The 461373-nt window shown below is 64.6% G+C and carries 380 protein-coding genes, 5 tRNA genes, 3 pseudogenes and 1 riboswitch (2 of these 389 cut by a window edge); of the genes and pseudogenes, 175 read left to right on the plus strand and 213 right to left on the minus strand.

Going from position 1 to position 461373, the window contains the following annotated elements; translation table 11 throughout:
* Together Q9293_RS02535 and Q9293_RS02540 are read right to left on the minus strand one after the other, a co-directional pair.
* Window positions 1-1465, minus strand: the 5' portion of a protein-coding gene (locus tag Q9293_RS02535) for a helicase-associated domain-containing protein (protein WP_306249714.1). The gene continues 446 nt to the left of window position 1, outside the view; only the first 1465 of its 1911 coding nucleotides appear in the window; its start codon is at window positions 1463-1465; its stop codon lies beyond the left edge, outside the window.
* 149 nt (window positions 1466-1614) lie between these two features.
* Complete coding sequence (locus Q9293_RS02540) at window positions 1615-4422, minus strand: IPT/TIG domain-containing protein (RefSeq protein ID WP_306249717.1); 2808 nt, start codon at window positions 4420-4422, stop codon at window positions 1615-1617.
* 245 nt (window positions 4423-4667) lie between these two features.
* On the opposite strand from Q9293_RS02540, the gene Q9293_RS02545 reads away from it, so the two are divergent.
* Complete coding sequence (locus Q9293_RS02545; RefSeq protein ID WP_306249718.1) at window positions 4668-6413, plus strand: DNA repair helicase XPB; 1746 nt, start codon at window positions 4668-4670, stop codon at window positions 6411-6413.
* Here the strand turns inward: Q9293_RS02545 and purK are convergent.
* The 3 genes from purK to Q9293_RS02560 are packed head-to-tail and all read right to left on the minus strand — an operon-like array spanning window position 6410 to window position 9095.
* Window positions 6410-7561, minus strand: a complete 1152-nt coding sequence (gene purK, locus Q9293_RS02550) for a 5-(carboxyamino)imidazole ribonucleotide synthase (protein ID WP_306249719.1) — start codon at window positions 7559-7561, stop codon at window positions 6410-6412. The genes Q9293_RS02545 and purK overlap by 4 nt on opposite strands.
* Window positions 7558-8040, minus strand: a complete 483-nt coding sequence (purE, locus tag Q9293_RS02555) for a 5-(carboxyamino)imidazole ribonucleotide mutase (protein WP_306249721.1) — start codon at window positions 8038-8040, stop codon at window positions 7558-7560. Before purE ends, purK begins: the two co-directional genes overlap by 4 nt.
* On the minus strand, window positions 8040-9095 hold the full coding sequence (locus tag Q9293_RS02560) for a sodium-dependent bicarbonate transport family permease (protein WP_306249724.1): 1056 nt from the start codon (window positions 9093-9095) through the stop codon (window positions 8040-8042). The genes purE and Q9293_RS02560 overlap by 1 nt, the downstream gene beginning before the upstream one ends.
* A gap of 108 nt (window positions 9096-9203) precedes the next feature.
* Between Q9293_RS02560 and Q9293_RS02565 the strand changes: the two genes are divergently transcribed.
* On the plus strand, window positions 9204-9518 hold the full coding sequence (locus Q9293_RS02565) for a MarR family winged helix-turn-helix transcriptional regulator (protein WP_306249726.1): 315 nt from the start codon (window positions 9204-9206) through the stop codon (window positions 9516-9518).
* Window positions 9519-9522: 4 nt separating this feature from the next.
* Here the strand turns inward: Q9293_RS02565 and Q9293_RS02570 are convergent, their stop codons facing one another.
* The 8 genes from Q9293_RS02570 to rimO form a co-directional block, all read right to left on the minus strand.
* Window positions 9523-11523: an ATP-binding protein gene (locus tag Q9293_RS02570; protein ID WP_306249728.1), complete on the minus strand. Its 2001-nt coding sequence runs from the start codon at window positions 11521-11523 to the stop codon at window positions 9523-9525.
* A gap of 3 nt (window positions 11524-11526) precedes the next feature.
* The gene (locus Q9293_RS02575) at window positions 11527-12321 is read right to left on the minus strand and encodes a PstS family phosphate ABC transporter substrate-binding protein (protein ID WP_306249730.1); all 795 of its coding nucleotides are present in this window, start codon (window positions 12319-12321) and stop codon (window positions 11527-11529) included.
* Window positions 12322-12490: 169 nt separating this feature from the next.
* The gene (locus Q9293_RS02580) at window positions 12491-13057 is read right to left on the minus strand and encodes a phosphatidylglycerophosphatase A (protein ID WP_306249732.1); all 567 of its coding nucleotides are present in this window, start codon (window positions 13055-13057) and stop codon (window positions 12491-12493) included.
* Window positions 13054-13710 (minus strand): hypothetical protein, encoded by a 657-nt coding sequence (locus tag Q9293_RS02585; RefSeq protein WP_306249734.1) that lies wholly within the window; start codon window positions 13708-13710, stop codon window positions 13054-13056. The genes Q9293_RS02580 and Q9293_RS02585 overlap by 4 nt, the downstream gene beginning before the upstream one ends.
* Complete coding sequence (locus tag Q9293_RS02590; RefSeq protein WP_306249735.1) at window positions 13703-14947, minus strand: ABC transporter permease; 1245 nt, start codon at window positions 14945-14947, stop codon at window positions 13703-13705. Before Q9293_RS02590 ends, Q9293_RS02585 begins: the two co-directional genes overlap by 8 nt.
* 147 nt (window positions 14948-15094) lie before the next feature.
* Window positions 15095-15763: an ABC transporter ATP-binding protein gene (locus tag Q9293_RS02595; RefSeq protein WP_306249737.1), complete on the minus strand. Its 669-nt coding sequence runs from the start codon at window positions 15761-15763 to the stop codon at window positions 15095-15097.
* A gap of 21 nt (window positions 15764-15784) precedes the next feature.
* Window positions 15785-17962, minus strand: a complete 2178-nt coding sequence (locus Q9293_RS02600) for a DUF5916 domain-containing protein (RefSeq protein ID WP_306249739.1) — start codon at window positions 17960-17962, stop codon at window positions 15785-15787.
* A 61-nt stretch (window positions 17963-18023) separates the two neighbouring features.
* Window positions 18024-19400, minus strand: a complete 1377-nt coding sequence (rimO, locus tag Q9293_RS02605; protein ID WP_306249741.1) for a 30S ribosomal protein S12 methylthiotransferase RimO — start codon at window positions 19398-19400, stop codon at window positions 18024-18026.
* A gap of 100 nt (window positions 19401-19500) precedes the next feature.
* Here rimO and Q9293_RS02610 point away from each other — a divergent pair, with 100 nt between their 5' ends.
* The 3 genes from Q9293_RS02610 (at window position 19501) to Q9293_RS02620 (ending at window position 22171) form a co-directional block, all read left to right on the plus strand.
* Entirely contained in the window at window positions 19501-21117 is a 1617-nt protein-coding gene (locus Q9293_RS02610; RefSeq protein WP_306249744.1) for an adenylate/guanylate cyclase domain-containing protein, read from the plus strand.
* 137 nt (window positions 21118-21254) lie between these two features.
* Entirely contained in the window at window positions 21255-21722 is a 468-nt protein-coding gene (locus tag Q9293_RS02615) for a hypothetical protein (RefSeq protein WP_306249747.1), read from the plus strand.
* Window positions 21722-22171: a DUF2085 domain-containing protein gene (locus Q9293_RS02620; protein ID WP_306249749.1), complete on the plus strand. Its 450-nt coding sequence runs from the start codon at window positions 21722-21724 to the stop codon at window positions 22169-22171. Before Q9293_RS02615 ends, Q9293_RS02620 begins: the two co-directional genes overlap by 1 nt.
* 43 nt (window positions 22172-22214) lie before the next feature.
* Here the strand turns inward: Q9293_RS02620 and Q9293_RS02625 are convergent, their stop codons facing one another.
* The 3 genes from Q9293_RS02625 to Q9293_RS02635 are packed head-to-tail and all read right to left on the minus strand — an operon-like array spanning window position 22215 to window position 24124.
* Complete coding sequence (locus tag Q9293_RS02625) at window positions 22215-22487, minus strand: hypothetical protein (protein WP_306249752.1); 273 nt, start codon at window positions 22485-22487, stop codon at window positions 22215-22217.
* Window positions 22488-22540: 53 nt separating this feature from the next.
* Window positions 22541-23068, minus strand: a complete 528-nt coding sequence (gene dcd, locus Q9293_RS02630) for a dCTP deaminase (RefSeq protein WP_306249754.1) — start codon at window positions 23066-23068, stop codon at window positions 22541-22543.
* Window positions 23069-23128: 60 nt separating this feature from the next.
* Window positions 23129-24124 carry an FHA domain-containing protein gene (locus Q9293_RS02635; protein WP_306249756.1) on the minus strand — a complete coding sequence of 332 codons (996 nt, stop codon included), beginning with the start codon at window positions 24122-24124 and terminating at the stop codon, window positions 23129-23131.
* Between the two features lie 135 nt (window positions 24125-24259).
* Between Q9293_RS02635 and Q9293_RS02640 the strand changes: the two are divergent.
* The 18 genes and pseudogenes from Q9293_RS02640 to Q9293_RS02725 form a co-directional block, all read left to right on the plus strand.
* Window positions 24260-24832: pseudogene (locus Q9293_RS02640) on the plus strand (ATP/GTP-binding protein); the annotation flags it as partial.
* A 386-nt stretch (window positions 24833-25218) separates the two neighbouring features.
* Window positions 25219-26691: a glutamate--tRNA ligase gene (gene gltX / locus Q9293_RS02645; RefSeq protein WP_306249760.1), complete on the plus strand. Its 1473-nt coding sequence runs from the start codon at window positions 25219-25221 to the stop codon at window positions 26689-26691.
* An 11-nt stretch (window positions 26692-26702) separates the two neighbouring features.
* Window positions 26703-27047: a hypothetical protein gene (locus tag Q9293_RS02650; protein WP_306249762.1), complete on the plus strand. Its 345-nt coding sequence runs from the start codon at window positions 26703-26705 to the stop codon at window positions 27045-27047.
* Window positions 27048-27232: 185 nt separating this feature from the next.
* On the plus strand, window positions 27233-28048 hold the full coding sequence (proC, locus tag Q9293_RS02655) for a pyrroline-5-carboxylate reductase (RefSeq protein WP_306249764.1): 816 nt from the start codon (window positions 27233-27235) through the stop codon (window positions 28046-28048).
* Between the two features lie 134 nt (window positions 28049-28182).
* On the plus strand, window positions 28183-29892 hold the full coding sequence (locus Q9293_RS02660) for a glutamine--tRNA ligase/YqeY domain fusion protein (protein ID WP_306249766.1): 1710 nt from the start codon (window positions 28183-28185) through the stop codon (window positions 29890-29892).
* Between the two features lie 127 nt (window positions 29893-30019).
* Window positions 30020-32206 carry a hypothetical protein gene (locus tag Q9293_RS02665; RefSeq protein WP_306249768.1) on the plus strand — a complete coding sequence of 729 codons (2187 nt, stop codon included), beginning with the start codon at window positions 30020-30022 and terminating at the stop codon, window positions 32204-32206.
* Between the two features lie 221 nt (window positions 32207-32427).
* Entirely contained in the window at window positions 32428-33501 is a 1074-nt protein-coding gene (gene nuoH, locus Q9293_RS02670; RefSeq protein ID WP_306249770.1) for an NADH-quinone oxidoreductase subunit NuoH, read from the plus strand.
* A 280-nt stretch (window positions 33502-33781) separates the two neighbouring features.
* Window positions 33782-34345 carry an NADH-quinone oxidoreductase subunit I gene (locus Q9293_RS02675; protein ID WP_306249772.1) on the plus strand — a complete coding sequence of 188 codons (564 nt, stop codon included), beginning with the start codon at window positions 33782-33784 and terminating at the stop codon, window positions 34343-34345.
* Window positions 34346-34354: 9 nt separating this feature from the next.
* The gene (locus tag Q9293_RS02680) at window positions 34355-34849 is read left to right on the plus strand and encodes an NADH-quinone oxidoreductase subunit J (RefSeq protein ID WP_306249774.1); all 495 of its coding nucleotides are present in this window, start codon (window positions 34355-34357) and stop codon (window positions 34847-34849) included.
* Complete coding sequence (nuoK, locus tag Q9293_RS02685) at window positions 34849-35193, plus strand: NADH-quinone oxidoreductase subunit NuoK (protein WP_306249776.1); 345 nt, start codon at window positions 34849-34851, stop codon at window positions 35191-35193. The genes Q9293_RS02680 and nuoK overlap by 1 nt, the downstream gene beginning before the upstream one ends.
* Before the next feature lie 7 nt (window positions 35194-35200).
* Window positions 35201-37105: an NADH-quinone oxidoreductase subunit L gene (gene nuoL, locus Q9293_RS02690; RefSeq protein WP_306249778.1), complete on the plus strand. Its 1905-nt coding sequence runs from the start codon at window positions 35201-35203 to the stop codon at window positions 37103-37105.
* 8 nt (window positions 37106-37113) lie between these two features.
* On the plus strand, window positions 37114-38757 hold the full coding sequence (locus Q9293_RS02695; RefSeq protein WP_306249780.1) for a NuoM family protein: 1644 nt from the start codon (window positions 37114-37116) through the stop codon (window positions 38755-38757).
* On the plus strand, window positions 38754-40253 hold the full coding sequence (locus Q9293_RS02700) for an NADH-quinone oxidoreductase subunit N (protein WP_306249782.1): 1500 nt from the start codon (window positions 38754-38756) through the stop codon (window positions 40251-40253). Before Q9293_RS02695 ends, Q9293_RS02700 begins: the two co-directional genes overlap by 4 nt.
* Window positions 40254-40371: 118 nt before the next feature.
* The gene (locus Q9293_RS02705; RefSeq protein WP_306249784.1) at window positions 40372-41976 is read left to right on the plus strand and encodes an efflux RND transporter periplasmic adaptor subunit; all 1605 of its coding nucleotides are present in this window, start codon (window positions 40372-40374) and stop codon (window positions 41974-41976) included.
* Window positions 41977-41990: 14 nt separating this feature from the next.
* Complete coding sequence (locus Q9293_RS02710) at window positions 41991-43208, plus strand: ABC transporter permease (RefSeq protein WP_306249785.1); 1218 nt, start codon at window positions 41991-41993, stop codon at window positions 43206-43208.
* Window positions 43209-43210: 2 nt separating this feature from the next.
* On the plus strand, window positions 43211-44464 hold the full coding sequence (locus tag Q9293_RS02715) for an MFS transporter (protein ID WP_306249787.1): 1254 nt from the start codon (window positions 43211-43213) through the stop codon (window positions 44462-44464).
* Window positions 44465-44568: 104 nt separating this feature from the next.
* Window positions 44569-45300 (plus strand): DUF4388 domain-containing protein, encoded by a 732-nt coding sequence (locus Q9293_RS02720; RefSeq protein WP_306249789.1) that lies wholly within the window; start codon window positions 44569-44571, stop codon window positions 45298-45300.
* Window positions 45301-45316: 16 nt separating this feature from the next.
* Complete coding sequence (locus Q9293_RS02725) at window positions 45317-45820, plus strand: roadblock/LC7 domain-containing protein (RefSeq protein WP_306249791.1); 504 nt, start codon at window positions 45317-45319, stop codon at window positions 45818-45820.
* Between the two features lie 89 nt (window positions 45821-45909).
* Here Q9293_RS02725 and tpx read toward each other — a convergent pair whose 3' ends face one another.
* The 4 genes from tpx to Q9293_RS02745 all read right to left on the minus strand — a co-directional run bounded on the left by tpx (window position 45910) and on the right by Q9293_RS02745 (window position 49343).
* Window positions 45910-46407 carry a thiol peroxidase gene (gene tpx / locus Q9293_RS02730; RefSeq protein ID WP_306249793.1) on the minus strand — a complete coding sequence of 166 codons (498 nt, stop codon included), beginning with the start codon at window positions 46405-46407 and terminating at the stop codon, window positions 45910-45912.
* 100 nt (window positions 46408-46507) lie between these two features.
* Window positions 46508-47305, minus strand: coding sequence for a DoxX family protein (locus Q9293_RS02735; RefSeq protein ID WP_306249795.1), 798 nt, complete (start codon window positions 47303-47305; stop codon window positions 46508-46510).
* A 149-nt stretch (window positions 47306-47454) separates the two neighbouring features.
* A complete protein-coding gene (locus Q9293_RS02740) occupies window positions 47455-48687 on the minus strand; it encodes an SGNH/GDSL hydrolase family protein (protein ID WP_306249797.1) in 1233 nt (410 codons plus the stop codon).
* 116 nt (window positions 48688-48803) lie between these two features.
* The gene (locus tag Q9293_RS02745; RefSeq protein WP_306249799.1) at window positions 48804-49343 is read right to left on the minus strand and encodes a DUF4136 domain-containing protein; all 540 of its coding nucleotides are present in this window, start codon (window positions 49341-49343) and stop codon (window positions 48804-48806) included.
* A 180-nt stretch (window positions 49344-49523) separates the two neighbouring features.
* On the opposite strand from Q9293_RS02745, the gene Q9293_RS02750 reads away from it, so the two are divergent.
* The 4 genes from Q9293_RS02750 to Q9293_RS02765 all read left to right on the plus strand — a co-directional run bounded on the left by Q9293_RS02750 (window position 49524) and on the right by Q9293_RS02765 (window position 54564).
* Window positions 49524-50987, plus strand: coding sequence for a PLP-dependent aminotransferase family protein (locus Q9293_RS02750; RefSeq protein WP_306249801.1), 1464 nt, complete (start codon window positions 49524-49526; stop codon window positions 50985-50987).
* 40 nt (window positions 50988-51027) lie between these two features.
* On the plus strand, window positions 51028-52125 hold the full coding sequence (locus Q9293_RS02755; RefSeq protein WP_306249803.1) for a branched-chain amino acid aminotransferase: 1098 nt from the start codon (window positions 51028-51030) through the stop codon (window positions 52123-52125).
* Window positions 52126-52307: 182 nt separating this feature from the next.
* Window positions 52308-53285, plus strand: a complete 978-nt coding sequence (locus Q9293_RS02760; protein WP_306249805.1) for a hypothetical protein — start codon at window positions 52308-52310, stop codon at window positions 53283-53285.
* Window positions 53286-53331: 46 nt separating this feature from the next.
* The gene (locus Q9293_RS02765) at window positions 53332-54564 is read left to right on the plus strand and encodes an alpha/beta hydrolase fold domain-containing protein (RefSeq protein WP_306249807.1); all 1233 of its coding nucleotides are present in this window, start codon (window positions 53332-53334) and stop codon (window positions 54562-54564) included.
* Window positions 54565-54629: 65 nt separating this feature from the next.
* On the opposite strand, the gene Q9293_RS02770 is transcribed toward Q9293_RS02765, so the two are convergent.
* Window positions 54630-54722: transfer RNA gene (locus tag Q9293_RS02770), tRNA-Ser, on the minus strand.
* 83 nt (window positions 54723-54805) lie between these two features.
* On the opposite strand from Q9293_RS02770, the gene Q9293_RS02775 reads away from it, so the two are divergent.
* Window positions 54806-54895: transfer RNA gene (locus Q9293_RS02775), tRNA-Ser, on the plus strand.
* 280 nt (window positions 54896-55175) lie between these two features.
* Here Q9293_RS02775 and Q9293_RS02780 read toward each other — a convergent pair.
* A complete protein-coding gene (locus tag Q9293_RS02780; protein WP_306249809.1) occupies window positions 55176-55985 on the minus strand; it encodes a S24 family peptidase in 810 nt (269 codons plus the stop codon).
* Between the two features lie 169 nt (window positions 55986-56154).
* Between Q9293_RS02780 and Q9293_RS02785 the strand changes: the two genes are divergently transcribed.
* The 15 genes from Q9293_RS02785 (at window position 56155) to Q9293_RS02855 (ending at window position 73633) form a co-directional block, all read left to right on the plus strand.
* Window positions 56155-56496 carry a hypothetical protein gene (locus Q9293_RS02785; protein WP_306249811.1) on the plus strand — a complete coding sequence of 114 codons (342 nt, stop codon included), beginning with the start codon at window positions 56155-56157 and terminating at the stop codon, window positions 56494-56496.
* Between the two features lie 119 nt (window positions 56497-56615).
* Complete coding sequence (locus Q9293_RS02790; protein ID WP_306249813.1) at window positions 56616-58352, plus strand: Mu transposase C-terminal domain-containing protein; 1737 nt, start codon at window positions 56616-56618, stop codon at window positions 58350-58352.
* Window positions 58262-58888: an AAA family ATPase gene (locus Q9293_RS02795; RefSeq protein ID WP_306249815.1), complete on the plus strand. Its 627-nt coding sequence runs from the start codon at window positions 58262-58264 to the stop codon at window positions 58886-58888. Before Q9293_RS02790 ends, Q9293_RS02795 begins: the two co-directional genes overlap by 91 nt.
* Before the next feature lie 853 nt (window positions 58889-59741).
* Window positions 59742-60182, plus strand: a complete 441-nt coding sequence (locus Q9293_RS02800; protein ID WP_306249817.1) for a hypothetical protein — start codon at window positions 59742-59744, stop codon at window positions 60180-60182.
* Between the two features lie 457 nt (window positions 60183-60639).
* Window positions 60640-60786 (plus strand): hypothetical protein, encoded by a 147-nt coding sequence (locus tag Q9293_RS02805; protein WP_306247413.1) that lies wholly within the window; start codon window positions 60640-60642, stop codon window positions 60784-60786.
* A gap of 122 nt (window positions 60787-60908) precedes the next feature.
* Complete coding sequence (locus Q9293_RS02810) at window positions 60909-61526, plus strand: DUF3164 family protein (RefSeq protein WP_306249819.1); 618 nt, start codon at window positions 60909-60911, stop codon at window positions 61524-61526.
* Window positions 61527-61528: 2 nt separating this feature from the next.
* On the plus strand, window positions 61529-61921 hold the full coding sequence (locus tag Q9293_RS02815) for a DUF4406 domain-containing protein (RefSeq protein WP_306249821.1): 393 nt from the start codon (window positions 61529-61531) through the stop codon (window positions 61919-61921).
* A complete protein-coding gene (locus Q9293_RS02820; RefSeq protein ID WP_306249823.1) occupies window positions 61921-63873 on the plus strand; it encodes a hypothetical protein in 1953 nt (650 codons plus the stop codon). Before Q9293_RS02815 ends, Q9293_RS02820 begins: the two co-directional genes overlap by 1 nt.
* Window positions 63870-64799 carry a hypothetical protein gene (locus Q9293_RS02825; RefSeq protein ID WP_306249826.1) on the plus strand — a complete coding sequence of 310 codons (930 nt, stop codon included), beginning with the start codon at window positions 63870-63872 and terminating at the stop codon, window positions 64797-64799. The genes Q9293_RS02820 and Q9293_RS02825 overlap by 4 nt, the downstream gene beginning before the upstream one ends.
* An 8-nt stretch (window positions 64800-64807) precedes the next feature.
* Complete coding sequence (locus tag Q9293_RS02830) at window positions 64808-65764, plus strand: hypothetical protein (protein WP_306249828.1); 957 nt, start codon at window positions 64808-64810, stop codon at window positions 65762-65764.
* Window positions 65765-65994: 230 nt separating this feature from the next.
* A complete protein-coding gene (locus Q9293_RS02835) occupies window positions 65995-67461 on the plus strand; it encodes a hypothetical protein (protein WP_306249830.1) in 1467 nt (488 codons plus the stop codon).
* Window positions 67458-68282 (plus strand): phage BR0599 family protein, encoded by an 825-nt coding sequence (locus tag Q9293_RS02840; protein WP_306249832.1) that lies wholly within the window; start codon window positions 67458-67460, stop codon window positions 68280-68282. Before Q9293_RS02835 ends, Q9293_RS02840 begins: the two co-directional genes overlap by 4 nt.
* The gene (locus Q9293_RS02845; RefSeq protein WP_306249834.1) at window positions 68282-70840 is read left to right on the plus strand and encodes a phage tail protein; all 2559 of its coding nucleotides are present in this window, start codon (window positions 68282-68284) and stop codon (window positions 70838-70840) included. The genes Q9293_RS02840 and Q9293_RS02845 overlap by 1 nt, the downstream gene beginning before the upstream one ends.
* On the plus strand, window positions 70841-71938 hold the full coding sequence (locus Q9293_RS02850) for a hypothetical protein (RefSeq protein ID WP_306247429.1): 1098 nt from the start codon (window positions 70841-70843) through the stop codon (window positions 71936-71938).
* A gap of 252 nt (window positions 71939-72190) precedes the next feature.
* Window positions 72191-73633, plus strand: coding sequence for a hypothetical protein (locus tag Q9293_RS02855; protein ID WP_306247431.1), 1443 nt, complete (start codon window positions 72191-72193; stop codon window positions 73631-73633).
* 296 nt (window positions 73634-73929) lie between these two features.
* On the opposite strand, the gene Q9293_RS02860 is transcribed toward Q9293_RS02855, so the two are convergent.
* Genes Q9293_RS02860 through Q9293_RS02870 form a run of 3 tightly spaced genes read right to left on the minus strand, consistent with a single transcriptional unit; the run spans window position 73930 to window position 78557 of the window.
* Window positions 73930-74556, minus strand: coding sequence for a hypothetical protein (locus Q9293_RS02860; protein WP_306249837.1), 627 nt, complete (start codon window positions 74554-74556; stop codon window positions 73930-73932).
* A 16-nt stretch (window positions 74557-74572) separates the two neighbouring features.
* Window positions 74573-77821: a TonB-dependent receptor gene (locus Q9293_RS02865; protein WP_306249839.1), complete on the minus strand. Its 3249-nt coding sequence runs from the start codon at window positions 77819-77821 to the stop codon at window positions 74573-74575.
* Between the two features lie 25 nt (window positions 77822-77846).
* Entirely contained in the window at window positions 77847-78557 is a 711-nt protein-coding gene (locus Q9293_RS02870; protein ID WP_306249840.1) for a hypothetical protein, read from the minus strand.
* A 443-nt stretch (window positions 78558-79000) separates the two neighbouring features.
* On the opposite strand from Q9293_RS02870, the gene Q9293_RS02875 reads away from it, so the two are divergent.
* The 5 genes from Q9293_RS02875 (at window position 79001) to Q9293_RS02895 (ending at window position 85039) form a co-directional block, all read left to right on the plus strand.
* Complete coding sequence (locus Q9293_RS02875; protein ID WP_306249842.1) at window positions 79001-79909, plus strand: LysR family transcriptional regulator; 909 nt, start codon at window positions 79001-79003, stop codon at window positions 79907-79909.
* Between the two features lie 108 nt (window positions 79910-80017).
* Complete coding sequence (locus Q9293_RS02880; protein ID WP_306249845.1) at window positions 80018-82315, plus strand: GH92 family glycosyl hydrolase; 2298 nt, start codon at window positions 80018-80020, stop codon at window positions 82313-82315.
* Between the two features lie 49 nt (window positions 82316-82364).
* Window positions 82365-83501, plus strand: coding sequence for a sugar MFS transporter (locus Q9293_RS02885; RefSeq protein ID WP_306249847.1), 1137 nt, complete (start codon window positions 82365-82367; stop codon window positions 83499-83501).
* A gap of 33 nt (window positions 83502-83534) precedes the next feature.
* Window positions 83535-84650 carry an ROK family protein gene (locus Q9293_RS02890; protein WP_306249849.1) on the plus strand — a complete coding sequence of 372 codons (1116 nt, stop codon included), beginning with the start codon at window positions 83535-83537 and terminating at the stop codon, window positions 84648-84650.
* Window positions 84651-84679: 29 nt separating this feature from the next.
* Complete coding sequence (locus tag Q9293_RS02895) at window positions 84680-85039, plus strand: phosphomannose isomerase type II C-terminal cupin domain (RefSeq protein WP_306249851.1); 360 nt, start codon at window positions 84680-84682, stop codon at window positions 85037-85039.
* A 250-nt stretch (window positions 85040-85289) separates the two neighbouring features.
* Here Q9293_RS02895 and Q9293_RS02900 read toward each other — a convergent pair whose 3' ends face one another.
* Window positions 85290-87638, minus strand: a complete 2349-nt coding sequence (locus Q9293_RS02900) for a GH92 family glycosyl hydrolase (RefSeq protein ID WP_306249853.1) — start codon at window positions 87636-87638, stop codon at window positions 85290-85292.
* Window positions 87639-88054: 416 nt separating this feature from the next.
* Between Q9293_RS02900 and Q9293_RS02905 the strand changes: the two genes are divergently transcribed.
* A complete protein-coding gene (locus tag Q9293_RS02905) occupies window positions 88055-90337 on the plus strand; it encodes a glycosyltransferase family 4 protein (RefSeq protein ID WP_306249855.1) in 2283 nt (760 codons plus the stop codon).
* On the plus strand, window positions 90334-91791 hold the full coding sequence (locus Q9293_RS02910) for a glycoside hydrolase family 130 protein (protein ID WP_306249857.1): 1458 nt from the start codon (window positions 90334-90336) through the stop codon (window positions 91789-91791). The genes Q9293_RS02905 and Q9293_RS02910 overlap by 4 nt, the downstream gene beginning before the upstream one ends.
* 20 nt (window positions 91792-91811) lie before the next feature.
* On the opposite strand, the gene Q9293_RS02915 is transcribed toward Q9293_RS02910, so the two are convergent.
* The 5 genes from Q9293_RS02915 to Q9293_RS02935 are packed head-to-tail and all read right to left on the minus strand — an operon-like array spanning window position 91812 to window position 95408.
* On the minus strand, window positions 91812-92804 hold the full coding sequence (locus tag Q9293_RS02915) for a hypothetical protein (protein WP_306249859.1): 993 nt from the start codon (window positions 92802-92804) through the stop codon (window positions 91812-91814).
* Window positions 92801-93520, minus strand: a complete 720-nt coding sequence (locus Q9293_RS02920; protein ID WP_306249861.1) for an ABC transporter ATP-binding protein — start codon at window positions 93518-93520, stop codon at window positions 92801-92803. Before Q9293_RS02920 ends, Q9293_RS02915 begins: the two co-directional genes overlap by 4 nt.
* Window positions 93520-94644: an FtsX-like permease family protein gene (locus tag Q9293_RS02925; RefSeq protein WP_306249863.1), complete on the minus strand. Its 1125-nt coding sequence runs from the start codon at window positions 94642-94644 to the stop codon at window positions 93520-93522. Before Q9293_RS02925 ends, Q9293_RS02920 begins: the two co-directional genes overlap by 1 nt.
* On the minus strand, window positions 94619-94933 hold the full coding sequence (locus Q9293_RS02930; RefSeq protein ID WP_306249865.1) for a hypothetical protein: 315 nt from the start codon (window positions 94931-94933) through the stop codon (window positions 94619-94621). The genes Q9293_RS02925 and Q9293_RS02930 overlap by 26 nt, the downstream gene beginning before the upstream one ends.
* Window positions 94934-94943: 10 nt before the next feature.
* A complete protein-coding gene (locus tag Q9293_RS02935) occupies window positions 94944-95408 on the minus strand; it encodes a nitrous oxide reductase accessory protein NosL (protein WP_306249867.1) in 465 nt (154 codons plus the stop codon).
* A 248-nt stretch (window positions 95409-95656) separates the two neighbouring features.
* Here Q9293_RS02935 and Q9293_RS02940 point away from each other — a divergent pair, with 248 nt between their 5' ends.
* From Q9293_RS02940 to Q9293_RS02960, 5 genes are all read left to right on the plus strand, one after another.
* Window positions 95657-96235, plus strand: coding sequence for an SCO family protein (locus Q9293_RS02940; protein WP_306249868.1), 579 nt, complete (start codon window positions 95657-95659; stop codon window positions 96233-96235).
* Window positions 96236-96333: 98 nt separating this feature from the next.
* Entirely contained in the window at window positions 96334-97938 is a 1605-nt protein-coding gene (locus Q9293_RS02945; protein WP_306249870.1) for an ABC transporter substrate-binding protein, read from the plus strand.
* Between the two features lie 66 nt (window positions 97939-98004).
* Window positions 98005-99624 (plus strand): kelch repeat-containing protein, encoded by a 1620-nt coding sequence (locus Q9293_RS02950; protein WP_306249872.1) that lies wholly within the window; start codon window positions 98005-98007, stop codon window positions 99622-99624.
* Between the two features lie 262 nt (window positions 99625-99886).
* Window positions 99887-104374, plus strand: a complete 4488-nt coding sequence (locus Q9293_RS02955; protein WP_306249875.1) for a multicopper oxidase domain-containing protein — start codon at window positions 99887-99889, stop codon at window positions 104372-104374.
* A gap of 165 nt (window positions 104375-104539) precedes the next feature.
* Window positions 104540-105202, plus strand: a complete 663-nt coding sequence (locus Q9293_RS02960; protein ID WP_306249878.1) for a response regulator transcription factor — start codon at window positions 104540-104542, stop codon at window positions 105200-105202.
* Here the strand turns inward: Q9293_RS02960 and Q9293_RS02965 are convergent.
* The 7 genes from Q9293_RS02965 to Q9293_RS02995 form a co-directional block, all read right to left on the minus strand.
* Complete coding sequence (locus Q9293_RS02965; RefSeq protein WP_306249880.1) at window positions 105192-107009, minus strand: PAS domain S-box protein; 1818 nt, start codon at window positions 107007-107009, stop codon at window positions 105192-105194. The genes Q9293_RS02960 and Q9293_RS02965 overlap by 11 nt on opposite strands.
* 23 nt (window positions 107010-107032) lie before the next feature.
* On the minus strand, window positions 107033-107491 hold the full coding sequence (locus Q9293_RS02970) for an FKBP-type peptidyl-prolyl cis-trans isomerase (RefSeq protein ID WP_306249881.1): 459 nt from the start codon (window positions 107489-107491) through the stop codon (window positions 107033-107035).
* Between the two features lie 154 nt (window positions 107492-107645).
* Window positions 107646-108269, minus strand: a complete 624-nt coding sequence (locus Q9293_RS02975; RefSeq protein WP_306249883.1) for an outer membrane beta-barrel protein — start codon at window positions 108267-108269, stop codon at window positions 107646-107648.
* A 98-nt stretch (window positions 108270-108367) separates the two neighbouring features.
* Window positions 108368-109045, minus strand: a complete 678-nt coding sequence (radC, locus tag Q9293_RS02980) for a DNA repair protein RadC (RefSeq protein WP_306249885.1) — start codon at window positions 109043-109045, stop codon at window positions 108368-108370.
* 11 nt (window positions 109046-109056) lie between these two features.
* On the minus strand, window positions 109057-109500 hold the full coding sequence (locus Q9293_RS02985) for a hypothetical protein (protein ID WP_306249887.1): 444 nt from the start codon (window positions 109498-109500) through the stop codon (window positions 109057-109059).
* Entirely contained in the window at window positions 109500-110003 is a 504-nt protein-coding gene (locus Q9293_RS02990; protein WP_306249889.1) for a Tfp pilus assembly protein FimT/FimU, read from the minus strand. Before Q9293_RS02990 ends, Q9293_RS02985 begins: the two co-directional genes overlap by 1 nt.
* A 9-nt stretch (window positions 110004-110012) precedes the next feature.
* Window positions 110013-110327, minus strand: coding sequence for a helix-hairpin-helix domain-containing protein (locus Q9293_RS02995; RefSeq protein WP_306249891.1), 315 nt, complete (start codon window positions 110325-110327; stop codon window positions 110013-110015).
* Window positions 110328-110585: 258 nt separating this feature from the next.
* Window positions 110586-110672: riboswitch (S-adenosyl-L-homocysteine riboswitch) on the plus strand.
* Window positions 110673-110731: 59 nt separating this feature from the next.
* Between Q9293_RS02995 and ahcY the strand changes: the two genes are divergently transcribed.
* From ahcY to Q9293_RS03015, 4 genes are all read left to right on the plus strand, one after another.
* Window positions 110732-112129 (plus strand): adenosylhomocysteinase, encoded by a 1398-nt coding sequence (gene ahcY, locus Q9293_RS03000; RefSeq protein ID WP_306249893.1) that lies wholly within the window; start codon window positions 110732-110734, stop codon window positions 112127-112129.
* A 116-nt stretch (window positions 112130-112245) separates the two neighbouring features.
* Window positions 112246-113415, plus strand: a complete 1170-nt coding sequence (locus tag Q9293_RS03005) for a S1C family serine protease (protein ID WP_306249895.1) — start codon at window positions 112246-112248, stop codon at window positions 113413-113415.
* A 48-nt stretch (window positions 113416-113463) separates the two neighbouring features.
* Entirely contained in the window at window positions 113464-113994 is a 531-nt protein-coding gene (locus tag Q9293_RS03010) for a DUF4337 domain-containing protein (protein WP_306249897.1), read from the plus strand.
* On the plus strand, window positions 113994-114437 hold the full coding sequence (locus Q9293_RS03015; protein WP_306249899.1) for an NUDIX domain-containing protein: 444 nt from the start codon (window positions 113994-113996) through the stop codon (window positions 114435-114437). The genes Q9293_RS03010 and Q9293_RS03015 overlap by 1 nt, the downstream gene beginning before the upstream one ends.
* Before the next feature lies 1 nt (window position 114438).
* Here the strand turns inward: Q9293_RS03015 and Q9293_RS03020 are convergent, their stop codons facing one another.
* The 3 genes from Q9293_RS03020 to Q9293_RS03030 are packed head-to-tail and all read right to left on the minus strand — an operon-like array spanning window position 114439 to window position 116217.
* Window positions 114439-114915: a DUF4199 domain-containing protein gene (locus tag Q9293_RS03020; protein WP_306249901.1), complete on the minus strand. Its 477-nt coding sequence runs from the start codon at window positions 114913-114915 to the stop codon at window positions 114439-114441.
* Between the two features lie 7 nt (window positions 114916-114922).
* Entirely contained in the window at window positions 114923-115666 is a 744-nt protein-coding gene (locus Q9293_RS03025) for an SDR family NAD(P)-dependent oxidoreductase (protein WP_306249903.1), read from the minus strand.
* Window positions 115667-115716: 50 nt separating this feature from the next.
* The gene (locus tag Q9293_RS03030; protein WP_306249905.1) at window positions 115717-116217 is read right to left on the minus strand and encodes a DinB family protein; all 501 of its coding nucleotides are present in this window, start codon (window positions 116215-116217) and stop codon (window positions 115717-115719) included.
* Window positions 116218-116368: 151 nt separating this feature from the next.
* Between Q9293_RS03030 and Q9293_RS03035 the strand changes: the two genes are divergently transcribed.
* Window positions 116369-117280, plus strand: coding sequence for a glutaminase (locus Q9293_RS03035; protein WP_306249907.1), 912 nt, complete (start codon window positions 116369-116371; stop codon window positions 117278-117280).
* Between the two features lie 8 nt (window positions 117281-117288).
* Here Q9293_RS03035 and Q9293_RS03040 read toward each other — a convergent pair whose 3' ends face one another.
* The 11 genes from Q9293_RS03040 to Q9293_RS03090 all read right to left on the minus strand — a co-directional run bounded on the left by Q9293_RS03040 (window position 117289) and on the right by Q9293_RS03090 (window position 123468).
* Window positions 117289-117741, minus strand: coding sequence for a hypothetical protein (locus tag Q9293_RS03040; RefSeq protein WP_306249909.1), 453 nt, complete (start codon window positions 117739-117741; stop codon window positions 117289-117291).
* Window positions 117738-118715, minus strand: a complete 978-nt coding sequence (gene rlmF, locus Q9293_RS03045) for a 23S rRNA (adenine(1618)-N(6))-methyltransferase RlmF (RefSeq protein WP_306249911.1) — start codon at window positions 118713-118715, stop codon at window positions 117738-117740. The genes Q9293_RS03040 and rlmF overlap by 4 nt, the downstream gene beginning before the upstream one ends.
* A 26-nt stretch (window positions 118716-118741) precedes the next feature.
* On the minus strand, window positions 118742-119329 hold the full coding sequence (locus Q9293_RS03050; RefSeq protein WP_306249913.1) for a hypothetical protein: 588 nt from the start codon (window positions 119327-119329) through the stop codon (window positions 118742-118744).
* A gap of 6 nt (window positions 119330-119335) precedes the next feature.
* Window positions 119336-119785, minus strand: coding sequence for an SRPBCC domain-containing protein (locus tag Q9293_RS03055; protein ID WP_306249915.1), 450 nt, complete (start codon window positions 119783-119785; stop codon window positions 119336-119338).
* A gap of 45 nt (window positions 119786-119830) precedes the next feature.
* Window positions 119831-120337: a hypothetical protein gene (locus Q9293_RS03060; RefSeq protein WP_306249917.1), complete on the minus strand. Its 507-nt coding sequence runs from the start codon at window positions 120335-120337 to the stop codon at window positions 119831-119833.
* Between the two features lie 2 nt (window positions 120338-120339).
* Entirely contained in the window at window positions 120340-121029 is a 690-nt protein-coding gene (locus Q9293_RS03065) for a hypothetical protein (RefSeq protein WP_306249919.1), read from the minus strand.
* A 62-nt stretch (window positions 121030-121091) separates the two neighbouring features.
* The gene (locus Q9293_RS03070; protein ID WP_306249921.1) at window positions 121092-121319 is read right to left on the minus strand and encodes a DUF2835 domain-containing protein; all 228 of its coding nucleotides are present in this window, start codon (window positions 121317-121319) and stop codon (window positions 121092-121094) included.
* Window positions 121320-121355: 36 nt separating this feature from the next.
* On the minus strand, window positions 121356-122114 hold the full coding sequence (locus tag Q9293_RS03075) for a hypothetical protein (protein WP_306249923.1): 759 nt from the start codon (window positions 122112-122114) through the stop codon (window positions 121356-121358).
* A gap of 116 nt (window positions 122115-122230) precedes the next feature.
* Window positions 122231-122446 carry a hypothetical protein gene (locus Q9293_RS03080; protein ID WP_306249925.1) on the minus strand — a complete coding sequence of 72 codons (216 nt, stop codon included), beginning with the start codon at window positions 122444-122446 and terminating at the stop codon, window positions 122231-122233.
* A 91-nt stretch (window positions 122447-122537) separates the two neighbouring features.
* Complete coding sequence (locus Q9293_RS03085; protein WP_306249927.1) at window positions 122538-122930, minus strand: RidA family protein; 393 nt, start codon at window positions 122928-122930, stop codon at window positions 122538-122540.
* A 154-nt stretch (window positions 122931-123084) separates the two neighbouring features.
* Window positions 123085-123468: a hypothetical protein gene (locus Q9293_RS03090; protein ID WP_306249929.1), complete on the minus strand. Its 384-nt coding sequence runs from the start codon at window positions 123466-123468 to the stop codon at window positions 123085-123087.
* A 376-nt stretch (window positions 123469-123844) separates the two neighbouring features.
* Here Q9293_RS03090 and Q9293_RS03095 point away from each other — a divergent pair, with 376 nt between their 5' ends.
* On the plus strand, window positions 123845-124168 hold the full coding sequence (locus Q9293_RS03095; RefSeq protein ID WP_372342174.1) for a transposase: 324 nt from the start codon (window positions 123845-123847) through the stop codon (window positions 124166-124168).
* Window positions 124169-124265: 97 nt separating this feature from the next.
* Here the strand turns inward: Q9293_RS03095 and Q9293_RS18620 are convergent.
* The 11 genes and pseudogenes from Q9293_RS18620 to Q9293_RS03135 form a co-directional block, all read right to left on the minus strand.
* Window positions 124266-124538: pseudogene (locus Q9293_RS18620) on the minus strand (transposase); the annotation flags it as partial.
* On the minus strand, window positions 124487-124846 hold the full coding sequence (locus Q9293_RS18625; RefSeq protein ID WP_372342189.1) for an IS5 family transposase: 360 nt from the start codon (window positions 124844-124846) through the stop codon (window positions 124487-124489). The gene Q9293_RS18625 and the pseudogene Q9293_RS18620, both read right to left, overlap by 52 nt.
* A gap of 84 nt (window positions 124847-124930) precedes the next feature.
* The gene (locus Q9293_RS18630) at window positions 124931-125302 is read right to left on the minus strand and encodes a GNAT family N-acetyltransferase (protein WP_372342190.1); all 372 of its coding nucleotides are present in this window, start codon (window positions 125300-125302) and stop codon (window positions 124931-124933) included.
* A 475-nt stretch (window positions 125303-125777) separates the two neighbouring features.
* Window positions 125778-126380, minus strand: coding sequence for a hypothetical protein (locus Q9293_RS03100; RefSeq protein WP_306249931.1), 603 nt, complete (start codon window positions 126378-126380; stop codon window positions 125778-125780).
* Window positions 126381-126494: 114 nt separating this feature from the next.
* Window positions 126495-126953: a hypothetical protein gene (locus tag Q9293_RS03105; protein WP_306249933.1), complete on the minus strand. Its 459-nt coding sequence runs from the start codon at window positions 126951-126953 to the stop codon at window positions 126495-126497.
* A gap of 956 nt (window positions 126954-127909) precedes the next feature.
* The gene (locus Q9293_RS03110) at window positions 127910-128713 is read right to left on the minus strand and encodes a hypothetical protein (RefSeq protein WP_306249935.1); all 804 of its coding nucleotides are present in this window, start codon (window positions 128711-128713) and stop codon (window positions 127910-127912) included.
* Between the two features lie 681 nt (window positions 128714-129394).
* The gene (locus Q9293_RS03115) at window positions 129395-130444 is read right to left on the minus strand and encodes an IS3 family transposase (protein ID WP_306246055.1); all 1050 of its coding nucleotides are present in this window, start codon (window positions 130442-130444) and stop codon (window positions 129395-129397) included.
* Window positions 130441-130707: a transposase gene (locus Q9293_RS03120; protein WP_306246057.1), complete on the minus strand. Its 267-nt coding sequence runs from the start codon at window positions 130705-130707 to the stop codon at window positions 130441-130443. The genes Q9293_RS03115 and Q9293_RS03120 overlap by 4 nt, the downstream gene beginning before the upstream one ends.
* A gap of 146 nt (window positions 130708-130853) precedes the next feature.
* Window positions 130854-131246 (minus strand): VOC family protein, encoded by a 393-nt coding sequence (locus Q9293_RS03125; protein WP_306249936.1) that lies wholly within the window; start codon window positions 131244-131246, stop codon window positions 130854-130856.
* 638 nt (window positions 131247-131884) lie between these two features.
* Window positions 131885-132721, minus strand: a complete 837-nt coding sequence (locus Q9293_RS03130) for a hypothetical protein (RefSeq protein ID WP_306249938.1) — start codon at window positions 132719-132721, stop codon at window positions 131885-131887.
* Between the two features lie 134 nt (window positions 132722-132855).
* Window positions 132856-133443 carry a hypothetical protein gene (locus Q9293_RS03135; RefSeq protein WP_306249940.1) on the minus strand — a complete coding sequence of 196 codons (588 nt, stop codon included), beginning with the start codon at window positions 133441-133443 and terminating at the stop codon, window positions 132856-132858.
* A gap of 606 nt (window positions 133444-134049) precedes the next feature.
* On the opposite strand from Q9293_RS03135, the gene tnpA reads away from it, so the two are divergent.
* Window positions 134050-134481 carry an IS200/IS605 family transposase gene (tnpA, locus tag Q9293_RS03140; protein ID WP_306246724.1) on the plus strand — a complete coding sequence of 144 codons (432 nt, stop codon included), beginning with the start codon at window positions 134050-134052 and terminating at the stop codon, window positions 134479-134481.
* Between the two features lie 209 nt (window positions 134482-134690).
* Here the strand turns inward: tnpA and Q9293_RS03145 are convergent, their stop codons facing one another.
* Window positions 134691-135014 carry a hypothetical protein gene (locus Q9293_RS03145; RefSeq protein WP_306249941.1) on the minus strand — a complete coding sequence of 108 codons (324 nt, stop codon included), beginning with the start codon at window positions 135012-135014 and terminating at the stop codon, window positions 134691-134693.
* Between the two features lie 394 nt (window positions 135015-135408).
* On the opposite strand from Q9293_RS03145, the gene Q9293_RS03150 reads away from it, so the two are divergent.
* Entirely contained in the window at window positions 135409-135675 is a 267-nt protein-coding gene (locus Q9293_RS03150; RefSeq protein WP_306246057.1) for a transposase, read from the plus strand.
* Window positions 135672-136721 carry an IS3 family transposase gene (locus tag Q9293_RS03155; RefSeq protein WP_306249943.1) on the plus strand — a complete coding sequence of 350 codons (1050 nt, stop codon included), beginning with the start codon at window positions 135672-135674 and terminating at the stop codon, window positions 136719-136721. The genes Q9293_RS03150 and Q9293_RS03155 overlap by 4 nt, the downstream gene beginning before the upstream one ends.
* Window positions 136722-136750: 29 nt before the next feature.
* Here Q9293_RS03155 and Q9293_RS03160 read toward each other — a convergent pair whose 3' ends face one another.
* The 14 genes from Q9293_RS03160 to Q9293_RS03225 form a co-directional block, all read right to left on the minus strand.
* Window positions 136751-137542: a hypothetical protein gene (locus Q9293_RS03160; RefSeq protein ID WP_306249945.1), complete on the minus strand. Its 792-nt coding sequence runs from the start codon at window positions 137540-137542 to the stop codon at window positions 136751-136753.
* Window positions 137543-137665: 123 nt separating this feature from the next.
* A complete protein-coding gene (locus tag Q9293_RS03165) occupies window positions 137666-138292 on the minus strand; it encodes a hypothetical protein (RefSeq protein WP_306249948.1) in 627 nt (208 codons plus the stop codon).
* Between the two features lie 1041 nt (window positions 138293-139333).
* A complete protein-coding gene (locus Q9293_RS03170; protein WP_306249950.1) occupies window positions 139334-139801 on the minus strand; it encodes a GNAT family N-acetyltransferase in 468 nt (155 codons plus the stop codon).
* A gap of 125 nt (window positions 139802-139926) precedes the next feature.
* Window positions 139927-140313, minus strand: a complete 387-nt coding sequence (locus tag Q9293_RS03175) for a hypothetical protein (protein ID WP_306249952.1) — start codon at window positions 140311-140313, stop codon at window positions 139927-139929.
* A gap of 1501 nt (window positions 140314-141814) precedes the next feature.
* Complete coding sequence (locus tag Q9293_RS03180; RefSeq protein WP_306249954.1) at window positions 141815-142234, minus strand: hypothetical protein; 420 nt, start codon at window positions 142232-142234, stop codon at window positions 141815-141817.
* A 111-nt stretch (window positions 142235-142345) separates the two neighbouring features.
* Window positions 142346-142822 (minus strand): RDD family protein, encoded by a 477-nt coding sequence (locus Q9293_RS03185; protein ID WP_306249956.1) that lies wholly within the window; start codon window positions 142820-142822, stop codon window positions 142346-142348.
* A gap of 703 nt (window positions 142823-143525) precedes the next feature.
* A complete protein-coding gene (locus tag Q9293_RS03190; protein WP_306249959.1) occupies window positions 143526-143882 on the minus strand; it encodes an iron chaperone in 357 nt (118 codons plus the stop codon).
* A 490-nt stretch (window positions 143883-144372) separates the two neighbouring features.
* Window positions 144373-144729, minus strand: coding sequence for a hypothetical protein (locus Q9293_RS03195; protein WP_306249961.1), 357 nt, complete (start codon window positions 144727-144729; stop codon window positions 144373-144375).
* Between the two features lie 267 nt (window positions 144730-144996).
* Window positions 144997-145389 carry a hypothetical protein gene (locus Q9293_RS03200; protein ID WP_306249963.1) on the minus strand — a complete coding sequence of 131 codons (393 nt, stop codon included), beginning with the start codon at window positions 145387-145389 and terminating at the stop codon, window positions 144997-144999.
* 61 nt (window positions 145390-145450) lie between these two features.
* Window positions 145451-146122 (minus strand): hypothetical protein, encoded by a 672-nt coding sequence (locus Q9293_RS03205; RefSeq protein ID WP_306249965.1) that lies wholly within the window; start codon window positions 146120-146122, stop codon window positions 145451-145453.
* Window positions 146123-146239: 117 nt separating this feature from the next.
* Complete coding sequence (locus tag Q9293_RS03210) at window positions 146240-147346, minus strand: hypothetical protein (RefSeq protein WP_306249967.1); 1107 nt, start codon at window positions 147344-147346, stop codon at window positions 146240-146242.
* Window positions 147347-147423: 77 nt separating this feature from the next.
* Window positions 147424-147840 (minus strand): DUF1801 domain-containing protein, encoded by a 417-nt coding sequence (locus Q9293_RS03215; RefSeq protein WP_306249968.1) that lies wholly within the window; start codon window positions 147838-147840, stop codon window positions 147424-147426.
* Window positions 147841-147985: 145 nt separating this feature from the next.
* Window positions 147986-148393, minus strand: coding sequence for a DUF1398 family protein (locus Q9293_RS03220; RefSeq protein ID WP_306249970.1), 408 nt, complete (start codon window positions 148391-148393; stop codon window positions 147986-147988).
* Window positions 148394-150496: 2103 nt separating this feature from the next.
* The gene (locus tag Q9293_RS03225; protein WP_306249972.1) at window positions 150497-150913 is read right to left on the minus strand and encodes a DUF6869 domain-containing protein; all 417 of its coding nucleotides are present in this window, start codon (window positions 150911-150913) and stop codon (window positions 150497-150499) included.
* An 840-nt stretch (window positions 150914-151753) separates the two neighbouring features.
* Between Q9293_RS03225 and Q9293_RS03230 the strand changes: the two genes are divergently transcribed.
* The 3 genes from Q9293_RS03230 (at window position 151754) to Q9293_RS03240 (ending at window position 154741) form a co-directional block, all read left to right on the plus strand.
* Entirely contained in the window at window positions 151754-152764 is a 1011-nt protein-coding gene (locus Q9293_RS03230) for an integron integrase (RefSeq protein WP_306249974.1), read from the plus strand.
* Between the two features lie 395 nt (window positions 152765-153159).
* Window positions 153160-153531, plus strand: coding sequence for a metallopeptidase family protein (locus tag Q9293_RS03235; protein ID WP_306249976.1), 372 nt, complete (start codon window positions 153160-153162; stop codon window positions 153529-153531).
* A gap of 319 nt (window positions 153532-153850) precedes the next feature.
* Entirely contained in the window at window positions 153851-154741 is an 891-nt protein-coding gene (locus Q9293_RS03240; protein WP_306249978.1) for an acyltransferase, read from the plus strand.
* Window positions 154742-154856: 115 nt separating this feature from the next.
* On the opposite strand, the gene Q9293_RS03245 is transcribed toward Q9293_RS03240, so the two are convergent.
* The 8 genes from Q9293_RS03245 to Q9293_RS03280 form a co-directional block, all read right to left on the minus strand.
* A complete protein-coding gene (locus Q9293_RS03245) occupies window positions 154857-156554 on the minus strand; it encodes a hypothetical protein (protein ID WP_306249980.1) in 1698 nt (565 codons plus the stop codon).
* Between the two features lie 288 nt (window positions 156555-156842).
* Entirely contained in the window at window positions 156843-157940 is a 1098-nt protein-coding gene (gene serC, locus Q9293_RS03250) for a 3-phosphoserine/phosphohydroxythreonine transaminase (protein ID WP_306249982.1), read from the minus strand.
* Between the two features lie 167 nt (window positions 157941-158107).
* Entirely contained in the window at window positions 158108-158980 is an 873-nt protein-coding gene (locus Q9293_RS03255; protein ID WP_306249984.1) for a hydroxyacid dehydrogenase, read from the minus strand.
* Between the two features lie 141 nt (window positions 158981-159121).
* Window positions 159122-160372, minus strand: a complete 1251-nt coding sequence (locus tag Q9293_RS03260) for a DUF1015 domain-containing protein (protein WP_306249986.1) — start codon at window positions 160370-160372, stop codon at window positions 159122-159124.
* A 230-nt stretch (window positions 160373-160602) separates the two neighbouring features.
* On the minus strand, window positions 160603-161334 hold the full coding sequence (locus Q9293_RS03265) for a response regulator (RefSeq protein ID WP_306249988.1): 732 nt from the start codon (window positions 161332-161334) through the stop codon (window positions 160603-160605).
* 33 nt (window positions 161335-161367) lie between these two features.
* Window positions 161368-162642, minus strand: a complete 1275-nt coding sequence (locus Q9293_RS03270; protein ID WP_306249990.1) for a hypothetical protein — start codon at window positions 162640-162642, stop codon at window positions 161368-161370.
* Between the two features lie 29 nt (window positions 162643-162671).
* On the minus strand, window positions 162672-163919 hold the full coding sequence (locus Q9293_RS03275) for a hemolysin family protein (protein WP_306249992.1): 1248 nt from the start codon (window positions 163917-163919) through the stop codon (window positions 162672-162674).
* Between the two features lie 34 nt (window positions 163920-163953).
* The gene (locus tag Q9293_RS03280; protein ID WP_306249994.1) at window positions 163954-165450 is read right to left on the minus strand and encodes a heparan-alpha-glucosaminide N-acetyltransferase domain-containing protein; all 1497 of its coding nucleotides are present in this window, start codon (window positions 165448-165450) and stop codon (window positions 163954-163956) included.
* A gap of 154 nt (window positions 165451-165604) precedes the next feature.
* Between Q9293_RS03280 and Q9293_RS03285 the strand changes: the two genes are divergently transcribed.
* Together Q9293_RS03285 and Q9293_RS03290 are read left to right on the plus strand one after the other, a co-directional pair.
* Entirely contained in the window at window positions 165605-167260 is a 1656-nt protein-coding gene (locus Q9293_RS03285; RefSeq protein ID WP_306249996.1) for an amino acid permease, read from the plus strand.
* Between the two features lie 209 nt (window positions 167261-167469).
* The gene (locus Q9293_RS03290; RefSeq protein ID WP_306249998.1) at window positions 167470-167964 is read left to right on the plus strand and encodes a ComF family protein; all 495 of its coding nucleotides are present in this window, start codon (window positions 167470-167472) and stop codon (window positions 167962-167964) included.
* A gap of 78 nt (window positions 167965-168042) precedes the next feature.
* Here the strand turns inward: Q9293_RS03290 and Q9293_RS03295 are convergent, their stop codons facing one another.
* Genes Q9293_RS03295 through Q9293_RS03310 form a run of 4 tightly spaced genes read right to left on the minus strand, consistent with a single transcriptional unit; the run spans window position 168043 to window position 172924 of the window.
* Window positions 168043-168642, minus strand: coding sequence for an outer membrane beta-barrel protein (locus Q9293_RS03295; RefSeq protein WP_306250000.1), 600 nt, complete (start codon window positions 168640-168642; stop codon window positions 168043-168045).
* 24 nt (window positions 168643-168666) lie between these two features.
* Complete coding sequence (locus Q9293_RS03300) at window positions 168667-171735, minus strand: TonB-dependent receptor (RefSeq protein WP_306250002.1); 3069 nt, start codon at window positions 171733-171735, stop codon at window positions 168667-168669.
* Window positions 171710-172093, minus strand: coding sequence for a carboxypeptidase-like regulatory domain-containing protein (locus Q9293_RS03305; protein WP_306250004.1), 384 nt, complete (start codon window positions 172091-172093; stop codon window positions 171710-171712). Before Q9293_RS03305 ends, Q9293_RS03300 begins: the two co-directional genes overlap by 26 nt.
* Before the next feature lie 21 nt (window positions 172094-172114).
* Complete coding sequence (locus Q9293_RS03310; protein ID WP_306250006.1) at window positions 172115-172924, minus strand: hypothetical protein; 810 nt, start codon at window positions 172922-172924, stop codon at window positions 172115-172117.
* A gap of 744 nt (window positions 172925-173668) precedes the next feature.
* Between Q9293_RS03310 and Q9293_RS03315 the strand changes: the two genes are divergently transcribed.
* The 8 genes from Q9293_RS03315 to Q9293_RS03350 all read left to right on the plus strand — a co-directional run bounded on the left by Q9293_RS03315 (window position 173669) and on the right by Q9293_RS03350 (window position 185788).
* The gene (locus Q9293_RS03315) at window positions 173669-174847 is read left to right on the plus strand and encodes a XylR family transcriptional regulator (protein WP_306250008.1); all 1179 of its coding nucleotides are present in this window, start codon (window positions 173669-173671) and stop codon (window positions 174845-174847) included.
* Between the two features lie 140 nt (window positions 174848-174987).
* A complete protein-coding gene (gene bglX / locus Q9293_RS03320; RefSeq protein ID WP_306250009.1) occupies window positions 174988-177189 on the plus strand; it encodes a beta-glucosidase BglX in 2202 nt (733 codons plus the stop codon).
* Between the two features lie 8 nt (window positions 177190-177197).
* Complete coding sequence (locus Q9293_RS03325) at window positions 177198-178592, plus strand: glycoside hydrolase family 30 protein (protein WP_306250011.1); 1395 nt, start codon at window positions 177198-177200, stop codon at window positions 178590-178592.
* A 7-nt stretch (window positions 178593-178599) separates the two neighbouring features.
* Window positions 178600-180360, plus strand: coding sequence for a cellulase family glycosylhydrolase (locus Q9293_RS03330; protein ID WP_306250013.1), 1761 nt, complete (start codon window positions 178600-178602; stop codon window positions 180358-180360).
* Between the two features lie 70 nt (window positions 180361-180430).
* The gene (locus Q9293_RS03335; protein ID WP_306250015.1) at window positions 180431-182173 is read left to right on the plus strand and encodes a sodium:solute symporter family protein; all 1743 of its coding nucleotides are present in this window, start codon (window positions 180431-180433) and stop codon (window positions 182171-182173) included.
* 9 nt (window positions 182174-182182) lie between these two features.
* Entirely contained in the window at window positions 182183-182386 is a 204-nt protein-coding gene (locus Q9293_RS03340) for a hypothetical protein (protein ID WP_306250017.1), read from the plus strand.
* Window positions 182387-182457: 71 nt separating this feature from the next.
* Window positions 182458-184671: a glycoside hydrolase family 3 N-terminal domain-containing protein gene (locus Q9293_RS03345; RefSeq protein ID WP_306250019.1), complete on the plus strand. Its 2214-nt coding sequence runs from the start codon at window positions 182458-182460 to the stop codon at window positions 184669-184671.
* A gap of 13 nt (window positions 184672-184684) precedes the next feature.
* Window positions 184685-185788 carry an ROK family protein gene (locus Q9293_RS03350; protein WP_306250021.1) on the plus strand — a complete coding sequence of 368 codons (1104 nt, stop codon included), beginning with the start codon at window positions 184685-184687 and terminating at the stop codon, window positions 185786-185788.
* A gap of 60 nt (window positions 185789-185848) precedes the next feature.
* On the opposite strand, the gene Q9293_RS03355 is transcribed toward Q9293_RS03350, so the two are convergent.
* A complete protein-coding gene (locus Q9293_RS03355) occupies window positions 185849-186967 on the minus strand; it encodes an NADH:flavin oxidoreductase/NADH oxidase (RefSeq protein WP_306250023.1) in 1119 nt (372 codons plus the stop codon).
* Window positions 186968-187042: 75 nt separating this feature from the next.
* Window positions 187043-188362: a cyclic 2,3-diphosphoglycerate synthase gene (locus Q9293_RS03360; protein WP_306250025.1), complete on the minus strand. Its 1320-nt coding sequence runs from the start codon at window positions 188360-188362 to the stop codon at window positions 187043-187045.
* Between the two features lie 154 nt (window positions 188363-188516).
* On the opposite strand from Q9293_RS03360, the gene Q9293_RS03365 reads away from it, so the two are divergent.
* Entirely contained in the window at window positions 188517-191414 is a 2898-nt protein-coding gene (locus Q9293_RS03365) for a DUF748 domain-containing protein (RefSeq protein WP_306250027.1), read from the plus strand.
* Window positions 191415-191668: 254 nt separating this feature from the next.
* Here Q9293_RS03365 and Q9293_RS03370 read toward each other — a convergent pair whose 3' ends face one another.
* Window positions 191669-192961 (minus strand): NAD(P)/FAD-dependent oxidoreductase, encoded by a 1293-nt coding sequence (locus tag Q9293_RS03370; RefSeq protein ID WP_306250029.1) that lies wholly within the window; start codon window positions 192959-192961, stop codon window positions 191669-191671.
* A 241-nt stretch (window positions 192962-193202) separates the two neighbouring features.
* On the minus strand, window positions 193203-193802 hold the full coding sequence (locus tag Q9293_RS03375) for a lysophospholipid acyltransferase family protein (protein WP_306250032.1): 600 nt from the start codon (window positions 193800-193802) through the stop codon (window positions 193203-193205).
* Window positions 193803-193983: 181 nt separating this feature from the next.
* Between Q9293_RS03375 and Q9293_RS03380 the strand changes: the two genes are divergently transcribed.
* Together Q9293_RS03380 and Q9293_RS03385 are read left to right on the plus strand one after the other, a co-directional pair.
* Window positions 193984-198210, plus strand: a complete 4227-nt coding sequence (locus tag Q9293_RS03380; RefSeq protein WP_306250034.1) for a glycosyl hydrolase family 18 protein — start codon at window positions 193984-193986, stop codon at window positions 198208-198210.
* Window positions 198211-198558: 348 nt separating this feature from the next.
* Window positions 198559-199083: a hypothetical protein gene (locus Q9293_RS03385; protein WP_306250036.1), complete on the plus strand. Its 525-nt coding sequence runs from the start codon at window positions 198559-198561 to the stop codon at window positions 199081-199083.
* 66 nt (window positions 199084-199149) lie between these two features.
* On the opposite strand, the gene Q9293_RS03390 is transcribed toward Q9293_RS03385, so the two are convergent.
* A complete protein-coding gene (locus Q9293_RS03390; RefSeq protein ID WP_306250038.1) occupies window positions 199150-199731 on the minus strand; it encodes a peroxiredoxin in 582 nt (193 codons plus the stop codon).
* Between the two features lie 215 nt (window positions 199732-199946).
* On the opposite strand from Q9293_RS03390, the gene Q9293_RS03395 reads away from it, so the two are divergent.
* The 7 genes from Q9293_RS03395 to Q9293_RS03425 all read left to right on the plus strand — a co-directional run bounded on the left by Q9293_RS03395 (window position 199947) and on the right by Q9293_RS03425 (window position 208127).
* The gene (locus Q9293_RS03395) at window positions 199947-201257 is read left to right on the plus strand and encodes an arginine deiminase family protein (protein ID WP_306250040.1); all 1311 of its coding nucleotides are present in this window, start codon (window positions 199947-199949) and stop codon (window positions 201255-201257) included.
* A gap of 133 nt (window positions 201258-201390) precedes the next feature.
* Entirely contained in the window at window positions 201391-202371 is a 981-nt protein-coding gene (locus Q9293_RS03400) for a lysophospholipid acyltransferase family protein (protein ID WP_306250042.1), read from the plus strand.
* A gap of 51 nt (window positions 202372-202422) precedes the next feature.
* Complete coding sequence (locus Q9293_RS03405; protein ID WP_306250044.1) at window positions 202423-202893, plus strand: GreA/GreB family elongation factor; 471 nt, start codon at window positions 202423-202425, stop codon at window positions 202891-202893.
* A gap of 25 nt (window positions 202894-202918) precedes the next feature.
* Window positions 202919-204163: an ATP-dependent Clp protease ATP-binding subunit ClpX gene (gene clpX / locus Q9293_RS03410; RefSeq protein ID WP_306250046.1), complete on the plus strand. Its 1245-nt coding sequence runs from the start codon at window positions 202919-202921 to the stop codon at window positions 204161-204163.
* Window positions 204164-204317: 154 nt separating this feature from the next.
* Entirely contained in the window at window positions 204318-206762 is a 2445-nt protein-coding gene (lon, locus tag Q9293_RS03415) for an endopeptidase La (protein WP_306250047.1), read from the plus strand.
* Between the two features lie 61 nt (window positions 206763-206823).
* Entirely contained in the window at window positions 206824-207024 is a 201-nt protein-coding gene (locus tag Q9293_RS03420; RefSeq protein ID WP_306250049.1) for a hypothetical protein, read from the plus strand.
* 146 nt (window positions 207025-207170) lie between these two features.
* Complete coding sequence (locus Q9293_RS03425) at window positions 207171-208127, plus strand: YihY/virulence factor BrkB family protein (RefSeq protein ID WP_306250051.1); 957 nt, start codon at window positions 207171-207173, stop codon at window positions 208125-208127.
* On the opposite strand, the gene Q9293_RS03430 is transcribed toward Q9293_RS03425, so the two are convergent.
* Window positions 208124-209176: a sugar-transfer associated ATP-grasp domain-containing protein gene (locus tag Q9293_RS03430; protein WP_306250053.1), complete on the minus strand. Its 1053-nt coding sequence runs from the start codon at window positions 209174-209176 to the stop codon at window positions 208124-208126. The two genes, Q9293_RS03425 and Q9293_RS03430, sit on opposite strands and share 4 nt — an antisense overlap.
* Before the next feature lie 132 nt (window positions 209177-209308).
* On the opposite strand from Q9293_RS03430, the gene Q9293_RS03435 reads away from it, so the two are divergent.
* Entirely contained in the window at window positions 209309-210184 is an 876-nt protein-coding gene (locus Q9293_RS03435) for a substrate-binding domain-containing protein (protein WP_306250055.1), read from the plus strand.
* An 85-nt stretch (window positions 210185-210269) separates the two neighbouring features.
* Window positions 210270-212267 (plus strand): methyl-accepting chemotaxis protein, encoded by a 1998-nt coding sequence (locus Q9293_RS03440; RefSeq protein WP_306250057.1) that lies wholly within the window; start codon window positions 210270-210272, stop codon window positions 212265-212267.
* Between the two features lie 51 nt (window positions 212268-212318).
* Here the strand turns inward: Q9293_RS03440 and Q9293_RS03445 are convergent, their stop codons facing one another.
* Genes Q9293_RS03445 through Q9293_RS03455 form a run of 3 tightly spaced genes read right to left on the minus strand, consistent with a single transcriptional unit; the run spans window position 212319 to window position 215360 of the window.
* Complete coding sequence (locus tag Q9293_RS03445; RefSeq protein WP_306250059.1) at window positions 212319-213836, minus strand: sigma-54 dependent transcriptional regulator; 1518 nt, start codon at window positions 213834-213836, stop codon at window positions 212319-212321.
* Between the two features lie 39 nt (window positions 213837-213875).
* Window positions 213876-214595, minus strand: a complete 720-nt coding sequence (locus tag Q9293_RS03450) for a helix-turn-helix domain-containing protein (protein WP_306250061.1) — start codon at window positions 214593-214595, stop codon at window positions 213876-213878.
* A gap of 3 nt (window positions 214596-214598) precedes the next feature.
* Window positions 214599-215360 (minus strand): hemolysin III family protein, encoded by a 762-nt coding sequence (locus Q9293_RS03455; protein WP_306250063.1) that lies wholly within the window; start codon window positions 215358-215360, stop codon window positions 214599-214601.
* Between the two features lie 38 nt (window positions 215361-215398).
* On the opposite strand from Q9293_RS03455, the gene ggt reads away from it, so the two are divergent.
* Window positions 215399-217051 carry a gamma-glutamyltransferase gene (gene ggt / locus Q9293_RS03460; RefSeq protein ID WP_306250066.1) on the plus strand — a complete coding sequence of 551 codons (1653 nt, stop codon included), beginning with the start codon at window positions 215399-215401 and terminating at the stop codon, window positions 217049-217051.
* A gap of 8 nt (window positions 217052-217059) precedes the next feature.
* On the opposite strand, the gene Q9293_RS03465 is transcribed toward ggt, so the two are convergent.
* Window positions 217060-218088, minus strand: a complete 1029-nt coding sequence (locus Q9293_RS03465) for a helix-turn-helix transcriptional regulator (RefSeq protein ID WP_306250068.1) — start codon at window positions 218086-218088, stop codon at window positions 217060-217062.
* Window positions 218089-218360: 272 nt separating this feature from the next.
* Between Q9293_RS03465 and Q9293_RS03470 the strand changes: the two genes are divergently transcribed.
* The 3 genes from Q9293_RS03470 to Q9293_RS03480 all read left to right on the plus strand — a co-directional run bounded on the left by Q9293_RS03470 (window position 218361) and on the right by Q9293_RS03480 (window position 221274).
* On the plus strand, window positions 218361-218744 hold the full coding sequence (locus Q9293_RS03470; RefSeq protein ID WP_306250070.1) for a hypothetical protein: 384 nt from the start codon (window positions 218361-218363) through the stop codon (window positions 218742-218744).
* A gap of 602 nt (window positions 218745-219346) precedes the next feature.
* Window positions 219347-220321 (plus strand): IS481 family transposase, encoded by a 975-nt coding sequence (locus Q9293_RS03475; RefSeq protein ID WP_306250072.1) that lies wholly within the window; start codon window positions 219347-219349, stop codon window positions 220319-220321.
* Complete coding sequence (locus tag Q9293_RS03480; protein WP_306250074.1) at window positions 220318-221274, plus strand: IS481 family transposase; 957 nt, start codon at window positions 220318-220320, stop codon at window positions 221272-221274. Before Q9293_RS03475 ends, Q9293_RS03480 begins: the two co-directional genes overlap by 4 nt.
* 64 nt (window positions 221275-221338) lie before the next feature.
* On the opposite strand, the pseudogene Q9293_RS03485 reads toward Q9293_RS03480, so the two are convergent.
* A pseudogene (locus tag Q9293_RS03485) lies at window positions 221339-222139 on the minus strand (IS481 family transposase); the annotation flags it as partial.
* A 172-nt stretch (window positions 222140-222311) separates the two neighbouring features.
* Here Q9293_RS03485 and Q9293_RS03490 point away from each other — a divergent pair.
* Entirely contained in the window at window positions 222312-222791 is a 480-nt protein-coding gene (locus tag Q9293_RS03490; RefSeq protein ID WP_306250076.1) for a hypothetical protein, read from the plus strand.
* 78 nt (window positions 222792-222869) lie between these two features.
* On the opposite strand, the gene Q9293_RS03495 is transcribed toward Q9293_RS03490, so the two are convergent.
* From Q9293_RS03495 to Q9293_RS03505, 3 genes are all read right to left on the minus strand, one after another.
* Entirely contained in the window at window positions 222870-225254 is a 2385-nt protein-coding gene (locus Q9293_RS03495; protein WP_306250077.1) for a prolyl oligopeptidase family serine peptidase, read from the minus strand.
* Window positions 225255-225333: 79 nt separating this feature from the next.
* Entirely contained in the window at window positions 225334-228387 is a 3054-nt protein-coding gene (locus Q9293_RS03500; RefSeq protein ID WP_306250079.1) for an SMC family ATPase, read from the minus strand.
* Window positions 228384-229514 (minus strand): exonuclease SbcCD subunit D, encoded by a 1131-nt coding sequence (locus Q9293_RS03505; protein WP_306250081.1) that lies wholly within the window; start codon window positions 229512-229514, stop codon window positions 228384-228386. The genes Q9293_RS03500 and Q9293_RS03505 overlap by 4 nt, the downstream gene beginning before the upstream one ends.
* A gap of 218 nt (window positions 229515-229732) precedes the next feature.
* On the opposite strand from Q9293_RS03505, the gene Q9293_RS03510 reads away from it, so the two are divergent.
* The gene (locus tag Q9293_RS03510; RefSeq protein WP_306250083.1) at window positions 229733-230251 is read left to right on the plus strand and encodes a polymer-forming cytoskeletal protein; all 519 of its coding nucleotides are present in this window, start codon (window positions 229733-229735) and stop codon (window positions 230249-230251) included.
* A gap of 59 nt (window positions 230252-230310) precedes the next feature.
* Here Q9293_RS03510 and Q9293_RS03515 read toward each other — a convergent pair whose 3' ends face one another.
* Complete coding sequence (locus Q9293_RS03515) at window positions 230311-232653, minus strand: pentapeptide repeat-containing protein (protein ID WP_306250084.1); 2343 nt, start codon at window positions 232651-232653, stop codon at window positions 230311-230313.
* Window positions 232654-232861: 208 nt separating this feature from the next.
* Complete coding sequence (locus Q9293_RS03520) at window positions 232862-234619, minus strand: 30S ribosomal protein S1 (protein ID WP_306250086.1); 1758 nt, start codon at window positions 234617-234619, stop codon at window positions 232862-232864.
* Between the two features lie 116 nt (window positions 234620-234735).
* Between Q9293_RS03520 and Q9293_RS03525 the strand changes: the two genes are divergently transcribed.
* Complete coding sequence (locus Q9293_RS03525) at window positions 234736-235509, plus strand: NRDE family protein (protein WP_306250088.1); 774 nt, start codon at window positions 234736-234738, stop codon at window positions 235507-235509.
* Here the strand turns inward: Q9293_RS03525 and Q9293_RS03530 are convergent.
* The 8 genes from Q9293_RS03530 to Q9293_RS03565 form a co-directional block, all read right to left on the minus strand.
* Window positions 235506-236063, minus strand: coding sequence for a NifU family protein (locus Q9293_RS03530; protein ID WP_306250090.1), 558 nt, complete (start codon window positions 236061-236063; stop codon window positions 235506-235508). The genes Q9293_RS03525 and Q9293_RS03530 overlap by 4 nt on opposite strands.
* Window positions 236064-236065: 2 nt before the next feature.
* The gene (gene sufU / locus Q9293_RS03535) at window positions 236066-236515 is read right to left on the minus strand and encodes a Fe-S cluster assembly sulfur transfer protein SufU (RefSeq protein ID WP_306250092.1); all 450 of its coding nucleotides are present in this window, start codon (window positions 236513-236515) and stop codon (window positions 236066-236068) included.
* Between the two features lie 115 nt (window positions 236516-236630).
* Window positions 236631-237866: a cysteine desulfurase gene (locus Q9293_RS03540; RefSeq protein ID WP_306250094.1), complete on the minus strand. Its 1236-nt coding sequence runs from the start codon at window positions 237864-237866 to the stop codon at window positions 236631-236633.
* Entirely contained in the window at window positions 237863-239140 is a 1278-nt protein-coding gene (gene sufD, locus Q9293_RS03545; RefSeq protein WP_306250095.1) for a Fe-S cluster assembly protein SufD, read from the minus strand. Before sufD ends, Q9293_RS03540 begins: the two co-directional genes overlap by 4 nt.
* A complete protein-coding gene (gene sufC / locus Q9293_RS03550; RefSeq protein WP_306250097.1) occupies window positions 239137-239901 on the minus strand; it encodes a Fe-S cluster assembly ATPase SufC in 765 nt (254 codons plus the stop codon). The genes sufD and sufC overlap by 4 nt, the downstream gene beginning before the upstream one ends.
* 96 nt (window positions 239902-239997) lie before the next feature.
* Window positions 239998-241437 (minus strand): Fe-S cluster assembly protein SufB, encoded by a 1440-nt coding sequence (gene sufB, locus Q9293_RS03555; protein ID WP_306250099.1) that lies wholly within the window; start codon window positions 241435-241437, stop codon window positions 239998-240000.
* Window positions 241438-241518: 81 nt separating this feature from the next.
* Window positions 241519-243372, minus strand: coding sequence for a tetratricopeptide repeat protein (locus Q9293_RS03560; RefSeq protein ID WP_306250102.1), 1854 nt, complete (start codon window positions 243370-243372; stop codon window positions 241519-241521).
* 104 nt (window positions 243373-243476) lie between these two features.
* Window positions 243477-245315: a phosphoenolpyruvate carboxykinase (GTP) gene (locus Q9293_RS03565; RefSeq protein WP_306250104.1), complete on the minus strand. Its 1839-nt coding sequence runs from the start codon at window positions 245313-245315 to the stop codon at window positions 243477-243479.
* A 174-nt stretch (window positions 245316-245489) separates the two neighbouring features.
* Between Q9293_RS03565 and Q9293_RS03570 the strand changes: the two genes are divergently transcribed.
* Window positions 245490-246011, plus strand: a complete 522-nt coding sequence (locus Q9293_RS03570) for a tetratricopeptide repeat protein (RefSeq protein WP_306250106.1) — start codon at window positions 245490-245492, stop codon at window positions 246009-246011.
* A gap of 5 nt (window positions 246012-246016) precedes the next feature.
* Here the strand turns inward: Q9293_RS03570 and Q9293_RS03575 are convergent, their stop codons facing one another.
* The 3 genes from Q9293_RS03575 to Q9293_RS03585 all read right to left on the minus strand — a co-directional run bounded on the left by Q9293_RS03575 (window position 246017) and on the right by Q9293_RS03585 (window position 253145).
* Window positions 246017-249049 (minus strand): serine/threonine-protein kinase, encoded by a 3033-nt coding sequence (locus Q9293_RS03575; protein WP_306250108.1) that lies wholly within the window; start codon window positions 249047-249049, stop codon window positions 246017-246019.
* Window positions 249050-249057: 8 nt separating this feature from the next.
* Entirely contained in the window at window positions 249058-249756 is a 699-nt protein-coding gene (locus Q9293_RS03580) for a DUF1349 domain-containing protein (RefSeq protein ID WP_306252406.1), read from the minus strand.
* Between the two features lie 98 nt (window positions 249757-249854).
* A complete protein-coding gene (locus Q9293_RS03585) occupies window positions 249855-253145 on the minus strand; it encodes a two-component regulator propeller domain-containing protein (protein ID WP_306250110.1) in 3291 nt (1096 codons plus the stop codon).
* Between the two features lie 301 nt (window positions 253146-253446).
* Here Q9293_RS03585 and Q9293_RS03590 point away from each other — a divergent pair, with 301 nt between their 5' ends.
* From Q9293_RS03590 to Q9293_RS03610, 5 genes are all read left to right on the plus strand, one after another.
* Window positions 253447-254265: an MqnA/MqnD/SBP family protein gene (locus Q9293_RS03590; RefSeq protein WP_306250112.1), complete on the plus strand. Its 819-nt coding sequence runs from the start codon at window positions 253447-253449 to the stop codon at window positions 254263-254265.
* 225 nt (window positions 254266-254490) lie between these two features.
* On the plus strand, window positions 254491-254991 hold the full coding sequence (locus Q9293_RS03595) for an NAD(P)H-dependent oxidoreductase subunit E (protein ID WP_306250114.1): 501 nt from the start codon (window positions 254491-254493) through the stop codon (window positions 254989-254991).
* 10 nt (window positions 254992-255001) lie between these two features.
* Window positions 255002-258043, plus strand: coding sequence for an NADH-ubiquinone oxidoreductase-F iron-sulfur binding region domain-containing protein (locus Q9293_RS03600; protein ID WP_306250116.1), 3042 nt, complete (start codon window positions 255002-255004; stop codon window positions 258041-258043).
* Between the two features lie 68 nt (window positions 258044-258111).
* Window positions 258112-259887, plus strand: coding sequence for an NADH-dependent [FeFe] hydrogenase, group A6 (locus Q9293_RS03605; RefSeq protein WP_306250118.1), 1776 nt, complete (start codon window positions 258112-258114; stop codon window positions 259885-259887).
* 71 nt (window positions 259888-259958) lie between these two features.
* Window positions 259959-260393 (plus strand): AtaL-like protein, encoded by a 435-nt coding sequence (locus Q9293_RS03610; protein ID WP_306250120.1) that lies wholly within the window; start codon window positions 259959-259961, stop codon window positions 260391-260393.
* A gap of 4 nt (window positions 260394-260397) precedes the next feature.
* On the opposite strand, the gene Q9293_RS03615 is transcribed toward Q9293_RS03610, so the two are convergent.
* The gene (locus Q9293_RS03615) at window positions 260398-261492 is read right to left on the minus strand and encodes a S1C family serine protease (protein WP_306250121.1); all 1095 of its coding nucleotides are present in this window, start codon (window positions 261490-261492) and stop codon (window positions 260398-260400) included.
* Window positions 261493-261672: 180 nt separating this feature from the next.
* On the opposite strand from Q9293_RS03615, the gene Q9293_RS03620 reads away from it, so the two are divergent.
* Window positions 261673-262134, plus strand: coding sequence for an Hsp20/alpha crystallin family protein (locus Q9293_RS03620; protein ID WP_306250123.1), 462 nt, complete (start codon window positions 261673-261675; stop codon window positions 262132-262134).
* A gap of 56 nt (window positions 262135-262190) precedes the next feature.
* On the opposite strand, the gene Q9293_RS03625 is transcribed toward Q9293_RS03620, so the two are convergent.
* The 9 genes from Q9293_RS03625 to Q9293_RS03665 form a co-directional block, all read right to left on the minus strand.
* Complete coding sequence (locus Q9293_RS03625; RefSeq protein ID WP_306250125.1) at window positions 262191-263390, minus strand: VCBS repeat-containing protein; 1200 nt, start codon at window positions 263388-263390, stop codon at window positions 262191-262193.
* A gap of 108 nt (window positions 263391-263498) precedes the next feature.
* Entirely contained in the window at window positions 263499-264935 is a 1437-nt protein-coding gene (locus Q9293_RS03630; RefSeq protein ID WP_306250127.1) for a 1-acyl-sn-glycerol-3-phosphate acyltransferase, read from the minus strand.
* A gap of 148 nt (window positions 264936-265083) precedes the next feature.
* Entirely contained in the window at window positions 265084-266175 is a 1092-nt protein-coding gene (locus tag Q9293_RS03635) for a sialidase family protein (protein ID WP_306250130.1), read from the minus strand.
* Window positions 266176-266183: 8 nt separating this feature from the next.
* Window positions 266184-266306, minus strand: a complete 123-nt coding sequence (locus Q9293_RS03640) for a hypothetical protein (RefSeq protein WP_306250132.1) — start codon at window positions 266304-266306, stop codon at window positions 266184-266186.
* Between the two features lie 344 nt (window positions 266307-266650).
* The gene (locus Q9293_RS03645; protein ID WP_306250134.1) at window positions 266651-267952 is read right to left on the minus strand and encodes an ABC transporter permease; all 1302 of its coding nucleotides are present in this window, start codon (window positions 267950-267952) and stop codon (window positions 266651-266653) included.
* A complete protein-coding gene (locus Q9293_RS03650) occupies window positions 267949-269175 on the minus strand; it encodes an efflux RND transporter periplasmic adaptor subunit (protein ID WP_306250136.1) in 1227 nt (408 codons plus the stop codon). Before Q9293_RS03650 ends, Q9293_RS03645 begins: the two co-directional genes overlap by 4 nt.
* 247 nt (window positions 269176-269422) lie before the next feature.
* Complete coding sequence (locus tag Q9293_RS03655; RefSeq protein WP_306250138.1) at window positions 269423-270649, minus strand: ABC transporter permease; 1227 nt, start codon at window positions 270647-270649, stop codon at window positions 269423-269425.
* A complete protein-coding gene (locus Q9293_RS03660; protein WP_306250140.1) occupies window positions 270649-271896 on the minus strand; it encodes an efflux RND transporter periplasmic adaptor subunit in 1248 nt (415 codons plus the stop codon). The genes Q9293_RS03655 and Q9293_RS03660 overlap by 1 nt, the downstream gene beginning before the upstream one ends.
* Entirely contained in the window at window positions 271897-272637 is a 741-nt protein-coding gene (locus Q9293_RS03665) for a YIP1 family protein (RefSeq protein ID WP_306250142.1), read from the minus strand.
* Between the two features lie 222 nt (window positions 272638-272859).
* Between Q9293_RS03665 and rocD the strand changes: the two genes are divergently transcribed.
* The 3 genes from rocD to Q9293_RS03680 all read left to right on the plus strand — a co-directional run bounded on the left by rocD (window position 272860) and on the right by Q9293_RS03680 (window position 279944).
* Window positions 272860-274071: an ornithine--oxo-acid transaminase gene (gene rocD, locus Q9293_RS03670; RefSeq protein ID WP_306250144.1), complete on the plus strand. Its 1212-nt coding sequence runs from the start codon at window positions 272860-272862 to the stop codon at window positions 274069-274071.
* A 198-nt stretch (window positions 274072-274269) separates the two neighbouring features.
* Window positions 274270-276852 (plus strand): triple tyrosine motif-containing protein, encoded by a 2583-nt coding sequence (locus tag Q9293_RS03675; protein ID WP_306250146.1) that lies wholly within the window; start codon window positions 274270-274272, stop codon window positions 276850-276852.
* A 116-nt stretch (window positions 276853-276968) separates the two neighbouring features.
* Window positions 276969-279944: an ATP-binding protein gene (locus Q9293_RS03680; RefSeq protein WP_306250148.1), complete on the plus strand. Its 2976-nt coding sequence runs from the start codon at window positions 276969-276971 to the stop codon at window positions 279942-279944.
* A gap of 241 nt (window positions 279945-280185) precedes the next feature.
* Here the strand turns inward: Q9293_RS03680 and Q9293_RS03685 are convergent, their stop codons facing one another.
* From Q9293_RS03685 to Q9293_RS03695, 3 genes are read right to left on the minus strand one after another with little or no spacing between them, the layout of a single operon-like run.
* Window positions 280186-281370: an MFS transporter gene (locus tag Q9293_RS03685; RefSeq protein WP_306250150.1), complete on the minus strand. Its 1185-nt coding sequence runs from the start codon at window positions 281368-281370 to the stop codon at window positions 280186-280188.
* Window positions 281367-283454 carry a molybdopterin-dependent oxidoreductase gene (locus Q9293_RS03690; protein WP_306250152.1) on the minus strand — a complete coding sequence of 696 codons (2088 nt, stop codon included), beginning with the start codon at window positions 283452-283454 and terminating at the stop codon, window positions 281367-281369. Before Q9293_RS03690 ends, Q9293_RS03685 begins: the two co-directional genes overlap by 4 nt.
* Window positions 283412-284248 carry a sulfurtransferase gene (locus Q9293_RS03695; RefSeq protein ID WP_306250154.1) on the minus strand — a complete coding sequence of 279 codons (837 nt, stop codon included), beginning with the start codon at window positions 284246-284248 and terminating at the stop codon, window positions 283412-283414. Before Q9293_RS03695 ends, Q9293_RS03690 begins: the two co-directional genes overlap by 43 nt.
* Before the next feature lie 60 nt (window positions 284249-284308).
* On the opposite strand from Q9293_RS03695, the gene Q9293_RS03700 reads away from it, so the two are divergent.
* Genes Q9293_RS03700 through Q9293_RS03710 form a run of 3 tightly spaced genes read left to right on the plus strand, consistent with a single transcriptional unit; the run spans window position 284309 to window position 286643 of the window.
* Entirely contained in the window at window positions 284309-284863 is a 555-nt protein-coding gene (locus Q9293_RS03700) for a TlpA disulfide reductase family protein (protein ID WP_306250156.1), read from the plus strand.
* Window positions 284863-286104, plus strand: a complete 1242-nt coding sequence (locus tag Q9293_RS03705) for a tetratricopeptide repeat protein (protein ID WP_306252408.1) — start codon at window positions 284863-284865, stop codon at window positions 286102-286104. The genes Q9293_RS03700 and Q9293_RS03705 overlap by 1 nt, the downstream gene beginning before the upstream one ends.
* Window positions 286105-286136: 32 nt before the next feature.
* The gene (locus Q9293_RS03710; protein WP_306250158.1) at window positions 286137-286643 is read left to right on the plus strand and encodes a hypothetical protein; all 507 of its coding nucleotides are present in this window, start codon (window positions 286137-286139) and stop codon (window positions 286641-286643) included.
* Here the strand turns inward: Q9293_RS03710 and Q9293_RS03715 are convergent.
* Window positions 286630-288057, minus strand: a complete 1428-nt coding sequence (locus tag Q9293_RS03715) for a cache domain-containing protein (protein WP_306252410.1) — start codon at window positions 288055-288057, stop codon at window positions 286630-286632. The genes Q9293_RS03710 and Q9293_RS03715 overlap by 14 nt on opposite strands.
* 2 nt (window positions 288058-288059) lie before the next feature.
* The gene (locus tag Q9293_RS03720) at window positions 288060-288701 is read right to left on the minus strand and encodes an HAD family hydrolase (protein WP_306250160.1); all 642 of its coding nucleotides are present in this window, start codon (window positions 288699-288701) and stop codon (window positions 288060-288062) included.
* Between the two features lie 64 nt (window positions 288702-288765).
* On the opposite strand from Q9293_RS03720, the gene Q9293_RS03725 reads away from it, so the two are divergent.
* From Q9293_RS03725 to Q9293_RS03740, 4 genes are all read left to right on the plus strand, one after another.
* Window positions 288766-289359, plus strand: coding sequence for a hypothetical protein (locus Q9293_RS03725; protein WP_306250162.1), 594 nt, complete (start codon window positions 288766-288768; stop codon window positions 289357-289359).
* 73 nt (window positions 289360-289432) lie between these two features.
* Complete coding sequence (gene purF / locus Q9293_RS03730; RefSeq protein ID WP_306250164.1) at window positions 289433-290809, plus strand: amidophosphoribosyltransferase; 1377 nt, start codon at window positions 289433-289435, stop codon at window positions 290807-290809.
* A gap of 38 nt (window positions 290810-290847) precedes the next feature.
* Entirely contained in the window at window positions 290848-291180 is a 333-nt protein-coding gene (locus Q9293_RS03735; RefSeq protein ID WP_306250166.1) for a hypothetical protein, read from the plus strand.
* Between the two features lie 178 nt (window positions 291181-291358).
* A complete protein-coding gene (locus tag Q9293_RS03740; RefSeq protein WP_306250168.1) occupies window positions 291359-292453 on the plus strand; it encodes a serine hydrolase in 1095 nt (364 codons plus the stop codon).
* Between the two features lie 58 nt (window positions 292454-292511).
* On the opposite strand, the gene Q9293_RS03745 is transcribed toward Q9293_RS03740, so the two are convergent.
* On the minus strand, window positions 292512-292895 hold the full coding sequence (locus Q9293_RS03745; protein ID WP_306250170.1) for a hypothetical protein: 384 nt from the start codon (window positions 292893-292895) through the stop codon (window positions 292512-292514).
* Between the two features lie 74 nt (window positions 292896-292969).
* Here Q9293_RS03745 and miaA point away from each other — a divergent pair, with 74 nt between their 5' ends.
* Together miaA and Q9293_RS03755 are read left to right on the plus strand one after the other, a co-directional pair.
* A complete protein-coding gene (gene miaA, locus Q9293_RS03750) occupies window positions 292970-293851 on the plus strand; it encodes a tRNA (adenosine(37)-N6)-dimethylallyltransferase MiaA (RefSeq protein WP_306250172.1) in 882 nt (293 codons plus the stop codon).
* Complete coding sequence (locus tag Q9293_RS03755; protein WP_306250174.1) at window positions 293848-294528, plus strand: enoyl-CoA hydratase/isomerase family protein; 681 nt, start codon at window positions 293848-293850, stop codon at window positions 294526-294528. Before miaA ends, Q9293_RS03755 begins: the two co-directional genes overlap by 4 nt.
* Here the strand turns inward: Q9293_RS03755 and Q9293_RS03760 are convergent.
* On the minus strand, window positions 294509-295300 hold the full coding sequence (locus tag Q9293_RS03760) for a YIP1 family protein (RefSeq protein WP_306250176.1): 792 nt from the start codon (window positions 295298-295300) through the stop codon (window positions 294509-294511). The genes Q9293_RS03755 and Q9293_RS03760 overlap by 20 nt on opposite strands.
* 27 nt (window positions 295301-295327) lie before the next feature.
* Window positions 295328-296860, minus strand: coding sequence for a sigma 54-interacting transcriptional regulator (locus Q9293_RS03765; RefSeq protein WP_306250177.1), 1533 nt, complete (start codon window positions 296858-296860; stop codon window positions 295328-295330).
* 116 nt (window positions 296861-296976) lie between these two features.
* On the opposite strand from Q9293_RS03765, the gene Q9293_RS03770 reads away from it, so the two are divergent.
* A complete protein-coding gene (locus tag Q9293_RS03770) occupies window positions 296977-299508 on the plus strand; it encodes a serine/threonine-protein kinase (RefSeq protein WP_306250180.1) in 2532 nt (843 codons plus the stop codon).
* A 3-nt stretch (window positions 299509-299511) separates the two neighbouring features.
* On the opposite strand, the gene Q9293_RS03775 is transcribed toward Q9293_RS03770, so the two are convergent.
* Window positions 299512-300270 (minus strand): lysophospholipid acyltransferase family protein, encoded by a 759-nt coding sequence (locus tag Q9293_RS03775; protein ID WP_306250182.1) that lies wholly within the window; start codon window positions 300268-300270, stop codon window positions 299512-299514.
* A gap of 47 nt (window positions 300271-300317) precedes the next feature.
* Here Q9293_RS03775 and Q9293_RS03780 point away from each other — a divergent pair, with 47 nt between their 5' ends.
* Window positions 300318-300536, plus strand: a complete 219-nt coding sequence (locus Q9293_RS03780; RefSeq protein WP_306250184.1) for a hypothetical protein — start codon at window positions 300318-300320, stop codon at window positions 300534-300536.
* A 159-nt stretch (window positions 300537-300695) separates the two neighbouring features.
* Here Q9293_RS03780 and ric read toward each other — a convergent pair whose 3' ends face one another.
* From ric to flgB, 16 genes are all read right to left on the minus strand, one after another.
* Complete coding sequence (gene ric / locus Q9293_RS03785; RefSeq protein ID WP_306250185.1) at window positions 300696-301406, minus strand: iron-sulfur cluster repair di-iron protein; 711 nt, start codon at window positions 301404-301406, stop codon at window positions 300696-300698.
* A 135-nt stretch (window positions 301407-301541) separates the two neighbouring features.
* Window positions 301542-301766: a membrane protein insertion efficiency factor YidD gene (gene yidD, locus Q9293_RS03790; RefSeq protein WP_372342191.1), complete on the minus strand. Its 225-nt coding sequence runs from the start codon at window positions 301764-301766 to the stop codon at window positions 301542-301544.
* Window positions 301767-301839: 73 nt separating this feature from the next.
* Entirely contained in the window at window positions 301840-302946 is a 1107-nt protein-coding gene (gene ispG, locus Q9293_RS03795) for a flavodoxin-dependent (E)-4-hydroxy-3-methylbut-2-enyl-diphosphate synthase (protein WP_306250190.1), read from the minus strand.
* A gap of 33 nt (window positions 302947-302979) precedes the next feature.
* Window positions 302980-303693, minus strand: coding sequence for a response regulator transcription factor (locus tag Q9293_RS03800; RefSeq protein ID WP_306250193.1), 714 nt, complete (start codon window positions 303691-303693; stop codon window positions 302980-302982).
* Between the two features lie 59 nt (window positions 303694-303752).
* Window positions 303753-305039, minus strand: a complete 1287-nt coding sequence (locus Q9293_RS03805) for a flagellar hook protein FlgE (protein ID WP_306250195.1) — start codon at window positions 305037-305039, stop codon at window positions 303753-303755.
* A 21-nt stretch (window positions 305040-305060) separates the two neighbouring features.
* The gene (locus Q9293_RS03810) at window positions 305061-305726 is read right to left on the minus strand and encodes a flagellar hook assembly protein FlgD (protein WP_306250197.1); all 666 of its coding nucleotides are present in this window, start codon (window positions 305724-305726) and stop codon (window positions 305061-305063) included.
* Window positions 305727-305766: 40 nt separating this feature from the next.
* Window positions 305767-307308 (minus strand): flagellar hook-length control protein FliK, encoded by a 1542-nt coding sequence (locus tag Q9293_RS03815; RefSeq protein ID WP_306250200.1) that lies wholly within the window; start codon window positions 307306-307308, stop codon window positions 305767-305769.
* A gap of 177 nt (window positions 307309-307485) precedes the next feature.
* On the minus strand, window positions 307486-308031 hold the full coding sequence (locus tag Q9293_RS03820; RefSeq protein ID WP_306250202.1) for a hypothetical protein: 546 nt from the start codon (window positions 308029-308031) through the stop codon (window positions 307486-307488).
* A 15-nt stretch (window positions 308032-308046) separates the two neighbouring features.
* Complete coding sequence (fliJ, locus tag Q9293_RS03825) at window positions 308047-308496, minus strand: flagellar export protein FliJ (RefSeq protein ID WP_306250204.1); 450 nt, start codon at window positions 308494-308496, stop codon at window positions 308047-308049.
* A complete protein-coding gene (locus tag Q9293_RS03830) occupies window positions 308496-309848 on the minus strand; it encodes a FliI/YscN family ATPase (RefSeq protein ID WP_306250206.1) in 1353 nt (450 codons plus the stop codon). The genes fliJ and Q9293_RS03830 overlap by 1 nt, the downstream gene beginning before the upstream one ends.
* Before the next feature lie 5 nt (window positions 309849-309853).
* On the minus strand, window positions 309854-310576 hold the full coding sequence (locus tag Q9293_RS03835; RefSeq protein ID WP_306250208.1) for a FliH/SctL family protein: 723 nt from the start codon (window positions 310574-310576) through the stop codon (window positions 309854-309856).
* Window positions 310577-310590: 14 nt separating this feature from the next.
* Window positions 310591-311595: a flagellar motor switch protein FliG gene (fliG, locus tag Q9293_RS03840; RefSeq protein WP_306250211.1), complete on the minus strand. Its 1005-nt coding sequence runs from the start codon at window positions 311593-311595 to the stop codon at window positions 310591-310593.
* Window positions 311596-311598: 3 nt separating this feature from the next.
* Window positions 311599-313287, minus strand: coding sequence for a flagellar basal-body MS-ring/collar protein FliF (fliF, locus tag Q9293_RS03845; RefSeq protein ID WP_306250213.1), 1689 nt, complete (start codon window positions 313285-313287; stop codon window positions 311599-311601).
* Between the two features lie 49 nt (window positions 313288-313336).
* Window positions 313337-313657, minus strand: a complete 321-nt coding sequence (gene fliE, locus Q9293_RS03850) for a flagellar hook-basal body complex protein FliE (protein ID WP_306250215.1) — start codon at window positions 313655-313657, stop codon at window positions 313337-313339.
* 75 nt (window positions 313658-313732) lie between these two features.
* Window positions 313733-314152: a flagellar basal body rod protein FlgC gene (gene flgC, locus Q9293_RS03855; RefSeq protein WP_306250217.1), complete on the minus strand. Its 420-nt coding sequence runs from the start codon at window positions 314150-314152 to the stop codon at window positions 313733-313735.
* A complete protein-coding gene (flgB, locus tag Q9293_RS03860; RefSeq protein WP_306250219.1) occupies window positions 314152-314571 on the minus strand; it encodes a flagellar basal body rod protein FlgB in 420 nt (139 codons plus the stop codon). The genes flgC and flgB overlap by 1 nt, the downstream gene beginning before the upstream one ends.
* A 185-nt stretch (window positions 314572-314756) precedes the next feature.
* Between flgB and Q9293_RS03865 the strand changes: the two genes are divergently transcribed.
* Entirely contained in the window at window positions 314757-315092 is a 336-nt protein-coding gene (locus Q9293_RS03865) for an STAS domain-containing protein (RefSeq protein ID WP_306250221.1), read from the plus strand.
* Window positions 315093-315096: 4 nt separating this feature from the next.
* A complete protein-coding gene (locus Q9293_RS03870; RefSeq protein ID WP_306250223.1) occupies window positions 315097-318177 on the plus strand; it encodes an outer membrane protein assembly factor in 3081 nt (1026 codons plus the stop codon).
* Window positions 318178-318222: 45 nt separating this feature from the next.
* On the opposite strand, the gene Q9293_RS03875 is transcribed toward Q9293_RS03870, so the two are convergent.
* The 4 genes from Q9293_RS03875 to Q9293_RS03890 form a co-directional block, all read right to left on the minus strand.
* A tRNA-Val gene (locus Q9293_RS03875) sits at window positions 318223-318297 on the minus strand.
* 78 nt (window positions 318298-318375) lie between these two features.
* Window positions 318376-318498 carry a hypothetical protein gene (locus tag Q9293_RS03880; RefSeq protein ID WP_306250225.1) on the minus strand — a complete coding sequence of 41 codons (123 nt, stop codon included), beginning with the start codon at window positions 318496-318498 and terminating at the stop codon, window positions 318376-318378.
* Between the two features lie 286 nt (window positions 318499-318784).
* Window positions 318785-320617 (minus strand): glutamine--fructose-6-phosphate transaminase (isomerizing), encoded by a 1833-nt coding sequence (gene glmS / locus Q9293_RS03885; RefSeq protein ID WP_306250227.1) that lies wholly within the window; start codon window positions 320615-320617, stop codon window positions 318785-318787.
* A gap of 439 nt (window positions 320618-321056) precedes the next feature.
* A complete protein-coding gene (locus Q9293_RS03890; RefSeq protein ID WP_306250229.1) occupies window positions 321057-321425 on the minus strand; it encodes a hypothetical protein in 369 nt (122 codons plus the stop codon).
* An 81-nt stretch (window positions 321426-321506) separates the two neighbouring features.
* Between Q9293_RS03890 and Q9293_RS03895 the strand changes: the two genes are divergently transcribed.
* The gene (locus tag Q9293_RS03895; protein ID WP_306250231.1) at window positions 321507-322634 is read left to right on the plus strand and encodes a RimK family alpha-L-glutamate ligase; all 1128 of its coding nucleotides are present in this window, start codon (window positions 321507-321509) and stop codon (window positions 322632-322634) included.
* A gap of 155 nt (window positions 322635-322789) precedes the next feature.
* Here the strand turns inward: Q9293_RS03895 and fliN are convergent, their stop codons facing one another.
* The 12 genes from fliN to Q9293_RS03955 form a co-directional block, all read right to left on the minus strand.
* Complete coding sequence (fliN, locus tag Q9293_RS03900; protein ID WP_306250233.1) at window positions 322790-323719, minus strand: flagellar motor switch protein FliN; 930 nt, start codon at window positions 323717-323719, stop codon at window positions 322790-322792.
* Between the two features lie 3 nt (window positions 323720-323722).
* Window positions 323723-324739 carry a flagellar motor switch protein FliM gene (gene fliM / locus Q9293_RS03905; protein ID WP_306250235.1) on the minus strand — a complete coding sequence of 339 codons (1017 nt, stop codon included), beginning with the start codon at window positions 324737-324739 and terminating at the stop codon, window positions 323723-323725.
* 3 nt (window positions 324740-324742) lie between these two features.
* Window positions 324743-325702 carry a FliA/WhiG family RNA polymerase sigma factor gene (locus Q9293_RS03910; protein WP_306250238.1) on the minus strand — a complete coding sequence of 320 codons (960 nt, stop codon included), beginning with the start codon at window positions 325700-325702 and terminating at the stop codon, window positions 324743-324745.
* Between the two features lie 8 nt (window positions 325703-325710).
* Window positions 325711-326580: a MinD/ParA family protein gene (locus Q9293_RS03915; RefSeq protein WP_306250240.1), complete on the minus strand. Its 870-nt coding sequence runs from the start codon at window positions 326578-326580 to the stop codon at window positions 325711-325713.
* Window positions 326577-327893 carry a flagellar biosynthesis protein FlhF gene (gene flhF, locus Q9293_RS03920; RefSeq protein WP_306250242.1) on the minus strand — a complete coding sequence of 439 codons (1317 nt, stop codon included), beginning with the start codon at window positions 327891-327893 and terminating at the stop codon, window positions 326577-326579. Before flhF ends, Q9293_RS03915 begins: the two co-directional genes overlap by 4 nt.
* A 10-nt stretch (window positions 327894-327903) precedes the next feature.
* Window positions 327904-330003 carry a flagellar biosynthesis protein FlhA gene (flhA, locus tag Q9293_RS03925; protein ID WP_306250244.1) on the minus strand — a complete coding sequence of 700 codons (2100 nt, stop codon included), beginning with the start codon at window positions 330001-330003 and terminating at the stop codon, window positions 327904-327906.
* Window positions 330004-330097: 94 nt separating this feature from the next.
* Window positions 330098-330310 (minus strand): hypothetical protein, encoded by a 213-nt coding sequence (locus Q9293_RS03930; protein ID WP_306250246.1) that lies wholly within the window; start codon window positions 330308-330310, stop codon window positions 330098-330100.
* Window positions 330311-330820, minus strand: coding sequence for a hypothetical protein (locus Q9293_RS03935; RefSeq protein ID WP_306250248.1), 510 nt, complete (start codon window positions 330818-330820; stop codon window positions 330311-330313).
* Window positions 330817-331191 carry a YraN family protein gene (locus tag Q9293_RS03940; protein ID WP_306250249.1) on the minus strand — a complete coding sequence of 125 codons (375 nt, stop codon included), beginning with the start codon at window positions 331189-331191 and terminating at the stop codon, window positions 330817-330819. The genes Q9293_RS03935 and Q9293_RS03940 overlap by 4 nt, the downstream gene beginning before the upstream one ends.
* A complete protein-coding gene (locus Q9293_RS03945; RefSeq protein ID WP_306250252.1) occupies window positions 331175-331681 on the minus strand; it encodes a GNAT family N-acetyltransferase in 507 nt (168 codons plus the stop codon). Before Q9293_RS03945 ends, Q9293_RS03940 begins: the two co-directional genes overlap by 17 nt.
* 3 nt (window positions 331682-331684) lie before the next feature.
* Window positions 331685-332254, minus strand: coding sequence for a hypothetical protein (locus Q9293_RS03950; protein ID WP_306250254.1), 570 nt, complete (start codon window positions 332252-332254; stop codon window positions 331685-331687).
* Between the two features lie 45 nt (window positions 332255-332299).
* Window positions 332300-336139: a kelch repeat-containing protein gene (locus Q9293_RS03955; RefSeq protein ID WP_306250256.1), complete on the minus strand. Its 3840-nt coding sequence runs from the start codon at window positions 336137-336139 to the stop codon at window positions 332300-332302.
* 308 nt (window positions 336140-336447) lie between these two features.
* Between Q9293_RS03955 and Q9293_RS03960 the strand changes: the two genes are divergently transcribed.
* Window positions 336448-337857 (plus strand): hypothetical protein, encoded by a 1410-nt coding sequence (locus tag Q9293_RS03960; RefSeq protein WP_306250258.1) that lies wholly within the window; start codon window positions 336448-336450, stop codon window positions 337855-337857.
* Window positions 337858-337896: 39 nt separating this feature from the next.
* Here the strand turns inward: Q9293_RS03960 and Q9293_RS03965 are convergent, their stop codons facing one another.
* The 7 genes from Q9293_RS03965 to Q9293_RS03995 all read right to left on the minus strand — a co-directional run bounded on the left by Q9293_RS03965 (window position 337897) and on the right by Q9293_RS03995 (window position 346619).
* Window positions 337897-338535: a PolC-type DNA polymerase III gene (locus Q9293_RS03965; RefSeq protein WP_306250260.1), complete on the minus strand. Its 639-nt coding sequence runs from the start codon at window positions 338533-338535 to the stop codon at window positions 337897-337899.
* Window positions 338532-338954 (minus strand): hypothetical protein, encoded by a 423-nt coding sequence (locus Q9293_RS03970; RefSeq protein WP_306250262.1) that lies wholly within the window; start codon window positions 338952-338954, stop codon window positions 338532-338534. Before Q9293_RS03970 ends, Q9293_RS03965 begins: the two co-directional genes overlap by 4 nt.
* 20 nt (window positions 338955-338974) lie before the next feature.
* Window positions 338975-339382 (minus strand): bacteriohemerythrin, encoded by a 408-nt coding sequence (locus Q9293_RS03975; RefSeq protein ID WP_306250263.1) that lies wholly within the window; start codon window positions 339380-339382, stop codon window positions 338975-338977.
* 99 nt (window positions 339383-339481) lie between these two features.
* Window positions 339482-339889 carry a bacteriohemerythrin gene (locus Q9293_RS03980; RefSeq protein WP_306250266.1) on the minus strand — a complete coding sequence of 136 codons (408 nt, stop codon included), beginning with the start codon at window positions 339887-339889 and terminating at the stop codon, window positions 339482-339484.
* Between the two features lie 95 nt (window positions 339890-339984).
* Window positions 339985-341346 (minus strand): polysaccharide deacetylase family protein, encoded by a 1362-nt coding sequence (locus Q9293_RS03985; protein WP_306250268.1) that lies wholly within the window; start codon window positions 341344-341346, stop codon window positions 339985-339987.
* A gap of 30 nt (window positions 341347-341376) precedes the next feature.
* Complete coding sequence (locus tag Q9293_RS03990; protein WP_306250270.1) at window positions 341377-344007, minus strand: polysaccharide deacetylase family protein; 2631 nt, start codon at window positions 344005-344007, stop codon at window positions 341377-341379.
* Window positions 344007-346619: a valine--tRNA ligase gene (locus Q9293_RS03995; RefSeq protein WP_306250272.1), complete on the minus strand. Its 2613-nt coding sequence runs from the start codon at window positions 346617-346619 to the stop codon at window positions 344007-344009. The genes Q9293_RS03990 and Q9293_RS03995 overlap by 1 nt, the downstream gene beginning before the upstream one ends.
* Before the next feature lie 182 nt (window positions 346620-346801).
* Between Q9293_RS03995 and Q9293_RS04000 the strand changes: the two genes are divergently transcribed.
* Both Q9293_RS04000 and Q9293_RS04005 read left to right on the plus strand, forming a co-directional pair.
* The gene (locus Q9293_RS04000; RefSeq protein ID WP_306250274.1) at window positions 346802-347152 is read left to right on the plus strand and encodes a cytochrome c3 family protein; all 351 of its coding nucleotides are present in this window, start codon (window positions 346802-346804) and stop codon (window positions 347150-347152) included.
* Between the two features lie 44 nt (window positions 347153-347196).
* Window positions 347197-347919, plus strand: coding sequence for an efflux RND transporter periplasmic adaptor subunit (locus Q9293_RS04005; protein WP_306250275.1), 723 nt, complete (start codon window positions 347197-347199; stop codon window positions 347917-347919).
* A 15-nt stretch (window positions 347920-347934) separates the two neighbouring features.
* Here Q9293_RS04005 and Q9293_RS04010 read toward each other — a convergent pair whose 3' ends face one another.
* The 3 genes from Q9293_RS04010 to bioB all read right to left on the minus strand — a co-directional run bounded on the left by Q9293_RS04010 (window position 347935) and on the right by bioB (window position 351456).
* Window positions 347935-349713, minus strand: coding sequence for a methyl-accepting chemotaxis protein (locus Q9293_RS04010; RefSeq protein ID WP_306250278.1), 1779 nt, complete (start codon window positions 349711-349713; stop codon window positions 347935-347937).
* 127 nt (window positions 349714-349840) lie between these two features.
* A complete protein-coding gene (locus Q9293_RS04015; RefSeq protein ID WP_306250280.1) occupies window positions 349841-350503 on the minus strand; it encodes a hemerythrin domain-containing protein in 663 nt (220 codons plus the stop codon).
* A 5-nt stretch (window positions 350504-350508) separates the two neighbouring features.
* Window positions 350509-351456, minus strand: a complete 948-nt coding sequence (gene bioB, locus Q9293_RS04020) for a biotin synthase BioB (RefSeq protein WP_306250282.1) — start codon at window positions 351454-351456, stop codon at window positions 350509-350511.
* A 132-nt stretch (window positions 351457-351588) separates the two neighbouring features.
* Here bioB and Q9293_RS04025 point away from each other — a divergent pair, with 132 nt between their 5' ends.
* Window positions 351589-352551, plus strand: a complete 963-nt coding sequence (locus tag Q9293_RS04025; RefSeq protein ID WP_306250283.1) for a helix-turn-helix domain-containing GNAT family N-acetyltransferase — start codon at window positions 351589-351591, stop codon at window positions 352549-352551.
* Here Q9293_RS04025 and Q9293_RS04030 read toward each other — a convergent pair.
* Together Q9293_RS04030 and Q9293_RS04035 are read right to left on the minus strand one after the other, a co-directional pair.
* Entirely contained in the window at window positions 352548-353261 is a 714-nt protein-coding gene (locus Q9293_RS04030) for a response regulator (protein ID WP_306250286.1), read from the minus strand. The two genes, Q9293_RS04025 and Q9293_RS04030, sit on opposite strands and share 4 nt — an antisense overlap.
* Entirely contained in the window at window positions 353258-355174 is a 1917-nt protein-coding gene (locus Q9293_RS04035; RefSeq protein ID WP_306250288.1) for an ATP-binding protein, read from the minus strand. The genes Q9293_RS04030 and Q9293_RS04035 overlap by 4 nt, the downstream gene beginning before the upstream one ends.
* Window positions 355175-355312: 138 nt before the next feature.
* Between Q9293_RS04035 and Q9293_RS04040 the strand changes: the two genes are divergently transcribed.
* The 5 genes from Q9293_RS04040 to Q9293_RS04060 all read left to right on the plus strand — a co-directional run bounded on the left by Q9293_RS04040 (window position 355313) and on the right by Q9293_RS04060 (window position 361813).
* Window positions 355313-356542, plus strand: coding sequence for an ammonium transporter (locus Q9293_RS04040; RefSeq protein WP_372342192.1), 1230 nt, complete (start codon window positions 355313-355315; stop codon window positions 356540-356542).
* A gap of 122 nt (window positions 356543-356664) precedes the next feature.
* Window positions 356665-358239 carry a methyl-accepting chemotaxis protein gene (locus tag Q9293_RS04045; RefSeq protein WP_306250292.1) on the plus strand — a complete coding sequence of 525 codons (1575 nt, stop codon included), beginning with the start codon at window positions 356665-356667 and terminating at the stop codon, window positions 358237-358239.
* 198 nt (window positions 358240-358437) lie between these two features.
* On the plus strand, window positions 358438-360564 hold the full coding sequence (locus Q9293_RS04050) for a dehydrogenase E1 component subunit alpha/beta (RefSeq protein WP_306250294.1): 2127 nt from the start codon (window positions 358438-358440) through the stop codon (window positions 360562-360564).
* A gap of 55 nt (window positions 360565-360619) precedes the next feature.
* Window positions 360620-361420, plus strand: coding sequence for a hypothetical protein (locus Q9293_RS04055; protein WP_306250296.1), 801 nt, complete (start codon window positions 360620-360622; stop codon window positions 361418-361420).
* A gap of 189 nt (window positions 361421-361609) precedes the next feature.
* Window positions 361610-361813 (plus strand): cold-shock protein, encoded by a 204-nt coding sequence (locus tag Q9293_RS04060; RefSeq protein ID WP_243287678.1) that lies wholly within the window; start codon window positions 361610-361612, stop codon window positions 361811-361813.
* Between the two features lie 62 nt (window positions 361814-361875).
* On the opposite strand, the gene Q9293_RS04065 is transcribed toward Q9293_RS04060, so the two are convergent.
* Window positions 361876-362226, minus strand: coding sequence for a hypothetical protein (locus tag Q9293_RS04065; RefSeq protein WP_306250299.1), 351 nt, complete (start codon window positions 362224-362226; stop codon window positions 361876-361878).
* Window positions 362227-362377: 151 nt separating this feature from the next.
* Here Q9293_RS04065 and Q9293_RS04070 point away from each other — a divergent pair, with 151 nt between their 5' ends.
* Genes Q9293_RS04070 through Q9293_RS04090 form a run of 5 tightly spaced genes read left to right on the plus strand, consistent with a single transcriptional unit; the run spans window position 362378 to window position 369435 of the window.
* Window positions 362378-363061 (plus strand): CerR family C-terminal domain-containing protein, encoded by a 684-nt coding sequence (locus Q9293_RS04070; RefSeq protein ID WP_306250301.1) that lies wholly within the window; start codon window positions 362378-362380, stop codon window positions 363059-363061.
* Complete coding sequence (locus tag Q9293_RS04075) at window positions 363052-364368, plus strand: TolC family protein (RefSeq protein ID WP_306250303.1); 1317 nt, start codon at window positions 363052-363054, stop codon at window positions 364366-364368. Before Q9293_RS04070 ends, Q9293_RS04075 begins: the two co-directional genes overlap by 10 nt.
* 26 nt (window positions 364369-364394) lie before the next feature.
* On the plus strand, window positions 364395-365534 hold the full coding sequence (locus Q9293_RS04080) for an efflux RND transporter periplasmic adaptor subunit (protein WP_306250305.1): 1140 nt from the start codon (window positions 364395-364397) through the stop codon (window positions 365532-365534).
* A 3-nt stretch (window positions 365535-365537) separates the two neighbouring features.
* The gene (locus Q9293_RS04085) at window positions 365538-368738 is read left to right on the plus strand and encodes an efflux RND transporter permease subunit (RefSeq protein ID WP_306250307.1); all 3201 of its coding nucleotides are present in this window, start codon (window positions 365538-365540) and stop codon (window positions 368736-368738) included.
* The gene (locus tag Q9293_RS04090; RefSeq protein WP_306250309.1) at window positions 368731-369435 is read left to right on the plus strand and encodes a nitroreductase family protein; all 705 of its coding nucleotides are present in this window, start codon (window positions 368731-368733) and stop codon (window positions 369433-369435) included. The genes Q9293_RS04085 and Q9293_RS04090 overlap by 8 nt, the downstream gene beginning before the upstream one ends.
* On the opposite strand, the gene Q9293_RS04095 is transcribed toward Q9293_RS04090, so the two are convergent.
* On the minus strand, window positions 369401-371710 hold the full coding sequence (locus Q9293_RS04095; RefSeq protein ID WP_306250311.1) for a response regulator: 2310 nt from the start codon (window positions 371708-371710) through the stop codon (window positions 369401-369403). The two genes, Q9293_RS04090 and Q9293_RS04095, sit on opposite strands and share 35 nt — an antisense overlap.
* 57 nt (window positions 371711-371767) lie before the next feature.
* Between Q9293_RS04095 and mfd the strand changes: the two genes are divergently transcribed.
* From mfd to Q9293_RS04110, 3 genes are all read left to right on the plus strand, one after another.
* The gene (gene mfd, locus Q9293_RS04100; RefSeq protein ID WP_306250313.1) at window positions 371768-375175 is read left to right on the plus strand and encodes a transcription-repair coupling factor; all 3408 of its coding nucleotides are present in this window, start codon (window positions 371768-371770) and stop codon (window positions 375173-375175) included.
* A 105-nt stretch (window positions 375176-375280) separates the two neighbouring features.
* Window positions 375281-376756 carry a hypothetical protein gene (locus Q9293_RS04105; RefSeq protein ID WP_306250315.1) on the plus strand — a complete coding sequence of 492 codons (1476 nt, stop codon included), beginning with the start codon at window positions 375281-375283 and terminating at the stop codon, window positions 376754-376756.
* 126 nt (window positions 376757-376882) lie between these two features.
* Window positions 376883-378283, plus strand: a complete 1401-nt coding sequence (locus Q9293_RS04110; RefSeq protein WP_306250317.1) for a hypothetical protein — start codon at window positions 376883-376885, stop codon at window positions 378281-378283.
* Here the strand turns inward: Q9293_RS04110 and Q9293_RS04115 are convergent.
* Both Q9293_RS04115 and Q9293_RS04120 read right to left on the minus strand, forming a co-directional pair.
* Window positions 378272-378730, minus strand: coding sequence for a thioesterase family protein (locus Q9293_RS04115; RefSeq protein ID WP_306250318.1), 459 nt, complete (start codon window positions 378728-378730; stop codon window positions 378272-378274). The genes Q9293_RS04110 and Q9293_RS04115 overlap by 12 nt on opposite strands.
* A gap of 8 nt (window positions 378731-378738) precedes the next feature.
* Window positions 378739-380181, minus strand: coding sequence for an HAD-IG family 5'-nucleotidase (locus tag Q9293_RS04120; protein WP_306250320.1), 1443 nt, complete (start codon window positions 380179-380181; stop codon window positions 378739-378741).
* A 92-nt stretch (window positions 380182-380273) separates the two neighbouring features.
* Here Q9293_RS04120 and Q9293_RS04125 point away from each other — a divergent pair, with 92 nt between their 5' ends.
* Window positions 380274-382349 carry a S9 family peptidase gene (locus Q9293_RS04125; protein ID WP_306250322.1) on the plus strand — a complete coding sequence of 692 codons (2076 nt, stop codon included), beginning with the start codon at window positions 380274-380276 and terminating at the stop codon, window positions 382347-382349.
* A gap of 68 nt (window positions 382350-382417) precedes the next feature.
* Here the strand turns inward: Q9293_RS04125 and Q9293_RS04130 are convergent, their stop codons facing one another.
* Complete coding sequence (locus Q9293_RS04130; RefSeq protein WP_306250324.1) at window positions 382418-386368, minus strand: Ig-like domain-containing protein; 3951 nt, start codon at window positions 386366-386368, stop codon at window positions 382418-382420.
* Window positions 386369-386677: 309 nt separating this feature from the next.
* On the opposite strand from Q9293_RS04130, the gene Q9293_RS04135 reads away from it, so the two are divergent.
* The 4 genes from Q9293_RS04135 to Q9293_RS04150 all read left to right on the plus strand — a co-directional run bounded on the left by Q9293_RS04135 (window position 386678) and on the right by Q9293_RS04150 (window position 392825).
* Entirely contained in the window at window positions 386678-388462 is a 1785-nt protein-coding gene (locus Q9293_RS04135) for a DUF885 domain-containing protein (RefSeq protein ID WP_306250326.1), read from the plus strand.
* 40 nt (window positions 388463-388502) lie between these two features.
* The gene (locus tag Q9293_RS04140) at window positions 388503-389144 is read left to right on the plus strand and encodes a PAS domain-containing protein (protein ID WP_306250328.1); all 642 of its coding nucleotides are present in this window, start codon (window positions 388503-388505) and stop codon (window positions 389142-389144) included.
* 53 nt (window positions 389145-389197) lie between these two features.
* Window positions 389198-391312, plus strand: a complete 2115-nt coding sequence (locus Q9293_RS04145) for a M3 family metallopeptidase (RefSeq protein ID WP_306250331.1) — start codon at window positions 389198-389200, stop codon at window positions 391310-391312.
* 61 nt (window positions 391313-391373) lie between these two features.
* Window positions 391374-392825 (plus strand): aminopeptidase P family protein, encoded by a 1452-nt coding sequence (locus Q9293_RS04150; protein WP_306250333.1) that lies wholly within the window; start codon window positions 391374-391376, stop codon window positions 392823-392825.
* Between the two features lie 15 nt (window positions 392826-392840).
* Here the strand turns inward: Q9293_RS04150 and Q9293_RS04155 are convergent, their stop codons facing one another.
* Window positions 392841-393383: a hypothetical protein gene (locus Q9293_RS04155; RefSeq protein WP_306250335.1), complete on the minus strand. Its 543-nt coding sequence runs from the start codon at window positions 393381-393383 to the stop codon at window positions 392841-392843.
* Between the two features lies 1 nt (window position 393384).
* The gene (locus Q9293_RS04160; protein WP_306250337.1) at window positions 393385-393915 is read right to left on the minus strand and encodes an HAD family hydrolase; all 531 of its coding nucleotides are present in this window, start codon (window positions 393913-393915) and stop codon (window positions 393385-393387) included.
* A 189-nt stretch (window positions 393916-394104) separates the two neighbouring features.
* Between Q9293_RS04160 and Q9293_RS04165 the strand changes: the two genes are divergently transcribed.
* The 11 genes from Q9293_RS04165 to cydB all read left to right on the plus strand — a co-directional run bounded on the left by Q9293_RS04165 (window position 394105) and on the right by cydB (window position 407123).
* The gene (locus tag Q9293_RS04165; RefSeq protein ID WP_306250339.1) at window positions 394105-394434 is read left to right on the plus strand and encodes a helix-turn-helix transcriptional regulator; all 330 of its coding nucleotides are present in this window, start codon (window positions 394105-394107) and stop codon (window positions 394432-394434) included.
* Between the two features lie 67 nt (window positions 394435-394501).
* Window positions 394502-395776 (plus strand): TolC family protein, encoded by a 1275-nt coding sequence (locus Q9293_RS04170; protein ID WP_306250341.1) that lies wholly within the window; start codon window positions 394502-394504, stop codon window positions 395774-395776.
* Window positions 395773-396813, plus strand: coding sequence for an efflux RND transporter periplasmic adaptor subunit (locus tag Q9293_RS04175; protein ID WP_306250342.1), 1041 nt, complete (start codon window positions 395773-395775; stop codon window positions 396811-396813). The genes Q9293_RS04170 and Q9293_RS04175 overlap by 4 nt, the downstream gene beginning before the upstream one ends.
* Entirely contained in the window at window positions 396803-400123 is a 3321-nt protein-coding gene (locus Q9293_RS04180) for an efflux RND transporter permease subunit (RefSeq protein WP_306250344.1), read from the plus strand. Before Q9293_RS04175 ends, Q9293_RS04180 begins: the two co-directional genes overlap by 11 nt.
* 3 nt (window positions 400124-400126) lie before the next feature.
* Complete coding sequence (locus tag Q9293_RS04185; protein ID WP_306250346.1) at window positions 400127-400339, plus strand: DUF2892 domain-containing protein; 213 nt, start codon at window positions 400127-400129, stop codon at window positions 400337-400339.
* A gap of 5 nt (window positions 400340-400344) precedes the next feature.
* Window positions 400345-400509: a DUF6132 family protein gene (locus Q9293_RS04190; protein WP_306250348.1), complete on the plus strand. Its 165-nt coding sequence runs from the start codon at window positions 400345-400347 to the stop codon at window positions 400507-400509.
* Window positions 400491-400877, plus strand: a complete 387-nt coding sequence (locus Q9293_RS04195) for a rhodanese-like domain-containing protein (RefSeq protein WP_306250350.1) — start codon at window positions 400491-400493, stop codon at window positions 400875-400877. The genes Q9293_RS04190 and Q9293_RS04195 overlap by 19 nt, the downstream gene beginning before the upstream one ends.
* Window positions 400864-401280, plus strand: a complete 417-nt coding sequence (locus Q9293_RS04200; protein ID WP_306250352.1) for an OsmC family protein — start codon at window positions 400864-400866, stop codon at window positions 401278-401280. The genes Q9293_RS04195 and Q9293_RS04200 overlap by 14 nt, the downstream gene beginning before the upstream one ends.
* A gap of 369 nt (window positions 401281-401649) precedes the next feature.
* The gene (locus Q9293_RS04205) at window positions 401650-404496 is read left to right on the plus strand and encodes a TonB-dependent receptor (protein WP_306250353.1); all 2847 of its coding nucleotides are present in this window, start codon (window positions 401650-401652) and stop codon (window positions 404494-404496) included.
* Window positions 404497-404738: 242 nt separating this feature from the next.
* A complete protein-coding gene (locus Q9293_RS04210; protein WP_306250355.1) occupies window positions 404739-406067 on the plus strand; it encodes a cytochrome ubiquinol oxidase subunit I in 1329 nt (442 codons plus the stop codon).
* Window positions 406068-406076: 9 nt separating this feature from the next.
* Window positions 406077-407123: a cytochrome d ubiquinol oxidase subunit II gene (gene cydB, locus Q9293_RS04215; RefSeq protein WP_306250357.1), complete on the plus strand. Its 1047-nt coding sequence runs from the start codon at window positions 406077-406079 to the stop codon at window positions 407121-407123.
* A gap of 157 nt (window positions 407124-407280) precedes the next feature.
* On the opposite strand, the gene Q9293_RS04220 is transcribed toward cydB, so the two are convergent.
* The 12 genes from Q9293_RS04220 to Q9293_RS04275 all read right to left on the minus strand — a co-directional run bounded on the left by Q9293_RS04220 (window position 407281) and on the right by Q9293_RS04275 (window position 418243).
* On the minus strand, window positions 407281-407934 hold the full coding sequence (locus tag Q9293_RS04220) for a YdcF family protein (protein ID WP_306250359.1): 654 nt from the start codon (window positions 407932-407934) through the stop codon (window positions 407281-407283).
* Window positions 407927-408592, minus strand: a complete 666-nt coding sequence (gene cmk / locus Q9293_RS04225) for a (d)CMP kinase (protein ID WP_306250361.1) — start codon at window positions 408590-408592, stop codon at window positions 407927-407929. The genes Q9293_RS04220 and cmk overlap by 8 nt, the downstream gene beginning before the upstream one ends.
* 35 nt (window positions 408593-408627) lie before the next feature.
* Window positions 408628-410079 carry a NapC/NirT family cytochrome c gene (locus Q9293_RS04230; RefSeq protein ID WP_306250363.1) on the minus strand — a complete coding sequence of 484 codons (1452 nt, stop codon included), beginning with the start codon at window positions 410077-410079 and terminating at the stop codon, window positions 408628-408630.
* 181 nt (window positions 410080-410260) lie between these two features.
* Window positions 410261-411805: an ATP-dependent DNA helicase RecQ gene (locus Q9293_RS04235; RefSeq protein WP_306250366.1), complete on the minus strand. Its 1545-nt coding sequence runs from the start codon at window positions 411803-411805 to the stop codon at window positions 410261-410263.
* Between the two features lie 264 nt (window positions 411806-412069).
* A complete protein-coding gene (gene hisC, locus Q9293_RS04240; RefSeq protein ID WP_306250368.1) occupies window positions 412070-413197 on the minus strand; it encodes a histidinol-phosphate transaminase in 1128 nt (375 codons plus the stop codon).
* Entirely contained in the window at window positions 413197-413793 is a 597-nt protein-coding gene (gene clpP / locus Q9293_RS04245; protein WP_306250370.1) for an ATP-dependent Clp endopeptidase proteolytic subunit ClpP, read from the minus strand. Before clpP ends, hisC begins: the two co-directional genes overlap by 1 nt.
* Before the next feature lie 73 nt (window positions 413794-413866).
* Window positions 413867-415483 (minus strand): trigger factor, encoded by a 1617-nt coding sequence (gene tig / locus Q9293_RS04250; RefSeq protein WP_306250372.1) that lies wholly within the window; start codon window positions 415481-415483, stop codon window positions 413867-413869.
* Window positions 415484-415566: 83 nt separating this feature from the next.
* A tRNA-Leu gene (locus tag Q9293_RS04255) sits at window positions 415567-415651 on the minus strand.
* 21 nt (window positions 415652-415672) lie between these two features.
* Window positions 415673-415749, minus strand: a tRNA-Arg gene (locus tag Q9293_RS04260).
* Window positions 415750-415843: 94 nt separating this feature from the next.
* Window positions 415844-416779, minus strand: a complete 936-nt coding sequence (locus Q9293_RS04265) for a hypothetical protein (protein ID WP_306250374.1) — start codon at window positions 416777-416779, stop codon at window positions 415844-415846.
* Window positions 416780-416818: 39 nt separating this feature from the next.
* Window positions 416819-417118, minus strand: a complete 300-nt coding sequence (locus tag Q9293_RS04270; protein WP_306250376.1) for an FYDLN acid domain-containing protein — start codon at window positions 417116-417118, stop codon at window positions 416819-416821.
* Window positions 417119-417202: 84 nt separating this feature from the next.
* The gene (locus Q9293_RS04275; RefSeq protein ID WP_306250378.1) at window positions 417203-418243 is read right to left on the minus strand and encodes a hypothetical protein; all 1041 of its coding nucleotides are present in this window, start codon (window positions 418241-418243) and stop codon (window positions 417203-417205) included.
* Between the two features lie 158 nt (window positions 418244-418401).
* Between Q9293_RS04275 and Q9293_RS04280 the strand changes: the two genes are divergently transcribed.
* From Q9293_RS04280 to Q9293_RS04300, 5 genes are read left to right on the plus strand one after another with little or no spacing between them, the layout of a single operon-like run.
* Window positions 418402-418716: an STAS domain-containing protein gene (locus Q9293_RS04280; RefSeq protein ID WP_306250381.1), complete on the plus strand. Its 315-nt coding sequence runs from the start codon at window positions 418402-418404 to the stop codon at window positions 418714-418716.
* Between the two features lie 14 nt (window positions 418717-418730).
* Window positions 418731-419156, plus strand: a complete 426-nt coding sequence (locus Q9293_RS04285; RefSeq protein WP_306250383.1) for an ATP-binding protein — start codon at window positions 418731-418733, stop codon at window positions 419154-419156.
* Window positions 419157-419176: 20 nt separating this feature from the next.
* A complete protein-coding gene (locus Q9293_RS04290) occupies window positions 419177-420745 on the plus strand; it encodes a PP2C family protein-serine/threonine phosphatase (RefSeq protein WP_306250385.1) in 1569 nt (522 codons plus the stop codon).
* A 42-nt stretch (window positions 420746-420787) separates the two neighbouring features.
* Window positions 420788-421627 carry a zinc metalloprotease HtpX gene (gene htpX / locus Q9293_RS04295; protein WP_306250387.1) on the plus strand — a complete coding sequence of 280 codons (840 nt, stop codon included), beginning with the start codon at window positions 420788-420790 and terminating at the stop codon, window positions 421625-421627.
* A 44-nt stretch (window positions 421628-421671) separates the two neighbouring features.
* A complete protein-coding gene (locus Q9293_RS04300) occupies window positions 421672-423828 on the plus strand; it encodes a right-handed parallel beta-helix repeat-containing protein (RefSeq protein ID WP_306250389.1) in 2157 nt (718 codons plus the stop codon).
* Here the strand turns inward: Q9293_RS04300 and Q9293_RS04305 are convergent.
* Complete coding sequence (locus Q9293_RS04305) at window positions 423825-425084, minus strand: PilZ domain-containing protein (protein WP_306250391.1); 1260 nt, start codon at window positions 425082-425084, stop codon at window positions 423825-423827. The two genes, Q9293_RS04300 and Q9293_RS04305, sit on opposite strands and share 4 nt — an antisense overlap.
* Window positions 425085-425134: 50 nt before the next feature.
* Window positions 425135-426235 carry a redox-regulated ATPase YchF gene (gene ychF, locus Q9293_RS04310; protein ID WP_306250393.1) on the minus strand — a complete coding sequence of 367 codons (1101 nt, stop codon included), beginning with the start codon at window positions 426233-426235 and terminating at the stop codon, window positions 425135-425137.
* A gap of 130 nt (window positions 426236-426365) precedes the next feature.
* Between ychF and Q9293_RS04315 the strand changes: the two genes are divergently transcribed.
* The 4 genes from Q9293_RS04315 (at window position 426366) to Q9293_RS04330 (ending at window position 428665) form a co-directional block, all read left to right on the plus strand.
* Window positions 426366-426602, plus strand: coding sequence for an acetyl-CoA carboxylase biotin carboxyl carrier protein subunit (locus Q9293_RS04315; protein ID WP_306250395.1), 237 nt, complete (start codon window positions 426366-426368; stop codon window positions 426600-426602).
* A gap of 112 nt (window positions 426603-426714) precedes the next feature.
* On the plus strand, window positions 426715-426930 hold the full coding sequence (locus Q9293_RS04320) for an acetyl-CoA carboxylase biotin carboxyl carrier protein subunit (protein WP_372342193.1): 216 nt from the start codon (window positions 426715-426717) through the stop codon (window positions 426928-426930).
* The gene (locus tag Q9293_RS04325) at window positions 426930-427715 is read left to right on the plus strand and encodes an enoyl-CoA hydratase-related protein (RefSeq protein WP_306250400.1); all 786 of its coding nucleotides are present in this window, start codon (window positions 426930-426932) and stop codon (window positions 427713-427715) included. The genes Q9293_RS04320 and Q9293_RS04325 overlap by 1 nt, the downstream gene beginning before the upstream one ends.
* Entirely contained in the window at window positions 427712-428665 is a 954-nt protein-coding gene (locus Q9293_RS04330; protein WP_306250401.1) for a cation diffusion facilitator family transporter, read from the plus strand. Before Q9293_RS04325 ends, Q9293_RS04330 begins: the two co-directional genes overlap by 4 nt.
* 79 nt (window positions 428666-428744) lie before the next feature.
* Here the strand turns inward: Q9293_RS04330 and Q9293_RS04335 are convergent, their stop codons facing one another.
* The 4 genes from Q9293_RS04335 to Q9293_RS04350 form a co-directional block, all read right to left on the minus strand.
* The gene (locus tag Q9293_RS04335) at window positions 428745-429788 is read right to left on the minus strand and encodes an SPFH domain-containing protein (RefSeq protein ID WP_306250403.1); all 1044 of its coding nucleotides are present in this window, start codon (window positions 429786-429788) and stop codon (window positions 428745-428747) included.
* Window positions 429789-429904: 116 nt separating this feature from the next.
* Window positions 429905-430264, minus strand: coding sequence for a PepSY domain-containing protein (locus Q9293_RS04340; protein ID WP_306250405.1), 360 nt, complete (start codon window positions 430262-430264; stop codon window positions 429905-429907).
* 52 nt (window positions 430265-430316) lie between these two features.
* A complete protein-coding gene (locus Q9293_RS04345) occupies window positions 430317-431372 on the minus strand; it encodes a 3-oxoacyl-ACP synthase III family protein (RefSeq protein ID WP_306250408.1) in 1056 nt (351 codons plus the stop codon).
* Window positions 431373-431440: 68 nt separating this feature from the next.
* Window positions 431441-433876, minus strand: a complete 2436-nt coding sequence (locus tag Q9293_RS04350; protein WP_306250410.1) for an ATP-binding protein — start codon at window positions 433874-433876, stop codon at window positions 431441-431443.
* A 60-nt stretch (window positions 433877-433936) separates the two neighbouring features.
* Here Q9293_RS04350 and Q9293_RS04355 point away from each other — a divergent pair, with 60 nt between their 5' ends.
* Together Q9293_RS04355 and Q9293_RS04360 are read left to right on the plus strand one after the other, a co-directional pair.
* Entirely contained in the window at window positions 433937-435445 is a 1509-nt protein-coding gene (locus tag Q9293_RS04355; protein ID WP_306250412.1) for a protein kinase, read from the plus strand.
* Complete coding sequence (locus Q9293_RS04360; RefSeq protein ID WP_306250414.1) at window positions 435442-436125, plus strand: OmpA family protein; 684 nt, start codon at window positions 435442-435444, stop codon at window positions 436123-436125. Before Q9293_RS04355 ends, Q9293_RS04360 begins: the two co-directional genes overlap by 4 nt.
* Window positions 436126-436134: 9 nt before the next feature.
* On the opposite strand, the gene Q9293_RS04365 is transcribed toward Q9293_RS04360, so the two are convergent.
* Window positions 436135-436893 (minus strand): response regulator transcription factor, encoded by a 759-nt coding sequence (locus Q9293_RS04365; RefSeq protein WP_306250416.1) that lies wholly within the window; start codon window positions 436891-436893, stop codon window positions 436135-436137.
* Window positions 436894-437258: 365 nt separating this feature from the next.
* Between Q9293_RS04365 and Q9293_RS04370 the strand changes: the two genes are divergently transcribed.
* Both Q9293_RS04370 and Q9293_RS04375 read left to right on the plus strand, forming a co-directional pair.
* Complete coding sequence (locus tag Q9293_RS04370; protein ID WP_306250419.1) at window positions 437259-442388, plus strand: putative Ig domain-containing protein; 5130 nt, start codon at window positions 437259-437261, stop codon at window positions 442386-442388.
* A 33-nt stretch (window positions 442389-442421) separates the two neighbouring features.
* On the plus strand, window positions 442422-443594 hold the full coding sequence (locus Q9293_RS04375; protein ID WP_306250421.1) for an OmpA family protein: 1173 nt from the start codon (window positions 442422-442424) through the stop codon (window positions 443592-443594).
* Between the two features lie 177 nt (window positions 443595-443771).
* Here Q9293_RS04375 and Q9293_RS04380 read toward each other — a convergent pair whose 3' ends face one another.
* Complete coding sequence (locus Q9293_RS04380; RefSeq protein ID WP_306250423.1) at window positions 443772-444692, minus strand: formyltransferase family protein; 921 nt, start codon at window positions 444690-444692, stop codon at window positions 443772-443774.
* An 81-nt stretch (window positions 444693-444773) separates the two neighbouring features.
* Here Q9293_RS04380 and Q9293_RS04385 point away from each other — a divergent pair, with 81 nt between their 5' ends.
* A complete protein-coding gene (locus Q9293_RS04385; protein ID WP_306250424.1) occupies window positions 444774-445829 on the plus strand; it encodes a tetratricopeptide repeat protein in 1056 nt (351 codons plus the stop codon).
* On the opposite strand, the gene Q9293_RS04390 is transcribed toward Q9293_RS04385, so the two are convergent.
* The 5 genes from Q9293_RS04390 to Q9293_RS04410 form a co-directional block, all read right to left on the minus strand.
* Entirely contained in the window at window positions 445826-447529 is a 1704-nt protein-coding gene (locus Q9293_RS04390; RefSeq protein ID WP_306250426.1) for a tetratricopeptide repeat protein, read from the minus strand. The two genes, Q9293_RS04385 and Q9293_RS04390, sit on opposite strands and share 4 nt — an antisense overlap.
* A 66-nt stretch (window positions 447530-447595) precedes the next feature.
* Complete coding sequence (locus tag Q9293_RS04395; RefSeq protein ID WP_306250428.1) at window positions 447596-447799, minus strand: cold-shock protein; 204 nt, start codon at window positions 447797-447799, stop codon at window positions 447596-447598.
* 221 nt (window positions 447800-448020) lie between these two features.
* Window positions 448021-448701, minus strand: a complete 681-nt coding sequence (locus tag Q9293_RS04400; RefSeq protein ID WP_306250430.1) for a calcium:proton antiporter — start codon at window positions 448699-448701, stop codon at window positions 448021-448023.
* 8 nt (window positions 448702-448709) lie between these two features.
* Window positions 448710-449123 carry a hypothetical protein gene (locus tag Q9293_RS04405; protein WP_306250432.1) on the minus strand — a complete coding sequence of 138 codons (414 nt, stop codon included), beginning with the start codon at window positions 449121-449123 and terminating at the stop codon, window positions 448710-448712.
* A gap of 175 nt (window positions 449124-449298) precedes the next feature.
* Window positions 449299-450444, minus strand: a complete 1146-nt coding sequence (locus Q9293_RS04410; protein WP_306250433.1) for an acyl-CoA dehydrogenase family protein — start codon at window positions 450442-450444, stop codon at window positions 449299-449301.
* 154 nt (window positions 450445-450598) lie between these two features.
* Here Q9293_RS04410 and Q9293_RS04415 point away from each other — a divergent pair, with 154 nt between their 5' ends.
* From Q9293_RS04415 to hypD, 8 genes are all read left to right on the plus strand, one after another.
* Window positions 450599-451954 (plus strand): aminotransferase class I/II-fold pyridoxal phosphate-dependent enzyme, encoded by a 1356-nt coding sequence (locus tag Q9293_RS04415; RefSeq protein ID WP_306250434.1) that lies wholly within the window; start codon window positions 450599-450601, stop codon window positions 451952-451954.
* 191 nt (window positions 451955-452145) lie between these two features.
* Complete coding sequence (locus tag Q9293_RS04420; RefSeq protein ID WP_306250435.1) at window positions 452146-452913, plus strand: SDR family NAD(P)-dependent oxidoreductase; 768 nt, start codon at window positions 452146-452148, stop codon at window positions 452911-452913.
* A 150-nt stretch (window positions 452914-453063) separates the two neighbouring features.
* Window positions 453064-454212 (plus strand): hypothetical protein, encoded by a 1149-nt coding sequence (locus Q9293_RS04425; protein WP_306250437.1) that lies wholly within the window; start codon window positions 453064-453066, stop codon window positions 454210-454212.
* 181 nt (window positions 454213-454393) lie between these two features.
* Window positions 454394-455776 carry an aminopeptidase P family protein gene (locus tag Q9293_RS04430; RefSeq protein ID WP_306250439.1) on the plus strand — a complete coding sequence of 461 codons (1383 nt, stop codon included), beginning with the start codon at window positions 454394-454396 and terminating at the stop codon, window positions 455774-455776.
* 27 nt (window positions 455777-455803) lie between these two features.
* Window positions 455804-456496 carry a GntR family transcriptional regulator gene (locus Q9293_RS04435; RefSeq protein ID WP_306250440.1) on the plus strand — a complete coding sequence of 231 codons (693 nt, stop codon included), beginning with the start codon at window positions 455804-455806 and terminating at the stop codon, window positions 456494-456496.
* Window positions 456493-457776 carry a peptide MFS transporter gene (locus tag Q9293_RS04440; protein ID WP_306250442.1) on the plus strand — a complete coding sequence of 428 codons (1284 nt, stop codon included), beginning with the start codon at window positions 456493-456495 and terminating at the stop codon, window positions 457774-457776. The genes Q9293_RS04435 and Q9293_RS04440 overlap by 4 nt, the downstream gene beginning before the upstream one ends.
* Window positions 457773-458675 carry a glycyl-radical enzyme activating protein gene (locus tag Q9293_RS04445; protein WP_306250444.1) on the plus strand — a complete coding sequence of 301 codons (903 nt, stop codon included), beginning with the start codon at window positions 457773-457775 and terminating at the stop codon, window positions 458673-458675. The genes Q9293_RS04440 and Q9293_RS04445 overlap by 4 nt, the downstream gene beginning before the upstream one ends.
* Window positions 458672-461038 carry a trans-4-hydroxy-L-proline dehydratase gene (gene hypD / locus Q9293_RS04450; RefSeq protein ID WP_306250445.1) on the plus strand — a complete coding sequence of 789 codons (2367 nt, stop codon included), beginning with the start codon at window positions 458672-458674 and terminating at the stop codon, window positions 461036-461038. Before Q9293_RS04445 ends, hypD begins: the two co-directional genes overlap by 4 nt.
* 10 nt (window positions 461039-461048) lie before the next feature.
* Here the strand turns inward: hypD and Q9293_RS04455 are convergent, their stop codons facing one another.
* On the minus strand, window positions 461049-461373 hold the 3' end of the coding sequence (locus Q9293_RS04455; protein ID WP_306250447.1) for a nitrilase-related carbon-nitrogen hydrolase. Its footprint extends 1079 nt past the window's final position; only the last 325 of its 1404 coding nucleotides appear in the window; its start codon lies beyond the right edge, outside the window — the gene reads right to left on this strand; it ends in the stop codon at window positions 461049-461051.

The following is a 461373-nucleotide window of genomic DNA, read 5'->3' on the forward strand; positions in this document are numbered from 1 at the left end:
TGTCCACACTGAGGGCCAGGAACCGGCCGGGCTTGGGCATGAAGCCCGCCTGTTTGAGCAGCGCATGGGCATTGCCATCGCCACGCACCTCCAGGACCGTATCTGACAGCGAGCCCAGCTTGAGGGGCGCCAATTCAGGACGGAGCTTCAGTTCCTCGGCCAGGTGGGCCGTGCGGGCCCTGACGAGCCGTACCCCCTGCTGGACTTCCACCTCGCCCACACGGCGGGAAAGATCCTCCAGCAACTGAAGCAGGGGCTGGGGCAGGGTCTGCGTGGCGGCGCCCAGGCGCTGGGCCAGTTCTTCCAGAGGCACGCCCGCATCCAGCGCGCGCACCAGCGTGGCGTGGCTGACCCGGAAGGTGCCCATGGCATCCAGGGATTCCACATCCGCCAACTGGGCCAGTTGAAGAAGACGGTGGGGGCTCTGAAGCAGGGGGGTCAGCAGTTCCAGGGTGGGCTGCATGATCATGGGCTGATCCTGGTCCAGCGGGGCCCAATGGGCGGCGGTGCCCTTCAGGTCGCGGAGCAGGTATTCGTGGGCCAGCGCTTCACCGTGTTCCGTGAGCCGCAGGTGGGCATAGCCCTCGTCGCCCTGGATGATGCCCATGCGGCCCAGGAAAGGCAGGAACACCGTACGGGTGCGCTCCTCATCCAGGGGGTGGAGGGTGCGGAGGAAGGCCAGGAAGGGGAGCACGGCCAGGGTCTGGCTGCGCCGCTCCAACAGGTGTTGCATGAGGAAGTGGCGGTCTTCCGCCGGGGGCATGCCCCAGGCTTTGAGATCGTGTTCCAGCAGGCTGGCAAAGGCGCGCTCAGCCACCCAGCGGGGCGGATGGCTGGTAACGGCGGGCAGCAGTGTTTCCACTCGGCCATCGCGGTTCCAGAGCAGGCCCAGGCGGTGCAGCAGGGTGAACAGCAGCGTGGCGTCCTGCTCTTCCAGGAGCATGGCGTTGCGCTGCATGAGCTGGCCCAGTTCCTTCTTGGCCGGCAGGCCGCCCTTGAGCACGCGCAGGCCCGCCACGCAGCGCAGCAGCACGGACGTGAGGGCCAGAGAAAAGCGGAACGGTTCGGCGGATTTCAGCTTGATGTCTGCGGGGGCCGCGAAGTTCAGGGCTCCATCGTCGAAATCTTCCAGGGCATCGGCCACCCGCTCGGCCACGGCCCAGTCGGATCCGGCGGGCAGGATCAGGCCCAGGTCGCGCAGGCTTTCCAGCTGCTTCGCTTCGGGCATCGTGCCCTCGTGGGCGAGGTGCTTGAGCGCCACCAGGGCCTCGCTGTCCAGATCGGCCAAGGTATCCGACAGGCGCTTATGATCCTCCAAATGGAAGACCATGGTCTTCAGCAGCCGCATGCGGCCATCGGCGCCGTCCTCGGAACGGATGGGAATGGGTAGCCGCCGTCGTTCGCAGATGGTTCGAAGCTGCTCATCCGAGCAGTTCGATAGTAGCTGGAAGTGCGTGTGCGTCATGAGCACCCGAGTACAGAGGATCTTTCAGTATCCCACGGAAACCAGAAACGCTCACGCGCAAAAAGTGTACGTCAGGGGGCTCCGCCCATCCGGGCCGCCAGCGGGAGGCCTGGATGGGCGGAGGGCGCCTTTTGTGGGAGAGGCGGAGGTTACTGGCCCGCTTCGAGGCGGTGGGTGGGGCCCGCCACGCCATCGCTGAGCACGACATCGAAGCGATGCCCGCTGGCGGGGATGGTGTGGCTTCCCCCGGTGAGGATGGCGATGACTTCGCCGGTGTCGGCATCGCGGACCATGGCCGTGGGGTGGATCGATGCATCCCAGCGGATCTGCATGCGGTCGCTGGCGATCCGGCGGGCCTCGGGCGCGCTGGTGACGATGCGCGCCATGGCACTGGCGGGGGAGGTCGCGGACCGCAGGCTTCCCTTGACCAAACCGCCTTTGAGGATATCCAGCCCGGCAACGGCATCCAGCACTGCCGTTCCCAGGGGGAGGGCCATGACGAAGTGGCGTTCGCCTTCGCGGGCTCCGCAACCCAGTTCCATCAGTTCCAGAGCGCCGCTGAAGACTGGCTTCCCTTTCTGGTCGAGGCAGTTCAGCGTGTAGTCGCCCGATTCCGGAACAGAAGATGGCAGGGCCCGGGTGCGGAAGGCAGGAAGGAACTCCACTTGCCCATCGCCGTGGACGATGCCCCGGACGATGAGGCATTCCTGCGGCTGGGCCAGCGCGCTGGGGAGAGCCGCATCCTCGGCAGTCACGGTCAGGAAGCCGCCAGTGGCGCCGCGGAAATCCAGGATCTTCTTGTAGACGTAGTCGCTCACCCAGTTGGGGGTGCAGTAACCCATGATGTCCTTATCGGTCGAAGGAGAGTGGAGCGTGTTCAGCACGCTGTCGTAGCCCCAGACGCCGATGCCACCACCGGCATAGGGATAGTTAGGGTCGGTATCCTTCGGAACATTGGTGCCGCTTGAGCAGGGGCTGTGGTTGCGGCCCATGTTGTGACCTGTCTCATGAGCGAAAACCTCGGGGAACATTCCCCCGTCTGCATAACCCGAGGCCTTATCCCAGCCGATGGCGGTTCGGTACCTGTAGCTGTCTGCCGAGGTGTTGGGAACATAGCCCAGCCCAGCGGTGCCCGAGCTGTAGCTGACGTTCAGGGCCCCGAAGTAGTAGCGGTCCGAAGCGCCATCCGCCAGGTGCTTGGCGGCCAGATCGGCGAGGACGGTGCTCCGGTGCTTGTCGGCATCCTGCGCATCGAGGGTCGAAACCGAGGGCGTGAAGGCGGTCCCCACTTGCACATCCAGGGTGGCCACCGGGTACATCTTGGCCAATCGGGCCACCCAGGCATCCTTGTTAGTGGCGGTAATGTTGCCGGTGCCACTGGCCAGGACGACCGGGAAGATGGTGGTCTTAAAGGTGGGCACTGTGGTGCCCCCGAAGGTGAAGCTGGTCTGGTTGTTGGTCCGGTCCGCTTCGGCAATGGCATTTGCAGGGTCCACCACGGCCTGAATGCTGTAACCGGTGCCTGTGGGGGTGGTGAGGTCGGCGGCGGGAATGGCCAGGTTCCAACTGCTTGCCAGGGAAGCCTCGTTCACTTTCAGGGGAACGCTGGTTTGGGTTGAGGTCACGAGTTTGGGGTAGCCGGGCACGGCCACGCCATTATTGAACAAGGTCACCTGCACAGAAGGGGTCGCGGTGTTGGTCTGATTGGCTAGGACAAACAACCTGAGCAGCCCGGCCTTGCCCGCCACGATGGGTACCGCGTTATCCAGGGTTTGGGTGCTTTGAGTGAGTTGGAGCTTCTCGATGTGGAGGTCCAGAGTGGTGCTGGCGCTGTTCACCGTGAAGGTGCGGGGTGGCAGTGAACCACCAGGAATGGTGACCACCACATTTCCGCTGGTGGCCCCGGCGGGGACGGTGAAGGCGATTTGATCCTGGGTGGCGGTGATGGGGGTGATGGCCACGCCGTTCAGCGTGACACCGATGCCTGAGCCTCCCAGGTTGGCTCCGGTGAGGACGACTGGGGTTCCCACGGGCCCCTGGGTGGGGTACATGCCCGTCACCGTGGGGGTGCCCAATGTCACGGTGAAATTGGTGGCAGAGGAACCGGTGCCTTGGGCGTTGGTCAGGCTGATGGGTGCGGCTCCTGGCGTAGCAGCGGCGGGAAGGGTGGCGGTGAGGCTGGTGCCATCCTTCAGGGTGTAGGTCGCGCTGGCGCCACCGAGCGTCAGGTTTGTGAGCCCGAAAAAATTCATTCCGCTGATCTGCACCGTGGCCAGGCCAGCCAGGCCGGTGTTGGGGGTGAAGCTGGTGATGGTCGGCTTTAGGTCGGTGGAACTGGACACGCCGACAGTGACGGTCACATCATCCAAGAGAAAAGCGGTGAGGGTTGTGCCAGCCTGCACACCTTTAAAGGAGAGACGCACCACCTTCCCTTTGAAAGGGAGAAGATCCACCGAGAAGGGGACGTAGGCACTTGGGCTGTGGGCATCAGCATTGGATTTCGTGAGGAGTAACCCATTGCTCATGAGGTTGCCGGAAGTGTCCAAGGCTGAGACCGTAAACAGATCCACCGCGGCAGAGCCCGTCTGGTTGGTGACAATTTTGAGGTAGAAATCGACCTTCGCTGATTGCGCCGTGGAGGGAATGAACACGTCCTGATAGATCTGGTCTGTGTTGGCGGTGGTGTAACCGTCCAGCCAGGCAAACTGACTCCCGCCATGAGCGGCGGAGTAGGTGATCGCAGGATCCGCAGATTGGATTACCGCTGTATCGCCTTGCCAGACGAGCGGCGAGTTGTCCTCAAAACCTCCATTCATCAGGACCTGTGCCGAGTAGGCCGCGGGAGGAGGTGTGGGGGGCGTGGTGGAGGAGGCGGAACTGCCACTCCCTCCGCCGCCACAGGCGGCCAAAGCGAAGAGGCTCAAGGCGGCGAGGCAACGCATGGCGGGAAAGGACATGGCGGCTCCGAAGCGGGCTCCCGAATCCGGGGCGATGGTGGATGGATTCCGGAAACCCCTACCTTAACCTGGGGCATCCAGCGCGGGGCGGCATTCAAAGGGGCTTAACAACTCTTAACGGCAACCGGGAACCCCGCTTGAGGAGGAGACCCGGAAAGCAGCCGCGGAAGGGGACCCCTGGTGGTCCTTCCGTTGACCCGCCTAGGCAGATCGAACTACGCTCAAAGGTTTGGGTCTGCCATCCCGTGATCGCCCTCCGCCCCGACAACCCCCTGATCGTCCAGAGCGATCGCACGCTGCTGCTTGAGGTGGCCCATCCTGCGTTCGAGCAGGTGCGCGATGAACTGGCGCGCTTCGCAGAGCTGGTGAAGAGCCCCGAGCACATCCACACCTACCGCATCACGCCCCTCAGCCTTTGGAACGCCTCGGCCTCCGGCGTGAGCTGCACGGACATGATCGAAACCCTGAACACCTGGTCGAAGTACCCGGTGCCGCAGAACCTGCTGCAGGAGATCGAGGATCACGGCACCCGCTACGGCAAGCTGCGCCTGGTGGCCAAGGGGGATCGCCTCGCGCTCGAAATGGATGATCGCGGCCTCTTCTGGGAGCTGGAAAACCAGAAGTCGCTGCAGGGCCTGCTGGCGGAGCCCTACCCAGATGAGAAGGGCATCTTCCTCAACACGGGCATGCGCGGCGAAGTGAAGCTGCAGCTCATTCGCCTGGGCCATCCCGTGCAGGACATGGCGGGCTACAAGCCCGGCGACCCGCTGCCCTTCGAGCTGGCCTCCACCACCAAGCAGAATGGCAAACCCTTTGGCCTGCGCCCCTACCAGCAGGCGGCGGTGGATGTCTTCCACGCCGGGGGCGGGCCCGATGGCGGCGCAGGGGTGCTGGTTCTGCCCTGTGGCGCAGGCAAAACCGTCATCGGCATCGGCTGCATGGGCAGCCTGCAAACGCACACGCTGGTGCTCACCACCAACGGCACGGCTGTGAAGCAGTGGAAGCAGGAGCTGCTCGACAAGACTTCCCTGACCGAGGATCAGATCGGCCTCTACACGGGCGACACCAAGGAGATCAAGCCGGTCACCATCGCCACCTATCAGATCCTCACCTACCGCCGCAGCAAGACCGGCCCCTTCGAGCACTTCACGCTGTTTGAAGCGGCCAACTGGGGTCTGGTGATCTACGACGAGGTGCACATGCTGCCGGCGCCGGTGTTCCGGGCCGTGGCCGAGCTGCAGGCCAAGCGGCGCCTGGGCCTCACCGCCACCCTGGTGCGCGAGGATGGCAAGGAAGAGGATGTCTTCAGCCTCATCGGCCCCAAGCGGGTGGACGTGCCCTGGAAGATGCTGGAGAAGGACGGCTTCATCGCCACCGCCCACTGCCTGGAAATCCGTGTGCCCCTGCCCACGGACGAGCGCATGGAATACGCGGTGGCGGATCAGCGCCTGCGCTTCCGCATCGCCTCCGAAAACAGCATGAAGATGGTGGTCATGGACGAGCTGCTGGCGGGCCATCCCAATGACAACATCCTCGTCATCGGCCAGTACCTGGAGCAGCTCCGCATCATCGGCGAACGCCTGAACGCTCCGGTGCTCACGGGCCAGACGCCAGAGAAAGAGCGCGAGTCGCTCTTCAGGCAGTTCCGCGAGGGCCAGCTGCGGGTGCTCATCGTGAGCAAGGTGGCCAACTTCGCCATCGATCTGCCGGATGCCTCCGTGGCCATCCAGGTGAGCGGCACCTTTGGTTCAAGGCAGGAGGAGGCGCAGCGCCTGGGCCGCATCCTGCGTCCCAAGGGCGACCGCAACGTGAGCTACTTCTATTCGCTCATCAGCAGCGAAACCACGGAGCAGGAATTCGCCCGCAACCGCCAGCTCTTCCTCACCGAGCAGGGCTACCGCTACATGATCGAGAGCCGCCGCTTCGACGAGCACGGCCGCCTGAACGAACCTTCGGTCTGGAAGCAGCTTCTGGCCGATACCGCGGGCTAGGGGAGCGCGGGGTCCAGATGGGCCACCGCCGCTTCCGCGCGGGCCAGGGCCTGGGCTGCCGAGGCCCCGCACACGGTGAGGTGTCCGACCTTGCGCCGGGGCCTGGGCTCCTTGCCATAGAGGTGCAGGGACACGCCCGGCACAGCGAGCACCGCCTCCATGGGGGGAGGCGATGTCAGCCAGAGGTCGCCCAGCAGGTTTATCAACACGGAGGCGCCCTGGGCTTCGGTGGAGCCCAGCGGCAGGCCGCAGATGGCCCGCACGAATTGTTCGAACTGACTGGTGGGGCAGGCCGCTCCGGCCGCGTGGAAGGTGTTGTGGGGGCGAGGCGACAGCTCGTTCACCAGGAGCCGGTCCGATTCGGTCACGAACAGCTCGACGGCGAGCAGCCCTTCCAGGCCCAGCGCCACCGCCAAGCTGGTCGCGAGGTCGGTGGCCTCCTTCGCCAGCCTCCGGGGGACCGGGGCGGGAAAGAGGGAACAGCCCAGCACCCCGTCGTCATGCCAATTGGCGGCCGGGGGATGCGCCACCACCTGACCCAGCGGTGACCGGGCCACCAGCACACTCAGTTCCTGACGCAGCCGCAGCTCCTGCTCGGCCACCGAGGGCCCGTTCAGCTCCTTCATGGCCTGGGCGGCCCCGCCGGGCCCTTCCACCCGGACCTGGGATCGGCCGTCGTAGCCGCCCTGGGTGCGTTTCACCCGGCAGGGACCGAACGCGGAGAGAGCCTGCCGCAGTTCTTCCTCGTTCGCCACTTCCCGCCAGGGGCCGACGGGGTATTGGTGATCCTCCAGCCAGCGCTTCTGCCGCGCCCGGTCCTGGATGCAGGACAGCACCTCGGCCCCGGGCCGGAGCAGCCCGGTCTCCGCCACCGCCTGTAGAACCGCCGGGGCGATGCGTTCGATCTCATAGGTCACCACAGCGGAGCGCCGGGCCAGTTCCCTTGCTGCCTCGGCGTCATCGAAGGCGGCTACGAGGACGGCGTCCGCCACGGGGGTGGCCGCGCAGTCCGCATGGGGATCGAGCACCACGACCCGGTACCCCATGCTGCGGGCCGCCAGGGCCGTCATGCGCCCCAGTTGCCCCCCGCCGAGCAGGCCGAGGGTGGCGCCCGGGAGGATGGGACCGGGCCTCGATTCCAGAGTCATGGAAGCACCTCCGCGAGGACGCCAGCCTCTGCCGAAGCCCGCAACTCCTGCAGGCGCCGCTGCAGGTCCGGGTTGTCCAGCGCCAGGATCTGGGCCGCGAGCAGCGCCGCGTTGCGGGCTCCGGCCTTGCCGATGGCGAGGGTTCCGACGGGCACGCCCCCGGGCATTTGAACAATGGAGAGCAGCGCATCCAGGCCGTTCAGCCCCGTGGCCGACACGGGTACGCCGAGCACCGGGACCAGGGTGTGCGCGGCGACCATGCCAGGCAGGTGCGCGGCACCCCCGGCCCCGGCGATGATGACCTTGAGGCCACGCGCGGCCGCCGTGCTGGCGTACTCGGCCATCCAGCGGGGGGTCCGGTGGGCGGAGACCACCCGGGCCTCGAAGGGGATGTCCAGCTGCTGGAGGGCTTCGCAGGCGTGGGACATCACCTCGAAGTCGCTGCGGCTTCCCATGATGACGCCGACCTGGGGCTGCATCAGCGACCTCCCAGGAAGCTGGCGAGGCGCCAGAAGAGGGGGATGCCGACGACCACATTGAAGGGGAACGTGATGCCCAGGGCGAGGGCCAGCGAGAAGGCGGGATTGGCCTCGGGAAGGGTGGCGCGCACCGCGGGGGGCGCGGCGATGTAGGAGGCGCTGGCGGCCATGGCGCCGAGCACCGTCGCGCCCGAAGGAGACAGGCCCGCCAGGTGGCCCAGCAGCACGCCCAGCGCGCCGTGGAACAGCGGGGCCAGCGTGCCGAAGGCCAGGAGGAAGGGGCCCACCTTGCGCAGCTCCCCGAGGCGTTCCGCCGCCAGCATGCCCATCTCCAGCAGGAAGAGCATCAGGGCGCCCTTGAAGCCCGTGTCGAAGAAGGGCGAGACCTGCTTCCAGCCGCTGTCGCCCATGAGCCAGCCCACCAGGAGGCCACCCACGAGCAGAACCATGGTGCGCCCCGTCAGGACTTCATGCAGAGAGGCCAGCAGAGAGGGAGGCACAGGCACCGGTTCAGGGCCAGAGCCGAGAGCTGCGGCGCCGCCTGCCGACATGGAAACTTCCACCGCCTCCGGGGCGGGGGCGGTCCTGGCCTTGGCGAGCACGCCGATCCCCAGGGCGATGTGGATGCCGGGGCTTTCCAGGAGGGCCAGCAGGGTCGGCATGAAGCTTTCAGGAGCCCCGCCCATGGCGCCCACGAACTGCTGCGCCGCGATGAAGGTCACCGCGGAAACCGAGCCGTAGTGGGCGGCGATGCCGGCCGAGTCGGCGGTGGAGAAGCGGCCGAGCCGCCGCAGGGCGAGGTAGGCGGTCAGGGGCGTGATGCAGCCCAGGAGTACCGTCACCGCCGCAGGCTTGGCCAGGCTGGCCCATCCGGCGTGGCCCAGCTCGTGGCCGCCCTTCAGGCCCAGGGCCAGAAGCAGGTAGATGGCCAGGCTGTTGTAGAGGGCCGGCGGGATGCGCAGCTCGCTGCGCAGCAGGCGGGCGGCCAGCCCCAGCCCGAAGGCCAGGACGATGGGGGAAAGGAGGTTGGCGCCAAGGAGATCAAGGGTGGACACGGTCTGGGCTCCGGAGGGGGCGGGGTTAAGATGACAAATAATACATGAAACAAAATTCATGTATATTGAGACATCGAAGGCCGCGAAAATGGAAGAATGAATCGCGCCGTGTCCAGAAAACCGTCAGGCAAGCCTGCGGCGGCCCCCTGGACGTTCCTGTCCAACCATGCCCACGTGCTGATCTGCCTGGCCCAGGATCCCTCCCTGCGCATCCAGGATCTGGCCGACCGCGTGGAGATCACCTACCGAGCTGTGCAGCGCATCCTGGATGACCTGGAGGCGGCGGGCTACCTGAAGCGCAGCCGGCGCCAGGACGACGCCCGGAGCAACGAGTACAAGGTGAACACCAGCCTGCCCCTGCGCCATCCCATCGAACAGCACCAGCGGGTCTCGGCCCTTCTGGCCCTCGGGAAGGTGCGCTGAAGGGTTATCCGCCCGTGGGCAGCACGTCGTCCATGACCCTTGCGAGGTCCGCCAGGCTGTAGGGTTTGGGCAAGATGGCTTTGAAACCGAAATCCTGGGGCCGGGCCATGACCGGATCCACGGAATAGCCGCTGGAGACGATCAGCCGTGCCTCGGGATGGAGCGCGAGGATGTGCGCCGCGGTCTCCCGGCCCCCCATGCCACCGGCAATGGTCAGATCCATGATGACGGCGGCAAAGGGAGAACCTGTCTGAAGAGCCCTGCTGTAGGCCTCAAGGGCCATCTCGCCAGTTGGACACGTCTGAGCCGTGAAGCCGGAGCGCTCCAGCATTTCAGCTGCAATTTCAACCAGAACGGCATCGTCTTCCATCACCAGCACCCGGCCTCGCCCTGGTGATGGCTCCTCTGGAGTGGGCGCGGCTGGGCGCAGGTCCAGCGCTTTCTCGGTGGCCGGAAGGTGCAGCACGAAGGTGGCCCCTTGGCCGAGCTCGGATTCGGCTGAGATGCTTCCGCCATGGGCCCGCATGATGTTGAAGCAGCTGGCGAGGCCCAGGCCGTTGCCCGCGGACTTGGTGGTGAAATAGGGTTCGAAGATGCGCGGCAGAATGGCCGGCGAAATGCCTGGCCCGGAATCCTGAAGCGCTACCCGCAGGTAGCGGCCCGGGCGCAGGTGCGGCAGCTCGCTCCCTTCCACCTGCAGGTTCTCGACCCGGATGCGGAGCCGCCCCTGGTTCTGCATCGCCTGGACCGCGTTGATGACGAGGTTGTGAACCACCTGGGAAACCAGGCCGTCATCCACCTCCGCGTTCCAGAGCCCCGGCTGCACCTCACAGCTGAAACTCACCCCAGTGCCATGGGTGGCGAACTCCGCGGCTTCACGGACCAGGGGAGCGAGATCCACCACCCGCCGGGCAGGGTCCCCGCCCTTGGCGAAGGTCAGAAGCTTCAAGGAGAGGGACCGGGCACGGTCGGTGGCCTTGATCGCTTCGTTCAGCCGATCCGCAGCCCTGCCAGCGGGAAGATCCTGGCGGGCCAGGGAGATGTTGCCGAGGATGGCAGACAGGTAGTTGTTGAAGTCGTGGGCGATGCCCCCAGCCAGCACGCCCAGGGATTCAATCTGGCGCACCCGGAGCAGCTCGGCCTCGGTTCGCAGTTGCGAGGTGATCTCGCGGAACACGATCACCTGCCCCGGCTGATCGCCCCATTCCCCAGGCAGAGGCGAGTGGCGCTCCTCAAAGGTGCGCACGGGTTGGCCGGGTCGGTGGAGTTCGGCCTGACCTTCGTGGGTTCCCGGGCTGTCTGGCCGCTGCACCGGATAGACCTGGCTGAGCGGCTGCCCCACGGCGGCCTGGGCCTCGACGCCCAGCAGCCACTCCGCGGCGAGGTTCAGGAAGGCCACGTTCCCGTCCCCGTCAGCGGCGATGATCCCATCGGGAATGGCGCGCAGGGTGGCGGCGGTCCGGCGCCGTTCATCCGAGAGCTCTGCCAGGGCCCGGCCCAGCGCCTGAACCGGGAGCAGCTGGAATGTGAGGAAGAGCCCCCAGCCAAGAAGGGCGCTGCCCAGGGCCACCACCAAGGTTTGGATGAGGTCCCTGCGGATCGAACGGCGCGCCTCCAGAAACCCCACCACGCGACCCGAATCATGGAAGGGAAGGGTGCAGCGAAGGGTGGGCCAGGGGGCTCGGAACGTGCTGTGCGCCAGTTCCACACCCTGCGAGGTACGCACCGCCCGATCCTCAGGCATTCCGCCCACCACCGGCTTGTCGATGAGCTCTTGGAGCCGGAGGAATTCGTAAGTCCACAAATCGGGACGCTGGATGACGATCTGCTCGAGGCTCCGGGCCACCTGGGATGTCTCGATCTCCAGCGCGCGCTGAGCCCCGCGGATGGTGAAACCAGCGAAGACCGCCGGGATGGCCACGGTCAGGCTCAGCGCCGCCAGGAAACCCAGACGGTTCAGGAAGCGCACCACCGCATGGCTGACAGAGGTTCGTCGGTTGGGCATGGCCTATCGTGCCCCTCTGGATGTTTCGGCCATGGGGCGGTAGCCAGCCTGGCTGAGGATCTGTCGCCCTTCTTTGGATTGGGCAAAGGCCATGAAGCTCTGCGCCGCGGCCGACCATTCGCTCCGCCGGAACACCATGCGGAGGGTGAGGGTGAAGGGATAGTCGGGGCTTGTGGGTTGGATGCCATCCACAGGCAGCGCCTTCACCTGACGCCCCTCGGAAACGATGAGCCCCAGCACCGCAGTTCCGAAGGAGCCTGGCGTCTGTTCCAGCTGGGTCAGTGCTTCCTGATCGGTGATGCCCACGCAGACGCCCGGCAGGGCATGAGCCTGATCCAGGGTGGCCTTCATGCCGGGGGTGAAGCCCGAAAGGTAGGCGTGGGCCGTATCCGATTTGGGACGAAGCACAAGGCGAATGGGTCGGCCGTCCTTCCAGGTGGCTTTCCGGCCCGCGTAGATGTCTTCCACCTCCTTCAGGGTGAGGGGGCCAGCGGCTGTATGGGCTGAGGTGGCAAAGACGAAGGCGGTGGTGGCCAAGCTCTGCGCCTCGAGGCCCAGGGATTCTTCCTCTTTCGTCATGGCCCTCGAGATGCAGCCCAGGTCCAGCTTCCGGTCGGCCACGGCGCGGATGCCGCCCGTGCTGCCGATGCTGGGAAGCACCTGGATGCTGTGATCCGGGTGGTGTCGCTCATAGGCCTTCGCCAGGGCCAGCAGCGCGCCTGAGCCGCTGCCTGTACCGCCCACCCGCACCACATCGCCCGCCTCGGCCCACTCGCCCAAACCAAAGCACAGGCCCATGGCCAGGACGACATTCGATGCCCTTGGCCGTTGCCTTTGCACCCGCGTTAGAAAGGTCATTGCCGGACGATTAAACGCCGGTCCGGCCCGTTTGACCATGGGCATGAATTGCGTGAGAGACCGTTCCTCCTGAATCTCAGCGGACTTGTTTGGGGTCTATGTGCGAATTTCAGCCCCGCCACAGCCCTGGGTGAAGCAGAGATTGTGCGCCCAGCCAGCGATCCAGTGGCCAAACGATCAGGGCGGCGAGCAGTCCCGCCAGCACATCGTCCATGACCACGCCCCACCCTCCAGGAAGGGATTGGGCGCGGTCCACCACACCGGGCTTCCAGATGTCGAAGAGCCGGAACAGCATGAAGGGCGCCACCAGGCGGGCGACCCAGAGGATTGCGGGCTGGGGCTGCAGCGTGACGGTGAAGAGCAGGGGGGTGAGCGCGAACCAGATGCCCGCCCACTCGTCGGCCACGATGAAGGAGGGATCCTTCTGGCCGGTTTCCTTCACCACGCGGTCGGCGGCCCACACCGCCACCAGGGTCAGCGCCAGCGGCGCGCTTAGGAGGAGCCAGGGGGCGAGAGTCCAGTGGCACCTCCCCATCGCCTGAACCAGACCCAGCCACGCCAGCAGTCCCGCCAGGGTGCCCCAGGTGCCGGGTGCGGGTTGGAGGTACCCGCTGCCGAATCCGGTGGCGATCCACCAGGCCAACCGGGGAGTTGGGGCGTTGGATTCCGCCGTCACAAAGAGCCTCCAAAGCGCATGCCCAGCTGGACCGAGCCCTCCCAGCGGGGCGCCATTTGCCGGAGGGCGCCGCGGGGGCCCTCTCCGCCCTGCTGCCAGAGGGGCACGGCGACTTCAATCCGGGTGAAGGGATGGGTGTAGCGGCCCCCCTGGGTGAGCCAGTGCAGGGCCTCCATGGCCGGGCTGGGCAGGGGAATCAGCAAGCCGCGGAAGCCCGCCTGGGCGCGCAGCCAGGGGCGCACCATCCAGGCCTGCGCGGAGGCCAGAGGTGAGGTTCCACCGGCCAGGCTGCTGTGGCCGGTGTAGCGCTCCAATCGCAGCTCGGCCCCCAGGGCGGCCTGAGCGCCATGCCGCTCGGTCCACCAGCTGCGCTGAGCGCCGAGGCCCGTCATGACGAACTGCACAGTCTCGCTGGAGCCGGACTGAGCCATGACTTGCCATTGGTCCATGCGCAGCTGAGAGGGCGACTGGTCCCAGCCCACCCTCAGTTGCAGCGCCGTGGTGTGGTCGCCCGAATGGGGGATGGCATTGCGCTGGGTCGGGCCCACGGCCACTGCGGCGGCGGCCTCAATCCCATCCGCCAAAAGAGGCGTGGCCAGCAGCAGAATCGAAACGCCGCCGCGAGCCATGGAGCGGATATGGGAGCTAGACATGGCGCAACGCCTCTACAATGCGAAGCCGCGCCGCCTTCAGGCCCGGGAAGAGGGCGCTGACCTGCAGGGTGAGCTGAAGTCCCACGGCCACGGCCAGGTAGACCCAGGGCACGAAGTGGATGTTCAGCTCGTAGCCGTGGCTGGTGCCCGGCGGGGCGGGCATCTGCAGGTGCAGGGCGTTGAGCCCGGCTCGGAGGAGCAGGGTGATCGTCAGACCCAGCGCACTGCCGAGAAGGCCCAGGAAGGCGCCCTCCCACTGCAGCAGGACGAGGAGTTGGCGCGGTTGGAGGCCCATGGCCCTTAGCACGCCGAACTCCCGCACCCGCTCCATGACGGACATGAGCAGGGTGTTGGCCGTGGCCAGCAGCACCACCAGGAAGAGCACCAGGCCCATGAAGCCGAAGATGGCGAAGTAGAGCAGCTTCACCTGACGGTAGAAGGAGGCCAGCTCGAACCAGGGTTTCACGGTGGTTCCGGGCAGCAGGGTCTGGAGGCGCGCCTGTTCTTTGGCTGTGTCCTGGGGCCGCTTGAGCACCACACTCAGGCGCGAACGCGCCGTGCCTGCATCCAGCAGCTGGCTGGCGGTGGCGAGACTCACCGTGAGGAAGCGATCATTCAATTCCCGCAGGCCCAGATCCTGAAGGCCCACCACATCGACATCCACGGCGTTCAGAGCCCCGTCCTTGGTGGTGGACATCAGGGTGAGCGAACTGCCCACTGAGGCCCCTAGGGCGCGGGCCAGGCCGGTGCCGAGGATCACCTCGCGGGCACCGGGTTCGGCGGAGAGCCAGCGGGATCCGGAACCCCCGGCGGCGAGGGCACCGCCCTTCAGGGCCTCGGCGCTGGCCATGTGGCGGGGTTCGAGGACGGGTTCCACCGCGGTGCCAAGAAAGGCCACGCTCTTCGCGCCGCTGGAGAGCAGGCCCATGAACTGGATGCGCGGCAGCACCTCGGCCACCGCGGGATCCTTGCGGAGCTGCGTGGCCAGGGCTTCGCCATCGGCCAGGGATTTCTCCAGGCTCTGGGCCTCATCGCCTTCCATGGCCCCGGGCGGGAGCACCTGCAGGTGCCCCAGGCCGCCGCGGATGGCGGCGTCCGACAGCCCCTGGAAAGTCTGGGCCATGAAGCCCCCGGCCAGGCTCAGGGCCAGGAAGCCCGCCACCACCACCATGAGCGTGAGCGCCGTGCGCCGCCGCTGGCGCAGCAGGTTGCGGAGGGCCAGGCGGGCGAGGATCATTCCGCTGCTCCACGGGAAGGCATCTGGTCCACAGATTTCACCGATTCGCACAGATTGGAAAGCGATGTCTTGGGGGTGGAGACTCGGCTGGAGGAACGCGAACATTCCCAAATCTGTGAAGTCTGTGAAATCTGTGGATTCATCTTTTCAGTCCTGCTGCACCAGCCGCCCGTCTAGCAGCCGGAACACACGGTGGGCGCGGCTGATGACGGAGGGGTCGTGGCTGGCCACCACGAAGGTGACGCCGCGTTCCGCGGCCAGTTCGCCCATGAGGTCCATGAGGGGGCCGCCGTGCGCATGGTCGAGGCTGGCGGTGGGTTCGTCCGCCAGCACCAGCCATGGTTCAGGCGCCAGGGCCCGGGCGATGGCCACGCGCTGTTGCTGGCCGCCGCTGAGCTGGCCGGGATGGTGGTGGGCGCGGTCAGAGAGGCCCACGCGGGCGAGGGCGGCTTCGGCGCGGGCCTGCGCTTCAGCTTCGGCGACGCCCTGGAGCTGCAAGGGGAGCATCACGTTTTCCAGCGCCGACAGCACCGGCACCAGGTTGAAGGCCTGGAAGACGAAGCCCAGTCGGCGCAGGCGCAAGTCGCAGCGCGCCTTTTCCGGCAGCGAGGAAACCGTTTCACCTTCGAGGCGCACTTCGCCTTCGTCGGGGGTGTCCAGCAGCCCGGCCAGTTGCAGCAGCGTGGTTTTGCCACTGCCGCTGGGGCCTGCCAGCACCGCCAGACAGCCCTTGGGCACGGTCAGCGACACGTCGAACACACCGGCGCGTTCGCCGCCGAGTTCGTAGGCGCGGGTCAGGTTTTTCAGCTCCAGCATCCGATCAGTGTAGCCGTGCCTCTAGAACTGCACCGCATAGGCCAGCTTGGCGAAGAGGCCCCGCTCCACCATATGCTCCGAGCCGATGGGCGCCAGGGGATCGCGGCGCCGCTGGCCGGACCAGCCCAGGTAGGCATTGGTGAAGGCGTTGGGCTGCCAGCCCAGGAACACCTTCAGGAACTTGTCCACGGCCTCCAGCTCCGACCCGTCGTAGCGCACCACGAAGGCCTGGGTTTTCGCGTAGAAAGCATGGGGGAACTGCCAGCTTCCGGTCAGCGTGAGTTCCCGGGCGCGGATGAGGCGCAGGTCGTCGGCCTCGCGATCCAGGTTCGACTGGAGGGCCTGGAGGTTGTAGGAGATGGACCCCACGGTGCCGTAGAGGAAGAGCGAGCCCGAGCGCAGCCTGGCCGGGTCGCCCGAGGCCAGGTCGATGGTGCGGGCCTGGGAGGCGTTCCAGCCGAACTGCGCCGGGGAATGCTTCCGCCAGTTTCCGCCGATGGTGAGGGCCCGGGCCGCCACGGATTGCCCATGGTCCTCGCCCCAGGTGCGGCCGGCCACATCCCAGTTGATGAAGAAGCTCAGGCGGCCGGCGGTTTCCAGGTAGCCGTCCAGCCCCACCACCCGGTCCATGGGGTCGCCGTTCCACCAGGTGAGGCGTCGCCCGCGCAGGGTGGCGTTGGCCTGGGAGAGCAGGCCCTCGTTCCAGTTGCCCCGCCACTGCAGGCCCGCGTTCTGGCGGCGGTAGCCCTGCAGATCGGTGAACCCCGAGAGCAGCACCAGGTCGGGGCTGGTGGCCTGATCCACCACCCAGGCGGACCAGTGGCGGGTGTTCCAATCCAGTTCACCGGAGAGCGCCGTGCCCCGCTGGGAGGACAGGGAACCGTCGGCCTGGGGCAGGTGGGCGGTGGCCGTTACGGCGCTGCCGATGACGTGAAATTCGGAACCCAAATACTGATCCAGGTAGATGCCGCCGCTCTGGCCGCCGGCGCGGGCCGGGCCGTCGAGAAGACTCTTGTCTGTGCCCAGGAAGGACAGTCCCGAGCCCCGGTCATCCAGCTGCAGCCTCATGGCGGCCGCGGTGTCGCGGGTGGCGCGGCCATCCACGCCCTCTGCGCCGTTGGATCCGAGCACCAAACCGCCATCCTGATCCTTGGCATGGAGCACGCTCCAGGTCGCGAAGGACGCCTGCCCCGAGGCCTTCACGCCATAGAGGGGGTTCTGGATGGCGCGGCTGAAGAACTGGCGCTGGGCGCCCTGCAGGCCCAGCAGATCCATCCCCTCCAGAAAGAAGGGCCGCCGCTCGGGGTAGAACACCTTGAAGCGGCTGTTGATTTGCAATGGGTCCACGTCCGCATCCGCCAGGGCGAAATCGGGCCGGTACGTGCCTTCCAGGGTCAGGGCCGAGGTGGCGTAGCGCAGGTCCATGCCCAGGCAGGCCTGGTTTTTGGATGACGCGCTGGGATCGGCGGCCAGGGATTGGGTGCGGTTGAAGGTGGTGAAGGGGATGACCAGGAAGGGCGAGCCGGGTTTGTCCACGGGCGCGCCGGACACCCGCGCCATCTGGCAGATGTCGCACTGGATGTCCTTGCTCATCCGGGGCCAGGAGATGCCGTAGCGGCGCTCGCGCGGGATGATGCGGAGGATGCGGAGCGCCCAGTCACCGGGCATGCGGCGCAGGCTGCTGTAGGGAATGCGCATCTTCACCACATAGCCCGTGGGGGTGAGCACGCCCGTGGAATCCCAGAGGCAGTCATAGGATGAATTTTCGCCGGTGCTGTCTGTGGCGATCTCGTCGATCTGCCCGCCCAGGGGCGTGACGAAGAAGCGGATGATGCTCTGGCCCTTGCCCGAGGGATCGAGGTCGATGCCCACGAAATCGAAATCCCCGCTGTTGTTGTCCCGCATGTGCCGGGCGGCGCGGATCTTCGAGGGTTCCGGGTCCATGGCCTCGATGGCCACGTAGAGGGCGTCCGGGCCCCAGCCCAGGTGGGTGGTGGTGGGCCAGCGGTTCTCGCCCTTGTCGTCTGGCATGATCATGCCGTAGTCGCGGATGTCGAGGGTTCCGCTCCAGGTGGAAAGATCCGCGTCCGCGGCCATGGAGGGCGCCTGGGCCAGCCTGGGAATGGCCACCTTGGGCGGGTTGGGGGTCTGCGAGGCCAGGACGGGCATGCAGACGAAGGCCAGGACGGAAAGGCGCATAGAATCCCCGGGCGGGTGAGTAACCTTGCCTACGAGAGTCTTCGCAGATCGGTTTAGTGCCCTAGGCTTGCCGGGTCCTGAAGGCCGCCTCATAGGCCGCGGTGCTGGCCTCCAGGCCACCCTCTTCCACTTCGCCGATGAGGTCGTAGGCGTGGGCCTTCACAATGCGCACGCGCTGGATGGTGTTCGCCTGGGGGGCGCCATCCACCAGCAGCACGTTGCCGTCGATGTCCGGGGCCTGGCCAGCGTGGCGGCCTTTCACGATGAGATCGGTTTCCTCGTGGGCGCCTTCCACCAGCACGTCGATGACCTGGCCGACCTTGGCCTGGTTCAGCTCCCGGGCGATCTTCTGCTGCAACTCCAGCAGGCGGCGCTTGCGGGCCTCCTTGGTGCGCTTCTGGATGGGATCGCCCAGGGCATAGGCCGAGGTGCCTTCTTCGGGGCTGTAGGTGAAGACGCCCACATGCTCGAAGCGGGCCTCCTTCACGAAGGCCTTCAGTTCCTCGAAGGCGGCTTCGTCCTCGCCGGGGAAGCCTACGATGAAGTTGGAGCGGATGGCGATGCCCGGCACGATGCGCCGCACCTTTTCGATGAGCTTCAGGAACTGGGCGCGACTGCCACCCCGGGCCATGGCCTTGAGGATGCCCGCATCGGCATGCTGCAGGGGCATGTCCAGGTAGCGGGCGCAGTTGGGTGTTTCCGCCATGGCGTGGAGCAGGCCATCGGTGAGGCGGTTGGGGTAGGCGTAGTGGATGCGGAACCAGCGCAGGCCTTCGACAGTGCCCAGGGCCCGGACCAGCTTCTCCAGCGCGTCGGGATCGCCGAAGTCGCGGCCGTAGTCCGTGGTGTCTTGGCCCACGAGGCTGATCTCCAGCACGCCCTGGGCCACCAGGTTGCGGGCCTCCGCCACCACGCTCTCGATGCTGCGGCTGCGCTGGCCGCCGCGCAGCTGGGGGATGACGCAGAAGGCGCAGGCATGGTCGCAGCCCTCGCTGATCTTCAGATAGGCACTGGCCTTGGGGGTGGTCAGCATGCGCGGGCTGGCCTCGGTGTAGAGGTAGTCCGGATTGGGGTTCAGCTCAAAGCTGGCGCCCGCGCCGATGATTTCGGCGATCTGCTCGATGTCGCGGGTGCCCAGGCAGGCGTCGATCTCGGGCATCTCGGCCATGAGTTCATCCCGGTAGCGTTCCACCAGACACCCCGCCACGATGAGTTTCTCGCAGGCGCCTTCCTGCTTCATGGAGGCGGCCTGCAGAATGGCTTCGACGCTTTCGGCCTTGGCCGCGTCGATGAACCCGCAGGTGTTCACCACCAGCACCTGAGCCTCCTCCAGCACCGGGGTGATCTGGTAGCCCTTGAGGCGCAGGTGGCCCAGCATCACCTCGGAATCCACGAGGTTCTTGGGGCATCCCAGGGACATGAATCCGACTTTGGTCAACGGCACTCCAGAGCCCCGGCGGGGGGAACCTCATAGGATACAACGGGCCACCGATGACGTCTCTAGCGCGTGTTAAACTCAATCCCCTTCCGGACCGGCCATGAAACTCACCCTCCAGGTTGATGGTGCCCTGCATCCCGTGACGCTCACGGAAGAGGGCGTGACCATCGGCCGGGGGGACCAGGCCACCATCAAGATCCAGACGAACGCGGTCAGCCGCATCCATGCCCGGGTCTTCCTGAGGAACGGCCAGCCCCACGTCATGGACATGAAGTCCCTCAACGGGACCTCGCTCAACGGGTCGGTCCTGAACGAACCGGCCCTGCTGCATCCCGGTGACACCATTCTGCTGGGCGAAACCGCCGTGGTGTGGGTGCCGGAGGGCAGTCCGGCGCCCGCCGTGGGCCTGAACCAGGACCTGGCGCCCCGGGCGGTCATTTCCAAGATCGCTCTAGAGGATCGGGCCTTCGATGCCTCCGGCTCCATCCTGGTGCCCCACGCCAGCCTGGAGGCCATGCTGGCCCAGGCCAGCGGCCAGCACCCCTCGGGCGAAGCGGTGACGCTCTTCCAGCGCCTGGCCAGCATGGCGGGCACCCTGCTGCGGGCCGCGGGCCTCGCGGAGCTGCTGGAATCGGTGATGGGCCTGGTGACGGCCCAGATCCCCTGCCAGCGGGGCTTCATCCTGCTGGCAGATGCTGGGGGCGAGCTGGTGCCTGAGTTGGTTTGGGAGGAGGTGCCCGGCACCCACACGAACCCCATCAGCCGCACCATCGCCCGCACGGCCATGGACAACCGCGTGGCCATCCTCACCACCGATGCCCGCATGGACCCCCGCTTCAGCGCCGGGGAGAGCATCAAGATCCACAGCATCACCTCGGCCCTCTGCGCGCCGCTGATCGTGGAGGATCAGGCCCTGGGCGTGATCTACCTGGAGACCAGCCTCAACAAGGGCGGCTTCAAGCGCGAGGATGAACACCTGCTCAGCGCCATGGCCAACTTCGCCGCCGTGGGCATCCAGCGCGAGCGGGAGGCCAAGTTCCGCCAGCGCCTCGAGCGCTATCACAGCCCGCAGGTGGTGGATCAGATCCTCAAATCCAGCCAGAGCAAGGAGGCGCCTGCCCTCCAGGCCCAGCGCTGCCAGATCAGCGTGCTGTTCGCCGACATCTCGGGCTTCACGCGCATGAGCGAAGGGATGGAGCCGCTGGTGCTGGCGGGCATCCTCAACCGCACCTTTGAAGTGATGACCGATCAGATCTTCAGCCGCGGCGGCACCCTCGACAAGTACATCGGTGACGCCATCATGGCCTTCTTCGGCGCGCCCAATCCCGATCCCGACCACGCCAAGCACGCCATCGAGGCGGCCATCGCCATGCAGGACTGTCTCGCCACGCTCAACGCCGCCCGGCCCGCGGGCTATCCCGAATTGAAAATGCGAATCGGCATCAACAGTGGCGAGGCCTTCGCAGGCGACATCGGCTGCGAGAAGCGCATGGACTACACCGTGATGGGCAGTACGGTGAACCTGGCCTCGCGCCTGGAGAGCGGTGTGGCCAAGCCGGGCCAGATCGTGCTGGGGCCCCGTACCGCGGAGCTTTCGGGCCGGGCCGACCTCCGCCAGCTGGCGGGCTTTGCCCTCAAGGGCATTGAGCAGGAGGTGCGGCCCTTCGAGGTGCTGTGGACTCCGGATGCGCCGACGGGCGTGCACGGACTGAGGTGATGGGCCTCGTGCGGCCCGCGGCAGGTTCCTCTCTACCTTTGCGCGGCCTTCAGTCCTAGACTGACATCCACCCCCGATCCTTCCAGGCCAGGCTTCGCCAACCTGGACCCTTCCACGCCTTTCCAATGGGAGCCCTCATGGAACCTGTGACACCTCAGGACCAGACCTTCGGCCGCTTCGGCAAACACATCCTGATCGGGGCCCTGATCAGCGGTGTGGCCAGCGGCATCCCGCTGCTGAACATCCTCAACTGCTGTTTCTGTCTGCTCAACATGGGGGGCATCGTTCTGGCGCTGTCCATGTATCTGAAGAGCGCGCCCGGTGATTCGGTCTCCATGGGCGAGGCTGCGGGCTTCGGCGCGGCTGCTGGTGCTGGCGCCGGTGTGATCGCCGGGCTGCTCGGCCTGATCACCAGCCACATGATGGTCTCGCTGCTCTCCTCGGTGCTCAGCAGCGCCCCGCCCCAGCTGAAGTCACAGCTGGCGGCCTCCTCGGCCATGGGGGTGATGATGCTCCCCGTGAACGCCGTACTCTACGCGGCCTTCGGCGCCCTGGGCGGCATCCTCGGCATGGCCCTCTTCTTCAAGGATCGGAAGCGCGCCTGATGACCTGGACCCGGCCCCGCTGGGTCCTCGCGTTCAGAATCCTCCTCGGGGGCATCGGCCTGCTGCCATGGATCATGGCGGGTCACCGGTCGGTGCTCCTGGAGGCGGTCTTTGGCACCACCTGCCATCGCTTGGCGGAGCGCAGCCTTCTCTTGGGCGGCGTGCAAATGCTCGTATGCAGCCGCTGCGCGGGCATCTACCTGGGGCTCCTGACCGGGGCGCTGCTGCCCGCCGGTGCCTGGGCCGTGCGCCATGCCCGGACCCTCGCGTTGGGCGCGGCCCTGCCCATGGCGCTGGATGTCCTCACCCAGGATCTGGGCTGGCACCCCAGTTGGCACCCGGCCCGGCTGGCCACAGGGTGGTGGCTGGGCCTGGGCCTCATGGTGCTGGCGGTGGCCCACCTGCGCGATTGGGCGGAGGTCAACGCTCCCAATGAAAAACAGGCGTGAGGCCGGTTGGGCCAGGCACGCCTGTTTTCGGGAGGAGTATGGCTTAGCCCCTCTGGCCGCTGGGCCAGGTGCCGAAGGCCAGGATGCAGAGGACGATGATCATGCCGATGCCGGGGATGAGGCAGAGCAGGGCCATGGCGCCGCTGTAGCCCGCCTTGGAGAAGATCCGCCAGAAACAGAAGACGGGGAAGATGACCATGGCCAGCAGGATCACCAGCCAGACCATGCACCCGAGTGCGGCGATTCCCGCCAGGGCAGCGCCCTCGGGGTGGGACTGCAGGAGTCCGAATGTGGGAAGGGCGGCCAGCAGGGGCATGAATCACCTCAGGGTTGTGTTTGAGTGATTCTAGGTGATCACGCCCGGCACCACTACTCTTTGATGAAATCCTTCCAGAGCATGGACGGCTGGATGCCGGAGTTGCGCTGGTACTTGCCCGATTCGTAGCTGTCGTACTCGCCGCTGACGGTGTGGTAGAAGATCTGGCAGATGGCCACACCGGCGTAGATGCGCACGGGCTGGATGCAGCTGATCTCCAGCGTCCAGTAGCCGCAGAAGCCGATGTCGCCGAAGCCCGCGGTGACATGCACGAAGAGACCCAGGCGCCCCACGCTGCTGCGGCCTTCGAGCATGGGCACCATGCCGCGGGTTTCGGTGTATTCGAGGGTGCGGCCCAGGTAGAGCTTTCCGGGCTGCAGCAGCAGGCCTTCGGGCGGGATCTTGAGGAACTCGATGCCGTTGGGCCGGGCCATGTCGAGTTCATGGTCGGCGTAGACGGCCAGATCCTCGCCCAGGCGCAGGTTGTAGCTGTTGGGATTGAGCTGGCTGTCCTGCCAGGGCTCGATGCGGAGACGGCCCTCCGCCTTCGCCTCCAGGATCTGCCGTCCGGTGAGGATCATGGGGCCTCCAAACGGGAGGCGCCCGCCGAGGCGGGCGCCGGAACCGGGTTCAACTCTGAATCAACGGTCGACCTTGAGGACTTCGGACTTGGCGATCATGTCGCTCAGACTGATGCGCTCATCGCCCTTGATGGCCAAGACGATGAGGTTGAGCGCAAAGAAATTGCCGAATTGGCGAAGGATGGCCGGTCCGAAGCCGATTCGGCCGGTGGGATCGCCCTCGGGCACGACGCGCAGCTTCATCATCTTCTTGCCGATGCTCGCGCCGTATTTCGAGACGGTCCAGGGCACGAAGACCCAGAAATAGGCCAGCTGGGCGACAACGTTCAGGGGCAGGAGGATGCAGCCCAGGAATGGCACGACCGAGAGAACCATGAACGCGATGGAAATGACCACCGCGGGAACCACGTCGATCAGCACCGCGACCAACCGGCTGCCCAGGTCGCCACGTTCGCTCAGGATCACGGCCTCATCGGGGATGGAAGGCAGCAGAGATCCGAGGAAGGATTGCTGAGGGGTAACCGCAGGGGTCGGCCTGGGCGCGGGCGCCGGTGTCACGGGGGGGGCGACCGGGGGCAAGGGGGGCGCCTGGGGCGGAGTCGGAATGGCCACTGGGCCCGTGGCGATCTGATCGGGATTCTTGGGTTCCATGGGGGTCGGGGCGTTGCCCACATGGATCGCGGCCAGATCATCGGCGGACATGCGCACGGTGCCGATGGGCACGGCAGGGGCATCCTGGATGTTGAGGGCCACGGTGGCACCGGCTTCGGGGCGAGGGTCCTGGAACGTCAGCTGCACCTGGCCCAGGGTGATGCGGTCACCGTCCCGCAGTGGGGAGGACTGCACCCGATTGCCATTCACGAGCACGCCATTGCTGCTCTGGAGATCCTGGATCTCAAAACCGCCGCCGACCTTGCGGATCACGCAGTGGTGGCGGCTGATGCTGGGATCGGGCAGCCGGAGCGTGTTGTCCAGCTCACGGCCCATGTGGACCTCGTTATCAATGATCTCGAATTCGCGGGCTCCTGCGCTTTCGTGTACCAGCAGTTTGGCCATGGACATCCTCGGTTGGTGGGATGGGCCGAAGTGTAGCGCATCCTCGCGTCATGAGGATAGTCTGCGCATCTCGGTTCTTTCTTGACGGGTCGCAGCGGACCCGCCAATCTTCCCCCACGAGATGAAGGTGCATGCATGGTGCTTTTCAACGCGGCCACCAAGGAGTTGACGGCCAAGATCGTCTACTACGGCCCCGGCCTGTGCGGGAAGACGACCAATCTCCAGCATGTCTACGACACCCTGCCTGGCGATGGGCGCGGCAAGATGCTGTCCCTGGCCACCCAAACGGACCGCACCCTCTTCTTTGATTTCCTGCCCATCGAACTGGGCACCATCCGGGGCATGAAGACCCGCATCCAGCTCTACACAGTGCCTGGACAGGTCTTCTATGATGCCACCCGCAAGCTGGTGCTCCGGGGCGCTGATGCCGTGGTGTTCGTGGCCGATTCCCAGGCCCCTGCCTTGGAAAGCAACAAGGAGAGCTTCCAGAACCTCATCACCAACCTGAAGGACCAGGGCGCGGACCTGGAGAAGATCCCCCACGTCATCCAGTGGAACAAGCGGGATACTCCCAACGCCCTGCCCGTGGAGCAGTTGAACCGGGAGATCAACCTTTTCGGCGCCCCCACCTTCGAGGCCTGCGCCATGCGGGGCGAAGGCGTCAAGGAGACCCTCACGGGCGTGGCCAAGCTGGTGCTGAAGAGCCTTGCCGAAAAATACGGCGGCGGCGTGGTGGAAGAACCGGTTGTCATGCTGGGCGGTGCGCCCCCTCCGCCGCCTCCGCCCGCCAAGGAATCCACCAAGCCGCTGGAAGTGGAAGAATTGTCTGCAGGCGAACTCCTCGAGGAGATCGACGAGATCCCTTCCGAGACCAGCCATCCGGTCGCCGCCCCTGCCTCTTCCCACATGCCCCACAGCAGCGTGGTGGAAGTGCCCGTGGTGCTGGACCGCAGCCTCTTCAGCGGCGACTCCCCGGTGGAGATCCGGCTGAAGCTGTATATCAAGTAGGGCGAAAACGCGGTGCCTTTTCGTAATCGCGCGATCACCGATCGCGCGCTTGGGGCACACTGGAGGTTTGGATTCCGAGGGTTCCCATGTCCCGCCAGATCGTCACCCGCTTCGCCCCTTCGCCCACCGGCATGCTCCACATCGGGGGCGTGCGCACCGCCCTTTTCTGCTGGCTGTTTGCCCGCAAGCATGGCGGCCGCTTCATCCTCCGCATCGAAGACACCGATCTCTCCCGCAGCACCGATGACAACATCCGCATCATCGAAGAGGGCATGGCCTGGTGCGGCCTGGATTGGGACGAGGGCCCCGTGGTGGGCGAGGCCAGCCAGTGGAAGGGCCCGCACGGTCCCTACCGTCAGATGCAGCGCATGGACCTCTACAAGGCCAAGATCCAGGAGCTGTTGGACAAGGATTTGGCCTACCGCTGCCGCTGTTCGCGCGAGGCCATCGAAGAACGCCGCAAGGCCGTGGAGGCCGCGGGCAAGGTGTTCCAGTACAACCGCGGCATGGATCGGGGCAAGGGCTGCGCGGCCGCGAACCACGATGCCAGCCAACCGGCCGCCATCCGCTTCCGCATGCCCGAGGAAGGCGACATCGTGGTGCCCGATCTCATCAAGGGCCACACGCACTTCCCGGCGGACAGCCTGGATGATTGGATCATCGCCCGCACAGGCGATGGCCCCGGTGAGATTGGCGTGCCCACCTACAACTTCTGCGTGGTGGTGGACGACACCCACATGCAGGTGACCCACGTGATCCGCGGCGACGACCACCTCAACAACACGCCCAAGCAGATCCCGCTCTTCGCGGCCTTCGGCTACGAGCTGCCCGCCTTCGCGCACGTGCCCATGATCCTGGGCGCCGACGGCGCCAAGCTCAGCAAGCGCCACGGCGCCACCAGCATCACCGAATACCAGGCCATGGGCCTGCTGCCCTCCGCCGTGCGGCTGGCCCTGGCGCGGCTCTCCTGGACGCCCAAGATCGACGGCAAGGCCGTGGAGAGCGCCGAAGAGGAACTGCTCACCGACGCGCAGATGATCCAGCTCTTCGACCTGGCGGATTGCCAGAAGAGCGCTGCCCGCTTCGACATGGACAAACTCCAGTGGCTGAACCAGAAGCTCATCCAGCGGGCCTCCTGGCAGGAACTGGAGCCGCACCTGCGGCCCTTCATGCCCGAATCCTGGCCCGGCAAGCCGGATGCCTGGAAGGCCCAAGCCATTCAGTGCACACAGAAGGGCAAGTCCCTCACCGACATGGCCGAGGCTCTGCGCTTCGCCTTCGAGCGGCCCACCAGCTTCGACGAGAAGGCCGTGGAGAAGTTCATCACCCCGGCCGTCAAACCCGCCCTGGCCGAAGTGGCCGCGCTGACCGACTACACCCATGAGGGCCTGGAAGCCGCCTTCGCCGCCATCCTGGAACGCCATGGCCTGAAGACCAAGGATCTGGCCCAGGCCCTGCGCGTGGCCCTCTGCGGCAAGCCCGTGAGCCCCGGCATCTACGACACGCTCATGCTGACCGGGCGTGATGAAGTGGTGGCGCGGCTCAGCCGCTGGTTGTGATGGCGGGGGCCATGGATCTCGACGAATTCACCCACATCACCCTCACGGTGCTGGAGGACCAGGGCACCGCCGCCTACGCGCCGACCATCATCGCCGCGGAATCGGTGCAGGTGATCCAGAACATCCCCGAGGGTTTCGACCACCGGGAGGCCCTGCAGGAGACCGTCCTGCGCCTGGGCCTCGCCCAGTCGGATTTCTTCTTTGGCGTAAAATCGGGCCCGGGCGAAGTCACCACGGGCTTCCACACCGCCATCACCACCCAGTTCCAGCGCATCTCGGAAATGAAGCAGGGCTTCGTCGTCTCCGCCCTGAACGATTGCCCCTGGTGGACCCTGGGGCAGGGGCGGGACCAGTAGTCACGGTTTCATCTTTGCTTCTATGGGGTTCCGGCTATGCTGATGCCCATGAACTCCTTCTCGGCCGTGCACCCGCGCCCTAGCACCTTGAGTGCGGGGGGGAGCTGCGCGCCTCGCTGACCTGGAATCAGGTTTCGATATCCCCCCGCCACCCCCGGCGGGGTTTTTCGTTTTAGGGAGTCCCCGTGAGTCAGCATCCTCAACTCGCCATCATCGGTTTCGGCACCATGGGCCAGGCCATCAGCGCCGGTCTGGTGGAAGCCTCGGGTTACCCCGCCGGGCGCATCCATGCGGCCACGCGGCATCCCCACGCGGCCCGCGCCCGGGCCGAGGCCCTGGGCCTGGAGCTCACCCACGATGTGGATGCCGCGGTGCGGGCCTCGGAAGTGGTGCTGCTCTGCGTGAAGCCCCGCGAACTGAAGGGGTTGCTGGAACGCCTCAACGCCACCGGGGCCCTGGATCACCGGCCCCTGGTGGTGTCCATCGCCGCGGGCACCACGCTGGCCTTCCTCGAGGCCCACACGCCCGCAGGCACACCCCTGGTGCGCGCCATGCCCAACACGCCCTGCGCCATCCGCAAGGGCATGACGGTGCTGGCGGCGGGTCAGGCGGTCAGCGAGGCCCAGCTGGCTCAGGCCCGGATCCTGTTCGAGCCCCTGGGCCGCGTGATGGATCTGGACGAAAAACACATGGATGCCGTCACCGGCCTCAGCGCCAGCGGCCCCGCCTTCATGTTCATCATCCTGGAATCCCTGGCGGAGGGCGGCGTCCAGTGTGGATTGCCCCGCGCCGTGGCCCTGGAGCTGGCGGCCCAGATGACCCTGGGCGCCGCCTCCATGGTGCTGGAAACCGGCAAGCACCCCGCCGCCCTCAAGGACGAGGTGACCACTCCCGCCGGCTGCACCATCGCCGGCCTGTTGGCCCTGGAGGATGGCCGCATCCGCTCCGTCGTGGCCCGGGGCATCGAGCGCGCCACCCAGGTGGCGGCGGGGCTGGGGTAGGGATTTGCCATCGCTGGACAGAGGTGGAGGTTGATCCATCTCTGGGTTCATCCGTGTTGATCCGTGGCTTGATTGCCTTTTGGGGATTGATGCGAGGCCTTGGTATCTTGAAGGTTTACGGATTGTGAGCTCCGATGTCTTCCGATACCCCAGCCCCTGAACCCCGCAGCCTCCACTTCATCGAGGAGATCGTCGAGGCGGACCGCGCCTCTGGTAAGCACGGGGGGAGGGTGCTCACGCGCTTCCCGCCAGAGCCCAACGGCTACCTGCACATCGGTCACGCCAAGAGCATCTGCCTGAACTTCGGCTTGGCGAAGGCCTACGGCGGCGCCACCAACCTGCGCTTCGATGACACCAACCCCGTGAAGGAGGACGTCGAGTACGTGGATTCCATCCGGGAGGACGTGCAGTGGCTGGGGTTTGAGTGGAAGGGCGAGCACTACGCCTCGGACTACTTCCAGTTCATGTACGACTACGCCGAGTACCTGATCGAGCAGGGCAAGGCCTATGTCTGCGACCTCACCGAGGCGGAGATCCGCGAGTACCGCGGCAACTTCCATGTGCCGGGCAAGGCGAGCCCCTACCGGGAGCGCAGTGCCGATGAGAACCTCGACCTGTTCCGTCGCATGAAGGCGGGGGAATTCGAGGATGGCGCCAAGGTGCTGCGCGCCAAGATCGACATGCAGGCCGGCAACATGAACCTGCGCGATCCGCTCATGTACCGCATCCGCCGGGCCCACCACCACCGCACGGGCGACGCCTGGTGCATCTATCCCATGTACGACTACGCCCACGGCGTGTCGGACGCCATCGAGACCATCACGCACTCCATCTGCACCCTGGAGTTCTCGGACCACCGCCCACTCTACGACTGGTTCCTGGAGCAGGACGGGGAGGCCACCTTCTTCCAGCGACCGCTGCCGCGCCAGATCGAGTTCGCCCGCCTGAACCTCACCTACACGGTGATGAGCAAGCGGCGCCTGCTGCAACTGGTGCAGGACGGCATCGTGAGCGGCTGGGACGATCCCCGCATGCCCACCATCTGCGGCCTGCGGCGGCGGGGCTACACGCCGGAATCCGTCCGGGCCTTCGCGGAGCGCGTGGGTGTGGCCAAGCGCGACATGGTGGCCGATGTGGGCCTGCTGGAGTTCTGCATCCGCGAGGACCTGGAGAAGCGCGCCCCCCGCCGCATGGCCGTGCTGCGCCCCCTCAAGGTGGTCATCACCAACATGGGCGACGCTGACGCCTTCGAGGTCGAGGTGGCGAACCACCCCGAGGATCAGGCCATGGGCACCCGCAAACTGCCCTTCACCCGCGAGCTCTTCATCGACCAGGATGACTTTCGCGAAGAGGCCCCCAAGAAGTGGTTCCGCCTGGCGCCAGGTGCTGAGGTGCGGCTGCGCGGCGCTTGTCTCGTGACCTGCAAAGAGGTCATCAAGGATGCGGCTGGCCATGTGGTGGAGCTGCGCTGCGAATGGGATCCCGCCAGCAAGGGTGGCAACGCGCCGGATGGCCGCAAGGTGAAGGGCACCTTGCACTGGGTGAGCGCTCCGAACGCCGTGAAGGCGGAAGTCCGGCTCTACGACACGCTCTTCACCCAGGAAGATCCCATGGACGTGCCCGAGGGCCAGGACTGGAAGGCGTTGCTGAACCCCGGCAGCCTCGAGGTGCTGACCGAAGCCCGCCTGGAGCCCAGCCTGGCTGGCGCCACCGCCGGGGAGCGCTTCCAGTTCGAGCGCACGGGTTACTTCTCGTTGGATCCCGACAGCCGCCTTGGCGCCCTGGTGTTCAACCGGACGGTGGGGCTGAAGGATTCCTGGAGCAAGATCGAGGCGAAACAATAACCAGCTGGGACCGCGAATGGCGATCTGCGACATTCGCGGTTCGTGCTTTTTCCCTTGTCAGGAATCGCGGCTATTCCTCACGGCTGGTCCCGGCTACCCTTGGGGCATCGGTCCGCGGGAGGACAAAATGATCGACCACTCAATAAAAAGCCCCCGACTGCTGTCGGCGCTGGCGCTGGGCCTGGCTCTGGGCGTGGCCCGGACGGCGTTGGCCATGGATTTCCCGGGGCCCGATCCTGGCAAGGCGGTGGCTTCCGAAACCGCGGCCCAGTATCTGTCGCTGTCCAATAATGCTCTGTCGGCTTCCTGGGGGATCTTCGGCGGGCGGCTGGTGCCGGCCACCCTCAAGGACAGGCTGTCCGGCAAGGATCTGGAAGCGGCCAAGGAAGCCTTTGTGCTGGAATTCCACGATGGCACCCGCCTGAAGGCCAGCCGCATGAAGGCCTCCAGCTTCAAGGTGACGCCGGTCGAGGCCCAGCCGGGCGCTGTGGGCGAGGCGGGCCGCATCCCCGGCCAGCAGGTATCGGCAGTGCTCACGTCGCCGGATGGCGCCCTTCGCGTGGAGTGGAAGGCCACCCTGCGCGACGGCTCCAACTACATCCGCCAGGAGATCGCCATCAAGCCCCTCAAGGCTGATGCGGATGTGGCCCGCCTGGTGATGGTGGATCACTGGCTGCGCGGCGGCGACGCCGTGGGCCAGGTGAATGGCACGCCCGTGGTGGCGGGCACCCTGTTCACGGGCTTCGAGCACCCCATGTCCGTGACCCAGGTGGAGGCGGGCGGTGCGCCCAAAGTGGTGCCTGTTCCCGGCAGCGATGAAAGCTCCCTGGCCTCGGATCAGTACAAGGCCGTGCCCGAGGTCAAGGCCGCCGAGCAGCGTTGGGGCAAGGCCCACGCCACCTGCTGGCTGGATCTTTCGTTGCCCATCCAGAAGGGCAAGAGCTTCCTGGCCTCTTCGGTGATGGGCGTGGTGCCGCAGGGGCAGCTGCGCCGCGGCTTCCTCTACTACGTGGAGCGGGAGCGGGCCCACGCCTACCGCACCTTCCTGCACTACAACTCCTGGTACGACATCGGCTACTTCACGCCTTACGACGAGAAGGACTGCCTGAAGGTGGTGAAAGCCTTCGGTGAGGAACTGGGCCAGAAGCGCGGCGTCACCATGGATTCCTTCCTGTTCGACGATGGCTGGGACGACACTTCCAAGGGCGGCCAGTGGGTCTTCCACCAGGGCTTCCCCAATGGTTTCACCGCCGTGAAAGAGGCTGCCGCCAAGGTGGGCGCAGGACCGGGCGTGTGGCTTTCGCCCTGGGGCGGCTACGGCCCGCCCCGCATCGCCCGCCGCAAGAGCGGCCAGGCCGCAGGCTATGAGGTGGTGCCCGATCCCTGGGAGGCCGATCCCGAGTACGGCCAGTTGTTCGCCCTCTCGGGCCCCAAGTACTTTGAGAGCTTCCACAGGGCCTGCCTGGAGATGGTGACCAAGTACGGCATCAACCACTTCAAGCTCGACGGCACCGGCAGCATCAACGCCGTCATGCCCGGCAGCCGCTTCGGCAGCGACTTCGAGGCCGCCATTTCGGTCATCCAGGATCTGCGGCAGGCCAAGCCGGATCTCTTTATCAACCTCACCACGGGCACCTGGCCCTCGCCCTTCTGGCTGCCCATCTGCGATTCCATCTGGCGGGGCGGGGAAGATCACAGCTTCGAGGGAGCCGGGTCTGAGCGTGATCGCTGGATCACCTACCGCGACGCCGATACCTACGAGCGCGTGGTGACGGCCGGACCGCTGTACCCCCTGAACTCCCTCATGCTCCACGGCATCCTCTACGCCAAGGGGGCCCGGGGCCTCAACACCGACCCCGCCAAGGCCTTCAGCCGCGAGGTGAAGACCTACTTCGGCTCGGGCACCCAGTTGCAGGAGATGTACATCTCCCACGAACTGCTGACCAAGGAGGATTGGGACATCCTGGCCGAAGGGGCCAAGTGGTCCCGGGCCAACGCGGCCACCCTGGTGGACAGCCACTGGGTGGGCGGCAACCCCCGAAAACTGGAAACCTACGGCTGGGCGTCCTGGTCGAAGGAGAAGGGCATCGTGACCTTGCGCAACCCCAGTGGCGAGGCCCAGACGTTCACGCTGGACCTGGCCAAGGTTCTGGAATTGCCCGCCGGAGCGCCCGATGCCTACACGGTGAAGCCAGCTTTCAAGCAGCGGGAGATCAAGGAACTGGAAGGCCTCCGCAACCCCTACCGGCCCGCGACGTTCACCCTGAGGCCCTTCGAGGTGCTGGTGTTCGAGGCCCTGCCTGTGGGCAAATAGTTTCTGTTTCGGAGATCAATGAGATCTCCGCCTCAGCCCGAAGGGCCCCGGTCGTCATGGCCGGGGCCCTTCGGCTGTGGGCCGAAGTCCTTGCGCAGGAGCTGGGCCCCGGACCCCGGCATCGGGCCAGGGGGCGTTTCCCGCCGTGTCGGCGGGGCCGCGGCTCTGCTAGTCTCGATGGGTTGGGCCTCCCCGCGGGTGGCCCTGCCGGGAAGCCGCCCATGGACAAGCTTGCGAGCCTGCTGCACATGACCCCCGCCCTGTTCTGGGCGGTGGCCAAAGTTGTCATCGTTTTTTCCGCCGTGATGCTGTTGGCATCGGTGTGGACCTGGGTCGAGCGCCGGGGCTCGGCCATGATCCAGGACCGCATCGGCCCCAACCGCACGGCCCTCTTCGGGAAGATCCGCATCCTGGGCCTGGCCCAGCTGCTGGCCGACGGCATCAAGTTCTTCTTCAAGGAAGACCTGGTGCCCACGGATGCCAACAAGAAGCTGTTCTGGCTGGCGCCCTTCCTGGCCTTCGTGCCCGCCCTCATGGGCTTCGCCATCATTCCCTTCGGCAAGGATTTCATCAGCGGCGGCGTGACCTACCACCTGTCCGTGCTGGATCCCGGCAACGGCATGGGCATGCTGTATCCCCTGGCCATTGGCGGCATGGCGGTCTACGGCGTGCTGGTGGCGGCCTGGTCCAGCAACAACAAGTGGTCGATCCTCGGCGGCATGCGCGCCTCGGCGGCCATGGTGAGCTACGAGATCGGCATGAGCCTGGCCGTGGTCACCCTCTTCATGACCACGGGCGGCTACGATCCTTCGGAGATCATCAGGGCGCAGGCCGGCACGGTCTTCAAGGTGCTGCCCAACTGGAACATCTTCCACCAGCCCCTGGGCTTCATCGTCTTCTTCACCTGCATGTTCGCGGAAACGAACCGCCTGCCCTTCGACTTCGCCGAGGGCGAGAGCGAGATCGTGGCGGGCTTCAACACCGAATACGGCAGCATGAAGTTCAGCCTGCTGGCACTCGCCGAGTATTCGCACCTGATGACCGCTTCGGCGCTGATCGCGACGCTCTACTTCGGCGGCTGGCAGGTGCCCTTCGTGGCGGACCCGCCGGTGCTGCTGTCGATCCTCTGCTTCCTGGTCAAGTTGCTGTTCTTCGCCTGGGTGTTCGTGTGGATCCGCTGGACCCTCCCGCGCTTCCGCTACGACCAGCTCATGTTCCTGGGCTGGAAGGTCATGCTGCCGCTGTCCATGGCCAATCTGGTCTTCCACGCCTGGCGCATGAGCCAGGGCCACTAAGAGCTCATAACAAAACCCGACGAGGCCGCGATGAACCCAGGCAGGATGCACCGGAAGGAAGGGCCCGCAGGGCAACGTGGTTCGTTGTCCAAGGGACCTGACGCCGCGGGGCGCCTGCCTGGCTTCATCCCTCCGGGCGAGGGGTGGCGGGCGTCGCGATGCTTCGTCAGGCTCGTTTCGCGTAGTACCCGCTACGCTACACTCACCTTCCTCACCTCGCTCGCCCGGCACCCTTCGCGCGGCCACGTGGGGTTTTGTTATGAGCTCTAAGGAGGGGACGATGGGCGTCGTCGTCAAAAAAGTCGAGCTGAGCTGGCTGGACCGCACCTATGTCTGGCCGGTGCTGAAGGGCATGGCCATCACGGGCCAGCACTTCATCAAGCAGCTCTTCACGCCCACCTCGAAGCGGTACACGATTCAGTACCCCGAGATGAAGAAGGAGATGCCCGCAGGCTATCGCGGCCTCCACGAACTGAAGCGTTTCGAGGATGGCGCCATCAAGTGCGTGGCCTGCTTCATGTGCCAGGAGGCCTGCCCGGCCCGCTGCATCAGCATCGAGGCGGAGGAGTTCAGTGATCTGAACATCACTCAGGGCTTTGAGGAGAAGCGCCCGGCCAAGTTCTCCATCGACATGCTGCGCTGCATCTATTGCGGCATGTGCGAGGAGGCCTGCCCCAAGGATGCCATCTGGCTGCGCAACAACTATGAGGTGGCGGCCTACGACCGGCTCTCCATGCAGTACGGCAAGTGGGACCTCATGAACACCTACGCCGACGCTGATGGCAAGGACCGCATCAGCCAGGATCCCACTCCCTCCGTGCCGCGCCGCACGATCGCGATGTAAGGAGAGGCCATGTTCATCACCTTTGCCCTCATCACGCTCCTGGGCGCCCTGGGGATGCTGCTGCAGAAGAACATCATCGTGGCGGGCCTCTTCATGGTGGCCACCTTCTTTGGTGTGGCTGGCCTCTTCGTCCTGCTGGCCAATCCCGTGGCCGCGGCCTTCCAGCTCATCGTCTACAGTGGCGCCATCATGGTGCTGGTGCTCTTCGTGATCATGATGCTGAACAGCCATGAGGAGGAAAAGGCCCAGTCCTCCCGGCCCATTCAGCGCTGGGTGTCCCTGGCCCTGGTGGCGGCCCTGGCGTTCGGCTCGGTGAAGCTGGTGCTGGCTTCGGCCGGTGTGAAGGCCCTGAATGCCAGCGGCGCGGCCCTGCCGCAGGCCATGACCCTGCAGAAAGTTGGTCTGGAGCTCTTCGCGGGCCACCTGCTGGGCTTTGAAGTGGCGGGCCTCCTGCTGCTGGCGGCCATGATCGGCGCCGTGGCCCTGACGAAGAGGAACCTGTGATGAGCGGCCCGGGAATGAGTGGCATGGACGCGATCCTGCAAGGCGGCCTCCAGGGGTACCTGGTCGTGGCGCTTCTCCTGTTCGCCATCGGCTTGGCGGCGGTGCTGCTGCGCCGCACCCTGCTCATGCAGTTCATGGGCGTGGAGCTGATGCTCAACGCGGCCAACGTCGCCCTGCTGGCCTTCGCCCGCTTCCGCGGGGGCGATGCCCAGGCCATGGTCTTCTACCTCTTCATCATCGCCGTGGCCGCCTGCGAAGCGGCTGTCGGCTTGGCGCTGGTCATCGGCCTCTACCGGCACCGGGACACCACCGACTCGGACCGCGCCGCCAGCCTGAAGCAGTGAGGATGCGATGAACAAGTACTACTGGCTCATTCCGATCCTCCCCCTGCTGGGATCACTCTTCAACGGCCTCCTGGGCAAGCGCGCGGGCAAGGGTGTGGTCACTGTGGTCGGCCTCGGTGTCGTCTTCGGTGCCCTGCTGCTGGCCGTGTCGGCCTTCTTCGCCATGAAGGGCATGCCGGACCACCGGCTGGTGCTGAACTACGGCGAGTGGATGGCCACGGGTTCGCTGAGCGTGCCCTTCGGCCTGGCCATTGATCCCCTCAGCGGCACCATGATGCTGGTGATCACGGGCATCGGCTTCCTCATCCACCTCTACTCCGTGGGCTACATGCATGAGGACGAGGGCTACTACCGCTTCTTCTGCTACCTGAACCTCTTCGTCTTCTTCATGCTCACGCTGGTGCTGGGCTCGAGCCTGGTGCTGATGTTCGTGGGCTGGGAGGGCGTGGGCCTCTGCTCCTACCTGCTCATTGGCTACTTCTACGAAACGGATTTCGCGCCCGATGCCGGCCTCAAGGCCTTCCTCACCAACCGCGTGGGCGACCTGGGCGTGGCCATCGGCATGATGGTGCTCTTCGCCGCCTTCGGCACCTTGACGGTCGCCGACATGCTCACGCAGGCGGGGCATCTCGCGCCTGAGGTGGGTTTCGGCGTCCTCACCTTCGCCACCCTCATGCTCTTCGTGGGCGCCACGGGCAAGAGCGCGCAGCTGCCTCTCTACCTCTGGCTGCCGGACGCCATGGCGGGCCCGACCCCCGTCAGCGCCCTCATCCACGCAGCCACCATGGTGACCAGCGGCATCTACATGATCTGCCGCCTGGCACCCATCTTCACCCTGGCCCCCATCACCATGGACGTGGTGGCCTGGGTGGGCGGTGCCACGGCCCTCTTTGCGGCCACCATCGGTCTGGTGCAGCGCGACATCAAGAAGGTGCTGGCCTACTCTACCGTCTCGCAGCTGGGCTACATGTTCCTGGGCCTGGGGGCCTCGGGCTTCGCCGCGGGCTTCTTCCATGTGTTCACCCATGCCTGGTTCAAGGCTCTCCTCTTCCTCGGTGCCGGCAGCGTGATCCACGCCATGCACCATGAGCAGGACCTCTTCAAGATGGGCGGCCTGAAGAACAAGACGAAGATCACCTTCATCACCATGGTGGCGGGCACGGTGGCCATCATGGGCTTCCCCGGCACCTCGGGCTTTTTCAGCAAGGACGAGATCCTATACCTGGCCTTCCTGAAATCCCCGGCCCTGTGGGTGATCGGCGTCATCGGCGCCTGCTGCACCAGCTTCTACATGTGGCGCCTCATGGCTCTCACCTTCTGGGGCGAACCCCGCGATCACCACGCCTACGACCACGCCCATGAAAGTCCGCTGACCATGACGCTGCCGCTGATGGTGCTTGCGCTGGGTTCGCTGCTCTGGGGTTTCTGGGGCGTGCCTGAAGCTTTCGGCGGCCACTTTGCCGTGGGTGAATGGCTGAAGCCCGCCCTGACCTTCGGCCAGGCCCACGCGGCCCACGGCCACCACGAGGGCCCGGCGGTGCTGCTGGCCATCATCTCCACCAGCCTCGGCTTGGCCTTCGGCTTCCTGGGGTGGAAGACCTTCAAGAATGGCCCCGCCGCGGAGCTGGCCTTCGCCGAGAAATTCCCCGGCCTGCACAACCTGCTGCTGAACAAGTACTACGTGGATGAGGGCGTCGAGCTCTACCTGCTGCGGCCCATCCGCTGGTTCGGCAATGTGCTGTGGAAGCTCTTCGACGTGATCATCATCGATGGCGTGGGGGTGAACCTGCCGGGCGCACTGGCCCGGGTCTTCGGGGATTTCACCGCCCTCTTCCAGACCGGCCGGGTGCGCAACTACGCCCTGAGCATGGCGCTGGGGGCCGCGATCCTCCTCTATGTCTTCCTGAAGTAGGTGGGGCGATGACCTGGCTGAACTCCCATCCCCTCACCTTCCTGGTCTTCGCACCGGCGCTGCTGGGCTTCCTGCTCATGGCGCTGCCTCACACGCTGGGCCGTCTCTCGCGCATGGTCGGCTTCATGGGCGCGCTGGCCATCTTCATCCTCAGCCTTTCCTGGCTGCTGGGTCACGGTGGTGCCCCCCTGGTGGAGCGCGCTCCCTGGTTCACCCTGGTGGGTCTGCCGGTGGATTACGCCCTGGCCGTGGATGGCTTGAACTTCTGGCTGGTGCTCCTCACCACTTTCCTGGTGCCCCTCACCCTGCTGGGCACCTGGAACAGCATCAAGGATCGCATCGGCACCTTCGTGGCGCTGTTCCTGATGCTGGAAACGGGCATGCTGGGCGCCCTCATGGCCCGGGACCTCTTCTTCTTCTACCTGTTCTGGGAAGCCATGCTCATCCCGATGTATTTCATGATCGGGGTCTGGGGCGGCGACGAGAGGCGCTACGCCGCCAACAAGTTCTTCCTCTACACCCTGAGCGGTTCGCTGCTCTGGCTGGTGGCGCTGCTCTACCTGGCCAACAAGGCGGGCGGCTTCAATCCCACGCTCATGGGGCAGGCGGCCACGCTGCTGCCCTTCAGTGCCCAGTGCTGGCTCTTCATCGCCTTCGCGGTGGCCTTCGCCATCAAGGTGCCGCTCTTCCCGCTGCACACATGGTTGCCGGATGCCCACGTGCAGGCGCCCACGGCGGGCTCGGTCATTCTCGCCGGCGTGCTGCTGAAGCTGGGCGGATACGGCTTCCTGCGCTTCGCCATTCCCATGTTCCCCAATGCCGCCATGCACTACGCCAAGCCCATCGCGGTGCTCAGCGTCATCGCCATCGTCTACGGCGCGCTGGTGGCCATGGTGCAGCGCGACATCAAGAAGCTGGTGGCCTATTCCTCCGTGAGCCACATGGGCTTCGTGATGCTGGGCCTGGCTTCCTTCACGGTGATCGGCACCCAGGGCGCCATGCTGCAGATGCTCAACCACGGCATCAGCACCGGCGCACTCTTCCTGCTGGTGGGCATGCTCTACGACCGGGCCCACACGCGCATGATCGCCGACTTCGGCGGCGTGGCCGTGAAGATGCCGGTGTTCACCACCTTCTTCCTCATCGTCACCCTCAGCTCCATCGGCCTGCCTCTGACCAACGGCTTCGTGGGCGAGTTCTGGATCCTCAACGGCACCTTCCTCTCCGGCTTTGGCTGGGGCCGCCTCTACGCCTGCCTGGCCACGTCGGGTGTGCTGCTGGGCGCGGTCTACATGCTGTGGATGTTCAAGCGGGTCTTCTGGGGCCCCGAGAACAAGGACGAGGACAGCGGCACCCATCACCTGCACGGCGACCTGAACGCCCGCGAGATCGCGGTGCTGCTGCCCCTGGTGGCGCTGATCGTGTGGATGGGCGTCCATCCCAAGACCTTCGTGGCCATCAGCGAAACGCCGGTGACGGCCCTCCTGCAGGACGCCAAGGCGCCCGCGCCGCGCACCTTCGTCCTCAGGCCTGCCGTGCATGAAGCGCCGGCGGGCCACGAGGCCGCTGCACCTGAAGCCCATGCCTCCGAAGTCAAGGAAGGGCATGCCGAACCCGCCGGTCATGCCCCTGTGCAGGAGGTGCACCGATGAGCCTCACTCCCAGTCAATGGGCGGCCATGCTGCCGCTGATCATTCCGGCCCTGGGGGCCTGTCTGATCGCTATCATGTCCCTCGACAAGGATCAGGAAACCACCAAGTGGATCCGGGGCGCCATGTACGGCACGGCGCTGCTGGCCGTGGGCGCCAGCTTCTGGTACTTGACGGATCTCTGGCAGACCGGCGCCCAGCCCAGCTTCTACCAGCTGCGCCAGGATCGTTTGGCCCAGTTCACGGGCATCTTCGTGCTGGTGGCCGCGGCCATGACCATCCTCCAGAGCTGGGATCACTTCCACCAGGAAGGCTGGGTGAAGGGCGAGACCCTCTGCCTGCTGCTGTTCTCGGTCACGGGCCTGATGCTCTTCGCCACCACGTCCCATTTTGTGGTGCTCTTCCTGGCCCTGGAACTCTTCAGCATCCCGCTTTATGCCCTGGTGGGCACGGTTCGGGCCCGCTCGGAAAGCTCCGAAGGCGGCATGAAGTATTTCCTCACGGGCGCTGTGGCCTCCAGCTGCTTCCTCATGGGCGGCGTGCTGATCTACGGACTCAGCGGCAGCCTCGACCTCGCTGCTGCGGCCTACACCCTCAAGGCGCAGGGGCTGGCCGCCGACCCCCTGGTGCTGGCGGGCGCGGCCCTGATGCTGCTGGGCTTCCTCTTCAAGGTCTCCGCGGTGCCTTTCCACCAGTGGACGCCGGATGCCTATGAGGCGTCTCCCCATCCCATCGCGGGGTTCATGTCCGTGGCCACCAAGGGCGTGGCCTTCATCGCCCTCCTCCGCATCTTCCCCGCGAGTCTGGCGCCCCTGGGCGTCGTGGGCGTGAAGATGCAGGCCGTGGTGGCGGTGCTGGCCGTGGCGACCCTGGTGGTCGGCAACCTCACGGCCCTGGTGCAGACCAACGTGAAGCGCATGCTGGCCTATTCCAGCATCAGCCACGCGGGCTACCTCCTGCTGGGCTTCGTGGCGGGCACCCCGGCCGCCTTCGCAGGCGTGCTGTTCTACCTGGTGATCTACCTGGCCATGAACATGGGGGCCTTTGGCTTGCTCACGGCCTTCGGGCTGGTGGGGGAGAAGACGACCTTCGACGACCTGCGGGGTCTGGGTTGGAAGCGGCCTGCCATGGGCGTGGCCGCGGTCATCTTCATGCTGAGTCTGGCGGGCATCCCCCCCATGGGCGGGTTCTACGGCAAGTACATGATCTTCCGTGAGCTCGTAGCCACGGGCCATGTGGGCATGGCCATCCTGGGCGTGCTGGCCAGCCTCGTCTCGGCCTATTACTACCTGCGCTTCCTGGTGGCCCTGTTCCTTCAGGCCCCCAGTGCCGAGGCCGAGCGCCTGGCCTCGGACCGCCCGGCGGTCCACGCCCCCCTGGCGGGTGCCACGGTGCTGGTTTGCGCCGTGCTGGTGCTGGCTGGCGGTTTCCTCCAGACCTTTCTGGTCGACGGGTTTGCCCGGCGGGCGTTGGTGGAAGGGCTCGGTTTGGGCCGCTGACCCCAAAAAAGGCTTCAACCGGGAAGCTCTTCTGGCGGTCTATACATCGTTATGCGAAGGTTGAGCAAAGGTAGAGGTTGGGTACGACCTGGCCCCTTGACACGTGGAGCTTGTCACCATGAAGCGGAACACCTGGATTGGTCTTGGAATCGGCATCGCCGTGGTGGCTGGCGGAACCGCCTATTACCTCAGTCGGCCCAAGGATGAGGTGAAGTGGCGCCTGGGCAAGCTGGACCGCGGCAACATCACCCAGCGCATCAATGCGACGGGGGCGGTGAGCCCCGTGGTGCAGGTGGCCGTGGGCACCCAGGTCTCCGGCGTCATCCAGGCCCTCTACGTGGACTACAACAGCATCGTGAAGAAGGGGCAGCTCATTGCCCAGATCGATCCCACGGTGTGGGACACGCAGCTTCAGGATGCCCAGGCCAGCCTGCTGAAAGCCGAGGCCGCCTATTCCTTTGCCAAGGCGGACTACCAGCGGAGCAAGCGACTCTCCCAGGAGAAGCTGCTGGCGGACCAGGATCTGGAAACCAAGGAAACGGCCCTCAAGAATGCCGAGGGCAATCTGGAATCCGCCAAGGCCTCCCTCGAGCGGGCCAAGGCCAACCGAGGCTACTGCGACATCACGGCGCCCGTGGATGGTGTGGTCATCTCCCGTCTGGCCGACGTGGGCCAGACCGTGGCCGCCAGTTTCAGCACGCCCAACCTGTTCATGATCGCCCAGGACCTTTCCCAGATGAAGGTTCAGGTGAACATCGGCGAATCCGATATCGACGACGTCAAGGTGGGCCAGCGGGCCCTCTTCACGGTGGACAGCCTGCCGGACAAGCAGTTCCGGGCCACGGTGAGTCTGGTCCGCCAGGAGCCGGTCACCACCCAGAATGTGGTGAACTACGTGGTGGAGATGATCGTACCCAACGAACCCCTTGGGGGGGCGGATGACACGGCCAAGGGCGCGGACCATGAGGGCTGGAAGGGCGGAGGTAAGACCGCCGCTGGGCAGGGAGCCCGCCCGAACGCTGCGGCTGGCGAGCGCGAAGGCGCACCGGACCCCGAGAAGGTCTGGGAGCGCATGAAGGATCGCATGACGGCCCAGGGGGTCACGAAGGAGCAGTTCCTCAAGCGATTCAAAGAGCGCATGGCTGTGGGTGGCGGCCGATTCGGCGGTGGCCGGCCTGTCCAGGCGATGCCGGCCAGCACCTCGGCGCCGGTTGGGGACCGCAACGCCCTTGCCCGCATTCCAGGCGGCGCCAGCCAACTGGGCGGGCCCAAGTTCACGGGTGATCTGGCCCTGCGGTCGGGCATGACGGCCAATGTCACCATCAGCACCAATCAGGTGAAGGATGTCCTGCGAGTGCCCAACGCGGCCCTGCGCTTCAACCCTGCGGCCTTCATCAAGGATGAGAAGAAGACCGACGGCCCGCGGCTGGGACAACCCGCCATGATGGGCGGCGGCCCGCGTCCAGGCGGTGGTGCGCAGCAGGCCGGCACGGGCAGCAAGGGCGGCATGGTGGCCCGCCGGGAAGATCGCATCTGGGTGCTGGAGAATGGCAAGCCGAAGGCCATCGTGGTCAAGGCGGGCATCTCCGATGGCCAGTTCACGGAAGTGACTGGCGAAGGGCTCAATGAGGGAATACAGGTGCTCGTGGGTGTCGACAATTCCAAGCAGGCTGGCGGCGCTGCTGCGGCTCCGCTGGGTGGCACGCCAGGCGGACGGCGTTAAGCCGGAGGTGAAGCGTGTCTCCGACGGAATTCCTGAAGCTGGCCCTATTTGCCATCACCCGCAACAAGATGCGGGCCTTCCTCACCATGCTTGGCATCATCGTCGGCGTGGGGGCGGTCATCGCCATGATCGGCATCGGCGAGGGCTCTAAGCGCGCCTCCATCGCCCTGATCCAGAATATGGGTTCCAACATGCTGACCATTTTCCCGGGCAGCGGCGGCAACCGCTTCGGCCCCATGGCCATGGGCAGCGCCGACATCCTGCTGGAGAGCGATGTTCCCCTCATCAAGCAGGAGTTGGCCCAGAGCAGCGTGGTCACCGCCACGCAGCAGGTGCAGACGACGCGGCCCGTCATCTACCAGGGCCTCAACTACGTGACCCAGATCCAGGGGACGGGCCCTGAATTCCTGGAAATCCGGGGCTGGGAAGTGGAGAGCGGGCGTTTCTTCACAGACGCGGAAGTGCGCGGCATGGCCAAGGTATGCGTGCTGGGGCAGACCGTGAAGGACAACCTCTTTCCCAATGGGGATGATCCGGTGGGTCAGACCGTGCGTGTGGGCGCGCTGCCCTTCCTGGTGGTGGGTGTGCTGGAGAAGAAGGGCGCGGGCATGTTCGGTGATCAGGACGATCTCATCGTGGCGCCCTACACCTCGGTGATGCGGAAGATCATGGGCCGCGACAAGATCCAGCGCATCATGGCCAGTGCCCAGGAGGGCAAGGCGGAGTTGGCGGAAACTGAGATCACGGCCCTGCTGCGCCAACGCATGAAGGTGGCCCCCAAGGATGACAATCCGTTCATGATCCGCAAGCAGGATGACATCGTGCAGATGCAGACCCAGCAAGCGGGCATCCTCACGGCGCTGCTCGCCGTGGCTGCCAGCATCTCCCTGGTGGTGGGCGGCATCGGCATCTCCAACATCATGCTGGTGAGCGTGACCGAGCGCACCCGTGAGATCGGCGTGCGCCGGGCTCTGGGCGCCACCCAGCGGAACATCCTTTGGCAGTTCCTGGTGGAAGCGGTGGTGCTGGCCTTCTTCGGCGGCATCATCGGGGTGGCCTTCGCCATGTCCGCCATCGCCATCCTGCAGAAGTTCCAGGTGCCCGCCGTAACCGAGACCTGGGCCGTGGTGCTGGGCTTGGGCTTCAGTGGCATTGTGGGCGTGGTGGCCGGCTTCCTGCCGGCGTTGAAGGCTGCGAATTTGGATGTCATCGACGCTCTGAGGTACGAGTAGACGTGGCAACCGACGCTGGGGGACCTCCGCACGATCCCTATGCGGTGCTGCGGAACCCCGACTACCGCTGGTTCATTGCTTCCATGGGCCTGGTGACGCTGGGCCTGCAGATGCAGGGCCTGGTGGTGGGCTGGCAGGTGTATGTCCGCACGGGCGATCCCTTGGCCCTGGGCTTGGTGGGATTGTCGGAAGCTTTGCCCTTCATCGGCGTGGCCCTGTTCGGCGGCCATGTGGCTGATCGCGTGAACCGGCTGCGTCTCTGCATGGGGTCCACGCTGGCGCTGGCGTTTTGCTCCGCCCTTCTGCTGGGTTTCACCTGGCATTTCACCACCGGGGCGGCGGCCAAGGCCGTGGTGCCGATCTATGGGATCATCTTCCTCACGGGCATTGTCAGGGCTTTCTACCGCCCGGCGAACCTGGCCCTGGGGACGGATCTGCTGCCCAAGGAACTCTACGCCAACGGTTCGACCTGGCGCGTGTCGGTGTTCCACTCCGGCATGGTGCTGGGGCCCGCCCTCGGTGGCCTCGTCTACGCCTGGCGGGGCCCGGTGGCGGCCCACGCCCTGGTGTTGGCGCTGCTGGTGACGGGGTTTCTGGGGCTGCTGCCCATCCACTACCTGCCCCGGGCCATCCGCCCTCAAGAGGGCTCCATCTTCGCCAGCCTGGGAGAAGGATTGCGCTTTGTCTTCTCCCAGAAGCTGCTGTTGGGGGCCATCAGTCTGGATCTGTTCGCGGTGCTCTTCGGCGGGGCGGTGGCGGTGCTGCCCGTCTTCGCCAAGGAAGTGCTGATGACGGGCCCCCACGGCCTTGGTGCTCTGCGCGCCGCCCCGGCGGTGGGCTCGGTGCTCATGGGCCTCACCATGGCGCACCTGCCTCCCCTGCGCAAAGCGGGGCGCACCCTGCTGTTCTGTGTGGCAGGCTTTGGCCTGGCCATGATCGGCTTCGCCCTCAGCCGCAGCTTCGTGGCGAGCCTGCTCCTGCTGGCGGCCAGCGGGGCCATGGACAACGTGAGCGTGGTGCTGCGGGCCACTCTGCTGCAGACCCTCACGCCTGAGCACATGCTGGGCCGCGTGTCCTCCGTGAACCAGGTCTTCATCGGCTCCAGCAACGAGATCGGCGCCTTTGAAAGCGGCCTGGCCGCGCGTCTGCTGGGCCTGGTGCCTTCGGTGGTCTTCGGGGGCTGCATGACGCTGCTGGTGGTGCTCTTCACGTCCTGGCGCGTGCCCGAACTGCGGAAGATGGAACGCATCGGCTGAAGCCTCCTCACTGAGGCCGGCGGCCCGTGGGTTTCCCTTGGCGGGAAACGCGATCGCGGTGTATGTTTCTCCTTCCCCCCTCAAAACCTTCACGGAGGCATGTCATGGCGCCGTTGAGAGACCAGCCCGAGCGGCCGGGGGAGGCTTTTGGCAGTGCGGTGCGTGGCCATGAACTGGCCCATCTGATCCAAATCCACTCCGAGCATCAATTCACAGGGTGCCTCTCCTTTCATGATGGGGAATCCACAGGCTTGGTCTTCTTTCGAGCCGGGGCGGTGGTTCATGCGGAGCTCGGCGGTCGATCGGGCGAGGAGGCCCTGTGCGACCTTCTCGATTGGCCCCAGGGCTATGTCAAGCTCCTTCCTGGTTTGACCAGCACCGCCACGAGCCTGCAGAAGCCCTGCAAACGCCTCCTCCAGGACGTGAACTGCATCCTGGAATTCCGCAGGGCCAGCCACAACACCGAGCGCCTTCCAGAGGCTCCCGAGGGTCCTCCGGAGAAGGCGCTGAAGGCCAGTGAGATCATCGAGAAGGTCAAGGGGGTTCCGGGCGTTCTGTATGCCGTGCTTCAGACCATGGATGGCCAGAGGATCGGCGATGCGAGTTTTGAAGGGGAGGTCCTGGCCGGCCAGGGATCTTTTCTGGCCATGGTGAGTACCCAGTTGTCCCCGGCCTTTCAGGCGGGGGACACGTTGTCCGCGGTGGTGGAAGGCGCCTCGCGCCACCTGCTGCTGCTCGGATTGAAGCACCACCTCCTTTGCGTTCTGGCCAGCGGGGAACACCCTGCGGGCGCTGTGGAGGCTCAGATCCGGCAAGCCTTCGCCGTGGCCCGCTAAGCGGAGGGTGAGCCCCATGCAGACGATCCTGGATCAAATGAACACGCTGCCCGGCATGGTGGGGAGCCTGGTTTACGGCCCCGAAGGGCGGATTCTCGCCCAGGCTTTTCCCGCGGCATTCGATGCGAGTCAGCTTGCTGAGGCCGTCGACATGCTCCTGAACGGAGCCCACGGCTTGGAGGTCGCCACGGGCCCCATCGCCATGCTCGATTTCCGCTACCGCGGCGCACGCATCATCGTCCGCCCCATCAAAGGCGCAACCCTGCTCCTGCTTTGCACGCCCCAGGCCAACCTCCCGTTTCTCAACATCTCGCTTGGGATGGCGATTCCCAAGGTCGAGAAGCTGGCGGCCCAGCGGGCGCTGCTTCCGGAGCCGACCCCGCCGGGGAAGGCCGACGATTCCGGAAGCCCTTCCAGTTCTCCGCTCGAAGCGGACGTGGAAAAGCTGAAAGGATTTGAAAAGGTGTTCTTGAAAATGGATTCCTGGATTCGCAAAAAGAGCGGGATCCAGGACGGCTAGGCCGACAGGGGGCCTGGGAGGCGTATCGCACCGCAGTACACAACGAGCGACCCTGAAAGGCCGCTCGTTGTGGTTTGAAGGCGAGGTTTTTACAGAACAGCCAGGGCCGCATTGTAATCGGGCTCGTTTCCGATTTCGGGGACGAGCTCCGTGTGAACGACCGCACCCTTCTCGTCGACCACCACGACGGCGCGGGCCAACAGGCCCTTCAGGGGGCCATCCACCAGGGTCACACCGTAGGACTGGCCGAAGTCGGCGGCACGGAAGCTGGAGGCGGGCACCACGTTGTCCAGGCCTTCGGCGCCACAAAAGCGCTTCTGGGCGAAGGGCAGGTCGGCGCTGATGCAGAGCACGGTGGTGTTGGGCTTCTCGTTGGCGCGGGCGTTGAACTTGCGCACGCTCGCGGCGCAGGTGGGTGTGTCCACGCTGGGGAAGATGTTCAGCACCACGCGCTGGCCCGCGAGGTCTTTGGCAGAGACTTCAGACAGGTCCGTGCGTACCAGGGTGTAGGCCGGCGCAGCTGCGCCCACCTTTGGCAGATCGCCAGAGGTGTGGATGGGGTTGCCCTTGAGGGTGACTTGGGCCATGGGGTTCTCCTTGTGAATCTCCCAGATTACCGCCGAGTTGTGACTTTGCAGGGAACTTGGCCGCGATGTTCTGACCGGCGCTCAGGGACGCTCTGAACGGTCACCTTCCCTTGGCTTCCCTTGGCCAGTGGGCCAGCAGCACGCTGATGAAGCAGGCAATCAGCAGCAGGCTGAATTCCATCCCATTCTCTCCAGGCCCCACCACGAACCAGTGGGGGGCGTGCACGGTCTGAATGCCCATGGCCAGGATGAAGCTGTGCCCTAGGCAAGCTGGCACCACGAAACGGCGGGCCAGCAGGGCCAGGGAACAAGCGGTCTGAATCAGCAGGATCAACCACACCAGCTGGTGGCCGAAGGGGTAGCCCAGGCCCTGCAGGAACTGGCCGAAGGCGGGCAGGCCCTCGGGATAGGCGAATCCATGCAAGGGGTGCGCGGCGATCACGGCTGCCGCGGCGATCCGCACCAGATCAAGGCCCTGGTGGGAAGGGATCTCTCCATCTCCGATCTGGGGCCGCCGCACTTGGGCCCACAGCAAGGCCAGCAGGCAGGCCATCAGCAGCGCGCTGTACTCGGCGCCGGGGTGTCCCGGCTCTGAGGCTCCACCCACCACGTACCATCGGGGTGCGTGCACCAGCCCGATGCCCACGGCCAGCACCAGGAGGTGGCCCAGGCAGGCAGGGAGCATGAACCGCCCGGCCAGCAGAGCCAGAGAACAAAGGGTCTGCAGGATCACCACACTCCAGGCGAGGCCGTGTCCCATCGGCAGGTGGCGGGCCGAGAGGAGGTCGCCGAGGCCGCGGATTTCTTCGGGGTGCAGCAGGGCGTGGACGGCGTGGGACAGCAGCAGCAGGGCCACGGCGACCCGGATCACGGCCAGGCCGCGGGCCGGATGCTGCACTGGTAGGCGGAACCGGAGAGGCGCGGGAATCCTTCGCAGGGGGAACCTTTCGATGAGCTGTCCTCAGGATGGGCCAAGGCGCCGCGGCCTTCCACGCGAACTGCCCCCGCCAAGGCTCGGCCCACCCCAGATCCGCAGGGCTCGAACCTTCAATGGGGCCCGGAGGAGGCTTCCACAAAGAGGCGTCGGTACACCAGGGCCGCCATGGCCTGGTATCCGGCCTCATTCGGATGCAGGTGGTCGCCGCTGTCATAGGCGGGCAGGAGGTGGTCCGGGCGGGCGGGATCGCCCATCACCTGCTCGAAATCGACGATCGCGTCGAAGGCGCCGGAGCTGCGGATCCAGTCGTTGAGCACCCGGCGCTTGGCCGCGCCGGCTTCTGTATGCACAAAGGGTTTCCTGACTCCCGCCTTGGGCAGCAGGGTGGCGCCCATGATCCTGAGGCCCTTGGCATGGGCGCGCGCGATGAGCCGCTTCATGCCCTCGATGATCTGCTGGGCCGATACCTGATCCTTGGACAAAGGCAGCATGTCGGAGGCGCTGATGTCATTGCTCCCGCTCAGCAGCAGGACCCAGCGCGCCCCTGGCTTGTCGAGGGCATCGCGGTCGAAGCGTGCCAGCCCGCTGGGGCCCACGAAGGGATCGACGCCATCATTGAGGATCCGATTTCCCGCGATGCCCGCATTGACCACGGCGATGGCGGCCGTCGCCGGGCTGTCTTGAAGCCTGGCCGCGAGCGCATCGGGCCATCTTCCGTAGCCATCCAGCTTGGAGCCCACGCCATCGGTGATGGAATCGCCGAAGGCCACCAGGGTCTGGGCTCCCGGGACAGCGGCCACCTCGACATCCGAAAGGAAGTAGCGGCTGTCATCGGTCTCCCCCGGGGGGAAGGCCACCGCGGCGGTGGCATCGGCACCGCGTGAGAGGTAGGCGGTCCGGTTTCCAAAGCCATGGATGGTCGAGGCTGGAACTTCGGTGGGCAGGTACAGGCTGATGGCCAGCTCCTGCAAGGCGGCCACCTTCATGGGAACCGGGTCGCTGAGGGCGCTGCCGCCCACGGGGATGGTCACGGTCGGCTTGCCGCCGAAACGCAGGGCGAGATCACTGCCTGGCTGGATGGCTGATCCCGTAGCGGGCACCGCCACGTGTACGGGGCCGAGGGTGAGCGGCGCTTTCCCGAACAGGTTGGAGAGTCGAATCCTCAGGCTTGAACCGCCGATGCTGGGGCGGAGGATCTGACGAATGGTCTGGGGCTTGAGAGGCGGCCCTTCGGAGTCAGGCGGTGCCGTCCAGGCGGACACCCAGGCCCGCTCCATGGGGGCCTGGGCCAGTAGCAGGGATGCGGAGATACCGAGCAGAAAACCAAGGCAGGCACGTCGCAAGGGGCAGCAGGGCATGGGTGTCCTTTGGGGGTATCCCCAAAGTGATGGATCGGGGGCGGGGTGTCTATCCCGTGTGCCCCTGGATCAATTCCTTTCGCCCCACGCGCCGCAGGGCACTACCTCGGCGGGAACTTGGCCAGGATGTCCTTCACGGCCTTGGGCACCACCTCGTCGGCGTCCTCGGGGTTGGTCAGGCCGGTAAGCGCTCCGGCGGCGGCGCCCTGCCAGATCATCTGGTTGGACTTGAAATCCACGATCTCGATGACGATGGTGCCTTCCTTGTGGTTGTGCACTTGGCTGCTGCTCACCCCCACGCCACCGTAGAAGGGCCGGTAGCCCCAGCCCCAGCCACTGCGGACGGTGGTGCGGACCTTGTGGTTGGTCACAACAGGGTAGTAGGTGACGAGGAAATCAGGATCAGCCTTGGTGTCCATGGTGAAGCCCTTGGCCTGCAGCTCCTTCTCCACGGCGGCGCGGACGCGCTTGTCCATGAGGCTGGTGGTGCCGCCAGTGCCCTTCTTCGAGGTGTAGTAGTCGAAGGTCTTGTACTTGGCGTAGGAGGCGGTGACATCGTAGTCGTAGGTCACGTTGTAGCCGCGGCAGGCCCCCAGCATGGCGAGGGAGAGCAGGGCGACGGATAGGGGCAGGGCACGCATGGAACCTCCGGATCACCAGTATGGATGCGGGATAAACCGAAAAGGTTGAACTTCAGATTGGTCTAGGGTGGTCTGGGCTATGTCCAGGTTTTCCCTTCACTGCCCGGATGGTCTGCCCTGGGCTGTGATTTTCATTTCCTTTCTTGGAATGGAAGGGCATTTCGGCTGATCCTGATGGGGATGGTTCTCGATCCCACCCTCGACCCTGGCGCGTCCAGCCCCCTCTATCTGCAATTGCAGAGGCGGCTCCGCGGACTCATCCAGCAGGGTGAGTGGCGACCGGGTTCCCGGCTGCCCGCCGTGCCTGAGCTGGCGCAGCGCTGGGGCGTGCATCGCCTCACGGTGCTGAAGGCCCTGGCGGGGTTGAAACGAACCGGTTGGATCCAGACGGTGCAGGGCAGGGGGAGCTTCGTGGCGCCCCGGCTGCCGGAGGCCCCAGGCCTGCGGGCCAGCAGCGAATTCCCCTTCGAGGGTTCGCCGCTGCTGGTGCATGACGGCGAGTTGGGCTCCTGGCTGGGCGAGACGCTGGAGCGGGCTCAGGACCGCCACCTCGTCAGCTTTTCGGCTGGCTTCATTCCTTCTGACCTCCTGCCTGGTGAGCAGCTGCGGCGCCTCACGGCCCAGGTGTTGAAGGATCTGGGTTCCGAAGCCTGGGTGTACTCGGCGCCTGCGGGATACCTGCCGTACCTCGAGGCCGTGGGCCGCTGGCTGGCCTCCGAAGGGGAACCCATTGATGAAGGCTGGGGCATCCGCTCCATTCCCGGCGCCCAGTCCGGGCTGGCCCTGTCCCTGGAATCCTTCACGGTGCCTGGCGACCGCGTGCTGGTGGAGAGCCCCTGTTACGTGGGCATCCTGGCCCTCATCCGCGCCCTGGGCCGCGAGGCGGTGCCCGTGCCGGTGGATCGCCAGGGCCTCGACCCCGAGCGCCTGGCCTCGGCCCTGCAGCGCAGCGAAGCGAAGATGCTCTTCACGGTGCCCAGTTTCCACAACCCCACGGGCATGACGCAGTCCAAGGCCCGCCGTGAACGCGTGCTGGCCCTCACCCGCGCCCATGGCGTGATTCTGGTGACGGATTCGGCCTACGGTGATCTGCGTTTCTCGGGCAACTCCCTGCCGCCCTTCCGGCGGCTGGAAGGTGCAGACCACGTCATCCACCTGGGCAGCTTCTCCAAGTCTCTGGCGGCGGGTCTGCGCATGGGCTACCTCATCGCCAAGGACGATCTTTTGCGGCGCATGGCGCCCATCCAGGAGGTGCAGACCATCGCCCAGCCACCTCTCATGCAGGCGGTGGTGGCGCGCTTCCTCGACACCGGCGGCTTCCGGCGCCACCTGGCCCGGCTGCGCCGTTCGCTGAAGGAGCGCCGGGACGCCATGATCGAGGCCCTCGCGGAGCATTTTCCGCCAGGTACGCAGGTCTCCGAGCCCAAGGGCGGCATGCACCTCTGGGTAGTGATGCCCGAGGATTTCTCTGCATTGGACCTGCACCGCGATGCGCTGCAGCACGGCCTGGGCTTTGCCCCGGGGCCCCTCTTCTTCGCCGACGGCCGGGGCACCAACTGTCTCCGCCTCAACTTCTCCACCCACGACCCGGCGACCACCCGGGACGCCATCGCGCGGCTGGGCCATCTGGTCCACCGGGCCTGATCCGATCCTCTTCCCTAAAGGAGCACCTGTGAGTCTCACCATGAATGACGCCACGATCGAGATCCAGCCCTCGACCCATCCCGCCAGCGCCGAGGAGCGCGCCAAGCGCATGACCAACCCCGGCTTCGGCCGCATCTTCACCGACCACATGGTGGTAGTGCCCTACGTTGAGGGCAAGGGCTGGGGCCAGGGCGTGCTGAAGGCCTATGGCCCCATCGAAATGGATCCGGCTTCTTCGGTGCTGCACTACGGCCAGGCCATCTTCGAGGGCTTCAAGGCCTACCAGCAGCCCGATGGCAGCATCGCCTCCTTCCGTCCCGACGCGAATTCCCGTCGCTTCAATGCCTCGGCGGCCCGTCTGGCCATGCCCGAGCTGCCCGAGGAGATCTTCATCGGCGCCGCCAAGGCCCTCATCACCCAGGACCGCGCCTGGGTGCCCGGCGCGATCGGTGAAAGCCTCTACCTGCGCCCCCTCATGATCGCCACCGAAGCTGCCCTGGGCGTGCGTCCCAGCAATGAGTACCTCTTTGTGCTGCTGGCCAGCCCCAGCGGCGCCTACTTCCCCCAGGGCGTGAAGCCCGTGACCGTGTGGATCTCCGAGGACTATGTCCGCGCCGCGCCCGGAGGGACCGGTTTCGCCAAGTGCGCCGGCAACTACGCCGCCAGCCTCGTGGCCCAGCGTCAGGCCAAGGAAGAGGGCTGCGACCAGGTGGTGTGGCTGGATGCCATCGAGCGCAAGAACATCGAGGAGATGGGCGGCATGAACATCTTCTTCGTCTACCAGGAGAAGGGCGAGACCGTCATCGTGACCCCCGAACTCACCGGCACGTTGTTGCCCGGCATCACCCGGGACAGCCTGCTGCAGCTGGCCCGCGAGCAGGGCTTCAAGGCTGAAGAGCGCAAGATCACCGTCGATGAATGGCGCAAGGCCATTGCCGAGGGCCGCATGACCGAAGCCTTCGCCTGTGGCACTGCCGCTGTCATCACCCCCGTGGGCCATGTGAAGTCCCGCACGGGCAACTGGGACATCAACCAGGGCCAGACCGGCCCCGTGGCCGCCAAGCTGCGCGAGGCCCTGCTGAACCTGCAGCACGGCGTCACCCCCGACACCCACGGCTGGATGACGAAGATCGTCTGATCGCAGAGGTATTCACGAACGCCCGCTTCGGCGGGCGTTCGCATGTACGGAAGCGATGGGATTGGAAACTAAACCGACTTCCTGCATTCGGGTAATCATGGGGTTCCGACCACCCCAAACGTTCCGTAAACCTGCTCATCAAACCCGGGCTACTCCCGGTCTGCGCGTCTGGAGGTTTCTGCATGACGTCGATTTATGCCCGCCTCTTCCGTGTCCTTGGCGCCGTGACCCTGTGCCTGACCTGGGCCTGCGCCCGCAAGCCCACCTCGGAGATCCGCCCCCAATTCACCGCGAAGGAGGCTGTGGCAGACATTCCCATGCACTGGATCTCCCTCCCCCGGCCAAGTCCCCTGCCTCCGCTGGACCATGGCGCCTTGCTGGTGCCCGTGACTTTCGAAGGGCTTTCCGACAAGCCGCTCTACATGCAGTTCGACATGGGCCACCCCACCACGGTGCTCTATGCCAACAAGTGGGCCGACCTCGTTCCGCGCCTCAGGGCCGTTGGCCAGACCTTCACCACCGACGGGCCCACCGTACAGAACCTGTCGTTCCGGGTGGGAGCTCTGCCCGTGCGGGCCGGACGTTTGGTTGTCCTGGCCAACCAGGCGCCCGGCATCGATTGGAAGGGTGACGGCGTGGAGATCATCGGAACCATCGGCGCCGATCTGGTGGCTGGTCGCACCCTGGTGATGGATTTCAAGGGTGACCGCATCCAGGTGGCCGCGGATCGCTCCCTGGTGGCCCGTCCAGGGGATGTGTTCACACCCTTCAGCATCCGCTGGCGCCGCATGCTCATCCCGGCGCGAGTGGATGGAAAGGCGACCCGCATCATGTACGATTCCGGTTCCAGCGCCTTCGCCCTCATCACCAGCGAATCCGCCTGGACGCGCATGGGGCGGCCTGGTGCCATCCCAACCTCCTTCCCGGTCCGATCCTGGAAGCGCACCCTCACAGCCCATGTGGTGGATACGGATGCCACCATGCAAATCGGCCAAGTGACCCTCCCCATCCAGCAGGTGAGCCGCATGGAGGGCACCAGCTGGTGGCAGGGGATGGCCATGCGGTTCTTCGGAATGGGCGGCATGGCGGGCAACCGCCTCTTTCTGGGCCACCGTCTGATCCTGGATACTGCCAGGCAGGAATTCTGTCTCAGCGAATGACCCTGTTTGAATCGATTCGTTGGCGCCCCCTTTGTAGGAGCCCCGCATGATCACCCGCGCCCTCTTCCTGCTGGTCGGCCTCTCGTTCAGTGCCTCGCACGGCGCGCCCCTCCAGGCACCTGAGCCCCGCATCGTGAGCTACAAGGAGGTCAGCGGGGAGCGGCTCAAGGCCCATATCTTCGAGCCACCGGCCTCCGCCCCCAGCCCGCGGGCCGCCATTCTGCTCTTCCACGGCGGGGGTTGGAACAGTGGCGACGCCACATGGGTCTACACGGCAGCGCGACGTTTCGCCAACCTGGGCATGGTGGCCATCGCCATCGACTATCGGCTGTCGGATGAGAAGGCTGTGACACCCCTTGATGCCGTGGAGGATGCCCGGGATGCCATCCACTGGGCCCGGACACAGAGCCGCTCGCTGGGCATTGATTCAGGGCGGATCGCCGCCTATGGCGTTTCCGCAGGAGGGCACTTGGCTGCTGCGGCAGCCCTGATTGGTCGGAATCCAGGTGAAGGCCCCCAGGCACTGGATCGCCCCGATGCCCTGGTGCTCTATTCCCCTGCGGTGGCCATCACGCAGAGCGGGTGGGTGCGCAAGCTACTGCTGGGCCGAGCGAAGCCGGAGGACCTTTCCCCGGATGCCTTTGTGGCCCCAGGGGCGCCGCCCAGCTGCATCAACCAGGGTACAGAGGACACCCTCACCCCCTTCGTGCCGGCGCTGCTCTTTTCAAGGAGCTTGAGGGCCGCTGGGAATGTGTGTGAACTGAACCGGTTCAGCGGGCTGGGCCACCTGCTGAGCCGGAAGCTCGATGAGCAGGAATGGCAGTTTGACCCCGATCCCGTGGCCCGGGCCGATGCCTGGCGCGCCGAAGAGGCCTTCCTGGCCCGCCAGGGCTTCCTGCCTCCGCAGCCCAAGGCGGCCCCCTCTCCGGAAAGTGTGGTCCGCGCCCTGACCGAAGCCTTCAATGCCCGGCAGATGGATACCCTGCTCGACTTCGTGGCGAAGGATGTGCACTGGCAGATGTCCACCGGAGACCAGTTCCATCTCCAGGCGAAGGGGCGGGAGGCCCTGGGGAAGGCCTTGACTGTCACCCTCCGGCAGCGTCCCATGCTCCAGCGGGGCCTGCACATGCTGGCGACCAACGGAGACTTCGTGTCCGTGCGGCAACGGGATGTATGGACCGGATCAAACGGCGAAACGCGCAGCCAGAACGCCTTCATGGTCTATGAAGTGAAGAATGGAAAGCTGATCAGGGCCTGGCAGTACCCGGCCCAGGATTGAGCCGGGCCATCAGGATCGAATTCTCTTGAGGCCCAAAAAATGAAGCCGCCTTGCGGCGGCTTCACTGGCGGAGAGAGGGGGATTCGAACCCCCGGTACTGGTTTACCCAATACACTCGCTTAGCAGGCGAGCCCGATCGGCCACTCCGGCATCTCTCCAAGGCTTTCCAGATTACCGTTGGCGGGCCCCCGGCACAAGGCTTCTTGCCGGAAGGCGCCCCGAGCCTTCAAGATGGAGGCATGGAGGGATGGCCGAGCGGTTGATGGCTCTAGTCTTGAAAACTAGCGTGGGCGCAAGCTCACCGGGGGTTCGAATCCCTCTCCCTCCGCCAACAAGTCTGCTCTCGCAGCAGCAACGCCAGGCCCCTTGAGCACATGCCCACACGGCGCGGCTCACGGGGCCTGAGCGTTCACCCGGAGAAGTGTGGGGAGGCGACTGCTTTGTCACTGGCACCGGAATTGGCGTATAGGCTTGGATCCAGATTTGGCGCGGGTTTCCATGCCGTGGGAGCCTGGAGACAACTTGCACTTGGTTTGGCGCCGTTTTGCACTTACCTGCGAAATATGGCGTCAACTTGCACTTGGTTTGGCGCCATCACGGCGCAACCATGGCTACCAGTCTTCAGCTTTTGGCGCCTGGTCCAACAGGGAACGTCCATACCAGCACACTCGGCCGACGATTAGATCCTGGATCGGAACCCCATCCACAGGGACCGTCAGGGGCGGATAGGTTGGGTTGTCCGAATTCATCGTCAGGTGCGCCCCATCCGCCGAAAGGAACACCCGTTTGACACGGGCCTCCGAGCTTCCAGCCCTCCGCCTAACCAGGTGCAGGGCGCCCTTCTTGGGCTCAAGCCTCAATGGGAGAGCCGTATTCACCATGACCGTGTCCCCGGCAAGGATGGTGGGGTTCATGGAATCACCCTGCACCCTGGCCACAAACAGGTTGGCCTCAGACCCGGCTCCGCATTGCCGCAGCAGTTCGCCTATGAACTTCTGTCCAAAGGGCAGTCCTTCAGCGTCTTCACCAAGGTCTGCGATCTCACCTGATGGGCCACAGGAAGGGAGGCCATCTAGGAGCGGGAGCAGGAAAACCCCATGTTCGGTGCGATTGTAGAGGCGCGGTGTTCGAGAAGAGAACATGTCCCCTTCGTTGGCCATGAGCCACGGTGAGGAAATGCCCCAAACATGTTCGATTGCCAAACTATCCGACAAGGAGAAGTCCACTGACCCGGCCTCCCACTGGCTAATGGTCCCTTTGGCTTTGCCGATTGGAGCACCGAATGCCGCGCCGGATAGCTTGAGGTATTGGCGAGCATAGCGCAGTCGAGAGCTTTTTTTCTCAAGCTCCTTTGCGGTTGCAAGTAGCGCTTTGTCTCCCAATAAACGCATGTGTCCAGACCCAATTGAGGGATCAAGCACGACATCTCCTGCCTTCTTTGAAGAAGAGCTGGACGGGTCCACATGACGTGGAGGCGCTGGGGGTGGCTTCTTGTGTTCCATAACCAAACTTTTCCTATTGCAAGGTTCGAGTATCGAACTATGCTCTATCGGGTAGCGGCGTAGAGGTCTACGTCACCAGGAGAAAACGATGCTGTCCCAATACCCCCAGCGCAAGGGGGCGGCCAGTGGCCTGCCCACAAACGTCCAGGCAATCCTCGCTACTGCGGCGGATGTGCAACAGATGATCTCACATGGGATCAACCCTGACGGGAGTTTGAGGCCCGAAGCCTTCAGGGCGCTCCTCAAGCTCAAGGGTGTCAATGTGAAGGCCCTGACAGAGCTTCATGGCTTCCAGGACCCGATCTTTCATCAGGTCATAAACCGGGAGTTCCAGAATGAAACCGTCGAGAACATCATCGCAGAGGTCTTAGGTCTCAGCGCTGACGCCGACCGGATTTGGGGGCGCCAGGCCAAGAACCCGGCCGCGTGAGGGGGCAGACCGTGGCCTCCACCTCCAAACGCCCAGGTGCAGCGACAGGTGCAGCGCTCCGAGCCCAGTCGCTCCACCCCAAAAATGGGGCGCTACACCCCTCGGAACCCCCGGAAAACATGGGTTTCGATATTGCACCTGATTTGGCAGAGGGTGCATCGGGTGCAGCGCCAGGTGCAGCGCTCATAACCCTGGCCGAAGCGTCGACCTTGACTGGTGTTTCACGGCAACCGCTGGCCCGGCGCCTTGAGCGGCTGGGGCTCCTTCAAGAGAGAACCTCCGAGTCAGGGCCGAACAAAGGCCGCAAGGAGAAGGTTGTCGCATGCAGCGCTCTCTTCGGGCCCTATCCAGATGCTGCCCGAGTATTGGCCGCCCGCGAGAAGGCCGCCGCCGCACTGTCTTTGCCGCCTGCGCCCACCATCGCTCCAGCATCAGATCCCACCGCTATCTCCGCCATGAAGAGCTGGCAACGGCAGCGAATGGATGCTCGCTTGGCCATTCTTCGTTATGTGGACCACCTGGTTGAAGAGGGCCGGGTCAGCCGAGATAGGGCGCTGAATCGCCTCTTTGGAGAAGTCGAGTCCGGTGCTCTTCCAGAGAACCTGAAAGCCCTCCTTCCCTTGGCCAATGCACGTTCTGGCCAGTCGGGGGATCGAACGCTTTCACGCAGAACGATCCAGCGCTGGGCTGCTGATGCCAAACAGGGCATGGATCGGCTGGCACCGAAGGCCTGCGACCGCTCAATGCCAGCCTGGCTTCCACAGCTGCTGGTGATCTACCGCCAGCCCCAGAAACCGTCCCTTAGCTGGGCGGTCCAGACGCTGGTCGGACAGCTGCCAGCTGGAGCCTTGGTGCCCAGCTATGACAGCGCCCGCCGGTGGCTCCTCAAGGTCGGCGCGGTAGACCGTGAGCGCGGCAGGATGCTACCCCGCGAACTCAAGAGCATCAGGCCCTTCCGCCGCCGCGAGAAGCCGGAATTCCCGTTCGACGTGTTGACCGCCGATGGCCATACGTTTGATGCGGAAATCGCCCATCCCGAGCACGGACGGCCCTTCCGGCCCGAACTGACGATGGTTGCCGACGTTGCGAGCAATCGCATCGTCGGGTGGTCGGCCTGGGAGAAGGAAAGCACCTGGTCGGTCATGGATGCATTCCGCATGGCCGTGCTCACGGGCGGTGTCCCGCTGATCTTCTATACGGATAACGGCCCAGGCTATCGCAACGAACGCATGGAGGCCTTGAAGTCCCGCCTGGGCTATGAACACCACTTCAGCATTCCCTACAACTCGCAAGCGCGGGGTGTGATTGAACACCTGCAAAAGACCGTCTGGGTGGATCTGGCTGCCAAAGCCTTTGCAACCTACGTCGGCGCCTCCATGGACCGCCAGGCCCGGCAAATCGTCTTCAAGGCCAGCCGTCAGGGTCGACCTGTGCTGCCCTCATGGCAGGCCTTTGTGGCGTTTGTTGAGCAGGCCGTGGCAGCTCACAACCAGAGGGCGAGCAAGGCCTGCCCCAAGGCCCTTGATTCCGAAACCGGCCGCCTGCGAAGACTGAGCCCTGACCAGACATGGGCCAAGGCGCAGGAACTGGGCTGGAAGCCAGAGGGTCTTCCCATCAGCTTGGATGAGTTCCGGCCAGAGGAACTGCGCCAGGTCCGGCGCGGAGAAATCCAGCTCTTCGGCAACACCTACTTCAACACTGAGCTAGCCGAACTGCATGGAGAAGAGGTCCGCGTGGCCTTTGACATCCATGATGCCACGCGCATTTGGGTCAGACGAAAAGATGGCACCTTCATCTGCGAGGCTATGCGGTCTATGTTCGTGCCAAGAGCGGATGGACTCGCCACTGGTTTCTGAGCGATCTCCTAGCGGCCCTTGGCGTCACTCCCCAGCGTCTAACCGAGGATATGTTCCGTCAGGCTGTGAACGCACTGGATTCCAGGCCCTACACGGTTGTAGTCGATGAAGTGGAGCATGCCCTGGCAAATCACACTGTCATGGAGGGCATCCGCGATATCAGCGATGCCACAGGCATTCCGCTCGTCCTTGTGGGCATGGACCAGGTGAAAGATCGGATTCGTAGCCGCTATCCCCAGATCAGCAGTCGCATCGCAGTGATTGTCTATTTTCAGCCTGTGAGTAAAGAGGATGTGGCGAAGGCTGCAACCACACTCCTGGAAGAGGTGAAACTGGCAGATGACCTGGTGGAAGAGGTTTTTCGCCAGTGTGAAGGCCGCATGCGGCTCGTGATGAATGCACTCGGGAACTGTGAGCGCATCGCCCGTCAGCGCAAGGCAGGGACTCTAAGCCTCAAGGATGTGGAAGGGCAGGAACTGATCCACGACTGGCAGTCCAAGCGCCCGCGCCTGGTGAAGCTACAGAGGCAAGTATGACGACCACGAACCCGAGCACGGTCATTCTCCGGGCCATGGCGGGCCGTCTGGGGCGCATCGCTTTCGGATCGCTAGTGGAGGACACAGGGCTTACCCGACTCCAGGTTCGGGATGGCCTGAAGACCCTTCGTGGGCGTGGGTTGGCTGTCATGGCTTGGCGTGGCACCTGGAGGCTGACACCGAAAGGAGCGGAGGTTGCAGGGCAAGGTTCTGAGGTGAAGTCAGGCCCAGCAGGTCCAAGGCCCACCAGGGTGGTCCCCCATCACTTTCGCTCCAGGTTATGGCGAGCGCTTAGGATGCTTCGGAAATCCACCATCCATGGGCTCCTGGTGCCTGCATCTTCTCCCAATGATGGAAACCCCTATGAGAGTGCCAAGAAGTATTTGGATGCTCTGGTGAAGGCGGGGTTCGTGCGGCGGATGCCACAGAAGGATCGGAACCGGACCATCTACGCCTTGGTCAAAGACACCGGACCTTTGCCTCCCCAGTGGAACAAGCGTCAGTGCCGGATCTTTGACCCCAACACCAAGGAGACTGTTGATGTGGCTTGATCTCCTTCGTACCCAGGTTGCGTCTCGTGGGTTAAGCACTGTCGCTCGGGAGCTGGACTACAGCAAATCGGCCATCTCCCTGGTCCTGAACGGGAAATACAACTGCAGCACTGCGGCCATTGAGCGGGCGGTCCTGAAGGCCTTTGGTTCAACCCATTGCCCCTTTGAGGGCCGGGAATTGTCCCCCGCTGAATGCCGCTACTGGAGCACCTGTGGCCGCCCCACCACATCTGAATGGGCGCTTGATCACTGGAAAGCCTGTCAGTCCTGCCAACTCAACCCAACAGCTCAAGGAGCCAACCGTGTTTGACCTACCGAAAGCGATCTGGCGCCGCATCTCAGCCCAGAACACCACCACTCCCGCGCCGTCTCCCCTTCGCGTCGAGAAGGGCTATGCCACCGGAGGCCTGGTCTCCAAGAGACCGGCCGCTCTTGCCCCAGCCTCATCGCCAGTGGCGCCCGCCTTCGCCTATCCAGGCTACGGCTACGTCGCCATGGCCATCACCTGCATGGAGGCCATCGGGCTCATGACTGACATCACCAGCATGGAGACCGCCTCACTCGCCATCACTGAGCTGGTGCGCCGTGGCATCCAGCTCGAACCAATCGACTGGGCGCTGATCGAACACTGCAAGGGCTCCAAGGGAGAACCAATCCCAACTCTGGCGCAGATCCATGCCGCGTTTCGAGAGCGCCTGGTTGTCCTGCGCTTCACGGCCGTCCATCAAGCATCTGTCGCGTAGATCCCCCTCCGGAGGTCCAAGATGCCTTCCTCAATCTATCTAGTGACCGGAGCACACGATTACGAGGGCTCCAGTGCACTACGGGCATTCCGAAAGGAGGACCAAGCCGAAGGATTCGCCGAAAAGCTAAGGATCCACGCTGGGAAGCAACCAAGGCTAGACCCCAACGGTGATGTCGAAGTGGATTGGGATGCTTACGAGGCTGCCATGGAGCGCTGGCGTAAGAGGTGCCCAGGCGGAAGCTTCAGTGCTGGATTCGACTCCTACATCGTTCATTCCATCACCTTCGTTGAAGGCTGATGGCAATGCCTCACTTGTCGGGCGGCATGAAAAAAGCACTCCCCCCGAAAGGCGACTCCGCGACGTGCCCGAACACGCTGGGCAGGGTGTGGATCCGACAAGTTTCCATCAACGAAGTTTAGACGCGGGGATGCCCCGCATGGTTATGGAGCCTCACTTGAAAACGATCACTGTCTACATCGAAGTCCCGGAAGAACGTGCATTGGAAGGCTTCCACGAAGTGGTTGAGGCCTGTGCGGATGACCTCATTAACGCAGACGAAGCGACCCTGACGGTCCGCCTCAGGGAACGCGAACAGAAGTGAGTTTTTCATGAGCACTGTCCTGGCCTGGATCATCTCCCCCCTTTGGTTGCCCGTTCTGGGCGCCCTTCACCTGCGGGACGCCCAGAGGCGCCGCCGCTTCACCCGTCACTAGGAGCAAGAGCATGACCAAGAACCCCAAGATCCCTGAGGGCTACCGAGCGAACGCCAATGGCGACCTGGTCCTCATCGAGAACATTAAAGAGATCGACCTGCTGCGAGATGAACTCGTGGTGAGCATCGCCGCCAGGGCCCGCGAGCGGTCGGGTGAGTTGGCCGAATTCAAGAGCACCATCCAGGGTGAGATCGATGAATTTGTGCTTACAAGCGCCGCTCGCTTCAAGGCCAAGCTCGGAGGCGCAAAGGGCAACCTGACCCTGCTGTCGTTCGATGGCCGTTTCAAGGTGATCCAGGCGAACCAGGACAACATCGCCTTCGATGAGCGCCTCCAGGTTGCCAAGGCCATCATCGACAAGTGCATCAAGCGCTGGAGCGATGGGGCTGATGCAAAGCTCATGGCCTTGGTCAACGATGCCTTCCAGGTCGACAAGGCCGGGAATGTGAGCATCCGCCGCGTCCTGGGCCTGCGCAAGCTGGAGATTGATGACAAGGATTGGAAGAGAGCCATGGACGCCATCTCTGAATCAGTCCAAGTCGTCAGCAGCAAGAGCTACTTGCGCGTCTACGAACGTGACGAGGTGGGCGAATACAAGCCCATCTCTCTCGACATGGCTGGGGTGTAGTCATGGAGCAGCTGCACAAGGATCTCACTTCGCCCCGTCTCCCCATGGGCTATCTCAGTGGCCCTATGAGCGCGGAGGATGCCTTGACCCGCAACCGCCATCGGTTTGCCGCCCTTGAGGCTTCCACGTTGCTCTGGGAGGCCGAAGTCCTGCACTACTGCCCCCACGCCAACAGCCCCATCATCGGGAACTCGGATGTGGGCTATGAGAGCTGGATGGCCATGGACTTGGAGGTCATCCGCAGGTGCGACTACCTGCTGATGATTGATGGCTGGAACAACAGCCCGGGCTGCCTCCGAGAGATGAATGTGGCGCTGAACCTTCATTTGCCGGTCGTTTACAGCGTCGAGGCGGCTATCGAGTTGGACCGTCAGTTGAAGGCGAAGGTGGCCTGATGCGCGAATCCTCCGCCGCAGAGATTCTGCCGGTCGCGATCACCGTGAACGGCCAGGTCTTCTGGTGGACCCCTGCCAACGGCCTCGACGCTTCCGTTGTGGCCCAGGTGGAGGGTTGGATCCAGCGGCGGGCGGAGAGCTACCAGGATGCGCTAAACAAGGAGAAAGACGGCCTGGTCAAAGTCTCCGATGCCTTGGAGAAAGTGAACAAACAGACCGAAGAGAGCGAGCGTCGGAAGTACGAGGCGACGAAGTCTCAGCTGGAGAAGCTGAAAGCTGAAGTAGAACAGGACACAGCCACTCTCGCTCGGATGGCTGAATCCAAGGTAGACAATGCTGGCGCTGAGCTTGGCCTATCTCTAAACATCAAACGTCTTCAGTCGAACATCGCCCTTCTTGAAGCGGAGTTGGCACCGCTCAAGGCCCGCTTCAACCCTTCCGCCGCCCCGGTGGTGGCTGAACCGCCTAGCAACTTGGCGGAGGCCAAGCCGGGAGGCGCCTCGCAGCTCATCACCACGCAGCAGATTGAGGCAGCACGGAAGAAGGCAGAGGGTGAGGCCACTCGCATCAAGGACATTCTTGATCGGGAGAAGGCCCAGCTTGAGGCCGGATTCGCGGATAACCAGATCGGCATCGCGAACTACTACAGCCGCTTGAAGGCCATCGAATTGAAGGCGCTGGATGACCTCATCGCCTCGAAACAGCGGCTGCGAGACAAGGAGGCTCAGAGCAAGAGCAACCCTGGGGAGGTCTCGAAACTGGATGAGGAGATCGCGGTCCTGGAGCGCAAGAAGGCGGACGTGGCCAGGACCACCGGCAGATCTGAACGCCTAGCGCTCCGCGACCTAACCGATCAGGTGTGGGAGGCTCAGTCCCAGCTGTTGGACGCCCAGGGTGAGACCGCGAAAGCTCGGGCACTGCAGATCGACCAGCAATACCGGGACCTGCTGGCGAAGCTCGTGGCCAGCAGTGACCAGGCTGGCCAGCAGATCGTGGAAAAACTGATCCAGCTGGACAAGGCGAAGGCCCGTGCCGACAAGCTCCGGCAAGATCTGGACTTCTCCCAGGCGCAGCTTTCTGCGGATGAGGCGGGCATCCAGAATCTTCAGAATGCGGGCATTGTATCCAGCCTGCAGGCGCAGGAGATGAGGGCGCAGGCCATCGAAGCTCGGCTTCCTGCCATGAAGGCAGCGCTTGACGCGCTGAAAGCTGAGGCAACTGCTGCTCAGGCAAAGGCAGATGCCTCAGGGAAACCTGAAGACCAGAAGGTCGCAGCCAATCTGGCTCTGCAGGCCCAGCAAATGGGCAACACTGTGGCTGCCACGGGCATCCAGCTCGGCCAGCTGCGGAATGAGTGGTTCGACGTGCAGAAGGCGGGGGCTGGTGCGCTGGCCTCCGGTCTGGTCCCAGCCTTAATGGCGGTGGGAAAGGGCGCAGGTGAGATGAATGACAAGTTTCGCGAAGCGGGGCTTGGTATCGTCAATTCCTTGGGCCAGGTGCTCACCAAGCTCATGCTTATCAAAGCCGCGGAGGCGCTTTTAGGTGAGTCGGCTGCTGGTGGTAACACCTGGTCCCAGGCGATCATTGGCGCCTTTGGCGGCTCCTACGCGGATGGTGGATATACCGGCCTGGGTGGGAAATACGAACCAGCCGGAATCGTTCACCGTGGGGAATACGTCCATGACCAGGAGACCACGAACTTCTGGGGCACTGAATTTCTGGCGAACCTTCACCCAAGCCGGTGGCGCTCCAGTGGGTTCGCATCTGGAGGCCAGGTCGGACCGCCCACCCTTGGAGCCCTGGCTGCAGCTGCGAGCCCAAATCTGAACGTCATGCCGATCATCGTCTACGACATGGAGGCGGCCCTGGAGAAGGCCGCCCAGGCCCCGCGTGGCACGAAGGCCATCATCCGCGTGGTGAATGACAACCCCGAATCCATGGGAGGCCGATGATGGCCACGACCAACGGCACCGCCGCGAACTACAACGATCTGATGGCTCGGTTGGTGACCTTTCTGACTGGCGCCAGCCTTGGCGCTCAAGCATGGACAGCACTTCGGAACGTCACTGGTGAGGCCATCCTTCGCGGGCCAGGCCTGACAGGCACTGACCAGATATTCATCGGCATGAAGTCGTTCAGCGATGTGAGCGCCGACTACTACAACTGGGTCCTATCAGGGTTTACAGGCTTCGATGCCGGTTTGCCCTTTGAAGGGCAGCCCGGGGCACATCACACGGGCTGGGGGGCCAGCCAATCGGGCCCAATCCTCACCCTGCAGAACGCGGCCATTCCTTACTGGATGGGTGCAACCGGGCGATGGGTTTGGGTCGTCGCCAAGGTTGGGACTGTATATGTCAGCTGCGTGGCTGGGTTCGCTCTCACCCCCTTTGCGAGCCCTGGGCAATGGCCATATCCAATGGTGCTGGGCGCGAACATGGCATGGCCCGGTGAGCTAAGCCTTGCCGGGAATACCAATCTCCGTTGGAGCTACGCGGGCACCCAGAATCGGAACTGGTTCAACTCGGGTAGCGGCCTGGGACGCGAGGGGCAGCTGCGGGTCCGCTTGAACGATGGAACTTGGTGGTCGTTCGGCCCTAATTACTCAGCAAGGGAAGGCACCATCTACCCGATTGGAAACGGGAATTCGGACCTGCGCCCAAATCTCGATGGAACCTATCAGCGCCTGCCTCTGATCCTCAGCCGAGCCACCGAAACAGGTGAGAAGGATGTCTTGGGACAGTTCGACCAGGTCAACTGGGTTCCTGGGTTCGGCAACGCCGCTGAGAACACTCACCCCGATGGTTCTGACACATGGCTGGCCGTGCCCAACGTCTTCCGTGCAACCAAGACGGACTATGCGGCTTTCAAGCTCGCCTGAGGTGAATCATGGCCTACGATCTCGGAACCGCACTAAATCCCACGGATCTGCTGGATAAGCTCCGCGCGTTTCTGGTCGCGCAAGGATGGACAGTCGATCTGTTTGCCGTCGAAGCCCCGGGCAAGCGCTTGCACATGCATAAAGGTGGCTTCTATCTCAACGCGAAGAGCGCCGATAACACTGCATCATCGATCTGGGCAGGTGGCGGTGCCTCGCAGACTCAGCAGATCGGCTTCAATCTCAGCACAGGCTTTAACTCTGGAAACGCATGGCGTGATCAGGCTGGCGTTCCAATGCGAGGAGCGAACTCGATAGGTGGATCCATCAAGCTGCCAGCAGGAGCCATCGTCAGCTACTGGATGGACTATGACGACACAACCAAGTCGCTCATCCTCTACGTCCAGAAATCTGCCGGGGTTTGGCGCTGGATGGGTTTCGGTGAATCGTTAATCAAGGCTGGAAGCTGGACCGGTGGCGCCTGGATCGCGTCTTCCTCCAGCTATGAATGGGCTGGCTATTCAGAGGGGCCTGGCCATGACAACACCCTCCCCTGCTACCCATTCGGTGCGAACAAGGACTCAGGCCTGGGCCCTCTGGTCATGGTCCGTGCAGATGTGGATTCATTCACGGGTAAATGGGTGAGCTGTTCAAACGAAGAGTTCACCGGAAGAACAGGTGATACCAACGTGGCCGGTGGTCGAGTTGTAAGCGGGCAGGTGCCAACCCTGAGCGGATTGGTAGAGCGGTCCAGGAATTCGCTCAACAGCACATCAGTGCTACTCCCTGTTCAGGTTTTCACAACTCGCGATGACGGCGGGATGAGCTTGCTTGGAACCTTGCCAAACGTCTTCATGACGAACATCACAGGCCTTGTCCCAGGGCAGGCCTACCAGCAGGGGGTGGATTGGTTTGTGCCCTTCCCGGGTGACTCTGCTACCCATGGCACCGTGATTCGCCGCGCATAACCATGGCCGTCCTTCCGTCTGTCGCACCTGTGGCCTTTGGTGGCGCCCTGGATGGGCCTAGCGTCAGCACCACCTTGGGCCAAGGCGTTGCAAGCTGGGGTGGCCCTGGGAGGGCTGGTGATGGTGGATCACTGGCCCGGGTGGTATCAGGGCCGATCACCGTAGCTCATTGGTCCCTTCCGAGTCTCGGATCTCCTTCATTCAGGGACATCCTCTATGGTCACATCCATGTGCTCCCATCCTTCTTTGCCCTTGGCAATCTGCTGGATAGCCAGCTGCGCCAGGTCGAGGTATGGAACGCACGGGATGACGCACAGGCTCTAAGTGCTATCCAGGCTCTAAACCCAGATGGGACGGAGATCTCGGGCAATGCGATGCCACCGGCATCATTTGGGCCATTGGAAAGTCGCATCTACAATGTCTCGATCAGCTCGGCCGGGAGTGCTGCGCTGAATGCGGTGTTTACATGGGTATTCCCCGCAGAACAGCCCACGCTCACAGTGACGGCTGTTCGAGTTATTGCGATGACCTTCAGCCCAGACTGGTCGGATCCACCTGAAGAGCAGCTCACCTGGAAGACGGATGTCCTGCGGGCTTACGAGGGACTGGAGCAACGCATTCAGCTGCTAGGAAAGGCGCGACGGAATCTCGCCTTCAGCTATCTGTTTGAGGATGCCAGGCAGGGCTCCATATTTCAGAGCCTTGTATGGGGCTGGCAGCATCGGGAATTCGCGGTGCCTGTATGGATGGATCAAGCATGGCTGGGCCTCGATCTGGAACCTGGCGCCGTTGTCATCCCCATGGCAACGTCCTTCCTCGACCTGGCTGCGGACCAAGCGGTGATGCTCTGGGGTGATCACGATGAATGGGAGATTGTAGAAGTTGATACGGTCACTCTTGCTTCGCTGAATCTCAAGCAACCCACAAAGAGTGCATGGCCAACTGGAACCCGTGTGGTGCCCATGCGTCTTGGGCACATGCCGAAGTCTGTTGAGTGGAAACGGGATAACGCTCTCATGGCAGGTGCGCGAGTGGAGTGGTCCCTCGACCCTACGGTCGGTATTGGTATCAATCGGCTGGCGCCGAGCGGCCTGCCTCTTTACCGGGGCTATGAGGTTCTGACTGAAGAGCCTGACTGGAGCCTGGATGTCGGAGAATCAGCCGAGCGAGATATTGATGCGATTGATTTCGGAACTGGCCTTATCGACTATGACGCTCATACGGATGCACCAGAGTTTTCCCGCCCCTTCAACTGGCTGATCAAGGGGCGTGAAGCGATTGCCCGTTTCATGGGGTTCATTGATGCGCGGCGGGGCCGCTGCATCCCCTTCTGGCTTCCGACATATTCGCGAGACATGGAGCAGTCCCAGGACGCATCGGCCTCCGACCTGTCGGTCCGCATCCGGAATGTGCTTTACAGCACCCATATAGTTCAACACCACAACCGCTGTGATCTGGCCTTCTACCCCCTTGCAGGTGCGCCAATCTTTCGGCGGATCACGGGTAGTGCACCCGGCGGAATGGACCATGAATGGATCACGCTCGATCAGTCTTTTGGGCAGGCCCGCGCTACCTCTGACTGGCGCTGCATCAGCTATCTTTCCTTCGTTCGGTTGGACCAAGACAGCCTCCGCATGGTCTGGGAGACGGACGACCTCCTACGGGCTAGTTTCCGGGTGAAGGAGGTTTTACTTTGACGTTGGCCAGCCGCGAAAACTCTGTCCATGATGGCGCCCCCGTTGAGTTCTACCTCTTCGTCAGGGGGGGCAACCGGTGGCTTTATACGAGCGATGCAGAGCCTGTCACAACTGTTGATGGCACTTTCCAGCCCGCGACCATTCGCCGCAATGCTCCGAGCCTTGGGAAGGAGGAAAAGCATTCGACCCTCCAGCTTGAGGTGGCTCGTGATTTCCCGGTTGCCATGTTGTTCCGTGGGGGCGCCCCCGGAAGTTCCATCTGGGTGTCTGTGGGGCGCCTCCATCGCGGTGAGACCGAGACGGAATGGATATGGCAGGGAAAGGTCCGAGGGGTGTCGTGGACGGGCTCGCGGACTCAGATTCAATGCGATCCGACGGACAAGGCCCTCGGCCGGGCTACGCTGCGCCTTTCCTATGGATACAGCTGCGGGCGACGGCTCTACAGCTGTGGTGTCTCGGAGGCCGAGTGGACCCGTGATGCGGTCATAACCTCCATCAGTTCGGATGGGATGACTCTGGTCGCGGATCTCTTCGGGACACAGGCGGACGGCTGGTGGGTGCGGGGAGAGGCCTACCACCTGGACCTTGACGCCCGTCAGGAGATCATCAGCCATGTTGGCAATTCAGTCGGCTTGCGATTTCCGCTGGTTGGTGCGAAGGCTGGAGATGCTCTGAAGGTCGTTCGCGGGTGCGATCACCTCTGGAAACGAGCCGATGGCTCATGGGGAGATTGTCACAGCGTCTTCAATAACGCTGCGAATTACGGCGGTGAGCCGTTTGTTGGCGATAAGAACCCCTTCAAGACTGGGCTGGACGGCTGATGCCGTGGCCAGTGATGTTCTTCCTCTGGGTCGCCTCCATGGTGGTGGGCGAGATGCTGCGCCCCAAGCCAAAGGTGGAGAACGCGAAGGCCGCTGGCACCGCCGACTTCGACTTCCCGACGGCCACTGAGGATCGGCGGAAAGCGTTCGTATTCGGAACGGTCAAGCTGGACAGTCCCAATGTGACCTGGTGGGGGGACATCGCCAATCGCCCAATCAGGCAGAAGGCCGGTAAGGGCGGCTTCATGGGTACGGGAAGCACGTTATGGCAAACGGTAGGCTATCGCTACTACGTGGGGATGAAGCTTAGCCTTTGCCTTGGGCCTGTGGAGCTGCTTGAGCTGCAGGCGGACGGCAAGACCTTCTGGACTGGCGTGAGCACTGGTGGACTGATCCATGTCAGTTCGGAAGGGCTATTCGGTGGAGAGACTGGCGGCGGTGGCTTGGCTGGAACCTTCAACTTCCTGCCCGGGACCATGTCTCAGCCCGTTGATGACTACCTTGTTGACGTGCTTGGGGCGCCCCTTCCTGCGTGGCGTGGTGTCGCTACGCTGGTGTGGCAGGGACCCAGCGCTGGTGGAGATAACGGCTACCTCGGGACCTCTCCTCGAATTCCGCCCATCAGCGCGGTTGTGCGTCGGCTCCCATCGAATCTCGGGTTTGGCTCATCGACGACGAATTTGAATGGCGATGCCAACGCCGCCGAGGTCATCTACGAGGTGCTGACCTCGCAGGAATGTGGCATGGCGCAGCCAGTTGATCTCGTGGATATCCCTAGCTTCCAGGCAGCAGCGCAGCAGCTCGCGAGCGAAGGGTTTGGGATTAGTGGTATCTGGGAGAGCGGGGATGCACGCTCCTTCATTGAGGAAATCCTGCGGACCATTGACGGCTGCAACTTTTTAGACTTCTCAACAGGGAAATGGCGGATCACGTTAGCCCGTGGCGGCTATAACGTCGCCACGCTTCCAGTGTTGGATGGCCATTCGTCCATCCAGGCGCTTGAGGGTTACAGCGAGGTCGCGCTGGACGAATCAACCAACCAGGTTCAAGTGTCCTACACGAGCCGGGCATCTAATTTCTCAACCAAACAAGTCCAGGCGCAGGCCTTCGCGAATATCCGCTATCAAGATGCGGTGGTCAATGCGAGCCTGAGCTACCCGATGATTTCCAAGGCTAGCCTGGCTGCAAAGGTGGCGGATCGGGATCTCAGGGCCTACAGCACCCCATTGGCCAAAGGTGATCTGATCTGCACCCGGGTCGCCCGCACTCTTAGGCCTGGCGACCTTTTTGTTCTGCGATGGGCCCCCCTGGGAATCGACCAGGTGGTCTGCCGCGTGTTGAAGATTTCCAGGGGTGACTTGCAGTCCTCTGGCATTCGGATCTCTTTCCTGAAGGATGTATTCAGCCTCGGGTCTGCCTTGTATGGCGCTCCGGCGTCATCTGGTTGGGTCGATCCCGGCGTTACGCCTCAACCCTGCGAGGCCCAGGCGCTGATGGAAGCGCCTTACTGGGCAGTGGGGGCATCTCGCCAGGTCTTCGCCATTGGATCGCGAGCCGACCAGGTCACTCTGGATGCAGAGATCTGGACCAATGAGGGTGCTGGGTATCTTCAGACGGGGAACCTGCCATCACTGACTCCGACCGGCTTACTCACGAGTGCATACGGATGCAAGACGGCCGCGCTTGATCCAGTTGGCTTCACCGTATCTGGTGGCTCCGACCTGGCCCAGTTGCCGGGGTTCAGCACCAATTCGGATGGTCGCGCCCGTGGCGCAAACCTAGCTTATTTCCCTGCGACTGGGGAGCTGGTGTCTTGGACCACGGCTGTAGCGAATGTTGACGGCAGTTTCACTGTGTCTGCGGTGCTTCGCGGCGTTATCGACACAGTCCCCTCAGACAACGCAGCGGGTGATCGCGTTTGGTTTTTCAGCGTCGGCGCCGCCGAGGTGCGTTCATCCGATGGCAGCGGCGGCGGTGGTGCTGTCGCAGGCCCATCAACACCTGGCATCAACGGACGCACCATCCTCTACGGGACCATCGACCCGACCTCAGATATCGGTTCGGATGGTGATAGCTACATCAACCTGACTTCTCATTTCATTTTCGGGCCAAAGGCAGGTGGGGCTTGGCCGGTCGGGACCTCTCTCGTTGGCCCGGCCGGAATGAATGGAACCAATGGCCGCCCCTCCCGAGCCTCAGCGAACTGGACGACCGGCGTGTTGGCCGCTGGGGCTGTCGAAACGCAGGACATCGACTTCGTTAAGACAGGAAAGCTCTACAAGCTCACAACCACACAGGCGGCGCGAGTCCGCCTGTATTCGACGGCTGCACGTCGCTCCACAGACGCTGCCCGGCCTTCAACCCAAAAGCTCACGGACCCTTCGGATTGTGAGCTGGATGTGGTCACTGACGCCGCCCACCTGTCCTTCGCATTGAAAGAAGCGACCTTCTCGAACCAGGATGACCCTGTCACCGGCAAGGCCTATTTGAGCGTCACGAACCTGGGCGCAAGCGCGGCGGTCGGCGTAACTGTTGTATTCACCGATTTGGAGTCTTGAATGGCAAAGGCCTTCGCATCCAATGTCTCCTTCCTTGCCAGCACGAGTCTCTCTGCAACGAATGTCGCAGTCACTGCAGCCACCAAAACCTTCACTCGGAGTGGCGGATCCTTTCTCACAGACAATTTTGTCCTTGGTCAGAATGTCAACTGGACTGGATTCAGTGCGTCAGGAAACAACGTATCCGGGCCTATTACCTCCCTGTCCTCTTCCCAAATGGTCCTTGGCGGAGCCACAACTCTGGTTGATGAAGCATCTGCGTCCGGTCGAAACTGCTACACCTATGGGGGAATTCGCGATTGGGCAGGGCGGCTTGAGGCCTTGTTGACTGCCAGTGGTTGGATCCAGACAAGTGATGCTGGGCAAACAGCCGCATCGGCGCTCGTGAATGCCACAGCGAGCGGCCAGTTACTTGGGTATCAAATCTGGAGGATGAATGATGCGCTTCAAGCCTCCGCGCCATTATTTATAAAAATAGAGTTCCTCAGCACAGGCTCGATCACGAATCCAGGAATGGCTTTCACGATTGGGACTGGATCCAGTGGTGGAGGCGTCATCACTGGTGTAATGGTTGCTCGAACCGCGCCAGTTAATATGGGCGCAGGAACTGCAGCCTTTTTCATTGGATCCGGTGACACCAATCGGCTGTGCTTTTTCCTCGCGGGGAACACCCTTTCTGCGAGCTTGCTGTTTTCAATTGAGCGCACACCTGATAGCGCGGGTGCCGACACCTCTGATGGCTTTTTATTGCTCATTCATGAGAACTCCAGCTCCAGCGCCGTATATGTGGTGAATCAGCTGATCCGCCCCAGCCTTTTGCATCAGGCTACCTCAACAGCCTTGGGTGCCTTTGCGCCGTCGGGATCCAACTGGGCCCTTGGAGGGAATATCGGTGTTTGCCCGATTCGGTTTTTCGATGGCGCGCCTTCAAATCCTTGCCGAAACCTGCTGCTCTACCTGGACTCCGACCTTGTTCGTAGGGGGACTGCGGACGTAGCTCTCTATGGGACGACACGGAAATACATGGCCATTGGGTCTGACTCAATCAGCAGTGTGGTCGCAAATGGCAGTTCCTCTCTTCTCATCCGGTATGAGTGATGTCACATGGCGATTCAAGCAAATCACCCTTCTGGAACCACCCACAACACGCGGGTGGTCAAAGTCTTCAATGCCAACGTCCCAGCTCCGAATACAGGCGGAGGGGGCGATCCTCTTCCTTCTGTGGGCCAGCTCCATCCACGTCCCATTCGCTAGGTTGATCTGATGCCCTACGCGACTGATCTACTCATAAAAACCAAGCTCCTAACTCGGACGCCTCGGGGGATTCTGCCCCTGAGTGGTGCCGTTGAAATGCAGCTCAACACCGCCTCCCGCGCCTGGAAACCGCTGCCTCCGGGCAACGTCACGCTCAACGGCGTCCCCTACGAGTCGTGGCCGTCGAATATTTCAGGGGATGCGACCCTTTCCTGGTCTCATCGAAATCGCGTCACCCAAGGGCCGGGTACGCTGCTGGTCCCTCAGGATGTGGCCGGGGCCTATGCGCTGGAGGGATCGGTCACCGTCGAAGTGCTCGTTGGCGGGGTAATGAAGCGCTCATGGCCTGGCCTGACAAGCACTTCAAAGATCTATACCGAGGCTCAGCGAAGGATAGATGATGCCGACCCTACCAAGCCTGTGCAGTTCCGCATCAAGCCAGTGAACGGGACCTTCACAGGAACGGTCCGCACTACGCCGGAATTCACAATGGTGTTGAGCCAGGCGTTCGGTGCCCCTGACGTTGACTACCCGCCGATTCACTTGCCCGCTGGCGTTGCGAATCTGAATGGCTTGGCCATGATGGACACCAACACGTTTGTGGTGGTCACGAGCCAGCGCCACGACACCCTGAACCTTATGGGCACCACCCAGCAAAGGCCTCCCTCCAGGCTGATCACTGTTACGTCTGCTGGTATTTCAAACCTCTCCGGCAGTTCTTCTCTGACAGGGTTGGTCAATGGCGATGCGGGGGCATCTCGTTTCCTGAATTCCATGTCATGCGTGGTGGATTCGTCAGGCAACTTCTTCGTAATCGATAACGACTCTGCCCTGCGACGGATCGATTCATCTGGTAATGCCACCACCTGGCTCGATCTGAGCGCCTACGCGGGCGATTTCAGCAGAGGATATGGGCACCTACAGGGTGCGATAGGGAGCCTCACCATTGATGCTTCCGACAATCTCTATGTGTTTACCAACTACACGAGGCAGATCCTCAAGATCACCCCGGCCAAGGCTATATCGATCCTTGCCGGTGGCTGGGCTGTTGGCGAAGGCAACGGCACCCTGGTCGACGGGACCGGGACCAGCGCCAGGTTTTCATTTGGCTGCCAACTGGCTGCAGATGCTGTTGGGAACCTCTTTGTCCAGGAACTGGTTGGTGGTGGTGTCTTCGATGGGACCTTGCGCTACTGCACGGCCGCTGGGGTTGTAACCACCCTCAAGGACCGCTCCGGTGAAGGAATTGGCCAGATGGCCGTCATTGGCTCTGATGTCTATTATTCGGGCTACTTTGATCGGTATTTTGGCGATGGCCATCTAGGCGTGAATAAATGCACCCCCGCTGGTGTCGTCTCCACATTGGTTCGCTGGGTCCCAACCATGGGCGCTCCTGGTGCGGTCCTTGGAATCGCACACTTGTCAAAGGATCCCGGGGGGTTCCTGGCCTTCTGTGGTTATGGCCCTACCCAGGGCAACCCACTGGTCGGAAAGATCTCCTCAGGCGGGGTTATCTCCCAGGTCTGGGCAGGCTCTTGATCGCACTACGGCTTACGCTGTGTCGCGCCAAACCAAGCGCAAATGTCGCGCCAAACCGGCCGCCGCGTTACAAGAAGCGCCGTCGACGGCTTTAAGAAGCCTCTGAACATCGCTCTCTCAGCATTCGAAGGTCGAGTGGCGGATCCTTCCTGCGCTCACGCGATGCTCGACCCTTCAAATGACCCGTGAATAAGATTCAAGCCCCGGATGGCTCCGGGGCTTGAATATCAGGTCCAAACCTTGCTTGGTCTGCAGGCAAGGCGCCAGGCACCTCTCTCCTGACGCGATGGGCTCGGTCAAAAACTGTATCTGATGCCCACCTGGATCCAGGAGGGGTTGATCCCTTGGTAACCGTAGATATCGTCCCCGCCCTTCCTAAGCCGGGCATCGGAACCGAGCTCGGTTTGTTGGAAAAGCGCCGTCAAAGCCAGTCTGGACGCGACCTGGTATTCCAGGCCGGTTCGGAATCCGAATTTCCCGAAGACCTTTTTGACCGCACCGGATGTCCCTTCCATCGCGGGATCACTGGAATCTCTGAGCGTCGAGTTCACATGCCAGTTGTTGGCCGAGATTCCAGCCACCAGGGCCCACCTGGAAGTGCTGATGGGCACGATGACATCGGCGGTGACCTGCTCCGACATGAAACTGACCTTCCGGGTGAGTGTTCCGGAAGTCTTTTCCTGGCCCGGGAAGGCATTCAGCCCCAGGCCCAGGCGGATGAAGGTGGTGGAATCTGCGACCGGCACCTGATAGGCCCCGTCGAGACAGAGGCCCATCAAGGTCCGGTTGGTGAAAGAACTCAGGCTGTCCATGGAATACGGAATGGCGGCACCCGCCTTCCAGCCAGCGGTCTGCTGGGCCTTCGCCGCACTCCCCGTCAGGAGCAGGAGCCCGGCCATCGTCATTGCGCGAAATTGAGCCATGTCGTTTCTCCTGTTCCTAGAACTTGAGGCCGATGCTGAAGCTGCCGTTGCGGGGGGCCGTCACGTAGTTCCCGCCGCCCTGCTCGTACTTGGTTCCGTAGTTCGGAACCCTCAGGAAGTAGCCACCGGCATTCAGATTCTTATCGGAGCTTATGCCGCCCTGCTGGGGGCTTCCGTTGTAGTAGGTGAGCTGGGTGATGTGGTTGAAGAGGTTGGTGACCCGCAGGAATCCGAACAGCTTCACCTTGCCCAGGAGGGGCATCTCGTAAGCGACATTGAGAGAGGCGTCGAAGAGGTCGTTGTCGTGGTAGGCACCCCGCTCTGACCAGTACTTGGTCCAACTGGTCGGCGGCGCGACCGGGGTGGGGTATTTGACGGGGTCTGCGTGATTCTGGGCCACCTGGGCGGTGTAGGCGTCGTTGACAGCCTGAGGCATGTACTGGGCGTTGGTGGCGCTCCAGTTCTGGCCGCTGACATAGCTGAAATCGATCGCGTAGCTGATCCAGCCCTTGCCGATGGGCACCACCAGAGTGGGCATGATGTGACCCGCATGGGGGACATCCCCAGGCAAGGCGCCGGCGGAAGCGAACTGATCTGAGCCGATGCCAGCCGCGTTCAGGACGCGGGACATGGTGTAGAGCTCTGAAGAACGCGTGAACGATCCGGTCTGGTTGTAGCCGCCCCAGGTCGGTGATTCCCCGGCGGTGAAGTTGCCTCGGGAACGGCCGTAGGTGTAATTCAGATGCCAGCGGAAGTAGTCGTTGACCTTGAAGTCGCCCTCGATCTCGATGCCGTTGTAGTCGCGCCAGAGATCCTTGCTGTTGAAGGCGTAGCGAACCTGGGTGTACAGGGGAGGCAATCCCGTTCCCGTGAAATCAGAGATCAGTACCCGCTCATCGTAGGCGGTGCCCCACTGCCGAGAGAAGGCGATGCAGTTCTGGTAGGTTTTGTTGACGTAGGTCATCTTCACCCAGGAGCCGTTGTCCAGTGCCCGGCGGTATTCCACCGAGTATTCGATGTTGCTCTGGGGTTTCAGGCCCGGCTGGTTGACTGTTCCCGCAACGGTGTTGGTCATGCTGATGGGGTACCGGTAGTTATCCGGATTGGTGATGGCCGCATAGTCCACGAACCGAACGCCATGCAGGGGATCCGAGGGATCACCGGCCTGAGGCTGGTTCTGGCCCGTCCATCCTAGGGTCGCGAGATGGCTTTCCGCCTTCCGGAACATCGAATTGGTGAGGTCGGCGGGGAAGGCATCCTGGTAGCGGGCGGCCGAAAGCTTGAACACGTGCTTCGCGTCTCCCTTCGGGTCGAAAGTGAAGACCACACGGGGACTCAGGCCCGTCACGGGGTCAAGGATGTCCAGGCCCGTCTTACCGTCCTTCGAGGAGGTTCGATCCACCCTCAGGCCGACCATGACATTCAGTTTCGGATTTACGGTGATCTGGTCGTTGAGCCAGAGGGAGAGGTTCGTGTTCAGGGACAGGCCGTCATCGTCATAGGCCCGCTGCATCACAGGAGCCAGACCAACGTTTCCGTTCTGGCCATTCACGTCCTTTCCGCCCGCATCCTTGCTGTAGACGATGGTGGGGAACAACCAGTCGCCGTCGTACGAGCCGCCTTTGGCGTACCAGCCACCCACATTGAACTGTGTGTGGTTCGACCCGAAATAGGATGAGGAGTAGACGTGAGTCCGGTACCACTCGGCACCCACATCGATGTCGTGCTGGAGGCCCCAGAAATCGCGATACAGTTTCATGTTCGCGTTGACACTCCTGGAGCCGAAATTCTCCGATGGGTTTCCGCGGCCTGTGCCTCCCACCAGAAGATCGACGCCATAGACATGGCTGGGATCAGGTGCGTTGTCGAAGGCATCCACATAGGCCCTGACGGGGTTGTTGCGCGGATCGCGCCCGAGTTTGCCGGAGTTCTGCTTGGTCTTGTTGCTGGAGGTGTTGCCTGTGACCTCCAGGAAGCTGGTCGACCCGAAAGTCGCGGTGTAGTTGAATCCCGCCGACTCGTGGGTCTCCTTGGAGGGGCTGCGGCCCGCCAAGAAGTAGTCGTCGCCGTCCAACTGCCCACCGTAAGTCCACTCGCCCTTGCTGCCCATGACCTGAAGCCTCTGATCCGGCGTGATGGCCCAAGACAGCTTCCCTTCGTTATACGTGTACTTGGTCGTCTGGCTGTACTGCGCCCCCGCATCCGTCTTGGGAAGGCCGTATCCCTGGATTTGCGAGGCGGCCGTCGACCGCGCCATGAGCGTGTTCGGATCAATGGCCGTGAGCCCGTCAATCAGCGGATTGCCCGTTCTCTGAACATTCATCACGGACTTGTCGAGGGTTCCGACGGTCCCGTAGGCCTGAGTGTCGGGGCGGAGCTGTGTGGCGTAGTTGAACCAGAGCTTGTCTTTGATGATAGGGCCCATGAGCGTGATGTACCACTGCCGCGAGAGCCCCTCCGACGTTCCGCTCACCTGCTGACGGTAGTCCGTCGCCCGGTACGAGGGGCGCGAGTACGTGGCGCGGATGGACCCGGCGAAATCGTTGCCGCCCGACTTGGTGACAACGTTCACTCCGCCACCCAGCGCGCGACCGAACTTGGCATTGAGAGGCGACAGAACGACAGCGATGTCCTCGACATTGTCTTCGATGAAGAAGTCGCCCGTGGTCTGGTTGTAGATGGGGTCCTTAATGTCGACGCCGTTCAGGGTGTACTGGGTGGCTTCAACCGAAGCGCCCCGGAATGAGGGCAAGCCCATCTGGGTGGGGGCAGCACCAGGAACCATGCGGAGAGCGGCGTTGATGTCGCGTCCGCCTGAGGTCTGGAGCAGTTCTTCCGAGGTGAAGGTGGAGACCACCTGGGCCTCGGTCTTGTCCACGTCCGAGCCCGCGCCGAGGACAACCACGGTGGCCGCGGCGGTGGAGATATGCTTGATGACGAGGGACTGGAACATCTGAGATCCAGGGCCCACGTGGACATTCTGGGACGAAGAACCGACGAACCCGTCGCAGGTGGCCGTGATCTTGTAATCCCCGGGCGGGAGCAGGGCCGCGTTCCATCCCCCGGCGGCATCCGTGGTGATTCGGCGGATGCCCATGAGCTGAGGAGCGGAAAGGCTCACCAGCGCATTCGCGACCGGCGCACCGGCCTCATCCTTGACCACCCCGCGCAGGATGCCATTGTTGGAGGCCTGCGCCGAGAGCGTCTGCGCCGCCAACAACATGGTCAGGGATGTGATCCCCACTGTTAGGTTGCGAAACTTCATGTGTGACCTCGCGTGCGGAATAGGGTTAGAAGCGGATGGCGTAGGCCAGTTCGAGGTGGGGCACCATGCGGGTGGCTGTGCTCACGGAATCCTTCGAGTTGTGCGTCCCCTGTCCACCGGCCGTACCGGCCACATGGACATAGGTGGCGGAGGTGTAACTGAGGCCGACCAGTTGCACTTCCAGGAACTGGTCCTTCATGACGGGGATCGAGACACCCACGTAGGGACTGACAGCCAATGCGCTCTTCTCGATCACCCCGTTATAGGCGTCACGGTAGGAACCATCCGTGCCGGAGATGTCCGCAACGTATTCCTCGCGGAACTTGGCTTTGCCCAGCTGCAGGCCGGCCCGCAAACCCAGATCGTTCCAGGGCTTCTCATAGGAGAGGCGCAGGGCCAAGGTATCCACCTGGCTCTTCCGCATGTCTACGGAATGGGCTGGATCCACCTTGATCGCTGTGACCGATCCGATGGCGGTCACATCCGCGCTGTAGAAGCCTCCGGGCTTGTAGAGGAAGCCCAGCTCTGCGCCCCAGCGACCGAGGTCGTTCTGGTAGCCGGCCTCCACGCCGAAGCCTAGGAAGTACCCCTTCAGTGCATCCTTGTGCTCCGAGGCCTGAACTGCCGTGCGCAGTTTCAGCCCGTAGAAGGGCCCCGCTTCCTGCGCCGAGGCTTGCTGGGTGGCCAGTAGAAATCCGAGGCCCAACCCGATATTACGGATGATTTTTTCATTCATGCACATCCTCCTATTGCTTGCGTTTCCCGAAGCTTGGACAGAGCTACTCCAGTCCGGCTAAGGCCAGTCGGAGTTGCCTGAATTGCCTGGGGGGTTGAAGTGATTGATTAAAGAATTAACGACTTGTTTTTATGCATTCTGCATGGGGGTTTCTGCGACCGAACCAATTATTGATCCATACCAAATAACGCGAAAATCGATGGCTTGTATTCACTCTGGAATGCTTGACAGTCTCAGTTCTGGGATGTGACAGTTCGGGGCTGATTCAAGACGGATTGGGGAGGAGGGTGAAGGAACATGGCTGAGCATCGCCGCCCCAGCTTCGGAGCATTCTGCGCGGGGGTTCCCGGCCTTGATCCATCTAATAGTCCATACCCGATAACGCGAGAAACGATGATTTATCCCCGTGGCACCATCTCAGGCAGACTCAGCTTGAGGGTGCCGTGACCCGACTGCCGGATATCGACCTGAACCTGTTGGTGGTGCTGGACACGCTGCTCAAGGAACGCAACGTCACTCAAGCGGCCATCAGCCTTGGCACCACCCAATCCACGCTCAGCAGCGCCCTGGCGCGATTGCGGAAGGTCATTGGCGACCCCCTGTTCGTGCGGGCTCCCAGAGGCATCACCCCCACGCCTCGGGCGCTGGCCATCGAGAAGCCCCTTCACGAGACCCTCGCCAAGCTGCTGGACGTGCTTCAGCCGGTGGAATTCGATCCCTCCGCCTCCAACCGCATTTTCGTTTTCGCGGCCACGGACTACCTGCAGTTTGTGATGGCGGGGCCACTGATGCGGCGCATCCAGGAGCTCGCACCCCGGGTCCAGGTCATCATCCAGCCCATCGCCCACCACTTCCCATGGGAGGAACTGGCCAATGGGGAGCTGGATTTCGTGCTGGCCGGGTATTCGCAGCCCCCGGAAGGTCTTCAGAGCCGCCTCCTCTTCAAGGACGAAGTCGTCTGCATCCTCCGGAAGGATCATCCGAGCCTTCAGCGGCCCTTCGACCAGGAGGCCTATCTCGCGCTTTCACACATCGAAGTGCAGGCCCTGGTGGGCCCGACCCTCGTGAACCAGCAGATGGCCGCGCTGGGGCTGGACCGGCACATCAGCCTGACGGTGCCCCATTTTCTCGCTGCGCCCTTCGCCGTGCTGGAGACGGACCTCTGCTTTACTCTGGCTCGCCGGATCGCCGAGCCACTGGCGGCGGCTTTCCCCCTGGCAGTGGTGCCCTATCCCTTCGAGTCACCGTCCTTCCAGGTGCGGCAGTTCTGGCATCTCCGAATGCAGGATGATCCCTCCCACCGCTGGCTGCGCGGCGTCATGGCGGGACTAACGCTTGGAGAGGAAAGCTAGGGCTGTCATCGACGAGATTGATGACCCCTATGGGGCGCCCGCACTATCTCGCTTTGCAGTTCACGCTCAGGATCACTCCATCGGCCCGCCGATCCCCGGAGTCTTCCCATGCAGATGCTTCGCGCACTCATCCTCCTGCCGGTCACAGCCCTGTTCGCCGCGCCCCCGGTACCGGCTCCCTCCGGCCTCTCGAAATACGTTCGGCCCTTCGTGGGCACCAAGGGAGAGGGAAACACCTACCCCGGCGCCCAGATGCCCTTCGGCATGGTGGCTCTCAGCCCCGACACGGACAAGAAGGAATACAACACCGCGTCGGGATACGAGTACTCGGACAAGACCATCCTCGGATTCTCCATGCTGCACCTCTCCGGCACTGGCATCCCGGACATGGGGGACATCCTGTTCCAGCCCACCGTGGGCGAAACCCGGCTTGAACCTGGCACCAAGGACCTGAAAGAGAAGGGCTACCAGAGCCGGTTCAGCCATGACCGTGAGTCTGCCTCGCCCGGGTACTACTCCGTGGTGCTGGACGACTACGGGGTGAAGGCCGAGCTCACGGCCACCGCCCGTGCCGGGATGCTGCGGTTCACCTACCCGGCCTCCAAGAACGCCCACGTGGTGCTGGATCTCAGCCATGTCCTGCTGCACAAGGTGGTCTGGTCCAATGTCCGTCAGGTGGACGGGCAGACCCTCCAGGGCATGCACCTGGTGAAGGGCTGGGCCAAGGATCGCCCCGTCTATTTCGCGGCCCGCTTCTCCAAGCCCTTTGGCGGTCTCCGCCTCTTCAGCGACAAGAAGGAACTCAAGTACGATTCCTTCAAGTCCTACCGCTACCTCAGCTCCACGTCTGGTGCCGGCGCCAACCTTCAGGCGGTGGTGGACTATGAGACGGGCAAGGACGAGCAGATCTCTGTGAAGGTGGGGATCTCGCCCCTCAGCGAAGAGGGCGCGTTGCGCAATCTCGATGCAGAAATGCCCGATTGGGCCTTTGAATCCTACGTGCAGAAGGCGCGCGATGCCTGGGACGTGGAGTTGGGCAAGTTCGAGGTGGAAGGCACCGACACCCAAAAGGCCACCTTCTACAGCGGTGTCTACCACGCCTTCATGGCCCCCAACCTCTACACAGACAGCGATGGCAGATACCGGGGCCAGGATCAGCAGGCCAAGATGGCCAAGGGCTTCCAGAACTACACCACCTTCAGTCTCTGGGACACCTACCGCGCCACCCATCCCCTCTTCACGCTGGTGCAGGCGGACCGGGACCGGGACATGATCCAATCCCTGCTGGCCGCCTACGATCAGAGTTCGGACCACCTGCTGCCCATCTGGCATTTCTGGAGCAACGAGACCTGGTGCATGCCCGGCTATCATGCCGTGCCGGTGATCGTCGATGCCTGGGCCAAGGGCATGACCGGCATCGACTGGGAGAAGGCTTTGGAAGCCTGCGTGGCCAGTGCCTCCCACCCCACCTTCGACGGCCTGGTGGACTACGAGCGCCTGGGCTATGTGCCCTTCGATCTGGAAAACGAAAGCGTTTCGAAAACGTTGGAATACGCCTACGACGATGCCTGCATCGCCCGTCTGGCGCGGGGCCTGGGCAAGACCGCCATTGCCGAGCGGTTCGAGAAGCGCGCCCAGTCCTACCGGAACCTTTATGATCCCAGCCTGAAATTCATGCGGCCCAAGGACAGCAAGGGCCAGTGGATGACGCCCTTCAATCCCCTCGAATACAAGCACCTTGGGCCCTTCACCGAAGGCACCACCTGGCAGTACACCTGGTCCGTGGCCCAGGACGTGCCGGGGCTCATCGGCCTGATGGGCGGAAGGGAGGCCTTCACGCGCAAGCTGGATGAGGTCTTCCAGGAACACGAGAAGCGGACGGATGACGGCGTCGAGGACATCGAGGGCCGCATCGGCGAGTACTGGCACGGCAACGAGCCCAGCCACCACGTGGCCTACCTCTTTGCCGCCGCGGGCCAGCCCTGGAAGACCCAGGCCCTCGTGCGCAAGCTCATCGACACCCAGTACGGAGACCAGCCCGGCTCCCTCTGCGGCAACGATGACTGCGGCCAGATGAGCTCCTGGTACATCTTCAGCGCCATGGGCTTCTACCCTGTCTGTCCTGGCGACAACCGCTACGTGATCGGAAGCCCTGCGCTGCCGAAAATCTCCATGCACCTCAGCAACGGCAAGACCTTCACCGTGCGAGCGGAGAAGTTCTCCGCGAAAAACGTCTACGTTCAGAAGGTCACGTTGAATGGAAAGCCCTGGTCCAAGGCCTGGCTGTCCCATGCCACGCTTTGTGAAGGCGGCGAACTGGTCTTCACTCTGGGAGCCAAGCCCAACAAGGCCTGGGCCAGCAAGCCTGAGGCGGCCCCCGGGTCGATGCGTGACGTCCAGCCCTGAGCCCCTTCCCCGAGGCCTTCACGATCTGGCCCAGCCCTAGGAGCGTCCGATGAACCTGAGGACCCTGCCCATTTTCCTCGCCTTCCTGCTCATGGGGGTCGCGGATGCCATGGGCCCCCTGTCGAGCGCGGTCTCAACCAATCCAGTGATGGCCGCCCTGATGCCCTTCTTCGTGTTCATCGCCTTCGCGGTCTTCAGCGTTCCCGGCGGCCTGCTCTCGGCCCGCATCGGCAAGAAGAAGGTGCTCGTTTTGGGCCTGGCCCTCAACACCTTGGCTGTGGGCATCCCGGCCTTCCTGAATCCGCCCTTCGTCCTGCTCTTGCCCTGCATCTTTCTGTTGGGCGTGGGCACCACTCTGCTGCAGGTGGCGGGCAACCCGATCATGCGGGATGTCAGCAGCGCCGGTGACTACAGCCGCAACCTGGCCCTGGCCCAGGGCATCAAGGGGGCGGGCAGCAGCGCCTCCGCCTATTTGGTGACGGCGGTGACCTCTCTGGCTTTCTTCGCCGCCATGGGGTGGCGGGGGGCCTTTCCCATCTTCTTCGCCCTCATGGCCCTGGCCCTGCTCGCGGTCAGTTTTCTGAAGGTCGATGAAACCAAGGCCGAGGTGCCACCCAGCATCCGCAGTTCCCTCGCCCTGCTGAAGGAGCCCGTCTTCGCCCTGGCGGTGGTCGGCATTTTTCTCTACGTGGGGGCCGAGGTCTGCATGGGCGCCTTCCTCAAACCCGCCCTGCAGGCCCTGGGGCGGGGCGAGAAGGAGGCTGCCCTCTTCGGGCCCGCCCTGTTTTTCGGCGCCCTCACTGTGGGGCGGCTGGTGGCGGGCAGCCTGAAGGTGCAACCGCACACCTTCTTTCGGATCAGCGCCCTGCTGGGCCTGACTGGACTGGCCATGCTCATGACCGGATCCGGCCCCCTGGCCCTTCCCGGCGTCCTGCTCGGCGGCCTGGGTTTCGCCAACATCTGGCCCATGCTCTTCTCCATCACCGTGGAGGCGAAGCCTGAGCGGGCCAGCGAACTCAGCGGCCTGATGTGCATGGCCATCAGCGGTGGGGCCATCGTGCCATTGATCATGGGGCGGCTGGGGGGCGGGGCACGGCCCCTCGCCTTTGCCGTGCCCCTGGCCTGCTTCGCCTACCTGGCCTCGCTCTCGTGGCGCAGCCGCCCACGCCAGACATCTTCCAAATGACCTTCCCGACAGATCTGTTTTTCCGAGTCACGCATGAATCCAGCTTCTGATACCCGCCACGTCCTCACCCTCGATGCCGGGGGCACCACCTTCGCCTTCCATGCGATCCGCGGCAACGAAGACGTGGCCCAACCTGTGATCCGCCCCTCCCACCCCGACAACTTGAAGGCCTGCCTCGATACGCTGGTGGAGGGCTTCGAGCAGCAGCGTCAAGCGGTGGGTGGCACCATCCAAGCCATCAGCTTTGCATTCCCCGGCCCCGCCGACTATGCCGCAGGCATCATCGGGGACCTCCAGAACCTGCCGGCCTTCCGCGGCGGCGTGGCCCTCGGGCCCATGCTGGAGGATCGCTTCGGCGTTCCTGTCTACCTCAACAACGACGGGGATCTCTTTGCCTACGGCGAAGCGCTCTCCGGCCTGCTTCCCGAGATCAACGGGAAATTGGAAGCGGCAGGAAACCCCAAACGCTTCCAGAACCTCCTGGGCCTCACCTTGGGCACGGGCTTTGGTGGCGGCATTGTCCGCCAGGGCCAGCTCTTCCGGGGCGACAACGGCGCCGCCGGAGAGATCTGGTGCACCCGCCACAAAATCCACCGCGATAGCTACGCGGAGGAAGGGGTATCGGTGCGAGCCGTGAAGCGGGCTTACGCCACCGGCGCGGGGCTGCGCATCACCGATCAGGTGCCCGACCCCCGGGAGATCGCCGCCATCGCCGAAGGGCTGCAGCCCGGAAGCCAGGGGGCCGCCTGCGAATCCTTCCGCTTGTTGGGGGAAGTGGCGGGCGATGCCATCGCCAACGCCATCAGCCTGGTCGACGGTTTGGTGGTGCTGGGTGGCGGCCTGTCGGGAGCTTGGCCACACTTCATGCCGGCCCTGCTGGCGGAATTGAACGGACAGCTCACCAGCGTTACGGGACGCGATCCGATTCCCCGCACCGAGCTCGCCGCTTTCAACCTGGAGGATGAAACCCAGTTGGATCGCTTCCTCAAGGGCCGCTCCCGCCACATCGTGGTTCCCGGCTCGGGGCGCTTGATTCCCTACGACCCCATGAAGCGCATCGGCATCGGCATCTCCAAGCTGGGGGCCAGCCGCGCCGTGGCCCTGGGCGCCTATGCCTTTGCGCTGGATGCCCTGGACCGCCGCGCCTGAGGCGCCCTCTCCCCTGGAAAGAAATGACCATGCAGAAACCTGCCAGCCTCCACGTGGACAAACCCTGGGGCTCCTTCGATCAGTACGCTTTAAACACCCCCTGCACGGTGAAGATCCTCACCTGCCTCCCCGGCCAGCAGCTGAGCCTGCAGCGCCACAGCCATCGTGATGAACTCTGGGTGGCCCTGGATCCCGGCGTGGTGGTCGATCTCGACGGCGCGGTCCTTCGCCCCGTTGCCGGTGAGGAAGTCTGGCTGCCCCAGGGCAGCGTCCACCGGCTGCGCTGCGACCCGAGCACCCCCCACCCGGTGCGAGTGCTCGAAGTGAGCTTCGGAACCTTCAACGAAGCTGACATCGAACGCCTGCAGGACGACTACGGGCGCCAGTAGACCGGGAGCAAGAACCTTTCAGCAGGGATGTTTGGCTGGATCTCGCCCGCGGCCAGGACGCTCTTCTCGAAAGCACCAGGAGGAAAGGAATGCTGGAAGCGGAGGATCGCTGAGGGGCAGAGGAGAGCGGAGAACAGCCACCTGCCCTGGTCCGCTTTCCTCCGCCCTTCCGCTCTTCTCCGCTTCCAACTTTCTTTGGGCCTGGCTTCGGAGGCGTTGAGCCCGCGGGCCCTCCTTTTCGCCTGGCCCTTCAGCGCCCTTCGGAGGCCTCGGGATCCCGGCTGAGCGAGTAGGGCCGGTCCTCGGGACGGGTGCCCCGCTTCAGATTCGGCTGCTTCGACATCACCAGCCTCAGGACGCCCCCGGCCTGGATTTCGGCGTGGTCGATCCAGTTCCGGTTCAGGGGTTTCCCGTTCAGCGTGGCGCTCTGGATGTAGGGTTTGTCCGGCCCGTTGCCCGGCGCCTCCACCGTGAAGGTGCGGCCGTTCTCCAGCTTCATGGTGGCCTTGGTGAAGCGCGGCGAGCCGAGGGCGTACTGGGTCTGGCCCGGCGTGACGGGATAGAAGCCCAGGGCGGAAAAGACGTACCAGGCCGAAGTCTGGCCATTGTCCTCGTCGCCGCAATACATGCCGGGGCCCGGGCGGTACATGCGGGCCATGGTCTCCCGGGCCCAGCGTTGGGCCTTCCAGGGCTGCCCCACCCAGTCGTAGAGGTAGATCATGTGCTGGATGGGCTGGTTCCCGTGGGCGTACTGCCCCATGTCGGCCACCACCATCTCGGCGATCTCATGGATGACGCCCCCGTAGTAGGAGCTCTCGAAGGTGGGCCGGGTGGTGAAGACGCTGTCCAGTTTCGCGGCCATGGCCGTGTCACCGCCCAGCAGCGTGGATAGCCCCGCGGGGTCGTGGAACACACACCAGGTCCAATGCCAGGAGCAGCCTTCTGTGAAGACGCCGCCCCACGAATCAGGCCGGAAGGGGCTCTGCCAGGTGCCATCCTGCAGGCGGCCGCGCATGAAACCCGTACCGGGATCGAAGAGCTTGCGGTAGTTTCGGGAACTGCGCAGGTAGGGCTCCACTTCGGCAGCGGGCAGGCCCAGGGCCTTTCCGAATCGCCACATGCACCAATCGTCGTAGGCGTATTCCAGGGTGCGCGCGGCGCTTTCATCGATCTTCACATCGCTGGGCACGTAGCCCAGACGGTCGTAATGGGAGGCGCCCAGGCGGCCCAGGGAGGTCGACGAAGGTTCCGCGGTATGGGCGCCCTTCACCATGCCCTCCCAGGCCTTGCGGCCATCCCAATCCCGGATGCCTTTGGCCCAGGCATCCGCCAGGATCGCAGAGCTGTTGGTGCCGATCATGCAATCCCGGTAGCCCGGGCTTTGCCATTCGGGGATCCAGCCTCCTTCCCGGTAGGCGTTGACGATGCCCTGCATCATCTGGTTGTCGAGGCCAGGCTGCATCAGCGCCATGAGTGGAAAGGCGGCGCGGAAGGTATCCCAGAAGCCGTTATCGGTGAAGAGGGGGCCGGGTTCCACCTGGCCGCTGTAGGGGCTGTAGTGCAGGGTCTTTCCGGCGGCATCCACCTCGTGGAAGGTCCGGGGGAAGAGATGGGTCCGGTAGAGGCAGCTGTAGAAGACTTCCAGGCTGGCCGCATCGCCACCCTCCACCTTCACGCGGCCCAGGGCATCTTCCCAGGCCTTCTGCGCCCGGGCTTCCACCGCGGAGTAGCTCTGCTCGCCCACCTCCCGTCGCAGGTTCAGCTCGGCCTGGCCAAGGCTGATGAAAGAAGTGCCCACTTTGGCCTGCAGGGTCAGGCCGGCGGTGGCCTTGAACTCAACCCATACCCCCACGTGATCGCCCTGGAGGGAGGTTTCCTTCCGCGGGCCGGAGGGATCCCAGGTGCCGCAATCGGCGATCTCCTGATCGAATTCCACGATGAAGTGATGGCCGAAATTCGCGGGCACACCGCCATGGTTGTAGCGGCTGATGCCCACGATGCGGCGCCGTGAGGCATCCACCCGCACGCTCACATCCCCGATGGCCTGCTCTCCGACAGTCTTGCGGCCCTTGGGGAAAGCGTCGAGGACCACGTAGGCCTTGGGCGTGGCGGGATAGGTGAAGCGCAGCACGGCCGCCCGAGAGGTGGGTGTCACCTCTGCCCAGATGCCCGATTCCAGCAGCTTCACCTTGTAGGCATAGGGATGGGCTGCTTCCCGCTCGTGGCTGAAGTAGGCACCCCGATCCTTGTCCAGCACATGCAGTTCGCCGCTCATGGGCATGAGGGAGAGGCTGCCGTAGTCGTTGATCCAGGGGCTCGGTTGGTGGGTGAGCTTGAGGCCTCGGATTTGCTGGGCGTCGTAGCGGTAGGTCCAGCCATCTGGATCCAGGCCGGTTTGAGGTGTCCAGGCGTTCATGCCGAAGGGCACGGCCACGGCGGGATAGAGGTTGCCCCGGGAAAAGGCGTGGCTTGAATCCGTTCCCCCCAACGGATTCACCCACTTCACCGGGGCTAGGTTTGCCGGCTTGGGCGGAGCGGCCCAGGCCGGAATCAGCCATGCGGGAGCGATCAGGAGAATCGAAACCAGGCGGCGCATCATGGGCAAAGGTTCCTCGGGAAGCGCGGTGGGGACCGCTGGAGCATCCTGACCTCTTGCATGTGGGCTTGGAAGCTCTTGGTGATCGTTAGTGATTATCGGTTCCAGCAATCAATCCCGGCCAAGCGCCAGCCGCCAGATGCCAGGGATTCACCACGTGTGAATTCAGGAAATTCTGAAGCGGAGAGGCTTTCAGTTCGGACTGCATCCACCACCAACCAACGCCCCGTGACGCGGGGCGTTGCTGTAGGCGGGGAGAAGGATTCCAAATGGGCGATGGGAAGTCTGATCGTCTTCGCGCCTCGATCATTCGACATGCTTCCACGGTGGCTGTGCTGGCCCCTGGTGTGAGGTGCTAATATCGATTCTATACAACTGGGCACAAGGCCTCATGTTGCAGGGAATGCGAGGAACCCTTTATGGACCCCACTCTGCCAGGCCGCATCGCCTTTCTCGGCGGGTTCCTGCCCCGTCTCTGTGGCATCGCCACCTTCACCCATGACATCTGCGAAGCGGTGGCCGAAGCCGCTCCCCACTCCCTCTGCTTCACTGGGGCGGTGAATGACCGCCCGGAAGGCTACGAGTATCCGTCGCGCGTGCGCTTTGAACTGGATGAGAAGGATCTGGATTCCTACCGGCGCGGCGCGGATTTCCTGAACTTCAACAATGTGGACGTGCTGTGCGTCCAGCACGAGTTCGGCATCTACGGAGGGGCCGCGGGCAGCCACCTGCTGGCCCTGTTGCGGGAAGTGCGGATGCCCGTGGTGACGACGCTCCACACGATCCTGCGCGAGCCCAATCCCACGCAGCGAAAGGTCATGGATGAGCTGGTGCGCCGCAGCGACCGCCTGGTGGTGATGGCGCAGAAGGGCGCTGAGATTCTGAGGGATGTCTACGCGGTGCCCGACGCGAAAGTGGACCTCATTCCCCACGGCATTCCGGATCTGCCCTTCATTGATTCCAGCTTCTACAAGGCGGAGCTGGGCGTGGATGGCCGCATGGTGCTGCTCACCTTCGGCCTGCTGGGGCCCGGGAAGGGCATCGAGAATGTCATCGAGGCCCTTCCTGAGATCGTCAAGCGGCATCCCAATGTGGTCTACCTCGTGCTGGGCGCCACCCATCCGCACCTGGTGGCCCGCGACGGCGAAAACTACCGCCTGGGCCTGGAACGGCTGGCCGAGGATCGCGGGGTCAAAGATCACGTGATCTTTTACAACCGCTTCGTTTCGCTGGAGGATCTCAAGGAATTCATCGGCGCCACGGACATCTACCTCACGCCCTACCTCAATGAGGCCCAGATCACATCCGGCACACTGGCCTATGTGTTCGGCGCGGGCAAGGCCGTGGTGTCCACGCCCTACTGGCACGCACAGGAACTGCTGGCTGATGGGCGTGGCATCCTGGTGCCCTTCCGCGATCCAGGGGCCATTGCCGAAGGCGTGTGCGCCTACCTGGATGATCCGGCATCGCTGACGCGCACCCGGGAGCGAGCCTACGAGGTGGGGCGGAACATGATCTGGTCCTCCGTGGCCCAGAGCTACCTGGAATCCTTCCGGCGGGCGGGCGTTGATCGGAAGGCCAGGCCACGCAAGGCCTTCGCCGGTTGGACCCTGGCCAGCCGACCCTACGACCTTCCGCCGCTGCGGCTCAACCATGTGGTGCGCATGAGCGATGGCACGGGCATCTTCCAGCACGCCATCTTCAATGTGCCGAACTTTCATGAAGGCTACTGTACGGATGACAACGCCCGGGCCCTGATCCTCTGCAACCTGCTTGATGAGCTGGGTGGGAAGCCGCCTGAGGAAAACCTGGACCGCCTGGCCACGAGCTACCTCGCCTTCCTGGCTGCGGCGCTGAACCTGGACACCAACCGGTTCAGGAATTTCATGAGCCATGGTCGGCAGTGGCTGGAAGAGTCGGGCAGCGAAGACAGTCATGCGCGCGCGCTCTGGGCCCTGGGCACGGGGGCGGGGCGCTCGCGCAATGAAGGCCATCAGCGGCTATCCGCGCAGCTCTTCGAGCGCGGCCTGCCTGCGGTGGAATCCTTCCGTTCGCCCCGGGCCTGGGCCTTTACCCTGCTTGGCATCCATGAGTACCTGCGGCGTTTTCCGGGGCATCCGAAAGTGATGGCCACCCGTGAACAGCTCACCAACCAGCTCGTGCGACTTTGGCACGTGTGCGCTTCCGAGGACTGGCCCTGGTTCGAGCCCATCGCCTCCTATGACAACGCCCGGTTGTGCCAGGCCCTCCTGCTCAGCGGCCAATGGATGCCCCATCCCGAAGCCCTGGACATCGGTCTCAAGTCCCTCCAATGGCTGGTCTCGCTGCAAACCGCCCAGGCGGGTCATTTCCGGCCCATCGGCAGCAACGGCTTCTGTGAACGGGATGGCGCCCATGCGGATTTCGATCAACAGCCGGTGGAAGCCCAGGCCATGGTCGCGGCCTGCCTCGAAGCTTTCCGCGCCACTCAGGATGTGAGCTGGTCACGGGAAGCCAAGCGAGCCTTCGAGTGGTTCCTGGGCCGCAACGACCTCGGTGTGCCCCTGTACGACTCCAGCAGCGGGGGCTGCAGCGACGGCCTCCACCGGGATCGCGTCAGCGAAAACCAAGGCGCCGAATCGACCCTGGCCTTCCACCTCTCCCTTGCCGAAATGAACGTCGCGGAGCATCTCACGCCCCCTTCCTTGAGCAGGACCCCATGACCTTCACCACCCTCCGCCGCCACGAAGTGCCACTGCTGCCGGAAAGCGCGAGGGTCATCATCCGGCCCTTCATTCCTGCCAGCACCCACAACATCACCACCATCATCGGTCGGGCGCTTGCCATCAGCGAAGAGGACGCTTCCCGCGATCTGGACGCCATGCTCCGGGAATTTGATTGCAGGCACCTCGACATCGAGTCGCCCTTATTGGCGAATTTTGAAAAGGTGGTTCCCCACATCTTCAGCCAGAGGCCGCTCACGCGAACACGGAAACTCCTCATCGGAGCCCTTTTTTCGGGTGAGTACGCCCTGGAATCCGCGGCGTTGTTCAATCCATCCATCGTGGAGCACCCCGATCAGGAGGGCGTTCCCGTAGGTGCTTTGCGATTCATCCTGAGCCTTCGGGCCACTGGCGAGGGGCACATCTCCTCCGTTGAATTCCGCACGGGTCTCATTGCAGCGGATGGCGACATCCATTTGGACGCCGTCTCGCGCTATGTCAACATGCCGGAGGTCAATCCCAACCCCAGATACAAGAAGCGGCTCTTCATCGTGAAACTGCACGAAATGGGCTTCGACAACGGCGCCTCGGCGGCGGTGATGGAGCCCCTCGACGACAGCTTCACCCGGAGCGACCTCAACCGGAGTGTGACCCGGGTTCGGCGGGAAACCCAGCCCATCACGCAGGGCCTGACCAACACCCTCAGCTGCATCCAGTGGCTGGCCGATTCCAATTACGAGATGAACTTCTCTCCCTCCCTGGCCATGAGTGAGCGGATCATCTTCCCCGTTTCGCCCAACGAGACCAATGGCATCGAGGATGCCCGTTTTGTGCGGCACACCGATGACGATGGGACCGTGATGTACTACGCCACCTACACGGCCTACAACGGGCACGCCATCCTGCCACAGCTCATCGAGACCCAGGATTTCCTCCACTTCCGGGTGCTCACCCTCAACGGCAGCGCCGTTCAGAACAAGGGCATGGCGCTCTTTCCCCGGCGCATCGATGGCAGCTACGCCATGCTGTCGCGGCAGGATGACGAGAATCTGTTCATCATGTTTTCAGACAATCCCCACTACTGGAGCGATCCAAAAATCCTTCTGCGGCCGGGGGAAATGTGGGAATCCGTGAAAATCGGGAACTGCGGCTCGCCCATCGAAACCGAGGCGGGCTGGCTGGTGATCACGCACGGCGTGGGCCCCATGCGCAAATACTGCATCGGGGCCGCCCTGCTCGATCTGCATGATCCCACCAAGGTCATTGGCCGATTGAGTGAGCCTCTGCTCGAGCCGGAAGGCGTGGGGCGGGAAGGCTATGTTCCGAACGTTGTCTACAGCTGCGGGTCCATCCTCCACGGCAGGGAACTCATCCTCCCCTATGCCATGAGTGACAAGTCTTCGGCCATTGCCAGCGTGTCCCTGGATGAGCTGCTGGAAGCGCTGGGGGCCTGAGACGGTTCACGGCGGGCTGATCAGAGTCTGAGCGGAGACAGGGCCATCCACAGGCTCACGATGAGGGTGAACATCAGGGCCAAAGCCATCACCACAATGGCCAACCGGGCGCGTAGGCGGGGCAGGGCCTGGCTCAGGCTTGCCCGCTGCTGGAAGAAGGAGAGGGCGCCCAGGCCGAACGCTGAAATGGCGCTGCCCAGGAGGGCAGCGTAGAGGGGGTAACCCACGAACCCGTACTCTGCATGAAGCAGGCAGAACGGGCAGTGGTGGGTGGGCAGGGCGTAGATGTAGAGGCCGAAGAAGGCGATCAGTGCGGCGATGGCCACGGGAAAGAACCCCAGGCCCAGGCACGCGAGCAGGCGACCGCCTTGGCGGTATTTGAGGAAGGCCACGCTGCTGATCACCAGGGCACCGAAGCAGGTCCAGAACGCGGGCTGCACCACCTGGGGCGAAAGGCTTGCGAGGTCGGAGGCGAGGCCCGGGCGGCCCTGGCCGAAGAGGCTGCCACAGCAGGAGGTCATCACATCGGCATGCAGGCCGGTCAGGTAGCGGCCCTGCAGCCAGGCCTCCCCCAGCACCAGGGGGAGGAGCAGCATCAGCAGCGCGTATTTGGGGCGGATGAGGGGATAGTCATGGCCCTGGGTATCGGCCCGGTGGAGGATCAGCCAGAGCCCCGCCACCAGGCAGGTGGCCACCTTGGCGAGCAGGGCGGGGTAGCCGTAGGCGTTGACGGAGAGGGAGCCCGCGGCGCACATGGCGCCTACGAACTGGGTGTGCAGGCCATCCACGGTGTAGATGAAGAGGAAGAGCGAAAGCACCTGGATCGCCAGGGCGTTGGCCACCAGGGTGGACACCAGGTAGGTGCGCCGTTCCAACTCCAGCTGAGCCTCGCTGCCGCTGCGCAGATCCCAATGGCGGAGGATGCGCAGGCCCAGCCCGCTGGCAGCCAACAGGAACGCGCTGACAATGCCCGAGGCCAGCAGCAGGGCGAGGATGCCGGGGTGCTGGATCACGGCGCGGAGACCACCCGGCCATCCCGCATCTCCACCACGGCATCGGCCAGGGGGGAGTCATACACGATGGGGTCGTGGCTGGTGATGAGCAGGGTTCTTCCGGTGGCCCTGAACTGGCCCATGAGGGCCATGAAATCCTCGGAGAGTTTGGAATCCAGGTGGGCGGTGGGCTCGTCGGCGATGAGCACGGCTGGCTCGTTGATGAGGGCTCGGGCGATGGCGACGCGCTGAGCCTCGCCACCGGAGAGGCGGTCCACGGGCATCCGCAGGTGCCGTGTCAGGCCCAGGGCCTCCAGCTGCGCGACGGCACGGGCCTCGGCGGAGCGGCGGTCTTCGCCCGTGGGGTAGGTGGGAAGCAGGACGTTTTCCAGCACGCTGATGCCGCGCACCAGGTTGAACTGCTGGAAGATGAAGCCGAATGTGCGCCGCCGGATGGCCGTGAGGAAACGTTCGGGCAGGCTGGTGATCTCCAGGGCATCGCCTTCGCGCAGTTGCGGCAGGGTGTTTGGAGGCAGGCCATGCAGGTGAATGCGGCCCGAAGTAGGCCTGGCCATGCACCCGATGAGGGTGAGCAAGGTGGTTTTGCCGGAGCCGCTGGGGCCCTTCAGCACCGTGAGCTGGCCATCGGGAATGCGGAGGCTCACACCATCCACCGCTGTAAAGGGGGTGGCCAATCCGGCCTGGTAGGTTTTCACGACCTGGGCGAGTTCGATCATCAGGACCTCATCGCCGCATCGGGATCCACCGTGGCCGCACGCCAGCTGGGCACCAGGGTGGCCGCCGTGTAGGGAAGCACCGTCAGAAAGAACAGAACCGTGAGCTGGTAGGCGTCCACGGCGGGCGCCAGGCGGTAGGTGGGGAAGAGCACAGACCAGCCCTTGAGGGCATGCTCGAACAGGGTGGCTGAAAAGAAGAAGACGTGGACATAGGCCAGCACCACGCCGCCCAGAAAGGCCGTGAGCGACACCACCGCGCCTTCCATGAACTTGAGCAGCAGCACGTCGCCGCTTTCCCAGCCGATGGATTTCAGGATGCCGATCTCCTTGCGCTCTTCGGCAGAAAGGCCCGTGGCGCGATCCCAGGCGAATATCACAAAGGAGAGGATGGCCGAGGCCAGCACCACCACCATGAGGCCGCCCCGCCACTCGAAGATGGCCTCGTAGGTGCGGAGGATCTCGGATTTCAGGATGGGCCGCGCATCGGGGAACTGCTCCACGATCTTGGCGGCGATGGTGGGCAGCTCGCGGGGATTGCCTGCGCGGACGGCCAGGTCCGTGGCGAGGCCCTCCGGGAAGCGGAAGAGGGCGCGGACATCGGCCGGGGACATGAGGATGAGATCGGAGGACACCAATTCCGAGGAGGCCGGCAGCACCTTCTGGACGGTGAACAGGGTGGGCAGCCCACCGTAGCCCCGAAGGGTAATCATGTCCCCCTCGTTCACCCGCATGCTGCGTGCCACGCCCTGGCCGATCCACACCGAGTCGGGAGCCAGGTCTGGCTCCGAACTGCCCATGAGGGTGAGGTTTCCCCCAAAGACCGGATCGTAGTAGTAGCCCCAGACCCGGGCCTGGACATCTTCCACGCCACGGATGGCGCGGATGGCCTCGGCTTGCGAGAGGGGAAGCGGATCATGACGTCCCGCCACCATGCGCTGCACCACCATGTCCGGCGCCTGGACCAGGAGTTCGCGGGCCTCTCGCTTCAGGGCCTGCACGAAGAAGATGAGGGAGGCGATGACGAAGATGACCAGCGTATAGACGCCGAGCAGGGCCAGGTTGCGCCCCTTGCGCCTCAGCAGCGAGGAGAGGGCGAAATCAAGGATGTTGCGGGCGCGGCGCATGGGGGCTCGGGAAGGGGGGCGGGGTCACCAGGGATCCCGAGGGAAAGTGGTCCAGGCCCATGGGATGATCCTGGAAGGCCGCGTGGCGATCCGCCATGGCGGGATGCCGGGTGTAGCGGGCCTCGGTGAACAGGCACAGGTCCGTGAGGCCCAGCCGACGCACCAGCTCAAGGCTGGCCTGGCGCTGCCGGCGGGCGGCATTCTCCTGGCCGTTGGCATGCAGGAGCATGGCCACAAACAGCACCGACAGGGCGCCAGTCAAGGAGAGGAAGGCCGAGGATTTCCTCAAGGAGGAACCCTCACTCCAGGCTTTTCAATGCGGCCTGCGTGACATCCGGGAAGCTGAGGATCCTCTGGCCCTTGTGGTCCTTGAGGAAGGCCTTGGCTTCGGCTTCGGTGGCGAAGGGCACGAGCTCCTGGCCCATGGGGCCCAGGATGTCGCTTCGGAGCACGAAGAAGGCCTTCCGCGCGTCGATGTGCTTGAGGGCGTAGTAGTCCTTCACGAGGATGGCATCGATGTCGGCGCCACTGCGTTTCTTGGCGTAGCGCTTCAGGTCCAGCAGGTAGTGGAAGAGATCCTTGGGCCCGTCGAACCAGGCCTGGGCGCCATCCTTGAAGACCACGGCCGCGGCCCAATCGGGGAAATTGGCCACATACATGCCGCAGACCGCGCAGTTGCCCTTGGGTGGCAGCGGCTTGCTGTCGGCCCAGCCGGGGGCGGCCAGGGCGAAGGCGAGGCCGAGGGTGCAGAGCCTCCTCAGCACGGGAGCACCGGTGAGCAAAGGGGCAGGCCGGACAGCCGTGGATGCATGGATTCCTCACCGTTTCGGGAGCATTCAGTCTAGTCCACGGCCTTGTGGGGAGGGCAAGTGGGGAGAACTCCCCATTGATTTGCGGCGGCGGACGTGAAGAAATCAAGGACTCACTCGCCGGCGCGCAGTCCACGCCTCCATCCGGCCCTGGCGCTCAGGAGCCGGTGGCGTTGATGGGGTATGTCAGGAGGGCCTGAGGGATGCACCGAGCCACATTGAACCTTGCCGCCCTGGTCCTCAGTGTGTGGGCCGTCATGCCCAGCACCCTCTCCGCCCAGGCGCCCGCGCCCCTCGTGCGAACCCTGGAAGCCTACACGGTGCCGGATCTGCTCCTGGTGAACCAGGATGGGGCGAAGGTGAAGCTGAAGCCCCTCCTGGAATCCGGCGAACCCGTCATCCTCGATTTCATCTTCGGCACCTGCACCACCATCTGCCCGGTCCTTTCCGCGGGCTACGCCAACCTGCAGGCGAAACTCCCCCCGAACAGCCCCAAGATCCACTTGATCTCCATCTCCATTGATCCGGAGAACGACACGCCCAAGGTGATGCGCGACTACCTGAAGCGCTACCGGGCCAAGCCAGGCTGGGATTTCCTCACGGGGCGGCGCGAGGACATCGACAAGGCCATGATCGCCTTCAATGCGTACATCCCGAACAAGATGGCCCACTATCCCCTCACCCTGATCCGCGACCCCAAAACCGGGAAGTGGGTGCGCCTCTTCGGCATGATGAGCTCCTCCGAGTTCATGGCGGAGTGCCGGAAGGTGGGGATCCTGTGAGGGCCCCCGGAAGGCTCCTGTCGCGCGCCGTCGCTCTGGCGCTCCTCCTCGGCACTTGTATCGCACTGGGCGCAGCGCCCGCCGACAAGGTGCCACAGATGGTGGCCGGACTGCCCGCGGAGCAGGCACGGCTCCTGGGCGAGCGCATGTACCGCCAGGGGCTCCTGCCCTCGGGCGAGCCCATGCAGGCCGTGGTCAGCAATGACATCGCCATTGCGGGCACCGCCTTTACCTGCGTGAGCTGCCACATGCGCAGCGGGCTGGGCTCCTTCGAGGGCGGCATTGTCACCCTGCCCACCAACGGGGCGAAGCTGGCGCAGCCCCGCTACTGGAAATTCCCCAACCTCTCGCTCGCAGAGCGGAAGGATCTGCGATTGCAGACTCCCGAAGCCCGGCCCGCCTACACCGATGAGGCCCTGGCCCATGCCCTGCGCACGGGCATCGATCCCACGGGCCGCGAACTGCACGCCATCATGCCGCGTTACCAGCTTGAAGATCGGGACATGGCCATCCTGATCCACTACCTGCGTTCGCTGTCGGCCGAGTTCTCGCCAGGGATCGATGCCACCACGATCCGCTTCGCCACTGTGGTCACCGAGGAGGTGAGCCCAGAGGATCAGGAGGCCATGCTCCGGCCCATGACCAACTACGTGGCCCGCCACAATCAGTATCCCAAGGGCTTTGGCAACCGGATGTATTTGGGGGTAGGTGGCAACGAGATGAGCGGCGGCTACCGCAAACTGGCCCTGTCCGTTTGGCGGTTGACGGGAAAGTCCGGGACCTGGCGGCAGCAGCTGGAGCGCCATCTGGCGGAGGAACCAGTCTTCGCGCTGATCGGAGGCATCTCGTACGGAGACTGGAAGCCCATCCACGATTTCTGCGAGGCCCAGAAGCTCCCCTGCCTCCTGCCCATCACGGATTTCCCCGTCATTTCCGAAACGGACAGCTACACCCAGTACTTCTCCAAGGGCTACTACCAGGAGGGGCAGGCGGCGGCCCGCTACCTGCGGGGGATGGAGCCCGCCCCGACTTCGGCGAAGATCCTCCAGGTCATCCAGGAGGGCCCCGAGGGCCGGGATCTCTCTGCAGGCTTTCGCGAAACCTGGCGGGAGTTGGGCCAGGAGGAGGTGAAGGAGATCCGCCTGGGGAAGGGCGAGTCCCTCGGCTCCGAGGCGCTGCAGGCGATCCTCCAGCGGGAACGCCCCGCCATCCTGCTGGTGTGGACGGGGGCCGACAGCTTCTTGGCCCTGCGCGACCTGGCCAACCAGCCCACGCATCCGGAAGCCGTCTTCATGTCGAGCCGCTTTCTGCGCACCCGCCTGAAGGACCTTCCCGAAGCGGCGCGTTCCTTCACCTGGCTCACCTACCCCTACCGGGATCCCAAGGATGAGCCGGATGTCTCGAAGTACGCGGACTCTCTGCTGGCAGGCATGACCCAGCGCAACCCGGAGCCCCGGATCTACACGCGGGTCTACTCGATGATTCAGATCCTGCGTCAGGGCCTCATGGACATGGACCGGAACTTCTACCGGGACAATTTCATGGATCGGATTGGCATGCAGGCCGATCAGACTCTGCCGGATTTCCTCCGCCTGAGTTTCGGTCCAGGCCAGCGCTACGCTTCCAAAGGCTGTTACATCATGCAGCTGGGGCCGGGCCCCCAGCCCCAATTGCTGCGCAAAAGCGATTGGGTGCTGCACTGAGGGGATGGAGTGAACGCGTATGATCAAGGCTTCCCATCGTCGTCCCCTTTCGGATATGAGGTCGTCATGCGCGTGATCGGCAGCTGGATAACTTGGCTGTTCCTGGGCTTGGCGCTGCTCCATGTGGGGTGTAAGGACCCGGCGCAGGCGCCCACGGGACTGAGCTACAGCGCGTACCCGGCTGTCTATCTGGTGAACGTGGCCATTACCGAAAACAAACCCACGACGGGGGGCGGGGCACCCACGGGCTATTCGGTGAGCCCAGCCTTGCCCGCGGGATTGAACCTCGATGCCAGCACAGGGGTGATTTCCGGAACCCCGACCACCGCCGCAGCCCAGGCCACCTACACCGTGACGGCCACCAACGGCGGTGGCAGTGCCACGGTGGCCCTCAGCATCACCGTGGGCAGCGGCACCCTCAGCATCACCACGCAACCCGCCAGCCAGACCGTGCTGGAAGGGCAGACAGCCACTTTCAGCGTGGTGGCCGCTGGAACCGGCACCCTCACGTATCAGTGGGAAAGGGATGGTGTGGCCATCACCGGAGCCACCTCGGCCTCCTACACCACGCCTGCCACGGTTCTTGCCGACAGCGGCGCCGCGTTCCGTGTGAGCGTGACGGATGCAACGAACACCGTCGTGAAAAGCGACCCCGCCACCTTGACCGTGACGGGGGCCGCGGGCTCGGGCACCACCGTCAGCACGGGCAGCATGGCCACGCCGCGGGCCTATCACACTGCCACCCTTCTCAAGAATGGCCAGGTGCTGGTCGTGGGCGGCAGCGATGGCAGCCTCGCACTGGCCAGCGCAGAGCTCTACGACCCCGCCACGGGCGCCTTCACGGCCACGGGCAGCCTCGTCACCGCGCGGCAGCAGCACAGCGCCACCTTGCTGGCCGATGGAAAGGTGCTCATCGCCGGTGGGGTGAACCTGGGCGCCACCCTGGCCTCAGCGGAAGTGTACGATCCCGCCGCGGGCACCTTCACGGCCACCGGGAATCTGGCCGCTGCCCGTTCCGATCACAGCGCCACCTTGCTGGCGAGCGGCAAGGTGCTGATGGTCTCTGGGCGCGACCTTGGCACCTATGTGGCCACCGCGGAGGTGTACGATCCGGCGGCGGGCACCTTCAGTGCCACCACCTCTGCCCCTCTGGCCACGCGGGCCACCCACACGGCCACCCTCCTGGGCAACGGCAAGGTTCTTGTCGCGGGTGGATTCCGAGCGAGCGCCCTGTCGACGTCAGAGCTCTACGACCCCGCCACAGGAGCCTTCACTGCGGCGGCAAGCATGTCCGCGGCCCGCTCGTACCACTCGGCAACCCTGTTGCCCAACGGTCAGGTTCTGATGGCCGGTGGCTCGGCCAGTGTGCAGGCGGAACTCTACAATCCGGCCACCGGCACGTTCACGGCCTCGGGGAGCTTGGCCGCGGCCCGGAGCTTCTGGCACACGGCGACCCTGCTCGCCACGGGGAAGGTTTTGGTGTTCGGTGGCCGAGGTACCGGCACACCGGCCCCCATCCTGGCCTCCGGAGAGCTGTTCGACCCCGCCACTGGGCTCTTCTCGGCCACAGGCAGCCTGGGCACGGCGCGGGAGCTGCACACCTCCATCGCGCTTCCCAATGGCAAGGTGCTGGTGGTGGGCGGGGTCGGGTTCGGCTACTTGGCGAGCGCCGAGCTCTACTACTGAATTCTGAGCCTCGCGGATCATGACCGCGTGATCGCTTTCCAGAGACCGGGTCGAGGGTCGGGAAAGCTGGATTCGATTTAAGGGTTTCCCCCCCATCCGATGGGGGGAACTACCCATACCTCCGTTCGTCCCTTCGACGGACTCTGGAATCCACCTTCAGGACAGCCCGTTAGCTCCGGCAGGTGGGTTTGCCTCCACCACACCGGCGATTGCCAATTGCCCGTCTCCTTCTCCAATTCCCTTTCACTTCACGAGGTGCACCATGATGAAGCGTCTCAACCGCCTGCTGGCGCTGGGAGCCGCGTTGTTCGCGGGTCTCACGATGCAGGCTCAGATGCCGGACGGCGCCAATCGCACCGCGCCTCCCGAGGCCGGTGGCGACAAGAACGCCATCGTGGAACGGGCCACCCGCCGCCGCACGTTGGCGCAAGCCCGTGAGGCCGCTGCCGCCCGCACCAAGGTCGCGCTCCAGAACAAGGGCGGCCAGGTGGATGTCAAGACGCTCGGAGTCAATCCCATGGCCAAGGCCATGGTGAGTCAGGCCACGAAGGTGGCTGCCAAGGTCGCCGCCGCCAAGGGGGAATCCGCCTCTGCCCTGATTGTTCCGGGCCCTGGTTTCCAGCTGGCTCAGCCGGACTACATGTTCGGCACCGCCAGCAACTGGCACAACACAAAGCCGATCCGGAAATTCGTGGACACGCTGGCGGGCCTCGGGCCTGAGAACGCCAACAATCTGGGGAACTACATCCCCGTGGCCACCCCCAAGGCCAACCCCTTCGACACCACCTCCGACTACTACGAAATCGGCGTGGTGGAATACAAGCAGCAGCTCCACTCGGAACTGGCCCCCACCAAGCTGCGCGGCTACCAGGATCTGAACGCTGCCACACCCGTGAACGCCAAGAACGGGCAGAACACCAACTACCTCGGCCCCGTCATCATCGCGAAGCGCGATCGCGCCGTCCGCGTGAAGATGGTGAACATGCTGCCCACTGGCGCGGCAGGCGATCTCTTCCTGCCGGTGGATACCACCATGATGGGCGCCGGTGTGGGCCCCAATGGCGGGCTGTTCACCCAGAACCGCGCCGAGCTGCACCTCCACGGCGGCCTGAGCCCCTGGATCAGCGACGGCACGCCCCATCAGTGGGTGACGCCCGCCCACGACACCCTGGCCGATGGCGTCACGCCCATTCCCTATCCCAAGGGCGCGGTCTTCCAGAACGTGCCAGACATGGCCACCGGGGCCAACAGCCGCGATGGTGTGGGCACCTACTACTGGACCAACCAGCAGAGCGGCCGGTTCATGTTCTACCACGACCACTCCTTCGGGCTCACCCGCCTGAACGTGTATGCCGGTGAGGCTGCGGGCTACCTGATCGTGGACCCCGTCGAGGAGCGGCTCATCAATGCCGGCCTGCTGCCCAACAACCTCGGCTTCTCCAATGGCCCGAACTACTACAACTACGGCATCCCCCTCGTCATCCAGGACAAGACCTTCGTCGACACCACCACCCTTGGCACTGTCGGTGTCGCAGGTGGCACCGATCCCACGTGGGATGTGAACAAATACGGTGGCGACGGCAGCCTCTGGTACCCGCATGTCTACATGACGAACCAGAATCCCGCCGACATCTCCGGCGCCAATGCCATGGGACGCTGGGACTACGGCGCATGGTTCTGGCCTCCGCTGCCCCTGGCCGTCAACAACAACGGCGTGGGCCTGCAGCATGGCGCGGAGCCGGTTCCCAACGATCCCAACGGCACCGAGATTCCCGGAACGCCCAACCCCTCCCTGGTGCCCGAAGCTTTCATGGACACCCCCGTGGTCAACGGCGTGGCCTACCCTTCGGTCACCGTCGAGCCCAAGGCCTACCGCTTCCGCATCCTGAACGCCTCCAACGACCGCTTCTGGAACCTCTCCATCTTCCAGGCCGATGCGCCTGGTGGAACGGAGGTGCCCATGGTGCCTTCGGCTCCCAATACCGCCTGGCCCGCCACCTGGCCCACGGACGGCCGTGACGGAGGCGTGCCTGACCCCGCCGCAGCCGGTCCTTCCTTCATCCAGATCGGCAACGAGAGCGGCTTCCTGCCTTCGCCTGTGGTGATCGCGCCCCAGCCCATCGGCTACAACTACAACCGCCGCGATATCGTCGTGCTCAATGTGCAGGACAAGGCCCTCTTCCTCGGCCCCGCGGAACGCGCCGATGTGATCGTCGACTTCTCGGCCTACGCCGGCAAGACCCTCATCCTCTACAACGATGGCCCCGCTCCGGTGCCGGCCTTCGATTCCCGCCTCGACTACTACACGGGCGATCCCGACCAGACCGACAGTGGCGGCGCTGCCACCACCCAGCCTGGCTACGGCCCGAACATCCGCACCATCATGCAGATCAACGTGGCCGCCAGCGCTCCGGCGCCTGCCTTTGACCTCGCGGCTCTCAGCGCGGCCTTCGTGGGAACGGATGCGGCCCCCAGCGTCTTCGCCGAATCCCAGCACCCCCCGATCGTTCCTCAGCTGAGCTACAACAGCGCCATGAACAAGGTGCTGACGCCTGCCGAGCAGAAGCTCTTCACGAACAACGTCTATGTCCGCATCCAGGACACCAAGATCCGCATGCCTTTCCCCGCCACGGAGAACGGCGTGCTGACGCAGCCCTCTCTGGCCCCCAAGGCCATCCAGGAGCTGTTTGAGCTTGACTACGGCCGCATGAACGCCACCCTGGGCGTGGAACTGCCCCTCACCAACTTCACCAATCAGACCACCATTCCTCTGGGCTATTCCGATCCCGCCACCGAGAACCTGACGGACGGCACCACCCAGTACTGGAAGATCACCCACAACGGCGTGGACACGCACCCGGTCCACTTCCACCTGTTCGATGTCCAGGTGATCAACCGCGTGGGTTGGGACGGCGCCGTGCGCCTGCCCGATGCCAACGAGATCGGCTGGAAGGAAACCGTCAAGATGAACCCGCTGGAGGACATCATCGTCGCCTTCCGGCCGCTCTCTCCCCGCCTGCCCTTCCACCTGCCCAACAGCCGCCGCCTGGGCGATGTCACCAAGGCCCGCCACGAGCCCATCTCCTGGACCAGCTCGACAGATGGCAACACCGTCACCGGCACCAACGAGTTGCAGAACTTCGGCTGGGAATACGTCTGGCACTGCCACATCCTCGGTCATGAAGAGAACGACTTCATGCGCCCCATGGTGCTGACGGTCGCCACGACCATCCCCAGGGCCGCCAGTGCCCTCAAGGCCACCCTTTCACCCACGCTGGCCACCCGTGCGGACCTGGTGTGGCAGGACAATTCCACGGACGAAACGGGCTTCGCCATTCAGCGCCGCACGCCCGGCGGATCCTTCACGACCATCGCCACCGTTGTCCCCAACGTGCATACCTTCACCGATTTCAACGTCACTCCTGGCGTGCGCACCGATTACCGGATCGTGGCCTACAACCAGGCCGGTGAAGCGGCTCCCACCGCTGTCTCCAGCGTGAACATCACCTCGGTCCAGGTTTCGGGAACCATCAGCGGCGTCCCCGCGGGTGTCACCGTCACCCTGGCGGCCAGCACGGGGCAGACGGCCACCGCCGCCGCCGACGGCACCTATGCCATCGACCTGCCCTATCCTTTCACGGGCACCCTGACGCCCTCGGCGAATGGGCTGATCTTCACGCCCGCTTCCCGCACCTTCAACGCGCTTTCCACCGACCAGGCCGGCCAGAACTTCGCCGCCCAGGTTGCCATCACCGGCCTCGTGACCTTCAACGGCAACCCGCTGCCGGGCGTGACCCTGAACTACCCCGGTGGCCGCACCACCACGGGCACTGATGGCCGCTACACCCTGGCCTTCACCCCCGGCTGGTCGGGCACCATCACGCCCTCCCGCAATGGCTACACCTTCACGCCTCCCTCGACGGCCTATGCCGCCATCACGGCCAGCACGGTGACCAACTACACCGCGATCTCCAACGCGATCATTTCCGGCCGGGTCTACATCGCCTCCAACCCTGTCCAGCCCCTGAACGGCATTGTCATCAGCTTCAGCAATGGCGGCGGCACGGCTCTGACGGACAGCACCGGACAATACTCCCAGACCGTGCCTGCGGGCTGGTCGGGAACGGCCACTGCAACAGCCCCCGGGTATCTCTTCACCCCTGCTTCCCGTACGTTCTTCGGTGTCACCACTCCGCAGACGGCCCGCGATTTCGTGGCCACCATCGGCGTCATCGTCACGGGCAAGGTCTCCAATTTCGCGGCCTTGACCTCGGGCGGCCTGGTCCAGCCGGTATCCATCCGCTTCGGCAACCTCGGTTCGGTGCTCACCTCCACCTTGGATGGTTCCTACAGCTTTACGGTCAATTCGGGCTGGACGGGCACCATCACGCCCAGCCTCAATGGCCACACCTTCACGGCCCAGTTCGTCGCTGCACCTGGCATCACCGCGGCGAACAATCCGGCCCGGGATTTCACAGCCTTCCAGACCATTTCTGGACGGACGCGCCGGACCAACGGCACCAGCGTGAACGGCGTCCAGGTCAGCCTCCTGAACGCGGGCACTCCGGCCACCACCTATGCCACGGTGACCACGTCCGGTGCCGGTGACTTCTCCTTCCAGGTGCCTGCGGGCTGGTCGGGCAGCCTCACGGCTTCCGGCATCCTGAACACCTGGACCCTGGTCACGGGCAGCAGCACCTTTAACCTGATCAACGCGGATGCCACCGGCCTGAGGTTCAACGGCCAGTAACCTCCAGAACGTTGCCAAATTTAGACAGTCCATGTGGGGGAGGGCAGCGATGCCCTCCCCCTTTTCATTTGGGGTATGCTTCCCTTCCTGTGGATGAAACCAGTAGGCAATCCAGGCTCTGGACCTGTAATGTTGGTTTTCGCAAACTCGTAGCCCGGGGGGTGGATGGCATCGGAACGCAGGCACAGGCTCGTCATCGCCGATGACCACACCATTCTTCGGGAAGGACTCAAGGCGCTCATGGGCGCGAGGCCTGATCTGGAAGTGGTCGGCGAGGCCACCGATGGCCGCGAGGCTGTCCGCTGCGCCGAGGAGTTGAAGCCCGACCTGATGATGCTTGACCTCTCAATGCCCCGCTCCAATGGGCTGGAGGCTTTGAAGGAAATCAAGCGGGTGAGCCCGGGCACCAAGGTGCTGGTGCTCACGGTGCACAAGACCGAGGACTACGTCTTCACGGCCCTGCAAGCCGGCGCTGATGGCTACGTGCTGAAGGATTCTTCGGCTTCGGAACTGACCCTCGCCGTGCGAAGCGTGCTCAACGGTGAGCGCTACCTTGCCCCGGCCATCGCCAGCACCGTGGTCATGGGGTACCTGGGGGCAAAGGACCCAACGGCCATGCGGCCCAGTTTCGATGAATTGACCACCCGGGAGCGGGAGGTTTTGAAACTCATCGCCGAGGGCTACCGCACCAAGGACATCGCCGAGTACCTCTGCATCAGCCCGAAGACCGTGGAGAAGCACCGGGCAAACCTCATGGACCGGCTCAACCTGAGGACGGTCTCCTCCCTGACCACCTACGCCATCGAAAAGGGCCTGGTCACGAAGTAGCGTCTTCGTCCACGGGCCATCGGGCCATGATCATTGTTCCCTGGCCTGGAGTCGAGGTGACGATCATGGAGCCGCCAAAGAGTTCCGCCCGCTCCCGCATGGAGGCCAAGCCGTAGCCGCTACCCGAGTGGCTGCGCTTCACATTCTTGGGATCGAAGCCAATGCCGTCATCGGCGATGACCACCTGCAGCTCGCCCATGACCAGCCGAAGGCCCACGGTGATGCGTGTGCCCTGACTGTATTTGGCGGAATTGTTCATGGCCTCTTGGATGATGCGGAAGACGCTGGTGCGGAGCTCGTCAGGCACCTCGAATTCCTCGATGTCCACCACGCGCTCGACCTCGAAGTGGGGATAGGTGTTCTGGAATTCGCGGGTGAACCAGGCGATGGTGGCAAGCAAACCGAGGTCATCCAGGGTTGATGGCCGCAGGGCCATGGAAATGCGCCGAACCTCTTCCACGGAATTCTGGAGGATGGGCACCACGGCCCGGAGGGACTTGCCCTGCTGCTCGCTGCCCTCCTCGTCGAGGGCTCGCTCCACGATGAACTTGGCCGCGCTGAGGGATTGTCCCAGGCTGTCGTGGAGCTCGCGCGCGACACGCTGCCGCTCACCTTCCTGGGCGGACATCAGGCGTGCGGAAACGCGTTGCAAAGTCTCACGGGATTCCCGGAGCGCCGCCTCGGCGAGGTGCTTTTCCGTGATGTCCTGGATGTTCCCCAGAAGCGAGGGAGCGCCGCCGTACTGGATCAAGGTGGTGCGCCCGCTGATCCAGCGCACCTCCCCCTGGGGGGTCAGCATGCGGCATTCATAGTCCTGAGCCGTACCCTTTCCGGCCAGACGAAGCCGCCACAGTTCCTGAACCGCAGGCCAATCATCCGGGTGGATGAGCGAGGTGACTTCCAGGCGCGCCAGGTCGAAGGGGCTGCTGCCGATCATCTGGAAGAAGCGCTGGTTGCCAAAGACCAATCGGCCTTCACGGTAGATGAAGATGCCCGTGGGGGAGCTTTCGACCACGGTGCTGTACTTCTCCTCCGATTCGCGGATGGCGGCCTCGGTCTGCTTGCGGGCGGAAATATCGATGAAGGTGTAGACGAACCCTGCTATCGAATCATCGTTGCGGCGGATGGTGGAGGCGGTGAGGAAGGCGGGAAACCGCGTTCCATCGCGGCGGACGGCCCGCACTTCCCCCGACCACCCCTTGGCAGCCACGGGCCCGGACAGCCCGTAGGCGGCGGATTCCACCGAAAACCCTGTGGCCATGGCGAGCGTCTGGTTCTGCACCTCCTGTTCCGTCCATCCGAAGAGCAGTTCCGCGAACTGGTTCCAGTAGAGAATCACCCCTCCCTTCCCCGTGGCGATGACGGCCTGCTGCACCACGGCCAGCAGACCCGCCTGGAACTGGATGCGGGAGTCGGCCTTGGTTCGCTCGGCGAGTTCGGCCTCCGTCCGCACCTTGGCATCGTATTTCAGGAACTCGTTGGTGGCTTCCATCTCCTTCAAGTGCCGTTCCGTTTCGGCCTTGGTGACGAGGTGGCGCACCATGGGTTTGACGAGCAGATAGTACAGGCAGGGAAAACAGACCAGGATGAGGGTTCCCGAATCCACGAAGGCCATGACGAGTTGGTTCTCCCCGAACAGCGGCTCGAGGGTCACCATGATGGTCAGTTCCGTTCCCGTGATGATCGCCGCGACGATCAGAAGGGAGCGGATCAAGGCGCGGGAGTTGGGATCCAGGCTGCTTGGTGCCGCGGGGTGACCGCCGGTGGAGGGCGCGGGAAGCGGTGCGGAAGGAGGGGCGGCAGACACGGGCTTCCTCGGCAGAAGCAGAGCTATCGCAGGTCGACGAGCTGCACTTCAAACAGGAGGGTGGATCCTGGAGGAATGTCGTCACCGGCTTCCTTTTCGGAGTAGCCGAGGGACGGGGGAACCCGCAGCAGGCGGCGCCCGCCCTTCTTCATGGTGGCGATACCCTGCTCCCAGCCCGCGATCACCCGGCCTACACCGAGGGGAAAGGTGGCGGGATATCCGCGCTTCCGGGTATCGAGGAACTGGCGGCCCTTGGCTCCGGCCTCTTCAATCCAACCCGAGACTTCCACCACGCAGGTCTGCGCCACGCGAGGCGAGACCCCCTCACCCACTTGCAGATCCAGGATGCCGAGACCGCTGGGAGTGGTTGTGAAGGCCTGACCAGTTGTTGCTGCCGCTTTGGTGGGGGCAGGCTCGGGAGCCTTGCAAGCACCCAAGGCCAATAGCATCGACAGGGGCAGACAAACCGTTGAGTGGCGCACGCTGGAACTCCGAAGGGGCTTGGCTCTTCAGGCTACCAGAGGGGCCGGATCTTCTCGCTGAAAACCAGCCTCGCGAGACCGTTTCACGCGATCGATTCAGCCCGCTCGAAAGCGATTCCAGGGTCTTCCTGAGCCGGTCTTCAGCGCGGGTGTTCTACCAGCGGAAGGTGGCGGCCAGTTCCAGGCGGTTGCCGTCGCGGTTCACTTCGGTGCGGCTGGTGGAGGTGGGATCGTTCAAGTTGAAGGCCTTGTAGGGGGCATGGACGAAGCGGGCCTCGGCACCGATGACCCGGGTGAACTGCCAGCCCAGGCCTGCCGCGAGGCTGAGGCTGCTGGTGTTCTTGGAGCGGTCATAGCTGGAGGAGAAGCTGTTGCCGATGCGGTCACTGGTGGTGTAACTGAGGTCCCAGCGGGTGACGCCCAGACCTCCTGTGAGGTAGAGCCCCTTGGGTGCGCCTTCGATGTAGTAGAGGTAATCCACGGCTGCGCCCACGGCGCTGAGGTTGCGAGATTCCCGGTAGTTGCTGTGGTTGGGCTCGTAGGACGAGACGTTGAAGACGTTCACGTCCAGGCGCGGGCGCACCGCGTGGCCACCGGCCAGATTCCACTGCACCAGGAAGCTGGCGCCGGTGCCCAGGGACTTGTCCGTGTCCTCCTTCAGGTTCCCGAGGGGTGCGTTGAGCTGAGCAGAAAAACCAAAGGTGGGTCGGGCAGGGGATTGGGCGGCGAGGGGCAGGGCCAATGAGCAGACGAGGGGAAGCAGGGCGAGGGACTTCATGGGCTCTCCGAGGGCAATGGAACTGGGGCGGCATGATGCCGTCCGAAGGGGATACGGAGAACTCCCCGACGGGATGAGTCGGAATCGGCATTCGGTGTTCAGTGCTGATCCCAGCCTTCGGCAGCGCGGAAGCTGTGGTAGCGCTCCCGCCCCAGCACCAGGTGATCGGCCAGAGGGACGCCGAGGGATTCACCGGCGGCCTGAAGCCTGCGGGTGAGCTGAATGTCCTCGCGGCTGGGAGTGGGATCCCCGCTGGGATGGTTGTGGAAGGCCAAGGCCGTGGTGGCCCCGTAGCGAAGAGCCTCGCGGAAAAACTCACGAGGACTGATGAGCGTGGCCGTGGCCGTGCCCTGGCTGAGGATGCGCTCCGCCAGCAGATCGCCCTTGGCATTCAGGGCCAGCAACCCGAAGCGCTCTTCGGCCCAGCCCTGGCAGCGGGGAAGCAGGTAATTCCCGGCGACGCGAGGGCTGGTGATGCGCGGACGTTCTGCGCTGCGCTGGGCTCGCCGGGCCAATTCCAGGGCTGCCCAGAGCTGGCCCGCCTTGGCAGGGCCGAGGCCCGGTTGCTCCAGCCAATCGCTGAGGCCCAGGTGGAGCAGGCCCGCGATGCCGCCGGTGCGGCCCAGCACTGCCTGGGCCAACTCGACGGCGCTCTGGCCCTGGCGTCCGGTGCCCCAGAGCAGGGCGAGCAGTTCGGCATCGGCGAGGCTTTCCCCGGCGCCTGCCAGGAGCCGCTCGCGGGGCCGTTGATCGGGGGAAAGGTCGAGGATGCGCATGATGACTCCCCTCAGCAGGTGACCCAGGCGCCGAGGAGGGGGCGGTACCGCAGCAGTTCCATCGAACCCGTGAGGCCCAACCGGAGGCATAGGGCCTGTCTTCCGTGGTGCAGGAACCAGACATTCGCCAGCGCTTGGCGTTCGGGCGTGACCGTGATGGGGCGTGGCTTCCCGCCGCGCCAGCCACTGCCCGCAAGGCTGGGGGGTAGCGGGATGGCCTTGGGCCGTCCCCATTGGACACCTGCGGGCAATTGCACGGCGACGCAGGCCCCGGAGCTCCTCTGGAAGGGCGTCACCACGACAGCGCGGCGATGGGCGGCGGCGAGGCCGAAGGCCAGGTGCAGGCTGCGGCGCAATTCGGTTTGGGCAGCCTGAAGGGGCGGGCAGGGAAGGGTGGGCAAGTGGCGGGCCACGGCTTGCAGGGCCTGTTGGAGGAAAGCGGAGGCGGCGCGCATCAGACCCTCGTCCACTTGGAGAGCTCTCGCCGCCAGCGCAGCACCTTCAGGTGGCCCTTGCCGTTGAGGCGCATGCAGAGGGCTTCCTTGCCATTGTTGACGAACCAGGCGCTGGCCAGGGTGGTGTGGCGGGGCGTGACGGTGATGAGGGGATGGGATTCGCCGGTGCGTGCGGCCAGGGGGTCGGCGTCCATGTCCGGTGGCAAGGGGATGTGGGCGGGCTTGCCCCACTTCACGCCACGACTCAATTGCACGGGCAGGTGTTCGCCTGCGCCGCTGGCCTTGCCCAGGGCCACCGTGACATCGGTGCCGCGGGCGCGGGCCAGGGTAAAGGCTTGGTCCAGGCTGCCGACGATCTCCTGATGGGCGGCGGCGAGTTCCGTCGATCCGGTGTCCCAGGCGGCGGTGACCACGCCCGCGAGAAGCGCGATCAGGGCCATGACGACCGTGAGTTCGAGCAGGGAGGTGCCCCGCTGGGAAGTGCGTCGGCAGTCCAGACTCATGGCGCGCTCCTAGTTCTTGGCAGCCGCAGGGCGCGGCGCAGAGGTGGCAGCCAGGAAGGGCTTCAGCTTGGCGAAGGATTTTTCGCCGATGCCCTTCACGTTCATCAGTTCTTCAGGCCGCTGGAAGCCGCCGTGCTGTTTGCGGAAGGCGATGATCCGCTCGGCGGTTTTCTGCCCGACGCGAGGAAGCTGCATCAACTCTGTCACCGAGGCGGTGTTCAAATTGATGGGCCGTTGGGGTGCCCGCGGGGCGCGATCCGGGGCAGCGGATAGGGGAAGGGCCAGGGCGAGTGCCAAGGCCAGAGCAGAGAAGGGGTTGGACATGGTTGCCTCCTTTCAGGCAAGGCAAACCAAATCCAGAGTTGTGCCACTTTTTAAAGCCTTTTATTTCTTTATTTACACGTAGTTATAAAATATTCTAGTCATCAATAAATGACAAATATTTATAAAATTTAAATATCTCGTTTATTTTTAATTTTTATATTTTGTAACTATTTTATTACAAAATATAAAAACAAGACAGGTTGTATTGTTGCAAAAAACAGACTCCCTATATCCCTGTCGGGACCGATTATCCTGGGAGGGTCCGAGGAGCGCTGCAGGACCCGGCAGATGGCTGCGCGGGATCTCAGGCTCGGACACTTCTCCAAGGAACGGCGCTCACCTCAACCCAGCAGCGGGTCGATGAGGTGGCTCCCACCCTTCGCCCGACCCTTCGAGGAGGTCCCATGACCGTTGCCACCACCGACTTCATTGTCGCCGACTTGTCCCTGGCCGCCTGGGGCCGCAAGGAGCTGGCCATCGCCGAGGGGGAGATGCCCGCCCTCATGGCCATCCGCCAGCAGTACGCCGCGCAGCAGCCGCTCAAGGGCGCCCGCATCGCGGGCTCGCTGCACATGACCATCCAGACCGCCGTGCTCATCGAAACCCTGAAGGCCCTGGGCGCTGATGTCCGCTGGGCCAGCTGCAACATCTTCAGCACCCAGGATCACGCCGCCGCCGCCATCGCCGCGGGCGGAACTCCGGTCTTCGCCGTGAAAGGCGAGACCCTGCCCGAATACTGGGACTACACGCACCGCATCTTCGATTTCGAGGGCGGCGCCAACATGATCCTGGATGACGGCGGCGACGCCACCCTGCTGCTGCACCTGGGCGCCCGTGCCGAGCAGGACATCCATGTGCTGGATCACCCCGACAGCGAAGAGGCCACCGTGCTCTTCGCCGCCATCAAGAAGCGCCTGGCTGAGCAGCCCACCTGGTACTCCACCCAGCTGGCCAAGATCAAGGGCGTGACCGAGGAGACCACCACGGGCGTGCATCGCCTCTACGAAATGGCCAAGAAGGGCGAGCTGAAGTTCCCCGCGATCAACGTCAACGACAGCGTCACCAAGAGCAAGTTCGACAACCTCTACGGCTGCCGCGAATCCCTGGTAGATGCCATCAAGCGCGCCACCGATGTGATGGTGGCCGGCAAGATCGCCGTCGTCTGCGGCTACGGAGACGTCGGCAAGGGCAGCGCCCAAGCCTTGCGAGCTTTGTCCGCCCAGGTGTGGGTCACCGAGATCGATCCCATCTGCGCCCTGCAGGCGGCCATGGAGGGCTACCGGGTGGTCACCATGGATGAAGCCTGCGACAAGGCCGACATCTTCGTCACCGCCACCGGCAACTTCCATGTGATCACCCACGACCACATGATCCGCATGAAGCACAACGCCATCGTGTGCAACATCGGCCACTTCGATAGCGAGATCGACGTGGCGGGCCTCGAGAAGTACCAGTGGGAAGAGATCAAGCCCCAGGTTGATCACGTCATCTTCCCCAAGGGCAACCGCATCATCCTGCTGGCCAAGGGCCGTCTGGTGAACCTGGGCTGCGGCACGGGCCATCCCAGCTATGTCATGTCCTCCTCCTTCGCCAACCAGACCTTGGCTCAGATCGAGCTGTGGACCAAGAACAACGAGTACAAGGTGGGCGTCTACACCCTGCCCAAGCACCTCGATGAGCAGGTGGCGCGCCTGCAGCTGCAGACCCTCAATGCCAAACTGACGGCCCTGCGCCCCGACCAGGCCAAGTACATCGGCGTGCCGGTGGAGGGTCCCTACAAGACCGACCACTACCGCTACTAGGGATTCCTGATCCATCGAAACGCTCTGCGTTTCAGCTTGCACGGCGCCGCGAGGCGCCGTGCTTGTTTGTTGACGACCGCTTCGTCAGGATGAAGCCATCACCTTCGGGAGCATGCATGCGGTCCTGGTCGATGGGCATTCTTCTCGTCCTCGCGGTGGCGCTGGCCGGTGCTGGCGGCGCGGGCCTGGTGCTGTGGCTGCAGGGGCGCAAGACGCCTGCGCCCCAGGTGCCCTCGCCAGGGGTGGAGGCGCCGCTCGCGGAGGTTCCGATGCCGCAGAAGGAATCCGCGACGAGCCCGGTCGCTTCGCCCTCGATCGAAGAAGTCATCGCCAAGGCCATGCCCGCCGTGGTGCTGGTGGAAACCTCCTCGGGCCGGGGCAGTGCCTTCTTCGTGGACCGGGACCGGCTCATCACCAACCACCACGTGGTGGTGGGGCAGAGCTACGTGAAGCTGCGCCTTTCCGACAACCGCACCCTGGATGCCGCCATCGCCACCACCTCCCAGGACTATGATCTCGCCGTGCTGCGCATCATGGGTTCCGCGCCCGAGCATGCCGTCCTCAGCCTGGGTACCATCCAGGACGTGCGCCAGGGGCAGGAGGTGCTGGCCATCGGCACGCCCATGGGAGTGTTCCAGAACACCGTCACCCGGGGCATCGTCAGCAGCCTGCGCCAGCTGGACAAGGTGGTGGTGCTCCAGACGGACACGGCCCTGAACCCCGGCAACAGCGGGGGGCCGCTCATCGATCACGCAGGCCGGGTGGTGGGCATCAATACCATGGGCTTCCGGGGCAGCCAGGGCCTGAATTTCGCCGTGGCCATCGATCATGCCAAGGCCCTCATGGAGGGGCGGCCTCTGCCCATCGCCTTCGTCACGCCTCCCACCGATGGCAACCTCAAGGGGCTCTTGCCCGGCGCCGGGGCCAGCGAAAGCGACCAGGCCCGCGAGGAGGGCACCAAACGCTACGCTGCTCAACTGGTGGCCCTGGCCCGCTCCGCGGATCAGCTGGAATCCTCCTTCGCCTATTTTTTGGCTTACTACTGGGATGGGAAGGTGGTCGGTAGTTTCGATCGGAATTTTTACGCCCTATGGGAACGTGGCGCCCTCCAGGGGAATCCGGTGAAGGGGCACGAATCGGAAGTGGCCCGCATGCGCGCGGCGGCGGACCTGTTCCGGGAACGCTCCCGTGAGGTGGAGGACCTGGCCCGCAAGGCCGATGTCTTCCCCGGTACCCGCCGGGATCTGCGGCAACGGCTCCGCCTTGACCACCGGGAGTTGGAGTGAGGCTGGAGCGGCCACCTTTTGTATGATCAGGGGAGGACGGGAGCTCGCATGGCCGAAGAGAAAAAAGAACCCTGGCTGAACCTGCTGGCCCTCACGACGGTGATTCTGGCCGTCTGCGCGACGCTGGCCACCTTCAAGGGGGGCGGTTATTCCACGAAGACGGTGTTGAGCCAGGCGCAGGCTTCGGACGAGTGGGCGCATTACCAGGCCAAGGGCATCAAGGGGAACCTCTACGAAGTGGAGGCCATGCGCCTGAAGCGGGAGATCGAGCTGGCGCCGAAAGCCTCCAAGGAGGTGCTGGAGAAGAGCCTGGCTGATGTGGAAAAGAAGGTCGCCAAGTACGAAGGCGAAAAGGCCGAGATTGACAAGACGGCGCGCGGCTATGAGGCGGCCAAGGCCGAAGCGCAGAAGCACGGTGCACCCTTTGGCTTGGCCGTGATCTTCCTGCAAATCGCCATCCTGCTTTCCTCCATCGCGGCCCTGATGAAGAAGCAGCCTGTCTACTGGGCGGGTCTCGTGGTGGGTGTGGTGGGGCTCGTCTACTTCGCCAACGGCTTCTTCCTGTTCTTCCGCGTCTGATGTGGGCGCTCACCGTTGCCGCCATCATCGAGCGTGAAGGCCACTTCCTTTTTGTAGAAGAGCCCGACAAGGTCACGGGCTTGCCCGTCATCAATCAGCCCGCGGGCCACGTGGAGCCCGGCGAAGCCTTGCTGGACGCCGTGCGCCGCGAGGTGCACGAGGAGACCGGCCTGGCCTTCACGCCCGAAGCCATTGTGGGGATCTACCCCTTGCTGGCCGCCAACGGGAAGGACTACCTCCGCGTGTGTTTCTGGGGCACTGTGCCGGAAGGGGCAAACGCCGCACCCCAGGATGCCGACATCCTCCGCTGCCACTGGCTCACCCGCGAGGAACTGAGGAGGGCCGCTCTGCGCTCGGGCTGGGTGCTGGGCTGCCTCGATGATGCCCTGGCCGGACGTCGCTTCCCGCTGGAGCTGGTGGCCAATATCCGCGTCGAACGCTGAATCACTTCTTTCGCAGCCAGATGGCGCCGACCACGGAGGTGAGGAAGCCCGTCACCATGGTGCCGATGGCGCCGGCCATGGCGCTGGCGCGGGGCGTCTGCATGGCGGCGCCGGCCTTGACGGCGGCTTCGATCTGTTCGGCGCCGAGGCCCTGCTTGGCCATCATCGCGCGGCCCAGAGCCTCGATGTCCTGGAAGTAGTGGGGGAAGACCACGGTGGTGAAGAGGATGCTGCCCCAGTAGATGAGGATCGAAGCCAGCAGGGAGATGCTCACGCCGTTCCACACCTGGCGGCCGTAACCGCTGACGGGGGCCAGACCGCGGAGGGCCCAGACCAGGATGCCGATCTGCAGAGGCACCACCAGCCAGAACAGGAAGAGCAGGCTGGGATTCTTGTACCAGCCGGTGAAGCCCATGACGAAGGTCCAGGCAGCCACGGAAAGCCCGAGGATCAGACCGGCGCGGAGGGTGGGATGCATGGGAACCTCAGAAGACGTGGATGCCGCCGTTCACGGGCAGGGTGGCGCCGGTGACGAAGCCCGACTGGAGGAGGCCGACGACGGCCTGGGCCACGTCTTCAGCCTGGCCATTGCGGCGCAGAGGCGTGTGGTCGGCGGTGGCCTGCTTGTGCTTCTCCGGCAGGTGCGCGGTGGCATCCGTCTCGGTGAGGCCCGGGGCCACGGCATTCACGCGGATGCCCATGGGGCCCAGTTCGCAGGCCAAGGCGCGCACGAAGCCCTCCAGGCCCGCCTTCGCGGCGCTGTGGGCGCAGAAACCCCAGCCGGGGTGGCGGGCCAGGCCGCTGGTGATGGCCACGATGGCGCCATCCTTCCGGGCCAGCATCTGCGGCAGCACGGCCTGGCAGCCGTGAAAGGCGGCCCCCAGCTCGCCGGTGAGCTTGGCCTCGAAGGCCTGCCAGGGGTACTGGGCGAAGGCGGCCATGGGAAAACCGATGGAGGCGTTGAGCACCAGGATGCCGATGGGCCCCAGCTGGGCCTGCACGGTGGCGGCCATGGCCTCGAGCTGGGCGCGATCCCGGGCATCGGCTTTCACGGCCAAGGCGCGGCCACCGGTTGCAATGATGTCATCCACCACCGCGTGAGCCGCAGCCTCGGAGCCGAAGTAGTTCACGGCCACGGCCACGCCTTGCGCGGCCAGAGCCTTGGCCACGGCTGCGCCGATGCCGCGACTGGCTCCGGTGACGAGGGCGACTTGGCCAGCGAGGGACATGGGCGGCTCCTTGGGATCGGCTCCGATTCTGCGCCGGAGAAGCGCAGGCCTCAAGCCTCGCCCAGCTCCGCGATGGACATGCCTTGGGTGGCGCCAGCCTCGCCGGTGAGCGCTCGGCGCAGGTAGCCCGCCTGGCCCAGATGGAAGGCGAGGTGCGTGGCGAGATGCAAAAGGAAGCGGCTTGTGGGGGGACGCAGGCCGTAGAGTTCCTGGGGGAAGGGGGCTTCCAGCTGATCCGGGGCCAGGGCCGCCAGACCCGTTTCCAGCTCCCGCAGGGCCGTGGCGAGCAGGGCCGCCACCTCGGCGCGCGTGCCTTCCCGTTGGGCGAATTCCTGATCGCGCTGGCGCACGTAACCGGTGGCGCCAAAGACCGCCCCGAGGAAGTGGCGCAGGTTGCCCGTCACATGCAGGGCCAGGTTGCCCGCGCTGTTTCTGATGCCCGGTACGGCGCGCCAGAGCGAGGTGTCGTCAGGGAAGCTCTCCACCTCGCGGATGAAGCAGCGGAGGTCGCGGCGCAACAGGATGAGGAGATCGGCGGTGAAGGGGGTCATGGGCACTCCATCAGGACATGATCTTTGCCACAGATGAACATAGATGAACACGGATGGAAACCTGAGAGCCTTGATCCGTGTTCACCCCCCCGCCAACGCATGCGCTGGCGGGGACCTTACGTCGTGTTCATCCGTGGCTTATTCTCAAGCCATGGACCTTCAAGCGCTACTCGATGACATCGCCCGCGAGGCGGCCCCCTTTGCGGCGCAGGGCAAGGTGGCGGACTACATTCCGGCCCTGGCAGCGGTGGATTCGGCCCAGTTCGGCATCGCCCTGGCCACGGTGGAGGGCCCGGTTCTGGGCAGCGGGGACTGGCGCACACCCTTCTCCATCCAGAGCGTGTCCAAGGCCTTCTCGCTGGCTCTGGTGCTGGCCCAGGATGGCGAGGCCCTGTGGAAGCGCGTGGGCTTGGAACCTTCGGGCAACCCCTTCAACTCGCTGGTGCAGCTCGAATACGAGAAGGGCATCCCCCGCAATCCGTTCATCAATGCCGGGGCTCTCATCCTCGTCGACCGCCTGCTCTCGCAGAGCGGTGACTCCTTCGGAACCCTTCGCGCTTTCCTGCGGGAGGAGAGCGGCAATGCTTCGCTGGACCTGGATGCGGAAGTGGCCGCCTCCGAGGCGGGCCACGGCCACCGCAACGCGGCGCTGGCTCACTTCATGGCCAGCTGCGGCAACCTGGAAAACCCTGTGGGGCAGGTGCTCGATCACTACTTCCGTCAGTGCAGCCTGCGCATGAGCTGCGCAGACCTGGCCAAGGCGGGCCTCTTCCTGGCCAGCCACGGGCTGCGCGCGGATGGCTCGCGCCTGCTCAGCCGCAGCGAGGCCAAGCGCATCAACGCCATCATGCTCACCTGCGGCACCTACGATGCGGCGGGCGACTTCGCCTACCGCGTGGGCCTGCCGGGCAAGAGCGGCGTGGGTGGCGGCATTCTCGCCGTGCTGCCAGGGCGCGGCACCCTCTGCGTGTGGAGCCCCGCCCTGGATGCGCACGGCAACAGCGTGGCCGGTGTGGAGGCCCTGGACCGCTTCACCACCCGCACGGGCTGGTCGGTGTTCTGAAGGGCGAGCTACTTCCGGCTGAGCAGCGCCAGGCCTGCCAGCACCAGTAGGATGCCCGCGGCCTTGGTGAGGGAGAACGTCTCGCGGAAGACCGCGATGGCGATGGGGATGAGCACCAGGCTTGCCGCGCCGTTTACCGCCACGCCGGACCATTGCATGGAGCCACCCGCCCGGAAGGCCATCAGAAAGCCCACTTCGATGAGCAGCACGCCCACACCCAGGACCAGTGCCACCCAGGGCCCGCTGCCCTGGGCCAGGCCCGCGAAGGCCAAGCGCCACGGGTTGCCGGGGCCAGCGGCCTGCAGGAAAGGCAGGGCCACGAGGCTGAGGAGGAAAGCCACGGCGTAGGCGGCCATGAGCATGGCCATGGGGTTCACGGTGACGGGCACGCATTTCTGGGCGAGCTGGTAGATCACCACGCCGAGGGCGGCCACAGCCAGGAAAAGCAGTTCGGGTTTCAAGCCAGCTCCGGTGTTGATGTCGGATGGAAGGCCCGCCGCGCCGCCACATCCAGGAAGCTCCAGGCCACGAAGCGGCTCTGCTTCTGGCCCTGGGCCATGGCCACGGTGCGGATCTCGCGGGCTTCCGCATGACGGAGGGCGCGATGGATGGCGGGAAGGGACTTGGAGCTCGACACCAGGGATGTGAACCAGCCCACGCGATCACCCAGGTCGAGGCCTTCGGCGATCATGCGGCGGATGAAGCCTGCCTCGCCGCCCTCGCACCAGAGTTCGGGGCCCTGGCCGCCAAAGTTGCGCGCCGACCCACCGGCATTCTTGCCCAATTTGCGCCACTTCTGCTCGGCCGCCTCGCGAGCTTCCCGGGCCGAGCCGTGGAAGGGCGGATTGCAGAGGGTCAGGTCGAACCGCTCTCCGGGCCGCACCACGCCGCGAAAGATGGCGGTTGGATCAGCCTGATGGCGCAGTTCAATGGCGCCGCTCCATTCGGGGTTGGCAGCCAGAATGCGGGAGGCCGAAGCCAGAGCCGCCGCATCGATGTCAGAGCCCACGAAGGACCAGCCGTATTCGCGGTGGCCCACGAGCGGGTAGATGGCGTTGGCGCCCACGCCCACATCCAGCACGCGCAAGCCTGGGCCGCGAGGGGGCACGCCGTTGGCATCTTCCGCCAAGAGATCTGCCAGGTGGTGCAGGTAGTCCGACCGACCGGGAATCGGCGGGCAGAGGTAGCCACTGGGGATGTCCCAGCCGCGGATGCCGTAGGCCTCGGCCAGCAGGGCCCGGTTCAGGGCTTTCACCGCCGCGGGATTGGCGAAATCGATGGAGAGGCCGCCATGGGGCGCCTTGCGGAGGAAGGGCCCCAGTTCTGGGCTGGCCGCGACCAGCCGCTGGAAATCGTAGCCCGCCGCGTGCCGGTTGCGCGGATGCAGGCCCGGCTTGGCGGGCCGGGGACTGGCGGACTGGCGAGGAATACCCATCCCCTAGTGTGGGGTGGGCGCGCGTCTCAGGGAAGGTGTTCGCCGCCTTCGGTCTGCGCCAGGTGAACGGCCTGCCGGTGGGCCAGGAACCAGAAGAGGAAGGCGGTGATCAGGGTCAGCACCGCCAGCGTGTAGGCCAGGTTGCGGCCCTGCCAGAGGCCATCCCAGGTCTTCATGAACTCCGTGGCCAGGACATTCACCTTGCCGCCATAGAGCTCCAGATCGCGCAGGTATTTCTTGGTGTCCTCCGGCTCGTAGCCCAGGGGGTTGGCGCCTTTGGGTGCGGCGCGCAGATAGACGATGGTGGCGGTGCCCAGGCCCACGGCAAGGATGCCTGCGGTGATCTGGCGGATGCGGATCAGACGCCGTCCTGCGGAGGTGCCGAGGTGGCGCACGAAACCGCGATCAAGCTGGGCCTGGGCCGCATCATCCCGGCGCTGGAGGCCGTCGAGGATGGTGGCCCGTTCCTGGGGAGGCAGTTCAAGCCCCCGCCGGTCCAGCTCTGCCAGGGCCGCCTCCACGGCCTCGGTGCGGTAGTCGAGGTGGCGGTGCAGGTACTGCTGCAGCTCCGCATCGGAGAGGGAGGGGATGCGCGTCTGGAACGAATCGGTCATGACGTGCTAGCCCTCGGCCAGCAGGCCCGCGAGGCGCTCGAAGGCCTGCTCATGGTCTGCTTGGGTGGATCGTGCGGCTTCACGGGCGGCGGCGTTTGGAAAGTGCAGACGGAAGATGAGGCGCGTGTCCCCGTCGACAGGTTCAAATTCAACGATGGCCCGAAAAGGCGGCTGGGAGACGTGATCGAAGACGAGGCGCTCTGGCGCATCCACCTCGACGAAGCGGCATTCGCCGGGTTGAGCGACGCCTTCAGGCCCATGGAGGATGAAACGCCAAGGACCACCGACCTCGGGCTCGAATTCCTGGATGGTGGTGTGGAAGCCCCTGGGGCCCCACCACCGGGCCAACTGATCGGGATCCAGCCAGGCGGCCACGACCCGCTCCCGGGGCGCCAGAAAGGAACGCTTGATGACGAGCTCGCGCTCCAAGATGTCGGCGGCGGTTGGGTGTTCCATTTTCTCCATGCTGCCTCCCGGACTGGGATTCGCCCAGAGGCAAGCTTAGCCGCCCAGGATCGCCAACATGCCTGATTCGACGGGTTCCGTGAAGCGGCGCTTGGGGCCAGCGTAGGCGTCAAACAGGGCGCGATGAGCGCGATGGGACATGTCCCCATCACGTGTGTAGTAGGCCTCGACCCAGCCGAGCAGGTAGGTGAGTTTCTCATCTTGTTCGGCCTTGGAGGCGTACTTGTGGGGCTCCCAGGGGCGATTCAGGCAGTGGGCCCGGCAGACCTCCGGACCGGGATCGAGAAACACCAGCAGGGGGTGATGCGGCAGGGTCGCCTCGATGAGATTGGCGTAGCAGCCTTCGATGACCCACTGGCTTTGTCGTTGGCAGAAGGCAGCCACCTCTGCCAAAGCCACGGCCGGATCGCGGGGTACGGCGATCTTTCCCGGCTCCCAGGCGAAGGTGTCGAGATCCACTGCCTCGAGGTGGTGGCATTGGGCGAAGCCCCGCGCCAGGGTGGACTTGCCCGAACCTGAGTTGCCCAGAATGGCGATGCGCATGTTCAGTGGGCCTTGGTGGGCTGCGCCCCGGTCTCCCCCTTGAGCGAGGCCTCCAGCTGCACCTGAATCTCCTTCAGGTTCGTTTGGGTGGAGTTGAGGGAGCTGAGGAGCTGACTGAGCACCCGCAGGAGTTGCAAGGGCTCGACGCGCTTGAGCTCCAGGTCGGTCAGGGCGTCGATGAGTCGGGGCCCGCCGAAGTTGGCCAGGGCTCCCTGGGAGGCTACGGCCATGGAGTCGCGCTGGGTGGCATAGGCCGCGGAGTAGCGGCGGAGAGCCTCATCCGGGATGTAGGTGGCCGACTGATTGGCCACGGCCACATCCCATGCCTCATGCCGCAGCGTGGGCAGGGACGTGCCCACGCTGAAGCCGCTCCGGAGCTGGGCTTGGACATGTTCATTGATGGTCTGCTGGGAGGCTCCGGACTTGATTTCCCGCACCACATTCTCGGCCAATTCCTCCAGGGGCTTGCGGCGCTTGAGGTTGTTGGCCAGAGAGGTATTGACCTCCTCCAGGTTCACCCGCAGCTCGGCCGCGATCTGCTGCCGGGCCAGCTCCGCGGCCTTCATGTGGTTGTGGTGGCTGATGACGTGCTCAAGGCCCAGGGCCGTGAGGATGCCCACCACCAGCATCAGGTATTCCTTCAAAAACTCACGGAGGGACCGAAGGCCGTGCTTGGGGGGTTCAATGTGCATGGATACTCGCAGCGTCAGGTGGGCGTCGGCGGTGGGCGGCCGTTCCTGGATTCTAGACCAGATCAGCCGACGGAGAGCTGCTCCAGCCGGGGCGCGCGGTTCTGGTCATTGCAGGTCAGCACGAAGGCGCCGTGAATGCCGGAGGCTGTGACGAAGGGCTGGAGCAGGGAGGCGGGGAATTGCACCACCTGACCATCCATGCAGCGCGCCACGACCTCTCGCACCTCGCCCCGGTAGGTGGCCAGGTACCGCTCCGCAGAGATATCCAGACGGAAGTGAAACTGCTTCATCGCCCACCCGCTCAGATGCAGCGCGGCCCCAAGGCCTCAACCGCCATTGAGGCTGAGGCTCACCACGGTCTTCGACTGGCCCTTTTCGCCGCCGCCGGAGCCGCTGGTTTCATTCACATGTTGGACGACGATGAGCCGATTGCCTGAACGGGCAAAATGGTATTCCTCTTTCTGGTTCTGCTCGAAACTGATGACCAGCAGAGCCCGGCCCTTGATGTGCACCGAGGACTGGATGGCCAGGGGCAGGCCGTCGGAGCCGACCCAGAGCTTGGCGGTGGCCTCCAGTTCCTTGACGTACTTCTTTTCCTGCTCGCCCAGGCGCGGTGTCAACTTGAGGTTCAGCAGGCGGGCCGGCTTGCCCTGCCAGGTGTCGGCCTTCTCCTCGACCAGCTGAGCCTGCTCCAGGGTGCGGAGCAGCTCGTCGCTTCCGTTGAGGTATTCCGAAACCTCGACGGCCTTGAGGCCTTCGATGGCGCGGCGGGTGGGGGTCTTCTTCTCTGGGTCCTGCACCTTGGCCCGGGCCTCCTGGGCGGCGGTCTGGATGAGGTTGCGGCTCCAGGACAGCTTCAGGCCCTGAGGGCCATCCTCGGCTTGGCTGGTGGCCTTGCCTTCGGTGATGACGGGCTTCTTGTCGTCACCCTGCTTGCTCCAGAACTGGTAGGCGATGGTTGCTTTCACGGGATCCTGCCCATTGAGCTTGGCCAGGGTGCCTTTCAATTCGCCCAGGGTGTCAGCCTGGGCCAGGGCGCAGACCAGCAGCAGGGGCAGCCAACGCAGGTTCGAGGGTGGGTTCATGGAGGCTCCGGGGGATCGTCAGGGATGAGCCGGAGCCTGAAAAGGTTCAATGGGGGCGGCACCGAAGCCCATGCTACGGCCTACCGGCGCGGCTGGTTTACCGGCCAGGAGAGGGCCTATTCGCCCGTTTTGGGGCCGGCGGCCAGGCGCTGGCCCTCCAGTTCGAGCTCTTTCATGCGCTGGGCATGCTCCATCTCCTTGATCTTCAGTTCTCGTTCGTGGGCCATCTCCGCATCGCGGACCTTCTTCCAGACTCCGAACCCGCCGAGCACACCCGCCAAGACAAAAGCGCCGAGGGGGACGATGTAGGCACTGTTGAGAACCTCGAACATGGAACCTCCTGAAAAAGCCAGCATGAGAGAGCCGAGCCGTTCCCGTGAGGGCTGTTCGGCCAAGCATCGCCCCTCACCGGCCAGTGGTGGTTCAGTGGCCGGCTTCGACGACGGCCACGGCCTCGATCTCGATCAGCAGATCCGGCCTTACCAGACGCGATACCTGTACCAGGCTGCTGGCCGGGGGGTTCTGTGTGAAATAGCCATCCCGGACTTCCCGAAAGACGGCGAGTTCGGAGACGTCCGTCATGAACACGGTGATCTTCACCACGTCCTCCAAGCGGGCGCCGCTGGCCTGCAAGGCGGTTTTGAGGTTCTCGAACACCTGGCGGGTCTGGGCTCTCAGATCGCCTGCTCCGATGAGCAGGCCGTTCTGATCCAATGCGATTTGGCCTGAGATGTAGAGGGTGCGGCCACCCCTCACTTCCACCACATGGGAATAGCCGTTGGGTTTGGGCAGACCCGGTGGGTTCAGGTGGTTCATGCTGGGCTCCCTGTGACTGCATGCCATCACGCTGGCCAGGCAGGAGGAAATCAGATAGAAGGTCGATCGCTTCATGGCATCCGCCTGGAGAGCATCGAAAGAAACTAGCAGATTCGGCGGCCACCATCCCATGGCAGGGGTGAGTGGTTGCGGGTCATGCTTCTTCTGTGTCGGAAGCGAACCAGGCCTGGGCCTCCAGAAGGCTGCTCACGACCCGGATGGTGATTAGGGGGTGGTCATTGAGACTTTGAAACATCCGCGCAATGCCCAGGGCCACTTCGCGGTGGACGATGATCGCTGTCTTGATGGGGTTCTTGAGCGGCATGGTCCTGCGTTGGCCCGTGAAGGCGATGACATGGCTGAAGTCGATGTCGAATTTCTCGACATCGCTGGTGTCAATGACCCGGTTCAGGGATGTGCTCGCTTCCTGTTCGGCTTCTCTGACCATGACCATCAAGTGAACCAAATCCGCATTGGTCAAATGGCCATGCAACCGGATGTGGTAGGACCCATCGGACTCTGAGAATTCGAAGGGCATCGGAACCTCCGTGCGAATGGAGCCAACGAATGTGCCGTCTGGGCCGGATTCCGTGGGAACGCCCCGTGGCTGGACGGGAACTTCCAAAAGGGAGGGTGCCTTCGGAAAAACGTTGAACCACGGCATGGCTGGACAGCGGCTTGGCGAGTGGGCTGATGGTGACAACGATTCCGGCATTTCCCCCCGGGCCAACCGCGAACGGTGCAAAAGGAGCCGCTGAGCGGTCACAGGGGATCCGTGGGGCACCTGATGGGCCACGCTTTTGTGCCCAAGGGTTGTGCCCCATGTGACCCAAAAACCGAAAACCAGATCAGGGATGATGTGAAATTCAGGCCTTGGAGGGCATCCTTAGGGGAGCCCAGCCAAGGAGGCAGAGATGCCAAGGAAGGGACATAGCGAGGAGCAGATCGTCTTCGCGTTGAAGCAGGCGGAGAACGGGGCAAAGATCCCTGACATCTGCCGGAAGTTGGGAATTTCAGACCAGACCTTCTACCGGTGGAAGCACCAGTTCGAGGGGCTCGGGGTCTCTGAGCTTCGGGAACTCCGGCAGCTTCGGGACGAGAACGCCCGGCTGAAGCGCCTGGTGGCAGACCTGAGCCTGGACAAGCACATCTTGCAGGAAGTGCTTTCAAAAAAGTCTGAAGGCCGCGGTGCGACGTTCGCTGGTGGACTGGATCCAAAAGGGCTATGGGTTCAGTGAGCGTCGCGCCTGCGGCCTTGTGTGCATCTGTCGGGCGAGCGTATTGTTTGAGCTTCGCGAACAGGTTCTCGACGGCGTGGCGGGCCTTGTAGAAATGCTTATCGAAGGCGGCTGGATCCTTCCTGCATGGATGAGGTGGAACAACTGCCTCTGCTCCAATAGACGCGATCTGATCCCGGCAGGACTTTCCGTCGTAGGCACGATCACCGAGAACAGCCCCGGCCTCCCGGCCCATTAATAGGCTTCCGAGTTGCTTGCTCTCGTGCGACTGGCCTGGTGTCAGCACGAAATCGACGGGGTTGCCGTGGGCATCCCCGATCAGGTGGACTTTGGTCGAGAAACCGCCGCGCGAGCGGCCAAGCCCTTGGATGTAGGTCCCCCTTTTGCACCAGCCGCATGCTGATGGGCGCGGATAACGGTTCCGTCGACCATGACCCATTCGCAATCCGCTTCACCTCGAAGGGCTTCGAGGACCCGCTGCCAGACTCCGCTCCGATTCCACCGATTGAAGCGCGTGAAGACCGTGTTCCAAGGTCCGAAGGATTCAGGCAAATCTCTCCAGGGCGCTCCCGTTCTGTGCTTCCAGAGGATCGCTTCAACGATGGGGCGATTGTCCAGGCGAGGGCGCCCCATTCCACCCTGCTCGCTCGGCAGCAGAGGCTCTAGCCTGGCCCACATTCGTTCAGTCAGAAAAGTTCTCGCCACGCTCTACCTCAACGTCATACCCATGAGGTACCGCAGTTAGGCAATTTGTACAACCCCTTACGTCCATTTGCCTTTCTTGACTTTGAAAACAGGCCCTAATGCCATTGATGCGGCTTGACGCCCGAATCGCTTGCCCCAAAATTTAGACCCAAGCCAGTAACCAAGTTGAATGTGCATATCTAATCGCCTACTGATTTGAACATAACCAATCACTTCATTCGTCGAAGCGAGCCTGATTGCATGTCGAATGTAGTTTTCACCATTGTCGAGGACAGATCGTATCCAGGTTCCGGCATCAAATGGGGTCGGGATCTCGGGTATGAATTTGAATACAGCTGGATCGGACCCGATTGATTGAAGGCTTTCCTCGTCGGCCGACTCGATAGGCGTGAGCCGTAACTGAGATGAAAAGCTGCTCGCGGCAATCACGCTCAATGGGACGCCCTAACGAGAGAAGCTAACCGGCCCTATCGCTGCGGAACCTGGCTGCATAATTGTTTGAGGACACTAGCGCGCAGCGATTGGGTCCGAGTTGAGCGGAGGGTTAGGCGCCGTGCTTTGCAAATCGTAACCGAGGAAAAACAAATGGGATTCCCCATGGTCGAATTTTAAGTTGGAGATCCGGGCCACCACAGAAATTGAAGATGATGCTGTTGGTGCTAAAGATTGAAACTTTGTCTAACAAGAATGAGGCATATGGCGCAAGGAATCGTCTGTGTGCCAGCACTTTCAAACGAGAATCCACCAAGGTGAAGCATGTGGTTTCTTCGAAGGGACAATCGTAATCAGTGATGAACAGGTAACCGGCCCTATTGCTGCGGGACACGGCTGCTGAGTTGTTTGAGGACACTAGCGCGCAGTGATAGGGTCCGAGTTGAGCGGAGGGTTAGGGCGATAAACTTTGCTAAGAAGAAATTTCTTTGGGGAAGTTGAATCTTCTCTCGCCGCCAGTTGCAAAATGTGTCCGGTAGTTAGATACAGTACTAATTTTAGAGACACCACCAATATTTGTTCGAATTGTGAAAACATATTCGATATCTTTACTAAATTCCGGAATGGTCACGAGAATCTCACAGGTGTCTTTAAATCGTAGACACCGACAATCCTCGTTGAATGTGTGCTCATCGTCGTCAGAAAAATCACCTTTTGGGTTCCACAAAATTCCAGTTACTGGTTCATATGGAAACGACTCGTGTTCTATACAAATAGACTCCAGATCCATTTCTGAACTGGATCTTCTATTTGTTCGAGCTACGGAGAGTGATTCAATTTTAATTGGATCGGTTCGCATGTTGAATAAAAAGAGTCGGACTCTATATTTATCACCAACAACAACGTAGCCAGAGGTTTCGATGATAGGTTGTTTGACTGTGTAATCTTTGGTTATAAACCGCTGTGCATATTTGGCAACCTTCATCAACTTATATGCAATCACGGCTTGTATGACGGCAACTATTACCTCAGGGATAAAGGATAGCGAGGCGAGGGAGGCGGCGGGTGATTGCATGGTGAGCCCTAACGAAGGAAGCTAACCGGCCCTATTGCTGCGGGACACGGACGCTAAATTGTTTGAGGACACTAGCGCGCAGCGATAGGGTCCGAGTTGAGTGGAGGGTTAGGCTTACTGAGTGACCTTGTAGATATTCCCCACAGCGTCCGTAGCTACTCCAAGCAGCGGAGCATCTTTGCTTGTATCGCGGTAGAACTCTAATAGGAACTCCGAGCGTTGATTGCCCGCAATTTTGGACTTTCCGCGCCACTTGGCCCCAAGAACATGCTTGGTGAAATAGCCTTGCCCATAAACAAGGTCCCAAGAATCAGCTAGCCCTGAACCAGATTGGTTCTGTGGAATGGGCTCCCATTGCCCCTTGCAGGACTCACCACTAGGTAATTGAAATGAAATCGAACCAGAGGTAATCCCAGTTGAGACGGCAGTGATGGTGGTGCCGGGATATTGGCTGCCACTTGGGCCTTTGACCGGATGAAGATAAAGCTTTGGAGTCAGGTTGGGAACTGGAGGGATACAGGCAGTCAATGCGAACAAGCAGATAGGAATACCGAGTGAAAATTTAACTTTCATAAAAATCTCCTTTTGTAAGGTTTGTCGTTGAATTTCTGGAACGTTTGAAGGGTTGGGCGCGGACCCATGGTTAGCCGAGACGATGACAGATTCCAGACCCTTTTGGGTTGGACCACCGCGAACGGTGCTGAATGTCATTGCGAACGGTAATAGCGGACCAACAGGGGAGTAGATTCGGGTGAGCCTAACGAAGGAAGCTAGCCGGCCCTATTGCTGCGGGAACCTGGTAGCCGAATTGTTTGAGGACACTAGCGCGCAGCGATAGGGTCCGAGTTGAGCGGAGGGTTAGGCGCCTTCGGAACATGTAGTTCTAGTGTCTTTTTTAAATAGCCATCGAACAATGGAAAAGGGTAATAGAATATAAGCCAATAGCAACAATCCTAAGACTCCGGTTACAACAAAAAGAGTAAGGCCATTGATCGCTACCGCACGGATGGGTTTCGAGACGTATTCATTTTGATTAAATTGTGAATAGAAAATACTCAGCGCCATTGGGGCTGAAGTTAGGAGTGAATATAAAAGCAAGCGAAGGAGGAGGATTGGCCAATTGGCTGAGAACCATCTTGAAGCGAGTATTGGCGTTAGCATAATGCCAACGCTTATAATGATAAGGGCCAGCGCCAAAGTGATTCCGAAAATGAAATTCGTTGAAACGCTCTGACCTCGTTTGGTAAGTTCCTCAATTAATCCAAAAATGCCGAGTGCGAGGGTTGGGATCGAAAAGAACACCCCGACCAGAAAGCTCCACTTAGGCTTCGGATTGGAGATAGAAATGTCGTGGAGCACCGCTGTTGGCGGGGAATAGAGGGACTCTGGCGACGGTTGCATGGGGCGCCTAACGAAGGAAGCTAAGCGGCCACGCCTGCACCGAGACGACCAGCGGAGCCGAGATAGCAAGATGTTGAGTGAGAACGGAAGGCAATGCAGGCGGGGTCCGCCTTGAGCGGAGGGTTAGGCTACTGGGCCAGCGAATATCTAAGAACCGTGCTTGCCTTGGGCTCAGGTAACGCGAGAATTCCGTCATAGTAGGCGAGTAGCGTTTTTAGGGTTTCAGCATGATCGAGATCTTTGCTGTTCAGTTTAGTGAAGATACTAATATCACAATGGTCTTTGATCTGAGTAAGCACATCAAGCATGATTGGTTGCGCCTCGCCCTCGCTTGGGATCGGGCGTTGCTTCTGATAAGAACTGACGAGTACATCATTCAGTGTCTCTAACTGGTGATTAAGCCTCTCTTTGGGGAGGTCGCCCAGAAACGGAAGCTTGAATTGAACCCGATCAGGGAAAATGTACGCAAACGCCTGATCGTGATTTCTTGAATCGAGGTATCGTGTGATTTCAATGGTAGAGCGCATGTATTCAATTACGAATTTATCATCTGCATGTGGAATGCGCTTCAAAACCAGCTTAGAGGAGTAGCCAGCAGTGATGGGTGTGAGGCTTGCATTCCGATCTTTGCGAAGTGTTTCCACACAACGACTAAGCATTTCAGCGAAAACCTTTGGTTCTTGCACCTTTATCGTTCTGAAAACAGATGACTGTAAGAGTGCCGCTTCAGTATTGGCAGGCAAATAAAAATCATTCCAGAAATTAGTGACGACGGGCTCCAGTGCTCGCCCACCAATAATGATTAACGCAATCCCAACCCAGTTTGGGAGTTTTCCGAAATTCCTTTTCACTGCTGGGATATTGATTAATCCATAGTAGATCAAGCCGATAAAAGCACCGACTGTCGCTGAAATTAAAATTTTCGTGAGCATTCGAGCCTCTACAGATTTGGGAGCCTAACGACCGACATAACCGGACCGTTTGCGCCAGCAAACGGGTCCGAGGCCAGCGAAGCTGGCCGGTGTTGATGGAATGGTTAGGTCGCGTGACATGGTCGATCTATTTCTGTGATTTCAAAAACCATTTGTAAGACCTGTAATCATCATCTGCCGGATTCCAAAATAAGACCTGCTTGGTGCGTTTTGTGATGGCGACTCTGTTGATTAGGTTGGATGGCGAGTTTCCACCACATTTTGACTGATCAAATCTAAGCGCGAATTGGTAATGCTGTTTAGTTTCTTCCTCGAACTCGAGCAGAAAACAATCTGGATTAATTTCTGGATACACATGATGTTTTCTTAAAAATTGTAAAATGCGCTTGCTAGCCAGCTCCTGGGATTGAGTCAAATGTTCTTCGGCTTCCCGGCCAGACTCTGGAACCTGTGCAGCCAATGGCCGCGAAACAATTGAGCTTGTGGCTAGAAGAATGCATATGCATAACGCTTGGTATCGATTGGGCATAAGCGACCTAACGAAGGAAGCTAACCGGCCCTATTGCTGCGGGACACGGACGCTGAATTGTTTGAGGACACTAGCGCGCAGCGATAGGGTCCTGGCCGGTTCCCAGATTTAGGTCCGGGCTAAATGTGAAGGTCGGGTTGAAAAAGAGAGAGCTAATGGCCGGTTGGCCAGGAGCTTCCAGGAGATGGTAGCTTGGCTTCCATCTCCGGAGAGGGTAGAGCAACGCTGGGAAGCGACTTGAGCGCTTCGGAGATGCACCGGACGGTGTTGGCCAGGGGAAACGCCCTGGCCTTTTCTGTCAGGGCGTTGGCCTCCACCGGGGGTGCCCAAAGCGATAAATCCCGGGGGTCCGGGGGCAGAGCCCCCGTCGCAGGGAGACCGAGCTGAGCCAGTTCAATGGTGCAGCGGAACTCGGTTGGGGTGAGGTAGCCCAGGCTGCTGTGCGGGCGCTCCTCGTTGTAGCGACGGCGCCAGGCTTCGACGATGACCTTGGCCTCAGCCAGGCTGGAGAAGGCCTCCATGTTCAGGCATTCGTCCCGGAACTTGCTGTTGAAGCTCTCGGCCACGCCGTTGGCCCAGGGCGAGCCCGGGGGGATGTAGAAGGTCTGGGCACCGGTGGCCATCAGCCAGACCTGGAGGTCATGGGCGATGAACTCGGGGCCGTTGTCACTGCGCAGGAATGCGGGCCATCCCCGGGTCTGGAACAAGCGTTTGAGGACCTGCATGACCTCCTCGGCCTTGAAGGAGGAGGCCACTTCGATGACCAACGCCTCCTTCGTAAACTCGTCGGTGAGCGTCAGGCACTTCACGACCTCGCCGTTCAGGCAGCTGTCGTGGACGAAGTCGTAGGACCAGACCTGGTTGGGATACCCGGATTTCATCGGCACATGCTGGCCGGTCCGGAGGTGCTTTTTGGGACGCCGCCGGACCTGGAGGCCATGGGCTTTGAAAACCCGGTGGACCCGTTTCAGGTTCACCCGGAGCTGGAGCCGCCTCAGGAGGGCCCAGACGCGCCGGTGGCCATAGCGGGGGTTGGCATGGGCAAGCTGGACGATCCGCTCGTCCAGCCCATCCAGTTTCACCCGGCGTGAATACCGGACATAGGAACGGCTCAGGCCCATGGCCCGGGCAGCGCGCCGCTGGGAGAAGCCGGTGGCCGTCAGGTATGCCGCCCCCTCCTTTCGCTGCGACGCGCCACTCATTTTTTTCGGAGAACCGTTTTCAGGGCTGCGATATCCAGCTCCCGTTCTGCCAGAAGGCGCTTGAGCTGGGCGTTCTCCTTCTCAAGCTGCCGCATGTGCCGGACATCGGAAACCTCGACTCCGCCATACTTCTTTCGCCATCGATAGAAGGTCTGCGCCGTGATCCCACGGGCCCGGCAGAGGGCATCGACCGTCTGCTCCCCCTTCTCCGCCTCTCTGAGAAGCCCCACGATCTGCTCCTCGGTGAACTTGCTTGTCCTCATTGGATCCGACTCCTTTGGAGTGGACCTTAACATTTAGCTTGGCTCTATTTGGAGGGGACAGGCCAGTCCGAGTTGAGCGGAAGGTTAGGACGACCGTAAGCATGCTCAAGAACTACCGGGAACGATTTTGCGCCACATCGGCAGGGTTAGGCCGAATGCGCACGGAGCTGAAAGATGTTGCCTTCAGGGTCGTTGCCATCGCAAACAATTGAACCCTGGAATTGCCATTCGCGATTTGGGGGATTCAGAAGCCCGCCATTTGCAGAAGCCTGAACGCGAGCCTCCTTGATACTCGGTACGAAGAAAACCGGCTTGATTGCCGTTTCCGTGCGTGGAGTAGGTGGCTCAGAAATGCTAACTCTGTCAGCAATGTCTTGTCGCATGGCTACGATTACCAGCTGAAACCCCATCGCCTCAAGAACCACATGACCAGGCTCAGTTTCGGTCACTGAGAGGTCTGTGATGGCGGCATAGAAGCTGCCCACCTTGGTGATGTCTTTGGCGTAGATGACTGCCCCAGCAGTGATGGGATTCGACATTTGGACCTCAATGGATTTATTCGTCGAAGGTGATGCGGCCTAACGAAGGAAGCTAACCGGCCCTATTGCTGCGGGAACCAGGGAGCTGGATTGTTTGAGGACACTAGCGCGCAGCGATAGGGTCCGAGTTGAGCGGAAGGTTAGGCACCCGATGACGCTGGAACCCACCCGGTTTCCGAGATGTCCGGATTGAGTGCAGCGAATGGGATGCCGTCCGAGTGCGAAGAACGGCTGGGAAAGCCGAGCCCAAAGTCAAAGAGCTAAGGCGGATTGCGCCAGGGGTGAGGCAAGAGAAGGAACGGCGGAGCCAGGATGCCACGAGAAGCTGCTGGGTTCACCGAATGAATGGTGGAGAACGGCCGCGCAGCGCGGCAGCGCAAGCCCGCCATTCATGGCGAGCCTGAGCCACCGCGGCGCAGAGATTCGCGATTGGCAAAGCCAGAGCGCTGAACCCCGCACTCCGATTGAGAAGGATCGAACCCGGAAGCTGATGGGAAAGCGCCGGGTGTGCCTAACGAGTGAAGCTAACCGGCCCTATTGCTGCGGGACACGGACGCTGAATTGTTTGAGGACACTAGCGCGCAGCGATAGGGTCCGAGTTGAGCGAGAGGTTAGGCATTCACTGTAGGCAGATGGGTTCATTTCTTTTTGTCTTCAAGTGTGCCCAGGTAGTACATTGTGTTATCAGCAAAGCAGAAAAGGCCAATGCGCGTCGCCATGTAGTGAGGCCCTTTGGATGAATATAGCTTTAGAACTGCCACGTCGGTTTCTGGGGGGAAATCCTCTTGCAATGTGTGTGTGTGAAAGCCACCGACCGGCTTCGACTTGTCAGCATTTGGAGGAGGTTCGGTCGGCATTTTTAAGAATGATCGATGAAGAGTCGTTGTATTGAGTACCTTCTTTCCGTCTGGACTAATCGAAACCCGGAAATCCCCACCGATGGGAACAATTCCATTTTCTGAATTAGCAGGGAGAAGGTAGGCCGTGATAGTACGGTCCTCTTCCCTGAATACGCTATAGTTCCATCCCATATTCAGAGAAGATGGTTGTTTCCGCGCTAGAGCAGCCGCATCGGCCAGTTCCGGCAATTCCTGGAAAAGTTTGGGTGTATTGCGAATTTCTTTTTCCATATCCATTTCATGAACATCACTCGGATTACCTATTGGTGCCCAGAATCCGTACACGACTGCAAATCCGTCAGGTTTATCCTTGGGGTCTAGTTCATTTTTGAATCGGCCGAAAAAAATAAACCGGCGGCCGTCAGTTGGGACTTCAACCCACATACCGAGAGCACTCTGATCAGGCTTCTTTTCCATCAGCCTGTCTGTTGCTAGCCATGCCAGTCGCTCATATTCATAAATCTCTTGTGAACGCTTCATCCTGGCAGCAAGCAAGGCATCCTGTTGGGCAGTCAGCTTCGCTGATTGGGTTTGGGCTTGTAGAGCAAGGCAAGCAGCTAAAGCGATGATTCTCACAAGTGCTCCTATGAATGCCTAACGAATGGGGCTAACCGGCCGCGCCTGCACCGAGGCACTGAGCGAAGCCGAGATAGCTGAATGATGAGAGAGAGCGGAAGGTAATGCAGGCGGGGTCCGAGTTGAGCCAACGGTTAGGCGCCTGGATGTGAGTCAACGAAGCTGTAGATATGCTCGAATAGTGCCCATGTAGCATACGGGTCTAACAAATCAGAAGGCAACGGATGTTCATTCATTGAGGCAGTGATTGTTTTACCCTGCCATGAAACGGGCAGTAAAGGGAGGTCGCTGTTTCTAAATCTGAGATGCAAATCGTGGGACAAAGAATTACGTATCATGCGAGCAAACTGGAACCAAGGTTGCTGCTTTATTTGGCCTGTAAGTGAATTTACCTCGGCATATGCCTTCGTGATTTCAAATGCCTCTTTGATCAGATTTCGGCGAGCGGAATTCCAATATTGACGAAGGTTTTCCCTGAGAGCCTCACGATCATCGATGTAACTCTTCACGATTTGGCTGAAATCGATGTAAGTGGAGCCGGCAACACCGCATTCAGCCTTGGGAATGAAACTGAGCTCAGTGGGGGAACAATAGGCGGCTAATCCGTGAAGATCCAGAATGGCCTGACTATCGATTAGTCTCATGGCCGCAAGAGAGATGATTGCGCTGTTTCTGAAAAACTGAAGGCTGGCGAGCGCTTCTTGCTGGTTTGGGTAGGGCATGTTGGGCTCGATTCGCGGAGGCGCCTAACGAGAGAAGCTAACCGGCCCTATTGCTGCGGGAACCTGGTAGCTGAATTGTTTGAGGACACTAGCGCGCAGCGATAGGGTCCGAGTTGAGCGGAAGGTTAGGCTGATGATCACCCTTGCTCCCATGAGAAATCGAAATGGCCGGGGGATGGCGACCAACGCGCCCAACCCTGACAAAGCTTGCCATCGGAATTGGTAGCCGAAATTCGGTACACCGGTTGATGGTAGGCGCCAGCTGAATGAAATGGGCCTGCATTGAAGAGCGAACGTTTCGAGGTCACCAGTCGGAACCCGATGGCTGATAGGGATTCAGCGAGTTGGGAACCAGAATTCTTGACTGAATCGAGGTAACGGAACACGACAAAGGCAGACCCGACTACTAGGACAAGAAAGCAGATTGGAAGCAGGTAGGCCATTGGGTTCGGCACCAGGATATTCGAGAAGCCTAACGAGAGAAGCTAACCAAAACATAAGGTAGGCCCCCCGCTATGCGGGGGCGACAGTCGGAGTTTGACAGCTACGGGAGTCCATCGCTGAACTGATCAGGTGAGCCGCCAAGCACACTTGAGGAGAACTGAGATGGACTTGTTTGAAAGTTTAAGTCACACAAGGTGGGAATGTAAGTATCACGTAGTGTTCGTGCCAAAACGAAGAAGGAAGGTGATGTATGGGAGGGTGAGAGAGCGATTGGGTGAAGTGTTCAGGCAGCTGGCTGGGCAGAAAGAAAGCAAAGTGCTGGAAGGGCACTTGCTGGCAGATCACGTACATATGTTGTTGGCGATTCCGCCGAAGTATGCCGTATCGCAGGTAGTGGGGTTTATGAAGGGTAAGAGCGCGATTTATCTGGCCCGTGTATATGGAGAAACGAAGAGGAACTTCACGGGTCAGCATTTCTGGGCGAGAGGATTTCTGGTGTCGACGGTAGGGAAGGACGAGCATCAGATACGGCAGTACATCCAGAACCAGGAACGCGAGGAAGAACGATTGGAGAAGCTGGAGCTTTGGCGCTAGGAGGCCACCGAGTAGGTGGCTCCAACCTTCGGGGCCGCGTTAGCGACCCCGTTTAGCCGCTTTGAGCGGCTCACATAATAAGGCCCCCGGCTTTGCCGGGGGATCGTTACCGGCCCTATTGCTGCGGGACACGGACGCTTAATTGTTTGAGGACACTAGCGCGCAGCGATAGGGTCCGAGTTGAGCGGAGGGTTAGGCCGCGGCAGACCTTACTTGAAATCATCTGATTCGATAGGGACAAGTCTGGTGTCGGTGCTTTTCCAGAAGCAGTGTGCAAGTTTGAAACCATCCTTTGCCACCGCGGCTTGCTCAAGTTGTGGGACCAGAATGAGATTGGATTTGTAACTGGACACGACCAAGTATTTGCCGAGTTTGGTGTGAAGCTCTGGGTTGATGATATTGATTCTTTCACCATCCCATGCCCAAGGCGAGCGAATCCATGGATCTTGATGAAAGCAGCCACCGTATTGCACCGACAAAGTTTTGTCTGTCTTGAAGACGAGGGTGCAATCCTGACCGGTCATGGTGCCCATGTACCAGCTTCCGGCCAATTCTTGGGCTGGTTGAGATATGGCTGGTTGGCGAGATTGTTTGCACCCGATCGCGGAAAGGGAGGCCAAAGCTACAAACAAAGAAACCGTAACCGCGCCGCGCGGGTTCCTCATTTGCTGGTTATTGGAAGAAAACATGGTGAGCGGCCTAACGAGAGAAGCTAACCGGCCCTATTGCTGCGGGAACCTGGTAGCTGAATTGTTTGAGGACACTAGCGCGCAGCGATAGGGTCCGAGTTGAGCGCAGGGTTAGGCCTTGCTGGAAGGTTCGATTTAACAGCTTGCACCAGAGGCCTCGTGTGAATTGGACTTGGCCTGTCCCCTCCAAATAGAGCCAAGCTAAATGTTAAGGTCCACTCCAAAGGAGTCGGATCCAATGAGGACAAGCAAGTTCACCGAGGAGCAGATCGTGGGGCTTCTCAGAGAGGCGGAGAAGGGGGAGCAGACGGTCGATGCCCTCTGCCGGGCCCGTGGGATCACGGCGCAGACCTTCTATCGATGGCGAAAGAAGTATGGCGGAGTCGAGGTTTCCGATGTCCGGCACATGCGGCAGCTTGAGAAGGAGAACGCCCAGCTCAAGCGCCTTCTGGCAGAACGGGAGCTGGATATCGCAGCCCTGAAAACGGTTCTCCGAAAAAAATGAGTGGCGCGTCGCAGCGAAAGGAGGGGGCGGCATACCTGACGGCCACCGGCTTCTCCCAGCGGCGCGCTGCCCGGGCCATGGGCCTGAGCCGTTCCTATGTCCGGTATTCACGCCGGGTGAAACTGGATGGGCTGGACGAGCGGATCGTCCAGCTTGCCCATGCCAACCCCCGCTATGGCCACCGGCGCGTCTGGGCCCTCCTGAGGCGGCTCCAGCTCCGGGTGAACCTGAAACGGGTCCACCGGGTTTTCAAAGCCCATGGCCTCCAGGTCCGGCGGCGTCCCAAAAAGCACCTCCGGACCGGCCAGCATGTGCCGATGAAATCCGGGTATCCCAACCAGGTCTGGTCCTACGACTTCGTCCACGACAGCTGCCTGAACGGCGAGGTCGTGAAGTGCCTGACGCTCACCGACGAGTTTACGAAGGAGGCGTTGGTCATCGAAGTGGCCTCCTCCTTCAAGGCCGAGGAGGTCATGCAGGTCCTCAAACGCTTGTTCCAGACCCGGGGATGGCCCGCATTCCTGCGCAGTGACAACGGCCCCGAGTTCATCGCCCATGACCTCCAGGTCTGGCTGATGGCCACCGGTGCCCAGACCTTCTACATCCCCCCGGGCTCGCCCTGGGCCAACGGCGTGGCCGAGAGCTTCAACAGCAAGTTCCGGGACGAATGCCTGAACATGGAGGCCTTCTCCAGCCTGGCTGAGGCCAAGGTCATCGTCGAAGCCTGGCGCCGTCGCTACAACGAGGAGCGCCCGCACAGCAGCCTGGGCTACCTCACCCCAACCGAGTTCCGCTGCACCATTGAACTGGCTCAGCTCGGTCTCCCTGCGACGGGGGCTCTGCCCCCGGACCCCCGGGATTTATCGCTTTGGGCACCCCCGGTGGAGGCCAACGCCCTGACAGAAAAGGCCAGGGCGTTTCCCCTGGCCAACACCGTCCGGCGCATCTCCGAAGCGCTCAAGTCGCTTCCCAGCGTTGCTCTACCCTCTCCGGAGATGGAAGCCAAGCTACCATCTCCTGGAAGCTCCTGGCCAACCGGCCATTAGCTCTCTCTTTTTCAACCCGACCTTCACATTTAGCCCGGACCTAAATCTGGGAACCGGCCAGACTCGGCTAGGGCTAGGAAGTCTTCATAATTCTGAGCCACTTTCGGCATTTGGATATTGATAATCGTGCCGTCAGGTTTATGGATTCTTTCGTCATTCATTTCGACGAGCAAAGATCCACGCCGAATGATGACGGTATGCACATGCCTACTAATGCCATCGCGAGGATGGTCCGCAAGAGTGCGCGAAATTGAAAACCCCATTGCCCGCGCCCAGCCGTTGGGTTGACCGACTTCCGCTTGAAGTATTCCACTGCTGAACCGGAACAGAGGCTTGATACTTTGCTTGTAAGCTGCGACGCCGGTCCCACTGCCAATACTGCAGAGCATGCTGGGCTTGGACAGAATCCCTGGGCAGAAATCTGGCGCCGTGAATCTGGAGATGTAGACCCTTGGGCCCAAATCGCGGTCCTGGTTCGGAGAGACTCCGACTATAAGTAGACTTGCCCCCAATTTTCGCTCGCGTAGTGGAGCGCTAGCAAATATAGCCTTTGCGACCGGAGCCCAATTGGTGGATACCCAAATTGGATCCCATGCCACAAGGTTCTCGGCATTCTCCGGTAGGTCGATAAAATTGCTGAGACTCTGAAGCAGATTGAACCCGATCAGGACAGAACCTGAGAAGCCTGCGCCGATGTAATTACCAATTGGATAGGCTTTCTGAAGTAAGTCTTTCGTCGTTCCATCCGAAAACGTCACTTGTACATCAGAAAACAATGCACCGTAACCAAAGATGCTTGAAGCTCCTACCACCCAAGTCATTGAGGTGTTTCCATTGGTGAGGCCTAACGAGAGAAGCTAACCGGCCCTATTGCTGCGGGACACGGACGCTGAATTGTTTGAGGACACTAGCGCGCAGCGATAGGGTCCGAGTTGAGCGAGAGGTTAGATGGCTCGGGCATAGACGATGGCGGCGAGTATGAAGGAAATGAATGCCAAGGCCTGAAAAAAACTTAGCCCGCATTGCCATTGGAACATGCGGACAGGAAGAAGATGACCAACCTGTCGATTCTCTTTGTGTTTGTTGAGATACCGCATAACGAGCCAGCGAGGCCATTTGGGAAAAGGCGCCGCGAAATCGGAGAGTACTTTGTTCATGCTGAACTCGGTTTCTAATTTCAGACCACGTTGTTTTGCAGTCGCGATAATCTTTTCTTCATCTTCATGGTGTTTATCCATGATTGGTTTGATCTGTTGGATTAATTTTTCTTGGGAGTCGCCACCAGTTTGAAAGAAGACGAATACGCATTTAGCGAGCAACCCAAACAGAGCTGAGATTGCCAGCATAAAAACTGCGACCTTGAATCCATGTCGGCCGAGTGCCTGGAACATATTCAGTATGTTGGCGATCAATAATGTAGCGGCCGCGCCCGTTCCGGCCAACAACCAGGTTGAAAACGTGTCGATTTGGGGTGCTCGAGAAACGAAATTCATGAACATGACTGAGACGAGCGCCTGTTCAGCATTCTCTTTGTTTAAGCGGTTCCATTCGAGGAGGGGATCTGGTTCCATGAGTCGCTCCGGGAGCCATCTAACGAGAGAAGCTAACCGGCCCTATTGCTGCGGGACACGGTCGCTGAATTGTTTGAGGACACTAGCGCGCAGCGATAGGGTCCGAGTTGAGCGGAAGGTTAGGCACCCGATGACGCTGGAGCCCACCCGGAAATTCGAGATGCCTGGATTGGGTGCAACGAAAGGGATGCCGCCCGAGCGAGAACAACGCCTGGGCTGGCCGAGCCCAAAGGCAAAGAACTGAGGCGGATTGCGCCAGTGGCGGAGTAAGGGAAGGAACGGCGGAGCCAGAATGCCACGAGAAGCTGCTGGATTCACCGGAGTATCGAGGGAGAACGGCGGCGCAGCGCGACAGCGCAAGCCCGCCATTCACGAACAGCCAGAGGCACCGAGAGGCAGAGATTCACGATTGGCAAAGCTAGGAGGTTGAATTTGAACCCCAATTGAGAAGGACCAACCCCGGAAGACGATGGGAAAGCGCCGGGTGTGCCTAACGAAGGAAGCTAACCGGCCCTATTGCTGCGGGAACCGAGTGGCTGAATTGTTTGAGGACACTAGCGCGCAGCGATAGGGTCCGAGTTGAGCGAAAGGTTAGGCGAGCCATCAATACTGTCGACGGTTACGCCTGGACCTTAAGAAAAACAGCAAAAGGATTGTGAGTGGAACGGACCATGATGCTGCCGACCCGAAAATAATGATCGCAGCGTCACCGAATTTTCCGTAGCCACCTCCAAAAAGTAGAGAGCCATTCAACGATGAATAGAGGGCAACGCCAGGCCAGAGACACCACGCGATAGCTGAGTCAGAGTGATTGCCCGTAAAAGGCGTCACCAAGAAATAGACGAGTGCAGAGATGGCACAACAGGCAAGGAAGGTTAGGAACCAGGACTGAAGGATGGCCTTGCTGGACATGGGCGCTCCGGCTGTTCTGATGTTTCGCCTAACGAGTGAAGCTAACCGGCCCTATTGCTGCGGGGACACGGCCGCTGAATTGTTTGAGGACACTAGCGCGCAGCGATAGGGTCCGAGTTGAGCGGAGGGTTAGGCGAGCAGCGACTTACGCATGGAAGCATTCGACATTTTTACACCGCGAACAATGATTTCGTGGCGATTCTCAACATGAAACCCGTATCTATTGAAAAACGGTTCTGCAGTGAGGCTTACCTTGGAGTGAAGCTCGTTAATCTGAAGCGAGGCTGCCTTGGAATGAATGTGATTCATCAAGGCTTGCCCAACTCCACGTCTGGCAAAAAGCCCCGACACATAGAAATGGTCGATGTAACCAGAGTGCTGCAAGTCGGCATATCCTACGGCATAGCCATCGATTTCAGCAATAAACGGGTGAATAGCCTGGATGCGCTTGGCCCATTCAGCCCGATCGTAATCAAACGGCGCCCATGCTGATTGCTGCTCAGGTGTGTACTGCCCACCCGTTAGCTCATGGACTGACGAGAAGAAGATGGACCTGAGGGCTGGCTCATCGCCAATTTGGAAGTTTCGGATCAACATTCACTGGCGCCTAACGAGTGAAGCTAACCGGCCCTATTGCTGCGGGACACGGACGCTGAATTGTTTGAGGACTCTATCGCGCAGCGATAGGGTCCGAGTTGAGCGGAGGGTTAGGCGGAGGACGGTCAATGGGACAGGCTGCGGTTAATAAAATAGGCAACGAACAATGGAACCACAAAAACCAGCCGACTGAAGGAGATTGAAACAAAGGCAATGATCAAACCGATGATCAACCGACCAAGGTGAATCACCTGTAGTTTCAGAGATTCTGATAATTCCTGGTCTGATGGAGACTGAGCGCCGACTTTAGGGAACCTTGCCGAGAGACGGCCACCCAGAACATAAACCGCTGAGAACCACGGAAACGCGAGCACTGCGAGTAGTAGAACCGAAATCGTAGCCGCCTTCCAGGACTTGTGATTGAGGAGAAAACCACCACCTAGAGAGTAGAAGGTTGCACAGAATGCCGCCTTGCGAACACAGAGGCGTGAATGGCGGGTGAGTGATGGCAAGTGAGCGCCTAACGAACCAGGCTAACCGGCCACGCCTGCGCCGAGGCGCAGAACGGAGTCGAGGAAGCGAGAAGAAGAGAAAGAGTGGAAGGCAATGCAGGCGGGGTCCGAGTTGAGCTAGGGGTTAGGGTGATCTGAACACGAGCTTACTTTCTATACGGTTCATCTACCTCGGAGAGTTCTCTTTCAATCAGCTGAACGGCATCTCTAATGGTAAAGCTACAGAGAATAATGGCCATCAGTGACCAGATGATTTGCTTCCTTCCAATGGCTGCAAGGAGGGCAAGACCAATTAATAGGGCTGAGACTATTACGATCAAATCAAGTGCCCAGATAACTGGCCAACTGGCGATAAATGGTTTCCAAAAGAAAACATGTCTATGGACGAGATGATTCCAGACGCAGACCAACGCTGACCCTATGAAAATCACCTTTCCTAGACTCAGGGTGACTCGGGTCATGCGGGAGCCCTAACGAAGGAAGCTAACCGGCCCTATTGCTGCGGGGACCAGGCAGCTGAATTGTTTGAGGACACTAGCGCGCAGCGATAGGGTCCGAGTTGAGCGGAAGGTTAGGCCGATGATGGTTCCGTGAAGGCACTGGGCTTAGAAAAACAGAGGCATTAATGATGAAAGAGAATGAACACGGCGGGCGGCAGAAGCATTAGAAGCCAACCGAAGCAGTGGGCTGGCCTACGTGCTTTGAATGTACGCAGCAGAATGGAAACTCCAAACGCGGAGACGAGAAAGGCAAGGCCAGCTACAGCGATGCCAACCCAACCATCGATGAAAAGACTATGCCCACTTTTTCCCTTGAGGCTTATCCCCCCTTGCACGAGGTCAAGCCAGCCGAACAATGCGAAGAATGTCGCCAGAATACCGGCGATGACGCGTTCAGCGAGGGGATCCTGCGGAGGAAGATTCATGAGGCCTAACGAGTGAAGCTAACCGGCCCTATTGCTGCGGGACACGGGCGCTGAATTGTTCGAGGACACTAGCGCGCAGCGATAGGGTCCGAGTTGAGCGGAAGGTTAGGCACCCGATGAAGCTGAAGCCCACCCGGTTTTCGAGATGCCCGGATTGGGTGGAATGATCGGAATGCCGCCCGAGCCTGAAGGATGATCGGGGTGCCGAGCCCAAAGGCAAAGAACTGAGACGGATTGCGCCGGGGGTGAGGTGAGGGATGGAACGGCGGAGCCAGGATGCCACGAGAAGCGGCTGGATTCACTGGAGGAGTGGCGGAGAACGGCTGCGCAGCGCGACAGCGCAAGCCCGCCATTCATGGCGAGTCTGAGCTACCGGGGCGCGGCGATTCACGATTGGCGAAGGCAGGGTGCCGAATCCCGCACTCCGATTGAGAAGGATCGAACCCGGAAGACGATGGGAAAGCGCCGGGTGTGCCTAACGAGAGAAGCTAACCGGCCCTATTGCTGCGGGGACACGGACGCTGAATTGTTTGAGGACACTAGCGCGCAGCGATAGGGTCCGAGTTGAGCGAGAGGTTAGGCCGACACCCGGTAGTACAAATGAGGAACCTGTTCTTTTGGATCTTTCCGAATGATCCCAGATTGAACGGCGGCGGTAAATGCCTGCCCCAGGACTGCACCATCTTCGAATTCAGGGAAAGCCTCTGGTGTTGACTGGACGAATACAGACAAACGCCACAAATCAAACCCATCAACCCTTCCGTTATCTCCGAAGTCCCAATCAATGGGCCCTTCGGGGGTTTCGACTCGGCAACCAGCGCCATGAAAGGCATATTCGAATTGTTGCTCGACATCAATGAATCCCATTCTGGAAAGTCCCTGACGGCGCCAATCCATAAGATCAGAAATCCCCCGATGCGCCTTAAACAGAGACACCGCCAAGCGAACCCGCGCCTGGTATGCATCGATCAGTTGATTGAATCGAGAAAGGTCCATTCAGTGCGGCCTAACGAGAGAAGCTAACCGGCCCTATTGCTGCGGGGACACGGGCGCTGAATGGTTTGAGGACTCTATCGCGCAGCGATAGGGTCCGAGTTGAGCGGATGGTTAGGCAATCTCTCGCTTTACGACGAAGGTTTTCGAGAGGGAATCGTGCCACCCGCGGGATTCAGAACCAAAGAAGGAAAAGGGCTCGAAGGGGATGTACCGAGAAAATGATCGGCCGACTACTTGCGGAAGAGATGGGGGTTCCCCGAACTCATTTACAACCCTAGTTTTGGTAATCAACTTCCCGACCGTAAACCCAAATGTATATTCCATGGCGATGTAGTAGATGACTCCAAAGAAGATCGAGTACAAATTTGCTGTGCATCCGGATTGAAGATGTGCGACGCCCTTGGTGCCAAAGGCCATACCAACGGCCAAGCCGAAGCAAATTTGAACAGCAAAGAGAATTAAACCGTCGATAATGGCGTTTGCGAAACGAGTGCCTGAGCTGACCAGGTTAAGGGGAATCCGCCTCGAGGAAATCTCAGCCACCAGCGGGCTGCTAGGAGGTTCGTAAGGATTTGGAAACTGTTCCACGTTGACCTCGATTGTTGGTGAGTTGCCTAACGAGAGAAGCTAACCGGCCCTATTGCTGCGGGAACCTGGATGCTGAATTGTTTGAGGACACTAGCGCGCAGCGATAGGGTCCGAGTTGAGCGGAGGGTTAGGCCGGTGCGATTTCTCGAACGAAGATGCGTATGGATGCGCAGGAGGCTAATTGAAGTGCCCGTATCCCCGAAGCCTCGGTGGCAACTGGTCAGGGTAAGGAAAGAGGGGAATATCCACTCTTGGTCTTCCGCGCTCCACGACGGGTTCTTCGGTCGCCAGCAATGAGGCTATCCGGAATTTCTCTGCGCTATTCCATTTGGGAAGGGGGGTTACCCGAACCTGAATGCCCTTGGGGGTTGCGAGCCGAGGTCCTGAATCTCCGTTCGTAGCGGCGATGGCCAAGGTGTTCACGAGCAGCACGAGAAGGAAGCGCATGGAGTTTACCTCCCGACGAAGTATACGGCTTAACTGGGACCGCTACCCACAACGATGGCGGAAGCCCGGATGTCTCTGGGTGGACCGCGGGCGAATGCTTATAGACACCCGGTAAGGCAACTGAGATGGGCGGGCCTAACGAGAGAAGCTAACCGGCCCTATTGCTGCGGGAACCGGGACGCTGAATTGTTTGAGGACACTAGCGCGCAGCGATAGGGTCCGAGTTGAGCGGAGGGTTAGGCGATCACGGGAGCGTTCACTCAGAATACTCCCTTGCTAGGGCTTCAACGACTCGCTTGATTAGCGGGTAAGGGATTGGTTTGTTCTTCGGAAATTGAAGATTTCCTTTCGGACCGCGGAAGGGGAGTAGCTCTTCATTGAGACGTTTGTCGCCCTTGACGGGTGGATAGATTCCGATGTGATGTTTGAATGATGCGAAGTAGAAGAAAGTCTTCTGAAGCTTCAATGCAGGCATTTGGTAACTTATGCATTCGATGGCTTTGGGCACTGCCTGTTTGGCAATTCGCCGAATCTCTTGAAGGATCAATTGAGATTCGGGGTCGACTGAGGCTAGGTAATCATCAACATCTACGAATTTCGGTCTGCCCGCCATTTCGACCTCCTGGTTGAGATGGTTCTAAGGTGGCGCCTAACGAGAATGAGCTAAGCGGACCGGGCGCTAGCGCACGGGTCCGCTTGAGCGAACGGTTAGGCAGTGCGTTGACCTTGGTGGAAGCGGGCAACGAACTGCCGAACGAAGGGAAAGATCGAATGAACGAAGCATAGCGCTTGGTGTTGCGCGGTTGAAGGGAAACGCCGTTGAAGGAACCAGGGCGAGACGAACCTGCAGTCGAACCCTGAAAAGTGCTGGTTCATGCGCGGTGATGACGTGCCCACGCGGGGCGATCAAAGATGCGAAAACCTGAAACCGAAGCGAAACCGTTTGAGACGAAGTGCTGGTGGCGGCCTAACGAGTGAAGCTAAGCGGCCACGCCTGCACCGAGTCGATGAGCGGAGTCGGGATAGCGAAATGCTGAGAGAGAGCGAAAGGAAATGCAGGCGGGGTCCGACTTGAGCGGAGGGTTAGGCCGCTCGGCGAGGAGCTAAGGTTTTGGTTTTCTTGCACTGAACGACCCATCAAGATTTTCTGTGACAACCAACCCCTTGCTACGCAGAAATTCAATCTGATCCTCCTTGGAAAGGGGTTTTGATGGATCTTCAGCAGGTGGAGGCTGAACTGCAATTTCTGAAGGCAGTTTGGAACGCTTGAGAAACCCCGCAAGCGAACCCCAACCGTCTTTGGCTGAAAAGCTGCCTTTGATATAGGGGCGACCGCCATCGGCTGGATGGAAAGGAGTCTCGAGGTAATCACGCTCTCCTTGGTGCAATTCACGAGCACCGCCGTCAGGATTCACGTATATGTAAGGGTAAGGGTGAACAAGGGCCTCTTCAGGTTGCACGATAGACCATTGGGGGCTTGGGTTTGGTAATCCGACCCGCTTGTTCTTTGATGAACCTCGCCCCTGCCTGAGAATCAGGACAATTGCTGCGATGCCTGAGATGAGAATTACCCAGCCTAGGATTGTTTGCATGAGAAGCGGCCTAACGAGAGAAGCTAACCGGCCCTATTGCTGCGGGGACACGGATGCTGAATTGTTTGAGGACTCTATCGCGCAGCGATAGGGTCCGAGTTGAGCGGAGGGTTAGGCCTGTGCCATTCGGAGCATTCAAATGATCCCCCACTTTTTCTCAAGGCGAGCCAAGTCCGATAGAACTTTACGGAAAGCTTCTCGTTGTGAATCGCGATCCGCCTTCAATGATTTGAGGCCTTTTATCGTGGCGGAAGAAAGGTAAGGCTGTATGTCAGCAAACAGAACCGACTGGGTGAATGAAGTATTGTCCTTCAGGATGCCAATCGAAACTGGAATCGTTGGGTCGCCAACAATCTTGGTGATCTCAGAAACATTGCTTCGCCAGATAAGCAGCTTCTCCTTTCGTCGCGCATAACGAAGACGATGCCTCTCAATCCCCCATTTAGACCAAGGAGCTATCAGTGAGGCCACTGCGCCAATCAGACCACCCGAGAAAGCACCTGATACGACAGCATCCCAATTGACCATCAGGAGTCCTCCAGGTTGGAAACCGTTTTGCCATCATGCTAAGAAATGATTAGAGCAGGGCCTAACGAAGGAAGCTAAGCGGCACCGCCTGCGCCGAGACAACGAGCGGAGCCGAGATAGCAAGATGCTGAGAGAGAGCGGAAGGCAATGCAGGCGGGGTCCGACTTGAGCGAGGGGTTAGGCGCGCCGAGTCAATCCAGAAATTGAAGTCGTCTTTGACAGAAGCGTAGACGCTGTCATAGGTGTCACAGATCAAATCTAGCCCAACATTTCCTTCAACTAAAAAGGCGCGAACAATCCGGTGTACTGCACCACCGTATTCAATCGTTCCTTGAATAATAATTTTGTCGCCATGATCGATACTGGTTTCGATTCTCATCGGGTTTTTATTTTGTTTGAAGTCAGAAAAATCTTTAAGAGAGGTGACTCCCTCTGGAAGGGGCATTAGCAAGATGGAGACAACGGGCCTAACTGCCACTCCATCCTTGTCGCGAATGGGTAGGCGCTTCAGCATCACTGCATTCAGATTTGGCTGAGGTTGATAGACCTCTTGAGTCGCGTCTTTCCAAATCGATTCGTCTGGGTTCACGAAACGAGCCTGAATCTGATTATTGGGTAGTGATAAGGCCTGTTCCTTTGAGGCCTTACCAGCGCTTTGGAGCAATACGTGCGATCCGATAAACAGGAGGGTCGCAAACAGAATTCGATTGGAAACGATCAGTCGAATGTTCATAAGCGCCTAACGAGAGAAGCTAACCGGCCCTATTGCTGCGGGAACCTGGCTGCCGAATTGTTTGAGGACACTAGCGCGCAGCGATAGGGTCCGAGTTGAGCGAGAGGTTAGGCGCACTCAGATTGGGGAGTGCCAAACGGCATGATGCGACGAGGATAGGAACGACTCGATTAGTTCTGAAAGAAATACAGCCGAGGGGCGAGGATGGTCTACTTGGCGCTGTATGAGTGGATAGAGTTTTCGGACCCCATCCCAGGTTCGCACGAGTTTCTTGTTTCGGTGCTGGGTGTAGTTTTGGATTTCCTTTTCTGGGATGCGATCTCCGAGGATGACATCAGCCAGTGAGTAGACAAGGATTTCATCGAGCATGGCCGCCTCTGTATCACCACCTTCATCCGGTGCCTTTGAGGAGAGATCAAGCTTCCAGCGTTTCCGAGGGTACCGATCCGAGAAATCGAGGAATACTTCACGGGGGCGGAGGGATTTGTGAAGCGCTTCATGAAGGAAGATTCCGCAGCATCTTTGGATCGATTTTGGGGAAGCGCCAGGTTCCATCTCTGCGTAGATGCCTTCACCGTTTGCCCCACCCTGGGCGCTGGTTTTGCTGAAGGTATAAACCAGGAAGATCGGTAACTGATTCCACGCAGGACGCCCTTTTCTCGCGAAAACTCGAGTTACACCGCGCAATGCCCTCATCTTTGCATCCAATCGATCCAACTCATCGCTCATCAGCGGTCTAACTTTTTCTAATTCGCGCATGCGACGGGCCAAGGGGTCCTGGTAGCCGGCCTGATTCCAGAAGTGATCAATGACCTCTTTGAGCTCCTTGTACTCCTTCGGGTAGCCGTTCAGGGGGAATCCTGCTTCCGCCCATAGGAAAAGGGCTGTCTCCTCACCGAAACCGAGAGGGCGTCTCGTAGCAGCATATCGGACGAGCCAAGATCTCGATTCCTCGTCTGGTTTCGGAATTCCAAGAAGCGCATAGTCCACGCTATCAGCAGGGCAAATTGGATCCCAGGCACTGATTGTGTCGACGAAGTGGAAGAAGGCCACTTGTTCAGAAAGACGGAGTGTCGGCTGGATCGTGGAGAGCGATGAGGCCTGCTTCCGTTCAGGCAGTTGGACAGAACCTTCTTCCGCCATCAGTGATGGCACGAGAAGGAATAAAAGAATCACTAGATGCTTGATTTTAATGGGAGATGGTTTCAAGGCTGTGCGCGACATAGGGCGCCTAACGAGAGGAGTTTAGCGGACCAGGCGCTTGCGCCTGGGTCCGCTGCAACGGGGGGTTAGGCGCAACGCTAACAGCGATCATGATGTTTGGCCTTAGCGGCGTCTGCGACGAGGTTCTCGAGGACCTTCAAATCTACATCTGCAAGATTGCGGATATATAAGCAGCCCTTGCCAGCCTTGTGCTTACCCAATTTTGCAATGAGATCATCGTGGGTGGGAGCTGCATTGAGCCCATAGATGCTGATGTCGCTCTTTCGAGAGGAAAACCCCACAAGGCAGGTATCGCCTTCCCGGCCACTCTCATATTTGTAGTGGTAGCTCCCGAAACCAACGATGCTGGTGCCCCACATTTTGGGGGTTTCCTTCGTGGCCTTCGACATCAGCTTGGTTAAAGTCTCACAGTCCTTGCGCCGGGCTGAATCTTGAATGCCTTCGATGTAGCTCTCGACGCTAGCCTCGGTAGCCTTGGTTTTGTTCTCAGCCATGGTGACTCCTGATGAACGTGGTAAGGCGCCTAACGAAGGAAGCTAAGCGGCACCGCCTGCGCCGAGGCGAAGAGCAGAGCCGGGGTAGCAAAATGCTGAGAGAGAACGGAAGGCAATGCAGGCGGGGTCCGACTTGAGCGAGGGGTTAGGCGTCGCTGGGCTTGGCGCCGGGGAACCATTCAGTATGTTGCTCGCCCTGGCGACCGAAATAGGTCACACGCTGCCCTCGGAGGAAGGCAAAGTAGCCTTGGACTCCTGCAGTAACAGCTCGCTCACTAAAATTGCGAAACTTCTGGCCGTGCTGTTGGCTATCAACAATGGCGGCTCGTAGTGAGACCTTGTCGAAGTCTTTGGCGATGGAAGGAAGGTCCTCGAAGGAAAGTGGAGCATGTGCCACAGCACCTTCAGCGCTATAGAAGGTGAAGGACTTAGAGGCATAGTCCACGAAGTAATACTCCACCCCATTGCCTATGAGACTTGCCACGATCTCCGGGAACGGCATTGAGCCCGTGAGAGTGGCTCGGGCAGCTTTGAGGACTTCATTTGCATCCACGGCCTGAACCTCCATGGTGAACAATGCTGGGGCGACGCCTAACGAATGAAGCTCACCGGCCCCGCCTGCACCGAGGCGATGAACGAAGCCGAGGAAGCGAGAAGCTGAGAGAGAACGAAAGGCAATGCAGGCGGGGTCCGAGTGCAGCGCAGGGTTAGGCCGGCCAGGGTATTCACTTTTTCGCTTTGATTGGGTAGTGCCCGTTGATCGGGAGTGGCTTCTTTTGGCCAGTTTCTTCTATGACGAAGATCGAGACACTGGCAGTTTGCCTATCGAGGTCAAGCACGACGCTACCCTCAAACTTGGACCTCTCAGTGGCCGAATTGATATAGAGATTCATGTTGGCGCTGGAGTATGAATTACTCCTGTCTTTGAACTCAAAGCGGTAACTGTCTGAATCTCGATACGGGCCGCACATCGCCCAGTGGGGGCCGCCATGGGTGTATTCCACCCAGAAGACACCGTTGCCATCTGGGTAAAAGGTTGGTTTCTTGCTTGAACAGCCTGAATTGAAGACAGTCGCCAAAAGGATTGCCATTCCTGTGATGAGCGCAGCATGTTTCATTGGCGGCCTAACGAAGGAAGCTAACCGGCCCTATTGCTGCGGGAACCAGGGAGCTGGATTGTTTGAGGACACTAGCGCGCAGCGATAGGGTCCGAGTTGAGCGGAAGGTTAGGCACCCGATGACGCTGGAACCCACCCGGTTTCCGAGATGCCCGGATTGAGTGCAGCGAATGGGATGCCGTCCGAGTGCGAAGAACGGCTGGGAAAGCCGAGCCCAAAGTCAAAGAGCTAAGGCGGATTGCGCCAGGGGTGAGGCAAGAGAAGGAACGGCGGAGCCAGGATGCCACGAGAAGCTGCTGGGTTCACCGAATGAATGGTGGAGAACGGCCGCGCAGCGCGGCAGCGCAAGCCCGCCATTCATGGCGAGCCTGAGCCACCGCGGCGCAGAGATTCGCGATTGGCAAAGCCAGAGCGCTGAACCCCGCACTCCGATTGAGAAGGATCGAACCCGGAAGCTGATGGGAAAGCGCCGGGTGTGCCTAACGAAAGAAGCTAACCGGCCCTATTGCTGCGGGGACACGGACGCTGAATTGTTTGAGGACGCTATCGCGCAGCGATAGGGTCCGAGTTGAGCGGAAGGTTAGGCACCCGATGAAGCTGGAGCCTACTCGGACATTCGAGGCGCCCAGTCTGGGCGCAACGGACGGGATGTCGCCCGAATGGGAAGGGCAGCTGGTTTGACCGAGCCCAAAGGCAAAGAACTGGGGTGGATTGCGCCAAGGGTGAGGCAAGGGAAGGAACGGCGAAGCCATGTTGCCACGAGAGGCCACTGGATTCATCGAGTGAGTGGTGGAGAACGGCTGCGCAGCGCGACAGCGCAAGCCCGCCATTCATGGCGAGTCTGAGCCACCGGGGCGAAGAGATTCGCGACTGGCGAAGTCAGGGTGATAAACCCGCACTCGGATTGAGAAGGATCGAACCCGGAAGACGATGGGAAAGCGCCGGGTGTGCCTAACGAGTGAAGCTAACCGGCCCTATTGCTGCGGGACACGGGCGCTGAATTGTTTGAGGACACTAGCGCGCAGCGATAGGGTCCGAGTTGAGCGGAAGGTTAGGCACCCGATGAAGCTGGAGCCCACCCGGGCATTCGAGATGGCCGGATTGGGTACAGCGAATGGGGTGCCGACGGAGCGGGGAGAGCGGCAGGGAAAGCCGAGCCCAAAGGCAAAGAACTGAGGCGGATTGCGCCAGGGGTAAGGTGAGTGAAGGAACGGCGGAGCCAGGATGCCACGAGAAGCCGCTGGGTTCACCGGATGAGTGTTGGAGAACGGCTGCGCAGCGCGACAGCGCAAGCCCGCCATTCATGGCGAGTCTGAGCCACCGAGGCGGAGAGATTCACGATTGGCGAAGCCAGTGTGCTGAACCCCGCACTCCGATTGAGAAGGATCGAACCCGGAAGACGATGGGAAAGCGCCGGGTGTGCCTAACGAGAGAAGCTAACCGGCCCTATTGCTGCGGGACACGGACGCTGAATTGTTTGAGGACACTAGCGCGCAGCGATAGGGTCCGAGTTGAGCGGAAGGTTAGGCCTGCCAGGTTCATTGTTGGGCCTGCTGAACACGAATCCAAATGGAAGAGGTCATGCCTTGCTGCCACACACCACGCAACAACTCCTTAAACCTAAGGTTATTCTTGGCCTCATACTCGACCATGCTGATGATCTGGTCGCCATGGATAGAGAGTAGATCTTCTAACGGCCCAGCGGCCAGCATTGAGCGACGTTTCTCGGAATATGGCCGAGAGTTCGCCTCGAGGATGAATCGCCATGCTGAGAGGGGCTCATCTCTGATGAGGTCACGAAGCCGGTCTTCTGCAGCAAAGTGATCATGCAGAGAAGGATCTTCTGAGTCCGGATCTGGCATAGGCGCGCCAATGTCATCGAGGTTCGAACCAATGAATGAAACCGCATTTCGCGCAGATAATGCAGTATTCAGTTGGCCCGGTCCATTCGACACCTAGCATTGTTGAACCCATTGTATGAAGCTGGGCTTCGCGTTTGAAAAACAAATCATGTTTACAAAATAGACAAACAATCGGACGGTCGTTGATTCTGTATTGCTGTGCTTCACGATGGAACAGGCTCATAGTGGCTCCTGTAGCGCCTAACGAGAGAAGCTAACCGGCCCTATTGCTGCGGGGACCTGGCAGCTGAATTGTTTGAGGACTCTATCGCGCAGCGATAGGGTCCGAGTTGAGCGGAAGGTTAGGCACCCGATGAAGTTGAATCCCACTCGGGCGTTGAGATGCCCGGATTGGGTGGAACGAGCGGAATGCCGCCGGAACATGAAGGATGATCGGGGTGCCGAGCCCAAAGGCAAAGAACTGAGGCGGATTGCGCCAGGGGTGAGGCGAGGGACGGAACGGCGGAGCCAGGATGCCACGAGAAGCCGCTGGATTCACTGGTGGAGTGGCGGAGAACGGATGCGAAGCGCGACAGCGCAAGCCCGCCATTCATGGCGGATGTGGGTTACCAGGGTGAGGAGATTCGCGACTGGCGAAGCCTGGGCGCTGAACCCGCACTCCGATTGAGAAGGATCGAACCCGGAAGACGATGGGAATGCGCCGGGTGTGCCTAACGAGAATTGGACGGCGGTGGGTTGGGGGTGGGAGGTTCGTCTAGTTTGGGGGGAGGCCGTTGGGGGAGGGTTGGTATTTGATGGGGAATGGACGAACTTGGCTGAGGGCTTGACGAGCGAAAAAAAAGCGATAGATTGAGCCGTGGCGCAGTGTTCATGCTTGGAGGTCGGTCCCAAGGGTAGCGTAATGGGCGAACCCCTGGGGGGAGGAGTATTCCCGTGAATGAAGGGTTTAGGCAGACCGGTGAGGGGCGCACGGAGGAGGAAGGGCGGCCTCCGAAACTGCTGGATCAGCTGCGCACGGCGCTCCGGGTTCGGCGCTACAGCCTCCGCACGGAGGATGCCTACGTGGACTGGGTGAAGCGCTTCATCCTGTTCTCCGGCACGCGCCATCCGAGCGCCCTGGGGGCGGTGGACGTGGGGGCCTTCCTCAACCACCTGGCGGTGGATCGGCGGGTGTCGGGATCGACGCAGAATCAGGCGAAGTCGGCTCTGCTTTTCCTCTACCGGGAGCTGCTGGGGGTGGAGCTGCCCTGGCTTTCGGAGGTGGTGCAGGCCAAGCGCCCCCCGCGCCTGCCGGTGGTGCTCACCCCTGGCGAGGTGCGGATCCTGCTGGATCAGCTGGAGGGCACCATGGGTCTGGTGGTTCAGGTGCTCTACGGGACGGGCATGCGGTTGATGGAGGGGCTGCGCCTGCGGGTGAAGGACGTGGAGTTCGAGCGGCGGGAAATCACGATTCGGGACGGGAAGGGCGGAAAGGATCGCGTCACCATGCTGCCGGACCGCCTGGTCGCGCCGCTGCGGGCGCATCTGGAGCGGGTGCGGGTGCTGCACGAGCGCGATCTGGCCGAGGGGTTCGGCGAGGTGTTCCTGCCGGATGCGCTGGCGGACAAGTTCAAGGCGGCGCCCCGGTCCTGGGGCTGGCAGTGGGTGTTCCCCTCGAACCTGCGGTCGGTGGACCCCCGCTCGGGCCTCACCCGCCGCCACCACCTCCAGCCGGAGAGCGTGCAGAAGGCCGTCCGCCTGGCGGCGCGGGCGGGGGAGCTGGTGAAGCCGGTGACCCCCCATGTGCTACGCCACAGCTTTGCGACCCACCTGCTGGCGGGGGGGCACGACATCCGCACGGTGCAGGAGCTGCTGGGGCACAAGGATGTGGCCACGACCATGATCTACACGCACGTGCTCAATCGGGGCGGGCGCGGCGTGGCGAGCCCGCTGGACGGGCTCTGAGGGGCGCGGCCCGCGGGGGCTGAACCTGTGCTGAACCTGCGCTCAACTCGCGTTGGATTGAAGATGGGCGGAGGTGATCGCAGGTGGTCGCGGCAGAAGGCCGGTGAAGGCCATGGCGAGCGGAGGTCGGGGCCTGGGATGAAGGTCCGGCTGTCCACGACTCGGGTTCTTTGCGATCAAGGGTGGTAGGGCTTTCCCAAGCGGGGGCCTCCTCGTTCGTCGGTGGCCAAGGCCCTGGCCGCGGGGGCGGCGCCGGTCCTGGCGGAGGCTGGAGGCGGGGAACTCGGTCAGGCCGCGAGCGGAGGGGCATTCCCGTGGGTCAGGCCCGGCGCATGTCCGTCCGCCCGGCTGGGCGGTCGGGGGCAAGCCCTGGTTCCGCAGGGTAGACTCGGCCCATGCATCTTTCGGATCGGGCGTTCCGCAGGCTGGTGGACGAGGCGCTGGGGCGGATCCCGGAGGCGTTCCGGCCCTACCTGGACGGGGTGCCGGTGGTCATCGAGGATTGGGCTCCGGACGCGCTTCTGGATGAGATGGGCGTTCCCGAGGACGACACCCTGTACGGGCTGTATTCGGGCCATGCCCTCACCGAGGGGCCGCCGGAGCCCGGGGACCTGCCCCCTCGCATCACGATCTTCCGAGGGCCGCTGCTGGAGGACTGCGTGGACGAGGAGGACTTGCGGGAGGAGATCGCCACCACGGTCATCCATGAGATCGCCCATCACTTCGGCATCGATGAGGCAAGGCTGGAAGAACTGGGCTGGGGTTGAGTCCTGTGCCTGGTGGAAGGGGATGTTGGCCACGGATGAACACAGATGGACACGGATGGATGGAACCAGCCTCCTAGGCTATGAGGTGATACCAGGTTGCGTTCAATCCAATAGAACAGAACTTTCACCACCAAGGCGCCTTGGCGGTGTTCCTTATCCTTTGAATTCAAATCCGTATGAGGCGTCGGATTGCCGCTGGGCCGAGCCTGTTATCTGTGTTCATCCGTGTTCATCCGTGGCGAATCGGTCTTTTGCGGTTCATCTCCCGCGGGCCTCGCTATGCTGATCGATCCGGATTGATGCCGGACGGGGTTCTGCGATGGTCAAGCGCATCTGGTCCACCCTCAAGGGCAGCTTCGCCAGCTCGGTGCTGGCGGCCAATGCCGTGACCATTTTTTCGGGCATGATCCCCGTGGCTCTGCTGAAGCTGGCCTTGCCTTTTGCGGCCGTGCGCCGTCGGGCGGACCGGGCGCTCACGGCCCTGGCCGAGGGGTGGATCGCGGTGAACGGGTGGTGGATGGCACTGGTGCAACGCATCCGCTGGGATGTGAAGGGCCTGGAGGGGCTGCGCCGCAAGGGCTGGTACCTGGTGAGCAGCAACCATCAGAGTTGGGTGGACATCCTGGTGCTGCAGAAGGTCTTCCACCGCCGCGTGCCCTTCCTGAAGTTCTTCCTCAAGCGCCAGCTGATCTACGTGCCGGTCATGGGCCTCGCCTGGTGGGCGCTGGATTTCCCCTTCATGCGACGCCGCACGGGCAGCCGCTCTGCGGACCTGGATACCGCGCGCAAGGCCTGCGAAAAGTTCCGGCGGATTCCCACCTCGGTGATGAACTTTCTGGAGGGCACCCGGTTCAGCCGCGCCAAGCATGACGCGCAGCAGTCGCCCTACCGGCACCTGCTGAAACCCAAGGTGGGCGGCCTGGCCACGGCGCTCAGCGCCATGGGGGAACGCTTCGATGCCCTGCTGGATGTCACCATCGTCTACCCCGAAGGCGTGCCCACCTTCTGGGACCTGCTGTCGGGCCGTCTGAAGGCGGTGGTGGTGCGGGTGCATGAGCGGGCGATCCCCAAGGATCTGTTGGATGGCGACTACGAGGGCGATCCGGCCTTCCGCGCGCGCATGCAGCGCTTCGTCCACGACATGTGGGCGGAGAAGGATGCCCGCATCGAAGAGATCGTGCTGTCGCTGCGGGGCCGGGCCGAGGCTTGATACCTCTCTCTCAAAGACAGAGATTCACCACGGAGGCGCTGAGACCACCGAGATGGCACGGAGGCCTCCGTGGTGGATCCTTCCGATTGAAGGCCCGCGGAGCCTGAAAAGCCGGTTAGATGAGCAGCAGCGTGCCGAAGCAGGAGCCCATGACCGGGGGTCGGCCGGGGAGGCGCGCTTCGTAGAGGCCGGCGAGGCCCGCGTCCGGATGGAAGGGGCTGGCCTGGGGCAGGACGAGGTCGCGGAAGCAGGTCTGGGCGCACAGGTTCGAGGCCAGGGCCGCTTCGTCGCCGGCCTTGATCTGGGCGGTGCTGAAGGCGCGGGAGGAGCCCTTGTGGTGGATCAGGCGCTTGCGGATGCGGTCGAAGAGCCCCGCGTAGGCCTCCACTGAAACGGGCGCGCCCAGGCGCTGCAGGCGATCCAGGGTGGCGAAGATGTGCAGCAGCACCTGCACCGAGATGCGGGGGGTGGCATCCCCGCTGCGGAAGCGCTCCTGGATGGCCGCGAAGGCCTCCAGGGGGCCCTGCAGTTTGGCCTTGGAGAAGCCCGCGGCGTGGGCCAGATGCGCGCCGAAGATCAGCATCGTGCCGCGGTCACCCAGATCGTAGGGGGCGGCGCGGGCCGCCTCGACCACGGCCTCCACGGCCTGGCGCACGAAGCGGTCGAGGAGGATCCCCGGCGCGAAGTTGCGTCCGCGCGCGGCGTGGGCGAGTACCAGGGCCAGGCGGAAGAACTGCCCATCGCGGATGCGGGTGTCCTGCAGCAGCTCGGCCTGCACGCGATGGACGGCCTCGAAGAGGTGGATGCGCTGCTCGGCCTGGGCCTCGTCGCCGGAGATGCCGCCATCGGCCAGGAAGACATCGGCCATGTAGGGCAGGTGCCAGCCCGACGCGGCCACTGAGGGTGGCAGCAGGGGCTTCATGCGTTGGTTGGCCGCGGCCAGGCGCTCGCGGTTGCACCAGAGGAAGGCCTTCTTGGGCTCGCCCCGGTAGGTCCGCATGAGGCGCACCAGGAAGCCGATCTTGGCGCGGAGGGGATGGAGGTCCGCGAAGGCCGGCAGGCGCTCGAAGGCCTCCAGCAGCTCGTCGTATTCGCCCACCACGGCGGAGGGGCGGTCACCGAGGGCAGCGCGATCCACCAGCAGGGACATGAGGGCGGAGGGGTCTTCCCGGAAGTGGCCGTAGCTTTCGCCGCGTAGGCTCGATCCGAAGGCGGTGTGCAGCGACATCTCCAGCAGCTCGATGATGGGGGCCTCGGGCAGGGCCGCCTCGCCGGCGGGCGTGAGGCGGAAGAAGCCCTGGCCTTCCACCTGGGTGCCGGGCAGAGCCTCCTTCTTGGTCTGATCCAGCTCCCGGTCCGTGGCCGCCAGGCGGTCGAGGCATTCGCGGCCCTCCACCTGCAGGTGCTCCAGGATGCGCTCCAGGTGGGGCATCACGTCCTGGGGAGCGGCCACGCCCCGCACCTGGAGCTTCAGGAGCTCGAGGTACTGCAGGAGGTGGCGGAGGTCGGGATCGTCCGCACGGGGGCCTGCGTGGCCTCCGAAACCGGGCAGCAGGCTGGCCAGCCGCGACTTCGGCGCCAGCTGCCGCTGCAGACGGTCCACACAGCCCTTGGCTTCGACGATCTTGCGATGGGTGTCCTGCAAGGCCTCGTAGCGGCTTTCCAGGCTGGCCTGCTTGGGCCGCTCATCGCGCTGGATGAGGCCCCGCGCCACCAGGTCGTCGAGGTTTGCGGGGCTGAGGGCCCCCGGGCGCACCACCTCCGTGGCGGCCAGCAGCTTGAGGTGGTCGAGCCAGGCGGGTGAAGCGTTCATGGGGGGAAGGGTCCTGGTGGGCGCCATGGGGCGCTGGCATGTCATCGGCGGAGGAAGATCGATGCCCAAGAATGGTGAACTCGAGGGCCTTGGAGGGGGCCACAAACCGAAAAGCAGATAAGCCACAGATGAACACAGATGCACACGGATAAATGGAACCTGGCTTCTCGCCTATCTTGCATCTGTGCTCATCCGTGTCCATCTGTGGCAGATGGGTATTCCCTGGTGGCCCCAAATACAACAGACCCGGCTTCGGGGCCGGGTCTGTTGCGTACGGTGGTTCCGGTCTCAACCGTTGGTCTTGACGAACTGCTCCATGAAGTCGACGAGGGTCTTCACGTTGTCCACGGTGACGGCGTTGTAGGTGCTGACGCGGATGCCGCCGATGTCGCGGTAGCCCTTCAGGCCCACCATGCCGTTCTTCTTGGCTTCCTTCACGAACTGGTCGTCCAGCTCGGGGGTGGGCAGGAAGAAGTCCACGTTCATGAGGCTGCGGTGCGCCTTCTCGGTGACGAAGCCCTTGTAGAAGCCCGCGTGGCGGTCGATGCAGCCATAGAGCAGCTCACCCTTCTGGCGGTTGGCGGCCTCGATGGCCTTCAGGCCGCCCAGGCTCTTGTTGTAGGCCAGCACGTTGCGCAGGATGTAGATGCCGAAGGTGGGCGGAGTGTTGTAGAGGCTGTTCTTCTCGGCGTGCAGCTTGAAGCGTAGGTAGCTGGGCAGGTCCTGGGCCTCGCACATCTCGAGAACATCGTCGCGGACGATGGTGAGCGTGACGCCGCTGGGGCCGAGGTTCTTCTGGGCACCGCCGTAGATGAGGCCGAAAGGGCTCACATCAAAGGGCCGCCACATGAAGTCGCTGCTCATGTCGCAGATCAAGGGCACGTTGGCCTTGGGGAACTCCTGCCACTGGGTGCCTTCCACGGTGTTGTTGGAGGTGAAGTGCAGGAAGGAGCTGTCGGGGCTCAGCTTGATCTCATCGGCGAAGGGCAGGCGGCTGAACTTCTGCTCCTTGGTGCTGGCGGCGATGCGGATGTTGTCGCCGCCGACGAGCTTGGCTTCCTTGGCGGCCTTCTCGGCCCAGTTGCCGGTGACGATGTAGTCGGCCTTGCGGCCACCGCGCATCAGGTTCAAGGGAATCATGCCGAAGCTCAGGTGCGCGCCGCCCTGCAGCAGCAGCACCTTGTAGTTGTCGGGCAGGCCCATCAGCTCCTTGGTGAGGCTGATGGCTTCTTCGTGCACCGCGTCGTATTCCTTGGAGCGGTGGCTGACTTCCATGACGGACATGCCAGTGCCGGCGAAGTCCAGCAGCTCTTCCTTGGCGCGCTCGAGGGCGGGCAGGGGCAGACCGGCAGGGCCGGCGTAGAAGTTGATCGCGCGATGGGTCATGGGATGCTCCTTAGATTCGGACAAAGAATGGGGTCCACAGATTTCACGGATTCACACAGATTTGATAAATCAATTGCGAAGGGGTCAGGTCCTGGATCCATTCAATTCTTAATCTGTGAAATCTGTGGAATCTGTGGAATCTGTGGATCCAAAGTTTTTGAGGGGCTTTAGGCCTTGAAATCCGTAAGGATCAACACCACTTCATCCCCGATGCGGCCCAGGTTCTCCTTGGAGCTGGCGCCGATGTGGGGGGCCATGAAGACGTTGGGGGCGCTGAGCAGGGGGCAGTCGGCCGGCGGGGGATCGCTGGGCCACACGTCGGTGCCGTAGGCTTTCACCTTGCCGCTGGTGAGGGCGGCCACGAGGTCGGCCTCGTTCACGCACTTGCCGCGGCCGGTGTTGATGATCATGACGCCATCCTTGGCCTTGGCCAGGAAGCCGGCGTTGATCATGCCGCGGGTCTCGTCGGTGAGCGGGGTGTGCAGGCTGATGACGTCGGCCTTGGCGGCCAGTTCATCGAGGCTCACCAGCTTGGCGATGGGGTGTTCTTTGAGGAAGGGATCGAAGGCGATCACTTCCATGCCGAAGGCCTGGGCGCGCTTGGCCACTTCGCTGGCGATGGCGCCGGCGCCGATGAGGCCCAGGGTCTTCTTGAAGAGCTCCGTGCGCTTCAGCTCGTTCTTGAGGAACTTGCCTTCCTTCATCGAGACATGGGCCTCGATGAGGCGGGCGGGGATGGCCACCATGAAGGCCATGGCCATTTCCGCCACGGCCACGCTGCTGGCGCGGGGCGTGTTCACGGCCTTGATGCCCTTCTCGGCGCAGAGCTTCTTGTCCACGTTGTCCATGCCCACGCCGCCGCGGATCACCAGCTTGAGGGCCGGGGCCTTGGCGATCAGGTCGGCATTGACCTGGGTCTTGGAGCGGACGAGGAGCACTTCGGCGGTGCCGAGGGTGGCCATGTCGGAGCTGACGGTGCCGAAGGCGGCGAGGCGCTCGGGCAGTTTGGCGTCAAAGGCGTCTGCGATGAGGATGTTCATGGGTGCTCCACAAAAAAGAAAAGCCAGTCCACAGATTTCACGGATTCACACAGATTCAAAAGCAACAGTAAAACAAGAATGGAACTGAATTCTGACAGTTCAGATCTGTGAAATCCGTGGAATCTGTGGATCAAAAAGAAGTCAGCCTTCGTACATCCGCACCAGCAGGCCGGAGCGCAGCTTGGGCTCGAACCAGGTGGACTTGGGCGGCATCACTTCGCCGGCGTCGGCCACGCTCATGAGCTGGACGAGGGAGGTGGGATACACGGAGAAGGCCACGGCGCAGCCTTCCTTCACGCGGCGCTCCAGCTCGTCCATGCCGCGGATGCCGCCCACGAAGTCGATGCGGGTGTTGGTGCGGGGATCGTCGATGCCGAGGATGGGATTGAGCAGGTTCTCCTGGAGGATGCTCACATCCAGGCCGCGCACGGGATCGCTGGCAGGGAAGCTGCCGGGCTTGGCCTTCAGCTCGTACCAGGTGCCGCCGAGATACATGCCGAAGGTGGTGGGGGCCTGGGCGGCGCGGTGGGCCGACACGGCCACCTCGAACTTCTCGCCGACCTTGGCCAAAAAGGCTTCCTGGCTGAGGCCGTTGAGATCCTTCACCACGCGGTTGTAATCCATGATCTTCAGCTGGTCGTGGGGGAAGACCACGGCCATGAAGCTCTCGAAGGGCTCGTCGCCGTCCAGGGCAATGCCCTTGGCCTTGGCCTCGGCGCGCTGGGCCTGGCCGTAGCGGATGGCGGCGGCGGTGCGGTGGTGGCCGTCGGCGATGTAGAGGGCGTCCACGCCATTGAAGAGGTGGACGAGTTCGTAGACGACGGTTTCGCCGGAGACGACCCACACGGTGTGGCCGATGCCATCGGGGGTGACCACGTCATAGACGGGCACCTGCTTGCGCACATCGTTCACGATGTGGTCGATGTAGGGCACGGCCTTGTAGGTGAGGAACACGGGCTCGGCGTTGGCGGCCTGCTCGGTGACGTGGCGGGTGCGGTCGTCTTCCTTGTCCTTGCGGGTGAACTCGTGGCGCTTGATGGTGCCGTTCTCGTACTCCTCCACCGAGCAGAGGCCCACCAGGCCCGCCTGCACGTGATCGCCCATCTTCTGCTGGTAGACGTAGAGGCAGGGCGTGTTCTCGTGGAACAGGGTGCCCTCTTCGATCATCTTGCGCAGGTTGGACACGCCCTTGGCGTAGACTTCGTCGGCGTGGACGTCGATGCCCGCGGGCAGGTCGATCTCGGGCCGGCCCACATGGAGGAAGGAGTGGGGGTTGCCCTTGGCCAGCTCGGCGGCTTCCTGGGTATTCACCACATCGTAGGGAACGGCGGCCACCTGGGCGGCCAGTTCGGGCCGGGGGCGGAACGCGCGGAAAGGCTTCAGCTGGGACATGGACACCTGCCTGGGGGAAGGGGGCCCCAACGGGGGCGCACTGGCGCCATTATTCCCCGATAGGTTCCCTTTGCAGAGCCCTTTGAAATGGTTTTGACGAAAGTCCCAAACTTCTGGGAAATTCACCGCGAATCGTCAAGGCCCGAGACCCACCGCAGACGGGTCTGGCCGCCGGGGTTTGGCTCATAGGCCTTCCCGTTGGGTTCTATGCGGCCTGTGCATGCTTGGTGTCAGGCCTCGCCGAATTCGGGACGACGGTGGTCGGAAAGCATGGCGGCGTTCATGAGCAATTCCGTGAGGGCCAGGTCGATGGTCTGCTCCACCCGGCAGGTCTCCACGAACTCGATGTCGGGGCGGTCCCAGGTGAGGATCTCGTAGGCCGCGGGAAGCCCTTCCTCGGCCCGGTAGGCGGCGTGCACCACCTCACCGTTCTTGAGATACATCAGGCCCATGCCCGCTTCGGAGTTGACGGTGAGGGTGCAGGATTTCTTTTCCCAGTTCAGCAGCTGGAGGATGCTGTTGAGCCCGATGCCGCGGATGAGCCCGCTGGGTTCCAGGGCGGCGGCGGCCTTGATGGCGTCCATGAGGATGGTGAGCCGGGGCGGCTTGGTGAGGATGCGGATGGCACCCAGCTGCAACGGTGTGTTCAGGTGCTGGCTCTGATCCAGGCCCGTCATGACGATGATGGGCACCTGGGGGTAGAAGCGGCTGGCCTTGGCGATGAGGTTGAAGCCATCCATCACGGGCATGTTGAGGTCGGTCACCAGCACGTGCACGGGCTCGTGGCGGAGGACCTCCATGGCCTGGCCGCCGTTTTCGGCCATGAGGATCTTGAAGCCCGGCAGGCCCTTCAGCCCGGCCCGGTAGAGGCTCAGGGTGGCGCGATCATCCTCCACCACCAGCAGGGTCTTGGTGGGGGCTTCAGGCTGGGGCAGGGGACGTGGGCGGCTGGGAAGGCTCATGGGCACCGATCAGCATACCTTTTCGGCAGGGTCTTATCGCTCCTCGCCTTTTGGGACGCGGCGGGCCGGGGCGGGCTCCAGGGCCAGGATGGCCAGGGCCTCCCTGGCATCGGCCGGGCGCTGAGCTTCCCAGTCCAGCACCCAGGGGGGCAGCTCGGCGTCCTCGTAGTCCCGCACCTTGCGGTGCCAGCTCACCAGGGACTGCACCACGGCCTCGTGGGTGTTCTCGGTCCGGGGCGGGATGTGGCCCTCCCAGATGGGCTCCTTGAAATACTTGCGCAGGGTGGCTTCGGCGGGTTTGCCCCATACGGCGTAGGTGCGGTCGAGCGGGCCGCCGATGGGCTTCTGGTTGAGGTTCTCGCCGTAGAGGTAGTAGAAGACGGCGTCGCCATCGCTCCAGTGGCGCAGCACCCCGAAGGCGCCCTTCAGCAGCAGGTTCTGCAGGTCGAGGTCCAGGGGTTTGTCCGTGCGGAAGTCCCAGGGCCCCACGTGGGCGTGGGCCACGGAGGGATAGCCCACCTCGGTGATCATCACGGGCTTGGGCCCCTTGGCGTCGGCGAAGCGGGCGCCCAGGGTGCGGGCCTTGTAGACGATCCACCACCAGGCGTCGCGGATCTGTTCGGGCGTGGGGTAGTCGTCGTACTTGGCGATGGGATCGTAGGTGTTGATGCCGATCACATCGAGGCAGTCGCCGAAGGTGAAGCTGTCGTGGCTGTCGAAGTTCACGCTGTAGACCAGCTTGCCGTGGAAGACCTTCCGCACCTCGGCGGCCAGGTGGCGCCACTGATCCGGAAAGCGGTGGGTGGAGGCCATCTCGGTGCCGAGGCTGTACCACTCCACGCCGCCTTCCTGCGCCAGGGCCGCCAGGCGCACGTTGAAGGCCGTGTAGTTCTTCCACCAGAGGTTCCAGTCATCGGGCGCGATGTTGCCGCGCCACCAGTCCGCGTTCTCGGCCTCGTCCCGCATGTTGATGGTGGGGAAGAACATCATCCGCAGGCCGCGGACGTGGGCTTGATGGAAGGTGAGGCGCAGGCTCTCCTCGGTGGGACTGGAGGTGGGATGGCGGCGGATGTCGTTGCTGTGGCCCGTGTCCATGCGGTAGATGGCCTGCAGGCTCACGCAGGTGGCGCCGGTGGCGGCGATGCGATCCAGCTCCTCGCGGTAGTCGTAGTCGGGCACACCGGCGTAGAGGCCCAGCACCATGCCCCGGGGCTGGGGCACCAGGGCCTTGCGCTGCATGCGCCGCACGTAGAAGAGGGTGAGGGGCAGGACGAGGATGGCGATGAGGGCGAGGATGCGGCGGGGCATGAAGACTCCAGCCTCCAGGTTACAGGCTCCTAGAGCCGCTGCACCCGCACCTGCACGATGCGCGTGCCCTCCATGCGCAGCACGGTCAGCAGGGCGCCCTCCACGGCCACGGATTCCTGGGGTTCGGGGATGCGGCCCAGCCGGGCCATGACCAGGCCGGCCAGGGTGTCGAAGCCCTCCCGCTCCCAGGCCACGCCCAGGGTTTCGGCCACGTCCTCCACATGGGCCTGGCCGGAGACGAACCATACGCCCGGCGTCTGTTCCTGCAGTTCCGTGGAGGCCTCGTGCTCGTCCTGGATCTCGCCGAAGACTTCCTCCAGCAGATCCTCCATGGTGACCAGGCCGGAGACGCCGCCGAATTCATCCACCACCAGGGCCAGCTGGGTGCGGGCCCGCTGCAGGTCGCGCAGCAGGTCGGCCACGGGCTTGCTCTCAGGTACGAAGTGGGGCGGCTTCAGCAGGGTCGACAGCGGGGGTTGGGCGCCGTCCGGCAACTGCATGAGGTCCTTGACCAGCAGCACGCCGCGCACCTGGTCGATGCTGCCTTCGTACACGGGCAGCCGCGAGTGGCGGCTTTCGGTGAAGGCGTCCCAGGCTTCGCGGATGGTGGCCGTGACGGAGAGGGCCACGATGCGGGTGCGGGGGGTCATCACTTCGCGCACCACCGTATCGCCGAAACTGACCACGTTGCGGATGAGCTCGCGGTCGTCGGCTTCGATGATGCCTTCGGCTTCGCCCTCTTCCAGCAGGGCGGTCACCGCCTCCTCGGTGGTTTCCTCGTCATCATCGTCCTTGGCCTTTTCCTGGGCGTGGCGCCGGTCGATCATGCGCGCCAGGGGATCCACCAGGGGGGCGAGAAGGAACTGGGCCGGGGCGTAGAGGGGGTAGAGCCGGGTGAGCCAGAGGGCCGGATCGCGGGAGGCCAGCAGGGCCGGCAGCAGCAGATCCAGCAGCCACAGCCCCATCAGCACGATGATGGCGAGGGTCCAGGCGCCTCCAGGCAGGAATTGGCGCCCAGGCCAGAGCAGCAGCACCAGGAGCAGGAGCAGCACCTGGTTCCAGAACTCCAGGCCCATGCCCAGGGCCCGGGGCCGCTCCAGCAGGGCCGCCAGGCGCGGGTCGGCGATGGCCTCTTCTTCCAGCAGGCGACGCCGCTGCAGCGAGGGCAGGGCATGAAAGGCCGAAAGAAGGATCGCCGTGCCGCCACGATAGATCAACACCGCCAGGGCGGCGTAGAGGCACCATGAGAAGGGGGAGCTACTGCCTGGATCAGCCATTGTCCGGACAATGCTAACGTGATTCCCCACGCGGCTAACGCGATTCCCCCCGCGCCAGGATCTGGCGGGTGAGGTCGGCGCGGGCGCCCTCGCTGAGGTGCATCCGGTTCCGCTCGGCTTCCCGGAAGTACTCCTGCGGATCGCGGCAGAGGCCGTCGGGGGTGGGCGGCAGGCCCTTGCGCACGCGGGCGGCGTTCAGAAAGCGGTAGGGCTCCTTCGCCAGTTCAGGGCTCTGCAGGAAGTGGCGGAAGGTCCACCAGCCCCCCACCACGAACCACACCCCCAGAATTGCCACGGCCTTGTGCTGGAGCCAACGCATGCGCTCGGGCGTCTGCCGCACCTTCTGCCAGGCCACGCCCGCCCAGAGGTTCAGGCCGATGACGGCGGCGGTCAGGAGCAGGGTGCCGGGCCAGCCCAGGGTGCCCCAGCCCAGGCCGGTGAGGGCGATGACGGCCGGTGCCAGCAGCACGCTGAAGAGCATGTTCAGGTGCAGCATGTAGAGCAACAGGGATTCGGCGCTGGCGGCCTTGATGGGATTCGGCCCGCTCCAGCGGGGGCGCACCAGCTCGATGGCCCCCATGAGCGTGCCGCCCAGGAGGATCCAGCCCACGCGGGCCGCCACGCTGGGCAGGGTGGTGTTGGCGATGGCGCCCAGCTCGCTGTAGGTGAAGGCGCCGGTGCGGCTGTGCAGCATCCAGACGCCGTTCTCCTGGATCCACTTCCCGCCCCAGAGCCACGACTGCTGGGTGGCGGATCCCCAGATCAGCAGCACGAGGCCCACACCAGCCAGGGCGGCCAGGAACTTGGCCTCGCTCCAGCGGGCTTTGCCATCAACTGGTTCCACCCGCAGGTGCCGGTAGAGGCCGCCCAGGAAGGCGCCGAAGGCCGGGAAGGCGATCCAGGGGAAGAGCGGGAAGAGGGCCGACACGCCGCGATCGGTGTTGCCGTTGAAGAGGCCGCGGAGGGGCAGCCAGAGGCCATCCGCCACGCCCGTGGCCCAGAGATGGGGCGAGACCAGGGGGACGAAGATGGCGATGGCCAGGGCCAGGGCGGTGAATACGCGAGGGTTCCGCACCAGCCGGGCCAGGCCCTGGAGGATGAGCAGCGAGAAGACGATGCACTGGAGCACGTCGACCTTGAACAGCTCGCGGGCCTTCTGGGCGGTGTTGAGCACGGTCCAGTCTGCCGCCGTGATGCCCGGGGCGTGCAGGGCGTAAGCGCAGAGCAGGATGAAGCCCAGGCGCCGGGCCGTGTCGGGCCAGAAGGGACGCAGGGTGCCGTCGGTCTTGAAGGTGGAGATGACCAGGCTGTAGCCCGCGGCCATGGTGAAACTGGGGGCCACGAGGCCATTGAGGTAGTTGAGCCAGTCGGGGCGAAGACCCGACTGCAGCCACACGTTCACCACATGCACTTCGATCATCACGATGACGGCCCAGCCCCGCAGCTGGTCGATCCAGTCGCAACGGCGGGAGGGCGCGCGGTCATCCCAGAAGCGGGAGGGGGCGTGGCCGCCCGGGGCTGTGGCAGTCATAGGGGCCTCTGCATTCAGACGTTGAACCCTCCTAGCCTGCCTGAAGGCCCGCAAATCCTCCAGATGATCCTCCCGGGCGCCCTGCTAAGGTGATTGGGTTATATCCCCCCCGGTATTTCATTCCTGACTCATTCCTGACCTGGAGGCCTTCCCCATGGGTGGTTTGTTTGTCAAAAAGGACCTGGCCCGTCTCATTTCCGATGCCAATGACCCCCACGTGGGCGAGGGCGGACATGGGGGCGGCCAGCTCAAGCGCACCCTGGGGGCCTTCAACCTCACCACGCTGGGCATCGGCGCCATCATTGGCGCCGGCATTTTTTCGCTGACGGGCACCGCCGCCGCCAACTACGCCGGCCCGGGCATCGTCTACAGCTTCATCATCGGCGGCATCCTCTGCGCCCTGGCGGGCGTCTGCTACGCCGAGATGGCCGCCATGATCCCCGTGGCAGGTTCGGCCTACGCGTATTCCTACGCCACCATGGGCGAATTCATCGCCTGGATCATCGGGTGGGATCTGGTGCTGGAGTACGCCTTCGGCGCCGTCACCGTGAGCGCTGCCTGGTCGGGCTACCTCTACTCCATCCTGCACAAGACCCTGGGCATCGAGCTGACGGACACCCTGGTGCGCTTCACCAAAGGCCCCTGGGAAAAGGTGACGCTCCATGACGGCAGCATGGTCTTCGGCCAGTGGAATGTGCCCGCCACGCTGATCGCCCTGTTTGTGGCCTCCGTCCTCTACAAGGGGATCAAGGAGAGCGCCACGGTGAACAACCTCATCGTGGTGACCAAGGTGACCATCGTGGTGGTGTTCATTATCCTGGGCATTGCGGTCATCTCGAAGACCAACCTCTTTGTGAATCCCGCCTCCACGGGGCTCGCGGCCCTGGTGCCCGCCAAAGAAGTGGTGGAAGGTCACAGCCGCTACGGTTGGCTCAATGGCGGCGTGCTCACCGGTGCTGGCGTGGTCTTCTTCGCCTACATCGGTTTCGATGCCGTGAGCACCACGGCCCAGGAAGCCAAGAATCCCAAGCGCGACCTGCCCATCGGCATCCTGGGCTCCCTGGTCATCTGCACGATCCTCTACATCCTGGTGGCCCTGGTGCTGACGGGTGTGGTGCCCTACAAGCAGCTGGGCGTGGCCGATCCCATCGCCGTGGGCATCGACAAGATCGTCATGCTGCGCGGCTGGACGCCTGCGGCTCAGAAGGCCTTCACCTTTGTCATCAAGCTGGGCGCCATCAGCGGCCTCACCTCGGTGATCCTCGTGATGATGATGGGCCAGACCCGCGTGTTCTACGCCATGAGCAAGGATGGCCTGCTGCCCTGGTTCGGCAACGCCCATCCCAAGTTCGGCACGCCCCATGTGGCCACGGTGGTGACGGGCATCTTCGTGGCCCTGTGCGGCGGCCTCATGCCCATGAGCCTGGTGGGTGAGCTGGTGTCCATCGGCACGCTGCTGGCCTTCGTCCTCGTTTGCGTCGGCGTGCCCATCCTCCGCTTCACCAACCCCGAAGTGGAACGTCCCTTCAAGGTGCCCGGCGGCACCCTGGGTGCCGTACTCGTGGGCCTGGCCGGGGCTGCGGCCTGTGGCTATGTGATGTCGGGCCTGCCCCAGGACACCTGGCTCCGCCTCATCCTGTGGCTGGAAGTGGGCCTGATGATCTACGCGGGCTACGGCTGGCGGCGCAGCCACCTGGCCGAAGGCAATGCCAACCGGGCGAAGCCTCATACCGCGTTGCTGGTCACCAGCCTGGTCTTCTTCATCCCCACGGTGATCTACGCCATCAAGTTCTTCGGGAAGGGGGCCTGACCCTTTTCCCCGTGCCATCCAGGAGCCTCCTCCGCCTGACCCGGGGGATGCTCCTGTGCCGTGGCTGCCTGGGGCCCCTTGATCAGGAGGCCGAGGCTGGGCTGTGCGCCCGCTGCTGGAGCGGCCTGCAGCCGCTGCCTGAGGGCCGCTGCCCTCGATGTGCCCTGCTCCATGGCGAAGGCCCCTGCCCGGAGCCGACGGCCTGGACGATGGGTGATGCTCTGTGGGATTACCACGGGGGTCGGCCACCCCTGGGCGCGCTGCTGCTGCCCGCCATCAAGCAGGGCGAACTGGGCTGGCGGAAGGCCCTGCTCGAGCGCCTCTCCAGGGCCACGCTGCCGGACTGGACTGCGGAAGTGGATGCGGTGACCTCGGCCCCCAGCGCCCTGCCGCGCCGTCTTTTGCGGGGCTTTGATGTCGCCGCGGACCTGGGACAGCACATGGCTGCGCGCCTGGGACGGCCCTACGCGCCGCTGCTGGCCAAGCGCTGGTTCAGCGGCCGTCAGGCTTCTCGTACGGAATCGGAGCGGCGGCGCCTGCCCCGCCGGGCCATCGCCCTGCGGCGGGGCGTTTCACCCGGCGGCATCCTCCTCCTGGTTGATGATGTCTGGACCACGGGCACCACCCTCCTGCGCTGCGCCGAGACGTTGCTGGAGGGCGGTGCCGCCGAGGTACGGGTGCTGACCTTGTTCCGGGCGTTGTGAGGGGGCTGCGCCCCGCTCGGACCTTAGGACACACCAAGGCCGCGGCGGTTGCCGCGGCCTTGGTCTTGGTGGGCGCGACTAGAAGTCGTACCGGAGGCCCACCTGGATCCAGGCGGGATTCAAGCCCCCGACGCGGACCAGGGGGTCGCTGGTTTTCTTGCCGGCCAGTTCCGTCTGCTGGAAGGCCACTTCGCCATGCCAGTTCGGAGCCAGGTCGTATTCCAGGCCGAGCTTGAAGCCGACCTTGAGCCCCTTGGTGTCCTTGAATGGGAAGTGGTGCTGCACATCATCGGGGGCCTGGCTTTCCACCCCGGAAAACGAGGCGGAGTAGTTGTTCAGGCTCAGGCCCGCGATGCCCCGGAGCCGCTGGAAGCCGGTGGCCAGCAGCAGGTCGCCGGCCAGCTGGACCTGGGTCAGGCTGGTGGTGAGGCCATTCTGGGCTTTTCCCGGAAAGCGGTTCACGGCCAGCGAGATCCGGGCGGGCACATCGGTCTGGTAGACCTTGGTGTCGAAGCCGACGTTCAGGCCGAAGCCTGAGTTGTTGTGGGTGACCTTGGACAGGCCCCCCACATAACTGTCATTCGAGAACATCAGGGTTCCCCCCAGGGAGTAGCCGGAGCCCTGGGCGCCGAGGGGAAGGGCCAGCAGGGCCAGCACTGCGGTTTGAATGGGTTTCATGGGATCACTCCTTGTGCCGGAGGGTTAGAACTTGAAACCGAAGCTGAAGTCGCCGACCCTGCGGCCGCCCCAACCGTTGTTGTAGCTGTTGTTCGGCGCCCAGGGATTGCCGGCGGCTCCGTAGGTCTGGCCGCCGCGGTAGGCGGCGTACGATCTGCCGGAAATGACGCCGTCCCACCAGGCGGTGTTGTAGCCCGTGACCTGGTCGCTGAAGTAGCCGTACTGGTCCGTCAGGATGAAGTGGTTGAACAGGTTGTCGATGGAGATGTACCCCACGAAATGGGTCTTGCCGAGCCCGATGGGGATGTCCCACTGGATCTTGGCGCCCACCTGGTAGTAGTCCACGCCGGTCTTGTAGTCGTTGTAGTTCCCCAGGAGCACACTGTAGTAGGGATCCGCATTGCCCGGACGCGGATCGATGTCGACCACGCGCTCGCCGTTGATCGTGCTCGGCAGCTGCTGGAAACCCGCCAGGGCGCGGTAGTCGGCGCGCCCGTAGGGGGTGGTGAAGCCGCTGAGCCAGGTGTCGCCCTTGAGCGAGAAGGACACGTTGCCGCGGCCCACGGGATGCACGTAGGTAAGAATCAGGTGGCCCACCTGGTTGCGGTTGAGCATGCCCTTGCCCACGGCCATCTCCTGCTGGGCCGGAGTCAGCAGGCTCTCCCGCAGGTTTTTCCAGTTGTAGTAGTCCAGGGCATTGGTGCCGGTGGTGCGGTCCCAGGTGTAGCCACCCTCCATGCTCACGCGCGAGGTGAGCTGTTTCCGGAACGCGAATTCCAGCCCCGTGAACTCCCGGGTGAACCCGGAGTTGATCCAGTACGAGGCGCCCTTGTACATCCGCAGCGGATCGTTGGGGGCCGGGCTCACCATGTGGACCAGGTAGTCCGTGCCGTAGCCGTGGATGGGGCCGACGATGTCGTCCTTGTAGTACCGCTTCACGACGTTGGCCTTGAAGTAGCCGCTGTCGTAGTTGCGCTGGTAGCCCAGGTTCAGCTCGATGGTGAAGGGGGCGCGCAAGTTCTTGGCGATGTAGGTCTGGCGTGCATCCACGAAGTCGAAGGAGGAACCGTAGTTCTTCGGATCGATGAGGGTGGCGTAGTCCACGAACCGCACGCCGTTCATGTTCTTGCCGGTGTAGTTGTAGCCGTTGTACGTGCCCACCGGGGCGTCGCTCAGGGCGCCGGGGGTGTCGAAGCCCGGCTGGGGAATGGCCAGGTTCGCGCCGCTCCAGAGGTGCACCGTGCGGATCTCCCACTCGTTGCCCCGGAACTGGTTGGCCATCTGGTCGGAGTAGGCGGAGGCCAGCTTGGCCACGGAGAAGGAGTAGACCTCCTTGTTCTGACCATCCGGGTTGAATTTGAGCTGCAGGCGCGGCTCCAGCAGGTTCTGGCTGGTCACCTCATGCCCGCCCTCGTCCTGCATGATGAGCCGGTTGAGCCGGGCGCCCAGGAGCAGGTTCCACTGGGAGGATAGGGTCCAGACGTCATTGACCCAGAAGGAGGTCGTGCTGTTCTTGGCGTCTGAAGGGTTGTTCCAGAACATCTCCATGTGGGCGCTGGGGCCGCGCATGGCATCCGACCAGTGGACGAACTGGTCATTCGTGGGAGAGAGACCGGGCCAGCCATTGCCGGGATCTCCGGCCCCTTTGCTCAGGATTTCGCTGGGGGCAGTGCCGGGGGCACCGCGGCGGAAGACGGGGTAGAGGTAGCCGCCCGTGGCGGAATCCTTGTACCAGCCGCCCTGCCAGACCGCACGGCTGCCTTCCTTGGAACGGCCGAAGTTGTAGACCGTGCCCACGAATTCGCCGCCTACGTCAATCTCATGCTTGCCCATGAAGTCCTGGAAGGTCTTCAGGTTCACGCTGTAGCCCTGGTTCCCGCGTTTCTCGGGCTGATTGTAGGTGGAGAGGCGGTTCTCCATGGTGCCGTAGCGGTAGCCGTCCTCCCAGTTGATCCAGTCGTGTCCCAGGCCCGAGGCCTCCTGCACGATGGTCATGTCTGGCGACTGGCTGGCCATGTAGCCCATGACGGACACGCCCGGATTGGGGTTGGGGACGTCGTAGGCTTTGCGGCTGGCCAGGTAGGCGCGGGCCTCGATGGTCCAGTTGCTGGACAGGGTTCCGTTCCAGCCCAGCGTGTAGGCCTGGGTTTTGGTCTTCAGGTCACCGATCATGGACTTGCTCTGGACCATCCAGGGATCGCCCGTGTGTTCGCCGATGGAAGCACCCTCCGTGGTGCCATCGGTGAGGAGGGTGAGGTAGACGACGTGGTTCTCGTTGATCGCCCCGGTGAGCTTGCCTTCCACCTTGTTGTAGGAGGTGGCCGAGTTCACGATCTGGCCGGCATCTTCCAGGCTGACCCCGTAGGTTCCCCCAGGGCCGGCATTCACGATGGAATCCACACCGGGATTGAGGCCGTAGGTGGACATGGGGCGCAGGCCGTACTGGGCGGTGTTGCCGCTCACGTTGCGAAGGGTGTCCCAGGGCACGGTGGTGCCATCGGCCAGGCGGCCATGGGCGGTGTAGCCCAGCATCACGCGCTTGGCCTGGTTGGGCTGGAAGCGCGCGCCCAGGGAGAACCAGAGGTGATCCTTCCAGATGGGCCCGCTGGTGGTGACATCCACGTAGCGGCTGAAATCCTCGTCATTCAGGTTGTGGTTGTCTGCCGGAGAGGCGTTTGCGAGGTTGGCCTGCCAGGCATTGCGCTTGAGGTAGCTCCGGATGGTGCCTTCCCAGTTGTTGGAGCCGCTCTTGGTGACCATGTTGATCTGGCCGCCGTTGACCAGGCCGTAGCGCGAGTTCAGGGCCGAGAGCACCACCTGCACATCCTCGATGCTGTCGGGCAGGGGCGCGTAGAGCGTGGTGTTGCCGCCCGTGTCGTCCTTCACGTTGATGCCGTCGATGCGGTAGAGCACCTGGCCGGTCTGGGAGCCGCGGACGCTCACGCCGGTGCCGGAGCCCGTCACGCCGGGTGTGAGGTTGATGATGCTCTCGAAATTGAGGCCCACCGGCATCTTGATCAGCTCTTCGGCGGAGTAGTTGATGGAGACCTTGTCATCGGTCTTGGCTTCACTGGCATTGGCGACCACTTCCACGGTGCTGCCCGACGCTTCGGCCAGGGGGGGCCAGCGGGAAGTCCATGGTGAGGTTGGAGCCGAGGCCCACGCGTACATTGGAGGCGGTCTTGCCGAGCATGCCTTCGGCGCTGACCTTGATGGTGTAGTTCCCCACGGGAAGCAGCATGGCGCGGTATTCGCCCTTGGCATCCGTCTGGACGATGCGCGGCTGGAACAGGGCCGGGCTCTCGAAGGCGAGGCGGGCCCTGGCCACGGGCTTTCCGCCTTGGGTGACCTTGCCGGACAGGCTGCCGGTGGTGACCTGGGCCACGAGGGAGGTTCCGCTGGCCAGCATGGCCGCGACGGCAGGGAGCATCAGTGCTTGGCGAGTGTTCATGGTGTCGATCTCCGCGTGGGCCTAGAAGTGGAATACGTAGGCGATTTCGAGGTGCGGAATCATGCGGTTCTTGGAGGTGAGCTGGTCCTGGGACCAGGTCGCTCCCAGCGAAGAGACGCGTCCGATCCATGGCGCAGAGCTGTTGCCGGCGCCGCGGCCCCCTGGGTCGTACGAGCTCGCTGTGCCCACGGCGTGGTTGTATTCGATGGCCTTGTAGCTGATCAGGGCGAGGTTGAATTCAAGGCTTGAGGAGGCATCCAGCTTCCAGGTGATCCCGCCGAAGGGGCTGGGATTCAGTCCTCCCGAGGTGGGTGTGCCGTTGTAGAGGTCGCGCCAGGTGTTCGCGGGCCGGGCACTGCCCCAGTCCGGCCCCCACTGCTGGCTCACCGCGTCGCCCTCGTATTGGTGCTTGAAACGGGTGCCGAGCTGGACGCCGGCCTGCCACCGCAGGTCCGTGTCGAAGGCCCGGCTGTAGCCGAGGCGGACCGTGAAGCCATCCAGCTGGTTGCGTTTCGATTCCTTCGCCTTGGTCGTGTCCACAGGCTGGAGGCCGGTGGGCGGGGTCATGTTGCTGGGGCTGGTGATGTACTCGTCGCCGGTCTTGTAGAAATACCCCAGCTCCACGCCGGCCCGGCCCCCGGCCACGCCATAGCCCAGGTCCAGGCCGAAGCCCAGGGCGCTGCGGCGCAGGTGGTCGGATTCGCTGGGGGAGTAGCCCAGCCGGAATTTAAAGCTCTTGGTGAAGCCTTCGTCCTGGGCGCTGAGAAGGCCCGAGGTGCCGATCAGACAGGCGGCCAGGCCCCAGGGAGCCAGGCGTGTTGCAAGGTTCATACATCCTCCTTTTGGGGGTGGCCGGAGCGGCCGTGGAATGAGGCATGCAGGGTTGACCTGCGGTAGGGCGTAGGGACGTAGATGAATTAGTGATGCGGTACCCCTGGAATTCCTGAGGGCGCTCACAAGTCATCCGAACTAAGTTCCGGATTTCCAATGCGGGTATGCGACTCAAAGAAGGACAGGAGAAGGTTGCCCGTAGATTTTTGGGAAATATATGGTCTTTTTTTGTAAAGATTTGTTCATTTTCAGGGTGCCCAGATTCGTGAAGGTGCACGGTCTGATTGGGTTAAGCCATATAGTTAATTGAAGGCATTTATTAATTTGTGGGTGATGCAAAGGCCTGATTTGAGGTCGGCGCCCCCCGTGCGGCAGAGCTGGGGGTGGCGCCCAGCCCGCCCGGACCGACAGAGTCCAAAGGCCGGGCCCGACGGGTGACCTGCGGGAGGCGCCCGGAAACCTTGAAGGGGCCGGAGCAGCCGAACGGCGGCGGCTGCGAGGGCCGGGGCCCCGCCTTGAAGCCCAGGCCTGTCCAGGGTTCTGGCGGGTCGGCCGTCTGGGTTTGGGCCCCTCAGTTCCCTCCTGGGGGCCGGGAGGTTCAACCGGCAGTCCCGGTCGAGAACTGATCACCCGGGAGTCGTTTACGGTCCTCGCCTGTGCTTCAAGGCCTTGGCCTGCAGGGATTTCTGTCTGCTCTTCAGATTTGTGTCATGGTATACCAAAATTTGCAGATGGGGTTCGCCCATGCCCAACATGCGCCACATCGCCCTCCTGGTTCTGGCCTCCCGCGCCTACGGCCGGGGCATTTGCCTGGGGGTGGCCGCCTCCGCCATGGAGCGCGGGGATTGGCTCATCTACCCCCACGAGCGTTCCGAGTTCAAGGAGATGCCCGGCTGGCTCAAACGCAGCCGCCTGGACGGGATCATCGCCTACATCCCCACCGTGGAACTGGGGCGCCAGCTCATGGGGCTGAACGTGCCCATCGTGGACGTGCATGGCCAGGGCAACTGCCCCACGGCGCCCGTGCTGGATACGGACCCCGAGCAGGTGGCCCGGCTGGCCGCGGACTTCTTCCGGCAGGCGGGATTCATCCATTTCGGCTTCTGCGGCTACCCGGGCATCTTCTTTTCCGACCGCCGCTCTGAGGCCTTCGAGCGCCTCCTCAACGAGGCGGGCCACCGAGTCGAGATCTATTCGCCTCCCCCGAAAGTCTGCGCCTCCATGGACGTGCTCCGGCGCGAGCGGGGCGCCCTGGAATACGAGGCGGAGTTGTCCGCCTGGCTGGTGCGGGTGCCGAAACCCATCGCCATCCTGGCCTGCAATGACATCCGGGGGCAGCAGGTCATCAACGCGTGCCGCACCCTGGGCATCTCCATGCCCGACGATGTCAGCGTCATCGGCGTCGACAATGACGAGATCATCTGCCGGCTCTGCCAGCCCACCCTCACGAGCATTGCGCCCGACTACGAACGGCTGGGGCGCATGGCCGTGGACATGCTGGCGCGCATGATCGACGGCCAGGAGGTGGAGCCCCGCCTCTGGAACCTGCCGCCGAGCCGCATCGTGGAGCGCGAATCCACCGACATCACCACGGCCCAGCACCCCATCGTGCTCTCGGCCTCGCGCATCATCCGCAGCCGGGCCAACGCCAACCTGTCCGTGGAGCAGATCTGCAGCATGGTCGGCTGCAGCCGCTCCACCCTGGACAACCTCTTCCGCAAGCACCTGGGGAGGCCGGTGGCCCGGGAGATGCTCCGGGTCCGCTTGAACCGCTGCCGCCGCCTGCTGGAGGACACCGACCAGACCGTCGACGAAATCGCACGGAAGTGCGGGTTCCTTTCCTCGACCTATTTCTGCCGCTTCTTCAAGCGGGAGACGGGCTTGTCGCCCTCCATGTTCCGGGCCGAGCACACCGGGAAATGACGAAAGCAGCACGAGATTTTGCAAAGAATTACCAAAAAAGACCATTTAATTTCATCTTTTAATTGGCCACCCTGATCCAACGTTTCAGGAGTCACTGGTTCGGTTTGGCCAAGGCCAGGGGGACTCCCAGGAGGGTGTGCATGCTTCGAAGGCTTTTCCTGCATGGTCTTTTCGGGCTTTCCGCCGTCCTGGTGGCGGGAACGGAGGACCGAGTGGCCGACCTCATGGCCCGCATGACCCTGGAAGAAAAAATCAGTCAGCTCGTGCAGTGTTCTTCCAATGACGAACTGACGGGGCCCCGGGGGGAGCGCAGCCCGCTCATGGCCGAGATCCGGGCGGGCCGCGTGGGCAGCCTGCTCAACGTGGTGGGGGCCCGGGAGACCCGCCGCATGCAGGAGGCGGCGGTGACCGGCAGCCGGCTGCACATCCCCCTCCTCTTCGGCCTGGATGTCATCCACGGTTTCCGGACCACCTTCCCCGTGAACCTGGGCCAGGCGGCCAGCTGGGACCTGGCGGCCATCGAGCGCGCCGAGCGGGTGGCGGCCATCGAGGCCTCGGCCGCCGGGGTGCACTGGACCTTCGCGCCCATGGTCGACATCGCCCGGGATCCCCGCTGGGGCCGCATCTCCGAGGGCGCCGGGGAGGATCCCTTCCTGGGCTCGGCCGTGGCGAAGGCCCGAGTGCGGGGCTTCCAGGGCGACCTCAGCGGACCCACGCACATCCTGGCCTGCGCGAAGCACTTCGCCGCCTACGGGGCCGCCCAGGCCGGCCGTGACTACTGGACCACCGAGGTGCCGGAGATCACCCTGCGGGACACCTACCTGCCGCCCTTCAAGGCCGCCGCCGAGGTCGGCGTGGCCACGTTCATGTGCGCCTTCAACGACCTGAACGGCGTGCCCTGCTCCGGCAACCGCTGGCTGCTGGACCAGGTGCTCCGCAAGGAGTGGGGCTTCCAGGGCATCGTGGTTTCCGACTGGGGTTCCATCGCGGAGATGGTGCCCCACGGCCTGGCGGCCGACCTGAAGGAGGCGGCCCGTCTGGCGGCGCTGGCGGGGGTGGACATGGACATGGAGGGCCAGGCCTACCTCAAGCACCTGCCGGAACTGGTGCGGGCCGGCGTGGTGCCCATGGCGCAGGTGGACCGCATGGTGAAGGCGGTGCTGGAAGCCAAGGCCAAGCTGGGCCTCTTCGAGAACCCGTACAAGTACTGCGATGAAGCGCGGGAGCAGCGGGACATGCTGCGGCCCGAGCACCTGGAGGCGGCCCGGGACCTGGCCCGCAAATCCTTCGTGCTGCTGAAGCATGATCCCGCCGTGCTGCCCCTCCGCGCCGGGGCCCGCGTGGCTCTGGTGGGGCCCCTGGCCGACGCCGCGCGGGACCAGCTGGGCATGTGGGAAGCCAAGGGGCGCCCCGAGGATGCCGTGACCCTGAAGGCTGCCCTGGAGGCCCGCCTGCCGGGCTTGGTGGTGACGGCCCCCGGATGCGCGGTGTCCGAGGCCTCGCGGGATGAATTTGCCAGCGCGCTGAAGGCCGCGGCTCAGGCGGATGTCATCGTGGCCGCCCTGGGGGAATCCTGGGACATGACGGGCGAAGGCCACAGCCGTTCGAAGCTGGACCTGCCCGGGTCGCAGCAGGCGCTGCTGGAGGCCCTCAAGGCCACCGGAAAGCCCGTGGTGCTGGTGCTCTTCGCGGGTCGGCCCCTGACGCTGGAGGCCGTCCTGCCCCAGGCGGATGCCGTGCTCTACGCCTGGCAGCCCGGAACCATGGGCGGGCCCGCCCTGGCGGATGTGCTGCTGGGGGACGTGAGCCCCTCCGGCAAGCTGCCCGCCACTTTTCCGCGGAACGTGGGCCAGATCCCGCTCTACTACAACACCAAGCCGGGCGGGCGGCCGCAGCCGGCGGGCCCGCGGGAACAGTACCGCTCCAACTACCTGGACACGCCCAACACCCCGCTCTTCCCCTTCGGCTTCGGTCTCAGCTACACCCGCTTCGCCTACACGGACGCGCGCCTGAGCAGCCCGGAGATGGGCCTGGACGGGCGCCTCACGGTGCAGGCCACGCTGCGCAACCTGGGGGATCGGGAGGGCGACGAGGTGGCCCAGCTCTACGTGCGCGACCTGGTGGGATCCGTGACGCGGCCCGTGCGCGAGCTCAAGGGCTTCCAGCGGGTGCGCGTGCCCAAGGGCGGCCAGGTGGCGTTGAGTTTCGAGCTGCGGGCTTCGGACCTCGCCTTCACTCACACCGATGGCAGCTTCGCGCCCGAGGCCGGACGGTTCCAGGTCTTCCTGGGTGGCGATGCCAACGCTCCGCTGGTGGGTGAGTTCACCCTCCGGGCTCAGTAGGAGGTCCCATGCGACGCGCGCTTCTTTGTCTGCTGCTGGCGGCCGGGGTCTGCCGGGCCCAGGTGGCGGTCTACCGCACCGCCAAGGGCAGCCCGGACCGGCTGGCCCGCAAGGCCGACCTGGCCTTCACCCGCCTGGACCAGCCCAACGACGAGGCCCTGGCCACGGTGGTGGTGGATCCGGCCAAGCGCTTCCAGACCGTCGTGGGCTTCGGCGGCGCCCTGACCGACGCTGCGGCCGAGACCTGGGCCAAGCTGCCCGCCGCCCGCCAGGCCGAACTGATCAAGGCCTACTTCGATCCCCAGGAAGGCCTGGGCTACTCCCTGGGCCGGCTCAGCATCCACTCCTGCGACTTCTCCAGCGGCAGCTTCACCTACGATGCGGGCCCCTCCGATCCGGGGCTGCAGCGCTTCTCCATCGAGCACGACCGCCGCTTCCGCCTGCCCTTCGTGAAGGCCGCGCTCAAGGCGTCCGGCGGCATGCGCCTCTTCGCCTCGCCCTGGAGCCCGCCCGCCTGGATGAAGACCAACGGGAACATGCTCCGCGGCGGCAAGCTGAAGCCGGAGGCGGCGGCCACCTGGGCCCTCTACTACGCCCGCTTCATCCAGGCCTACGCCAAGGAGGGGTTGCCCATCTGGGGCCTGACGGTGCAGAACGAGCCCATGGCCACCCAGAGCTGGGAATCCTGCGTCTACACCGCGGAGGAGGAGCGGGATTTCGTGAAGCAGCACCTGGGGCCGACCCTCGCCCAGGAGGGCCTTGGCGCGGTGAAGCTGATGGTGTGGGATCACAACCGCGGCCTGCTCTACCAGCGGGCCCAGGCGGTCTACGACGATCCCGAGGCCTCCAAATTCGTGTGGGGCGCGGCCTTCCACTGGTATGTGGGCGATCACTTCGAGGCCGTGCGCCAGGTGAAGGAGGCCTGGCCCGACAAGCAGCTGCTCTTCTCGGAAGGCTGTGCCGAGGCCTTCGACGCGGCGCGCCTGGAGGACTGGAACTGGGGCGAGAAGTACGGCCGCTCGCTGGTGGCGGACCTGGCCAACGGCGCCGCCGGCTGGGTGGATTGGAACGTGCTGCTGGACGAGCGGGGCGGCCCCAACCACGTGGGGAACTTCTGCTACGCCCCCGTGCACGCCGACACGGCCACGGGCACCCTGCGCTACATGAACTCGTTCTACTACCTGGGGCATGTCTCGAAGTTCGTGCGCCCCGGCGCCGTGCGCGTGGCGGCCAGCTCCACCCACGACAGTCTGCAGACCGTGGCCTTCCGCAATCCCGACGGCCGTCTGGCGGTGATCGTGCTGAACCTCACCGACCAGCCCTTGCCCTTCCAGCTCTGGATGGCGGGGCGCGCGGCCAAGGGGGACAGCCCGGCCCATTCCATCCAGACCCTGGTCTTCTGAGGGCTCCATGGTGCGCCGCGGCATCCTCACCGTCTGTCTGAGCTTGGCCGCGTGGCTGGGCCTGGGCGCCGCCGTTCCGAAGGCGGATGGCGCCCAGGTCGCGGGGCCTGTGAATGGGGGCGGGCACCGGTTCCTGAAGGTGGTGGGGACGGAGATCCGCGAAGCCTCCGGTACCGGCAAGACGGTGGTCTGGCGCGGTACCAACCTGGGCGGCTGGCTGCTGCAGGAAGCCTGGATGACGCCCATGATGTCGGGCCAGGAACTGCCCCAGGCCGATGAATGGCACCTGCGCGCCCTGCTCGCCGAGCGCTTCGGGGAGGCCACCCGCGACCGGCTCGTCTCGGCCTTTCAGGACACCTGGATCCAGGAGGCGGATCTGGATGCCATCCAGGCCCTGGGCCTGAACCTGGTGCGCGTGCCCTTCCTTTACATGGACCTCTTGGCGGAGGATGGCAGCCTGAAGGCCGGTGGCACCCGCCGCCTGGACTGGATCATCGAGGCCTGTGGCCGGCGCGGGCTCTACGTGCTGCTGGACCTGCACGGGGCGCCAGGCTGCCAGAACCGCTGGGACAACAGCGGGCGCATCAACGCAGACCCCCAGCTCTGGAAGGCGCCGCGCTTCCAGGACATGACCGTGAAGCTCTGGACAGCCCTGGCCAAACGCTACAAGGGAAATCCCACCGTGGCGGGCTACGACCTGCTGAACGAACCCGACAAGGCCGAAGGCGCCGACGAGGCAGCCTTCGCCGCCCAGTTGAACGCCTTCTACGACCGGCTCTACCGGGCCATCCGCGCGGAGGACCCCGACCACATCCTGGTGATGGAGGCCTTCCCGGGCTGGCAGCGCCTGGGCGATCCGGCCGCCTTCCACTGGACCAACGTGGTCTACCAGTTTCACAGCTATGCCATGCAGGCCAAGGTGGGCGGGGTGGATGTCAGCCAGGTGTGGACCGTCCAGCGGGACATGGTGGAGCGCCTTCTGGCCGATGCCCAGGCCCACCGCACCAAATTCCAGGTGCCCATCTTCGTGGGCGAGTTCTGCGTCTTCGGCTTCGAGGACCTGTGGGCCCGGGCCCTGGCGGGCCTGAACCGGCTGGGCATCTCCTGGGCGCCCTGGACCTGGAAGGTGGCCTTCGGCGATCCAGAACGGGGCGATGCCGCGGGCTTCTGGGGCCTCATGTGCCATGACACGGGAAGCTGGCCCCGCCTCACCCAGGATGATGCCGCCACCCTGGAGGCCCGCTGGCGCAGCCATGACACGGCCACCCACTTCAGCCCCAACCCCGCCTGGACGGCGCTGATCCAGCGCTACGCGAGCGGGGCCACGGACCTGCCGCCGCGCCCCGAGGCGGTGCGCCTGCAGGTGCGGGGCCGCTTTGTGGGCGCCAATCCACTGGCGGTGCCCTTCGCGCCCTTCGGGACCCAGCGGGACCTGGTGCCCTTGCTGGTGGACCGGGACCATGCCGCTGATGGGCCCGCCGATTGGACCGCCTTCACCCTGCGGGAGCTGGGCGACGGCACCCTGGCCCTCCAGGCGCGCCTCAACGCCCGGTACCTCCGCGCCAACCTGGAGGTGGCGGGCCGCCTCACCGCCTCCAGCACCCAGGTGGGCCCGCCGGAGCGCTTCCGCCGCGTGGACCTGGGCGATGGCACCTTCGCCCTTCAGACCCTGGCCAACGGGAAGTACGTCGGCCCGGATGCCCAGGGGGCCCTGGCCGCAGAATCGCCTGTTCCCATTCCCTTCACCCTGCATCCCCTCCATCCATGACCTTCCCTGCCGCAGCCCCGCTGACCCGGCGCGCGGCGGCAGCAGGCCGCCCATCCCGAGGAGCCACCCCATGAACTCCGCCAGCAGCATCCATCTAGGCCCCGTCGACTGGACGATCCTGGTTCTCTACTTTTCCTTCGTGGTGGGCATCGGCGTGGTGCTGAAGCGCGGCATGAAGAGCTCGACGGATTTCTTCCTGTCGGGTCGCGCCATCCCGGCCTGGATCGCGGGCTTGGCCTTCCTCAGTGCCAACCTGGGCGCCCAGGAGGTCATGGGCATGGCGGCCTCGGGCGCCAAATACGGCATGATGACCGCCCACTTCTACTGGGTGGGGGCGGTGCCGGCCATGGTCTTCGTGGGCGTGTTCATGATGCCCTTCTACTACGGCTCCAAGGCCCGCAGCGTGCCGGAATACCTGAAGCTGCGCTTCGATGAAAAGACGCGCACCTTCAACGCCTTCAGCTTCGCCATCATGACGGTCTTCTCCAGTGGCATCTCGATGTATGCCATGGCAAAGCTGCTGAACCTGCTCCTGGGCTGGAACTTCAACATGAGCCTCTGGATCAGCGCCGCCATCGTGCTGGCCTACATCTTCCTGGGCGGGCTCACCTCGGCCATCTACAACGAGGTGATGCAGTTCTTCCTCATCGTGCTGGGCTTCGCGCCCCTGGTCTTCCTGGGGCTGCGCGACTGCGGCGGCTGGTCGGGGCTGGTGCAGCGCCTGCACCTCGTGGCCAGTCAGAGCCACAACCTGCAGGGCCAGGCCTACGCGCCCGGCGCCTGGGTGAGCGCCTGGAAGCACATGGGCACGCCGGGGGCCAACCCCATGGGCGTGGAGTGGTTCGGCATGGCCATGGGCCTGGGCTTCGTGCTCTCCTTCGGCTACTGGTGCACGGACTTCCTCGTGGTGCAGCGCGCCATGGTGGCCGAGAACGAGACGGCCGCCCGCAAAGTGCCCCTCATCGCCGCCGTGCCCAAGATGCTCTTCCCCTTCCTGGTGATCCTGCCGGGCATGATCGCCATCGGCCTCACCTACAAGGCGGGCCAGAGCGGCTTCGCGCTGCCCGTGAAGGGCAACGCCTTCGACTACGACATGACCATCCCCCTCATGCTCAAGCACTACTTCCCCACGGGCCTGCTGGGCCTGGGCCTCACGGCGCTCATGGCCTCCTTCATGAGCGGCATGGCGGGCAATGTCACGGCCTTCAACACGGTGTGGACCTACGACATCTACCAGAGCCACATCGCGAAGGATAAGAGTGACAGCCACTACCTCTGGATGGGCCGCATGGCCACGGTGGGCGGCATCCTGCTCTCCATCCTCACGGCCTACATGGCGGTGCATTTCAACAACATCATGGACATGCTGCAGCTGATCTTCGCCTTCGTGAACGCGCCGCTCTTCGCCACCTTCCTGCTGGGCATGTTCTGGAAGCGCACCACGGGCCATGGCGCCTTCTTCGGTTTGCTCTCGGGCACGGCGGCGGCGGCGCTGCACCACGGCCTCAGCATCCCGGTGGGGGCGGAGAGCCTCTTCAAGGGCGGCTGGCTGGGCCATGTGCTGCACGTCTACCCCAGCGAGATGGCCCAGAACTTCTGGACGGCCATCTGGTCCTGGAGTACCTGCTTCCTGGTGACGATCCTGATCAGCCTGCTGACCCCGCGCACCAAGAGCGATGGCGACCTGCGCGGCCTGGTCTACAGCCTCACGGAACGCCACGACGAGGGGCACCTGCCCTGGTACCAGCGCCCCATCTACCTGGGCGCCCTCATCCTCGCCGCGGCCCTCGTTCTCAACATCCTGTTCGCCTGAGGGGCAGCCATGACCTTCGACCTGCGTCTTCCCATCGGCCTGCTCTTCAGCCTGCTGGGCCTCCTGCTGAGCGTCTTCGGGCTGCTGACCCCCGCCGAGCTGTACCGCACCTCCCTGGGCCTCAACATGAACCTCTGGTGGGGCCTCGTCATCCTGGTCTTCGGTGCCGTCATGCTGGGCCTGGCCTTGAAAGCCCGGCGCCACGAGGGGTGAGTCCTTCGGCTTCGCGCTTTGCCTGCCCTTTAGCTCCGCCTTCAGCCATTCCTTGAAAAGGATCCCCCACGATGAAAGCCATTGCCCTCTTTGGCCTGGCCCTCTCCCTGGCAGCCGGTCAGCCGGATCACGCTGCCCGGGTCCGACAACTCCTCCGGACCATGACCCTGGAAGAAAAGGTGGGGCAGATGACCCAGGTCACCTTGGAAGCCGTGCTGCAAAGCCCGTCGGCCACAGGTGTGCGGGAACTTGACCCGGCCCGGCTGGAAGATGCCCTGGTGAAGCACCATGTGGGTTCCATTCTCAATGTGGGGCCGGAAGGGGCCCTGACCGTGGACCAGTGGCACGGCATCCTCACCCAGATCCAGGACGCGGCCCTGAAGCGGACCCGCGCCCGCATTCCCGTCATCTATGGCATCGATGCCATTCATGGCGCCACCTATACCCGGGGCGCCACCCTCTTCCCCCAAGCCATCGCCATGGCCGCCACCTGGAATCCGGCCCTCGTCAAGCGGGGCGGTGAAATCACCGCAGCGGAGGTGCGGGCCTCGGGAATCGCCTGGAACTTCAACCCGGTGCTGGATATCGGCCGCCAGCCACTGTGGCCGCGGTTCTGGGAGACCTTGGGTGAGGACACCTGGTTGGCCTCCGCCCTGGGCCGCAGTTACATCGAGGGCCTTCAGGGCCAGGCCATCGGCGCTCCGGACAAGGTGGCTGCCTGCCTCAAGCACTACGTGGGCTACAGCTATCCGCTGAATGGCAAGGACCGGACTCCCGCCTGGATCACGGAGCGGGCTCTGCGGGAGTGGTTCTTGCCCACCTTCGAGGCTGGCGTGGCGGCGGGCGCCCCGACGGTGATGGTCAACTCCGGCGAGATCGACGGCATCCCCGGCCACGCCAACAAGCACCTGCTCACGGAAGTACTCAAAGGCGAGATGAAATTCAAGGGCTTCGTGGTTTCCGATTGGGAGGACATCAAGCGGCTGCACACCCGGGACCGCGTGGCGCGGACACCCAAGGAGGCCGTCGTCATGGCCGTGAATGCCGGTGTCGACATGAGCATGGTGCCTTTCGACTTCAGCTTCTATGACCTGTTGCTGCAGGCCGTGAAAGAGGGCCTGGTTTCCAGAGCGCGGATTGATGATGCCGTGCAGCGCATCCTGAAGGTGAAGCTGGATCTGGGCCTGTTCGAGAAACCCTATCCGGATCCCGCAATGAAAGCCCGCTTCGGGCGTCCGGAATACGCGGAGGCCAACCTCCGCGCCTCCCGCGAAGCCATCACCTTGCTGAAGAACGAGCGGGCGGCGCTGCCTTTGCCGAAGGGCTCCAAGCTCCTGGTTGCGGGGCCCACAGCCAACCTTCGCAGCGTGCTGAATGGCGGCTGGAGCCTCACCTGGCAAGGGGATGCCGAGGAACTGTACCCCAAGGATAAACCCACGGTCCTGGAGGCGCTCAAGGCCACCTACGGCGAGGCCAATGTGGCCTACGTGCCCGGGGCCACCTTCGACCAAGTCCTGGATGTGAACGCCGCCATGGAAGCCGCAAAAGGGGTGGATGCCATCGTGCTCTGCCTGGGCGAGAAGACCTACTGCGAGACACCGGGCAACATCGATGACCTGAGCCTGGATCCCGCTCAGGTGCATCTGGCCATGGCCTTGGCAAAGGCCGGAAAGCCCTTGATTCTGGTGCTGCTGGAAGGCCGCCCTCGCACCCTCAACCCCATTGTGGGAAGTGCCGCGGGCATCGTGCTGGGCTACCTTCCAGGCCTGGAAGGGGGCCGGGCCATCGCAGATGTCTTGAGTGGCGCCGTGAACCCCAGCGGACGCCTGCCCTTCACCTATCCGCGTTTCCCCAACGCCATCACCCCCTACGACCACAAGCCTCTGGAGGTGTTCGACGTCAACACGTTCAACCCCCAGTGGCCTTTCGGATTCGGCCTTTCCTACACAACGTTTGCCTACTCGGATCTGAGTGTGGACAGGTCCATCCTGGGCCGGAAGGATCGGCTTTCGGTGAGCGTGAAGGTGACCAACTCAGGCCGCCGGGAAGGCATGGAGACCGTGCAGCTCTACGTCCAGGATGAGTATGGCCAGGTGAGTCGGCCCGTGCGCATGCTGAAGGGGTTCCAGAAAGTGGTTCTGGCTCCCGGTGAATCCAAGGTGGTGCACTTCACCCTGGGGGCCCGGGACCTGAGCTTCATCGGCCGGGCCAACACGCGGATTGTGGAACCGGGCACCTACAAGCTGTGGGTGGGCGACCTCAAGGGCGCGTTCGAACTGAAGTGAGATGAGGATTTTCATGGATTTGCAACGGGACCCACGCATCGTCCTGACCCTTGACGCTGGAGGGACGAACTTCGTCTTTTCCGCCATGCAGGGAGGGCGGGAGATCATCGAACCCATCCAACGCCCCTCTTTCGCAGAGGCCCTTCCAGCCTGCCTGGCTTCCATCGTGGAGGGCTTTGAAGCCGTCAAGGCGCGGCTGGAGGCACCGCCCGTGGCCATCAGTTTCGCCTTCCCGGGGCCGGCCGATTATCCCAATGGCGTCATCGGCGACTTGAACAACCTGCCAGCCTTCCGGGGTGGCGTTCCCCTCGGCCCCATGCTGCAGGCGCACTTCGGTGTTCCCGCCTTCATCAACAACGACGGCAACCTCTTCGCCTATGGCGAGGCGCTGGCCGGGCTGCTGCCTGAGGTCAATGCCAAACTCGCGGCAGCGGGCCTCAGCAAGCGGTTCAAGAACCTCTTCGGGGTGACGCTTGGCACGGGGTTCGGCGGAGGCTTGGTGGTGGACGGGCGGCTGTTTCTGGGTGACAACGCCGCGGGGGCGGAGATCTGGTGCATGCGGAACAAGCTGGATCCCGGCTGCCCCGCCGAGGAGGGCGTGAGCATCCGCGCCGTGCGGTCGGCCTATGCGGAGGCCGCGGGCCTCCCGCTGGAGGCCGCCCCCGATCCCAAGACCATCTTCCACATTGCCGAGGGCCTGGCCGAGGGTCACCGAGCAGCCGCCCGCGAGGCCTTCTGGCGCCTGGGGGAAGTGGCGGGGGATACCCTGGCCAACATCAGCGCGGTGGTGGACAGCCTGGTGGTGGTGGGCGGTGGCCTCTCCGGCGCCGCGTCCTTCATCCTGCCGCCCCTGGTGCAGGAGATGAACGGCACCCTGCGGGCCAAGGCCGGCGGCACCTTCCCCCGCCTGGAGGTGCAGGCCTTCAACCTGGAGGACCCCGAGCACCTGGCCCGCTTCGTGAAGGGGCAGGAGGTGCAGCTGCCTGTGCCGGGCACCGACCGCACGGCCACCTACGATGCCCTGAAGCGCATAGGGGTGGGCGTCACCCGCCTGGGCACCAGCCGCGCCACGTCGGTGGGCGCCTACGCCTTCGCCCTGCAGGCCCTCGACCGCTGAGGCCGCGGAGATTGCATCCGCCGGGGCCTGAGGCCCCGGCTGGTCAGGGGGTTCAGCCGGTCATGGGGTTGGCTGGGTGAAGGAGGTCAGGGCCTGCCGCAGGGGCACGGGGCCCTTGGCTGCCCTCGCGTAGGGGGCGGGCCAGGGCACTTCGGCACCGAGGACCTGGGCGGCGCGCAGGGGCCAACGGCTGTCGCGCAGCAGTTCCCGGGCCAGCAGCACCAGGTCGGCGGATTCCTGGGCCAGGATCTGCTCGGCCTGTTCCGGATCGGTGATGAGGCCCACGGCGCCCGTGGGCAGGCCCGCCTCGGCGCGGATGCGCGCAGCGAAGGGCACCTGGTAGCCGGGGCCCAAGGGGATCTCGGCCCGCGGGACCAGCCCGCCGGAGCTGCAATCCACCAGATCGACGCCCAGGCCCTTCAGCGCCTTGGCCAGCTCGATGGATTGCTCCAGGTTCCAGCCGCCCTCGCTCCAGTCGGTGGCGGACAGGCGCACGAAGAGGGGCAGTCGCTCAGGCCAGACGCCGCGCACGGCCTCGGTGACCTCCTTCAGCAGGCGGGTGCGGTTCTCGAAGCTGCCGCCGTAGCGATCCTCGCGGCGGTTCGACAGGGGCGACAGGAACTGGTGCAGCAGGTAGCCGTGGGCGGCGTGGATTTCCGCCACGAGGAAGCCCGCGTCCAGGGAGCGGCGCGCCGCATCGGCGAAGGCCCGGATCACACCCTGAAGGCCCGCCTCATCAAGGACCGTGGGCACGGCCCAGGTGGCGTCGAAGGGCAGGGCGCTGGGCCCCACGGGCGTCCAGCCGCCCGCGCTGACCGGGATGCTGCCGCCGCTGCCCTTCCAGGGCGCGGGCGTGGAGGCCTTGCGCCCGGCGTGGGCCAGCTGGATGCCGGAGACGGCGCCCTGGGCGTGCATGAAGCGCACGATGCGGGCCAGGGCTTCGGCCTGGGCGCCGTTCCAGATGCCGAGATCATCGGCGGTGATGCGGCCCTCGGGCAGCACGGCCGCGGCCTCGGCGATCACCAGCCCCGCGCCGCCCTGGGCCAGGCCGCCGTAGTGCACCAGGTGCCAGTCGGTGGGTAGGCCTTCCACGGACGAATACTGGCACATGGGTGAGACGGCGATGCGGTTGGGCAGTGTGAGGCCGCGCAGGGTGAGGGGTTGGAAGAGGCGGGACATGGCATTCTCCAGAATCATCGAGCGTACAGGAAACGGGAGGGATCCGCAGATCCCTCCCGTGTTTCCAGGGTGTGACTACTTGGCCAACGCCTTCTTCACTTCCACTTCCAGCTGGCCGGGCTTCACTTCGGCCAGATCATAGGTGGCGCGCAGCATGGGCTTGTTCACCTTCAGCACGCGGGTGATGTCGATGGGCGTGGCGGAGAGCACCACGTCGCAGGGCGTGGCTTCGATGGTGTTTTCCAGATCCTTGATCTGGGCCTCGCCGTAGCCCATGGCGGGCAGGATGCCCTGGGCGTTGGGGTACTTCCGGTAGGTGGCGGCGATGGACGCCACGGCATAGGGCATGGGGTCGACGATGCGGCCCGCGCCGCAGTTCTTCGCGGCCACCACACCGGCGCCATAGGTCATGGAACCGTGGGTGAGGGTGGGGCCGTCCTCGATCACCAGCACGCTCTTGCCCTTGACCATCTCGGGCTTGGTGCAGGTGACGGGGCTGTTGGCGCGGATGACCACAGCCTTGGGGTTGAGCTTGGCCGCGGCGGCCTCGATGCCCTTGATGTCCAGCTCCTTGGCCGAGTCGCACTTGTTGATGACGATGACATCGGCGCGGCGGAAGTTGGCCTCGCCGGGATGGTAGATGGACTCATGGCCGGGCCGCAGGGGATCGGCGATCACAATGTGCAGATCGCAGGTGTAGAAGGGCAGGTCGTTGTTGCCGCCGTCCCACAGGATGACGTCTGCTTCCTTCTCGGCGCTCCGGATGATCTGCTCGTAGTCCACGCCGGAGTAGATGACGAAGCCATTGTCGATGTGCGGCTCGTACTCCTCGCGCTCCTCGATGGTGCACTTGTGCAGATCGAGATCGGAATAGGCGGCGAAGCGCTGACAGGCCTGGGCGGCCAGATCGCCGTAGGGCATGGGGTGGCGGATGGCGACCACCTTCTTGCCCAGGCTCTTGAGGATGTTGCTGATGTAGCGGGTGGTCTGGCTCTTGCCGGCGCCGGTGCGGACGGCGGTGATGGCGATGACCGGCACCTTGGACTTGATCATGGTCTTGTCCGCGCCCAGCAGTTCAAAGTCCACGCCATGCGCGATGCAGAGGCTCGCCAGGTGCATGACCGTCTCATGGGTCACGTCGGAATAGGAGAACACTGCCACGTCGGGCTTCTCACGCTTGATGACGTCCACCAGCTCGGACTCATCGAAAATGGGAATGCCCTGGGGGTAGAGCTTTCCGGCCAGCACAGCAGGGTATTTGCGCCCGGCGATGTCTGGGATCTGGGTGGCGGTGAAGGCCACCACCTGGTAGTCCGGGTTGTCCCGGTACACCGTATTGAAGTTGTGGAAGTCGCGTCCCGCGGCTCCCAGGATCACCACGCGTCGTGTCGCCATGACACATAACCTTTCGGTCCAGCGGAGGGCCGACACGCTCGTTGGTGGCAGTCCTGGCCCAGCCGCGACCCAGGGAGGATAGCCGCCTTCCAGGGAGGATGAACATGGGAATGTGGCTTGAATCACAGGTAGGGGGAGCGTCTATGCTTTTCCCATGCCCATTCCAGCCGCTGTCCCCGCCTTTTTCCGCCGCTGGCGGCGTGTCCTCCTTGTCCTGACAGCCCTCTACGGGCTTTGGCTGCTGGTGGGTTTCTTCGTGATTCCCCGGATCATTCGCGGCCGGGCCGAGCAGTTCGCCACGGAGTTCCTTCACCGCAAGGTCACCCTGCAGAAGGTCCGCTTCAACCCCATCCTGTTCACCGCACGCCTCGAGGGGCTGCGGGTGCCCAACCGTGACGGCAGCGAGTGGATCACCCTGCGCCGGCTCTTTCTGGATTACCGCCTGCACCGCCTCATCAGCAAGACCATCGACTTGGCGGCGCTGGAACTGGATGGGCTCACCGTGCGGGTGGATCTGGATGCCCAGGGCCAGCCCAACTTCCAGGACCTGTTGGAGACGCCCAAAAAGGAGGAGAAGCCTGCCGAGGCGACCCCCTCATCCTGGGCCTTCGCCATCGGCCGCTTCGAGCTGAAGGAGGGCCAGCTGCACTTCACGGACCGCAGCCAGGCCACGCCCTTCCGCACGGCCCTGGGGCCCGTGAATTTGCGCGTGGACGGGATCCGCACCGAGGTGGGCCAGCACAGCGGCTTCGCCTTCGAGGCCTGGACCGAGGCGCGGGAGCATCTGGCCTTCAAGGGCGATCTCACCCTGCAGCCGCTGGCTTCCAAGGGCAGCCTGCTGGTGGAGAATCTCTCCCTGCCCAAGTACCGGCCCTACGAACAGGAGCAGGTCTCCAGCGAGATCCGCAGCGGCACCGCTTCCCTCCACGCCCAGTACCGCTTCGAGTGGGGCGAGAAGCGCCATGTGGTGGAAGTCTCGGAGCTGGACTTCTCCCTGAGGGATGTGAAGGTGGCCGAGCGCGGCGTCGTCGAGCCCGCCATCGAGGTGCCGAGCCTGGATGTGCGCCAGGGCCGGATGGACCTTCTGAAGCCCTCAGTCGAGGTGGGTTCCATTACGGCCGATCTGGGTGTGCTGCGCCTGCAGAAGGCCAAGGAGGGCGGCCTGAATCTGGCGCGCCTCTTCGCACCCACCAAACCCAAGGAGAAGAAAGCCGACGAAAAGCCCGTTCAACTGCTCGTGAAGGACATCGCCCTGCGCGGCTTCCGGGTGGGCTGGGAGGATCTGAGCCTCGCGCGGCCCCTGAAGGTGGAAGCCCGGGACCTGAACCTGCACTGGCAGGATCTTTCACTGGATCCCGCGGCCAAGGGGCAGGCTTCCCTGGATCTGAAAGTGGAGAACGGATCGCTCAAAGTGGCGGGCAGCCTGGCGCCCCTGAATGCCACGGGCGATTTGACCGTGAAGGCCGAGGGGTTTGATCTGGGCACCTGGGACCCCTACCTGGACTCGGCCCTGGATCTGCGCATCGCCTCGGGCAAGCTGGGCCTGGATGGCCGCGTGCGCTTCGCCTTCGAAGGCCGCACCAGCGACGGCATTACGTACCTGGGCGGCGCTTCCGTGCAGGGCCTGGAGGTGCGGGACGCCAAGCTGAACGAGCCCTTCCTGCGCTGGAAGCAGCTGGCCATCAACGGGGCCGACCTGCGCACTGCGCCCCTGGCCGTGGCCATCAAGACTGTGGACTGGACGGACATCGAAGGCCGTCTGGTGGTGCAGCCCGACGGCAGCACCAATGTGGCCCGGGCCCTGCGCCTGGAGCAGGGGGCCAAAGCTCATTCTGGGGCCAATGCCAAGCCGGCCCCGGTCACAGCCTCCGTCATTCCCGCCACGCCCGCGGCCGCGCCGGACATCAGCATCGCCAAGGTGGGCATCGCCGGTGGCCGTCTGAGCTTCATCGACCGTTCCGTGCAGCCCAACGCCGCCCTGGTGCTGAGTGATCTGGAAGGCTCGTACCTGGGCCTGTCCAGCCATCCAGAGGCCGCCTCGAAGGTGCTCTTCAAGGGCAAGGCCGGGGGACTGGCGCCCATCACCATCAGCGGCCGGGCCATGCCCCTGCGCAACGATCTCGATACGGATGTGGCCCTGCGCATCCAGGGCGCGGACCTCACGGACTTCACGCCCTACACAGGCAAGTACCTGGGCTACACCGTGCAGAAGGGCAAGCTCGACGTGGACGCACGCCTGCGCATCGACCACCGGAAGTTGAAATCCGAAAACGCCGTGAAGCTGGATCAGTTCTTCCTGGGCGATAAAGTGGAAAGCCCCGAGGCCACCCACCTGCCCGTGAAGCTGGGCCTGGCCATCCTCCGCGACCGCAAGGGTGTTATCGGCTTTGACCTGCCGGTGGAAGGCAGCCTCGACGATCCCGATGTGAAGTACGGCAAGCTCGTCTGGAAGGCCATCTTTGGCCTGCTGGGGAAGATCGCCACCTCGCCGTTCACGGCCATCGGCCACCTGTTCGGAAGCGATGCGGGTGATCCCAGTGTGCTCACCTTCACGCCGGGTACCGCCGCGCTGGACGCTGCGGCCACCGCCAAGCTGCAAGGCCTGGCGAAGGCCCTGGTGGAACGGCCCGCCCTGCGGCTGGAGGCAGAGGGCGCCGTGGATGCGGATCAGGATGGCGCCGCGCTGCGGCGAGCCGCCTTCGAGGCGCTGCTGCGGCAGACGCGGCGGCAAGGCCTCGGCGCTGCCGATGATACGCCCGTGCCCGCGACCGAGCGGGAACGCTGGGTGCGCGCGGCCTTTGAATCAGCCTTCCCGGCCCCCAAACCGGAGAAGGGTGCCCAGCCGGTGCCGCCGCCGCCCCTGGCGGAAATGGAGCAGCGCCTGCTCAGTCGCGTGACGGTGGACCCCGCCGCCCTCGATCAACTGGCCGATGCCCGCGCCAAGGCCGTGCTGGGCTACTTGCTGAACACCGCCAAGGCCGATCCCGAGCGGGTCTTCGAGGTGCAGACCGGCAAGGCCAAAGGCGCGGCCGTGGTGTTCAGCCTGAAATAGGAGCTGCTGCTACCTGGTCCAGAATCCGTGTTTATCCGTGTTCATCTGTGGCTCAAAGAATTGGTTGATCCTTGGTTCTGAGAGGTTGGGGCTTTCCACAACCCTCACTGGAGAACCAGCTCTGGCATTGATCAAGGCGGATTGCTGAACTCAGGGAAAGCGGAATGAGCCACGGATGAACACAGATGGACACGGATGAAAGATGGCCTTGCGCCAAAATCGCCCGTTCTGTTCTCTCTCATCGACGTTCTCTCCTAGGAGAGCGTCAGGGCCCAATCCTCGATGCCTTCGGCCAGATCGGGTACGCCGGGGCCGAAGCGGCTGGCGCCCAGCCAGTGCAGATTTGGGGGCAGGTCGGCCACCACCTGGCGCACGCGTTGAACATGGCCCGGCTCCAGCAGGGGGAAGGCGCCGGGGCAGTCCTCGCGGCGGGTCTGCAGCGGCTCGGGCAGTTCCGGCAGCCAGCGGCGCAGCTCCGCGAACACGCCGGGCCAGTGGTTCAGATCGGGCGCCACCGGAAAGGCGCCGCCCAGGTAGGTGCGCAGCTGCAGCAGACCCGGCACGCCCCGGGGATCGTCCGCCGCCAGCGACACCACGCCCAGGAGGCCGCGGCCTTCTGGCGGATGGAGGAGCAGGCTGAAGCCCCGTTCCCAGCCGGGGACCAGGCGATGGCGGCTGTGCCAGACCTGCAGGTTGAGCTGGGGGATGCCTTCCAGCCACGCTGCGGCCCGAGGCGCCAAGTCACGGAGCAGGCCCCCGGCAACCGGGGCCGGGAGGGCCAGCACCACTGCATCGGCCTCGCGGCTGGAAGCCTCGCCGACGATGCGCCAGCGGCCATCGGGCAGGGCTTCCAGCGCCCGCACAGCCTGGTTTGTCTGTACGTCCCCGACAGAGGCGGCGAGGGCCTGGGCCAGGGAACCTGTGCCGCCCACGGGCCTTTGCGTGTGCTCGGGGCCAAGGCGAAGGGCGCCGAGCAGCAGGCCACCGTGGGCCTCGAGGCGGCGCAACCGGGGCAGGGCGGCCACGGCGATGCGTTCCGGCGATGCGGCCAGCACGCCTGCCACCAGCGCGGGCAGCAGCTCCCGGGCAAAGCCCTCACCCAGGCGTCGGGCGAAGAAATCCTGCAGGGTTTCGTCTGCAGTGTCGCCCTTGGCTATGAAAGGCTCCGCGAACAGCCGCAACTTGGCCGCCAGGTTCAGGTCGCGGCTGTGCAACAGGCCAGCCAAGGTGACAGGGCTGAGCTGGCGCCGCCCGCCCTTGCCCAGCCAGCGCGGGCCCTTGGGGGCGGAAGGGAGGAAGCTCAGGCTCAGCTCCCGCGCCAGGCGATCCAGCGCGCCGCCCTGGCGGATCAGCAGTCCCTGCGGGCCCTGTTCCAGGCCGCCCGGTTCGCCTTCCGGGCCAGGCCAGGACAGGGTTTGGGCCCAGCCGCCCACGGCGGCGGAGGCCTCCCACAGCGCGACCTCCAGGCCGCGTCGCTGCAGGTGCCACGCCGCAAGCAGACCGGAAAGGCCGCCGCCGATGATGAGGATGCGCCGCCTAGGTCCCATGCTGCTGCGCCTTCAATGGTAAGCATGCACCACGGAGGCACGGAGTCTGGGCACGCAGGGGGCGGCGGGCTCGGATCCTCATGAAGGTGCCCGCGCCTGCCGCCCCCTGTGGCTTCCAGCCTGGCTGGAAGGGGCCTTCGGCCCACCCAGAAGGGAGAAACACGGAGGCCTCCGTGCCGCCTCCGTGGCCTCGGTGTCTCCGTGGTGGATCACTTTCGTTGATGGTTGTTTTCACGCGGGGTCAGGCCTCAGGGCGCGTCCGCAGGCCCTGGGCGTCGCGGAAGAGGCCCTGGATCTTCGGCAGATCTTCCTCCAGGCTGCCGCTCGGCTGGAAGAGTGGCATGAGGCGCACCACGTGCTCCTTGAAATCAAAGGCCACGGGCAGGATGGGCACCTGGGCGCCGGTGGCGATCTGGTAGAAGCCGGTGCGCCACTGGCTCACGCCCTTGCGGGTGCCCTCGGGGGCCAGGCCCAAGAGGAGGTGGGGGGTTGTCTCGAAGGCTTTCACGCAATCGCCCACCACGCCATGGCTGGCCCTGCGGTCCACGGGAATGCCGCCCAGCCATCGGAAGAGCCGTCGGAAGGGTGGCTTGAAGAGGGAGTGCTTGCCCAGCCAGGACACACGCAGATCCACGGCGAACATCAGGGCCACCCCCAGGGGGAAATCCCAGTTCGAGGTGTGCGGGGCCACGATGGCCACGTACCGCGTGGCTTCTGGGAAAGGGCCTTCGACCCGCCACCCGGCATGTTTCAAATAGGCGCGTCCCAGGAAGCGCCAGAACCAGCCGCGGTCCTGCCGCAGCGCGGCGGGGGGAATGGGGTACGGCTGGGGCGGGTTCAAGGGACGCTTCTCCAGAAGGTGCGAGGCCTTTAGGGTAGCCCGGCACGTTCCCGATGGCCCGGTGCGACACCTTTTTCATGAAAGTGGACCAGTGGTTTTTCTTCTGGAGCGGATCAGCGATGTGGGGCCTTCCTCCGCAAGGATGGTGGGCAGGGCGCGCTGAACGCCCCAGGGAGATGTCATGAAGCGCTTCATTCAAAGCCTTGTGTGCTGTGTGCTCGGATGGGGTGCCTTGATCCACTGTGGCGGTGGGGGCGGGAAGTCCAGCCCCGCTTCGGGCGGCACCAACCCGCCAGCCACCAATGCTCCAGCCATCGTCAGCTTCTCCGCGAGCCCTGCCAACATCACCGCGGGGGCCAGCAGCACGCTCTCCTGGACGGTTTCCGGCGCCACCAGCCTCAGCATCGACCATGGTGCGCCTGCCGCGAGCGGCGCGACCGGCACGGTTTCGGTGAGCCCCGCAGCCACCACCACGTACACCCTTACCGCCACGAACGGCGGAGGCAGCGTCACAGCCGCGACCACGGTCACCGTGGCGGGGACTTCCGCTGTCTCCGTCACCATCAACCCTTCCACGGCCACTGTGCAGGCCACCAAGACTCAGGCCTTCACGGCCACGGTAACGGGCAGCACGAACACTGCCGTCACCTGGAGCGTGCAGGAGGCCAGTGGCGGCGCCGTGGATGCCACGGGGCTCTACACCGCGCCCGCCACGCCCGGAACTTACCATGTGGTGGCGACCAGCGTGGCCGACACCTCCCAGAAGGCCACGGCCACAGTGACCGTGGCGACCGTGGTGGCCAAGGTGGTGTCGACCCCGGCCTTCAGTCTGGGCGGAGGTACCTACGGCACGGCCCAGACCGTGGCCATCAGCACCCTCACGGCTGGCGCGGCGATCTTCTACACCACGGATGGCAGCGCCCCCAGCGCCGCCTCCACCCGCTACACCACGCCCCTGGCTGTGTCGCAGACCACCACCCTGAAGGCCATCGCCACCCTGGCGGGCTGGACGGACAGCGCCGTGGCTTCGGCCACCTTCACCATCCAGCCGGGCACTGCTGCGCCCAAGCCCTGGGTGACCTGCTACGCGGCCGCTTGGGATTTCGGCAAGGGCGACTACATCAGCCCCGAGGGCGTGGACTACAAGGCCATGACCCACTTCGTTCTCTGCTACACCCTGGCCGGCGGGTACCCGGGCACGAAAACCCCTCAAGGCCAGATCGAAGGGATTCCCTCCATCATGCGGGGGGTTTACGGAAGCACCGCGCAGCCCTACACAACGAAGCAGGGACGCACCTATCCCTCGGCCGAAGAGGCCTATGTGGGTGAGGCGCATCGGGCCGGCGCCAAGGCCCTGTCCATGATCGGTGGAAGCGGCGACAACACCGGCATGCTGAATGCAGCCCAGGATGACACCCACCGGCCCGTGCTCATCAAGGCCATCGTGGATCGCCTGGTGCTGGCGGACTACGATGGCATCGATATTGATTGGGAGAATCACCTCCCATCGGATTGGAGCGTGGTGGCGCGCTTCCTCAGCGATCTGCGCACCGAGGCCAACAAACGCCCCCGCTACCAGGCGCCCCATGCCCCGGTGCTCATCACCTGGCCCGGGTACACGCTCTATCGTGGTTGGGACAACTCATCCAACATAGCCGGCGCAGTGGCCCTGGCGCCTTATCTGGATCAGTACAACCTCATGACCTATGACCTCGTCGGAAATGGCAACTGGGACCTTACATGGGGGTACAACAACATCCATAACAGTGCCAACTGGGGAAGGCATCCCACCGATCTTGAATTCACCATGAATGGTTATGTGAATGGCGGTGTGCCCAAGTCCAAGCTGGGCATCGGGCTTGGTTTCTACACAACGGCCTACCCGAGCTTCGCGCCCTGGGCGCCAGGCAAGGCCTACCAGCAGCATCAGAAGGTGGTCTCGGGCTATGGCGTCTACATCGCCAACCAGGCCGGCACCTCGGGTACGGGCAGTGCGCCCAGCGGCTTTGGCTCAGACATCCCGGATGGCGCCATCACCTGGGCCTACGTGGGCAGCATGGGGCCCGACCAGCCCACGGCCACTGCCAGCGGTTTGGCGGAGGGCGATGCGTCTGACCGGCAGAACGGAACGGTGGTGACCTACGCCAACGAGGGCACGCGCCTGTTCGATGCCGATACCGGCAACTCCTACATCGTGTTCAAGGATGATCCCAAGGCGCGCGGCTACATCACCTGGGAGGACGAGCGGTCCATCGCCGAAAAAGCCCAGTGGGTGCGCACCCAGGGTTACGGCGGCACCATCATCTGGACCGGCACCTACGGCAATGTGGGGACGGGCGCCTACGACAACCCCTTCATGGATGCCGTGAAGCGCTGCTTCCTGGGCGATGCGATCCCCATCCACCTCAAGGTGGCGCCCAATCCCGTGGCTCTTTCCATTGGCCAGGCCCAGGCCTTCACGGTGTCCGAAATCACCGGCACTGATAACAAGGGGGTGACCTGGTCCGTGGTGGAAGCCGGCGGTGGCACCGTAACCCAGGGCGGAGCCTACACGGCCCCCACCCAGCCGGGGGTCTACCACGTGCGGGCCACCAGCCAGGCGGATACCACCATCTACGCGGATGTCACGGTGACCGTCGATGGGTTCCGCGTGACCGTCAATCCTCCCAATGCCAAGGTTCCCATGGGGCAGACTCAGGCCTTCGCTCCCGTGTTCGTCAATGGCTCTGGCCCCAAGGGCGTGACCTGGTCCGTGGTAGAAGCTGGCAGCGGTTCGGTGAACGCCTCAGGGCTCTACACGGCCCCGAACACGCCGGGCACCTACCACGTGCGGGCCACCAGCGTGGATAACCCAACCGTTCGCGGCGTGGGGGAAGTCCTGGTGCCCGCCCCCGTGGCGGTGACCATCAGCCCCGCCAATGGCAAGGTCGCCCCGGGGCAATCCCTGCGGTTGTGGGGCTCCGTCACAGGGGATGGCATCGGTGATGCCGACAAGCAGGTGACCTGGAAGGTTCAGGAAGCAGGCGGTGGTTCCGTGGCCTCCGCCACCTACCCGGTGGGGACCTACACGGCTCCCGCCACGCCGGGGACCTACCACGTCACCGCGACCAGCGTGAAAGACGCCACCAAATCGGTCACCGTGCCGGTGCAGGTGGTGACTTCTGCCCCGGTGGCGACGGTGTCTCCCTTCACCGCCCTGCCGGCCCATCCCAGCCTCCCCAGCTTGTCGGGCCCCACTGTTGGCACTCGGATGCTGAAGGACCGCACGACGGGTTCTGCGGGTGAACTATTCGCCTTTGTTCAGACCGACAAGCTCCACCTGCTCAAGAGCGGCGATCTGGGGGCCACCTGGTCCTACGTCGATGCGGACAATGGCGAGACCCTGGGCCATGGGGTGCTGGCCATGACCCAGGATTCCACAGGCAAGGCGCACCTCATGTACCGGGTGGATAATCGGGTTCGCTACGCCCGCGTAGCGCTGACGCACACGGGTGGAGCCATCACAGGCTTCCACTCCGAGGTGAAGGACATCATCCTGGCGGACCGCATCGATCCTTTCCTCGGCGTGGGTGGAACCATGCAGGCGGTGACGGATGGCGCCGGTGCCGAACGGCTGGTGTACCAGTTCTGCAGCAAGGAGGATGGCCAGGACCGGGCTTTCTGCCTGAGGATGGGGCAGGCCACGTCCCTCACGCCGGCGGCCCCGGGGGATTTCGTGGGCCTGGATGGCGCCCCCGGAATGACGACCGTGTTCGAGACCGGTGTGTTCAGCATTGGCGGCCACAGCGCCACCTTCGCCCAACTGGGCGCCACCAAGGATCTCTGGGCCGCCATTGGCCCCAACGAGGATGCTGTTGAGATCTACGACGATGGGACGGGCAACATGCTCATCCACCTCAGCACCGTGGCGGGCACCCACACCTGGACCTGGGGGCAGCCCTCCAATGTCGATCAACCCTCCTCAGGTACCCGCCCTTGCCTCTTCTCCCTGGTGGGTGCCGCCAACCACGTATGGTTCATGCGCAGTGATCCAGAATTGGGCGTGTGCTTTGACACCATTGCGGCAGATGGCACCTACGTCCACGATGCCATTCCCAGCCCGGAACGCTTCAACCGTCGGGGAGGCAGCGGCGTTTTTTCCGTCAGCGCTGACGAGACCTCTGTGTCGGCGATCTGGGTGACCCGTCCCCGGGATGGCAATAATTCAAAGGTGCCTGGCCAATTGGCCACCCAGGGCTTCTGGGATGGCAGCGCCTGGTCATTCTTCACGGATGATCTCAGCGGCCTGCCGGGGCGCCCGCTTCAGGGCCTCTTCTGTTCCAGCGGATGGAGCGATGGCGCGGTGGCCCTGCATGTGAGCACGGCCTCGGGCAACCCCCTGGGTGTGTCCACCGTCCGTAAAAACTAAGCGCTGATTCGCGAGTCTGATAGGCCCCGGCGGGTGGATGTTTTCCACTCACCGGGGCCTCTTCCTGGACGGGGTGATGCACGAGGCGTTCAAAAAGAAAGCCATTGTGTCCACCTGATGGATTCTATGGCTTGTTCCTATCTATTAAATTTATTAGATAGTTGAGGCATTCGATAAAGCGGTTCTCGAAAAGTGGACCACTCCCATTTGTGTCTGGTGGATCAGGAAAAGTCGCGACATTCGGAGAATGATCAACTCCCACACGGTGCCTGGCCATCCCAAGGGAGCTCTCATGAACCGCCTCCGAACCCTCGTCCTCGGTGCTGTCGGACTCTTCGTGCTGCTTTCTTGCGGGGGAGGGGGCGGGAAGTCTTCGGGAAGCACCCCGCCGCCACCCGCGGCGGTGCCCGTGCTACGGGGGGAAATATTGAGACGGCCTACAAGGGCATTGCGGCTGCCTTTGCAACCTGGGTGGATTATGACGGCCATGGCGCTGCCGCTGGCGACACCTATATCGCCACCACCGTCCAGGATGCCAACCGTCCTGCGGACCCCAACCGTCCGGACAATGCATCAACCCAGACGCTGGAGCGCATTACGGCCTACGCCACCTTCGATGCGGCGGATCCCAGCCGCATGGTGATCGTGGCCACGAACAAGGACATCAACAGTGCGCTCAATGTGGGTTTCAGCATCACCCACCCCCAGCGTTTCACCACGCTGGAGCGCTACCAGGTGACCTGGGCCAACGGCGCTGTCGCCGCCATCAACGGGCCCACCAAGGTCGTGGGAACCATTCCGTTCACGGGCACCAACGCCTTCACGGTGTCCCTGCCAGCCCAATCCATCACGGTGCTGGTGCTGAAGCCCTGAAGTCAGAAGGCTGAATCAACAACAAGGGGCGCCATGAGGCGCCCCTTGCTCGTGTGTGTTCCCGTGTTACTTGGCGGCGACGTAGGCCTTCAACCCATCGGCGGTCGGCTTCATGGCTTTTTGGCCCTTGTGCCAGTTGGCGGGGCAGACTTCGCCGTGCTCTTCGCTGAAATCCACGGCGTCCAGGAGGCGCAGCACTTCTTCAACGCTCCGGCCCAGGTCGTTGTGGTTCACGGTGATGTGCTTCAGGATGCCGTCCTTGTTGATGATGAAGAGGCCGCGCAGGGCGATGCCGGCGGGCAGCAGCACGTTGTAGTCCTGGGCGATGGTCTTGTTCAGGTCGGAGACCAGAGGGAAGGTCACGCCCTGGATGCCGCCGTCCTTGCGGGGGGTGTTGACCCAGGCGTGGTGGCTGAACTTGGAATCGACGCTCACGCCGATCACCTGAGTGTTGCGGGCCTCGAATTCCTTGGCGGCGTCGGCGAAGGCCAGGATCTCGGTGGGGCAGACGAAGGTGAAATCCAGGGGGTAGAAGAAGAGCACGACCTTCTTGCCCTTGTAGTCGGAGAGGGAGACCTGCTTGAACTCGCCGTTGACGAGGGCGTCGGCCTTGAAATCAGGGGCGGGCTGAGTGACGAATGCGGACATGAATGCCTCCATGGCGGGGTCGGGCCCCGGGTGGTTTCGGTGGGAATCATCAGGCTACTTCGGGGTTGGAGGGGGTTCAAGAAAATTGTCTGACTAAAACAGTCGGGTATTTTAAACCTGGGGGTCGCTTGAGGTTTTCCGGTGTGTCAACACGGGGCGAGCTGTGCCCGAGAACCACGTCCCTGCGTGCTACGCTCCGAGGTTTGGGATTCCCGATGCAGCCCATTCAGCCCATCCAGCTTTCCGTGTTTTCCGAGACCGCGCGCCTCAAGCAGGTGGTGGTGCACAACCCTGGCCCCGAGGTGGATCAGATGGTGCCGGGGATGATGGAGAAGCTGCTCTTCGACGACATCCTCTACGGCGACCTGGCCCGGCACGAGCACCGCCAGTTCCGGCAGGTGCTGGCCCGGGTGGCGGACGAGGTGCTGGACATCCAGGATCTCTTCATTGAATCGCTGCAGAACGAAGGCGTGAAGCTGGCCTTCGTGGAGGACCTGCGGCGGCTGGTGGGGCTGCCGGACGAGACCTGCAACCTGCTGCGCGACATGAGCCCCTCCGAGGCCGCCAGCAGCGTCATCGGCGGCGTGGCCTGGGACGACATGCGGGGCCATACCCGCTGGGAAGAAGAATTCGACTACCGCGTGCGGCCCATTCCCAACCTGCTGTTCATGCGCGATCCCGCTTCGGTCATCGGCGATGGCTACAGCGTGAATTCCATGGCCACCTGGGCCCGGGAACGGGAATCGCTCATCCTCAGCTACGTCTTCCGGCACCACCCGCGCCTGAAGCACCACACGGACCAGGATAAGTGGTTCGATCAGGTGACACCGCTGGTGCGCGGCGAGATCAAGGCCCCCGTGAGCCTGGAGGGTGGCGACATTCTGGTGCTCAACCACAAGGTGCTGGCAGTGGGCTGCAGCGAGCGCAGCCAGGCGGACGCCATCCACCTGCTGGCTGAGAGCCTGCGCGCCCACCGGGCCGAGGACGAAAGCAGCTTCGACCACCTGCTCATGGTGCTGATGCCCAAGAAGCGCAGCGCCATGCACCTGGATACCATCTTCACGCGCACCAGTGAGAACGAGTGCCTGGTCTACCCGCCCTACTTCCTGGAGGGCAGCCCCGAGCTGCTGAACGTCACCAGCATCGACCTGCGCCACGGCGAGCTGCGCATGAGCACGCATCCCAGCCTGCTGAAGTCGCTCAAGGCGGTGGGCATCGACCTGAAGCCCATCTTCTGCGGCGGGACCGATCCCATCATGCAGCAGCGGGAACAGTGGACCGACGGCGCCAATGCCTTCTGCTTGGCCCCCGGCGTCATCACGAGCTACAGCCGCAACATCGCCACGGCCGATTCGCTGGACAAGGCGGGCTACCAGGTGGTGACCGCCCAGCAGGTGCTGACGAATGCCGGCCTGGACCTGCTGGACGGAAGCAAATACCTGATCCAGATCGAGGCCAGCGAGCTGAGCCGGGCCCGGGGCGGCCCGCGCTGCATGACCATGCCCCTGTCCCGGGAAGCGGTCTAAGGGAACCTGGCGAGTGGTCTGAATTTGACCTCTAAGTGCTGGGAACACACATCAAGAAAACCCGAACCCGGTTGCTGCTAAGCTGCTTCTTCGCGCCTCGTCACCCCGAGGCGCCCCTTTTTTTATGGCCGACTTGACCCCCCCACCCGCCCCCCCCGCTGCTCCGACCCTCCGGCACCGCCTGGAGTACGGCGCATTCCGCCTGCTGGATGGCATCCTGGGCCGCCTGCCCTGGAGCACGGTGCAAGCCCTGGGCGAGGCCGCAGGCCATCTTTTCTATCTGGTGGATCCTCGCCACCGGCGCATTGTCCGCGAGAACATGCGCTTCGCCGACCTGGGCCTGGATGAGGCGGGGACCCGGGCCCTCTCGTTGGCCTGCTTCAAGCACTTCGGCGCCCTCTTCGTGGGTCTGCTGCGCCTGCGCCGCGCCACACCGGAAGAACTGGACCGCTGGATCAAGGTGGAAGGGCTCGACCATTTCGATGCCGTGCAGGCCGCGGGCAAGGGTTTCATCCAGCTCACGGGCCATTACGGCAACTGGGAGGCCGTGGCCCTGGCCCAGAGCCGCCACGGCCGCACCATCGACGCCATCGGGCGCGAATTGGACAACCCTTTGTTGGAACCCATCTCCCTGGGCTTCCGAACCCGCTTCGGCAACCGCGTCATCCTCAAGGACGGCGCCATGCGGGACACGCTGAAGGCCCTCAAGGCTGGGCGGGGCGTGGGCTTCCTCCTGGATCAGGACGCGCTCACCACGGGCGTCTGGGTGAAGTTCCTGGGCCAGTGGGCCTCCACCTTCAGCACCGCCGGCAGCCTGGCGGCGCGCTATGGGCTGCCGGTGCTGCCGGTCTTCAGCTGGCCCAACCCGGACGGCACCATCACCGTGCGCTTCCAGGCCCCCTTCGAGGTGCCCGTCACGGGGGATGCTGCCAAGGATGCCTGGGTGGCCACCCAACTCATGACCAGCTGCATCGAGGCCCAGATCCGGAAAGACCCCCGGTGGTGGTTCTGGATGCACCGCCGCTTCAAGACCCGCCCCGGCGAGGGGAACCCCCTTCCGGCTCCGCTTCCGCCCGAGGATTGGGTAGAATGGGTCCCAACTCCCCCTGTTTGACCGGGCCCCCACGGCCCGCCTTTTTTTGACCCTCCTTTCCTGGAACCCCCCATGCCCAAGCACGTGCTCATGAAGCTCGAGAAGGAACTCAAGGACATCAAGCAGGCGCTCCTGGTGGAGATTCCCCAGGAGATCGCCCGGGCGGCGGGCCAAGGCGACCTGTCGGAGAATGCCGAATACGAGCAGGCCCTGGCCAAGCGGGACATGTTCCAGAACAAGCTCGTCACGCTGGAAAAGCGCATCTCCGAGGTGGCCAGCCTGGACATCAGCCGCCTGCCCAAGACCCGGGCGGCCTACGGGTCCAAAGTCACGATCCTCGACCTGGATTCCGAGGAGGAGTTCACCTACACGCTGGTTCTCCCGGAGGAACTGGATGGGCACCCTCAGCATCTCAGCATCAGTTCCCCCATCGGCATGGCGCTGGTGGGCCAGGAAGAGGGCAATGAAGTGCGCGTCCAGATCCCAGCCGGGGCTAGGCGTTTCGAGATCCTGGAACTCAAGACCATTCACGATGTAGCCTAGTCCGTCCCCAGGAGGGGAAGCTGAAATGAACAAGTACAAGCGTGAGCAGAAATGCTCCTTCTGCGGCAAGGAACCCCACGAGGTGGAGCAGCTCCTTGCGGGCCCCGAAGCCTTCATCTGCAATGAGTGCCTGGAGGCCGGCCAGCTGCAGCTGCGCATGAGCCGCCAGGGCAAGCCCCTGGGCAAGCATGAGGCCCGCCTCAGCCGCCCCAAGGAGATCAAGGCCTTCCTGGATGACTACGTCATCGGCCAGGAATCGGCCAAGAAGCGCCTGAGCGTGGCCGTGTACAACCACTACAAGCGCATCCTCACACCCCGCAAAGCCCTGGGCGCCACGGAAGTCGAGCTGTCCAAGAGCAACATCCTGCTGCTGGGCCCCACCGGCACGGGCAAGACCCTGCTGGCCCAGACCCTGGCGCGCTTCCTGGATGTGCCCCTGGCCATGGCCGACGCCACCACGCTGACCGAAGCCGGCTACGTGGGCGAGGATGTGGAGAACATCCTCACCAAGCTGCTGCAGGCCGCCAACTATGACGTGGAGCGGGCCCAGCGCGGCATCGTCTTCATCGACGAGATCGACAAGGTGGGCCGCAAGAGCGAGAACCCCAGCATCACCCGCGATGTGAGCGGCGAGGGCGTGCAGCAGGCCCTGCTGAAGCTGGTGGAAGGCACCGTGGCCAACGTGCCGCCCCAGGGCGGGCGCAAGCATCCGCACCAGGAATTCATCCAGCTGGACACCAGCAACATCCTGTTCATCTGCGGCGGCGCCTTCGTGGGCATCGAAGACATCATCAAGCAGCGCATCCGCGCCAAGGCCGTGGGTTTCGGCTCCACACCCTCGTCGAAAGAGGACAAGGAGAACCTGCTGCGCCTGGTGGAGCCCGAGGACATCATCAAGTTCGGCCTCATCCCCGAGCTGGTGGGCCGCCTCCCCGTGGTGGCGGGCCTCTCGCCCCTGGACCGCGAAGCGCTCGTCGCCATCCTCACCCAGCCGAAGAATGCCATCACCAAGCAGTTCGTGAAGCTCTTCGACATGGATGATGTGGATCTGAGCTTCGAGGAGGGGGCCATCGATGCCATCGCCGAGCAGGCCCTCACCCGCAAGCTGGGCGCCCGCGGGCTGCGCAGCCTGGTCGAGCAGATCCTCCTCGAGCCCATGTACGAGCTGCCTTCGGACAAGCGGACCACCCGCGAGACGCTGCGCATCACCCGCCAGAAGGTGGAAGAGGTGATGGGCCTGCCCTCGCAGCCCATCTCGGCTGCGGGCTGAGCCTCAAGAACGGATTCACCACGGAGACACGGAGATCACTGAGGCATTCACGGAGCGCATAATGGTTCAGATGGATGATCCGCTGTTCTCCGTGTTTTTTCTCCGTGCCCTCCGTGTCTCCGTGGTGAATCTTTTTTCTCTGTAGGACGCCTTCATGGCCGTGCCGAAAACCCTCACGCTGCCCGCCATTCCCATCCGGGACATGGTGCTGTTCCCGGGGGCGCGGGTGCCCTTCGTGGTGGGACGTTCCGCCTCGGTGAAGACTTTGGAACTGGCCATCAAGGCTGGCGACCACCTTCTGATGCTCACGCAGAAGGACGCCAAGGTGGAAGCGCCGGGCCAGGACGATCTCTACGCCATCGGCACCCTGGCCCTGGTGGAATCGGTCATCGCCCTGCCCAAGGATTACTACAAGGTGGGCGTGAAGGGCATCGCCCGGGTGAACCTGCGCCGCTACGACGATACCGGCGACGTCATCCAGGCTGAGGCCTACCTGCTGCCCGAGCCCGCCGCCGTGGTGGCCGGGACGCTCCAGCCCTTCCACCAGGCCGTGGAAGCCTTCCTGGGTCGAAATTCCGATGCCTCGCGGCTGCTGAGCCTGGATCAGATCCGGGAGCTGCCCCTGGGCAAGGCCATCGACACGGTGGCGGGCCTGGTGCCCGCCGAGGTCAAGCAAAAGCAGGACATCCTCGAACAGGTGGACATCGAGCCGCGGCTGGACGCGCTCATGCGCCTCCTGGAGCTGGACGCTGCCCGCTCCGAGGTGGACCGCACCCTGGATGAGAAGACGCGCCAGCGCCTGGACCAGGACCACAAGCAGTACGTGCTGAACGAGAAGATGCGCGTCATCCAGCAGGAGCTGGGGAAGAAGGAAGAAAAGGACGAATCCACCCGGCTCAAGGATCAGATCGAGGCCGCGGGCATGAGCGCCGAGGCCAAGGCCAAGGCCCTGGAGGAGCTGGAGCGCCTGGAGGCCATGCCGCCCCAGAGCGCTGAGGCCACCGTCAGCCGCACGTACCTGGACTGGCTGCTGGCCCTGCCCTGGAAGGCCATGGCCGAGGAGCGTCTGGAGCTCACGGAGGCCGAGCGGGTGCTGGACGAGGACCACTCAGGCCTGGAGAAGATCAAGGCCCGCATCCTCGAACACCTGGCCGTCATGGCGCGGCTGAGGAACATTCCGCCCCTGCCAGGAGAAGAGGGCCAGCGTGCCCCATTGCGCGGACCCATCCTCTGCCTGGTGGGCCCTCCCGGCGTGGGCAAGACCTCGCTGGCCCGCAGCATCGCCCGGGCCCTGAACCGGCCCTTCGTGCGCTTGTCCCTGGGCGGCGTGCGCGACGAGGCCGAAATCCGTGGCCATCGGCGCACCTACATCGGCTCCATGCCGGGCCGCATCATCTCACTGATGAAGAAGGCCAAGGTCCGCAACCCGCTCATGCTTCTCGACGAGATCGACAAGATGGCCTCGGATTTCCGGGGGGATCCCAGCAGCGCCCTGCTGGAGGTGCTCGATCCCGAACAGAACGGCAGCTTCCAGGACCACTACCTGGACGTGGGCTTCGACCTCAGCCAGGTGCTCTTCCTGGCCACCGCCAATGTGCGCCACCAGATCCCCGAACCCCTGGAAGATCGCCTCGAAGTGCTGGAGCTGAGCGGCTACACCACCAAGGAGAAGCTGGCCATCGCCGAGAAGCACCTCATTCCGCGCGCCCTTGAAGGGCACGGCATGAAGAACATGGGTGTGCGCTTCGAGAAGGCGGCCCTGGAAAAGCTGGTGCAGGCCTACACCCGGGAAGCGGGTGTGCGTCAATTTGAGCGGGAGATCGCCAACATCCTGCGCAAGCTGGCCCGCCACACGCTGCAGCCTGAGAAGGGCGATGCTTTCGATCCGATCATCACCGTGGATCGGGTGCCCAAGCTGCTGGGGCCCGAAAAGATCCTGGAGACCCGCGCGGAAGACACCGCACCGCCAGGTCTGGTGAATGGCCTGGCCTGGACGCCCACGGGCGGCGATCTGCTCACCATCGAAGCCGCGGTTCTTCCTGGCAAGGGCGTGCTCAAGCTCACCGGCAAGCTGGGCGAGGTGATGCAGGAAAGCGCGAACCTGGCCCTGAGCTACGTGCGGGCCCGGGCCGAGCGCCTGGGGCTGAAGCGCGATTTCCTCGACTCGGTGGATCTCCATGTCCACGTGCCTGAGGGTGCCATCCCCAAGGATGGCCCCAGCGCGGGCATCACCCTGGCCACGGCCCTCATCAGCGTGCTCACGGGCATTCCCGCCCGGGCGGATCTGGCCATGACGGGCGAATTGACCCTCAGGGGCCGGGTGCTGCCCATCGGCGGGCTGAAGGAAAAACTCCTGGCCGCCCATCGCCAGGGCCGCAAGGCCGTGCTCATTCCCAGCGAGAATGCCCGGCACCTGGAGGAGGTGCCCGCCGAGGTGCGCGAGCAGCTCAGCATCCACCTGGTGGGGCACATGGACGAGGTCATCCAGCTGGCCCTCACCCGCATGCCGGAGCCCCTGGGGCCGGAGGCGGGAGTGCCTCCTTCTGAGACCGCCGTGCACACCAACCCCGCCCGGGAGAAGTCGGCGAATCCACAGTAGGGGTGAACCGTTAGGGCTGATCGGCTTCCGGTGATCGGCTGACAGCTGATAGCCTGGATCCATGCGTTTCCTTTCCAGCCACGTCATCCACTTCATCCTCATGGGCCTCGGCATCGCCGTGGTGCTGGGCCTGCTGCACCCGACCACCAAGCCGGAGCGGACGCGCGCCTCCATCCTGAAACACACGGCAGGACTCATCGGCATCGGCCTGGTTCTGGCCTGGCTGATGTACCTGCTGCCGCGCCATCCGGTGCGCTTCTAACCCCCCGTCAATTGCTTTTGCCACGGATGAACACGGATGAACACGGATTTGGGCTCACAAGGCGGCATGGCCCTTCTGCTCCATTCCACCCACGTTCACCGGAGTTCATCTGCGGCTAAACCCAGATGGTCAGCGGTGGTGCGCTGATGGTGGAGAAGGTCCTCGGCCTCTGGGCCCGGCTTGAGGCGGGCTGGGAAAAGGCCTGGCAGATCGCTGCCGACCTCTGGCACGAGATCGCCCGCACAGTGCCTCCGGTGGGACGTTTCGGGAATTTTGTGGTCGAGGTGTTCGGCAAGTACCACAAGGACGACTGCCTGAGCTATGCGGCGGGCTTGAGCTTCTGGCTCATCGTGAGCCTGGTGCCGCTGTCCACGCTGCTGTTCAAACTGCTGGGCGCCATCCTGGGCGGCCGGGCCTTCGGGCCGGGAACCCTGAAAACCCTGCAGGAGATCGTGCCCTACCTGCCCAAGGAATTCGTCTACGATGCCGTGGCCAACAGCCAGAAGATCGGCGGCATGGGCCTTTCCTGGGTGGTGCTGCTCTTCGGCAGCTACTGGGGTGTCAGCCAGCTGGACACGAGCCTGGCCCACGTCTTCGGCCTGCGCATCAAGAAGCACCGGCAGACGCGCAAGAACCACCTGCTGCGCCAAGTCATCTTCCTGGTGGGCGGTGTCCTTGTGGCGGTGCTCTTCCTGGCCATTCTTCTGGGCGGTGCGCTGCGCAACCTGCTGCCGGCCCGGCAGACGGATTTCCTGCCCTACCTCGGGCCGCTCATCGGTCTGGTGGTCATGACCATGGTGCTGCAGCACCTCCCGCGGCTGCACGTGAAGTTCCGCCACGCCTTCCTCGGCGCGGGCGTGTCCACAGCGCTGTGGTGGCTCGCCAAGTGGGGCTTCGGCGTCTACCTGCGGCACACCCTCACCTGGGGCATCATGTACGGTTCTCTGCTGGGCATCGTGGCGGGGCTCACCTTCCTCTACTACAGCTGCGCCATCCTGCTGCTGGGCGCCGAAATCACCGCCGCGTTCTACCGGCATGAAACGGGGGCCACCACGGTGCCCTCCTGGCTGCGAGTGAAGGCTGGCGATCCGCCGAAACCCTAGCGCCGCGCTCCCGTGAATTGATCCAGGATCTTCGCGAAGGTGGGGTGACGGCGATAGCCGCCGTAGGCGATCTCCTGTCCGCCCATGTGGTACCACGTGTTGCCCTCGATAAGGGTGGGGCCGTCGGCCTGAATGGCCACATCCCAGCCCACCAGGCGGTTCGTGGGAGTCACGGCCGCCGCCCGGGTGACCAGGGCCTTGGCCTCCTCGAAATGAGGAACCTGGATGCCCTCGAACCGCACGCCGGAGAAGGGGTGGGCCTCCAGCGTGTGGCCGCCGAATTCCAGCAGGCGATTGCCCTTGGTTTTGAGTCTCCCCGTCTGGAAATCGATGCCCACAAAACAGCCACCGGCGCATGAGTTGTCCACGTAGCGCCCGTCAGATCCGAACCGCATGAAGGCGGAAAGGGGCTCCACCCGGCCATCGTCGTGGACGAAGGTATCCATGCGGACCGTATTGATGCAATGGGGGTATATGGCGCTTATGGCGGGATGTTGGCTCAGGGTTTCCTGGAACACGCAGGAATTGCGAATCAAACTCTGGTGGATCGTCTGCATTCGCAGGTTGTCCTCCAGGGTCTCTGCGGTGATGCGGATGGCGCCATCGCCATGGGTGCCGTGGCGCAACTTGACAAAGATGCAGCCCTCCGTCGTTTTGGCGAGGGTAGCGCGCACCACCTGCTCGAATGACTCGATGTTTGCGATGCTGATGGCCACCCCATCGTGGTACGTGGCTCCACAGTTGTAACCGAGCAGCCTTGGAACGCGGATGCCGGCCTGGCCGAACAGCAACTGGAAGAACAGCTTGTCATCGAGCATCTGGTTATCGGAGGCGGAGGTCATGGCTCTGTGCAAGCGATTAATGCGGCGATTTCCGCTGTAATCGAGTGGGTTGCCCACCGACCGGCGGTAGAGGCATCGACTGAAGTAGTGCATGGGCAGTTCCCGTTCCTGCCAGGCGGCGTGGGCCAGTTCATAGCCGATCTGCAAGAGTGGCTTGCGCTCCGGGTCGGACCAGAAGGCACGTAACTTGGTGGCGACATTTTCCATCTGGGCCTCTTGTGAGGGAGTGTGATCTCGGGGGCAAGTTCCGTCAATGCAGATGGGGCGATGTATTCTGATGCTGCTAACGGTGAGCTGGATCGCGATGGCGTGGATCCGCCGGCGCACCCAGGAGACATCATGTTCATGGCGATGGTTCTGCGATCCCTGCTGCTGGCTTCGGCCGCGGTTTCCCTGGCGGCCCAGCCGCCCCAGCGGATGCTGCTGCTGGCGAGCACCATTGGTCCCATCGAATCGGGCATCGTGGATCGGTTGGAAGAGCGCTTCGAGCAAGACACCGGCATCCGGGTGCGGCACGTGGGCGCGGGCACCGGCGCCGCCCTTGATCTGGCGCGGCAGGGCAGCATCGATCTGTTGCTGGTACACGCGAAATCGCTGGAGGATGCCTTCGTGAAGGAGGGCTTCGGCACCGAGCGCGTGCCGCTCATGTACAACGATTTCGTGATCGTGGGGCCTGGCAACGACCCGGCGGGCATCCGGGGCCGGAAGACCGCTGCCGAGGCGCTACGCGCCATCCTGGAGAAAGGATCGGCCTTCGTGAGCCGGGGGGACAAGTCGGGCACGCACATGGCGGAACTGGGCCTGTGGGCCAAGGCTGGCCTGGATCCCTCGGGGCCCGGATACCAGGTGTTCGCCAAGGGCAGCGAGGGCAATACCGCCACCCTGTTGCACACGGATCAACTCGGGGCTTACACGGTGATTGATCGGGCCTCCTTCTTCGGCCTTCGCGGCCGTCTCAAACTGCAGATCCTGTTGGAGGGGGATGAGGCCCTGCTGAACCACATCTCGCTCATTCCCGTGAACCCGGCGCGGTTCCCCAACATCCACCACCGGGAAGCCGAGGCCTTCGTCACCTGGCTGACGGATCCGGCAAAGGGGCAGAAGGTCATCGCCATTTTCGGTGATGACACTTATGGCTCAGCGTTATTTAAGCCAGAAGCGCGAACCTTGAGAGGGATGCGAACGGCCCAGGAATCCCCTCGCCGGGTTCGTTGAACCGCACCCGGCCATGGAATTCCATCCCGGGGATATTGTCATGGGTGGATGGGGCTGGAATGCTGGAATTCTTGGGAGTCCAGCGATGTCATCCATGACTTTCCAGCGACGGATCATGCTCTGGATTGGGGTTTCCCTGACCTTGCTGATGGGGGCCACGATCGTGGCCTTTTCATTGCAGACCCACCGCAACACGCGGGAACAGATCCTGGGCGATGTGTCCTCCCTGGTGACCCTGCGCGCAGCGGAAGGCCGGGATTTTTTCAAGGAGCGCGGGCGGGTGCCGGAAGTGGTGCTCAGTGATCCCTTCTTCCAGGCCTGGGTGCGCTCCTACACGCGGCGGGATGGCGATCTCAAGGGCTTCGCGCCCGTGCAGCAGCGGCTGAAATCCCTGTTGAGGGACACCACCCTCAAATCCATCTTTTTCGCTTCGGCCGCCACGGGCGAGTATTTCTCGGACACGGGCCGTCTGAACTCGGTCACGAAGGATGGCAAGACCACGGCCTATGACGCCCGGGTGCGCCCTTGGTGGGGGGACGCGGTCAAGAAGGGGCAACTCTACGTGCTGCCGCCGGTGGTGGATGTGCGGGGCGACATTTCCGCGCCCATCCAGATGCCCGTGCTGCTGCAGGAAGGCCCTCTGCTTGGTGTGGGAGGCGTCGACCTGAGTTTGCAGACCCTGGCCGAAATGGTGCGCACCATCCGCTACAAGGATCAGGGCTTCGCTTTCCTCGCCGACCAGGATGGCAACGTGGTGTCCATGCCGATGCCGGGCGCAGAGATTCCGATGAGTACGCCCCTGAAGACGCTGGATTCCCGGTTGCCGGATACGCAGGGATTCGGAGCCCTGGCCGCGGCCCTGCCAAGGGAAGGGGCGCGCATCACCCCGATCCGGGTGCGGGGAGAGTCCCAGTGGGCGGTTGTGGTTCCCATCAGCGCCGAAAAGCCCCAGATGCATTGGTATATGGGATTGGTGCTGCCCAGCGCGGTGGTGGAGGCCCCCGCCCGCCAGGCGACCCTTGCCGCGGCTGCCGTGGGTCTGGGCCTGCTGGTGCTGATGCTGGGGGCCACGTACCTGGCTTCACGGGGCATCGCGCGCCCGCTGCGCCAGGCCTCAGAAGCCATGGTGGACATCGCCCAGGGAGAGGGCGATCTGACCCGCCGCCTGGCCGCCACCAGTCACGATGAACTGGGTGTTTTGGCCAAGGCCTTCAACACCTTCGTGACCCGGCTGCAGGACCTGCTGAGCCAGACCCAGAGCCATGTGGGCACGGTGCTGGGTACCACTCAGCGGGTGTCGGATCTGGGTGTGCAACTCCACCGCGAGATGGAGACCGAACGGCGCGACCTCGACACCCAGGCCCAGCTCGCCGGGGCCTTTTCGGATGCGTTCAAGGCCATCCAGGATCACGCCAGCCAGGCCACGGCCACCGCCACCCAGGCACAGGATTCCTCGAAGATGGGCCTGAATCTGGCCGAGGGCGCCATGACAGACATCGACGCCACCGCGGAAAGCATCGAGCGCTCCAGCCAGGCCCTGGCGGATCTGGTGGGCGAGGTGGAAGACATTGTCAGCGTGGTGACGGTCATTGAGGGCTTCTCGACCCAGACGCACATGCTGGCGCTCAATGCCGCCATCGAGGCCGCGCATGCCGGCGAGCAGGGCAAGGGCTTTGCCGTGGTGGCTGATGAGGTGCGGATGCTGGCCCAGCGCACCGCGGAATCCGTGGCCAAGGTCCAGAGCATCGTGGAGCGCATCCAGGGCGGAGTGGCCATGCTGTCTTCGTCCATGGAGGAAACCCGGCACCGCTCCGAAGCGAGCGTGGCCAAGACCGATCAGGTGCGCGCCGCCCTCACGGGCATCCACAGCGCGGTAGAGGAAATGCAGCGGCTCAACGGCAGCATCGCCCAGGCCACGGAACAGCAGCAGCAGGCCGTGGCTGAATCCCACCACCGCATCCAGGATCTGGCGGGTCTGGCCGACCGCGTGGCCAGGATGGCCGGCGAGCTGGAAGCGGACAGCGTGGGCCTGCGCGAAGCCTCAGCCGGTCTGGTGAGCGCGGTGCATCAGTTCAAGATCTGAGCTCAAGGCCGACCCAAGACAGGAGCCCTGAGACAAGCCCCGAGACAAGCCTCAGTCGTCGTCCCGCCCGCGCAGGCTGGCGGGGATGGCGAAACCATCGGCCTTGTACTCGTTGATCTTGTTCCGCACGGTGCGCAGGGCGATGTCGAGCTGTTCAGCACAGTGGGTGCGGTTGCCCTTGAGGGCGCTCAGGGTGGAGAGCAGCCAGAATCGCTCCAGCTCCGGCAAGCTCAAACCCAGGGGCAGCACCACGGGCGTTCCCAAGGGCACGCCCACCAGGGGGTTCTGGGGATCGGCGGTGACGGCGCCAGCGGGAGCCGCGGTCTCCTTGCGGGGTGCCGCAGGCGCCGTGGGAGGGGCCCAGGGCTCGAGGGCGATGGCTTCCGGCGGATCTTCGGGCAGGCCTTCCAGGGCCTCGGCGGGGAGCAGCCAGCGCAGGTCCTTCTGGCTGAGGCGCCGACCCTGGTTCAGCACCACGCAGCGCTGGATGACGTTCTCCAGTTCGCGGATGTTGCCGGCCCAGGGATGGCGGGCCAGGGCCGCGAAGAAACTGGGTACCAGCTCAGGCACGGAACGGTCATTCTCGCGGGCGTAGCGCTCGGCGAAGTGGGAGGCCAGCAGGCTGAGGTCGCCCGGCCGGTCGCGCAGGGGCGGCAGGTCCAGCGGAATGACATTCAGCCGGTAGTAGAGATCCTCCCGGAACCGCCCGGCCTTCACTTCGGCCTGGAGATCGCGGTTGGTGAGGGCGATGAGGCGCACGTCCACGGCGATGGGACGGGTGCCGCCCAGCCGGTCCACGGTGCGCTCCTGGAGCACCCGCAGCAGCTTGCCCTGGAGGCCCAGGGGCAGTTCGCCCACCTCGTCCAGCACCAGGGTGCCGCCATCCGCCTGTTCGAAGCGACCCTGCTTCATGCTGGTGGCACCGGTGAAGGCGCTCTTCTCATAGCCGAACAGCTCGGATTCCAGCAGGTTCTCGGGAATGGCCGCGCAGTTGATGGCCACGAAGGGGCCGCTGCGGCGGGGGCTGGAGCCGTGGATGAGCTTGGCCAGCAGCTCCTTGCCGGTGCCGCTCTCAGCCTGGATGAGGATGGTGGCGCGGCTGTCCGCGGCGCGGCGTGCCAGGGCCAGGGTTTCGCCCAGGGCCGGATCCTGGGTGAGGATCACCGGGGCCTCGGCGGCCTCCTCGGCCTTGAGGTGGCCATCGGCCTTCAGGGCCTTGTTCAGAGCGCTGGTGAGCTCTTCAGGGCTGAAGGGCTTGGACAAGAAATCGAAGGCGCCCAGGCGCATGGCCTCGCGGGCGGATTCCAGGCTGCCGAAAGCCGTGATGAGAAGCACAGGCAGGCCGGGGTCCACGGCCTTCAGGCGCGCTGTGAGCTGCAAGCCGTCCATGCCGGGCATGCGCAGATCGGTCACCACGGCATCGTAGGCGCCGGGTCGCACCATCCGCAGGGCTTCCTCGCCGCCCCGGGCCTGTTCTGCGAAAAAGCCGGATCGCTTCAGGCTCATGGCCATGCCGTCCCGCATTCCAGGATCGTCGTCCACCACCAGCACCCGAAGGGGAGTCGCCATAGCTGTGCATCCATACGGCCAGCGCGGCCGCTCCAACTGTTATCGGATCTGATGATCCGGACTGGAGTTTTGTTCAGGGCGGCGCTTGAGCACCCGCTGGGGCAGGTCGCCCGTGGCGGCTTCTCCGCGCACGGGGTCGCCGTGGCGGCGGATGAGCAGGTAGAGTTGGCGGCGGCTCACGCCCAGGCGCTGGGCGGCTTCCACCCGGTTGCCGTAGGAGCGGCGCAGGGCCTGGTGCAGCAGATGACGTTCCAGTGCGTGCAGGTTCGTGGCCAGATCCTCGGCTTCGACGGCGAGGGGGCCCTGGGGTTCGGCGGCGGGCAACTGGCCCAGCAGCTTCCAGCGCAGCAGGCGGTTGCGCAGTTCCCGCAGGTTGCCGGGACAGGGCAGGGTTCCCAGCACGGAGGGCAGCGTTCCCGACAGGCCTTCCTCCTCCGCCAGCGCGGACAACAGGGCGGGAATGGCCTCGGGATGCTCGTCCAGGCCCGGGAGGCGCAGGCTCAGGCAGGGCAGGTGGCCCGGGGCGCCCACTCGGGCGGCCACGACGCCCCGGGGATGGTCAGCGAGCCAAGCACTGGTAGCCTCCAGCTCCGAGACCTCCAGGCAGGGCGTTTGGCGCCGCTGGGCCAATTCCGCGGCCAGCAGGGACACGCCAGAGCCCATGGGACCGTAGACCCACAGGGCCTCAGGCCGGGCGAGGAGTTCCTCCAGGTGGGCGCCCCATTGGACGTGGCCCGGCAGGAGAACCAGCGGAATCATGCGCTATTTCCCTGGGATCACGTGGAAGAGCACCGCGAACACGTGGCAGGCGCTGCCGCCCACCACGAAGAGGTGCCAGAGGGCATGGTGGAAGCGCAGCCGCTCGAAGCTGTAGACGGCGGCCCCCAGGCTGTAGAAGGCGCCTCCGCCGAACAGCCAGTAGAGGCCGTGGGTGGAGAGTGAGCGCACCAGGGGCCCGGCGGCGATGAGGATGATCCAGCCCATGAGCAGGTAGATGCCTGTCGATACCCAGCCCATGCGCCGCACGAAGGCAGGGTCCACCGGAGGCACCGGAGACGAGTGCAGGTGATCGAGGGGCGCGGGCCGCAGTTCTGAACGGGCGATGCGGCCGTAGTAGATGCCCTTGAAGGTGATGCCCAGCACCGCCAAGCCCCAGGCCAGGCCAAACACGGTCCAGCCCCAGGCAGGGCTGATGCGGCCCAGGGCAGAGAGGCAGAAGGGCGTGTAGGTGCCGGCGATGAGCAGGAAGATGGCCGAATGGTCGAAAACCTTGAAGACGAGCTTCACCCTCTTGCCGCGGAAGGCATGGTAGAGCGTCGACATGAGGTAGAGCAGGATCAGGGTGGAGCCGAAGATGGAAGCGCCCACCACATCCCGCGCCGTGCCGCGCTTGGCGGCGAAGACCACCATCAGCACCAGCCCGGCGATGGAGAGGGCCGCGCCCAGTCCGTGGGTCAGGCTGTTGGCCAGTTCCTCGCCTGGCGTCTGCGGAGTGGAGCCTTTGATGGAAGCCGTTCGGGACATGCTTCAAGGATGACAGACTCTTGCATGCGGAGGCTGCCATGCGCCTGTTCCTCATGCCCGTCCTGTTCCTGGGGCTCTGCCTTTCGGCCGGGATGCCGCGCGGCATGGTGGTGAGCCAGGAACGGCTGGCCTCGGAGGCTGGCGCTCAGGTGCTGCGCGAGGGAGGCAGCGCCGTGGATGCCGCCGTGGCCACGGCCTTCGCCCTGGCGGTGGTCCATCCCGCCGCGGGCAACCTGGGCGGCGGCGGCTTCCTGCTGTCCCGTACCACCGCTGGCAGAACCTCCTTCATCGATTTCAGGGAAACGGCCCCTGCTGCGGCCCACCCGGGCATGTGGCTGCGCGAGGATGGCACCTACGACACGGAGCGGCATCACAACAGCCTCGCCAGCGTGGGCGTGCCCGGCACGGTGGCGGGATTGCGTGAGGCCTGGAAACGGGAGGGGCGCCTTCCCTGGGCCCGCTTGCTGAGGCCCGCCATTCGCCTGGCCCAGGAGGGTTTCGTGTTGTCGGAAAACCAGGCTTCGAGCCTGACGGCTCATCTAGAAGCCTTCAGAAGCCATAAGCCCACCCTGGCGCAATTCAGCCGAGCCGGTGAGGCCCTTCAAAGGGGTGATCGGTTGGTGCAAGGGGATCTGGCGCGAACGCTGCGACGCCTCGCCAGAGACTGGACCGACTTCTACCGGGGCCAGACCGCCCGATATCTGGTGCGGGACATGAAGGAGCACAGCGGTCTCATCACTGCCGCAGATCTGCGGGGGTATCGGCCGGTTCTGCGCCAAGCCCTGAAGGGCACCTACCGGAACGTGGAGATCCTCGCGGCGCCACCGCCCAGCTCGGGAGGGCAGGTGCTGCTGGAGGCCCTGAACATCCTGGAAGGCTATGACCTGCAGGCGCTGGGGGGCTCGTCACCCCAAAGGATTCACCTCACGGCGGAGGCCCTGCGGCGGGCCTTTGCCGATCGGGCCCAGTTCCTGGGCGATCCAGCCTTCAACCCTGAGATACCCCTGGTGTGGCTCCTCTCGAAGGAGCATGCGGCAGAGCTCCGGGGCACCATCGACCCTGAGCGCGCCTCCGTGTCCGCTCCCGACCGCTTCACCTGGCCCAAGGACCGGCCCGACACCACGCACCTTTCGGTGATCGACCGGCGGGGAAACGCCGTGAGCCTCACCTACACGCTGGAGGACAGCTACGGCCTGAAGCGCATCGTTCCCGGCGCGGGATTCCTGCTGAACAACGAACTGGGCGATTTCAACGCGGGGCCCGGGCTCACCGATGCCACGGGCCTCATCGGCACCAACCCCAATCTCGCCCAGCCCCACAAGCGGCCCCTCTCCAGCATGTGCCCGGTGATCCTCGTGAAGGATGGAGGGGTGTTCATGGTGAGCGGCAGCCCCGGTGGACGCACCATTCCGGCCACCGTGCTCAACACCGTGCTGCAGGCGGTGGATGTCGGTGCCGAAGCGCAGGCGGTTGTGGATGCGCCTCGCATCCATCATCAGTGGCTGCCGGATCAGCTCCAGGTGGAGGCCGCCCTTCCAGAGCCCACCAAGGCGGCCCTGAAGGGGCTGGGCCACACCCTCAAGGACGTGAAGAAGCAGGGCTGCGCCCAGGTGATCCTGGTGCGGAATGGCCGGGCCGAGGGCGCCGCGGACAGCGCCCGCTGGGCGGACAGTGGCGCCGTGGCGGAATAGCGGCCTTGCTATTTGACCGTTGGGATCAGGGACGGGGCCCCGGTGGGTAGGACAGGCCTTCCTTCCGAGGTCAGCTTCTGCATCAGCTGGGCCAGCTCCACCCGATTGCGAACCCCGGTCTTCTGGAAGATGCGGTAGTTGTGGTCCTTCACCGTTTTCAATGAAATGAACAGGGCATCGGCGATCTCCTGGTTGGTCAGTCCCTGGCAGACCAAGTGGATGACTTCGCTTTCGCGCTTGGAGATGCCGTAGGCCTCCATCAAGGCGTCGATGCTTGCTTGAGGGCCCTGATCGCTGGGCAAGCTGCCCGCGGGCGCGATGGGTGCAGCCTCTTCTGTGCGATCGAACAGCCAGATCCAGAGCACTGTGACAAGGTTGTAGACCATCTCCAGGCTGACCGTCAGTGTGACGAAATGCTCACGCGGCAAGCCGGAGAAGAGGCGGTTCCAGAGGATGAGGAAGGCCAGGGCCAGGAAGATGAGGGCGTACCCCGCGCCCAGTGCGCTCAACCTTCGGGAGGGTTCGTCGGGGTCGGCCCGCACGCTTCTCCAGAAGCGGATGCTGAGGATGGCCACCCCGGGGAAAATCAGGACATTGAGGCCACGGCTGATCAGGCGGATGACTGGGTTCAGGTTTGTGGCCCAGAGAAGCAGGCAGGCCAGGCCCAGGGCCCCGGTGAGCAGAAGCGCTCCGAGGTGGACGCGGCGGAGCAGTCCCTGGGGGTGGGCAGTGTGCCTCGCACGCAGCGTGAAGGCGAGAAAGGACGCGGCCCACTGAATGCCCACGGCCATGGAAACCCAGAGGAGCCCCGCCATCCAGGCGCGTCCCTGGCTTGGTGAAAGGTCCCAGATGATCGTGGTTTCGACGTATTGCAGGACCAGCCAGACCAGGATCCACAGGTTGTAGAACAACAGGGGTGCCACCAGAGACCCTGTGACGGGGGAGAAATGGTGCTGGGACCGGTGCGACACCATCGCCAGGGAGATCAGTCCGGCAGCCAGTGCCAAAAGGAAGGTCAGCACGAGGGTGGGGGGCATGGAGCAAGCATAACCCAGTCCTGGCGTTGGTTCTTCTGACTCCTGTCAAAGGTGATTCGGACTTTGGTCCGAATCAAAATCAAGACTTTGTGCGGATGGCATTCTCCATGGAGAGGACCATTCTCGGAGGTAGGCAGGTTGGCCTTGCTGCCACCCTCAACTCTGGAGTGATCATGAACACCCGAACCGTCCTCGTTCCAGCCGGGCTTGCGCTCCTGGCCTGTGCAGGTTGTGTGCCCCCGGTCCCTGCGCCTGTGGTTCAGCAACCCACTGTGGCGGTTTTCGCCGCTCCGAAGGAGAAGGTTTGGTCAGCCGCAGTGGCGGTCATTGGCATCGGGTTCCCCATCCAGGTCATCGAAAAGGACAGCGGGCTGATCTCCACCCGGCCCTCCAACATGACCCTTCCCGCCAGCCAATGGGCGTTGGGATGTGAGAACCCGGATGATTTCATCAATCCCTGGAACGCGCTGCGGATGGATTTGCGCCTGCTGGCAGAAGAGCGGGAACCCGGGAAAACGCAAATCACCCTAGTCTGCCAGTATGAAGCAAACAAACAGAGCGTGTACCCCTCTCAATGGATCGCGGTGGCTTCCAGCGGCAAGTTGGAACGTGATTTGTTGAAGAAAATCCAGTCGCGATTGGATCGGCAGCACTAAGGAGGAATCGAATGCGAACCATTCTAGGTCTCTGCCTTCCGTTGCTGTTCAGCTTCGGTGCGGCCCATCCCCGCCCTTCAGACCTTCTCGTCGCACCAGCGGATCTTGTGCGGATGCACCAAGGGGGTTTACACGATGACACCATTCTGGATTTCCTGAAGGTCTATGAGGTGCGCCTCCAGGGGACTGAGGCCGACTTTCAGGCGTTGGTCCAAACGGGTATCGAGCCAGGGACGGTGCACTGGCTCCTGGCTCGGTGGCAGGGGGCCGCGCGGGAAACCGTTCGGACCAGGGAAAACCCGCTGCCGCGGTTTTTTGTTGGCTATCCCCATGATGCAGCCGCCTTTCCGGCCTGGTATTACGAGCCATCTGAGGCCGAAGTGGTCACCACCTCCCAGCATCCAGGGCGCGATGGCCTTCGCCACGACAGGCACACATGGAGTGCATGGCGATTTGCAGGGGGGCGCCGGTTCTAGTTGTAAGTGCCAATCAGGTTGTTCACCCGAGATCTGGGAAGCTGAAAGCGCCAACAAACAGCTTTCTCGGAGCCTCGGGTGAACCTCCACAGTTCAGCAAAGTCTTGCCCCGCCAGTCGAGCATTAATGGTGAAGCGCGTTCTGGAGGAGGACTGGACGGTCCGGGATGCGGCTGAATCCATAGGAATCAGCAGGCGCAGGGCCTACCGATGGCTCGCTCGGTTCAAAACAGAGGGTCCGGCCGGGCTCCTGGATCGCTCCAGCCAGCCGCATCGCCTGGCGCGAAGCCACGAGCTTGGCCTCGTCGTCGAGGCCGTAGGTCGAAGGCGGCGGGGCCAGGCGGCGATCCGGATTGCCTCGGAACTGGGCGTGCCCCGTTCCACCGTGGGCTTCTGGCTCCACAAGGCGCGCATCTCCAAGGCTTCGGACCTCCAGCCCAAGGAACCCGACAACCGCTACGAACACGCGGCCCCCGGCGACCTCCTCCACCTGGACACCAAGAAGCTCGCCAACTTCCACGAAGTGGGCCACCGCGCCACAGGCATCCGCCACCACAAGAACCGCGATGCGGGCTACCAGGTGCTCCATGTCTGCTCGGACGACCACTCGCGGGCCTGCTACATGGAAGTGCTCCCGGACGAGAAGAAGGAGACCACTGCCTCATTCCTCCAGAGGGCGCTGTTGCACTTCCAGGCCCGGGGCGTCACCGCCCGCAAGCTGCTGACCGACAACGGCTCGCCCTACCGGTCCAAGGCGTTCAAGGCCATGCGCGAAGCCTTCGGCCTCACGCACAGCCGCACCCGCCCCTACCGCCCACGGACCAACGGCAAGGCCGAGCGCCTCATCCAGACCGCCCTGCGAGAGTGGGCCTACGGTCCCACCTGGCAGAGCTCAGACGAAAGAAACCAGGCGCTCGGCGCCTGGCTCCACTTCTACAATCACCACAGGCCCCACAAGGCCTTAGGTGGTCAGCCCCCGGTTACCCGGCTGGTCAACCTCGTTGGCACCGACAGATGTACCTGCCATAGAGGTTGTTCATCCGGACTGAGCTGGGAAGCTGTTGTTGCGACACAGCAGCCTTCGAGGAGACAGCCCGGATGAACCTTCACAGTTCAGCAAAGACATGCCCATTTAGTCGAGGGGTTTTGGTCCGGAGGGTCCGTCGGCTTGGTTGGACGGTCAAACAGGCAGCCCAGGCTGCGGGCATCAGTGTCCGGACGGCCTACAAATGGCTGGCCCGATTCAGGAAGGAGGGCCGGTCGGGCCTGATGGATCGGTCCTGCCGCCCCTTGCGCGTCCCGAGTCGCACCGAGGCAGCCGTGGTCGCAAAGGTCATCGATCTGCGGCGGTCACGGCTGCCGGCGACGGAGGTGGCTCGAATGCTCGGCATGCCAAGATCCACCGTGGGCCTCATCCTTCGCCGAAAGGGACTCTCCCGGTGGTCGGCGCTGGAGAAAAAGGAACCACCCAGGCGCTACGAGATCGCCGAGCCAGTCGGCCTCCTTCACCTCGACATCAAGAAGCTTGAGAGGATCCAGGGCGTGGGACACCGGATCCATGGCGACCGTCGCACCCGCCAGCGGGGCATTGGCTGGGAGCATTTGCACATCGCCATCAATGCCCATTCTCGAAGCAGCTACGACGAAGTGCTCCCGGACGAGAAGAAGGAGACCACTGCCTCATTCCTCCAGAGGGCGCTGTTGCACTTCCAGGCCCGGGGCGTCACCGCCCGCAAGCTGCTGACCGACAACGGCTCGCCCTACCGGTCCAAGGCGTTCAAGGCCATGCCCGAAGCCTTCGGCCTCACGCACAGCCGCACCCGCCCCTACCGCCCACGGACCAACGGCAAGGCCGAACGGTTCATCCAGACCGCCCTTAGGGAATGGGCCTATCGCCTAGCCTATCAGTCCTCAGAGCAACGGAGCCAGGCCCTCAAGGCCTGGCTCCACCACCACAATCACCACAGACCCCACTCAGCCCTCGGCGGACTTCCTCCCGCCCACAAGCTGAACCGTCTCTTTGGCCGCGACAGGTGTCGGTGCCAACGAGGTTGACCAGCCGGGTAACCGGGGGCTGACCACCTAAGGCCTTGTGGGGCCTGTGGTGATTGTAGAAGTGGAGCCAGGCGCCGAGCGCCTGGTTTCTTTCGTCTGAGCTCTGCCAGGTGGGACCGTAGGCCCACTCTCGCAGGGCGGTCTGGATGAGGCGCTCGGCCTTGCCGTTGGTCCGTGGGCGGTAGGGGCGGGTGCGGCTGTGCGTGAGGCCGAAGGCTTCGCGCATGGCCTTGAACGCCTTGGACCGGTAGGGCGAGCCGTTGTCGGTCAGCAGCTTGCGGGCGGTGACGCCCCGGGCCTGGAAGTGCAACAGCGCCCTCTGGAGGAATGAGGCAGTGGTCTCCTTCTTCTCGTCCGGGAGCACTTCCATGTAGCAGGCCCGCGAGTGGTCGTCCGAGCAGACATGGAGCACCTGGTAGCCCGCATCGCGGTTCTTGTGGTGGCGGATGCCTGTGGCGCGGTGGCCCACTTCGTGGAAGTTGGCGAGCTTCTTGGTGTCCAGGTGGAGGAGGTCGCCGGGGGCCGCGTGTTCGTAGCGGTTGTCGGGTTCCTTGGGCTGGAGGTCCGAAGCCTTGGAGATGCGCGCCTTGTGGAGCCAGAAGCCCACGGTGGAACGGGGCACGCCCAGTTCCGAGGCAATCCGGATCGCCGCCTGGCCCCGCCGCCTTCGACCTACGGCCTCGACGACGAGGCCAAGCTCGTGGCTTCGCGCCAGGCGATGCGGCTGGCTGGAGCGATCCAGGAGCCCGGCCGGACCCTCTGTTTTGAACCGAGCGAGCCATCGGTAGGCCCTGCGCCTGCTGATTCCTATGGATTCAGCCGCATCCCGGACCGTCCAGTCCTCCTCCAGAACGCGCTTCACCATTAATGCTCGACTGGCGGGGCAAGACTTTGCTGAACTGTGGAGGTTCACCCGAGGCTCCGAGAAAGCTGTTTGTTGGCGCTTTCAGCTTCCCAGATCTCGGGTGAACAACCTGATTGGCACTTACACCTAGACGGTATTACCGACCACCGAAGACTGGCAGCGCCGGGACATCATGGCTGAAATTCAGGCCATGGCCCGGCGGGGATACGTCAGGGTCACTCCCGTCGAAGAAGGCGTGGATGCTCTATCGGGCGCGTCTGAATGGCCGGCTGGATGGAAGGCCTATGGCTTTAGGGTGCCCGCAGGGGAGAAACTGCATGTCCGGCTCACCCACAGCAATGAAGGCTGGTTCCGCTTGATGATGGTCGACAAATGGGGGCATATCGAGAAGGGAATGCTGCAGAACCTCATTCCTACGGGCAACCCCGAAGTGTCCTATATCAATACCACCGACCAGCCTCGGAACGTATATGTGATCGTCGATGATCCGAGCTGGATGTCCAACCCCGAGAACCCTTTCAAGAAGAGGATCGAGCGCAGCTGGGATCCCTCGAGAAAGAAGCAGGATGGGGTGAACTTTACGATGGGAATTTGGGCCATGAAAGAGGCGACGACTCCTGATGTTGGAAGCGCGGTCAAAGCCGAAGGCTGAAGCTGATTGAACGTCAAAAGCGGGCGCGGATACTTTCATGTCCGCGCCCGCTTTGATGAAGGAGAATCCATCTCCGCCCTATTTCAGGTGCTTGTCGAACCAGTGGATCATCTCCCACAGGGTGTGCTCGATGGATTCCCGGGCGGTGTAGCCGTGGCTTTCGAGGGGCAGGGTGACGTAGCGGGCGGTCTGGCCGTTGCCCTTCAGCGCGGCGTAGAGGCGCTCGCTCTGGATGGGGAAGGTGCCCTGGTTGTTGTCGGCCTCGCCGTGGATGAGCAGAATGGGCGCATTGAAGTGGTTGGCTGACATGAAAGGCGAGACCTTCAGGTACATCTCCGGCGCCTCCCATAGCGTGCGCCGCTCGCTCTGGAAGCCGAAGGGCGTGAGCGTGCGGTTGTAAGCGCCGCTGCGGGCGATGCCCGCCTTGAACAGCGTCGAGTGCGCCAGCAGATTGGCGGTCATGAACGCGCCGTAGCTGTGGCCGCCCACGCCCACGCGCTTGGGATCGATGACACCCAGTTCGTCGGCCTTGTCGATGGCCGCCTTGGCGCTGGCCACCACCTGATCGAGGAACGTGTCGTTCACGGTCTGGGGATCGCCCACCACGGGCATGGTGGCGCTGTCGAGCACCACGTAGCCCTGCAGCAGGAAGAAGAGGTGGGACATGCCGCCGAGGGTGGTGAAGCGGTTCGCGGAGCCGCTCACCTGGCCCGCGGTGCTGGCATCCGTGAATTCCATGGGGTAGGCCCAGACCACGGCGGGACGCCGTTCGCCGACCTTGTAGTCGGGCGGCAGGTACAGCGTGAAGCTGAGGGCCACGCCATCGGGGCGGGTGTACTTCACCAGCCTCTTCTGGATCTTCCGCAGCTCGGGCAAGGGGTCTTTGAAGGCGGTCAGAGCCTTCGTCTCGACCTTGTCCTCGGCTTCATGCAGCACGTAGTTGGGCGCTTCCGTGGGGCTTTCGCGGCGCGTGATGTAGCGGCCATCCGGCAGCAGGAACACCGGGGATTCAAAGAGACCCTCGGCGCAGCGGAAGCGGCGCTCGGTTTTCAGCGTGGCGGGATCGAAGCGGTCCAGGAAGGGGCGGTCGCCTTCGGGCGTGGCGCCCCGGCCCACCAGGAAGAGGCCACCGTCTTGCTGCAGTAGGGCAGTCTGGCCGTTGGGCAGCAGCCTGGACACAAAGGCGCCGGGGTTGCGGTATTTGTCATTGCTGCTCAGGTCGAAGGCCAGCCGCGCCTCGCCGGGCTTGGCGGGGTTCACCAGCCAGGTGCGGGTCCACTTCCGGTCCCGCTCGTATTCCTGCACCACGGCCAGGTTGCCGCTTTCACTCCAGTCCAAATCCTCCATGCGGTCTTTGAGCCGGATCAGTTCGGCGGGCGAGGCCTTGAACGGGGCGGCCTGCATGAGGATGTGATCCCGGAACTCGGCTTTGCGCTTGGGATCGCCGCCATCCAGGGCTTCGGTCCAGGCCAAGGTGGCCGGTTCCGTGGGCCGCCAATGCAGGTGGCGCGGGCCTTTGCGCACGCCCTCCAAGGGGATGTCCTCGGCCAGGGGCTGGTCGGCGGCGAGGTGCACCAGGGCGCCGGTGCGATCCCAGATCTCCTCCCGCACGGGGAAGTGCGAGGCGGGCACCAGGAACGAGAAGGGACGCTGAATGCGGGGAACCATGAAGAGCTTGCCATCCGGAGAGGGTTGGACGTTGCCGTAGAGGCCCGGCTTGCCAATGGGCCTGAGGGCGCCGGTGGCGAGATTCACCTGCACCAGCTGGGACTGCGCCAGGAACTCGAAGCGGGCTTCTTCCTGGGCGTTCTGCAGCAGATCCTGGAAGGTGGGTGCCGGGGCAGCCTTGCCTTCGGTTTCCTGGATGCGCGGGCCCAGGGGCACGTCCGGCGCCTTGGGGGCAGGGCCCTGGGCGGCGGGTACGGTCTTGCAGAGCAGGCTGCCGTCCGCCATCCAATCGAGCGGGTTGCCAAGGATGGCGTTGAGCTTCACGCCTTCGATGCGATGAAGCTTCCCGGTGGCGGCTTCGCCCACCCACAATTCCGTGGCTTTGGGGGTGGCGCCCATCAGCACGAACCGCGCGCCATCCGGCGACCAGCGTGGCTGGCCCAGGATCACGCCCGCGGGCAACACCACGGGTTTGGCCGCGCCCGTCAGGCCCTGGATGACGAGGCTCTTGAGGTGCTGGGGACTGTGCGGGCCGCGGGTGACCGGATTGAAGCGCAGGCCCGCCAGCCGCGCCATGGGCTGGGCCAGGTCGGCGATGGTGGGATGGCGTTCAAATTCCGCTAAAAGGAAGCGGTCGCCTTTGGGGCTGTCGATGAGGGAGGGCGTGCCAGGAGCGTCCAGCACGGCCTGGATGGCCTTGGGCGCCTTCTGGTAAGGCGTGGGCTGGGCGGTGAGGGCCAGGCTCAGGAATGGGCCCAGGGATGGGCACAGGATGGACGCGAGGGAACGCGGCATGGGGACTCCGAGGATCGCTGGAGACTACCACGCCATGTGAGGCACTTCGACGGGGGGGGGCGACTGGGGGCGACGTTGGTCACGACACCCGGAAGCGGGCGTGGCTGCCGCCTGGGCCTGGCGTGACTTCCAGGCGGGCCGGGATGCGCGCCTTCACTTCTTCCAGATGGCTGATGAGACCCACCAGGCGCCCGCCCTGGTTCAGATCTTCCAGGGTGCGCAGGGCCAGATCCAGGGCCTCGGGATCGAGGCTGCCGAAGCCCTCGTCGATGAACACGGTGTCGAGGCGGATGCCGCCCGCATGGCGCTGCACCACGTCGGAAAGCCCGAGGGCGAGAGCCAGGCTGGCCTGGAAGCCCTCGCCGCCCGACAGCGAACTCACGGCGCGGGAGCGGCCCGTGTGCGTGTCTGTGATCTCCAGCTGCAGGCCCCCGGCCTTGCGCTGGTCCGTGCTGAGGGTGGCGCGGCGCAGGGCGTAGCGCTGTTTGCTCATGATGCGCAGGCGCTCCGAGGCTGAGACCAGCACTTCATCGAGGATCGCGCCCTGCACATGGCGCTCGAAGGAGATGCGGTCGCCGTCATCGCCTCGGGCCACGCGGGCCAGGCTGGCGGCGGCCTTGTAGCGGCGGTCCTGCTGCACGGTGGCATCGGCCAGGCGGCGCAGATCGGCTTCCAGACGCTCCAGGGCCTCCCGTTCCGAGTGGGCCCGGCCTTGGGCCTCGGAGACGTGCGCAAAGCGGGCCTGGGCTGCTTCCCGGGCCGCCTGGAGGGTGGGCAGATCGGGCGCGCTCAGGCCCTCGGCCTGTTGCTGGGCCTGGTCCAGCCGCTGGGTGGCGGCGGCCAGTTCTGCGGCGAACCGCTCCACGGCCTCGCTGAGGGCCTGGATGTCGTCCGGCGTGCGGCGGGCTCGCTGGAAATCCTCACGGTCGTGGAAGTGGGCCGCGGCCAGGGCTTCGTCGAAGGCCTCGCTGAGGCTCCAGGACTCCGTGCGCGCGGCCTCCAGCTGCTTGCGATGGATGGCGAGGGTGGTGTCGGCGGTGAGGGCGGCGGCGCGGGCGGGTTCACGGGCGGCGCGGGCCGCGGCCAGCTGGGCCTCGGAGGCTTCCAGTGCCTGCTCTGCCTCGCGGCGCTGGGTGGAGAGGGCGCCTGGGACGCGGAGTTCCTGCAGGAGATCCATCTCCAGCATCTCCATGCGGGCCTTGGCACCGGCCTCCTGCACCATCAAATCGTGCAGGCGCTGGTGGATCTCCGACAACTTGGCTTCCGCCTGATTCCGGGCCTCTTCGGCCTGCAGCATCTGCTTCTCGATGGCATCGAGGTTGGCGGAGGCGGCGCGGCTGCGATCGAGCTCATCCTTGTGGCGCGATTCGAGAACGATCAGGGTCTCCAGGCTGACGTCCGCGTGCTCGCCCAGGGCTTCGAGGAGATCCTGGCGGCGGCTGCGGGCGATCTCCACGGCGGCCGAGCGCGACGCGGTGGCATCCTGGGCCCGGGCCAGGGCGGTCTCCGCGTCCTCCTGCAGCTCCATGGCCAGGCGCACGTCCTGCTCATCCGGCAGGTCCACCGAGGGCTGGGCGGGATGGGGATGGGTGTCGCTGCCGCAAACGGGGCAGGCCTCACCCGGCTGGAGGCCCTTGGCGAGCCGCGCAGCGTGGGCCGCCAGGCGGCGTTCCTGGATGGCGCGATGCCGCTCGCGGGCGGCCTGGACGGCCTTCTGGGCGGCCAGCTGGGCTTCCATCACCGCATCCAGCGAAGCCTGGGCCCGGGCCAGCTCTTCGAGGGAGCGTTCGAGATCCTCTCGCTGGGTGCGGCGCTTCCGCACAAAGAAGAGCATGCCTTCGCGGTTGGCCTCTTGGGCCGCATCGGTGCGTGCATCCACCTGCGCGAGACGGGCCCGGGTCAGCTCCTGCTTGGCCGCCTCCAGGCGCCGCTTCTGCTCCTCGGCCAGATCGCCGAAACGCCCGCGGCCCAGGGCCGCCTCGCGGGCCTCCTGGCGGGCCTTTTCCAGGGCTTCCAATTTGGGTTCCAGGTCGCGCAAACGGCCGATGGCGCGGCGCAGTTCTTCGCGGCGCACCTCGTGCTGCTCCGCTTCCGCGACAGCCGCTTCAGCGCGGGCGAGGGCCTCATCGGCGATCCGCGCAGCATCCGCCAAGGCGGCTTCTTCAGCCTCCTGAGCCTGGATGCGGGTGAGCACCGCCTCCAACCGCTCCGCGGCGGGCAGGACGGATTCGCATCGGCGGGCGCGGTCCAGCTCGGTTTTGCGGGCATCGTTGATGCGGGACTGGGTCTGGATCTGCGCCAGTTCCGCGCGGGCGGCGGCTTCTTCCGCCAGGCGCTCGGCCGTGCGGGTGCCTTCCATCCAGGCGGCGGAGGCAGCCTCCAGTTCCAGCCCGGCCTGGGCTTGCTCCTGGAGCAGCCGTTCGGCCTGTTCAGAAGCCTGTTGCAGCAGGGCGGGCAGGGCCTCGGCGGAGGCCACGCCCGCCTGGGCCAGGCGATGCTTGATCTCGGCCTGGGTGCCGCGGATGGCTTCTTTCAGGGCCTTTTCTTCTTCGGTGAGGGCGATGGCCAGCCGCGCGTAGCGGCCGGTCTGGAAGAGGGTCTGGAGGATGGCCTGGCGCTCGGTGGAGCCCGCCAGCATGAACTCCTGGAAGCGCCCCTGGGGCAGCAGCACCACCTGCCGGAACTGGTCGGCCTTGAAGCCGATGAGTTCGGCCACGCGAGGATCCACCAGGGTGGGCTTCTCCGTGGCCAGGGGAATCTCCTGGCCTTCCTTCAGCTCCCAGAGGTTCGCAGTGTAGGCCTGCTTCTTGGTGCCTTCGCCGCGCTGCTTGGGCACCTGCTGCTCGGGGGAGCGGGCCACGCGGTAGCGGCGCTCGCCCAGGGCGAAATCGAAGGTCACCCGCGTGGGCGTATCCGCGGCGGCGAAGTGGCTGCGCAGGTCGCGGGTTTCGCGCTGGCCCCCGCTCGTTTCGCCGTAGAGGGCGTAGCTGATGCCATCGAGGATGCTGGTCTTGCCCGCGCCGGTGGGGCCGTGGATGAGGAAGAAGGCCTGGTCTTTCAGATCCAAGAAATCCAGTTCCTGCCGGGCTGCATAGGGGCCGAAGGCTTCCAGCGTGAGGTGCAGGGGCTTCACGGTTGCGCCTCGCCGTGGAGGATGCCCTGCGACACATCCAGGAAGAGGGCGGCTTCGTCTTCGTTCATGGGCCGTCCCTGCACCTCCTGGAAGAAGCTGCGGAACAACTGGTCGGGATTCAGGTCCCGCAGGCGGATGCTCTCCACACCTTCGGTGGGTGCGGAGGCCGGCGGAGCGGGCTGGATGCCGAGCAGGTTGGGATAGACCTGGCGCAGGCGGGCCATGGCATCAAGCACGGGCCCTTCGTCCAGCAGGTCGAGAAAGAGGTAATCCTCGGTGGGGCCATTCGGCACCTTCATGAGGTCCTCGAAGAGCCCGCGCAGCCGACGCAGATCCCGGCGCGGGCTGATGGGCAGCGGCTCGGTGCGGGCCGGGCCGTGCTCCGGGAGCTCCACCAGGGTGAGGGCCTTGACGTGCGCCGCTTCGGATGCGCTGTACTTGAGCAGGCTGCCCGCATAGCGCACATGGGGCTGGCCCGCCTCCTGGGGCCGGTGCAGGTGACCCAGGGCGGTGTAATCCGTAAACGCGAAGAGCGCGGGATCCACCTCACCAGTGCCCCCCACGGAGAGCCCCAACTCCGAATCCGACACGGCGCCGCCCGCCACGAAGGCATGGGCCACGGCCACGAAGCGATGTCCGGCGGGATGGCGCTGCCGTGCGCGTTCCAGCTGGGCGGCCAGCACGTCCTGATGGGTGCGCAGCCCGGCGTCCTCCAGGGCGAAGCGGGCCATGGCGGGATCCGCGTAGGGCAGCAAGTGGAAGGCGGTGCCACCGATTTGGATGGGCTCGGCCTGTGCTTCCAGGGGGCCGGCCAGGTGCAACCCCTGGGCTCCCAGGAAACCCGACGCGAAGCCCAGCCGCTCGGGGCTGTCGTGGTTGCCCGCGATGATGAGCACCGGCACGCCGCAGCCGCGCACCAGGCGATTCAGGGTTTCGTCCAGCAGGGCCACGGCCTCCTTGGGCGGCACCGCGCGGTCATAGAGATCGCCCGCCACCACCAGGGCTTCGGCCTTGGTGTCGCGGACCATGGCCACCACCTGATCGAGGGCATGGGCTTGATCGTCAAGCAGGCTCGCGTTGCAAAGGGTCTTGCCCAGGTGCCAGTCAGAGGTGTGGAGAAAGCGCATGGGGATCCGCGGGGAGCCATCGGGCATCGTGGGGAGTATGGCACTCCGGCGCGCCTTCCTCCAAGGAGGCGGGCAACTTAGGCGGGACATCCAGGGCGCGGATGTCCTGGTTCTCAAGTTTTCGGACCTGCCCGGCCGAAGAGAGGGTGGGTCGGCCTCCTGTCGGCCCGGCGCTGCCGCCTGGCGCGTCGCAAGGTGGTTCCGGGTCCGGGGGATCCATGTTCTCTTTGGGAAACAAGGCTGGCACGTCACGTCCCGCGGCCGAACCGATCTGCACGCTGCTGGGGGAAGGCACCCGCTGGCAGGGCGAGATCCACGCAGGCGCCAATGGCCTGCGGGTGGAAGGCACCGTGGAAGGCACCATCATCAGCGAAGGTCAGGTGGTCGTGGCGCCCACAGGCTTGGTGAAGGGCACCATTCATTCCAAGCACCTGACCGTGACCGGTCGGGTGGAAGGCATCATCAAAGTGACCGGTTGTCTGGAAATCCTGGGCACCGGCTGGGTGGAAGGCGAAGTGGAACTGGGCTCCCTGGTGGTGGACGAGGGCGGCATGATTCAGGGCAGCTGCCAGTTGCCGCCGCGTCCCAAGCAGCAGGAGCCCGTGCCCCTGGTGCCTCGCAGGGACGAGCGGGTGCAGGAGCGCTTCGCGCCCGTGGCCGCCGTGAATTCCGGCACCCACGGCGCCGCGCCCGAGATCATTCCCGTGCCGCGGGGCTTGGATCGGAACCGGTTTTAGGACAAGCCTTCGGCTGATCCTGTGAACAGGAAGGGCCGAGGTTGATCGCGAGGGGGTTCCTAGCGCTTGGAGCCCGTCAGGTTGGTGGCATCCAGGTTGGCGTCGTCCAGGATGGCTTCGCGCAGATCGGCGCCGCCCAGGTTGGCGCCGCTGAGCTTGGCCCGGGAGAGGTTGGCCTTGCCGAGGTTGGCGCCGCTCAGGTTGGCCCAGACCATGTTCGCCCCATTGAGGTTGGCGGAGCTGAGGTCGGCGCCATCGAGGCTGGCATCGATGAGGTTGGTGTGGCGCAGGTCGGCGCCGGAGAGGTTCACGCCGGAGAGGTTCGCGCCGGAAAGGTTGGCGCCGTCCAGGTAGGCATCCTGGAGGATGGTTTCGCGGAGATCGGCGCCGCAGAGGTTGGCGCCGTCCAGGTTGGCCTGGCGAAGGTCCGTGTCCTTGAGGGAGGTCTGGCGCAGGTCCACGCCGCGCAGATCGGCCCACACCATGCTGGCGCCTGTGAGATCGGCGTTCACCAGGTTGGCCTCGTTGAGGTTGGCCTGATAGAGGTTCGCGCCGCTCAGGTTGGCCCGGCTCAGGTTGGCGTTGCTGAGGTTCGTGCGGTACTCGCCGCGGGATTCCGTGGGCAGGGAGGCCAGGTTGGCTTCCCGCAGGTTGGCGCCCTCGAAGTTGCAGGCGAAGAAGTTGCTGCCGCTGAAATCGGAATTGCGCAGGTCGGCGCTGGCCAAGTCGGTGCCGCTGAAATCGGCCCCGAGGCCCTGCGCGCCGCGCAGGATGGCGCCCTTGAGCTTGGCGCCGGTGAGATTCGCATTGTTGAGCTGGGCGTGGTTCAGGTCCATGCCCTCGAGGGAGAAGCCACTGAGATCCACGCCGGAGAGGTTCGAGCCGGTGAGCACGGCGCGATCCAGCGTGGCGCCGCGCAGGTTGGCCGCGAAGAGGTTGGCGTCGTGCAGGTTGGCGCTGAGGATGCTGCCAGCCAGATCGGCACCGGAGAGATCCGCACCGGAGAGATCGGCGCCGCAGAGGTTGGCGGTGCGCAGGTCATCGCCGCTGAGCTTGGCACCGCGCAGGTTCGCGCCACCCAGGTGGGTTTCGCTGAGCTTGGCGTCCGTGAACAGCGCGCTCGCCAGGTTGGCCCCATCGAGGTTGGTTTCGCTGAGGTCGGCCTTGGAGAGATCCGCCCCCTTCATGTTCTTCCGGGACAGATCCACCTTGCTGAGGTTGGCGCCCACCAGCAGGGTGCCCGCCAGCACCGCGCCATCCAGCTGGGCACCGGTGAGGCTGGCGCCCGTGAGGTTCGCGTTGCTGAGGTTCGCGCCGGTGAGGTTGATGTCGCTGAGGTCGGCGCCGGTGAGATCCGCGCCGCGCAGATCCGCATTGCCGAGCACGGCGCCCGTGAGCTGGGCTGCGCCCAGGTTGGCCCCGGCCAGCACGGCGCTGCTGAGGTTGCAGCCGCTGAGGTCGGCCGCCTTGAGGTTGGCCTCGCGCAGGTCGGCACCCTCGAAGTTGACCTGGCGCAGCACGGTCTCGCCGAGATCCGCCCCGCTCAGGTTCGTGCGGCCCAGGTCCATGGCCCGCAGGTTGGTGCCGTGCAGGTTGGCGCCGCTGAGGTTCGCGCCCTTGAGCTTGGGCACATCATCCCGCTCGTATTTCAGGATATCGAGGTGGCGCAGGTCCGCGCCCGCCAGGTTGGCGCCGCTGAGGTTCGTGCCCTTCAGGTTGGCCCGGCTGAGGTTCGCGCCTTCGAGGTTGGCTTCTGTAAGGCTGGCCCAGTGGAGATCGGCATCGGCCAGATTGCTGCCGCCCAGGTTGGCGAGGTTCAGGTTGGCCCCGCCCAGGGTGGCCGCCTGGAGGCTGGCACCCGCCAGGTTCGCCTTGGCGAGGTTGGCGCCCACGAGGTTGGCTTGGCCGAGGTTGGCGCCCTGGAGGTTGGAGCCCTCCAGCACGGTCTGACGGAGGTCGGCGCTGCTGAGATCGGCGCCGCGGAGATCCTTGCCGCTGAGGTCGAGGCCCGTGAGGGTCACGCCGTTGAGCTTGGCCCCGGCGAGGTTGGCGCCCGCGAGATTGGGCACGGTGGCCGGTTCGTACTGCTGGATGTCGAAGAAGGTCAGATCGGCGTTGGAGAGGTTGGCCGCGGACAGATTGGCTCCGGCCAGCCGCGCACGGCTGAGGTTGGCGCCTTCGAGGTTGGCCTCGTCCAGGTTGGCCAGGCGCAGGTCGGCCCCGGCCAGGTTGGCGCCCTGCAGCAGGGTCTGGTTGAGCACGGCCCCTGCGAGATTCGCTTCACTGAGGTTGGCCCCCGTGAAATCGAATCCTCGGAGGTCGAGGCCGCTCAAATCCGTGCGGTGGAAGTTCTTCCCCGAGTTGAGGATGAAGACCACTTCCTTCCGAGTAAGTTCGCTCATGGAGCTTCCTTTGCGGGTTTGTACAGCATTCAATTGGTACTGAGTTTAGCCCCCGCCCAGTGTGACCATCAACAGGATTTACCCCACTGATTTCTAGCCCCGGAACCGGGAATGGGCGGTTTGACGGCCTTTTGCCAGGGGCCTCCCCTGCGACCAGGCATGACGAAGCCCCCTTTCGGGGGCCTCGTCTGCGGTGTGGAAGCGAGGGCTACTCGCGTTCCGCCCGGTTGAATGCGTCAGCCAGGGTCGCCTTTTTGAACTCGGGCTGTCGGGCCTTGGCGGCGTCGAGATCGCCGCGCTCCTGATCCTGCTCCAGCTGCTTGACGGAGAGGCCGATGCGGCGCTCGGTGGGATCGAGCTTCACGATCTTCATGGTGAGCTCCTGGCCGGCGACGAACTCCTTCTGGATGTCCTCCACCCGCTTGCGGCTCAGCTCGGAAACGTGCACCAGGCCCTCGATGCCATCGCCGAGGTCGACGAAGGCGCCGAAATCGGTCAGGCGGGCAATCTTGCCGGTGATGACGGTGCCGACGTTGTGGTTCTCGAAGAAGATCTCCCAGACGTTGGGCTCCATCTGCTTCACACCGAGGCTCATGCGCTGGGCCAGGGGATCGAGGTTGAGCACCTTCGCGGTGACTTCGTCGCCCTTCTTCACGATTTCGCCGGGGTGCTTGATCTTCTTGGTCCAGCTGAAGTCGGACACGTGGATCAGGCCGTCGATGCCCTCTTCCAGCTCGATGAAGGCGCCGAATTCCGTGATGTTGCGCACGGTGCCCGTGACGATCATGCCGGGCTGGTACTTCTCGGCAATGGCCATCCAGGGGTTCGGGGTGATCTGCTTCATGCCGAGGCTGATGCGGCGGTTCTCGCTGTCCACCTGCAGGATCAGGGCCTCGACCTGGTCGCCCAGGTTGACCATGCCCTTGGCGGACTTGACCTTCTTGGTCCAGCTCATCTCGGAGACATGCACGAGGCCTTCGATGCCGGGCTCGAGCTCCACGAATGCGCCGTAGTCAGTGATGGAGACGACCTTGCCCTTGACCGAAGCCTGGATGGGGTAGCGCTCCTCGACGGAGAGCCAGGGATCCGGGAACTTCTGCTTGTAGCCGAGGCTGACGCGCTCGGTGTCCTTGTCGTACTTGAGCACGGCCACTTCGACCTTGTCGCCCACCTGGAACATCTCGCTGGGGTGGTTGAGCCGACCCCAGGACATGTCGGTGATGTGCAGCAGGCCGTCCACACCGCCGAGGTCGACGAAGGCGCCGTACTCGGTGATGTTCTTGATGGCGCCCTCGACCAGCTTGCCTTCCTCGAGGCCCGCCAGGGTCTCTTCCTTCAGGCTCGCGTTGATGGTCTCGAGGAACAGCTTGCGGGACAGCACGATGTTGCCGCGGCGGCGGTTGACCTTGATGACCTTCATGTCGAAGGACTTGCCGAGGTAGGGATCCAGGTTGCGGACGGGCTTCATGTCCACCTGGCTGCCGGGCAGGAAGGCGCGGATGCCGATATCGACCGCCAGACCGCCCTTGACCTTCTCGAGCACGGTGCCGTGCACGGTCATGTTGGAACGGAAGGCCTTCTCGACCTCGTCCCAGATCTTCATCTTCTCGGCGCGCTCACGGCTGAGGCGCACATTGCCATTGGCATCCTCGAGCATCTCGAGGAGCACTTCGACGACATCGCCGACCTGCACGCCCTGCGTGCCGTCGGGATTGTTGAACTCGTCGAGGTTGACGGTGCCTGACCCCTTGTAGCCGATGTCGACGATGACGTCCTTGCCGCGGATTTCCACGACGACGCCGCGCACGACCTCTTCTTCGCGCAGGCCACGGGTCTCACCCTGCAGCGCGGCCATGAACTCCTGGCCTTCCGCGCTGTCGTCCTCGACATACCCTGCGTCGAGTACGGTGATGCGGCCCATCTGCTTGGAGCCTAGGCCCTTGATGATTGCTTCTAACTTGGACATGAAGTCCACCTCTTTGGTTAGCCCCCGCGCTCTGGCAGTGGGCTGGAATCCCGGCACACGAAGTCCGGCAGAACGCACAGACTATCGCAGAAATCCAATCAGGACCAGGAAATCTCATGGGCGGGCCGCTCTACCATGGGGGCATGTGCCTCATCGCCTTCCACTGGCAAACGGACGGAACCCTGCCCCTCCTGGTGGCGGCCAACCGGGACGAGTTCTACGCCCGGCCCACGGCACCCATGGCCTGGTGGGACGGCGGACGGATCCTGGCCGGCCGCGACCTGGAGGCGGGCGGCACCTGGCTGGGCCTGACCCCGGCGGGACGCTTCGCCGCGCTGACCAATCACCGCGACCCCAAGGCCTTGAGGGCGGGAACTCCATCGCGGGGACAGCTCCCGGTGCGGTTCCTGGAAGGTCGGGGGTCTGCCGCGTCGTTTCTGGATGAACTGCGAACCGAGGCACCCGCCTTCAATCCCTTCAGCCTGCTGCTTTATGACGGCCGGGATCTGCTGGGCTATGAAAGCCGTCTTGATCGGCGGATTGCCTTCACCCCTGGCATCCACGCGGTGTCCAACGGGGCCTTCGACGAACCTTGGCCCAAGGTGGAGGCCCTCAAGGCCGGGATGGCGGCGGGGGGACTGGATGATGAAGGCCTGCTCGGCCTCCTGGCCGAGCCCCGGGCCTATGGGGACGACCTCCTGCCCCAGACGGGCGTGAGCCTGGACTGGGAGCGGGCCCTCTCGCCCGCCTTCATCCGCACCCCCACCTACGGGACGCGCGCATCGACCCTGGTTCGGCTGGGCCTGGAAACGGTCATGGTGCTGGAACAGCGCTTCACCCGGGATGGACCGCAGGGCCGCTCTGAGTTCCGCTTCGAGCGGGCAGGCTAGACCGAAATCACCACCAGTTCGGGGTCCACTTCCTTCTGCAGCATGCCCTCGATGGCGACGAGCGTGCCTGTGAGGCTGGCCGAGCAGCTGCCGCAGGCGCCTACGTAGCGGATCATGACCTGCTTCTCATGGCGGCCCACCAGCTCCAGGCCGCCGCCATCCGCCGCCAGAGCGGGGAGGATGGAGCTCTCCAACACCATGCGGATGTCCTTGAGCAGGGGATCGTTTTCATCCTCGATCTTGCTGAACACACGGGGAGCCACCGGGGCGCCCGTGGCACCGCCCACGCCCGCAGCGGCGCGGATGGGCGCGGCCAGCAGCGGCAGCATCTCCGGCCAGCCCTTGTCATCGGTCTTCGTAACCGTGAGGAACTTGTCCTGCATGAACACCGAGGTGACATGCCCCACAGCGAAGAGGTTCTTCGCCAGCTCGTCGTGCTCGGCGGTCTCTGCGTTGGGGAACGACTTGGGGAAGCCCACGGCCACGGCTTCCTTCAGCACGAATTTCACGGCATTGGGATTGGGGGTGTATTCGATCTCGGCGATCTTAGGCATGGCTACTCGGTGCTCGCTTCTTCCTCGCCCTTGAGTGCGGCGTGGAGGGTGGCCCAGGGGAGAATGGCGCACTTCACGCGGCTGGGCAGGTCCTTGACGCCGCTGAAGAGGGTGAGCTTGCCGAGCAAAGGTGTCTGTGTGCCGGGCTCCAACTCGCCGCGCACCATGCCACGGAACTGCTCGACCATGGCTTCGGCCTCGGCCACGGGCTTGCCCTTCACGGCGCCGGTCATGAGGCTGGCGCTGGCCACGTCGATGGCACAGCCGCTGCCCGTGAACTTGATGTCCAACACCTGGCCGTTCTCAATGATCAGCGACAGCTCCAGCTGATCGCCGCAGAGCGGGTTGTGTCCCTCGGCGTGATGGGTGCAGCTCTCCAGCTTCCCGAAGTTCCGGGGCTTCTTGTTGTGCTCGAGGATGACCTGCTGGTACAGCTCGCGGGGGTCGCTCATTGAGACGTCTTTCCCAAAGAAAAGGGCTTACCATCAAGACGCCAAGGCACCAAGAAAAACAACACCAAATTCCTTGTCAGTTCCTGGTGGCTTGGTGTCTTGGTGGTGATCTGTTTCATTTGAACAACTCGATCGCTTTCAGGACGGAGGCGACCAGCACATCCACCTCCTCGCGGGTGTTGAAGTAGGCGAAGGAGGCGCGGGTGGTGGCGGGGACGTTGAAGCGGGCCATGACGGGCTGGGCGCAGTGGTGGCCGGCGCGGACGACGACGCCCTCGCCATCCAGCAGGCTGCCCATGTCGTGGGGGTGGATGCCCTCCACCACGAAGGAGATGACACTGGCCTTGTCCTTCGCGTTGCCGAGGATGCGCAGGCCCGGGACGGCCGACAGCTGCTCGGTGGCATAGACCAGCAGCTCGTGCTCGTGGGCGGCGATGCGCTCCAGGCCCAGGCCATTCAGGTAGTCGATGGCAGCCCCCAAGCCGATGGCGGCGGCGATGGGCGGCGTGCCCGCCTCGAACTTGCCGGGCGCCGGCATGTAGGTGGTCTTCTCCCAGCTCACGGAGCGGATCATGTTGCCGCCGCCGTGCCAGGGGGGCATGGCCTCCAGATGGGCCAGCTTGCCGTAGAGCACGCCGATGCCCGTGGGGCCCGATAGTTTGTGCCCGCTGAAGACGTAGAAATCCACGTCTAGGTCCCTCACGTCCACGTGCAGGTGCGGCACCGCCTGGGCGCCATCCACCAGCACGGGCACGCCCTTGGCGTGGGCCCTGGCGATGATCTCCTTCACCGGGTTCACGGTGCCGAGCACGTTGCTGACGTGCACCACGCCGACCAGCTTGGTGCGCTCGGTGATCAGCTCATCCAGGGAATCCAGGATCAGCTCGCCGGCATCGGTCATGGGGATGACCTTGATGGTGGCGCCCTTCTCCTGGGCCAGCATCTGCCAGGGCACGATGTTGGCGTGGTGCTCCATGGCCGAGAGCAGGATTTCGTCGCCCTCCTTCACATGAACCCGGCCATAGGTCTGGGCCACGAGGTTGATGGCTTCCGTGGTGCCGCGGGTCCAGACGATCTCCTTGATGGAGCCGGCGCCGATGAACTTGCGCACCTTCTCGCGGGCGGCCTCGTAGAAGTCTGTGGCCTCCTGGCTGAGGGTGCTCACGCCGCGGTGGACGTTGGTGTGCTCGTCGCGCTCGTACTTCGCCATGCGCTCGATGGCCACCAGGGGCATCTGGCCGCTGACGGCGCTGTCGAGGTAGACCACGGGCTTGCCGTGGAAATCGCGGGAGAGCAGGGGGAAGTCCTTGCGGATGGCGGTGACGTCGAGGGGCTGAAGGGTGGTGGTCATGACAAATCCCCCAGCGAGGCGGCCTGGGTGCGGGCCATCACCAACTGGCGCAGGGCCCGGCGCAGGCTGGCCACGGGCACGTGGGTGATCACGTCTGCGGCGAAGCCGTAGGTGAGCAGGTTGCGGGCATCGTCGGCGTTGAGGCCGCGGCTCTGCATGTAGAACAGCTCTTCGGGATCGAGCTGGCCCACGGCCGCGCCGTGGCTGCACTTCACGTCGTCGGCGTAGATCTCCAGCTGGGGTTTGGTGTCGACTCGGGCGGCTTCGGACAGCAGCAGGTTGCGGCTCTGCTGTTTCGCGTCCGTGCCCTGGGCACCGGGGGCCACGCGGATCTGACCGTTGAAGATGGCCCGGGCCTTCCCGTCCACGATGCACTTGTGCAGCTGGTGGCTCTGGGCGTGGGGTTCGGCGTGGTGGATGAAGCTGTGGGTGTCGGCCACCTGCTGCCCGTCTAGCAGGGCCAGGCCGTCCAGCGTGGCCTCGACGCCTTCGGCCAGGCGCAGCCAGGGCTGCTGCCGCGAGAGCCGGGCTCCGAAGCTGAGGGTGCGCGAATGGTACTGGCCGCCCTTGGCCACTTCGGCCCGCAGGGTGCCCAGGTGGAAGGCGTCCATGCTGTCACGCTGCACGCGCTCGTGGCGCAGGATGGCACCCTCGGCCACGCGGATCTCGATCACCGGGGCGGTGAGGTAGGTCCCTTCGCCGTGGTGCTCTTCGATGAGCTCCAGCTCGGAGCCGCGCTCCAAGATCACCAGGAGGCGCGGGAACACGGCCACAGGTGCCGGGGCCTGGGTAATGAAGAGCAGGTGCAGGGGCAGGGCCACCTTCATGTTTTTGGGCACGAGGATGACGGCGCCATCCTCGAAGCGGGCGGCGTTCAGATCCTCGAAGAGGCTCTTGGGGTCGGTGGCGCCCACGGTGCCGAGGGCGTGGCAGGCCTCGCTGGCCGTTGACAGCGGAAGGAAGCGCAGGCCAGCGGGCAGGGCCGAGGTGCAGCTGGCGTGGGGCGCGTGGTGGCCGTTCACGAAGACCTGTCGCGTGCCCACCATTTCGGGGAGCAGGTGACCGCTGATGTCTGCAGTCGCTTTTGGGGCGGCTCCGAAGCTGAGCGCAGAGAGGCTTTTCAGATCCAGGTATTTCCAGTCCTCGTCCGCAGAGGTGGGCAGCTCACCTCCCTCCAGGCGGGCCTCAGCCTCCTCCCGCAGCTTTCCCCACTCAGCGGGCCTGGGCCCGCTGAGCAAGTCAGCAAGCAGGTTGCAGCCGACAGCCGAAGTCATCGCGCGCCTCCGGCGGCGGCCTCTTCCAGCACCCAGTCGTAACCGCGCTCTTCGAGCTCGACGGCCAGCTCCTTGCCGGAGCTCTTGAGGATGCGGCCGCCGGAGAGCACGTGGACAAACTGCGGTTGGATGGTCTCCAGAATGCGGGGGAAGTGGGTGATGATCAGCAGGGCGCGGTCGGCGCGCTGCAGCTTGTTGACGGCATCGCCAAGGACGCGCAGGGCGTCGATGTCGAGGCCGCTGTCCAACTCGTCCAGGATGGCGAGCTTGGGTTCCAGCACGGCCATCTGGAGGATCTCGTTGCGCTTCTTCTCACCACCGGAGAAGCCCTCGTTCAGGCTGCGGTCGAGGAACTCCTCGCGCATGGAGACGAGCTTGATCTTCTCGTGGATGAAGTCGTCGAACTCCAGCGGGTCCAGCTCGTCGCGGCCCTCGGCTTCGGCCTTCTTGTTGTAGGCCAGGCGCAGGAAGGAGGCGTTGCTCACGCCGGGCACCTCGATGGGATGCTGGAAGCCCATGAAGAGGCCAGCCCGCGCGCGGGCATCGGCTTCCATCTCAAAGAGGTTCTGGCCCTCGAAGAGGACTTCGCCGCCCGTCACTTCATAGGAGGGATGGCCCGCCAGCACCTTGCCCAGGGTGGACTTCCCGGAGCCGTTGGGGCCCATGATGGCGTGGATCTCCCCGGCCTTGATCTCCAGATCGATGCCCTTCAGCACCGGCGTGCCGTTGATTGAAGCGGTGAGGTTTTTAATCGAGAGCATGAAAAGACTCCTAGCCACAGATGAACACGGATGAACACAGATGAGCGGGGATCAGGGGTGGTATCCGTGTTGATCCGTGTTCATCTGTGGCAAATCTCATCCCACACTTCCTTCGAGTTTCAGCGAGAGCAGCTTGGTGGCTTCCACGGCGAATTCCATGGGGAGTTCGCGGAAGACGTCCTTGCAGAAGCCGTTGATGATCATGCTGATGGCTTCCTCGGCGGGGATGCCGCGCTGCTGGAAGTAGAAGAGCTGCTCTTCGCCGATCTTGCTGGTGGTGGCTTCGTGCTCCACCCGGGCGCTGCGGTTCTGCACCTCGATGTAGGGGAAGGTGCTGGCACTGCAGGTCTGGCCGATGAGCATGGAGTCGCATTGGCTGAAGTTGCGGGCGCCCTCGGCCTTGGGCTGGATCTTCACTAAGCCGCGGTAGCTGTTGGAGCTGTCACCGGCGCTGATGCCCTTGCTGACGATGGTGCTCTTGGTGTTGCGGCCGATGTGCACCATCTTGGTGCCGGTGTCGGCCTGCTGCTTGTGGTTGGTGAGGGCCACGCTGTAGAACTCGCCGATGCTGTCGTCGCCCAGCAGGATGCAGCTGGGGTACTTCCAGGTGATGGCACTGCCGGTCTCCACCTGGGTCCAGCTGATGCGGGAGCCCTGGCCCTTGCAGAGGCCGCGCTTGGTCACGAAGTTGAAGATGCCGCCCACGCCATCCTTGTCGCCGGCATACCAGTTCTGCACGGTGCTGTATTTGATGGAGGCGTGATCGAGGGCCACCAGTTCCACCACCGCCGCATGCAGCTGGTTGGTGTCGAATTGGGGGGCCGTGCAGCCCTCCAGGTAGCTGACACTGGCGCCTTCCTCGGCCACGATGAGCGTGCGCTCGAACTGGCCCGATTCCTTGTTGTTGATGCGGAAGTAGGTGCTCAGGTCCATGGGGCAGGTGACGCCCTTGGGAATGAAGACGAAGCTGCCGTCCGTGAACACCGCACTGTTGAGCGCCGCGTAGAAGTTGTCGGCGGCGGGCACCACGCTGCCCAGGTATTTCTTGATCAGTTCGGGGTGTTCCTTTACGGCTTCGCTGAAGCTGCAGAAGATGATCCCCACGGCGGCCAGCTTTTCCTTGTAGGTGGTGGTCACGCTGACGGAATCAAAGACCACGTCCACGGCCACACCCGCCAGGGAGGCCTGCTCGTTGATGGGCACGCCCAGCTTTTCAAAGGTACGCAGCAGCTCCGGATCCACCTCGTCCATGGAGGCGTACTTGGGTGCCTTCGCCTTCGGTGCGCTGTAGTAGACGATCTTCTGGAAGTCAGGCCGGGGGTAGTGCACGTTGGCCCACTCGGGCTCGGTCAGGGTCAGCCAGTGGCGGTAGGCCTTGAGGCGGAACTCCAGCAGCCAATCCGGCTCGCCCTTCTTGGCGGAGATGAAGCGGATCACGTCCTCGTTCAGGCCGGGCGCAACGCTGTCCGCCTCGATGTCCGTCACGAAGCCGTACTTGTATTCCTGGCTGGTGACCACGTTCAAGGTGGTGCTCATGGCCGTCTCCCGATTCCTTCCATTCTGGAATCTCGACTAAAATTGTCAACTTAATAGGCTGTGGCCTCGGTCACGAGCGCCTCAGGCTCGGGCGGACTCGTTCAGCTCCTGCAGCAGGCCTTTGATCTGCCCCTTGACGCCCTTGGCCTGGCTGTCGTTGAGATCGCCGGGGTCGGCGTCCAGTCCGGCCCTCAGCAGGGCTCGGGCGCCTTCCCGGTCCCCCAGCCCCGCCAGGGCGGCCCCGAGCTGGAAGTGATGGATGAGGGTGGGTTCTTTTTCGATGAGGGGGTCGATGAGATCCACCACCTCCTGGTGGTGTTTGAGCGCCAGCAGGTATTGGCCCAGCAGGGTGCGGGCGCGGGGCTCCAGACCGGGCAGGGGGTGGGTGTGGAGGCGGCGGACTTCCTGGAGATCCTGCTCGGTGATCTGCCCGTTCATGAGGCGGTAGGCCTGGCGCATCAGGGCGGCTTCCCAGGCGCCGGTGCTCTTGGGATGGCGGCTCAGGTAGGTGTCCAGGGCCTTGGTGATCTCGGGTTCCCGCTTCTGTTCCATGAGGTGCTCCAGCACCAGGCGCAGGGCCAGGAAGCAGAGGCGCGGATGACGGTCAGAGGCGGCGAAGTCCAGGGCCGCCTTGAGCCGACCTTCGGGATCTTTCAAGAAGGCCAGGCGCAGGTCCAGCCACTCGGAGCGCTGGCTGCGCCCCTTGCGGCGCACCCGCTTGAGGAGCACTTCGGCCCCTTCGGTCTGATTCTCTTCAAGGAGGGCTTCGGCCTCATCCAGCAGCAGCTGGGTACCGGCCTTGCCATCCCGGGCCTCCCGCAGCTGGGGGTGGCTCTCGGCGTCAACCATGAGCAGCAGCTGGGGATCGCCGGGGTTCTGGAGGAGCAGTTCCTGGAGGATGGCGAAGGCTTTGGAGCGCTCTTCCTGAAGCAGGTAGGCCTCGGCGAGGGCTTCACGCACATGCAGGTCGCCGGGCAGGTAGGCACTGGCCTCCTTGAGGGCGGGCACAGCCATGGCGCTCTCGCCGCGGGCGAGGTGCACCTGGCCCAGCAGCAGCAGGGTTTCGCCATCCTTGCGCCGGACCACGGCCTCCTGGGCGGCTTCGAGCGCCCCCTGCAGGTCGTCCTGGTCGAGGAGCAGCTCCGCCAGCATCATGCGGGGTTCGGCGTCTTCGGGGCGGAGGTCTGCGGCTTGGTGCAGGGCCTCGATGGCCTGGTCAGCCTGCTCGGGCAGCTCCTGCAGCAGCTTGCCCAGCAGCATCCAGGCTTCGAAGTGGCGGGGGCTGAGGCCCACGGCCTTCCGGGCCAGAGCCTCGGCTTCTTCGAAATTCTGTGAGGCTTCGTAGAGCGAGGCGGCGGTGAAGATCAGCTCGTAGTTCTTGGGATCCAGGGGCAGGGCCTGACCCAGGCGCTGAGCGGCGCCGGGCAGATCGGCGGCCTCCAGAAGGGCGGTGGTCTCCAACAGGGCCCGCTTGAGCTGGGCCATGGATTTGGGCCGGGCGATGGGCAGGATGCGCGCGCGGTAGCGGGTGAACAGCTCCCGGGCGCTGATGAGGTGGAGGTTCTCCTCCACGAGGCTCTCCCAGCGCTCGGAAAAGGCGTGGGCATCCAGCTGGCGGTTCTGCTCCATTTCTTGGACCAGGGCCATGAGCCCGTTGCGGAGCATCACCTCGCTGCGCTCCAGCTTGCCCAACTGATCGGACACGGTCTCCAGGTAGGTCTCCACCCGGCGCATGGTTTCTTCCAGCCCGGTGATGCGCTCGAGGAGGTGTTCTTCCAGATCCTCGCCCTCTTCGCCGTCTTCGGGCTCATCCTCCCAGGTCTGGTCCCCGGCGAGGATGAGGAGCCGGGTGCCGCACTTGAGACAGGTCTCCCGATCCCCGGGGTTCCAGGAAAGACAGTTCTGGCAGTAGGAGCCTGGGAGATCGTTCGCCATGAAACCAGAATAGAAGGGAACGGGCCGGGGCCGCGCTCAATTTGGGCCATGAACAAACCAGGGGCGCCGCAGAACGGCGCCCCTGGCGGTTGAAACGGTGTGGCCTACTTGTTGGGCGTGCGCCACAGGGCGGCCAGCAGCAGCTGGCGCATGGGCGGGAATTCCTTGGGCAGGCGGTCATAGACCTGCTCGAAGAGTTCCTCGTGCAGCAGCAGCTCCCGGCGCCACTCATCCTTGTTGATGGCGGTGAGCTCCGCATAGCGGCTGTCGTCGAAGCCCTTGATGCCCGTGAGGTCGAGGTCTTCCTTGCGGGGCATCCAGCCCAGGGGCGTTTCCATGGCGAAGGCGCGGCCGTGGACGCGCTCCACCACCCAGTTCAGCACGCGCATGTTCTCGCTGTAGCCGGGCCAGAGGAACTTGCCGTCCTGGCCCTTGCGGAACCAGTTCACGAGGAAGATCTTCGGCGGGTTGGGCAGCTCGCGGCCCATCTGGAGCCAGTGGTCGAAGTAGCTGCCCATGTGGTAGCCGCAGAAGGGCAGCATGGCGAAGGGATCGCGGCGCACCTGGCCCAGGGTGCCAGCGGCGGCGGCGGTCATCTCGGAGCCGATGGTGGCGGCGAAGTAGACGCCGAAGTTCCAGTTCACGGGCTGCATGACCAGGGGCACGGTGGTGGCGCGGCGGCCGCCGAAGATGAAGGCGCTGATGGGCACGCCTGCGGGGTCCTCCCACTTGGGATCGATGGTGGGGCACTGGGAGGCGGGGGCCGTGAAGCGGGCATTGGCGTGGGCGGCGGGCTTGCCGCTGGTCTTGTCGTGGGGCTGGCCCTGCCAGTTGGTGAGGCCGTCCGGCACCTCGTCCGTCATGCCTTCCCACCACACATCGCCGTCGGCCGTGAGGGCCACGTTGGTGAAGATGGTGTTCTTGGTGATGGTGAGCATGGCGTTGGGGTTGGACTTCATGCCCGTGCCAGGCGCCACACCGAAGAAGCCCGCCTCGGGGTTGATGGCGTAGAGGCGGCCATCGGGGCCGGGCTTGATCCAGGCGATGTCATCGCCCACAGTGGTGACCTTGCAGTCCTTGAAGGCCTCGGGGCTCTGGATCATGGCGAAGTTGGTCTTGCCGCAGGCGCTGGGGAAGGCGGCGGCGACGTAGGTCTTCTCGGCCTTTCCTTGAGCGTTGGGCTTCTCCAGGCCCAGGATCAGCATGTGCTCGGCCAGCCAGCGCTCGTCGCGGGCCATGGTGCTGGCGATGCGCAGGGCGAAGCACTTCTTGCCGAGCAGGGCGTTGCCGCCGTAGCCGCTGCCGAAGCTCCAGATGCTGCGCTCTTCGGGGAAGTGCACGATGTACTTTTCAGCGTTGCAGGGCCAGGACACGTCCTTCTGGCCGGCGGCCAGGGGCATGCCCACGGAGTGGAGGGCGGGCACGAAGTCGCCGTTGCCGAGCACATCCCAGACCTTCTTCCCCATGCGGGTCATGATCTTCATGTTCACGGCCACGTAGGGCGAATCGGACAGTTCCACGCCGATCTGGGCGATGGGGCTGCCCAGGGGGCCCATGCTGAAGGGGATGACATAGAGGGTGCGGCCCTTCATGCAACCCTTGAAGAGGCCCCGGAGGAGGGTCTTCATCTCCTCGGGATCCTTCCAGTTGTTGGTGGGACCGGCATCGGCCTTCTGCTTGCAGCAGATGAAGGTGCGGTCCTCCACGCGGGCCACGTCGATGGGATCGCTCCAGGCCAGGTAGCTGTTGGGCCGCTTGGCCGGGTTCAGCTTCCGGAAGGTGCCACCCTCGACCAGGCGCCCGCAGAGAAGGTCGAATTCCTCCTCGGAACCGTCGCACCAATGGATCGCATCGGGCTGGCAGAGGTCAACGACCTCCTTCAGCCACCCGGCGAATTTCTGATTCGCCACGTAGGCGGGAAGTTGAAGAAGGGTTGAATCCATGTTGGGACCCCCAATGAAAGAACTCAGGAGCCATATTAAACAGGAAACGGATTCAATGGCGAGGAAAGATGATGTGAAGGTTGTCTTTCGTAATGCGAGGGGTGAAACCCCCGATTGAGATTCCTGCTGAAGCGGCTGCCAAAGGCTTTATCCTGTGGGCGTCGAGGTCCACCCATGAGCGACGCACAGGACAACAAAGACAAGCGCCAGGAGGCCATGGAGTGGGTGGGGAAGGCCTACCAGCTCCATATGAAGAACGAGGTGGAGAAGGCCATCGCCCTCTACACCAAGTCCATCGAGATCCACCCCACGGCGGAGGCCTACACCTTCCGGGGCTGGGCCCGCTCCTTCGAGAAGGACTACGCCTCGGCCATCGAGGATTGCCACCGGGCCATCGATCTGGATCCCGAATTCGGCAACCCCTACAACGACATCGGCGCCTACTACGTGGAGCAGAACGAACCCGATGATGCCATTCCCTGGCTGCGCATGGCGCTGAAGGCCAAGCGCTACGAGAGCTACTGCTTCCCTCACTTCAACCTGGGCCGGGTCTACGAGGCCAAGGGCCAGCTCGACAAGGCGTTGGAACACTACCGCCACGCCCTGGAGGAGAACCCCCGCTACGCCCTGGCCGCCAAGGCCGTGGAACGGGTGAAGGGAAAGCTGGAGGCACGGAACCCCGAGGCCATCCGGTAGATTATCTAAGGACTTCGTTGCCAGCGATCCATCACGATTTGCAGGCTCCTCCGCTCTTGGGGGTGCTGTTTGACCCACTGGCGGAGACGGTTTAGTCCCGTCCGCTCGCGGGTAGCGGAGCCTTCGCATCGTGCCAGCAGGTAGCTGAGCATGTGTTCCGCGATGAGGGCTTCTTGATTGTGTGGCTTGCTTGCCAGGGCTTGTTGGGCAGATACCAGCCCCTCTTGAAGCAGAGGTTTGGGATCCGAGCCATGGGCTTGAAGCCCGGTGCCCACCCAGGTGGCGCCGTTCGCCAATTCGATTTGGGCGAAGGGGGCTCGCTCCGGATCCGCCTGGATACCCTCCCGGAAGGCGCTCATGGCCGCTTGATAGGCTGGAATGGGATCACCTCCGGAGCGCTGAAGCTCTTCCGCCTTGAAGAGGCGGGCTTTCCCAAGGTGGGTGAGGCATAGCCTTCGGAGAGACTTCGCCGCAGGAACCAGGCGTGCGAGCAGGTCGATGGATTGCTGCTCCAGCCGAACCGGCGGCGTGGAAAAAGGCTCACCCAATTCCATCTCCCACTCGGCGATGTCAATCCTTTCCCGGAGCACCCCCATTTCCCGGCTGATGCTTCCTGGCGCGAAACGCACCAGTTCCTCTGCCCAGCGCAGGGTTTCCCGGGCGAGGGGGAGGGGATCTTCACCATGGTCGAAGGCGGCAATGGCGCGGTTTTTGGAAAGGGCTACATGGAGGTTGCAGAGTTTTTCATCGGGCTGGAAGCGGCTGGTGAGTTCCTGCAGAACCTGGTTGGCCCGCTCAAGATCGGGGCGAGGGTCTCCGCCTAACTGTCCGATCCCCTGGGCCCGCCAGAGCAGGGCCTCGCAGAGCGCGGGGTTCATGCGATCCGCGGGCGTGTGGCGAAGGCCCTGCTCCGCCAGGGCCACTCCTCGGTCGTAGATGGGCAGGGGGCTTTCTCCACGCTGATCCGCAGCCCGGGCCATAGGTGCCATCGTCGCGGACAGGTTTCCATAGGCCGCTGGAAAGCCGGGATCAGCCTGGAGCGCCATCTCGTACGATTGCGCCGCCCGCTCCATCCATGGCTGGGACTGATCGGTGTTCCACAGATTCCAATGCGTGTCTCCCAGCACGATCCAATTTGAGGGATCGCTGGGGGCTATCCGCACCAGGTTTTCGGCGATGGCGAGTTTGGCCAGGTAGTGCCGCTGGGCAGCAGGATGATCACCGCTCAGCATCGCTTCCTTGGCTTGCTCATTGAGAATGGCGCAGCGGAGCAGGTCCGTTTGGTAGTGCCAGGACGCCTCACGGCTTGCCGCCTCGGCTTCGGCCATCGCCAGGGAACGGTCGCCCTTCAGGTAGGCCATCATGGCGTCCTGATAGCGGGTGTGGAGTCCGCCCTCACGGGCTGCCTGGAAGCTGGTCAGGGCGGGATCCCGGAATTCCACCTGGAGTTTCTGGGTTTCCTGTTGCCGCTGCTGGGGGTCCGCCACCCGGATGGCGGCTTTCCCTTGGACGAAGAGCCTGGTCAGCACCTCGCCCCAGGCCTGGGCACAGGCCGGGGTCCGGAAACCATGGCTCCAGGCTGCATGCAGCATGCTGCGGGCCTCGTCCCATTCTCCGAGGCTGGCATGGCCCATGCCCAGGGCATAGGCGCAGGGACCGAACGCCTCACGGCCGCCCGTGGCCATGTCCTGGAGGATGCGGGCCATGGTTTCCCGCACTTTGGCCACGGCGGGGCGGCGGTCGTGCAGGCGGGCGAGGTGGGCAAACCGCAGCTGCTGTTCCATGCCTTCCACGTCCTTGGCGCTGCGCTCCGCATGCAGAAGGTGGAGGGCCTGACGCCGTGCGGCGAGGAGGTTCCAGGCGCCCAGGCCGGTCAGCAACAGTAGGGTGGCGACCCCGAGAGAAGCCAGGCCGCGGTTCCGGAACGCCCACTTGCCCAGGACATAGGTTGCGCGAGCGGGCCGGGCGGAGACGGGCCGCCCTTCCAGGTAGCGCTGCAAATCATCCGCGAGAGCCTTGGCGGAGGGATAGCGGTCCTCGGGCTGCCGGTTCAGGCATTTGCGGGTGATGGCCTCAAGGTCCTCCGGCAGCTTGGCGTTCCGCCGCCTCAGAGGGACCGGGGTGGTGTGCTGTCGGGCCACCGGGTCCAATGTGTCAAAGGGGGGCGCGCCAGCCAGGACGGTGTAGAGGGTGGCGCCCAGGGCAAAGACATCGCTCCGCCGGTCGAGGCGCGCCGCGTCCCCAGCCAGCTGTTCAGGGCTGGCGTAGGGGATGGCGCCGAGGCATCGCTGGCCGCCCACCTGGGACGCCTCCATCACCTGGCCGAAATCAGTGAGGTAGGCCCAGGGCCGACCGGGATCCGAGGTGTCCACCAGGATGTTGTCGGGCTTCAGGTCGAGGTGGAGCAGACCCTGGTCGTGCGCGGCCTGGAGGCCTTCGGCGACATCCTTGATGAGGCGGGCCCGCGTTTCGATGGAGAAGGCGGAAGCGGTTTCCAGCAGGCTGCCGCCTTCCACGAGCTGGAGGGCGATGAAGGGACGATCCTGGTGCTCGCCCACCTCGAGCACCTTGAGGACGTGGGGATGGTCCACGCTGGCCTGGGCGCGGGCCTCCTTGAGCAGGTGCACCACGAAACGTCCCGCCTGGGGGAACTTCAAGGCCACCCAGCGACCCAGCTGGGGATCATGGGCCCGGTAGACCAGGGCGTTCACGCCTGCGCCGAGGATGCGGAGATCCTTGTAGCCCAGCCAGGACAGCGCCTCAGTGCCGCCCGGCTCGTCTCCAGGGCCCACCGTGGCCGTGAAACTGGGTTCCTGCAGAAGCTCGGCGATGAGGGCCTGAAGGTCGTGATGCTGGATCTGTCCAGACCTGAGCAGCGCGGATATCCGGGGACCGAAGTCCATCGATTCCGTGGTGAGGCCCTCCGCGCCGGAGGCAGGGAGGCCGGGATGGGTCGGCTGAGTCATCCCGGTTTCGGTCAGCAGGCCCCTCTGGCGGGCCAATTCGATCAGCCGGGATTCCAGGTCGGGGGCGCTCACGGCGGGGCCTATTTGGCGGGCTCACCCGACCAGAATTCCGCCGGGGGCTTCGGCTTGTAAGAGATGTGGGAAAACACGGTCCGGCACTGATCCGAGACGGGGGCCTGCGAGGCGAAGCCGAGGCGCAGGGGGCCTTTGCTCGGGAACTTGAAGAGGCGGACGTAGGTCCAGCTTTTCCCGTCCAGGGAATCGTAGAAGGCCATCTCATCGCCGTTTCGGGTCACGCGCAGCCAGACGGTGTTGCCCGCGATGTCGCCGTTCACGCAGTCATCCACCTCGCCCTTGGTGACGGCAGAGCACACCGAAGATGGGCCGTAGTGGCTCTTCTCGAAAAGCAGCTTGGTCCAGTGCTGATCGTCGGCCCAGGCCACCAGGAAGCCACCATCGAATTCTTTGCGGAAGTCCACCTTCACCTGCACCGTCAGTACGAAGGATTCGTCCGCGGGAAACAGCAGCATGGGCGCGGTCGCATTGAGTTTGCCGTCCGAAGGATAGAGGTCCGTGCCCGTGGCGGCGGTGATGGCCAGCCCATCGTCTCCGATCACCTGGAAGGCCTTGGGCTGGTTCCTCCACGAGAGAGGGCGGGGCAGGGCCTTCAGGGTGACTGTGGCGGCTGGCTGGGCAGTCTCCGAGGCGAAGCCATAGCAACCCGCGGCCATCAGGGCAGCGGCGAGATGAAGGATCGTTCCACGGGTACGGATACGCATCACGGCACACTCCGGTGAAGGGGTTGAATGGCCCGGTGGGCGTTTACAGGGGGAGCCCCAGCATACCCGCCCCTTCGTGCGTGGGGTAGCGCTCTGGCTCAGAGCAGGGACTGTCGATTTTCTTGCCTCAGCGGAAAGCGCAGCACGAAGGTGGTGCCATGGCCTTCCTCGCTTTCCACGCGCACCTCCCCGGCATGGGCATCCATGATGCGCTTGACGATGGCCAGGCCCAGGCCCGCCCCGAGATCGGCATCCCGGGCCTGGATCTGCCGGTAGGGGTCAAAGAGCGTGGGCAGTTCTTCCTTGGGAATCCCCCGGCCCGTATCAGAGACCCTTACTTCCATCCAACGGGGATCCTCGGGAACATCCAGTGAGGCGCTGATGCTGATGCGCCCGCCCTTGGGGGTGAACTTCAGGGCGTTGCCCACCAGGTTGGCGACGGCCCGCTCCACCTTGGCCCGGTCGCCGATGACCAGCGGCAGCTCCCAGTGGTAGTCCACATCCAAGGCGAGGCCCTTCTGGTGGGCCTGGGCCTGGTACGAGGCATAGGTGGCGCCCAGCACTTCGGGCAGGTGGATGGGGCCGCAATCCAGCACCATGTCCCGCTCCTGGGAGCGGAAGATGTCCAGCAGATCCGTCAGCATGTCGATCATGCGGCGGCTGGCCAGGCGGCAGCGCTCGATGGCCGTGAGGTCAAACGTGCCTCGGTCTTCCAGGAGATCCAGGGTCGCGTGGATGGAGGTGAGCGGCGAGCGTAGGTCATGCACCAGCATGGCCGTGAGGCTTTCGCGCTGCTGATCCACTTCCAACAGCTTCTGATTGGCCGCCGCCAGGGCCTCGGTGCGCTGGGCCACGCGGGCTTCCAGTTCTGCGTTGTGGCTCCGCAGGCTGCGCAGGCGGTATTGGATGAGGCCGCCCACGCCGGCGACCAGGGCCAGCCCCGCAGCGAGCCGGAACCACCAGGTGCCCCACCAGGGGGGCAGCACCTTGATTCGCAGTTGGAGAGGTTCCGGGTTCCACTGGCCATCGCAGTTGGACGCCCGCACCTTCAGGGTGTACTGGCCCGGGGGCAGGGTGGAATAGGTGACGAAGTTGCGTTCGCCTGCTTCGCTCCAGCCCTGCTCCAGGCCCTCCATGGTGTAGGTGTAAGTGTTGCGGCCTGGGGCGACGTAGTGCAGGGCTGCGAATTCCAGGGAGAACACCAAGTCCCCGTGGGTGAGGGTGATCTCCGGGCTCTCCGTGATGGACCGTTCCAGGGCCGTCCTCCCCCGGAACGGCGTCAGCACGGGCACCGGCTGATTGAGGATCTGGAAACCCGTCATGGCCAGGCGGGGCGGTTCGGGGTTGAGTTTCAGATCCTCCGGGTGAAACACGTTCAAGCCCTTCGTGCCCCCGAAGAACATCTCACCCTCGGGGGTCATGAAGGAGGCGTTCCGCACGTACTCATTGCCCAGGTGGTTCTCCTGCCAGCCCAGGTTCCGGCCCCGGCCCGGCTCGGGATCGAAGGCGCAGAGGGCTCGGCTGGTGCTGAGCCACAGCGTGCCATGCCGGTCTTCCAGAATGCTCTCCACCACGTTGCTGGGCAGCCCGTCTGCCGTTCCAAAATGGGCGAACGTGGGTTCCGGGCCCTGCCAGGGCGGAATCACAGTGCGGCAGAGGCCACCGCCATTGGTGCCGATCCACAGCACCCCGGTTGGACTGAGGTGCAGGGCGAAGGCATTGGGATGGCTGAGGGAGCCGGGTCGGCCATTGGCCCGGTAGGCCCTGACCTCACCGGTGTCGGGGCGGAAGCGGAGCACGCCTTCCAGGGTGCCCAGCCAAAGCGTCCCAAAGGCGTCTTCCACCATCGAATACACGCTGTTGGTGCCGGGCTCGCCTTTGGGTGCCAGGGCAACCCGAGTGAAGGTGCCCTTGTCGGGATGGAACTGGTGAAGGCCGCCATCCACCGTGCCCACCCAGAGGCGCCCACGGCGATCCTGGAGGATGCACTCCACGAAGTTGCTGGCCATGGAATCCGCGCGCTTGGGATCGTTCTTGTAATGGGTGAAACGGGGTGGCCCGGCCGGTGCTTTCTGTTCGATGCGGATCAGGCCGCCCATGTAGGACCCCGCCCAGAGACGGCCCTCCCGGTCCTCATAGAGGGTGGTGATGACCTCATCCTGCAGGGCTCCGGGCTGGCCGATGGAGGCGCGGATGCGCTCGAAGGCGAGGCGCTCGCCCCTGGGTGTGCCGCGGTTGAGCCCTGCGCCTTCGGTGCCCACCCAGAGCTGGCCACGGCGGTCTACCAGCACGGCATTCACGGCTCCGCCATTGAGGCTGGTCGGGTCCGCCGGTGCATGCCGGAACTGGCTCAGCGGATGGCGTTCCCGCACGACTTTCTCATCGCGGTTGAGGACGAGCTTGTTCAGGCCCGACACATAGGAGCCCACCCAGAGCACCCCGGAGGCATCCTCCATGATCGACTCCACGCCGTTCGCGGCCAGGCTGGAAGCATCGGCGTTGTCGTGAAGGAAGGCCTTGAATCGGGGCTGGTCGCCGGGCCTGGGCCGCGGGAGCATGCGCTGCAGGCCACCACCATCGGTACCGACCCAGATCACCCCGGCGCCATCCCGGTAGACCCGCCGGACCACATCCATGCCCAGGCTCTCCTTGTCGGCCGGGCGATGGACATGCCGCTGCCATCCAGACTCGCCGGGAACCCAGGCGAACAGGCCATGGTCATCTCCCACCCACACCACGCCCTGGTCATCCTCGGCGATGCTGTTCACGTTGGTGGGCGCGCTTTGGTGCAACCGCTGGTCCTCGGTGTCCAGGCGCTCGAAGCGGGGGGTTCCGTGGGCTGTGCCGCGCATCAGCCGCACGGCCCCGCCATCCTGGAAGCCGATCCAGAGATCGCCGCGGCTGTCCGTGAAGATGGCGTGCACATTGATCCCTGGCAGGTCGCTGGGCCTTCCCGGAGTGGGCTCGAAATGGCGGAAGGTCGGCTGCGGCCGCCCCAGCTGATCCTTGGCGGCCATCAGGAGGCCGCGGCCGTAAGTGCCGACCCAGAGATTGCCTTCGGCATCCAGGCCCATGGCCGTGACATCCAGGGTGGGGTTGCCGCCACCGGAAGGGGCCGTGGGGAGGAAACGCTGGATGCGCTCGGTGGCCCGATCCAGGCGGTTGATACCGCCGGCCATGGTGCCGATCCACAGGTTCCGGTGCGGATCCTCCACCAGGCTGGTGACCCAATTGCCACCGAGGCTGGCGGGGTTTCCCTCCTCCCTGCGGAAGACCTTGAAGCGCACCCCGTCGTAGCGGTTCAGGCCGTCCTCCGTGCCGAACCACAGGAACCCACGACTATCCTGCAGGCTGCAATATACGGTGCTCTGCGATAGGCCTTGGGCCATGGTCAGGTGCTCGAACACCGCAGGCCGGTCAAATCGGGTCTAGTGCCGTGGCGGCTGAGACCACAGGTTCAAGGCCAGCAAGCCGAGGGCGAGTCGTCCGGCCATCCGCCGGATCGAAGCCCTGCCTTCCTGTGTTCGACGTCCTTTCCCGCCGAGCAACCAGCCTCCTCGTTTCTGCCTTCTCGGGCCAACACCCGAAGTGTATGAGGCTTGGCTTGATACCTGCCTCACAGTTTCCTGCGCCGGTCCCTCCGGGGGCGGCTCCGGCCAAAGTGTGCTGAACTGGAGGTCGAGGACCGCCATGACCGCCAAGACGTTCACCATCGCTCACAGCCCTGATTCCGACGATGCCTACATGATGGCGCCCCTGGCCCTGGGCTGGCTGGATCCGGAAGGCTTCGACATCGAGTTCATCCGCAAGGACATCGAGCAGCTCAATGCCGAGGCCACCGAAAGCCGCTACGACGTGACGGCCATCAGCTTCGGCGCCTACCCCGAGCTGAAGGACCGCTACGACCTGCTGACCGCTGGTTCCAGCATCCAGGAGGGCACGGGGCCCCTGGTGGTGAGCCGCACGCCCCTGGATATGGCCGCCCTCAAGGGCCTGCGCATCGCCATTCCGGGCCGCCGCACCAGCGCCTACCTCTCCATGCGGAAGTGGTGTGCCGAGCACGGCTTCGAGCCCCAGGTGGAACTGCTGTCCTTCGATCAGATTCTGCCTGCCGTGGTGGAAGGCCGCTTTGAAGCGGGCCTGCTCATCCACGAGAGCCAGCTCATGTACCGCGATGCGGGCCTGCGCCTGGTCGTCGACCTGGGCGCCTGGTGGAAGCACGCCTACGATCTGCCCCTGCCCATGGGCGGCAACGCCATCCGCAAGGATCTGCCCGCCGACGTGAAACAGCGCTTCGCCATCCTCATGCGCAAGAGCGTCGAGCTGGCGCGGGAGCGGCACTGGGAGAGCGTGGACTACAGCCAATCCTTCGGCCGCGGCATGGACCGCGAAATGATCGGCCGCTACGTGAACGCCTGGGTGAACGATTTCACGGTGGATCCAGGCCCGCGCGGGCGCGAAGCGGTGACCAAGCTGCTGGGGCTTGAGCCCGTCTGGATCCAGGGCTGAGGCCGTTTCACCAAGGGCCAAGACCACCCACCTGGTGGTCTGTTGAATCGTGGTTGAATTGTTGTTGACTTATGGGTTGTTTTTGGCTGAGGATGGGCCCGCCCCAGCCCAGACATGCATGCCGCCTGCCCTCGGGGCGTCACCAGGTGAATAGCTTTCCAGGTTCTTGATGCGGGACTGAGTCGCGCACAGGTCGACCGCTCCCGCCCCTTCATCGGAGGGTGTATGAACGGCTGTGGCGTGTGTTCCTGCGGAGGCGCAACTGGCGAGGCGGACCTGATGCTGCGCCTGGATGAAACGATTCAGCAGTACCAGACCGTGCCGGGGGGCCTCATCCCCGTGCTGCAGATCGCCCAGGGCATCTACGGTCACCTGCCAGAGCCCGCGCTCCTGCGGATCTGCTCGGGGCTGAACAAGTCCTACAGCGAGGTGGCGGGCGTGGTGAGCTTCTACAGCTTCTTCTCCACGGAGCCGCGGGGCCGCCACACCATCCGTGTCTGCCTGGGTACGGCCTGCTATGTGCGCGGCGCCCACCGCGTGCTGGCCGCCCTCAAGCAAACCCTGGGGGTCGAGGTGGGGCAAACCACGCCCAACCTCCAGTTCACGCTGGAGGTGGCGCGCTGCCTCGGCGCCTGCGGCATCGCGCCCGCCTGCATGGTGGATAGCGTGGTGCACCAGAGCATCAAGCCCAACCAGATCGCTTCGATCCTCCAATCCTACGAATGAGGAGGCGGCCATGACGACCATCCAGGCCCTCCATCTGTGTTCCGGCGCTGGCTGTGTAGCCGCAGGCGCGGTGCCCTTGGGCGCGGCCCTCCGGGCAGCGCTGGCCCACCGGAGCCTCGACGTGAGGCTGGTGGAGACCGGCTGCCTGGGCCCCTGCGCGGGTGGGCCCGTGCTCCTGTGCGAACCCGAAGGCATCCTCTACCAGGGCATCGCCCTGGCGGATGTGGTCGAGATCATCGAACGTACGGTGGTGAATGGCGAGGTCATCGACCGCCTGGTCTGCCACAAGCCCGATACGGGGGCCGCCATGGCCCGGGTGCAGGACAATCCCTTCTTCCACCGCCAGGTGAAGATCGCCCTGCGCAACTGCGGCGTCATCGATCCGCTCAGCATCGAGGACGCCATCGCGCACCAGGGCTACGAGGCCCTCAAGAAAGTGCTGCGCACCATGTCGAGTGACGAGGTGATCTCGGAAATCAAGGCCTCAGGTCTGCGGGGTCGGGGCGGGGCGGGCTTTCCCACGGGGCTGAAGTGGCAGCTTTGCCGCCGCTCGCCCGGCGCTGTGAAGTACGTGCTCTGCAACGGCGACGAGGGCGACCCCGGCGCCTTCATGGACCGCAGCATCCTGGAGGGCGATCCCCACAGCGTCATCGAGGCCATGGCCATCGCGGGCTATGCCATCGGGGCGGGGCAGGGCTATGCCTATGTCCGCGCCGAGTACCCGCTGGCCGTGGAGCGCCTGGGCATCGCCATCAAGCAGGCGCGGCAGCGGGGCTTCCTGGGGACGAACATCCTGGGCAGCGGCTTCTCCTTCGATCTGGAGATCCGCATGGGCTCCGGCGCCTTCGTGTGCGGCGAGGAAACGGCGCTCATGACCTCCATCGAGGGCAAGCGCGGTGAGCCGCGGCCCCGGCCGCCCTTCCCGGCGCAGGCGGGGCTCTGGGGCAAGCCCAGCATGCTGAACAACGTCGAGACCTACGCCAGCATCCCCGCCATCCTCCTGCGCGGCGCCGCCTGGTACGCCAGCTTCGGCACCGAACAGTCGAAAGGTACGAAGGTCTTCGCCCTGGCGGGTACCGTGCGCAACACCGGCCTGGTGGAGATCCCCATCGGCACGCCCCTGGGCGACATCATCTACGAGCTGGGCGGCGGCATTCCCGGCGGCAAGAAGTTCAAGGCCGCGCAGCTGGGCGGTCCCTCGGGCGGCTGCATCCCCGTGCAGCACCTGAACGTGCCTGTGGACTACGAAGCCTTGCAGGAGCTGGGCGCCATCATGGGTTCCGGCGGCCTCATCGTCATGGACGAGGACACCTGCATGGTGGACATGGCGCGGTTCTTCCTCGACTTCGTGCAGGATGAATCCTGCGGCAAGTGCCCGCCCTGCCGCATCGGCAGCAAGCGCATGCTGGAGATCGTGGATCGCATCTGCACCGGCAAGGGCGAGGAAGGCGACATCGAAAAACTGGAGGAGCTGGGCCGCATCATCCGCGAGACCTCCCTCTGCGGCCTGGGCCAGACGGCGCCCAACCCGGTGCTGTCCACCATCCGCCACTTCCGGGCCGAGTACGAGGCCCACATCCGGGAGAAGCGCTGCGCCGCAGGCGTCTGCCCCGAGCTGGTGCGGGCCCCCTGCCAGAGCGCCTGCCCGGCCAACGTGGACGTGCCGGGCTTCATCGCCCTGGTGGGCCAGAACCGCATCGCCGAGGCCCTGCGCCTGCACCGCGAGCGCAACCCCTTCGCGGCCGTGTGCGCCCGCGTCTGCTTCCACACCTGCGAGGACAAGTGCCGACGCGGCATGGTGGACGAGGCCCTCTCCATCCGCGGCATCAAGCGCTACATGGTGGATGAGGAAGCCACCATGCAGCACCCGGAAATCAGGCCCAGCGAGACCAACGCCAAGCGGAAGGTGGCCATCATCGGCGCGGGCCCCGCGGGTCTCTCCTGTGCCTACTTCCTGGCGCGCCTGGGCTACCGGCCCCAGGTCTTCGAGGCCGAAAGCCGTCCCGGCGGCATGCCCGTGCAGACCATTCCGGCCTACCGGCTGCCGCGGGAAATCCTGTCGCTCGAAGTGCGCATGATCGAGCGCATGGGCGTGCGCATCACCACCAACGCGCGTCTGGGCCGCGACTTCACGCTGGAAAGCCTGCGGAGCGAAGGCTACGAGTCCGTGTTCCTGGCCGTGGGCGCACCCAAGGGCCAGCACCTGGGCGTTCCCGGCGAGGATGCCATCGGTGTGGAGGACGCCATCCGCTTCCTCCGCGACTACAACATCCGGGGCTCGGTTCCCGTGGGTCAGCAGGTGGTGGTCATCGGCGGCGGCAATGCGGCCATCGATACCGCCCGCACGGCCATCCGCCTCGGCGCGGAATCGGTCACCGTGCTCTACCGTCGCACCCGGGAGGAGATGCCCGCCTACGCGGAGGAGATCGAAGAGGCCGAGAACGAAGGCGTGAAGATCCGCGTGCTCACCGCGCCCCTGGAGATCCTGACCTGGGAGGGCATGGTGAGCGGCGTGTCCTGCCAGGCCATGACGCTGGGCGAGTTCGACCGCAGTGGCCGCCGCCGACCCACCGCCGCGCCGGAGCCCCCCTTCGTCATCCTGGCCGATCAGGTCATCACCGCCATCGGGCAGCGCCTGGAAGCGGCGGAGATCCTGGGTGGCCTCAAAGTGCCCCTCACCCGCGAGGGCTTCATCGCCGCAGACGCCCACACGGGGCGCACCTGCCTCGACTGGCTCTTCTCCGGCGGGGATGCCGTGACCGGCCCCGCCTCCGTGGTGGAAGCCGTGGCGGCAGGCGAGCGGGCGGCGGTGGCCATGGACGCCCAGTTCACGGGTGCCGAGCATGCCTTCTGGCAAAAGGAGAAGACCTGCGAGGTGCCCTTCGATCCCGATGCCGAGCCCGCTCACTACCCCCGCGCCCGCATGGAGTTGCTGCCTGTGGAGCGCCGCCGCGAGAACTTCAACGAGGTGGAGCAGTCCTGGACCGGGCAGGTGGCCGTTTGCGAAGCCCGCCGCTGCCTCCGCTGCGACTACCGGGAATCGGAGGACTGATGCCCACCACGACGGTTCGCCCCTCGTCTCCAACCGACGCTTCCGCCCGACCGGGTCAGGGGGTTTCGATGATCAAGCTCACGATCGACCAATGCGAGGTGGTGGTGCCCGAGGGCACCTCGGTGCTCAACGCGGCCCGCCAGGCGGGCATCCGCATCCCCTCGCTGTGCTACCTCGAAGGGGTGCACGTGGTGGGCGGATGCCGGGTCTGCCTGGTGGAGGTGGAGGGGGCCAAGGCCCTGCAGGCCTCCTGCTCCATGCCTGTGGCGGAGGGCCTCAAGATCCGCACGGCCACGCCCAAGGTGCGGGCCGCCCGCCGAACAGTGATGGAGTTGCTGCTGTCGGACCACGAAGGCGACTGCCAAACCTGCGTGCGCTCCCATGACTGCGAATTCCTGGCCGAAGCTCGGGATCTCGACATCCGCGAGCTGCATTTCACCGGCGCCAAGCACCACCGCATCATTGATCAGAGCACGCCGGCCCTGGATCGCGATTCCGCCAAGTGCATCATGTGCCGTCGCTGCATCACCGTGTGCAGTGACATCCAGGCCACGGGCGCCCTCTGGGCCCAGGACCGCGGTTTTGAATGCGTGGCGGCCCCGGCTTTCGGCCAGATGCTGGATCGCGTGGCCTGCGTGCAGTGCGGGCAGTGCGCGGCGGTGTGCCCCACAGCGGCCATCACGGAGAAGGATCACATCGAGCGGGTGTGGGCCGCCCTCAGCGATCCCACCAAGCGCGTGATCGTGCAGACGGCCCCCGCCATTCGTGCGGGGCTGGGCGAATGCTTCGGCATGTCCGCGGGCAGCCTGGTCACCGGCAAGATGTCCGCGGCCTTGCATCGCCTGGGTTTCGATGCGGTCTTCGATACCAACTTCACGGCGGACCTCACCATCCTGGAGGAAGGCACGGAGCTGCTCATGCGCCTGAAGACGGCGCTGGTGGATCATGCACCTGTGGCGTTGCCGCAGTTCACCAGCTGCTGCCCAGGCTGGATCAAGTTCGCGGAGCACTACCATGAGGATCTGCTGCCGAACCTGTCCACGGCCAAGTCACCGCAGCAGATGTTCGGCGCCCTGGCCAAGACCTACTACGCCGAATCCATCGGCTGCCGACCCGAGGACCTCTACGTGGTGTCGGTGATGCCCTGCACCGCCAAGAAGTTCGAGGCGCAGCGGCCCGAGATGAATGCCAGCGGCTTCCAGGATGTGGATGCGGTGCTCACCACCCGGGAGCTGGGGCGCATGATCACCCAGTCGGGCCTGGATTTCGCGGCCCTTCCCGATGAGCCCATGGATCAGCCCATGGGCATGAGCTCTGGCGCAGCGGACATCTTCGCCAACACCGGGGGCGTCATGGAGGCGGCGCTGCGCACGGTGTGGTGCCTGGTCACCGGTCAGCCCTTCCCCTTCGAGCAGCTGCACGTGGCTCCCATCGAAGGCCTGGAAGGCGTCAAGGAGATCGCCATCACCATTCCGAGTGCGGTGCCCGAGTGGAGCTTCCTGACAGGCCAGACGCTGAACGTGGCCGTGGCCCACGGCCTGGCCAATGCCGAGAAACTCATTGAGCAGGTGCAGTCCGGCCAGAAGGCCTACCACTTCATCGAGGTGATGTCCTGTCCCGGTGGCTGCATCGGCGGCGGCGGTCAGCCCCGCTTCACCACCAATGAGGTGCGCCGGGAGCGCATGAAGGCCATCTTCGCCGAAGACGAGGGCAAGCAGGTGCGCATGTCTCATGAGAACCCGTCCATCGCGGCTCTGTATGAGGGCTTCCTGGGCGCTCCTCTGGGCGAGACATCGCACCGCCTGCTGCACACCCACTACCACGCGAGGGGCATGCATCACTGAAGCGGTTTCAGCGAGCCACTATGGCGCGGGCGGGAGAATGGCCGTAGCTTGGTCCACTCCCAGGACCGCCCATGCCCAGTCACCGCGTCAGCACGCCCGTGTTCGCCTCGGCGGAATCGGTCTGGGCGGTGCTCCTGGACAAGATGGAGCACCCCCAGCGTTACATCGAGGATGCCCTCGACGTGGACATCCTCGAGCGGGAGCCCGAGGGGCTGGTTCGGCAGCTGGTGCTTCCGGGCGGGGTGACGTTCCGGGAGAGGGTGGTGTCCCACCCCGCCACGCGGACCATGACCTTTACCCTGCTGGACCATCCGCTGTATGACGGCTGGGTGCTCAACCGCCTGCAGAAGGATGCCGAGGGCCGGACCGAGCTGGTCTTTGAGCTGGAGTGGACCCTGCGCCCAGGCTGCGTGGAAGTGAGGGATCCCGGTGAGGTGCTGGACCTCATCCGCAGCTCGGTGCTGCACACCAAGCGCATCGCCGAAGCCTTGGAAAACGGCTCTTGAAGACCTAGTCCCTCGCCGCCTGAAGCTTGAGCTGAACCTTCAGCCGACGTCCCTCTCGCTCCACATCCAGGGCCACGCTGCTGCCCAACGGCTGGGCTTCCACCACATCCAGCAGGCTGTCCCAGTCTTCGACCGTCTTGCCGTTCACGGCCTGGATGAGGTCGCCGGGCAGGACGCGCCGCCCTTCGGTACCCACGCCTTGCAGGCCCGCCCGATCCGCGGCGCCGCCGCGCTGCACCTTGCCCACCATGATGCCCTTCTGGGCGCCGAAGGCCCGCTCCACCAGGCGGGGCGCCACGGGCTCGAAGCCGAGGTCCGGACGCTCCAGGCGGCCCCGGGCGATGAGCTGGGGCACCACGCGGTTCACCGTGTCCGCGGGCACCGCGAAGCCGATGCCGGCGCTGGCGCCGCTGGGGCTTTGGATGGCGGTGTTCACGCCGATGAGACGGCCCGCACTGTCCAACAGTGGGCCGCCGCTGTTGCCGGGGTTGATGGCGGCATCGGTCTGGATGACGCCACTGATGCGGCGGCGGGTGACGCTCTGGATCTCGCGGCCCAGGGCCGACACCACGCCGGTGGTGAGGGTCTGATCGAGGCCGAAGGGGTTGCCGATGGCCAGCACGGCCTGGCCCACCTGCAGATCCGCGCTGGTGCCCAGGGGAATGGGGTGGAGGTTGGTGGGAGTCTTCGCCAGTTGCAGGACGGCCAGATCCTTGTCCGGCGCACCGCCCACGTAGGCGGCTTCGTGGCGGCTGCCGTCGGACAGGGTGATGTAGGCGCGTACGGCCCCCTGGATGACATGAAAATTCGTCACCACGTGGCCTTCGGTATCCCAGATGAAGCCCGAGCCTGAGCCCGCGGGCACCTCGACCACCTCCATCCCGAAGAAGTCGCGGCTGCGCTCCTCGGTGGTGGTGATGTAGACCACGCTGGGGGAGGCCTCCTTGAAGCGGCGGATGGAGACCTGTTCCCATTCGGGCAGGGGGCCCCGGGGCTCCACGGCGCGCGGTTTGGCGGGGTTGGGGGTCAGGGCATGGCCGCACCAACCCGCGAGGATGCCCATGGCAATGAGTCCAGCCACCAGGATGTTCCGACGCATAAGACCTCCGAACGGAGCCAATCTACCTGCCCCACGGTGGGTGTCAAGGCCTGCAAAACATGGAGTTAACAAGATTTTTTCGATCCTACTTGACATGTGACTTCATCGCGCTAAGATTTTATTCGGAAACGACATCATGGGCTCGCCCCGGTCGTTCTCCCTCATCTCATGGAGGACCTCATGACCATCCTTCGCACCCGCACTCCCCAGGCGGTCCCCGCCACGGCCGCCTCCCTGGAGCCCTTCCGCCTCATGCGCGACTTCCTGCGCTGGGATCCGCTCCTGGACTACAACACTCCCGGCGCCCCCACCGCCTTCATGCCCAGCTTCGACGTGAAGGAAAGCCCTGATGCCTACCAGTTCCGGGCCGATCTGCCGGGCATTCTGGAGGCGGACCTGGAAATCAGCCTCGAAGGCAACCGCCTGACGGTGGCTGGCAAGCGCGAGGAGGAAGCCCTCAAGGATGGCGAGCGCATCCACTTGGCCGAGCGCAGCCATGGCCGCTTCAGCCGCACCTTCACCCTGCCCGAAGACGTGGAAGGGGAGAAGGTGGTGGCGGAACTTCGCAACGGCGTGCTGACGCTGATGGTGCCCAAGCGCCCCGAAGTGCGGCCGCGCAAGATCAACGTCAGTCTTGGCTGAGGTCGGACCGCAGCTTTTCTGCACCAAAGAGCCCCGGATCCCGGGGCTCTTTGGTGTCAGTTGTAGAAGAAGTTGGGCGGACCGAAGGTGCCGGGCGCCGTGGCACTGTTCAGTCGCACCACGATGCCGCCGTCCGCCAGCACCAGATCGGGACGGCCATCGCCATCCATGTCGGCAATGGCCACGCCCATGGGGCCCCAGGCGCCGCGGTAGTTCACGGCGGCGGCCAGGCTGCCCGGCGTGGCGGGATCCTGGAGAAAGACGGAGACGGCCCCGGGGGAACCAGACAGCCCTTCCGCCGCCAGGGCCACATCCAGCTTGCCGTCGCCGTTCAGATCGCCCACGGCCAGGGCAGTGGCGCGGTACTCGGTGGTGTAGTGCACGGGCGCGGCGAATACTCCGGGCGCCGTCTGGCTCAGCACGCTCAGGCCCTGGGTGCCGGGGTTGGCATCCGCCCCCCAGTTGGCGGTGAGGAGATCCAGCTTGCTGGTGCCGTGCAGATCGGCGGCCTTGATGGCCACGGGGTGGACGCCCGTGGGGTAGTCCACGGCACTCTGGGCCACGAAGGTGGGGGCGAAGCTGAGCTGCCGCAGCACGGACACGGAGTTGGCGGCTGTGGCCACGGCGATGTCCATATGGCCGTCCCCATCCAGATCCGCCACGGTCACGGCCTGAGGATCGCCGCCCACGGGCAGGGAAAGCGGGGCGCTGAAGCTGCCGGTCGCGTTCTGCGTGAAGACCAGCACTGTGTTGGCGCCGCTGGCCGCCACCACGATGTCAGCGCGGCCATCGCCATCCAGATCGCCCACCGCCACATCCAACGGCGTGCGACCCGGTGTGGCCAGCACGGTGGCGGGCAGGAAGGCGCCGGGTTGCGCCGGGTCGGCCAGGCGCACCGAGATGCTCTGGTCATCGGCGTTGGCCACCACCAGATCGGGTCGCCCGTCGCCGTTCACATCCGCCACCACCAGGTTGGCGGGGCCGCGGCCCACACCGAACCGCGTGGGCAGCACGAAGCTGCCTGCGGTGTCCTGGAGCCGGGTGGACACATAGCCCTGGGCATTCTTGCCGTCGATGTCAGTGGACACGAGGCCGAGGATGTCGGCCCGCCCGTTGCCGTCAATGTCGGCCACGGCCATGGCATTCACCACTTCGCCGTAGGAAGGGCCATGGGATGTGCTGGAGCTGGAGCAGCCGAGCAGGGCCAGCAAGCCGAGCGTGCCAAGAATGGAACGGGGGAGCAGGCGGGGATTCATGGGAACTCCTTGAACCGGAATCTAAGGGTGTGGATTTGAACGATGGGTCGCAAGGCTGCAGGTGTTGGACCGGGGTTTGCCGCGTACGGTTGAACCGGGGATGTGATTTTAGATGCCGGGCCTATCGGTGTGTCGTCTCTGGCTTGGATCGGGGGCCTTGGGCCGTGGCAGCCGCAGGCTCCCCAGCAGATGCTCCACGCTGTGGGCGTAGTAGTCCAGCAGCGGTGTCTTGTGAGGCGGAAGGAGCAGCTGGCCTTCCTGGGCAACGAGGATACGGCGCAACAAAAGCACGCGCAGGCCCACCTCGAAGGTGCGCTGGAAGGAACCCCGGGGCAGGTAGAGAGGCAGGTTCCGCTCCTGTGCCGCGGCCAGGACATCCAGCAGGTGGTCGCGCAGCTGGGCGCGGCCTGGCGCCTCAGCGCCCAGGTTACGGAACGCCCAGGCCACGGCGGCCACGGGGGGAATGGGCACCTCGGTGCTCACGGCCCGCAGCAGCGAATCCGCCACTGCTTCCAGCAGGGGACGGCGGGCCTCCCAGTCCAGGGCGCGGAGGTCCACCCCTTCGAGGGCCGCACGGGCATGGATGGGCTGGCCGAAGTTGGCCACGGCATAACCGAAGCGGTGGAAGCGTCCTGTGGCACCCCGCCAGATCAAGCCCAGCAGCCACAACGACGTGCGGCGCAGCAGGGCCAATGGGCTGCGGCGGGGCTTGCCCAGGGCTTCGCGCACCAGGTTGCTGTCCTCCACCACGCGGTCGTAGTTGATGCCCACCGGGATGAATACCAGGTCCTTGGCACCAGCGCGGAGCATGTAATCCAGCAGGCCCAGCTTGGGCCCCTGCAGGCGGCCGTCCCGGCTCAGGCCGCCCTCGATGAAAATGCCCTGGGTGGTGCCCTGGGCCACGGCCCGCTGCACGTAGCGCTCCAGCACCGCATGGTAGAGCGGATCGCGAAAGCGCCGCCGCACGAAGAAGGAGCCGAAGCTGCGGAAGAGGCGCTCCAGGGGCCAGACCCGCGCCCATTCGCCCACGGCGTATGAGATGGACACGCGGCTGGAAAGCAGGAAGGCCACCAGCAGGTAGTCCGCATTGCTGCGGTGGTTCATGACGTAGACCACGGAAGCATCGCGCGGGATGCGGTTCAGGGCCGCCTCCGCGCTGCGGCCGATGCGCACGCGGTAGCAGGTGCGCAGCGCCCAGCCCGCCAGCTGCTTGCCGAAGCCGTAGGTGGTGATGAGGTTGAAATTCGGGATGATCTCGTCGAGGTAGAGACTCACATCCGCCAGCAGGCTCGCCTCGTCCCGTCCTGTTTCCGTGACCATGCTGGCGACGCGGCTGCTCAGATCGGGATCGGCCAGCAGCTCTGCCTTCAGGCGCTGCTTTCGTGTGACGGTTATCGGGTTCAGGCGGAAGCCCAGCTCCCGCCGTGTCCGCAGCGCCTGGCGCCAGATCCAGCGGCGGAAGACACGCCGTCCCACCCTGCGCAGCAGGAGCAAAAGCGTCAGCCCCGCCGCGGCGAGGAGCCACCATCCATGTCGGGACATCATGCAGCGAGTATGGCTGTTTCCATTCTGTTGTGCTTAAAAGAGAAACTTCCACCTTCGTGAGGCAGGAACGGCTGACTTTTGAAGGACGGCAGTGCAGACGCTGTATCCGCGGTTCTGGATCAGCCCAGCGGGCGTCTTTTGGCGGTCCTCAATGGGTTCCATGCATGGAGGGCGTGTTATCGGCGCGCATCCGGAAACGAAACCGTTTCAGTTCCTCTAAGCTTCCGATTTTTGCTGGAAGGCCTTGGGGGGAGTCTGGCCGCAGATCCCCCGTTTCAGGGTCCAGGCGCCAATAAAGAACATCCGGCCATGCTTTCACCGAATTCCGCTGCTCAGGAATGAATGCTTTCTCGGCATCGAACGGGTTCTGTCCCGGCAGAAGTTTATCCGGAGAACTCGGAAACAGTTTCCTTGAATGGAGGACAGCATCCTCGATGCGGGCCGCGATGAGCAGATCTCCATCCCTGGTGGGCTGCAGGCAAAGCAGGCCGACCTCAAGGGTCGCCCCGTCCTTTTTTATCCGTTCTTCATCGATGCTCGAGTAGACCTTCACGGTTCTCTTCAGGGAGCCGTCCTCACGCTTGAAAACAAGCACCCACCCTGTTTGGCGGTTAAAGACGCAAATAAAATCCTTCAACACGACAGGAGGCTCGAAGAAGGTCTGCTGGATCACCATCCATTGACCCGGGATTTCAAAGAAGGGTTTTCCTTCCGGGCTGCGTTTGCCCGTGAATTGGCACAGGGGTACGGAAAGGGGGTATGGCACCAGGGAATCCTGGATCAAGTCTCCTTTGTCGTTCTTCCTGAAAAGGGCCATGTGGCTGCCGGTCTTTCCGTCCGTCAAGCTCTCCAAAGACACATAGGCAAAAAACCGCCCGTTGCCCAATGGCACGAACCCCGTGATATCCCCACCGATTTTGCCAACAGGAGTCCAGCTCTTGCCATCGGTGGAGGAGAAAATGACACAGCTCCGTCCCGAGGCGCCGTTCTCCCGCCGCATGGCGTAATGGGCTCCCTCGGTGAACGCCAGGTAGCGGAACCCATCAGGCAGCTGGTGAGATCGTCCATTCCTGGGAAGGCCAGGGCCTTCGACCTTGATGTTTCGATCCGTGACAGAAACGGTAATCAGTTTTTGGTCATCCCAAAATTGACGGTCGGAAACGGCTTCAGGCCAAATCTGCGCTTGAAGTGAAACACCAAGCAGGCAAATTGAAAACACATGCACAAATTTGATTTGCACAGGCGACCCTAGTCGCAAAAATTGCGCGCGTAGAAGGTGTACCCATCATCCCGCACCACCCGGCAAGAGCCATCGATGCAGTAGACACTGTAGGTGTGGTTGCCACTCGAAACGAGGCAGATGCTGCGCATGGCGTCGACCGGAGTGGTTGAAAAAGCTACCAAGCCGAAGGCAAGGACGGGCATTACCCGAAGCCGCTTCATGGATCCTCCTGGAAGGTTTTGGAGGAAGAATAGTGTTGGTTTATTGGATGTCAATAAACAAATGCACCAGTTTTCTACGATCATGCACCAACTGTTCTATATCGAAATGATTGATAAACGGCACCCTGTTCTGACCCGTTTGCGAATCCCGGCTCCGGGGCATGGAAGAAGGGCGATGCGGTCATCAAAGGACGTCAACCCCGAAGGACATCCCTCTGTTCAGGTCAGGCCAATCCGCATGGGCGAAGGCCAGCACCCTGGCCCCCTTTGTTTCACTCATATCGCAAGGCCTCGATGGGATCCAGCTTGCTGGCTTTGGCGGCGGGGTAGAGGCCGAAGCCCAGGCCCACGATGGCCGGTACAAAGAAGGCCGAGGCCACGGCCCAGAGCGGCACGGTGCTCACCTGTTTCAGCAGCAGCTGGCTGAGGACGCCACCCAGCGAAAGGCCGAGTCCCAGGCCGATGAGGCCGCCCACCAGGCAGAGCAGCATGGCCTCGATGAGGAACTGCGTGAGGATGATGCGACGTCGGGCGCCCAGGGCCTTGCGGATGCCGATCTCGCGGGTGCGTTCGGTGACGCTCACCAGCATGATGTTCATGACGCCGATGCCGCCCACCAGCAGGCTGATGGACACCATGCCCCCGGCCGCCAGCATGAGGCTGCCCGTGAGTTTCTCGATCATCTCCACCTGTTTCTGGTTGGTCTCCAGGTTGAAATTGTCTGGATCATCTCCGTGCAGACCCCGCACGCGGCGGAGGCTGGAACGCAGCACCTCTTCGGCTTCGTTGGGGGAAAGGGTGGGCTCGATCTGCAGGCGGTAGCTGATGTTCTCCAGCATCCAAGGCTGCATGAATTCCTTGAAACTGCCGAAGGGCACGTAGACCTCGTTGTCCGGCCCCCAGCTGGCCTCGTCATCCTGGGGAACGAAGGGCATGTCGCCCTGCTTCTTGAGGATGCCCACCACCTCGGCGGTCTGGCCGTTGAGGGTGAAGGTGCGACCCAGGGCCTGCTCCAGGCCCAGTTCTTCGGCGATGCGCGCCCCGAGCACCACCACCGGGGCCCGCATGCTGCGGTCCGTGGCGGTGAAGGCCCGGCCCAAGGCCAGCTTGAGGTTGGCGAGATCCAGACCCTGTTCGCCGATGGCATGGATCATCACGCGTCGGGTGACGTCACCGGCCTTGGCTGTGTTGCGGCCCCAGATGTACATGTCGGGTGAAGCCAGCTTCACCTGGGGCACCATCTCCTGGAGATCGCGGATGGTTTCACTATCCAGGGGCTGCCGCTTGATCTTCTTGCCCGCCCGCCAGGCCTTGTTGGACATGCCGGGGCTCAGGAAGAAGGTGAGGCTGCCTTCCTGGTTCACGTCGGCCATGATGCGGGCTTCGAGGCTCTTGGTGAGGTTCACCACGGTGATCACCGAGGCCACGCCGATGATGATGCCCAGGGTGGTGAGCACCGAGCGCATGCGATGGGACCAGATGCTCTGCAGGGCCGCGCGGAGTTGCTCTGGGGCCCGGGAGACCCAAGCCCTCCCCGGGGCGGCCCTCCCTGGGGCCTTCGCCGGAACGCTCACTTGGTGGCCTCCGCCTTGGCCAGCTTCACCTTCTTGCCAGTGGCCAGGGTGGCGAGGCCCTTGGTGGGGCCGGTGATGACCTGCTCGCCTTCTTTGACGCCCTCCAGCACCTGGGCCTGGCGCCGGGTGGAGGCGCCCAGCTTGAGGGTGCGTTCCTCCACCACGCCATCCTTGACCACGAAGATGGTCGTTCGTGTTCGGGCCACGAGGCCCAGGCCCCCGCTCCGTTCCTCGCGCTCCAGCACCGACTGGAGTGGTACCGCCACGGTCTGTTTGATCTCATTGGCGAGGATGGCCACCCGGGCGCTCATGCCAGGGCGAAGACGGTCGAGGTCGGCCTGGCTGCCTTCGAGCTGCACGCGTACCTTGTAGTTCTGCGCCTCCTGGGAGTTGGACATGCCGCTGCTCTGGGAGCGGTCCACGCTGTTGGCCACGTTGAAGACCTTGGCCTGGAACACGAGGCCGGGCAGGGCGTCCACCTGCACTTCGGCAGGCTGGCCGGCGCGCAGCTTGGAGACCTCCAACTCACCCACTTTGGCCTCGGCCAGCATCTCGCCCATGTCCGAGATCACCATGAGGGTGGCGCCCGCCAGGTTGGTCTGGCCCGCGATGGCCATCTCGCCCTTTTCAGCCTTCAGGCCGGTCACTCGGCCCGTCATCGGAGCGCGCAGCACGGTCTTGTCCAGGGCATCCTTGGAAAGCGCCACCTGGGCCTGGGCCTGCTGCACCGCCACCTTGGCCCGCTGAAGGGCGATGTCGGCGCTGTCGCGGGCCAGCTTGGAATCCTGGAACTGATCCACCGAAATGAGGCTCTGCTTGAACAGGGCCTCCTGCCGCTGGAAGGTCGCCTCCTGCTTCTTGAAGGTGGCCTCGGCCGTGTCCTGGTCCTGCCGCGCCATGCGCAGGCTCAGGTCGGCGCGGTTGAGATCCTGGATGAAACGCTCCTGGTCGAGGGTCACCAGGAGGTCGCCAGCCCTCACGGTCTGACCATCCTTCACATGGATCTGCTTGATCTCGCCCGTCACGGTGGTGCCCACGTTCACTTTGGACAGGGCCTGGATTTCACCGTTGGCCGTGACGCTTTCCCTCACATCCTGACGGCGGATGGTCTCCACGGTGAAGGGCACATCGGCTTCCGAGGAAGTGGCGATGGCCTTCCATCCGATCAGTCCTCCTACCAGGAGAAGGGCGCTGCCAGCGTACATCCAGGGCTTGAGCTTCATGGCGTTTCCCAAAGGCAGGGCTCGGCAGATGGGATTCTGCAGGGCGGGGGTGCCTCCATTCTGCTTGGGAAAGAACGCCTGTTCAAAATATCTGAACGGGGCTGATGCTGAGCCTTCACTCACTCGTAGCGGAGCGCCTCGATGGGACGGGGCCCCATCCGTGAGGCGAGGCCGAACGGGAGGACACGCCGGGGGCGTGTCCGATCTGGGGGTTGTCGGCGAAGCCGCGGGATCCAGAGGCGAACCGCTACTCGTAGCGGAGCGCCTCGATGGGATCCAGCTTGCTGGCCTTGGCGGCGGGGTAGAGGCCGAAGATGAGGCCTATGGCCGCGGGCACGGCGAAGGCGCTGGTGACAGCCCAGAGCGGTACCGAGCCCATGGTTCCCATGAGGGCCTTGCCGAGGACGGCGCCGAGGATGAAGCCCAGGCCCACACCGATGGCGCCGCCCATGACGCAGAGGAAGGCGGCTTCGATGAGGAACTGGAGCATCACATCGCGCCGCTTGGCGCCCACGGCCTTGCGCACACCGATCTCGCGGGTGCGCTCGGTGACGCTCACCAGCATGATGTTCATGATGCCGATGCCGCCCACCAGCAGGGCGATGGAGACCATGCCTCCGGCCACGGCGGTGATGGTGCCGGTGATGCCGCTGACGATGCCGGTGATCTGCTTGGGGCTGAACACCCGGAAACTGTTGGGCTGCTTGCCGCGGAGCCCCTTGATGCGCCGCAGCGCGTCGGTCACCATGTCGGCCCCGTCATCGGCGGAAATGCGCGGATCCACTCGGGCCTGGAACATGAGCTGCCTACGCTGCTGTTCGGTGAGTTGAGAAAAGCCGGTGTTCAGGGGCACCATGAGGACATCGTCGGGGTCATTGCCGAGGGAGCCACCCTGGGCTTCAAGCAAGCCGATGATCTCCAGGCTGAGGTTGCCGTTCACGACAATGACGCGGCCGATGGGATTGCCCTGGATGCCCAGCTTTTCCATGAGGCTGGGGCCGATGATAGCCACTTTGCTGGCGAGTCGGGTATCCGATGGGACGAAATTCCGGCCCTTGTCGATGTTGACGCTGTTCAATTCGAGGTAGCTGTCATCGCTCATGATCACGCGGGTGCTGGCGGTCTTGCCCGCCAGCTTGGTCTCGAAGCTGCTGAAGAAGACCGGCGTCAGGTGGGTGAGCTGCGGCATGTCCTTGGCCAGGGCCCGCATGTGATCCAAGGTCAGATCGCGGTCCTTGATGCGGGCGAATTCATCGGGCGGCAGTTCGCCGGGAAAGATCGGCCGCACGAAGAGGGTCTGGCTCCCGGCCTTTTCCACCTGCTTGAGCACACTGGTTTTCAGGCCCTGGACGAGGCTCACCACGATGATGACGGCAGCCACGCCGATGATGATGCCCAGCGTGGTGAGCGCCGAGCGCAGCTTGTTCACCTTGAGGGCACGCACAGCTGCGGAGAGGGGTTCCCGGATGTCCATTACTTCTTCGATTCCTTGGTCTTCGCCAGCTCACTGTCGGACCGTGCCCTCAGGGAGGCAGGGGCCTTATCTTTCAACTCCTTCAGCTTTCGGATGGGGCCTGTGAGCACCTTGTCGCCCTCGGCCAGGCCCGATTTCAGCTCGAAGTACTGGGTGTTGGCAATGCCGACATCCACAGGCCGTTCCAGGGCCTTTCCATCCTTGAACAGCAGGACGATGTTGCGATTCGTGGGAGCCAGAAGGCCCTGCTTCTGGGCCTCCTCCAGGCTGCCCTCCCGCTCCAGCACCGCCTGCAGGGGCACCCGCAGGACATTCTTGGCTTCCTGGGTGAGGATGACGGCGCGGGTGCTCATACCCGGCCGGAGGTTGTCGAGGTCGGCGCGTTGGCCCGAGAGGACGACCTTCACCTTGTAGAGGTTCGCATCTGAACCTGTCTTCTCCGTGCCCGTGGCCACTTCGATCACCCGGCCCTGGAAGACCTTGCCAGGCAGGGACTCCACGGAGACCTGCGCGGTCTGGCCCACCTTGGTGCGTACCACCTCGCTTTCGTTGACCTTGATCTCGGCCTGCATCTCGCTCATGTCGGAAATGATCATGAGCAGGGCGCCGGACACATTGCTCATGCCTGGAATGGCGGTCTCGCCCTTCTCCGCCTTCAGGCTGGTGACTCGGCCGGAAATCGGGGCCCGGAGCGTGGCCTTGGAGAGGCCATCCTGCATGGCTTTCAGGTTGGCGTCGTTCTGGGCGACGTTGGCCTTGGCGCTGTTATAGGACAGGACGGCGCTTTCCATGGCCAGCTTCTGCTGCTGGAAATCCTCGTCGGAGACGAGCCCCTGTTTGCGCAGGGCCTCGTAGCGGCTGTAGCTCTCCCGGCTCCGTCGCATGGCGGCTTCCAGCCGGGCCGCATCCTGGCGGGCGCCATCCAGGATGCTCTGGGCTTGGGCCATGGATTGCTTGAGGCGCTCCTGGTCGATGGTGACCAGCAGATCGCCCGCGGCCACGTTCTGGCCATCCTTGACGTGGATGGCCTTGATTTCGCCCGCCACGGAGGTGCCGATGTTGATCTGGGTCTTGGCACGGATCTCACCGCTGGCGCTGATGGTTTCGCGGATATCGCCCTTGGCCACCGTATCCCAGGAGAAGGAGCTGTCCTCATCCTTGGCGCCGCCGAAGGCGAGGCCGAAGACGATCAGGAGAACGAGGGCGCCGACGCCTCCGAAGATGAGTTTGGTCTTTTTGGATGCCATCTACTTGGCTCCCAGGATGCGCATGCCAATGCTCAGGAGCAGAGGCACGAGCACGCAGATCAGCGCGCCGGGGACCTTGATCCGGGTCAGGTAGCGCAGGGCCAGGTAGATCAGGAAAGCCTCAGCGAAGTAGAAAAGGTCGAGGCTGAACAGGAAGGCCTGGAGCTTGATGCTGTCCACGTGGATGAAGTAGCCGAGAGAGGTCGGTGCGATCTTTTCCGGCGTGAGACCGCCAATGGGGCGCATCAGGCAGATGACGAACAGCAGCAGCGCATGGGGCAGCTTGACCAAACTTGGCACCACGGCGGCACTCAGCGCCTGGGGGTAGGTCGGGGCCTCGCCCTCTGGCATGGCCTTTCCGATCAGCCAGTAGAAGAGGGCCAGCAGGGCGGCGACCGCCGGGGCCCCGATGACCGCGAAGAGAATTCCGAAAGGCAGAATGAATTTCTTCTGCATCTCGATGATCATGTCGATCTGGGCGGCCTGAATCTGAGGGTTGCGTTCCAGCGCCGGACGGATCATCTCGTCCACATCCACCTTCCGACCCCACACGAAGGTGACCGCCAGTGCGCTGATCACGAGCAGGCCCAAAGCCCAGCCCCAGGCGGGGGTCTTGTTGAGCCGCTGGAAAAGTTCCACCGGGCTGGTGAACACGCCGAGGATCTGATCCATCAGGCCGGGCGCAGGGGGGCGAGGGCCTTCGGGTTGGTCGCCGTACAGGGAGGTGGGCTGGTCGCTCATGGGGGGCTCCGTGGCATTCACGATAAGGGGGGTGAAGGGTATTGTTGCAGCCTCCCGGCCAACGGTGGGATTCCACCGCTGGCCGGAAGTCCGTCCCCGGGGGACGGGCCCTGACGGTTCGTCAAGGATTCTGGCTGAAACCTGACAAGGCTATCCCTTGGGCCTAGACTGTTGCCTTCTCGTGTGTCCCTGTTCTCAATTCCTATTTCCCAAGGAGGCCCCATGGCCACCCCCACAGGCAAGTCCGCCGCCCTCATCGCGCAGGAAAACGAGTTCGGCGCCCACAACTACCATCCCCTCGACGTCGTGTGCACGAAGGGCGAGGGCGTCTACCTCACCGACGTGGACGGCAAGCAGTACATGGATTTCCTGGCGGCCTACTCCGCGGTGAACCAGGGCCACAACCACCCCAAGATCGGCGAGGCGATGATCGCGCAGGTCAAGAAGCTGGCCCTGACCAGCCGCGCCTTCCGCAACGACCAGTTCCCCCCGCTGCTTGAAAAGCTCTGCAAGATCACCGGCTTCGAGAAGGCCCTGCTCATGAACAGCGGCGCCGAAGCGGTTGAAACCGCGCTGAAGGCCATGCGCAAGTGGGGCTACGACAAGAAGGGCATCGAGTACGGCAAGGCCGAGATCATCGTGGCCGATGGCAACTTCCACGGCCGCACCATCTCCATCGTGGGCTTCAGCACCGATCCCGACAGCAGCAGCAAGTTCGGCCCCTTCACCCCCGGCTTCAAGATCGTGCCCTACGGCGATCTGGAAGCGGTGAAGCAGGCCATCACCCCCAACACCTGCGCCATCTTCATGGAGCCCATTCAGGGCGAGGGCGGCGTGGTGATTCCGCCCGACGGTTTCCTCGAGGGCCTCCGTGAAGTCGCAACGAAGAACAACTGCCTGCTGGTGCTGGACGAGATCCAGTCCGGCCTGGGCCGCACGGGCAAGTGGTTCGCCTTCGAGCACGAGGGCATCCGTCCCGACGGCATCACCATCGGCAAGGCCCTCAGCGGCGGCTACTACCCCGTGAGCGCCTTCCTGGCCTCCAACGAGGTCATGGACGTCTTCACCCCCGGCATCCACGGCAGCACCTACGGCGGCAACCCGCTGGCCTGCGCCGTGGCCAGCGCCGCGCTGGATGTGCTGGTGGACGAGAAGCTGGTGGAGCGCGCCGCCGAGCTGGGCGAGTACTTCGCCAAGCGCCTGAAGGGCATGAAGTCCGACAAGGTGGAGCTGGTGCGCGTTCGCGGCCTGTGGGCCGGCGTGCAGCTCAAGGAGAGCGCCGGCAAGGCCCGCCCCTACTGCTACCAGCTCAAGGACCGCGGCATGCTCTGCAAGGACACCCACGAGCAGATCATCCGTCTGGCGCCCCCCCTCGTGATCACCAAGGAGCAGATCGACTGGGCGGTGGATCAACTGGAAGCCGTGCTGGCCTAAACGCCCTTCTCCGTTTTCTCTTTGACGAGGAACCAGGCATTCGCCTGGTTCCTTTTTGCATGTCAAATCACTTGCTGATCCTCTGAGCGAAGCTGCAGCCTCTGCCTAGAAATGCCATGTATGACATGGCTTTTTGGCCTCGTCGAGGGGCGTCTCTTGAGAGACAATGGCTGATTCGCCCCAAATTAGGAGGTCCACGTGTGGCAGAGGCTCCGCCAGCTCTTGTGCAGCGTTGCTCAGGTCGCTTTGCTGGCCTTGATGCTGCTGCTGGCGGGAGGTTTGTCCGCGGCGGATTCGCCGGGCAAATTCGATTTCCACACGTTTCCACCTGCGGCGGGACAAACCTTGGGTGTGGCCTCGCGGCCCATCTCCGATGGCGAAGGAGGCTTCTGGTTCCTCAACCAGTCGGCCATTTGGCGTTTCGATGCCCGGGGCTACCGGGCGCTGGGGAAGGCCGAAGGCTTCCCGGAGGCGCCCGTGGACCAGGCCCATCCTGAGCCCTCCAGCGGCATGTGGTTCCACGCCGGGAAGGCCTGGTACCACCTGGATCAGACCGGGCTGCGGCCGGTGCCAACCATCCCAGAACCCGATGACGGCGAAACTCGGCATTTTTTTGCGGTGCGCAACGAAGGTTTCGCTGTCGTCGAGAAGGGCCGCGTCTTCATCTACAGCTCTTCGCAGAAGGCCCCGCTGGATCTGCCGGCGCCGGCTCCCGGGCGCTGGACCCGGGGATGGCGTGATCCGCAGACCAACCACCGCCTGCTGGTGGGTGATGCGGGGCTGGCGACCTGGGTGGCCTCCTCCTGGCGGGTGCAATCTCTGAAAGGGCTGCTGGCGGGCCGTCCGGCGGATGTGGTGCGGGATCACCGGGGAGTCGTGTGGATCCGCAGTGATCGCGATCTCATCCAGGCCGGGCCCGCGCCGAAGCGGTTCGCGAAGCAGCTCGGGTTCACGCGGAATTCCTTCGTGAGCCTTGAGCTCGATGGGTTCGGCCGGGTGTGGACCAACGGGCCCGAAGGACTCGCCTGCATCGATGGGGAAGAGGTGTCACGCCTCGGGGTGCAGGAAGGACTCTACGGGTACCAGGGCTACTGGCCCATCGCCTTTGATCGGCAGGGCTCCCTCTGGACCATTTCGGCCGGAGGGTTCCAGTGCCTCAAGGGAGGGTTCCTGTGGCGGGTCCTGGAAGAACCCCATGGCCTGCCCCGGGCCATGACCTTCAGCATCCGCCGCCTCCAGCGGGACCATGGCCTTTACGTGGGCACGCACGACGGCCTCTACCGGCAGGGGGCGACCAAGTGGGAGCTGGTCAAAGGTACCGAAGGCTGGGCGATGTTCTCCATTGCCGAGCATCCTGGGGGTGAAATCTGGGTCTGCGGCAATCCTCCCGAGGCAAAGGACCAGGCGGTGCTGCGCATCCCACCGGGCCAGTCGGCGCAGCGGGTGGCCATCCAGGGATTTCCGGAGGGGACCTGGGCCCTGACGCTGCGCTGGTCGGATGCCAGCACCCTCTGGTGCGGAACCATGAAGGGGCTGTTCCGAGTGCACGCCGAGGGTTCACGCTGGGTGGCGGACCGGATCACCCTTCCCGGGCAAAGCCCCACCTTGCCCACGGGTGACCTTTTGCGCACCGAAGATGGGCTGCTCTGGGCGGCCACAGAGCACGGCCTGTTCAGATTCAATGGCACTGCCTGGGCTGCCATCGGGAAGGCGGAAGGCCTGCTGGCCGACGACGTGGCGGGGATCTTCCTGGGCCCCCAGGGGGCGCTTTGGGTCTGCCATGGGGCGGCCATCACCTGCCTGAAGCGGAGTGGGCAAAGCTGGGTGGTCGCCGAACGGATGGAGAAGGATCACCCCCTGGCCAGCCTGGGGATCTCCGAAGGCTGGACGGATCCCAAGGGACTCATGTGGCTGCTCAACGGCCACGAAGTCATCCGCTGGGATGGTCGCAAAGCAGAGCGCCACACCCGGGCCTTCGGCCTGCCCGTCGACACCGTGAGTGGCATCTGGGGTGAACCGGATGGCCGCCTGTGGGTCGGTTCCATTTCCGGGCTCATCTCCTTCGATCCGCGCTTCTACCGCCCGATTCCCGATCCCCCCGCGATTGTGCTGGGGCCGGCCTTGGATGGGGATGGCGCGGCCTTCAAACCCGGGGACCAGGTGCCCTATCGAAAGCCTGGCGTCTCCTTCAACCTCCAGCTGCCCCTCGTGGAAGGTGTGGAAGACCTTGACCTGCAGACCCGCCTGGTGGGGCTGGATGAGGCATGGCGGCGCCTGGAGGGGAACGAACTGCGCTTCCCGGGGCTGCCTGCAGGGAAGTACGTGCTGGAAGCCCGTGCGGCGCGCCGAGATGGCCAGATGGGCCCCACGCGGTCCGTGCCCTTCACGGTGCTGCCGCCTTGGTACCAGCGTCCTCTGGCCAAGGTCGTCTGGGGGTTGCTGGCGGCGGGCCTCCTCCTGCTGGCGTTCCGTTGGCGCCTCCAATCGCTGATGAGGGAAAAAGTCCGGCTGGCCCGCTTGGTGGAGGAGCGCACCGTGGATCTCCTGAACGCCAACGATTCCTTGGCAGGGGCTCTCCGGGATGTGAAAACCCTCAAGGGGCTGGTGCCCATCTGTTCCTACTGCAAAAAAATCCGGGATGATGCCGGGTTCTGGACCCAGCTGGAACAGGTGCTGGCCACCCGCACCGAGGCGCAGCTGTCCCACGGCATCTGTCCGGACTGCGCCACCCACGTGATGGAAGAGTTCAAATCGGAACAGCAGAATGGAAGCCCCGCCTGAAGGGGCAGGCTGGCCGCAGGATTTGAGGGGTGGGCTTCCGGGGCCGATCCATCCGGATGAGGCCGTTCCTGCGGAACCCCATGCTCACCGGTATTGCGTGTCGAATCCTGCTCGGGATGATTCTGGCCACCGCCGGAATGGGCCTAACCGCGCAAGGAACCGGCCGCCTCACCTTCCGCACCTTTGGCACCGAGGAAGGTCTGAACAGCCTGACGGTCACCGCCCTGGTGCAGGATCGGCAAGGCGTCGTCTGGGCCGGCACTGAGGCGGGTCTGCATCGGTTCACCGGCCGGGGTTTCGAGGTGGATCCGCTGCCGCTCCCCCATCATCGCATCCAGAATCTGCTGGCGGCGCCGGATGGCAGCCTGTGGATCAGCACCATGAAGGGGTTGTCCCGCTGGGTGGATGGGCATGTGGAAAGGGTGGCACCCGAGCAGGGGCTGCCCCAGGGCAATACCTGGGATCTGGGCCTGGATGCCAGGGACCGTCTGTGGGTGCTGACTCAAAAGGGCCCTTACGTCCAACAGGCCGATGGCCAGTTCCAGCTGGCGCCCGGCTGGCCCGAGGGCAGCCATGCCTGGGGCCTATTCGTGCGTCCTCGCGCAACTGTGATGGCGGTGGGCGGCAAGAAGGTGTGGACGCTGCGCCCCTCGGGGGGATGGGAGGCGGTCAGCATTCCCTCTCAGTACGCCAACGAGGATCTCTTTTCCGTGGCCGAAGACGGCCAGCGCCATCGTTGGGCCCTCAGCGACCAGGGGCTCTGGCATTGCCCGCCCGGCGGCACTTGGTCCCGCGATGCCCGGGTGCGCGGGCCCATGCCCTTTTACGCGGCCATGGATCGGGACCGCGAGGGCTGGGTTTGGCTGAACTGCCTGGAGGGGCGCTTCCGGATTCAGGGCGACGACTGGCAGCGGCTGGATCTGGGCAAGCCGCTGACAGGAGGTTCCACGGGGTTCGTGGACCGCAGCGGGGGCCTGTGGGTGTCCTCCTTTGGCGTCCAGCTCATTCTCGGGCAGGGCTTGTGGCGAGCCTACGACGAGAGCCACGGCCTGCCCAGCCGCCTGGCCTGGAACATCCGGCGGGATCTGCAGGGACGGCTCTGGGTGGCCACCGAAGCGGGGCTTTGCCTGGGCACCGCCACGGGCTTCCGGGTCATCCAGGCGGCCAACGTCACCCGGGTGCTGGTGGCCCGGGATGGCGCGATCTGGGCGGCGGGCAAACCCGGCGGAACGCTCTATCGGGTCGATCCCCACACGCTGGCCGTTCAGCAGGTGACCATCGATCCCGCTGTCAGAAGTTCACGCATCCGGGGTTTGGGCCAGGATGCCTCCGGCGCCCTCTGGGTTCTCCATGAGACGAGCGAACTCTATCAAGGGGTTCCGAACGGAAGGGGGTACACCTGGCGGCGGGTCAGCCCCTTCGGCAAAGAGCACTTCGGGGCATGGTCCTTTTTCCAGGGCCCCAAGGGCCGCATCCTCGTGGGCCGGAACGCCACCCTGCTGTGCTGGGATGGCCAGTCCTGGCAGCCCGTGGAGGGGATGCTGGACGGCATTCCCATGGCCTTCACCGCCACGGCCGACGGAGACATTTTCATCGGCTACGCGGTGGGTGCGGCCATTACGCGGCACCGCCTGGGGCCCAGGGGCTTTCAGTGGGTAGAAACCCTCGAGCCCTTTGGCAAGCAGGCGCAGATGGTCATCTACTGCCTGGCGGCGGACCGCCTGAACCGGCTATGGATCGGCACGGGAAATGGAATCGGGCGAGTGCCCCTGGATGGGCCGCACACCCTCACCCGCTTCTATCCGGGCGAGGGCATTCCCGGTGCGGATACCGGCGAGAACGCCATGCTGGTGGAGGACAACCTGGATCTCTGGGTGGGCACCAGCGAAGGTTTGGGTCTCTATCACGCGGCCAAGGAACAACCACCGGGCCCGCTGCCAGCCCCCTTGGTCCTTTCCGCAGAGACCTCTGGCCAGCCCCTGGACCTGGCTCACCCCCTGCGGGTGCGCCGCGCGGACCGCAACCTGGGCATCCGGTTTCTGGTGCCGGACTACCTGCATCCCGCCTCCCTCAGCTACCAGGTTCGGATTCCGGGCGTGGATCCAGACTGGGTGTCGCTTGATCGGCCCGAGGCGCGTTGGAGCGGCCTCTCACCGGGACACTACACCATCGAGATCCGCGGACGGCTGAAAGACGGCACCGAAGGCGCCACCACCCGCCTGCCCTTCTCAGTCATGCCTGCCTGGTGGGAACACATCCTCGCGAAGATCCTCTGGGGCCTGCTGTCATTGCTCGCGGTGGCGGGTCTGGCCGCCTGGTGGACTCGGCGGCTGCGCTGGAGGAACCTGGAACTCGAACGGGAAGTGGAGCGGCGCACCGAGGAATTGCGGCTGGCCTCCCAGGCCAAGAGCGCCTTCCTGGCGGATATGAGCCACGAGCTGCGCACCCCGCTGAATGCCATCCTGCTCTACACCGAACTCATCCACAGCGAAGCCCACGATCGGGGCGACAACTCCCTGGAGAGCGACAGCCTGAAGATCCATAGCGCCGGGCGCCACCTGCTGTCCCTTCTCAACGGCATTCTGGATCTCTCCAAGATCGAAGCTGGACGCATGGAAGGGCATTTCGAGGACCTCGACCTGACCATTCTGATGCGGGAAGTGCAGCACACCTTGGAACCCCTGGCGGAGCAGAAGGGGCTGGACGTGCGCATGGACCTTCCCGCGGAATCGCTGACCTTCCGAACAGACGGGATGAAGGTGAAGCAGATCCTCATGAACCTCGGCGGCAACGCCATCAAGTTCACCGCCCAGGGGCGCATCACCCTCAGTCTCCGACCCCATTCCGAAGGGGTGGCCCTCGCCGTGGCGGACACCGGCGTGGGCATGTCGGAGGCTCAGATCCAACGTGTGTTCAAGGCCTATCAGCAGGCGGAGATCGACACCCAGAACAAGTACGGCGGCACCGGGCTGGGCCTGACCATTTCGAAGAAACTGGCGGAGATGATGGGGGGTCGCATCGACGTGGAATCCGAGCCTGGGGCGGGCTCCATCTTCAGGCTCATCCTGCCGCGGCGAGAAAGCGGGGCCTGATTCCGATTCACACAGATGGACACGGATTCCTGGGCGCCAGGGGGCAGGTCCGTCAGGCGGCCTTCATCCCTATCCCTTCCATCCCCTTCATCCAGGCCAAAGAGAACAAGAACTGTTCAGCCATGATGAAGGGGATGAAAGGGATGGAGCAGGTGCATTTAGGCCGGGTGTCCGGACCATGGCCGATCCACCTTCATCCACTCTCCTCGGCGCATCTTTTGCGATGGAAGGAGCAGCGGCATCAGCCGCTGGACTGGCCGTTTTTCTCCGGTGTTCGGAACCGCAGCAGCATCAGGCCCGCGCCGCCCGCGAGGACGAAGGTGGAGAGCCAGAGCGCCTGGGGCCCAGCCTTGGCGTAGGCCAGCACGCCGAGCCAGGGGCCCAGCGCCAGGGCGGCAGCAAAGCTGAGGGAGAGCAGGCCCATGTACTCGCCTCGGCGGTCCGAAGGCGCCAGTGTGGCCACCGCATCGCTCATGGCCGGAAAGAGGATCATCTCGCCGAAGGTCCAGATGATGGTGGTGAGGATCAAGGTGGCGTAGGTGCGGGCCCAGCCCATGGTGCCGAAGCCCACGGCGACGCAGAGACTGCCTAGCAGCAGCTGGCGGCCGTGGCGCCAGTGGGCCATGGCGAGGTTCAAGGGCACTTCCAGCACCACGATGAGCAGGGTGTTCACGGTGAACAGCAAGCCAAAGAAGCGGCTGCCCAGGCCCAGATCGCGCACCACCCACAGGGGCAGCGTGCCTTCGATCTGGAAGAACACCATCAGCGCCAGGATGAAGGGCAGCAGCAGGAAGGCGAGGCGCCGGTCCCGCCAGGGGCTATGGCCGGGCGTGTGATCGTGGGGCAGGGGCGTGGCAGGCGGCGCCTTCAGGAGCAGACCCAGGAGAATGGCGCCCGCCAGGGTGCTGAGGCCGTCGGTCCAGAACACCCAGCGGTAGCTGTGGTGGGCGATGAGGCCGCCCATGGCGGGGCCCACGGCCATGCCCAGGTTGACGGAGAGCCGGTGCAGCGCGAAGACGGCCTTGCGCTGTTCCGGCGCAGCCAGGCCCGTGAGCAGGGCCATGGCGCTGGGCCAGAAGGCCTGGGTGAGGCCCGCCCACAGGAAGATCAGAGTGAAGAGCATCGGCTTCGTGGTGGCGTAGGGCAGCAGCAGCAGGAGGGCGCCGGAACTCCAGAGGCTGGCCCGTAGCACGTGCACGTGGCCCAGACGATCCGCCAGGCGGCCCGAGAAGGGCCCGGCCACCAGGGCGCCGCCCCCGTAGACCATCATGCCGTAGCCGGCCTCCGCCGGCGTCCAGTGCCGACCCTCGGTGAGGTACAGCACCAGGAAGGGCAGGGCCATGGTGCCCAGGCGATTGATGAGGGTGCTGAGGCAGACCAGCCACACCTCGCGGGGGAGGCCCTTGAGGCCCTTCCATGGGTTCACCGGACATCCTGAGCAGAGGTCAGCCGCGCCACTTCCACGCGGGCATCGTTGTAGCAGGCGCCGCCCGAGGTGGGCTCCAGGTGGGCAGGCGAGAGTGCTGCGGCCGTACGGCCATTGGCGGAGGTCTTCATCCAGGCGCCCTTGGGCAGCACCACCACACCCGGCCGCACGCGGTCCGTGAGATCGAGGGGACAGTGCACTTCGCCCAGTCCGTTCCAGACCTTCACCATGTCATCTTGCGCGAGGCTTCGGGCCGCGGCGTCGGCGGGGTTCATGGCCAGGCGCAGCTGCGGGTAGTTGAATTCGCCGAAGGTGCTGGAGGTCATCCTGGAACTGGCTGGACTGAGCAGGGCCAGGGGGAAACCGTCGACCTGCACGGGCTCGAAGCGGTAGGGCTCCTCCCCTAGAAAGGCCGGAGCGAGATGTCCGCGTTCATCCGGCGTGCGCGGCATCACGGTGTCGAACTGGATGGGGGTGCCGCCCGCAAAGGTGGCCGCCTGGATGCCGCCATCCAGGCAGGTGTCGGCTTGAGCTTGCAGGCCGGTGAGGGCCCCGGCCATGCGCCGAATCAGGGTTTCCGTGTCCCAGGTGAAGATCTCGTCGGTGAAGCCGAGCCGCGCGGCCAGCGCGGAGAACACCGCCTCGTTGGGGCGCGCTTCGCCTTCGGGGGCCACGGCGGGGCGCACGCCGCCCACCACGTAGCTGCCATAGCCGCGCTTGATCTCGTGCTGCTCCAGAAACGTGACGGCGGGCAGCACGATGTCGGCATAGCGGGCCGTATCGGTCATGACCTGCTCGTGGACCACGGTGAAGAGATCCTCGCGCTGCAGGCCCTGGATGACGGCGTTCTGATCCGGCGCCGTGGCCACGGGGTTGCAGTTGTAGACGTAGAGCGCGGCAATCGGCGGAGCCAAAGGTGACGTTTGCCGCTCCTGCAGCAGGGCGCCCAGGCGGCTCATGTTCAGCACTCGGCTGGTCCAGGGCGGCATCTCGCATAGGGCCGAGGTTTCCAGCCTCACGGCGCCGCTGTTGCTGAGGGCGTAGCCCCCGCCCTTCACGCCGAACTTTCCATAGAGGGCAGGCAGGGCCAGGATGGCAGCCACGGCGCGCGCGCCGTTCTGGTTGCGCTCCAACCCCCAGCCACAGCGGATGAGGGCGGGCGAGGCCTTCTGGTAGGCCCGGGCCAGTTGCCGGATGGCCTCGACGTCGACGCCGCAGGTGTGGGCCGCACGGGGGAGATCCCAATCTTTGGCCGCGGCCAGGAGGGTATCGGCGCCGGTGGTGTGGGTCTCAAGGAAAGCCCGATCCAACCAGCCCTGCGTGTCGGCTTCGTGGGCGAGGGCCAGCGCCAGGGGCAGGTCCGTGCCGGGCAGGATGGGCAGATGAAGGTCCATGTCCGCCGCCGGAAAAGTGCGCAGGGGATCCACCACGGCCACGAAGGCACCGCGGCGGCGGGCCTCCTTGAGGTAGGGCAGGAGGTGGATGTTGGACACCCGGGGGTTGGCGCCCCAGATGATGATGCAGCGCGCGTGGACGAAATCCTCGAAGGCCGTGGTGGGCATCTTGCCGTAGAGGCCCTTGGCCGCCTCGCCCGTGGGGGCCGCGCAGAAGGTCTTCGCCAGTCGAGAGGCGCCAAGCCGCGCGAAGAAGAGGTCGTCCACGGGGCCATCCCCCAGGAAGCCGTTGGAGCCGCCGTATTTGAAGGGGAGGATGGCCTCGCCACCGAAACGGTCACGCACCTCGCGGAAGCGCTGCGCGATCTCATCAAGGGCCGCGTCCCAGGAGATGGCCTCGAACCGACCTTCACCCTTGGGGCCGGTGCGGCGCAAGGGGTGGAGGATGCGGGAGGGATGGTAGAGCCGCTCCTGGAAGCGACTCACCTTTTCGCAGATGAAACCAGCCGTGTCGGGGTGATCACGTCGGCCATGCAGGGCCACCACGCGGCCATCCCGCACGGTCACGTCCAGTGCGCAGGTGTCGGGGCAGTCCATGGTGCAAGTGGTGGGGACGGTGCAGGTGGTGGGAACGATGTGCTCCTGGCTCATGGCGCGGATTCCTTGGCCTTGGGCCGGTCGCTGCGGCACCACTCACTCCAGCTGCCCACATAGAGCGACGCGCCGCCCAGTCCCGCCACTTCCAGGGCCAGCAAGGTATGGCAGGCGGTGACGCCGCTGCCGCAATGGACGGTGAGCTGCCTGGGCGAGGTGCCCTGCAGCAGGGCTTCGTACTGGCGGCGCAGCAGGTCAGGCGCTTTGAAGCAGCCCGAGGCATCCAGGTTGTCGTTCCAGGCGAGGTTGAGGGAGCCGGGAATGTGGCCCGCCACCGGATCAAGGGTTTCGGTGTCTCCGCGCCAGCGCTCGGGGGCGCGCACGTCCAACAGCTTCCTGGAGTCATCCTGGCGGATGGCGTCGACAGCCTGCGCGTCCACCGTGGGCCATTGCCATGCGTGCGCGGGATAGGGCCCTACGGGGGAAGTGATGGCTGCTTCCGCAGTCAGGGTGAGGCCAGCCGCGAGGGCTGCCGGAAGGCCGCCATCGAGCACCGCGACGCGCTCGTGGCCCAGGGCCCGCAGCATCCACCAGAGCCGGGCGGCGGCATTGCCGCCCCCGTTGGCATCGTAGACGACCACTTCCGTTTCGGGCTCGATGCCCCAGGCGCCCAGCTGGGCGGTGAAACGCGCCAGGGGCGGCAGGGGATGGCGGCCGCCCTGGGCCGGATCATGGCCGGGATCGGAGGCTCTGCTCAGTTGGCGGTTCAGATCGGCGTGAATCGCCCCGGGCAGGTGGCCCGCCTGGTATTCCTCGGGGGAGGGCCGGGCATCGAGCAGACGGACGGTGCCGATCTTGGCACGGAGGGCGGGGGCGGAGATGAGTGGCATCCCATCAGTATGAAGCGAGCCCGGGCGGGGGTACCCTCAAGACTCCATTTCGGAGGTCCCATGTCCGACGCCTATGTTCCCGAGTCGCGCTGGCGTATGACGTTGGCGGCCCTGCTGGTGGGCGGTGGCCTCCTGCTGGGCGGGGTGGTCGTGGTGCGGGGGATGTTCGGGGGAGGAAGCGAAGGGGCCTCCAGCGGCACGGATGTGCGCCGCGTGGCCTTCGTGGACGCCGAGGGCAACCGCCGCACCCTGGCGGATTTCCAGGGCAAGGTCGTGCTGGTGGATGTCTGGGCCACCTGGTGCCCCCCCTGCCGGAAATCCCTGCCGGAGGTGGCCGAGCTGCAGAAGGCGGGCGGCGACGGCTACGTGGTGCTGCCGATCTCTGTGGACAACGGCGGTTGGGGCGATGTGAAGCCCTTCCTGGCCCAGAATCCCCAGTTGGGCCTCACCGCCTACCTGCCGGATGGCGCGAAAGCGCTGGAGCCCTTCGGTGAGATCAGCGGCATTCCCACCACGATCCTGGTGGATCGGCGGGGGAGGCTGGTGCAGCGGTGGTCCGGCTACGCCGAGGGCATGGCCCAGCGCGCCCTGGATGAGGCGCTGAAGGCGAAGTGATGCGGGCCTTCGCGGATCGGCACAGGGCTTGGCTGAAGGGCCTCCTCGCCCTGGGCCTGATCCTCTTCCTACCCTTCCTGCTGCTGGCCACTCCTCTGGCGCCGCTGGCGCGGCTGTGGCGGGCCCTGCTGGTGCTGGCGCTGTTCGGCACCGCCTTTGCGGCCATCCTTGGGGCCATGGCCGGGGCCAGCCTGCCGGTACTGGTCTGGGTGGAAGGGCACCTGCGTGGCTGGATTGCCCGATTCGCTGCGGATCCCGAGGGGCTCTGGCTCCACTGGGCCCGGCATGCGCATCATCCCCAGGCGGCGCGGAAATACCTGGATCAGGCCGTGCGCCTCGGTGGGCCCGAGGCCCTGTTCCAGGAGGCCCTGGTGTACCTGGAAGGCGGTTGGGGCGCCGGAGGCCACTCGGGTGGCGTGGAGCGCCTGCGCCATGCGGCGCTGAAGGGGCATGCTGAGGCCGCCTTCCGTCTGGCGGATGCCCTGCGGACCGGGCATGGCAGCGTCGGGCCTGATCCCTTGGAGGCGGAGCGATGGTACCTGCGGGCCGCAGCCCTGGGCCATGGCCGCGCGGCCGCTTGGCTGGCCCATGCCTACGCTTGTGGCGATGGCGTGGAAGCCGACGAGGCGAAGGCGGCCATGTGGGCTTCGGAAGCCCGAAGCCGGGAGCCTCATCCAGCCCCTGCCCGCAGCCTGCTCCGCCATGATGCGGCACCAGCCGACCCCCTGCTGAGGTTCACCGCGGCTTCGGTGGAAGGGGCCGAAGCGGCAGCGGACCGGGTGGTGAGCCACGCCGCCGGGCGCCGGATCCTGCTCCTCGGAGTGGCAGCCTTGGTGGTGGTAAGCCTGGGTGGTTTGGGATGGCTGTTCTGGGTGGGCTCGGCGACCTTCTACCACATGCCCCTGATCGCGGCGACAGCCCTCGTGCTGGTGCTGGTTTGGCAGACCCGGCAGTTGCGAAAGGATCGGCCCCGGACCGGACGGGATCGCTTGGCAGAGGCCGCCGCAGGTGGGGATCCCGAGGCCTGCTACCAGTTAGGCCTGGCCCATCGTCGCGGTGAACCCCACCGGCCCAAGGATGATCTCACCGCGGCCATCTGGTTCCGCAGGGCCGCGGAGACGGGCCATGCGGGTGCCATGCAGGCCCTGGCGGAGGCCTATCTGGGCGGGCATGGTGTGCTGCGCGATCCGCGCGAAGCGGCCCGCTGGACCGAGGCCGCACGCCGCGAGTCAACTTCCTGATGGGGAAGTCCGATGACAAAACAGGGGGAGTCATGTCCCGTGTCTGGTTGAGCCTCATGCTGCTGGTGGCCCTCACGGGCTGCAAGGATGATCCGCGCCGCATCGAGAACGACAACCTGGGCATTGCCGCCACCTTCCCTGGCCCGCCCAAGCTGCACCGGCACACGGATCCCGGGCCCTACGGTGAAGTGGAGTGGTTTGATCTGGCCATGAGCCCTGCGGGCCGCCTGGATGAAACCTTCAGCGTGGCCGTGGGCAACCTTCCCCGGGGCGATAAGGGCGGCACCACGCCCCGCGAGATTCTCACCACCTTCCAGAACTTCCTGGGTTACCGATTTGGCGCCATCCAGCGCACAGAACTGGCCGCGGATAAGGGGCCGGGCTTCCGCTACAAAGCCAAAGGCCCCAACGGCGGCGTCATTGAGGGCATTGTGGTGGTGCGCCGGGGGCGTCTGCATCACGTGCAGGCCATCGTGCGCAAGGACCACGATCCGCGGACGGCGGCCCTGCTGGATGATTTCGAGGTCACGACCCGGTAGGTGGCGTTTTGCGAGGGAAGTGCCGTTCCCGGCACTGGGGGCAGATGCCGTGGCTGAACTGGGCCTCGGTGTGATCCTGGATGTACATGTACTGCTCCAGTTGCCACCAGCTGCCGCTGTCATCGCGGATCTGCTTGCAGTACCCGCAAATGGGGATCATGCCCTCGAGGCGCTTCATGTCCGCGAGGGCCTGTTCCAGGTCGCGGGTGCGCTGGTGGACCAGCCCTTCCAGGTTTTCCTGGTGACTCTGGATGGTGTCGGCCATGGCGTTGAAGGTGCGGGCCAGCACATCGAGCTCCCGGTGGGTTTGGATCGGGGCCCGGGATCGGCTGTCGCCCCGGCCGAAGGCGGTGATGGCTGAAGCCAGGGTTCGCAGCGGGCGCAGGAGCAGACGCACCAGGCCCAGGGCCAGCAAAAAGGCCGCCGTGGAGGTGATGAGCCCCACCGTGAGGGTGTCCATCCAAACGGCCCGGGTGGGGCCCAGGATGTCCATTTCCGGCGTGGCCACCACAGCCACCCAGGGCTGCCCCTTGATGGGGCTGAAGGCGCCCCACTTGGTCAGCTTGGCCAGCCGGTACCGGGCAAGCCGGGGGGCGCCTTCCTCCAGGGTCTGGTGGATGGCGGCGGGAAACTCGGGGGAGAGGGCATCCGTGGGAAGGGAGCGGCCCAGGAACTGGCGGTTGCGATCCAGCTCATCTCGCACCGGAGGGGGAAGGGGCTCGATGGTGTGGTAGGTCCGGCTGGGGTCGCTGTGGGAAAGGACGATGCCCTGACGGTTTACCAGCATCACTGAGCAGCCGGGCTGGGCGAAGGTGTGGATGGTATGTTCCAGCTCGGTCACGTCGTATTCAGTGACCAGCACACCCAGGATGCGGGTGCCCACATGCACCGGCGCCGCGGAAAAGAGGCGAGGCGTCTGGGTTACCGCCCCAATGGTCCAATCGCTGACACAGGGGTTGCCCGACAGGGCCTCCTGGAAGTAGGGCCGGAAGCCGAAGTTGCGACCCACGAAGGCGCGTTGGCTGCTGGCCAGGCAGGTGCCATCCCGTCCGAGCACGAACACGGCCGAGGTGCCTGGTGTTTGCGCGGCCTGCCTGGTCAGCCAGGTGGTGAAGGCCTCGGCCCGGGCTCCCCTTGGACGGGAGGCGAGGAAAGCGGCCGCATCCTGGGTGAGGGCCAGGTGGCGGGCCAGGTTCCGGGTGGTGGAAAGATCGGTGTCCACCTGGCCGGCCAGGCGCTCTGAAAGCAGGGCCAGGGTGGTGAGTTCCTCCTGGTTGGCCTGCTGGCGGACCCGCTTGCTGCTGTAGATGCCCATGCCCAGCACGCCCAGCAGCAGCACGGCGGCGAAGGCGCTGCTCAGCTTGAGGGAAACTGACTGGGTCGCGAACCAGGCGGCCAGCGGGTTCTTGCGCATCGTCACAAGCGGGGCCCCAGGGCCGCTTCGACGGCGGCGACAAGGCGATCCGCCTCGGCATCAGAGGGCACGCAGGCATGCACCCCGGGAACGGCGTCCCCGACGCCGACGAAGGGCAGACCCGCCCGCTGGGCCGCTTCCAGATCGTGCGGCCGATCGCCCACATAGAGGTGCGGGCCGGGACAGTCTTGCAGCGCCCGCTTCAGAAGGCCGGCCCGGTCGTGGCGGGGCAGGGAGCCCAGGCGCGGAATGGAGGAATCGATGCCCAAGACCTCGGCCTTGAAGGTGAGCACGGCGGGGGCGTTGCCGGAGACCAGCCACACGGGCCAGCGTTGGGCCAGGCGATGCATGCCTTCCAGCACGCCCGCAAAGGCTTCGGCCTCCCAGCCGCCGGGCGCGAAGGCACGCTGGAAGTGGGACAGGCAGGCCGTCTCGTAGATCGCATAGTCGGCTTCATTCAGGCCGCGGCCAAAACGCATCCGGTGCAGATCGTCGACGATCTCCCAATCGGTGGAGCCTTTGCAAAGCGTCAATTCAGCAGGCGTGGGTGCCTGGCCCCAAATGTCGCCCAAGGCTTGGCGCAGAAGCACGAAGCCCGAGCTGAAGTGCCCCAGGGTCCCATCCAGATCGAAACAAATCGGCACCAGCCATCTCCCCGCGCTGGCCCAGGATCTCATGGGATGGCACCCTGGAAGGGAAGGTGGTCTCGTGCGTTCTTTGGCTCTCCTGTTTCTTCTGGCCTTTTCGCTGCCGGTCTGTGCCCAGGAAGGACTCCGCTACCGGATGCAGCTGTGGATGCGGGACGACTCCCAGCCGTTGGAGACCCAGTTCCGCCTGCAGGCCACGGCGGCAACGCGCACCCAGAACAAGGTGCAGAAACCGCGCATGGGCGGCTGGCGGTTGGAAGCCGACCGCTCCCAGGGCACCGCCTACGCGCAGGCCATGCTGCTGGGCCGCGCGGAGCGCCTGCTCTACCTCGCCGGACCCTCGCCACAGACCAGGCCGGAGCCCATCCTTCTCCGCTTTGGAAACCGCAGCCTGCCCGTGTGGAGCCTCCAAATTCCGGAGGGCATCCACGCCTCGACCGTGCTGGTGGAAGTGGCGCCGAAGCTGCTGGCCCTCTGCGATCTCAGCGCCCGTTTCGAGCAGGGCGACGTGGCCCGCATCGAGTTGCATCTGGAAGGCCTGGACAGCACCGCGGGCCTGATTCCCACGGAGGCGGGCACCACCCTGCTCAGCACGTTGCGGTCCATGGCCCAGGAGGCCCAGCAGGAGGCCAGCTCCACCGTGATGGTGCGCTGACCGGCTGGCCGAGCTGGAACTGCCGGTTCGGCTTCCGCCGTCGGGGCGGTATCCTGAAAGACTCGGAGGGATCATGGCGTTCAGGGATGAATGCGGGGTATTCGGAATCTGCCACCAGGCGGAGGCCTCCCGCCAGACGTACCTGGGCCTCTACGCCCTGCAGCATCGCGGCCAGGAGGCGGCGGGCATCTGCTCCGGCGATGAAAAAGGCCTGCACCTTCACAAGGCTCAGGGCTATGTGGCGGATGTGTTCACCGAGGCCGTGCTGGACGCCCTGCCCGGCGATGCGGCCATCGGCCACACCCGCTACTCCACCACCGGCGGCAATGTGGCCTCGGCGGCCCATCCCTTCCTCATCCATGGCCGCTTCGGCCAGGTGGCGCTCTGCCACAACGGCAACCTGACCAACACCGAAGCGCTGCGCGCCAGCCTCATCACTGATGGCCACACCTTCACCAGCCCCTCCGACAGCGAGGTGCTGCTGGCCCTCATCAACCGCGCCCAGGCGGACAGTTTGGAAGAGGCCGTGGTGATGGCCCTGCGCCAGGCCAAGGGCGCCTTCTCGCTGCTGATCCTCACGGAGGATGCGCTCATCGCCGCCCGTGATCCCCACGGCTTCAGGCCCCTGGCCATGGGACGCATGGGTGAGACCCACGCGTTCAGCTCTGAGACCTGCGCCTTCGACCTGGTGGGGGTTCAGTACGAGCGGGATGTGGAGCCCGGTGAGATGGTGGTGGTCTCCCGGAAGAACGGTGAGATCCGCTCGCGCTTCCCGCTGCCCAAGGTGCAGGCTCGGCCCTGCGTGTTCGAGCACATCTACTTCGCCCGGCCCGATTCCCTCGTTTACGGGCGGAGCGTCATGGTGGCGCGCCGCGAGATGGGGCGCCGCCTGGCCATGCGCCATCCGGTGGAAGCGGATCTCATCGTGCCCGTGCCCGACAGCGGCGTCAGCGCGGCCCTGGGTTATTCCGAGTATTCGGGCATCCCCTTTGATTTCGGCATCATCCGCAACCACTACGTGGGCCGCACTTTCATCGAGCCCAAGCAGAACATCCGCAGCTTCGGCGTGAAGGTGAAGCTGAATCCCGTGCGGCACCTGCTGGCGGGCAAGCGCGTGGTGCTGGTGGATGACAGCATCGTGCGCGGCACCACCAGCAAGAAGATTGTGCAGATGGTGAAAGAGGCCGGCGCCAGGGAAGTGCACATGCGCATCGCCTGTCCGCCCACCACGCATTCCTGTTTCTACGGCATCGACACGCCCAAGCGACAGCACCTCATCGCTTCCTACATGAACCTGAAGGAGATCACCGAGTTCGTGGAGGCCGACACCCTGGGCTACCTGGATCTGGAGGATCTGGAAGGGTGCATGGGCGATGATGGCCCCGGGCACGGCAAGGGCTTCTGCTACGCCTGCTTCACCGGTGATTACCCTGTGCCCCCAGGCGAATGAGCCGCCCCTCATGAGCCCTGGTCCATGAGTCCAAGTCCATGAGTACGGGCCCCTCAGGATCTCTGCAGGCCCGCTTCGAGGATGGCCTCCGCTTCCTGGCGACAGCCCTGGCCTTGGACGTGGATCACCGCCACAGCGCCGCCATCGTCTCCACGGCCTGCGATGCCATCCAGTGCTTCCTGCTGGTGTTCGAGGCCGCGGCCCAGCAGCACCTGGCGGACCCGGAGGGCGAAACCGCCCGGCTGCGGGGCCAGCTCGAGGCCCTCCTCACGCCCAGCCAATCTGCGGATGAGGCCGCCCGCCATGCCATCGAGGCTGCCCGCCTGGCCCGGGACCAGGCCGCCAGGGTGCTGCCGCGGCTGATGGGTTAGAAGGCACGAGTCTTTCACTCCGACGCCACCCGGGCCGCCCTGTCGCCATGCGCGTCTCATCGCAAAGGATCGACCCCTTGGGGCCCTGGCCCAACTGCCCGCCGAGAAAACCGACTTGCACCCATGAATTCGTGAGGAAGGCCTGACCACTCGCCGGGCTTACCTTTACACTTCCCCCATGCATCGATCCTTCAAACGCCCGCTTTGGATTCTTCTCGCCCTGGCCTCGATCCCGCGGGCCTTTTGCAGCGATCCACTCGTCCCGACGGCGGCTGCGGCAGTGGACAAGGTGGTGGCGGACAACGCCTTGAAACATGGCATTCCGGCCCAGGCGGTCGTCGTCTTGCACAATGGCGAGCCCATATATCGCCACGCCTCGGGGAAAGTCACGGTCGATGGAACGTCGCCCGTGACCTTTGAGACCATCTTCCCGGCCTACTCCGTGAGCAAACTCGTCGCCTCCGTTCTGCTCCTGCAGCTTGTGGAGGAAGGGAAGGTGGCGCTGGATGCGCCGGCTTCGCGCTATGTCACCAATCTTCCGCAAGGCTGGCGAGCGATTACCGTCGAGCAATTTCTCAACCATGTTTCGGGCGTCCCCGAATTTTTTGATCCGGGAAACCCTTCGGCGCCCTTTCCACCTTCCGCGCCTGCCGCATTCGAGCGGCTCGCCCACACGCCGCTCGTGGATCCGCCTGACACGCGCACCCGCTACACGGGAACAGACTTCCTGGTCATCGGGGCCATTCTTGAATCCGTCACTGGAATCAAGTACGGCGACCTGGCCCGCAGCCGCATCTTTTCCCCTCTGGGCCTGCGCCACACCTGGCTCGGCCTCGAGAACGTGCCGCAGGGTCGACTGGTGGCCTCCTATCACGGCGAGGGGGGCCGCCTGGTTCCAGATGTTCCCGTGGCGTGGCCTGCCTACAGCGTGGCCCATGGCGAGCTGTTCAGCACTGCTGACGATCTGGCGACCTTTCTCGGTGCCGTGGCGCGAGGCAAGCTGGTTTCCCAAAAAGCCTTGCTGCGTTTCTGGCGACCCCATGCGTTTCCCAATGGGGACCTCGGTTACTTCTCATCCGGGTGGGAATACGGCGAGAACGGCACCTGGCATGAGGTGGGCCACGATGGGGGCGCCAAGGTGCGGGTTCGCATCCGATTCCAGCCGGACCTGAAGGATCACTTCGTCTTCGTCTACCTCGTCAACGGCAGCCGGGATAACGTCTGGTCCCGCACGCTGGTCGAATCCGTTGAACGGATCGTGGTCCCTCAATAGGCCCCGCCAACTGGCACGGGGCGATGCCTCCAAGGCTTCCCGTGCCAGGGGCGGCGACCTAGAAACCGCCGCGGCCCAGAGGCACGTTCCGGGGCACGGGATTGCCGCCGAAGCGCTCCACGGGCAGGCTGGCGGCGGCCAAGTCCGGGGCTGGGCCTGTGTAGCCGTGGTTCCGCCAGAAGCGTCGCAAGTCCTGGTGGAACCACACGAGGAATTCCTGGAAGGCGACCTGGCGGAGCTCATCCTTGGTGTATTCGCCCACTACCTCGACCACGGCCGAGGCGGAATCCTCCGGCACCCGGAACGTCTTCCAAGGCTTGGCGCCCTGTTCGGCATCCGAAAGGATGTGCGCGAGGAAGGTGCGGTCCAGTCCGGGCCGCGGCGGCTCTCCCGCCTGAAGGCCGGCGGCGAGGCAGAGGCATGAGCAGAGCAGGGCACGCATGGACTTCAAGTGAGGCCAGGGCTGAGGAGGTTCCCGGCGCCTCATCGGGGCCCGGCAGATGGTAATTTTGACCCATGTCCATTGTGATCCTCGGCCCCACCGCTTCCGGCAAATCCGCCCTGGCCGTGGCCGTGGCTCGGCACCTGGGCGGCACCGTGGTGAATGGGGATCCCTACCAGGCCATCGAGGGCCTCGCCATCGGCACGGGGCAGCCCGATGCGGCCGAGCGAGGGGGTGTGCCTCACGTGGGCTATGGCGCGCTGCCACTGTCTGCGCGGCCGAATCCCAAGGATTTTGGTCAGTTGGTGCGCGGCTGGCTCCAGGCCAGCCACGAGCCGGTGCTGGTGACGGGCTCGGGCTTGTACCTGCGGGGCATCTGGCAGCAGCTCAGCGACCTGCCGCCCGTGGCCCCCCTTCTGGTGGAGCGGGTGCGCGGGTGGGCGGAGCGCCTGGGCACGCCCCGCCTGCACCGGTACCTGGCGGCGGTGGATGCGGCGCGGGCAGCCGCCCTCCATCCCAACGACAGCGCCCGGGTGCAGCGGGCCCTGGCTTTGCACTTGGCCACGGGGCGAGCGCCTTCCGGCCTGCTGACCGGCCCTGGGACCGGCCTTCCGCCCGGCTGGCGCGCCCTGGTGGTGGCGCCCACGCGGGAGCGGCAACGGGCCCGGGTGGCGGCGCGCGTGGCCGCCCAGGTGCGCGCCGGCTGGCGCGATGAGGTGGCGCAGCTCGTGGCAGCGGGCCATGGCGAGGATCTGGCCACCCTGCGGCCCCTGGGTTATTCGAATTGGATGGCCGGAGGCGACGCGGAAGCCATCGAAGCCGCCGTGGTGATGGAAACCCAGGCCTATGCCAAGCGGCAGGCCACATGGTTCCGCAATCAGCTGCCCGAAGTGCCCACCTGGGACCCCGATGCGGAACTTTTGGCGGCGGCGCTGGACCGCCTGGGCCTTGCATGAGGCCCGGACTTCCAAGCCCGGCAACCTGGTACGAGGGGCGCACGTCGCTGGACCTCCTGCGCGGTGAAGCCTGGGCCTGGATCGGCCTCCGCTCCGGAGATGGCCTCCACCGTCTGCACAGCGACTTGCTGGTGGCCCTGGACCGCCTCCTGGTGGAGTTGCGCTGGGCGGGCATCCGCCGCTTGGCCCTCAGTGGCGCAGGATGGATGACGGGGCAAGGCCATCACTTCTCCGCCGGGGCCGATCTGCATGAAGTCGGCGCACTGGATGCCAGCTCGGCCGAGCCCTTTGCCCGCCGGGGGCAGCGGATCATGAACCACCTGCTCTGGCCCGGCTGGCAGAGCCTCACGGTGATCTCGGGCGTGGCCATGGGGGGCGGCTGTGATCTGGCGCTGCATGGGCAGGAACGCTGGGCCGTGGCGGCGAATGAGCTCGGGAAAGGCGGATTGCGGCTGGCCCATCCCGCGGCGAAACACGGCATCCTCACGGGCTTTGGCGGCACGGTACGGCTCCCGGAGCTGCTGGGGCGCAAAGGTGCCGATCGCTTGTTCAGGGGTTTTGAAACCTGGGATGAGCAGACCGCGCTGCAGGCTGGTGCCGCCCACCGGATCGTCGCCCCCATCGGTGTGGCGGACCATGCCTTCGAGTGGCTGGATCCTACCGGTTCGCGGCGATGATGGCCGGAATGCTGAAGGCCAGAAGGACCGCGCAGCAGCAGGCCAGGAACAGCGGGGTCAGCACCGCGCAGATGCCGCGCCAGGTGTCGGTCTTGTGCATGCGAGCCATGCCCATGCCCACGGCGATGAGGCCGGCCAGCTGGATGAGGATGCCCAGGTAGGGGATGATGCCGCCCAGCTGGATGAAGGCAGAGGCATAGCCGTAGGCCCGGATGCTCTGGCTGGTGCCTGCGCCGGGTTTGAGCCCGCCCCACATCCAGAGGAAGAAGTGGTTCAGAGCGCCGCCGATGACCATGCCCAGGAAGCTGAACAGCGGCATCAGCAGCAGCATGGCTCCGAAGATCACGGGAACCAGGGTCGCCAGCATCTTGCTGTCACTCTTCCCGGCCTGCTCCAGGGCCGCGAACATCGCTCCCATCCCGATGAGGAAGAAGAACAGGGCCATGAACAGAAACACGGGGATCGACATCAGCATCAGGAAGCGCCAGGGCGCGCTGAGGCCTTCAGTCACGGGCACCCGCTCGAAGAGCTCCATGGGGTTCCGGAATACCAGCTGAAACATGCCCCCCACCCGCGACCAGAACGTGGGATAGGTGTCGTGATCCTCGAAGGGCACGGGCCGCAATGGCTCGTCCGGCAAGGGCGGCGGAATCAGGGAGGGGGCGGCCATGGAGGGTGGCGGCGCCCATACGGATTGGACCGGAGGAAGGGCCGGGGGCGGGTCAGGAACCTCCGGCGGCAGGGCGTCATTGGGGCCGGTGATCTTACTCATGCTGCACTCCGGTGGGGGCTAAACCTATCACGCTTCGCGGAAGTCCCTGGGCCGCAGCCCCAGCTTTTCCAGACGCGACAACAGGGTGGATGGGGCCAGGCCCGCCAGGGCGGCGGCTCCGTCGGCGCCGGCGATCTTGCCGCGGGTGTGGCGCAGCAGGCGCTCCAGGTAAGTCTGCTCCTGGGCCTCCCAGGTGGGGGGCTTGCTGGCGCGCTCACCGCGGGCGGGGAGCGCGCCGGGGGGCAGGCGCAGCTCGCGTCCCGCCGAGAGGATGGCGGCCCGCTCCAGCACGTTGTGCAGTTCGCGCACGTTGCCGGGCCAGGTATAGCCCTCCAGCTGGGCGCGTACCGCATCGGGCAGCTGGATGGGGGCGCGACGATTCTCCCGGGCGAAGCGGTCGAGAAAGCCTTCGGCCAGAGCGGCGATGTCGTCGGGCCGTTCCCGCAGGGGTGGCAGGTGGATGGGGAAGACGCTCAGACGGTAGAAGAGGTCCTCACGAAAGCGCCCCTCCGCCACGGCGGCACGCAGATCTGTGTGGGTGGCAGCCACCAGGCGCACATCCACCTTGCGGGATTTTTCGCTGCCCAGGGGATCGATCTCCTTCTCCTGGATGGCCCGCAGGAGCTTGGGTTGCAGGTCCAGGGGGAGGTCGCCGATCTCGTCGAGGAACAGCGTGCCGCCATCGGCCAGCTCGAACCTGCCCTTGCGGGCCGTGGCCGCCCCGCTGAATGCCCCCTTCACATGGCCGAAGAGTTCGGATTCGATGAGTGTGGCGGGCAGGGCGCTGCAGTTCACTTTGATGAAGGGCTTCTCACGCCGGGGCGAGAGGTGGTGCAGGGTCTGGGCCACCTTCTCCTTGCCCGTGCCGGTCTCGCCCGTGACAAGCACCGTGGCGGTGGTGGAAGCCACCTGCCGCAGCTGGTCGAGGATGCCGCGCATGGCGGGGCTTTCAGCGCGCAGCGGCTCCTGCAGGACATCCCGCCGCTGGGCTTCACGGAAATAGCTCACTTCCTCCGCGAGGCTGCGCTCCCGCTCCGCCAGCCGCGCCAGATGCTCGGCCTGCTTGAGGCCCAGGGCCAGGAGGGAGGCGAAGACGCCGACATGATGAAGCACACTGTCGGGGTACTGGCGGCACACCATGGCATCCAGCGTCATGAGGCCGAAGGTCTCACCCTGGCTGCGCAGCGGCGCCACCAGGCAACTGTGCCCGTGGGGCATCTCCAGCAGGCCATGGAAGGTATCCTCGCCGGGATCGTCCTCCTCGAAGGTGGCGGGGCGGGAGCGGGCCTTGAGCGCGTTCTGCAGACGCAGGTTGCCCCGCACCGGGATGAGCGCCTCGGAAAGCTGGGGCGTGGCCAGGGGGCCCATGGCGTGGGCCACGCGCAGGCCATCACCCTCGCGCAGCAGCACCGTGGCCAGGTCGTAGGGCACCAGCTGCCCCAGGCGCTCGAAGGCGTGGGCCACCATGCGATCCGGCTCCTCACCCAGGGTGAGCAGCGCACCGGCTTCCTCCACCAGGCGGGCCCCGGTCAACGCGGCATCGAGATCCGGAATGGGCACAACCACCTCTGGCCTGATTCTCGATATTTCGAGAGAGAGGTCAAGAACTTACCCTCAGTCAAACAGTTCCCTCAACCCAAAGGTATACTCGCCTATCTCTGTCTAGAAGGATGCGCTTGAACCAGGATCCCTCCCACTTCGGTTCCTACCGGTTGCTCTCCCGTCTGGGTGAGGGGGCCATGGGCGAAGTCTGGCGGGCCCTGGACCTGCGTCTCGAGCGCGAAGTGGCCATCAAGATCCTGAAGGATGCCGACGATCTGCGCCGCAAGGCGCTCATCGGCGAGGCCAAGCTGGCCTGCCAGCTGAACCACCCCAACATCGCCCACATCTACGACGCGGGCGAAGTGGATGGCACCCCCTTCATCGCCATGGAGTTGGTGGAGGGTCGCACCTTGCGGGCCCTGGTGGGCCAGCCCCTGGAGGGCGAAGCGCTGCTCGATCTGGCTCGCCAGGCGGCTTCGGCCCTTTCCCACGCCCACCAGAAGGGCATCGTCCACCGCGATATCAAGCCCGAGAACCTGCTGCTGACCGACGAGGGGCAGCTGAAGATCCTGGATTTCGGCATCGCCCGGCGGGGCGTGGAGGATTTGCCCTCGGGGGCCACCTCCCACCACATGACCCTGGTGGAGCGCACGGCGCCGGGCTACAGCCAGGGCACCCCCGCCTACATGAGCCCCGAGCAGGCCAACGGCCAGGCGCTCACGGGCCAATCCGATCAGTTCAGCCTGGGCGTGGTGCTCTACGAACTGGCCACGGCGGTGCATCCCTTCCTGCGGGGCAGCCTCGTGGACACGCTCTACGCCGTGACGCGGGATGAACCCCGGCCGCTGTCCGAAGCCCGGCCCGATCTGCCGCGCACGGTGCAGGACGCCATCCACCGCCTCATGGCCAAGGCGCCCAAGGATCGCTTCCCCAACCTGCAGGCCCTGGCGGCTGGCCTTTCCGAAAACGTGGCCACGGCCATGGTTTCGCATCTGAGTCGACCGGTGCCCACCCTGCGCCGAAAAGGGCGGCGCTGGCTGCTGCCCGCTGTGGGCGCCACCCTCGTCGTGGGGGCCGCCGCCGGTCTGTGGCTGTGGCGCCGCTCGGACGGCACGGGACTGGGTGAAGCGCGTCGCGCCTCCCGGGAGGATTTCACCAAGGGCCGCCGCGTGGTGGCAGTGCTGCCCCTGGAGCAGATGCAGCCTGATTCAGAACACGCTTGGCTGAGCAACAGTTTCGCCGACGCCATGGCCTTTGGCCTGGTGCGGCGCGAGGACATGGCCGTGGTGGATCGCCTTCGCGTGGTGGAGGCCATGCATCAGTTGGGTGACACGCCGGGCCAGGCGCCCAAGGCCGTGGGGGAACTGGGCCGCCAGCTCAAGGCCGAGTTGCTGGTGCTGGGCAGTTATCAAGTGGTTGGCGGTCAGCTGCGCATGGGCGTGCGCGTGCTCGACGCAGTGCGCGGCGCGACCCTGCACCAATTCCAGCTGGATCGCCCTGTGGCAGACCTGCTGAAGCTCGAGGACGAACTGCAGCAACGACTGCCCCAGGAGATGGGACTGGGCAGCGATCCGGGTTCCCTGCGTTCCCAGGCCAAGCTGCCGCGCACGCGGGAGCTCTACACCAAGGCGCTGCAGGTCATCACCGATGGCAACCAGGATTCGATCCGCCTGGCCAATTCCCTGTTGGCCACGGCCATCGAGGGCGAACCGGACTATGCCCCGGCTCGCGCCGAGTATGCCTGGACCCTGGCCGAACTGGGCGCCACCACGGCCCTCAGCCAGGGCCGCTATGACGAGGCCCAGACCCTGCTGCGTCAGGGCAAGCAGGCGGCGGAACAGGCCATCGCCCTGGATCCCAGCGCCTCCCAGGCCTACCGGGCCCTGGCTTCCATCCAGCTCCGCATGGGCGATCTGGAAGGCTCCAGCCGGGCTGCGTTGCAGGCCGTGCGCCTTGATCCCGCGGACCACAAGGCCTACGACGTGCTGGCGGATGTGTTCGCCGGGCTCGAAGGTGACGACAACCATCAGGCGGCGCGCCGCTACTTCGAGAAGTCCCTGGCCCTGTTCCCGGAGGGCTGGCAGGCCCATCACCGTCTGGGTGTCTTCCTCCAGAACGAAGGGGAACTGCCCCTGGCCTTGCAGCACGCGGACCGTGCCTTGGCGCTGAGACCTGCGGCCGAGTACGCCTACGTGACCGCCGCAGATGCGCTGCTGTGGATGGGTCGCAGCCAGGAGGCCGAATTACGGCTGCGCGCGGGCCTGCGCGAAATCCCCGGTTCCAACGTGCTGCGCAGCCTCATGGCCTATACGGCCTGGGATCGGAGCGACCGGGCCTCTGCGGAAAGCTACCTGCGGGAACTGGAAGGCGTGTGGCCGCCAGACCACTCGAACACCGTGCTGATGACGGGGTTGAAGCAGGCCTTGGCGGGAGATCGCGCCGGAGCCAAGGCCACCTTCGAGGCCTATCGGCAGAAGCTGGCCGCCATCGACCTTTCCCAGCGCAAGCACAACGAACGGCGGGTGATTTCCGTGAACCTCTACTTCATGGCCCGCGTGGTGGCCCGGCTGGGCGATCGGGCCGCCGCCCAGGCCCTGGTGGAATTGGCGGACCGCTTCCACCCCGGCAAGCTCAAGGTCGCCCAGCAGGACCCGGTGTTCCATTAGCCTCTAAGCGTGTGCTGGGGCGCTGCTTCGGGCCTCGGTCACCAGGGCTTCGATGCGGGCCCGCACTTCCTTCATGAGGGCTTCCCGGTCGCCGTATTCGGAAGGGTGCACCGGTGCGCCCATCCGCAGCTGGTAGCGGCCGGGGCGGATTCGCATGCTGCCCGGGGGAAGCACCTGATGGCCACCGAGGGTGGCCATGGGCACGATGGGTACTCCGGCATCCAGGGCCAGGGCGAAACCGCCCTTCTTGAAGGGCAGCATGGTGCCCGTGCGACTGCGGGTGCCCTCGGGAAAGATCACCACGTTCTTGCCGCCGCGGATCTGCTGGGCGGCGTCGTGGATGCTGCGGATGGCCCGCTCCCGGTCACCGCGGTCGATGAAGATCACGCCCGCAGCCCAGCCGGCCCAGCCGATGAAGGGCACGTATTTCAGTTCTTTTTTGGCGATGTAAACCGCGGGCACGGGCAGGGCGGCCACGAGCATGGGCGGGTCCAGCTGGCTTTCATGGTTCGACATGAAGATGACGGATTGGCGGCCCTGGCGGATGTCCTCCGGCAACTGCTCCCAACCCTGCAGTGTGAATGGCACGCGGCAGAACCACGCAAGGCCCCGGGCGAACAGGGGGCCGACGGTGAAAAAGGCCCGGCGCCGCCCGAGGAAGGGAACGGCCAGGAGAATGGCGACCACGGTCAGGGGTACGGTGGCCAGGGCCCAGGCCGCCATCACTGCACCACCGAATCCTGTATCCCGCCAGCTGGCCACGCCGCCTCCTCCGTGCTATCTAAAACTAGCAGTTATGGAGGTCTCCCGTGGGCATCACCGAGCAGATCCTGGCCGACCACGCCGCGCGCAAAGATGCGGAGGGCATCACTTGGTTCACCGCCGATGACCTCAAGCGTCTGGGCATCCAGGACCGTCTGTTCACCATCATGCAGACCGTGCAGCACACCTTGCGTCTGAGGAAGGCACACCAGGTGGTCGAGAGCCATGGCTGCACCGACCGCTGGAGTCTGCAGGACGTGCACTGACACCGTTCTCCCTCAATCGTAAAGGAGCCACCACGGAGACACGGAGCATGGGCCAATGGCCTGCCCATGACGGAGAAGCACGGAGGTCTCCGTGCCACATCGGTGGGCTCAGTGCCTCCGTGATGGATCAGTCTCCTTGATGGCAGTTTGAAAGGAAAGTCAGCTCTGGCGGGCCGCTTCCATGGCGGTTGCGCGCGGATGGAGCACCTGGTTCTCCAGGAAGATGTGGAGGTGGAGATCCGCCTCCAGTTCCTTCAACCCTTCGTAGAGCGCACGGAAAGTGGCGCAGCCATCCGCGGGAACGGTGTAATCGCTGGTGCGGACCCGCAGCTTGACCAGCAGCCCGCCGACGATCTCGTGCTCGGATTCCATGACACGGATGGGGCTCTGCACGGTGCCGAAGCAGGCCTGGGCCGGGGCGCCGGATTCCATGGAGCGGATGAAGGGGAAGAGGATCTGCTCCTCCTTGAGCAGGTGCGGCATGAGGTCCATGGAGAGCTCCTGGAAGAGGTCGAACACCTCGTCCAGCTCGGGATGGTTTTCGCTGTGGGCGCCCAGCACCTTCTCCAGCAGCAGCTCCAGCCGTGGCAATTCGGAACGCAGGTAGGCGTGGTGGGTGGCCTCAATGTGGGCCATGAGCTCAGTCAGGGAAGCCTCTGCCCAGTTCCGGGCCGGGGCCGCGCTGGAATCGCCCAAGGTCGCCAGACCCGCGAGCACCTCGGCGGGGGAACGTCCGGCCACCTCGCAGGCCTCGCGCAGGGAGCGGTGCCCGCCGCAGCAGTAATCCACGCCCTGGCCTTCCAGGTACCGCATGGTTTCAGGGTGGGCCAGCACCAGCGCGCCAACCTTGGTGTCGAGATTGAGGGTCATGGTGCCTCCGCGGGAATGGCTCCCTGCCTCCACGATGGGGGGCCTGGGCAGTGCATGGGGTCACATATACGACTAAAAAGGTCTGATTTTCTTTAAATGTTCAAACCGGTCATTCACACCCTTGCGCAACAAGGTCTACGGCACGGGGTCGATACCGCCCCGGGTGAAGGGAGAGCAGCGCAGCAGACGCCAACTGGTGAGCAGGCCGCCGCGGAGGGTGCCGTATTTCTGGATGCAGCCCAAGCCGTAGTGGCTGCAGGTGGGGGTGAACTTGCACTGGGTGGGCAGGTGGCTCGACAGCGTGGCTTGGTAGGCGCGGATGGCGCCGCGGCACAGCCAGGCCGTGGGCTGGAAGCGCACGGGCAGGAAGGCCTCCAAAGCGAGGGCGAGCCCCAGGGCCGCGAAGGGGTGGGCCAGCAGCCAGTCCACGGACTTAGACCTTGGCCGCATCCGCCTCGGCCTTGACCTTGCGCGCCTCTTCCAGGAAAGCGGGCACGAGGTCTTCCTCTTTTACCTTCCGGATGAGTTCGCCCTTGCGGTAGATGAGTCCCTCACCGGCGCCGCCCGCCACGCCCAGATCAGCATCCTTGGCTTCGCCGGGGCCGTTCACGACACAGCCCATGACCGCGTAGGTGATGTTCTCGTGGTTGATCTGCTTCAGGCCTTCCTCGATCTCGTTGGCGACGCGGTTGAGGTCGATCTGCACCCGGCCGCAGCTGGGGCAGCTCACCATGCGGAAGCCGCCGCTCCGCAGGGCCAGGGAGCGCAGCATCTCGTGGCCCACGCGGCATTCATCCTCGCCCTCGCCCGTGAGGGACACGCGGATGGTATCGCCCAGGCCCTCCGCCAGCAGAATGCCCATGCCCACGCTGGACCGGATGGTGCCGCCGAAGGGCGTGCCCGCCTCGGTGATGCCCAGGTGAAAGGGATAGTCCACCTGCTTCGCAAGCAGCCGGTAGGCCTGCACGGTGCGAATGACGTCGCTGGCCTTGAGGCTGATCTTGATGTCGTGGAAACCCTCGCGCTCCAGCACCTCGATGTGGCGCAGGGCGCTCTCCACCATGGCTTCGGGCGTGGCGGTGCCGAACTTCTCCAGCAGGTCCTTCTCCAGGCTGCCGCCGTTCACGCCGATTCGGATGGGGATGCCCTTGGACCCGGCCTTGTCCACCACGGCCTTCACGCGATCCTGGCCACCGATGTTGCCGGGATTGATGCGCAGGCAGGCCGCACCGCCATCGGCGGCCACCAGGGCCAGCCGGTAGTCGAAGTGGATGTCGGCCACCACGGGGATGGGGCTGCGGTCGCAGATCTCATGGAAGACTTCGCCAGCCTTCTTGGTGGGCACGCTCACCCGCACGATCTCGCAGCCCGCGTTGGCATAGCCGTAGATCTGGTTGACGGTGGCTTCCACATCCCGCGTATCCGTCTTGGTCATGCTCTGGACGCTGATGGGGGCATCGCCGCCCACAGGCACCTTGCCCACCATGATCTGGCGGGTCTTCCGGCGGGGGCTGAGGGGCTGGGGTTCCTGCTCGGACATGGGGCCTCGGTCAAAGGCTCCAGTGTAATCCTGTCAGGACCGGGACGCGTCCTGCGCCGTTTCGGGGCGGCTGCTCTGGGCCAGATCCAAGATGTGGCCATCGGCGTACGGCTTGGTCACATAGGTGTGAAGGTTCTGGATCTGCCGCAGAATCTGGGCGGTCTGCTGAAGGAAAGCGCCCAGCTGATCCAGCTGCTCCTGGGAGGCCGGGGCATTCTGCTTGGCCAGCTGATCCGCGAGGATCTGCGCCGCCGCCAACGGCTGGGCCAGGGCATGGGCGGCGCCGCCAGCCACCTCGATGAGGGCCTGCTGCCGCTCGTGGGCCATGAGGGCTTCGTTCTGCCGCGAGAGGCGCACCATCATGCGCAGCTTGGCAAGGAGTTCCGGAAACGAGTAGGGCTTGGTCAGGTAGTCCATGCCGCCGGCTTCGAGGCCCTGGGTCACCCAGCCTTCGCCCACGCGCATGGCGCTGAGGAAGATGACCGGGGTGTGAGTGTTGAGCCCCTTCTGGCGAAGGTGCCGGCAGACTTCGATGCCATCCATCTCCGGCAGGCTGACATCCAGCAGGATGCCTTTAAAGGCCTCTCTCTCGCAGAAGGCCAGGGCCTCCGCCGCCGTCTCTACGCAGGTCAGGGCGAAGGGCTGGCGCTTCAACTCCAAAGTGAGGACGCGAAGGTTGTCCCGCTGATCGTCCACCACGAGAATGCGGCCGGGGTGGTCCAGGGTGGGCAGAAAGGGGAGGGACATGGCGGCAGTGTACGCTGAACGCGGCCCCGGGGGGCCGCGCATCAGAAAGCCTGGATGGATCAGCGCTTGAGGTTCAATGTTTCCTGAAGCAGCTCATCCGTGGTGGTGACGATCTTGGAATTGGCCTGGTAGCCGCGCTGACTGAGGATGAGCTTGGTGAACTCCCCGGCCACGTCGACATTGGCCAGTTCGAGGTTGGCGCCCAGGACGCCGCCGCGGCCGCCCTGGTTGGCCAGGCCGAAGGTGGGCGAGCCCGAGGCGAGGCTCTGGCCCCAGTGGTTGTTGCCGGTCTGCACCAGGCCGTTGACATTGTTGAAGGTGGAAATGGCCACCTGGGCCAGGGCGATGACTTGACCGTTGGTGAAGGTGCCGCTGATGACGCCGTTCTGATCCACCGTGAGGTCGCGCAGGGTGCCAGCGCCGTAGCCATCCTGGAAGCTGCTGCTGGTGCTGCTGGCGGCGCTGTACTGGGTGATGTTGGCGCTGCCATCGGTGTTGATCAGGGCGAAGTTGATACTGCTGGCCGCGGAGCCGTTGCCCCAGGCGATGTTCAGGGTGGGATCCGCCCCGGCGGTCGCCCCGAGTCCATTGACGTCTTGGAGGGCGCCGGAGGCGGAAAAAGTAAGGGTGCCAGTCGCGGGGCCAGCGGGATTCGCACCCGTGATGGTGGCGCCCGCGGGCCCGGTGACCGCGTAGGACCAGGTGTTGGTGCCGGTCTTGGTGTAGGTCACGGTGAGCGTCTGGGTGTTGCCTTGGCTGTCGTAGACCTGGATGGGCGTGGTGAGGCTGGAGGTCGCGCCGTTGGCAGCGGAGGCGTTCAGGTTGACGCCGGTGCGGATGGTGCGGGTGGCGAAGGCGCTGGCGGTGGTGCCGGCATCGATGGCGATGGGGGCCAGAGCCGCCGAAGTATTCACCACGCCGGTGGCGGGATTGCGGGTCCAGCCCATGACGTTGGAGCCATCACTGGCCACCAGGAAGCCGCCGTTGTTCCGGGTGAAGTTGCCGGCGCGGGAGAAGACCTGGCGGCCGTCCGTGGTCTGCAGGGTGAAGAAGCCGTTGCCCTGGATGGCCATGTCCAGTGCGTTGCCCGTGCTCTGGAAGGAGGACTGGGAGAAGTCCTGGCTCACGCTGTTCACCTGGACGCCCAGGCCGAACTGGATGGGGTTGCCGTTGCCCTGCGTGGACACGCCGCCGAGGCTGGTGCTGAAAATGTCCCGGAAGGTGGTGGACGAACCCTTGAAGCCCACGGTGTTGATGTTCGACAGGTTGTTGCCGATCACGTTCAGGGCGTTGGCGTTGGTGGACAGGCCTGAGAGGCCGGAATAGAAAGCGGAATAAAGGCTCATGGTGGCTCCAGGAGAAGGGGATCAGGCGGAGATTTCGAGGACGTCGGCCAGGGAGAAGATGCTGTTTCCCGAGGCCAGGTAGATGCCGCCGTCCTTGAAGGTCACGGCGTCCACTTTCATGGTCAGGCTCGTCTGCACGTCCACTGGCTTTCCATCGTCACCGGTGGCCACCACCGTGGCGGCGTAGGTGCCATCCGGCAGGGGGGTGCCATTGATGTCGCGGCCATCCCAGTTCACGGTGTTCATCCCGCGGTTCATGTGGCCTTGCGGCAGCTTGGCCACCACGTTGCCCTTGGCATCCTTGAGGGTGATGGTGACGTCGGCCCCCGCACCCAGGCCCAGGTTCATGCTGGCGGCGCCGGATTTCAGATTGAAGGCCGAGCCGTTCACCTTCACGTTCTTGCCCACCATGGACGCGGTCTGCGCCTGGAAGAGGCCCGAGGTCTGGGTCTGGAGGCCCTGCAACAGCGTGTTGGTCTGCTGCGCCTGCTCCAGGCTGGAGAAGCTGGTGAGCTGCTGGACCATGGCGTTGGGATCCTGGCCGGAGGAGGTGGGATCCTGGTTCTTCAGTTGGGCCACGAGCAGCTGGAGGAAGCCATCCTTGTCGATGGTGTTCTTGGCAGTGGTTTTGGTGGTGCTGGTGGCCGATGCGGCGCTGGTGGCGGTGCTGATCATTCCGGTTTCCATGGGGACCTCCAGGGGCTGGTGAGAACAGGAAGCGTGCCGATCATGCGTAAAGCTCGACGTGGTGCGGGTTCAGGATGGATGCGGCCGCTGCGGCGGGTGCTTCTTGCCGGGCGGGTGCGACGTCGGCCAGGGCCGGGCCCCGGAAGGTGGGCGCCGAAGGCGCTTCCTGGAACGGGCGGTGCCCTTGATGCAGATCGAAACTGCCGAGCTGGAGCCCCTGCTCCTTCAGGGACTGCTCCAGGTGGGAGCGGCCTTCCTGGACGGCCTGGACGGAAGCGGGTTCGGTGACCCAGAGCCGGGCATGAACTTCTCCGCCTTCCACCTTGAGATGGATGGTGACCTGGCCCAGCGAGTCCGGGTGGAGCTGCAACTGGGCCTCCTGGGCGCCGGTCTTGAGCATCCAGCGGACACCCCCTTCCACCTGGGCCACGGGTGGCGCGGGCGGAGCCGACGGCGCCGCGGGCGCCGATGTCACCGGGGCGGCCTCGGCGGGCTTGGCCAAGGTGTTGACCGCGGCCAGTGCCGAACCATCGCCGGACGAGATCACGGGGGATGATGTCAGGGCCTTGGTGCCTGCCAGCAGCGATTCGGCCGAAGCCGGGTTGGCTTCCAGGGCGGAAGGCGCGGCTGCCTCGGCGGGATGGCTTGTCTTCGAGCCCTCCCGCTCTGTGGGGGACGCCGCGGGTGGCATCACGGCCTTGGCGGGCAAGCCCTCCGCCGTTTTGGAAATGACGGGAGTATCCGAGGCCTTGACGGCCTTTTCAGGCAGGATCCCGGAGGCCTTGGGAGATTCCTTGGCAGCCAGGCCCTCCACTCGGTTGGGTTCCTTGGGGGTGGGTTTGGATTCGGCAAGAGCTGCCTGGATTGCGGCGGTGGTTTCAGGGCGGAAGGTCTCTGGCGGCGCCTGGGGTTTGGCTGGGCTTGGGGTCGCCGAGTCGGTGGTCTGGATGTTGATTTGGGGAGCGGCCTTGGAGGGTCCCGGAGGCGGAAGGCTGGTGGTGGGAACCGGGGCATTCTCTTTCGCCAAGGCCGCCGTGGGGGCCGTCTGCGGCGCGGCAGGCTGAGCTGGCTTTGAGCCCGTGGCTTCAAGTTTCAACGCATCTGGGGCCTGTGCCGAAGCCGCCTTGGGCATCGGAGATGGGGCCTCAGCCTTTCCCTTGGGCAACGCCGCGGCCAGGGCCTGTTCCAGCGCAGCCTTGGCGGCCGCATCGGCCGCTTCAGGTTTGGCGGGAGCGGCCTCGGTTTGGGGCGCAGGGGCGGCCTCCTTGGGACGCTCCTCGCCCTCTGGCTTGGCAGTCCTGGCCTCGGTTTTGGCCTCGGTCTTGGCAGGCTTGTCTGCGGAAGTGGTTGCAGACGGTGTCGCAGGCCCCTGAGCGGGTTCCTCCACCCGGGCGGTCTTCTCGGGTTGGGCGGGCTTTTCCGCCGGAGGGTCCGGAGGCTTGGGAGGAGCTGCCGCCTGGCTGAGATGGGCCATCAGCCCCGCGAACTGGCCATCCGAGCCATCCGGCGTTTTGGGGTCGGGCCGTTCAGGCCGGGGGCGGTCTGGCAGGGCCATCACGGCAGAGGGGCTGGCAGCGGCCATGGGAACCTCGGTTCCGGATCATCCGGACGGGTGACCACCGCGAGGACCGTGCCGCATTTCATTGGGCAGAAAGGTGTCGATGCTGTCCGGGGGGCACAGCCCCCGAGACCCCCGGGCCGCGCGGCCGGGGTGAACCCGGCCTTACGGCCTGGAGAAACCCTTCAGGATTTGGCGTTGTCAGGCTGCTGGATCTTTGGGTTTGCTGGTGCCCACACGCTCCGAGAGGCGCCCGGCGAGTTTGGCGTCCAGCGGGGCCAGCTGGTCCATGAGCTTGGCGGCCTTCTTGGGGGTCATGCCCGCCAGCAAGGCCACGGCCACTTCCATGTTCTGGCCGGCGAGTTCCTTCATGGCCTGGGCGCCAGCGGTGGGATCCATGGATTCATAGGTGCGGATGATCTGGGGGTCGATGGCGGGGCGGACCTTCAGGTTCTCAAGCTTGGTCAGAGCTTCCTGGACGGCCTTCTCGCGGGTGGCCAGGTCGCCGCGGTCCTTGTCGAGGGTGACCTGAAGGGTGGTAAGGCGCTGTTCCAGCTGGCGGAGGTCCGCCTCCTTCTGTGCCAGGGCCTTTTCCCGGGTCTGGAGCTGGGTGGCCAGCTCGGCAACCTTCACCCCTTCGGCTGCCGGAGACTTGCCGTCGCCTTTGGGCTCCTGGGCGGACAGCCAGAGCACACCCGCGGACAGGGCGATGGGGGCCGAGATCCAAAGCAAGTAGCGGGGATTCATGGGGGACTCCTGTGTCTAGGCGCTTTCCCGGTGGTAGCGAAGGATGGCGAGTTCATCCATGGCCAGGGCTTCGCGGAGCTGCTGCTCCTGGGCGTGCTGCAGGGCACGGCGCTCCTTGAGGCGGACCAGCATCAGGTGGTTCCGGTGGGCCAGGGCCAGGCTTTCCCGCGCGGCGGCCAGTTCGGCCGAGGCCGTCCGCAGCCGTTCGTAACCTTCCACCTGGCGCCGTTCCAGCACCACCAGATAGCGTTCGCCGGCCCGCCACAGATCGAGATTGAGGGCCTCGCCCATGGCCAGCCGCCGCGATTCAAAAAGGGCGGTGCGCTCGGCGCTGAGTGCCTCCAGGTAGGTTCGAGCCGCCTGCTCGGCCTGGATGCTCCGTGCCAGATGCCGCTCGGCTTCCCGTTCCAGGGCCTCCCGCAGCTTGCGCAGCGGTTCGAGGCGGAAGTGGAAGCGGGCGGCCATCAGGCGCCTGCCTTCAGGAAGGGCGCCAGGTCGATGCCGAAGATCTGGCCCATGGCCAGCATGGCCGCGTGATGGCTGGAGCCCTCAGCGGTGGCCTGGCGCAGGAAGGCCTGGATGGCGGGCTGGAACTGGATGGCCTGGTCGATGGCGGTGCTGGAGCCCTTGGTGTAGGCGCCGATCTGGATGAGGTCCTCCGCATCCTGGTAGGTGGCCATGAGATCCCGCAGCTTGCTGGCCAGCTGCTTTTGTTCCGGCGGGGCCAGAGCGCTGAAGAGGCGGGAGAGGCTGGGCAGCACATCGATGGCGGGGAAGTGGTTTTTCGAGGCCAGCTTGCGGGAGAGGATGACGTGGCCATCCAGGATGCCGCGCACGGCGTCGCTGATGGGCTCGTTCATGTCGTCACCCTCCACCAGCACGGTGTAGATGCCGGTGATGGAACCCAGACCCTCGAAGGTGCCGGCCCGCTCCATCAGGCGCGGGAGCAGGGCGAACACGGAGGGCGTATAGCCGCGCGAGCTGGGCGGCTCCCCGGCGCTGAGGCCCACCTCGCGCTGGGCCATGGCGAAGCGGGTGACGCTGTCCATCATCAGCAGCACGTCCTTGCCCTGGCGCATGAAGTATTCGGCCACGGTGGTGCCGGCCATGGCGCAACGCAGGCGCAGCAGGGGGCTCTGGTCGCTGGTCGATACCACCACCACGCTGCGCTTGAGGCCCTCTTCGCCCAGATCGTTCTCGATGAACTCGCGCAGCTCGCGGCCGCGCTCGCCCACGAGGGTGATCACGTTCACTTCGGCCGAGGTGTTGCGCGCGACCATGCCCAGCAGGGTGGACTTACCCACGCCGGAGCCGGAGAAGATGCCCACGCGCTGGCCTTTCCCGAGGGTGAGCAGGCCATCCACGGCGCGCACGCCGGTGGAGAGCACCTGGTTGATGCGCTTGCGCTGCATGGGGTTGGGCGGCGGTCCCTGCAGGGGCAGGTGGGCCGTGGCTTCGATGGGAGGCCCGCCATCCAGCGGGCGGCCCAGGGGATCGATGACGCGGCCGAGCAGCTCCTCGGCGAGGGGCAGCTCCGACTGGTGGCCGGTGCCCTCCACCCAGAGCCCGGGCCGGATGCCTTCGGTCTCCTCGATGGGCATGAGCAGCACCCGCTGGCCGGTGAAGCCCACCACTTCGGCGTGGATGAGGCGGGGCCGACCTGCGGCATCGGAGCTGTGGATGAGCATCTGTTCGCCCACGGAGCAGTCGGGTCCGCTGGACTCCACCACCAGGCCCACCACCTTGGTCACGCGGCCCATCCAGTCGCCCTTGGGCAGTCCGCGCAGGCGGGCCGCGAGGACCGCAGGATCGACCATGGGGCTCACGGGGCTTCGCCTTCCTTCATGCGCGCAATGAGCTGCATGAGGCGTTCGCGGCGGCGGTCGAGGGTGCCGTTGAAGATACCTTGGGGGGCCTCGATGCGCAGGCTGCCTCGCGAAAGGCTGGCGTCACCCAGAAGGGCAATCCCGCCATGGCCCACGTAGTGATCGCCCAGCTGCTCGATGTCGGCGGGGTTGAGGAAGATCTGCAGGGGCAGTTCGCCGTCCCGACGGCCCCGGGGCAGCGGGAAGGGCAGCTCTTCCAGGATGCGCTCCATGAGCGCTTTCACGGCCCGGGGGCTGTGTTCAATCTGCTGCACGGCCAGATGCTCACCCACGGCCAGGGCCAGGGCCACCAGCTCGTCGTTGAGGGTCTCTTTCAGCGTGAGTGTGATGGCGGCCAGATCGGTCAGCTCCTCCTCGAGACGCTGGATGTAGGCTTTGTATTGGCTCTCACCGAAAATGCGTCCTTCGGCCTCGCCCGAGGCGAAGCCTTCCTCGTAGGCATGGCGGGCGATCTCGTGGGCCTGCCGTTCCGCCTCCTGCAGCCGGTCCACGATGCGCTGCTCCACGGGCACCTTGGCCTCGTCCAGATCGGATGCCACTGAATCCGCATCCTCGTCGAAGGAACCGCGGACCATCATGGCGTCCACGGGAAAATAGGGAAAGGCCTCCAGGTGCGTATCCCGGAGGTCTTCGGCCCGGATGTAGCCCTTATTGCTCATGGCGAAATTCCGTCCTAGGTGACATAGTCCTCGCCTCCGCCACCGCCGATGCTGATGACGCCTTCTTCTTCCAGCTGGCGGACGATCTCCACCACTTCATGCTGGGATTTCTCCACATCCTTGAGCTTCACGGGGCCCATGAATTCCATTTCCTCTTTCATGAGCTCCACGGCGCGGCTGGACATGTTGCGGAAGAACTGGTTCTGCAGTTCCTCGCTGGTGCCCTTGAGGGCGATGGTGAGGGTCTTCTTGTCGGCCCGCTTGAGAATCTCGGTGATGCCGTTGTCGTCGATGAGCAGAATGTCGTCGAAGACGAACATGAGGTCGCGGATGCTGGCGGCCAGCTGGGGGTTCTCGGTCTCGATCTTCTCCAGCACGGCGCGGCCGGTGTTGCGGTCCATGCGGTTGAACAGTTCGGCGACAGCGCGGACACCGCCATAGGCTTCGGTGGCGAAGGAACCCAGGGCCTCCAGTTTCTGTTCGAGGATGAGGCTGATGCGGCGCACCACTTCGGGGCTGATTTCCTGCAGGCTGGCCATGCGCATGGCCACATCGCTGCGCAGCGCCTCGGGCAGGGAGCTGATGAGCTCCGCGGCCTGGGAGGCGTTCAGGTGGGCCAGGATGAGGGCGATGGTCTGGGGGTGTTCGTTCTGGATGAACTTGGAGAGCTGCTGGGGATTGGCGCGCTCCAGGCTGGTGAAGCCCGCGCTGGATTCCAGGGCCTTCACCAGGCGGTCGATGATCTTGCGGGCCACTTCGGGGCCCACCGATTTGATGAGCAGTTTCTTGGCATATTCGATGCCGCCCTGGCTGATGTAGCTGCGGGCCTGGGTCATGGTGTGGAACTCTTCCATGACTTCTTCCGCGACGGCGGGCTGCACGTTCTTGGTGATGGCGATCTCGCGGGAGATGGTCTGGATTTCATCCTCTTCGAGATACTTGAAGATGGTCGAGGCGGTCTCGTCGCCCAGGGTGACCATGAGCACCGCGGCCTTCTGGATGCCGGTGAGTTTCGACATGGCCTACCGCCCTTCCTCAAGGAGCCAGGATCGCACCAGCGAGGCCATGGTCTCGGGGTCGTCGTTGGACCCATCCTGCAGCCGCTTCTTGATGAGTTCGCGGCGGCGCGCCTCGGGAGCGCTGAAGGCCGCGTCGGCGTTGAGTTCGGCTTCGATTTCCGCCTCGATTTCGGTCATGGATTTCACCTGGACCGGTTTGCGCGTGGAGCCGCCTGATGCACCCGCCACGCCCAGTTCCGCCCCGTCCGCGCTGGCGACGCGCATGGGCGCGGGCCGGTTGATGGCCTGCGACATCCGCCGAAGCATGGGGAGGATGAGCATGAAGAAGACGGCCAGGCCCACGATGCCCCAGATGGCGCCCGGGGCATATTGGCGCGCCAGATCCAGCCAGAACTGGGTCCGTGCCTCGGCGGCTTCCTTCGGATTCACCTGGAGCGTGGCGAAGGCCATGTTTTCCACGGTGAGTTCGTCGCCGCGCTTGGGCTGGATGCCCACGGCGGCGGACACCTGGTCGCGGATCTTCTTCAGTTCGTCTGCGCTGCGGGGCGTCTGCTTGAGCACGGGTTCGCCCTTGGCGTCCTTGTCCCAGGTGCCTATGTGATCGACGATCACGGCCAGGGTGACGCGCTTGATGGACCCGGTGGCCTGATCGATGGCCCGCACGGTCTTGCTGATCTCGAAATTGGTGGTGGTTTCCTTCTTCTCGGAATTCTCGGTGATGTTGGCGGTGGCGCCCCCGTTGGCGGGTGCCACATTGCTGGCGGTGCCCGGGAGACCGGCGCCGCTGTCGCGCTTCTGCACCTTTTCTTCCTTCTGGCCGATGCTGCGTTCCACCTGGCCTTGGGGATCGAATTTCTCTTCGTTGATCTTCACCTTGTCGAAATCCAGGTCCACGTGGGCCGTGGCGCGCACCTTGCCGATGCCGACCACGGGCTCGAGCAGTTCCGTGACGCGGCGCACCAGGTGATCCTCTTCCTCCCGCGCCACCTTCTTCTGGGCGTCACTGGCGCCCACCATGGGATCGCGGCCGGTGCGGGATAGGATGCGGCTGTACTGATCGATGATGACGACCTGTTCGGGCTTCAGCCCCTCCACGCTGGCGGCCACCAGGTTGACGATGGCCTGGGTGTTCTCGTCGGGCAGCATGCGGGAGCCGCGCAGCTTCAGCAGCACGCTGGCCTTGGCATCCTCCTTGTCGCTGAGGAAGGGGCTGTCGTTGGCGGGCGTGATGTGGACGGTGGCCTCGGCCACCTGCTGGAGGCTCATGATGGTCTTGGCCAGGGTGGCTTCCATGGCCCGGCGGTGGATGACCTTTTGAGAAAAATCCGTGGTTCCGAGCCCGGCGTTCTCGAGCTTCTCGAAGCCCAGCTTGTCGCCGGACAGCAGGCCGTCGCCAGCGAACTTCAGGCGTAGCTGGCCCACCTTACTCTCAGGCACAAGGATGGTGCGCTGGTCCGAGCTGAGTTCGTAGGGCACCTGCATCTTGTCCAGCTGGGCCACGATGGAACTGGCCTCCTGGGGCGAAATGTTGGCTGCGAGGACGCTCTTGGACTCCTGTCCGGCCCAGATGCCCAGGCCCGTCAGGGCCAGGAGCACTGTCACGGAAATGGCAGCCACCATGACGCGCTGGGTGGCGCTCATGCCCTTGAAGGCGCTGGTCAGTTGTTCTGCGAGGTTCGTTTCCCCGGCCATAGGCGTTCCTCAGTCAGGGGTGAGGCCGCGCCGGGAAGCTCGGCCTGCGCTACATCTGCATGCGCATGACCTCGCGGTAGGCATCGATCAGCTTGGATCGGACGGCCATCATCATCTGGAAGCTAAGATCGGCCTTCTGGACTGCCAGCATGGCCGTGTGCATGTCTGCACTCTCCCCTGTCATCAAGTTCCGTGCCTCATCTTCAGCCTGGGAGGAAGCCTGGTTCACTTCCTGGAGGGCTTGTTTGAGGAGATCGCCAAAGGCCACGCCCCCTTCAGTCCCCGCGGCGCCGCTGTCCTGGCCGGATTTCGCCGTTCCAGTCAGGGCCTGGAGCGGGTTCATCGGGGGGATGTTCTGGAGGGGATCCATGGGTGGACTCGGGGGAAAAGGCTGTTCACACGATCGGTCGGCGGACGGGGCGGGGCAAGTCGAAATTCCGACAGGCTACTGGACGCGCAGGATTTCCAGGGCGGAAGTGGCCATGGCCTTGGCGCTGCGGACCACGGCGATGTTGGCCTCGTAGGAGCGGCTGGCCTCGGTGAGGTTCACCATCTCCTCCACAGGGTTGACGTTGGGGTAGTTCACCACGCCATCGGCGTTGGCATCGGGGTGGCCCGGCTCGTAGCGCGTGAGGAAGGGCTCCTGGCTGGTCTGGATGGAGGCGATCCGCACCCCGGCATTGGCCAGGGCGCCGGAAAAAACCATGTCCTGGGCCTGGAACACTGCATCGCGGCGCCGGTAGGGGCCTCCCTCTTTGGTCCGCGTGGTTTCGCTGTTGGCGACGTTGGAGGAGATGAGCTGCACCCGCAGCCGCTGGGCGGCCATGCCGGTGCTGGCGATGTCGAGGATCTGGTTGATGCTCATCAGTGCGCTCCCGCTTCCCGGATCATGGAATAGAGCTTCCGAAGCTCGACTTGCATCATGGTGGAGGCCGTCTGGTACGTGGTCTGGGTGCGGGAGAGGAGCATGTTCTCCCGGTCCAGGTTCACGTCGTTGCCATCGTTGCGTTCCGAATTGGGCAGCAGGGCATCGGTGGTGGGGGGCAGGGTGGCGCTGGGGCTGGCCTGAAGGTGCATGGGGTGGGTGGTCTTGAGGGCGTTGGGCGATTTTTGCTCAGACAGTGCGACCTTCATGGCCCCTTCAAAGCTGAAATCCCGGGTGTGATAGCCGGGGGTATCCAGGTTCGCCAGGTTGGAGGCGATGAGCGTCTGGCGCTGGGAAGCCAAGGTCAGGCCTCGATCCATGGCCTGGATCATCCCGTTGCCGCTGGTGATGTCGAACATGGTGCACCCTGCAGAATGAGCCGGGTTGCCCGGCTTCAGGGGGAGTTCATGCAGAGCTCGTGCCGGTTCCCTGGTCGGGGGTGGTGTAAAGTCACAGCCCTGGACTTCTCTTAGGGTTGCGACTCTCTTGGGTTGCATCGGGGTCAGGCACCCTTGCTACACTGACGGCTCACTTCGAGGCTCCCATGATCCTGAACACCCGAAAGCACAATGACGTGCTGATCCTCTATCCCGAAGGCAAGATCACCCTGGGAGATGGCGACCAGGAACTTGGCGAGGCGGTGCGCACATCACTGTCCAGCGGGGATCGGAAGATCGTCATCAACTTCAGCAAAGTGAGCTACCTGGATTCTTCAGGTGTGGGCGAGCTCGTGGGCTGCTACACCAGCATCAAGGGCAAGGGCGGCGAGCTGCGCATCTGCGGCATGAGCGGCAAGATCTTCAGCCTCATCAAGATGACCAGCCTGCACTCGGTCTTCGAGGTGAAGGACACCGAGGAAGAGGCCCTCGCGGGTTTCTAGGACGGTGCTTCGCACCGTTCTGGGCATCGGCCTCCTGGCGCTGGCGACCGCTGGCGCTCGGGAGGCCGATTCTCCTCATGTGCTCACCGGCATCAAGTTGGTCGGAGGCAATGAGGATGATCGACGCCTGGCCCTGGCGGCCCTTGGCCTCAAGCAGGGCCAGACCATTGATGCGGCGGCCTTCCAGCAGGCCCTGGCGGCCTTGCGTCTGGTGGATCGCTACCAGTCAGTGGTGGGTGAACTCGGGGCCGATGGCGCAGCCACTGTGAGCCTGGTTCCCCTGCTGCCCGTCACCACCTGGAGCTGGGAGGGCGATGCGCTGCCCCATCCGCTCAAGAAGACGGTGCTTCCAGAATTGCGTTCGGGATTGCGCCTTGGGGGCCAGCGCAGGATCGCGTGGGCGGGAAACGCCGAACAGCGCTTGAAGGAGGCGGGCTACCCGGCTGCCAAAGTGCAGATCGCCGTGGAGCAGGAAGGTCGCCATGTGCGCCTGAAGGTCTCCCTGGGAACCCCGGCGCTGATTCGTGAGATTCGCCTTGCAGGGGATCCGGCACCCTACACCCGGGAGTCACTCCTGAAGGTGGCAGGGCTGCAGCCGGGCACGTCGCTGTGGACGCCTTCCATCCTCCGAGAGGCGCACCGGCGGCTCCGTCAGCGGCTGGTGAAGGACAACCGCATCGAAGGCACGGTGCGCCTGGAGCCCAGTGAGGAACCGGGGGTGATCCTGCTGGAAGTTCAAGCTGGCCCCAAGGTGAAACTCAAGGGCAAGGGGTTGAACCCGCTGGCCTGGCTCTGGCGCCAGCCCACCCTGGCTGAATTCGTCCCCTTGGCGCGGGCCGACCGCTACGCCCCGAGCCTGCTGGAAGAAGGGGCGGGCAAGATGACCACCTACTTCCGGAACCAGGGCTATCCCGAAGCGAAGGTCCATTTCGACCGGGTGGTGACCGCTGGAACACCGGCACGACCCGAAGCGGTGACCATCACCTATTCCATCGAGTACGGCCCCCAGCGGGTGATCGGACGCGTGCTTTTCGAGGGCAACCGGGAATTGACGGAAGACGAACTGCGCACCGTGGCCACTCTGCCCAGGCGCTGGTTCTTCCTGCCGCCCCACGCCAAGGCAGAGGCCGTCAAGGGCATCGAAGACCGAGTCACGACCTACTATTTTCAGCGCGGTTTTCCGGATGTGCGGGTGCGGCGGCGGGTGGAAACCGCCTCAAATGGCACCGTGGAAATCCGGCTCATGATTCGCGAAGGGCAGCGCCGGTTTCTGGATGCGCTGGTGCTGGAAATGCCGGCGGACCCAGCCTTTCCCCGCAAGGATTTCGGCCAGAGTTTGCTGCTGGCCCTCGCCGACCATGCGGTCGCGCTGCCAGACGGGACGGGGTACCGCTCCGATCGCCGACAATTGCAGGGCGTCAAGGGCACCATGGAAACCACCCCGGAGGGGATGCGGCTGAATTTCCAGCCCCCATTACCCCTGGTGCGCAACGACCTGGCCCTGGTGGTATCCGATTTGCGCCAGCGGCTTTCCTCTGCGGGTGCGGCGGTTCCCCAGGTGAAAGTGGCCTTCGAGGAGGATGGCCCGCAGCCCCTCGTACGGATTCAGATCCCGCCCCAGCCCTTGGACCGAACGAAGCGCCTGGTGGTCCAGGGCGCGGACCGCACGCGGGCCGAGGCCGTGCTTCGGGAAATGGAGGTTCCACCTGGGACGCCCTTGGACCCTGCCAAGCTCGATGATGGCCAAATCCAGCTGGGTGGTCTCGGCGCTTTTCAGCGGGTGGACTTGCTCACCCTCAGGGATCTGCCCGGGCAGGAAGGCCAGCCCTGGGAGCGCGGGGATCTGGCCCTGCGCCTGCAGGAACGCAGCCCCTGGGTGTTCGGGGAATCCTTTGGCTACGACAACACGCAGGGCTATCACTTTGGTCTCAACGCCCAGCGCCTGAACGTCGGCGGCATGGGCCGCGCCTGGGATTTCGGCATTCGGGCCGGGGATCAGACCCTGCGCAGCAAGACCCTCCGGGATGCCTTCCCCACGGGCGAGGTGAAGCGATCCCTGGATAGCTACAGCCTCGGATACACCGACCCCTGGTTCATGCCTGGCGCCCTGGATTCCTGGCTGTCCCCCAGGACCCGCCTGCACTTTGAAGGTGCCTACATCGAAGAGGCCCAGGCCGCGTTCTTCGCCCACCGTCGGCGGTTCACGCCCAGCCTGGAGTGGAAGATCAGCCCGGTTCAGACCGTGCAGTTCGGCTACCGCTTCGAGCGGGTGGATGTGGCCTCCAATACCGTCAACGGCGTTGCGCTGATCTCGGATCAGGATCTGCTCCTCATCACCAAGACGCCGGCCCGGAGCATCATCTCAGCGCCCTACCTCCAACTGACCGTGGACCGGCGGGACAAGCCCTTCGATCCCACGGATGGGACCTATTTTTCGGCCCGCCTGGAACTGGCGAACCAGCTGTTCCTGACTTCCGCCAACAGCAGCTTCGTCAAGCTGGACCTCCGCCACCAGTGGAATTGGCCCATGGGCTTCAACGCTGAGAGCGGCGTGGTGATGCTCAACCTCCGGGTGGGTGTGGCCCGCCCCACCGCCCGCTCCGCAGAGGATCTTCCTCTTTCCGAGCGCTTCTTCGGAGGCGGCTCCTTCACCGTGCGCGGGGTGGAACCGGATATGCTCGGCTACGTCTACACCAAGGATTCCCAGGGCAACGTGCTTCCCCACCCCATCCCCAATGGGGGCCAGGGACTGGTGGTGGCGAACCTGGAATACCGGTTCCCGCTCTTCGGGCAGACGGTCTGGGCCGAGGTATTCGTGGATTCCGGACAGGTCTACCGCACCCTCCATCCCGTATCCCCGGATTCGGCGCAGTCGGCCACCGTGCCAGTGGCCAACGACGAAACGAAGAACCCCTTCCCGCCGCTGCGGACCACCCTCGGGGCCGGCCTGATCCTCAAATTCGGATTCCCCCTGAAGCTCGAATACGCTGCGGATTGGAAGCGCATCCTGGGCCGCCCCCGCACTGAGCAGGAGCGCCTCTCCCAGCTCAAGAGCCTGCTCATCTCAGCCGGGTTCCAGTTCTAGCTGGATGATGGCCACGAAAAAAAGGCCGCAAATGCGGCCTTTGGCTGGTTGGCGCGGGCGGTCTCGAACCGCCGACCCCTACCGTGTCAAGGTAGTGCTCTACCCCTGAGCTACGCGCCAGCGCGAAGCTCCATTCTAGCGGGAATTTGGCGCCTGTCGAGCCTTGGGAGACCCCGGGCCATTGGGGTGAGAGCTTCGTCAGCTGTTCCGCAGCCAGAGCACCAGGGCGGTGAGGGTGGCGGCAGCCAGCACCGTCCATTCCAGTGCGTAGGGATGGCCCACGGCGAAGCGGCGGATGGGGAGCGGGGCATGGGTGGTCATGGGGACCTCCCTTCCTTGGACGGGCGTCCTTTTCAAGGATGGCGCCGTGGTGTCCTTCGCGCCCGGAAATATGGGGGCGACGCTACTGGTTGGTGGCGGGCCAAAGCAGCCAGGCGAGCAGGACCCCCACGAGGATCAGGGCCCAGTTGAGCAGGGTGGACCGCTCAAGAACGGGACGCAGGGAATGGGCAGCCATGATGACCTCCCGGCGGGTGGCAGCGACACCCATCCCATCCTCGGTCATTGCATGGCGTCCGCTGTGAAGGCTCTGGAAATTCGGTGGTGCCTACTCCACGGTGACGCTCTTGGCCAGGTTGCGCGGCTGATCCACGTCGCAGCCCCGCAGCACGGCGATGTGGTAGGCGAGCAGCTGCAGGGGCACCGCGTAGACGATGGGCGCCAGCCAGGGATGGACGGCGGGCAGTTCGAGGACATCTTCCGCAATGTCGGACAGGCCGGTGTCGCCCTCGGTGACCAGGGCCAGGATGCGGCCGTCGCGGGCGGCGGCCTCCTGCAGGTTGCTGAGGGTCTTCTCCCGGTGGGCGTCTTTGGGCATCAGGGCCACCACGGGCAGGGTCTGATCGATGAGGGCGATGGGGCCGTGCTTCATTTCGCCGGCGGGATAGCCCTCGGCGTGGATGTAGGAAATCTCCTTGAGCTTCAGCGCACCTTCCAGGGCGATGGGATAGCAGGGGCCTCGGCCCAGGTAGAGGAAATCGGTGGCGTCCTTCCAGCGGTGGGCCCACTGGATGATCTTCGGTTCCAGGGAATTCAGCCGCTCCAGGTGGGCGGGCAGCTCGCGCAGGCCCTGCAGCAGCTCGGCCTTGAGCATGAGGTCGACGGTGCCCTTGGCTTCGCCGATGCGCAGCGCCAGCAGCGTGAGCACGGCCAGCTGCGTGGTGAAGGCCTTGGTGGAGGCCACCCCGATTTCGGGCCCCGCGTGGGTGAGGATGGTGGCCTCGGATTGGCGGGTGGCGGTGGAGCCCATGACGTTGCAGATGGCCAGGGTGCGGGCGCCGCGGGCTGCGGCTTCCTTCATGGCCGCCAGGGTGTCGGCCGTCTCGCCGCTCTGGGTGATGCCGATGATGAGCGTGCCGGGCTGGATCACGGGTTCGCGGTAGCGGTACTCGCTGGCGTAATCCACCTCCACCGCCACGCGGCTCAGCTGCTCGATGAGGAACTTGCCCACGAGGCCCGAGTGCCAGCTGGTGCCGCAGGCCACGATGTGGATGCGGTTGAGATCGGCCAATTCCTTTTTGGTGAAGGGCAGGTCGAGGGGGATCTCCTCGCCATCGAGGGGCAGGCGGTTCAGCAGGGTGTTCGAGAGGGCCTGGGGCTGCTCGAAGATCTCCTTCTGCATGAAGTGCTTGTAGCCGCCCTTTTCCGCGGCCACGGGATCGTAGGGGATGGTGACCACGGGCCGCTGCACCTCGGTGCCATCCAGCTGGAAGATGCGTGCGCCGCCCCGGGTGAGCTCCACCAGATCGCCATCCTCCAGGAAGATCACCCGGCGCGTGTGGGGCAGCAGGGGAACGACGTCCGAGGCCAGGAAGGTCTCGCCGTCGCCCAGGCCCAGCACCATGGGCGGTCCGCTGCGGGCGGCCAGGATGCGGTCGGGGTCCGTGGCGTGCAGGCAGGCCAAGGCGTAGATGCCCTTTACCCGGCCCACCGCCTCGCGGAATGCCTCCAAGAAGGGGCGGCCCTGCTTCATCAGGAGGGAGACCATCACCGGGAAGCATTCGGTGTCGGTCTCGGAGCGGAAGGTTTCGCCAGCAGCTGTCAAATCCGTGCGCAGCTCCAGGAAATTCTCGAAGATGCCGTTGTGGACGGCCACCACCTGGCCATCGGCGCTGCTGTGGGGATGGGCGTTCTCCTCCGTGGGCCGCCCGTGCGTGGCCCAGCGGGTGTGGCCGATGCCCAGGGGCGTGGGATCCGACAGGTCCACCTTGTTGGCCAGATTCACCAGCTTGCCGGAGGCCCGCACGAGCTTGAAGGTGCCCGAGCCCGAAGAGAGCGCGATGCCCGCGCTGTCATAGCCGCGGTATTCCAGGCTCCGCAGCCCGTTCACCAGAATATTTGCGGCGCCCTGCTGTCCAATGTATCCCACGATTCCGCACATGATCCGCTCCCACAGTAGGACTGACCCTAACGGACCCACACCTGAGGTCCAATGTGGTGGGTGCCACCCGCCCTGAGGTTTGCCTCAGACACACCCTGTGGTGGATTCACCACAGCGTGGCTAAGTTCCCATGGGTACTGCGTCTGAGAAGCATGGGCCATTGCCTCTGAGCCATGGACTGACTCCACGGCGAGGCGGCTGCACTGGGCCCAACAACGAGACGAGATGGGAACCTGGGGATTAGCTTAAAGGCGCCAGAGTGTTGTTCGTCGGCGCCATGGTGCCGACGGGCATGGTTTTCATGCGAAACGGGTTGTCGGGTGTTCACAACCGTTTGGCGGCCTCTAAACTTGGCAAACCTCATCCAATAGCTGTTGGACGATGCGGGCAAACCACGGCCGTGGTCGCCCGCACGGGGGAGCTGTCTGCCCCCTGCCAGTTAATGCACGTTCCCAGCAACCCGTTCGTGGACGGCCGGGTTGCTCCCCCCAAACCGGCCCGCGAGGGTCAACTTGAATGAAGAGGTTCCACCATGAATCGAGAGAAAGAGAGCCGTTTGCTGGGCCGCCTGTTGGCGGTGGAAATCAGCAAGGAACAGCTTGAGGGCGTCGTTGCGGGAAGCAGTATTAATAGCAAGTCCCACCCGCCCAAGATGCGGAAGGATCGCGATGTCCCTGGCGGTACGCAATCCGGGAATTTTGGCAGCCTGGATGACAATAGCGGTTGGTAATGAATGGATCTCTGGTGGCTGATTTCGATCAGTCGCTTTGTTGTTGATCTCCAGAAGTGCCATGGTTGGCAAAACCATGGCACTTCCATTTGAGGATCAAGACTGGGGTCTGCGTTCACGATTTCCCGATTGTTGCACCTTGTCGGAGGCCTGATTTCCATGGCTCACGTATTCATCCAAACCCACGCCAACGATGTGCATGCCGCGGCGGTAGCCCTGGTGCTTCAAGGTCAAGGTCACCGGGCCACCCGATGGTTTTGTGGAGATTTCCCCGAGCACAGCATGGTGTCCTTGGCGCTTGGCGGATCACTTCATACGGGTAGCGAAGAAGGCTTGCTCCTTGCAGATCTTGCAGGGGATGTGAATGCCTCGGGCATAGATGTTTTCTGGAATCGCAGAATCGGGATGCCTGATATCCGCCGGAAGATGCATGAGGGTGATCGGAAGTTCGCCGTTCGGGAATCCCGGGTGGCCATGTCTGGGGCGCTGAACCTGATCGGAGATGCCGCCTTTTCGGTGAACCCTCTCTGGCATTCGGAGCGCGTGGAGAACAAGCTGGTGCAGCTCTCGGCGGCGAGAAAGTTGGGTTTGAACCTTCCGGAAACGTTGGTATCCAACGATCCGGCGCGCATCCGTTCTTTCCTGGAGAGGCACCAGTCGACTGGGGCCATCTACAAACCATTCCGCCCCGCCACCTGGGAATCGGAGGAGGAAGCAGCCCTGCTCTATACCGCCAGGCTGGAGGCTTCGCAGCTGCCCGAGGACGACCTTCTGAGGGTTTGTCCCGGCATTTATCAGGCCCTCGTACCGAAGGCGTACGAAGTTCGAGTGACCTGCATGGGAAATCAGTTGTTTCCAGTGAAGCTGGACTCCCAGGCGACTGAACAAGGCAAGCTGGACTGGCGTGCGGAGAGCTACCTGGAACTGGGAGCGACGCCCATTGACCTGCCCGAAGCCATTCAGACCCAGTGCAAGACGTTGCTGGCCCGCCTGGGGCTTGTATTCGGTTGCATCGATCTGATCGTCACCCCCGAGGGAGACCATGTGTTCCTTGAGGTGAATCAGATGGGTCAGTTCCTGTGGGTGGAGGAATGCTGCCCAGAGCTTCCCCTGCTGGAAACTTTCTGTGAGTTCCTCGTAAGCCGTGATCCTGGCTACGTGCGGGACCCGCGAAGACCACACCAGATCTGCTTTGCCGACATCCACGAAGAGGCTTCCAACTTGCTCTACGACGAGCAGGAAAAACTGAACCGGCCCGAGGAACGCAGCCACGTCATGCAGGAGTGACTGAAGCCCGTCGCTTGGATGGCGGGTGCATTCGACTTGGCTGGGAGAGGCCCGCAACGCGGCCTGCTGGGTGGGATGAAAGCGATGCCCGGCTGGGCCGGGCCGAGTGCGGGGGCCAGGGGGTGTGCGCGCAGCGGGGAACCCCCGGGACAGTATCAGGCCAGGCTGCGGATCCTTGCGGCGCGGGTGTCGATTTCCGTGATGCGGAACGCGAAGTTGCCTTCCACCACCACGACTTCACCCTTGGCGATGAGCTTGCCGTTGACGAGCAATTCCACCGGCGCGTCCGCGCTGCGGTTCAGTTCGAGGATGGCGCCAGGGGTGAGCTTCAGGAGTTCGCCCATCTGCATTTCGGTCTGGCCCATGCGGACCACCACGGGCAGCTGGATGTCCAGCAGCAAGTCCAGGTTGCCTGCGTCGGTGGGCGGTCCGGAGGCCACGGGCGCCTGGCGCACGGGCGCGGCGATGGTGGCGGCCACGGAGGCGGGAGAGGGCTCCGGCGCCGCGGCGGGCGCGTCCACGAGGCCCAGCTTCCGTTTGAGCTGCTGCAGGAGGAGGTCGGGGAAAAGGAGGTGGACGGTCGTGCTCAGGGAATCCTGGCTGGTGGGCAGACGCAAATCCTGGAAGCCGCCCTGGCCCAGCTGCTCGGCGAAGGCCGCTGCTTCGGGGGCCATGGCCATGATTTCCACATTGGAGATGGCGAAGGTCTCCCCCGCCAGATCCGACAGGGTCTGGTTGGCGCTGCCCATGACCTGGTTGAAGGTCTCGGCCAGGGCATCCTTGGAATCCCCCACCAGTTCCTCGGCGGGGGCACCTTCGCCGCCCAGCATGAGGTCCACCAGCATGGTCCCCTCTTTGAGGGGCAGGGTGAAGAAGAGGGTGCCGCTGAGTCCCTTCTGGTAGTTGGCCTTGACGAGGATGCCAGGGCCCTCCTGCAGGCCTGCGATGGCCGCGGTCTCCAGCAGGTCGCCGGCTTCGGACTGCATCTGGAAGTCGCGGCCCGTGAGCATGGAGAACACGGAAGCCATGCTCTCGGCGAAGGCGCCGCCGACTTTTTGGAAGAATTCCATATCACGGGCATCCATGGTTCACCCTTCCGACCGGCTGCCGGTCACTTGGAACACGCGCTTGCCATTGGGATTCAGGGCCACCAGGCCCATGAACCGCGGAATGCCGTCCACGCAAAGATCCAGCTCTGCGTCGAAGCGCTTGGTCAGCGGAATGAGGTCGCCCACCTTCAGCTGGAGGACTTCCTCCATGGTGAGGTTGGTGCCCCGGATTTCGGCGGCGGCCTCCATGCCGCAGCGCTTCAGGCTGGTCATGAGCAGGCGGGCCTCCTCGAACGTGGAGGACTTCTTGTAGCCCGTGAACATCTCCTGGTCGAACTTGCTGGAGATGGGTTCGAGGATGATGCTCGGGATGGCCAGGTTGATCATGCCGCTCACGGGCCCCATCTTCACTTCGAAGACCACCAGCAGCACCACTTCATTGGGGGCCACGATCTGGATGAGCTGGGGGCTGGTTTCTCGGGCCTGGATGCGGAAATCCAGATCCACGATGCCGCGCCAGGATTCGCGCATGTCCTCGAGCAACAGCTTGAGGATGCCGTCGAAAATGCTCTGCTCGATGTCGGTCATCGTGCGGAGGTTCTTCAGCGGTTCGCCGGGGCCGCCCAGCATCTTGTCGATGATGGGGAACACCAGGGTGGGGTTCACCTCCAGCGCCAGGGCGCCTTCCAGGGGCTTGATGGAGATGGCGTTGAAGCAGGTGGGATCGGGCACCGAGAGCAGGAATTCCTGGTAGCTGAGCTGCTCCACGCTCACCAGGTTCACTTCCGTGATGGTGCGGAGGTAGGCGCTGAGGGAACTGGAGAAGTTGCGAGCGAAGCGGTCGTGCATGAAGTGCAGCGAGCGCATCTGCTCGCGGCTGACGCGGTCGGGACGGCGGAAGTTGTAGAGGGTGACCTTGCGTTGTACCTGGGCTTTTTTTGCCGGAGCGGGCGCCGCACCCCGGTCCGATCCCCCCCCGGCCGAAGCCTTCCCGGCCGGCTTGGTATGGGACTTAAGTAGTGCGTCTACTTCCTCTTGGCTTAGGATTTTGGCCATGGATTACCCTTCGATGTGCTTCTCCAGGAGCTTGCCCCGGAGTCGCAGCATGGCCTTGGTATGCAATTGGGATACCCGGGATTCGGTGATGTTCAGCAGGGTCCCGATTTCCTTCATGGTCAGCTCGTCGAAGTAGTAGAGCTGCACCACGAATTTCTCCTTCTTGGGCAGCACGTCCATGGCATCCCGCAGGATGTCCTTGATCTCGGAAGCCTGGAAGGTCTGGTGGGGATCTTCTGCATCCGGATCCGGCACGAAGCTGATGAGGCTTTCGCCCTCGCCGTCTTCACCCACCTCCACGAAGGTGCCCAGGGTGACGCCCTTCAGGTCGTCGAGGTTCTTGTGCAGCTCTTCCAGGGGCATGCCCAGGTGGAGGGCCACTTCCTCGTCGGTGGCGGCGCGGCCCATCTGCTGTTCGAGGGCGTGGTAGGCGCCTTCGATGTCCTTCTTCTTCCGGCGGAGGCTGCGGGGCACCCAATCCAGGTCGCGCAGGCCGTCGAGGATGGCGCCCTTGATGCGCAGCTCGGCGTAGGTTTTGAACTTGATGTTGCGGGCCGGCTCGAACTTCTCGATGGCGTCCATGAGGCCGAGGATGCCGCTGTTGATGAGGTCATCCAGCTCCACGTGCGAGGGCAGGCGGGAGGCGATGCGGTGGGCCACGAACTTCACCAGGGGCACATAGTCCTTGATGATCTGTTCGCGGTTCTCGCGGTCGAAGGGTTCGGGCGGCTCCGCCGAGTCAACGCCCGCCAGCGCCAGCGCCGGGTCCGGCGTGGGCACAGGGGCGGTGGGGAGGGGTTGGCTGGGGGCCGCGGCGGATTTCCCATAGGCCTTGGCCGCAGCCAGGGCGGCCCAGGGGCGCAGCGCCGCGGGGGCGGATTCCACGACACGCAGGGCCTCGCCGCTGAGGGGCTGGCCGTGGCCGACGGCGTAATCGGAGGGTTGGTCCGGGGTGGGAGGCATGCGTGGACCTATTGAGGGTCATCGGAAGCGAGATGCCTCCAGAATGACGCAAAGCCGTCCGGCTGCAAGGAGACTTGGCCCAGCAGGTGGCGGGCCAGGGCCTGGAAGGCCTGGGCCGAGGGGCTCTTGGGGAACAGATCCACCACCCCGCGCTGCTGGCGCACGGCCTGGAGGATGTGCGGATCATTGGGCACCATGCCCAGCACGTTGAGCTGTTTGCCCAGGAAGCGCTCGGTGGCCGCCTGCAGCTGATCGATGGTTTCCTGGGCCTCGTCCGCGCTCTGCCCGTTGTTTACGAGGAGCCACAGGGGCTTATTGGCTTCGCGCAGGTGCAGCACCTTCACCATGGCGTACGCATCCACCAGGCTGGTGGGTTCCGGCGTGGTCACCAGAATCACCTCCTGGGCGGCCATGAGGAGCTTCAGCACCGAGTCGTGGATGCCCGCGGCCGTATCGATGAGCAGCCAATCGGCGGTTTCGGCGACCCGCTGCAGGCCTTGCACCAGCCTCAGTTCGCTCATGGTATCCAGGCGCGTGAGCTCCTGGATGCCGCTGCTGGCGGGGATGATGCGGATGCCCATGGGGCCGTCCAGCAGGATCTCCTCGATGACCTTCTCGCCCCGGAGCACGTGCTCCAGTGTGTATTTGGGTGACAGGCCCAGCAGGATGTCGAGGTTGGCCAAGCCGAAATCCGCGTCCATGACCACCACCCGCTGGCCCTGCTGGGCCAGGGAGAGGGCAAGGCCCGCGACGACGTTGGTCTTGCCGACGCCGCCCTTGCCGGAGGTGATGGCCACCACGCGGGCGGCGAAAAGGGGCGATTCGGGGCGCTGCCCCTGGGCCATGGCCCGGAGCCGGGATGCCTGGTCGCTGCTCATTCGGCCTCCTTCGTGTGGGTTGGGAGAATGAGGTCCGCCACGCGGCGGCTGGTGGCCAGTTCCAGCGCCTCAGGCACTTCCTGGCCCGTGCCCAGGTAGCTGAGGGGCCGCTTCACGCGGGCGAGGGTGCTGAGGATGGGGCCGTAGGTGGAGGTCTCATCCAGCTTGGTGAAGAGCAGGCGGGTGGGGTGCAGGGGCTCATAGCGGGCCGCAATCTCGGTGAGATCCCGGGGCTTGGTGGTGGCCGACAGCACCAGGTGCGTTTCCACGTCAGGCAGTTCCTCCAAAAGGCCCCGCAGCTGGTTCAGCGTGTCGGTGTCCTTGGGGCTGTGGCCGGGTGTGTCGATGAGCACCAGGGCGCGATCCTGGTAGAAGCGCAGGGCGCTGCGCATATCCTCCACGGTGAGCGCCACGTGCAGAGGCACCTGCAGGATCTGGGCGTACTGCTGCAGCTGGTCCACGGCGCCCATGCGGTAGGTGTCCAGGGTGAGCAGGGCCACCTTCTGCTTGAGGTGCAGCTGCGCGTAGGCCGCCAGCTTGGCCAGGGTGGTGGTCTTGCCCACGCCGGTGGGGCCGACCAATGCCGCTACGCGCATCTTCCCGGGATCGAGCTGGATGGGCGGCGCCACGGGGATGAAGTCGGCGATGACGCGCCGCAGGAAGAGCCGGGCCCGCTCAGAATCCACGGTGCCCACAGAGGCGTCGCCATCCTGATCGGTGAGGGCCCGCTGGGCGTACTCACACAAACGCAGAGCGATGAGGGGCTCCACATCGTTGGCCACCAGGTCGCCGTAGAGCTCCAACAGGCTGGGCGGCAGCTGCAGCTGAGCGGGCGGCATACCCTGGCGCTGGATGCGGCTGAGCAGCGCCTTCATCTGATCCAGTTCCTTCAGGATCGAGGCATTGCGCAGGTCATTGTCCTTGAGGGCCGCCACCGCGCCCTTGATCTCCAGCAGTTCCCGCCGCAGGGGCTGCAGATCCATGGCGGGCGCGGGGGGAGGCACGGGGGATGCCTTGGCCGGGGTGGATTCCCGGGCGGCGCGGCGCACGGGGGGTGGGTCCAGGGGAGGACGCAGGCCGTAGGTGAGCGGGGACGCTGCGCCGTTCACCTGCGGCGCTGTTCCGGCCTGGGCCCCGGTTTGGGCTTCATCCACTGCGGCCGTCACCTCGATGACGGATTCCTCGCCCAGGCCCAGGGCCGCGGGCTTCCGCCGGGTGCGGGTGGACAGGATGAAGGCCTCCTCGCCCATCTCCTTCTTCACGATGTCCAGAGCATCCTGCATGGATCCGGCTTCGAAGGTTTTCACGCGCATGCTTGATCCTTCACGACACAGTCCCCAGGTTCACGACGCGGACATCCATGGGCACCTCGCTGTGGCTCAGCACCACCAGGTGGGGCAGGGCCCGTTCCAGCAGGCGGCGCAGGTGGGGGCGCACCACCGGGTTGGTGAGCAGCACCGGCTGGGCGCCGGGCAGCAGGGCCGTGATGCCGTTGGCGATGCGGGAGAGCACTTCCTGGGTGCGGCCCGGCTCCAGGGCCAGGAAGCTGCCCCGGTCGGTCTGTTCGATGCCTCCCTGGAGGGTCTGCTCCAGAGACGGATCAAGCACCAGCACGCCCAGTTCGCCCGAGTCGGACAGGTGCGGACTGGTGAGCACCCGGCCCAGGGCCTGGCGCACGTACTCGGTGATGAAACCGATGTCCTTGGTCATGCCCGCGGCATCGGCGGTGGCTTCGAGAATGCGGCCCAGGTCGCGCACGGGCACCCGCTCCCGCAGCAGGTTGTGCAGCACTTTCTGGAGGGTGGTCACGCTGATGACGTTGGGGATGAGGTCGTCCACCAGCTTTGGCGAAGTTTCCTTCAGGGTGTCCAGCAGGTGCTGCACCTCAGGTCGGCCCAGCAGCTCGGTGGCGTGCTGCTTGATGAGTTCCGCCAGGTGAGTGGTGAGCACGGTGGCTGGCTCCACCACGGTGTAGCCCAGCATCTGGGCCCGGTCTCGCTGCGAATCGGGAATCCAGTAGGCGGGTAGGCCGAAGGCCGGTTCGGAGGTGGGGACGCCCGCCAGATCTTCCGTGGCGGTGCCCGGATTCATGGCCATGAACTGGTTGGGTTGCAGCTCCGCCCGGGCGATCTCCTCGCCGCGGAGCAGAAGGCGGTAGACATGGGGCGCCAGTTGCAGGTTGTCGCGGATGCGCACTGGGGGCACCACGATGCCCAGGTCCGAGGCCATCTGCCGCCGGACACCCTTGATGCGCTCGAGTACCGTGCCGCCCTGATTCACGTCCAGCAGCGGAATGAGGCTGTAGCCCACCTCGAGGCCCAGGGGATCGATCTTGAGCAAGCCTTCCACCCGGTCGGCGTTTTCCACGGCGGCAGTCCGGGCCTTTTCGGCGGCGGCCAGATCCTCAGCGCCGGGGGCCTCGGTCTTGGGCAGTTTCCAAGCCGCATAGGCCATGACGCCGAAAATGGCGGCCATGACCCAGAAGGGGAACAGGGGCAGGCCCGGCACGGCGCCGAACAGGAAAAGGACGGCCGCCGCGATGGACAAGGGCCGGTGGTCGGCGCCCAGCTGGCCCATGACTTCGCTGCCCAGCCCCGTGGCATCGGAGCCGCTGCGGGTGGTGAGGATGGCGCCGCCCACACTGATGAGCAGGCTGGGGATGACCGTCACCAGGCCATCGCCCACGGTGAGCAGGGTGAAGACTTCCATCGCCTGGGTGACCGGTAGGTTGTAGCGCACCACGCCCAGGATGATGCCCGCCACGATGTTGACGGCCAGGATGATGAGGGCGGCCACCGCATCGCGCTGGGTGAATTTCACGGCGCCGTCCATGGCGCCATAGAAACCGGCTTCCTCTTGCAGATCCTTGCGGCGCCGCCGGGCTTCCTGCTCGTCGATGTAGCCCGCATTCAGATCGGCGTCGATGGCCATCTGCTTGCCGGGCAGGGCATCCAGGGTGAAGCGGGCGGTCACTTCGGCGATGCGGCCCGCACCGTGGTTGATGACCAGGAACTGGATGGCCAGCAGAATGAGGAAGACGACCAGGCCGATGACGTAGCTGCCGCCCACCACGAACTGGCCGAAGGCCTTCACCATGTGGCCCGCGGCATCGGCGCCCTGGTCGCCGGCGTAGAGCAGGATGCGGCGGGTGGTGGCCACGTTGATGGCCAGCCGGAACAGCGTCACCACCAGCAGCACCGAGGGATACGAGCTGAATTCCTTGGGGCGGCGCACATACATGCCCACCATCAGGATCACGAGACTCAGGGTGATGTTCAGGACGATGAGCAGGTCCACCGCGAAAGCGGGCATGGGCAGCACCATGACCACCAGCACGATCATCACGAACACGGGCGCAGCGAGATCCGACCGCCTGGCCAGGCGGCCCATGAATGGAAGCAGACGGTCTAGAAAGGTCAACATACCGACACCCGCAGGGTGCGGGGCGAGGGCCGTGCCAGGCCCGTGGAAGGTTGCCAGCGCGAGGCCTGGGCTCAGGTTTGATCCCCCGGAGAACCTAAGGCTGTACTTCCAGGATGAGAATCCGCTCCCCGGGCCCGAACATGGCGCAAAGACGATCCAGCCCCTCAGTCGAATCCAGGGCCAGCCGATGCACCCGGCCACGGGGCAGGGTCTGGTAGAAACCCAGCCCTGCGGCGCCTTCCCGAAGCAGCAGGGCCACATGATGATGGCGCAGCCGGAGGCCCGAGCCCCGCATCAGCGTGGCCAATTACACCCGGTCCGACCGCCAGCGGGATGACAGCCTGGCCCAGGCGTCCCGGTCCTGCACGCGGAAGCCCGCCAGGGATCGGGCGGACTGACTGGCCAGCCCCGGCAGGGGCGCATCGCCTGCGGGCAGCACCCAGCGGCGGGCGTGGCCCTCGCTGAGGTTCAGCACCAGGTCCCAGCCGAAATCCCAGTCCGGGCCCTCCTTGGCCGTGGGGCCGCTGTCGCCCAACCGATCCCGGCCCGCGTCGACCAAGGTGCCGCCGTAGCCCAGCAGTCGACGGGCCGCCGCCACCAGGAAGCCGGAACAGTTCAGGCCAGGCTGGTCCAGGGTTTGGTCCGGGCGGGAGAAATGGGCCCAGCGGCCCCGTTCGTCCAGGCCGACATCCTCGGCGTAGGGAATGCCCAGGAGGGGGCGGAGCTTCAAGGACAGGTCCTGCCCGCCAGCCTTCTGGCCATAGAGCGGCGCAAAGCCCATCAGCAGGGCGCAGAGGCAACTGCTGATCCGGGTCATCGGGGAACTTTCAGGGCATCCCAGCGCTCCGGCGGATGGAACCGACAGCGCCAGCCCGCCCAGCTCACCCGCTGGAAGGAAACCTCGCCCGGCCAGGGCACCCGGTCCAGCCAGGTGCGCAGGGCCTTCTGGAGGCGCAACCGCTGCTCGGGCCCCAGGGCCGTGTCGGCACCCACCCAAGCGCCTGGGCGCCGGGCTTTCACTTCCAACAACCGCAGTTCCGAGCCCCGGCTCAGCAGGAGGTCCAGTTCCCAGCGGCCCAGTTTTTGACGCCAGGCCACCAGGTCCCAGCCCTGGGCCCAAAGCAGCCAAAGGGTGAGCCGCTCGGCCCGCAGGCCCAGGCGGCGGGCCGCCTCACCGCGCCGGGACATGGGTCAGTTCCAAGGCGTAGAAAACTGTGTCCACGGGCATGCGGGGGAAATCGGGCGGCAGATCCCCGGGCTCCACCCGGCGGAAACCGTTGCGCTCGTAAAACCGATGGGCCGCGCCCATATGGGGGAGAGTACCCAGCCAGATGCCTGGCAGCTGGCGGGCCTTGGCGTGAACCAGCAGCGCGTCCAGCAGGGCCTGGGCCAAGCCGCTGCCGCGCTGAGCCTTCTGCAGGAACATCTTACGGAGGGCGCCACCGCCCCCGGGGGCCTGCCCGAAGTCGATGAGTCCGATGGTTCCGACCACCTGGCCGAGCTCCACGCCCACCCAGAATCCACCCCGGCCCGTCTGGTAGATCTCCGGAATGCGGGCCAGGTCCGGTTGATCGGCGGCGGTGATGGGAACGCCGAACTCCAGCCGCTGGATGGGCAGGATCAGGTCGAGCACCTGCGCTTCCTGGCCTGGCTGGAAGGGTTGGACCACTGCAGCCACGGGCTATTCATCCCGCCGGGGCAGCAGCAGGCTGCGCTGTACGCGCTCGAGGTTGCCGTGGATGCGCACGATCTTCCAGGCCAGCACCATCGCGTAGCCCAGCCAGACCCACAGCAGGCGTGGATCCACGGGGGTGCGCTTGAGGGCTTCCGTGCCGATATCTAGACGCAAACCCTGGAGGTACCAGACCACGGCCCCGAAGGCGATGATGAGGTAGCCCCAGCGGATCCAGTAGGGGCGCAGGCCCTCCTTCACCTTCCAGCGCAGCAGCAGCCAGCGGTCGAAGCGGTCGGCCTTCTCCTCCACGAAATGCAGGGCCAGCAGCTGATCCACCAGGGGCGCGTAACGGTGCACCTTCAGTTCCTGGATCTCCTCCTCGCCATTGACCTTGCGGAGGAAGGCCGAGCGGATCTTCCCGATGCATTCCTCCCAGGGCGCCTCTTCCCGCTGGAGCGACAGGTGCAACCGCACCAGGCCCACCCAGAGCAGGGCCTGGGCCAGCAGTACGGCCCAGAGGGACCAGCCCTGCCAGCCCTGGGTGCGGACGAGTTCGAGAAAGCGGACGAGATCCATGGGCACCAGCTTAGCCGGGGCCGCGGGCAATCCTAGGGCGAGTGGTCAGGGAACGTAGCGCTCCTGAGCCACGTTTCCCTGGGTGCCAAAGGCCAGCAGCACGCTCCCATCCGGTTGCAGGGTGGCGGTATGGCCTGTGCGGGCAGCCTTCAGGCGGTTCCCGAGGGTCCAGGTGCCACCGATCGGATCGTAGGCCTCCACAGTCAATAGGGCTGTGGTGCCATCGCTCCCGCCGGAGACCAGCACCATCCCGCTGGGCAGCAGGGTGGCCCGGTGGCCGGTGCGGGGGGCATCCAGGGCACCGGTGAGGGCCCAGGTCCCCGCGCCGGGGTCGAAACGCTCGGCGCTGGATAGGGCACCCGCATTCCCGGTGCCTCCGGCCACCAGCACGGTGCCATCGGCGAGCAGGGTGGCCGAGTGGCTGGCGCGGGCCTCGGCGAGGGCACCCGCGGTGAGGCTCCAGACGCCTGTCTGGGGATCGAAGCGTTCCGAATGAAGGATGGCCCCCGTGACACCCAGGCCTCCGGCCACCAGCACGGTGCCATCCGCCAGGAGGGTGGCTGAGTGGTTGGAACGGGCCGTGGCCAGGCTGCTCACGGGGCTCCACAGCCGGGTGGTCGGGTCATAGAGTTCGGTCGTGGGGAGAGGCCCCGTCGCATCGTGGCCGCCGACCACCAGCACCCGTCCATCCGCAAGCAGGGTGGCGCTGTGGCCCGAGCGGGCCAGGCTCAGGCTGCCCGTGGGCGACCAGGAACCGGAGGTTGGATTGAAGATCTCCGCGCTGGTCAGGTAGGTGGAACCCTGGACTCCGCCTGCCACCAGCACCGTTCCATCCTGCAACCGTGTGGCGGTATGGTCGGTCCGGCCCGCGCTCAGGCTGCCGCTGGGACTCCAGGTCTGGGTCGCCGCATCGTAGAGCAGGCTGCTGGTCAGGTCGCTAGATGCAGACGGCGCTGCGCTGGAACCGCCTGCCACCAGGGTTTTTCCGCTGGCGAGCAAAGTGGCGGAGTGGCCCACGCGCCCGGCGATGATGGGGCCCACGAAAGTGAAGGTGGCGGAGATGGTGTGAGTCTCGGCCACGGCCAGGATTGTGTAGGTGGTGATGGCCCCCAGGTTGGCGCCATCCACGTTGACGTTGGCCACGTCGTAGCCGGGATCTGGCGTGATGGTGTAGGTCGGGCTGGTGTTGTAGTTCACGAAGCCCGTCCCCGGACTGATGCTGCCATTGGGGCCGGGGCTGACCGTAATGAGGTAGGTGGTGATCTGAGCGCTGACATCCAGCGTGTGGGGACCATCCATGGTTACGTCCCCGGTGGAGCCCACCAGCACCCCATCGAGCTTCACCTGCAGATTCTGGTAGCCGGGTTGCAGGCTGTAGGCGTAATGCACCGCGGTTCCAGGCGTGTAGCCCAGGGTGGAAAGGGGGACGCCCGAGATGCCGCTGGTCTTGATGACGGTCAGCACGAACTGGGGGAGGGCGCTGAAGCTGACGCTGATGGTGTGGTTCGCGGCCAGGCTCACGAAGCCGTACGAGGTGACGGCGCCGACGGAGATGCCGTCCACCAGGACATCGGCCACCTGGTACCCGGGGTCGGGCGTCATGGTGTAGGTCTGGCTGCCGCCATAGTTCAGGGTGGTGGATCCGGTGGGGCTGATGCTGCCGTTGGTGCCTGCGCTGGCGGTGATGGTGAAAGTCTGGATCAAGGCACTGGCAGCCAGGGTATGCGGGCCGTTCATGGTGAAGCTGCCGCTGACCGCCACCGGGTTGCCATCCAGCAGCACCGACAGGTTCTTGTAACCGGTGGCCAGGGCGTAGTTGTAGTTCACCGTGGAACCCAGCGCGGGAGCCGACGTGGCGCCAGGGGTGCCCGTCACACCGAGGCCAACGGTGACCGTCAGGATGGGCGAGAAGGTGGCGACGATGGTGTGATCGGCCACCACGTTGGTGAAGGTGTAGGAGACCGGGGTGCCCACGGAGGCGCCATCCACCAGGAGGCTGGTGAGTTGGTAGCCCGCATTGGGGGTGAGTGAAAAGGTGAGCGTGCTGCCCTGATTCACGACGACCGCGCCTGAAGGTCCGATGTTGCCGTGGGGGCTCGAGCTGGCCGTGATGGTGAAGGTGCGGACCTGGAAGGTGGCGCTGATGGTGTGGTTCGCGGATAGGTTTGTGAAGGTGTACGAGGTCAGTGCCCCCACGGAGGCCCCATCCACCAGGACGTTGGCGACCTGGTAGCCGGGATCGGCGGTGACGGTGAAAACCTGGCTGCTGCCGTAATTCAAGGTGGTCGTTCCCGCGGGGCTGATGCTGCCGTTGGGACCCGCGCTGGCGGCGAGGGTGAAGGTCTGCACCTGGGACGTGGCGGTCAGGGTGTGGGGGCCGTTCATGGTGACGGTGCCCGAGGCTGGCGCGGGGCTTCCATCCAGGGTTACCGCCAGGTTGTTGAAACCTGGCAGCAGAGCGTAGCTGTAGGGCACCGAGGCGCCTGGGGTTTGGACCGCGGTGGCGGTGGGCGTTCCCGTCACGCCTGCATCAAGGGAGACGGTCAGCACCGGGGCGAAGGTGGCGGAAATGCTGTGATCGGCGCTCACATTCGCGAAGGTGTAGGTCGGTTGCACCGCGACGGGCGTGCCGTCCACCATCAGGCTGGCCACCTGGTAGCCCGCGTTGGGTGTGATGGCGTAGGTCTGACTGCTGCCCTGGGTCACGGTGGTGGTGCCGCTGGGTGTGATCGAACCGTTGGCCCCGGCGTTGGCGGTGATGGTGTAGGTGCGCAGCGCCGTGACCGCCAGGGTATGGGGCCCGTTCATGGTCACGGAGCCGGAGTTGCCCGCGAGCACGCCATCCACTCTGACCTGCAGGTTCTGGTAACCCGGCAGCAGGGCATAGCTGTAGGCCACGGCGGTGCCCTGGGTGTAGGACGCGGAGGCCGCAGGCGCGCCCATGACACCGCTGCCGAGATTGACGGTCAGGGCATAGGTGGGAAGCGCCTGCACGCTGACCTGGGTGGTGGCGGTGGCGGGGCCCGCCGAATTGGAGGCGGTGAGCGTGTAGGTGATGATGCCGGTGCTGGTGGGGGTCACGGAGGTGCTGGATAGCCCCGTGACCGAGCCCACGTTCTGGTCGATGCTGAGGCTGGTGGCGCCCGTGACCACCCAGGTCAGGGTGGCGCTTTGGCCCAGAAGCAAGGTGGCAGGCGCGGCGGAAAAGGCCGTGATGGAAGGGATGCTGGTGGCAGGCTGAACGGACAGGATGGCGCTGCGGGTATCGGTGGTGCCGGCGGCATTGCTGATGCGGCAGCGGAAGGTGGCGCCGTGATCGGCCAGGGTGGCGCCGTTTAAGGTGTAGTCGGGCCCTGTGGCGCCGGGAATGTCCGTCAGGTTCCGCTGCCACTGGTAGGTGGGTGTGGGCTTTCCATTCGCGATGACAGAGAAAGTCGCGGACTGTCCCCCCACCACGCTTTTATCGAGGGGCTGGCTGCTGATGGCCGGTGCCCACTGTACCCAAAGGGACGCGGAGCTGGAATCGGCGCTGCCCAGGCGATTGGTGATCCGCACCGAGAACTGGGCACCGTCATCGGCCATGCCTGTGGCGGGGGTGGTGTAGCTGGCGCCGGTGGCGGCGGGAATGGGGGTTCCATCCTTCATCCATTGATAGGTGAAGGGGGCGAAGCCGGTGGCGGTGACGGAGAAGGTGGCCGTCTGGCCCAGGGTGACCGTTTGCGCGGCGGGTTGGTTCGCGAATCCTGGTGTGGCCGGGGCCAGCACCTCGCTGGGTTTGGCGCCGCCGCCACAGGCGAAGGCCAGCAGGAGGGCAAGGCCGAGCAGGCTGACCCGCCAGAACGGGTGTCCTTTCCTCGAATGGCTGTGGTCGATGGCTCTTCCCATGGGGCTTTCCAAAAGGGCACTTTCTAAAACGTCGGGCCCGTTCCTACGTGTCGGGCTCGGGAGAGGGCGGCCCAAATCCTGGCAGTCCGTGCCCAGTGGCGAGGGCGCGCAGGCCTTGGGTGGTCTCGACTTTCATTGCGAACCGTGTGGTATAGGTTGGATCGCGAATTGCTTCATGCCAGATCCATGCCCGGTTTCCTCCACAGCTGGACGGCTACCGCCGGGTACCCTTTCCCTGAATCTTGTTGGCGCTTCGAGAGGATCCATTGCTGCTGCCCGGGCGAATGTTGGCGCTATCGATGTGGGCTTTGGCCAGCCCACTGGAAGCCCAGGACATTCCGATCACAGTCCTGACTCAACAGGGGATTTTGTACTTCGACCGGAACACCACGGAACTGAGTCCCCTGGGGCGGGAGAAGCTGGGCAACCTCATCCGTGAATGGGGCAAAGGCGGAGTCTGGGTGATCGGCATTCCCAGGAACAGCGGGGCTTCCGATGCGGTCAACCAGGGACGGGTGCGAACCCTGGTCAGCCTCCTGATGGAACAGGGAATCATTGGGGTGCGAACACAGCCGGTCCCTCCGGTGGCTCACGACGCCTACGACCCCCTGGTCATCGGGAAGATCAGCCAGGCAAGCACTGAGGTGGAAGCGGCGAAGGGGGACATCGATCCCAATGAGGACGACCCCACCCCTCGCCCCATGCCGCCTCAAACCGTGCAAAAGGTGCCGCCTGACCCGCCAACGGTCGAGGCGGTTCCTCCGGCTCCGTCGTTGATGGCTGCGACCGCGCCAAGCTGGGTGGCCCTCAGCGCGCAGGTGGCCTATCAGAGCGCCTCGGTTGCGACGCCGCCCACGGTCCGCATGGAGGCCTCGCCCTATCCTGTGGTGGGAGTGGGGGTGGTGGCGGTGCCCGGGGCGCTGAGGCTGGAAGCGGGCTATGCCAAGTCTGCCCGGAATGCTTTTGGTGTGAAGGAGCAGGGCGAACCCGACCGCAAGCTCGATGTCTCGGATGCCTCCACCACCTTCTCGGAGCAGGTCTCGTTCAGCCTTGGGCTGACACAAGGGTTCCTGCCCCTCCAGTTTTCGTACGTGGACGAGAAGCAGTCCCTGACGGCGGTGTTGCCCAAAGGGGCTCTGATCCTGGATCGGGCTGGCGAAGGCTGGGTGAGCCTGGTGGATGATGTGCGCTTCGCCTATCGCACCCGGGTGAAATCCTCCGGCCTGGATTGGCGCTTCGGGGATTCCGAGCGCGATGCTCGCACCTACTGGTTGGGCTTCTACTCAGACAAAACCGAAAAACCCTTCAGCCTCTACGAATCTGGCGCCTTCGAGAACCACGTGCTCTACACCGCCACCTACACGGTGACGGGCCTGCGAGTGAGGATCCAGGGTGATCCCTTCCGTGAGGGCCTGGCCTTCGACGACGTCGAGCTGAAGGCGGGACGCGCCAAAAACCTTGAGCTGCTGGACAAGTACCATTTGTTGCTGGCAGAGGTGACGAAGCAGGGCTTCAACGAAGCCAGCCTCCGGGTCTCCCCCCGCTACCTGACGTCTTTCGGGAAACGGGGGTTCGTCCGCTTCAGCCTGCCCCTTACCTACACGCTGAACACCGCCAAGAGCCAGACCACTGAAGGCGCGGGGTATACACAGCTCACCGGCCTTTACGGCAACCGTTTCACGGCTGGTGTGAGGCTGGAAGTGGGTTTCCGGAAATAGGGCCCATATCCAATCGCCCACATCCAATCGGCGGTCCGCTCAGACCTTGCTCCAGGGCACGTCGCCGGCGGCCAGGAAGGCCTCGCCATCCAGGCCCTGTTCTTCGGCGCGGCGGATGAGGTGCTGCAGGGCTTCCGCCGTGGCCTCGGCATCCTGAAGCGCGCGATGGGCCCGGGTGTTGGTGATGCCCAGGAAATCGCAAAGGTCTGCGAGGCTGCGCCGGGGCAGTTCAGGAATGAGTTTCTTGGCCAGCAGTCGGGTGCAGATGAGGCGGTGCCGCCGCCAAACGCCTTCGGGCAGCCAAGCCTTGAGGAAGCTGCCGTCGTAGGGTGCGTGGTGGGCCACCCAGATGCGGCCTTCAAGCTTGGGCGCCAGCTTCAGCGCCACCTGCTCCCAGGGGGGAGCGCCCGCCAGCATGGGCAGGCTGATGCCTGTGAGCCGCTGGATTTCCTCCGGCAGGAAGCCCTGAATGGAGGCCAGGCTGGAAAAGCGATCCTCCACCACCAGGCCCGAAAGGCGCACCAGCCCCACTTCGGTGATCTCGGAAGGCTGGAGAAACCGGCCATCCTTGCCCCAGCGGGCCTTGGGGCTGCCACCGGTGGTTTCCAGATCCAGCACCGCGAACCTCAGTTCCCGCAGGGCGGGTGAGCCGGATTCGAGGAGGGGCTGCTGTGTCATGCGCTGACCAGGGTTTTGAGGCCGTCGCGGAAGAGCACGTCCACCTTCTTGCCCAGGCGCCGCTGGATGCGGCCCAGGCCAAAGCTGGGATGGTCCATCCAGGTGCCCTCTTCCCAACGCTCGGTGACGCGGTAAGGCTTGGCGCTGGCACCACCCTGCTCCGCGGCGAGGAGCTGCTGGAACTGGGAGGTCAGAGAGGCGCCGGGCCGTGGGGAGCCTGCCTTGGCGGCCGCAGGAATGCGCGGGGTGCGGGGCAAGGGCTCGGGCTTGGCTGCGCGGAATTTGTGGACGGACCGGCAATTACCGCAGATGAGCCGATCAGGCACTCCGTTAGTGACTGTGAGCACCTGGTGGCGGGTCTCGCCGCCGCACCGCCCACAGGGCGCATCCACATCCTGGCCTGCATAGTAAGTCTTCATGCCTTCCAGCCTAGCATCCGTCAGTGGATGCCGGCCGCGTTCAGGTGGAGGGCCATCTTCTTGTCCTCTTCCGAAATGTGGTGGGCCAGCCAGTCCCGGAGGAAGTGCATGACCGGCAGGGACAGCATCTGCGAGCCTTTGGCGAGCTTGCCTTGCAGTTCCACCACCTGGCGCGTGAGCTCATCGTGGATGGCCTTGTGATCGGCGTAGCCCGGATAGGCGGACTTCTGCATGAGGTCCTCTTCGGTCTTGAAGTGATCCACGGTGTACTTGGCCAAGAAGGACAGCGTCTTGCCGATCTCGTCCTTGCCTTGTCCCGCCTGCATGGCGTCGAAGAGCGCGTTCACGTGCTCGAAGAGCATCCGGTGCTGGGCGTCCACCGCGGCCACCCCGACCTCGAACTTGGGTTCCCATTTCACGAAGGCCATGGCGATCTCCTGAATGAGTCTTCCTGGTCATCGGCCTCTGAGATGGGAGGTTGATTATTGAAGAAGAATTAGAAAAAGCATGCAAATGTTCCGCCGCGCCTACCGGAGGCCGACTTGGTTCAGGTGTGCGGCCAGCTTCTTGTCTTCCTCGGAAATGTGGTGCGTCAGCCAGTCGCGGAGGAAATGCATGACGGGCAGAGACAGCATCTGCGAGCCTTTGTCGAGCTTGCCTTGCAGATCAACCACCTTCTGAGTGAGGTCGTCATGGATGGCTTTGTGATCCTTGTAGCCGGGGTAGGCGGACTTCTGCATGAGGCCCTCCTCGGTCTTGAAGTGCTCCACGGTGTAGTTGGCCAGGAATGTCAGGGTTTTGCCGATCTCATCCCTGCCGTGGCCCGCCTGCATGGCGTCGAAGAGCGTGTTCACCCGGTCGAAGAGTGCCTGATGCTGGGTGTCGATGATGTCCACGCCCACGGCCAGTTTGGGATTCCACTTGATGAAGGCCATGGCTTACCCCTCCCTGGCTGGATAGGCATGTCATCGGCCGCCCGTGGAAGGTTTTGATTCCTGGATTGGGGCTGGGCAAAAAAAGATCATGGGCCTCAGCCCGCTTCCGGCAGCACCAGCTTTCCGGTGGGGTCGAGCGTGGCGAAGCGGTAGCCTTCGGCCCGCAGCCGGGGAATGAGCACCGGCAACACCTTGCCCGCCCGGTCATGGATGTCGTGGAAGAGGATGATGCCGCGCCGCTCGTGGGTGATCAGCTTCAGCACGCGGTCCGCCACGGAACTGGGCACGGGATCCGCCCAGTCGAGGCTGTCGATGTTCCAGAGCACCGAGCGCAGCTGGAAAGCTTCCAAGGCCCGGAGCTGGACCGCCGTACGGGCGCCGTAGGGGAAGCGGAACAACTGGCTGTGGGCGCCGGGAATGGCCCGCAGCAGCTGATCCGTTTCCCGGATTTCCTGATCCAGCGGAGCGCCGGTCTCTTTGCTGAGCTGGGCGTGGGAGTAGCTGTGGTTGCCCACCAGGAAGCCGCCCTTCACCAAATCCTCCGTGATGGTGGAGAGGTGGCCGAGCTTGAGGCTGCCGCCCGCTTCCTGAGTGCCCAGGTTCCGACCCACCTCGAAGAACATGGCAGGCACGCCCTCCTTCTGGAGCAGGGTTCTGATTTCCTCGGTATACACCCGGTGCGGGCCATCGTCGAAGCTGAGGATGAGCACCTTGTCCGGCAGCTCCGTGCCGGTGATTTCGCCGCTTCCCGCCAGCTTCTCCGCCGGACTCGGGATGGCCTCAGAGCCGAGCAGCTGCTGGACGGGAAGGCGCCGCTGCAACTCGGCCACGTACGCATTCCACACATCCCGGGCGCCGCCCTTCGGAGCCGCCGCCGAGCCGCCGAAGACACGCTGGTATTCGGATTCCACTTGGGCCTCCACCCGATCCACCTCGGCCAGATCCCGGGTGAGGCGCTGCTTCAGGGCCGCGCCTTCGGGTGTGCTGTCTGTCTGGAGGGCCTTCAGCAGGATGCGCAGGGTGTCGCGGAAGGCCAGGCGGTCCGGCGTCAGCAAGTCGCCATCCTGCTCCATCCAGTCCAGCAGGGAGGAGATGATGGGATCGCGCTGGGGCGCGGACCTGGCTGCCAGTTGGACCAGGGCCTTGTTGAGCTGGTGGACCAGCTCCCTCCGCTCATGGTGCAGCCGGTGGCCCACCGCGAGGGCCTGGTTCAGGGCCGGACCGGAGAAAATCGCTTCGTCTGCGAAGAGTACGATCAACTGCCGGTGGACTTGGAGATCCGAGCGCAGGGCCTCGAGCAGGGGCGTGGCACCATCCGGAAGCTCCTTGGGAGCGGCCAGGGCCGAGGCGGCTTCGAGAGGCGGCTGCACGGGACGCACGGGGCGGTGGCGTCGCAGAAAGAGGAAGCCCCCGGCGAGCACGGCCGAGGCAAGGAGGGCGAAGGCAACGGGGCGCATGAACCCAGGCTAGCACTGCGAAAGGCCAGGTCAGAGAGCCTTGAGCAGATCCTTGGCCTTGGCGCTGCTGGCACCGTTGGGCACCAGGGCCAGGTAGGTTTGCAGCGCCTGTTTGGCCTTGGCCGAATCCCCGGCCTTGAGCGCGGCCTCACCCAGGTTGAAGTGGGCGATGGCGCGGCTGGGATCCATCTTCAGGGTGTTCTCGAACCAGCGCACCGCTTCGGGATACTTGCCCTGCTTGAAGTAGATGAAGCCCAGGTTGTTGGCGGCCAGGGCGAAATCCGGTTTGTATTTCAGCGCCTCGGTGAACTGCGCCTCGGCTTCGCCGTAGCGCTGCTCGCGGTAGAGGCGCAGGCCCAGGTCGTTGGCCCGCTGGGCGGCCTGGCGGGGCGGCAGCTTGGTGGGCTTGGCGGCGGTCAGTTTCGTCTCGCCTCCTTCCAGCGTTTTCACCACCACGGGGCCGCTGACGGGGCGATCCAACACTTCGGCCAGCTTCAGCTCCTTGCCCTGCAGTTGGGCGCTGTCGCCACTGAGGAACTCCGTTTCCACGGGCTTCTCGAAGACGAACTCACCGCCTTCCGAACCGGGCAGGCTGCCGAAGGCGGGCGTTTGGCGGGACATGGAGGCCACGATGGGCGCGGTGAAGGCCGCCAGCTCCGTGGCCGTGATGACGCCATCGCCGTTGAGGTCAGCCCGGCCATTGAGGCCCTGAAGCAGGGTCCAGGTGAAGACGCTGTGGCCGCCGGGGCCGTCATCGGCCACGGATTGGTCGGCGCCCCCGGCGGTGAGCATCTGCCGCGCCAGGCGCTTGCTGTTCTCCCGCAGGAAGGCGTCAGAGGCGCCGCGGGTGAGGCCCAGGCCGCTATAGCAGGCATCCATCACAAAGAAGACGTGCTTGGCCGTGAGGCCCTCGGCCACGGTTTGCAGATCGGTCATGGGCAGCGCATCGCTGGCGAAGGCGTTGGGATCGGAATCCACGGGGATGAGGTAGCCCAGATCCCGACCCGAGCTGAGCTTGCGGGTGGCGCCGTGGCCGGCGAAGTAGATGAAGATGCGGTCATCGCGCTTGGCCTTGGCCAGCTTCCCGTTCAGGGCGCCCAGCAGGTTGGCGCGGGTGGCCTCGCCGTCCTTGAACAGCAGGATGTGATCGTTGGCGAAGCCGAAGCGGGTGGCGAGCAGCTCTTTCACCGCCTCCGCGTCCTTCACCGCATGCTGGAGCCGCGGCCACTTGGCGTAGGCATCGATGCCGACCACCAGGGCCCAGCTCTCCTGATAGCCGGTGGTGGGTGCGGCTGCCGCCACCTGGGTGCTGCCGGGGCGGACGATCTTGAAGGCCTGGCCGTCCCAGCCGGCAAAGGCGTACCCCTGGGCGATGAGCTTGTCGAGGATGGCAGGCAGCGCCTTCACGGCGCGGTCATGGATGTCGTGGAAGAGGAGAATGCCCTTCTTCTCCCGCTCCACCTCCTTCAGCACGCGGTTGACGATGGAGGTGGGCAGGGGGTCCGCCCAGTCCATGGAATCGATGTTCCAGAGGATGGAGCGCAGGTGGTAGGGCTGGAGGGCCGCCAACTGCACGTCGGTGCGGGCTCCGTAGGGAAAGCGGAACAGGTCGGAGTGCACACCGGGAATGGCCTTGAGCAGGGCATCCGTTTCGCCGATTTCCAACTTCAGGGGATCGCCGGTCTCCTTGCTCAGCTGGGCGTGGCTGTAGCTGTGGTTGCCCACCACGTAGCCCTGGGCCACCAGCTTCTTGTCCAGTTCGGCCAGAGGTCCCAGCTTCACCTGTCCGGCCGCATCCACCTTGCCGAGATTGCGTCCCACGTGGAAGAAGAGGCCCGGCAGCTGGTACTGCTTGAGGATGGCGGCGATCTCTTCGGTGTAGACACCGTGTGGGCCATCGTCGAAGGTGAGCACCAGGGTCTTGTCCGGCAGGCTGCGCCCCGTGAGTTCCTTCTGCTCGTCAGTGACGGCACCGGCGTAGGGCAGGATGGTGCCGTAATCGCGCAGGATGGCCTCGCGGCTGTAGCGGCCTTTCAGCTTGGCCAGGTAGTCGTCCCAGCGCTCCCGTTTCAGCTCGATGCCGCGATCCTCGAAACGCTCGAAGATGGCCTTCAGTTCCTTTTCGTAGAGGGCCTCGATGCGGTCCAGGGCCTCCTGGTCCTCGGCCACACGCTTGGCCAGCTTGACGGCCGTGAGCGAGCCATCGCGCCCCAGGGCCTGGGCCACCACACGCAGGGGCTCGCGGAAGGCGAGGCGATCCGCGTCGAAGAGATCCTCACCCTGCTCAATGAAAGTGAGCCAGGCATCCAGGGTGGGAAAGCGCTCGGGCTTGCCCGAGGCGAGGATGGCCTCCAACACTTCGTTGGCCTGGCGCTGCTTGGCCAGGCGCTCGTGGTGGATCTGCTGGCCCACGCGGGAGGCCGCGGCTCGTTCTTCCGGCTTGAGCTTGGCTTCTTCGGCGAAGAGGACGATCAGCTTGCGGTAGCTGTCGAGATCCTCCTTCAGCGCCGCGATGAGGGGCTCGGGTTCGGGATGCTGGATCAGCGCCGCCAGGGCGTCTGCGGTGGGTGGTTTGGGCTTGGGACGGGTCAGGCGGTAGGCGCCCAAACCCAGGCCCCCGGCCACGGCCAACAGCAGGAGGAGCCGCGGCGTGCGTCCCATCAGCTGAGCAGGGCTTTGACTTGGGTGAGGCGCTGTTCCTTTTCTTCGGCCTGGATGCGCAGCTTGGCCACTGCCGCCTCCGGGGCCTTGGTGACGAAGCTCTCATCGGCCAGCCGCGCGCGCAGGGGTTCCAGTTCTTTTTCGAGCTTGGCCAGTTCCTTCTCCAGCTTGGCCTTCTCGGCGACGGGATCCTTGAGACCGACCAGCTCCAGAGCCACGGCGCCGCCCGCCACCACGGCCACGGTGCGCGTGGGTGAGGCGAGGTCGTCCTTGGTGAAGGTGACGGATTCCAGACGGGCGATGGATTTCAGCGCCTCGCTGAAGGGCTCCAGCTCCAGCAGCGAGCAGAAGGCCGGCACGCGCTTGGCGGGATCCACGCCCTGCTCGGCCTTGAGGCGCAGAAGGGCCGAAAGCACTTCCTGGAAGCGGGGGATGATGGTGCTGTCACCACCCTTCACCTGCAGGATGGAGTCGTCTGCGGGCCAAGCGCGCTGGGCCAGCAGGGCGGGCTCGTCGGCGGGCAGGCGGCCGTCCATCATCGCCTCGTGGATCTCCTCCGTGAGGAAGGGCACGAAGGGGTGCAGGGCCCGCAGGAGGATGTCGAGGAAGTGCAGGATGGCGGCCTTCTGGGCCTTCGTGCCGCTCTGCAGCTGCACCTTGGCCAGCTCGATGTAGGTGGCGCAGAAGTCATCCCAGACCAGGTGGTAGAGCAGGTCCGAAGCTTCGTGGAAACGGAACTCCTCGAGGGCCTTGGTGACGGTGGCGAGGCTGTCGCGCATGCGGCCGATCATCCAGAACTCGGCTTCGCCGAACTCGGGCTTGTTCTCCAGCGTGATGGTCTCGTCCAGGCTCATCTGCACGAAGCGCGACGCGTTCCACAGCTTGTTGCAGAAGTTGCGGCTGGCCTCGAGGCGGGCCTTGCTCATGGCGATGTCGGTGCCGGGTGCGGCCATGATGGCCAGGGAGAACCTCAAGGCATCCGTGCCGTACTCCTCCATCACTTCCAGCGGGTCGATGACGTTGCCCTTGGTCTTGCTCATCTTCTGGCCGCTGGCATCGCGCACCAGGCTGTTGAAGTAGACCTTGCGGAAGGGCACGTCACCCATCCAGGTGAGGCCGGCCATGGCCATGCGCGCCACCCAGAAGAACAGGATGTCGTAGCCGGTGATGAGGACGCTGGTGGGGTAGTAGCGCTTGAGTTCGTCGCTCTCCTCGGGCCAGCCGAAGACGCTGAAGGGCCAGAGGGCCGAGCTGAACCAGGTGTCCAGCGTGTCGGGATCCTGAATCAGTTCTCCTGCTCCGCATGCGCAGCATGCGGAGGGCTGCTCCAGCTCCACATGGAGCTCGCCGCACTTGCCGCAGGTCCAGGCGGGAATGCGGTGCCCCCAGACCAGCTGGCGGCTGATGCACCAATCCTGGATGTTGGTGAGCCAGTGGTTCCAGACGGCCACGTGGTGCTCGGGCGTGAACTGGATGGCGCCGCTGTTCACGGCTTCCAGGGCCTTGGCGGCGGCTTCCCGCACATCCATGAACCACTGCTCACTCACCAGCGGTTCCAGCACGGCACCGCTGCGATCACTCAGGCTGATCTTGTTGACGTAGTCCTCGACCTTCACGAGGAAGCCCTGTTCCTCCAGGTCGGCCACCACGCGCTTGCGGGCCTCGAAGCGGTCGAGCCCGGCATAGGCACCCGCCTCGGCCGTCATCTTGGCGTCGAAGCCGATGATGGTGATGGAGGGCAGGCCCAGGCGCTGGCCCGCGGCGAAGTCGTTGGGATCGTGGGCGGGCGTGACCTTCACGCAGCCGGTGCCGAAGGCGGGATCCACAAAGGTGTCGGCCACCACGGGGATCTGGCGGCCCGTGAGCGGGTGGTTCATGAGCTTGCCGATCATCCCCTGGTAGCGCTCGTCGTCGGGGTGCACGGCCACGGCGGTGTCGCCCAGCATGGTCTCGGGGCGGGTGGTGGCGACGACCACATCGCCGCTGCCATCCGCCAGCGGATAGCGCAGATGCCAGAGCTTGCCGTTGCGCTCCTCGTATTTCACTTCCAGGTCGCTCAGCGCGGTCTGCAGGGCGGGGTCCCACTGGATCATGCGGGGGCCGCGGTAGATGCGCCCGGCCTTGTAGCTCTCCACAAAGACCTTGCGCACGGCCTTGTTGAGGGCGGGATCCAGCGTGAAGCGGTTGCGGGTCCAGTCCACCGAGCAGCCCAGGCGCTTGAGCTGGTGCTCGATGGCCCCCTGGTTCTTCTCCTTCCAGTCCCAGATGCGCTGCTCGAAGGCCTCGCGGCCCAGCTGGTGGCGGTCGGTGCCTTCAGCCTTCAGCTGGCGCTCCACCATCATCTGCGTGGCGATGCCGGCGTGATCCGTGCCCGGCACCCACAGGGCGTCAAAGCCCTGGGCGCGCTTGAAGCGCGTCAGCACGTCGTGCAGCGTGTTCACGAGGGCGTGGCCCATGTGCAGGTTGCCCGTGATGTTGGGCGGGGGAATAACGATCGACCAGGGCTCCTTGCCGCTCGTGGGCGCCGCCTCGAAGGCCTTGGAGTCTTCCCAGACCGAGTACCAGCGGGTTTGCGCCGTCCTGAAGTCGAATGCCTTGTCCATCTCGCGCATGGGGATCCTTGGGTATGCCTGGCCTGGGATCCCCGGGGGTGCGGGATCTCCTCTCGCCGAATGAATCAGTGTATCCGTGGACAGACGGGCCTTCCAGACGGAGCCGGGCTTTGGTGACGCCGGGGTCTGGTGGAATGCGATACCATGGTCGCCATTCGTCCGGAACGGGGACGGGAGGGCACATGCGTCTTCTGCGGATCGTGGTACTGGGGCTTCTGGGTGGTTTGGCGACAGCAGTGATGGCGGGCGATGGGGAGAGGCCCCTGTCCCCGGCTCACGTGCGGGCGAAGGTGACCTGCCATGACTGCCACCAGAAGGAAAAACCCACCACGGCGGCGGTGCCCGATGAGGGCTGCATGATCTGCCATGGCGACTACCCGGCCATGAAGGTCCAGACCAAGGATGTGAAGCCCAATCCCCACGGTTCACCGCATGATCCCATTGCCTGCACGGAATGCCACCGTCAACACAAGGCGCCGGTGGTGAAATGTCTGGAATGCCACCAGGGGAAGTACACCTTCAAGGTCAAATGATCCCTCCCGCATGACAGGATTGAAGGGTCTGCTGCGAGAGGCCCATGTCCATGCGATCCGCCCTTCTTGTCGTTCCTTTCCTTGCGGGCGCGGTTTGCGCCCTGGCCGCAGGTTCGGTGGAGGGGCGGGTGCTGCCCTTCCGCCAGGTGGAAGTCAGCGCCCCCGTGTCCAGCCGGATCGCGGAGCTGAAGGTCAAGGAGGGCGACCTGGTGAAGGAGGGGCAACCCTTGGCCCTGCTCTACGGGAAGCTCGAGGAACTGGAGATGCAGCGGGCCAAGGCCCTGCTGGAGCGCCGGGAATTCGAGGCCAAGAGCGCCAAGCGCCTCTATGACAACAAGATCATCCCCGAGGCCAAGGCCATGGAAACGCGCATTGATCTGGACTTGGCGAAGCTCCAGTACGAATCCGCGGCCGAGCAGGTACGGCTGCGGACTGTGCTCGCCCCGCTGGATGGGGTGGTGGTGACGACGGCGCGCGAAACGGGTGAGACCGTCTCCGCCGGGCAGCCGCTCTTCCGCATCCTGGATTTGAGCAAAGTGGTGGTCCAGCTGACGGTGGATGCAGATGCCTTGGGCACCCTGGCCCCAGGCCGCCATGTGAGGGTGAACCTGAGGAAGGCTGCGGAACCCCTGGAGGGCCGGGTGACCCTGGTGGATCCCTGCGCCGATGCCGAGGGCCGGGTGAGGGTGCGGGTGGTGGTGGAAAACACGGATCGCAAGATCCGGTCGGGCATCCGGGCACGGGTGGATTGGTCCGATGCCCAGTAGGTCCAGGGCTCAGGCTCAGTCCTGCAGGAAGCGGTCCGGGTTGAAGCCGGTCACCATGGCGCCCCAGTGCTTGCCGTCAATGTAGATGGGCATGGAGAGGTCGTTGAGGATCTCGCCCGTGTCCCGCATGTAGGTCTGGAAGAGGAAGGCCTCAGTGTTCCGCGAGCGGCGCTTTTCCGTTTCCACGTTGAAGTAGATGCGCTGGTGTCGGCTCCTCACCACATCCACTTGCGGATCGCCAGTCAGCGGGTCTGATGCGCCGGTGTGGTGGATGGCCAGATAACCGTTCACATCCAGGGCCACGGCATAGATGGAGCCGAGTTCCTGGCGGGCCTGGTCGAAGATGGCCTGCAGTTCCTTGGCAAAGATGTCGGCATAGGAGGTGGTGAACTTCGGCGGGTTGGAGTGGAGCACGGGCCGGTAATCGCGGTCGAAGACGTTGATGCCACGAGTGGCGATGGCCTGAATGCGCGCCTGCATGGCATCCCGGTGGCGGATGCCCAGCTGGATCACCGATTCGAGATCGCCGGTGCCTGTGCGGAACCGGGAGACGAGTTCGAGCAGCTTTTCCGTGGCCCGGTTCATGTCGCCCGAGTGGCGGGTGGCCTCCGTGAGGCGGCGTTCCGCCTCTTCGCTGAGGTTCTGAATGTCCTGGGATTGGTGGTAGATCTCCTGGCTGGTGCCGGAGATGCCCTCCACGGCCGCCGTGGCTCCGCTGAGCTGGGTGGCGTTCTCCTCGAAGTCGCGCACCAGCTTGGCGAAGTGCTCTGAGGCGCGGCCCAGGGTGGCGGCTGTGCCCCGGAAATCGAGGGTGATGTTCTCGATGCCATGGGAGGTTTGATCCACATCCCGCAGCATGTCGCCCAGGTTCTGGGCGATCTCTTCCGCGGCCACACCCACGCTTTCGGACAACTGGCGCACTTCCTCGGCCACCACGGCAAAGCCCTTGCCCGCCTCGCCCGCGTGGGCCGCTTCGATGGAGGCATTGAGGGCCAACATTTTCGTTTGTTCGGCCACGCCCTCGATGAGTTGCACCACCTGGCCGATGCGCTCGGACCTTTCGTTCAGGCGGGCCACCAGCTGGGTGAAGTCCACCAGCCGCTGGTTGGTGGTGGCCATGCCAGCGTCGGCCTCCGCCAGTTCCAGGCGGGTCTGCTTGGCCGATTCCAGGTTCTCCAGGGTGCTGCCTGCCACGTGGCCCGTCATGCGGTTGATCTGGCCTATGGCATCGGCCACTTCATGGCTGGTCTGGGTGATGCGCTGCGAAAGGGCGCCCTGGCGTTGGGCGCCGGTGGCGGAATCAGAGGCCAGCTTCGTGGTGCGGGTGGAGCCCACCGCGATGGACAGACCCAGGCGCTTGGAGGTATCGAGGATGTGGCGGATGTCCTTGGCGAAGCGGTTGTAGCCATCCGCCAGGCCCCGGATCTCATCATGGGTATCCAGCTGGATGTCCTGAGAGAAGTCGCCACCCCGGATCGTCTCCCCGATCTTGCGCAGCGGCTTGGCCACCGAGAGGTGGAAGGTGATGAAGGCGACGATGCCGATGACCACGGCCGCCAGGGGCAGGAGGATGGCGGCGGTCTCCGCCTTGGCCAGCAGGGCGAGGGTGGCCGAGTGATCCACTCCGGGCGCGTTCTGGAGGTTGGCCTTCAGGGTCCGGGTGAGCTGGAAGGATTGCCAGCAGGCCACCAGCAGCAGGGCGAAGAGCGGCAGCATGCAGCCCAGGATCTTCCGCACCAGGGTGTTGAAGACATGCTGTTCGAGGAACCTGTAGGGCGCCGTGACCAGTTGCATGGGAAGCCCCCTTCCAGGCCCGCCTCCTGTGGGTCGGAGACGACAGTCCCCAGGCAAAGCCAATCCCCTTCCATCGGAAGGGGAGCCTTCGTCAATGAATCTGGACCTGCGGAGGAACTAACTGCTGCTAGTCGCCGGACATGCGCTCGTGCATGTCCTCCCACTCCAGATCCGTCCACCACTCGCGTTCCAGGCCTTCACAGGCGATTCCGTAGGAGGGGCAAGTCACGCAGCCATCGCCCCGGTGGACTTCCGCATCACGCTCGGGCGGGTAGGCCGCCAGCAGGGCCAGGCCCCCGTCGTGGGCGGCCTGCTCCGGATCGGTCATGGGCCGGGAGGGCAGCTCGCGCACATGGAACCGCCGCAGGCGCTCCTGCCCTTCGGGAAAGATGACGGAGTTCTCAGCGTCTATGTGGCGCCAGAGGGAGCGGCTGTATTCCACTGCCAGGTCGTGGAGGTGTCGGCCGCTGTCCGCGTCGAGGGCCGGTTCGCCCAGCAGAGGGCCCAGCTCGTCCAGCAGGCGGCCCATGCTTGCATGCTCCAGCGTGAGCGCGGCCACGGGGCCCCGGTGGCCTGGCACTTCCGCCTTCTCGGTCAGGGCCTGGAAGAAGACTGCCTCTTCCTTGTGGTGGTGGAAGGTGCCGACGTAGTGGCGGAAGAAGGCCAGAAACCGGCCGCCATCGGCCGGATCGCCCTGATTGGCCATCCGCGCCGTGACGAAGGCCCTGAGGGATTCCGCCACCCGCTCGATGAGCTCGTGTTCGGCGCGGAGATCCTCAATGAGCTGCATGTTCTCTAAACCTTGGCCGGGGCGCCTTCCACCCGCATGCCCAGGGCGTTCAGCAGCCAGTGGTCGTGGTTGCCGCCGGGGTTGGGGGTGGTGAGGAGTTTTTCGCCGGTGAAGATGCTGTTGGCGCCCGCGAAGAAACACAACGCCTGCAGCTCGTCGCTCATCTGGGTGCGGCCGGCGCTGAGGCGGATGCGACTCTTGGGGAAGAGGATGCGGGCCGTGGCGATCATGCGCACGAGTTCGAGCGGGGGCAGGGGATCGACGTTCGCCAGGGGCGTGCCGTCCACGGCCACGAACTGGTTGATGGGAATGCTCTCGGGCGCGGGCTCCAGCTCGGTCAGTTCCTGCAGGAAGTGGATGCGCTGGTCAATGGTCTCGCCCATGCCCACAATGCCGCCGGAGCAGACCTCCAAGCCAGCGGCGCGCACGGCGGCGATGGTCTCCAGGCGCTCGTCGAACTTGCGGGTGTGAATGATGGTTTCGTAGAAGTCGCGGCTGCTGTCGATGTTGTGGTTGTAGACCTGACAGCCCGCGGCCTTGAGGCGCCTGGCCTGATCCTCGTTGAGCATGCCGAGGGTGACGCAGACCTCCATGCCCATGCCGGAGACACCGTGCACCATCATCAGCACCGCGTCGAAGTTGGCGTCGTCCTTCACTTCGCGCCAGGCGGCGCCCATGCAGTAGCGGGTGCTCCCGTTGGCCTTGGCTTCAGCGGCCCCGGCCAGGACCTTGTTCACATCCTTCAGCGGCTCGACCTTCAGTTCCGTCTGGTAGCGGGCGCTCTGGGGACAGTACGCGCAGTCCTCGGGGCAGGCGCCGGTCTTGATGGAATCCAGGGTGCAGAACTGGATCTCCTCGGCGTTCCAGTGCTGCCGGTGGGCCGTGGCCGCCCGGTAGAGCAGCTCGGGCACGGGCAGATCGTGGATGGCTCGGATCTCGGTGGCAGTGGACATGGGAACCCTGTCGAAACGTGGAGATACAGACTAATGCACCTGCCGGGAATGGCGAAGGAGGGCCCTCCAAGGCGGGCCTGCGCTCTTGACTTATGTAACTACTTACGTAAATTGTTTAACGACGGAGGCGTCATGACCGGGCTCCATGATTACGGCGGATTGTTGATGGGTTCCCGGCTCAAGCGGTTGAGCGAAGCACTCTACGCCGGAGTGGATGACATCTACCGGGAGCAGGGGATCCAGCTGTCATCCCGCTGCTTCCCGATCCTCTTCCTGCTGAGGGACAATGGCGCGCTGTCCATCACGGATCTGGCTGGCCGTCTGGGGCAAAGCCATCCAGCGCTCAGCCAGATGAGCCGGAAATTGCTGGCAGAAGGAGTCGTGGCGGAGAAGGCGGACGCCAAGGATGAACGGCGCCGCCTGCTGTTGTTATCCAAGAAGGGGCAGGCGCTCATGGAGCGGCTCGGCCCAGTCTGGAAGGCGGTGGAAGGGGCCGTGGACGAGCTGTTTGGCGCCGAATTCGGCGCGGTCTTGGGCCGCGTGGATGGCGCCCTGGAGGAACGTCCCTTCGCCAAGCGCGTCCGGGCCCGCCTTCGGGTCCATGCGGGCGCCGCCGTGGAGATCATCCCCTTCGAGGCCAGGTACCGCGAGGACTTCAAGCGGCTCAACATCGAGTGGCTGGAGAAGCATTTCTATGTCGAGGCCATCGATCACGAAGTGCTGTCCCACCCCGAGCAGAACATCCTGAAACCTGGCGGCCACATTTTTCTGGCACGGCTGGAAGGTGAGATTGTGGGCACCTGCTCGCTGATCCGCGGAAGGCGGGGCTTCGAGCTGTCGAAGATGGCCGTCACGGGGCGCTACCAGGGGCTGAGCATCGGTCAGCGGCTCATCGATGCGGCCATCGCCACCTTCCAGAAGGCGGGCAAGGGGATCCTCTTCCTGGAGACCAACAGCAAGCTGAAGCCCGCGATCCGTCTCTACGAGCGGAACGGATTCGAGCATGCGGAGCGACCCGAGGCCTCCCATTACCAACGCTCCGATGTCTATATGGTCTACCGCCCGACCGCGGAGCGGGGCAAGGGGCATGATTAGTTTCCGGGCTCCGGTTGAGGCGGGGCTTCACCATTGAATCGGTACCCCACATTGGGCTCGGTGGTGAAGTGCTTCGGCCGGGTGGGATCCGTTTCCAGCTTCTTGCGCAGCATGGCCATGTAGATGCGCAGGTAGTGCGTGTTGCCTTCGCCACCGGGCCCCCAGACTTCGGCCAGCAGCTGGCTGTGGGTGGCGACCTTGCCCTGGCGGCGCACCAGGGCCTCCAGCAGCCGGTACTCGAGGGCAGTGAGTTTCACAGGCTGCCCGTTCAGGCTGATGTCCCGCCGTTCGAGGTTGATGCGAAGGCCTCCGCTCACGATCACGGGTTCCGTGATGTCTGTCTGCAGGGTGTGCCGCAGGGCCACCCGCAAGCGCGCCAGCAACTCTGCTGCGCCAAAGGGCTTGGCCAGATAGTCGTCGGCGCCCTGGTCGAGCGCCTGCACCTTGTCGCGTTCCTGGTTCCGGGCGCTGAGAATGACGATGGGCTTGCGGCTCCAGGTGCGCAGTTCCTTCAGCACGGCCATGCCATCGAGATCCGGGAGGCCCAGATCCAGCAGGATCAGGTCCGGATTGTGGGTACGGGCCATGGTCAAGCCCTCATGGGCCGTGGCGGCGGACAGCACCTGGTAGTGGTGGGCCGAGAGCGTGGGGATGAGGAAGCGGCGCAGGGGCGCTTCATCCTCGATGATGAGGATCAGCGGCTGGCTCACAGGGCACCTTCCACTGGTTCCGGCGGCGCCGGGGGAATGCCATCCAGCGGCAGGGCCACGCGGAAGCTGGAACCGCCGCCCGGGCGGTTCTCCGCATGAATGGTGCCGCCGTGGGCCTGGACGATGGCGCGGCAGATGGCCAGGCCCAGGCCCACACCGCCCTCGCCAGCTTCGGGCAAGCGGAAGAATTTATCGAAGATCCGCTCCTCGAAACCTTCCGGGATGCCAGGGCCCCGGTCGGCCACCTCGATGTGGACCCGGCCTGGATCCTCCCAGGCGCGCAGGTCCATGGCCTGCCCCGGCGCATGGCGCTGGGCGTTGGTCAGCAGGTTCACCAGCAGCTGTTCGATCAGGGCCGCATCGAGGGGAACCAGAGGCAGGGCCTCGGGCAGATCCACGCGAAGGGGCAGCGGGCCCTGCCGTTTCTCCAGGCGGCCCAGTGCGGAGCCCACCACTTCTTCAAGGGGCTGCCACTCCTTCTGCACGTGGATGGCCCCGCTCTCCAGGCGGGTGAGGTCCAGCAGGTTGCCCAGCAGGTGGGCCAGGCGTTCGCTTTCGTCCTGGATCATGCTCAGCAGATCGCGGCGTGTGGATTCACTGACCTCACTGGGCAGCAGCAGGGTTCCAGCCGCACCGTGGATGGCGGCGAGGGGGGTGCGCAAATCGTGGCCGATGGCCCCCAGAAGGGTGCTGCGCATCCGTTCGGTTTCGCTCTCCACCTGGGCCTTGCGTGCTTCCTCCAGCCAGCGCAGCCGTTCCAGGGCAAGCGCGATCTGCACCGCGAAGGCCTTGAGCAGCTCCCAGGTTTCCGAGGGCAGGCCCGCAGCATCCCGGGGCAGGATCTGGAGGACGCCCTCGCTCCGGTCGGTGCCGGAGAGGGAGAGACAGTAGGTGCGTCCCAGGGCCAGGGGCTCCAGCGGGTCGCCGAGCCGCTCGCCCACCTCCAGCCGGGGGAGGAGCTCCGCAGGCGGGGGCAGGCCTGGATCGAGCGAAGGCGGTGGCGCTGCCCTCCATCCGCCCTGCGCGGGAAAAAGGAGGCAGGCCTCGACCTTGAACACGCGACGGATGTGTTCCGCCGCGATGACGCCCACCTGGTCGATGCCGCTGCAGCGGGCCAGGGCACGGCCCAGGAGGTAGAGGGAGGCGGTGTGGACCTCCCGCCGCTGCACCTCGCGTGCTTGTTGACGCAGCCGGTGCAGCAGGCCCATCACCGCCTGGGCGGCCAGCAGCATGGCCAGGAAGAAAAGCAGGTTGGGCCAGGGCGCCCCCCCCTGATTGAAGCGGGGGGTTTCCAAGAGGAAGCTGTAGAACAGGGTGCTTAGCACGGAAGCGAGCACGGCGAGGCCCTGCCCCCACCGGTGCGCGATGAAGGTGACCGCCGCGAGGTAGACCGGCAACACCATGGCGATGTTGCCTTCCCGTGGCACCAGCCAAGCGAGGCCGGAACTGGCGGCCAGGACGCTGAGGGTGCCCACCATGGCTCCAAATCCGGTGCTGTGGAACGCGTGGGGTTGGGATTGGTTCAACCCTTCATCCACCACTTCGATGCGGGTATCCAGGCCCCTGCGCAGCAGCTCATTGGCGGTGGAATGCCCCACGCGGGCCCAGGGCCATCGGTCGCGGGACCGGCCCAGGAGCAGCACTTGAGCGTGGGTGCCGCGAGTGGCCTCGGTCAATCCTTGCGCGAGCGTGGGGGCTTGCAGGACACGGATCTCGGCGCCCAGGCGCTGGGCTTCCTGGAGCCAGACCTGAACCTGTTCGCTGTCTTCGGTGGGGTGGCCGCCCGTTTCCACGTGGACGGCGATCCAAGGTGCCGAGCGTTCCTGGGCCAAGCGGAACCCGGCCTGGATCAGGCGGAGTGCGCGGGCTTCGGAACCGAGGGCCACGAGAATGGGCCGGTGGGGAGCGTCCATGGAGGTTCAGGTTAAACGGTGGGGGGGCATATAAAAAGCGCGTAAAAAGTGGCCCCGGCCGACGCTCGTCACAGGCCCGGCTCTGCATACTTCCGGGATCCGGGAAATCTGGACACGGAGGTTGGTTATATGGCGCCCATGCCACTGAATGTCGGTAACACAGCGTTCATGCTGCTCTGTGCGAGCCTGGTCATGCTCATGACGCCGGGCCTCGCCTTCTTCTATGGCGGCTTGGTGGGCCGCAAGAACGTGCTCACCATCATGACCCAGAGCTTCGTCAGCCTGGGCTGGACCACGGTGCTGTGGTTCGCCTTCGGCTACTCCATGTGCTTCGGCCCCACCTGGCACGGCATCGTGGGCAACCCCGCCCACTACGCCTTCCTGAAGGGCATCACCCTGCAGACCATGTTCACGGGCAATGACGCGGGCATCCCCCTCATCGTGCACGTGGCCTACCAGATGATGTTCGCCATCATCACGCCTGCGCTTATCACTGGCGCCTTCGCCAACCGCGTGACCTTCAAGGCCTATTTCTGGTTCCTCACGGGCTGGCTGATTTTCGTCTATTTCCCCTTCGTCCACATGGTGTGGAGCCCTGAGGGCATCCTGGCCAAGTGGGGCGTGCTGGACTTCGCGGGCGGCATCGTGGTGCACAACACCGCCGGCTTCGCAGCCCTGGCCTCCATCCTCTATGTGGGCCGCCGCAAGGTGGTGGAGAACATCCCCCACAACATTCCCCTCATCGCCCTGGGCACCGGCCTGCTCTGGTTCGGCTGGTACGGCTTCAACGCCGGTTCCGAACTGAAGGTCGACAGCATCACCGCCAGCGCCTTCCTGAACACGGACATCGCCGCCTCCTTCGCCGCCGCCACTTGGCTCTTCGTGGAGTGGATGAACGCCAAGCAGCCCAAGTTCGTGGGCCTGCTCACGGGTGCGGTCGCCGGCCTCGCCACCATCACTCCTGCGGCGGGCTATGTGTCTCTCGGCACCGCCGCCATCATCGGCATCCTGGCTGGCGTCATCTGCTACTACGCGGTGGCTCTCAAGAACAAGCTGGGCTGGGATGACGCACTGGACGTCTGGGGCGTGCACGGCGTGGGCGGCCTCATCGGCGTGATCTTCCTGGGCATCTTCGCCTCCAAGGCCTGGAACCCTGCGGGCACGGACGGCCTGTTGCTGGGCGGCGTGGGCTTCTTCGGCAAGCAGATGGCCGCGGTGTTGATCTCCTCCGTGTGGGCCTTCGGCTTCACCTACGGCATGCTCTGGATCATCGACCGCATCACCCCCGTGCGCGTCGGCGTTCAGGCCGAGGAGAAGGGCCTGGATACGGAACTGCACGGCGAAGAGGCTTATCCCCAGGGGCTCTAGTCTCTGTTGATCTTGCCCTGTGAAAAGGCGGCTCCCCGGAGCCGCCTTTTGCTTGAATAGGTCAAGACTCATGAGGGGGTTCGCCACCGTCGATACCTGTGCTTACTGTCTGGACGTGCACCATGGCCAACCTCACCATTCGCAAAAAACTATGGGGCTTGGTGGCCCTGTTGGGCTTCATGGCTGTGGTGATCTCCGCATGGCTGCTGGTGGGGATGGCCGGGCAGAACCGGGTCATCCAGAGCAGGGCTGTGGACCGCCTGGAGCCCCTCCAGCAATTGAAGGCCGTTTCCGATGCCTACGCCGTGAGCGTGGTGGACACCTCCCACAAGGTGCGCAGCGGGGCGCTCGGCTTCGAGGCCGGGCTGAAGAATGTCCGTGAGGCCCTGACTGTCGCCGACAAGAATTGGAAGGCCTACAGCCAGACGCAAATGGATGCGGAGGAGAAGGCGTTGGCTGCCAAGGCCGAAACGGCCAAGACCGCCGCCGATGCCGCCTCGCGGAAGGCGGAAAGCCTGATGGCGGCCAAGGACGCCGCGGGCCTGACGGCCTTCGTGACCCAGGAGATGTACCCGGCCATCGATCCCGCCACCGAGGCCGTGGGGAACCTGGTGGACCTGCAAATCAGGGTGGGGCGTGACCTGGTGAAGGAATCCATCCAGGCCTACACCACCCGCACCTGGGTGACCTTTGGCGGCTTGGCGGTGGCGCTGATTCTGGGTGTGGTGCTCAGCCGGACCATCCTTCACGGCATTCAGGTTTCCATCGAGGATCTCCACACGCTGGCCCAGGCCATGGAGCGCGGCGACCTCACGGTACCTGCGAAGGCCCTGTCGCATGACGAACTGGGCAGCATGGCCCATGCCTTCAATGCCACGGCGGCCCGATTCCGCGAGGTGCTGCGGGAGATCCAGCAGGCGGCTACCTCGCTGGCCAGCGGCACGACTGAATTGGCGGCTGGTGCCCAGCAGATCGGGGCCGTCTCCAGCGAGAATGCGCAGAGCCTGGAGGGGCTGCGGGAAGGTACGGATCGCGTGGCCTCCGCCATTCATGAAATGAGCCGCTCGGTGGAAGAGATCGCCAGCCTTGCGGAGGATTCCCAGCGGCAGGGCGCCGATGCGCTGTCTGCTTCGAGCGCAGGCGGGGCTGCCGGTGCCCGGGCCTCGGGCGCCATGGCCGAGGTGCAGGGCTCCATGACGCAGATGGTGAATGCCACCCGCGTCATCCAGGACATCGCCCGTCAGACGAACCTGCTGTCTCTCAATGCGGCCATCGAGGCGGCCAAGGCCGGGGCCATGGGCAAGGGCTTCGCCGTGGTGGCCGAAGAGGTGCGGAAGCTGGCGGAGCGCTCCAGCACTGCGGCTCACGAGATCCAGGGCCTCATCGAATCCAGCGAGCATGCGGGACAGCTCGGAATGAGCACGGTCAAGGAGGCGGTGGATTCCATCGCGGGGATTCAGAGCCGGGTCGAAGCGCTGGCCTCCCGCGCCGCCGAGATCCGCGCCGCCACCGAGGAGCAGAACGTGGCCGCGGCGGAGGTGAACCGCAACATCACCACCATCAGCGACCGCACCTCCCAGGCGGCGGCAGCCACCCAGCAGAGTTCCGCCACTATCCAGGAGGTGGGCCGCACCACGGCGGACCTGGCCTCGTTGGCTGAGCGCCTCAGCGGCTTGACGGCTTCTTTCAAGGTCTGAGGGATCCATCCGGGGGCCCTGCGGAGGGTTTCCTGATGATAAAGTCACTTATTGATCTGCACTGGTCTGTGCCAACTGCGGTTTCGGGGTGGTTTCCTTTGATGGAAATGCGCTGTAGACGGGTGGCCAGGACTGCTTGGGGGTGCATGCTAGATTGGACTTCTTTTGATGGTACAGACCCCCTTTCGAGGAGAGCCTTTGGCCGCGCCATCCAACCTGTCCCTATCGCCCACCACCCTGTCCCGCGAACAGCGCGTGGGCCTGTACCGCACCATCTACGCCGCCCGCCGCATCGATGACAAAGAGATCATGGGCAAGCGGCAGAACAAGGTCTTCTTCCAGATCAATGGCGTGGGCCACGAGGCGGTTCAGGCCGCGGCGGCCCTGGTGTTCAAGCCGGGCCACGACTGGTTCTTCTTCTACTACCGGGACCGGGCCCTGGCCTATGGGTTGGGCTATTCCGCCAAGGAGATGTTCCTGGGATCCGTGGGCGCGGTGGCCGATCCTGCCAGCGGCGGCCGTCAGATGCCCAGCCATTGGGGGCATAGGGGCCTCAACATCTTCACGACCTCCAGCCCCACTGGGAGCCAGTTCCTGCAGGCCGTGGGTGCGGTGGAGGCGGTGGTGCGCGCCGAGCAGGGCGGCATCCAGGAGCTGCTGGGCATCAAGTCTGACGAGGTGGCCCTGGTCACCACCGGGGATGGCACCTGCAGCCAGGGCGAGTTCTGGGAGGGGCTCAGCAATGCCGTGAACCTGAAGGCCCCCGTGGTCTTCCTGGTGGAGGACAACGGTTACGCCATCAGCACCCCCAGTGAAGTGCAGTACCCGGGTGGCAACGTGGCGGCCCTGCTGCAGGGTTTCGCCCAGCATGGCCTCTTGATCATCGACGATGTGGATGGTTGCGACCCCCTGGCCAGCTACGAGGCCCTGAAGGCTGCCGCCGCCCACGCTCGCGCCCGGAAGGGCCCGGCCCTGGTGCGCGCCAAAGTGATCCGGCCCTACAGCCACTCCCTGTCGGATGACGAGCAGCTCTACAAATCCAAGGCGCAGCGAGAAGCGGAAGCACAGCGTGATCCGCTGGTCACCTACGCCCGCCAGTTGGTGGAGAGTGGGGACCTGACGGAAGCCCAGCTGCAGATGCTGAAGGATGAAGTGCAGGCGGAAATCGACGCCGCCTGGGAAGAGGCGGATGCAGCCGCCCGGCCCGAACCCGGCAGCTACTACCAGCACCTCTACAGCGAGGACGTGGATCCCACCTCCGCCGCTTTCGACACCGAGCACAACCCAGGCGACCAGACCACGGGCGCCAAGACCATGCTCGACCTCATCAACGCCACGCTGAAGCACGAGATGGCGCGGGATCCCCGCATCCTCGTGTTCGGCGAAGACGTGGCCGACGCCAGCCGCGCCGACATCCTGGACGAGGTCAAGGGCAAGGGCGGTGTCTTCAAGACCACCCACGGCCTGCAGAAGCAGTTCGGCAACCACCGGGTGTTCAACACGCCGCTGGCCGAAGCCACCATCATCGGCCGGGGCATCGGCCTGGCGGCCCGCGGCTTCAAGCCCGTGGTGGAGATCCAGTTCTTCGACTACATCTGGCCCGCCATGCAGCAGCTGCGCGATGAGCTGGCCAACATCCGCTGGCGCTCCAACGGGGCCTTCAAGAGCCCCATGGTGGTGCGCGTGCCCATTGCGGGCTACCTCATGGGCGGCGCCACCTACCACAGCCAGTGCGGCGAGAGCACCTTCACGCACATCCCCGGCCTGCGCGTGATCTGCCCCAGCAACGCCCTGGATGCCGCGGGCCTGCTGCGCACCGCCATCCGCTGCGACGACCCCGTGCTGTTCCTGGAGCCGAAGCACCTCTACCGCCAGACCCACAACAAGGGCAATGATCCCGGCCCCGACTTCATGATCCCCTTCGGCAAGGCCCGCACCGTGCGCGAAGGCACGGATCTCTCCGTCATCACCTACGGCTGCACCGTCCACCGCGCCATGCAGGCGGCCCGCGAGGCGGAGAAGGAAGGCATCTCGGTGGAGATCATCGACCTGCGCAGCCTGAACCCCTATGATTGGGAGGCCATCGAGAGGACGGTGAAGAAGACCCACCGTGTGATCGTGGCCCACGAGGACACGCTGAGCTGGGGCTATGGCAGCGAGATCGCCGCCCGCATTGCCGACGAACTGTTCTTCCTCCTGGATGCCCCGGTGAAGCGCGTGGCCGCCAAGGACACCTGGGTGGCCTACTACCCGGCTCTGGAGGACGAGATCCTGCCGCAGCCCAAGGATTTCCTGGAAGCCTACCGGAAGCTCGCCGGCATCTGATTTTCACCTGGCTGTGCCACACAGGCGCTAGGATGGGCTTGCTTCAGGAGGGTCCATGCGGGTTCTGCCGGTCATCCTTGCGCTCTGCGCCACATCCGCCTTCGCCCAGCTGGGGGCACCCTACCAGGCCGCGCAGGGCTTCCAGCCCACCTGGACGGTGGGGGCGCAGAACTACGGCCCCACCCTCACCGGGCATTTCCAGGGCATCCAGAACGGACAGCCCATCCTGGTGGATCTGGATTCCGACCTGGGCCTGGGCAAGGACAAGACCACGCCCGGCTTCTTCCTGGATTACCAGGGCACCAGCTACGGGTTCCAGCTTTCCAGCGGTTCGGCGGAGTACCGGGGCGACCGCACGCTCTCCCGGGCCATCACCATCAATGGCCAATCCTATGGGGCCAGCAGCCGCGTCCAGTCCCACGTGAAGCTGGCCAGCGTGGATGGCATCTGGACCATCAAGTTCTCCCAAGACGCCGACACCTGGCTGGGCTTCGACCTGGGGGCCCAGGTCTGGACCATCGATCTGGATGCCACGGACGTGCCTTTGGCCCCGGCCACGGCCCGGTCGACCAGCACCCAGGTGAAGGCCCCCATTCCCCAGCTGGGCCTTTCGGGGGGCTCCAGGGCCTTCAACGGGGCCATGGAAGCCAAGGCGTACATCCACTATCTTCCCTATAAACACTCCAAATACACCCTTTATGGCGCCGATGTAAGAGTCTTCCCTGTGCGTTGGTTCGGCTTGCGCGCCTTCTATGAAGCGGGCCGGTTCGACGTGCCCAAGGGCTCCATCAAGGATGATCTGGAGTTCCAGCTGGACCGCAAGGGCCTGGGTGTGGGCGCCGTTTTACGGTTCTGATCTGCCCGGCTGGAGGCCCGAACTGAGATTCGGGTGCGATTAAGCGCAGAAAAAAAAGGATAGACGGCGCCAATCCTGTCATGCTGTCCGCGTGACCCGCCAGGGGCGGACCTCACATACACGCAATGACGGCCTTGTCTGGGGAAAGTCATCGCTACAACATCACCAGACATTCTGCAGGAAACAGTCATGGCTCAAGGCACCGTCAAGTGGTTCAACGCTGAAAAGGGCTTCGGTTTCATCACCCCCGACGAGGGCGGCGCTGACCTCTTCGTCCACCACACCGCCATCCAGGGCGGCGGCTTCCGTACGCTCGACGAGAACCAGCGCGTCAGCTTCGAAGTCGCTCAGGGCCAGAAGGGCCCCCAGGCCACCAACGTCCAGAAGCTCTAATACCTCTCAAAGCTCCACGAAAAAGCGGCCCATCGGGCCGCTTTTTCGTGGAGGCACTTGGCCTAGTGGTGGGCGTGCCCGTGGTCGTCGGCCACCGCGGCCTTGCCGATGAACTCGGGCTTGCGGCCCAGGAAGACCACCCACAGGCCATAGAGGGCCAGGATGCCAAGGCCCACGACCAGGAAGGCGGGGCGCATGGCGGCCACCGCGGAGGAGCGGAAACCCAGCAGGCCCAAAGCGGAGCCAAAGAAGCCGACGGTGATCAGCAGAATGCCCCAGCGGGCGGCGGCCACTGGGCTCTGGCCAACCTCTTCGGGCAGGGTGCCCAGGGGGGTTTTGACCTCCCCGGCGATGTGAGTGCCCTGGAAGATCAATACGATGAAGAGGATGAAGTAGAAGACGAGAAAGAGCATGGGTCACTCCGGGGGGAATCAGAATCGCATGGGGCAATGTTGAATGCGATGATTCGGGACAAAATTCCCAGCTTGACAACATCAAACGATTGATTAATTATTGTTTTTGAATTAATCATTCGATTGATTCATCCGCTCCGAGGGATCTCTGATGACACCTCCCGCTTTGGCCCAAGACACCCGAACCCGGCTTCTCGAGTCGGCCATTCTCCATTTCGCCGCCAAGGGCTTCGATGGCACGGGCATCCGGGAGATCGCCAAAAGCGCCAACGCGAATTCAGCCCTCGTGGCCTACCACTTCTGTGGCAAGGAGGGGCTGTACCTGGAAGCCCTCAAGGCCATCTTCGCCCGCAAGGTTTCGCCCGTGGCCCTGTTGAAGGACCTGCCCCCCGCCGGTTCCCCCGGAGCCCGCAAGGCCGCCCTCAAGGGTTTCCAGGATTACATCCGGGCCTTCTTCACGGAAATCATGTCCTGCGGGTCCGATCCCGTGGATGAGGCCGCCATGATCCTGGTGGGGCGGGAGATGCAGGCCCCGCGAACGGCCTCGTCGGCCCTGCTCATGGAGCATCTGAAGCCCTACGTGGTCTACCTCACCAACTGCCTGCAGATCCTCCGCCCAGACCTCAATGAGGATGAGCTGTTCACCATGGGCGTGAGCATCCAGGGCCTGGTGATCCACTTCCGGAACTCCATCGGCATCATCCGGCTCATCCGTGGCAATCCGGCCTATCCCGAGGACCTGGATCGCATCATCCAGCACCACATCGACTTCAGCCTGCGGGGACTTGGCGTTCCCGAGGCCTTTCCGCAGCCGAGGACCCAACCATGCTCCTGATCTTTCCACCCGCCCTTCAGGCTCAGGCCCTGACGCCACCGCCCGAAGGGGCCAAGGCCCAGGCCCCGCTTTCGCTGGATCTTTCCAGCGCCCTTGCCAGGGCCCGCAACGAAAACCCCATGCTTCGGGCGGCCAAGGCCCGGGTGGAGGAGCGGCGCGGCCTCATCACCAGCACCCGGGCCGACGCCCTGCCGCAGCTGACCCTCGTGGGCGATTTCACCCGGGCCCGCGACGTGTCCATCCTCAACAGCGGTTTCGCGGACAGCGCCGCAGCCTTCGGTCTGTCGCCCAATTCCCTGGTGGGGGCCCGCAGCATCTATACCAGCCAGGCCAACCTCACCCAGCCCCTGTTCTATTGGGGCAAATTGGGCACCGCCATCGACATTGCCAAGATGGGCGAGCAGGAGGCAGCCTTCGGTTTCACCACCTCTGAGCTGGATGTCCTCCATGGGGTGGCCAAGGCCTATCTGGGCGTTCTGTCCGCCCAGGCTGAGCAGGAAGTCATCGAATCCCGGCGAAGCACCGCTGAGCAGTTTGTTTCGGATGTGAAGGCCAAGCTGGAAGCCCAGACCGCCACGGAACTGGACCGCCTCCGCGCCGAGAGCGAACTGCTGGCGGTCATCCCTGAGGCTCTGCAGGCGGAGGCCCAGGTGAAGCGGGCGTTGGAAGTGCTCAATGGGCAGCTGGGCCTGGATCCCAAGACGCCCCTGTCCCTCGCCCAGATGGGCCTGCCGGAGATCGGCGCCAAACCCGCTGGGGCGGAGCGCAGTGAGCTGGCCCAGTTGCGGCAGCAGGAAGCGATGTATCGCGCCAACGAGAAGATCATCACCTCGGATCTGCGGCCCAAGTTCGATCTCAGCGCCAGCTACGGCTACCAGGCGGGCAAGACGGAAAACCTGTGGAAAGAACCCTACGACACCTGGAAGGTGAGCGTCACCATGAAGTTCCCCATCTTCGACGGGCTACGCAGCTCCGGCAAGCGGGCCCAGAACACGGCCCAGCTGGAGCAGGTGAAGCAGGCCCGCATCGATCGCGAGCGCTCTGTGGCCATCGAGCAGAGCACGGCCGACCGCGAACTGGAGAAGGCCATCGCCCTGAATGAGGCGGCCCGGCGCGCTCACGACGCCACTGTCGAGGCCCTGCGCATGAGCCGGGAATCCTTCGAGCAGGGGCTCATCACTTCGCTGGATCTGCTTCAGGCCGAGCGCGCGGAGCGCCAGGCCGAAAGCCAGCGCCGCCGCGCCGAGCTGGGCCTCTGGTCTGCCCGCTTTGACCAGCGCCGCTCCCTCGGCCTTCCCCCTCTTTGATATCGACGCATTCCTTGGAGCTGACTATGAACCGCAAAACCCTTCTCCTCTACGTTGCCCTGCCCGTGGTGGTCATCGCTGGCGCGGCCACCTACCACCGCGGCCAGCGCAACAGCGAACTGAGCCACCAGGCCACCGTGAAATCCGAAGGCATCGTGCCCGTCACCCTGGTGCCTGTGCAGGAGCGGAGCTTCCACCCTGCGGTGGCCTTCACAGGCACGCTGCTGGCCGTGAACCGCGCCGAGCTGAAGGCTGAAGTCACCGGGCGGGTGACGCGCGTCGCCGTGCAGGAAGGCGACACGGTCGCTGCGGGAGCCCTGCTGGGCGCCCAGGATGAGGATGACTACCTGCTGGGTGTCCAGGCCGCCGAGGCCCAGCTGGCCCAGGCCAAGGCCCAGGCTCTGCAGGCCGCGCGCGACAACGAGCGTTCGGTGGCCCTGCTGGAGAAGCGCAGCATCACCCGCCAGGCGGCCCAGCAGGCCGAGACGGCCTACAACGCCACCAAGGCCGCGGCCCAGGCCGCCGAGAGCAACCTCGGCATGGCCCGACTGCGCCTGAAGAAGGCCCGCCTCGTGGCGCCCTTCGCGGGCCAGGTGGCCCGTCGTGCCGTGCAGCCCGGCGAAATGCTGAACCCCGGCCAGACGGCCTTCGAGGTGGTGGACAACCGCAAGCTGGAAATCCGCGCGGACCTGCCCACCGAAGCCATGGCTTCCGTGAAGACCGGCCAGAAAGCCACGTTCCGGGCCGTGGGCCTGGATCGCCCTGTGGAAGGCAAGGTCGCCCAGGTGAGCCCAAGCCTTTCGCAGGATGGCCGCACCCTGCGGGTGCGCATCGAAGTCGCCAACCTTGATGGGCAGCTCAAGGGCGGCCTCTTCGTGGAAGGTGTCATCCTCGGCGAGGGCGAGGCCAAGCGTCCGGCCCTGCCTGCCACACTCCTGAAGGCGCAGGATCGTGATGCAGAACTGTTCGTGGCTGAGGAATCCGTGGCCCGCCGCCGCAAGGTGGTGCTCGGCGTCGAGCAGGATGGCTTCCGCCCCGTCACCGGGCTCGCGGTAGGTGTCCAGGTCATCGACAGCGGCAAGGATCTCGTGGGCGAAGGCAGCCGCCTGCGTGTCATCACCGCTGTGGCCCCCGCGACCAGCGCCCCCAGCGTGGGAGGGAAGTGATCCATGTTCCTGTCTGACCTTTCCATCCGCCGGCCCGTATTCACGGTCTGCATCATGCTGGCGCTGGTGGTGCTGGGCCTCTTCTCCGTGAAGAGCCTGGGCATCGACCAGTATCCCAACACCGACATCCCCACCGTCACTGTTTCCGTCATCTACCCCGGCGCCAGCCCTGAGTCCGTCAAGCAGGACGTGGTCCGCAAGATCGAGGAGGCCGTCAATCCCATCGAGAAGATCAAGGAGATCAGCTCCACCAGCCAGGAGGGCCTGGGTACGCTCGTGATCCAGTTCCATCTGGGCCGCAACGTCGACAACGCGCTGAACGATGTGCGCACGAAGATTGGCCAGATCCGCCGCGACCTGCCCAGCAACATCGAAGAGCCGGTCATCTCCAAGTTCGACCCGGCCCAGCTGCCGGTGCTGTCCTTGGTGGTGAAACCCGATGCCAAGCATGCGGACATGAATGACCGGGAACTCACCCGCATCGCGGAGGATTTCCTCAAGCGCCGCATCGAGAACATCAACGGTGTGGGCAAGGTCGATCCCGCGGGCGTCAGCACCCGGGAGATCCTCGTCAACATCGATCCCCAGAAGCTCGAGTCCCAGGGCCTGTCGCTCCAGGCCGTGAAGAACGCCCTGGGCAGCGACACCATGGCCATTCCCAGCGGCAACCTGCTGCAGGGCAACCGCGAAGTCTCCGTGAAGGTGGATGCCAAGGCCAAGTCCGTGTCCGACTTCAACCACGTCATCGTGGGGAACAAGGAAGGCCGTCCCATCGAGCTGCAGGAAGTGGCCAAGATCGTGGACGGCATCAAGGAGAAACGCAGCCTGGCCCGTCTCGACGGCAAGGATGTGGTGGCCCTGGAAATCCAGCGGCAGACCGGCGGCAACACCGTGGCCATGGTCACGGCCGTGGAGAAGGCCCTGGAGGAGTTGAAGCCTGAGCTCTCCAAGCAGGGCGTGGAAGTGGTCAAGGCCAAGGACAACGCCCGCTTCATCATCGACAACGTGGATGACGTGAATGTCTCCATCTACGTGGGCGGCATCCTCACAGTGATCATCGTGTTCTTCTTCCTGAAGAGCTGGCGCTCCACCCTCATCACCAGCCTCACGCTGCCCGTGTCCGTGATCTCGACTTTCATCATCATGCGGGCGCTGGATTTCACGCTGAACACCATGACCCTCATGGGCCTCAGCCTCGCCATCGGCATCCTCATCGATGACGCCATCGTGGTGCGCGAGAACATCACGCGGCACGCGGAGATGGGCAAGGATCACGTGACGGCCGCCCGCGAGGGCACCGCCGAGATCGGGCCCGCGGTCATCGCCACCACCCTGTCGATTCTCGCGGTGTTCGTGCCCGTGGCCTTCATGGGCGGCATCGTGGGCAAGTTCTTCTTCCCCTTCGGCATCGTCGTGGCCTTCGCCGTGGCCGTGTCGCTGTTCGTCAGCTTCACGCTGGATCCCATGCTCAGCGCCGTGTGGCCTGATCCCGAGCACGAGAAGAGCGCCGACGGCCACGTGCACTACCAGGGCCGCAACCCCATCATGCGCAGCGTGGAGGCCTTCGGCCGCATGCTCGACCGCTGGGAAAGCCTCTACAAGACAGCCATCGAGTGGTCCCTGAACCACCGCTGGACGGTGATGGGCCTGGGTTTCGGCACCTGGATCCTGGCCATGGGTCTGTCGGGCCTGCTCGGCAACAACTTCATGCCCGACTATGACCGGGGCGATCTGCAGGTGACCTTCAAGGCGGAACCCGGTTCCAGCCTCAATGCGACCCGCCAGAAGGCTCTGGCCCTGGAAACGGTCATCAAGAAGGTGCCTGGGGTGGATCTCACCTACACGACCATCGGCACGGGCCTCAACGGCACCGTGGATTCCGGTGGCATCTACGTGAAGCTCAAAGAGGGCCGTCGGCCCAACCATGTGGCCATCCGTCGCCAGATCCGCGAAGGTTTCCGCTCCGTGCCTGGTGTGGATGCGGCCGTGGGCGCCGTGAGCGACTGGGGCACTTCGTATCCCATCATGGTGGCCGTGCAGGCTCCCGAGCGGGATGCGGTGATCCAGGCCGTGCCCCTGGTGAAGGAGGCGCTGCGCAGCGTTCCCGGCGCCGTGGACGTGACCACCAGTCTCGACAGTGGCAAGCCCGAACTGAAACTGGTTATTGACCGCAAGGCTGCGTCGGACCTGGGCGTGAGCCCAGCCCTGGTGGCCCAGATGGTGCGTCCCCTGGTGGATGGCGAGAAGGTGGCCAAATACGAAGACGAGAAGGGCGAACAGCGCGATGTGCGCGTTCGCCTGGAAGACCAGCAGCGGCGGTTCACCACCCAGCTGGCCAACATGACCGTGCAGAGCACCAAGGATCTGGGGGGCGGCAAGCACCCGCTGGTGCGCCTGAACCAGGTGGTGCGCTTCGAGGAGGGCATCGCCCCCGCCAAGCTGCAGCGCCACGACCTCATGGAAGAAGTGGAAGTGGACGCCAACTTCGACGGCTCCACCCTGGGCGAAGTCTCGGGCCTCGCCGCGAAGAAGGTGGCCGAGCTGAAGGCCAGCGGCCAGCTGCCGGAAGGCGTGCGCGTGGAGTTCCTGGGCCAAACACGCGACAGCAAGGAAACCGCCGGTTACATGGGCACCTCGCTGCTGCTGGCGGTGTTCTTCATCTACTTCGTGCTGGCCAGCCAGTTCGAGAGCTTCAAGCTGCCCGTGGCCATCATGGCCAGCCTGCCGCTCTCCATGGTGGGCATGGTGCTCATGCTCCTCATCACCGGCGACTCCATGTCCATGATGACCAGCATCGGCATGATCCTGCTCATGGGGCTCGTGACCAAGAACGCCATCCTGCTGGTGGACCACGCGCTGCATCTGGAACGGGAGGAGGGCATCTCCCGCCGCCAGGCCATCATCCGGGCGGGCACCGTGCGTCTGCGGCCCATCCTCATGACCAGCTTCGCCATGATCGGCGGCATGCTGCCGTTGTTCCTGGCGCTGGGCGCGGGCGCGGAAATGCGCGCACCCATGGCCCGCGCCGTGGTGGGCGGCCTCATCACCTCCACGCTGCTCACCCTCATCGTCGTGCCCGTGTTCTTCGAGTTCATCGAAGAGCTGAGCCTGGCGAAGGGCTGGAACTGGATCCGGCAGCGCCTGGGCATGGCGGTTCCCGAGCCCGTGGCAACCCAGCCCCGGGTGGAGGCCCCTGATGCCTGAGTCTGGTTTCTACAGTGCGGTGGAAGCCCGCCGCACGGTGCGGGACTTCCTGCCCGAGCCGGTGCCTCAGGAGGTGTTGAACCGTTGCCTGGACGCGGCTCGCCTCGCGCCGAGCTCCAGCAACCTTCAGCCCTGGGAATTTGTGGTGATCCGCGATCCAAAGGCCAGACAGGCGGCCAATGCCGCCTGTCTGGACCAAATGCCTGCGAAAACGGCTCCGCTGTTGATCGCCCTGGTCACCCATCGGGAAACCTGGCGCCGCAACCGCGATGAAATCGTGCGCGTTTTCGAGGGACGGGGCCCCCTGCGGCCGAGCCAGGCCTCCTACTACAAAAAGATCATTCCCTTGATCTACACCACCGGGCCCTTGGGCATCCTCGGGCCGCTCAAGCGGGTCTTCAGCCGCGTGGGCTCGCTGTTCAAGCCCACGCCGAACCTCATGTCCCAGGCGGATATCCGCGTCATGGCCCATAAGAGCACGGCCCTGGCCGCCGCCACCTTCATGCTCGCCCTGCGGGCCGAAGGCTACGACAGCTGTCCCATGGAGGGCTTCGATCCCTGGCGGGCCAAGGCGCTGCTTGGCCTGCCCAGGGGAGCGGAGGTGAACATGTTCCTGGCCATCGGCAAGCGCAGCGAGTCTGGCGTGTGGTGGGACCGGGTGCTCATGCCTCGGGATTGGGTGGTTCGGGAGTTGTGATCCCCTCGGCATCGGCCATGACTTCCAATACGGCCTTGCGGAGTTCCCGCATGGGGTAGGGCTTGGGCAGGAAGCGCACCTGCCCGAGCTCCACCAGCCGTTGGGCAGCGGCATCTGCATCGTAGCCGCTGCTGAGGATCACGGGCAGGGCGGGGTGGGCTTGCCGCATCTCGTGGAAGGCCTCAAGGCCATCCATGCGCGGCATGGTCAGGTCGAGCAGCGCCAGTCGCACCTGGCTGCCGGCTTCCGCAAACCGGGCTACAGCCTCTGCACCATCCCGGGCGCTGATGACTTCAAAGCCCATGGATTCGAGGGCCGACACGGCGAAATCAAGCACCATGGGCTCATCGTCCGCCATCAGGGCCAGCCCCTGGAACATCCGCCGCGGGCCCGAGTCCTCCCTCAGCAGTTGGGGCAGCAGCTCCTGCGTGGCAGGGAAGAGGATTCTGAAGAGGGTTCCGTTTCCCGGCGAACTCTTGATGTGAATGCCTGCGCGGTGGGTTTTCAAAATGCCGTGGATGGCCGAAAGGCCAAGCCCGTGCCCGGTCTGCTTGGTGGTGAAGAAGGGGTCGAAGATGCGCTCGATCAGCTCGGAATCCATGCCGCAGCCCGTATCTGCGACTTGAAGGATGGCGAAGGAGCCCGCCTCCAGGCCCTGAGTGGGGCAGAGGGCTTCCAGGGCTGGCTGGTCGAGATACTCGGCCGAAGTGCTCAGGGTGATGACCCCTTCCTGAGGGCCGATGGCTTCGGCGGCATTGGTGACGAGGTTCAGCATCACCTGCTGGATCTGCGCGGCATCCGCCAGGATGGGCGGAACATCCGGGGCGAGGTTCAGAATCAGGGTGGTCTTTTTGGGAAGGGTCACCTGCAGGAGGTGGCTCATCTCCTTGACCGAAAGGTTCAGGTCGAGGGGCTTGATCAGGAAATGCCCGCGGCCTGAATAGGCCAGCATCTGACGGGTGAGGTCAGAGGCTTTCTGCACGGCCATTTCGGCCTGTTCCAGGGGCCGGTGGGCGGGCCCACCTGGATCGATCTGGGCCTGGGCCAGGTTCAGGTTTCCCTGCACCGCCGCCAGCAGGTTGTTGAAGTCGTGGGCGATGCCCCCGGCGAGCACCCCGAGGCTTTCCAGCCGCTGCGAGTTCAGCAGGGCTTCCTGGGTGCGGCGCTGCTCCTCCTCGCGCTGGGCCAGGGCCAGGCTCGTGCGGCCCAGTTCTTCGCCCAGCTGAGCCACCTCCCGGGAAGCGGTGCGCAATTCGGGGCGGTGGTACAAATCGCCTCGGCCAATGTGGCGCGAGGCCTGCACCAGCTGCCGAATGGGCGTGGCGATCACCCGCGTTCCCATGGCGCGGGCCGCAAGCAAGGCCAGGGCGCCGGTGACCAGGAGCAGGATCATGTTGCGGCGGTCGGTTCTCAGGCTTTCGCCGAGCACCTGGGATTCGGGCCGACCCACTTGGATGTAGAGGTAGGGACGGGTCTGTCCAGGGGTGCGGACCTGCCGGTAGGCGAACAGGGCGCGCTGGCCGTCCCGGCGCTTGTCCCAATAGGTGCCTTCAGGCCCGCCGCCCATGACCCGGTCGGCCTGGTCTTTGGGAAGCCTGGTGCCGACCAGGGTGCCGTAGCGCTGAGCGATGTGGGTCAGGTGGTACAGCACGGTGCCCGCATGGTCGAGGACCACCAGGGAGGTTTCGGCGGGCAGTTCGGAGCGGTTGAAGAGGTCGCCGTAGCGGGTGAGATCGTAGGACACGGCCAGCACGGCAAGCAGGTCGCCGCGCTCGTTCATGACGGGCAGGGAGAAATGGATGACGGGAGTGCCCGTGGTTCGCCCAAGCACGTACTCGCCCACCGTGAAACGGCGCGTCTCAACAGCCTCCCAGAAATACTTCCGGTCCTTCATCACGAGGTTGGTGGTCGGGACGGCTGAGGCGAGGAGGTTTCCGCTGGGGTCCAGGGCCAGCAGGTTGACGAAGCGGGGATCCTCCCTTTGCAGGGCGCGGAGGATCCGGCCGAAGGCGGGGCCATCGCCCCGGCGCAGCTCGGGAAAGAAGGATAGGGTGGTGAGCATTTCCAGGGCGGAGCTGGTCACCTGCTCCTGCTGGTGCGTGAGATCGTTCACCAGCTGCAGCAGGTGCTCCTGGGCGCGAACCTTGGCCTCTTGGCGGCGCTCAAGGTTTGAGGCGTACTGGATGGCCAGAGCGGGCAGCAGGGCAAACAGAACCACCCAGGTGAGGTGAGTGCTCAGGCTCCATCTGCGATTCGTGGGACCGGTGGGGGTCATGGCCCCTGACCTTTCTGAAAGACATGCAACCCGGCATCGGGCAATCTGGAGAGATCTATGAATGATACGGGTCACGATCTGCGGGATCTACTGCGGTCTGCTGAAGCGCCTTTCGAGGGCCTGGGCGCTCCGGGCGCCAAGCTCCGGTGGATGTCGCCTTCGGCCCTGGCTCTGGTGCTGGCCCGCTGGGCTGGCAAGGATGGGCGGGTGCAGTCGCTCTGGGTGGATGCGCCTAGCGAGGCGGAGGCCCGCAGCCTGGCCCAGGACCTTCAGGCCCTGCTCCCGGGCACCGGGGTGGCTTTCTTTCCTGGGTACACAGCCTATGCCGGTGGGGAAAGCAGCCCTCCGGGCATGGTGCTGCGGGAGCGGCTCTCGGCCTTGGTGGGCCTATTGGAGCGGCGGGTCCAGATTCTGGTGACCGGTCCCCTCTCGGCCTGTGAGCGGCTCCCTCATCCCACCTGGTTCCAGAAACAGAAGCTGGAATTGCGCAAAGGCGCCGAGGTGCCCCGGGAGCTGCTGCTGGAAACCCTGGTGGCCCTGGGCTACCGGCGCACCGAGATGGCCTCGGCGCCGGGCGAGTTCAGCTCCCGCGGCATGGTGGTCGATCTCTGGCCCGACCACCTGGACCAGCCTCTGCGTTTGGAGACCTTCGGCGACGAACTGGAGCGCCTCAGCCCCTTTGATCCCGACAGCCAGCGCCGCACCGGCGAATCGCTGGAGGCTCTGACGCTCTATCCCCGTTTCGAGGGCGACCGCGGGAATGGGGAGGCGCTTCTGGCCGCAGTGGAATCCCGTGCCCATCTCACCCAGGAGCCCGAGGATGATCTCGCCTTCCGCCGGGCGCGGCTGGCAACCCACGGCCATTTCCCCGGGGAGGAATTGTTCCATCCGCTGCTGTCGCAGCCCAAGGGCCAGCTCACGCATTGGATGCCGCCCTGCCTCCGGGTGCGGCTGGACGGCGACTGGGAAGAGGCGCTGCGGGATGCCGAACGGGCCCGCATCGAGGAGGGGCTGGCCATGCTGCGCCGAGGCGGCGTGGTGTGTCCGGATTTTGAGGACCGCTTCCTGCCCGCCGATCCCAGCCGTCCCACGCTGCTGCTGACGGAATGGCAGAGCGAGGCCACGGTGCCCCTGGCGGCCCGGCCGGTGCGGGAGTTCCAGGGCCGCCTGCAGGAGCTGGCGGACCACCTGCAGGATCTCGCCCTCACAAGCCACCGCGTGTTCCTGGCGGGCTCCACGCCTGGCATGCGCGATCGTTTCCAGGAGTTCATCCGCGAGTACGAGCTGCCCCAGGCCTACGGCACCGAGATCGGCTGCCGGACGCTGCACCTGTCCCTGAGCGCCGGGTTCCACCTCAAAGAACCCGGTTTGGTGGTGTTCACCGAGCGCGAGGTCTTCGGACGCAAGGCCATCCAGGCCGCGCCGAAGAAATCCCGAAGTTCGGCCTTCCTCTCGGACCTGCGTGATCTCAAGCCCGGCGACCGCGTGGTGCACATGGACCATGGCATCGGTGAGTTCGTGGGTTTCTCGATCCTCACCGTGGGTGGTGAGGAGCAGGAGGTGCTGCAGCTGCGCTACGCCGATGGTGGCCAGCTGAACGTGAGTCTGGAGCGGGCCGACCTCATGCAGCGCTACAGCGGCGCCGAAGGCCACCTGCCGCCCCTGGACAAGCTGGGTGGCGCCTCCTGGGCCAAGGTCAAGCGCAAGGCCAAGAAGGCCATCCGCGACATGGCCGACGAGCTGCTGAAACTCTATGCCCAGCGTAAGCTGGAGAAGGGCCATGCCTATCCGCCTGACGGCCCTGACATGGCTGCCTTTGATGCCAGTTTCCCCTTCACGCCCACGCCGGATCAGATCGAGGCCATCGAAGCCGTCAAGGCCGATCTCGAGTCGCCGCGCCCCATGGATCGCCTGTTGGTGGGCGACGTGGGCTTCGGCAAGACGGAAGTGGCCATGCGCGCCGCGGCCAAGGTGGCCCTGGAAGGCAGGCAGGTGGCGGTGCTGTGCCCCACCACCATCCTGTGCTTCCAGCACCACCGCACCTTCAAGGAGCGTTTCTCCGGCTTTCCCATTCGCATCGAGATGATGAACCGCTTCGTGGATGCGGCCGATCAGAAGCGCATCCTCCAGGAGCTGGCGGATGGCAAGGTCGAGATCGTGGTGGGCACGCACCAGATGCTGGGCGCCAAGGTGAAGTTCGCGGACCTGGGGCTGGTGATCATCGACGAGGAGCAGCGCTTCGGCGTGGGCCACAAGGAGAAACTGAAGAAGCTCCGCCTCAACGTGGACCAGCTGGCCCTCAGCGCCACGCCGATCCCCCGCACGCTGCACATGAGCCTCACCGGCCTCAGAGAGATCAGCCTCATCGAAACGCCGCCCAAGGATCGCCTGGCCATTGAGACGGTGGTGGCGCCCTGGAGCGACGAACTGGTGCAGACCGCCATCCAGTTCGAGCTGCGGCGGGGCGGGCAGGTCTACCTGGTGCATAACCGGGTGGAGTCCATTGTCTCCATCGCGGCCCGCGTGCGCGAACTGGTGCCCGATGCCCGCGTGGCCGTGGGCCACGGCCAGATGACGGACGAGGCTCTGGAGCAGGCCATGCTGGGCTTCATGGAGGGGCGCATCGATGTGCTGGTGGCCACCACCATCGTGGAGAACGGCCTCGATGTGCCCAACGCCAACACCCTCATCGTGCACCGGGCCGACGCCTTCGGTCTCAGTCAGCTCTATCAGCTGCGCGGTCGCGTGGGCCGAAGTGACGTGCCCGCCTACGCCTACCTGCTGATCCCGCCCAAGCACGAGATCAGCGAGGATGCCCGGAAGCGCCTGCAAGCCCTGGAGGATTTCTCCGAGCTGGGCTCGGGCTTCCGCATCGCCGCCATGGACCTGGAGCTTCGGGGCGCGGGCAACCTGCTGGGCGGCGAGCAATCGGGCCACATTCACGACATCGGCTTCGAGCTGTACGTGAAGCTGCTGGAGGAGACGCTCCAGGAGCTGCAGGGCCAGCCCAGCGGCAGCTTCGACGTGAAGCTAGACGGCCTCGCGCCCGGCGCCCAGCTCAGTCGCCGCTGGATCGATCAGGCCAGCGAGCGCCTGGTGGCCTACAAGCGTGTCTCGCGGCTGCGCGACGAGAAGGAACTGGAGCTCTACAAGCTGGATCTGGAAGACCGCTTCGGCCGCATTGCGGAAGATGACTCAGACACCCTCCGCTTCTTTGAGCTGCTCAAGATCAAGCTGAGGGCGCAGCAGCTGGCCGTGTCGGAAGTGGGTGTAGAGAAGGGGCAGCTCAAATTCCGCCTGAGTCCCCAGACGCCGCTGGATCCCGCCAAGCTCATGGCCTGGGTGGGTCAGAAGAAGGGTGCCCAGCTCAGCCCCGACGGGGCCCTGCGCCTGCCCCTTCTGGGCACCGAAGCCGGGCCTCTCCTGCAGGCCCAGCGCATCCTGGTGGAGTGGGCAGAGCTATAGGTCTTGGCACGGCCCCCTGGTGGAGATTCAGCCGACTGGATGAACTGGCCGAAAGGCTGGCATGGGCCCTGGAACAGGTGGGCCCAGGAGGCCAGAACTGAAGCCATGAAAACCCGTGTGCCCGCCAATCCACAGAATCCCCGGGGCCTGGTCACGCTGACCGTGGCCGGAATGGTCGGCGCCTTGGCCATCGCCGGGCTCATCGCCACGCGCGGGATCAATCAGGGTGTGGATTCGGTGACCCTGCCCGTGGTGGGCCGGACGTTGAATCAGTTCATGGCCGTGGTGCTCACCTGCATCGCCCTCATCGTGCCGCTCACCGCCAACCTCTATACGCCCAAGCTGGTCACGCTGTACGTGCGTCACCCGTTGATCGTGACCATGCTTTCGCTGCTGCTGGGCAGCCACATCATCTGCCTGTCCCTGAATTTCATCCCCGCGGGCAGCCTGCTGAACCGCGTGCTGGTGGATGTGCTGGCGCTCATCTACCTCCTGGTCATGCTGGGCGCACTGCCCTTCCTCTACGGCATCAGCCGGTTTTTGCGACCCAGCTATTTCATGCCCATGCTCACCCGGAAGGGCGTCCGCAGCCTCAAGGAATTGGCCCGCGGTCGCCGCATCGAGGCGAACAAGGATGAGCTGTTTGAAACCGTCGACGTGGTGACCAACGTGGCGCTGACGGGCATGGCCCGCGGGGATCGGCAGCTGGTGCTGCTCTCCTTGAAATCCCTGCACACCCTGCTGGGGGACATCATCCGCTGTGTGGGGACGGAGGCCTCCTACTGGCGCGCCTCCCGGCCCTGGTTCGTGCCGGGCCTGGCCAAGGAGGGTCAGGACTACCTCACCCGCGAGCTGATCTGGCCGGAGGCTTACATCCTGGCGCAGACCTTGAAGGTGTCCGAAGTGGCCAACCGACGGCAGCACGAACTGCTGTCCGAAATGGCCGCGCACCTGGTGGACACGGCCCGTTTGGCCAATGACGCCGGTGAGCAAGGCGTGGTGGAGCTCCACGTCATGACGCTCAATACCCTGCTAAGGGAGGCCCTGGAGGAGAAGGATCTGCGCCGCTTCCAGAACCTGTCGTACCACTATCGGTTGCTCATCGAGGCCTTCGCTTCGACGCCGGAGCGCATGCATGGCACGGTCCGGCATCTGCTGCACTACGCGCGCCTGGCCGCGCGACAGGGCCTGGCCTTCGCCTATGAAACCGTGGTCTACGATCTGGGCGAGCTGGTGATCAGCATCGCGCCAGACAACGAGGATCGCGCCGTAGAGTTGATCCAGGCCTGGGCCGGGCCGGTGTGGCAGGAGGCCATCGCCCAGGACAGCGGCATGAAGAAGGTGGGCTGGCGGGCCCTGCTCCGCACCCACTGGGAGCTGCGCAGCCAGGGGCTGAAGGAGGCCTCGGACGCCATCTACTGGCGCTTTCTCACGGACGAGGCGATCCACCGAGAACAGCTGGAGCTGCTGCTGGAGGAGAACCGAGAGCTGCACTACGAGTTCAATGATCGCCTCATGCGGTTCGCGCACCTATCCCCGCGGGCCGAGCGTGAGGCACAGACCTTCCTGGAGCAGTGGTAGGTCTGCGCGCCCACGATGCATGAGGCCCTCCTGGGGCCGTTCGCCGGTGCCGATCCGCCGTTCGCCGATCCCCCCCAGGTTCTGCCATCAGGAGGGCTAGCTTGAAACCATCGCCCGGGGGTTCCGATGCTCTCCTTCCTGATGACCGAAGTGCTCAGCCTGGTCCGTGCTGTTCAAGGCGTGGCTCTGTTCGTGATCATGGCCTCCTTCGCTCCCGCCAGCCTCCGTGGCGAGGAACCGCGCATCCTGGGACTGCATGGCTTCGAGACCACCGAAGTGCGCCAGCAGGGCTTCACCCTGTCGCGGGCCATGAAGGTCCATGTCTACGCTAAAGGAGGAGGCCTGCGGCGCATCATCCACAGCGAAGGCGATCACCCGCTCTTCGCCTATGGCTGGATTCTGAACGCCACCACCCGGGAAGTGGTGTGGCAGATGGATGGCTCGAACATCAAGCGCGATTGGGAATACTGGGTGGCCGACCGCTACATCGATCTGCCCGCGGGTAGCTACGAAGCCTATTTCGCCAACCATGGTTTTGGCCAGAGCCTGCTGTTCGCGCAGTGGAGCCGCAACATCGACAGGCGGACCATCCAACATGAAGGGCGCGGGCGTTCCCATGGATTTCTTGCAGCCATCGGCGCCGATGAATCCAGCCTGCTGCGTCACTGGCGGGAGCAGGTTGGGAACTACGGCATGGAACTCTACGCGGCTGGCGGCCAGGCTTCAGAAGTGACGACCTTCGAAGCCCCCCTGCGCTGGAAGAACATCGTCGTGTCCCTGCCCGCCGCCACGGATGACGGCCACTGGACTCAGGCCTTCCACGTGCGCCGGCCCATCACCCTGCACATCTATGCAGAGGGCGAAGGCAGCGGACGGCGCATGCACGACTATGGGTGGATCACCAATGCCCGCACTCGCACGCGGGTATGGGAGATGACCATGGACAAATCCCAGTTCGCAGGTGGGGCCCGCAAGAACCGTCGGCAGGTGGAGACCCTCCAACTGCCCGCCGGGGATTACGAGGCCACCTTCGTGACGGACGATTCCCACTCCCCCGCGGATTGGAACGCGGCACCCCCCTGTGACCCAGGAATGTACGGGCTGACGTTGTCGGTGCCTTCGGATGCCGACGTTTCAGCGGTTTCTCTGACTGCATCCCTAGCCTGGACTCCGCTGGCGGAGCTGGTGCAGGTGGGCAATGACCAGGATCGCAGTACCACCTTCACCCTAGGCAGTTCGCAGTCCGTGCGCATCTATGCCATTGCGGAAGGAAACGGCGACGAGATGGCAGACGAGGCCTGGATCGAAGATGATGCTGGAAAGCGAGTCTGGGTCATGACTCCCGATCGCACCAGCCACGCCGGGGGTGCCGCGAAAAACCGGCTGGCCGATGAACTTGTGAACCTGCCGAAGGGCACCTACCGTCTCCGTTTCCGTACCGACGACAGCCATGCCTACGACCACTGGAACGACGACGCCCCCTGGGACAAAGAACACTACGGCATCACCGTCTATTCAGTCCACTGAGGTGGTTTTCAGGACCTGGAGCACATTCTTCTCCTCACTGATGACCTCGAAAACCGACTTGAATGCCTCTGGGATGTTCCGGGCCCGCCCCGTGTCTCCATCCACGAACACCCATACCGTGCGGGCCTTGGCGAGGATCTTCCGGTCGCGCCCCCGCCAGAAGAGGTAGTGGCGGGGCGAGGACTGCTCCTCGAAGCCCCCGATCCAGGTCAGCAGGGTGATCTCCTCGCCGACGAAGGCGGGCCGGAGGTACTCGATGCTGTGGGAACGGATCACCCAGGTGGTGCGGGTGGCCTGGTAGCGGTCCAGGGTCCAGCCTTGAGCATCGGAGTGGGCGGTGGCAACCTCCTGCATCCAGCGCAGGTACTCCAGGTTGTTGGCATGGCCGTTCACGTCGATGGCGGATTCGGGAATGGTGAAGGTATGGGAAAAGAGGCCGGCGCTCATGGGTGGCCCTACTCCTTGTTTCCCGCCGGATCGTGGGGCAGGTTCCCGCGCGGTGAGCGGAAGTAGGCATAGGGCGTGGCGTGGAGGAAGTTGGACACGCGGCTGGTGTAGATGTCGGCGTAGCGCTCGATCTGGCGAGTGAGGTGGCTCTTGTCGTTGCCGGCGCGGGTGAGCAGGCCCCAGCGCGCATTGGTCAATTCGGTGCCCGCCTTGGCCAGGGGGGCGATCTCCGCATCCAGTGCCAGCAGGCGGTTCCGCAGCTCGTGGACGCGCGTCTCGGCTTCGGATTCATCGGCTCGGGTTGGCTTGGGCTGGGTTCCGCGCAGGCGCTGAAGCACCAGGCGGGCCCGGGATAGGCGGGCCTCCAGGGTTTCCTTCTCACGCATGAGCGCCATGAGCTGAACCTCTATGGGGCGATAGCCTTCGAGGGCCAGCACCTCGCCCTCCAGCTCCCGCAGCACCAGGGCCGTCCGCCAGCTGAGGGTGCGCTTGCTCACATGCACATCGCCGAACATGTGGTCGCCCACGTAGAGGATCTCGTCGCCGGAGACGCCCAGGTCCCGCTCCACCTGGGCTGCAGAGCCACCCAGGTACATCCCGCCCAAGTGCAGGGGACCCACCAGCGGGCGCAGCAGGCCGGACTCGTCCACCACTTCAAAGAAGGGCCCGCGCTCGGTGAAGAAGGCCGGCTTGCGGGCGGAGACGATGACTAGGTCGAAGAGCTGGCGCCAGGTCATGCCCTCGGGCAGGTGCCGGTCATAGGCGTGGGCCATCATCTTCGACGTGAAGCTCCATTCAGAGTTGGTGATGAGCAGCAGCTTCTTCCCGGCATTCTTCTGATCGAGCAGGGCCTGCGCCGCCTCGGGATCCTGCACCACGTATCGATCAGGCGCCGCGGCGATCTCGGCCTTGAGGTGGCCTTCCAGGTGCTGGGCGTCCACCCGGGCGCGCACGTGCCGGTACAGACTGGCGTATTCAAAGGGGCGGGGCAGGGCGCCGCGGTCCAGCAGGTCCACGGCCTGGGCGAAGAGGCAGCCCTCCGATAGCGAGAAGAGTGTGTTCAAGAAGACCCAGCGGGGATCGGAGAGGTCCACCAGGGTTTGGGCGTAGGCCTCTCGCTGCTCGGCGAATTCCAGCATCCGCGTGCCGTGCATGGCGCGTTTCACGAAGCCGAAGCGGTTGGCCTTCACGAGGTTGCCCAGCTCGGTGTCGATGACCAGGCCACGGGTCACCATGCGTGCATCGAACTCCAGGCCCTCCGTGGGCCAACCCTCGGAGGCCAGGCGCTGCTGGGCCTGGGCGTAGACCATGCGTTCGAAGGCATCCACCCGGTAGTCCACCAGGGTGTAGTCCATGTCGTAGCCGATGGCCTTCACGGACCGCATGTTCAGCGTGCGGTTGCAGAAAATCCCGCGACCGCGGGGAACTTCGGGGAGCTCGGGATTCAGCATGCGTCAGGATACCTTGGCCCCAGCAGGGATGCCCACCGGTGGAGGCGGACCTCCCAATGTGCCATTCTTGACCTTCGCCTCTGGAGGCCCTTATGCCCCTGCCTTGTCGGCTCCTGATTCCCGCCCTCCTCATCGCCGCGTTGCCTGTTGCCTCAGCCGCCGAGAAACGCGCTTTCCAGATCGAGGATCTCTATCGGATCAAGGGGGTGCAGCACCTGGCCCTGAGCCCCGATGGCGCCAAGCTGGCCTTCGAGGTATCCAGCCAGGATCTGAAGGCCGCCACTCGGAACACCCAGATCTGGGTGCTGGATGTGGCTTCGGGCCAATCCAAGCAGCTCACTTATTCGGGCAAGTCGGACACGGCGCCGCAGTGGTCCAAGGATGGCAAGACCCTCTACTTCCTCTCCAGCCGGGCGGGTGGCAGCCAGCTGTGGGCCCTGGATGCCAGCGGCGGCGAGGCGCGCAAGGTCACATCCTTTGAAACCGGCGTAGGCGCCCCGAAGCTGACGGGGAACAAGGTGGTGTTCGAGGCCTCGGTCTTCCCCGAGGCCATGACCGATGGTGCCAAGCAGAAGGAATGGGGCGAGAAGCTGGAGAATGGCCCGGTGCAGGCCCACATGGCGGATTCGCTGCTCTACCGCCACTGGACCGAGTGGCGCGATTTCCAGTACACGCACCTGTTCACCACCACACCCGAGGGCAAGGTCGAGGCCATCACCAGCGGCAAGCAGGACTATCCCGCCTTCTGGCAGAGCTGGGATCTGAGCCCCGATGGCAAGGAAGTCTGCGTCACCACCAACACCGATGCGGTGGCCGCCCGCAGCACCAATCAGGATCTCTTCCTCATTTCACTGGAAGGCGACCACACGCCTCAGCGCATCACCGGCGACAACCCTGCCGCGGATCAGGAACCCAAGTACTCACCCGATGGCCGCTACATCGCCTACAAGCTGCAGACTCGGCCTGGCCATGAATCCGACCGCTTCCGCCTGGCGCTCTACGATCGCACAGCCAAAACCCGCAAGGTTCTCACCGAGGGCATCGACAACTGGGTGGACGCGTTCCAGTGGTCGGCGGATGGCAAGGCCCTTTGGTTCACGGTTCAGGAAAAGGGCCGCTGGCCCCTGTACCGCATGGACGTCGCGACGGGCAAGGCCGTGCGCATGCTCGAAGGCCAGAGTGTCCGCGAATTCCAGGTGAGCGCGGACCAGAAGGCCGTGTTTCTTACCAAGAACCGCGTGGGTGAACCCACGGAAATCTGGCGCTACGCCTTCGACACCAAGGAACTGAAGCGGCTCTCCGCTTTCAACCAGGCCCTGGCCGATGAAGTGGATTTCCGCCCGGCGGAAGAGCAGTGGGTGAAGGGCGCCGATGGCAAGGACATCCATGTCTTCCTGGTGAAGCCCCACGGCTTCGATCCCGCGAAGAAATACCCCCTGATCATGAACGTGCACGGCGGCCCGCAGATGATGTGGTCCGACACCCTGCGCGGCGATTGGCAGGTGTACCCCGGCGCGGGCTACATTGTGGCCTTCCCCAATCCGCACGGCTCCACGGGCTACGGCCAGGCCTTCACCGATGCCATCAGCGGCGATTGGGATGGCAAGGTGCAGACCGACATCGACAAGGTGGCCGATCACCTGGCGGCGCTCCCCTACGTGGACAAGGACCGCATGGGCGCCATGGGCTGGAGCTGGGGCGGCTACGCCATGATGTGGCTGGAAGGCCACACCAACCGCTACAAGGCCTTGGCCGCCATGATGGGCGTGTACGACCTGCGCTCCATGCACGGCGCCACGGAGGAGCTCTGGTTCCCCGAGCACGACCTCACGGGCACCCCCTGGGAGAAGTCGGCTGCCTATGAGCGCATGAACCCCAGCAGCCACGTGAAAGCGTTCAAGACGCCCTGCCTGGTCATCACCGGCGAGCGCGACTACCGTGTGCCCTACACCCAGAGCCTGCAGTTCTTCACGGGCCTCCAGGAGATGGGCGTGCCCAGCCGCCTCATCGTCTTCAAGAACGACGGACACTGGCCTGACAACCTCAAATCCATGCCCGTCTACTACAACGCCCACCTGGAGTGGTTCCAGAAATACCTGGGTGGCGGCGCGGCGCCCTGGAAGACCGAGGACATGATCCGCAACATCGCCTTCTCGGATAAGAAGTAGGCCAAGGTCATGAAAAGGGCGCCCATCGGGACCGATGGGCGCCCTTTTGCGTGAAGGATCGGCGTGGATCAGCGCTTGATGCTGAGGGTGTATTTGGCGCTGCTCCCCTGCTGGGTCAGGCTGTAGACCTGCAGGTAGACCGTCATCTGGGCCAGGCCGCGGGGCTGGGCCGGAATGGTGATGACCTGGCCGCCCGCGGACTGGGTGGGCTGGCCGACGAGGCCCTGACCCGCGAGGCCTTGAGGGAAGGCGATGCCGTAGTACATGCCCGGCGGCGGCATGAGGATGAGCTGGACGGATTGGCCCGCCGTGAGCGTGAGGGCGTAGGTGTCCACATCGGTGCCGGTGGAGATGGCGCCGATGACCGTGGTGACGCTGCTGCCGATGACATTGGCTGTGGCCACGGTGTCGTTGAATTCCGTCTCGAGCAGGACGCTGGAGGGCGGGGCGTTGTTGATGCTGAAGGCCACGGTGGCGGAAGTTCCGACGTTTCCGGAGGCATCATAGGCCTTGGCCACCAGGCTGTGGCTGGCGTTGGTCACCGTCGTCGAGTCGAAGGCGAAGGTGTAGGGCGAAGCCGTGGCGCTGCCTTTCAGTGCGCCATCCACGTAGTAGTCCACGCGGGTGACGCCGACGTTGTCGGTGGCGGTGGCGCTGAAGGTGACAGTGCCTGAGGTGCCGGAGACCTGGGCCGCCACCGTGGGCGCTGTGTTGTCGTTCTTGATGGCGAAGGCGAGGGCCGCAGAAGTGCCCACATTGCCGGCGGCATCGTAGGCCTTGGCCACGAGGGTGTGGTTGCCGTCGATCAGGGTGGTGGAGAGGAAGGCGAGGTTGTAGGGCGAAGCGGAGGCACTGCCCTTGAGCACACCGTCCACGTAATACTCGACGCGGGTGACGCCGACATTGTCCGCGGCGGTGGCGCTGAAGGTGAGGGTGCCGGAGGTGCCGGTGACCTTGGCCACCACGGTGGGTGCGGTTAGGTCATTGCTGAGTGAGAAGACCACCGTCGCGGAGGTGCCGACATTCCCGGCGGCGTCATAGGCCTTCGCCACGAGGCTGTGGTTGCCATTGGCAAGGGCTGTAGAGACAAAGGCGAAGGCATAGGGCGAAGCCGTGGCGCTGCCCTTGAGCACGCCATCCACGTAGTAGTCCACGCGGGTGACGCCGACGTTGTCGGTGGCGGTGGCGCTGAAGGTGAGGGTGCCCGAGGTGCCCGTGACCTTGGCGGCCACGGTGGGGGCGATCAGGTCATTGTTGACGGTGAAGGTCACCGTGGCGGAGGTTCCGACATTCCCGGAGGCGTCATAGGCCTTGGCCACGAGGCTGTGGCTGCCGTTGGCAAGGACTGTGGACACAAAGGCGAAGGCATAGGGCGAAGCCGTGGCGCTGCCCTTGAGCACGCCATCCACGTAGTAGTCCACGCGGGTGACGCCGACGTTGTCGGTGGCCGTGGCGCTGAAGCTGAGGGTGCCGGAGGTGCCGGTGACCTTGGCCACCACGGTGGGTGCGGTGATGTCGTTCTTGGTCGCGAAGGTGAGGGTGGCGGAAGTGCCCACATTCCCCGCGGCGTCGTAGGCCTTGGCCACCAGGCTGTGGTTGCCGTCGGTCAGGGTGGTGGAGAGGAAGGTGACGTTGTAGGGCGAGACAGTGGAGCTGCCCTTGAGGGCACCATCCACGTAGTAGTCCACGCGGATGACGCCGACATTGTCGGTGGCAGTGGCGCTGAAGGTGAGGGTGCCCGAGGTGCCCGTGACCTTGGCCACCACATTGGGGGCCGTGAGATCGTTGTTGAGCGTGAAGGCCACGGAGGTGGAGGTGCCGACATTCCCGGCGGCATCATAGGCCTTGGCCACGAGGCTGTGGCTGCCGTTGGCCAGGGCCGTGGACACAAAGGCGAAGGTGTAGGGCGAAGCGGTGGCGCTGCCCTTGAGCACGCCATCCACGTAGTAGTCCACACGGGTGACGCCGACGTTGTCCGCGGCGGTGGCGCTGAAGGTGAGGGTTCCGGAGGTGCCGGTGACCTTGGCGGCCACGGTGGGGGCCGTGAAGTCGTTGTTGAGCGTAAAGGCCACTGTCGAAGAGGTGCCGACATTCCCGGCGGCGTCGTAGGCTTTGGCCACGAGGCTGTGGCTGCCGTTGGCCAGGGCCGTGGACACAAAGGCGAAGGTGTAGGGCGAAGCGGTGGCGCTGCCTTTGATTACGCCATCCACGTAGTAGTCCACGCGGGTGACGCCCACGTTGTCGGTGGCTGTGGCGCTGAAGGTCACGGTGCCGGAGGTTCCGGTGGCGGACGCGCTTACCATGGGCGCAGTGGTGTCCGCAGGCTTCCAGGCGCTGCCCACATTGATGGCGGCAAACGCGTTCCAGACGGCGGCTTCTTCGGCTCCACCGGCGCCGTAGAGCTCGGCCGCTGAGGCAATGGCGCCGTTGCGGGCGGCCAGGTAGTTGCTGGTGGACGTGAGGCGCGTGCTGAGGGTGCGCCACCAGATGCGCACGGCCTTGTCGTTGCCGATGCCCTTCATGCCTGCGGGAAGGTAGCTGCTGTACGAGGTGCTGGAGGCGGTGGCGGAGCTGCCCTGGCTGAGGAAGTAGAAGGCGCGGTTCATGGGGCCGGAGCTGTAGTGGACGTCCAGGCTGCCCAGGCTGGCGCTCCAGGCGTCGGGGCTGGCGCCGTCGAGGCTGGGCTTGTACATGTAGCGAAGGGGATTGGGGAAGGAGGGGTTGGTGAGCTGCTCTCCGATGGTCCAGGTGCCGCCTGTGTCAGGAACCACCGTTCCGATGCCTTGCGCGCCACGGCTGTAGAACTCCACCATGGTGCCCAGGATGTCGGAGTTGGCCTCGTTGAGACCGCCACTCTCGCCGTAGTAGGCCAGATTGGCGGTGGTGGCGCAGACGCCGTGGGACATCTCATGGCCCGCCACGTCCAGGGCTGTGAGGGTCTTGAGGACGCTGCCATCGCCGTAGGTCATGCAGAAGCAGGCATCCGACCAGAAGGCGTTGTCATAGCGCGAACCGTAATGCACCCGGCTGGTCACGGTGCGGCCGGTGCCGTCGATGCCATTGCGGCCGAGGACATTCTTGTAGAAATCCCAGGTGGCCTGCATGCCGTAGTGGGCGTCCACCGCGGCGGTTTGGCCATTGGCGGAGGTGGTGCTACCACCAGCCACGAAGTTGGTACCGTCGCCCCAGCTGTCCGCGGTGGAAGTGTAGATCGTGCCATTGCCCGAGGTGGCACCCGCCATGTTCACGGTGGCGTTGCTGGAACGGCGCATGTCCCGCAGCTCGTAGCCTGAGGTGAGGCTGTTGGTGCTGAGGGTGACGGTGCCGCTGTACTCCGATTTGCCGACGCCATCGTGGACCGCCGTGTGCAGGGTGGACCACTGCTTGATGACGCCGCCGGTGTGGGCATGGACCAAAAGGTCTTCATGCCGGGTGTCGGCATCCTGCTCCATTTCGGCATGCACCAGGTAGGCCAGCTCGTGACCCACGGTGACTTCCTCGAAATCCTCGGCGTTCACGGCCTTCTTCACCCCGGTACGGGGCACCAGCCGCGTGATAGGGACAATGACCAACTCAGCGCTAGGTGGTGCCGAGTAGCCGAATTTGGGAGCGATCTGGAGGTGAGCTGTCGCCAGGGCCTCGCTGGCTTCAAGCGTGGGTTGAGGATGGATGAAAAGCCCCCTGGACAGGGTGTCTGCGGTGGCTTTCAGACTGCCATCGTGACCTTCCCGCAGGATCAGTTCGCCCCCAAGCACCCGGAGGCCCTGGAAATACTGCAGTCCGCGGTGATGAACTGCGGCAGTGGCGTCGGGCACGGTCCGCTGCTGCCGGATGGTGTGGCGCTCATCCAGGCCGCGCCCAAGCTCAGAGTGGGCCCTGACCGCGGCCGTGATCCGGTAATCAGCACTGCGCTCTTCGCCGGAAAGCGTCGGCGTCTCCGCGGCTAGCACGAAAGAGAACACGCTAAGGCAGGGAAGGCCGAGACAAGGTAGGGCGATGCGACGGCAGCAACCGGTCATGGTGGCCTCATGTGGGTGACGGGTGGAGGAGGCAGTGATCGACTCTGCAGCCCGACGAGCTCTGCGCGCGAATCACAGCTCTTCATCGACGCCCCCTGCTTAAGGCTTAATCGTGCCGAAAAAACACCATTGATGGTTAAGCGATATAATGAATTTGAATTCCATGTGGTGATTGCGTAATGCCGGATGTTTAAACAGCTCAACAAAGACTGAGCTGCACCGTGGGGCCAGACCGAGTGGGACTGTCCCTTGCTGGTGGTCGCCAAGTCCTGCACCATCCAACTGGCTGTTTCAAGAAAGGACCACCTCATGACCCGGCGCCTTCTGATGCTTCCTGCCCTTCTGGCCCTGGTGGCCGTTCCTCATGTCATGGCGCAGCCCGCCGAGGCCCAGGCGGCCCCCGCCAAGGCCCAGGAGGCTCCCGCCAAGGTTCCGTTCTCCCGCCTGAAGGCGGATTTCATCGAGGCTTATTGGCGCCAGAACCCGGAAAGCGCGGTGGGGGTCGGCTACTACAAATACGCGGATCGCCTGCCCATTCCCGATGCGGTGGAGCGTCGGCGGAGCCTGGCTTTCGCGGCCCAGTGGCTGCTGAAGTTCAAGGAGGTGGATGAGCGTGCCCTGGATGTGCAGGAACGCATTGACCTCCGGCTGATCCAAAGCCAGCTGGAGGCGGAACGCTGGTACACCACCACCTTCAAGAGCCATCAGTGGGATCCATCGAACTACAACGTGGCGGGCACCTTCGGACTGCTGCTGGGGACCGAATACGCCCCTCTGGAAACGCGCCTGCGAACCGTGGCCAAGCGCCTGCCCAAGGTTGCGCCTTACTACGCCGCCGCCAAGACGAACCTCAAAGGCCCCACGCTGGAGCATACGCAGCTGGCCATCCTTCAGAACAAGGGGGCCCTGGGCGTCTTCGGGGAGGGTTTCCTGAAGCAGGTGGACGGTTCACAGCTTCCGGCGACCGAAAAGGCGCACCTCAAGGAGGATGCGGCCAAGGCCAAGGCTGCGATCCAGGACTACATCACCCATCTGGAAGGGGTGGAAACGAAGCTGAAGGCAACGGGCGCCCGCTCGTTCCGCATCGGCAAGGATTTGTTCGAGCAGTCCTTCTTTCATTCCATCCAGGCGGATTGCACAGCGGAGGAGCTGTATCGCCGGGCTCTGGCGGAAAAGGAGAAGCTGCACGTTCGCATGGCCGAGACGGCCCGCCAGCTTTGGCCGAAATACTTCGGTGCTGAACCCATGCCGACCGACCGTTTGGAGCTCGTTGGCCGCATGGTGGAGAAGCTTTCCCAGAAGCATGTCACTGCCGAGGGTTTCGTGGCGGAGGTGAAGCGGCAGATCCCGCTGCTGGAAAGCTGGGTGCGTGAGCACGACCTGGTGGAGCTGGATCCCAGCAAGCCCTTGGTGGTGCGCGAAACGCCCGAGTACATGCGGGGCGTTGCGGGCGCCAGCATCAGCGCCCCCGGGCCCTATGATCCCAAGGCCAACACCTATTACAACGTGACGCCCCTGGAAGGCACCGATGCCCAGAAGGAGAGCTACCTCCGCGAGTACAACGAGTACATCCTCCAGGTGCTCAACATCCACGAGGCGGTGCCGGGCCACTATGTGCAGCTGCTGCACGCCAACAAATCCCCCAGCCTGGTCAAGGCCATCTTCGGCAACGGGGCCATGGTGGAGGGCTGGGCGGTCTACTCCGAGCGCATGATGCTGGAATCCGGCTACGGCGGTGACACACCGGAGATGTGGCTCATGTATTCCAAGTGGAACCTGCGCGTGGTCTGCAACGCCATTCTGGATTACAGCGTGCATGTGCAGGGCATGACCGAAGAACAGGCCATGAAGCTCCTGGTGCGTGAAGCCTTCCAGCAGGACACCGAGGCCCGGGAGAAGTGGCACCGGGCCCAGGTCACGTCTGTCCAGCTCTCCAGCTACTTCGCCGGCTATGCGGCCATTTATGATCTGCGCGAGCAGCTGAAAACCCGCCAGGGAGCTGCCTTCAACCTGAAGCGCTTCCACGAGCAGTTCCTGGGTTACGGCAGTGCCCCTGTGAAGTTCATCCGGGAACTCATGCTGCCCAAACCCTGAGCCGTTCCACTGTTCCAGAAGGCATGTTTGTGGAGCGCCCATGGCCGATCCTGGAGATCCCGAGACCAGTGCCGTGGGCCAGCTTTGGCCCTGGCCCGAACAGGCCGAGGTGATGCGGACGGTGCTGGATGCCTCCACGGATCCCATCTTCAACATCCTGGAGGACGGCACCTACCGCTACGTCAACGCCGCCTTCTCGGGGCCCTTCGGGAAGACGCCGACGGACATCATCGGAAAGCGGATCTGGGATCTCTTTGATCGGGCTGAGGCCGAAAAGCGCATGAGCGTGGTCACCCGGGCCTTCGCTACCGGCGAGACCATCGTCTTCGACGTGCGCGTACCCACCGCGACGGGCGACCGCCACTACATCACCTCGGTACGCCCCATCCTCGATGCAGAGGCGCGGGTGAGTTCGGTGGTCTGCATCTCCAAGGACATCACCGAGCGGAAGCGGATCGAACTGGAGCGGGAAAAGCTCATCCAAGACCTGCAGACCGCTCTGGCACGGGTGCAGACCCTTTCAGGCCTGCTGCCCATCTGTGCCCATTGCAACAAGATCCGGGATGAGCAAGGCGATTGGACGCGCATCGAGTCCTACATCAGTGCTCACTCCCGCGCCGAATTCAGCCACAGCATCTGCCCCGACTGCGCCCGGGGGGCCTTCCCGGAAATGAACGGCTGACGTGCCTGCCTCGTATGATGATGCTAGAGTCGTGAATGACTCCAGGAGCATCCATGCGCCCGCTTTCTGTTATGACTGCCCTCATGACGCTGCCCATGCTCGCCGCCGATCCCGCGCAAGCCGCGAATCCGTTCTTCGCGGAATGGAAGACGCCCTTCGGCGTACCGCCCTTCCAGGAGATCCGGGAAGACCACTTCATGCCTGCCTTCAAGGAGGGCATGGCCCGGCAGAAGGCCGAGGTGGCCGTCATCCTCGGTACCCAGGCCGCGCCCACCTTTGAGAACACCATCCTGGCCCTGGAGCTGTCTGGCCAGTTCCTGGATCGGGTGGGTTCCGTGTTCTTCAACCTCACGGGGGCGGAAACCAATCCCAAGCTGCAGACGGTGAACCGCGAAGTGATGCCGCTGATGTCAGCCCACCGCGATGACCTCCACCTGAATGCGAAGCTCTTCCAGCGGGTGAAGGCGGTGTGGGACGGCCGCGGCGGGTTGAAGCTGGCGCCGGATCAGGCCCGGCTCCTGGAGAACACCTACAAGGCCTTCGTGCGGGCCGGTGCGGCCCTGACGCCTGAACAGCAGGGGCGCATGCGCGCCATCAACGCCGAGCAATCCCGCCTGGGTGTGGAGTTCAATGATCGCGTGCTCAAGGCCACCAAGGCCTTCCAGCTGGTGGTGGAGGCCAAGGACCAGGCGGGCCTGCCCGCAGGGGATCTGGCGGGCCTGCCCGAAGGGGTGCGCCTGGCCGCGGCGGCTGCTGCGCGGAAAGCCGGCCTGGACGGCAAGTGGCTGTTCACCTTGGATGGCCCCAGCATCTGGCCCTTCCTCGAGTACGCGCAGGACCGCGAGCTGCGGAAGCGCCTCCTCACGGGCTACCTGGAGCGCTGCAACCAGGGCGGTGATACCGATACCAATGCCATCGTGAGCCAGGTGGCGGCACTGCGGGCCGAGAAGGCCCAGCTGCTGGGCTACGGCACCTGGGCGGATTTCGTCCTCGAAGAGAACATGGCCAAGAATGCCAAGGGTGTCTACGGCCTGCTGGATCAGATCTGGAAGCCGGCGCTGGAAGTGGCCAAGAAGGAGCGCGCTGAACTGCAGGCCATGATGGCCAAGGACCTTCCAGGCCAGAAGCTGGAGCCCTGGGATTGGCGCTACTACGCGGAAAAGGAGAAGCGGGCCAAGTACGACTTCGACGAGGAATCGGTGAAGCCGTACTTCGCCATCGATGCCGTGAGGCAGGGCGCCTTCACCTTGGCGGGCCGACTCTACGGCATCACTTTCACGGAAGTGAAAGGCCTTCCCGTTTACCAGAAGGATGTCCGCTGCTTCGAGGTCAAGGAGCAGGACGGGCGGCACCTGGGGTTGATCTACGTGGACTACCATCCGCGGCCGGGCAAGCGCGGCGGCGCCTGGATGAGCAGCTACCAGTCCGCTTGGGTGAAGGACGGCCAGCGGGTGGATCCCGTGGTGGTGAACGTCTGCAACTTCACCGCGCCCGCCGGGGACCGGCCTGCGCTGCTCACGGCCGACGAGGTGCGCACGCTCTTCCACGAGTTCGGCCATGGGCTGCACGGCCTCTTCTACAAAGGGCGCTACCGGGGCACGGCGGGCACACCGCGGGATTTCGTGGAACTGCCCAGTCAGGTCATGGAGAACTGGGCCATGGAACCCGAGGTGCTGAATCTCTACGCCAAGCACTACCAGACTGGCGAGGTCATCCCTGAGGCCCTGGTGGCGAAGATGAAGAAGGCCGCCACCTTCGGCCAGGGCTTTGCCACGGTGGAATACATGGCCGCCTCGCTGCTGGACATGGACTGGCACACGCTGACCAGCACCAAGCCTCAAGACACCGCCGCCTTCGAGAAGGCCTCCCTGGCCAAGTGGGGCCTCCTGGCCGAGATTCCGCCCCGCTACCGCAGCCCCTACTTCAGCCACATCATGGGCGGCTACGCCGCGGGCTACTACAGCTACATCTGGAGTGCGGTCCTCGACAGCGATGCCTTCCAGGCCTTCAAGGAGAAGGGCAACCTCTTCGATCCGGCCACCGCGGGCAGGTTCCGGGCGGAGGTGCTCTCCAAGGGCGGCACGGCCGATCCCGCGGAGCTCTACCGGCGGTTCCGCGGGCGTGATCCAAAGGTGGAACCGCTGCTCGAGAAACGCGGGCTGAAGTAGCCTCGCTCAGGAACGCCAGGGAAGAGACTGTGGCAAAGTGGTTCCACCCATCGGAGCCCCCATGCGCTGTCTGACCGCTGCCCTTTCCATGGTGTCGCTGCTTGGATCGCTACCTGGATCCATGCTTCTCGCCCAGACGCCGCAGGCACCCATGGCCCATCATGGCCTGCGCCTGCCCGACGCGTTCTTCGCGGGCAACCGGGCGGCGCTGCTGGCCAAGGCCAAGGCCATGGGGCCCGGCACCCTGGTGGTCGCCAAATCCATGCCCACCCAGCCCAGTTCCGGGGACGGCGAGCATCCCTACCGGCAGGATTCGGACTTCTACTACCTCACCGGGGTGGAGGAGGAACATGCCGTGGCCCTGCTGGACGCGGACAAGGGCACCTACACCCTGCTGGTGCAGGCCCGCGATCCCCGCCGCGAAACCTACACCGGGACACGGCTGGGCGTGGCCGGGGCCAAGGCCAAGGGTGCCGACGAGGCGGTGGAGTACCCCGCCGCCGAAAAAACGCTGAATGAAGCCCTGCAGCGGGCCAAGCGCGTGGTCTTCATCAACAACTTCGACGACGCCTTCCGCCTCAAGGTGCTGGATGCGGTCTATCCAAAGGGCACGGTGGGCTGGAAGGTCGATTACGAAAAGATCCTGGTGGATGGACGCCCCATCGTCGGGGAGATGCGGGTCATCAAGCAGCCCATGGAAGTGCAGATGATCCAGCGGGCGGTGGATGCCAGCATCGAGGGGCACCTTGCGGCCATGCGAGGCAGTGCCACTTTCACCAACGAGGGTCAGGTGGCGGCGGCTCTCGAAGGCACGGTGCGGGCGCTCGGGGCGCGGTTCCTCTCCTACCAGACCATCGCCGGGGCGGGTGGCAATGGCTGCGTGCTGCACTACCCCTTCAACGACCAGCCCATCACGCCGGGTTCGCTCATCCTCATGGATGCCAGCGGCGAAATTGGCTTCTACACCTCGGACATCACCCGCACCTGGCCCGCCAACGGCACCTTCACGGGGGAACAACGCGCCCTTTACGACATCGTGCTCAAGGCCCAGGAAGCCGGTATCCAGGAACTGCGCCCGGGCCGCCCCCACGGCGCCAGCATGCGCGCGGCGGCGCGGGTCATCAGCGATGGTCTGGTGGACCTGGGCCTCATCCAGGGCGACAAGGAGGAGGCCTTCAAGCGAGGGGACTGGAACAAGTTTCTGCCCCACGGGGTGAGCCACTACCTGGGCCTCGACGTGCATGATGCGGGCAGCTACGGGCCGGCGGACACCTTCCACCGGCATGCGGGCACCCGGGCCCTGGCGGCGGGCATGGTGCTCACCATGGAGCCTGGCATCTACATCCCGAAGGGGATGGAAGGCGTCGCGGCCAAGTGGCAGGGCATCGGCATCCGCATCGAGGATGTGATTCTCGTGACCGCCAATGAACCATGCAACCTGAGCGCCCGTCTGCCCCGGCGGGCAGAGGATCTGGAGGCCCTCGTTCGCGGTGGGGCCAAACGCCTCAAGTAAATTTGCCTGTTTGGCCTAAAACTTCATGGTGGCGCCGACCATGAGGCCCGTCGCTGTGAGGGTTGAGTTGATGGGGCTCCAGAAGCCGCGGACTTCCACCCCGAGCCGGGGGGAGACCTGGTAACCCAGGCCGCCGTTCACGCCCAGCCGTGTGGCGTTGATGGTTGAAGGGGTGTCGCCGGTGGCGACGATGTGCCACTGCTGCCCGCCCGCGGCGCCCACGAGGTAGGCTCCGTGCTCCGGATCACCACCGGGATACCAGAGCCCTTCCAGCATGAAGTCGATGGAGGCCACCCGGGTCTTGGTGCCTGTGAGGCCAAGGGTGTCGCCCTTGGGGATGTATTGGAAGCCGATCAGCGGGCGCAGCAGGAGCCCATCGCTGATTGGGAAGGCCACGAAAACAGCACCGCCGAGGCCGATCTGGTTGTTGGTCAGGGTGTTCAGGTCTCCCATGGGCGCCACCGCGTGGGCCCTCGCTCCGATGGTGGCATCCTGAGCGGCCAGGGGCAGGGCCAGGGTGGAGGCCAGAGCAAGCAGCAGAGCGGGAAAGGGTTTCATGTCAAACCTCGTAGCTGGCCACGATGTCGGCCCAGCGCCCCTGGGCCTTGAGGATGCGCTCGGCCACAGCGCGCAGCAGGCCATGGCCGCCTGGAAGATCGGACACCCAGTGGCAGGCGGCTTTCACTTCCGGCACGGCGTCAGCGGGACAGCAGGCCAAGCCCACCCGGCGCAGCAAGGGCAGGTCCGGCAGGTCGTCACCCAGGTGCGCGATCTGATCGTAGGCCAGGCCGTACTTGGCGCAGAGCTGATCCAGCACGGGCTTCTTGGCCAGATGTCCGGCGAAACAATCCTCCACGCCCAGATCCTGGGCCCGGTGCTCCGTGGCCTTGGAGGCCAGGCCGGAGATGAAGGCCACAGGGATGCCCGACCGCTGCAGCCACTTGATGGCCGCGCCATCCCGCACGTGGAAGGCCTTGTCGTTGCCCGGGACGGCCCCGTACTGCAGGGCACCCGTGGTGAGCACGCCATCGATGTCGGTGCACAACAGGCGGATCTTGGTGGCGCGCAAATCCAGGTCGTCCACGGGCATCTCCAGCACCAGCCTAGCAAATCCAAGCGCCGGTGGAGGAGGCCTTCGTGCTCTCGTTTTTGGGGTGAAGCGGGGCAGAAGTTACGTGGTCCGATGAACAGATGGGTATAGAGTTTTTTTGAGAGAAATGCTGTCTGGGGATTGACAAAGCTAAAAACTGAATGACTATAGTCGCATGGAGTTTTGAACGTGAATCACCAGCTCAGCAATCCCATGATCGACGAAGTGAGCGGCCTTTTCAGCGCGCTGGGGGACGCCTCTCGGCTGAAGATCCTGCGCTCGCTGCTGGATTCCAAGATTCCCCTTAGCCAGGGCGGGGTCGCCGAGGCGGCGGGTCTCTCCCAGGCCAATGCGTCCAAGCATCTGGCCTGCCTCGTGCGGGTGGGCCTGGTGGCGCGGGAGCCCGAGGGCAACGCCGTCTACTTCACCCCCGTGATGCCCCTGGTGGGCGAACTGTGCGACCTCGTGTGCGGCCACGTCAGTGACCGGGCGCGGAGCACCTACAAGGCTCTGAAATGATCAGGGCCTTGGCCCTTTTTTTGGTTTGGAGTATTCCTTTATGAGTATTAAACGAAGTTTTCCTTGGATGTTGCTCGGTGTTGGCCTTCTGGCTCAGGAGCCGCTGACGGTGGCCGAGGCCATCCGCCGCGCATGGACGGACCAGGCGGGCCTCCGGGCCGGTCAGGCCCTGGTGGAGGCCCGCGAGGTCGATGCGGAGGCCCTCCGCGACCTCCGCTTGCCCAGCCTCACCCTGAGCGCCAACGGGGTGCGCACCAACGAGCCCATGCAGGCCTTCGGCATCAAGCTGAACCAGGCTCGCATCGCCTCCTCGGATTTCAATCCCACCTCCCTGAACCATCCCGATCCCATCAGCGCCTTTGGCGGCTCTTTCGTGGTGCAGCAGCCCCTTTACGCGGGTGGCCGCATCAGCTCGGCCCGCAGGGCTGGCGCCTTCATGGCGCAAGCTGAGCAGGCCAGCCAGGAACGCCGGAAGCAGGAGACTGCCCAGCAGGTGGTGGAGGCTTATTTCGGCGCTCAGGCGGCGGAGCAGGCTTTGCTCTGGGCGGAGGAAACCCTCGCCTGGGTGCGGGGCATGGAGGCCTTTGTCGATGCCCGCGTGGCCCAGGGCCTGATGCTGGAAGCGGAAGCCCAGCGCCTGAAGGCCGCCCATGCCCAGGTGGAGGCCCAGCGGGTCGAGGCTCAGGCCCGGGTGCGCAACGCCCGCTCCGGCTTGGGCCTGCTGACGGGGAAGGGGCCCTTTCAAGGCGGCTTCGCCACGCCACTGGATTTGGTGCTTCCCGAAGCGGTGATGGGTTCGAATCGCGCGGATCTTGTGGCCGCGAGCTTCCAGGCCCAAGCCGCCCAGGAGCAGGCCAAGGCCGCCTCGGGGAGTCTGCTGCCCGAGGTGGGGCTTGAGCTGGGCGTCGGCACGCTGCACCAGTCCTGGTCCGATAAGGGCAACTGGAGCTGGGCGGCGGTGGGCGTGAAGTGGCGGGTCTTTTCGGCACCGGACCGCTCCAAGGCCCATGCGGCCCGCGCCCAGGCTCGGGCGGCGGAAGAGACCAGGACCTTCAAACAGCAGCAAGCCGAGCACGAAACCCGTGTGGCCCGCGAAAACATGTCGGCTGCCGAAGCCCGAGTGGTGGCGGCCCGCCAAGCCCTGGCCGCGGCAGAAGAATCGAAGCGGCTCCGCGAGGCCCGGCACCGGGAAGGGCTGACGCCCCTGACGGAAGTGCTGGACGCCGAAGCCGTCCGCCAAGGCGCCCGCGCCCTCCTGCTGCAAAGCCTCTATGACCTGCGAACCAGCCGGGCGGCCCTGGATCTGGCCACCGGCGCCCCCATCGAAGGAGTGACACCATGATGTTGAATCGGAAGGCTGCGGGCGTCCTCGCCCTTTCCACGCTGTTGCTCGGAGCCCTCGCCTGCGGGCGCCGGGAGTACCACTCCGAGATCAAGGACCTGCCCAAGGTGGCCGTCACCCTGGTGGCGGGCAGCTCTTCAGAGAGCGGCAATTGGTTGGCCGCCACCCTGCAAGCCACTCGCACAGCGAACCTGTCGACCCGCGTGGGCACCCAGGTGAAGCGGGTGTTGGCGCAGGAGGGCCAGCGTGTGGCCGCGGGCAGCCTGCTGCTCGTGCTGGGCGATGAGGACCTGCAGGCTCAGCTCAGGGCTGCGGAAACCGGCCTGGCCACGGTGGAAGCCCAGCATCGACGCATGACGGCACTCTTCGCGCAGAAGGCCGCGACCACCGCCGAAGTGGAGCAGACCCAGGCCCAGCTGGCCCAGGCTCAGGCGGGCGTCGCCTCCCTCAAGGCCAACATCGCCTACACCCAGATCCGCGCGCCATTCGCAGGCGTGGTGCAGGCCCGCAAGGTCAACGAAGGTGACTTCGTGGGCCCCGGCATGCCCTTGATCGAACTGGTGGGTGAAGGCGAGCAGGAGTGGGTGGCTACCTTCTCTGAAGCTGAAGGGCGCTTGTTGAAGGCTGGCCAGAAGATCCGGTTTGAATCCGAAGGCACTGCCGGCGAGGCCCAGGTGACCGCGTTATCTCCCGGTGGCGACGCCTTCAGCCACAAGGGCACCCTACGCGCCCGGGTGCTGAAGCCCAAGGACCTGCGCCAGGGCGCCTTCGGCCGCCTTCTGCTGTCTGGCGCCAAATCAGAAGACCTGATGGTGCCCCGCAGCGCCCTGGTGCTGCGCGGCGAACTCACCGGCGTGTTCCTGGCCAAGGAAGGGCGGACAGAGTTGCGCTGGATCACCCTCGGCGAAGGAAGTGGCAACAGCCTGCCTGTGCGTTCGGGGCTGAAGGCCGAAGACCGCGTGATTGATCGGCCGGGAAGTCTCCAGGATGGCCAACCCATCGACATCAAGCAAGGTGGGGTGAGCCATGTCCACTGAGAGGTCAAGCAGGAGCGCCGGTGAGTCCAGGATCGGCTTGGCGGGGCGGCTCGCCAAGGGCTTCCTTCGCAGCAAGCTGACGCCGCTGCTGGTGCTGGCCTCCCTGATGCTGGGCCTTCTGGCCGTGTGGCTCACCCCGCGCGAGGAAGAACCCCAGATCGTCGTTCCCATGGTGGACTTGTACGTGCCCTATCCGGGCGCCAGTCCCAAGGAAGTGGAAAGCCAGGTCACCACGCCGCTGGAGCGGCGCCTGTGGGGCATCCCCGGCGTGGAATACCTCTACAGCATGAGTCGTCCCGGCATGGCGCTCATCACCGTGCGCTTCAAGGTGAACGAGCCGCAGGAGCCCAGCCTGGTGAAGCTGCACCAGGAATTGGCAGCCCATCCGGAACTCCTGCCTGCCGGGGCCATGAAGCCCATTGTGAAGCTGCAGACCATCGACGATGTGCCCTTCCTGGTGCTCACCCTCCACGGCAAGGATCAAACTCCCGGCCAGCTGCGCAAAGTGGCCGAGGTGCTTGGACAGGAGTTGTCCACCGTGCCGAGCACGGCGCAGGTGAAGGTGCTGGGCGGGGCCCGCCGCATGGTGCGGGTGGAGCCCGATCCGGACCGCATGCGTTCCCTGGGCTTCTCGCTGGGGGAACTCCAGCCCGCCCTGCAATCCGCCGAGGCGCAGCTGCCCGCTGGCGCCCTGGTGGACCGGGGCCGACGCACGGAGGTAGAGGCCGCGGGCTTCATCCTGCAGGCCGCGGAACTGAACCGCCTGGTGGTGGGGGTGCGCAACCAGCGGCCCATCTACCTGGCTGACGTGGCCAAGGTGGTGGATGGCCCCGACCCCGAGCCGCCGGTCACGCTCTTCGCGGGGCGCGGCACCCAGGGCTTTGAGACCGCCGTCAGCGTCACGCTCTCCAAGCGGGCCGGCACCAATGCCACGGCCTTGGCCGAACAGGTGCTGGCCAAGGTGGAGGCGCTGAAAGGCGGGCTCATCCCCCGCGACCTCACGCTCACCGTGACGCGCAATTACGGCGAGACGGCAGGCGACAAATCCAACGAACTGATCGAGCACCTGCTCATCGCCACGCTGAGCGTGATCGCGCTCATCCTGCTGGCCATGGGTTGGCGCAGCGCCGTGGTGGTGGGCATCGCCGTGCCCGTGACGCTGGCCCTCACGCTGCTCATCACCTATCTGTTTGGCTACACGCTGAACCGGGTGACGCTCTTCGCCATCATCTTCTCCATCGGCATCCTGGTGGACGACGCCATCGTGGTGGTGGAGAACATCCACCGGCACATGCAGATGCCGGGCCAGCGGAAATCCTTCGCGGCCATGGTGGTGGAGGCCGTGGATGAGGTGGGCAACCCCACCATCCTGGCCACCTTCGCGGTCATCGCCGCCATCCTGCCCATGGCCTTCGTGCGCGGGCTCATGGGCCCCTACATGCGGCCCATCCCCGTGGGGGCCAGCCTGGCCATGTTGTTCAGCCTGGTCATCGCCTTCGTCATCAGCCCCTGGGCGAGCCTGATCGTCTTTAAAAAAGAAGCCCATCTTCCGGAGGTGGATGACAGCGGCCTGCACCCGGCCACACCCGAGAATGCCGCCGCGGAGCCTGTCCACGACTGGCCCCACAAGAACCCTGAAGTGGCGCCGGATAGCCGCATGACCGCCCTCTACCGCAAGGTCATGCACGCCCTGTTGACCCGCGCCTCGGTGCGCTGGGCCTTCTTCGGCGGGGTGGTTGCCCTGTTGCTGGGAGCCATGTCGCTGGTGGGCTTCGGCGTGGTGAAGGTGAAGATGCTGCCCTTCGACAACAAGTCGGAGTTCATGGTGCAGCTCGATCTGCCCGCGGGAACGCCACGGGAAGATGCCCTGGCGGTTGGTCAGGATCTCGCACGGCGCCTGCTGAAGGAGGACACAGTCAAGGATGTGCAGGTCTACGCCGGGGAGGCCGCGCCCTTCACCTTTGTGGGCATGGTGCGCCACAGCTTCCTCCGCAAGGAGGCAGAGATGGTGGACCTCCAGGTGAACCTCGTGCCCAAGGGAGACCGCAAGGAACAAAGCCACGCCATCGTGGTGCGCCTGCGGCCCGAGTTGGAGAAGCTTGCGAAGCCTGCCGGGGCCAGAATGAAACTGGTGGAAATTCCGCCCGGCCCGCCGGTCATGGATACCATCGTGGCGGAAATCTACGGGCCCACCGATACGGAGCGCATCCGTTTATCGAAGGAAGTGCTGTGTGCCTTCCAGCAGGTGGAGGGCATCGTGGACGTGGATTCCACCCTCAATGCCACTGGTCCCAAGATCAGCCTGGTGCTGGACCGCGAGAAGGCGGCCCTGCACGGTGTGGCGCCCACCCATGTCATTCAAACCCTGGCCATGGCAGGCTACGGCCATCAGGCAGGCGCGTTTCATGTGTTGCGCGGCTCCAGCCAGGTACCGGTGGTGATCCAACTCGCGTCAGGCAAGCGTCAGAACCTCGAGCAGCTGCTCCAGCTCACGGTGCCTGGGGCCCGGGGGCAGGTGCCGGTGCGGGAACTGGTGGCAGTGAAGGAGGGCGTCGAAGATTCCGCCATCCACCACAAGAACCTCATGCCGGTGGTCTATGTGTTTTCTGACCTCGCTGGGGCCATCGAAAGCCCGGTGTACGCCCTGGCCGCGCTCAACAAGAAGATCGACGCCATGAAGGGCACCGCAGGCGCCGCCGTGCCCCGGCTGGGGTTGGCCCACCCCGAAAACACTGAATCGCTCTCCCTCAAGTGGGATGGGGAGTGGCACATCACCCTCGAAGTCTTCCGCGACCTCGGCATGGCCTTCGCGGCGGTGTTGGTGCTCATCTTCGTGCTGGTGGTGGGCTGGTTCGAGAGCTTCGAGATCCCGTGGGTGATCCTGGTGCCCATTCCGCTTTCGCTCATTGGCATCATTCCCGCCCATGGGCTGATGGGAGCCTTCTTCACGGCCACCAGCATGATCGGCTTCATCGCCGGGGCCGGCATCATCGTCCGCAACAGCATCATCCTGGTGGACTTCATCGAACTGAAGCTGAAGGAGGGCATGTCGCTCGAAGCGGCGGTGGAGGAAGCGGGCGTGGTGCGCTTCCGCCCCATGCTCCTCACGGCCTCCGCCGTGTTGGTGGGCAGCGCCGTCATGCTGGCCGACCCCATTTTCCAAGGGCTGGCCATCAGCCTCATGGCGGGTGAAGTGGCCGCCACCCTGCTTTCGCGCATGGCCGTGCCAGTTCTGTATTACCTCGTGGCCCGCCGGGGCCACGCGGCCAACCTGCAACGCCAAGCGGCTGTTTCCCTCACTGAGGAGTGACCTATGACCGTCGACCGCATCGTCCACACCATCGCGGGAAGTTTCATCCTGGCGAGCCTCGCCTTGGCGAAGCTGCACCACCCCAACTGGCTCTGGTTCACCGCCTTCGTGGGCGCGAACCTGCTGCAGAGCGGCCTCACCAACTGGTGCCTGATGTCGTCCATCCTGCGCAAACTGGGGGTTCCCGTGGGTGGCCCCGTGGGGGGTTCACGGTGAAGCCGATGCTGATCCGTATCGCCCTGGGGCTGGTGATGGGAGGTGCGTTGGGCTACGGGTGGCACCGCCTGGTGGGCTGCAGCACAGGTGCCTGTCCGCTCACAGCCACGCCGCTGCGGGGCATCAGTTATGGTGCTTTCATGGGAGTGATATGGGCCTGCATGCGCTGAGTGAATACTGGATCTACCTGCTGCCCCTGGCAGCACTGGGCTACTTCTGGTGGAGCCGCCGTTCGGCTTCTCCGGCCGACGTGAAGGCCCTGCTCGAACGGGGTGCCGTGATCGTGGATGTGCGCACCAAAGGCGAGTTCCAGGCCCAAGCACATCCCCGGGCCCTCAACATCCCCCTCGATCAGTTGGAAAGCCGACTGAAGGAACTGGACCGCTCGAAGCCGGTGCTCTGCTGCTGTGAATCCGGGGCCCGCAGCGGCTCCGCCGTGGCCCTTCTGAAACGCGCGGGGTTCACCGCGGTGGCCAACTTGGGTTCCTGGCGCCGCATCGCTTCCCTTCTTCCTCGAGGTGATCATGACGGCCACTAGCACCGTTTCCTGGGATTCAGGCTTGGCCTTTCAGGCAGAGCAGGATGGGCATCGGTTCATGCTGGATGCCAGTGCCGAGGCCGATGGCCGGAATCTGGGACCGCGCCCCAAGGCCCTGCTGTTATCCGCTCTGGGTGCCTGCACGGGCATCGATGTGGTGAGCATCCTTGAGAAGATGCGCGTGAAACTGGATGGCCTGCAGGTGCAGGTGAGCGCGGAGATGCGCGAGGAGCATCCCCGCATCTATACCGGCATCCATGTGCGCTATGTCTTCCGGGGCAGGGATCTCCCCATGGACAAGCTGGAGAGGGCCGTGCAGCTGTCAGAAGACACCTACTGCGGCGTCTCGGCCATGCTGCGGCCCGCGGTGCCCATCACCTCGGAGATCGTGGTTGAAGGCTGAGTGACCCCAACTGGCGGATAGGCTATCGCCGCTGCCAGGGTGAACCTGACATTCCAGGCGGCTGGCATGACCCTAGAACGGGTCGCCCCAGCTCAATGTGGCTCCGCCCCAGGAATCTGGTGCCCTGTTTTGGCAGGACCAGATTGAGGGGTCATGCATCGCATCCCCGATTGTTCAGACCTCTGTTTGGCCTCCTTGAAGGCACGGCAGAGGTCTGAAGGTCTGTCGTCAGAGCGGGTTGCCTCCCCGTGCCCTGGCGGCGGACGGAGATGTGCGGCATCCGACACCTCCGCTCTCGATCTGCCCCCCTTGGATTGAGATCCCTTCCCTTCGGGACGCGCCCCAACGTCCCACCCTTCTGGAGCCGCTATGAATCTCCTACCCCATCGTCTCAGCCGGTTGACGGCCCTTATCGCTCTGGGAAGCGCCGTGCTCTGCGCTCAGGGAACTCAGACCGGAAACATCGCGGGCACCGTCAAGGAAACCGGCACGAACAAGCCCATTGCCGGAGCCCGCGTGGTGTTGACCACGCAGCAGGGCGACCGAGTGACCATCACGAACGCTCAGGGGGCTTTCCGGTTCGCGCTGCTGATACCCGGTCCCGTGACGGTGAAAGCCACGGCCGATGGTTTCATCGGTGCTTCGCTGAATTCTCGTGTTCTCGTGGGCGACACGAACATCACCGATTTCCCGCTGAAACCGATCGGTGCGGCTCAAACCACGGTGGTGGTGGTGGCCTCCGCCAACATCGTGGACAAGACCGACGCCAAGACGGGCCAAACGTTTGCACTGGAGAACATCAACGATCTGCCCATCCAGAACCGCACCGTCAACAACATTGCTTCGCTTGCGCCGGGGGTGAGCGCCGATGCCAACGGCCTGACCATTCGTGGCGCCCAGAGCACCCAGGTGCTCTACCTGGTGGACGGCGCTGATGTGGCCGATCCTGTCACAGGCGGATTCACCGCCCAGCTGAATGAGGACATGCTCTCAGATGTGCAGGTGCTCAGCGGCGGCATCTCGGCGGAGTATGGCCGCTTCACGGGCGGCGTCGTGAATACGGTTACTCGGTCGGGCACCAACGAGTTCTCTGGGGTTCTCCGATTCAGCGTGCTCGACCCTGCTTGGAATGCCTACAATCCGTTGGGGCGGGGCTTGTCTGGATCCACCACCTTCAAGGATGCGCACAGCGTCCAGCAGAACATCGTGATCGCCGGTCCCATCCTCAAGGACCGCCTTTTCTTTGTGGTCGGTTATCGGGCCCAGGCCCCCTTTGCGCGGCTCACGGCGAACCAGACCACGGCTGATCCCGTTTTCGGAGGCGGCCAGCAGTACTACCTGGCCCAGACCGATGATCGCAAGGACATCAAGCTGGACTGGCAGATCAACACAGATCATCGGGTGTTCTGGCAGTACAACAAGACACAGATCGACCAGAGGGGACGAGACTACGGCTTCTTCCTGGGGGGCGGAAGCACCTCCCTGGCCACCCTCAGCAACCAGCCCAATACCTTCTCCTACTACACGCTGGGGTACCAGGGGCAGCTCACCTCGAACATGCTGCTCACCGCGCATTACGGTTACAAGAAGGAAATCCTCGGCGGTCCCGGCGGTGGCGGACAGGGTGGCAAGGCGCCGCTCATGTCGGACAATCAGACAGGCAATATTTTCGACAATGGATTCTTCGGAGCCGATGGCGACTCCCGTCCTATCCAGAACGGCTCCATCAGCCTGCTGAACTACCTCACCGGAGCTGGGGAGCATGAACTGAAGGTGGGCATCGACTGGTACCAGTCAGCTCATGCGGCGGCCAATTCCCAGAGCCCCACCAACACGTTCATCTACTTCAACGGCTTCACCGTGGATCCTGCGGCGGGTGGAAGCACGGCCATTTCCAACCGCATATTTGACATCAACAGCCCCACCACCACCTGGCTTCAGGTGTGGGTCCCGGTATTTGGCGCCAAGACCAAGAACACGATTCAGGCCGCCTATGTGAACGACAAGTGGAAGCTCAATGCCAACTGGAGCTTCAACGTGGGGCTGCGTGCGGACAATTTCAAATCCACCAATGACCTGGGAACCAACAATTTCAACCTCACCACGGTGACGCCGCGCCTCGCCGCCATCTGGGACTTCAAGGGGGATGGCGCCTGGATCGGGCAACTCTCCTATGGGGAATACGCAGGCCAGGTGCTGCAAGGCTCCACAGATGGCTCCTCCGTGGTGGGCAACCCCGCCGAGTACGACTATGTCTATCTGGGCGGCGATCCGCTTCAACGATCGAGTTTCTCTGCCACGCCCTTCAAGGTGGTGGATCCCAACCGTTACCGAGGCTCCTTCTCCATCGACCCGAACCTCAAGATGCCCACCATGCAGGAGGTGTCGATCAGCCTCAAGCATGCGGATGCACAGAACGGCATCTGGAGCCTGGCTTACAGCCGCCGTCGCTGGAAGAACTTCGTTGATGACGCAGTCGATCTCCAGACCCACCCTGTGGATGCCGCCGATCTCATCAAGACCGCGATCAGGAATGACCACACCCTTTGGCGCACCTACCAGAGCCTGGAGCTGCAGTTCCAGCAGCAGATCACGGAGGCCTTCAACTGGGGCGGCAGCGTCACTCTAAGTGAGCTGCGCGGCAACTATGAAGGCGGCCAGGTGGGAACCACCGAGCAGCTGAACAATTTCGGTCCCTTGGCTGGAACCCCTGGGGCTTCGCCGGATGCGCTTTCCCGGGCCCAGCTGGGACCTGATGGCTACCTCATCGCCGATGTGCCCGTTCGGGCCCGCATCACCGCCAACTATCTGGTGCACTTGGGAACCGGCAAACTGAACCTTGGCGCCATCTTCGCCTACACTTCCGGTGCGCCCTACAACAAGAGTGTTCCGACGGCCCCCGTTCCGGCTTCGCTTGCGGTGTTTGGCAGCACCTACACCGAATACTTTGCGCCGCGGGGGGCCTTCCGCTTCCCGGACACCTATCGCATGGACTTGCAGGTGGCGTACGAAGTGCCTGTGTGGAGGAAGGCCGCCTTCTTCACTCAGCTGAACCTCATCAATTTCCCGAACCACCAGCAGCAGCAGACCTGGAACACCACGGCCTCGGTGGTGGGCGGGGCCTGGAGGCCCGGCGCGAACTACGGGCTGGCCCGCACTTCCAACGACTACATTCCAGCCCGCACGGTCCAACTCTCGGCCGGCATCAAGTTCTAGTCATTCCATTCCAGGGATGGAGGGGCAGGGTGGCCCGAGTGGCACCCTGCCCCTCCTCATGCGTTTCCAGGTGCACCCTGGTGAAAGCTGGCCGGATGACCGGCCATTTGACGTAGTGTGAAAACAATGAATAAATGATGCATAAACAAGGCTTGAATTGAAAACATGGGCCCCGGACTGACCGCCCGCGTGGAAAAATAGACAACCGACGTCAGCTATGGGTGTCGGGTTGGGGAGGCACCTTGGGCGATCCACTGTTCTGGCACCGGCTGCAATTCGGCTTCACGGCTACGTATCACTACCTGTTCCCCCAGCTCACCATGGGCTTGGCCTTCATCATCGTGGTGTTGAAGGCCTTGGGCCTGAAGACGGGGGAGGCCCGCTACAACGACGCGGCCCGGTTCTGGATCCGCATCTTCGGCATCAACTTCGCCGTGGGCGTGGTGACGGGCATTCCCCTGGAGTTCCAGTTCGGCACCAACTGGGCGCGCTTCTCGCGGCTTTCCGGCGGCATCATCGGCCAAACGCTGGGCATGGAGGGCATGTTCGCCTTCTTCCTGGAGAGCAGCTTCCTGGGCCTGCTGATCTGGGGCGAGAAGAAGCTGTCGCCCAAGGGGCACTTCGGCGCCGCGGTGGCGCTGTGGCTGGGCAGCTGGCTGTCAGGCTTCTTCATCGTGGCCACCAATGCCTTCATGCAGCATCCCGTGGGCTACACCCTCATGGCCGATGGCACCCTGCAGCTGCAGAGCTTCTCGGCCTTCCTGATGAACCCCTGGGCCCATGTGCAGTACGCCCACACGATGATCGCCTCCGTGGTGACCGGCTCCTTCGTGGTGGCGGCCATCGGTGCGTATTGGACGCTCAAGGGCATCCACCAGGAACAGGCGAAACTGAACCTGCGGGTGGGCACGATCCTGGGCCTCATCTTCAGTGTGCTCGTCGCCTTCCCCACGGGCGACCTGCAGGGTAAGCAGGTGGCCAAGCACCAGCCCGTCACGCTGGCGGCCATGGAGGGCCGCTTCGAGAGCGGGCCCAAAGCCAGCCTCACCCTCATCGGCCAGCCCGATGTGGCGCAGCGGAAGATTGAGAACCCCGTGAAGGTTCCGGCGGTGCTGAGCTTCATCGCCTATGGCACCTTCTCCAGCAATGTGAAGGGCCTGCTCGAATTCCCCGAGGACCAGTGGCCTCAGAACATCGAGCTGCTCTACTACAGCTTCCACATCATGGCCGGCCTGGGCACGCTGATGATCGCGCTGATGGCTCTGGCGGCGCTGCTGCTTTGGAAAGGGAAGCTGGATGGCAACCGGCCCGTGCTCTGGGCGCTGATGCTGGCCTTCCCCTTCCCCTACATCGCCACCACGGCGGGTTGGGCCGTGGCCGAATTTGGTCGCCAGCCCTGGCTCATCTATGGCGTGCTGCGCACGGTACACGGCGCCTCGCCTACGGTGCATGCGGGCCACACGGCCTTCACCACCCTGGGCTTCGCCGGCATCTTCGTGGTGCTGAGCGCCCTGTGGCTCTTCCTCATCGGCCGTGAGATCGCCCACGGCCCCGCTTCCCACCAAGCCTAGGAGATCGCCATGGAAATGCTTTGGTTCTGGCTGGTCTCCGTGATGGTCGCCATCTACGTGGTCATGGATGGCTTTGATTTCGGTGCGGGCATCCTGCACCTCTTTGTGGCGAAGACCAACGAGGAGCGGCGCGAAGTGCTGGGGGCCATCGGCCCCTTCTGGGATGGCAACGAGGTGTGGCTGCTGGCGGGCGGCGGCTCCCTGTTCCTGGCCTTCCCCAAGGTGCTGGCCTCGGGTTTCTCCGGGTTCTACCTGGCCATGTGGCTGGTGGTCTGGTGCCTGATGCTGCGGGGCATCTCCATCGAATTCCGTTCCCACGTGGAAGACAGCCTCTGGCGCGCCTTCTGGGATGGCACCTTCGCCGTGTCCAGCATCCTGCTGCCGGTGCTGTTGGGCGCGGCCCTGGGCAACGTGCTGCGGGGCGTGCCGCTGGACGCCAGCGGCTACTTCGGCATGGCTCTCTGGACGAATTTCCGCATGGGCGCCCAGCCCGGCATCCTCGATTGGTACACGCTGCTGGTGGGCGTGCTGGTGCTGGCCACGGTGGCGGGCCACGGCGCACTGTTTCTTACCTGGAAAACGGAGGGGGCCGTGCATGAACGCTCCCGGAAGCTGGCCGGGCCACTGTGGCTCGCGGTGCTGGTGCTGTGGGTGCTGGCCACCGCCGCCACCTCCACCGTCAACGCTGGCCTCTTTGTGAACTGGCAGAAGGCGCCCCTGGCCTGGCTGGCCACAGCCATCTTTGTCGGTGGGCTGGGCGTGGTGTTCTTTGGATTGCGCCGCGAGAAGCACCTGCTGGCCTTCCTCGGATCCGGCGCCTTCATCGTGGGCATTCTGGCCGCCAGCGCCGCCTGCTCCTACCCCGTGATGCTGAAATCGACCCTCGACCCTGCCTACGACCTCACGGCGCTCAACGCCAGCGTGGGCCAGCACGGCCTCCGCACGGGCCTGGTCTGGTGGTTCATCGGCTTCCCCCTGGCCATCGGCTACCTGACCTTCCTGTTCCGCTTCCACCGCGGCAAGGTGAAGGCGGCGGCGGAAGGCGAGGGCTACTGAGGCGGCCCCTTATACCAAGTTGCGTTCAATCCAATAAAAAGGACTTTCACGACCAAGGCACCAAGAACTACCTGAATAGCGGCTCTGGTTTTTCTTGGTGTCTTGGCGCCTTGGTGGTGCTCCTGATGGTTTGAACTCAAATCCGGATGGATGGTCCTCAGGCAGGCTTGGACATCAGATGTCCAGTGAAGCCCGCCTCCACCAGGGCTTGCCAGGATTCCAGCACCGCTTCCGGCAAGGCGTGAGGCGCCTGGAAGCCAAGGGCCGGGTAGGCCTGGATGCGCTGCACGTCGCCCACCATTTCTTCGATGAGCCCGAGGATGCCCACCACGTTGGAGGTCTCTTCAGGGAACCGGATTTCGGGAGCATCCACGCAGGCGGTGATCTCCTGCCACTGGATGGGAAGAGATAGGGCCACGCGGAGCATGGAGTTGGGCTTCGTGACGAAGGTCGCGCTCTGGAGGTTCGGAAGCAGGGCTCGAGTGAAGCGGAGGTTCTCGCCGAAGTTGGTGGCACGGTCCTCCACCAGGATGGCTTCGGGTGGGATGCCCTGTGCGAGGGCATGATCCCGGAAGATGTGCGACTCGGGCCGGGACCAGAGGTGCCGGGTCCAGGTTCCCGTCTTGCCGGTGAAGACGATGCGGGGCGCCAGCCCTTGGTGGAACAGCGCGCAGGCGTGATCGGCCACGCGGAGGTCGTAGGAGCAGCACACGACGATGGCTTCACAGACCTGCCGTTGCCGACCCGAGGCAAGATACTCCCAAAGGCGGGTGGCGTGGGCGAGGGTCGCGGTTGCGCAGGGCTCAGGCATGGGCGAGGTGCTTCGCCACGATCCAATCCACCACCTGATCCAGGCTCAGGTCGCTGGAATCCAGCTCGGTGGCGTCTTCGGCCTTGCGCAGCGGGGCCACGGCGCGGGTGCTGTCGGCGAGGTCACGGCGTTGGAGATCGGTCAACACCTCGTCGACATCCGCGGGCTGGCCCTTGGCCTCCAGCTCCAGGAAGCGGCGACGGGCCCGGGCCTCGGGGCTGGCGGTGAGGAAGACCTTGCAGCAGGCCTGGGTGAACACCACGGTGCCGATGTCGCGGCCATCCACCACCCAGCCACCGCTTGCACCGATGCGCCGCTGCTGCTCCACGAGCACCTCGCGCACTCGGGCATGGGCGCTGGCGGGCGACACCAGGCGGGTGACCTCCTGGCTGCGGATGGCTTCGCTGATGTCTTCACCGCCGAGGAACATGCGGCCCTGATCTTGAGCAAGGTCCAGCCTGGAAAGCAGGCCTTCCAGGGCGGGGGCATCGTCCAGGGAGATGCCGGCACGCTGGATGGCCAGGGCCACGGCGCGGTACATGGCGCCGGTATCCAGATACTGCCATCCCAGGCGTGCCGCGACCCGCCGGGCGGTGGTGGATTTCCCCACACCCGACGGGCCGTCGATGGCGATCAGTGGAAGGGCGGACGCGGTCATGCCTTCATTCTGGAGTGCCGCGCACCGCCATTCCATCACTTCATGCCGAAGTCCTTGAGGATCTTCGGATCCTTCTCATCCTGGGCCAGGATGGTGTGGCAGGTATCGCAGTCGCCCTTGATGGTGCGGCCATCGGTGGCGGTGTGCATGCCGTCGTGGCAGCGGAAACAGCCCACGGCTTCCTCATGCCCGATGTTGTTGGGATGGGTGCCCCAGGTGATCTTCATTTCGGGGAAGACGTTGCGGAGGTAGATGGCCTTCACCACCTCACCGGCGGTGTCCACGGCCGCGCGCTTCTGCTTGTAGATCTCGGGGTACGTGGTGCGGTAATACTCGGCCAGGTCCACGGGGATCTTGGCGGCGGCGGCCTTTTGATCGGTGTATTCCACCTTCAGCAGTTCCACGGCCTTCTTCTTGATGAAGGGCAGCTCGGCGCTCATGCGCTTGCTGGCCAGGGCCTTGTCTACGGCGCGATCCGGCAGCTGGAAGGCGTGGGTGGGGCGGTTGTGGCAGTCGATGCAATCCATGGCGCGGGTGCTGGCCTTGTCCAGCTTCTCCTTGGGCAGGGTCTTGTAGTCGTCTGACACATATTCGGTGAGCGTGCCGTTCTCCTCGCGGTAGGTGACCTTGGGGATCTCCTGGCGGCGGGGATCGGTGCTCACGTAGGTGATGCGGGACATGGCATCGAGATGTCGGCCATGAATGCCCGTGGTGCCATTGGGCGTGTGGCCGCCGATCTTCAGCAGCAGGATGCTGGTGGTGGCGGTGTTGGCTTCGTCATCCGCGAACTTGGTGCGCACGATGAGCTTGTCGTCGGAGAACTTCTGGGGCCAGTGGCACTGTTCGCAGGTTTCGCGGGCGGGGCGCAGGTGTTCGACGGGGCTGGGAATGGGGCGGGAGAAGGTGCCGAAGGCCACCGCGAAGAGCTGGCGGGTGCCCGAGAGCTTCGCGCGCACCAGGGCCGGAGCGCCATGGCCGATGTGACACTGGGCGCAGCCCACGCGGGAGTGGGGTGAATCCAGGAAGGCCGTGTACTCGGGGCTCATCACCGTGTGGCAGGTGAGGCCGCAGAACTGGTTGGAATCCATGTATTCCACGCCCTTGAGTCCGGCGGTGCCCAGGATGCTCACGTTGATGAAGGTGAGCACGCCCACCACGGTGAGCAGGCGCCGCACACCCGGTTGTTTGAAATCCACGGCCTGCAGGGGCAGGGTGGCTTCACCCGCGGCCTTGCGCTTGCGGCGCTCGCGCAGGATGCCGAAGGGGATGAGCACCAGGCCCACGAGGAACAGGGCAGGCAGGGCGATGAACAGCAGGATGCCCGCGTAGGGATGGATCTGCCGGGGGCTGCTGAGTTCCATGAACCAGAACCAGATGAGCACGAAGGCGGAGCTGGTGGTCAGGGCCGTGCCCGCCAAGGTCATCCAGTTGTTGCCCATCTGGAAAGCCAGCCGGGTCAGATCCCTGACGCGTTCTCCCAAAGTCATGAACCACCTCCAAAATTCGGGGCATACCAAAGGACATCCGAGTGTGAAATGCCTTTGATTACCCTAATTTCCACCCCTGAGTTCCGCAAGACGGCGAAGGGTCACAAGAGCTACTAACTGCTTTGATATCAATCGACGACACTCCGGGTTGTGACAGATGTCCTGACCGAGATTGGGCCCTTCAGTGCCCCTGCTGCCGGAGCAGGTGCAGGAAGGCGTCGCCGTACTGCTGAAGCTTTTTCGGACCGACGCCGCTCAAGGCTAAGAATTCTGCTTCGGTGGCGGGTTGGAACCGGGCCATCTGCTGGAGGGTGGCGTCGCTGAAGATCACGTAGGCAGGTACGCCCTTGGCATCCGCCAGGCGCTTGCGCAGCGCCTTCAGGTCACGGTACAGACCCTCTTCGCCGTCCACGGGCCCCTCGGGCAGCGGGGCTCGGGTTCCCCGCGGCGAGCCCCGCTTGGCCTTGCCGGGTTTTGGGGCTGCTTCCATGGGATCGGCGCCGCTGCAGATGTCGCAGGAGGTGCCGCAGGCAGGCATGCTCTCGCCGAAGTGGGCCAGGAGCGCCTGATGCCGACAGCGCAAGGACTCGGCGAGCCGGAAGAGGTCACGGGTCTGCTTCTGCTGGGCCTGGGCCAGGGTGGCTTCGAGATCTTCAGTAAAGCGGTCGTAGCTGAGCACATCACCCCAGCTGTAGAACATGATGCAGTCGGCATCGGCGCCATCGCGGCCGGCGCGGCCGATCTCCTGGTACCAGCCCTCCACGCTCTTGGGCATGTCGCGGTGGATGACGTAGCGGATGTTGCTCTTGTCGATGCCCATGCCGAAGGCCACCGTGGCCACGATGACATCCACATCGTCGCGCTGGAAGGCTTCCTGCGCCGTGGAGCGCGCGGTGGCATCCATGCCCGCATGGTAGGCGGCAGCCCGCACCCCTTCCCCGGAGAGGAAGGCGGCTGTGGCCTCCACGGCCTTCCGCGACAGGCAGTAGATGATGCCGCTCTCGCCCCGACGCGCCAGCACCAGCCGCAACAGGGCCTCGCGCACCGGCGGAAGTCCTTCGACGCCCTTGCGGTAGGCACTGATGCGCAGGTTGGAGCGGTAGAAGGAGCCCTGCACGTCCAGAGGGTTCTTCATCTCCAGCTGCGCGGCGATGTCGCGGCGCACTTCGGGTGTGGCCGTGGCCGTGAGGGCCAGCACCGGCACTTTGGGGAAGCGCTGCTTGAGGCCAGCCAAGGTGCGGTAGGCGGGGCGGAAATCATGGCCCCAGTGGCTGATGCAGTGAGCCTCGTCCACGGCGATGAGGCGCAGATCCACCTCTCGCAGCAGATCGGCGAGGTAGAGTTCCAGCCCCTCTGGCGCGGCGTAGACCAGTTCCAGTTCCCCATTCTTGAGGGCGCGGATGCGCTCTCGGCGAGCCTCGGCATCGAGGCTGGAGTTGAGGAAGGTGGCTCGGAGGCCCGCTTCGGTGAGGGCATCCACCTGGTCCTTCATGAGCGCGATCAGGGGCGAGACCACCAGTGTCACGCCGCCCAAGAGCCGGGCCGGCAGCTGGTAGGTGAGGGATTTGCCCGCGCCCGTGGGCATGATGCCCACCACGTCGCGGCCCGTCAGCACGGCCTCGATGATCTGGCGCTGGCCGGGACGGAAGGAACCGTAGCCGAAGGTGGCCTTGAGGGCCGACTCCAGGTCTGGATGATTCGCGCTTGAGATGGAAGGATCCACCACGGAGGGGCACGGAGCGCTCCGTGTCCCCTCCGTGCATTCCGTGTCTCCGCGGTGATCCGTTATCTTTTGAGGCTGGCTTGTGTTCGACAGAGTCTCCAATGCTGAGGCCAAAGCCCTGAGCGCAGCGATGGATTCAGCATCAAAGTCTCCGGGATCCACCCGGTAGCGGGCCCGCAACGCCTCCATGCCTTGGCGGCAGGCGGACCGCTCTCCACGCTGGAGGAGATCCTTCAGGAGGCCGATCTCCTCGGTGATTGGCGCCAATCAGCAGCCGCCATCGAGGATGGGCGCTGCCGCAGCCCAGAAGGCATCCATCTCCTCGGGCTTGCCGAAGGTGACACGAATGTGGTTCGGCAGCCCGTAGCCCTGCATGGGACGGACGATGACGCCGCGCTGCAAGAGCTCCTTGAACAGGTCAGCCGCTGGCAGGGCGGTTTCCATGAGCACGAAGTTGCCGCTGGTGCCCGAGAGCTGGCAGCGGTGCTTCGCAGCTTCGAGGCTGAAAGCCAGCCGCGCTTCGGCGTTCTTCTGCCGGGAGAAGGCCTCGAAGGCCAAGTCCTGGACGGAAACCTCGGCCGCTGCCTGGGCCAGATGATTGGTGTTGAAAGGACTGCGCACCCGATCGAGGTAGGCCATCAGCTCTGCAGAACCCAGTCCGTACCCGATGCGCAGACCCGCCAGGGCGTGGATCTTGGAGAAGGTGTGGAGCACCAGCAGATTGGGGCGCTCGTCCAGGTAGGCCGCGGCATCCGGATATTCCGCGGGGTCTTCGTATTCGGCGTAGGCCTGATCCACCACCAGCACGATGTCCTCGCGCAGCTGGCGCACCAGGCGCTCCAGGGCGCTGCGCTCGATGCGGATGCCGGTGGGGTTGTTGGGATGGCCCAGGTAGACCAGGCGGGTGTCTTCAGCCACGGAGCGCAGGATGTCATCCACATCAAGTTCGATGGCGCTGGCGCGGGATTCGATCACCCGGCCTCCTGCGGTCTGGGTGGCGATGCCGTAGATGGCGAAGCTGTGTTTGGGGATGACCGCGCTGCCACCCTCCAGGAAGGCGGCCTTGGCCACCATTTCGAGGATTTCGCTGCTGCCATTGCCCAGGACCACGCGATCCACGGACAGGCCCTTGCGCTCGGCGATGCGCTTGCGGAGGTAGTAGCCGTCGCTGACCGGGTAGAGGCCCAGGCCCTCGAATTCAGAACCGGCGATGACAGAAGCCACGCGGGCCTTCACCGCTTCGGTGGGGCCCCAGGGATTCTCGTTGGAGGCGAGCTTGACGATGCGGCTGAGGCCCAACTCGCGCTGGACTTCCTGGATGGGCTTGCCAGGGACATAGAGGGGAATGCGGGAAAGGCGATCGAAGCCGGTCACGCTGGAAAGCTTGGAATTCATCAGGCGGGCCGCTCCGAAAGCACCTTGTCGACGATGCCGTATTCGAGCGCCTCTTCAGCGCTCATGAAGAAGTCCCGGTCCATGTCCTTGATGACCTTCTTCAAGGGCTGGCCGGTGTGCTTGGCGAAGGTGGCGGCGAGGTTGTCCTTCAGGCGCTGGATCTCCTTGAAGGTGATCTCGATTTCGGTGGCCTGGCCCTGGGCGCCGCCGCTGGGCTGATGGATCATGATGCGGGCGTTGGGCAGGGCGAAGCGCTTGCCCTTGGTGCCCGCGGACAGCAGGTGGGCGCCCATGGAGGCGCACTGGCCGATGCAGTAGGTGACGATGTCGTTCTTCACGAACTGCATGGTGTCGTAGATGGCCAGGCCCGCGGTGACGCTGCCGCCGGGGCTGTTGATGTAGATCTGGATGTCCTTGTCCGGGTCTTCGCTTTCGAGGAACAGCATCTGCGCGACGATGGCGTTGGCCACGCTGTCATCGATGGGCGTGCCCAGGAAGATGATGTTGTCCTTCAGCAGGCGCGAGTAGATGTCGTAGCTGCGCTCACCGCGGGGGGTCTGCTCGATGACGATGGGGGGATAGTAGCTGCTGGGCATGGGCCCTCCGGCTGAATCCATCAGAATAGCAAGAAGGCGCCGTGCGGCGCCTTCTCGATGAAGCGGCGACCGGCTACTTCTTGGCGGCAGTCTTTTTGGCCTTGGGTTTTTCTTCAGCCGGTTCCTCAGCCTTGGTTTCCTTGGCTTTGGCGGCCTTCTTGGGTTTCTCCTCGGCGGGTTCCTCGGCCTTCTTGATCACCTTCTTTTTTGGCTTCGCTTCTTCCGCCGGGGCCTCGTGCTCGTGATCATGGTCGCAGTCAGGGCCGTGGACATGGCCCGCGGGAGCGACAACGGCGGGCTCGCCGCCCTCCTGGCCTTCCAGGTCACCGCCTTCCAGGCCGCCCGCGTCGAAGCGGTTCACGGGGATGCCGGCCTCGCGCTTGCGCTCGAGCTCCACCAGGGCCTCGAAGGCCTCCTTGTCGAGGAGCTCCTCGGTCACCTTGGCGGTGGCGAGCAGGTGGTCGAAGATGCGGTCGGTGCGGAGGCGGCCCTTGATTTCGGTGGTATTGCCGCGCTTCTCCAGCTCGGCCTTGAAGGCCTCGAAGGGTTGCTGGATCTGATGCTCGGCCATGAGGTTGCGGATCTCAACGTCGATGTCGGCCTCGGGCACTTCAATGGATTCGGCGTTGCCAACGGCCTGCAGCAGGTAGCCGCTGCGCACCGCGCGTTCGGCATCGTTGAGGCGGTACTGGCGGTAGGCCTGCCAGTTCACCTTCTTGGGATCCATGCCCTGGCGGCTCACGTGCTGGGCGAACTCCTGGCAGTAGTCGTCCAGCTGCAGGCCCACCATGGAGCGGGGCACTTCGAAGGGCGCGGCCTCCAGGAGGGTGTCGAGCATGGTGGCGTGGAGGCGGGCCACGGCGTCGCGCTCGGCGGCCTCTTCCAGATCCTTGCGGACGGCGGCCTTCAGCGCCTCGAGGTTCTCGAAGGCGCCCATGTCCTTGGCGAAGTCATCGTTCAGCTCGGGCACTTCCTTGCGGCGCAGGTCCTTGACGTGCACTTCGTAGGCGATGGTCTTGCCCGCGAGCACCTTGTTGGCATCATCGGCAGGGTGGGTCAGGGTGAAGGACTTCTTTTCGTCGGCCTTCATGCCCGCCAGTTCGCCATCGAAGGGGCGGGTGGTATCGATTTCCAGCACCTGGTCCTGGTAGGACTGGGCCTTCAGGCCCTGGGGCTTCACGCGGATGTCGCAGGTGACGATGATGCCGGTCGCCACGGCGCCGTCATCCACAGGCAGGAACTTGGTGGCGCGCTGACGCAGGCCTTCGAGGTGTTCCGCCAGGGTGGCTTCGTCAAGGGCGCGCTTCTTCTTGGTGACGACCATGGCCTTGTAGTCCGGCAGCGCCACAACAGGCGCCACGTCGAACTGGGCGCGGAAGACGGCATCGGCGCCTTCCTTCAAATCTAGTTTCTCAAGGGAGGGGTGGGAGATGGGCATGGCGCCCGCTTCCTGGGCGGCCTTCCAGAAATGCCGCTCCACGAGCTGCTGCGCCACATCGGACTGGATCTCCCGGGCGTACTTCTGCAAGAGCACGGGACGGGGAGCCTTGCCCGGGCGGAAGCCGGGAATCCGGACCTTGGGCGCGATCTTCGCCACCACATCGTTGAATGTGGCGCTCACCTCGGCGGCGGGCACCGTCACTTCGACGGCTTTGCGGGTGGCGGACTGGTGGTGGAGGGTGGCGGACATGGATGCTCCGTGATGCGAATGAAATGCCTTGGAATCATTCGGCTTTTTTTAAAACCCCAGAATCGCTGAAGGCGATTCTGGAGTGGTGCGAACGGTCGGACTCGAACCGACACGGTGTGAACCGCTGGAACCTAAATCCAGTGCGTCTACCAGTTCCGCCACGCTCGCAAAGCCGAATTGTCAAACCGGTGGTGCGCCCAGAGCGACTCGAACGCCCGACCCTCAGGTTCGAAGCCTGATGCTCTATCCAGCTGAGCTATGGGCGCGCACCGAATCCACTAGTCTACCTGGAACCGGGGATGGCATCGACCCCTGGTTGTCGGGTGGCCCTTGAAGCCTCCTGGAACCCTGATGGCTGGGTCAATCCTGGAGGCACCAGGCATCTTTCGCTCCGTTCTGTCGAAGGGTGGCCAGGGCCGCGTCATCCAGCCCCATGGCGCGGCAGGCGCTGGCTTCTGTTCCCAGGTCGCAGGGGATCACGCCGGGATCATCGGTGCCCAGGGCGCAGCGAACCCCCGCGGCGAGCATGCGCGGCAGGGGATGGGGCGTCACGTCTGAGGCGAGGGCGCGGTTGGAGGAAGGACAGACATCCACCGGAATTCGGCGTTCCGCCAGCAGATCGAAGGTGGCGGCATCGGCTCGAAGGCCGTGGATGATGCGCGCCACACCCCCTTCCAGGATGGCCTCGCGAACGTTGGAGCCGGGCCCGTTCTCGCCCGCATGGGCGGCGATGCGCAGGCCCGCGGCCCGGGCGCGGTCGAAGATCGGGGCCCAGTCGCGGAAGGGCGTGCCCTCCAGGCCGCCGGTGGAAAAGCCCTTCACGAAGGAGGGCAGGCCGGGCAACACCAGGTCGAGAACGGCCTGGCCGTGGGTGGGGCCAAAGTGGTTGACCGCATCGATCACCAGGCAGCCGCGCAGGCCCAGGGTGGCTGCTTCCTCCAAGCCTTCCTCCACGCCCCGCCAGAACGCGTCGAGATGGATTTGCGCGCGGTGGACCACCAGGAAATGGGGCGAAGCCCAAAGGTCGAAGCCCGAGCCACCGGCCTTCTGCGTGCGCCTCGCCACGGCCAGCACGGCCTCCCGGATGGCGTCGCGTCCATCCAGCAGGGACGCGCCAAACAGGAAGGCTTCAATGAAGCCCTCGAAGGGAACAGGCTCACCGGACCACAGCACCTCGAGGTTCCGGGGCAGGCTCAGTCCGCGGCGATGCGATTCCTGCCGCACCCAGGAGGGATCCAGGGCTCCTTCCAGGTGGGTATGGCGATCAATGAGGGGGGGGAGGGCGGGCGCAGTCACCGGGACATTATGCTCACCACTCGAACCGCCCTACTCGCCCTACTCGTCGTAGTCGTCCATGCGCAGGTCGCCGGGATCGAAACCTTCGCCGCGGCCGCGCTCGACCACCACGCCGCTCTCGCTGAAGGTCTCTTCGAGGTTCTCGGCCTCGGGCTCGGCAGCGAAATCATCTTCGATGACGTGGACGGTCTTTTCCTTCTTCACGGCCTTGGGCTTGGCGGGGGCGGCCTTCTGATTGGCCCCGCACTTGGGGCAGAGAGCCTCGGGCTTCCCGAAGTCGTAGAACTTCGACGCGCACTGAAAACATGTGAACTTCTTGCCAAGATCCGCCATTGCCATCCCCGTCCAAAGCCTCGTCCAAACCCAAAGGAACAAGGTTTTACCAGAATCCGACAGGAATGTCACCCCGCTTTCGGGTGAACTTTATGCCCAGGGGGCGGCTCCCAGCTTGGAAGCGTCGCCATCGCACAGCAGTTGAATGAGGGTGGTGGTGAAAATCCGGTGTCGATTTTCCACCTCTTCGCCGAACCGTTCCACGAAAGTAGCCCGGCTCCGTTCAAGCTCGGCCCGAAGCTGCCGGTAGAGATCGCCCTGGGCCCGGGCCTGGGCCACTTTGGCAGGGAAGTAGAGCTCCACATCGCCCACCAGAACCCGCGCCAGGCGCTCAGCCGCGGCTCGGGCCTTGGCGTCGAGTTCCACGGGAGGCGCCGGTTCGATGGGCTCCGGGATGATCTGGGTGGGCCCGCTGGCGTTGGGGCTTGCTGCGGGGGCGATCTGGTTCTTGGGCTCCTCCTCCTTGGTGGCTGCCAGGAGTCCAAGCATGGCTGAGGCGGCCAGGACCAGGGCCCGGGCATGTTCGGGGTGATCGAGTTTCTGCCGCAGGCCGCTGTCCACCAGGACGACGGCCACGGGCCGACGCTTGTGTAAGAGGGGGAACAGGGCCACATCCGCGGCCTCGAAGCCGCTGATGGCCGTGAGCAGGGCCGAGTAGGCGGGCCCTTTCCTCCGCAGGTTTTTGGTCCCGCCGTGGATGAGGCCCTCCAGTTCAGGCGGGGGCAGCACAGAGCCGGGCTTCTGGGGGGTGTCGGCCTCGAAACCCCGGTGGGCGTACACCGAGGCCAGTCCCTGTTTGAGGATGAAGATGGCGCTGCGCTCCACCAGGATGGCGAGGCCATCCAGCAGGCGCTTGAGCAGATCGCTCTGGCTGGTGGCCCCTTCCAGCAGATCCAGGGCAGCTGCCAGATCCTGATCGGCCGAGCCTGTGGGGGCGGGCGCTTCGGGAACGGGCACGGCGTCCTGAAGATCCGCGATCAAGGCAGCGTCAGGCCGGAAGTGGTCGAGCCCCTTCTGCCAGGAGGCCATGACTTCTTCCAGGAGCGCCTGGTTCTGGCGGTTGAGCCAGGCCTCCAGACGGGCCCGAAGGGCATCGTTCTGGGGCTGGTCCGCGGGGCGGGGGTCGCTCATCAGTGGCTCGCCGGTAGTAGGCTTCAAGGGTATCCCATTCCAAAGGTTTTCCAGTCTGCTGGCATTTGGACCGGGGAACCGATAGCATGGCGCAGGTTCCTTGGAGTCGTCGGATGGCGGATCTTTCTATTGCGGTAAGGCAAGTCGGGGATGTGGCGGTGCTCCTTCCCGCCGGCTTCATCAATGCCCATACCGTCCGGGACTTCGAGGAGGGCCTCGAAGGACTGGTGCAGGAGGGGCGCTACACCATCCTGCTCAACTGCAAAGACCTCCACTACATCAGTTCCGCTGGCCTGGGCGCCATCATGGGCTTGATCGAGACGGTGCGTGAGCATGGCGGCGATATCCTGCTTTCCAACCTCCAGGCCAATGTTTTCGCCATCTTCGATACCCTCGGCTTCACCCAGCTCTACCGTGTGTTTGAGGACGAGGAGCAGGCCCTGGCGGCGGCAACGCCGGAGCGGAAGGGCTGAGGGTGGCGGCTAAAATGGACCACGCCCAATTCAGGCTCGTCATCCCGAGCCAGACCCGTTATCTCAACCTAGTGACGGGGTTGGCCAAGCGGGCCTCCCTGGTGGCCGGGCTGGATGACGCCGCCGCCGCCAAGGTGAGCATCGCTGTTGATGAGGCGGTGACCAATGTGATTCTCCACGCCTACAACGGCGAGGGCGAGCACAGCGTCGAGCTGGAACTGCGCTTCACGGAAGCGGCCCTGGAAATCCACATCTGGCACTCCGGCAAAGGCATCCGCGGCGACCAGCTGGTGCTGCCGGATCCCAAGGAATACATCAAGCACCCGCGCAAAGGGGGGCTGGGGCTGCTGCTCATGAGCCGCTTCATGGACGAAGTCCAATTCAAGGCGGATGAAGTCTCCGGCCGCAACGAGTGCTGTCTGATCAAGAAGATCAGCTGAACCGCTCCGGTTCACCGCCCATGCCCACCAATCCCTTCGACCGCCTCCGCCAGCTGGCGCTGAAGATCCCTGAAGGGGCCCAGGAACTCCTTCCGCTCCTCGACTTCCTGGAGACCTTCCCGGAGCAGGGCACGGAAGAGGATCTGGTTCACCTGGTGGGCATCACCGCCATGGGCATCGCCAAGGCGCGCCAGGGCGGCATCTGGGATGGCAGCAAGTGGCTGTTCCTGCGGGGCGCGGCGCCCGCCTTCCCCACCCATCCCGGCGAGGGCTGGCAGGTGCTGCCCTGGCAGTACGGCGACGAGCACTATGGCCACCTGGTGCTGAAGGCGGAACCGCCTCCGGATGCGGTGCCCCTCCTGCTTTCCATCAGCGCGCCGCTTCTGGCCTGGCGCCGGGCCGAGGCCGTGCGCAGCATCCAGAACCAGTCCCTGGCCCTGCAACTGTCCCGGTTGAACACCGTCTTTGATCTGACACGCAACCTCGGCGAGGTGGAAACCCGCCGCGACCTGGTGCGGCTCATGGCCAACACCCTCATGGGCGAGTTCCGCATCATGCGGCTGCTGGTGGTGGATGCCCAGGGTCAGGTGCTGCATGCCAAGGGCCTGGGCACCGTGCCCGAGGTGTTGGAGGGCGAGCAGCTCCACGACGTCGTGCAGGCCCGGGAACTGGTCCATGCCATCGAACTGGGAGACCAGTCCCACAGCCACGGCTTCGCCTACGCGGCCGAGCCAGCCGTGGGAAAGCTCTCTGAAGATGATCTGGTCTTCCTGCGCACCCTGCTGAACCTCACCTCCTCGCAGTTGTCCAGCCTGGAGCTGCGGGAAGCCCGGCTGCAGGCCGAGCGCATGGAGAAGGATCTGGACCTGGCCCGCAACATCCAGCGCAGCCTGCTGCCCAACACCCTGCCCGAACCCGAGGGCTGGCAGTGTGCGGCGGCCAACCTGCCCTACCAGGCCGTGGGCGGCGACCTCTACGACCTTTGGATGGCGCGCGATGAAAGCCATGGTGACCGCCTGCATATCGCGGTGGGCGACATCTCCGGCAAGGGGCTGCCCGCCTCGCTCATGATGACCCAGCTCTCGGCCTTCCTCCGCGCCATGGCGGACCGCCGGGTGGACCACTGGGGCAAGCTGGCGGAGCGCGTGAACCGCCGCATGAACAATGTCCGGGATGGAAACCGCTACACCACCCTGTTCGCCGGAAGCCTCAACCCCTTGAATGGCGACCTCCGCTATGTGAATGGTGGCCACAATCCCCCACTGCTGGTTCGGGCCAACCGGGAGGTGGTGCGACTGGCTCCCACGGGTCCCATGGTGGGCCTGCTGCCAGGCGTCAGCTTTGCCGAAGGCCGGGCCCACGTGGATCCGGGCGACACCCTGGTGATCTTCACCGACGGCGTGGTGGAGGCGGAGAACGCCGCGGGCGAGGAACTGGGCGATGGCCGCCTGGCCGACGTCGTGTTGCGCCGCCCTGGCGCCGGCGCGGATGAGCTGTTCGAGGCCCTGCTGGTGGAGGCCTTCCAGCACCTGGAAGAGGGGCGCTTCCGGGACGACGTCACGCTGGTGGTCATCAAGCGCATGGGCTGACGGTCCTTGAAGGCTTTCGTATCCTGGTTGTTGGAGGCCGGCATGAATCAGACCAAGACCCTGCTCATCATCGTGGCCATGACCGGCCTGCTGGTGTGGATCGGCGGGATGTTCGGAGGCCAATCAGGCATGGTGCTGGCGCTGGCCATCGGCCTGGTGATGAACGGCGTGAGCTACTTCTTCTCCGACAAGATCGTCCTGGCCAGCTACGGTGCCCAGCCCGTCACCCAGGCGCAGGCTCCGGAGCTGCATGCCATCGTGGCAAACCTGGCCCAGCGGGCGGGTTTGCCCATGCCCCGCATCGCCATCATTCCCGACGACACCCCCAACGCCTTCGCCACGGGACGCAACCCGGAACACGCGGTGGTGGCGGTCACCGAAGGGATCATGCGGGTGCTGAGCCGGCCCGAGCTGGAAGCCGTCATCGGCCACGAGCTGGGCCACGTGAAGCACCGCGACATCCTCATCGGCAGCCTGGCCGCCGTGCTGGCCCAGGCCATCATGTTCCTCTCGCGGCTCGCCGGGTATTTCGGCGTGCGGGATGAGGAAGGCCGCTCCAATCCCATCGCGGGAATCGCCATCATGATCCTGGGGCCCATCGCCGCCTTCATGCTGCAGATGGCCGTCAGCCGCTCCCGCGAGTACATGGCCGACGCCTACAGCGCGCACCTCACCGGTCGGCCGGACATGCTGGCCTCGGCCCTGGAGCGCCTGGAGGGCTACAACCGCCAGCTGCCCATGCACGACGCCCAGCCGGCCACGGCCCACATGATGATCGTGAACCCCCTGGCCGGCGGCGGTCTCATGAGCCTTTTTTCCACCCACCCTCCCATGGCGGCCCGGATTGAGCGCCTGCGTGGCATGCCCATCGAGGCCCGGTGATCCCCGATCTGAATGCTGGACGGGGATCTGCCGATAGAGGGTCCATGCGGGAGAGGCTCGGGAAATTCGAGGTGGTGCGCCTTCTGGGCAAGGGCGCCATGGGCGAAGTCTACCTGGGCCGGGATCCCAAACTGGGCCGCGAGGTGGCCCTGAAGGTGGTCAGCACGGGGTCGGCCTTCGGCGAAGAGGCCAACGCGCGCTTCGAGCGAGAGGCCCGGGCCGCGGCTCTTCTGAACCACCCCCACATCGTCACCGTGTTCGAGTTCGGCGAGGACGAGGGCACCCACTACCTGGCCATGGAGTACATCCAGGGCGAGGAGCTGGAGGCCATCATCCGCGCCCGCAAGGCGCCCAAGGCGGAGTTGCTGGAAGTGCTGGCCCAGGTGTGTGAGGGCTTGTCTTACGCCCACGAGCACGGCGTGATCCACCGGGACATCAAGCCCGCCAACATCCTGGTGACCCGGCAGGGCAAGCGCGTGCGGGCCAAGCTCATGGATTTCGGCGTGGCTCAGCTGGGCCCTTCGGGCCTGACCCAGGCCGGTACCTGGATGGGCACCGTGAGCTACATGGCTCCAGAATACCTGGATTCCGGCCAGGCCAATGCCAGCTCCGACATGTTCGCCCTGGGGGTGATCCTCTACGAGATCCTCACCGGTGGGCGCAAGCCCTTTCAGGGGGATAGCACGTCTGCGGTGCTGAACCGCATTCTGCTGCATCCCCACGCGCCCTTGGTGGCCGATGATCTGCGGGATGTCCCGCGGCGGCTCCAGGCCGTGGTGGAGCGGGCCCTGGCCAAGCGACCCGAGGACCGCTACCCCGATGCGGAAGCGCTGGGAACGGCCATCCGCGATGCCCTGGCCGAACCGGCCGAGCCAGTGCCTTCCCTGCCCCTGGTCGTTCCAGCCCCGGCGGAGCGCGAGGCCACAGGGCAGCGCATCCGCGTGGGCAAAGGCGGCCAGGGGCAGTGCCTGAGCCTCAAGGTGGCGATGCGTCAGGCCCGGAATGGCACCGAGATCATCCTGCTTCCGGGCATCTACCGGGAATCGGTGGTGGTGGACAAGGACGTGACCATCCTGGCTCTGGGTGAGCCCGGGGAAGTGGTGATCGAAGGCGCTGCCGCCTCGGCCCTGATCATTCAAACGCCTGCGGCGATCCTGCGGGGCCTTACCCTGACCTCCACGGGCACGGCGTCGGCGCTGCGGATCCAAAGCGGCTCGCCGCTGATCGAGGGCTGCCTGATGCGCGCCCGAAGCTGCTGTGCCGAACTGGAGGGCGCGGGCTCGTCGCCGCTTTTTCGCGACTGCACGTTCCTGGCTGAGGGGGCCGCCGGTCTGCGCATCGGCGTGGGAACCCAGGCCCGGGTTGAGGGTGGGCACGTGCTCGTGTTCCCCGGCGTGGGCATCACGGTGGAGCAGGGCGCTCAGGTATCCATGCAGGGCGTGGCGGTGGGACCGGGTGAGGGCCTGGGGCTGAAGATCCGCAGCCGCGGTCATGCCAACCTGGATGGGTGCTCCATCTCGGCGGGATCGGGCTCGGTGGAGGTGGAGGGCGATGGGCGAGTGCAACTCAACCACTGCCGCCTCATGGAGAGCCGCTTCGCGGGCCTCGTGGCCCTGGAGCACAGCCAGGCGGTGCTGGAATCCTGCGACATCGACCACCACGTCTGTTCCGGCGTGCATGTGCTGGCGGGTGCCAACGTCTTTCTGAAACAGTGCCGGATCAATGGCAATGCTGGTTTCGGTGTGTCAATCATGGACCGTGGGCTGGCCACTCTGGAGGGCTGCCTGGTGCAGGGCAATGGGGGGACCGGGCTGCTGATTCACCACGGGGCCACCGTGCAAGCCCGCAGCTGTTCCTTCTCCGAGGGCAAGTCGCTGGGCGTGGATTGCGCCGAGGGCGGCCAGGGCGTGCTGGATGCCTGCGAAGTATCGGGCAACGGTGGCGCAGGTGTGCAGGTGGAACCGGGCGGAAGCCTGTTGTTGGTCCGCTGCACCCTCAAGGAAGGGCGGGACACGGGCCTGCTGTTGTTGGAGGATTCGCAGGTGACCCTGGAAGAGTGCGTGGTGCACCGCAACGCCCGGGGCGGCATCCTGCTGGCCAAAGAGGCGGCGGATCCCATCCTTCGCGGCGGCAACCGCATCGAGGACGGCTTCCTCCGGGTGGATGCCAGCGGCAACCTGGTGCGCCTGGCGCCGCTTTAGTGCTCGTGTTCCAGCCCGGCCAGCTCGTCCAGGATGGGCTGCCAGGAGGTGCTGACGGCCTCGGGCCAGGGCACCGGACGGATGAGCGGATCCTCGCTGGGCGGCAAGTGTTCTTCCCGCATCAGCAACGCCACGGTCAGTTCCCGCGTCTCTCCCAGATCCTTCTGGAGGGACTGGATGGCCGTGATGGCGCGGGCCTCTGCGGGACCCGATTCCAGCACGAGGAGGGGGCAGGCGGCGCTTCGTTCGGCGCGGACTTCAGCCAGGGCGCGTTCCAGCGTATCGACGGCTTCCAGCCTGAGGAATCCCGCCGAGTGGAAGGCCTGCTGGACCTGCTCCCGGGCCTGCCCGGGCTCCATGGCCAGGATGATGCGCGTACAGCGGCGTCCCAGGCGATGGAGGGCGTCTGGTGTCTGGGTTCCAGCGGGGGAGACTCTGGCGGCTGGCCCTTTGTTTTCCCGAGCGCTTCTCGGACTGGCGTCGCGCCGAGCCTCGCCGGTGGACACGGAGGCCGCCCGCTGCATGTTCTCCCGGATGGTCAGGACATCCAGGATCTCTTTGAGTTCAGACTCCCTGAGCTCGCCGAATTGCACGCCGATGATGAATTCCCCATCGCGCTCACAGGCGTTGGCCAGGGTGCCGCGGGCCTCGAACAGGGGCAGGTTGGGCAGGTCGCGGATCTTGAGCATGGGCAGCGCCTTGCCGCGCTCGAAAAAGCCCAGGCCCGGCGTGATGCGCATGTGATCATCCAGCCGCATCACCCGGTCCACGCGGAAGGACAGGCCTCCCACGGACAGGTTGACCAGGGGGCCCGAGAGGCCATGCCCCGGGACGCCACCATCCTGGGCGATGACATAGGCCTTCTCCCGGGGGCGGAAAGGGTAGCGCTTGGCCACCCGGCGGTCCGAGGGCTGGAGGCGGACAGGGATGCTGAAGCGGTAGAGCAGGTAGTCTTCTCGGCCCTGGAACACCGTGGGGGCCTCGAAGCGTTGCTCCATGAGGGAGAAGAGCATCTCAAAGGCCGCCCCCGCGGGCAGTTCGTGGGGCAGAGGCCGAATGAGCTTGAGGTGGATCAGGCCCTTGGTCTCGTCCACGCGCAGCACCCGGGCCGTGTAGGGCAGGGTGTGGGTGCCCTCCACCTTGATGGGGAATTCCACCTCCTGGGCCCGGAGATCCTGCATGGCTTGGCGGATGAGGGCAGGGTCCTCCACTGGCGTGGCACGCCCAGACCCTCCACTGGCTTTCACCTGGTTCATCGCCCCGCCTGTGACCATGGCATCGGGAGGTGGCGCATCAGGAATGAATCTTAGACATTGAACAGGAAGTTCATGAGGTCGCCATCCTTGACCACGTATTCCTTGCCTTCGGTGCGCATCTTCCCGGCATCCTTGGCACCCTGCTCGCCCTTGCAGGCGATGAAGTCGTCATAGGCGATGACCTGGGCGCGGATGAAGCCCTTCTCGAAGTCCGTGTGGATGACGCCGGCGGCCTGGGGGGCCGTGTCGCCCTTGTGGATGGTCCAGGCGCGGACTTCCTTCACCCCTGCGGTGAAGTAGGTCTGAAGGCCCAGCAGGTCGTAGCTGGCGTGGATGAGGACGTTCAGTCCCGGTTCGGCGAGGCCTGCCTCCTCCAGGAAGAGCGGGCGGTCCTCCTCGGGCAGATCCTGGATCTCAGCCTCGAGTTTGGAGCAGATGGGGATGCAGGGGGCGTCGCGCTCGGCAGCGAGGGCCTGGAGCTTCACGTAGTGGGGATTGCCTTCGGGGTTGCGGATGTCCTCCTCGCCGATGTTGCCCACGAAGAGGGTGGGCTTCAGGGTGAGCAGGCCGTAGGACTTCACCAGGGCCTTGTCCTCGTTGGACAGGCCGGCGGTGCGGGCCCACTTGCCCTCGTTCAGCACGGCGAAGAGGCGCTCCAGCACCGCCACCATGGCGATGGATTCCTTGTTGCCCGTCTTGGCGACCTTGCGGTGGCGCTCCAGGCCCTTTTCGATGGCGTCGAGATCCTTGATGACCAGTTCCGTCTCGATGATGCTCAGGTCGCGCTCAGGGTTCACGCCGCCCTCCACGTGGGTGACGTTGGTGTCCTCGAAGCAGCGCACCACCTGCACGATGGCATCCGTTTCGCGGATGTGGCCCAGGAAGGCGTTGCCCAGGCCCTCGCCTTTGCTGGCGCCGCGCACCAGACCGGCAATGTCTACGAATTCCTGGGCCGCGGGCAGCACCCGCTGGGGCTTGACGATGTCCGCCAGGAACTGGAGCCGGGGATCCGGAACATCCACCACGCCCGTGTTGGGCTCGATGGTGCAGAAGGGATAGTTGGCCGAAGCCGCGCCCGCACGGGTGAGGGCGTTGAAAAGGGTGGATTTCCCCACGTTGGGCAAGCCCACGATGCCACAAGCGACCGCCATTCCATCCTCCAAGCCTTCCAGTATCCCAGAGACGAGATGTGACGAAAAGAACTGCTTCCGGGGCTTGCGCAGGACCTCGTGGCGCCATACTCTCCCCGCCAAGGTCTCGGGTGGACTGAGGGGAGGCAGCATGATTGTGCGGGCGGAATGGCCGGGTTACGTGGTGGACGTTCTCGTCCGTCCCGGCCAGGAAGTGGAAGAAGACGAGCCCCTGATGATCCTTGAGGGCACGGATTCCTCCCGCACCTCGTTCTACATCAACGCTCCCGAAGGCGGCAAAATCCGCGAGATCCTCCTGGAGGAGGGCGACTTCGCCTACGAGGACGACGACTTGGTGGTGATCGGCGATTCCGACCGGGATGATTGATGCCACCGGGGGGAACGCTTCCGGCTCGGGGCGAACCCGCGCCAGAAGCCGAGTTGCTTGACGCGGGTGTTGGCTGGATACACTGAGGCCAACATTCCTCAACAAGGAGCGGCTGATGGTGGTGGTGCGGGCCGAAATGGCTGGGAAGGTTCTGGAAGTCTGCGTGGCCGAAGGCGACGCCGTGGGTGAGGACCAGGATCTGGTCATCCTCGAATCCATGAAGATGCAGATCCCGGTGGCAAGCCCCGAAGAAGGCACGGTCAAGAAGGTGTTCGTGACGGCCGAGCAATTCCTCAACGAGGGGGATCCCATCGTCGAGCTGGGCTGATGGACATCCGCCTGGAACGACTGGAGGGGGCGGACGCTGGAATCGTCCTGCTGGGCCTGGATCGGCCCGCTGCCAAGAACGCCCTGGGGCGCCAGCTTCTCGCGGAATTCGCCGAGGTCATGCAGGCTTTGACCGCGGATCGCTCCGTGCGAATCGTCATCGTCCATAGCCTGGTGCCCGGTGTTTTCTGCGCCGGGGCTGACCTGAAGGAACGGGAGGGCATGTCCCAGGAAGAAGCAGCTGCCTTCGTGAAACGGCTCCGTGCCGCCTTCACGGAGCTGGAACAGCTGCCCATGCCCGTGCTGGTGGCCTTGGAGGGCGCCGCCTTCGGTGGCGGCTTGGAACTGGCTTTGGCTGCGGATCTGCGAGTGGCTGGGAGCGAGGCCCGGATGGGCTTGGTGGAGACATCCCTGGCGATTATTCCCGGCGCGGGGGGGACTCAGCGCCTCCCGCGCCTCATCGGGGCGTCACGAGCCAAGGAACTGATCTTCACCGCCCGCCGCCTGGGGGCGGAGGAGGCGGGTCGCCTGGGGCTGGTGGACCGTGTGGTGCTTCCAGGGCGGGCGCTGGAATCGACCTTGGCCCTGGCGCGGGAGATCCTGCCCAACGGCCCCATCGCGCTGCGGATGGCCAAGCGCGCCATCCAAGAAGGCATGGGCTTGGACCTGACCTCTGGTCTGGCGCTGGAGGAAGCCTGCTATGCCGAAATCCTTCCCACCAGGGATCGGTTGGAAGGCTTGGCAGCGTTTCGCGAAAAGCGCAAACCGCAGTACAAAGGCGAATGATGAGTCATTCTCACGGTCGCACCACCACCGGGCGCTTGGCGCTCAGTTCGCTGATCTTCGGGCTGAACTTCCTGGTTCAGGGCCTGGGAGGCCTGTGGACGGGTTCGCTGGGGCTGGTCTCTGACAGCCTGGAGAACCTGAACGACGCGGCGGTGAACCTGCTGGCCCTGGGCAGCATCCGCCTGGCCAATCGCCGCGAACCCTGCGACCGCTGGACCTACGGCTGGCACCGCATCGAGATCTTCAACACCCTCCTGGGGGCCTTCCTGCTGGTGGCCCTGGCGGGTGCCGTGTTGTTCGAGGCCTGGAACCGCGTGCGCCATCCCCGCCCCATCCTGCTGGGTTGGGCCATCGGGTTTTCCATCCTGGGCCTGCTGTTGAACCTCGCGGCCACCTTTGTGCTGGTGCCGGCGGAGGGCACGGGGGAGGAGCGCGACCTCAACCTGCGCAGCGCCTACCTCCACGCCTTGGGCGACAGCCTCGCCAATGTGGCCGTGGTGCTGGGCATGGTGATCATCCGTTTCACCGGCTGGCGTTGGGTGGATCCCCTGCTGGCCGCGGGCATCGCGGCGGTGATCCTCCGTGGGGCCTACCTGCTGCTGAAGGACGCGGTGAACATCCTCATGCATCGGGCCGCCTTCGACCAGGAGGAGGCCAAGGCTGCGCTGCTGCAGCTGCCAGGGATCCACGGCGTGGAGGATCTCCGCTCCTGGCGCCTTTGCAGCCATCTCACGGTGTGTTCCGCCCACATCATCGTGGAGGCCGAGCGCCTGGAGGACACCGAGGCCCATCAGCACCGCATCGAGCACCTGCTGGCTGACCATTTCGGCGTCCGCCACCTCACCCTGCACTTCGAGACCCGGGCCATGGCAGAGCGGCACCAGCACCGCTTCGTGCATGAGCACGAGGCGGAAGGGCACGACCATCATCACTGCGACGGCCAGGGGTAAAACGAGGGGGGCCCCGGAATCATCTAAAGGAAAGGGCGGCCGAGGCCGCCCTTTCCTGTTTCCTGTATCGGAGAGCAGATCAGTTGCCCATGCCGTGCTTCTTCATGATGGCGCCGCGCTGGGCGTCGTACTCGGCCTGGTTGATGAGCTGGCTGTCGAAGAGATCCTTCAGCTCGACCAGTTCCTCCTTGAGTGACTTGGCGGGGGCGGCAGCGGCAGAGGCGGACCCGGCCGGGAAGGGTTGCTGGGCCATCTGCTGCTGAGCACCGGCCATCTGCTGGCCCATCATGTTGCCCATGCCGAAACCCACACCCATGCCCATGCCCATGCCGGCGATGCCGCCCTGGTTCTGGGCGGCCAAGGGCACACTGTCGGCCACCTGCATCTGCGTGTAGGCGCCCATGACCGGGGCCATCATGCCCACGCTGGTGCGCTTGTCCATCATGGCTTCCACTTCTTCGGGCAGGCTGATGTTCTCCACGAAGAACTTGGAGAGTTCGAGACCCATGGTCTTGAACTCTTCGGCCAGCTTCTGCTTCACCAGGTCCGACAGCTCGTCGTACTTGGAGGCCAGATCCAAGGCGGGTACCTTGGCTTCGCCCAGCACATCCGTGAAGCGGCTCATGATGGTCTTGCGCAGCTGCTCGGAGATGTCGGGCACGGTGTAGACACCGTTGGTGCCCACCAGCTGGCGGAGGAAGGTGGCGCTGTCGACCACTTTGATGGAGTAGATGCCGAAGGCCCGGATGCGCAGCATGCCGAAGTCGGCGTCGCGCATCATGATGGGGTTCGAGGTGCCCCACTTGAGGTCGTTGTAGAGCTTGGTGGAGATGAAGTAGACATCGCTCTTGAAGGGGCTCTCGAAGCCATACTTCCAGCCCTTCAGCGTGGCGAGGATGGGCAGGTTCTGGGTGGTCAGCCGGTGGGTGCCGGGCTTGAACACGTCCGCCATCTGGCCTTCGTTGACGAAGACCGCCTCCTGGCTTTCCCGCACGACGAGCTGGCCGCCGTTCTGGATTTCCTGGCCCCGCATGGGGAAGCGCCAGGCCAGCGTGTCGTTGGAGTCATCCAGCCACTCGAGGATGTCGAGGAATTGGGCTTTGCCCCAGTCCATCAGACCCATGTGTCGTTCTCCTTGTGGCATCGGCCACGGGTACGATTCTAGGCCCGGTGGCAAGCCAGACAGGGGGTTCCGTGGGAAAAACCGGCGAATCGACGCCGGGCGCCGGGCAGCCGCCCTCAGCGGGATCCCTTGACGATCCTCACCGGGCCCTCCGACTTGCCCTTGGCGCCCGGTTGATCGATGCGGGTCTTGGTGTGAACCATGTGGGTGTCTGCATCCACCACGCATCGCCAGCCCTGGCTTTCGTGGGGCATGCGCACGTCCACTTCCCAGCCTCCCGAAGCTCCGTTCAACGGGACGCGGCGGGCGGAGGTGGCCTTGCCCCCGGTGTCCTGCTCGGCGATGGCCTTGGCTTCCTTGGCGGATTTGACCGGCCCCGAGGCGTGCTTGTGCGATTTGGAGCCGGCTGCCGAAAGCGTTGCAGCGGGGATGACAAAAGCCATGGCCAGGGCCAAGGCCAGAGAGGCGATGCGCATGGGAACTCCGGAGGGTGCCAGGATTCTAGCCAAGGTCGCGGGGGATCGGCAATCAGGTGCGATAGAAAGCTGCGCCCCAGTGCAGGCCCGAGCCCAGCGCCGTGAATGCCAGGTTCATGCCCGGTCGGATGAGGCCCTGGGCGCGGCACTCGTGGAACAGCAGGGGCAGGGTGGCGGCGGTGGTGTTGCCGTAGCGCTCGATGTTGTGGGGCACCTGCTCGGCTCGCAGGCCCAGGGCTTTCTGGACGCCCTCGATGATGCGCAGGTTGGCCTGGTGGATGAGCACCAGATCCAGGGCCTCCACGGCCACGCCAGCGATCTCGCAGACTTCCCGCACGGCCTGGGGCATGAGGGTCACCGCCGACCGGAACACCTCCTTGCCAGACATCACCGGCAGGGTGTCGCCAGCCTCGATTTGCGCGTGGCTGACGAAGGGGCGCCGCTTGAAGCTGGCGCCGTGCATGGTCAGCACGCCGGCCCCGCTGCCATCGGTATGAAGCCGGATGGGGCCGAGTCCAGAGGCACCCTCTCGGCCTTCGATCACCACGGCCCCGGCAGCGTCGCCGAAGAGCACCGTCCGGTCGCGGGAAAGGGTATTCTCGGCCCGTTCCGCCTCGGTGATGGTACGGGTTTCTCTGCCGATGAGGGTGTCCCAGCCCAGGTGCCAGGGCATGAACGGGGAATGCACCTCGGCGCCCACCAGCAGCACCCGCCGGTAGCGGCCGCTCTGGATGAGCAGATCCGCCAGTTCCAGGCCATAGAGGAAGCCGCTGCATTGCTGGCGGAGGTCGAAGGTGGGAATGTCGCGGAGGCCCAAGGCCACCTGCAGGAGGGGGCCGTTGCCCGGCAGGACATGGTCGGGCGTCATGGTGGCGAAGAGGACGACATCGATATCAGCGGGGTTCAGTCCAGCGTCGGCGATGGCCAGGCGTGAGGCGATGGCGCCGAGATCCGTGGAGCCCTGGCCCGGCTCCGCATAGCGCCGCTCCTGGATGCCGCTGCGCACCCGAATCCATTCATCCGAAGTGTCCATGAGCGTGGCCAGGGCCTCGTTGGTGACGACATTCGGAGGCAGGCCGATGCCCGACCCGGTGATGACGCTTCGCATGGCTGACCTCGTGGGAAGACGGGCCAGGATAGCCGGAGTCAACACAGGGAGGGGATGGAAGCGGCTTGTCAGGGCATCCGCGCGGCGGCTTCCCTGAAGTTCGCCAGAGCCTGGTCAAGCCGCTCGCAGCAGGACTCCCAATCGCCCAGGGGCTCCTGGCGGAGGCAGGCCTCCAGCTCCTTGGCGGCCTCCAGGATGTGGATGAGGTCCAGGGTGGCTGCGGCTCCTCGGAGGGCGTGGGCCTCGCTCAGGGCCGCGGCATGATCGCCTCGGGCCACGGCTTCGCCGATGGTTTTGGCGCTGGCCGAGTCTTTCGCAAAGGCCTTGAGGAAGGTGCGGAGCGGATCACGCCGCCCCCCGATGCGGTCCAGGGCGCGGGGCAGGTCCACCACCTCCGCCATGACTTCCAGGCCATCGCCAGCGGATGACCCGCCTTCGGACACGGCGGCGGGGTATTCGGCGGCGGGCAGGGGCCCCCGGGAGATCCACTTGGCCAGGGTCTCCAGGAGCAGCCCGGGGGCGATGGGCTTGGTCAGGCAGTCGTCCATGCCGGAGGCCAGGCACCGATCCTGATGGGTCGCGAGGGCATGCGCGGTGACAGCGATGATGGGAGTGCCGCGGTTCCTTCCGCGTGATCGGATGGTCCGGGTGGCCTCAAAGCCATCCATGCCGGGCATCTCCAGGTCCATGAGGATCACGTCGAAGGCTGTGGCCCGGGCGAGGGTTACCGCTTCAGCTCCGTGGCTGGCCACCTCCACCTGCAGTCCCGCCTCCCGAAGCAGGATCACGGACAGCTCGCGACTGATGGGGTTGTCCTCCACCACGAGTGCCCGCAGGCCCGTCAAATGGGCGCGATCCCGCCGAGAAGCCGGAGCGCTAGAGGTGGGCAGGATCTGGTCTGCGGCCTCGGGGAAGGTCAGGGTGAATTGGAAAAGGCTGCCGAGACCGGGGCCGCTCTCCACCCAGATGCGCCCTCCCATGAGCTCCGCGAGCTGTTTTGAAATGGCCAGGCCGAGGCCGGTGCCGCCGAAATGGCGGGTGGTGCTGGCTTCGGCCTGGGTGAAGGGGGTGAAGAGGCGGGCGGCCTGATCGGCACTGAGGCCGATGCCTGTGTCTCTGACGGAGAAGCGAAACGCCGCTTCCCCCGCCGGTGCGGGCAATGGATCCACCTCGATTCCGACCTTGCCCTCCTCGGTGAACTTGAGGGCGTTGCCTACTAGGTTGATCAGCACCTGGCGCAGGCGGGTGGGATCGCCCAGCAGCACCTTCTCAGCCGCCTCGGCGCCACGGGCCGTGAGCGTCAGGCCCTTCGCGGCGGCGGTATGACTGAACAGATCCACCACCTGTTGGAGCACGTCAGGGATGCGGAAGGGGATGCACTCCAGATCCACCCGGCCCGCTTCGATCTTCGACAGGTCCAGCACGTCGTCGAGAAGGGCCAGCAAGGCCTGGCCTGACTGCTCGACTCGCCGTAGGTAATCCTCCGCCGTGGGCGGCAGGCTTTCCTTCAGGGCCAGATGCAAGAAGCCCTGGATGGCGTTCATGGGGGTGCGCATCTCGTGGCTCATGTGCGCGAGGAAATCGCTCTTGGCCTGGGTGGCCGCTTCCACGGCCTTGAGCTCCTGCTCCAGCGTGTCTTTGCGGCGCAGTTCTTCCGAGAGACGCTGTTGCAGCACGCGCGCCGCGGCCAGGTTGCCGAGGGAGGCCACCAGGCGGAGTTCATTCTCGGTAAAAGGCGGGCGGCTGCGGCCTGCATCGAAATAGAAAAGGCCGAGCACTTCGCCCGCGTGCTCAAGGGGCACGGCCATGGCACTGGAGGTGGCCACCCTGGAGGCGGGCGAGGCCGTGGCTTCGGACTCCCGCAGCAGCATGGCCTCCCGCCGATCCAGGGCGCTCCTCACGGTTTTCGGCGCCCATCGCAGCGGCGAGGTGTCGTCGGGTCTCAGGCTGTGGGAGGCCAGCGGAATCAGCTGCCCCACTTCATCCGGCAGCAGGATGGCTCCTTGCCCGGCCCCGAGGAACTGAAACAGCCGTTCGAGCATGTCCTCCAGCAGCTTGGTGGTGGTGGGTTCCCGGAGAAGCAGGAGGCTGAACTCGTAGAAAAGATCCAGGGCCGCCTGCGCCATGGGAATGACCTCATCCCCCTGGCGCCAGCCTTGCAGATCTCCAATCGGCAGGGACTGGGTGATTTCCTCCCCCGAAAGCGGTTCGGCAGGAACCTCCTCGATCCGAATCTCGATGCCGCCCAGGCGGATTGCATCCCGGGGGGTGACCGTCTGGGCGGAGTGGACGCGCTTGCCGTTGATGAAACTGCCATGCCTGGAATCGAGATCCTCGAAGGTGAGGCGGTCCTCGCGCCAGAGAATCTGGGCGTGGCTTCTCGAAACGGCGGGGTCCTCGAGGATGAGGTCCTGGTCCGGCGTCCGCCCGATCCGGCAGCAGGCGGAGTCCCTCGACAGCCGGAAGGGCTGAAGGCCTGCGACGCAGATGAGGTAGTCGGGCATGGGAATCCGGAGCGGGGGGCACTCCGTTATAGAATGGGATCATCCCTCCGGAAAGTGTGCATGAACCCGAAACCCCAGCCCGATCTACGCTTGACCCGATTGGCGGGGGTGATGGATGGCCGCTACGCCTTCCTTTCCCTGCTGGGCGAGGGCGGTTCCGGGCGGGTCTACGAGGTGCGGAACCTGTCCCTGGATCGCCGGGAAGCCATGAAGGTGCTCTCGGAGACGCTGCTCGATGACCATGCCTCAGAGCGCTTCACCCGGGAGGCGCGCATCGCCGCTTCGCTGGATCATCCCGGCATCGTGAAGATCCACGCCTTCGGCCGGAACGATGGCATCCACTGGTATTCCATGGCCCTGGTGGATGGCCCCACCCTCGGCGACCTGGTGGACAAGGGACGGTTGCTGGATGCGCCCATGCTGGCGCAGGTGGCCTTGCCCCTGCTGGAGGCGCTGGCGTTCAGCCACGCCCAGGGCGTCATCCACCGCGACATCAAGCCGGCGAACATCCTCTTTGATCTGCAGGGCCGTCCCTACCTGGCGGATTTCGGCATCGCCAAATCCGAGGCGAATGCCATGAAGACCCAGACGGGCATTCTCATGGGGACCCCGGCCTATGTGTCCCCGGAACAGGCCCTGGGCGAGGCGGTGGACGCGCGGACCGATCAATATTCTCTGGGCATCACGTTGTACAAGGCCCTCACAGGTCGCCTGCCCTTCCACTCAGACAACCTGCTCCAGACCCTGGTGCTGCGGCTCAACGAGGCCCCGGAGCCTCTGGTGGTGAGGCGACCGGACCTTGGACCAGAGGTGTCCGCCATTCTCATGAAGGCGCTGGCCCGCGACCGGAATGAGCGGTGGGCCAGTGTGGAGGACATGCGCAAGGCCCTGGCAGCCGTCCTGGTGGGGACGGCTCAGACCTCTGCTTCCGCGCGGCTGCTTGAAGGCTTCGGCCCTCCGCTCAGGACGCCGCTCCCTGGCCTGGAGGCGACGGCCGAAGGCCCTGTGCTGGATCGCGGCTCCTTCGCGCCCACCGCCGAATTGCCGGTGCTGCCCAAGGGGCGCAAAGCGCCCTTGTGGGTGGCGGTGGCGGTGGCGGTGGCCTTGGTGCTGGTGGCTGGTGGCGGCCTTGCCTGGAGGCGGCTCCACCGGCCTTCCGTGGAACCCGCCCAGCCGGAGCGCGCGGTTCCCACCCAGGTTGCGATCTCGTCTCCATCCAAGCCCCTCGGCGCCGAGGTTTCTGGTTCAGTCCGGAAAGCCGCCGAGGCGCCGGTACCGGGCCCTGTTCCGGAACGGCGTGCCGTGGTCTACCCGCAATTGATGGAGGAGGCGGTGGGCGCGGGGCCGACGGTTGCGGGCTGTGCGGGACTGCGGGTGAATGTCTCCCTGGTGGTGGGAGAGGATGGCCTGGTCCGGCAGTGCAAAGTGCTCTCCTCCATTCCCATCGAGTGCGCCGAGGCTGCCAAAGCCGTGGCGCTGCGCTATCGTTTCAAACCAGCCCTGGATGCCCAGGGCAAACCTCTCCAAACCACCGTCGCGGCCGCAGTGGATTTCCCGGAGCTGCCATGAGCATGACGAGTCGCCTTCTTGTCCTGAGCCTGCCGGTTCTGCTGGGCATGGCTTGCACCTCGCCCAAGCCTGTGCCCCAGGGGGCCATCCAGGTGCGCGTCACTTCCGAGCCGGAGAAGGCCGCGCTGTTCCTGGCGGGCCGTCCCATTGGCGAAGCGCCCCACGCGTTGACGGTGGCCTCAGCCGAAGATCTCCTCCAGGTGAGCGCCACCCTGAGCAACGAGGTGGTGGTGGAGAAGCGCATCCGCTTTCTCTCCCAGGATCAGGCGGAGGTCCTGTTCGTGTTCGGCGCGGGGAAATCCACCATGGCCAAGACCCTCGGGCTCCCGAAGATCCTGGTCTTCGACTATGGCGCAGGTGTCACGTTTGATCTGAACCAGGCCTCTCTGAAGCCCGGCTTCATGCCACTGTTGGAGCGCCAGGCGGGCCTCCTGAAAACGCATTTCCAGGGCCTCGATATCTTCGTGTGCGGCCACACGGATTCCACGGGCACCCAGGAGCGCAACCTCTCCCTGTCGCTGGACCGGGCCCGGGCAGTCTCCGGCGATCTCAGCGGCCGGGGGGTTCCCGCCGAACGGCTGAAGATCCAGGGCTTCGGCAGCCAGTACCCCGTCACGAGCAACGACACGGAGCAGGGCCGTGCCTTGAACCGCCGCACGGAGTTGATCCTTCCCCAGTAGGGTTCGGAATCAGGCCTGATCCGCCACGCCTTCCGCTTCGCTGAGGAATGCATAACCTCGGCCGTGTCGGGCGCGCACTGGCAGCGGCTCATCGGGGCTGGCCTTTTGCACCTTGGTGCGCAACCGGCTGAGCATCGTCTCCATGCGGCGCATGGCATAGATGTCGTGAATCTGTTCCAGGGCCTCTGAAAGCACTTCGCGATCCACCACTTCGCCGGGCTGATCCAGCAACGGGGTCAGGAAGCGGAGTTCATTGTCCGTGAGGGGAATGGCCACGCCGGTGGGCGTGACCAGGGTGGAGCGCAGCCCGTCCAGGCGCCAGCGGGCGGGCGAAGGCTTGGGCCTGCTCACGGCCAGTCGGCGATGAAGGCTGCCAATGGCGGAGGCCAGCTCCCGCAGGTCTACAGGCTTTGAGAAATAGAGATCGGCACCGGCATCGAGACCCTGCACCCGGTCATCGGTCTGGTCCCGCGCCGTGAGCATGATGATGCCCAGGTGGGGCCGCTCCTGCCGCAGGCGTGACGCAATGGTGTAGCCATCCTCACCCGGCAGGCCGATATCCAGGATGACGATGTCGGTCTGGTGGGCTTCCAAGTGGCTGCGCAAGGCCATGCCGTCGGCCACTCCAGCGGCCGTGATGCCGACATGGGCCAGGCCCTCGAGCAGGTAATCACGCATGACCGGCTGGTCTTCGCAGATCACCACCCGGATGGGGTTTGGCACAGGTGGGGGGGTGGGTCCGTCCGTCGAACGGGTGGGAGCGGTCATGCGGGCCTTCCGGTGAAAAATCTGATGACGAGCAAGCACTCGAAACCGCGGGGCATCCGCCGATCCGTTCTCGCTTCGTGCCCGATCAGGATATCAAACCCATGTGTCGTCTGAGGTGGGGCGCCGTTTTTCAACGATCCCCACCCGTCATCCATAACGTGTTCAGCGCGAACCGACCGGCATCAAATCGTGGAATTCCCTCCCCTTGAACCGTTATCCAAAAAGGGATCATCCACCTGGGTTTCCATGGATTGTAAGAAAGTGTAAGCAAATGCAGGACGGAGAGTTGGTCGATACCTCCAATACTCAGGAGTGGCCCGGGCCAACCCGATTTGGCCCTTGTTCGCCTGTGCCCCGGAGATTTCATGCGTCCTCAAATCTATCTGCCGCTCGCCCTGGCCCTGACCGCCCTGGCGATGGGCCCTGTCGCCTGCACCAGCTCCACCTGGTGTGTCGATTGTGATCATGCGGTGGCCATCCTCGGCTTGAACTACCAGCCATCCAACACCTATACGGTGGGAACGCCCATTGCGGTCAATCCGCCCAATCCCTTCGGCGGCACGCCGAAAACCTACGACATCGCTTCCGGCACCCTCCCGGCAGGCTTGAGTCTGGACCCAGCCACCGGCCAGATCACGGGCACACCCACGGCCACCGGCGTGTACACAGTGACCCTTCGTGGCACCAACAGTGCGAACAGCGCCACCCAGACCATCCAGATCACCGTCCTGCCTTCGGCCGCCCTCGGCTTGAGCTACGCCACGCCCCAAGTGTTCCCTGCGGCTCAGCCCATCGCGGCCCAGAACCCGGTGCTCACCCAGGCCACGCCGGGAATCCCCACCACCTATGCCGTGGTCAATGGGTGGCTTCCGGCCGGGCTGACGCTCGGGGCTGATGGCATCATCACGGGCACGCCCACCACACCGGGTGTCTATCCCCTTACGGTGACGGCGACCAACGGAACGCGCACGGCGTCGGCCTCGGTGTCATACACCGTAACGCCCGCGGGCAGCCTGGGGTTGTCCTACGTCACGCCCAAGACGTTCACTGCGGGCGCCGCCATCGCCACCCAGGCGGGCACCCTGGTCAACGCAGTCCCCGGCCTCGCTTCAACCTTCGCGATCACAGGGGGGAGCCTGCCTACCGGGCTGAGCCTGAGCAGCAGCACGGGTGAAATCACCGGCACGCCCACTGCCCCTGGCGTCTATGCCTTCACCATCGGGGCCACCCAGGGGGCTCGCAGCGCCTCGGCCTCCGCCAGTTACACCGTGCTGCCCGCAGCCTCCCTCAGCCTGGGTTATACGACGCCCCAAACCTTCGTCGTCGGCACCACCATCGCCACTCAGTTGCCCACACTGGCCAGCGATACCCCAGGTGTGTCCACCACCTACGCCCTCACCAGTGGCGCGCTCCCGGCTGGGTTGACGCTGAACGCCGATGGCACCATCACAGGCAAGCCCACCACCACGGGTGTATCCACGTTCACCGTGACGGCCACCAATGGCACCCGCACCGCCACCGCCACGCCCACTTACACAGTGATTGCACCAACACCCCAGGCGGCCTATCAGAGCGTGACCACCAACGTGAACCTGCCCCTGACGCTGACGCCTCAGAACGCAGGCGGCCCCGTCACAGCGGCCACCCTGGCCAGCGGACCGCTGCCGACCGGCATGACCCTGAATGCGAATGGCAGCCTTTCTGGAACCCCCACCACCACAGGAGCCTTCCCCTTCACGGTGCAGCTTTGCAACGGCGCCGGGTGCACGACCACTGGCACGGCCGTGATCACGGTGAACGCCAACGGGGTTCCGCCCCTGAAGGCCTCCTATCTGGATGGCAACGGCCTGGTGGCCACGCCCCTGTCGGTGCCGCCCACAGTGACCATCGGTGGGCCCATCACGGCCGCGACCTTGCAAAGTGGAACCCTTCCCGCAGGCATGACCCTCGATTCGCAGGGAAACATCGCGGGCACGCCCACGACGGCCGGCAGCTCGCTCCTGCTTGTCACCCTCGCCAATGCCGCAGGCGCCCTGGAGACGGTGCCTGTGACGATCACGATCAGCGCCAGCGCCAGCACTTTGGCCGCCACCTATCCCACCAGCTCTGGCCAGGTGGGGACGCCGCTCGCGGTGGAGCCGACTGTCACCAGCGGCGGTCCCGTGGTCTCGGCGGCTCAGCTCGGCGGAACGCTGCCTCCCGGCATGACTCTGGATAGCAGGGGCCGCATCATCGGAACACCCACCCAGGCTGGAAGCTACTCGGCCCAAATCCGGCTCTGCAACGCCAGCGGCGGATGCACCACGCAGACGGCTCAGATCGATGTGAACACAGCCGCTGCCAGCGGTCTCGTGGCCGCCTACGCGGACGCGGCGGGAACCCTGGGCAACCCCCTGGCGGTTCCGCCTTCCATCACCAGCGGCGGACCTGTGACCACGGCCACCCTGCTGAGTGGAAGCCTGCCTCCCGGGATGACCCTGAACCCGAATGGCAGCATCACGGGAACCCCGACCCAGCGCGGCACCTACAACCTGACCATCCAGCTCTGCAACGGAGCCGGTGGCTGCACGGTGCAGTCGGTCACCCTCACCGTGACGGACCCTGCTCCGGCGGTGAGTCCCCTTTCCATCACGGAAACCCTTGGTGCCACCAACACGCTGACCCCCGCCAACACGGGTGGCCCCATTACCTCCGCCAGCATCACCGCTGGAGGGCCATTGCCTTCGGGCCTCACGTTGAACGCCAACGGCACCATCAGCCAGGCGGGCACGACTCCCATCGGAACCTACGGCCCCTACACCGTGAACTACTGCAACTCGGGCGGCTGCTTGCCCTCCACGGTGACCATTGTCGTGAACCTCACGGCGCCGACGGCTTTGCACTACGCGACGCCGACCACGTACACCACCACGGTGGCCATCACCGACAACCAGCCGAACCCGACCGGGGGCACGCCCTCCACCTATGCCGTGACCGCGGGAACCCTGCCTGCGGGGCTCACCCTCAACACGTCGACGGGGGTGATTTCGGGGACGCCGACCGCCGCCACCGCCGGGGCTGTGAGTGTCACGATTCGCGGCAGCAATGGCGCGGGTGGCGTCAACCAGGTCCTCAGCATCACGGTGCTCGCCTATCCCACGGCGAACCTCTCCTCCAATCCTTCCACTGTTCCCGTGGATCAGTCATCCAGCCTCACCGTGCTCTTCACGGGCAGTGCTGATGGCAAGGCTGTGCTCACGGGGGATGGCATCGCCACGCCCCTGTCGATCACCTCCGGAACCTCCGTGCCCACGGGCGTGGTGAGTGCTGCGGGCACCACCCGGAACTACCTCCTGACCGTGACCAGTCCCCAGGGTTACGTCGCAACGTCGGCCACTTCGGTGCAGTGGGTGGCCGTCCCCTCGGATACCTGGACCGTGACGATCCCACAGGGCGGCGGCGGCCCCTTGACACCCGGCGGCGGCAGCCTGCTCAACGGGCAGATCTCCATCACGGTGCCCGACCAGGGCCAGGCCATCTGCGGGAATGTCGTCCTCACCGTCAACAAGGAAGCCTCCCTTCCAGGCGCCATCGTCGCGAGTGCCCGCGACTACTCCCACACCTTCAACATCGCTTCCAACCTGGGCTACCCCTTCCGGGTGCCCATCACGATCACCCTTGCCTACGATCCCACCCTGGCCTCTCCGAACCTGGCCAGCACGGATCTGCCCATGGCCTTCTACTGGGATCCCAGCTACAGCAAGTGGGTGTCCACCGGCGTGAAATCCGTGGACACCACCAACCACAAGGTGACCTTCACGACACTGCTGCCCGGCCGTTACGCGGTGCTGGGCATTCCTGGACTCTCGCCTGCCAACCAGTCCCTGGGCTTCACCAGCGGCGTCGATGACTGGCGCCAGAACAACCCGGCGGTCTACGATCTGCCCGGCGGCGCCAGCCTCGGCATGGGTTCCTTCGCCTCGTGGTTCCTCCCCTTCATGAAGGCGGGCAACGGCGGCACCGGGCTCTACAACCAGTTTCCCACCATCAGTGATGCCAATGCCGCGGCGCTCATCAGCCGCCTGGCCAACGGCACCATGGACAGCTGGAACGCCCTCTGGCAGCAGAGCGCCTACACCTTGACGACCAAGCAGACGGAGCTGGCCCTTCTGACCGGCCTGATGGTGACGGGACAATCCCAGATCCTGCTCATGGCCGATGGGCACCCGGCGGTGAACACAGCCCTGGCAACGGCGGTCTATGGGTTCAATAGCTCCACCAACAAGTTCAATGTCATGGATCCCAACTACCCCGGCAACGCCCTCACCATCACCTGGGACCCCACCTTGAATTCAGGTGTTGGCGACTTCACGGCCTACGATCGGGCCGCCGGGTACAGCCCCGCCCTGACGACCTATGCCTTTGAAGGCCAGACCAGTGTTCACCGCCTGGCGGACTATGACCGAGTCTTCTCCGGGGCGGCCTCCAGCTTCCCTGCGGCCACCTTTGCCAGCATCGACATTTCGAATATTGCCGGTGCTTCCAATCCCGACCTCACCCAGGATGTGGTGGTCAGCAGCAACCTGAATGTCACGGTCTCCGGCACCGTCACCAATGGCGATGAAACCGCCACCCACATCTACTGGAGCCAGAACGGCAGTGCTCCCCGGGTGGCCGTGCCGCTGACGGGCAACGCCTTCACGTTCACCATCCCGGCCCTGGCGGATCCCTATGGAACCACCATCGCCCTGGAAACCACTTCCACACCGTGCGATCCGACCTTCTCCCACTCGGGCTTCAAGAAGTTCGTACTGAAGCAGAGCGGGCTGAGCCCCTGGTTCCCCAACATGTGTTTCGAGAGCGGAAACACCACGCCGTGGATTCTTCAGCAGAGTTCCAACAGCGGCCTCGTCTATCCCACGGATGCCCCCGCGGCCCTTCAGGCCAATGCCACGCCCAGCTGGAATGCCCAGGGCGAGATCAGCAACTATGCCGTCACCGGCACCTGGTCTGCGGGCAGCGCGGACAGTGCCATTGTCACACCAGGCAACGATGCCCGGGTGTCTTCCCTTCCCATGGTGCTGGATGGCGGCTACGCCTTCCGTGTCAATGATCCTGCCAGCGGCTCCCACATCAGCCGCCTCTACCAGGACATCACGGTGCCCGCCACGGTCGCCCGGCCCAAGCTTGGTTTCTACTGGGCCGCGGTGCTGGAAGACAATGGCCATCCGGCCAGCCAACAGCCCTATGTAGAAGTGCTGGTCCAAGACTTGGACTCCATCGTCAATGGACACCCCGAGAACCTCTTCTACAAGTATTTCTATGCCAACGACACCAAGTACGTGGGCTGGGTGAAGGGCACTGGCCTCTGGTGGGGCATCCCCTGGCAGAAGGTGAACCTGAACCTGGGTTCCGGCCGCGCGGGCCATCATCTGCGGGTTCGGGTGACCGCTGCGGATTGCACCAATGGCGGACACGGCGGCGTTGCCTACATCGACAGCGCCAGCTGCAACTAGCCACCGCCCCCCATGCTGATTCCCGGAGTTTCCATGCGCATTGCCCTTCCCATGCTCCTTGTTGCCCTCTCTGCCAACCTCTCGGCTGAGTCCGACCCGTTCACCTGGGCCCAGGTTCAGCTGGCCTATCTTTCGCAGCAGAATTCCGCCTGCGTGAAGGACTCCACGGGCCTCGGCCTTGGTTTCGGCCAATGGCTGCAACCCCGCTGGGGCTGGGAAGCCACTTACGTCCACAGCCGCATTGAGCCCACCAGCCACCTCTGGAAGGCCAATGAGGATCACCTGGATGCGACCGCGCTCTTTCGTCCCTTCCTGGATACGGGCCGGTGGATTCCCTTTGTCCGCGCGGGCGCAGGGGCCTCCCGCCTGGCGAATCCGCTGTCCCTCAGCGGCACCACCACCACGCGCCTGAACCTGCTGCTGGGCGTGGGCACCCAGGTATGGTTCGGCACCCGGGGCATGGGCTCGCTGGAAGTGCGCTCCGTCACGGTGGAGAGTTCCACCCAGCGGCAGGAATTGGAGGCTCTGGTGGGCATCGGGTTCCGCTGGGGCGGAAGGTCACGGGCCACGGCACCCGTTCCGCCACCGGCCCCGGATCCGGCTCCCATCCCACCTCCCACCGCACCGGTCCCGGTGGTGGCGACAACGCCGGAACCCGCTCCGGTTCCCGCACCAGCGCCTGTTCCTGCACCGGTTCCAGCTCCAGTTCCGGAGCCGGCTCCCGTGGCCCCAGTCCTTCCGGCCAAGATCGTGCTGAGCGATGCCATCCTGCACTTCCCGAACAATGGCGATGCCCTGGGCCAGGAGGCCATCCAGGCCATCGAGGCGGTCGCCCAGCAGGTGAAGGCCTACCCCGGCGAGTACAGCCTGGTGGTGGGGGGACATACCTCAAGCCTGGGCAGCAAGGCCCACAACAAGGCCCTGTCCCTGCGCCGGGCCCAGTCGGTGGCCCGGGTGCTGATCGCCGCAGGTGTTCCTGCGGACAAGGTGTCCTCTGAGGGTTTCGGCCCAGACAAGCCGCTGGCGGACAATGCCACGCGGGAAGGCCAAAGCCGCAACCGCCGGGTGGAGATCGATGTCAAAACGGCCCAGACCGTGGAGAAGACCCACGCCGAGACGGGTGTGGTGGAGGCCCCGGCCCAGCCGAAGGCCAAGGCGATCAAGCCGACCAAGGCCTCGAAAGCTGCACCGAAGGCCAAATCCTGATCACGGGTTCTGATCGCCGACCCAGGGCACATAGGGATTTGAATTCAAAAGACAAGGAACACCACCAAGGCGCCAAGACACCAAGAAAAACCAGAGCCGCTATTCATGCAGTTCTTGGCGCCTTGGTGCCTTGGTGGTGAAGAGTCCTATTCTATTTGGATTGAACGCAGCTCGGTATTAGGCCTCGGGCCAACCCAGTTCCCGGAGGATCTGTGCCTGTTCGGTGGGCCGTTCCACGCGATGTTCGTGGGTTTTGAGCGTGTGGAGTCGAAGGGCGCCATCGGCAAAGCCGATCAGCACACCATCACGAGTCAGGCGGAACTGCCCGGGAGGGCAAGGTTCGGCGCATGGCAGGGCCCAGGCCACTTTGACGGTGCCCACTGGCGCTTCGAGGAAGGCGTTGGGCCAGGGATCAGCCACGGCGCGGATCTGGTTGAACGCTTCCGCGACGCGCATGGAGGGGTCCAGCCTGGAATCCGAGGGCTTGCGGCCTCCGAAATACGAGGAGGGGCCGAGGGTTTTCTGATCAAGGCGCGGGATGGTTCCATCCACCAGGCCGGGGATGGCATGGCGGACCAGGTCCCGTCCTGCGGTGGCGGCTTTGTGGGTGAGGCTCAGGGCCGTTTCATCCCAGGCGATGGGCAGGCGGGCCTGGGCCACGATGGCACCGTCATCGGGTTTGGGCGTCATGGCATGGAGGGTGACGCCGGTCTCCGTCTCGCCCTTCACCAGCACCCAATTGATGGGGGCTCGGCCACGGTATTTGGGCAGCAGGCTTCCGTGCAAGTTGTAGGCACCGAGCCGGGGAATGTCCAGGAACCGCGCCTGGATCATTTCGCGGAAATAGAAGCTGAAGAGGAAATCGGGCCGGAGCCCCTGGATGGAATCGAAGACCGAATTGTCATTGAACGCAGACGGGTGGTGGACGGGGATGCCGTGGGCCTCTGCCACCACCGCCGGTGGGGTGAACCATGCCTCATCTGGGGTGGGCCGATACGTATAGAGGGCGAGCACCTCCACGCCCGCTTCCAACAGCCCCTCCAGGGCTGCGGTTCCCACGCTGGAATAGGCACAGACCACGGCTTTCGGCTTGAACATGGTTTCCCTCAGAACCACAAGGATCGCATAATCCCTTGAAACCTCTGTCCGTAGACCTATGTTGTGATCGGGAGTTTACCCGTGCGCCTGCGAATGCTTGCTCTCCTCTTTGGCGCGGCCCTTCTGGTGGCAGGGGAGGATCCGTTCGAGGCACCCCCGGAACTGAGAGCCTTTGCACGGCAGCACACCATCAGCCAACAGGGGGCCCCAAGCAAGGTCGCGGCTTTGGTGAAGGCCTTTTTTGCGCCACAGGAGGAAGGGGGCCTAGGCATTATCTACGACAACGCATATACGCGAACGCCGCTCGAAGCCTGGCGGGATCGCAAGGCCAACTGCCTCACCCTCACCACGCTGTATGTGGCCGCCTGCAAATCCATTGATCTGGATGCACGCTATGGCGAATCCCTTCGGATCAGTCGCTGGCGGCGGGTGGGCACCACAGTGCGTTACGAGCGCCACATCGTTGCGGTGGTATCCGCAGGCGTCGGGCAAGAATTCATCGCGGATTTTCTGCCCGAGGTACGACGGGAGTCTCAGTTGATCGCCATTCTGGAACCGAAGCGCGTTCTGGCCCTCTTCCACAGCAACAGGGCTGTGGAGTTGTTGGCCGAGGTACGGACAGACGAAGCTTTGGCCAACGCCAAGCAATCCATCCAAGTGGATCCTTCTCTAGGCGTGGGATGGAACATCCTTGGCGTGGTCCAGCGAAGTCAGGGGTTCGAGGTGGAGGCTGAAAAGTCCTTTCTCAAGGCCCTGCAAGCCGACCCGAAAGATGGCGCCCCCTGCGGCAATCTGGAAAACCTGTTGAGGGCTCAAGGCCGCATGGCGGAAGCTCAGGTCTACCGTGACCGGGGGCTGGAGATCCGGAAGAAGGATCCCTACTTCAATGCTTTCCTTGCCGAGGAAGCGTTCCAGGATAGCCAATGGGAAGAGGCGGAGAAACGCATCAAACAGGCCATCAAGCTGATGCCCCAGGAATCGGATTTCTATCTGATTCAGGCTCGCATCAACTTGGCTCAGGGGCAGCGGAAGGAAGCCATCAAGTCACTGGAGAAGGCCCGAAAATGGGCGCTCCCGGACATGCAGGCCCGGTACGATACCAAGTTGGCGCTCCTCAAGGGTGACATCCCAGCCTAGTTGGCTTCGAGTTCTGCCAGACGGTTCTGGGCCTCCACGCTCTCTGGATGATGGAGCAGGCATTCCCGCAGGTAGCGGCGGGCGCCATCAAGGTCTTCCAGTTCTCGCCTTGCATCCGCGAGGTGGATGAGGGCTTCTTCAGCCTGGGCGTCCACCTGGAGGGCTTGCCGCCAGTGGCTCTCGGCCCGATCCCAGTCGCTGAGCTCAGCGCAGGCGTGGCCCGCATCCAGAAGGAAGCGAAGGTCGTGGGGATCCATGCGAACGGCCCGTTCCAGATCCTGGCGGGCGGGCAGGGGCTCTCCCTGGTGGGCACGGCATAGGCCGCGAAGATGCCAGTATGTTGGGCGTTCGCGGCAGGCCTCTCCGAGGCCATCCAGATAGGGCAGGAGGGCCTCCCAGGCGGTCATGCCGGCCAGGCAGTCCGCCTGCAGCAGCAGCAGATCCACGTCCTCTGGCTGTCGCTTCAGAAGCGCGAGCACCTCGGTGTAGGCGGCCTCATAGTCGCCCTCGGCCACTTGGATCTGCAGACGCAGGGGGGGATGATGATCACCCTGCAACTCGGGGGGAACTTCATCAAGCAATTCCCGGGCGAAGGCCGGGCGGTCTTCCCACCAGAACGCAAACTCCGCTCGGCGCAGGTGCCACTCCTGTCGCAAAGAGTGACCCTCCTCGCCCTCGGGGATGGTGAGCCAGGCCCGCTCCAGCGTTTGCAGGGCGTCCGCGTCACGGTGCAGTTCGAGCGCGATCTGGTAGCGCTCCATCCAGAGTCGGAAGGCAGTGGGGAGGTGCTGAAGGGCCGTTTCGATCACCCGCCAGGCGCCGTCCCGGTCGCCCAGTTGGCGGCGGGATACGGTTTCCGCCAGCCAGTGCAGGGGATGGGGCCGACAGTCTGGTGGCAGGGCCTGAACCAGGGCCAGGGCTTCGGCATGGCGGGCGTTTCGCAGCAGATGCATGGCGGCCGCACCGCGATCCCAGGGAATCCGCGGGTCGCCGTGGCGGCTCATCAGGATGGTCAGCGCGCGCTCGGCCACATCCTCTTTGCCATGCTGAAGTCCCGCGAGCATGAGGTCTTCCAGCAGAAGGGGGTCGTCCCATGAACGGGGAAGGGCCGCCTCGAAGTGGATCCAGGCCTGGTGCAGCGCGGCAGGTTCTGCCACTCGCAGCAACAGGATGCCCTGCAGGTGCCTCAGTCGACCCATCTCTGGCGCAAGCCGCATGAGGCGTTGTCCCCAGGCCAGCCGCTGGTCCCCGGGAATGCCCGGCACCTTCTGGAAGGCCCTGGAAACCAGCAGGCTTTTCCAGAGGGGAAGCCTGGCCAGCTGGGCTTCCAGGGCCACCAGCCAGGCGCGGTCCCGCTGACCCAGGGCCAGGTGGAGGGTGCTCTTCAGCAGGAGCATCTGATAACTGGTCTCGCCCCGGTTCCAGACCGGGGTTCCCAAGGCGCCGAGGATGTCGTAGGTCGGATCGCCCTGGGCCCACCGGCACTCAGCCCTGATCAACCGGGGGCGATCCACCCAACGGCTCCGGGCGGCAATGCCCAGCCAGGCTCCCAGACCCATGATGCCAAGCGTGAGGGCCAGGGCCGATGGAAAGGACAGGCCTTCTGGGAGCGCGGTCAAAAGGCCCACGCCAGTCACCGCCGCTGCGGTCATCAGCAGGATCAGGAGGATCCTGGGCACCCAGGCGCGGTGAATCAGCATGAGACGAGTATGAGCCCCTCCCTGGTCCGCGGGGAATCGCCAGGGGGCGATGACGACCGGGGCCGCTCAGGCTTTGACGACGTTGGCGGCTTGAGGCCCCTTGGGTCCCTGAACGATGTCAAAACTGACGCGCTGCTTTTCTTCCAGCGTGCGGAAGCCCTTGGCCTGCACGGCGGAATAATGGACGAAAATGTCGGCTCCGCCTTCATCGGGGGTGATGAAGCCGAAACCCTTTTCGGCGTTGAACCACTTCACAGTGCCTTCGGACATGACCTTTCTTTCCGGGGGTGCGTCCCCACGCGCCTGGAGGTTGATCGCGCGATACGCACCAGGCATGCGGATCACGGGGGCTTGCGCTCCGAGCATGTTCAGGGATCCGGGGAGGATCCGCCTCATTCGCGGCGCTCAAACTGAAAAAGATGGGGGGTGAAGGGGATTCTAGGATCCAGCCATGGGGTCTTCAAGACCCAAAATTTGGACCAGACTCCCATTCAGGGAACGATGGTGGTGAACAGATACGTGGCAAAGAGCACCAGCAGCACAGCCCCCTGCATCACCGTGGTGCGCCCCGTTCCCAGCGATTGACCCGTGACGAACAGCGAGAGCAGCAGCAGCACCGTGGATTTGGAATCGATGCCCAAGGTGAGGTGCATGCCGGTGGTGATGGACACGATGGCCACGGCGGGGATGGTGAGCCCGATGCTGGCCAGGGCCGAGCCCAGCGCCAGATTCAAACTCGTCTGCAGCCGGTTGATCCGCGCGGCCCGGAAGGCGGCCAGGCCCTCGGGAAGCAGCACCACCCCGGCGATGATGACGCCCACCAGTGACTTGGGCGCACCCGCCGCCGCCACACTGGCCTCGATGCTGGGTGCCAGCGCCTTGGCCAGAAGCACCACGGCTCCGAGGCAGGCCAGCAAGAGGCCAGCGCTCAGGAGAGCGGCACCGTTGGTGGCGGGGTGAGCGGGAAGCTCATCCCCATCATCCGAGGTGGTTGGCGTCAGGAAATACTCGCGGTGCCGCACCGACTGGACCAGCACGAATACACCATACAAACCGGCGGAGACGAGGGCCACGAAGGCCAGCTGGCTGCTGGAGTAGACGGGCCCGGGGTGGCTGGTGGTGTGGTTGGGCAGGACCAGGGTGAGGACGGCGATGGCGCCGAGGGTGGCCATAGAGGCGCTCACGCCATAGAGGCGCTCACGCCATAGAGGCCGAAGCGCTGCTCCCGGAAGCGGGCCCCGCCGACGATGAGGCAGAGCCCTACGATCCCGTTGAGGATGATCATCACGGCGGCGAAGACCGTATCGCGCGCCAGGGCCGGGGCATCGGGCCCGCCCGCCAGCATCAGGGAGACGATGAGGGCCACCTCGATGGCGGTCACGGACACGGCCAGCACCAGCGTGCCCAGGGGTTCACCCACCCGGTGAGCCACCACTTCCGCGTGGTGGACCGCGGCGAGGATGCCGCCCACCAGGCCAAGGGCCACCAGCACCCGAAATGGACCACCCCAGCCGAGCGCGGTTCCGCCCAGCAGCAGCCAGGCCATCACTGGCGCGAGGAGGGTCCACACGGGGATGGGAAGACGTTTGCTCATAAGGGTTCCGGATCGACTATGGACATCCTAATCGGCGCGGGATTGTTGCCTTGCTGGATTTTCGATTAGGCGCGTGGCCTACCTGTTGGTTTGAACGAACCAGCGGGTCCCCACTCGGAACGCGCCATTCAGGCGCGTTCGCTCGTGACCCGCTTGGTGGTCCGTTTCCTAACGATCAGTTTCCCTGCTGGATCTCTTTCGCGATCACCAGCCGCTGGATCTGGTTCGTTCCCTCATAGATCTGCAGCAGCTTGGCGTCGCGCATGCACTTCTCCACCAGGTAGTCCTTGCTGTAGCCGTTGCCACCGAGGATCTGCACGGCATCCGTGGTGACTTCCATGGCGGTGTCGGTGGCGAAGGTCTTGGCGATGGCGCTCTGACGCGAGTTCTTGATGCCATTGTCGGTCATCCAGGCGGCCTGCCAGGTGAGCAGGCGGCTGGCCTCGATCTTCTTGGACATGTCCGCCAGCATGAAGCTGATGGCCTGGTTTGCGAAGATGGGCTGGCCGAACTGGATGCGCGTCTTGGCGTATTCCAGGGCGATCTCGAAGGCGGCCCGGGCCACGCCCACGCCCCCCGCGGCCACGGCGGCGCGGGTCTGGTCCAGCGTCTTCATGGCGATGATGAAGCCCATGCCCTCCTTGCCCAGGATGTTCTCGGCGGGCACTTCGGCATCGTTGAAGTAGAGCTCCACCTGGTTGCTGGCGCGCTGGCCCATCTTGTCCATGGCCTTGCCCACCACCAGTCCGGGCGTGTCCCGTGGCACCACGATGCAGCTGGTGCCGCGGGCGCCCTTGCTGGGATCGGTGCTGCAGAACAGTGCGTACCAGTCGGCGTAGCCGCCGTTGGTGCAATAGCACTTGGTGCCGTTGATGATGTACTTGTCACCGCGTTTCTCGGCGCGGCAGCTCATGCCCCCGGCATCAGAACCGGCGTTGGGCTCGGACAGGGAGAAGGCCGCGAACTTGGGCTCTTCGGCGATCATGCCCAGCCACTTCTTCTTCTGCTCGGGACTGGCGGCGATGAGCAGCGGCGTCATGGCCAGGCCGTTGGCCATGATCGAAGTGTAAAGACCGCCACAGCCCCAGGCGAGTTCCTCGCAGACGATGGCCTCCTCGATCTGTGAGCTGCCGGGGCCGCCGCAGTCCTTGGGCACCAGCGCCTGCAGGTAGCCGAAATCAAAGGCGGCCTTGTAGACGTCTGTGGCCCACTCGCCGGTCTCGTCGTATTTGCGGGCCACGGGACGGATGATCTTCTCCGCGAAGGAATGGGCGCGTTCCTTCTCGGCCAGTTGTTCGGGAGAAAGGGCGAATCCAAGCATGCATGCCTCTTGAGGAAAAGGAGTGGGGGGTGGCTTGAAGGGGAGATGACTCCCAGTCTATCCACCGCACCGCGGGAAAGCTCTCTTGACACAAAGTAGGATGGGGCCGGTTCGCAGGTGATCCCGGGGTAAAGTTATGCCTTGGAGCGACCCCATGACCATTCGATTGACCGATCTTGGAAAAGCCGTTCTTGAGACCGAGTACGCGGTCCGGGGACCCATCGTGGCGCGCGCTGCGGAGCTGGAGAAGCAGGGGCGCGAGATCATCTACTGCAACATCGGCAACCCCCAGTCCCTGGGGCAGAAGGCGCTGACCTGGAACCGGCAGATCCTGTCGCTTTGCGAGTACCCCGCACTCATGGATCTGGCGCCCGGCGTCTTCCCTTCCGATGTGGTGGAAACCGCCAAGGCCATCCTTGGCGGCTCGAAGCACGGCCTGGGCGCCTACAGCGAAAGCCGCGGCGTGCGCTTCATCCGCGAGGCCGTGGCCGAGTTCATCCTGGAGCGCGACCACATCGGCGTCGACCCTGATGCCATCTTCCTCACGGATGGCGCCAGCAAGGGCGTGCAGACCATCCTGCGCCTGCTCATTGGCAAGCCCACCGACGGCATCATGGTGCCCATCCCCCAGTACCCGCTCTACTCGGCCACCATCACGCTCTACGAAGGGCGCATGGTGCCCTACTACCTGGACGAGGCCAACGGCTGGAAACTGAGCCGGGTCATGCTCGAATCTTCGCTGGCCAAGGCCAAGGCCGAGGGCACCGATGTGAAGGCCATCTGCGTCATCAATCCGGGCAACCCCACGGGTGCGGTGCTGGACGAAGCCAACATCGCCATGATCATCGACTTTGCCAAGGCCCATGGGCTCTCCATCCTGGCGGACGAGGTCTACCAGGAGAACATCTACCTGCCGGGGGATGAATTCGTCTCCTTCGCCAAGGTGCTGCATCAGGCCGATGCCAAGGATGTGTCCCTCTTCAGCTTCCACTCCTGCTCCAAGGGCTTCCTGGGCGAGTGCGGTGTGCGGGGCGGCTACTTCGAGTACCGCAACGTGCCCGAGGATGTGGCGGCGCAGATCCTCAAGCTGCAGAGCGTGAGCCTTTGCGCCAACCTCGCGGGCCAGGCGGCCACCTACGCCATGGTGCGCCCGCCCAAGCCGGGCATGCCCTCCTACGCGCAGTATGCCGCGGAGAAGAAGGGCATTCTCGACACCCTCAAGCAGCGCGCCATCCTGCTGGCCGAAGGGCTCAACAAGGTCGAAGGCATCACCTGCAATGTGATCGCCGGCGCCATGTATGCCTTTCCCTGCGTGACGCTGCCCGCAGGCCGCACGGATTTCGAATACGCCATGGCCCTGCTGGAGCAGACGGGCATCTGCGTGGTGCCGGGTTCGGGCTTCGGCCAGGCTGAAGGCACCGCCCACTTCCGCACCACCATCCTGCCCCCCACCGAAAAGATCCAGAAGGTGGTGGAAGCTCTCGGCGCCTTTCACCGGAACTTCCGGTAGGGCCGCCTCGAAAAAGCACGGATCCAGAGATTGCACCGATTCCCACAGATTGAATCGAGGCAGACTGGTCATCTGCACCTGATGTCCTGTCGCACTCCTGGGCTTTCCTGGACAGAATCTGTGGCATCTGTGAAATCTGTGGATGAATCAGCTGTTCCCCATGGTCCGAATGGTCCGAATCAGGAGTAAACATGCGCCCCGAGCATCCCATTGTCCTCATCACTGGTGCATCCAGCGGCTTCGGCGAAGCCATGGCCCGTCTGCTGGCGGCGAATGGTTGCCACCTGGCGTTGGGAGCCCGGCGCGTGGAGCGGGTGCAGGCCTTGGCGGATGAGCTGGTGAAGGCCCATGGCATCAAGGCCTTCGCGGGTGCCGTGGACACGCGTGAGACCGCCAGCGTGAACGCCTTTGTGGAGGCTGCTGCGACAAGCTTGGGCGGGCTGCATGTCCTGGTGGCCAACGCGGGCCTGGCCAGCGGCACCTTCAAACTGTGGGAAACGCCGGACGAGGATCTGGAAGCGATGATGCGCACCAACGTGGAAGGGGTGGTGAAGACCATCCGCGCGGGCCTGCCCCATGTGCGCAAGGCGGGCTGGGGCCATGTGTTCTTCATCGGTTCTACGGCCGGTCACCAACCCTACGAGGGTGGCAGTGTCTACTGCGCTTCAAAGTTCGGCGTGAAGGCCATGGCCCAGACGCTCCGCCTGGAAGTGAATGGCGAGCAGATCCGCGTCACGTCCGTGGATCCCGGCATGGCCGAGACCGAGTTCTCCAACGTGCGCATGAAGGATGATGCCAAGGCCAAGGCCGTCTACCAGGGCGTGAAGCCCCTCTCGGCCTTCGACGTGGCCGAGTGTGTGCGCTGGTGCCTCATGCTTCCCGATCACGTGAACATCGATGAGATCCTGGTGAAGTGCGTGGACCAGGCCAGCGTGCACAAAGTTCACAGGCGCGCCTGAACCTGTCGACGAGACTCGAACTCGAAATGGCAACTGCCTATGAGTGAATGGGTTGCAGCGTCTCAAAAGATCGCTTTAGTCCGTTGACTCAGAGCACGACAAGGACTGGAACCATCCGGGCACGTGTCTGGACCATCCAGGAGCTCCGCCATGTCGAGCCGTTCTGTCCTTCTGAGTGTCTCCTGCTTGGCCCTGCTCCTCGTGGCTTGTGGCGGCGGTGGGTCCACCGTGAGCACCACGCCTGCGGCTCCGCCTCCCGTGGCCACGCCCACCGTGAACGCCTACAGCGGCACGGCCAGCGTGGGCGACTTTCTCCAAATCACCCTGGATGCCACGGCCCACACCATCCAGTACAAGAACCTCTCCAATGGCGACAGCGGCACGGTTTCCTACGCCACCAATGCCGATGGCACCTATGCCATCACCGATCCCACGGGGAATCTCCAGACCGCCTATGAAGTGCCCGGATACGCCCTGATCATCAAGGCCAACAAGACGGGGGCGGATCATGCCACCCCATCGCTCATCACCGCCATTCAGACCCAGCCCATCACCCGTGTCTCCATCAGCAACCGCAGCTACAACTACATGCAGTTCCGCACCAATTCCGGTGGTGTGGAAGTGGGTTCCCTGAAGATCAACAGCTCGGGCGATGTGGCCATCGAAAGCTTCTGGCCCTACGGTGAACAGAGCGGCAGCGGTGCCTTCCATACCGGCAGTCCCGTGACCGGCAGCGCCATCCTGACGGATCCGAGCGGCTCCTTCCTCAAGGTCCCTGACGACGGCGGGAAGTTCGACTACATCTTCGGAACCACGGGTGGCTTCTTCGCTGTGGATACGCCCAACGGCGGCATCGTCTCTCTCAACAAGGCGGCCACCAAGGATTTCCTGGCGAGCTACGCAGGCAGCTACAAGTCCATCGCCTACCGCAAAGTGGGCGCCCACACGGGCATGGGCAACGTGGAAACCTCCACCACGCCGGGCTGGCTGTGGAGCGCCACCATCGATATCAGCGCCACGGGCCTTGTGCAGATCAGCGATGGCAGCGCCCCCTTCATCACCGCACAGCTGATTCCCCTGGCGGACGCAGCCTACCTGCAAGGAGCGGGGAAGCTGGCAGATCCCTGCAACGGGCTCTTCACCCTGCGCTACACCACCACGGCCAATGGAATCACTTACCAGCGGGATGTCTTCGTGACCTTCCTGGATCACTCGCTGCTCTTTTCTTCTTTCAAGACAGCCCTGCCCATGAACGGCGGCAATGACTACGAATACTGCTATGGCGTGGGCCTGAAGTAGGACCATTCACCCGGCCGAAGCGCCAGCGCGGTCCGCGACGTTTCGGCCGGGTGTTGATTTCCCTCTGCTGGTTCCCCCCCCCCCCCCTTGCTCCTGCCTGTTTACTTGGAGATCATTTTTTTGGGGCCGAAATCTTCAAGCTGATATATTAGATATCAATACCTGCTCTGTGAGGTTCCTGATGCCCAGCGCCCATCCCACCTCCGAACGACGGAACCGGCTGCAGGCACGCATGGAGCGGGGCCTCCTGCTCCTGCTGGGCAACGACGAAAGCCCCATGAACTATGGGGACAACGCCTATCCCTTCCGGCAGGACAGCACCTTTCTCTACTTCGCGGGCATCGCCCGCGCCGGCTGCGCGCTGGTGCTGGATCTGGATGAGGGGCGGACGATCCTCTTCGGCGAGGATGCCACCATCGACGACCTCGTCTGGACCGGCCCTCAGCCCACCCTGAAGGAGCAGGCGGAGGGCGCTGGCATCTCCGAGACGGCGGGACTCCGAGCCCTGGGTGAGTATCTGGGCCGGGCGCGGCAGGCCGGACGGCCCATCCACTTCCTGCCGCCCTACCGCGCCGAGCACCGGTTGCAGCTGCAGGGGCTGCTGGGGCTGGCGCCGGTCGCGCAGAGCGCTGCGGTGTCCATCCCCTTCATCCAGGCCGTGGCCGAGCTGCGCATCCGGAAGTCGGCGGACGAGGTGGCCGAGATCGAGCGCGCGGTGGACCTCTCCGTGGACATGCACCTGGCGGCCATGCAAATGGCCCGCCCCGGCCTGAAGGAAGCCAATATCGCGGCCCGCGTCACCGAGCTCGCGCAGGCAGCGGGCTGCGGCCTATCCTATCCGGTCATCGCCACGATCCATGGCGAGGTGCTGCACAACCACCACTACCATCACGCCCTGGAAGCGGGCCAGCTCTTCCTCCTGGATGCGGGTGCGGAAACGCCGGGCGGCTATGCCGGAGACCTCACCAGCACGTTCCCGGTTTCGCCCCGCTTCACCACCCGCCAACGTGAGCTCTATGACTTGGTGCTGAAGGCGTTTCTCGCGGCCGTGGATGCCCTGCGGCCCGGCGTGAATTTCCGCGACGTCCACCTGCTGGCCTGCCGCACCCTGACCGCGGGCCTGAAGGATCTGGGCCTCATGAAAGGCGATGTGGATGCGGCGGTGGCCGCGGGCGCCCACGCCCTCTTCTTCCCCTGCGGGCTGGGCCACCTCATGGGCCTGGATGTACATGACATGGAGAACCTGGGCGAGGTCTGGGTGGGCTACGAGGGCCGCCCCAAGAGCACCCAGTTCGGGCTGAAATCCCTGCGCCTGGGCCGCGAACTGCAGGAAGGTTTCGTGCTCACCGTCGAGCCTGGGCTCTACTTCATGCCCGGCCTGATGGACCGGTGGCGCAGCGAAGGCCGCTGCCTCGAGTTCATCAACTTCGACGCACTCGAGGGTTGCCGCGACCTCGGTGGCCTGCGCATCGAGGAGGATTTCCTCATCACCGCCCAAGGCAGCCGCCGCCTGGGCAAGTCGAAGCCCCGCACCGCCGACGACGTGGAAGTCCTGCGCACCTGAGCCCCACCCAGCCCCGGAGAAGCCGGCATGGTCCCCAGCAAGATCACCACCAAGCCCATCGTTGTGAAGTCCCTGCGGGAGCAGGTCTACGAATACCTGAAGGCGGAGCTGAAGCGGGGCGCTCTCGATACGGGTGCCTTCCTGGATCTGAACAAGCTGGCCAGGGAGCTGGGCGTGAGCCGCACCCCCCTGCGGGACGCGCTGATCCAGCTGGAGGTGGAGGAATTCGTCACCATCGCGCCGCGCCGGGGTGTTGCCGTGCGCAGCCTGGATCCGAAGGACATCCAGGAGATCTACCAGCTGGTGGGGGCTCTGGAGGGCGCAGCCCTGCTGGCGGTGGCACCCTCCATCACCGATGCCGACCTCGCGCACCTGCGGGAGCTGGACCAGCGCTCCCAGCGCGCCATCGACGCGGGCGACAAGGATGGTTTCTACGAGACCAACTACGCGTTCCATGATTTCTTCCTCGACCGCCTGGGCAACCAGCGGATCACAGCCCTGGTGCACGCGAAAAAGCAGCAGCTCTATGACTGGAACCGCAAGTTCGAGCGGTTGCATGTGAGCTGGGAGAACAGTGGCGTCCATGAGCACGAGGAAGTGCTCCGTCTGCTGGAAGCCGGAGAAGCCGCCGCCGCCGCCGCCTACCTGCGCGATGTGCACTGGGGCTTCAACGTGCAGGAAGCCTTCGTCCAGCAGGTCTACTTCACGGAGCAGGGATGAGCGGCACAGAGCGACACCCCGCAGGGCTCCGCACCCTCTTCCTCACCGAGATGTGGGAGCGCCTGGGCTTCTACATCCTCATGGCCATCCTGACGCTCTACATGGACCAGGAGCTGGGCTGGAGCGACACCACCAAGGGATCGATCTACGGCGCCTTCCTGGGCCTCTCCTACTTCTCACCCTTGGCAGGTGGATGGCTGGGCGACCGCATCCTGGGGCGCGTGGGCACCGTGCGCACCGGCGCCGTGCTGATGACGCTGGGCTATGCCAGTCTGGGCTGCTCCTCGCGCACAGCCATCGCGCCCTTCTTCGTGGGGCTGGTGCTGGTGGGGGTGGGCGCGGGCATCCTCAAGGCGAACCTCTCGGTCCTGGTGGGCGGGCTCTACGAAGAGCAGCCCCACCTGCGCGACGCGGGCTACAACATCTACTACATGGGCATCAACATCGGCGCGGCGGTGGCGCCCCTGGTGGCCACGGCCATGGCGGTGCGCTTCGGCAGCTACCGCATCTCCTTCTGGATCGCCTCCGTCGGGATGATCCTGGCCCAGGTCTTCTTCCTCCAGGGTCGGCGGCACTTCCCGGAGGGCGCTGCCACCGCCGCACAGGCTGGAACAGCCGAGCCCGAGATGCCGCGGGCGGAGTCCCGCCGCCGCCTGCTGGCGCTGGGCGGGCTCTTCCTGGTGGCCATGTTCTTCTGGACGGCCTTCTACCAGAACGGCTTTGCGATGACGCTCTTCGCGCAGCGCTCCACTCGCGCCTACCGCTGGCTGCGCCCAGAGACCTACCAGTTCTTCCAGCCCGCCTTCATCCTGGTGGCCACGCCGCCCCTGCTGGCCCTGTTCGCCTGGCTGAAGCGCCGGGACCGTGAGCCCTCCACGCCCGGCAAGATCCTCTCCGGCATGCTCATCATGGGCGGCTCCATGCTCGTGATGGCCCTGGCCAGCCGTCTCGGCGGCAACCTGGATCAGCCCCTCATGTCACCGGGCTGGCTCATCGGCGCCTACGGCATCATCACCCTGGCCGAGGTGCTCATCTCGCCCATGGGCCTCTCCTTCGTGTCGAAGGTGGCGCCGCCGCGCTACCGCGGCCTCATGATGGGCGGCTGGTTCGCGGCCACGGCGCTGGGTTCGTACGGATCGGGCTTCCTGGGCCGCAGCTACGGGCGCTTCCCCCACGACCACTATTACCTGCTGCTGGCGGGCCTGCTGGGCTTCTCGGCCTTCCTAACGGTGCTGATGTTCAAGCGGCTGCGCAGCTTCGACGGGACGGAGGCGCCATGAGTGCAGGCGCCGTCCCGGTGCCCGCGGAGAAGGGCCGGATCTTCAACCTCCAGCGCTATTCGCTCCAGGATGGGCCAGGCCTCCGCACCACGGTGTTCCTGAAGGGCTGCCCGCTGGCCTGCGCCTGGTGCCACAACCCTGAGAGCCAATCGCCAGCGCCGAAGCTCATCACGCAGGAGAGCCGCTGCATTGCCTGCGGCACCTGCCTGGACGCGCTGAGGCCCGGCGAGCTGCCTGAGGACCGGCCAGAGCAGTGCGTGGATCTCTGCCCCACGGGCGCCCGCCAGCTGCTGGGCCGTGAGGTGACGGTGGACGAGCTGATGGAGGAGCTGCTAAGGGATCGCCTCTTCTTCGACCAGTCCGGCGGCGGCGTCACGCTGTCCGGCGGTGAGCCGCTGATGCAGCCGGGCTTCGTGCTGAGCACCCTCGAGGCGCTGCGTCAGCGCGGCGTCCACACCGCGCTCGATACGTGCGGCCTGGGACGGCGGGAAGACCTGCTGGCCGCCGCTGCGCTGGCCGATGTGGTGCTCTTCGACCTCAAGCACATGGATGACGCCCAGCACCGCCACTGGACCGGTGCCGGGAACGCCGCCATCCTCGCCAACCTCGAAGCGTTGAGTCAGGTCCACGGTGGCATTTGGATTCGCGTGCCGGTGATCCCGGGGGTCAATGACGACCTCGCCAACCTGGAGGCCACGGCCCGCTTCGTGGCGGGGCTTCCGGGTGTGCGGCGCCTGGACCTGCTGCCCTATCACAGCACGGGCGCGGCCAAGTTCCGCCGCCTGGGCATGGACTACACCCTGGAACAGGTCGAGCCGCCCACGCCGGAGCGCATGGCTGGTCTTGCGGCACTGTTCCAGGCCCACGGCATCACCGCCACCCTTGGAGGCAACCCATGAACGAACGCACCGCACGGCTCCGCCAGGAAAGCCTCGACGCCGTTCCCTCCCTCAGCTCCGAGCGAGCTGAGCTGATCACCGCCTTCTACCGGCAAAACCTGGGGAAATACGCCATTCCCGTGATGCGGGCGCGGGCCTTCCACCACATCTGCCGCTTCAAGACCGTGTGGATCGGCGCGGGCGAGCTCATCGTGGGCGAGCGCGGACCCCGCCCCAAGGCCGTGCCCACCTATCCTGAGCTCACCTGCCACACGGCGGAGGATCTGCGCATCCTCGACACGCGCCCCATGACCCGCTACCGCGTGGCGCCGGAGATGATCGAGGTCTACGAGCAGGAGATCATCCCCTACTGGCAGGGACGGAGCCTGCGGGACCAGCTCTTCGAGGCGCTGCCCGCGGAGTGGCACGCGGCCTACGAGGCGGGAGCCTTCACCGAATTCATGGAACAGCGGGCGCCCGGCCACACGGTGCTGGACGACAAGATCTACGGCAAGGGCCTGCGCGATTTCCAGGCGGACATCGCCTGCTCGCTGGCGCTGCTGGATTTCGAGAAGGACCCGGAAGCCCAGGACAAGCGGGCCCAGCTGGAGGCCATGGCCATCTCCTGCGATGCCTTGATCCTCCTCGCAGAGCGCCATGCCGACGAGGCCGAACACCTGGCCGCGCAGGAGGCCGACCCCCTTCGCGCCGGGGAACTGCGGCGCATCGCCCAGGTCTGCCGCCGCGTGCCGGCCCAGGCGCCCCGAGACTTCCAGGAGGCCCTGCAGTACTACTGGTTCTGTCACCAGGGTGTGATCACCGAGCTGAACGGCTGGGATGCCTTCAGCCCCGGCCACCTGGACCAGCACCTCTGGCCCTTCTACCAGCAGGGGCTCCGCGAGGGCAGCCTCACGAAGGAGGCGGCGCGGGAGCTGCTGGAGTGCTTCTTCGTGAAGTTCAACAACCACACCTCGCCCTCCAAGGTCGGCGTGACCGCTGCCGAGAGCGGTACCTACACGGACTTCGCCAACCTCAACCTGGGCGGCCTCCGCCCCGACGGCAGCGACGGCAGCAACGAGCTGACGGACCTGCTGCTGGACATCATCGACGAGATGCACCTGCTGCAGCCCAGCAGCAACATGCAGGTCTCGCGCAAGACGCCGGATGCCACCCTCAAGCACGCCCTGCGGGTGATCCGCAACGGCTATGGTTTCCCCTCGCTCTTCAACGCCGATGCCGTGGTGGAGGAGCAGCTGCGCCAGGGCAAGACCCTGGAGGATGCCCGCGCCGGGGGCTGCTCAGGCTGCGTGGAGGTGGGCGCCTTCGGCAAGGAGGCCTACATCCTCACGGGCTACTTCAACCTCTCCAAGATGCTGGAGCTAGCCCTGCACAACGGCTTCGATCCCCGCCTGGGCCGCCAGCTGGGCCCGCAGACGGGCGAGGCCACGACCTTCCAGAGCTTCGAGGACCTGCTTCGGGCCTTCGAAACACAGACCCGCCACTTCCTCGACATCAAGATCCGCGGCAACCAGATCATCGAGCGGCTCTACGCCACCCGCATGCCCGCGCCCTTCCTCTCGGTGCTCACGGATGACTGCATCAAGGCGGGCAAGGACTACAACGCGGGCGGCGCCCGCTACAACAACACCTTCATCCAGGCCGTGGGCATCGGCAGCGTCACGGATAGTCTGGCGGCCCTCCAGCAGGTGGTCTTCGAGCGGGGCGACCTGGCTCTGCCGCAGCTGGTGGCGGTTCTGGATCGCGACTTCTCCGGCGACGAGGTGCTGCGTCAGCGCCTGCTGAACAAGACGCCCAAGTACGGCAACGATGACGATGCTGCGGATGAGGTGATGGTCCGCGTCTTCCGCTTCCTCTTCCAGGCCATCGACGGTCGACCCAACGGCAAGGGTGGCGCCTACCGGCTGGAGATGCTGCCCACCACCTGCCACGTCTATTTCGGCCAGGTGTGCCAGGCCTCGGCGGATGGCCGCCGCGCCGGTGAGCCGCTCTCCGAGGGCATTTCGCCCGTGCAGGGCGCCGATCGTCAGGGCCCCACGGCCGTGCTGCGCTCCGCGGCGAAGATGGACCACGTGAAGACCGGCGGCACCCTGCTCAACATGAAGTTCACGCCGGGCCTGCTGGAAGGCGAGGGCGGCATCGACCGCCTGCACCACCTGGTGCGCAGCTACTTCAAGATGGACGGCCACCACATCCAGTTCAACGTGGTCACCGCCGCCAAGCTGCGGGAGGCCCAGGCCGATCCCGAGGCGCACCGGGGCCTCATCGTGCGGGTGGCAGGCTACTCCGACTACTTCTGCGATCTGTCCTTGGCCCTGCAGGAGGAGATCATCCGCCGCACTGAACACGAGGCCTTCTCGCAGTGAGGAGGCTGCCCTAGGTGGCGGACTCACCGGGCCCGCGGACCCAGGAGGCCGCGGCGAGCAGCAGCAGGACTCCGGACACCACGCAGATCCACTCCCCCCAGCGCGCATAGGGCGTGGTTCCAGGGCCCAGTGGAAGCACCGCCATCAGAGTGGCTTTGCCTCCATCCGTGCTGGCTGAACCCAGTGAACGGCCGAACGCATCCCAGGCGTCGAGCCGGCCCTCCTGGGCGCAGCGGGCCAACGCAAAGCCGCCTTCCACCGCCCGGAAGCGGGCCATCTGAGCATGGATGGCTTCGGTGCCTGCGAAATCCCAGGCTGGGGCGAGCACCAGACGG

The sequence above is a fragment of the Geothrix sp. PMB-07 genome (assembly GCF_030758935.1).
Taxonomy (GTDB): Bacteria; Acidobacteriota; Holophagae; order Holophagales; family Holophagaceae; genus Geothrix.

Coding starts and splice junctions, on each gene's coding strand:
- Q9293_RS04005 (WP_306250275.1), top strand. CDS start 347,197: ATGTCCATGCGATCCGCCCTTCTTGTCGTTCCTTTCCTTGCGGGCGCG.
- Q9293_RS02820 (WP_306249823.1), top strand. CDS start 61,921: ATGCGCGAATCCTCCGCCGCAGAGATTCTGCCGGTCGCGATCACCGTG.
- Q9293_RS03025 (WP_306249903.1), bottom strand. CDS start 115,666: ATGTCCCTCGCTGGCCAAGTCGCCCTCGTCACCGGAGCCAGTCGCGGC.
- Q9293_RS03425 (WP_306250051.1), top strand. CDS start 207,171: ATGGTGGAGAAGGTCCTCGGCCTCTGGGCCCGGCTTGAGGCGGGCTGG.
- Q9293_RS03705 (WP_306252408.1), top strand. CDS start 284,863: ATGCGGGCCTTCGCGGATCGGCACAGGGCTTGGCTGAAGGGCCTCCTC.
- Q9293_RS02845 (WP_306249834.1), top strand. CDS start 68,282: ATGCCGTGGCCAGTGATGTTCTTCCTCTGGGTCGCCTCCATGGTGGTG.
- Q9293_RS04195 (WP_306250350.1), top strand. CDS start 400,491: ATGGGCCTGCATGCGCTGAGTGAATACTGGATCTACCTGCTGCCCCTG.
- Q9293_RS03915 (WP_306250240.1), bottom strand. CDS start 326,580: ATGAGCAGCGACCAGGCATCCCGGCTCCGGGCCATGGCCCAGGGGCAG.
- Q9293_RS04355 (WP_306250412.1), top strand. CDS start 433,937: ATGAACCCGAAACCCCAGCCCGATCTACGCTTGACCCGATTGGCGGGG.
- Q9293_RS04140 (WP_306250328.1), top strand. CDS start 388,503: ATGGCCGATCCTGGAGATCCCGAGACCAGTGCCGTGGGCCAGCTTTGG.
- Q9293_RS04130 (WP_306250324.1), bottom strand. CDS start 386,368: ATGACCGGTTGCTGCCGTCGCATCGCCCTACCTTGTCTCGGCCTTCCC.
- Q9293_RS04400 (WP_306250430.1), bottom strand. CDS start 448,701: ATGGCCACCCTCGGCGCCATCGCCGTCCTCACCCTGGTCCTGCCCAAC.
- flgC (WP_306250217.1), bottom strand. CDS start 314,152: ATGAGCATCAACCAGATCCTCGACATCGCCAGCACCGGCATGGCCGCC.
- Q9293_RS02635 (WP_306249756.1), bottom strand. CDS start 24,124: ATGGCCAAACTGCTGGTACACGAAAGCGCAGGAGCCCGCGAATTCGAG.
- Q9293_RS03565 (WP_306250104.1), bottom strand. CDS start 245,315: ATGGATTCAACCCTTCTTCAACTTCCCGCCTACGTGGCGAATCAGAAA.
- Q9293_RS04080 (WP_306250305.1), top strand. CDS start 364,395: ATGAACCGCAAAACCCTTCTCCTCTACGTTGCCCTGCCCGTGGTGGTC.
- Q9293_RS02600 (WP_306249739.1), bottom strand. CDS start 17,962: ATGCGCCTTTCCGTCCTGGCCTTCGTCTGCATGCCCGTCCTGGCCTCG.
- Q9293_RS04425 (WP_306250437.1), top strand. CDS start 453,064: ATGTCGAGCCGTTCTGTCCTTCTGAGTGTCTCCTGCTTGGCCCTGCTC.
- Q9293_RS03830 (WP_306250206.1), bottom strand. CDS start 309,848: ATGGTCGATCCTGCGGTCCTCGCGGCCCGCCTGCGCGGACTGCCCAAG.
- nuoL (WP_306249778.1), top strand. CDS start 35,201: ATGAACAAGTACTACTGGCTCATTCCGATCCTCCCCCTGCTGGGATCA.
- Q9293_RS02960 (WP_306249878.1), top strand. CDS start 104,540: ATGGCATCGGAACGCAGGCACAGGCTCGTCATCGCCGATGACCACACC.
- Q9293_RS03055 (WP_306249915.1), bottom strand. CDS start 119,785: ATGGAACACCCAACCGCCGCCGACATCTTGGAGCGCGAGCTCGTCATC.
- radC (WP_306249885.1), bottom strand. CDS start 109,045: ATGCGCATCCTCGACCTTTCCCCCGATCAACGGCCCCGCGAGCGGCTC.
- Q9293_RS02925 (WP_306249863.1), bottom strand. CDS start 94,644: ATGCGCCGCGCCCGCAACATCCTTGATTTCGCCCTCTCCTCGCTGCTG.
- Q9293_RS03815 (WP_306250200.1), bottom strand. CDS start 307,308: ATGGCCGCTGCCAGCCCCTCTGCCGTGATGGCCCTGCCAGACCGCCCC.
- Q9293_RS03740 (WP_306250168.1), top strand. CDS start 291,359: ATGCATCGATCCTTCAAACGCCCGCTTTGGATTCTTCTCGCCCTGGCC.
- Q9293_RS03980 (WP_306250266.1), bottom strand. CDS start 339,889: ATGGCCTTCATCAAGTGGAATCCCAAACTGGCCGTGGGCGTGGACATC.
- Q9293_RS03010 (WP_306249897.1), top strand. CDS start 113,464: ATGGCCGAAGAGAAAAAAGAACCCTGGCTGAACCTGCTGGCCCTCACG.
- Q9293_RS02810 (WP_306249819.1), top strand. CDS start 60,909: ATGACCAAGAACCCCAAGATCCCTGAGGGCTACCGAGCGAACGCCAAT.
- Q9293_RS02595 (WP_306249737.1), bottom strand. CDS start 15,763: ATGCTGGAGCTGAAAAACCTGACCCGCGCCTACGAACTCGGCGGCGAA.
- Q9293_RS02885 (WP_306249847.1), top strand. CDS start 82,365: ATGAACCTGAGGACCCTGCCCATTTTCCTCGCCTTCCTGCTCATGGGG.
- Q9293_RS03105 (WP_306249933.1), bottom strand. CDS start 126,953: ATGAAAGTTAAATTTTCACTCGGTATTCCTATCTGCTTGTTCGCATTG.
- Q9293_RS03495 (WP_306250077.1), bottom strand. CDS start 225,254: ATGCCGCGTTCCCTCGCGTCCATCCTGTGCCCATCCCTGGGCCCATTC.
- Q9293_RS04135 (WP_306250326.1), top strand. CDS start 386,678: ATGACCCGGCGCCTTCTGATGCTTCCTGCCCTTCTGGCCCTGGTGGCC.
- Q9293_RS02865 (WP_306249839.1), bottom strand. CDS start 77,821: ATGAAGTTTCGCAACCTAACAGTGGGGATCACATCCCTGACCATGTTG.
- Q9293_RS03585 (WP_306250110.1), bottom strand. CDS start 253,145: ATGGCCCAAGGCCTATCGCAGAGCACCGTATATTGCAGCCTGCAGGAT.
- Q9293_RS03060 (WP_306249917.1), bottom strand. CDS start 120,337: ATGCGCATCGCCATTCTGGGCAACTCAGGTTCGGGCAAGTCCACCCTG.
- Q9293_RS03480 (WP_306250074.1), top strand. CDS start 220,318: ATGAACCTTCACAGTTCAGCAAAGACATGCCCATTTAGTCGAGGGGTT.
- Q9293_RS04060 (WP_243287678.1), top strand. CDS start 361,610: ATGGCTCAAGGCACCGTCAAGTGGTTCAACGCTGAAAAGGGCTTCGGT.
- purK (WP_306249719.1), bottom strand. CDS start 7,561: ATGACTCTGGAATCGAGGCCCGGTCCCATCCTCCCGGGCGCCACCCTC.
- Q9293_RS03160 (WP_306249945.1), bottom strand. CDS start 137,542: ATGACTTGGGTGGTAGGAGCTTCAAGCATCTTTGGTTACGGTGCATTG.
- Q9293_RS03360 (WP_306250025.1), bottom strand. CDS start 188,362: ATGGCGACACGACGCGTGGTGATCCTGGGAGCCGCGGGACGCGACTTC.
- ggt (WP_306250066.1), top strand. CDS start 215,399: ATGCGCCTGTTCCTCATGCCCGTCCTGTTCCTGGGGCTCTGCCTTTCG.
- htpX (WP_306250387.1), top strand. CDS start 420,788: ATGAATCAGACCAAGACCCTGCTCATCATCGTGGCCATGACCGGCCTG.
- Q9293_RS03280 (WP_306249994.1), bottom strand. CDS start 165,450: ATGACTGCCACAGCCCCGGGCGGCCACGCCCCCTCCCGCTTCTGGGAT.
- Q9293_RS04325 (WP_306250400.1), top strand. CDS start 426,930: ATGGACATCCGCCTGGAACGACTGGAGGGGGCGGACGCTGGAATCGTC.
- Q9293_RS03655 (WP_306250138.1), bottom strand. CDS start 270,649: ATGGACATCCGGGAACCCCTCTCCGCAGCTGTGCGTGCCCTCAAGGTG.
- Q9293_RS04445 (WP_306250444.1), top strand. CDS start 457,773: ATGAGTGCAGGCGCCGTCCCGGTGCCCGCGGAGAAGGGCCGGATCTTC.
- flgB (WP_306250219.1), bottom strand. CDS start 314,571: ATGTTCGACATCACCAGCGGCAACGGGATGATCCAGGCCATGGATCGA.
- Q9293_RS03395 (WP_306250040.1), top strand. CDS start 199,947: ATGCAGCCCATTCAGCCCATCCAGCTTTCCGTGTTTTCCGAGACCGCG.
- Q9293_RS04105 (WP_306250315.1), top strand. CDS start 375,281: ATGAAAACCCGTGTGCCCGCCAATCCACAGAATCCCCGGGGCCTGGTC.
- Q9293_RS03450 (WP_306250061.1), bottom strand. CDS start 214,595: ATGATTCCGCTGGTTCTCCTGCCGGGCCACGTCCAATGGGGCGCCCAC.
- Q9293_RS03805 (WP_306250195.1), bottom strand. CDS start 305,039: ATGAGCCTTTATTCCGCTTTCTATTCCGGCCTCTCAGGCCTGTCCACC.
- clpP (WP_306250370.1), bottom strand. CDS start 413,793: ATGCCCAGCAGCTACTATCCCCCCATCGTCATCGAGCAGACCCCCCGC.
- fliN (WP_306250233.1), bottom strand. CDS start 323,719: ATGGATGCCCGTGATATGGAATTCTTCCAAAAAGTCGGCGGCGCCTTC.
- Q9293_RS04175 (WP_306250342.1), top strand. CDS start 395,773: ATGATGTTGAATCGGAAGGCTGCGGGCGTCCTCGCCCTTTCCACGCTG.
- tnpA (WP_306246724.1), top strand. CDS start 134,050: ATGGACTTGTTTGAAAGTTTAAGTCACACAAGGTGGGAATGTAAGTAT.
- Q9293_RS03035 (WP_306249907.1), top strand. CDS start 116,369: ATGGACCTTCAAGCGCTACTCGATGACATCGCCCGCGAGGCGGCCCCC.
- flhF (WP_306250242.1), bottom strand. CDS start 327,893: ATGCGCGTGAAAACCTTCGAAGCCGGATCCATGCAGGATGCTCTGGAC.
- rocD (WP_306250144.1), top strand. CDS start 272,860: ATGGCCACCCCCACAGGCAAGTCCGCCGCCCTCATCGCGCAGGAAAAC.
- Q9293_RS02705 (WP_306249784.1), top strand. CDS start 40,372: ATGAAGCGGAACACCTGGATTGGTCTTGGAATCGGCATCGCCGTGGTG.
- Q9293_RS04220 (WP_306250359.1), bottom strand. CDS start 407,934: ATGCCTGAGCCCTGCGCAACCGCGACCCTCGCCCACGCCACCCGCCTT.
- Q9293_RS02815 (WP_306249821.1), top strand. CDS start 61,529: ATGGAGCAGCTGCACAAGGATCTCACTTCGCCCCGTCTCCCCATGGGC.
- Q9293_RS03170 (WP_306249950.1), bottom strand. CDS start 139,801: ATGTTGATCCGAAACTTCCAAATTGGCGATGAGCCAGCCCTCAGGTCC.
- gltX (WP_306249760.1), top strand. CDS start 25,219: ATGTCCCGCCAGATCGTCACCCGCTTCGCCCCTTCGCCCACCGGCATG.
- Q9293_RS03660 (WP_306250140.1), bottom strand. CDS start 271,896: ATGGCATCCAAAAAGACCAAACTCATCTTCGGAGGCGTCGGCGCCCTC.
- Q9293_RS04095 (WP_306250311.1), bottom strand. CDS start 371,710: ATGACCCCCACCGGTCCCACGAATCGCAGATGGAGCCTGAGCACTCAC.
- Q9293_RS03310 (WP_306250006.1), bottom strand. CDS start 172,924: ATGAACCTTGCAACACGCCTGGCTCCCTGGGGCCTGGCCGCCTGTCTG.
- Q9293_RS03630 (WP_306250127.1), bottom strand. CDS start 264,935: ATGATGTCCCGACATGGATGGTGGCTCCTCGCCGCGGCGGGGCTGACG.
- Q9293_RS04015 (WP_306250280.1), bottom strand. CDS start 350,503: ATGCAGCTCATTGAGGATCTCCGCGCCGAACACGAGCTCATCGAGCGG.
- Q9293_RS04170 (WP_306250341.1), top strand. CDS start 394,502: ATGTTGCTCGGTGTTGGCCTTCTGGCTCAGGAGCCGCTGACGGTGGCC.
- Q9293_RS03200 (WP_306249963.1), bottom strand. CDS start 145,389: ATGGTCAATTGGGATGCTGTCGTATCAGGTGCTTTCTCGGGTGGTCTG.
- Q9293_RS03435 (WP_306250055.1), top strand. CDS start 209,309: ATGTTCATGGCGATGGTTCTGCGATCCCTGCTGCTGGCTTCGGCCGCG.
- Q9293_RS03955 (WP_306250256.1), bottom strand. CDS start 336,139: ATGGGAAGAGCCATCGACCACAGCCATTCGAGGAAAGGACACCCGTTC.
- Q9293_RS03115 (WP_306246055.1), bottom strand. CDS start 130,444: ATGAGTGGCGCGTCGCAGCGAAAGGAGGGGGCGGCATACCTGACGGCC.
- Q9293_RS03135 (WP_306249940.1), bottom strand. CDS start 133,443: ATGCCCTACCCAAACCAGCAAGAAGCGCTCGCCAGCCTTCAGTTTTTC.
- Q9293_RS04270 (WP_306250376.1), bottom strand. CDS start 417,118: ATGGCAATGGCGGATCTTGGCAAGAAGTTCACATGTTTTCAGTGCGCG.
- Q9293_RS02745 (WP_306249799.1), bottom strand. CDS start 49,343: ATGCGTGCCCTGCCCCTATCCGTCGCCCTGCTCTCCCTCGCCATGCTG.
- Q9293_RS03455 (WP_306250063.1), bottom strand. CDS start 215,360: ATGTCCCGAACGGCTTCCATCAAAGGCTCCACTCCGCAGACGCCAGGC.
- Q9293_RS03005 (WP_306249895.1), top strand. CDS start 112,246: ATGCGGTCCTGGTCGATGGGCATTCTTCTCGTCCTCGCGGTGGCGCTG.
- Q9293_RS03590 (WP_306250112.1), top strand. CDS start 253,447: ATGACCGCCAAGACGTTCACCATCGCTCACAGCCCTGATTCCGACGAT.
- fliG (WP_306250211.1), bottom strand. CDS start 311,595: ATGTCGAAACTCACCGGCATCCAGAAGGCCGCGGTGCTCATGGTCACC.
- Q9293_RS02850 (WP_306247429.1), top strand. CDS start 70,841: ATGGCAAAGGCCTTCGCATCCAATGTCTCCTTCCTTGCCAGCACGAGT.
- Q9293_RS03080 (WP_306249925.1), bottom strand. CDS start 122,446: ATGTTCGAGGTTCTCAACAGTGCCTACATCGTCCCCCTCGGCGCTTTT.
- Q9293_RS03800 (WP_306250193.1), bottom strand. CDS start 303,693: ATGTCCCTCCCCTTTCTGCCCACCCTGGACCACCCCGGCCGCATTCTC.
- Q9293_RS02660 (WP_306249766.1), top strand. CDS start 28,183: ATGTCTTCCGATACCCCAGCCCCTGAACCCCGCAGCCTCCACTTCATC.
- Q9293_RS03285 (WP_306249996.1), top strand. CDS start 165,605: ATGGGTGGTTTGTTTGTCAAAAAGGACCTGGCCCGTCTCATTTCCGAT.
- Q9293_RS02665 (WP_306249768.1), top strand. CDS start 30,020: ATGATCGACCACTCAATAAAAAGCCCCCGACTGCTGTCGGCGCTGGCG.
- Q9293_RS03595 (WP_306250114.1), top strand. CDS start 254,491: ATGAACGGCTGTGGCGTGTGTTCCTGCGGAGGCGCAACTGGCGAGGCG.
- Q9293_RS03650 (WP_306250136.1), bottom strand. CDS start 269,175: ATGAAGCTCAAGCCCTGGATGTACGCTGGCAGCGCCCTTCTCCTGGTA.
- bglX (WP_306250009.1), top strand. CDS start 174,988: ATGCTTCGAAGGCTTTTCCTGCATGGTCTTTTCGGGCTTTCCGCCGTC.
- Q9293_RS02990 (WP_306249889.1), bottom strand. CDS start 110,003: ATGAGTCTGGACTGCCGACGCACTTCCCAGCGGGGCACCTCCCTGCTC.
- Q9293_RS04120 (WP_306250320.1), bottom strand. CDS start 380,181: ATGCTGAATCCCGAGCTCCCCGAAGTTCCCCGCGGTCGCGGGATTTTC.
- Q9293_RS03420 (WP_306250049.1), top strand. CDS start 206,824: ATGCGTTTCCTTTCCAGCCACGTCATCCACTTCATCCTCATGGGCCTC.
- Q9293_RS03065 (WP_306249919.1), bottom strand. CDS start 121,029: ATGCACATTGAACCCCCCAAGCACGGCCTTCGGTCCCTCCGTGAGTTT.
- Q9293_RS03210 (WP_306249967.1), bottom strand. CDS start 147,346: ATGTCGCGCACAGCCTTGAAACCATCTCCCATTAAAATCAAGCATCTA.
- Q9293_RS03600 (WP_306250116.1), top strand. CDS start 255,002: ATGACGACCATCCAGGCCCTCCATCTGTGTTCCGGCGCTGGCTGTGTA.
- Q9293_RS03570 (WP_306250106.1), top strand. CDS start 245,490: ATGAGCGACGCACAGGACAACAAAGACAAGCGCCAGGAGGCCATGGAG.
- Q9293_RS04075 (WP_306250303.1), top strand. CDS start 363,052: ATGCTCCTGATCTTTCCACCCGCCCTTCAGGCTCAGGCCCTGACGCCA.
- Q9293_RS03755 (WP_306250174.1), top strand. CDS start 293,848: ATGAGGCCCGGACTTCCAAGCCCGGCAACCTGGTACGAGGGGCGCACG.
- Q9293_RS04070 (WP_306250301.1), top strand. CDS start 362,378: ATGACACCTCCCGCTTTGGCCCAAGACACCCGAACCCGGCTTCTCGAG.
- Q9293_RS03380 (WP_306250034.1), top strand. CDS start 193,984: ATGAAGCGCTTCATTCAAAGCCTTGTGTGCTGTGTGCTCGGATGGGGT.
- Q9293_RS03100 (WP_306249931.1), bottom strand. CDS start 126,380: ATGCAATCACCCGCCGCCTCCCTCGCCTCGCTATCCTTTATCCCTGAG.
- Q9293_RS02750 (WP_306249801.1), top strand. CDS start 49,524: ATGGTTCTCGATCCCACCCTCGACCCTGGCGCGTCCAGCCCCCTCTAT.
- Q9293_RS02755 (WP_306249803.1), top strand. CDS start 51,028: ATGAATGACGCCACGATCGAGATCCAGCCCTCGACCCATCCCGCCAGC.
- Q9293_RS04085 (WP_306250307.1), top strand. CDS start 365,538: ATGTTCCTGTCTGACCTTTCCATCCGCCGGCCCGTATTCACGGTCTGC.
- Q9293_RS04300 (WP_306250389.1), top strand. CDS start 421,672: ATGCGGGAGAGGCTCGGGAAATTCGAGGTGGTGCGCCTTCTGGGCAAG.
- Q9293_RS02590 (WP_306249735.1), bottom strand. CDS start 14,947: ATGATCCTCGCCCGCCTGGCCCTCCGCAACCTGCTGCGCCAGCGGCGG.
- Q9293_RS03150 (WP_306246057.1), top strand. CDS start 135,409: ATGAGGACAAGCAAGTTCACCGAGGAGCAGATCGTGGGGCTTCTCAGA.
- Q9293_RS03270 (WP_306249990.1), bottom strand. CDS start 162,642: ATGCCCCGCCGCATCCTCGCCCTCATCGCCATCCTCGTCCTGCCCCTC.
- Q9293_RS03715 (WP_306252410.1), bottom strand. CDS start 288,057: ATGCGCAAGAACCCGCTGGCCGCCTGGTTCGCGACCCAGTCAGTTTCC.
- Q9293_RS03205 (WP_306249965.1), bottom strand. CDS start 146,122: ATGAACATTCGACTGATCGTTTCCAATCGAATTCTGTTTGCGACCCTC.
- Q9293_RS03560 (WP_306250102.1), bottom strand. CDS start 243,372: ATGGCGAACGATCTCCCAGGCTCCTACTGCCAGAACTGTCTTTCCTGG.
- Q9293_RS03520 (WP_306250086.1), bottom strand. CDS start 234,619: ATGTCCAAGTTAGAAGCAATCATCAAGGGCCTAGGCTCCAAGCAGATG.
- Q9293_RS03745 (WP_306250170.1), bottom strand. CDS start 292,895: ATGCGTGCCCTGCTCTGCTCATGCCTCTGCCTCGCCGCCGGCCTTCAG.
- Q9293_RS03290 (WP_306249998.1), top strand. CDS start 167,470: ATGGGTGATGCTCTGTGGGATTACCACGGGGGTCGGCCACCCCTGGGC.
- Q9293_RS03895 (WP_306250231.1), top strand. CDS start 321,507: ATGGCTCACGTATTCATCCAAACCCACGCCAACGATGTGCATGCCGCG.
- Q9293_RS04330 (WP_306250401.1), top strand. CDS start 427,712: ATGATGAGTCATTCTCACGGTCGCACCACCACCGGGCGCTTGGCGCTC.
- Q9293_RS03095 (WP_372342174.1), top strand. CDS start 123,845: ATGCCAAGGAAGGGACATAGCGAGGAGCAGATCGTCTTCGCGTTGAAG.
- Q9293_RS04125 (WP_306250322.1), top strand. CDS start 380,274: ATGCCCCTGCCTTGTCGGCTCCTGATTCCCGCCCTCCTCATCGCCGCG.
- Q9293_RS03335 (WP_306250015.1), top strand. CDS start 180,431: ATGAACTCCGCCAGCAGCATCCATCTAGGCCCCGTCGACTGGACGATC.
- Q9293_RS03020 (WP_306249901.1), bottom strand. CDS start 114,915: ATGCATCCCACCCTCCGCGCCGGTCTGATCCTCGGGCTTTCCGTGGCT.
- Q9293_RS03350 (WP_306250021.1), top strand. CDS start 184,685: ATGGATTTGCAACGGGACCCACGCATCGTCCTGACCCTTGACGCTGGA.
- Q9293_RS04395 (WP_306250428.1), bottom strand. CDS start 447,799: ATGTCCGAAGGCACTGTGAAGTGGTTCAACGCCGAAAAGGGTTTCGGC.
- Q9293_RS03325 (WP_306250011.1), top strand. CDS start 177,198: ATGCGACGCGCGCTTCTTTGTCTGCTGCTGGCGGCCGGGGTCTGCCGG.
- tpx (WP_306249793.1), bottom strand. CDS start 46,407: ATGGCCCAAGTCACCCTCAAGGGCAACCCCATCCACACCTCTGGCGAT.
- Q9293_RS02905 (WP_306249855.1), top strand. CDS start 88,055: ATGGACCCCACTCTGCCAGGCCGCATCGCCTTTCTCGGCGGGTTCCTG.
- Q9293_RS04090 (WP_306250309.1), top strand. CDS start 368,731: ATGCCTGAGTCTGGTTTCTACAGTGCGGTGGAAGCCCGCCGCACGGTG.
- Q9293_RS02725 (WP_306249791.1), top strand. CDS start 45,317: ATGCAGACGATCCTGGATCAAATGAACACGCTGCCCGGCATGGTGGGG.
- Q9293_RS04345 (WP_306250408.1), bottom strand. CDS start 431,372: ATGCGAAGCGTCATCACCGGGTCGGGCATCGGCCTGCCTCCGAATGTC.
- Q9293_RS03625 (WP_306250125.1), bottom strand. CDS start 263,390: ATGAATCCCCGCCTGCTCCCCCGTTCCATTCTTGGCACGCTCGGCTTG.
- Q9293_RS02920 (WP_306249861.1), bottom strand. CDS start 93,520: ATGATCGAACTCGCCCAGGTCGTGAAAACCTACCAGGCCGGATTGGCC.
- Q9293_RS04375 (WP_306250421.1), top strand. CDS start 442,422: ATGCGCATTGCCCTTCCCATGCTCCTTGTTGCCCTCTCTGCCAACCTC.
- Q9293_RS02700 (WP_306249782.1), top strand. CDS start 38,754: ATGAGCCTCACTCCCAGTCAATGGGCGGCCATGCTGCCGCTGATCATT.
- Q9293_RS04145 (WP_306250331.1), top strand. CDS start 389,198: ATGCGCCCGCTTTCTGTTATGACTGCCCTCATGACGCTGCCCATGCTC.
- Q9293_RS03340 (WP_306250017.1), top strand. CDS start 182,183: ATGACCTTCGACCTGCGTCTTCCCATCGGCCTGCTCTTCAGCCTGCTG.
- Q9293_RS02620 (WP_306249749.1), top strand. CDS start 21,722: ATGACCTGGACCCGGCCCCGCTGGGTCCTCGCGTTCAGAATCCTCCTC.
- Q9293_RS04440 (WP_306250442.1), top strand. CDS start 456,493: ATGAGCGGCACAGAGCGACACCCCGCAGGGCTCCGCACCCTCTTCCTC.
- Q9293_RS04380 (WP_306250423.1), bottom strand. CDS start 444,692: ATGTTCAAGCCGAAAGCCGTGGTCTGTGCCTATTCCAGCGTGGGAACC.
- purE (WP_306249721.1), bottom strand. CDS start 8,040: ATGCAGCCCCAGGTCGGCGTCATCATGGGAAGCCGCAGCGACTTCGAG.
- Q9293_RS04285 (WP_306250383.1), top strand. CDS start 418,731: ATGGACCACGCCCAATTCAGGCTCGTCATCCCGAGCCAGACCCGTTAT.
- Q9293_RS03465 (WP_306250068.1), bottom strand. CDS start 218,088: ATGCCCCCCACCCTCGTGCTGACCTTCCTTTTGGCACTGGCTGCCGGA.
- Q9293_RS04055 (WP_306250296.1), top strand. CDS start 360,620: ATGCGGGTTCTGCCGGTCATCCTTGCGCTCTGCGCCACATCCGCCTTC.
- fliF (WP_306250213.1), bottom strand. CDS start 313,287: ATGGCCGGGGAAACGAACCTCGCAGAACAACTGACCAGCGCCTTCAAG.
- Q9293_RS03295 (WP_306250000.1), bottom strand. CDS start 168,642: ATGAAACCCATTCAAACCGCAGTGCTGGCCCTGCTGGCCCTTCCCCTC.
- Q9293_RS02855 (WP_306247431.1), top strand. CDS start 72,191: ATGCAGCTCAACACCGCCTCCCGCGCCTGGAAACCGCTGCCTCCGGGC.
- fliM (WP_306250235.1), bottom strand. CDS start 324,739: ATGGCCAAAATCCTAAGCCAAGAGGAAGTAGACGCACTACTTAAGTCC.
- Q9293_RS03440 (WP_306250057.1), top strand. CDS start 210,270: ATGTCATCCATGACTTTCCAGCGACGGATCATGCTCTGGATTGGGGTT.
- flhA (WP_306250244.1), bottom strand. CDS start 330,003: ATGTTGACCTTTCTAGACCGTCTGCTTCCATTCATGGGCCGCCTGGCC.
- Q9293_RS02790 (WP_306249813.1), top strand. CDS start 56,616: ATGGGTTTCGATATTGCACCTGATTTGGCAGAGGGTGCATCGGGTGCA.
- Q9293_RS03265 (WP_306249988.1), bottom strand. CDS start 161,334: ATGAGCCTTCCCAGCCGCCCACGTCCCCTGCCCCAGCCTGAAGCCCCC.
- clpX (WP_306250046.1), top strand. CDS start 202,919: ATGAACAAGTACAAGCGTGAGCAGAAATGCTCCTTCTGCGGCAAGGAA.
- Q9293_RS03125 (WP_306249936.1), bottom strand. CDS start 131,246: ATGTCGAATCCCATCACTGCTGGGGCAGTCATCTACGCCAAAGACATC.
- mfd (WP_306250313.1), top strand. CDS start 371,768: ATGAATGATACGGGTCACGATCTGCGGGATCTACTGCGGTCTGCTGAA.
- Q9293_RS03015 (WP_306249899.1), top strand. CDS start 113,994: ATGTGGGCGCTCACCGTTGCCGCCATCATCGAGCGTGAAGGCCACTTC.
- Q9293_RS03700 (WP_306250156.1), top strand. CDS start 284,309: ATGTCCGACGCCTATGTTCCCGAGTCGCGCTGGCGTATGACGTTGGCG.
- Q9293_RS04390 (WP_306250426.1), bottom strand. CDS start 447,529: ATGCTGATTCACCGCGCCTGGGTGCCCAGGATCCTCCTGATCCTGCTG.
- Q9293_RS04405 (WP_306250432.1), bottom strand. CDS start 449,123: ATGAGCAAACGTCTTCCCATCCCCGTGTGGACCCTCCTCGCGCCAGTG.
- Q9293_RS02720 (WP_306249789.1), top strand. CDS start 44,569: ATGGCGCCGTTGAGAGACCAGCCCGAGCGGCCGGGGGAGGCTTTTGGC.
- Q9293_RS04185 (WP_306250346.1), top strand. CDS start 400,127: ATGACCGTCGACCGCATCGTCCACACCATCGCGGGAAGTTTCATCCTG.
- bioB (WP_306250282.1), bottom strand. CDS start 351,456: ATGTCCACTGCCACCGAGATCCGAGCCATCCACGATCTGCCCGTGCCC.
- Q9293_RS04190 (WP_306250348.1), top strand. CDS start 400,345: ATGCTGATCCGTATCGCCCTGGGGCTGGTGATGGGAGGTGCGTTGGGC.
- Q9293_RS03475 (WP_306250072.1), top strand. CDS start 219,347: ATGGTGAAGCGCGTTCTGGAGGAGGACTGGACGGTCCGGGATGCGGCT.
- Q9293_RS02570 (WP_306249728.1), bottom strand. CDS start 11,523: ATGCCCAACCGACGAACCTCTGTCAGCCATGCGGTGGTGCGCTTCCTG.
- Q9293_RS04305 (WP_306250391.1), bottom strand. CDS start 425,084: ATGAACCAGGTGAAAGCCAGTGGAGGGTCTGGGCGTGCCACGCCAGTG.
- Q9293_RS03445 (WP_306250059.1), bottom strand. CDS start 213,836: ATGGCGACTCCCCTTCGGGTGCTGGTGGTGGACGACGATCCTGGAATG.
- Q9293_RS02625 (WP_306249752.1), bottom strand. CDS start 22,487: ATGCCCCTGCTGGCCGCCCTTCCCACATTCGGACTCCTGCAGTCCCAC.
- Q9293_RS02760 (WP_306249805.1), top strand. CDS start 52,308: ATGACGTCGATTTATGCCCGCCTCTTCCGTGTCCTTGGCGCCGTGACC.
- nuoK (WP_306249776.1), top strand. CDS start 34,849: ATGAGCGGCCCGGGAATGAGTGGCATGGACGCGATCCTGCAAGGCGGC.
- serC (WP_306249982.1), bottom strand. CDS start 157,940: ATGACCCATCGCGCGATCAACTTCTACGCCGGCCCTGCCGGTCTGCCC.
- sufB (WP_306250099.1), bottom strand. CDS start 241,437: ATGAGCACCACCTTGAACGTGGTCACCAGCCAGGAATACAAGTACGGC.
- Q9293_RS02945 (WP_306249870.1), top strand. CDS start 96,334: ATGGTGGCCGGACTGCCCGCGGAGCAGGCACGGCTCCTGGGCGAGCGC.
- Q9293_RS03085 (WP_306249927.1), bottom strand. CDS start 122,930: ATGAACCACCTGAACCCACCGGGTCTGCCCAAACCCAACGGCTATTCC.
- glmS (WP_306250227.1), bottom strand. CDS start 320,617: ATGTGCGGAATCGTGGGATACATTGGACAGCAGGGCGCCGCAAATATT.
- Q9293_RS03880 (WP_306250225.1), bottom strand. CDS start 318,498: ATGACCACCCATGCCCCGCTCCCCATCCGCCGCTTCGCCGTGGGCCAT.
- Q9293_RS03865 (WP_306250221.1), top strand. CDS start 314,757: ATGATCCTGAACACCCGAAAGCACAATGACGTGCTGATCCTCTATCCC.
- Q9293_RS03910 (WP_306250238.1), bottom strand. CDS start 325,702: ATGCCTCCCACCCCGGACCAACCCTCCGATTACGCCGTCGGCCACGGC.
- Q9293_RS03145 (WP_306249941.1), bottom strand. CDS start 135,014: ATGGGCACCATGACCGGTCAGGATTGCACCCTCGTCTTCAAGACAGAC.
- Q9293_RS04335 (WP_306250403.1), bottom strand. CDS start 429,788: ATGGGTCTGATGGACTGGGGCAAAGCCCAATTCCTCGACATCCTCGAG.
- Q9293_RS03275 (WP_306249992.1), bottom strand. CDS start 163,919: ATGGCTGATCCAGGCAGTAGCTCCCCCTTCTCATGGTGCCTCTACGCC.
- Q9293_RS04415 (WP_306250434.1), top strand. CDS start 450,599: ATGACCATTCGATTGACCGATCTTGGAAAAGCCGTTCTTGAGACCGAG.
- Q9293_RS03370 (WP_306250029.1), bottom strand. CDS start 192,961: ATGGGACCTAGGCGGCGCATCCTCATCATCGGCGGCGGCCTTTCCGGT.
- Q9293_RS02610 (WP_306249744.1), top strand. CDS start 19,501: ATGAAACTCACCCTCCAGGTTGATGGTGCCCTGCATCCCGTGACGCTC.
- Q9293_RS02650 (WP_306249762.1), top strand. CDS start 26,703: ATGGATCTCGACGAATTCACCCACATCACCCTCACGGTGCTGGAGGAC.
- Q9293_RS03935 (WP_306250248.1), bottom strand. CDS start 330,820: ATGACCCGGATCAGCAGTTGCCTCTGCGCCCTGCTGATGGGCTTTGCG.
- Q9293_RS03990 (WP_306250270.1), bottom strand. CDS start 344,007: ATGGGACGCACGCCGCGGCTCCTCCTGCTGTTGGCCGTGGCCGGGGGC.
- Q9293_RS03050 (WP_306249913.1), bottom strand. CDS start 119,329: ATGACCGATTCGTTCCAGACGCGCATCCCCTCCCTCTCCGATGCGGAG.
- Q9293_RS03620 (WP_306250123.1), top strand. CDS start 261,673: ATGACCATCCTTCGCACCCGCACTCCCCAGGCGGTCCCCGCCACGGCC.
- Q9293_RS04045 (WP_306250292.1), top strand. CDS start 356,665: ATGGCCAACCTCACCATTCGCAAAAAACTATGGGGCTTGGTGGCCCTG.
- Q9293_RS02675 (WP_306249772.1), top strand. CDS start 33,782: ATGGGCGTCGTCGTCAAAAAAGTCGAGCTGAGCTGGCTGGACCGCACC.
- Q9293_RS03510 (WP_306250083.1), top strand. CDS start 229,733: ATGTTCTCTTTGGGAAACAAGGCTGGCACGTCACGTCCCGCGGCCGAA.
- Q9293_RS02825 (WP_306249826.1), top strand. CDS start 63,870: ATGATGGCCACGACCAACGGCACCGCCGCGAACTACAACGATCTGATG.
- Q9293_RS03615 (WP_306250121.1), bottom strand. CDS start 261,492: ATGCGTCGGAACATCCTGGTGGCTGGACTCATTGCCATGGGCATCCTC.
- Q9293_RS04180 (WP_306250344.1), top strand. CDS start 396,803: ATGTCCACTGAGAGGTCAAGCAGGAGCGCCGGTGAGTCCAGGATCGGC.
- Q9293_RS03580 (WP_306252406.1), bottom strand. CDS start 249,756: ATGCGTATCCGTACCCGTGGAACGATCCTTCATCTCGCCGCTGCCCTG.
- hypD (WP_306250445.1), top strand. CDS start 458,672: ATGAACGAACGCACCGCACGGCTCCGCCAGGAAAGCCTCGACGCCGTT.
- Q9293_RS03695 (WP_306250154.1), bottom strand. CDS start 284,248: ATGCCACTCATCTCCGCCCCCGCCCTCCGTGCCAAGATCGGCACCGTC.
- Q9293_RS03995 (WP_306250272.1), bottom strand. CDS start 346,619: ATGCGCGAGATGGACAAGGCATTCGACTTCAGGACGGCGCAAACCCGC.
- lon (WP_306250047.1), top strand. CDS start 204,318: ATGGCCGTGCCGAAAACCCTCACGCTGCCCGCCATTCCCATCCGGGAC.
- Q9293_RS02540 (WP_306249717.1), bottom strand. CDS start 4,422: ATGTCCTTTCCCGCCATGCGTTGCCTCGCCGCCTTGAGCCTCTTCGCT.
- Q9293_RS03940 (WP_306250249.1), bottom strand. CDS start 331,191: ATGTCCCGGCGCGGTGAGGCGGCCCGCCGCCTGGGCCTGCGGGCCGAG.
- Q9293_RS04340 (WP_306250405.1), bottom strand. CDS start 430,264: ATGCGCATCGCCTCTCTGGCCTTGGCCCTGGCCATGGCTTTTGTCATC.
- Q9293_RS04065 (WP_306250299.1), bottom strand. CDS start 362,226: ATGCTCTTTCTCGTCTTCTACTTCATCCTCTTCATCGTATTGATCTTC.
- Q9293_RS04290 (WP_306250385.1), top strand. CDS start 419,177: ATGCCCACCAATCCCTTCGACCGCCTCCGCCAGCTGGCGCTGAAGATC.
- Q9293_RS02910 (WP_306249857.1), top strand. CDS start 90,334: ATGACCTTCACCACCCTCCGCCGCCACGAAGTGCCACTGCTGCCGGAA.
- Q9293_RS04410 (WP_306250433.1), bottom strand. CDS start 450,444: ATGCTTGGATTCGCCCTTTCTCCCGAACAACTGGCCGAGAAGGAACGC.
- Q9293_RS04025 (WP_306250283.1), top strand. CDS start 351,589: ATGACCGGGCTCCATGATTACGGCGGATTGTTGATGGGTTCCCGGCTC.
- fliE (WP_306250215.1), bottom strand. CDS start 313,657: ATGGATCCCCTCCAGAACATCCCCCCGATGAACCCGCTCCAGGCCCTG.
- Q9293_RS04115 (WP_306250318.1), bottom strand. CDS start 378,730: ATGAGCGCCGGCCTCTTTTCCCATACCTTCACCATTCCCGAATCCGCC.
- Q9293_RS02975 (WP_306249883.1), bottom strand. CDS start 108,269: ATGAAGTCCCTCGCCCTGCTTCCCCTCGTCTGCTCATTGGCCCTGCCC.
- Q9293_RS03490 (WP_306250076.1), top strand. CDS start 222,312: ATGGCTGAAATTCAGGCCATGGCCCGGCGGGGATACGTCAGGGTCACT.
- Q9293_RS02860 (WP_306249837.1), bottom strand. CDS start 74,556: ATGGCTCAATTTCGCGCAATGACGATGGCCGGGCTCCTGCTCCTGACG.
- Q9293_RS03165 (WP_306249948.1), bottom strand. CDS start 138,292: ATGGAACCAGATCCCCTCCTCGAATGGAACCGCTTAAACAAAGAGAAT.
- Q9293_RS02985 (WP_306249887.1), bottom strand. CDS start 109,500: ATGCGCGCCGCCTCCGCTTTCCTCCAACAGGCCCTGCAAGCCGTGGCC.
- Q9293_RS04365 (WP_306250416.1), bottom strand. CDS start 436,893: ATGACCGCTCCCACCCGTTCGACGGACGGACCCACCCCCCCACCTGTG.
- Q9293_RS03355 (WP_306250023.1), bottom strand. CDS start 186,967: ATGTCCCGCCTCTTCCAACCCCTCACCCTGCGCGGCCTCACACTGCCC.
- sufD (WP_306250095.1), bottom strand. CDS start 239,140: ATGACTTCGGCTGTCGGCTGCAACCTGCTTGCTGACTTGCTCAGCGGG.
- tig (WP_306250372.1), bottom strand. CDS start 415,483: ATGTCCGCCACCCTCCACCACCAGTCCGCCACCCGCAAAGCCGTCGAA.
- Q9293_RS03965 (WP_306250260.1), bottom strand. CDS start 338,535: ATGACACAGCAGCCCCTCCTCGAATCCGGCTCACCCGCCCTGCGGGAA.
- Q9293_RS04160 (WP_306250337.1), bottom strand. CDS start 393,915: ATGCCCGTGGACGACCTGGATTTGCGCGCCACCAAGATCCGCCTGTTG.
- Q9293_RS18625 (WP_372342189.1), bottom strand. CDS start 124,846: ATGTGGGCCAGGCTAGAGCCTCTGCTGCCGAGCGAGCAGGGTGGAATG.
- Q9293_RS03260 (WP_306249986.1), bottom strand. CDS start 160,372: ATGTCCCAGCTGAAGCCTTTCCGCGCGTTCCGCCCCCGGCCCGAACTG.
- Q9293_RS03240 (WP_306249978.1), top strand. CDS start 153,851: ATGGTCAAGCGCATCTGGTCCACCCTCAAGGGCAGCTTCGCCAGCTCG.
- Q9293_RS03235 (WP_306249976.1), top strand. CDS start 153,160: ATGCATCTTTCGGATCGGGCGTTCCGCAGGCTGGTGGACGAGGCGCTG.
- Q9293_RS04205 (WP_306250353.1), top strand. CDS start 401,650: ATGAATCTCCTACCCCATCGTCTCAGCCGGTTGACGGCCCTTATCGCT.
- Q9293_RS04200 (WP_306250352.1), top strand. CDS start 400,864: ATGACGGCCACTAGCACCGTTTCCTGGGATTCAGGCTTGGCCTTTCAG.
- Q9293_RS03405 (WP_306250044.1), top strand. CDS start 202,423: ATGCCCAAGCACGTGCTCATGAAGCTCGAGAAGGAACTCAAGGACATC.
- Q9293_RS03525 (WP_306250088.1), top strand. CDS start 234,736: ATGGGCGGGCCGCTCTACCATGGGGGCATGTGCCTCATCGCCTTCCAC.
- ahcY (WP_306249893.1), top strand. CDS start 110,732: ATGACCGTTGCCACCACCGACTTCATTGTCGCCGACTTGTCCCTGGCC.
- Q9293_RS04230 (WP_306250363.1), bottom strand. CDS start 410,079: ATGACTTTGGGAGAACGCGTCAGGGATCTGACCCGGCTGGCTTTCCAG.
- rlmF (WP_306249911.1), bottom strand. CDS start 118,715: ATGGGTATTCCTCGCCAGTCCGCCAGTCCCCGGCCCGCCAAGCCGGGC.
- fliJ (WP_306250204.1), bottom strand. CDS start 308,496: ATGGCCGCCCGCTTCCACTTCCGCCTCGAACCGCTGCGCAAGCTGCGG.
- miaA (WP_306250172.1), top strand. CDS start 292,970: ATGTCCATTGTGATCCTCGGCCCCACCGCTTCCGGCAAATCCGCCCTG.
- Q9293_RS03710 (WP_306250158.1), top strand. CDS start 286,137: ATGTCCCGTGTCTGGTTGAGCCTCATGCTGCTGGTGGCCCTCACGGGC.
- Q9293_RS03605 (WP_306250118.1), top strand. CDS start 258,112: ATGATCAAGCTCACGATCGACCAATGCGAGGTGGTGGTGCCCGAGGGC.
- Q9293_RS03090 (WP_306249929.1), bottom strand. CDS start 123,468: ATGCCCTTCGAATTCTCAGAGTCCGATGGGTCCTACCACATCCGGTTG.
- Q9293_RS03190 (WP_306249959.1), bottom strand. CDS start 143,882: ATGGCGGGCAGACCGAAATTCGTAGATGTTGATGATTACCTAGCCTCA.
- Q9293_RS04430 (WP_306250439.1), top strand. CDS start 454,394: ATGCCCAGCGCCCATCCCACCTCCGAACGACGGAACCGGCTGCAGGCA.
- Q9293_RS02900 (WP_306249853.1), bottom strand. CDS start 87,638: ATGATGCGCCGCCTGGTTTCGATTCTCCTGATCGCTCCCGCATGGCTG.
- Q9293_RS03530 (WP_306250090.1), bottom strand. CDS start 236,063: ATGCCTAAGATCGCCGAGATCGAATACACCCCCAATCCCAATGCCGTG.
- Q9293_RS03515 (WP_306250084.1), bottom strand. CDS start 232,653: ATGAGCGAACTTACTCGGAAGGAAGTGGTCTTCATCCTCAACTCGGGG.
- Q9293_RS03950 (WP_306250254.1), bottom strand. CDS start 332,254: ATGGATCTCGTCCGCTTTCTCGAACTCGTCCGCACCCAGGGCTGGCAG.
- ric (WP_306250185.1), bottom strand. CDS start 301,406: ATGACCCTCAATCTCGACACCAAGGTTGGCGCGCTGGTGCTGGCCCAC.
- Q9293_RS02765 (WP_306249807.1), top strand. CDS start 53,332: ATGATCACCCGCGCCCTCTTCCTGCTGGTCGGCCTCTCGTTCAGTGCC.
- Q9293_RS02890 (WP_306249849.1), top strand. CDS start 83,535: ATGAATCCAGCTTCTGATACCCGCCACGTCCTCACCCTCGATGCCGGG.
- Q9293_RS03985 (WP_306250268.1), bottom strand. CDS start 341,346: ATGCGCCCCGTTGCCTTCGCCCTCCTTGCCTCGGCCGTGCTCGCCGGG.
- purF (WP_306250164.1), top strand. CDS start 289,433: ATGGCGTTCAGGGATGAATGCGGGGTATTCGGAATCTGCCACCAGGCG.
- Q9293_RS03760 (WP_306250176.1), bottom strand. CDS start 295,300: ATGAGTAAGATCACCGGCCCCAATGACGCCCTGCCGCCGGAGGTTCCT.
- Q9293_RS04150 (WP_306250333.1), top strand. CDS start 391,374: ATGCGCTGTCTGACCGCTGCCCTTTCCATGGTGTCGCTGCTTGGATCG.
- Q9293_RS03610 (WP_306250120.1), top strand. CDS start 259,959: ATGCCCAGTCACCGCGTCAGCACGCCCGTGTTCGCCTCGGCGGAATCG.
- ispG (WP_306250190.1), bottom strand. CDS start 302,946: ATGTCCGAGCAGGAACCCCAGCCCCTCAGCCCCCGCCGGAAGACCCGC.
- Q9293_RS03245 (WP_306249980.1), bottom strand. CDS start 156,554: ATGAACGCTTCACCCGCCTGGCTCGACCACCTCAAGCTGCTGGCCGCC.
- Q9293_RS04360 (WP_306250414.1), top strand. CDS start 435,442: ATGAGCATGACGAGTCGCCTTCTTGTCCTGAGCCTGCCGGTTCTGCTG.
- Q9293_RS03680 (WP_306250148.1), top strand. CDS start 276,969: ATGATTCTGGCCACCGCCGGAATGGGCCTAACCGCGCAAGGAACCGGC.
- Q9293_RS03215 (WP_306249968.1), bottom strand. CDS start 147,840: ATGGCTGAGAACAAAACCAAGGCTACCGAGGCTAGCGTCGAGAGCTAC.
- Q9293_RS03820 (WP_306250202.1), bottom strand. CDS start 308,031: ATGAATCCCCGCTACTTGCTTTGGATCTCGGCCCCCATCGCCCTGTCC.
- Q9293_RS03430 (WP_306250053.1), bottom strand. CDS start 209,176: ATGGAAAATGTCGCCACCAAGTTACGTGCCTTCTGGTCCGACCCGGAG.
- Q9293_RS02575 (WP_306249730.1), bottom strand. CDS start 12,321: ATGGGCCTGTGCTTTGGTTTGGGCGAGTGGGCCGAGGCGGGCGATGTG.
- Q9293_RS04435 (WP_306250440.1), top strand. CDS start 455,804: ATGGTCCCCAGCAAGATCACCACCAAGCCCATCGTTGTGAAGTCCCTG.
- sufU (WP_306250092.1), bottom strand. CDS start 236,515: ATGAGCGACCCCCGCGAGCTGTACCAGCAGGTCATCCTCGAGCACAAC.
- Q9293_RS02955 (WP_306249875.1), top strand. CDS start 99,887: ATGATGAAGCGTCTCAACCGCCTGCTGGCGCTGGGAGCCGCGTTGTTC.
- cydB (WP_306250357.1), top strand. CDS start 406,077: ATGGAAATGCTTTGGTTCTGGCTGGTCTCCGTGATGGTCGCCATCTAC.
- Q9293_RS03070 (WP_306249921.1), bottom strand. CDS start 121,319: ATGAAGCAGTTTCACTTCCGTCTGGATATCTCTGCGGAGCGGTACCTG.
- Q9293_RS03540 (WP_306250094.1), bottom strand. CDS start 237,866: ATGACCACCACCCTTCAGCCCCTCGACGTCACCGCCATCCGCAAGGAC.
- Q9293_RS03665 (WP_306250142.1), bottom strand. CDS start 272,637: ATGAGCGACCAGCCCACCTCCCTGTACGGCGACCAACCCGAAGGCCCT.
- Q9293_RS02830 (WP_306249828.1), top strand. CDS start 64,808: ATGGCCTACGATCTCGGAACCGCACTAAATCCCACGGATCTGCTGGAT.
- Q9293_RS03345 (WP_306250019.1), top strand. CDS start 182,458: ATGAAAGCCATTGCCCTCTTTGGCCTGGCCCTCTCCCTGGCAGCCGGT.
- Q9293_RS04035 (WP_306250288.1), bottom strand. CDS start 355,174: ATGGACGCTCCCCACCGGCCCATTCTCGTGGCCCTCGGTTCCGAAGCC.
- Q9293_RS03810 (WP_306250197.1), bottom strand. CDS start 305,726: ATGGAAACCGGAATGATCAGCACCGCCACCAGCGCCGCATCGGCCACC.
- Q9293_RS03315 (WP_306250008.1), top strand. CDS start 173,669: ATGCCCAACATGCGCCACATCGCCCTCCTGGTTCTGGCCTCCCGCGCC.
- Q9293_RS02615 (WP_306249747.1), top strand. CDS start 21,255: ATGGAACCTGTGACACCTCAGGACCAGACCTTCGGCCGCTTCGGCAAA.
- Q9293_RS03970 (WP_306250262.1), bottom strand. CDS start 338,954: ATGAAGACTTACTATGCAGGCCAGGATGTGGATGCGCCCTGTGGGCGG.
- Q9293_RS03075 (WP_306249923.1), bottom strand. CDS start 122,114: ATGAACCCACCCTCGAACCTGCGTTGGCTGCCCCTGCTGCTGGTCTGC.
- Q9293_RS02785 (WP_306249811.1), top strand. CDS start 56,155: ATGCTGTCCCAATACCCCCAGCGCAAGGGGGCGGCCAGTGGCCTGCCC.
- Q9293_RS03155 (WP_306249943.1), top strand. CDS start 135,672: ATGAGTGGCGCGTCGCAGCGAAAGGAGGGGGCGGCATACCTGACGGCC.
- cmk (WP_306250361.1), bottom strand. CDS start 408,592: ATGACCGCGTCCGCCCTTCCACTGATCGCCATCGACGGCCCGTCGGGT.
- Q9293_RS02870 (WP_306249840.1), bottom strand. CDS start 78,557: ATGAATGAAAAAATCATCCGTAATATCGGGTTGGGCCTCGGATTTCTA.
- Q9293_RS04275 (WP_306250378.1), bottom strand. CDS start 418,243: ATGAGCGACCCCCGCCCCGCGGACCAGCCCCAGAACGATGCCCTTCGG.
- Q9293_RS03180 (WP_306249954.1), bottom strand. CDS start 142,234: ATGGACCTTTCTCGATTCAATCAACTGATCGATGCATACCAGGCGCGG.
- dcd (WP_306249754.1), bottom strand. CDS start 23,068: ATGATCCTCACCGGACGGCAGATCCTGGAGGCGAAGGCGGAGGGCCGT.
- Q9293_RS02680 (WP_306249774.1), top strand. CDS start 34,355: ATGTTCATCACCTTTGCCCTCATCACGCTCCTGGGCGCCCTGGGGATG.
- Q9293_RS02995 (WP_306249891.1), bottom strand. CDS start 110,327: ATGTCCAACCCCTTCTCTGCTCTGGCCTTGGCACTCGCCCTGGCCCTT.
- nuoH (WP_306249770.1), top strand. CDS start 32,428: ATGGACAAGCTTGCGAGCCTGCTGCACATGACCCCCGCCCTGTTCTGG.
- Q9293_RS04420 (WP_306250435.1), top strand. CDS start 452,146: ATGCGCCCCGAGCATCCCATTGTCCTCATCACTGGTGCATCCAGCGGC.
- Q9293_RS03390 (WP_306250038.1), bottom strand. CDS start 199,731: ATGTCCGCATTCGTCACTCAGCCCGCCCCTGATTTCAAGGCCGACGCC.
- Q9293_RS02695 (WP_306249780.1), top strand. CDS start 37,114: ATGACCTGGCTGAACTCCCATCCCCTCACCTTCCTGGTCTTCGCACCG.
- Q9293_RS03640 (WP_306250132.1), bottom strand. CDS start 266,306: ATGCGCAGCATCTGCCTCGTTTCGAGTGGCAACCACACCTACAGTGTC.
- Q9293_RS03305 (WP_306250004.1), bottom strand. CDS start 172,093: ATGAACACTCGCCAAGCACTGATGCTCCCTGCCGTCGCGGCCATGCTG.
- Q9293_RS03890 (WP_306250229.1), bottom strand. CDS start 321,425: ATGGTTTTGCCAACCATGGCACTTCTGGAGATCAACAACAAAGCGACT.
- Q9293_RS04350 (WP_306250410.1), bottom strand. CDS start 433,876: ATGCCCGACTACCTCATCTGCGTCGCAGGCCTTCAGCCCTTCCGGCTG.
- Q9293_RS03735 (WP_306250166.1), top strand. CDS start 290,848: ATGAGTACGGGCCCCTCAGGATCTCTGCAGGCCCGCTTCGAGGATGGC.
- Q9293_RS04315 (WP_306250395.1), top strand. CDS start 426,366: ATGATTGTGCGGGCGGAATGGCCGGGTTACGTGGTGGACGTTCTCGTC.
- hisC (WP_306250368.1), bottom strand. CDS start 413,197: ATGAATTCCAAGCTTTCCAGCGTGACCGGCTTCGATCGCCTTTCCCGC.
- Q9293_RS03365 (WP_306250027.1), top strand. CDS start 188,517: ATGCCCATTCCAGCCGCTGTCCCCGCCTTTTTCCGCCGCTGGCGGCGT.
- Q9293_RS03110 (WP_306249935.1), bottom strand. CDS start 128,713: ATGCTCACGAAAATTTTAATTTCAGCGACAGTCGGTGCTTTTATCGGC.
- Q9293_RS04000 (WP_306250274.1), top strand. CDS start 346,802: ATGCGTCTTCTGCGGATCGTGGTACTGGGGCTTCTGGGTGGTTTGGCG.
- Q9293_RS04010 (WP_306250278.1), bottom strand. CDS start 349,713: ATGCAACTGGTCACGGCGCCCTACAGGTTCCTCGAACAGCATGTCTTC.
- Q9293_RS04110 (WP_306250317.1), top strand. CDS start 376,883: ATGCTCTCCTTCCTGATGACCGAAGTGCTCAGCCTGGTCCGTGCTGTT.
- Q9293_RS04370 (WP_306250419.1), top strand. CDS start 437,259: ATGCGTCCTCAAATCTATCTGCCGCTCGCCCTGGCCCTGACCGCCCTG.
- Q9293_RS03030 (WP_306249905.1), bottom strand. CDS start 116,217: ATGACCCCCTTCACCGCCGATCTCCTCATCCTGTTGCGCCGCGACCTC.
- Q9293_RS03505 (WP_306250081.1), bottom strand. CDS start 229,514: ATGCGCTTTCTCCACACCTCTGACTGGCACCTGGGCAAGACCCTTTGC.
- Q9293_RS02950 (WP_306249872.1), top strand. CDS start 98,005: ATGCGCGTGATCGGCAGCTGGATAACTTGGCTGTTCCTGGGCTTGGCG.
- Q9293_RS04155 (WP_306250335.1), bottom strand. CDS start 393,383: ATGAAACCCTTTCCCGCTCTGCTGCTTGCTCTGGCCTCCACCCTGGCC.
- Q9293_RS03975 (WP_306250263.1), bottom strand. CDS start 339,382: ATGGCCTTCGTGAAATGGGAACCCAAGTTCGAGGTCGGGGTGGCCGCG.
- ychF (WP_306250393.1), bottom strand. CDS start 426,235: ATGGCGGTCGCTTGTGGCATCGTGGGCTTGCCCAACGTGGGGAAATCC.
- Q9293_RS02880 (WP_306249845.1), top strand. CDS start 80,018: ATGCAGATGCTTCGCGCACTCATCCTCCTGCCGGTCACAGCCCTGTTC.
- sufC (WP_306250097.1), bottom strand. CDS start 239,901: ATGCTCTCGATTAAAAACCTCACCGCTTCAATCAACGGCACGCCGGTG.
- Q9293_RS03120 (WP_306246057.1), bottom strand. CDS start 130,707: ATGAGGACAAGCAAGTTCACCGAGGAGCAGATCGTGGGGCTTCTCAGA.
- Q9293_RS03835 (WP_306250208.1), bottom strand. CDS start 310,576: ATGAGCAATAAGGGCTACATCCGGGCCGAAGACCTCCGGGATACGCAC.
- Q9293_RS02895 (WP_306249851.1), top strand. CDS start 84,680: ATGCAGAAACCTGCCAGCCTCCACGTGGACAAACCCTGGGGCTCCTTC.
- Q9293_RS02585 (WP_306249734.1), bottom strand. CDS start 13,710: ATGTCTAGCTCCCATATCCGCTCCATGGCTCGCGGCGGCGTTTCGATT.
- Q9293_RS03330 (WP_306250013.1), top strand. CDS start 178,600: ATGGTGCGCCGCGGCATCCTCACCGTCTGTCTGAGCTTGGCCGCGTGG.
- Q9293_RS03255 (WP_306249984.1), bottom strand. CDS start 158,980: ATGAACATCCTCATCGCAGACGCCTTTGACGCCAAACTGCCCGAGCGC.
- Q9293_RS02940 (WP_306249868.1), top strand. CDS start 95,657: ATGCACCGAGCCACATTGAACCTTGCCGCCCTGGTCCTCAGTGTGTGG.
- Q9293_RS04040 (WP_372342192.1), top strand. CDS start 355,313: ATGCCACTGAATGTCGGTAACACAGCGTTCATGCTGCTCTGTGCGAGC.